Source organism: Saccharothrix sp. NRRL B-16314 (assembly GCF_000716595.1).
In the GTDB taxonomy this organism is placed as follows: domain Bacteria; phylum Actinomycetota; class Actinomycetes; order Mycobacteriales; family Pseudonocardiaceae; genus Actinosynnema.
The window spans coordinates 1-455327 of the sequence record NZ_JNXC01000003.1; the positions used below are offsets into that span (position 1 = coordinate 1).

Here is a 455327-nt window from a genome sequence, read left to right on the forward strand (position 1 = left end):
CCCCCGCCGCCCCGCCCCGTCCGTCCCCGACCCGCGCCCACACCACCCCTCACCCGACCCGCGCCCGTGCCGCCACCACTGATCCGGCGGCCGGCAGGATGTTGTCGTGGTCGACGAAGTCCGGATCAAGGCCGACACAGTGCTCCCGGCACGCCGGGAAGCGGTGACGTTGGAGACCGAAGACGGGCTCGCGTTGGTCGGTGAACTGGCGTTGCCCGTAGACCGGGACCCACGCGCCACGGTCGTGCTGCTGCACCCGCTGCCGACTCACGGCGGCATGATGGACTCCCACCTCTACCGCAAGGCGGCGTGGCGGCTGCCCGCCCTGGCCGACCTCGCGGTGTTGCGGTTCAACACGCGTGGCACCCTCAGCGAGGCTGGGCGCAGCGAGGGCGCGTTCGACCACGCCGTCGGCGAGCGACTGGACGTCGCCGCAGCCTTGGCGTTCGCGGCCGATCGGGGGTTGCCCTCGGTGTGGCTCGTGGGCTGGTCGTTCGGCACCGACCTCGCTCTGATGCACGGGTGCGACCCGCTGGTCGAGGGTGCCGTCCTGATCTCACCTCCTCTGCGTTGGAGCGAGCCTGATCACCTGCGTGTCTGGGCGCGCGCGGGCAAACCGGTGGTGTGCCTGGTGCCGGAGTTCGACACCTACCTGCCACCGGCCGAGGCCAGGCGGCGGTTCGGCGCGGACATCCCGACCGCGGACGTGGTCGACTTCCCCGGCGCCAAGCACCTCATGGTCGGGCACGCCGACAAGGTGCTGGACGCGATCGTGTCCGCGGCCGTGCCCGAGGTGCCCACGCCGTTGCCGCGCACCTGGTCCGGCCCCCACGAACGGCGTCAAGTGACCATCGTGGCCTCCTGACGCCGCCAGACCAGCACCGGTCCCTCAGCGGTCGTGCTGTCGCCCACGTGCGCAAAGCCCAGCTTCTCCGCGACGCGCTGGGAGGGCGTGTTGTCGGAATCGGTGATGATCACCACCGGACGGTCCGGCCGGACCCGGCTCGCCCAGTCGACGGCCGCGCGTGCCATCTCCGGTGCGTAACCGCGACCCCAGTGCCGAGGGCGGAACCGGTAGAACAGGTTGAACGTCGGTTCCCCGTCCAGTTCGTGGTGGCGCAGGCCGCCGAAGCCGATGACCTCCCCGGTCTCCGGCAGCTCCACCGCCCAGTACCCGATGCCGTCACGTGCCCAGTGGGCCTGCCACTCCACCAGCATCTTCGCCGCCTTCTCCGCGGACGGCGCGCCGCCCGGGTTGAAGCGGTTCGTCTCCGGATCGGACATCACCGCGATCGCGGAGCGCACGTCACCCGGGCCGACTCGCCTCAGCAGGAGGCGGTCGGTTCGGATCTCGTCCGGTTCCGGGTTGGAGGTCATGCGGACGAAGGTAGAGGTGGGGTCCGACAATTCGGGGTATGGACACCGGTGTGGAAGCTGCTCCGCTGGTACTGCTGCACGCCTTCCCGTTCGACTCGCGCATGTGGGACGGGGTGCGTGACCTGCTGAAACCGGTCACGCCCGACCAGCGCGGCGGTGATCGTTCACCCGATCTGATGGTCGTTGCGGACGACGTGCTGCGGCTGCTGGACGAGCGCGGGATCGAGCGGGTGGTGCTCGGCGGGTGCTCGATGGGTGGGTACGTGGCGATGGCCGTGCTGCGGCGGGACCCGTCGAGGGTGGCCGGGCTGGTGCTCGCCGACACGCGTGCCAGCGCGGACGCGGACGAGGCGCGGGCGAACCGGCTGGCGATGGCCGCGCGGGTCGAGGCCGAGGGCGTCGGGTGGGTGCCGGACGCGGCGACGGGTGGGTTGCTCGGGCCTGCGGCGGACGCGGCGGTGGTCGGGAGGGTGCGGGAGCTGATCTTGCGGCAGGACCCGGCGGAGGTGGTGTGGGCGCAGCGGGCGATGGCCGCGCGGCCGGACTCGACGGAGGTCCTGGCGTCGGTGGACGTCCCGGCGTTGGTGCTGGTGGGTGAGCACGATGCCCTCACGCCACCCGCGTCGGCCCGGGAGCTGGCAGCGGTGCTGCGGCAGGCCGAGTACGTCGAGTTGCCGGGTGCCGGGCACCTGACGCCGGTGGAGGCGCCGGACGCGTTCGCCTCGGCGGTACTGGACTGGCGTCACCGCACCGGTGTGTGACGGCGCGGTTCTCTTCGGCCGGCTCCCGGTCCCTCACCGTGCAGTGCCTGAGCGGCGGGCTCGCGTGTTCTGAGCGTTGAATTCACGCGTTCTGAACGTAGGACTCACGCGTTCTGAACGTAGGACTCACGCGTTCTGAACGTAGGACTCACGGGGCGGGAAGGTAGGACTCTCGCGGTCAGCGCTTGCCGGCGTTGGCCCGGGGGTTGGGGCGGGCGATCTTCTGGGTGGGGCCGTCCGGGGACGGTTTGTCGGCTTCGGCCGGGGTGGGCTGGGGGTTCTTGGGCCTGGCCGGGCTGGCGCCGGAGCCCGACCTGGAGCCCGAGCCCGACCCGGCACCGGAGCTCGACCCGGCACCGGAGCCGGAGGCTGCGGCGGGTGGTGCGGTGGGGGGAGCCGAGGGTGGCCCGGGGGGGGTGGAGGGGGTGCCGCCGGTCGGGGTGCCGCCGCCCGGGGTGCCGCCGGCCGGGGTGGAGGGGGTGTTGCCGGCAGGGGTGCCGGAGGCGGGAGGGGCAGCGGGAGTGGTGGGGGTGGTGGGGCGTTCTTCCTCTAGCGGGTCGAGGAGGGGGGTTACGTCGTGCAGGGCCGTGCGGACGGAGTGCAGCTGCTGGGACAGGCGGTTGCGGAGCTGCCTGAGGGCGTCGACCTTCTGGGTGGCCTGCGTGACGCGGCGGTTGGCGTCCTCGGTGGCCTCGCGCACCCGGCGGTTCGCCTCGTCGGTCGCCTCCTGGACGCGGGCGGTGGCCTCGCTGATGGAGTCGTGGCGACGGCGGTTCGCCTCTTCGGTCGCTTCACGCACCAAGCGCTGCGCCTCGGCGTTCGAAGCGGCCTGTTCCTGGGCGATCTGGGCACGCACGCGCGCGGCTTCCTCGGCCGCCTCGCGCAGCCGCCGCTCGGCCTCGCCCTTCGACGACGCCTCCTGCTCGGCCAGCACCTTCATCGACTCGACCCGCCGGGCCGCCATCGCGATCTCGAAGTCTTCCTCGATCGTGTTCCGCCGCTGGAGCGACTCCGCGTCCAACCGGGCGGCCTCGGCCTGCGCCTCGCCCACGACCCGCTCGGCCTCGGCGCGCGCCCTCTCCAGCACGCCCCGGTGCTCGGCCTCCATGTCGGCGCGACGCTGGTCCAGCTCGGCGATGAGCTTCTCGTACCGGGTGCGCAGCACCCCCGCGTCGGCCTCGGCCTTGGCCCGGATGTGCCCGCCCTCGGCCTCGGCCCGCGCCTTGATCTCGTTCGCCTCGTCCTGGGCGAGCCGCAGCATCCGCTGCAACCGCTCGCTCAGCCCTTCCAGCGTGGTCGGCGGCAGCGACAGCCGTTCCACCTGGCCGCGCAGCTCGGCGATCTCCGACCGGGCCGCTTCGAGCTGCCGGGTCAGGTCGTTGGTCTGCGACACCGCCGCGTCGCGGTCGGCCGCGAGCAGGCGCAGGTCGGAGTCGAGGCGTTCCAGGTGGTCCTCGACCTGGGCGCGGTCGTACCCGCGCTTGACGATGTCGAAGCCGGATCCCAGGGGGACGAGGTCACGGTCGTCGGCGAGGCCCATGCCGCTCACGCTACCCGCTCTTGACGTGCGGCCGGCACCTGCCGGCCGCACATCAAGGGTGATTTCGCTTTACACGCCCCGGAATCGGTTGATTTCGGTCAGGTGCGCCGCACGCAGCGCGTGGTCGCGCACGCCGAGCCCTTCGGTCGGAGCCAGCGCCAGCACGCCGACCTTGCCCTGGTGGGCGTTGCGGTGCACGTCGTGCGCGGCCTGCCCGGTGTCCTCCAACGAGTACACCTTGGACAGTGTGGGGTGGATCTTCCCCTTGGCGACCAACCGGTTGGCCTCCCACGCCTCGCGGTAGTTCGCGAAGTGCGAGCCGATGATCCGCTTGAGGTGCATCCACAGGTACCGGTTGTCGTACTGGTGCATGAACCCGCTGGTGGACGCGCACGTCACGATCGTGCCGCCCTTGCGGGCCACGTACACCGACGCGCCGAACGTCTCCCGGCCCGGGTGCTCGAACACGATGTCGGGGTCGTCGCCGCCGGTCAGCTCGCGGATCTTCGCGCCGAGCCGCTTCCACTCGCGCACGTCCTGCTCGTGCTCGTCCTTCCAGAACTTGTAGCCCTCGGCACTGCGGTCGATGATCAGCTCCGCGCCCATCTTGCGGCAGATCTCGGCCTTCTCGGGCGACGACACGACGCACACCGGGGTCGCGCCGCCGTTCAGCGCGAACTGGGTCGCGTACGAGCCGAGGCCGCCGGACGCACCCCAGATCAGCACGGTGTCGCCCTGCTTCATGTTCGCGCCGTTGGTCGACACGAGCTGCCGGTACGCGGTGGAGTTCACCAGGCCGGGTGACGCCGCTTCCTCCCACGTCAGGTGGGCCGGCATCGGCATCAGCTGGTTGGCCTTGACCAGCGCGATCTCGGCCAGGCCGCCGTAGTTCGTCTCGAAGCCCCAGATCCGCTGCTCCGGGTCGAGCATGGTGTCGCTGTGCCCGTCCGGGTGCTCCAGCTGCACGTCGAGGCAGTGCGCGACGACCCGGTCGCCGGGCTTCCACGAGGTCACGCCGGGACCGGTGCGCAGCACCACGCCGGCAAGGTCGGAGCCGACCACGTGGAACGGCTGGTCGTGCCGGCCGCCGTACTTCTTGAGGAACGCGAAGGTCGACAGCGGCTCGAAGATCGAGGTCCACACGGTGTTGTAGTTGATGGCGCTGGCCATCACCGCCACCAGCGCCTCGCCGTGGCCCAGCTCGGGCGTCGGGACCTCGTCGACGTGCAGCGACTTGCGCGGGTCCTTGTCCTTGGTGGCCTGCCCTTCGAACATCGCCACCTCGTCGGCGTGCACCGTCACGCCCCGGTAACTCTCCGGTACGTCCAGTGATCCGATCGCGTCCAGTTCATCGGCGAGGATCGCGTCGAGGATCTTCCGCACGGCGTTCCCTCCCATTTGGGGGTGAGTAGGGATGTGGTGGCGCCCAGGTCCACGCAGGTTGCCGGAGGTTACCCACGGGTAACCGATTCAGAACCCACAGCTGTGAGGCACTGCACTGGCATTTCGCCCGATCGGTTGTCCTTGACCGGGCGGCCAACCAAGCGCACCATCGGTGGTGTCCGAGGCAGAGGACGGAGGACGGAGGTAGTGGTCATGGCAAAGGCGTGGACCAGGTGGCAGGACTGGGCCGAGGTCGCCATCGGCACCCTCGTTCTGCTCTCGCCCCTGGTGGTGGAGACCTCCACGGGCGCCATGTGGACGATGGTCGTGCTCGGGGCGCTGATCGCCATCGACGGCCTCGCATCGCTCGCGATGCCCGGGATGGTCTACGGCGAGTGGTTCCAGATGGTGCTCGGTGCGCTGCTGTTCCTGTCACCGTGGGTGATCGGCTACAGCGACCTGACGGGTGCGGCGTGGATTTCGTGGGTCGGCGGCGTGCTGACCGTCGCGGCAGGCGCGATGGCACTTCCGTTGGCGAACGCCGCGCACAGCACCCGCCTACCCGGAACGGCCTGATTCGATCCGACCCGCAGGTCGGCAACACCCCCCCCGACCATTTCGCGAGCTCACGCCACCCCGCAAGGTCGCGCTAGCTCACGAGTTCGCGCCCCCGCGAGGTCGCGCTAGCTCACTAGCTCACGCCCCCCCGCGAGGTCACGTTCGCTCACGAAGGTCACGCCCCGCGAGGTCGCGTCGATCGTTCGCGGCACATTTTCCGGCGATCACGCTCTTCGATCGTCGGAAAATGGGTCGCGAGCGGTCGACTTCCAGGCGACCGAGCCCGCCGTCTGCGGAGCAGCGGCAATCCAACACAGGAGATGCATTGGCAGAGGACTCGTCGGCCCGTGACCGGATCCTGCGAGCGGCCGAGGAGTTGTTCGCCGAGTCGGGCTTCGACGCCACGCCGACTTCGCGCATCGCCGAGCGTGCCGCGGTGCCGAAGGGGCTCGTGCACTACTACTTCCGCCGCAAGACCGACCTGCTCGCGGCACTCGTGCAGCGGCTGCCGGACGGCACGGTGGACGCGCGCCGGGTCGTGGTGGTCGGCGACATCGCGGAGAGCCTGCGCAGGCTGGTCGCTGCGCTGGACGCCCGGTTGAACGCGTCACCGCTGCTCAGCCACCTGCTGTGGCGCGAGGCGGACACGCACACCGCGGTGCGTGACGCGCTGCACGAGCGCTACCGGTCGGTCGTCCGGCAGATCCGCAACGTCATCATCGCGGCCGGTGGGGCGGCGGTGGCGGCGAAGGACGTGGACAGCGCCTCGGCGCTGCTCGCGCTCGCGGTCAGCTACCGGCACGCGGTCGCCCGGCACGCGCCGGAGGACGACCGGATGGACCTGGAGCTGACCTTCGTGGCCGCCGCGCTCGAACGGCCGGGGTCGGCGCCGGGGCGGCCCGCGCTCGACTGAACCCCGGCGAGGGCTTTCAGTGGGACGACGAGGCGGCCGGCTCCACGAGTTCCACCAGGACGCCGCCCGCGTCCCGGGGGTGCACGAAGTTCACCCGGCTGTCGGCCGAACCGCGCCGCGGCGTGTCGTACAGCAGCCGCATCCCCTTGGCGCGCAGCGCTTCGGACGCGGCGTCCACATCGGACACCCGGTAGGCCAGCTGCTGGAGCCCCGGCCCGGCCCGGTCGATGAACTTCGCGATGGTGGACTCGGCCGTCAGCGGCGCGAGGAGCTGGACGCCCGCTCCCGTGCCGTCGTCGCCCGGCGCGCGCAGCATCGCCTCGCGCACGCCCTGCTCCTCGTTGACCTCTTCGTGCGCGACGACCAGACCGAAGTGCTCCCGGTGGAACGCGATGGCCCGGTCGAGGTCGGGCACGGCGATCCCGACGTGGTCGACGGCCGTGACGAACGCTCGGATCTCTTCCATGGCAGGGAAGGGTAATGACCGAATCGGTGCAGGTCCTGCTGTGCGACGCCTCACAGGCTACCGCGCGGTAACGCTGGGTATCGTGGCGTGTTAACACTCGCTTACACCCGCTGTGGAGGCTGTTGTGTCCGGTTCCGTCATCGTCGCCGGGGCGCGAACCCCGATGGGGCGGCTGCTCGGATCGTTGAAGGACTTCTCCGGCGCCCAGCTCGGTGGCGTCGCGATCAAAGCGGCCCTCGAACGGGCCGGTGTCGCGCCCGAGCAGGTGCAGTACGTGATCATGGGTCAGGTGCTCACCGCGGGCGCCGGCCAGATCCCCGCGCGCCAGGCCGCGGTGAACGCCGGCATCCCGATGTCGGTGCCCGCGCTGACGATCAACAAGGTGTGCCTCTCCGGCATCGACGCGATCGCGCTGGCCGACCAGCTCATCCGTGCGGGTGAATTCGACATCGTGGTGGCGGGTGGCCAGGAGTCGATGACCCAGGCGCCGCACCTGCTGCCGAAGTCGCGCGGCGGGTTCAAGTACGGCGACGTGTCGATGATCGACCACATGGCGCACGACGGCCTGTTCTGCGCGTTCGACCAGGTCGCGATGGGCTCCTCCACGGAGAAGTTCAACGCCCGCTACGGCCTGACCCGCGAGGAGCAGGACGAGTTCTCGGCCCGCTCGCACCAGCTGGCCGCGAAGGCCGCCGGGAACGGTGTGTTCGCCGAGGAGATCGCCCCCGTCTCGATCCCGCAGCGCAAGGGCGACCCGGTGCTGTTCGCGACCGACGAGGGCGTGCGCGGCGACACCACCGTGGAGACGCTGGCCAAGCTGCGCCCGGCGTTCGCCGCGGACGGCACCATCACCGCGGGCTCGGCGTCGCAGATCTCCGACGGCGCGGCGGCCGTGGTCGTGATGAGCAAGGCCAAGGCCGAGGAGCTCGGCCTGACCTGGCTGGCCGAGATCGGCGCGCACGGCGTGGTGGCCGGTCCGGACGCGAGCCTGCACGAGCAGCCCGCGAACGCGATCAAGGCGGCGTGCGCCAAGGAGGGCATCGACCCGGCCGACCTGGACCTGGTCGAGATCAACGAGGCGTTCGCCGCGGTCGGCCTCGTCTCCACGCGGGAACTCGGCATCGCTGAGGACAAGGTCAACGTCAACGGCGGTGCGATCGCCCTGGGTCACCCGATCGGCATGTCGGGCGCCCGGATCGCGCTGCACCTCGCCCTGGAGCTGAAGCGCCGCGGCGGCGGTGTCGGGGCGGCTGCCCTGTGCGGTGGCGGTGGTCAGGGCGACGCCCTGATCGTCCGCGTGCCCAAGGCCTAGCGGTGTGGCCCGCACCGTTGACGTAGCAGCACTGGTCGACCGCGCGCGTGACGGACAACCGCGCGCGGTCGCCAGGCTGATCTCGCTGGTGGAGGACGCCAGCCCGCAGCTGCGCGAGGTGGCCGCGGCGCTGGCGCCGTTCTGCGGGAACGCCCAGGTCATCGGCTTGACCGGTGCTCCGGGCGTTGGCAAGTCGACGTCCACGTCGGCGCTGGTCGCCGCCTACCGCAGGCGTGGCCAACGCGTCGGCGTCCTGGCCGTCGACCCGTCGTCGCCGTTCTCCGGCGGCGCGCTGCTCGGCGACCGGGTGCGGATGGGCGAGCACGCCACCGACCCCGGCGTGTTCATCCGCTCCATGGCCACCCGCGGTCACCTGGGCGGGCTGTCCTGGGCCACGCCGCAGGCCCTGCGCGTGCTGGACGCGGCCGGGTGCGACGTGGTGCTGGTCGAGACGGTCGGGGTCGGGCAGTCCGAGGTCGAGGTGGTGTCGCTGGCCGACACGACGGTGGTGCTGCTCGCGCCGGGCATGGGTGACGGCATCCAGGCCGCGAAGGCGGGCATCCTGGAGATCGCGGACGTCTTCGCGGTGAACAAGGCCGACCGCGACGGCGCCGACCAGACCGCGCGCGACCTCAAGCACATGATCTCCCTGGGCCGCCGGGACCGGGAGGGAGGCCTGTGGCGGCCTCCCGTGGTGAAGACGGTCGCCTCGCGCGCCGAGGGCCTGGACGACCTGGTGGACGCCGTCGACTCGCACCGCGCCTGGCTGGTGGAACGCGGTGAGCTGGACCGGCGGCGGGCGACCAGGGCGGCGGGCGAGATCGAGGCGATCGCGCTGGCGGGGCTGCGTTCCCGGATCGGCGGCTTGCGCGGTGCGTCCGCGCTCGGAACTCTCGCCAAGCGGGTCGTGGCGGGTGAGCTGGACCCCTACGCTGCGGCTGATCGACTGGTCGAAGGGGTGGGCGCGTGATGCAGGGGGAACTGACGTCCGTGGTGCCGACGTGAACGAGGTCGAGATCCCGTTCGGCAACCGCACCGAGCGGCGGGTCGCGCTCGCGGTGCAGCTGGGGCTGGCCGCGTTCGGCGGCCTGGTGATGATCCTGGCCTGGTCGGACGGCCACGTGGCGGCCCTGGTCATCGGGGCGCTGGTGGGGGTCGGCGGACTGGTCGGCGGTGGGATCTGGCGGCGCCGGGCCCGGCTGCGCCGCCTGGTCGTCGAGGCGCACGGTCTGCGCTGGGAGGAGAAGAACGGCTCCTGGGCGGTGCCGTGGTACGAGTTGCGCGGGGTGGGGCTGTCCCGGACGGGTGGCACCAAGCCGTCGCTGTGGCTGCACCTGGTGCCCCGGGAGGAGAACGGGTTCGCCGCCACCTACCGCAGCATCCCGAAGAACACGTACGGCTACTGGATCCCGTTGGCGGACGAGACCGGCGGGCCGATGCTCGACCTGGCGTTGCAGCGGTTCGCGCCGCAGCTCTACCGGGGGTTCGTGCGGCACTTCACCGAGTTCTAGGCCGTCGCCCGCGCGAAGCGCGCCTCGTGCTGGGACACCGCCTTGCGCCACAACGGGTCGCGGTCCTCGGCGGGCAGGACCAGGCCGTAGACGTCGGCCAGCGCGGCGAACCAGTCGTCCGGGCGGTCCAGCAGCGTCTTGGTCGTGGTCTCCGCGATCCGGGACAGGGTGAGGGCGCGCAGCACGTCCCACCCCTCGCCGTCCGTCCGCACCACGCCGAACGTGCGCACGAACCCCGACCGGGGTGACGTCGACAGGTGCACGTGCCGGTCGGTGAAGTGGGCCATGTCGGTGATCGGCTCGGGCGCGAAGTCCATGGCGGCGAAGCTGCCCCGCACGTCGTGCGCCAGCCGCCACCCGCCCGGCGCGACCACCGACGGCCGCAGGCCGAACGTGAACGGGCCCTGCCGGTACGTGCCCTCCCTCAAAGGCAGCGGCGAGTGCAGGCCGTCACCCAGACCGGCGTCCACCAACCAGGTGTCGTCGGAGTCCGGCAGGTCGTGGACGTTCAGCACGACGTGGTTGCGGGTGATGACCGGCTCGGCGTCGGGCGTCATCTGCATGCCGCCGGCGTGCCGCGTCACCCGGTACCCGAGGGCGCGCAGCAGCTCGGCCAGCGCACCGTTGAGGTGGAAGCAGTACCCGCCCAGGCCGGACAGCACCCGCGCCACCGAGTCGCGCGGGTCGATCGACGTCAGCCGGCCGAGCTGGATCTCCACCGTCTCGTACGGCACCCGCTCCACGTACGCCTGGTGCAACCGGGTCAACGCGGCCACCCCCGGCGGTTCGGCCTCGGTCAGGCCGAGGCGTCGGAGGAACGCGGGCACATCAGGCGACGCCATGGTGGAAATCCCCCATCCGGGTGGGAACCGAGGAAGCCGGGACTTCCGACTCTAGGCAAGGACGATCACAACGCCGAACGTTCTAGTCCGGCGACCGGGGGCGAAGGAGTGCGATGTACGACTCCGCGGGACTTCAGGTCCTCTCCCGCGAGGAATGCCTGGAGCTGCTCGGCACAGCCGCCGTCGGCCGCCTGGTCTACACCGACAGGGCACTGCCGGTGGTGCACCCCGTCGTGTTCGTGCTCGACGGCGAGTGCGTCGTCCTCCGCGTGCCGGAGAGCAGCGCGACCCTCGTCGCCCGGGACACGATAGTGGCGTTCCAGATCGACGACGTGGCCCCCGACCTGTCCCGCGGCTGGTCCGTGATGGCGGTCGGCCACGTCTCCGAGGTCGTGGACGAGCCGCGGCTGGCCCGGCTGCGCGAGCTGCCCCTGGCCTCGCGCGGGTACGGCGGCCACGACCGCTACCTGGTGGTCGACCTCGAACTCCTGACGGGCCGTCGCATCCCCCGCTAGAAGGCGTTAACCTCGGAATCCTCCGAACCGGAGGGTGGTCTCGGGTGCCCGGATCCCCGGACGCGAACGCCGCGGTGCGGTTGGACGGCTTGGTGCGCGAACTCACCGACCGGACCGCCGAGGTGCTCGTCTCGCAGGAACGGCTGCACCGGCTGCTGGCCGCGGTCGTGTCCCTGGCCAGCGACCTGTCGCTGCCGGACGTCCTGCGCCGGATCGTGGAGTCGTCGTGCAGCCTGGTCGGCGCCCGGTACGGCGCGCTGGCCGTGGTCGGGCCGAACCGGCAGCTGCTGGAGTTCACCTACGGCGACGGCCACCACGCCGACTCCGACGAGCCCGGTTCGGCGGCGTTCGACCCGTCCGCGCCCGGCTTCCTCGGCGTGCCGGTGCACGTCCGCGGCGAGGTGTTCGGCAACCTCTACCTGACCGACAAGGAGGGCGGCGCGGACTTCAGCCGCGCCGACCACGAAATCGTGGTGGCGGTGGCCGCGGCGGCGGGCATCGCGATCGAGAACGCCCGGCTCTACGAGCAGTCGCGGCAGCGCGAGGTGTGGCTGCGCGCGTCCAACGAGGTGACGAACGCGCTGCTCACGGGCACCCCCGACCGGGATGCGCTGCGCCTGGTGGCGGTGCGCGCCCGGCTGGCCGCGGACGGCGTGAACGCGCTGCTGGCGCTGCCCGACGTGCAGGGCGACCTGTCGGTCCGCGTGTTCGACGGCGAGGGGCGCGGGTTCGGCGTGGCGGACGAGGGCGGCCCCGCCCGCGAGGTGTTCGACAGCGGCCGGGCCGAGGTGCTCGACGGGCTGCCCGGCCACGACCGGATCGGGCCCGTGGTGTTCGTGCCGCTGGCCGCCGGTGAACGGGTGCTCGGCGTGCTGATGGTGGCGCGCGCCCGGGACAAGCGGGCGTTCGACGCCTCCGACGTGGCGCTGGTGGAGTCGTTCGCCCGGCAGGCCGCGCTGATCCTCGAGTTCACCCGGGCCACCGGCGCGGGACGGCGGCTGGCCGTGCTGGAGGACCGCGACCGGATCGCCCGCGACCTGCACGACCTGGTCGTCCAGCGGCTGTTCGGGCTCGGCCTCGGGTTGCAGAGCATGAACGGGCTGGTGGAGCAGCCGGTGGTGGCGCAGCGGCTGGCGGACTTCGTGACCGAGGTCGACCAGACCATCCGGGAGATCCGGCGCACCATCTTCTCGTTGCAGGAACCGCCGGCCGGTGCGGCAGACCTCCGCGCGCAGCTGATGAAGGTGGTGCAGGAATCGGCCAGGCTGCTCGGCTTCGAGCCGTCGCTGGCGATGGACGGGCCGATCGACTCGGTGGTGCCCGACCAGGTGCGGCCGGACCTGCTGGCGACGCTGCGCGAGGCGCTGGCCAACACCGCGCGGCACGCGTCGGCGAAGAAGGTCGAGGTGGAGGTCGTGGTGGACCGCGCCGCGACGGAGTTGCGGCTGGTCGTGCGGGACGACGGCGAAGGCCTGCCGACCCGGCGCGGCAGGCACACCGGCGGCTTGGTCAACATGGCGGCGCGGGCGGCCAGGTGGGACGGTTCGTGCGAGGTCGAGTCGGCCGGGGGCCGTGGCGTGAGCGTGACGTGGTGCGTGCCGTTGGTGTCGGCGTAGGGAAGTGGGAACCATGTCCATCTCGGTGCTGTTAGTGGACGACCACGAGATCGTGCGCCGTGGTCTGCAACAGCTGTTGGCGGTGGAGCCGGACATCGAGGTCGTCGGTGAGGCGGAGAGCGCCGCCACGGCCGTGTCCGCCGCCGCGTTCCACCGGCCCGACGTGGCCGTGATCGACGTGCGGCTGCCCGACGGTGACGGCGTCACCGTGTGCCGGGAGATCCGGTCGACGGTCCAGCCGCCGCCGGCGTGCCTGATGCTGACGTCGTACTCGGACGACGAGGCGTTGTTCGGCGCGATCATGGCGGGCGCGGCCGGTTACCTGCTCAAGCAGGTCTCCGGGAACGACCTGGTGTCCGCGATCCGCACGCTGGCGGCGGGCGGCTCGCTGCTGCACTCCGGCGTCACCGCGACCGTGCTGCAACGGCTGCGCGGCGGCCCGGTCGAGGACCCGCGCTACGCGGCGTTGAGCCCGCAGGAGCGGCGGATCCTCGACCTGATCGCCGAGGGCCTGACCAACCGGCAGATCGCGAACCGGCTGTACCTGGCCGAGAAGACGGTCAAGAACTACGTCTCCTCGCTGCTGCACAAGCTCGGCTTCGACCGGCGGACCGAAGCCGGTGTCTACGCCGCCCGCAGGCGGCAGACCGGCGCGATCTAGCCGCTACAACGGCCAGCCCACGAGCGGGCGGGTGGCCGCGGCGGTGGGCGCGGTCGGGTCGGGCAGCGGCACGCCCGGACAGGTCAGGTCGGCCGTCGGCACCTTCCCATCCACGATGAACGACTCCACGACGTCGTCCACGCACCCGTTGCCGAAGCCGTAGACGCCGTGGTCGCCCTCGTCGGTCACGGTCAGCAGCCGAGAACCCTCGAAGTTGCGGTGGGCGCGCTGAGCGCCCTCCAGCGGCGTCGCCGGGTCGCGCACCGACTGCACCATGAGGATCGGCGGCACGCCCTTGCCGGTGGGCGTCTTCAGGTCCAGCTTCGGCCGGTCCCAGAACGCGCACGGGGCGAGCACCTGGTAGTAGCCGAACAGCGGGTACTGCCGGCCCAGCCGCTCGCCCTCGGCGGCCAGCGTGGCGCGGTTGTGGCGGAACTTCGTGTCGTTGCACGTGATGGCGTACAGCGTGGCGTTGGCAGCGTCCGGGTACTGGGCCAACGCCGCCGGAGCCCCGGCCAGGGCCTTCACGTCGGACGTCGCGACCTGGCTGAGCCACGCGAGCGCTTCCGCGGCCTCGGGGAAGGAGTACTTGCTGTACTGCGCCCGGAACAGCACCAGGTCCAGCCGGACGCCGTCGACCGTGGTCCCGCCGTCCAGCAGCAGCGGGTTCGCGGCCAGCTTCGCGCGGGTCGCCTCGTAGACCTGGCGTACCTGCTCACCGGTCGTGCCGAGGTGGTAGAGCCCGTCGTACTCGGCCACCCACGGCAGGAAGTCGGTGCGGAACCGGCGTTCGAAGCCGTAGCCGAAGTCGTCGAAGATGTCCTGGAACGTGGTGGTGAAGTCGGTGTTCGAGTCGAGCACGAACTTGTCCACCCGGTTCGGGAAGTAGGTGGCGTAGTACGCGCCCATCCAGCTGCCGCCCGAGTAGCCGATCCAGCTGACCTTCTCCCGGCCCAGCAGCTGCCGCAGCAGGTCGAGGTCGCGGACCGTCTGCTCGGTGTTGACCACCTTGCCGAACTCGCCGGAGCGGGTCCGGCACGCGGTGGCCTGGAGCTCGGCGGCGTCGTAGAGCAGCTTGGTGTTGGCCCGGCTGCGGTCGCGCGGGTCGGTGACGGACAGCCAGTCGAGCCCGCCGCACGTGATGTTCGTGCTCGCACCCGTCCCGCGCGGGTCGATGCCGATGATCTCCATGTTGTCGACCAGCTTGGCGCGACCGGCGAAGAGCAGCGGCAACGTCCGGCCCGGTCCGCCCGGACCGCCCGGGTTGGTCAACACGGAACCCTTCGCCTCGCCCCCGCGGGGCTTGAGCCGGCTCACCGCGATGGTGATCTCCCGGCCGTCGTCGGGCGTGCGCCAGTCGAACGGTGCCTGGAACGTCCCGCACTCCAGCCCTTCGATGTCGGCGCACGCCGACCACGTGATGGATCGGTCCGGCAGCGGCTCCGGCTCGGCCTGCGCCTGGGTCGGCAGCGCGGCGGCGAGCAGGGCGGCGGACACGGCGGCAACGAGTCTTCCTCGCATGGTTTCCCCCTCCGTCGAGGGCTTCACCCCATCGCGCAAGTAGGCTGGAGCACAACCGCAGAAAGGCGCTGTTCGGCTCTACGAAAGACTTAAGCCGCTCGGGCTCGGAGGAAAGTAAGGTCGCGGGAGTGGGGATTTTCCGGAGGAAGCGGCCTGCCGCGGTTGCCCGCGATGTGGTGCGGGACCACACCTACGACGACGCGATCCTGGACATCGCGGCCGAGGAGATGGACGCGGGTCACCTGAGGGCGGCGACGACGGTGCTCGCCGAGTGCCGGGACGAGCCGGAGGTGCGGGCGCTGCGGGTCGAGGTGCTGGGCGAGCACGCCATCGGCCACGCCGACGAGCTGCTGGAGCTGGCGAAGAAGAACACCGACCCGGACCTGTGGCTGCTGGCCGGCACGGCGTTCATCCGGGAGGCGTGGGCGATCCGCGGCTCGGGGCGGGCGGACAGCGTCGGCAAGGACCGGTTCAAGGTCTTCTTCGGCACTCTCCGCAAGGCCGTCGGCCCGCTGCACGAGGCCGCGAAGCTCCTGCCGAACGACGCGGTGCCGTGGGCGCAGTTGCAGACCGCCGGGCTCGGGTTGCAGGTGGACCGGGACCAGAAGGACGAGGTGTGGCGGGAGATCGTCGCCCGGTGCGCGTCGCTGTACCCGGCGCACTGGACCCGGTTGCAGATCCTGGCGGCCAAGTGGGGCGGTTCGGCCGAGGAGATGATGGCGTTCGCCCAGGGCAGCGTGGACGCCGCGCCGCCCGGCGACCCGGTGGTGGCGATGCTGCCGCTGGCGCACTTCGAGATCTTCCTGGAGGAGTTCGAGGACGCGGTGCAGGCGCGGTCGGCGTTGAAGATCGCGACGTTGAAGATGCGGTACTTCGGCCGGCACCGCGAGGAGATCGCCACCGCGGCGGACAAGTGGGACTCGACCCCGACCAGGCCGCACCCGCGGGCACTGCAGGCGCACAACCTGTTCGCGGCGGCGTTCGCCCTGGCCGAGGACTCGCAGCGGGCGAAGCGCCACCTGCTCGGCATGCGCGACCACGTGCACGAGGTGCCCTGGGCGTACGTCGCCTACCTGGCGGACGACCTGGAGAAGGAGTACTCGGACCTGGCGAACAAGTACCTCTAGGGCGGGGGCCGGTCAGGGGCCGATGCCGCGGAGGATCGTGTCGACCAGCTCGTCGACGTAGCCGGGTTCCGCTTGTGCGGCGCGGACGGTGAGCCGCCAGTAGATCGCCGCCGCGAACAGGTCGAGCGCGATCTCCAGGTCGACGTCGGCGCGCAGCTCACCGCGTTCGACGGCGCGCCGGAACATCGTGGCGGCGAGTTCGCGTCGCGGTCCGCAGACCACGGCGTCGACGACACCACCCAGTTCCGGCGTGCGGGCCATCTCGGCCACCAGGTCGGGCAGGATCCGTGAGAACAGCGGGTGCGCGAGCCAGGCCATGAGAGCGTTCACCGTCTCGCGCAGGTCGTCGCGCAGCGAGCCGGTGTCCGCCGTCGGCGGCGCCTGCGCCGCGGTGGCCTCGGAGATGACCGACGTCGCCATCTCCTGCTTGGACGGCCAACGGCGGTAGAGCGCGCTCTTGCCGACGCCGGCCCGTTTCGCGACGGCCTCCATCGACAGCCGGGCGTAGCCGTGCTCGGCCAACTCGGCCAGCACCGCTTCGGCGATGGCCTCGGTGACGGCGGTTTGCAGCACGGCTGCGCCGGTGGGCGTGCGGGGGCTCATGGCGGCGATCCTAGCGAGTGGACGGTACGGACCCGTCCCGTGTACGTTTGGTCGGGACGGGACCGTACCGTCCAAACCTGAGGAGCATCCCGGTGAACACCGATGAGCTGGTCGAACACGCCCTGGAACTCCTGCTCGCCAAGGACATGGCGGCCTTCGCCGGGCTGTGGGCGGAGCACGGCGTGATCGAGTTCCCGTTCGCGCCACCCGGTTACCCGCGGCGGGTCGAGGGCCGGGCGGCGGTCCACGAGTACCTGCGCGGCTACCCGGACCTGCTCGACGTCCGGGACATCGCCGACCGCGTCCTGCACCGGACCGCCGACCCGGAGGTGGTGGTGGTCGAGTTCGAGGCGGCCGGCGTCGTGGTCGCCACCGGGCTGCCGTACCGGCTGCGCTACATCGCGGTCGTCACCGCCCGGGACGGCGAGATCCGGCACTACCGCGAGTACTGGGACCCGCTGGCGGCGGCCGAGGCGATGGGCGGCTCGGACGAGCTGAACGCCGCGTTCTCCGGTGGTGCGGATGTCTGAGGTCCTGGTCCTCGGCGCGACCGGCACGACCGGGTCGAGGGTCGCCGCCTTCCTGGCCGGCCGCGGCGTCGTGGTCCGCTCGGCGACGCGCAGGCCGACCGTCGCCGGGCAGGTGCGGTTCGACTGGGCGGACCGGGAGACCCACGCGCCCGCGTTGCGCGGGGTGTCGGCCGTCTACCTCGTCGGGCCGCTGACGGAGCCCGACCCGGTGCCGTCGGTGGAGCCGTTCCTGGCGGAAGCCGCACGTCAGGGCGTTCGGCGGGTCGTGCAGCTCAGCTCGTCCGCGGTGCCGGAGGGCGCGCCGGGGCTGGGCGCCGTGCACCACCTGGTCCGCACGACCGCGCCCGAGTGGACGATCCTGCGGCCGTCCTGGTTCATGCAGAACTTCACCGGTCAGAGCCCCCTCGCGCGGGACGCGCGCAGCGGCGAGATCGTCACCGCGACGGGGGACGGCCGGGTGGCGTTCGTGGACGCGACGGACATCGCCGCCGTCGCCGGGCACGCGTTGGTCGACGAGGTGCCGCACAACACCGAGCACCTGCTGACCGGTCCCGAGGCGCTGAGCTACGCCGACGCCGCCGCGATCGTCGCGCGGCGGCTCGGCCGGCCGGTGGTCCACCGGACCGTCACGGCGGACGAACTGGCCGAGCGCTTCACCGGACACGGCATCCCCGCCGCGTACGCCGCCGTGCTGGCCGCGCTCGACACCGGCATCGCCGCAGGGGCGGAAGACCGGGTCACCGACACCGTCGAACGCGTCACCGGCCGCCCGGCGCGCGGTTTCGGGGAGTTCGCCGAGGCGGAGATCCGGTAGGCGCCGGATCTCGGCTCCAAAGGCTCGACCACTGGCGGCCTACACCGCCGGCGGCCTGCACCGGATGGCGACGACGTCGCCGGTCACCACGACCTCGCCGGCCGCGTGCGGCACGACCACCGTGCTGCCCCGGTGCACCGCGACGGGACCGAGCGTCCCCGCGCCTTCCAGCACCACGAACACCCCGAACGAGGGTTCCAACGCCGCCGTGCCGGACACGTGCAGCCGGTCGGCGCGGAAGAACGGGTCGGCCTGCGCGTCGAACAGGTTCACCGACACGCCGGTCGACGCCTGCGTCCGCCGCACCAGGCGGTCCGGGGACTGGGCCCGGCGCTCCACGCAGTCCAACGCCTTGTCGTAGCCCAGGCCGAGGTGCCCGGCCTCGGCGTCGGCCAGGAAACCGCGCCACTCCAACGTGACGGAGAAGTCCGTCGGCTGCTGGAGCTCGACGATGAACACGCCCTCGCCGATCGCGTGCGGCACGCCGGCGGGCACGAACACCGTGTCACCGGGCGACACCTTCACCGGGTTCAACGCGTGCAGCATCGCCTCCGAGTCCTGGGTGGACACCCACTCGGCGACGACGGCGGCGGGTACGTCCTCGCGGAACCCGATGTAGACGGTGGGGTCCGGGCCGGCCGTGCCCATCACGATCCACGCCTCGGTCTTGCCGTGCCGGCACCCCAGGTGGGCGGACGCGAAGGCGTTCGACGGGTGGCAGTGCACCGGCAGCCGCTGCCCGGCGTCGAGCAGCTTCACCAGCAGCGCCGGGTCCGCGCCGAACTCCGCCGTGTGCTCGGCACCCAGCCACGACACCGGGTCCGCCGCCACCGCGTCCCGCAGCCACCGACCGTCCGGCAGCCGGGTCAGCCCCGGCTCGTCCTTGCCGAACTGCGTGGTGGTCGACGCGACCCAGTCCTCCGGCCCGCGGTCGGCGTCGTCCCGGCGCCGGAACGCCGCGATCGCCGCACCGCCCCGGTAGAACTGCCGGGGCTGGTTGGCCTCCAGCGCGATGGGCTCGACCGGCGGGTGCACCGTGCCGGACTGCGCGACTCGCGGTGTCTGAGCGGAGGACTCGAGGGAACTCATGCTGGAACCTCTCCTGATCCACGGGCCACCAAACGGACCGGCAGGACTACGCGGCGCGGTGGGGACGCGTCGCCGTCCAGCCGGGTGAAGAGCAGGTCCGCCGCCGCCTTGCCGAGCGCGCTCGCGTCGTGCGCGATCACGGTCACCGGCGGCGACAGCAGGTCGGCCAGCTCGAAGTCGTCGAAGCCGACGAGGGCGGGTCGCGCGGTGCACCCGGCCAGCGCCCGCACCGCGTGCACGGTGATCCGGTTGTTCCCCGTCACGACCGCGGTCGCGGGTTCGGCGGCGTTGCGGAGGCCGTGCAGGGCCGCGCGCACCGACTCCTCGTCGTGCGGCCCCATGACCACCAGGGACTCGTGGTAGCCGAGGCCGGCGCGCACGCAGCCCTCGCGGTAGCCGCGCAGGCGTTCGTTGGCGGTGAAGATGTCCGGCGCGTCACCGAGGAACGCGATCCGTCGGTGCCCGAACGACGCCAGGTGGGCCACCGCCTCGACGGTGCCGCCGATGTTGTCCACCAGCACGGTGTCCGCCACCACGTCACCGGCCGGGCGGTCCAGGAACACCACCGGCGTGCCCGTCCGCATCTCCGGCACCAGGTACCCGTGCTGCAGGCCGGCGGGCACGATCAGCAGCCCGTCCACCCGCCGCGAGCAGAACTCCAGCGACAGCTCGCGTTCCCGCGCCGGGTCCTCGTCGGACGATCCGGTGATGACCTGCCGCCCGCGCAGCCGCGCGATCTCCTCGACGGCCCGCGTGACACCGGAGTAGAACGGGTTGCCGACGTCTTCGAGCACGAGGCCGATGGTGCCGGTGGACGAGCCGCGCCGCAGGTTGCGCGCGCTCAGGTTGCGTCGGAACCCCAGTTGGTCGATCGCCGCGAGCACCCGCTCGGCGGTGGCCGGGTGCACGCCCGCCTCATCGTTCACCACGCGGGAGACGGTCTTGATGCTGACGCCGGCCAGCCGGGCCACGTCGTTCATCGTGGCCCGCCGCACCTTGCGCGCGCCTACCACGCCGTTCGGGGACAACGTTGTCATAGTGGCCGAATCACACACCCCGCGTTCACGGATGTCAACGACCCGACCCGTCTCGACCCGGAAAACAGTTCGACCGCGGGGTTGATGGCACCCCGGCACTCTCCGCGAGTATGCGTCGCCAGCTCCATCCGGGTCGTGGGCGACCGGACGCTGGCGGGAACCGTGGTGTCGCAGGCGTTCTGCGGCGGCAAGCCGTACACGACGTACTTCACCACGACGTTCGACCGGCCGTTCGCGGCGACCGGCAACTGGGGCGGCGCGGAGGGTGGACCGGGGCTGCGCGGCCAGTGGGTGACGTTCGACGAAGGCCCGGTCACCGTCGCCACCGCGATCTCGCACGTGGACGCCGGAGGGGCGACGAAGAACCTCGCCGAGTCGAGGGGCAAGTCGTTCGACGCGGTGCGCGCGGCGGCGCAGGACGCGTGGCGGCGGGAGTTGTCGAGCGTCGAGGTCTCCGCGGAAGGGGCGGACCGCGCGGTCTTCTACACCGCGCTGTACCACGTGTTGTTGCAGCCGTTGACGGGCAACGACGTGGACGGCCGGTACCGGGGGTTCGACGACCGGGTGCACCGGGCCGACGGCTGGACGTACTACGAGTACTTCTCCCTCTGGGACACCTACCGCGCGCACAACCAGTTGCTGGCGTTGCTGCGGCCGGCGCGCGCGAAGGACATCGCCCGGTCGGTGCTGGCGGTCCACGAGCAGGGCGGGTGGCTGCCCCGGTGGGCGTACGCCAACCAGGAGACGAACACCATGACGGGCGACCCGGTCACCCCGTTCCTGGTGGACCTGTGGCGGTTCGGCGCGCTGGAAGGCCTGGAGGAGCAGGCGTACCGGGCGTTGCGGCAGAACGCGACCACCGTGCCGCCGGCGTCGTCGCCGTTCGAGGGGCGGTCGGGCAACCCCTCGTACCTCGCGAACGGCTTCGTGCAGTACGACAAGGGCTTCCCCAAGAAGGGCCAGGACGTCGACCCGCACCACGGCGCGTCGGCGACGTTGGAGTACGCGTTGGCGGACTGCTCGCTGTCGATCATGGCGGCCGGACTGGGCCACGCCGACGACGCGGCGGCGTTGCGGGAGCGTGGGCTCAACTACCGGGTGCTGTGGGACGGCACGGTGTCCGACCGCGGCTTCACCGGCTTCCCCCGGCCCAAACTGGGCAACGGCGCGTGGCTGGACCCGTTCACCCCGCAGGGGCCGGACGGGTTCCACGAGGGCACGGCGTGGCAGTACCAGTGGCTGGCGCAGCAGGACGTGCCCGGCCTGGTCGAACGCCAGGGCGGCAAGGACGCGTCCCTCGCCCGGTTGGACGACTTCTTCGCGTACCCGGATCTGATCGCGGACCCGGCGAAAGCGGTCCGGGACAAGTGGGTCGTCGGGCCTTATGACTACTACGACCAGTTCCGCTACAACCCGAACAACGAGCCGGACCTGCACGTGCCCTGGATGTACGCGCTGGTGGGCCAACCGTGGAAGACGTCGGCCGTGGTGCGCGCGGCGCAGACGCTGTTCGTGGACGCGCCGAACGGCGTGACGGGCAACGACGACCTGGGCCAGATGTCTGCGTGGTACGTGTTCAGCGCGCTTGGCCTGTACCCGGTGACACCCGGCACGGGGGAGTTCGTGCTCAACGCGCCGAGGTTCGGCCGGGCGGTGATCCACCTGGAGAACGGCCGCGACATCACCATCACCGCCGCCGGCGCGGACCCGTCCACGCTCCAATATGTACGGTCGCTGAACGTCGGTGCCGTGCCAAGGGACAAGGCGTTCCTCGACTACGACCGACTCGCACAGGGCGCGCACCTCGACTTCGGCCTCACGGCGGACCCGGCCGAGGCGACGTGGGCCACCGGTCACGGCGCCACGCCACCCTCTCCCTGCACAGGTGAGCACCCCTCGTAACCGAGTCCGCGCGCACAGCTACCGCACCGTGGTTCGAAAGTCTCGATCAACGTTCACTTATGTCGTGAACCTATGGATCGGGCCCGCCCGACCCGCGACGCCCATTACCGTCCAGCCATGACAGGGGCACGCATACCGGCCGTCGTGGTTGCGGACATCAGAAAGAACTACGGCGAGCTGAAGGCGGTCGACGGGGTTTCGTTCACCGTCGCCGAGGGGGAGTTCTTCGGCATCCTGGGGCCGAACGGCGCAGGCAAGACCACCACGCTGGAGATCGTCGAAGGGCTGCGCAAGGCGGACGCCGGGCACGTGACGCTGCTCGGCGAGGAACCGTGGCCGCGCAACCCGAAGCTGCTGCCGAAGATCGGCGTGCAGCTCCAGGCGTCCAGCTTCTTCGAGAAGCTGACCGCGCGGGAGCAGTTGCAGACGTTCGGGTCGCTGTACGGGGTGAGCAGGCAGACCGCCGACGACATGCTCGAACTGGTCGGCCTGACCGACAAGGCGGACGTGCAGGAGAACAAGCTGTCCGGGGGCCAGCGGCAGCGGCTGTCGATCGCGTGCGCGCTGGTGCACGACCCGGACATCGTGTTCCTGGACGAACCGACCGCGGCGCTGGACCCGCAGGCCCGGCGCAACCTGTGGGACGTGCTGCGCGCGATCCAGGCGCGGGGCAAGACCATCGTCTACACGACGCACTACCTGGACGAGGCCGAGATCCTGTGCGACCGGGTGGCGATCATGGACCGGGGCCGGATCCTCGCCATGGACGCCCCCGCGACGCTGGTCCGCGGCCTGAACGCGCCGACGCACGTCGTGCTCCAGAAGGGCGTGCTCACACGTGAGGCGGCCCGCGACATCACCGGCGTCGAGGACGCGCAGGAGGACGAGGTCTCGCTGACCATCTCCACCCGCAAGCCCGCGCCGGTCCTGTCGGCGCTCGCCGACCGCGGCACCCTGGACGGGCTCCAGGTGCGCACGGCCACGTTGGAGGACGTGTTCCTCGACCTGACCGGACGGGAGTACCGCGCATGACCGCCTTCAAGAGCCTGTCGTCAGCCATGGTCAAGGGCTTCCTGCGGGACAAGATGACGTTGTTCTTCGTCTTCCTGTTCCCGCTGATGTTCCTGGTCGTGTTCGGACTGCTGTTCAGCGACGCGGGCAGCGACAAGACGAAGATCGCGGCCGTCGGCGAGGGACCGGTGCTGTCGGCGCTGGAGCAGACCGGCGCGCTGGAGCTCGAGAAGTACGGCGACGAGGCGACCGCGCGGCAGAAGGTGAACGACGGCGACCTGCCCGCGGCGGTGGTCGTGAACGGTGACCGGGTCGACGTGACGTTCGCGGCCAGCGACCAGGTCGCGGCGGGCACCGTGCTCGGCATCGTGTCCGGCGTGGTCGACAAGATCAACCTCGGCGAGGCGCAGGTCACGCCCCGGTTCACGCTGGAGGCCAAGCCGGTCGAGGACGCGTCGCTCAAGCCGATCCAGTACCTCACGCCGGGCATCCTGTCGTGGGCGATCTCGATCTCGGGCGTGTTCGGCGCGGCGCTGACCATGGTGTCGTGGCGGAAGAAGCAGGTGCTGCGGCGGATCCGGCTGGCGCCGGTGAGCGCGACGACCGTGCTCTCGTCCCGCGTGCTGGTGAGCGTGGGCACGGCGGTGGCGCAGGGTGTCGTGTTCGTGGCGGTCGCGATGCTGCCGATGTTCGGGCTCAAGCTGACCGGTCAGTGGTACCTGGCGTTGCCGCTGCTGGTGCTGGGCACCACGGCGTTCTTCGCGATCGGGATGCTGGTCGGGGCGTTCTGCAAGACGGAGGAAGCGGCGTCCGGCGCGGCGAACATCATCATCCTGCCGATGGCGTTCCTGTCCGGCACGTTCTTCCCGGTGGAGAACGCGCCGGGCTGGCTCCAGGTCGTGTCCAACGTGTTCCCGTTGCGGCACATGAACGACGGCATGCTGGACGTCCTGGTCCGCGGCAAGGGCGTCGAAGCCCTCCTGCTCCCGTCCGCGGTCCTGATCGGCTTCACCCTCGTGGTCGGCTTCCTGGCCGCCCGCCTCTTCCGCTGGGAAGACTAACCGTGAGTCCTACGTTCAGGACGCGTGAGTCCTACGTTCAGGACCCCCGAGTTCAACGCTCAGAACGCGTGAGGTCACGCCCGGGATCGCTGGGGAGTCACCCGTCGGAGGCGTTCCGGCGTTCTGAGCGTTGAACTCACCTGTTCCGAACGTAGGACTCACGCGACCGGAACGTAGGACTCACGGGGGTGGAGGGGTGGTGAGGGCCGTCACTGCCCACAATGGGTGACATGTTCAGCAGCGCTGTTGGTCGGTTCCGGCTCCTCGCCATGGCCGAGGCGGTGTCATGGGCCGGTCTGCTGATCGGCATGTTCTTCAAGTACGTCGTGGTCGGCAACGAGATCGGCGTGAAGATCTTCGGCCCGGTGCACGGCGCGATCTTCGTCGGCTACGTCCTCGTGACGCTGATGCTGGCGCAGCGCTGGGACCGCCGGACGCTCGTCCTGGGCCTGGTCGCGAGCATCCCGCCGTTCGGCACCGTGGTGTTCGAGCGCTGGGCCAACCGGACCGGGCGGCTGGACGAAACCCGGACCGCCGGCGACTGACGTCCAGCCTGCCTGCGACCGACGTTCGGACCGCGACGTTTCAGAGCGCTAGCGACCGGGCGCGTGCCAACTCCGCTTCCGGGTCACCGAGGTGGTAGACGCGCTCGCTCGGCTCGATGTTGTCCAGGAACTCCTGGTACACCAACGCGGCCACGAGGTGTGACGCCGGCCGCGCGTGCCGCAGCGCACCCACCGGATCGCTCGACGGGTAGTGGCTCAGCCACGCCTCGACCCACGCACGTTCGATCGCCGGACGGATCTCCGGCGCCACGAACCCGATCAGCCGCGCCGCGTCCAACGCCGGGTGGCCCCAGTGCGCGTCACCCCAGTCGAGCACCACACCGCCGGACCGCCAGTTGCCGGGGTGGAAATCGCCGTGCAGCACCGTGTCCGGCAACCCGAAATCGGGCATCGACACCCCGCGCGCACGCAACCTCGGCACACCGGCCGACGCCGCCTGCACCGCGACCCACCGCGGCACGATCCGCTCGACCACCTCCTCGCCCGGCTGCCAGCAGTCCACCCCGGACGCCTCACCCAGCAGCACCCGGCCGGACTCCGACGCGATCAACGCGGGCGTCAACGACGGGTCGACCGACGCCACCAGCCGGATCACCGCGCCCTCGTCCGCCAGGAACGGCGGCGTCGCCTTGGCCCACACCGCACCGGAAGCCGTCGGCAGTCGGTACAGGCACGACAGGTTCCACGTCTTCACCTGCACGGGCGGCCCGGTCACGTCGACGTGCCGCCGCGCCCACTCGACCAGCGCCGCCGGACCACCGGGCCGGGCCCACGGCAACCGCAACGGGTGGTCCGGGAACTCGTGCCGCCCGGTCGAGGACAAGCCGTCCGGCACGCGGTCGGCCTCCACCTGGTACGTCACCACGCCGTCGCGCATCGCCGGTGACGTCGTGCCGACCAGCCGCAGCACGCACGTCGTCACGCCCAGCACGCGGTCCAAGTGCTCGGTCACGGGCTGTACGTCGTTCCACCACGGGCTGTCCACCGTGAACGGGTCGGCCTCGCCCACGTACCGACCGCCGACCGTCACCAGAGCCCTGACCTCCCGCATGGGTGGAGGGTGGCCGTGCCGCCGACTTGTGTCGAGCGGATTTGCCCGCGACCCGAGGCTGCGAACTCAGCCCGCGATCCGACGCTGCGGCCTGAGGCTGCGGCCCGTGGCTGCGAGCTCAGTCCTCGAAGTCGCCGACCGCGCGGCGGACCTTCGCCAGCAGGTCCGTCAGCTGCTCGGTCTGCCGGTCGGTCAGCCCGCGCAACCCGAAGTCGACGCTCGTCACGGCTTCCGTCGCGGCCTCACGCCTGCTGTGCCCCGCCTCGGTGATCTCCACCAGCGTGGTGCGGCGGTCGGTCGGGTGCGGGTTGCGGCGCACCAGCCCGTCCGCCTCCAGCCGGTCCACGATGTTCGTGACGCTCGTCGGGTGCAGCTGGAGGCGCTCGCCCATGACCCGCATCGGCAGGCTGCCCGTGCGGGCGAACGTCAGCAGCACCAGTGCCTCGAACCGCGCGAACGTCAACCCGTGCGGCTTGAGGGCGGCGTCCACAGCGGACTGGATGATCTGCTGTACTCGCATGACGCTGGTGACCGCCGCCATCGCCGTCGACGGACCGATCCGCTTCTCCCACAGCTCGGCGGCGCGCGCGATGGGGTCGAACGGCAACGGCTGCGACGTCATGCGCCGAAGCTACCAGTGGGTACCGACACGCAGGAGGCAGTAGTGCTCGTCGCGTTCAGCGTCAGCCCGCTCGGCGGGGAGTCCGACAGCGTGGCCGCGGCCGTCGCCGAGGCCGTGCGGGTGGTCCGGGAGTCCGGCCTGCCCAACGAGACCAACGCCATGTTCACGCTGGTGGAGGGCGAGTGGGACGAGGTGATGGCGGTGGTGAAGAAGGCGACGGAGGTCGTGCAGGCCACCGCGCCGAGGGTGAGCCTCGTGCTCAAAGCGGACATCCGGCCGGGCTTCACGGGCCAGTTGACTGCCAAGGTGGAACGGGTCGAACGTCACCTGGCCGGCGAGGGGTGAGTCGTCGGTAAGTTGCGGGGCATGACGCCCCGGGATCTGTGGTTGCGCTTCGAGACCTACCACGACGTGACGTACTTCTCGCCGGAGTCGCGGGCGGTCACCGACGCGCTGGGCTGCAAGGGCGGCTGGATGGGCTACTTCGCCCAGCGCGCGGCACCGCTCGGCGCCGTTCCGCCGGAGATCGTCACCGCCGCGTTCTACAGCTTCCACCCGCGCATGGTGGCGCGTGCGCTGCCCGACGCGTGGCAGGTGGCCGACCCGGCCCGGTTCCTCGACGCCCGGCTGGAGGGCGTCGACCGGGCGCTGCGCCGGATGCTGGAGAACCTGGACGTCGCCGAGGCCGCCGACCTGGCCGGCGAGTCCGCCGACGCGGCGCAGATCGCGGGCCGGGTGCTGGCCGCGGCGAACCGCGCCCTGCCCGTCCCCGACGAGCCGCACCTCGCGCTGTGGCAGGCGTGCACGACGTTGCGCGAGTCGCGGGGTGACGGCCACATCGCCGCTCTGGTGGCCGCCGACCTGACCCCGTGCGAGACGTTGGTGCTGTTCAGCGCGGACAAGAACATCGACCCGGCGTACATGCGGGTGGCGCGGGGTTGGTCGGAGGAGGAGTGGCGGGAAGCCGAAGCGTCGCTCACCGGGCGCGGCCTGTTCGACGACGGGCTCACGTCGGCCGGTCGGGCGCTGCGCGAGGACGTCGAACGCCGGACCGACGAGGCCGCCGCCCGCCCGTGGGACGTCCTGGGTGAGGCGGGCACCGCCCGGTTCGTCGCCCTGATGACCCCGATCGCCCGCCGGTTGGGGCACCTGAACGAGGCCATGCGGACGAACCCGATGGCGATCGACCCGGTCGCGCAACTCCCCGGCTAGCCGCGCGCGTCCTGCGGTCGGTCTCGTGCCAGGATGGAAGGCGTGACAAGGCCAGACCCCCGAAAGACCGCCGCAATGTCCGCCGCGCTGTCCGGGGCGGTCGACCTCGGCGCGCTGAAGGCCCGAGCCGACGCCGCGAGGCAGCGCGCCACCGCCCCACCCCCGCCGCCGGGCGGGGCCGGAGGTTCGGACGCCGGTCCGAGCCCGTGGGTGCTGGACGTCACCGAGGCGACGTTCCAGTCGGTTGTCGAGCGCTCCCTGGACGTGCCGGTCGTGGTCGAGTTGACCGCGACGTGGAGCCCCGAGGCGGGCCAGCTCTCACCGGTGCTAGAACGCGCCGCCAAGGCGGGCGGCGGCACGTGGCTGCTCGCCAGGGTCGACCTGGACGCGAACCCGCGGATCGGCCAGGCGTTCGGCGTGCAGTCGGTGCCGACCGTGGTGGCGATCGCCGGTGGCCAGCCCATCGACGCGTTCGCCGGCCCGCTGTCGGAGGCCGAGTTCGGCCAGTGGATCGACCGGCTGCTGGACGCCCTGCGTGATCGTCTGCCGGGCATCAAGGCGGCGGAAGCGAACCGCACCGCGTCGCCCGCCGGTGACGAGCCGGTGGCCGAGCCGGAGGATTCGCGTTTCACGGCCGCGGAGGAAGCCTTCGAGCAGGGCGACTTCGCCGCCGCGGAGGCCGCGTACGAGGCCATCCTGGCGGCCGAACCGGCGAACGTCGAGGCCAAGGCGGCGCTGGCGCAGGTCCGGTTCACGGCGCGGGCCGAGGCCGTGCCGTCGGACGCCATCGCGAAGGCCGACGGGAACCCGGACGACCTGGACGCCCAACTGGCCGCCGCTGATCTGGAGCTGGCGACCAACGACGTGGAGAAGGCGTTCAAGCGCCTGATCGACACCGTCCGCCGGGTCTACGGCGACGATCGCGACCGGGTCCGCGAACACCTCGTGAACCTGTTCGAACTGTTCCCGCCGGACGACGAACGAGTGGCGAAGGCCCGCCGCAACCTGGCCAGCGCCCTCTACTGACCCGACCTGACCCGACCTGACCTGAACTGGGCGCCGACTCGCGCTTCGGCTGATGTCGGCCGGCGCGCAGGCTCATGCCGGCCTGCGCGCTGGCTGACGCCGGCTCGCGCCGGCCTGTGCACCGGTTGACGCCGACCTGCACCGGTTGACGTTGGCTGATGCCGACCCGCGCCGGGCCACGTTGGTCTGCGCACCGGCCACGCTGACGTGCGCCGGGTCGCGGTGCCCGAGCCGACGGCTCGAGGGAGGTCAGCCGGAGTACTTGCGGGTGCAGAGGCCCGAGCCCTGGTAGAAGCCGTCGCGGAACGCCTCCACGCGGGCGAACCCGGACGGCACGACGGTCCCGTTCACGTCAGCGGCGATCAGGCTCTTGTCGGCCAGCAGCTCCGCCACCGCCTCGTCCAGGTCACCGGACGACAACCGCAGCCGCGCACCGGTCTGAGTCGTGGTCCCGGCCCAGGCCCCGGTCAGGCAAGCCGTGCGCAACCCCGCCGCCGGCCCCTCCAACCCGTACCCGGTCGCCTTCTGGATCGACAACGCGAACCGCGACGCCACCTCGGCGAACGCGGCGAAGTCGCCGATACCGCCCTTCTGCCCGCGCTTCGGCGGCGTCCCGATCTTCACCAGGTCGGGCAGGTCGATCGAGATCGAGTTCGTCGCCGGGCAGTACGAAGCGGGCGACGTCTCGGAGACGTCGGGACAGTCCGCCCCGGAGTCCGACAACGACGGCGGGGTCGCGCCGGACTGCTTGTACGCCTCCTTCAACGACTCCTCGAGCAGGTCCAGCGACTTCTGGTCGTCCACCTTCAGGTTGCCCTTGCCCTGCCCGGTGTCCTGGTCCTTCGAGTCGAACTTCTGCTGCGTGATCCGCGCCTTGATCTCCGCCTCGTCGATCTGCGCGCACCGCGTCGGATCACCGGCGAACCCGAACTGGAACGCCGCCACCCGGTCGAACGCGCTGCCGTGCGCGCCCTGCTTCTCGGCGGACGTCCCCGCCGCGTCCCGGATGAAGAACATCGTCGCCAGCACCTGGTTCAACCCGGGCCCGGTCGAGATCCGGAAGTGCTTGGACTTGCCCTCGGCCACCCACCGGAAGAAGTTGCCCGCGTAGCAGTCGGCCTGCTGCTCCTTGATGATCGACGGCGTGGCCTGGTTGATCCCGCCGACGTCACCGAGCTTGTACTGGATGGCGTGACCCATCTCGTGCGCCAGCACGGTCACCACCGACATGGGCCCGAACGCGTCGTCCAGCATCGGCAGCAGCTCACCGCGGTCCCACGCGATCGAGTCGTCCAGCGAGCAGTAGAACGCGTTCGCCACCCCCGCCGTGTTCGTGCGGCAGATGTCGACGCCCTTGCCGTTGGAGTCATACGACACCAGCCGCTTCACCGGCTGGAACTCCTTGTCGAACCGGGCGGGAAGCTGCTCGGTCCAGTACTCCTCGACGTCGGCCAGCGTGTTGATCGCGAGCCGGTCCATCTCACCGCCGTCGCCACCTTCGACCTGGAGGTCGGCGTCCGCCACACCGGGCTTCGCGCCGCTCTCACCGGTGGTGATGTCCAACCCGGCCACCTTGGTGACGTCCGGCCGCTCGGACCGGCCCGATCCGCTCACGACCTGGGTGCACCCGGTCAACGCCAACGCGGCGACGAGCGTCGCAGCTACCCAAGCCCGTCGAGCCATGCCCAAGCCCCATCCCAGGTCCGTGCCGATCCGAGTGCGCACCCTACTTGGCCGGCCCGCCCGACTACGCCAAACCGCAGGCTTTCGTTCCCTCCATGACACCGCCGCGGAACACGTCGACCCGCTTGAACCCCGGATCGAGCGCCGCGGACCCCGTCGCGTCCCGCGCCGCGTAGTCGTACGCGAGCAGCACGCGGACCGCCTCGTCCAGGTCGCCGGGCGACAACCCGAACCCCTTCTGCCGGACGAACACCTCCCGCGTGTACGCGCCGGCCAGGCACAACGCCGTGGTCGCCGCCTCCTCGCCTTCGACCTCGACGCCCATGGCCGCCATCGCCGCCATCGCGTACCGGCTGGCCAGCAGCACGCCCGTCGCGTAGTCGCCGATCTCGGCGTGCAGCTCGGGCAGGTCCGCCTTGACCTCGAACTCCACCGCCTTGTCCGCCGGGCAGTACGCCACCGGGCCCTGGTCGCCGGAGCAGTCCGGCTCCTCCTCGGTGGGGGTGGCCTTCGGGTCGGCCCACGTCTTGCCCGCCTGCGTGGTCAGGCTCTCGTAGTAGTCGTTCAGGTCGGGCGTGACGAACTCCAGCATCTCGTCGAACGGCAGGTTGCCGCCCCGGTCGCGGTCGTCGGCGGTGGTGAACGCCTGCTGGGTGAACGCCCGGTTGTCCACCGACATGGCCGCGCAGAACTCGACGCCCTGCTGGTAGCCGTCCTGGAACGCGGACACCCGGTCGAACGCGTTGCCGTGCGCGGACCGGTCGTCGGCCGACGTGCCGACCGGGTCGCGGAACGTGATCAGCGCGCCGAGCGCCGCGTCCAGCGTGTCCGAGCCGATGTCCAGGTGCTCGGACTTGTCGTCGTTCACCCACTTCACGAACGCGCCCGCGAAGCAGTCGGCCATCGCCTCGGTGAGGATCGTGGGGAACCGCTGCGGTTCGCGGCGTTCGGCTTCCGGGGTGATGCCCATCCGGTTCTGCACGGCGTGGCCCATCTCGTGGGCCAGCACGATCACCACGGCGGCGTCGCCGTAGCCGTCCCGGAGGACGGGCAGCAGCGCGGCGCGGTCCCAGGCGATGGCGTCGGCGCTGGGGCAGTAGAACGCGTTGCCCTCGACGTCGGAGGCCTTCTCGGTGCACGGCGGCGGCTTGGCGGACGGGTCCGCAGTGTCGACCGAGTAGATGCCGCCTTCCAGCGGCTGCCACGCCTTGTCGAACGTCTGCGGGAAGGCCTCTTCCCAGAACGTGTCGATGTCGGTGATGGCGGTCGCCGCGAGCTGGTCGATGGTGCCGCCGTCGGTGCCCCGGATGAAGCTCGGGTCGACCGTGCCCCTGGTGACGGACTCGCCGGCCGTCGGCCTGCCCGGTACCAGTTGGGCGCACGCGGTGGTGACCAGCAGCAGGGTTGTCGTCAGCAGGACCAGCCGAGCCGATGCGAGCCGCATCCGTCCATTGTGCCTGCCCCGACCCCCTGTTGAGGTCCCCTTGGCACCGAGGCCCGGGAAAGTTGCGCGGGTCCGCCGGGCCTTGACGTCAGGACGCGGTGGTCCCCCTCACCGCCCAGGCACGGGCGGTGAGGGGGATGGAGCCGTCGGTGTTGGTGGGCAGGCGGGTGCGGAGGAGCTCGCGGAGGGCTCGGCGGCGGTCCTCCGGCAGGGACGCGGTGTACGCGGGTGCCGGGCCCTGACCGCCGAGGAACGGCCGCCAGTAGTCCTCGAAGTCGGCGAACACGGTCGGCACCACCAGCGCCTTCACCTCCACCGCACCCAGGCCCGCCCCGGCCCACAAGGCCCGCAGGGGCTCCGGCCGGCACAGCGGGAACCGGCCGGCCCTCGTCCAGGTCGTGCGCGGCGGGGTCGAGGTAGGTGGCGGCGTCCCAGAAGCACCGCGTGATCGCCATGCCGTCGGCGTAGTCCCACACGTACGCCGCGACGACACCGCCCGGCGCGGTGACCCTGGCGAACTCGGCCAGCGCCCGGCCGGGGTCGGGCACGAAGTTGAGCGACAGGCCACCGACGACCGCGTCGAACTCGTCATCGGCGAACGGCAGCGACCGGGCGTCACCGGCCTGGAACCGGGCCCGCCGGTCCGAGACCCGATCACGCGCCGTGCCCAGGAACCCCTCGGACGGGTCGACGCCGACCACTTTCGCCGGCTCCTCGACCCGCAGCACGGCGGCCGTCAACGCACCGGTGCCGCACCCCACGTCCAGCCAGCGCCGGCCCGCCGGCACCTCCAGCCAGTCGAGGAACAGCCCCGCCACGGGACGGCTCCAGCGCCCGACGTACGCCTCGTAAGCCTCGCCGACCGCCCACACATCGCCCGTCATCGATCAAGGATCGCACGGCGGGCGCCGCCGCCGGATCGATCAGCCGGTCCCTTTTCCCTCGGGGGTCAGGTAGACGACGCCCGCCGGCGGCAGTTGGAGCACCGCCGAAGCCGGTCGCCCGTGCCACGGCTGCTCCTCCGCCACCACCCCGCCGAGGTTCCCGACACCGGAGCCGCCGTACACCTCCGAGTCCGTGTTCACCACCTCGCGCCACCGCCCGGCCAGCGGCAGGCCGATCCGGTAGTCGTGGTGCGGCATGCCGGCGAAGTTCGCGACGCACGCGAGCACCGACCCGTCCTCACCGATCCGGAGGAAGCTCAGCACGTTCCCCGCCGAGTCGTTCGCGTCGATCCACGAGAACCCCTCCGGCTTGTTGTCCGCGCTGTACAGGGCCGGTGACTCCTTGTAGACCCGGTTCAGGTCCGAGATCAGCCCGAGCAGGCCCTTGTGCAGCGGCGACTCCAGCAGGTGCCAGTCCAGCGACCGGCCCTCCGACCACTCGTCGCGCTGCCCGAACTCGCCGCCCATGAACAGCAGCTGCTTGCCGGGGTGTGCCCACATGAACGCCAGCAGCGACCGCAGCCCGGCCGCCTTGTTCCAGTCGTCGCCGGGCATCCGCTGCCACAGCGAGCCCTTGCCGTGCACGACCTCGTCGTGCGACAGCGGCAGCACGAAGTTCTCGCTCCACGCGTAGACCAGCGAGAACGTGATCTCGTTGTGGTGGTAGGACCGGTGGATGGGCTCGCGCGACAGGTAGTGCAGCGAGTCGTGCATCCACCCCATGTTCCACTTGAACCCGAACCCGAGCCCGCCGAGGTGCGTCGGCCGCGAGACGCCCGGCCACGCGGTCGACTCCTCCGCCACCATCACCACGCCGGGGTGGCGCTTGTAGACGGTGGCGTTCAGCTCCTGGAGGAACCGCACCGCGTCCAGGTTCTCCCGGCCACCGTACTGGTTGGGCAGCCACTGGCCTTCCTGCCGCGAGTAGTCCAGGTACAGCATCGAGGCCACCGCGTCGACACGCAGGCCGTCGATGTGGAACTCCTCGATCCAGTACAGGGCGTTGGCGACCAGGAAGTTCCGCACCTCGTTGCGCCCGAAGTCGAACACCAGCGTGCCCCAGTCGGGGTGTTCGCCCCGGCGCGGGTCCTCGTGCTCGTACAGCGCGGAGCCGTCGAACTTCGCCAGCGCCCACGCGTCGCGCGGGAAGTGGGCGGGCACCCAGTCCATGATCACGCCGATGCCCCGCTGGTGCAGGGTGTCGACGAAGAACCGGAAGTCGTCGGGCGACCCGAACCGGGAGGTCGGCGCGTAGTACGACGTCACCTGGTAGCCCCACGACCCGCCGAACGGGTGCTCGGCCACCGGCATCAGCTCGATGTGCGTGAAACCGGCGTCGACCACGTAGTCCGCCAGCTCGGTGGCCAGCTCCCGGTACCCCAGTCCGTGCCCGTCGACGTCATGCCGCCAGGAGCCGAGGTGCACCTCGTACACGGAGACCGGGGCGTCGATCCACTTGGTGGCGTCACGCCTGGCCTCCCACTCCGCGTCGCCCCAGGTGTGGGTCGACCGGGTGACGACGGACGCCGTGGCCGGTGGCCTCTCGGTGGCGAACGCCATCGGGTCGGCCTTCTCGTGCCACGCGCCGTCCCGGCCGAGGATCCGGAACTTGTACCGGGTGCCCGCCGGGATGCCGGGGATGAACACCTCCCACACGCCGGACGAGCCGAGCGACCTCAGCGGGTTGGCCCGGCCGTCCCACCCGTCGAAGTCGCCGCACACCCGCACACCGCGCGCGGTCGGCGCCCAGACGGCGAACGAGACGCCCGAGACGGTGCCGTTCGGGGTGTCGTAGCTGCGCACCCGCGAGCCCAGGACGTCCCACAGCCGCTCGTGCCTGCCCTCGCCGATGAGGTGCAGGTCCAGCTCGCCGACGGTCGGCAGCCACCGGTACGGGTCGTCGACCTCCACGGTCGTGCCGCCGTACTCGACCTCCAGGCGGTAGTCACCGGGGTGCTCGGGCAGCTCGCCCGCGAACAGCCCGTCGGTGACCCGGTCCAGCTCGAAGCGCTTGTCACCGGCCATCACGGCCACCGCGGACGCGCCCGGGCGCAGCGCCCGCGCGACCACCCCCTCCGGGACGTGGTGCACGCCGAGCACCGAGTGCGGGTCGTGGTGCGCCCCGGCCAGCAGTCGGTCGACGTCCTCGGGCGAGATCATGACTGCACCGCTCCCTCTCCAGTGATCCGCGCGATCGACGACAACGGGACCGTCAACCACTCCGGCCTGTTCGCGTGCTCGTAGGCCACCTCGTACACGGCCTTGTCCAGCTCGAACGCCCGCAGCAGGTGGCCGCGCTTGCGCGGGTCTCCGACGGACTCGGCCGCCGCCTCCGCGTAGCCCTCGGTGAAGGCCGCGCGGTTGCGCCGCGCCCACTCCAACGCCCGCACGGTCAGCTGGTGGTCCTCCGGCTGACCCACGAGCAGCTGGTGCGCCGCGTAGTCGAAGGATCGCAGCATGCCCGCCACGTCGCGCAAGGGCGAGCGCAGCGCGGTCCGCTCGGCGATGGGCGAGCCGGGCTCTCCCTCGAAGTCGATCAGCAGCCACCCCTGCACGGTGCGCAGCACCTGACCGAGGTGCAGGTCGCCGTGGATGTGCTGGGTGACGACGGCGTCCGGCGTCTCCCTGGCCTGCTCGAACGCCTCCCGCAGCGCGGGCACGTAGGGCCGCAGCTCCGGCACCGCGGCGACCACCTCGTCCAGCCGCGAGGTCATCACCCGCACGGTCCGGTCGATGTCCTCGGCGTCCGCGTGCTGGGTGCCGAGCGCGCGCTCCAGGTCCGCGTGCACCGTCGCCACGGCCTGGCCGAGCCGGTGCGCCTCGCCGGCGAAGTCGCCGCCGACCTCGTCCGCGTGCAGGTCGCCCTCGGCCATCAGGTCGCGGACGCTCGTGGTCGCCATCGCCCAGCCGTCCACCGCGTCGGGCATGAACTGCTGGAGCATGCCGACCGTGGTGGTGTGCCCGTCCAGCCGGCCGGTGATCGACCCGAGCGGCTGGGCGATGTGCTCGCAGCCGACCTGGCGCAGCGCGCGGTGCAGCACCAGGTCCGGGTTGTCGCCGTAGGTCAGCTTGCGGAACAGCTTGAGGATGTACTGGCTGCCGAACACGATCGACGTGTTCGACTGCTCGGACGTGATCGGCCGGCCGCGCAGGCCCGTCGTGATCTCCACGTCCGGCTCGTGCTCGAACACCAGGCCCTCGACCCGGGCGCCCTCGGCGATCAGGTCGAGCAGCGCGCCGGTCAGCTCCGGCACGGTCGTCGCGTCGTGGTTCTCCACGTGGTCGGTGACCAGCAGCTGGTACGGCTCCTTGCGGTCCGGCTGCTCCACCTCGACCACCAGGTGCACCAGCACCGGGTCCTCGGCGCGCAGCACGGACGTCCGAAGTGGACGGATCGACGTGACCGGCCGGTCCTTGCCGCCGAACCACCGCTGCGCCGGCAGCCACTCGGGGAGCTCGGTCATCACCTTGTCGACCAGGTCGTGCGGTTCGGTCACGTCCCTCACCTCGCCTCGCTGTCGTCGCCGGCTTCCACGAGCTGGAACCAGTAGAAGCCGTGACCGGGCAGGGTCAGCAGGTAGGGCAGGTCGCCCACGGTGGGGAAGACCACCCCGCCGGTCAGCTCGACGGGCCTGCTGCCCCGGTGCTCCGACAGGTCCAGCTCGACCGGCTGCGGGAACCGCGAGAGGTTGTTGACGCACAGCACGACGTCCTCGTGGCCGTCGGGCCGCCGCCACCGCCGCCGGTAGGCGAGCACGCTGGGGTTGGAGCCGCCGAGGTCGGTGAAGTCGCCCGCGGCGAACGCGTGGTGCTGCTTGCGCACCTCGATCATCCGCCGGGTCCAGTGCAGCAGCGACGACTGGTTGTTCAGCTGCGCCTCGACGTTGAGCCCCTGGTAGCCGTACACCGGGTCCATGATCACCGGCAGGTAGATCCGGCCGGGGTCGCAGCCGGAGAAGCCCGCGTTGCGGTCCGGGGTCCACTGCATGGGCGTCCGCACCGCGTCGCGGTCGCCCAGCCAGATGTTGTCGCCCATGCCGATCTCGTCACCGTAGTAGAGGACGGGCGAGCCGGGCAGGGACAGCAGCATCGCGGTGAACAGCTCCTGCTGGTTGCGGTCGTTCTCCAGCAGCGGGGCCAGTCGGCGTCTGATGCCGATGTTGGCCTTCATCCGCGGGTCCTTGGCGTACTCGGTGTACATGTAGTCGCGCTCTTCGTCGGTCACCATCTCGAGCGTCAGCTCGTCGTGGTTGCGCAGGAAGATGCCCCACTGGCAGCCGTCCGGGATCTGCGGCGTCTGCGCCAGGATCTCCGAGATCGGGAACCGCGACTCGCGCCGCACCGCCATGAAGATGCGCGGCATCAGCGGGAAGTGGAACGCCATGTGGCACTCGTCGCCGCCGACCTCGGGGTTGCCGAAGTACTCCACCACGTCCGACGGCCACTGGTTCGCCTCGGCCAGGAGCACCCGCCCGGGGTACTCGTCGTCGACGACCTTGCGGCAGCGCTTGAGGAAGTCGTGCGTGCGCGGGAGGTTCTCGCAGTTCGTGCCCTCCTGCTCGAACAGGTACGGCACGGCGTCCAGCCGGAACCCGTCGATGCCCAGGTCCAGCCAGAACCGGAGGGTGTCCAGCATGGCCTCCTGCACGTGCGGGTTCTCGAAGTTCAGGTCGGGCTGGTGCGAGAAGAACCGGTGCCAGTAGAACTGGCCGCGCACCGGGTCGTACGTCCAGTTCGAGGACTCCGTGTCGACGAAGATGATCCGCGCGTCCGCGTAGCGCTGGTCGTCGTCGCTCCACACGTAGTAGTCGCCGTACGGGCCGTCCGGGTCGGTGCGCGACTGCTGGAACCACGGGTGGGCGTCGCTCGTGTGGTTCAGGACCAGGTCGGTGATCACCCGGATGCCGCGGCGGTGCGCCTCGTCCAGCAGGTAGACGAAGTCCTCGACCGAACCGAACTCGGGCAGCACCGCGCGGAAGTCGGAGATGTCGTACCCGCCGTCGCGCAGCGGCGACGCGTAGAAGGGCGGCAGCCACAGGCAGTCGACGCCGAGCCACTCCAGGTAGTCCAACCGGGACGCGAGACCGCGCAGGTCGCCGGTGCCGTCGCCGTTCGAGTCGCTGAACGCGCGCACCAGCACCTCGTAGAACACCGCGCCCTTGAACCAGTCGCGCTCGCGCGGCACGAGCTTGGCCGACCGGAAGTCCTCCGCCTGCGGCTCCACCAGCAGACCGTCGGCGCCGATGGCCTCACCGGTGTGCGGCACGTTCTCCAGACCTACCAGCGCCGCGTCGGGTCGGGCCTCTTCATGCATGTGTGCTCCACCTCGTCCCACCTCTTCGGGGGTGCGTTCGATCGTCCCTCGTGCTCTTCGGCGGGCACGGGGACTGGGTAAAGGGGACCGGGCTGGTTTTTTCCTAGCTCGCGCTGAACCTGCGCTGAACGGCCACGACGTGCGCCGGGGCGCGCCAGGGTTCCAGGCGCACGTAGTTGGCCTGACCCCAGTCCCAGGTCTCCCCGGACACCTCGTCGTGCGCGATCAGCCGCTCGTGCCAGTCGACGCCGAGAGCGGGCAGGTCCAGCCAGACGGTCCCGTCCTGCGCGTTGTGCGGATCCAGGTTGACCACGACCACGACAGTGTCGTTCGTGCCCGGGTCCTGCTTCGAATAGGCGATCAACGCCGGGTTGTCGACGTGGTGGAACCGCAGTGTTCGCATCTGCTGCAACGCCGGGTGCGCCCGGCGGATCGCGTTCAACTTGCGCAACCACGGTTCCAGCGACCGGCCCTCCGCCACCGCGGCGGCGTAGTCACGGGGCCGGAGCTGGTACTTCTCGGAGTTCAGGTACTCCTCGCTGCCCGGTCGGACGGCCTCGTGCTCGAACAGCTCGTAGCCCGAGTACACGCCCCAGGTCGGCGCCATCGTCGCCGCCAGCGCCGCGCGCAGGGCGAACATCCCCGGACCGCCGTGCTGGAGCGATTCGTGCAGGATGTCCGGTGTGTTGACGAACAGGTTGGGCCGCGCCTCGTCCCAGTGCTCGACCAGTTCGGCGCCGAACTCGGTCAGCTCCTCCTTGGTCGTGCGCCAGGTGAAGTAGGTGTAGCTCTGCGTGAAGCCGAGCTTCGCCAGCCCGTACAGGCGCGCGGGGCGGGTGAACGCCTCGGACAGGAACAGCACGTCCGGGTGGCGGTCCTTGACGGCCCAGATGAGCCACGCCCAGAAGTCCGGCGGCTTGGTGTGCGGGTTGTCGACCCGGAAGATCCGCACACCGTGGTCCACCCAGTGCAGCACGACGCGCAGCACCTCGTTGTAGATGCCCTGCGGGTCGTTGTCGAAGTTGACCGGGTAGATGTCCTGGTACTTCTTCGGCGGGTTCTCCGCGTAGGCGATGGACCCGTCCGGGCGGGTGGTGAACCAGTCCGGGCTCTTGAGCACCCACGGGTGGTCGGGTGCGCACTGGAGGGCCAGGTCGAGCGCCACCTCCAGGTCGAGCTTCCGCGCGCGGGCCACGAACGCGTCGAAGTCCTCGATCGTGCCGAGCTCCGGGTGGATCGCGTCGTGCCCGCCCTCGTCCGCGCCGATGGCCCAGGTCGAGCCCGGGTCGTCCTCGGTCGCGGTGAGCGTGTTGTTCGGGCCCTTGCGGTTGACCCGCCCGATCGGGTGGATCGGGGGCAGGTAGGCCACGTCGAAGCCCATCGCCGCGACGCGGTCGAGCTCCTTGGCGGCGGTGACGAACGTGCCGTGCACCGCGACGCCGGACTCGTCCACCCCGCCGGTGCTGCGCGGGAAGAACTCGTACCAGGACCCGAAAGCCGCCCGCTTCCGGTCGACCCACACCTTGTGCGGCCTGCCCTTGGTGATCAACTCGCGCACCGGGTGGTCGTGCATGACCTGGCGCACGTCACCGGCGAGGGCCGGCGCCACCCGTTCGGGCAAGGGGCGGTTCTCGTCGCGCAACGCCTTCGCGGCGTTGACCAGCAGGGGCTTGTCCTTGCGCCGGTCCGGTCGGCGGCTGACGCGGTCGAGCAGGCGCGCACCGGACTCCAGGTCGTTCTCCAGCTCGTGGGCGCTCTGACCGGCGGCGATCTTGACCTCGACGGCGTGCAGCCAGGTGGCCCAGGGGTCGCTCCAGGCGTCGACGCGGAACGTCCAGGCGCCGTCGACGTCCGGGACGATCGTGGCGGCCCAGCGGTCGAGGCCGACGCCGTGCGGGACCATGCGCGTTTGTCTGGCGACCCGGTCGTTCGGCCCCCGCCACGCGACGGTCGCGGCGACGGCGTCGTGGCCTTCCCGCCAGACCGTCGCCTCGACCGGAACGTGCTCGCCGACCACGGCTTTCGCCGGGTAGCGACCGTTGCTCACGGCCGGGGAGACATCGTCGATTCCGAGTCGTCCGCTCATCGGCAGCGCCCCTCTCACCTGGTGTGACGCGTGCACGTGCAAGTCTGCCCGCAGCGATCGGTTGGGCCATCACCGGGACTCCTCATTGTCCGTACCCCTTTTGGGTGGATCACTAACGTGGTGACGGCTTCCGTCCTGCTGCGGGAGCCAGAATCCCACCTCTTGATCGTTACCGCTCCGTTGCCACGCCGATACCATTCGGGCGACGGATCAGCTCCGAGGCCGGTTGCGCCCGCACTCGCGCCCTGTGTACGAAAGAACACCAGGGAGCCCGTAACCGCAGGTGAGGCTGTATCGGTCCCTGCATCGGTCAGGGTGACCGTTGTCCCGCACCGCTGGATGGGGGATAAGGTCCGACGCCATGCGAGCACTTCGCCGGTTCACCGTCCGAGCCAGCCTGCCCGAGCCGTTGACGGCCCTGGGCACCCTCGCCACGAACCTGCGCTGGACGTGGCACCAGCCGACCCAGGACCTGTTCGCGTCGGTCGACCCGGTGCTGTGGGCCGACAGCGGTGATCCGCTGCGCCTGCTCTCCGTGGTAGCGCCGGAACGCCTCGACGCGCTGTCCGCCGACGAGCAGTTCCTCTCCCACGCCCGCGCGCTGGCCGACGACCTGCACCGCTACACGACCGGGCCGCGCTGGTTCCAGCGCCGCCAGGACGAGGTCCAACAGCGCCGCGAGCACGGGAACTACGAACTCCAGCCCCTGCCGAAGGCGATCGCCTACTTCTCCATGGAGTTCGGCGTCACCGAGGCCCTGCCGAACTACTCCGGCGGCCTCGGCGTGCTGGCGGGCGACCACCTGAAGGCCGCCTCCGACCTGGGCGTCCCGCTGATCGCCGTCGGCCTGCTCTACCGGTCCGGCTACTTCCGCCAGGGCCTGAGCCTCGACGGCTGGCAGATCGAGCACTACCCCGTCCTCGACCCGCGCGGCCTGCCGCTGGAGCTGCTCACCGAGCCGTCCGGCGCCCCGATCCTGGTGCACGTGGCCATGCCGGGCGACCGGGTGCTGCGGGCCAAGATCTGGAAGGCGCAGGTCGGCCGCATCCCGCTGCTGCTCCTCGACTCCGACGTCGAGGAGAACGACGAGGACCTGCGCGGCGTCACCGACCGCCTCTACGGCGGCGACCAGGACCACCGCATCCGGCAGGAGATCCTGGCCGGCATCGGCGGCGTGCGGGCCGTGCGCACCTACTGCGAGCTGACCGGCCACACAGCGCCCGAGGTGTTCCACACCAACGAGGGGCACGCCGGGTTCCTCGGCCTGGAGCGCATCCGCGAGCTGGTCACCGTCGAGGGCCTGGACTTCGACCAGGCGTTGGCGGCGGTCCGCGCGGGCACCGTGTTCACCACGCACACGCCCGTGCCGGCGGGCATCGACCGGTTCCCCGTCGACCTCGTGCAGCACTACTTCGGCCAGGAGACGCTGCTGCCCGGCGTGAACACCCAGCGCATCCTCGCCCTGGGCGCCGAGGAGAACCCCGGCCTGTTCAACATGGCGCACATGGGCCTGCGGCTCGCGCAGCGCGCCAACGGCGTGTCCAAGCTGCACGGTCGCGTGAGCCGTGACATGTTCCGCGCCCTGTGGCCCGGCTTCGACACGTCCGAGGTGCCGATCGGCTCGGTCACCAACGGCGTGCACGGCCCGACGTGGGCCGCCACCGAGATGAGCAGGCTCCTCGGCCACTCCGAGGACTCGGGCGTCGGCGCGTCCGGGTTCGAGCCGGTCACCGACCAGCGGCTGTGGGAGCTGCGCGACGAGCTGCGGGCCAAGCTCGTCGGCGAGGTCCGCCGCCGCACGCGCGCGTCGTGGTTGCAGCGAGGGGCGTCCGCGTTGGAGCTGGGCTGGACCGACTCGGTGTTCGACCCGGACGTGCTGACCGTCGGCTTCGCCCGCCGCGTGCCCACGTACAAGCGGCTCACGCTGATGCTGCGCGACGCCGACCGGCTGCGCGCGCTGCTGCTGCACCCGGAACGGCCGGTGCAGCTGGTCGTCGCGGGCAAGTCGCACCCGGCGGACGACGGCGGCAAGGCGTTGATCCAGCAGATCGTGCGGTTCGCCGACGACGCGGGCGTGCGGCACCGGATCGTGTTCCTGCCCGACTACGACATGTCCATGGCCCGGTACCTGTACTGGGGCTGCGACGTGTGGCTGAACAACCCGATGCGCCCGCTGGAGGCGTGCGGCACGTCCGGCATGAAGTCGGCGCTGAACGGCGGGCTGAACCTGTCGATCCGCGACGGCTGGTGGGACGAGCTGTACGACGGCAGCAACGGCTGGGCCATCCCCACCGCGGACGGCGTCACCGACCCGACCCGGCGGGACGACCTGGAGGCCGCCGCGCTGTACGACCTGCTCGGCAACCAGGTCGCGCCGCTGTTCTACGACCGGGGCGAGGACGGCGTGCCGAACCGGTGGTTGGCCATGGTGCGGCACACGCTGGCGTCGCTCGGCCCGGCGGTGCAGGCGTCCCGGATGGTGCGCGAGTACGTGGAGAACCTGTACGCGCCCGCCGCGTCGTCGGCTGCCTCGGTGGTCGGCGACGGCTTCCGCGGCGCGAAGGAGCTGGCGGCGTACCGGCAGCGGCTGCGGGCGTCGTGGACGCGGGTGCGGGTGCTGGACTCGGAGATGTCGCTGAACGGGTCGGCCACGCCGAACCTCGGCTCTCCGCTGGCCGTGCGGGCGCGGGTCGAGCTGGCCGGGCTGGAGCCGTCCGAGGTGGACGTGCAGGTGGCGCTGGGCCGCGTCGGCGACTCGGACGAGCTGTACGACGTGGTCACGCACGGGATGCGTTACGCGGGGAACGGGAACTACGAGATCGAGGTGCCGTTGCCGCACGCGGGCGCGGTGGGCTACACGGTGCGCGTGCTGCCCAGGCACGACCTGCTGGCGTCACCGGCCGAGCTGGGCCGGGTCGTGCTGGCGAACTGAGTGTTGTCGGGAGCGGCGTCCACCTCGGCTTCGGGGCGGACGCCGCTTCTGTTGTGGCGTCAGGAGATGCTGAGCCGGGCGGTGGTTTCCGCGACCCGGGGCATCCAGCCGGCCAGCTCCTGCGCCTCGACGAGCGTCGCTCGGGCCGCCGCGTTGTCGCCCGCCGCCATCTGCGCGCGGGCCATCGTGGCCAGGGCGTCGGCGCGGGCCAAGCCGCTCTCGCTGGTGTTCCTGGCCTGGGTGGCGAGGGCAAGCGCGGCGGCGTGGTCGTTCTCGATCAGGGCGAGCTGCGCCAGCGTGCCCGCGCACCGGTGGCGGGGGTAGCCGAACTGCATGGCGCCGTCCGCGGCCCGTTTCGCCGCCGGCAGGCCGACGTCCAGGGGCAGTTGGCCGCCCTCGATCGCGTTGGCGGTGGAACTGGCCATCTGCGCCAGCACGAACGCCATGTCCCGCTGCTCCAGGTCGGTGCGCCCGATCAGGCCGCTGGCCAGGTGCAGCGCCTCGCCGTACTTCGTGCGCAACGTCAGCACGGAGAGGTGCGCGCCGAGCGCGACCAGCAGCGTCGGGTGTCGTTCGACCAGGTCGTTCGCGATCGCCTCGGCCCGGTCCAGGTCGCCGGCGCCGAGGGCGTCGGACACCTGGTTGACCAGCGGCGTGGCGTCGAACTCGGCGGCCGTGCGGCCGGACACGCGGGGCAGGGCGAATACGAACCAGCCGGGTGAGGTGGTGCCCGCGCCGCGTCGTGGCTTCAGGGAGTTGAGCAGCACCGCCGTGCCCGCGACCGCGAAGCCGCGCAGGAACGGCTGGTCCGCGTCCGACCAGACCAGCGCGCCGAGCCAGGCCACGACGAGCGCCGCGGTGGTCAGCAGGAGGGCCGTGACGCCGGTCAGCCACAGCCGGCGGCGGGCGGGTGCCTTGATCGACGTGAGGCCGACCGCGAACAGCAGCGGGATCGTCCGCCACACCACCCGCAGGTGTGGTCGCGTCCACGTGCGCACCTCACCGCCGACCCCGATCTCGACCAGCGGGACCCGCACGCCGAACAGCCCGGCGCCCACCAGCAACCCGAGTTGCAGCAGGGCGAGCACGGCCCACACGCCGCACGCGGCCCCGCCGAACGTCGCCACGCTCGGCCGCCAGACCACGAGGACGACCAGGACCAGCCCGGTCAGCACTTTCCACACGAACCTGGAGACGCTACCGCCCCGGCCCCGGTTCCCGTTCCGAACGTTGAATTCACCCGTCCCGAACGTAGGACTCACCGGTCCCGAACGTAGGACTCACGCGACGCGAACGTAGGACTCACGCGAAGGCCGCGTGAGTCCTACGTTCAGGGCCCGTGAGTCCTACGTTCAGTGCGGGCGAGTCCTACGTTCGGGACGGGTGAGTTCAACGCTCGGGACGAGGGAGTGGGGGTCAGGTGACGGCTTGGGTGGCGCCGGGGCGAACGGGGAGGCCGGCGGCGGCGTAGGCGCGGAAGCCGCCGATCAGGTCCGTGGCGTTGGGCAGGCCCACGCGTTGCAGGTCACGGGCGGCAAGGCTGGAGGCGTAGCCCTCGTTGCACAGCACGACGACGGTGGTGTCGGCGGTGAAGCCGGTGATGCGGTGCGTGCCGGTCGGGTCCAACCGCCATTCCAGGACGATGCGCTCCACCGGGATCGAGCCGGGCACCTCACCCTCGGCGGCACGGTCGTGGTGCGGGCGGATGTCCACCACCAGCACGTCCGACAGGTCGGCCAGCCCGTGCGGCTCCACGCGGGTCAGGGCGCGGCGGGCTTCGTCCAGCAACTCCTCGGCACTCACGGACCCTCCAGGTCGGCCAGGACGCGCAGCTGCTCCAACGGCAGCCGCCGGGCGGGCAACGGCGGGATCTCGAGCGGGATGCCCGCCAGGCTCGGGTACGCCCGCGTCGGCACCAACGGCGGCGAGTACGCGTGCACGCTCGCCGCACCCACCACACCCCGGTTCACGATCTGGTGCGCACGCCCCGCACCGAAGCCCAACGCGCTGCCGACGGGACGGGGCGCGCTGCGGATCGGCCCACCGGGATACCGGTAGTCCTCCGCCAGCTCACCGGTCAGCACGGTGAACGAGCCCGCCGCGCCACCGTGGTCGTGCGGCTCGGTGCCCTGGCCGGGCAGCCAGCTCAGCAGCCACAGCTCGACGCCGGTGGTCAGCCCGAGCCGCGCCCACCAGCGCCGGTCTGGGTCGAAGTCGAGGACGTCCAGCAACGCCGTGGTCAGCTCGGAGGCGACGGCGGACGTCAGCTCACGCAGTTCGCGCGGCGTCCACAGGTCGCGGTCGGGGTGGATGAGGTCGCGCAGGAACTGCACGTCCAGCTTCGGGTGCAGGTCGGCGCGCGCGAGGGTCGCGGTCACGTGGGTCGCTCCTGATGGCTACGGATCGGGCGGGGTAGCGATCAAGACGCGACGCGGGGCGGCGGATCAGCGCCCGCGTCGCGTCCGGCTACACCCGCACGACGCCACCAGCAGGAGGTCGATCGTGCGGTCACGCCAAGTCAGCAACGGGCGGGCCACCCCGGCATCGTGGCACGAGGTCCACGGCCCGCGAAGGGCCTCCCACCAGGCAGGATTGCCTCGGTGGCCGACGCTTCCCGGCGACCGGACCAGGTCAGTTCGGCACCCGGAGCAGCAACAGTGAGCGACCGCCGAGCACGACCGTCGCGCCGGCGCCGAGCGTCCCGGCCACCGACGGCGAGCCGTCCGCCGTGGTCGAGTCGAGCGTCGGCTCGTACCGACCCCCGTACTCGGGCCCCGGCAGCGTCACCTCGATCGGCTCCGCCCCGGCGTGCACGAGCAGCAGCCACGAGTCGTCCGACACCAGTTCGCCGTCACGCGAGCGCGACAGGCTGTTCGACCCGTCGATCCACATGCCGAGGAACCGGCGGCCGTCGTCGAACCAGTCGGTCTCGGCCATCTCCTCGCCGTCCGGCCGGAACCACACCAGGTCGGGCGCGCCGGACGACGTGGTCCGGCCGTCGAAGAACTGCGGCTGCCGCAACGCGGGCGACCCGCCCCGCAGGGTGATCACCCGCCGGGCGAACGCCAGCATCGACTCGCCCTCGCCGGCGAGCTCCCAGTCCATCCACGACGTCTCGTCGTCCAGGCAGTACGCGTTGTTGTTGCCGCCCTGCGTGCGCCACTGCTCGTCACCCGCCGCCAGCATCGGCGTGCCGGTGGACAGCATCAGCGTGGCGAACAGGTTCCGCGCCTGCCGCGCCCGCAGCGCCCGTACCGCCGCGTCGTCCGTCTCGCCCTCCGCACCGCAGTTCCACGACCGGTTGTCGTTCGTGCCGTCACGGTTGTCCTCACCGTTGGCGAGGTTGTGCTTCTCGTTGTACGACACCAGGTCCCGCAGCGTGAACCCGTCGTGCGCGGTGATGAAGTTGATCGACTGCCAAGGCCGGCGCAGGTCGTCGGAGTACAGGTCGGACGACCCGGACAGCCGGTACGCCAGGTCGCGCACGTTCGTCATGCCGCGCCAGAAGTCGCGCACCGTGTCGCGGTACCGGCCGTTCCACTCCGCCCACTGCACGCCGAAGTCGCCGACCCGGTACCCGTCGCCGGTCGCGTCCCACGGCTCCGCGATCAGCTTGCACCGCGACAGGACCGGGTCGCTGGTGATCGCGGTCAGCATCGCCGACGCGCGGTCGAACCGGCCGCCGCCGGGCCGGCCGAGCGTCGACGCGAGGTCGAACCGGAACCCGTCCACGCCCATCTCGGTGGCCCAGTACCGCAGCGAGTCGGTCACCAGCCGCACGAACTGCGGCGAGCCGGCCTCGGTCGTGTTGCCGCAGCCGGTGATGTCGAGCGTGCCGCCGCCCTCGATGTGCAGGTAGTAGCCGGGCGCGTCGAAACCCCGGTAGCACAGCGTCGGACCCTCCGGTCCGCCCTCGCAGGTGTGGTTGAAGACCACGTCGATGATCACCTCGATGCCCACGGCGTGCATCGCGGACACCATCGTGCGGAACTCCTCCACCTCACGGCCGGGCTCGCTCGCGTAACCGGGGTGCGGCGCGAAGTAGCTCAGCGGCGAGTAGCCCCAGTAGTTGTGCCTGCCGGCCCGGACCAGCGGCGGCTCGTCCACGAACGCGTGCACCGGCAGCAGCTCGACGGACGTCACGCCCAACCGCACCAGGTGCTCCACCACGGCCGGGTGAGCCAGCCCCAGGTACGTGCCGCGCTGGTGCTCGGGCACGGCGGGGTGCAGCTTGGTGAACCCGCGCACGTGCAGCTCGTAGATCACCGCTTCCTCGAACGGCACGTCCGGCTTCACGCCCGTGTCCGGCCCGCCGGGCGACGTGACCACGGACAGCGGCACGCTGCCCAGCGAGTCGACCGGGGACGGGCCGCCGAGCATCGGGTCGTCCACGTAGCCCAGCGCCGCGTCCAGGTCCGTCAGCGAGCCCGTGATCCGCGTCGCGTACGGGTCGATCAGCAGCTTCGCGGGGTTGCACCGCAGGCCGCGGCCAGGGTCGTACGGGCCGTGCACCCGGTAGCCGTACCGCTGGCCGGGCGTCACGCCGGAGATCAGACCGTGCCACACGCCGAACGTGCGCTCGGTCAGCTCGACGCGCTCCTCCGTGCCGTCTTCGCTGATCAGGCACACTTCGACGGCGTCGGCGGGCGGTGCCGAGACCGCGAAGCGCACACCTCCGGCCTCGGGGTACGCCCCGAGGGGGAACGGTCGGCCCGCGAGCAGGATCGAGTCGGCAGCCATACCCCCGGATCTTTCCAGTCCGGAGGGGTGGTTTGGGGATCAGCACGCGGCGAGGTCGCCGCCGGCGCGGAGCCGGGGCAATGGAACACTGTGCCGGCGAGGCATCGACCGGGGCGAGGGCAGACGTGGAAAACGAAGATCTGGTCATCCACATGCAGGGTGTTTCGGTTCGACGTGGCAAGACCACGCTGGTCGGGGACGTCGACTGGAGCGTCGAGCTGGACGAGCGCTGGGTCGTGCTCGGGCCCAACGGGGCGGGCAAGACCACGCTGCTCCGGCTGGCCGGCGCCGAGCTGCACCCGACCAAGGGCAAGGTGCACCTGCTGGGCGAGCGGATCGGCCGGACCGACATGTCCGAGCTGAAGACCCGCATCGGCCTGTCGTCGGCGGCGTTGAACGGGCGCGTCCCGGCCGAGGAGAAGGTCGTCGACGTGGTGGTCAGCGCCGGGTACGCGGTGCTGGGCCGGTGGCGCGAGGAGTACGGCAAGCTCGACATCGGCCGCGCCAAGGAGCTGCTGGCCACGATGGGCATCGAGCACCTGTCCGACCGGACCTACGGGACGCTGTCCGAGGGCGAGCGCAAGCGCACGCTGATCTCCCGCGCGTTGATGACGGACCCCGAGATGCTGCTGCTGGACGAGCCCGCCGCCGGCCTGGATTTGGGTGGCCGCGAGGACCTGGTGGCCCGGCTCTCGGAGCTGGCGCTCGACCCGGACGCGCCCGCGACCGTGCTGGTCACGCACCACGTGGAGGAGATCCCGCCCGGCTTCACGCACGGGCTGCTGCTGCGCGACGGCGGCATCGTGGCGCAGGGCCTGCTCGCGGACGTGCTGACCGAGGAGAACCTGTCGAAGACGTTCGACCAGCCGTTGGAGCTCCAACGGTCGGGTGACCGGTACTTCGCCCGCCGCAAGGCTACCGAGGGGTAACCTGCGTGGCGCACCTGCGGAGGTCGAGGAGGACCTGTGGCTGAGTTCGTGAGGCTCGAAGTCGAGGACGGCATCGGCACCATCCGGCTGGACCGCCCGCCGATGAACGCGCTGAACAGGCAGGTCCAGGAGGAGATCCGGTCCGCCGCGCACGAGGCGGCCGACCGCGCCGACGTGTGGTCCGTGATCGTTTACGGCGGGCCGAAGGTGTTCGCGGCGGGCGCGGACATCAAGGAGATGGCCGACCTGACGTACGCCGAGATGGCGTCACGCGCGGGCTCGTTCACGTCGGCGCTGCGCGCGGTCGAGGAGATCCCGAAGCCGACCGTGGCCGCCATCACCGGGTACTCGCTGGGCGGCGGTTTCGAGCTGGCGCTGTGCGCGGACCGGCGGATCGCGGGCGACAACGCCAAGGTCGGCCAGCCGGAGATCCTGCTCGGCGTGATCCCCGGCATGGGCGGCACGCAGCGCCTGCCGCGGCTGATCGGCCCGTCCCGCGCGAAGGACCTGATCTACACCGGCCGGTTCGTCGGCGCCGAGGAGGCGTTGCGGATCGGGATGGTGGACGAGGTCGTGGCACCGGACGACGTGTACGAGGCGGCACGCCGGTGGGCCGGCCAGTTCGTCAACGGCCCGGTGCGCGCGTACGCCGCCGCCAAGGCCGCGATCGACGGCGGGCTGGACACCGACCTGGGCAACGGGCTGAAGCTGGAGAGCCAGTTGTTCGCGGCGATGTTCGCCACCGAGGACCAGAAGACAGGCATGGCGTCGTTCATCGAGAACGGGCCGGGGAAGGCGAAGTTCAGTGGCCGTTGATCCCAAGCCCCACCCGCACGCCACCGCCGAGGAGGTGCAGGCGGCGTACCGGGACCCCAAGCTCGCGAACGTGCTCTACCACGACTGGGAAGCCGACACGTACGACGAGAAGTGGTCCATCTCGTACGACGAGCGCTGCATCACCTACGCCACCGAGCGGTTCCGCGCGGTCGCGGGTGACGTCGGCCCGTACGAGCACGCGTTGGAGCTGGGCTGCGGCACCGGGTTCTTCCTGCTCAACCTGATGCAGGGCGACGTGATCCGGCGCGGTTCGGTGACGGACCTGTCGCCGGGCATGGTCCAGGTGGCGCTGCGCAACGCCAAGCAGCTGGAGCTGCCGGTCGACGGGCGGGTGGCCGACGCGGAGCGCATCCCGTACGACGACGACACGTTCGACCTGGTGGTGGGGCACGCGGTGCTGCACCACATCCCGGACGTGGCCGCCGCGATGCGCGAGGTGCTGCGGGTGCTCAAGCCGGGCGGGAAGTTCGTGTTCGCGGGCGACCCGACGAACGTGGGCAACTTCTACGCCCGCAAGCTCGGGCAGCTGACGTGGTGGCTGACCACGAACGTGACGAAGCTCGGCCCGCTGAACGAGTGGCGTCGGCCGCAGGAGGAGCTGGACGAGTCGTCGCGTGCGGCGGCCCTCGAAGCGGTGGTCGACCTGCACACGTTCGACCCGTCCGACCTGGAGCGGACGGCGCGCTCGGCCGGCGCGGTCGGTGTGCGCGCGGTGACCGAGGAGCTGTCGGCGGCGCTGTTCGGCTGGCCGGTGCGCACGTTCGAGGCCGCCGTGCCGCGCGAGAAGCTGAGCTTCGGCTGGGCGATGTTCGCCTACAAGACGTGGCAGCGGCTGGCGTGGGTGGACGAGAACGTGCTGTCCAAGGTCCTGCCGCGAGAGGTCTTCTACAACGTCTCCGTGACCGGCCGCAAGCCGGTCTGATGGGGTACGCGTTCAGCCTCGACGACGTGGCGCACCTGCGTTCCGCTGCCGGGCGCGCCGCGTTGTCGTCGCTGGCCGACCTGCCGTTGACGCCCGCGTCGCGGCTCGACGACGTCCGGCTGACGAAGCAGGCCTCACCGGTCCACTTCGCGGCGGTGCTGGAGACGTTGTTGTTGCGCCGCAAGGCGGCCAAGGTGTTGTTCACCGACGGGCTGTTCACCTCGGAGGCCCTGCAACAGGCCACGCCGCACCAGGTGGCGGCGCACCGGGCACGTCGGTTCAGCGGTCCGGCGCACGACGTGACCTGCTCGATCGGGGCGGACCTCGCGGCGTTGCCCGAGGGGTCGGTCGGATCGGACCTCGACCCGGTGCGGCTCGCGATGGCGCGGCACAACCTCGGTGACGCGGTGCCGCTGGTGCGGGCGGACGCGCTGCGGCCGGTGTCGCGGGGTGTCCCGGTGATCGCGGACCCGGCGCGGCGGGACGCGACCGGGCGGCGGACGTGGCGCCCGGCGGACTTCGCGCCGCCGTTGGACGAGCTGGCCGACGCGTACGCCGGGCGTGACCTGGCGGTGAAGTGCGCGCCGGGCGTGGACTTCGCGGTCGCGCCGTGGGCGGACGAGGTCGAGCTGGTGTCGTTGGACGGGCAGGTGCGCGAGGCGTGCCTGTGGACGCGCGGCCTGGCCACTCCGGGTGTGTCGCGGCGCGCGACCGTGCTGCGGTCCGACGGTCCCGAGTGGACGATCACCTCCGCGGACCCGGACGACTGCCCGGTCGGCGAGCCCGACGAGTGGCTGGTCGACCCGGACGGCGCGGTGGTGCGGGCGGGACTGGTGCGGCACTACGCGGCACGGCACGGGCTGGCGCAGCTGGACGAGCGGATCGCGTACCTGACCGGGCCGACGCCGCCGCCGGGGGTGCGGGCGTTCCGGGTGGTGGAGCACGGGCACTACAGCGAGAAGGCGTTGCGGTCGGTGCTGCGGGCGCACGACGTGGGGCGGCTGGAGATCCTGGTGCGCGGCCTGGACGTCGACCCGAACGCGTTGCGGCCGAGGCTGAAGCTGTCCGGGTCCGCCGAGGCGACCGTGGCGCTGACCAGGATCGGCCGCCGCCCGACCTACCTACTCGCGCACGCCGAGCGCACCTAGCCCGGCCAGCCGGTCGAAGAGGAACGCGCGCAGGCCGTCGAGGTCGGCGTCCATCGTGATGTCGAGCGTCTTGGCCCGGTCCACCTCCAGCCGCTGGTCCACCACGAGCGCGCCCCGGTTCGGCCCGAACGAGCAGTCGACGTCCACCGGGAACGGGGTGCTCCGCAGGATTCCCGGCCGCACCGCCTCCGCCACCGCGACCGCGTCGTGCACCGCCATGCCGTCCCAGCCGAGGAAACGGCGGTAGGTGGCCAGGTAGTCGGGGGTGAGGCCGACGAGGGTGGCGGCGGCGTCGGAGGTCTTCGCCAGGTCGGTCAACCACTGGGCGCTCACCGCGCACCGGCGGGTCAGGTCCATCGGGACGAGCGTGGTCGGCACGTCCTCCTCGACCAGCACGCGGCGGGCGGCCTCGGGGTCGCTCCAGACGTTGAACTCGGCGGTGGCGGTCACGTTGCCGCCCTGCACGCCGCCGCCCATGACGACGAGTCGGCCGATCTTCGGCTTCAGGTGGGGGTGTGCGGCGAGCAGCAGCGCGATGTTGGTCAGGGGGCCGATGGGGACGATCGTGACGGGGCGGTCGGCCTGCTCCAGGAGCTCGCGCATCAAGGTGACGGCGTCGCGGGCGTCGGGGCCGCGGGTGGGTGACGGGAGCGTGTCGGCGTACCCGGAGAGGCCGTCGGAGCCGTGCGCGCTGGACAGGTGCGGGTGCGGGTGGACCAACGGCCGCGACGCGCCGACGCCGACCGGGACGTCGTCACGGCCGAGGAGCGCCAGCAGCCGCAAGGCGTTGCGGGTGGTGTTGTCCAGGGAGACGTTGCCGAAGACCGTGGTCACCCCGATCAGCTCGACTTCGGGGCTGGCGGCGGCGAGCGCGAGGGCGAAGGCGTCGTCCACGCCGGGATCGGTGTCGATGATGAGCGGAGTGGTCACGTGCACCATCCTGGATGGTGTCGTTTCGGTGCGGGCGATCGAGGTCCACGAACGGGTCCTACGACGACCGGGCGACGGCGGACGAGGCGCGGTGGCAGCGGTCGGAAGGGCTCCCGCATGGCGGTGGTCGGTCGGGGCAGGGCGTCCGCGTTGCCCGGCGGTCGCGACCCGGCTCGGTGACGCGGTTGCGCCGGTTGTGCGTCAGGCGGCACGGCGACCTGGGACTTTACCGGCCGGCGGCGGAAGTTAGAGTGCCCGCGTGACGAGCATGTGGGGTGCACCGGTGTGGACGAGGTGGCGCAGGTCGCGCCGTGACCCGGCGCAGGCCAGGTTCCTCACCCTGGCCTCGCTGCGCTGGGTGCTGCGGCACCGCGCGTACACGCCGTGGTACCTCGTGCGGTACTGGCGGCTGCTGCGGTTCCGGATCGCGAACCCGCACGTGGTGCTGCGCGGGATGGTGTTCCTGGGCAAGAACATCGACCTGCACTGCCGTCCCGGCTACGGGCGGCTGGAGATCGGCCGGTGGGTGCACATCGGCGACGGCAACGCTATCCGCTGCCACGAGGGGTCGTTGCGGATCGGCGACAAGGCCGTGTTCGGCAAGGACAACACGGTGAACTGCTACCTGGACGTGGAGATCGGCGCGGCCACCCTGATCGCCGACTGGGTGTACATCTGCGACTTCGACCACGTGACGGCCGACATCACCCTGCCGATCAAGGACCAGGGCATCGTGAAGTCACCGGTGCGGATCGGCCCGGACTGCTGGCTGGGCACCAAGGTCACCGTCACCCGCGGCACGCGGATCGGGCGCGGGTGCGTGATCGGCGCGCACGGCGTGGTGCGGGGCGACGTGCCGGACTTCAAGATCGCCGTGGGCATCCCGGCGAAGGTCGTCAAGGACCGCCGTGCCGACTACGAGGCCGACGCCGTGCGCCGCGCCGCCGTCGCCGACATGGCCCGCAAGGCCCAGGAGGCCTTGGAGCAGTCCAGGAACGGCTCCTAGACGGGCTGGAGTTCCTCGCCCGCCTTCCGGTCGTACTCCTCCTGCGCCCGGCGGATGTCGTCGATGTGGGTCTCCGACCAGATCCGGATCGCGTCCATCAGACCGCCCACGTTGGCGCCCAGCGGGGTGAGGCTGTACTCGACCCGCGGCGGGACGCTCGGGTAGACGGCGCGGTGCACGAGGCCCGCCCGTTCGAGGTCCCGGAGGGTCTGGGTGAGCATCTTCTGGGTGATGCCGTCGAGGCGGCGGCGGAGTTCGCCGAACCGCAGCGTGCCGGGGCGCAGGCCGCCGATCACCAGGCACACCCACTTGTTGGTCAGCAGGTCGAGGACCGCCCGTGACGCGCAATTGCGGAGGAAGGCGTCCGCGCCGCCGTGGGCGCGCAGGTCAGGGATGGTATACACAAGGTACCTAAATACCATTTCGGTGCCTTCTTCACAACGGGTACCACTGCTGTGAAGCTCTTGACCATGACGAACGAGATGCGAGCGGTGACGGTCCACGCCTTCGGTGAGCCCGAGGTCATGGAGGTCGGGGACGTCGCGCGGCCGGTGCCGGGAGCGGGCGAGATCGTGGTCGAGGTGCGCGCGGCCGGCGTGAACCCCGTCGACTGGAAGGTGCGCAAGGACGGCTACTGGTTGACGGCGCCGTGGGTGCCGGGCTGGGACGTCTCCGGCGTGGTGGTGTCGGTGCCCGCCGGGGAGAACAGGTTCGAGGTCGGCGACGAGGTGTTCGGGATGCCCCACTTCCCGCACCCGGCCGGCGCGTACGCCGAGTACGTCGCCGCGCCCGCGAGGCACTTCGCCCGCAAGCCCGCCAACGTGGACCACGTGCACGCGGCGGCCCTGCCGCTGGTCGCGCTGACCGCGTGGCAGGCCCTCACGGAGGCCGCGAAGGTCAAGCCGGGCGACCGGGTGCTCGTGCACGCCGCCGCCGGCGGTGTCGGCCACCTCGCCGTGCAGTTCGCCAAGACCCTCGGCGCCCACGTGATCGGCACGGCGCGTGCCGCGAAGCACGACCTGCTGCGCGAACTGGGCGCGGACGAGCTGGTGGACTACACGACGCGGGACTTCGCCGAGCTGGCGGACGTCGACGTGGTGATCGACCTGATCGGCGGTGACGACTACGTGCGCCGTTCGATGCGGGTGCTCAAGCCGGGCGGGATCTACGTCGGGGTGACGAACCCCGGTCTGCTGCCCGAACTCCGGGCGGCGGCGGAGGAGCTGGGCGTCCGCGCCACCACGGTCTTCGTCGCCCCCGACCACGCCGCGCTGGAGCACGTGGCCGGGCTGGTGGAACGCGGCGAGGCGAAGGTCCTCGTCGCCGAGACGTTCCCGCTGGAGGACGTGGTGAAGGCGCACCAGGTCGGTGAGGCCGACCGGACCACCGGCAAGATCGTCCTCACCCTCTGAGGCTGCGGCACCCGGTCAGTCGCGATACCCGTCAGTCGCGGTGCCGCGTCAGGCGTCAGAGGAAGACGTTGCCGGTGGGGATCTTGGGGCGGCCGAGCGCGGGGTGGTCGTGCACGCGGGCGGACCGGTAGACGGCGGCGGTGTCGGTGGCGATCTTCGACCAGTCGAAGTCGGTGGCCAGGCGGGACTTCGCGGCGCGGGCGCGGCGCCGGGCCGAGGGGCGGTCGTCCAGCACGGACCGGACCGCCGTCGCCAGGCCGTCGACGTCGCCGGGGGTGAACGACAGGCCGGTGACGCCGTCCAGGACGACCTCGCCCAGCCCTCCCGCCGTCGAGGCGACGAGCGGGGTGCCGGCCGCGGCGGCTTCGAGCGCGACGATGCCGAACGGCTCGTACTTGCTCGGCAGCACGACGGAGTCCGCCGCCGCCAGCGTGGCGGCCAACGCGCGGTCCGACAGGTGGCCGACGAAGTCCACCGCCCGCCGCACCTTGTGCTTGCGCGCCTGCTCCACCAGCCAGTCCCGGTGCGTCCCCGACCCGGCCACGACCAGCCGGGTGCCCGGCCAGAACCGCCGGATCCGGGGCAGCGCCGCGAGCAGGTCCTGCACGCCCTTCTCCCACTCCAACCGCCCGAAGAACAGCAGCAACGGGGCGCCGTCCGGGCTGTGCGCGGCTCGGGCCGCGGCCACGTCGGAAGAGTTCACCCGCCACCGCCGCGGCTCGATGCCGTTGTGCAGCACCGTGACCGACGACGGCTCCACGTCGAACAGGTGCGCCACCTCGGCCCGCATCGCCGACGAGCACGTGATCAGCGCGTCCGCCCGGTTCGCCAGCCACCACTCGACCGAGTGCACCTGCTGGTTCAGCGTCTGCGACAGCCACCCGCTGTGGCGGCCCGCCTCGGTCGCGTGCACGGTCGCCACCAGCGGCGCGCCGCACGCGTCGGCCAGGGCGATCGCCGGGTGCGTCACGAGCCAGTCGTGCGCGTGCACGACGTCCGGCCGCCAACCGCGCAGCAACGCCAACCCGGCGCGCGTCATCGCGTGCCCCATGGCCAGCGTCCACGCCACCAGGTCCCGCTCGAACACCAGATGCGTCGGGTCCTCGGCCACCCGGATCAGCCGCACGCCGTCGACCACCGAGTCGGACGTCGGGTGCGTGATCGCGTCCGTCCCCGCCGGCTGACGGCACAGCACCACGACGTCATGCCCCTGCGCGGCCAGGTGACCGGCCAGCGCGTGCACGTGCCGGCCCAACCCGCCCACGACGACGGGCGGGTACTCCCACGACAACATCAGCACGCGCATGGGCCATCCTCGCATCTCCGCACCATCACGACAGGGCCAGCCCTCGTGCGTCGAGGTGACCGAACGGGCCGTCGGCCCGGCGCAGTTCCGCCGCCCGCCGCCGCCCACGTCCGGCACGCCGCAGCGCCGCCAGTTCGGCGAACCGGTCCGCGTGCAGCTTGGCCCGGTACCGGGCGTAGTCGGCCGCGGAGTCCTTGGTGACCATGAACGCCCAGTCGCTCGACAACGCCAGCAGCGCCTCGCGCACGGCCTGGTCGGCGACCGGGTCGCGCACCACGCCCGAGAAGTCCAGCGAGAGCAGTTCCCGCTGCACGGAGGCGTTGCCGTCCACGATGTCGCCGACCTGCGGCCCGTTCCACACGTGCCAGTCCTTGCCCGCGCCCCACGACGACGGCGGCACCTCGACCGGCGGGCCGACGTGCCCGGCCTCGACCGCACCGCGCAGCGTCGTCACCCGCACTCCCGCCGCGGGCAGTTGCCGGAGCACCGCCTCCAGCCACGCCGGACCCTCGTGCCACCAGTGCCCGTACAGCTCGGTGTCGTACGCGGCGACCACCAGGGACGGCTTGCCGTGCTGCTCCTTCAACGCCCGCAGCCGCCGCACCACCGTGTCCACGAAGTCCGCCGCGTGCCGCTGGACGGCGTCCGCCGCGAGGTCCGGGTCGTACGGCCGCTTCTCTTCCGGCGCGACGTTCTTCCCCGTCACCCGGGACGGCTTGAGCCCGCTGGGGTGGTCGTAGGTGTGGAAGTCCCGGTACGCCGGGTCGCCCGGGTAGCCGACCTTCGGCGACCACACCCGGTACGACACCTCCAGGTCACGCCCGAAGCACACCACGTCCGACGAGCCGACGGGTCGGCCGGCGGCCGTGTCACCGCGCAGCGACGGACCGTCCACCAGGAACCGCCGCACGCCGGCCCGCGCGTAGTCGTCCTCCAGACCGGGCGCGTACGCGCATTCCGGCGCCCAGATGCCCTCCGGCGCCGACCCGATCCGGTGCGCCGTGTCCGCGAGACCGGTCCGCAACGAGAACTCCCGCAGCCGGGGGTCCAGCAGCGGCTGGAACGGGTGCGCGGCCGGTCCGCCCAGCAGTTCGACGACCCGTGAGTCCACCAAGGACCGCAGCAACGGCGAGAAACCGTGCCGCCACCGCGTCTCGAACCGCTCCAGCGCCCACGCCGACGAGCGGTGCTCCCGCGCGGCGAGGTCCGGCAGCCGTGACGACGCGCTGTGCGCCCGCAGCTGCCAGTTCCCGAGCCAGTCGTGCACGCCCCGCAACGTGTACGGGTCGTCCAGCTGCGCGGCCAGGATCGGCGTGACGCCCAGCGTGAGCACGTCCTCGCGGCCCTCGGCGGCGAACCGCTCCAGCAGGTCCACCACCGGCAGGTACGAGTGCGCCCACGCCTGGTACAGCCACTCCTCGCCGACCGGCCAGGCGCCGTGGTGCGCCAGCCACGGCAGGTGGCTGTGCAGCACCAGGCAGAACGTCCCCTCGTCCGTCACGGGCGCACCGCCACGGCGACGAGGTCGAGGCTCGCGTCCAGGTCGTCGGTGGTGATCTCGAAGTCCTGGCTGCGCACCGACGTGACCGCGCCGAGCAGGTCGGCGGGCCACTCGCCGCCGTCCACCACCACGGCCACCTGCGCGTCGATGACCGACCCGCCGAACCGCTCGTCCAGCCGGCGCAACGCCGGGCCGTGCCGCAGACCGGCCAGCACCTCGACCCGCAGCCCGGCGCCGACCAGCAGCCCGTCCAGCTCGGCGGGCGCCAGCTCACGGGTGTGGAACGGGTTGAGCGGGGTGTCCCGGCCGGGGGAGAACGTGAGCCGGTTGGGCGTGGTGACCAGCAGCCGCCCACCGGGCCGCAGCACTCGCGCGCACTCGGCCAGGAAGCCCTCCTGGTCCCAGAGGTGCTCGATGACCTGGAGGTTCGCCACCACGTCCACGCTCGCGTCCCGCAGCGGCAGCGACGCGAGGTTCCCGCGCAGCACGGCCAGCTCCGGGTAGGCGCGGCCGACGTGCGCGGCGGTGATCTCGTCGTAGTCCAGCGCGACGACCCGCGCGGCGTGCTCCGCGATCAGCGCGGCGCCGTAGCCCTCGCCGCAGCCTGCCTCCAGCACGACCGCGCCGGTGCAGTGCCGGACCAGGTCCAGGTACGCCGCTTCGTGCCGCCGGAACCAGTAGTTCTCGGCGGCGATACCGGGGACGGTGCGCTCACCGGTGAGGGGCAGCGGCTCGACGGTCACCCGACCAGCCTAGTTCCTCGTTACTCGTGGGTAGGCATCGCCCGCCCACTACGGCGTCACTGTTTCGTGTGAACCCACGGATTGGAGACGGATGGTGATTATCGCGGCACGCATTCTTCTCCCCTCGGTTCCATTCTGGGAATAACACTATCGGGTGACGTACGGTGGTTCAGAGTCGATCTTCCCCATAGGTGTTTCCGCTGCCAGTGGTGTGCATGGACAGCGGTCGGTGCGGGTAGTCGAGGGTGGTCACGAGCCGCTCGGGTGCCTTACGCTCGGCACCTCGGCCAATCTTCAGACGAGTGGGGCCGCCATGGGTGCGAAAGAGCCGGAGATTGTTCCGCTGCACACGGGTTTCGACGTGGTCTACCGAGGATTCCACCGGCGCCAGGTGATCGAACACCTGGAGAACCTGGAAGAACAGCTCAAGTACACCGGCCTCGACCGCGCCGAGGCGCTGGCCCAGGCGGCCGACCTGCGCAAGCTGCTGGAGATGACCAGGCGCGACCTGGAGCAGGCCAGGTCCAGGATCGAGCGGCTGGAGATGTCGCCCAGCACCACCACGGGCGCCGGGGAGCGCATGCACCGGATGCTCATGATGGCCGAGGAGGAGTCGAACGAACTCCGCGTGCGCGCCGACCGTGACGTCGCGGACCTGCGCGAGCGCACCGAGGCCGAGTTGGCCGAGTACCGGCGCGGGGTGGAGGACGAGCTGGCCGAGCGGTGCGCCCAGGCCGACGCCCGCGCCCGCGAGCAGCGTGACGCCGCCAACCGCCGGGCGGCCGAGCTGGACCAGCGCGAAGTCGACCTGGAACGCCGTCAGGCCGAGGTCGAGGCGCACCTCAAGGCCCGTGCCGAGCAGGTGGAGGCCGAGTGCGCCGACATCCTGGCGAAGGCCGAGCGGGACGGGGAGCGGCTGGTGCGGGAGGCCGGCGAGCGGTGTGCCGCGGTGGAGGCGGCGTCCGACGCGAAGCGGACCAAGGCGCAGAACTTCTTCGAGCTGACCATGGCCCGGCGACGGCACGAGGCCGAGCGGCACTTCGCGGAGCAGGACCACCTGGCGAAGACGCGGGCCGCTTTCCTGATCAAGCTCGCGGTGCGCGAGACGGCGCGGCGGACCGCTGAGATCCAGCAGCGGGCGGACGAACTACGCGAGCTGCGCCAGACGGTGGCCGCCCAGATCGCCTCGGCCCGGATCGCGTTGGACGAGGCGGCGGAACGGGTGCCGAACCTGATCCCCGAGCAGATGACGGTGGAGCAGGCGACGGTGGAGCAGACCGGTGCCGCCCAGAAGAGTGCCGCCCAGAAGAGTGCCGCCCAGGAGAGTGCGGGGCAGGAGAGCGTCGGGCAGGTTGCTCCCGAGCAGCTGAGTGCTGCCCAGGTGAACGCCGCCCAGGCGGGTTCGGCGCCGCTCAGTCCGGCGCAAGTGGGTCCGGCGCAGGTCAGTTCGGGACAGCCGAAATCGGGGCAGCCGAGCCCGGCGCACGTGAGTCCGGCGCAGCTGGGTCCGGGGCAGACGAGTTCGGGCCAGGCATCTCCGGCGCAGGTGAGTGCGGCTCCGGTGGATTCCGGGCAGGTCGGGTCGGAGCAGACGGGCACTGACGGGCAGCGCGTCGGTGCTTGAGGGGAGCGCGGTGATGTGGGGCGTGGTGTACGTGGTCGGGTTGTGCGCCTTGGCGTTCGCGATGGGCTGCCTGCTGATGTCCGTCGTGCTCAGGCGTGACCGTGAAGAGCCACCGCCGCAGGCCACGCCCGCACCACCGGCCCCCGACCCGTTCACGCCGATGATCGACCTGCGGCGGTTGCCGGAGGACTACGCGACCAAGCCGATCCACCGCAACCCGGTGATGGGCATCCCGCCCGCCCTGCCGCCGCCCCCGCCGCCACGGCCGCGGCTGTCCCTCGTGCCGGACCCGGCTCCGGACCTCGAACCCGAGGAACCCGTGCGGCAGGACGAGGTCCGCCCCGTGCACGTCGTCCGCGACCTGCCGAGACCCGAGGTCGACGTGCCGAGACCCGCGGTGGGCGACGAACCCGCCCGCCGCGAGTCGAACCTCTAGCGCCCGAACGAGAGTCGAGAACGAGCGCCGAGGACTAGCGCTTGCGGAGCTTCCGGAGCAGTTGCTGGGCCTTGGCCCTGTTGCGCGGGTCGCTGGCCGCGTGCTTGACCTGGTCGGTGATGCGGCGGCCCTTGGGACTGCGGGCGAACTCGGCGAGCTTGCTGAACAGAGAAGCCATACCGTCCTCCTTCCCTGCCGACACAACGCCCAAACCCGACACGGAGTTCCTGAACTGGCTAAACGGGTGACACGGTGACGCCGAGCGCACCTGGACCGACGTGCGCGCCGATCGCCGAGCTGACCTGGGTGACCAGGAACCGCCGCACGGTGGGCAGCTTCGCGCGCAGCTGGTCGAGCACCTTCCCGGCCCGTTCGGCCGCGTCGAAGTGCTCGACCGCGATGTCGACCGCCGCCCGGCCCGCGCGCTCGACCGCGATGTCGATCAGCTTGCGCATCGCGCGTTCACCGCCGACGACCTTGTCCAGCGGCGTGATCTGCCCGTCGACCACGGTCAGCAGCGGCTTCATCGACAGCGCCGACCCGAGCAGGGCGGTGGCCCGGCCGATCCTCCCGCCGCGCCGCAGGTACTCGAGAGTGTCCACGTAGAACAGCTCGCTGCTGTGCCGGAGGCTGTGCTGGGCAGCGGCCAGCACCCGGTTCACGTCACCGCCCGCGGCGGCCACCGTGGCGGCGGCGACCACGGCGTACCCGAGGCTCATGCCGCACGTCTGCGTGTCCACCACGTGCACCGGCACCCGCACCTGGGCGGCGGCCTGCCGCGCCGCCTCCACGGTCTGCGACATGCCGGTCGAGATGTGCAGGGACACGATCGCGTCCACGCCCGAAGCGGCGGCGTCGGAGTAGGCCCAGTAGAAGGCGCCCGGGTCGGGCGGGGAGGTGCCTACGTCCACCTGTCCGCGCAGGGCGTCCACGAGCTTCGGCACGGGAACGCGGGCCTCGTCGTCCACCACGGTCCCGATGCGTACCTGGAGCTGCGCCACCCGCACCCCGAGTTGGTCCGTCAACTGCTGCGGCAGGCACGCGGTGGAGTCCGTGACAATCGCTACTCGCCGGAACATGCGTTCGAACCTAGCCGAGTAGGGGGAGAGGGTCTGTAACGCCGCCAGCGAGATGTCCGACATCGTCCGATTGCCCTGTCGCCCCAGTGAGCATCATCACGCGCCGCGGGTGCTTGCTCCTGTTTGCACCCCTGCTACCCGTGGGTAACATCGGGGTGGCCGACACCACCATGCCAACGCGGTGATGACATGGCAGGGTCACGAACAATCCGGCGACCGCAGGCAACTACCGTCGCCAACCCGCGTCGCCGCCCGTCCGCAGGAGGTCGAAGAGGACCCATGAACATTGTCGTCCTGGTCAAGCAGGTGCCCGACACCTGGTCCGAGCGCAAGCTCGCCGACGCCGACCACACCCTCGACCGCGAGTCCGCGGACGCCGTGCTCGACGAGATCAACGAGCGCGCCGTGGAAGAGGCGCTGCTGCTCCAGGAGGCGCACGGCGGCGAGGTGACCGTCGTCGCGATGGGTCCCGACCGCGCGACCGACGCGATCCGCAAGGCGCTCTCCATGGGTGCGGACAAGGCGGTCCACGTCTCCGACGAAGCCCTCCACGGCTCCGACGTGCTCAGCACCGCCAAGGTGCTCGCCAAGGCCATCGGCACGCTCGACGGCTTCGACCTCGTCATCGCGGGCAACGAGGCCACCGACGGTCGCGCGGGCGCGATCCCGGCGATCCTCGCCGAGCTGCTGGGCGTGCCGCAGGTGACCCAGGTCCGCAAGGTGACCGTCGAGGGCTCCACCGTCAAGGCCGAGCGGGAGACCGACGAGGGCGTGTCGCACCTCGAAGCGAGCCTGCCCGTCGTGGTCAGCGTGACCGAGAAGATCAACGAGCCCCGGTACCCGTCGTTCAAGGGCATCATGGCGGCGAAGAAGAAGAAGGTCACCACGCTCACCGTCGCCGACCTGGGCTTGGACGCCGGCGAAGTCGGTCTCGGCGCGGCCTGGTCGCAGGTGCTCGAAGCGGCCCCGAAGCCGCCGCGCAGCGCCGGTCAGCGCGTCGAGGACTCGGGTGACGGCGGCTCGAAGATCGCCGCGTACCTGGTCGACCAGAAGCTCATCTGAAGGCGGGGAAACGAATGTCTGAAGTCCTGGTCCTCGTCGACCACGTCGACGGCGAGGTCAAGAAGGTCACCTATGAGCTTCTATCCGCCGCGCGCCGTCTCGGCGAGCCGGCCGCGGTGGTGGTCGGATCGCCCGGCACCGCGGGCAAGGTGAGGGAGTCGCTGGGCCGTTACGGCGCGGTGAAGGTGTACGCGGTGGAGTCCGAGGACGCGGCCAACCACCTGGTCACGCCGAAGGTGGACGCGCTCGCCGCGGTCGCCGGCACCGCGTCGCCCGCGGCCGTGCTCGTCGCGGCGACGCTGGAGGGCAAGGAGGTCGCCGGCCGGCTGGCGGTGCGCCTCGGCTCCGGTCTGCTCTACGACGCCGTCGACCTCGACGGCGAGGGCGTTGCCACGCAGTCGGTCTTCGGTGGCGCGTACGTGGTGAAGTCCAAGGTCACCAACGGCGTACCGGTCATCGCACTGCGGCCCGGCGGCGTGGAGGCCACCGAAGCGCCGGCCGACGCGGTCGAGCAGGCCGTCGAGGCGCCCGCCGCCAACCCGGCGCTGGTCACCAGGGTGACCGGTCGCGAGCCGGTCGTCGGCGGCGACCGCCCGGAGCTGACCGAGGCGTCGGTCGTCGTGTCCGGCGGTCGTGGCGTGGGCAGCGCGGAGAGCTTCGAGGTCGTGGAGAAGCTGGCCGACAGCCTCGGCGCGGCCGTGGGCGCGTCCCGCGCCGCGGTGGACTCCGGCTACTACCCGCACCAGTTCCAGGTCGGCCAGACCGGCAAGACGGTCTCGCCGCAGCTGTACATCGCGCTGGGCATCTCCGGCGCGATCCAGCACCGGGCGGGCATGCAGACGTCCAAGACCATCGTCGCCGTCAACAAGGACCCGGAGGCGCCGATCTTCGAGATCGCCGACTTCGGTGTCGTCGGCGACCTGTTCGCGGTCGCGCCCCAGCTCACCGACGAGGTCGGCAAGCGCAAGGGCTGACCTGCTGGAACGTCCGATCGGACCTCATGGGGGCCGCGCCACTCCGGTGGTGCGGCCCCCGTGCCGTCCACGGGCTCACCGGCGCTTAACCGACCTGCCACTGAGGCGTCATCGGAACAACCTGCTCCCGGTCGCCAACCGGTAGGTAGACCAGACCCATGACGCAGCCGCAACTGCTTGTCAGCACCGGTGACGCCGCTTCCGACGCACCGCGCTACTCCCTGTTGGTCGCGCGCGACAGCGACGAGGTCGTCGCCGCGCAGCGGCTGCGGCACCAGGTGTTCGCCACCGAGATGGGCGCCGTGCTGCAGACCTCCGTGCCGGGGCACGACGTCGACTACTTCGACCGGTTCTGCGACCACCTGGTGGTGCGCGACGACCGGACCGGCGACATCGTCGGCACGTACCGGATGCTGCCGCCGGAGCGCGCCGCGGAGGCCGGGCGGCTGTACTCGGACGGCGAGTTCGACCTGTCCGCGCTGGACCCCCTGCGGCCGTCCCTGGTGGAGACCGGGCGGTCGTGCGTGCACCCGGACCACCGCAACGGCGCCGTGGTGTCGCTGGTGTGGGCCGGCATCGCCCGCTACATGCTCCTGTCCGGGCACTCGTGGCTGATCGGCTGCGCGTCGGTGCCCCTGCACGACGGCGGGTCGTTCGCGGCGGGCGTGTGGGACGTCGTGGCGGCCAAGCACCACGCGCCCGACGAGTACCGCGTGACGCCGTTGCAGCCCTGGGACGTCGACTCGGTCGCGCGTCCGGACAAGACGGTGCTGCCCCCGCTGCTCAAGGGGTACCTGCGGCTGGGCGCGTGGGTGTGCGGGCGGCCCGCGCTGGACGCCGACTTCGGCGTGGCGGACCTGCCGGTGCTGCTGGGCATGGACCGGGTGGACCAGCGCTACCTGAAGTTCTTCCTCGGGGAGACGTCGTGAGCGCGAAGCACCCGTGGATGCCCTTGTCGCCGTGCGGTGACGGGTGCGTGGACCACTCGACGGCGTCGGTCGGGCCGGTCCGCGCGGTGTGGCGGGCGGTGGCGGCGGCGACCGTGATGCTGTGCGGCGCGCTCGTGGTCCTGGCCGTGCTGTGCGTTCGCGGGCAAGCCCGGACGGTGTTGCTGCGGCGGTGGTTCCGGGCGCTGCTGGGCGCGTTCGGCGTGCGGCTGCGGGTGGTCGGGCCGGTGTTCCAGGACAACCCGGGACGCGGCGTGCTGGTCGTGTCGAACCACGTGTCCTGGCTGGACGAGCTGGCGATCGACGCGGTGCAGCCGATCCGGCTGGTGGCCAAGCGGGACATCCGGGACTGGCCCGTCCTCGGCCGGCTGATCACCGCCGCGCGCACGGTGTACCTGGACCGGGAACGGCTGTCGCTGCTGCCGGGGACGGTGGCCGAGCTGGCCGCGGCGCTGCGCGACGGCGCGGCGGTCGGCATCCACGCCGAGGGGACGACGTGGTGCGGCACGGCCTCAGGCCGCTACCGGCCCGCGCTGTTCCAGGCGGCTCTGGACGCCGGCGTGCCCGTGCGGCCCGTGGTGCTGCGGTACCTCCAGGACTCGACCCCGTCGACGCGACCGGCGTTCATCGGGTCCGACACGCTGGTCGACTCGATGCGCCGGGTGCTGAGCGCGCGCGGGCTCGTGGTGGAGGTGCACGTGCTGGACGAGGTCGCGCCGGGGCGCGCGTCGACGCGCCGTGAGCTGGCGGCGCTCGTCCAGCAGGAGTCGGAACGGGTGGCGTACGGGTCGGTCGAGGTGCCCTCGCCGCGCCCGCACGCCACCCGGGTCGTCCTGACGGACGTTCAGCAGGCCTTGACGGCCACGGAGTGAACCCGGCCGTCGATGTTGTAGATGGTCACGGTGTCCCAGCCGCCGTTCGCGGTCACGGAGTACTTGTAGCCGGACTGGACGCGCTGGCTGCGCTTGGCACCGGCCGCGACGTTGGACTGCTGCACGACGACGGTGCCCGACTTGGTCCCGCTGGCGTAGATGATCGAGTAGAGCTTCGGCCCGCTGCAGTTGTTGGTCCAGTTGATGTAGCCGTAGCTCGCGGCGGAAGCCGGACCCGCCGTGACGGCGAGGCCGCCGACGGCGAGGAGTGCTGAGGCGAAGACGGTGAGGGCGCGTCGGCGCACGGGTATCTCCTTCGGGCACGAATGGATCACCCGCAGTCAACACCGTGCCGGCCGCCGCCACGTCGGTCGTTCGCACCACACGGTCCGCGCTGGTGGGGCGTGCTCCGGACTGCGTCATATTGCCTTGACCTCCACCCCGGTAGAGGTTGAACCATTGACCCGTGACGACGACAGCGGGCACGACCGGTAAGAGCAACCTCTGGACGCCCGAACGGCGGGGCCCGACCATCGGGATCATCCTGCTCGTCACGCTGCTCGCGTTCGAGAACATGGGTGTCAGCACGGCCATGCCGCGGATGGTCGCGGACCTCGACGGCAACGAGATGTACGCGTGGCCGTTCCTGGCCTTCCTGGCCGCCAGCGTGGTGGCCACCGTGCTGTCCGGGCGGCTGAGCGACCTGCGCGGGCCGAGACCGTCGCTGCTCATCGGGCCCGCGCTGTTCCTGGTCGGCCTGGTCGTCGCCGGGCTCGCGCAGGACATGACGCAGCTGCTCCTCGGCCGGGTGCTCCAGGGCATCGGCGGCGGGGCGCAGGTGGTGGCGGTCTACGTGCTGATCGGGCTCGTCTACCCGGAGCGGGACCGGCCGACGGTGTTCGGCCTGCTCGCGTCCGCCTGGGTGGTGCCGTCGCTGGTCGGTCCCGCGGTGTCCGGGTGGCTGACCGAGGTGGTGAGCTGGCGCTGGGTGTTCCTGGGGCTCGCCCCGTTCGTGCTGGTCGGCGTGCTGCTGCTGGTCCCCGTGCTGCGGAACCTGCCGCCGCACACCCCCGACCGGAACACCCGGCGGGGGCTGCCGCTGGCCGCGCTCGGCGCCGGGTTCGGCGTGGCGGCCCTGAGCTGGGCGGCCCAGCACCCGCGCGGCGTCAACCTCGTCATCGGGGCGGCCGGGCTGGTCGCGCTGGTGCCCGCGCTGCGCGTGCTGCTGCCCGCGGGCACGCTCACCGCGCGCCGGGGCCTGCCGGTGACGATCCTGGCCCGGGGGCTGCTGGCCGGCTCGTTCTTCGCCGCCGAGGCGTTCATCCCGCTGACCCTGACCGCCGTGCACGGCTACTCGGCCATCGCCGCCGGCATCCCGTTGACGCTGAGCGCGCTCGGCTGGTCCAGCGCCGCCTGGTGGCAGTCCCGCCGACCGGACATCCCGCGCGAGAAGCTGGTGCGGTGGGGGTTCGTGCTCAACGCCGTCGGCATCTCCGGCGTGACGCTCATCGCACCTTCGTGGGGGCCGGCCTGGGCCACGCCGGTCCTCTGGGCGGTCGCCGGCACCGGGATGGGGATGGCCATGTCCAGCCTGAGCGTGCTCACGCTGGGCGCGTCGTCCGAGGTCGACCGGGGGTTCAACTCCGCGGCCCTCCAGATCAGCGACATGCTGGGCGCCGCTCTGCTGGTCGGACTCGGCGGTGTGCTGATCACCACCATCGCCTCGGCCGCCGCGCCCACGGCCGCCGTGATGCCGTTCGACCTGTTGATGGTGGGCGTCTCCGTGCTCGGTGCGGTGCTCGCGGGAAGGCTGGGCCGGGCTACCCTGGAAAACTGATGGCCTACTTCGACCACGCCGCCACGACCCCCATGCTCCCCGAGGCGATCGAGGCGATGACCCGGGCGTTGTCCACCACGGGCAACGCCTCCTCGTTGCACACCTCGGGGCGTCGGGCTCGGCGGGCGGTCGAGGAGGCCCGGGAGGACATCGCGGACGCCCTCGGCGCGCGACCCTCCGAGGTGATCTTCACCAGCGGCGGCACGGAGAGCGACAACCTCGCGGTCAAGGGCATCTACTGGTCGCGGCGCACATCCCGGCGGCGTCGGGTGGTCGCGTCGTCCGTGGAGCACCACGCCGTGCTGGACGCCGTGCAGTGGCTGGCCGAGCACGAGGGCGCCGAGGTCACGTGGCTGGAGCCGGACGGCTTCGGCCGGATCAGGCCCGAGGCGCTGGCCGACGCGCTGGACGACGACGTCGCCGTGGTCACCGCGATGTGGGCGAACAACGAGGTCGGCACGGTCAACCCGGTGCGCGAGCTGGCCGCGTTGGCCGCCGCGCACGCGGTGCCGTTCCACACCGACGCGGTGCAGGCGATCGGCGCGCTGCCGGTCCACTTCACCGAGTCGGGCGCGTCGGCGTTGACGCTCACCGGGCACAAGGTCGGCGGACCGTACGGGGTCGGCGTGCTGCTGCTCGGGCGCGACGTGGCGACGACGCCGTTGCAGCACGGCGGCGGGCAGGAGCGGGACGTGCGGTCCGGCACGCTGGACGTGCCGTCGATCGTCGGCCTGGCGGCGGCGGTGCGGCACGCGGTGGAGCACCAGCTGTCGGCGGCGGCTTCGGTGGCCGCGCTGCGGGACGACCTGGTGGAGTCCGTGCGGCGGGTCGTGCCGGACGTCGTGGTGAACGGCGACCCGGTGGACCGGCTGCCGGGCAACGCGCACCTGACGTTCCCCGGCTGCGAGGGCGACAGCCTGCTGATGCTGTTGGACGCCAAGGGCGTCGAGTGCTCGACCGGTTCGGCGTGCACGGCGGGGGTGGCGCAGCCCAGCCACGTGCTGCTGGCGATGGGCGTCGACCCGGTGTCGGCGCGCGGGTCGCTGCGGTTCACGCTCGGCCACACGTCCACGGCGGCCGAGGTGCGGAAGCTGGCCGAGGTGATCGGGCCGGTGGTGGAGCGCGCTCGCACGGCGGGCATCGCGGGGCTGAAGAGGCTTTCCCTCGGCAAAGCCGACAACCGGACGACTACCGGCGAAGCCGACAGCCGGACGACGGCGGGCAACGCCGACAACCAGACGACAGCCGGTCGGACCGGCGACCAGACGACTGCCGCCGCGAGCCGGGTCGGCGGTCGGACGACAGCGGGGGTGTGACGGGTATGCGGGTGCTGGCGGCGATGAGCGGCGGGGTGGATTCCGCCGTGGCCGCGGCGCGGGCGGTCGAGGCCGGGCACGACGTGACCGGCGTGCACCTCGCGTTGTCGGCCAAGCCCGGCACGCTGCGCACCGGCGCGCGTGGCTGCTGCACCATCGAGGACGCCCGGGACGCCCGGCGCGCGGCGGACGTGCTCGGCATCCCGTTCTACGTCTGGGACTTCGCGGAGCGGTTCACCGAGGAGGTCGTGGACGAGTTCGTCGCCGAGTACGCGGCCGGTCGCACCCCGAACCCGTGCCTGCGGTGCAACGAGAAGATCAAGTTCGAGGCGCTGCTGGACAAGGCGATCGCACTCGGCTTCGACGCCGTCTGCACCGGGCACTACGCCCGACTGTCCACTGTGGACGGTGTGATCGAGCTGCGCCGCTCGGCCGACGACGGCAAGGACCAGTCCTACGTGCTGGCCTCGCTGACCCGCGAGCAGCTGGCGCACGCGATGTTCCCCCTTGGCGATTCGACCAAGGCCCGAGTGCGGGTCGAGGCCGCCGAGCGCGGGCTCCAGGTCGCGGAGAAGCCCGACAGCCACGACATCTGCTTCATCCCGGACGGCGACACGCAGGGCTTCCTGACCCGCAAGCTCGGCGAGCAGCCCGGCGTCCTGGTGGACGACGAGACCGGCGCGGTCCTCGGGCGGCACGTGGGCGTGCACGAGTTCACCGTCGGTCAGCGCAAGGGCCTGGGCATCGACGCGCCCGCGCCGGACGGCCGGCCGCGGTACGTGCTGTCGCTGGAGCCCGTGAGCGGCACGGTGCGGGTCGGCGCGGCCGAGAAGCTCCAGGTGTCCGAGATCGTGGCACGGCGACCGGTGACGAGGGTCGAGTTCGACGGCCCGGTGGAGTGCGTGGCCCAGGTGCGCGCGCACGGTGGCCTCGCGCCCGCAGTTGCCGAAGTCGTCGACGGCGAGCTGCTGGTCCGCCTCCGCGAGCCGTTGAGCGGTGTCGCGCCTGGTCAGGCGGTCGCGGTGTACCGGGAGGACCCGTCCGCGGGTGACCTCGTGCTGGCCAGCGCGACGATCAGCACCACCCGCTGACGGTGGCCGTCGTTGTTTTGTCGGTGTCGCCTGAGACACTGCGTGTGTGCCGTATGACAACGCACGACGCCGGAGGTCGCTGGTGGATGTAGGGACCCGGGTGAGGGTGGTCGCGAGCAAGCTCGACCACCCGTCCGCGCAACGTCTCGACCCGGAGCAGTTCGAACGGCTGCGCGCAGAGGTGCGCACGCTGCGCTGGGTGGTGCGTGAGCGCCTGCACCGGCCCGAGTGGGCGGGGCTGATCGCCGAGGTCGAGGTCCTGGTCGAGCGGGTCGAGCTGTTGGACCCGGCGGCGCAGCGGGAGGTCGAGGTGCCGCCGCAGGCGCGTGGCCCAGAGGAGCGCGTGGTCGATCGCGTGGTGGAGCCCTTCGGGGACCGGGTCCGGTGCCGCCCCGCGGCGGGCGGTGGCGTGGGGGAAGGTCAGACGAGCGCGTTGTAGCCGGCCGCGGCGACGATGAGGGCGCAGTAGCCGGCCGACGCGAGTGCGACGGTCCGGCTGCGTCGCCGTTCGCTCCACGCGGTGGTGAGGGCCAGGGCCCAGGCGAGGGCCGGCAGCAGCAGGACGCCGTGCATGGCCACGCCGTGCGCGAGCTTCCACGAGCCGCCGCGCTCGGCGATCATCAGGCCGCCGAACGCCAGCGCCACCGCGAAGGTGGCCGTGCCGACCCGCACGGCCAGTCGCATGCTCGGCGCGAGGTGCCGTGCGGTGAACGCGGTGACGGTCAGCGCGACCACCGACACGACGATCATCACGCCACCAGCGGTGAGCCCGCGGGTGACGACCTGGTCGAACGTCGTGGCCTCGTTGAAGTGCGACGGCACCCGCCGCCACGCCTGGAGCGTCGTCAGCGACACCTCCAGCACCGAGGCGGCGGTGAACAGCCGCACCCAGCCCGGACGCAGGCGCAGCCGTGCGCCGACCCACGCGTACGTGGCGAGCGTGAGGCCGAACGACAGGCCGAACGTCACCGCCTTGCGCCACGACACCGGCCCTTCCCACGGACCACCGTCCACCGCGAACACGACGAGGTGGACCAGACCGGACAGGAACAGCAGCGCGGCCACCCGGTAGGCGGAGCGAGTCGGCGTCATGCCACCAGGGTGGTCGGCGGGGTCGGGTCACCGCGTCGGGCGCAGAGCGGCATCACGACGTACGACTCGGGACGTAAGTCCCGTCGGTGCGATGAGTTCCGGCGACTTGCGGGCTCTGTACCGGCAGGCGGCAGATGGCCCGCCGAGGTCTGGAGGCAAGCTGATGGGCTCGATGGTCGTGATTCGCTATGAGACGCGCGCCGAGGTGGCGGACGAGAACGAGCGCCTGGTGCGGCAGGTGTTCGCCGAGTTGGACGAGGGGCGGCCGGACGGCCTGCGCTACGCGACGTTCCGGCTGGCGGACGGCGTGACGTTCGTGCACCTCGCGGTGACCGAGGGGGAGACGAGCCCGCTGGTGGAGCTGCCGGCGTTCAAGGAGTTCCAGGAGGCGATCGGCGAACGGCTGGTCGACGGGGTGGACCGGTCGGCCGCCACGCTGGTCGGCTCCTACCGGCTCCTCACCGCGTGAGCGCGCCGCCCGCCCGCTCGGACCACCTCCGAGCGGGCGGGCGGCTCCTGTCGGTGAGGCCCTGACCTGCGAAGAGATGAGTTTTCACGGCCCGGCGGATCTGCACGTGCGACCGTCCGCGCGGGCGGGTGAGAGGAGCGGGGATGTCATCGACGACGCGGGACTGGGCGCTGGACGAGGACTTCGCCAGGGCAGCCGATCCGTTCCGGCGGGAGCTGCTGGCGCACTGCTACCGGATGCTCGGCTCGGCCCACGAGGCCGAGGACCTGGTCCAGGAGATCTACTTGCTGGCCTGGCGCGGCTACCCGGACTTCGAGGGGCGGTCGTCGCTGCGCACGTGGCTGCACCGGATCGCGACCCGGGCGTGCCTCAAGGCGCTGGAACGCCGGGCCCGACGTCCGATGCCGTCCGGGCTGGGCGGCCCCAGCGACGCCCCGGAGTCGCCGCTGGCGCCCCGACAGGCCGAGATCCCGTGGTTGGAGCCGATCCCCGACGCGCTGTTCGGCGCGACACCCGCGGACCCGGCGGCGACCGTGGAAGCCAGGCACACCACCCGTCTGGCGTTCGCCGCCGCGTTGCAGCACCTGTCGCCGAGGCAGAGGGCCGTGCTGCTGCTGCGTGACGTGCTCGCCTGGCGGGCGGCCGAGGTCGCCGAACTGCTCGGCACCACCACGGCGTCGGTGAACAGCTCGCTCCAGCGGGCCCGCGCACGCCTCACCAGGGCCGATCCGGTCGAGGACCAGGTCGTGCAGCCCACCGACCCGCGGCAACGCGCGCTGGTGGACCGGTACGCGACCGCGTTCGAGAACGCCGACATGCCGGGGCTGGTGCGGCTGCTGACCGAGGACGCGGTGCTGGAGATGCCGCCGATCCCCACCTGGTTCGCCGGCCGGGAGAACGTCGAGCGGTTCCTGTCCACCCGGCTGCGCACCCCCGGCGCGATGCGGGTGGTGCCCACCGGTGCCAACGGGCAGCCGGCGTTCGGCGTCTACATGAGTGATGCGACGGGCGAGCACCGGGCGCACGCGCTGATGGTGCTCACCGTCACGGCCGCGGGCATCAGGCGGATCACCCTGTTCCACGACCCCGCGCTGTTCCCGGTGTTCCGCCTGCCCGACCGCTTGGCGCGGTGAGTCACGGCGTCCAGTCGGTGTTCGCGCCGCACAGCACGACGCACGGCAGGTCGCCCGGCACCCGTCCGGCCAGCCACGCGGCGAACGGCACGGCCGCCGCCGGCTCGACGGCCAGCCGGAACTCCTCCCACAGCCGGTCGCGCGCGGCCAGGATCTCCTCGTCCGACACGAGCACCGACGTCACCGGGTGGGACGAGAGGATCTTGAACGGGAGGTCACCCACCCGGGTGGCGCCCAACGCGGACGAGGCGACCGAGTCGACCTCGGCGTCGACCGGCTCGCCCGCCGCGAGCGCGTGGTGCAGGGCGCAGCAGTGCTCCGGCTCCACCGCGATCGTCGGCAGGCCGGACGCCAGCGCCGTGCCCGCCGCCAACCCGCCGCCGCCGACCGCGACCGCGATCACGTCCACGTCCGGCGCGTCCGCGACCACCTCGGCCGCGACCGTGCCCTGACCGGCCACGACGATCGGGTCGTTGTACGCCTCGACGTAGAAGCCGGGTGCCTCGTGGGCCGCCAGGACGGCCTGCGCGTACGTGTCGCCGTGCCGGATCAGCTTCGCGCCCGCGGCCTCGATCCGGCGGACCTTGCCCTCCGGCGCGCTGACCGGCACGTACACGGTGGCGTGCAGCCCGAGCAGTTGCGCCGCCTTCGCCACGCCCAGACCGTGGTTCCCGCCGGACGCCGTGACCACACGATCAGGTGAACCAGCGGCGAGCAGGGTGTTCAGCGCTCCGCGGAGCTTGAACGAGCCGGTGAGCTGGAGGTGTTCGAGCTTGAGCACGATCGGCCTGCCGTCGACCTCCGTGCGCCACAGCGGGGTGCGACGGGCGTACGGGCGGATGCGGTCGGCGGCGGCGGTGACGTCGGGGGTCATCCCACCAGCATGCGCTCACCCGGTGAACCACCTGTAGACCCACATGACGAGGGTCACCGCGCCCACCACGAAGCACAGCAGCACGATCACCAGACCGAGCAGCACCAACGCGTTCGCGCCCCACGACGAGTCGCGGTCGTCGGCCACCGCCAGCTCCGCGCGGAGCTGCGCGCCGGACGCGGACTGCAGCGCCACCAGCCGTTCCCGCGCGGTCCGGGTGGCCGCGCCGGCCTCGCCGCTCACCCAGTTCAGCGACTCCAACCGGGCCAGGGGCGTGCGGTAGGCGCGTTCGAACGCGGCCACCTCCGCCTCGTCGCGCACCTCGGACAGGTAGCTCCAGCGGCCGGCCTGCGCCGCGTCGCCCAGCACCCGGTACACGTCGGCCAGGCGGTCGCGCAGGTCCAGCCGGTCGGGGAAGCTCGTGACCAGCCCGACCAGGCGTTGCCGCGCGCGCAGCACGCTGGCGAGGTCACCGCGTTCGACCTCTTCGGCGGCTCTGCGGAGGGTCAGCTCGACCGGCATGAACGACATCGTCCCAGTCCGGGCAACCGTAGTATCGGCGGGTGATCGCGGTGTCGGTGGCGACCTTCGGCCTCGCCTGGTGGCTCGGCCTGTACCTGCTCGTGCGCGACCCCCGGAAACCGCTGCTCCAGCGTGCCTCGATCGGGTTGCTCAACTACGCCCTGGTGATCGTCCTGCCGGTGCCGCCGATGCTGCTGGCGGTGTCCGCGGTGGCGTGGACGGGTGTGGTCGTGTGCTGGCTGCCGGTGCGCTACGAGCGCTGGTGGCGGTGGAGCGCACTGCCGCTGCTGGTGGCGGCCTACTTCGCGCCGTTCGTGGTGCTGGTGCCGTTGGCCGCCGCTCTGGTGCTGTGCCTGCGGTTGCGGCGGGCGTTGCTGGGCGCGGCGACGATCCTGTTCGGCCTGAGCTGCGCGGTGGTGGCGCTGGACGTGCTGCCCGAGGCGCTGGTGCTCGCGTCGGCGGGGGTCGACCTGCTGGTGTTCGGGGTGGTCGTGGCCGTGGCGGACGCGTTCGACGAGGGCGAGGCGATCCGGGCGGACATGGTGCGCTCGCTGCTCACGTCGGCCGGTCTGGCGGCGGTCTTCGGCGGTCAGGTGGCGTTGTTCCTGGACGACCGGCTGCTGCCGCTGCTGTACGGGACGGTCGCCGCCGCGATCACGGTGCAGGTGCTGGCGAACCCGCTGGCGCTGCTGGTGGACAAGGTGGCGGTGCCCGAGGTGGCCGCTTCGCGCGCCGAACTGCGTGACGCGGTCGAGGCGCTGCCCCGCCGCGCGCCGTTGGACCAGACCGAATTCGTGAAGCTGACGCGGCGTGCGCTGAGCAATTACGGCGACCTGGGGAAGCTGGTCGCCAGCCCGTTGACCGAATTGCCGGTGATCGACGCCCGGCTGGCCGCGCGCGGTGCGTCCGACCAACCGCTGGAACGCGCGGCGGAGCTGAAGTCGTTGTTGCTGGAGAGCATTCTGCGGCTCAAACCGCGGGACGGAGAGTTCGGCACCAGCGACGAATGGCGGCACTACAACGCGCTGTACTTCTACTACGTGGTCGGAATCCGGCCGTACAGCATTCGCACCAAGCGCGAAGACCTCGACCCGGAGGCACGGCGGGCGCTGGCGTGGTTCGTCAACCAGGTGCCGGAGCGGACCCTGCACAACTGGCAGAACGCGGGGGCGAAGCTGGTGGCCGATGACCTGTCCGTTCAAGCCGTGAGCTGAGGACCGGCAGTCGTTGGCAGTACTTGGCGTGGTGGTGGCAGTAGTCCTGACCATAGCTTTTGGGCCATGACGACAACTCAGGCAACCCAGGTCCGCAACGACGGTCTCCTCCGCTTCGCCCTCAAGCTCGACGGTGTCGCCTCGGGCGGGCTCGGCCTGCTGGCCCTCCTGATCGACGTGCCGCTCGGCCTGCCGCGCGGCCTCGTGATCGGGCTCGGCGCGTTCCTCGTCCTTTACGGCGCGGGCGTTTTCCTGCTCGGCACGCGGCCCGTCCGGGCGCTGGTCGCGGTGGTGGTGATCGGCAATTCGGTGTGGGTGCTGGACAGTTTCCTGACCGCTTTCGCCGGGTGGTTCCCGGTGACCGGGCTCGGCGTTCTCCTGATCGTCGCGCAAGCGGTCGCCGTGCTCGGGTTCATCACCCTTCAGGTGCTGGGTCTGCGCCGTTCGGCCTGAGGGTCCGGCTCCGGCCGCGGAATTCGGCCACCACCTGGTCGCCCCGGCGCACGGTGATGTCGTAGATCCCGCTCCGCCCGAAGGACACCCGCTCCACCGCTTCGGCCACCAACACGTCTCCCTCGTGCACGGGAGCGATGAAATCGATCTCCGCCTGCGCCGCCACGGTCACCGAGCCGTGGCGGTTGCACGCGCAGGCGAAGGCCGTGTCGGCGAGCAGGAAGACGTAGCCGCCGTGCCCGATCCCGTGGCCGTTCACCATCCGGTCGGTGATCGTCATGGTCAGCCGGGCGGTGCCTTCGCCGAGGTCGAGCGCCCGGATGCCGAGCGCGGCCGACGCGGCGTCGTTGGCGAGCATGTCCGCGGGTCCGTTCATCCGTGCACCTTAAGGTTCCGCCGGTGCAGGACATCCTCCGTGCCGTCGGCTTGTTCGCGGTGACCAACGTGGACGACCTCCTGCTGCTCGCCCTGTTCTTCGCGCGGGGCGTGCCGGCGTGGCGGGTCGTGCTGGGGCAGTACCTGGGTTTCGTGGGCATCCTGGTGGTCGCGGTGGCCGCCGCTGGGGGTGCGTCGCTGCTGCCTCCGTCCGTGCTGCCGTGGCTGGGGCTGCTGCCGTTGGCGCTCGGGGTGAAGGCGGCGTGGCAGGCCTGGCGCGGCGGGGAGGACGACGAACCGGTGGCGTCCGGGGCGCTCGGGGTGGCGGCGGTGACGTTCGCCAACGGCGGGGACAACGTCGGGGTGTACGTGCCGGTGTTCGCCACCACCGGTGTCACCGCGTACGTGGTCGTCTTCCTGGTGCTGGTCGCCGTGTGGTGCGCGGCGGGGCGCTTCTTCGCGACCCGGCCCGTCGTCGCGCGGGCGTTGAGCCGGTGGGGGCACGTGGTGCTGCCGGTGGTGCTGATCGGGATCGGCGTGCTGATCCTGCTCGGCGGCTAGACGGGGGAGTGGTGCGGGAGCGCGGGGCGCGGCACGCCCCCACACCACGTCGTGGGCGGTGCCCCTGGCCACTGTCGGCACCGACAACGTCACGTTAGGTGGACTGGACCATACCGTCAATGGGTCTAGACCTTTTCGGTCCCGAACGGCGGAACCGCCAGGGTGGGAGACTGTCCCGGTGGATGCCCTCCCTTGGTCCGCCGGCGCCGCAACCGGCATCGGCTCGCTACCCGGAACCGACCCGCTGGAGGCCGCCAGGATCGTTCTCGGCGAACTCCCAGACCTCCCCCACCTGCCCGAACTGCCGGCCCGGGGTGTCGGCGCGGACATGATCGGCCGCACCGCCGCGCTCCTCGTCGACCTGCCGGTCGAGGTCGTGCCGAGCGGCTACCGGACCACCGCGCACCCCGGTCTGCACCACCGGCGCGCGGTGGACCTGCTGCGCCGCGACCTGGACGCGTTCGAGGAGGCCGCCGAGCCCGCGCCACCGCGGGTCGTCAAGGTGCAGGCCGCCGGACCGTGGACGCTCACCGCGAGCGTCGAGCTGATGCGCGGCCACCGGGTGCTGACGGACAAGGGCGCGCTGCGCGAGTTCACCGAGTCGCTCGTCGAAGGGCTGAACCGGCACGTCGCCGAGGTCGCCAAGCGCACCGGCGCGACGGTCGTCGTGCAGCTGGACGAGCCGGCGCTGCCCGCCGTGCTGAAGGGCCTGCTGCCGACGCCGTCCAAGCTGGGCACGGTGGCCGCCGTTCCCGGGCCGAACGCGCGTGCCGTGCTCCAGACCGTGATCGAGGGCTTGGACGCGGACGTGATCGTGCACTGCTGCGCGCCGAAGCCGCCGATCACCCTGATCCGCGAGGCCGGCGCGAGCGGCATCTCGTTCGACCTGACGATCCTGGACGAGACGATGTGGGACGAGGTGGGCGAGGCCTGGGAAGCGCGGACCCAGTTGTTCACGGGCCTGACCCCGAGCACCGACCCCCGGACGCCGCCGACCCTCAAGTCCCTGGCCAAACCGGCCCTGACCCTCGCCGACCGCCTCGGCTTCCCGCGCACGATCCTCGCGACGCACGCCGTCCCGACGCCGACGTGCGGGATGGCCGGCGCGTCCGAGCACTGGCTCCGCCAGGCCCTGCCGCTCACCCGCGACCTGGCCAAGGCCTTCGCCGAACCCCCCGAAACCTGGTGAGTCCTACGTTCACGCCTCGTGAGTCCTACGTTCCCGCCCCCCGAATTCAACGCTCAGAACGTCGCGACGCTGCCGGCGGTCGTTCTGAGCGTTGAATTCGGGGGTTCCGAACGTAGGACTCACGCGTTCTGAACGTAGGACTCACGCGACCGGAACGTAGGACTCACGCGGGGTTAGAGGCGGGTGAAGGGGTCGGCGTAGGCGAAAGGGCCGGTGAGGGACGGGGTGTACGCGGTGAGCGTGCGGGCCTGGAAGTACGGGGCCCAGTCCTCGACCGGCGGGGTGATGCCGAGGTCGGAGGCGAGGCGGAAGCCGAAACGGGAGTAGTAGGCCGGGTCGCCCAGCAGGACGACCAGAGGCTCGCCCAAAGCGTCCGCAGCCCCCAGAACGGCGTGCATCAACGCCTTGCCGACACCGACCCGCTGGTGGGACGGCAGCACGCTCAGAGGACCCAACCCCAGAGCCGGCGACCCGCCCACGGAAGCACGCGTGCACACCACGTGCCCGACCACCGCGCCATCCACCTCGGCCACCAGCGACAGCGCCGGGATCCAGCCGACATCCGCACGCAACGCGCCCACCAGCCACACCTCCCCGCCCGGTCGCGCCGCGAAAGCGGCCTCGGTCACGGCGTGGACGGCCTCGACATCGGCCGCGGTCTCGCGTCGGATCAGCACGGGCAGCACCCTACGACCTCACCAGGTGTACCCCCGAAGGCATTTCCGCCCCGCGCAGGAATCCCAGCAGCACGGTCTGGAACGCCCGGCTCGCCGACGTCGGCGCGACATCGGTCCGGTGCGCCAGGGCCACCGTCCGCGAAGTGCTCGGCGCCAACGGCGTGCTGTGCAACGACCGCGTGGCCAGCACCGTGCTCGGCACGATCGCCACCCCCAACCCCACCTCCACGAACCGCAGCACGGCGTCCATCTCCCCGCCCTCCACCGCAAACCGCGGCTCGAACCCGGCCCGCCGGCAAGCCGCCAACGTCGTCTCCCGCAGGTCGTACCCCGGCCGGAACATCACCAGCGGCTGGTCGCGCAGATCCGTCAACCGCATCCGTGGCACGCCCAACGGCTCCGACGACGCCACCACCAGCTCCTCCCGCAGCACCGGCACCACGGTCAACGCCCGCTCCGCGTCCGCCGGCGACACGATCACCAGCGCCAGGTCCAGCTGCCCCGCCTCCAGCGCCTGCACGAGGTCGCGCGACCCGCCCTCGGTCACCGACACCTGGATGCCCGGGTACGCGTCGTGGTACCGCTTGATCACGTCCGCGAACAGGCTGCCGCACAAGCTCGGCGTCGCACCCACCCGCACCCGCCCGCGCCGCAGCCCCACCAGCTCCGCCACTTCGAGCCGCGCGACGTCCACGTCGGACAGGATCCGGCTCGCCACCGGCAACAGCGCCTCGCCCGCCGGCGTCAGCGTCACGTTCCCGCGCGCCCGGCTGAACAGCTCCGCCCCGAGTTCCTTCTCCAACGCGTGGATCTGCTTGGAAAGTGAGGGCTGCGCCACACGCGCTTCCGCGGCGGCCCGGGTGAAGTGCCGCGTCCGGGCCACTGCCAGGAAGTACACGAGCTGCTGGAGCGTCATAGCCTCAGGCTATCTTCTGGCAGCTAACGATGTATTGGACGACTCGTCACGCGCGTTCCTAGCGTCACCCCCGTGGACACGATCGGGCTCTACCGCACCACCATCGGCAAGAAGGCCGTCATGGCGGTCACCGGTGCCGCGCTGCTGCTCTTCGTCATCGCGCACATGATCGGCAACCTGGCGGTCTTCTCCGGCGCGGACGCGATCGACGGTTACGGCCGGTTCCTGCGCGAGATCAACGTGGTCTGGCCGATGCGGATCGGACTGCTCGGCTGCATCGCCCTGCACTTCCTCGCCGCCTACCAGCTGACCGCCAAAGCCAGGAAGGCGCGCGGCAAGTACGAGCACCGCAGACGCGTCCAAGGCAGCTACGCGGCCCGCACCATGCGCTGGGGCGGAGTGATCATCGCCCTGTTCGTGGTCTACCACCTGCTCGACCTCACCGTCGGGTGGCTGAACCCGCACGGCGTGTCCGGCGAGATCTACGCGAACGTCGTCGCCGACTTCCAGCACTGGTACGTGGTGCTGGCCTACACGCTCGCCGTCGTGGCCCTGGGATTCCACATCCGCCACGGCGTGTGGAGCGCCACCCAGACCCTGGGCATCACCACCTCGCGCGTGATCGGCCTCGGCGTCGCCGTGGTGATCTGCGCCGGGTTCCTCTCCGTTCCCTTCGCCGTCTTCACCGGATTGGTGAGCTGATATGCCGGACACCCACACCGAAGGTTCCCCGATCGCCGACCAGCGCGCGCCGGACGGCCCGATCGAGTCGCGCTGGGACCGCCGCCGGTTCTCCGCCCGGCTGGTCAACCCCGCGAACCGGCGCAACCGCAGCGTCATCGTGGTCGGCACCGGTCTCGCGGGCGGTGCGGCGGCGGCGACGCTGGGCGAACTCGGCTACCAGGTCAAGTCGTTCTGCTACCAGGACAGCCCGCGCCGCGCGCACAGCATCGCCGCGCAGGGCGGCATCAACGCGGCCAAGAACTACCGCAACGACGGCGACAGCGTGCACCGCCTGTTCTACGACACCGTGAAGGGCGGGGACTTCCGCTCACGCGAGTCGAACGTGCACCGGTTGGCGCAGATCAGCGTCGAGATCATCGACCAGTGCGTGGCGCAGGGCGTGCCGTTCGCCCGCGAGTACGGCGGTCTGCTCGACACCAGGTCTTTCGGCGGCGCGCAGGTCTCCCGCACGTTCTACGCCCGCGGCCAGACCGGGCAGCAGCTCCTCCTGGGCGCCTACCAGGCGTTGGAACGCCAGATCGCCGCCGGCCGGGTCGAGATGCACGCGCGCACCGAGATGCTGGACCTGATCGTGGTGGACGGCCGGGCGCGCGGCATCGTGGTGCGCGACCTCGTCACCGGAGCGGTGTCCTCGCACTTCGCGGACGCGGTCGTGCTCGCCACCGGCGGCTACGGCAACGTGTTCCACCTGTCCACCAACGCCAAGGGCTGCAACACCACCGCGATCTGGCGGGCACACCGGCGCGGCGCGCTGTTCGCGAACCCGTGCTTCACCCAGATCCACCCGACGTGCATCCCGATCAGCGGCGACCACCAGTCGAAGCTGACGTTGATGAGCGAATCCCTGCGCAACGACGGCCGCGTGTGGGTGCCCCGCGACGCGCACGACACCCGTGCGCCGAACGACATCCCCGAGGACGAGCGGGACTACTTCCTGGAGCGGATGTACCCGAGCTTCGGCAACCTCGTCCCGCGCGACATCGCGTCCCGCGCGGCGAAGAACATCTCCGACGAGAAGCGCGGCGTCTACCTGGACTTCTCCGACGCCATCAAGCGTCTCGGCGCTCTCGCGGTGGAGCAGCGCTACGGGAACCTCTTCGAGATGTACCAGCGCATCACCGGCGACGACCCGTACAAGACGCCGATGCGCATCTACCCCGCCGTGCACTACACGATGGGCGGGTTGTGGGTCGACTACGACCTGCGGTCCACCATCCCCGGCCTGTACGTGATCGGTGAGGCGAACTTCTCCGACCACGGCGCGAACCGGCTGGGCGCGTCGGCGCTGATGCAGGGCTTGGCGGACGGCTACTTCGTGCTGCCCGGCGTGATCGGCGACTACCTGGCCGACGCGCCGTTCGAGGCCGTCGACGACAGCCACCCCGCCGTCGCGGACACGCTGTCCGAGGTGCGCGGCCGGGTGACGACGCTGCTGGCCGTGAACGGCGACCGCACGGTGGAGTCGTTCCACCGCGAGCTGGGCCGGCTGATGTGGGACGAGTGCGGCATGGAGCGCGACGAAGCAGGGCTGCGCAAGGCGTTGGAGCGGATCCCGGAGCTGCGCGCGGAGTTCTGGCAGCGGGTGAAGGTGCCCGGCACGGGCGAGCGGCTGAACCAGGAGCTGGAGAAGGCGGGTCGGGTCGCCGACTTCTTCGAGCTGGCGGAACTGATGTGCATCGACGCCCTGCACCGCGCCGAGTCGTGCGGCGGCCACTTCCGCACCGAGAGCCAGACCCCGGACGGCGAGGCGCTGCGGGACGACGCGAACTACGCCTACGTGGCGGCGTGGGAGTACACGGGCGTGGGCCAGCCGCCTGTGCTGCACAAGGAAGAGCTGGCCTTCGAACACGTCACCCCGAGCACCCGGAGCTACTCGTGAAGCTGACCCTGCGGATCTGGCGGCAGAGCAGTGCCACCGGGCGGCTGGTGGACTACGAGCTGGAGGACCTGTCTCCGGACATGTCGTTCCTCGAGATGCTGGACGTGCTCAACGAGCGGCTGATCACGGCCGGGGACGACCCGGTGGCGTTCGACCACGACTGCCGCGAAGGCATCTGCGGCATGTGCGGGCTGATGATCAACGGGATGGCGCACGGGCCGGAGAAGGCCACCACGGCGTGCCAGCTGCACCTGCGCCACTTCAAGGACGGCGACGTGATCACCGTCGAGCCGTGGCGGGCCGAGCCGTTCCCGGTGGTGCGCGACCTGGTGGTGGACCGGTCGGCGTTCGACCGGATCGTGGCGGCGGGCGGGTACATCAGCGTGCCGGCCGGGTCCGCGCCGGACGCGCACGCGACACCGGTGCCCAAGCCGGACGCGGACACGGCGTTCGAGGCCGCGGCGTGCATCGGCTGCGGCGCGTGCGTGGCGGCGTGCCCCAACGGGTCCGGCATGTTGTTCACCGCGGCGAAGGCGACCCACCTGGGCGTGCTGCCGCAGGGCCAGCCGGAGCGGTACTCGCGGGCGCGGGACATGGTGGCCGAGCACGACGCGTCGGGGTTCGGCGGCTGCACGAACGCCGGCGAGTGCACGCCCGCGTGCCCCAAGGGCATTCCGCTGACCACGATCGCCCGCCTCAACGCCGACCTGCTGCGAGGTCACACCATCCGCAGCGACAGGTAGCCCGTCCCGCACACCAGGAGCGTGGAGATCAGCCCCAGGAGCAACGCCCTGGGGCTGATCTTCAGGAGCTTCCCGAGGCGGACGGACGTGCCGAGGCCGAACAGCGCGACGGCCAGCACGACCGCGGTCACCGTCTTGGCCGGACCGAGGACGGCGGCCGGGACGAACGGGCTGACCAGCATCAACGCCAGGAAGCCGAGCAGGAAGCCCAGCGGGGGGCGGCTGCCGCGCGCGCCGACGACCGCCACGATCGGCACGAGCAACGCCACCCGGCCCAGCTTCACCGCCATGGCCGTCGCCAGGCCGGACGCGGGTGCGGCGGCGGCCACCTGCGCGACCTCGTGCACGCTCAGCCCGATCCACTGCGGTGACGCGCCCAACAGCGGCAACGCGATCATGGCCAGCGTGCCGTAGAACGTGACGAGGGCGATGCTCGTGGCCACGTGCTCGTCCTCGCGGTCCACCACGCCCTCGACGGCCGCGATCGCCGACGCGCCGCAGATCGAGAAGCCGCCGGCCACCAGGACGCAGAGCCCGCGCGGCAGCCGGAGGCGTCGGCCGAGCCACAGCGTGCCGAAGAACGTCACCGAGACCGTGACCACGATCGCGACCAGCACGCCCGGTCCCAGATCGAGGAGTTGCGGGACGGACAGCTGCAGGCCGAGCAGCACCACCCCGGTGCGCAGCAGTTTCCGGGTGACGCCGCTCAGGTCCGGCAGGCGTCCACCCACCAGCATCCCCAGGACCAACGCGGCTACCAGCACACCGTCCACCTTCGACGTCGCCGGGCGCTTCCGGTAGGCGGTCGTGCGCTCTGGGGTCATACCCTTGGGCTATGACCCCGGACCTCGAATCGCTGCGCCTGCTGGTGCTGGTGGGGGAGCTGGGCAGCCTCGGCCGGGCGGCCGAGGAGCTGGGCATCGCGCAGCCGTCGGCGAGCAAGCGGCTGTCCACCCTGGAACGCCGGCTCGGGCTGGTGCTGGTGGACCGGGGTCGGCGCGGTTCCGTGCTCACGCCCGCGGGCGTGGTGGTGACCGAGCGGGCGCGGCGGGTGCTGGACGAGGTCGCCGGCCTGGTCGAGGGCGCGCGGGCGCTGCGGTCGGCGCGGGAGGCCGAGTTGCGGGTGGCGGCCAGCATGACCGTGGCCGAGCACCTGGCGCCGAGCTGGATCGGGGAGTTGCGGCGGGCCCGGCCGGACCTGCGGGTCGGGCTCAGGGTGACGAACTCGGAAACGGTCGGCCAGCTGGTGCGCGACGGTGTCGTCGACCTCGGGTTCGTCGAAGCGCCAGGGTCGCTACCAGGGCTTTCGTCGCGGAAGGTGGCGGTGGACCGGCTCGCGGTCGTGGTCGCGCCCGGACACCCGTGGGCACGTCGGCGCCGTCCGCCGACGCCTGCGGAACTGGCCGCGACGCCGTTGGTGATGCGGGAACGCGGCTCCGGGACGCGGGACACGCTGGACCGCGTGCTGCCGGACGCGTGCGCGCCCGCGCTGGAGCTGGGCTCGACCACGGCGGTGCGCGGCGCGGTGGTCGCCGGCGTGGCACCGGCCGCGCTGAGCGTGCTGGCCGTGGCCCTCGACCTGGCCGACGGGCGGCTGGTCGAGGTGCCGGTGGCGCTCGACCTGCGCCGAGTGCTGCGCGCCGTGTGGCCGGCCGGGCGGAGGTTGGTGGGACCGGCCGCGGAACTCCTCGCGGTGACCACCCGGCGTAGTTCAATGGGCGCATGAGCTGGTTCCGCCGACGCACCGAACCCGAGCCCGCCGCCGTCCACCTGCCCAACCCGGACGAGGCCGCGGTCGCGTTCTGGCAGGAGTGGTTCGAGCTGCTGCCGATCGTCAGCGCGGCCCTGGGCGACGGCGAACCGCACCGCGTGGAGGGCGAACTCGGCGCGCTGGTCGCCGCCGTGCACCCGGACCTCGAATTCTCCCTCGAACGCGGCCACCGGGCGATCTACGCGCTGGTGATCACCGGCCAGGAAGACCCGAAGCTCCGCCCCTACACGGACGCGTGGATCAACGCCGCCCCACCCGAGGACATGATCTGGGAGTACCACGACTCGGTGCCGCCGGTGCCGGACCCGACCCAGGTCACGATCAACCTCGGCGCACGCCGGATCAGACTGGCCGACGTCCGGGTGGTGGCGCAGGTGTCGGACGGCCTGGTCGACGTCGCCGTCCACCACCCCGAGTTCGCGAACCTGGACGACGCGGCCCGGCGGACCATGACGTTCCTGCCGCTGGACGTCACCCTCGGTGAGCGGTTGGCCGGCGAGCGGCTCGGCCGGGTCGAAACCGCGTCGACCGAGCCGGAGGGCGCGATCGGCCTGCTGGAGTTCCGCGACCTGGTCCGGGCGATCGACGGGGACACCCCCTGAAATTGTCGGACCCCCTGGTTACCCTCATGCCGTGACCAGCAGCGACCCGTTGAACCCGACCCACGTCCCCGCCGAGGGCGTCGAGGACGTGCCCGCCGACGTGCGGGAGGAGCACGCCGCGCTGGCCGAGGTGGTGCGCGGGCACCAGTTCCGCTACTACGTCCTCGACTCGCCGACGGTCAGTGACGGCGAGTTCGACGAGTTGCTGCGCGGGCTGGAGGCGTTGGAGGCGGCGCACCCCGGGCTGGCCACGCCCGATTCGCCCACCCAGCTCGTCGGCGGCACGTTCTCCACCGAGTTCACCGCGGTCGACCACCTGGAGCGGATGCTCAGCCTCGACAACGTGTTCTCGCCCGAGGAGTTGCAGGGCTGGTTCGACCGGGTGGGCAAGGAGGTCGGCTCCGAGGTCCACTTCCTGTGCGAGCTGAAGATCGACGGGCTGGCGATCAACCTGCTCTACGAGCACGGGCGGCTGGTGCGCGCGCTGACCCGCGGCGACGGGCGGACCGGTGAGGACGTGACGCTGAACGTCCGCACCCTGGAGAACGTGCCGGAGACGTTGACCGGCACCGACGACCACCCCGTGCCCGCGCTGGTCGAGGTGCGCGGTGAGGTGTTCTTCGCGGTGGAGGACTTCCTGGAGCTGAACGCGCGGCTCGTGGAGGCAGGCAAGCCGCCGTTCGCGAACCCGCGCAACACCGCCGCCGGGTCGCTGCGGCAGAAGGACCCCAAGGTGACGGCGTCGCGGCGGCTGCGGATGATCTGCCACGGGCTGGGCAGGCGCGAGGGCTTCGAGCTGACCCGGCAGTCGGGGGCGTACGAGGCGCTGAAGGCGTGGGGGCTGCCGGTGTCGTCGCACACGGCCGTGCTGAGCACGTTCGAGGAGGTCGCCGAGCACGTCGCCTACTGGGGCTCGCACCGGCACGACGCCGTGCACGAGATCGACGGCGTGGTGGTCAAGGTGGACGAGGTGTCGTTGCAGCGGCGCCTGGGCAGCACCTCACGCGCTCCCCGGTGGGCCATCGCGTTCAAGTACCCGCCGGAAGAGGCGACGACCACCCTGCTGGACATCAAGGTGCAGGTCGGCCGAACGGGCCGCGTGACGCCGTTCGCCGTGATGGAGCCGGTGAAGGTGGCCGGTTCGACGGTGGCGAGGGCGACCCTGCACAACGCCAGCGAGGTCAAGCGCAAGGGCGTGCTGATCGGCGACCGCATCGTGATCCGCAAGGCCGGCGACGTGATCCCCGAGGTGCTGGGTCCGGTGATCGACGCCCGCCCCGCCGACGCCCGCGAGTTCGAGATGCCGCTAACCTGCCCGGAGTGCGGCCACGCGTTGCGCCCGATGAAGGAAGGCGACGTCGACATCCGGTGCCCCAACGCGGCCGGGTGCCCTGGTCAGCTGCGTGAACGCCTCGCGTACCTGGCGTCCCGCTCGGCGTTGGACATCGAGGTGCTGGGCTTCGAGGCGGCGGCGGCCCTGGTCGACTCCCCGGTGTACTCGGACGAGGGTGACCTGTTCGCCCTGGACGCGGAGAAGCTGGCGCGGGTCGACCTGTTCCGCACCAAGGACGGGGAGCTGAGCGCGAACGCGCTGAAGCTCCTGGACAACCTGGAAACGGTCAAGCAGCGTCCACTGTGGAGAGTCCTGGTGGCCCTGTCCATCCGCCACGTCGGTCCCACCGCGGCCCGTGCGCTGGCGCAGGAGTTCGGCTCACTGGAGCGCATCACCGAGGCGTCGGAGGAGGAGCTGGCGTCGGCCGAGGGCGTCGGCCCGACCATCGCGACGGCCGTGCGGGAGTGGGTGGAGACCCCGTGGCGGCAGGCGGTCGTGGAGAAGTGGCGCGCGGCGGGCGTCCGCACGGCGGAGGAGCGGGACACCTCCATCCCGCGCAACCTGGAGGGGTTGTCGATCGTGGTGACGGGTTCGCTGGAGACGTTCTCGCGGGACTCGGCGAAGGAGGCGATCCTGTCGCGGGGTGGCAAGGCGGCGGGCTCGGTGTCGAAGAAGACGGCGTTCGTGGTGGTGGGCGAGTCGCCGGGCTCCAAGGCGGAGAAGGCCCTCCAGCTGAAGGTCCCGGTCCTGGACGAAGCGGGTTTCCGCGTCCTGCTGGACGAAGGCCCCGAAGCCGCGACCAAGGTGGCCACGTTCGCCGAGGAGCCCGCGCCCACCGAGTAGCCCGCAACCGCCCGCCACCGGCCCGCGCCCGGCCAGGCCCGGTCGGGTCGGGTCGGGCCAAGTCGGGCTCGGTCGCGTCGGGCCGAGTCGGCTGGGCCAGGTGCTCGGACCGCCGGGTCAGGTCCGGACCGGCTGGGTCACGTCAGCTGGGGGAAGCGCGTGACCCACCGCTTCTGCCAGGGCGTTTCCACCGCACGCCGGTTGTAGTGGGCCCGCGTCCACGCGACCGCGTCACCCGACGGCACGCCCGCCATCACGGCCAGGCACGCGATCACCGTGCCGGTCCGCCCGACACCGCCGCCGCACGCCACCTCGACCCGTTCACCCGCCACCGCCCGCGCGTGCAGGTCCCGGATCAGCGCCACGGCCTCCTCCGACGACTTGGGCAACCGGAAGTCCGGCCACTCGACCCACTCGTGCGGCCAGGTGATGCCGGCCCCGCGCCGCGCCCGCATCTTCGCGGAACCCAGGTAGAGGCCGTAATCGGGCGTGCCCTCCGGGGTCGGGTTCCGCAGCCCCCGACCGCGCACGAGCGCGCCGTCGGGCAGTTCGATCGCACCGGGAAGACTCATGACGCCATCATCGCGACCCGCACTCTTGCGGACGACCCGGGGTGACATCCGCCGCGATCCTTGATCGCGCACGCCCGGCGCAGTTGTCTGGAACACGATCGGGGAGGTTCAGCGAGGTGGAGGGGAACCAGATGGCCGACATCGTGGTGAGGCCCGCGCGGGAAGACGAGTGGGCGGCGGCGGGCACGATCACCGTCGCCGCCTACCAGGCCGACCGCCACATCGACAGCCACACCGGCGGCTACGCCGACACGCTGGTCGATGCCCGCACCCGCGCCAGGGAGGCGGAACTCCTGGTGGCGGTGGACGCGGAGAACACCGTGCTCGGCACCGTCACGGTGGTCCGGCCGGGCACCCCGTACGCCGAGGTCAGCCGGGACGGCGAGGTGGAGTTCCGGATGCTCGCGGTGAGCCCGTCGGCGCGCGGACGGGGGGTGGGCGAGGTGCTGGTGCGCGCGGTGATCGTGCGGGCTCGTGAGCTCGGCGCGCGGCGGCTGGTGATGAGCAGTTCCGAGCACATGACCACGGCGCACCGGCTCTACCAGCGGCTCGGGTTCCAGCGGCTGCCGGAACGCGACTGGCAGCCGGTGCCGGGCGTGGACGTGACGGCGCTCGGGTTCAGCCTCGAACTCGCATGATCTCGTCCCGCAGCGACCGGTCCCGTGCCGCCCGGTCGTAGAGCAGCTCCACCAGCGTCGCGTGGTCCAGGCCGGCGAGGCGGACGCGCAGCTCCTCGTCCTCCGCGTCCGGCGGCGGCACGGTCAGGCCGCGCTCCAACAGCACCAGGCCGACGGCCACGCAGTGCTTGCAGAAGAACCCCTGCGAGCCGTACGGGCACGAGCAGGTGCCCGTCAGGTGGGTGTCCTCCCACGTCAGCGTCACCTGGTACTCGGCCGCGCCGAGCACCAGGGCCTCCACGTGCCGCGAGCGCACGGCCAACTCGGCCACGGAGTCACGGTAGGTCAGCCCGCGCCAGTACGACTTGGCGCCCGCGTAGTGGCGCAGCAGGGCTGAGGTCAGCGTCGGCATGGCGGTATCCAACACCTTGTGGTTCGGTGGGTTTCGTGCTCCAGGCTTGTCTGAACGGCGCCCGCGAGCCGGGCAGCCACCCTAGTCTGCCGATCACCCCGCAGGCGCTGGCGGCGGACGCCGCCGAGTGCGCGGCGCTCGGCGTCAGGTCGTTCCACCTGCACCCGCGTGACGTGGTCGGATCGGAGGTGTTGGCCGGTCCCGAGGTCGCCACCACGGTCGCCGTGGTCCGTGCCGCCGTGCCGCACGCGGAGATCGGCGTGACCACGGGCGCGTGGATCGTGCCGGACCGGGTGCGGCGGGCCGAACTGGTGCGCGGGTGGGCGGGCCTGGCCGCCGGACGTCCGGACTTCGCGTCGGTCAACGTGCACGAGGACGGCTGGCTGGACATCGCCACCGCGTTGCGCGACGCGGGCATCGGCATCGAGCTGGGCGTGTTCCACGCCGCCGCGGCGCGCACCCTGCTGGACGAGGGCGTGCCGGAGGGGACGGTGCGGGTGCTGGCCGAGGTCCAGCCGGGGGAGACGACGCGGCACGCCGATGAGCTGCTCGACCTGCTGGTGCCGCTCGGCGTGCCGGTCCTGCTGCACGGCGAGGACGGCAGCGCGTGGCCGGTGTTCGACTACGCGTCGGCGCGCGGGCTGGACACCCGGATCGGTCTCGAAGACACCCTCACGGCCCGCGACGGCACGCGTGCGGTCGACAACGCGCAGCTCGTCCGCCTCGCCGTCTGAGCAGGAAATCGCTGGTAGCGCGTGTGCTCGGCGTGGTTCTGTTGACGGCATGGTGTCCACCGACCGGCTCGTGGCGTTCGCGGCCATGTCGCTCCTGCTGATCGTGATCCCCGGGCCGAGCGTGCTGTTCGTGGTCGGCCGGGCGTTGGCGCAGGGCCGCCGTGCCGCGTTGATCACGGTCTTGGGGAACACGCTCGGTGCTTATGCGCTTGTCGTCGCCGTGGCGTTCGGCGTCGGGGCGGTCGTGGAGCGCTCGGCGTTCGTGTTCACGACCCTGAAGCTCGCCGGCGCCGTGTACCTGGTGTACCTGGGTGTGAAGGCGGTGCGGCAGCGAGGGGCGTTGCACGCTTCGTTCACGGGTGGTGGACCGGGGCGGGGCGGCCTGCGCACGTTGTGGGAGGGCTTCGCGGTCGGCGTGGCGAACCCGAAGACGATGGTGTTCTTCGCCGCCGTGCTGCCGCAGTTCGTGGACCGCGCCCAAGGGCACGTGGCGGCTCAGATGCTGCTGCTCGGCCTGGTCTTCAACCTCATCGCCGTGGCGTCCGACAGCGTTTGGGGCCTGGCCGCGGCCACCGCCCGCACCTGGTTCGCCCGTTCCCCGCGTCGCCTCGCCCTCGTCGGCGGCGCCGGCGGCCTCGCCATGATCGGCTTGGGCGTCACCATCGCCGCCACCCCCGACCCCGCGTGAGTCCTACGTTCAGAACCCGCGAGTCGTACCTTCAGAACCTCCGTGTCCTACGTTCGGAACCCCCGAATTCAACGCTCGGAACACGGCCGCCCGACCGGAGTCGTTCTGAGCGTTGAACTCGGGGTACGCGAACGTAGGACTCACGGGTCGCGAACGTAGGACTCACGGGTTCTGAACGTAGGACTCACGGGTTAGTCGGGGAGGACTACGGAGACGATGCCGGCCAGGTGGGCCAGGCGGGCGACCTCGGCGGCGCGGAACATGGGGCCGCCGGGACGGCCGACGAGGAGGACGCGGTCCGGTTTGCCGAGGGGGGTGGCGGCCAGTTCGGTGCCCAGCTCCTGCCACGTCTCCGGCACCCACGAGTCCTCGCCGTCCAGGACGGTGGCACGGGCCAGGGGCAGCCACGGCGGCGTCTGCAGCTTCGTCTCCGGCGCGGCCGACGACGACGTCAGCCGGTGCACGGTGCCGCCGTCCCACGACACGACCACCGCCCACCCCGCCCGGATGATCTTCGGCACGCCCTCGGTGAACACCGCGAGCCCGTTGCGCGGGTCCTCGGCGACCTCTTCCACCAGCTCCAGCTCGCGGTGGGTGTCCAGCACACCCGCGTACGGCCGGACGGCGTCCACCTCGACGCCTTCGATGGACTCGGCGGCCGTGATCAGCACGTCGGGCAGCCGCCCGGAGGGCAGTTCGACCACCAGGTCGTCGATGGCCAGGCCGGCGCCGCGTTCCACCACGTCCACGCTGAGTATGTCGGCCCCGATCTCGCCGAGCGCGGAGGCGACCGCGCCCAGGGTGCCGGGACGGTCCGGGAGCTGGACCCGGATCAGGAAGGACACGGTGCACGCCTCCAAGGCTGTGGTGGAGCATCGAGGTGGAAACTCGCCGGTCGATGATTCTCGCAGACGCAGCTTCGCTTTCCGACCCACCAGCCACGTTGCACGCCGGTAAAATCGCGCACCCGCCCGCGCGAGCGCGGGTAACCCGGTCGAAGGTCGCCCTGACCAGCCAATAGACTCGGCAGGTCCAAAACCATGAAACCAGACCCCCGGGGGTTGACGAGGTGCCCAGCATCTCCCGCGACGAGGTCGCGCATCTGGCCCGCCTGGCGAGGCTCGCCGTCACGGACGACGAGCTGGACCTGTTCGCCGGCCAGTTGGACGTGATCCTGCAGTCGGTGGCCACGGTGGGCGACATCGCCGCCGCGGACATCCCGCCCACTTCGCACGCCGTTCCGCTGACCAACGTGTTCCGCGAGGACGTGGTGCGTCCCAGCCTCGGTCAGCAGCAGGCGCTCGCGGGCGCCCCCGCCGCCGAGGACGGCCGCTTCCGCGTGCCCCGCATCCTGGGGGAGGAAGCATGACCGCCGACGTTAACTTCCGCGCGGAGGCGGAATCATGAACCCTCTGATCCGCAGCACGGCCGCGGAGCTGGCCGCCAAGATCGCGAGCCGCGAGGTCTCCGCGGTGGAGGTCGCCCAGGCCCACCTCGACCGCATCGGCGAGGTCGACGGCGCGGTCAACGCGTTCCTGCACGTCGACACCGAAGGCGCCCTCAAGGCGGCCCGGAAGGTGGACGACGACCTCGCTGCCGGCGCCCACGTCGGTCCGCTGGCCGGCGTGCCCATCGCGCTCAAGGACGTGCTCACCACCGAAGGCGTGCCGACCACGGTCGGTTCGAAGATGCTTGAGGGCTGGGTACCGCCCTACGACGCCACGGTCACCCGCCGGCTGAAGGAAGCCGGGGTGGTGATCCTCGGCAAGACCAACATGGACGAGTTCGCGATGGGCTCCTCCACGGAGAACTCGGCGTACGGCCCGACCCGCAACCCGTGGGACCTGGACCGCATCCCCGGCGGTTCGGGTGGCGGCTCGGCGGCGGCGCTGGCCGCGTTCCAGGCGCCGCTGTCCATCGGCACGGACACCGGCGGCTCGATCCGCCAGCCCGGCGCGGTCACCGGCACGGTCGGCGTGAAGCCCACCTACGGCGGTGTCTCCCGGTACGGGCTGGTGGCGTTCTCGTCGTCGCTGGACCAGGCCGGGCCGTGCGCCCGGACCGTGCTGGACGCGGCCCTGCTGCACGAGGTCATCGCCGGGTACGACCCGATGGACTCCACCTCGATCAACGCGCCCGTCCCGCCCGTGGTGGCGGCGGCGCGCGAGGGTGCGAGCGGCGACCTGTCCGGCGTGCGCGTCGGCGTGGTCACGCAGTTCAGCGGTGAGGGCTACCAGCCGGGCGTGCTGCGCAGCTTCGAGGCGGCCGTGGCGCAGCTCAAGCAGCTGGGCGCCGAGGTCGTCGAGGTCTCGTGCCCGAGCTTCGACTACGCGCTGCCCGCGTACTACCTGATCGCGCCCAGCGAGGCCTCGTCGAACCTGGCCCGCTTCGACGCGATGCGCTACGGCATCCGGGTCGGCGACGACAGCACCCGCAGCGCCGAGGAGGTCATGTCGCTGACCCGCGAGGCCGGTTTCGGCCCCGAGGTGAAGCGCCGCATCATGATCGGCACGTACGCGCTGTCGTCGGGCTACTACGACGCGTACTACGGCTCGGCGCAGAAGGTGCGGACGCTCATCAGCCGCGACTTCGAGGCCGCGTTCGCCACGGTGGACGTGCTGGTCTCGCCGACCACCCCGACCACCGCGTTCCCGCTCGGCGAGCGCACCGGCGACCCGATGGCCATGTACAAGGCCGACCTGTGCACGATCCCGGCGAACCTGGCCGGCAACGCCGCCATGAGCCTCCCGAGTGGACTGTCCGACGAGGACGGTCTGCCGGTCGGGTTGCAGATCATGGCGCCCGCGTTGCAGGACCACCGGATGTACCGGGTGGCGGCGGCGTACGAGGTGGCGCGCGACGCGGCGCTGGGTGCCCCGGTCATCCAGGGCGTGCCGCAGTTGGCGGGTGCGCGGTGAAGCGGGGACGCACGATTCTGTCGCTGGTCGGCGCCGCGGGTGCGGCCACCAGCGCGTTCTCCACGTTGAAGGCGGCGCGCGGCAAGAACGACAAGCTCGCGCTGGCCAACGCGGTGGCGAGCATCCTGGTGGCGATCACCGGTGCGGCGCTGGCCGTGCGGGGTCTGCGGAAGGACGGGAAGGCATGACGTCGGTGCACGAGCTGATGGACTACGCCGAGGTCATCGAGCGCTTCGACCCGGTGCTCGGGCTGGAGGTGCACGTCGAGCTGCACACCAACACGAAGATGTTCTGCGGCTGCGCGAACGTCTTCGGCGGTGAGCCGAACACGCAGGTCTGCCCGACCTGCCTCGGCATGCCCGGCGCGCTGCCCACGCTCAACGGCAAGGCGGTGGAGTCGGCGATCCGGATCGGGTTGGCGCTCAACTGCGAGATCGCGGAGTGGTGCCGGTTCGCCCGGAAGAACTACTTCTACCCGGACATGCCGAAGAACTTCCAGACGTCGCAGTACGACGAGCCGATCGCGTTCAACGGCTACTTGGACGTGACGCTGGACGACGGCTCGCTGTTCCGGGTCGAGATCGAGCGCGCGCACATGGAGGAGGACACGGGCAAGTCGCTGCACGTCGGCGGCTCGACCGGGCGCATCCACGGTGCGGAGCACTCGCTGCTGGACTACAACCGGGCCGGCGTGCCGCTGATCGAGATCGTCACCAAGACGATCGAGGGCACCGGGGAGCGGGCGCCCGAGGTGGCGCGCGCGTACGTCACGGCGTTGCGCGACCTGTTGAAGGCGCTCGACGTGTCGGACGTCCGGATGGACCAGGGTTCGCTGCGGTGCGACGCGAACGTGTCGCTGATGGCCAAGGACGCGACGGAGTTCGGCACCCGCACCGAGACGAAGAACGTCAACTCGCTGCGCAGCGTCGAGCGGGCGGTGCGGTTCGAGATGACCCGCCAGGCGGCGCTGCTGGCGTCCGGCGGGACGATCACCCAGGAGACCCGGCACTTCGACGAGTCCACCGGCGGCACGTCGTCGGGGCGCACGAAGGAGACGGCGGAGGACTACCGGTACTTCCCGGAGCCCGACCTGGTGCCGATCGCGCCGTCCCGCGAGTGGGTCGAGGAGCTGCGCGGGACGCTGCCGGAGCTGCCCTGGGAGCGCCGCAAGCGGGTGCAGGACGAGTGGTCGCTGACCGACGCGGAGCTGCGCGACCTGGTCAACGCCGGTGCGGTCGACCTGGTGGCGGCGACGGTCGACGCCGGCGCGACGCACACCGAGGCCCGGTCGTGGTGGGTGTCCTACCTGACCAAGGAGGCCAACAGCCGCGGCGTCGAGCTGTCGGAGCTGGCCATCACGCCGGCGCAGATCGCTCGGGTGATCGGGCTGGTGAACGCGGGTGAGCTGACGAACAAGCTGGCCCGCGAGGTCGTCACCGGTGTGCTGGAGGGCGAGGGCGAGCCGGAGGCCGTCATCGAGGCGCGCGGCCTGAAGGTCGTCTCGGACGACTCGGCGCTGGAGAAGGCGGTGGACGAGGCGCTGGCCGCGCAGCCGGACGTGGCGGCGAAGATCCGCGACGGCAAGGTGGCGGCGGCCGGTGCGATCGTCGGCGCGGTGATGAAGGCGACGAAGGGCCAGGCGGACGCGAAGCGCGTGCGTGAGCTGATCATCGCCCGCTGCTCGTAGCGGTTGGTTCCACCGGTGGGGCAGGGCTCGCGCGAGCCCTGCCCCACTGCTGTTCCCGGGTGACTGATTGCGGACCGAGCGGTGACTGCGGAGTGTTAAGGCCTTCACCCATTCGTGTGGTAACACTCGAAGAACCGCTTCTCCGGTCCTGGCAGACGGCCTCTAGGGCGGGTCGTTAGTCGCTCTCCGTGAATTCAAACCTTCTTGCCTGCGTCCATCTGTGTCACGCTTGAGCCGTTCGGTTGGGGGTCGGGGGACCACCGCAACGATCGAGCCGAAGCAGAGGACGCCCCGCTCAGGGGTCTGTTGCAGGGGAGGCAACGCCATGACTCGTAATGACCCGAACCTCGGCAAGAGGGTGGACGTCGTCGAGGACTCCGTCATCGACGCGGGAACGGGCACCGGCACCGGTGACGGCGGGGGCGTAGAGCCCACCGGCGGCCCGTACAAGCCGACCGGCGACCCGCTCGTGAAGCCGCTGGGCGGCCCGTACAAGCCGACCGGTGACGAGCCGGTGGCGGTCAGGCGGACGGACTGAACGCCCAGCGGCCGACGCCGCGGTGACACCACGCCGGGTACCGCCGACCTCGTGGCCGGCGGTATCCGGCCGTTCCCTGTGATCTCATATGACCGTGCCTGCGCAAACGCCCGTTCGCGGATCACGCGGGACGCGCCGCGCCTCCGGGCCGGACCACACGGTCGCACTGGCCCGGCAGCTGCACCGCGCCGCGTTGGACGCGGCCACTGCCGACCGGCACCCGGCGGCCATCCGGCAGATGCGCCGGGGCTTGGCGCTGCTGGAGACACCGGGCATCGACCCGCAGGCACGGCTCGAGGTCCGCACCCGGCTGCTCAACACGCTGGCGTTCTGCCTGGCCGAGACGGGCAACGTGGACGACGGCCTGGTCCAGCTCGCGGGCGTCGACCGGGAGCTGGTCGGCCTGCGGGACGAGGAGCTGCGGGCCCACCTGTCCACCCTGGTCAACCTCAACCGCGCCGCCCTGCTGTGCCGGGTCGGCCGCATCGACGAGGGCATCGCCCAGCTCGACCGGGAGATCGAGCGCAGCGAAGGGCGCCTCACCGCGCACGCCGGCCAGGAGTCCGTCGACCTGCTCGCGCTCGCGCTGTCCAACCGGGGCAACGCCCACGGCGAGGTCCACCGCCACGAGAAGGCCGTGCGCGACCTGAACCGGGCGGTCGAGCTGGCCAACGGGCACGACCTGCCGCTGCGTGCCGCGATCGCCGAGCACGCGCTGGGCAACGCGATGCAGCGCGCCGGTGACATCCCGGCCGCCCTGCACCACTACCACGAGGCCAACCGGGTGTTCCAGGAGCTCGAGCCCGGACTGCTGCTGCGGCTGCGCATCGACCAGGCCGAGGCGATGATCAGCGTCGGGCTGGCCGACGAGGCCGGTCGGCTGCTCGACGAGGTGCTGCCGGAGCTGCGCCGCCAGCGCATCGGGCAGGACGTGGCGGAGGCCGAGCTGTTCCGCGCGGCGGCGGCGTTGCAGGACGGCGACCTCGTCGCGGCCCGGCGGATGGCGCGGTCGGCGCAGCGCAAGCTCGTCGGGCGCGGCAGTCCGGCGTGGGCGGCGGTGGCGGGGCTGATCGAACTGCGCGTGGACGTGCTGAAGGCCCTGGAGTCACGGCGGCCGGTCGCCCCCGTGGTGTCGCGGGCACTGGAGCTGTCCGCCGAACTGGCCGGGTTGAAGCTGTCCGACCAGGCCGCGTTCGCGCTCGTGCTGGCGGCCCGGCTGGAGATCCGCCGCGGTGCACCCGACCGCGGCGCCGAGCTGCTGCGCCGGGTGCCGCGATCGCGCCGGATCACGCCGATCGACCACCGGATGTTGCTGCGGCTGTGCCGGGCGGAGCTGGCGCTGGCCCTCGGCAACGAGCGGGTGGCGCTGGCGCAGGCGAAGGCCGGGCTGGCCGAACTGGGCCGGATGCGGGACCGGCTCGGCGGCCTGGAACTGGTGTCCGGCACCGCCGTGCACGGCCGTGAGCTGGGTGAACTCGCCGTGCGGCTGGTGCTGGAGGCCGGTGACTCGCCGGCCGACGCGAAGCGGCTGTTCACCTGGCTGGAGCGGACCAGGGCGCAGCTGTACCGGTACGACCCGGCCGAGTCTGCGGTGGACTCCGAGCTGGGTGAGCGGATCGCCGAGGTGCGCCGGTTGAGCCGGGCGCTGCTGCGGGCCCGACTCGACGGCCTGCCGACCGCCGAGCTGGAGGGGCGGCTCAAGCAGAGCCAGCGCGCCGCGACGCGGATGGGCTGGACGTCCGGTCCGTGGGGGACGCCGCGCCCGGTCGTGACGCCGGACGACGTGCTGACCCGGTTGGGCGGCCGGGCCATGGTGAGCTTCGCCGTGTCCGACGACGAGCTGATCGCCTTGGTGCTGGCGGGGGACCGGGTGCGCATGGTGCGCCTCGGGTCGGCCGCCGCCGCCACGGAGAGCGCACGCCGCCTGCACGCCGACCTCAACGCGTTGGCGCCGGACCACCTGCCGCCGCGGCTGGCGGACGTGATCTCGGCGTCCGCGCGCCGTGAGGCGGAGAAGCTGGACCGGCTGCTGCTGCGCCCGCTCGCGCCGATGATCGGCTCGCGTGAGCTGGTCGTCGTGCCGACCGGCGCGCTGTACGTGGTGCCGTGGGGCGTGCTGCCGGTGTGCGCGAACCGGCCGACCACCGCCGCACCGTCGGCGACGGCGTGGGTGTCGGCGGTCCGCGCGCACCGGGAGCCGGCCGGCGGGGTGCTGCTGGTGCGCGGTCCGGGGTTGCAGGCGGCGCAGGGTGAGATCGACCGGCTCGCGGGCTACCACGGCGACGCGAAGCTGCTCGGCGTCAGCGAGGCGCGGGTGAGCTCGGTGCTGGAGGCGTTGGACGGCGTGGAGCTGGCGCACATCGCCGCGCACGGCGAGCACGAGCCGGAGAACGCGCTGTTCTCGCGGCTGGAGCTGGTGGACGGTGCGATGTTCGCGCACGAGGTGGGTCGCGTGCGCCGGCCGCCGCACCAGGTCGTGCTGGCCGCGTGCGAGCTGGCGTTGAACCGGGTGCGGCCGGGTGACGAGCCGCTGGGGTTCGCCGGCGCGCTGCTGGCGAGCGGTGCGCGGACGGTGATCGCGGCGTCCAGCCGGGTGGGCGACCAGCCGTCGGCGGCGGCGATGGCCGACTTCCACCGCAACCTCGCGGGCGGGGCGTCACCGGCGGTGGCGTTGGCCGACGCGGTGGCCGTCGACCCGCTGCGCCGCCCGTTCGTGTGCCTGGGCTCCGGCTGACGGTCAGGCGTCGACACTGCGGCTGACGGTCGGGCGTCGACACTGCGGCCGGCGCTCCGGCGTCGACACTTCGGGCTCGACCAGCCGTTCGCCGGTTGACCGGATGATCCGCACCCACTACCCAGGGGGTAGGAGTTCTTCGGCGATCAATCGGAGGCGGCCCGGTGCGCTCGTTGCTGATCACGGTGCTGTTGCTGGCCACGATGACCACACCCGCGACCGCCGAGCCCGCCCGCGGCCGGGCCGACCAGCCCGCCAACGGCGCGGAGCGCAACCACGTCGCCGCTCCCGAGCAGTCCCGGCTCGCCGTCGCGAACGGCCACAACCGGCCCGACGCCGGCCTCGGCTACCCCCGCCGCACCCTGCTCCGCGCCTACCCGGAGGACCAGGGCGACCGGTCGATCAAGCTGGGGCTGGCGCCGTACCACTCGCTCGCGCCGCGCCTCAACGACCTCCAGCGCCGCAGCGACCGGATCTCCGTCGAGGTCGCCGGCCAGTCGTCCCTTGGCCGTGACCTCTACCTGGTGACGCTCACCGCCCCCGAGAGCGCGGCCGAGACCCGCAAGCAGGAGGCGTGGCGCGAGAAGATCGAGAACGACCCGGTCGCCGCCGCCCGCGACCTCGCCCTCCGCGACGGCTACAAGGCACCGGTGTGGATCAACGCCAACATCCACGGCGACGAGTGGGAGGGCACCGACGGCGCGCTCCGCGTGATCGAGGACCTCGCGCTCGACACCGACCGCCACACCGCGGAGTTCCTGCGGCGCAACCGGGTCTACGTCAACCTCACCGCGAACCCGGACGGGCGGGTGGCCGGCACGCGGGCCAACGCGAGCGGCTTCGACCTGAACCGCGATTTCGTCACGTCGTCGCAGCCGGAGTCGCGGGCGATGCGGGACGTGGTCAAGCGCGTCCAGCCGTTGCTGGTGCTGGACGAGCACGGGTACGTGGCGAACACGCTGATCGAGCCGACCACGCCGCCGCACGGCCAGAACTACGACTTCGACCTCTACATCAAGCACGGCTTCGCGGGCGGGCTGCACATGGAGGACGCCGTGCAGGCCCTCGGTCACCCCGAAGCGGCCAAGCCCGAGATCCCGTTCCGCGACTACGAACCCGGCGTGTGGGACGGCTGGGCGCCGATCTACACCGCCCAGTACTCGATGTTCCACGGCGCGGTCTCCTACACGATCGAGATCCCGATGCGGGTGAACCGGAACGACTACGCGACGCAGCCCGTGACGGAACTGCGGCGGCGTTCGGCGATCAACACGGACGTGGTCGAGGCGACGATCCGCAGCGCGCTCACGTACGTGCGGGACAACCGGCTTTCGATGGTGGACAACCAGATCGAGATGTTCCGCCGAGGTCTGGCGGGTGAGGCGCAGCGGCTCCTGCCGGACGGTTTCGTGCCCGGTTTCGGCCCGGAAGACCGGTACACCACCGAGTTCCCGCGCGCGTACGTCGTGCCGGTGGGTGACGGGCAGCGGTCCGGTGTGGCGGCGGCGCGGCTCGTGGACCACCTGGTGGCGCACGACGTGCGGGTGAAGCGGGCCGACCGGGCGTTCTCGTTGGGCGGTCGGGAGTACCCGGCGGGGTCGTACGTGGTGGACATGCACCAGCCGAAGCGCGGTCTGGCCAACGTGATGCTGGAGGCCGGACGGGACATTTCGGACAACGTTCCGGTCATGTACGACATCAGCGGGTGGAGCCACCGGTTGCTGTGGGGCGCTTCGGTCGACGTCGTGCGGGACGGGCGGGTGGACGTGCGCGGGCGTGACGTGGCGGCGGCGTCGCCGACCGGGTCGGTGCGGGCCGAGGCGGGGAGCGACCTGGCACTGGTGCTCGCGGACGGCAAGGACGCGGCGGCCGTGAACGACCTGCTGGCGCGCGGGCTGGAGCTGCGCCGGCAGGACGACGGGACGATCGTGGTGCCCGCGTCGGCGCGGTCGGCGGCCGAGGAGGTGTCGGACCGGTACGGCGTCGGGTTCACCGCTGCGGGGCAGGGCGGGGCCGGGGTGCCGCTTCGCCGTCCGGTAGTGGCCGGCGCGGTGGCGGCGGACGAGCTGAAGGCGTTGCGGGACATGGGTTTCGACGTGCGACCGGTGTCGACCGAGGTGTTGAACGGCGGGTTCGACCTGTCCGCCGTGGACGTGCTGTTCGTGTCGTCGGGGTTGCGGTACGACCAGCTGACCGCGTCGGCGCGGGCGGCGGTGGACGCGTTCCTGGCGCGCGGCGGTGTGGTGACGCGAGGGGCGACGGGCGCGCGGTTCAACGCCGACGCCGGTGTGCTGCCGGTGCGGGCGGTCGCGGGGCGTGAGGACGCGAACGGGGTCGTGACGGTCGTGGACGGCACGGGCCGGGTCGATCACTCGTTCGTGTACGCGCCGCACTGGTTCACCGACCTGGGGCCGGGCGTGAGCGCGCGGCAGCGGTACCAGGACCTGGTCGCGGGGCACTGGATCGCCCGGACCGACGGTTCCGGCGGACCGGAGGCGGCGGCCGGCCAGGCGGCGGTCGTGGCGGGCACGTCACCCCGAGGCGCCCGAGCGGTGCTGTTCGGCACCGAACCCCTGTTCCGCGACCACCCGAAGGGCCTGTACTGGCAGGTCGCGGACGCCGTCTACCGCACGGCCGCCCACCCGCGAGCCGCACTCTAGAGCAGGCCGGTTCAGTCCCGGCCGCCGCCGGGTTCCTGCTGGCGCACGACGATCACCACGCGGTCGTCGCTGGAGACCGGGGTGCCGCCCGCGTTCTTGTTCACGGTGCCGACCAGCGCGGTCGTGTCGTCGAGGGCTTGCACCGGGCCGAGGCGGCCGAAGCCGTCCGCGCCGTTCAGGGTCACCTGTGGCTTGCCGGTGAAGCTGCCGTCCGGGTTCATCGGCAGGCTGACCATGCCGGGCACGTTGGCGGTCGCCAGCGACACCATGGTCGAGAACGACGCGCAGCCGCCGATCCCCGGCCGGTCCGACCACGACCACGCCGGGTCACCCAGCGGCTTGCCCGCCTCCACCCGGTACAGCAGGTCGGCCGACGCGCCCGCGTCCGTCACCCACGTCTTCGTGCCGTCACCCGAGACGCACAGCCCACCGGGCGACTTCAGCCCGCTCGCCAGCACCCGCGACCCCGCCGTCGGGTTGCCCCGCGCCGGCTGGCCGGTGCCGTCGATCCGCAGCACCTTCCCGGCCAGCGAGTTCGGGTCGGCCGCCGCCGCCGGGTTGCCCGCGTCACCGGTCGCCACCAGCAGCGCGCCGGTGCGGTCGTAGGACAGCGCGCCCCGGTTGCCCGTCGGCCCCTTCGGGATACCGGTCAGCACCGGTTTCGGCACGTCACCCGGCGCGATCCGCATCACCCGGTTGTCCGTCGCCGTGGTCACGTACACGTACACCAACTGGTCCTCGGTGTAGGTCGGCGACAACGTGAGCCCGCTCAGCCCACCGTCGCCCGACGCGTCCACCTCGAACTTCGCCACCTCGACCGGGTCGACGTCCTTGGTCAGCCTGAGCAGCCGCCCGGTGGCGCGCTCGGTCGCCAACGCTGTCACCGCGCCGGTCGTCTGGTTCACGTCGGTCAGCGCCACCCCGGACACCGGGTTCAGGCACGTCCCAATCACGTTCGGGTTGAAGTCCTTGCACCCCTCGGGCGGCGGCACCGGGGTCGGCTGCTGGCCGGGTTGCTGGCCCTGACCAGGGCCTTTCGGCAGCTCGCCGGGCAGTTCCGGCACCGGCCCGGCCTGCGGCGTCAACTGCTGGGCCGGGCTCCACCCGGACGGGGCCGGCTGCTCGGGGAAGCTCGTGCAGCTTGCGGCGAGCAGGCCGAGGGCCGAGCCGATCAGCACTCCACGCAGTCGGGACACGCGTCCCAGGTTAGGCGCGCGGCCGTGAACGCGAGGTGAGCGGCCCGTCCGGTTCGTGCACGGCGCGGTGCACGGCGTCGGCCCGGTCGAGCAGGAGGTCCAGCTCGTCCACGACGACCTGCGGGTCCTCCAGCGGCAGGAAGTGCGTGTTCGGCAGCATCCGCACCCTGGCCTGCGGCAACCCGGCGACGGGGCCGACCACCCCGTCCGTCGACGCGAGCAGGTCGTACCGCCCGGCGAGCACCGTTGTGGGGCACGTCACGCCGGTCAGGTCGAGGCGGGGCGACCGGCCCAGGGCCAGCGCGAGGGTGAAGTACCAGCGCCAGTCGTGCTGGAGGTACCGCCGCAGCGACCCGGTGAGGGACGCCGCCAACGAACCGCCGAGCCCACTCCCGAGCCCACTCCCGAGCCCGAAGAGCCCGCCCAGCCCGGTCGGCCGCGCAAGTCCCGCCAGGTCGCCGAGGCCGGCCAGGCCCGTGAACCGGCTCAGGTCCGGCACGGGAAGACGGTGCAGCACGGCGTCCAGCAGCGGCCCGGCGGCCTTCAACGCCGTCGCACCCGACACCCCGATCAGCCGGCGCAGCTCCACCGGCAGCCCCGGCAGCCCCAGCACGCTCGCGAACGTGTCACCAGGAGCGCCCGCGACCAGCATCAGGCCGCTCACCCGCTCCGGGTGCCGCAGCGCCAGCGCGGCGGCCACCGTCACGCCCATCGACCAGCCCATCACGACGCACCGCTCCACACCGCCGTCGTCCAGCACGGCCAGCGCGTCGGCGACGTGGTCGTCCACCCCGATCCGGCCGGGGTCGGCGGGCCGGTCCGACGCCATGGTGCCCCGGTGGTACCAGCTGTGCACCCGAGCGGCCGGGAGCTCCGGCCACAACGTCGGCACCGCACCGAGGCCGGGGCTCAGCAGCACGTCCGGCCCGTCGGCCTCGGTGCGCCACAACCTGATCCGCGTGCCGTCCGCGGAGAAGACGTCGTGCTCCCGCATGGCGGCAAGTGTGCCGTAACGTGCGAGACCGTGAGCCTCATCGTTCTGGTCCCCGACGAACTCGGCGTCCGCGCGCTGTCCGACGTGGAAGGTGTGCGGCCCGTCCGCTACGAACCGGGGCAGCCGCTGCCGGCCGAAGCCGCGCAGGCGGAGGTCCTGGTGCCGAAGTTCCTCCACGGCACGGACCCGCGCGAGGTGTTCGCCGGGCTGCCGTCGCTGAAACTGGTGCAACTGCTGTCGGCCGGCGCCGAGCGGTTCATCGGAGTCGTACCTGATGGGGTGATGTTGTCGACGTGCCGAGGCGCGCACGGCGGCAGCACGGCGGAGTGGGCGATCGGCGCGCTCCTCGCCATCTACCGCGACTTCCCGGCGTTCGAGCGGGCGCGGCAGGAACGGCGTTGGGACTACCACCTCACGGAGACGTTGCAGGACAAGAAGGTGCTCGTGGTCGGTGCGGGAGACTTGGGCGAGCAGTTCCGCCGTCGTCTCGAGCCGTTCGACGCGAGCGCGACGCTGGTCGGCCGCAGCGCGCGGCCCGGTGTGCACGGCGTCGACGAGCTGCCCGACCTGCTCGGGGGGTTCGACGCGGTGCTGGTCGTCGTGCCGCTGACCGAGGAGACCACCGGCATGGTGGACGCGAAGTTCCTCTCCCGGATGAAGGACGGCGCGATCCTGGTGAACGCGGCGCGCGGCGCGGTGGTCGACACGGACGCCCTGCTGGCCGAACTCACGTCCGGGAGGCTCCGCGCGGCGCTGGACGTGACCGAGCCCGAGCCGCTGCCGGCCGACCATCCACTGTGGACCGCGCCGAACCTCTTCCTCACCCCGCACGTGGCCGGCAGCTGCACCGGTCACGCCGAACGCGCGTACGCCGTCGTGGCCGGGGAAGTCGCCAGGTTCGCCCGCGGAGAGCAGCCGGCGAACCTGGTCCAGGGCGAGTATTAGCCCATTCGGGTTAACGGACACGGCGGAACGGACGCTCGCGGAGGTCGTCCGAACCTCCTAACGTGCGGGCGTGGCTACTCACGACGACCGTTCGAGGGCATCGAGCGGCTACTCCGACGACGGGTACTACTCCACGAGTGGCGTGGGCGGAGGAGTGCACCACTTCGACGACGGCACCCAGACCACGACCAAGAGCGACACCTTCGCCAAGGACACCCAGGGCTTCGACTCGACCGGTTACACGCCGATCGCCGACCTGGACAAACCCACCACCTACGACACCGACTTCGAGGACGACGAGCGCAAGCCGTTCGGCTGGACCGCGAGCGCCGACATCGGCCTGCTGGTGCTGCGGCTCGCGCTCGGCGGCGCGTTCGTCATGCACGGCTTGCAGAAGGTGTTCGGCCTGTTCGGCGGGCCGGGCATCGACGGGTTCACGGCGAACCTCCAGTCCATCGGGTTCCGCGAGGCGCGAATCCTGGCGTGGGTCACCGGCGTGACCGAGCTGGGCGGCGGCGCCCTGCTGGTCCTCGGCCTGTTCACCCCGCTCGCGGCGGCCGGCGTGCTCGGCGTGATGCTCAACGTCCTGGCGCTGAAGTACAAGGGCGGGTTCTTCGCGCCCAACGGCGTGGAGCTGGAGGCGGCCTACGCGGCGATGGCGTTCGCCGTGCTGTTCGCCGGCCCCGGCCGCGCTTCCCTCGACAACAACCGCAGCTGGTTCCGCCACCCGCTGCTGTCCGGCTTCATCTGCCTGGTGATCGCCGCCGGCGCCACCGCGGCGACCCTCTACGTCTTCCGGTGACACGGCCGCTGCTCGGCGGTGGGCGGCCTGGTCGCTGGGCCGGGCTTCGCTTGGCGCTGCTCGGCGGCATCTGGCCCGGTCGCCGGGCCGGGCTTCGTTCGGCGCTCTGCGGCGGCAGGCCTTGCCCATGAACGAACGGGTGGTCGCGGCGGGGGCGCAGCTCGCGCTGGTGGTGGTCGGGATACCGGTGGTCTACCTGATCGCGTTCCCGTTCGGCCTCACCGCGCGCTCGCTGGTGCCGCCGGTCGGGCTGCTCGCGGGGCTCGTCGTGGGTGGGCTGCTCGCGACCAGAGCGCGAAGACCCGTGACCGGGCCGTTCGCCGGCTGGGCGGTGTTCCTCGCCTCGCTCGGTCTCGCCTGGCTGCTGCACACCTCTTGAACAGCGGAAACCGGCCGACGGAAGCACCCCGCCGGCCGGTTTCCCCGAAGGGTCCCTACTTGGTCACGTCGCGCACGGCGCCGGTCGAGGCGTCGCTCGCCATCCGGGCGTAGGCGCGGAGCGCGGCCGTCACCGGGCGGACCCGGTCCACCGGCTGCCACGGCTGCTCGGACGACTCCATCTTCGCCCGCCGCTCGGCCAGCACCGTCTCGTCCACCAGCAGCTCCAGCCGCCGCTCGCGGACGTCGATCAGGATCCGGTCGCCGTCCTGCACCAGGCCGATCACACCGCCGCCCGCCGCCTCCGGCGACACGTGGCCGATGGACAGCCCCGACGTGCCACCCGAGAACCGCCCGTCGGTGATCAGCGCGCACTTCTTGCCCAGACCGGCGCCCTTGAGGAACGCGGTCGGGTGCAGCATCTCCTGCATGCCCGGTCCGCCGGCGGGGCCCTCGTACCGGACCACGAGGACGTCACCCGGCTGGATCTCCTTCTTCAGGATCGCCGACACGGCCTCCTCCTGGGACTCCACCACCCGCGCGGGCCCCTCGAAGTGCCACAGCTCCTCGTCGACGCCCGCCGCCTTGATCACCGCGCCGCGCTCGGCGAGGTTGCCGTGCAGCACGGCCAGGCCGCCGTCCTTCGTGTACGCGTGCTCGACGTCGCGGATGCAGCCGCCCGCCGCGTCCGTGTCCAGCTTCGACCACCGGTTGGACGTGGAGAACGCCTGCGTCGTGCGCACCCCGCCGGGCGCGGCGTGGAACAGCTCCAACGCGCGCTTCGACGGAGAGGCCGCGCGGACGTCCCACTCGCCGAGCCACGACGAGACGTCCGGGCTGTGCACGGTGTGCACGTCCTCGTTCAGCAGCCCACCGCGCCACAGCTCACCCAGCAGCGCGGGGATTCCACCCGCCCGGTGGACGTCCTCCATGTGGTAGTCCGAGTTCGGCGACACCTTCGACAGGCACGGCACCCGCCGGCTCACCGCGTCGATGTCCGCCAGCGTGAAGTCGACCTCGCCCTCCCGCGCGGCGGCGAGGATGTGCAGCACGGTGTTCGTGGACCCGCCCATCGCCATGTCCAGCGCCATGGCGTTCTCGAACGCCTTGCGGTTGGCGATCGAGCGCGGCAGCACCGACTCGTCGTCCTGCTCGTAGTACCGCTGGCACAGGTCGACGATCGTGCGGCCGGCCTCGGAGAACAGCTCGCGGCGCGCCGAGTGCGTCGCCAGCGTGGAGCCGTTGCCCGGCAGCGCCAGGCCCAGCGCCTCGGTGAGGCAGTTCATCGAGTTCGCGGTGAACATGCCGGAGCACGAACCGCAGGTCGGGCACGCGGACCGCTCGACCTCGGTCAACCCGGCCTCGTCGACGTCCGGCGACGCGGACGCGGCGATCGCGGTGATCAGGTCGGTCGGCGCGACGGCCACACCGTCCACCACGACCGCCTTGCCCGCCTCCATCGGCCCGCCGGAGACGAACACGACCGGGATGTTGAGCCGCATCGCCGCGTTCAGCATGCCGGGGGTGATCTTGTCGCAATTGGAGATGCACACGATCGCGTCGGCCTGGTGCGCGTTGACCATGTACTCGACCGAGTCGGCGATGATCTCCCGCGACGGCAGCGAGTACAGCATCCCGCCGTGCCCCATGGCGATGCCGTCGTCCACCGCGATCGTGTGGAACTCGCGCGGCACCCCGCCCGCCTCGCGGATCGCGTCGGCCACGATGTCGCCGAGGTCGCGCAGGTGCACGTGGCCCGGCACGAACTGCGTGTAGGAGTTGGCGATGGCCACGATCGGCTTGCCGAAATCGCTGTCGGTCATGCCGGTCGCCCGCCAGAGCGCGCGGGCACCCGCCGCGTTGCGGCCGTGGGTCGTGGTGCGGGAACGGAGCGGTGGCACGGCTCCTCCAGAAGTCTTTTCGAAAGTTGCTACGCGAACGGCGCGCGCGGGGTGGGCGCGGGAGGCTGGGAGCGGTGCCTCAGAGGTTACTCCGACGCAGCGCGTCGGAGACCAGCACGGCGGCGAGCGCGAGTGTGATGACGTGCACGGCGGTGCACCACAGGCAGATCTTGCCGATGAGCAGGAACTCGGCCGCGACGAGGTACACCACGAACAGCACGCCGACGCCGATCGACGCCAGCCTGGCCCAGTGCACCATCTTGTGCCGCCAGAAGTACGGCAGGCTCGCGACCGACATGAACACGAAGAACGCCAGGCCCAGCACCGCGACGGGGATGCCGAACAGCTCGGACTGCTCGCTGGTGGTGACCGTGCCGCAGTCGATCACCTCGCCCTCGGCGCAGAGCAGCGCGTCGGCGGTGAAGTGGGTGACGGTGAGGTAGGCGGAGACCGCCAGGCCCGCCAAGGACAACAGGAGGCTGATGGCCGGTGTCCGGCCGAGCGTTCGCGTGTTGGAACTCACTCTTCGGACTTTAGAGGTGGCGGCGTTGTGTCCTCGTTGGGCGCGGAGGCGTCCTCTGCGGGCTCCTCGACGTCCGGCTCAGCCGTCGGGTCGGCCACTCGCCCGCCGCTGACCAGCGACAACATGGGCAGGTGGCCGGCGCGGACCGCGGGCAGCCGGACCAGCGAGTCGTCCGCGAGCACCGCCGACAACCACCCCTTCGGCACAACCTTGATCGCCTTCACGTCCGACCACCCGACCACCCGCTTGCCGAACGTGCTCCGCGCCACGATCCGCTCGCCGTCCACGGTCGTCCGGTTGCGCAGCACCCACCACACGAACGCGGCCGGTAGCAGGTAGAGCGCCTGGAGGCCCGGCGCGGCCCAGGCGACGGGCGTCGCGCACACGGCGGCGGAACCGGCGGCGATCAGGGCGGGCGTGGGGATGCGGAACACGACTTTCGGCACGTCGTCAGATGCTGCCACCGGTCCTCCGAGCGGGTGACTCCGACCCACGTCCACGCACTGGGGGCCGTCCACCATCCGGGAGTGCCGTCCCGCACAGTTGACGCTCCGCACCTTTGACGGTTAACGTCAGGGCCATGCAGCGCAACCTCGTTCTCGTACTTCCCAGGCGCGTCGACGCCTAGGCATTCGAGCTTGCGTCGACGCGCGACCCTCGTCCGGCCCGTCTGGGTTGGCGAGGGTTTTTTCGTGCCCGGACCGTGCATTCTCCTTACCCACGAGGCAGACAGATGACCAGCGCAACCTCGCGACCGGCTCCCGGTGAGCCGCCGTCGCCCCGCCCTGGACCGAGGCCGAAGCCGGCCCCACCGAGCGGCGCCCCCGTCCGCATGACCGGTGCCCAGTCCCTCGTCCGCTCGCTGGAGGCGGTGGGCTGCGAGGTGGTCTTCGGCATTCCCGGCGGCACCATCCTGCCTGCCTACGACCCTCTGCTCGACTCCACCAAGGTGCGCCACATCCTGGTCCGCCACGAGCAGGGCGCGGGCCACGCCGCGACCGGGTACGCCCAGGCGACCGGCAAGGTCGGCGTCTGCATGGCCACCTCCGGCCCCGGCGCGACGAACCTGGTCACGCCGCTCGCCGACGCCAACATGGACTCCGTCCCCGTGGTCGCCATCACCGGGCAGCAGTCCCGGCCGCTGATCGGCACCGACGCGTTCCAGGAAGCCGACATCTGCGGCATCACCATGCCGATCACCAAGCACAACTTCCTCGTCACCGACGCCGCGGACGTCCCGCGCGCCATCGCCGAGGCGTTCCACCTGGCCTCCACCGGCCGCCCCGGTCCCGTCCTGGTGGACATCCCCAAGGACGTGCTCCAGGAGATGACCTCGTTCTCCTGGCCGCCGGAGATGCGCCTGCCCGGCTACCGGCCGACGACCCGGCCGCACGGCAAGCAGGTGCGCGAGGCCGCGAAGCTGATCGCCGCGGCCCGTCGCCCCGTCCTCTACGTCGGCGGCGGCGTGATCAAGGCCGAAGCGTCGGCCGAGCTGCTGGCGCTGGCCGAGTCCACCAACATCCCGGTGGTCACCACGCTGATGGCGCGCGGCGCGTTCCCCGACTCGCACCCCCAGCACATGGGCATGCCGGGCATGCACGGCTCGGTCGGCGCGGTCGCCGCGATGCAGAAGTCGGACCTGCTGATCGCCCTCGGCGCGCGGTTCGACGACCGGGTCACCGGGCAGCTCAACTCGTTCGCGCCGGACGCGCAGATCGTGCACGCCGACATCGACCCGGCGGAGATCTCCAAGAACCGCCGCGCGGACGTCCCGATCGTGGGCGACTGCAAGGAGATCATCAGCGAGCTGGTCGACGCGGTCCGGGTGGAGAAGGAGAACGCGGCCACCACCGTCGACCTCGCGCCGTGGTGGGCGCAGCTCGACGCGCTGCGCGAGACGTTCCCGCTGGGCTACGACTGGCCCGAGGACGGCACGCTGTCACCGCAGTACGCGATCGAGCGGATCGGCGCGCTGACCCCGCCGGACACCCTGTTCACCGCGGGCGTCGGCCAGCACCAGATGTGGGCGGCGCAGTTCATCAAGTACGAGTCGCCGCGCACGTGGATCAACTCCGGCGGCCTCGGCACGATGGGCTACGCGGTGCCCGCCGCGATGGGCGCGAAGGCGGGCGTGCCGGACGTCCAGGTGTGGGCGATCGACGGCGACGGCTGCTTCCAGATGACCAACCAGGAGTTGGCCACCTGCGCCATCGAGGGCATCCCGATCAAGGTCGCGGTCATCAACAACGGCAACCTGGGCATGGTCCGCCAGTGGCAGACCCTGTTCTACGGGGAGCGCTACTCCAGCACCGACCTGGGCACGCACAAGCACCGCATCCCCGACTTCAAGCTGCTCGCCGAGGCGTACGGCTGCGCCGGCCTGCGGGCCGAGTCGCGCGACGAGGTCGACGCGGTGATCCAGCAGGCGATGGAGATCAACGACCGGCCGGTCGTCATCGACTTCGTGGTCGGCAAGGACGCCCAGGTGTGGCCGATGGTCGCAGCGGGCACCGGCAACAGCGAGATCATGGCCGCGCGTGGCATCCGCCCGCTGTTCGACGAGGACGAGTGATGACTAGGCACACCCTGAGCGTTCTGGTCGAGGACAAGCCCGGTGTCCTCGCGCGGGTCGCGGGCCTGTTCTCCCGCCGGGGGTTCAACATCGAGTCACTGGCCGTCGGCCGCACCGAGCACCCGGACATCTCCCGGATGACCATCGTGGTGTCGGTGGACGAGCTGCCGCTGGAGCAGGTCACCAAGCAGCTCAACAAGCTCGTCAACGTCATCAAGATCGTCGAGCTGGAGACCGCCGCGTCCGTGCAGCGGCAGCTCCTGCTCGTCAAGGTCCGCGCCGACGCCACGGTGCGCAGCCAGGTCTTGGAGACGGTGCAGTTGTTCCGCGCGAAGGTCGTCGACGTCTCCCCGGAGGCGGTCACCGTCGAGGCCACCGGCACGTCGGAGAAGCTCGACGCGCTGCTGCGGATGCTGGAGCCCTACGGGCTCCGCGAGATCGTCCAGTCCGGCATGGTCGCCATCGGCCGTGGCGCCCGCTCCATCACCGCGACTGCGGTGCGCTGATTTTCCGGTTCCGAGGAAGGAAGTACCACCAGTGAGCGTCGAGATCTTCTACGACGACGATGCCGACCTGAGCATCATCCAGGGGCGCAAGGTCGCGGTCATCGGCTACGGCAGCCAGGGCCACGCGCACGCGCTGAGCCTGCGCGACTCCGGCGTCGACGTCCGGATCGGCCTGCCCGAGGGCTCCAAGTCCCGCGCCAAGGCCGAGGAGGAGGGCCTGCCGGTCGGCACGCCCGCCGAGGTCTCCGCCGAGGCCGACCTGATCATGATCCTGGCGCCGGACACCGCGCAGCGGCACATCTACGCCAACGACATCGCGCCGAACCTCAAGGACGGCGACGCGGTCTTCTTCGGCCACGGCTTCAACATCCGCTACGGCCTGATCACCGTGCCGTCCAATGTGGACGTCGCCATGGTCGCGCCGAAGGGTCCGGGCCACCTGGTCCGCCGCCAGTTCGTCGACGGCAAGGGCGTGCCCGCGCTGATCGCGGTCGAGCAGGACGCCTCCGGCAACGCGCAGGCGTTGGCGCTGTCGTACGCCAAGGGCATCGGCGGCACGCGGGCGGGCGTCATCAAGACCACGTTCAAGGAGGAGACCGAGACCGACCTGTTCGGTGAGCAGGCCGTCCTCTGCGGTGGCGCGTCCGCGCTGGTGCAGGCCGGTTTCGAGGTGCTGACCGAGGCCGGTTACGCGCCCGAGGTCGCCTACTTCGAGTGCCTGCACGAGCTGAAGCTGATCGTGGACCTGATGTACGAGGGCGGCATCGCCCGGATGCGCTACTCGATCTCCGACACCGCCGAGTTCGGCGACCTCACCCGCGGCCCGCGCGTCATCACGCCGGGGGTCAAGGAGGAGATGCGGAAGATCCTGGGCGAGATCCAGGACGGCACCTTCGCCACCGAGTGGGTGAACGAGGACGACGCCGGCCGCGGCAACTACAAGAAGTTGCAGCAGGAGGGCGAACAGCACCCGATCGAGGAGGTCGGCAAGAAGCTGCGCGGCCTGATGTCCTGGGTCGACCGCCCCATCACCGAAACGGCCTGAGACCAGCAGTTTCGCGGTACGGAGCCCGCAGTGTCCCCGGACGCTGCGGGCTCCGGTATACCTAGGCCATGACCGACAGCGCGCCCATCTACGACGACAAGGCCCACGTCCGGGGCAACCTCGACCTCGCCGGCGCCGAGTGGATTCGCAGCGACGAGGGCGCGGAGGAGGAAGAGGAGCACGTCGAGATCGCGTTCGTCGAGCACACCGACGGCGTGACGTACACGGCGATGCGCAACTCGGCGCACCCCGACGGCCCGGTCCTCGTCTTCACGCCCGCCGAGTGGGAGGCCTTCATCCTCGGCGTCAAGGACGGCGAGTTCGACGAGCCCTGGTGACGCGCCACTCCGCGCTCCCCGAGCGTCGACCTCACGCGTCCCCGCCGTAGGACCCACGCGCGTGTCGTACCTCCAGAACCACCGTGTCCTACGTTCGCGCACCCCGAGTTCAACGCTCGCGTCGACGGCGCGGTTGCGGTCGCGGCCGGCGGACAGCGTGTCGCAGGACACGTCGGTTCCGTGAAGGGCGTGGTGGCTCGGGGGCAAGTAGAGGCATGACGAGGATGACTGCGAGTGCGGCGGGGCCGGGCCCGGGGCCGCCGCACGGTGAGGAACCGGACCTGTCGGGGCCGGATCCGGGGTCGGTGTTCGGGCGGCTCTTCGACGACCACGCCGGGTCGCTGCACGCCTACCTGGCTCGTCGGGTCGGCGACCAGACCGCCGACGACCTGGTGTCGGAGACGTTCCTGGTGGCCTTGCAGCAACGGCACACCTACGACGCGGCGCGAGCCGGCGCTCGGCCGTGGTTGTACGGGATCGCCAGCAACCTGCTGCGGCGGCACGTGCGGCAGGAGGTCCGGGGCTGGCGGGCCAGGGCCCGGGTGGTGGGGTCGGACCGTGCGCAAGCGGAGTCGCCCGAGGTCCGCACGACCGAGCGGATCACCGCGCAGCAGCGGGTCCGGCAGTTGGCCGGTGCGCTGGCCGCGCTGGAACCGGGGGACCGGGACGTGCTGCTGCTGACCTCGTGGGGTCATCTGAGCTCGACCGAGGTCGCCCAGGCCCTGGGCATCCCGGTGGGCACGGTCTACTCGCGACTGCACAGGGTGCGCCGATGGCTGCAATCGCACAGTTCTGTTGCGACCGGTGGAGCGGAGGACGGCGATGGGTGAGGGGGATCGGGCCGGGGTGCGGCAGGTGTGGACCGAGGACGAGCTGGACCACGCGCTGACCGGGCTGTACCTGGAGATCAAGACTGATCAACGGGGTCTGGTCGGCGTGCGGGAGAACCTGGTGGCGGCTGCGGAAGGTCAGGCCCGACCGGGGCTGGGCCTCGTCGGGACCGGGGAGGGCGCGCGTCGGCGGCGGCCGTTGCGCCGCTGGTTGGCCGCCGCGGCGGCGGTCGCGGCGCTCGCGACCGGGGGCGTGTTCGCGCAGCCGGTGTTGTTCTCCGACAGGGCCGCCACCGCCCAAGCACGGGAGGCGCTGACCAGCGCCGCCGACGTCGCCGCGAGGGCAGGGGATCCGGCGGTGGCGGACGGCCAGTACCGCTACGTGGCCACCCACGCCTGGTGGGTGAGGACGACCGGTGCGGAGAGCGAGAGCTTCTCCTTCCTCAACGAGAACGTCATCGAGACCTGGATTCCCGCCGACCCCGACGGGGAGTGGTTGCGGCGACGCGGGGAGACCGGCAACCGCAAGTGGGTCAAGGGCACCGAGGCAGAGGCCCGTGCGGCGGGTGCCGTGATCGAGGAGACGCCGTGGCCGGAGCAGCGTGCCGACGGCGGCGAGTTCACCGAGGGCGCTCCCGAGCACGGCAACTGGCAGTTCCCCAAGCCGGAGTTCCTCGCCGGCCTGCCCGCCGACCCCGAGCGGCTGTACGAGCGGTTGCGACAGGACAGCGGCGGCGGAAAGCGGTCGCTGGTGTACGCCGCCGACGCGTTGCGCACCGGTCTGATGCCCGCCGCTGCCCGCGCGACCCTGCTGCGGGCGTTGACCTACCTCCCCGGACTGGACGTCACGGACGGCGCGGCCGATCTCGACGGCCACCGGGGCGTGGCGCTGGGCATCTCCGAGGGCGGTGAGCGCCAGGAGATCATCCTCGACCCCGGCACGGGTGAGGTGATGGGGGAGCGCACGGTGTCCGACTCGATGTTCGCCGGCGTCCCGAAGGGCACCGTCACCGGCTACTCCTCCACCACCACGGCGGTGGTCGACGGCATCGGGGCCAAGCCCACCCGGTGATCCGGTGGCGGTCCGGTGGTGGGCGCGTACCCGGGCCCACCACCGGACCGCCGGTTGGTCGACGCCGGGGACCCGCGGGACTTCGCGGAGGAGCGACCGCCTCGGGACCGGACTCCCTCCCCGCGTGACCGGGGGTCCTTGTAGGACGCGCGTACCGCGTTCCAGCAGGTGAAACGGGGCACCCGGGTGTCCGCGGACGGTCGGGCGCTGACTATGCTCGTTAACAAACCGGACACATTGTCGTGGCCGGCCGGCGCGGGTGACGACCTGCTCGACGGCCCCGCGCTCCCCACCCGTTCACACCTCCGGGAGCGACGTCCGTGACCAAGCCCGTTGTCCTCATCGCCGAGAAGCTCGCACCGTCCGTTCTCGACGTCTTCGGTGATGGCATCGAGGTGCGCCACGTCGACGGCACCGACCGTCCCGCGCTGCTCGAAGCCGTCGCCGACGCCGACGCACTCCTGGTCCGCTCCGCCACCAAGGTGAACGCCGAGGTCTTCCAGGCCACCACCAAGCTGAAGGTCGTCGCCCGCGCGGGCGTGGGGCTGGACAACGTCGAGGTGCCCGCCGCCACCGAGCGCGGCGTGATGGTGGTCAACGCGCCCACCTCGAACATCGTCAGCGCCGCCGAGCACGCCGTCGCGCTGCTGCTCGCCACCGCCCGCCAGATCCCGGCCGCGCACGCCACGCTCCAGGACCACCAGTGGAAGCGCAGCAAGTTCAACGGCGTCGAGGTGCAGGGCAAGACGGTCGGCGTGGTGGGCCTCGGCAAGATCGGCCAGCTGTTCGCCGCCCGCATCGCCGCCTTCGGCACCGAGCTCATCGCGTACGACCCGTACGTCAGCGCCGCCCGCGCCGCCCAGCTCGGCATCGAGCTGGTGACGCTGGAGGAGCTGCTGGAGCGCGCCGACTTCATCTCGATCCACCTGCCGAAGACCCCGGAGACCAAGGGCCTGATCGGCGCCGCCCAGCTGGCCAAGGCCAAGCGCGGCGTGATCATCGTCAACGCGGCCCGCGGCGGCCTGGTCGACGAGGACGCGCTGGCCGAGGCCGTGAAGGAGGGCCAGGTCGGCGGCGCGGGCATCGACGTGTTCTCCACCGAGCCCACCACCGAGAGCCCGCTGTTCGGCCTGCCGAACGTCGTGGTCACCCCGCACCTGGGCGCGTCCACCACCGAGGCGCAGGACCGGGCGGGCACGGACGTGGCCAAGTCGGTGCTGCTGGCGCTGGCCGGCGACTTCGTGCCGGACGCGGTGAACGTGCAGGGCGGCGGCGTGGTCGGCGAGGAGGTCCGCCCGTACCTGCCGCTGGTGCAGAAGCTCGGCACGGTGGTCGCGGCGCTCAGCGCGAAGGCCCCGACCTCGGTCACCATCGAGGTGCGCGGCGAGCTGTCCAGCGAGGACGTGGCGGTGCTGCCGCTGGCCGCGCTGCGCGGCGTGTTCTCCCGGGTGGTCGAGGAGCAGGTCACCTTCGTCAACGCCCCGGCGCTGGCGACGGCGCTCGGCGTCGGCGTCGACCTGGTCAAGGAGCCGGAGAGCGCCAACCACCGCAGCCTGGTCACGGTGCGCGCGGTGCAGGCGGACGGCGCGGTCATCACCGTGTCCGGCACGATCACCGGTCTCGACCAGGTGGAGAAGCTGGTCGGCATCAACGGCCGCCACTTCGACCTGCGCGCCGAGGGCAACGTGCTGCTGCTGGAGTACCCGGACCGGCCGGGCGTGATGGGCGCGGTCGGCACGCTGCTCGGCGAGGCGGGCGTGAACGTCGAGGCCGCCCAGATCAGCCAGACCAAGGACGGCGCGGACGCGTTCATGCTGCTGCGCGTCGACCGCCCGGTGGACACCGCGGTGCTCGACCCGATCGGTGCGGCCGTCGGTGCGCGCACGGTGCGCTCGGTCAACTTCGACTGATCGGCAAGTCCCCGAAACGGAGTAACGCCGCCGAGACCTGTCGTTGTATATCGCCGCAGGTCTCGGCGGTGTCACAGTTAACCGTTAGTCGTTAAAACTGTGGGTGTCGTCACTCGTTCGGACGAATTGATCAGCTCGATCGAGCGGTTAGGTTCCCTCCCACGAGGTTGACCCGGTGCTGTAGAGGGCACGGCACCACGCGGGCAGTTCCCCCGATTTCACGCGACGCTGCCTGCCCGGTCGAATCCGACCTCGGTTGGGGCACGTTGTGAGCCGATCTCGCGTTGTCGCCAGATCCGCCGTGCCGGTGTTGGCCGCGATGCTCGTCGCAGGGTCCACCGCCGGTGCCGCGCTGGCCGCCGATGATCCACTGGCGCCGTCCGTCGCCGCCGCGCGCGGGCTGGACGCGAACCAGTTGCAGTTGAAGGTGTCCGACCGGCTGACCGCCGCGAAGGGCCGCGTCACCGCGTTCGTCGAGCTCGAGGCCAAGCCGGCCGTCGACGCGTTCGCCGAGGAGACCGGCAAGGGCGCGACCAAGCAGCAGGCGAAGGACGCCGCCAAGGCCACCAAGAACGACACCGGCCGGGTGACCGACGTGGTCGTCGACGCCCTCAAGGGCAAGGACTCGGCCACCAAGGAGCTGTTCCGGACCGCGAACGGCGTGCCGGGCGTGGTCGTCCAGGCCGACGCCGCGAAGGTGCGCGAACTGGCCCAGCGCGCGGACGTGAAGTCCGTGCGCACCGTGGTGCCGAAGGTCCGCCAGAACTCCACCGCCGTGCAGCTGACGAACACGCTCAAGGCGTGGCAGGAGTACGGCAAGCTCGGTGACGACACCCGCGTCGGCATCATCGACACGGGGATCGACTACACCCACAGCGACTTCGCGGGCCCCGGCACCATCGAGGCGTTCGAGGCGATCGACGAGACCAAGGTCGACGCCTCCTACTTCCCGACCGCCAAGGTGGTCGGCGGCTACGACTTCGTCGGCAACGCCTACGACGGCAGCAGCGACGACCCGGCGCTGAACACCCCGAAGCCCGACCCGAACCCGCTCGACTGCAACGGCCACGGCTCGCACGTCGCCGGCACCGCCGCGGGCTTCGGCGTCAACGCGGACGGCACCACGTTCAAGGGCGACTACACCAAGCTCACCCCCGAGACGCTGGACGCGATGCGCATCGGCCCCGGCACCGCGCCGAAGGCCCTGCTGTACGCGCTGAAGGTGTTCGGCTGCGACGGCTCGACCAACGTCACCGCGCAGGCCCTCGACTGGGCGCTCGACCCGGACGGCGACGGCGACTTCTCCGACCACCTCGACGTGGTCAACCTGTCGCTCGGCTCGGACTACGGCGCGCCGGACGACCCGGACAGCCTGTTCGTGCGCAAGCTCAACGCCTCCGGCGTGCTCACGGTGTTCTCCGCGGGCAACGGCGGCGACCTGTACGACATCGGCGGCTCGCCGGGCAGCACCCCCGAGGCGCTGACCGTGGCCAGCACGCGTGACTCCTACGTGCTGCGCGACGCGGTCGAGGTGACCGCGCCGGCCGGCTCGGCGGGCAAGAAGCCCGGCCAGTACAGCGTGGCCTTCAACTACGAGGGCGCGAACGTCAGCGCACCCGTCGTGGCGATGTCCGACGCGGCCAACAAGGACGGCTGCCTCGCGTTCAACGCCGCCGACAAGGCCGCCGTCGCGGGCAAGATGGTGTGGCTGGAGTGGGACGACAACGACGCCACGCGTCGCTGCGGCTCGGTCGGCCGGACCAACAACGCGACCGCCGCCGGTGCCGTGGGCGCCGTGTTCACCTCGAACCTGGAGCACTTCAACGCGGGCATCTCCGGCAACGCGACGATCCCGGTGTTCCAGTTCACCGGCTCGGCGACCGCGGCGCTGCGCCCGGTGCTGGCCGCGGGCACGCTGGTGGTCCGCCAGGCGGGCGACCTGCGCACCTCGCTGCCGACGTTCGACGCGTCGATCACCGACACCCCGAGCTCGTTCACCTCGCGCGGCGTGCGCGGCCCGGTCGTGAAGCCGGACGTGGCCGCCCCCGGTGACTCCATCGCCTCGGCGCTGGTCGGCTCGGGCAACAAGACGATGGTCAACTCGGGCACGTCGATGGCCGCGCCGCACATCGCCGGCGTCGCCGCGCTGGTGCGCCAGGTCCACCCGGACTGGACGCCCGAAGAGGTCAAGGCCGCGGTGATGAACAGCGCGGGCGCCGACGTCAAGGCGGACGGCAAGACCTACGCGCCCAACCGCGTCGGCGCGGGCCGCGTCAACGCCAAGGCCGCCGTGGAGAACCAGGTGCTCGCCTACGTGCAGGACGACCCGGGTGCTGTGTCCGCGTCGTTCGGCACGGTCGAGGTGTCGCGGCCGGTGTCGCGGACCAAGACCATCAAGGTGGTCAACAAGTCCACCAACTGGGTCGACTACACCGTGGGCTACGAGGCGCTGACCCAGATCCCGGGTGTGCGCTACGACCTGTCCGCGACCACGGTGCGGGTCAGCCCGCGTGGCGTCGCCCGCGTCACCGTGACGCTGAAGATCGACGACCCGGCCGCGCTGCGCAAGACGGTCGACCCGACGATCGAGGCGAACCACCTCGACACGCCGCGCCAGTACCTGGCCGACGCGTCGGGCCGGGTCGTGCTGACGCCGACCGGCGGTGCCTCGGTCCCGCTCCGGGTGCCGGTGTACTCGGCGCCGAAGCCGGTGTCCGACATCAACGCGCCGAGCAGGGTCCGGGTCACGGGCGAGGGCCAGGGAGTGCTGAACCTGACCGGCCGGGGCGTCGACCAGGGCGCCTACAAGTCGCTCGTGAGCGTCCTGGAGCTCCAGGCTTCCTCGCCGCGGCTGCCCGAGTGCCGCCGCAACGTCACCTCCAACTGCGTGCTGAACGAGACCGCCAAGGGTGGTGACCTGCGTCACGTCGGCGTCACGTCCACCGCGCCGCTGGCCAAGGCGCAGGGCAAGCCGGAGCAGTCGCTGCTCGCGTTCGGCCTGTCCACCTGGGGCAACTGGTACAACCTCGGCAGCAACACCATCCCGTTCGTCGACATCGACACCAACGGCGACGGCGCGTTCGACTACGAGGTCTACGCGACCAAGCTGACCGACACCGACCTGCTGGTCGCCGTCGCGGTGGACCTGAACACCGGTGCCACCGTCGACATCCAGGGCGTCAACGGCCAGTTCGGCGACGTGGACACCAACGTGTTCGACACGAACGTCGTCGTCCTGCCGGTGCTGCTGTCGGCGCTGGGCATCGACCCGTCGGCGGACACGTCGCGGATCGCCTACCAGGTCGGCGTGTCCGGGTTCTACGTTGCGCCGGGCTCGTCCGACGGCCTGATCGACTCGATCCCGACCGCGCTGTCGTTCGACCCGCTCAAGCCGGGCCTGTGGGTGCAGGGTGGCGGCGACGCCGCGCTGTCCTACCAGGCCCGCCCCGGCACCGCGCTGGTGGTCAACCGCGACGCGGAGTCGCTGGTGGCCGACCGCGCGGACAGCCTGCTCGTGCTGAACCACCACAACGCCTCCGGTGACAAGGCGGACGTGGTGCAGGTGCGGGCCCGTTCGGGCAACCGCTCGGCGGACTGACGTCGTGCGTCGCTCTGGCCGGTCGGGGGTTGCCCCGGCCGGCCAGAGCCGTTTAAGCGCATCGGGTGACGACCGAACGGGGGTCTTGAACCGTTCGGGTGTCCCGCAGTCCGGGAGATATGGCCACGGAGGGGTGTTCCGAGTGCGGTTCCGGCGCTCCGGACCGGTAGCCTTTCGCATTGGAAACTAGTCCCGCGCAATGGGACTGATACCTGGGAGGTGTGTGGATGCGGCTCGCAGTGATCCCAGGAGACGGGATCGGGCCCGAGGTCGTCGCCGAGGCCCTGAAGGTACTCGGTGAGGTCGTTCCCGCGGCTGAGATCACCCGCTACGACCTCGGCGCGGCGCGCTGGCACGCCACAGGTGAGTTGCTGCCGGAGTCCGTGCTCGGGGAACTCCGCCAGCACGACGCGATCCTGCTCGGTGCCGTGGGCGACCCGTCGGTGCCGAGCGGAATCCTGGAACGGGGCCTGCTGCTCCGGCTCCGGTTCGAACTCGACCACCACGTGAACCTGCGCCCGGCCCGGCTGTACCCCGGTGTGCGCAGCCCGATCGCCGACCCGCCCGAGATCGACATGGTGGTGGTGCGCGAGGGCACGGAGGGCCTGTACGCCGGCAACGGCGGGCTCCTGCGCAAGGACACGCCGCACGAGATCGCGACCGAGGTGTCGATCAACACGTCGTTCGGCGTGGAGCGGGTGGTGCGCGACGCGTTCGGCCGTGCCGCGAACCGGCCGCGCAAGCACCTCACGCTCGTGCACAAGACCAACGTGCTCACGCACGCCGGGTCGTTGTGGTCGCGGGTGGTGGAGGAGGTGTCGTTGCAGCACCCCGAGGTGACGGTGGCGTACCAGCACGTGGACGCGGCGACGATCCACCTGGTCACCGACCCCGGCCGGTACGACGTGATCGTGACGGACAACCTGTTCGGCGACATCCTGACCGACCTGGCGGCGGCGGTGACCGGTGGCATCGGTCTCGCGGCGTCCGGGAACCTCGACGTGACGCGGCGCAACCCGAGCATGTTCGAGCCGGTGCACGGCAGCGCGCCGGACATCGCGGGCCAGGGCATCGCGGACCCGACGGCGGCGGTCCTCTCCGTCGCCCTGATGCTCGACCACCTCGGCGAGTCGGAGTCGGCCAGGAGGATCGAAGCGTCGGTGGCCTTTGATCTGGCGACTCGTGACCACTCGTCGCCCGGTGCCACCTACGCGGTGGGCGACCGCCTCGCCGCGCTCGTCTCGTCCAACGTCCGAACCGCCTGACCCCGAGAGTCCTACGTTCAGAACGCGTGAGTCCTACGTTCAGAACGCATGAGTTCAACGCTCGGAACACGTGATCAGGGCCACCACGGCAGCCGTCGTGGTGGCCCTGAGTGCTTGGCGGGGCCGTGAGGTCGCGCCGCTACCGCCCGTGGGAGAAGTCGAAATCCGGCGCTGACCCCCGAGCACAGGCGCGGGATGCGTGGCGGTTCGTGCGCTGAACGTGGTGGGTCGGCCGTTCCGGTACGTGATCAGGGCCACCGCGGCGAGTTCGTGGTGGCCCCGGGCGCTTCGGTGGCCGTAGGGTCGCCGGTACCGCCCGTGGGGGAAGTCCGGTCGAAATCCGGCGCTGACCCGCAACGGTAGGCCGAGCACCACGCCCGGCGAGCCCGATCACCCGTGGGCGGTGGGAAGAAGCTCCACTCCTGCCGTGGTCCGCGGGACGGGTGCGCCGGCCTGCCACGAGCGGCGCCGGGCGGCCGGTCGAGGCCACCTGGCCGAAAGGCGACCGGTGACCTCCACCAGCAGTCGGCCCACGACCGCGCCCGTCGCGCCACGCCGCCCGCCCACCACGGGCCTGTGCCTGGCGCTCACCGCCGTCCTCGCCGGCTCGGTCGTCTGCGGTGTCGCGCTCGGTCCGGTGGGCATCCCGTTCGGCGACGTCCTCCGCTTCCTCCAGGCCGCCCTCACCGGCGGAACGGTCGACGCCGCCGAAGCAGGCCCCTACCGGATCGTCTGGGACATCCGACTGCCCCGCGTCCTCCTGGCCGCCGTCGTCGGCGCGGGCCTCTCGGCGGTGGGCGTCGCGATCCAGGCCATGGTCCGCAACGCCCTCGCCGACCCCTACGTGCTCGGCATCTCCTCCGGCGCGAGCGTCGGCGCCACGGCGGTGGCGACCACCGGCCTGTTCGCCTCCCTAGGCATCTACGCCCTCTCCACGGCCGCGTTCCTCGCCGCCCTCGCCGCGATGGCGATCGTCTACCTGGTCGCCGGCCGCAACCTCACCCCGCTGCGCCTCGTCCTCACCGGCACCGCCATGGCCTACGGCTTCTCCGCCATCGCCATGCTCCTGGTCTTCCAGTCACCACGCGGGGAGGCCGCACGGGCCGCGATGTTCTGGCTACTCGGCAGCCTGGGCGGCGTCACGTGGGCGTCGCTGCCGATCGCGGCGTCGGTGGTCGGAGCGGGTGTCCTCTACCTGCGAACCCGCGCGAAGCACCTCAACGCGCTCTCCATGGGCGACGAGACCGCCACCACCCTCGGCATCGACGTCTCCCGCACCCGCCAGGAACTCTTCCTCGTCACCGCCGCCATGACGGGCGTCCTCGTCGCGGTCAGCGGCGCGGTCGGGTTCGTCGGCCTCATGCTGCCGCACCTGGTCCGCCTCGTCGTGGGCGCGGACCACCGCAAGGTGCTCGCCGTGGCACCGCTGGCGGGCGCCTGCTTCCTCATCTGGGTGGACGTCGCCGCACGCCTGCTCGCCGCACCCGAGGAACTGCCCCTCGGCGTCATCACGGCCGCGCTCGGCGTGCCGTGCTTCATCCTGCTGATGCGCCGCCGCGGCTACGTGTTCGGCGGTCGCTGATGGACCTCCGACTCGACGGGCTCGCCGTCGACCGCATCCTCCACGGCGTCGACCTGCACGCCGGTGCGGGCGAGGTGCACGGCATCGTCGGCCCCAACGGCAGCGGCAAGTCCACCACCCTCCGCTGCGTCTACCGGGCGCTGAAACCGTCCGGTGGAGTGGTCCTCCTGAACGGTCGGGACATCACCACCGCCCGGGTCCGCGACACCGCGAGGGACCTCGCCGCGCTCACCCAGGACAGCCACGTCGAGTTCGACTTCACGGTCGCCGAGGTGGTCGCGATGGGCCGCCTCCCGCACCGCGGCACCCCGCGGCAGGACGAGGAGGTCCAGGCCGACGCACTGTCCCGAGTGGACGCCGCGCACCTCGCCGACCGCAGCTTCCTCACCCTCTCCGGCGGCGAACGCCAACGCGTCCTCATCGCGCGGGCCCTCGCCCAGCAGCCGAAGGTCCTCGTCCTGGACGAGCCGACCAATCACCTGGACATCAGCCACCAACTGGCAGTCCTCGAAGTCGTCCGGAGTCTCGGGGTCACCGTCCTGGCCGTCCTGCACGACCTCAACCTCGCCGCCGCCTACTGCGATCGCCTGCACGTGCTCGACCACGGCCGGGTGGTGCGCAGCGGCGCACCGGCGGAAGTGCTCACCCCGGAAGTCCTCCGAGAGGTCTTCCACGTCCGCGCGCACGTCGTGCGCCACCCCACCAGCGGCGTGCCGCAACTGCTGTTCGAACACAGGGAGACCCACCAGTGAAGAGGCTCGTCGCGTTCACCCTGGTCCTGCTCACGGCCGGCTGCGGCGCGAGGATCGCCGACACCGAGCCGGCCGCCGCCGTCACCGTCACGAACTGCGGGCAGGAGGTCGCCTACCCGAAACCGTCCCGTGTGGTCACCAACGACACCGGCATCACCGAGCTGATGTTCGCGCTCGGCCTCGGCGACCGGATGGCGGGCTACGTGATCGGCGGCAGCCGGACGACCGACGTCGAGTCGTCGCCGTGGAAGGCGGACTTCGAGCGGGTGCCGAACCTCGGGGAGCAGATCACCAAGGAGCTCGTCCAGGGCGCGCGGGCCGACCTGGTGTTCGCCGGCTGGAACTACGGCTTCTCGGAGAGCACCGGCTTCACCCCGGACGCGTTGGCGGAGCTGGGCATCGCCACCTACCAGCTCACCGAGGCGTGCCGGAACGGCGTGGGGACGCAGCGCGGCATCATGCCCCCGCTGGAAGCCCTCTACACCGACCTGCGCAACCTCGGCCGCATCTTCGGCGTGGAGGCCAAGGCCGAAGAGCTGATCGCCGGGTACCGCAAGCAGGTCGCGGAGGCGGGGAAGCTCGTCGAAGAGCACCGCCCGACGGTGTTCCTCTACGACAGCGGCCTCGACCAGCCGTTCACCTCGGGCCGCAACGGCGCTCCGCAGGACATCATCGACAAGGCCGGCGGCGAGAACGTCTTCGGCGACCTGGACGACAGCTGGACCACGGTCGGGTGGGAGGCCGTCGTCGCCCGCGACCCGGACGTGGTGCTGATCAACGACTACGCGGACGGCCAGGCGACCACACCGGACGAGAAGCGCGCGTTCCTGGAGTCCTACCAGCCGCTCCGGGACGTCACCGCGATCAAGGACAAGCGGTTCTTCGTGCTGCCGTACGCCGCGCTCGTGGAGAGCCCGCGCAACCCGGCCGCCATCGAGGCGTTCGCCAGGTTCCTCGCCGGCGCCTGAGGGCGCGCGGCTGAGCGACGGCTAGCTGTACCCAGGATGTGGGACAACCCGTCCGTGGCTTGGTCTCATCGGGCGGGTTGTGGCACCATCGGCGACGTGGCTCTCCACACCGTGATCATTATCGTTGAGCGCGTCGGCTAGTGCTTCCTCGAAGCAACCGACGCGCTGACCTCTCGCATCCTGCGGGGGGTCTTTTTGTTTTCCGAGATCTCTAGGAGCCCCTTCGTGACCCCCCTCGGCGATTCATTCCACCTCTTCGACACGACCCTGCGGGACGGTGCCCAGCGCGAGGGCATCACCTACTCGGTCAACGACAAGCTGGCCGTCGCCCGCCTGCTCGACTCGCTGGGCGTGGGGTTCATCGAAGGTGGCTGGCCGGGCGCCATGCCGAAGGACACGGAGTTCTTCGCCCGCGCCGCCGCGGGGGAGCTCACGCTCAAGAACGCGCAGCTCGTCGCGTTCGGCTCGACCCGCAAGGCGGGCGTCAAGGTGGAGGAGGACGCGCAGGTCAGGGCGTTGCTGGAGGCTCGGACGCCGGTCGTGACGCTGGTCGCCAAATCGGACCGCCGGCACATCGAACTGGCCCTGCGCACGGACGTCGCGGAGAACTGCGCCATGGTCCGCGACACGGTCCGCTTCCTGGTGGACGAAGGTCGCCGGGTCTTCCTCGACGCCGAGCACTTCTTCGACGGCTTCGCCTTCGACCCCGACACGTCGCTGCGCGTGCTGGAGTCCGCTGTGGAGGGTGGCGCGGACGTCGTCGTGCTGTGCGACACCAACGGCGGCCAGCTGCCCCTGGGCCTGGCCGAGACCGTCGCCGACGTGATCGCCCGCACGGGCTTCCGCGTCGGCATCCACTGCCAGGACGACACGTCCTGCGCGGTGGGCAACACCATCGCCGCGGTGCAGGCGGGGGCGACCCACGTCCAGTGCACCGCGAACGGTTACGGCGAACGGGCGGGCAACGCCGACCTGTTCGCCGTCGTCGGGAACCTCGTGACCAAACTCGGCCTGCAAGTGCTACCGCGCGAATCGCTGGCCGAGCTCACCCGGGTCTCCCATGCGTTGGCCGAAATCGCGAACATCGCACCCGACACCCACCAGGCCTACGTCGGGTCGTCGGCTTTCGCCCACAAGGCGGGGCTGCACGCGAGCGCGATCAAAGTGGATCCGGAGCTGTACAACCACATCGATCCGGACACCGTCGGCAACGACATGCGGGTGCTGGTCACCGAGATGGCGGGTCGGGCCAGTCTCGAACTCAAGGGACGTGAGTTCGGGATCGACCTGACCCGCCGGCCGGACGCGCTCACCAACGTGGTGCGCAAGGTCAAGGAGCTGGAGCAGGGCGGCTGGTCGTTCGAAGCGGCCGACGCCTCCCTGGAACTGCTCATCAAGAACGAGCTGTCCGAGCTGGACACGCCACCGTTCGTGCTGGAGTCGTACCGCGTGGTGCTCGACCACCACCAGGACGGCGCGATCGTGTCCGAGGCCACGGTGAAGGTGCACGTCGCCGGTGAGCGGGTCATCGCGACCGCCGAGGGCAACGGCCCGGTGCACGCCCTGGACGCCGCGTTGCGGAAGGCGTTGCTGCCCCACCTGTCCTGGCTGGACGCGGTGGAGCTGAACGACTACAAGGTCCGCATCCTCGCCGGGTCGCACGATCCGGTCGAGCACGGCACCGACGCCGTCACCCGCGTGCTCGTGGAGTCCACCGACGGCGAGCGCGAGTGGACCACCGTGGGCGTGCACGGGAACATCGTCGAGGCCAGCTGGCTCGCGCTGTGCGACGCGCTGGTGCACAAGGCGTCCCGGATCACCCCGTGACGAGCCTGAACCCCTCGGCCGACAGGATCCGGTTGAGCGGGTAGAAGAAGGACGACCCGCCGGAGGAGCAGTTGCCGCTGCCACCCAGCACGTGGCCCTGCGCCTGGGTGCCGGTGAAGATGGGCGACCACTGGTCGCCGGGCTCGCTGCACAGGCTCGTCCGCGTCAGCCCGTAGACCGTGCCGGTCGGGTAGGTGACGGTGACGTTCTTGGCCACCACGGTGCCGCACCGCATGCCGGTGGTGCGGCCCACCGCGCACACCTGCCCGCCGACCGGTGTCTCGTACGCACCGGTGATGGTGCGGCTGTAGCCGACGACGGTGGGCCGCTGGACCCAGGCGAGGGCGTTGGTGATCCGGACGACGGCGTAGGTCGTCCGGACCGCGATGACGGGTCCGATCTCGACGCCGCCCGGCCCGCGGACGGTCGTGCCGACGGAGCCGCACGACGGGGAGATCAACAGGTAGCCGTGCACGTTGAAGCCGTTCGCGCAGCGCAGGCCGGTGGACGTGGTGAGGGGCGTGCCGGCTTCCAGCGGGGTCGCCGCCGAAGCCGGGGTCGCCGTGGCGACCAGCAGGGTGAGGACGATCAGCAGGGTTCGCATCCCTTCGACGCTAGGGACGTACGGTGCCGTTGCAAGCCGCCGGTTAGGGTGATCTCGTGCGCATTGCCCGTATCGCCCAGCCCGACGGCCTGGCCTTCGCCGCGATCGAGGGCGAAGGCGACGACCTGACCGCGGTCGAGATCGCCGACGACCCCTTCGCCAACCCCACGTTCACCGGTCGCCGCTGGCCGCTGGCCGACGTGCGCCTGCTGGCGCCGTTCCTGCCGCCCAAGATCGTGGCCATCGGCCGCAACTACGCCGAGCACGCCGCCGAACTGGGCAACGAGGTGCCGGACAACCCGTTGATGTTCCTCAAGCCCAACACCACCGTGATCGGGCCGAACGTCGACATCAAGCTGCCCGCCGCGTCCGAGCGCGTCGACTTCGAGGGCGAACTCGCGGTGGTGATCGGCATGGGCGGCCGGGACATCCCCGCCTCCCGCGCCCGGCAGTCGATCCTCGGCTACACGATCGCCAACGACGTCACCGCGCGCGACCTCCAGAAGGCGGACGGGCAGTGGACGCGGGCCAAGGGCTTCGACACGTTCTGCCCGCTCGGGCCGTGGGTGGAGACCGAGTTCGACCCGTCCGACGTGGCCATCCGCACCGAGGTGGACGGCGAGGTCAAGCAGGACTCGCGGACCTCGCTGCTGCTGCACGACATCGCGGAGCTGATCGAGTACATCTCCGCGGTGATGACCCTGCGCCCGCTGGACGTGATCCTCACCGGCACGCCCGCCGGCGTCGGTCCGCTGAACCCGGGGCAGACCGTTTCCGTGACCGTCGAAGGTCTCGGCACGCTGACCAACCCGGTCTCGAAGCGCTGAGGCTTCAGCTCCGCTCGATGCGTTCGGGCGCGCGCCGGGCGAACGTCGGCGCGTGCTCGGGCCGCAGCCCGATCGCCACCAGGTAGCCGGGCACCACCTGGAGCCACGGGAACCGCTGGAGCAGCCGGACCGGCAGCGGCACGCCGCCCCGCGCGATGTCCGACGTGCCCGCCAGCGTCGGCTTCAGGAACGAGTCCTGGATCCGCCGCTGGAACGCCTGCGTCGACGCGGTCGGGAACCACCGCCGCCGCCGCACCTTCGCCAGGACCGCCGGGGACAGCTCGTTCCGCCGCAGCGGCGCGGCCACGATCGACGCGGCGGCCACCGCGTCCTGCACGGCCAGGTTGATGCCGACCCCGCCGATCGGCGACATCGCGTGCGCGGCGTCACCGATGCACAGCACACCGTCGCCGTGCCATCGCCGCAGCCGGTCCAGCTTCACGTCCAGCAGCTTCACGTCGTCGAGCGAGCCCACGGTCCCCATCCGCTCCGCCAGCCACGGCACGAGGTCGGCCATGCGCCGCCGGAACGCCTCGATCCCCTCGGCCCGCAGCTGCCGGTCGGTGCCCTTGCGGATCAGGTACGCGCACTGGAAGTAGTCGCCGCGGTTGATGAGCACCAGCCCCTGGCCACGGCTGAAGCGGCCGGTGCCGCCGCTGAGCTCGTCGGGGTTGCGCGGCACCCGGAACCACCAAACGTCCATCGGCGCGCCGAACTCGTGCACGGGCAGCCCGGCCTGCTCGCGCACCAGCGAGTGCCGCCCGTCCGCCGCGATCACCAGCTCCGAGGCCAGCTCCCCGACCTCGCCGCCCGCCGTGCGGTAGCGGACGCCCGTCACCCTGCCGTTCTCCTTGAGCAGGCCGGTGAACTCGGTGTCCATCCGCAACGTGAAGGTCGGTTCACGCTTGCCCGCGTCGGCGAGGAGGTCCAGGAAGTCCCACTGCGGCACGAACGCGATGTGCTTGTGCGGTCCGGGCAGCCGGGACAGGTCGGCGATCGTCTGTGGCCCGCTGTCCAGCAGCACCTGCATCCGGTCGACCATCTGGTGCGGCACCTCCGCGAACGCGGGCCCCAGCCCCAGCTCGTCCAGCAGCGTCAGCGTGGACGCGTGCACCGTGTCGCCGCGGAAGTCGCGCAGGAAGTCGCCGTGCTTCTCCAGCACCGTCACCTCGACACCGGCCCTGGCCAGCAGCAACCCGGCAACCATGCCGGCCGGGCCGCCCCCGACGACCACGACCCCAGTCCTCTCCATGATCAACCCCTCCTCTTTTCAACACCGGTTGAATAACTTCAGGATGCTCCTCGGAACCGGCTCGGTCAAGCCGGATAGGCTGATCGGGTCATGAGCGCATCAGCTGCAAACCCAGAGGTCCGCGTCCGGTTCTGCCCGTCGCCGACCGGCACGCCCCACGTCGGGCTCATCCGCACCGCCCTGTTCAACTGGGCGTATGCCCGCCACACCGGTGGCGCCGTGGTGTTCCGGATCGAGGACACCGACGCGGCCCGCGACTCCGAGGAGTCGTACCTCTCGCTGCTGGAAGCCATGCGGTGGCTCGGCCTGGACTGGGACGAAGGTCCCGAGGTCGGTGGCCCGCACGCGCCGTACCGGCAGAGCCAGCGCCGCGACCTCTACGAGGACATCGCGAAGCGCCTGTTCGAGGCCGGTGAGCTGTACGAGTCGTACTCCAACGCCGAGGAGATCGAGGCCCGTCGCAAGGCCGCCGGGCAGGACCCGAAGCTCGGCTACGACGGCCACGACCGCGGCCTGACCGACGAGCAGAAGGCCGCGTTCCGCGCCGCCGGCCGCGAGCCCGTGCTGCGGCTGAAGATGCCCGACGAGGACATCACCTGGGTCGACCTGGTACGCGGCGAGATCACGTTCAAGGCGGGCAGCACGCCCGACCCGGTGATGGTGCGCGCCAACGGCGACCCGCTGTACCCGTTCGTGAACCCGGTGGACGACGCCCTGATGCGCATCACGCACGTGCTGCGCGGCGAAGACCTGCTCCCGTCCACCCCGCGCCAGATCGCGCTCTACCAGGCGTTGACGCGAATCGGTGTCACGTCCTTCACGCCCGAGTTCGGGCACCTGCCGTACGTGATGGGCGAGGGCAACAAGAAGCTCTCGAAGCGCGACCCGCAGTCCAACCTGTTCCTCTACCGGGACCGCGGTTTCGTGCCCGAAGGACTGCTGAACTACCTCGCGCTGCTCGGCTGGTCCATCGCGGACGACCGCGACATCTTCTCGGTCGAGGAGCTGGTCGAGGCGTTCGACCTGGCCAAGGTGAGCGCCAACCCGGCCCGCTTCGACCTGAAGAAGGCCGAGGCGATCAACGCCACCCACCTGCGCGCGCTGCCCGTCGAGGACTTCGTCAGTCGCGTGCTGCCGCACCTGATCAAGGACGAGGTGCTGCCGCCCGAGCCGACCGAGGAGCAGGTCGCCCTGCTCGCCGGCGTCGCACCGCTCGTGCAGGAGCGGCTGGTCGTGCTGTCCGAGGCGTCCGGAATGGTCAGGTTCCTGTTCGTCCCGGACGAGGACTTCGCGCCCGAACCGGACTCGGCGGCCAAGGCGCTCGGCGAGGACGCCAGGCCGGTGCTGGAAGCGAGCATCAGCGCCCTGGAACCCCTTCCGGAGTGGACTGCCGCCGCGATCGAGGAGGCCCTGAAGGTGTCCCTTGTGGATGGAATGGGCCTCAAACCGCGCAAGGCGTACGCCCCGGTGCGGGTCGCCGTGACGGGCCGTACCGTCTCGCCTCCGCTGTACGAATCCATGGAACTGGTCGGTCGAAGTCGCTCGATCGGGCGCTTGCGCCGCGCGCTCGGGGCAATCTGACTGGTTCGTTCGGGGGGTTCAGCGGTGCTTGACCGTGCAAGAACCGCGAGATATCACCTCTCTGGTCGAGTCGGACGAGGGGTGACCGCACCTAGCCTCACGGGGTGACAACCGCAGCCCCGACTTACACACCTCGGAGAACCGGCGAGATCCGGGCCGTGTGCCTCGACGTCGACGACACCCTCGTCGACTACAGCTCATCGTCCCGGGCCGCCCTGGCCGCGATGGTCGGCAACGCCGACGCCTGGCCGCTGTGGCAGCGCGTCACCGACGAGCACTGCGAGCGCCTCCTCTCGGGCGAGCTCGAGTACGAGACGATGCGCAACATCCGCACGCGCGCCTTCTTCGCGGCCCTCGGTGAGGAGCTCGACCAGGAGGAGGCGACCCGCCGGGAACTGCACCGGCAGGAAGTCCTCGCGTCGGGCTGGCGGCTGTTCCCCGACGTCGTGCCGTGCCTGGAGTGGCTGCGGGCCACAGGCCTGCCCATGGCCGCCGTGAGCAACGCCTCAGGGCGGCACCAGCGGGTCAAGATCGCGACGCTCGGGCTCGCCCAGTACTTCGACACCGTGCTCATCGCGGGCGAGGTCGGTGCCGCCAAGCCGGACCGGGTGATCTTCGACACCGCGTGCGCCGACCTGGGTGTGGAACTGGGTGACACGGTGCACGTCGGTGACCGCCTGCACGCCGATGCGATCGGTGCGCGCGACGCGGGGATGAAGGGCGTGTGGCTGAACCGCCAAGGCCCGCGGGAGGGTGCGCTGCCCGCCGGCATCTCCGCCATCACCAGCCTCGCTGAGCTGCCGGAACTGCTCGTCTGCGAGCTGTCGACCGCCTCGGCGTGACCCCGATTTCCGTTCCGCCGGGCACGTGGTCTAGTATTCCTCCCGGCGGAACGGACAGCCCCCTGGAAGCAAGACCGACAGGGAGCAAGGCCCGGGAAACCAATGGGGTATGGTGTAATTGGCAGCACGACTGATTCTGGTTCAGTTAGTCTAGGTTCGAGTCCTGGTACCCCAGCTGCGCGGTAGTAAATCGAGTGTGGTAAGCTACCCGCAACGCAGGACAGCAAGACAAAGTTAATAAGAAAGTTCCTGGCCCCGTCGTCTAGCGGCCTAGGACGCCGCCCTCTCAAGGCGGTAGCGTGGGTTCGAATCCCATCGGGGCTACAGATCGGGAGATCCCCGTTTCGCTTAGTGCGAAACGGGGATCTTTCGCTTTGTGCATTGGGGGTCCGACCCCCGAACCCCGGGCAGGAGGGCTTCGCCCCCTGCACCCCCGCCGGTGGTGCTGTGGCGGGGGTACCGGAGGTCAGGCGGCCCCCTGTCGCGGGTGGTGCGTCTGGCGGGGGTGTGCTGGTCGTGAGGGTGGCTGAGGCTGTCAGAGGCGTGACTGGAGGGCCTCGGCGGCTGCCAGGAGGTCTGCGGCCCAGCGGGCGCCCGGACGGCGGCCCATGCGGTCAATGGGGCCGGAAACGGATACCGCGGCCACCACGGAACCCGAGCTGTCCCTTACCGGCGCGGAAACGCTCGCCACTCCCGGCTCCCGTTCCGCTACCGACTGCGCCCAGCCGCGACGGCGGACCTCCAACAAAGTCCGCTCTCCGTAAACGGCATCGGCGAGAACGGAGCGCTGGGTTCCGGGATCCGACCACGCGGCCAATACCTTCGCGCCGGAACCGGCCGTCATCGGCAATCGCGCGCCGATCGGAACGGTGTCGCGCAAACCACTCGGGGGTTCCGCCGACGACACGCAGATCCGCTGCATCCCGTCCCGCCGGTACAACTGGACGCTCTCGCCCGTGATGTCCCGCAACCGCGGCAACACCGAGGACGCCGCGTCGAGCAGCGGGTCGGTGGCACCGCCCGCCAACTCCGCCAGTGCCGCGCCTGGACGCCAGCGCCCGTCCGAACCCCGTCGCAGCAACCTGTGCACCTCGAGCCCGACCGCCAACCTGTGTGCGGTAGCTCTCGGCAAGCCCGTCCGGTTGCACAACTCGGCGAGCCCACACGGATCCTTCGCGACGGCGTTCAAGACGGCCACTGCCTTGTCGAGCACGCCGATCCCGCTATGCTGTCCCACAAGCCGATACTAACTTCCCACTGTCTGGGAAGTCCAGATCTATCGACTGTCCAGATCTTGGGAGAGTTGCGATGAGCCGCACGCTCGCGGAGAAGGTGTGGGAAGCACACGTCGTGCGCCACGGCAGTGGCGCGGAGCCGGACCTGCTCTACATCGACCTCCACCTGCTGCATGAAGTGACCAGTCCGCAGGCGTTCGACGGCCTGCGGTTGGCCGGTCGCGGGATCCGACGACCGGACCTCACGATCGCCACCGAGGACCACAACGTCCCGACGATCGACATCGACCTCCCCATCGCCGACCCGGTGTCCCGCCTCCAGGTCGAGACGCTGCGCAAGAACTGCGCGGAGTTCGGCGTCCGGCTGCACCCGATGGGCGACGTCGAGCAGGGCATCGTGCACGTCGTGGGCCCGCAGCTGGGCCTGACGCAGCCCGGCATGACGGTCGTCTGCGGTGACAGCCACACGTCGACGCACGGCGCGTTCGGCGCGCTGGCGTTCGGCATCGGCACGTCCGAGGTGGAGCACGTGATGGCCACCCAGACGCTGCCGCTGCGGCCGTTCAAGACCATGGCCGTCACCGTCGACGGGGAGCTGAAGCCGGGCGTCACGGCCAAGGACATCATCCTCGCGGTGATCGCGGAGATCGGCACCGGTGGCGGCCAGGGCTACGTCCTGGAGTACCGGGGCGCCGCGATCGAGGCGCTGTCCATGGAAGCCCGCATGACCGTGTGCAACATGTCGATCGAAGCCGGTGCCCGCGCGGGCATGATCGCACCGGACCAGACGACGTTCGACTACCTCGAAGGCCGTCCGCACGCGCCGTCCGGCGCGGACTGGGACGCGGCCGTCGAGTACTGGAAGACGCTGCGCACCGACGACGACGCCGAGTTCGACGCCGAGGTCCGCCTCGACGCCGACGAGCTGACGCCGTTCGTCACCTGGGGCACCAACCCCGGTCAGGGCCTGCCGCTGAGCGCCAGCGTGCCGGACCCCGAGGCCATCGGCGACGACAACGAGCGCGTGGCCGCCGAGAAGGCCCTGACGTACATGGGGCTGGAGCCGGGCACCCCGCTGCGCGACATCCGCGTCGACACCGTGTTCCTCGGCTCGTGCACCAACGGCCGCATCGAGGACCTGCGTGCCGCGGCGGACGTCCTGCGCGGCCACAAGGTCGCCGAGAACGTCCGGATGCTCGTGGTGCCCGGTTCCATGCGGGTGCGCGCGCAGGCCGAATCCGAGGGGCTGCACGAGGTGTTCCTGGAGGCCGGCGCCGAGTGGCGCCAGGCCGGCTGCTCGATGTGCCTCGGCATGAACCCGGACCAGTTGAAGCCGGGGGAGCGCAGCGCGTCGACCTCCAACCGAAACTTCGAGGGCAGGCAGGGCAAGGGTGGCCGCACCCACCTCGTCTCGCCACTCGTGGCCGCCGCCACCGCCGTGCGGGGCACGCTGTCGTCGCCCGCCGACCTGGTCTGAGGGAGTTCTACGAACATGGAAGCGTTCACCACGCACACCGGGGTCGGCGTTCCGCTGCGCAGGTCCAACGTGGACACCGACCAGATCATCCCGGCCGTCTACCTCAAGCGCGTCACCCGCACGGGCTTCGAGGACGGCCTGTTCGCCGCCTGGCGCGGTGACGGGCAGTTCGTGCTCAACCAGGAAGCGTTCCGCGCCGGCAGCGTGCTCGTCGCCGGGCCGGACTTCGGCACCGGGTCGTCCCGTGAGCACGCCGTGTGGGCGCTCATGGATTACGGCTTCCGGGTGGTCATCTCGTCCCGGTTCGCCGACATCTTCCGGGGCAACTCGGGCAAGCAGGGCCTCGTGGCCGCCGAGTGCTCGCAGTCCGATGTCGAATTGCTGTGGAAGCTGCTGGAGAACGACCCCGGCACCGAGGTCACCGTCGACCTGACGAAGAACACCGTTGTGGCCAAGGACTTCACCGCGCCCTTCACCGTCGACGAGTACACCCGTTGGCGGCTGCTGGAGGGATTGGACGACATCGCGCTGACCCTCCGGCACGCGGACGACATCACCGAGTTCGAGCAGCGCCGGCCGGGTTGGTTGCCCACTACCGAACCGATGCCCGCGAGCTGAGGCCGAAGGGGTCGGATTCCCCTCCGAACAGCGGGAATCCGGCCCCTTCGAACCCTCCGGGGCCGCCCGGGTGTCCCTCGACAGGTCGTAATTGCCCACGCCACAACGGAAAATCTGGCGTGGCGATTGGTATTTCCTTGCATATGGGCTTACCGTGGGCAATCAAGTCGGCCCGACTAGGGCCGTGAGCGTCCTGGGAGGGACTGACGGTGAACAAGGCCCAGCTCATCGAGGCGCTCGCCGAGCGCCTTGGCGACAAGAAGAACGCCGCTGCCGCAGTAGACGGCATCGTTGACGTCATCGTTCGCAGCGTCCACAAGGGCGAGAAGGTCAACATCACCGGTTTCGGTGTCTTCGAGAAGCGGGCCCGTGCGGCTCGCACCGCTCGCAACCCGCGCACCGGTGAGACCGTGAAGGTCAAGAAGACCAACGTTCCCGCGTTCCGCGCGGGTTCGACGTTCAAGGACGTCATCAGCGGCACGAAGAAGCTGCCGCGCGTCACGGCCGCGAAGCCCGCTGCCGGGACGGCGGCCAAGCCGGCCGCCGCCACGAAGGCTCCGGCCACCCGCAGCGCCACCGCGCGTACCACCACTGCGCGCGCGACGCGCAGCACCGGTACTGCCACGCGCGCCGCTGCGGCAGCCACGAAGGCTCCGGCGACCCGCCGGGCCGCCGCGGCTGCGAAGCCCGCCGCCACCAAGGCCGCGCCTGCGAAGAGCACCGCGACCAAGGCCACCGCAGCGAAGACCACTGCGGCGAAGGCGACGGCGGCCAAGCCGGCAGCCAAGAAGGCCACCACGGCCAAGGCAGCTGCTCCGGCGAAGGCCACCACGGCCGCAGCCGCCAAGCCCGCGGCGAAGAAGGCCCCGGCCAAGAAGAAGTGAAACCGGGCCGGGTGATCACCGGCCAGGCACGCAAGACACGCTCAGGGCCCGGTGCGGACGCGCACCGGGCCCTGAGCATTCCGTGAGTCCTACGCTCAGAACCACCGTGTCCTACGTTCAGGACGCCTGAGTTCAACGCTCAGAACACGCGTGCCGGGTGGGCAGCGGTCCGGTCCGGCCGAGCCAGGTATTCAGACCTCCAGACCTTCCTGCTCTTCGCGAGTTGTGCCTCCAGACCGCGATTCACGCACTCCTGTCCCGCTGCCGGGCCGCTGTTGGGGCACGGCTGCCGGAACACTTGCGCTGAGGCACTGCCGGCGGCATACGGCTGCTGTACACGTGCGTTGAGGCACGGCTGCTGGGGCACGGCTGCTGGGGCACACCGCTGCTGGAACACGCGCGTTGAGCACGGCTTCGGGAACACGTGCGTGAGGCGCTGCTGCGGGCATACGGCCGCTGGAAGACGTGCGCCGGGGTTCTGGCATTGGGCTGACCGGGATTGCGGCTGACGGGGATTTGGGGCGGCGGCATTGCGGCTCTCGGGCCCCGTACTCGGATGCGGCGAACCGGCCGACTCGGACCACCATTTCCGGCGGGCGAGTGGGCGCCTGTGGAGAACTCGCTGTGCCCGCTCGGACTCCTTCCGTGACCCGGCCGGCCCCGTTATCGGTGCCCGAGCGGACGCCCCGAAGTGCCCGAGCGGGAGGTCAGGGGGTGGGGGTGGGGAGGGACGTGGGGAAGTAGTGGGCCGACACCAGGCGTGGCCAGGACGTGTGCGAGTCCGATGTGGACCACCCCGGCTCGGGCCGCCGGAACGCCAGCAGCCACGCGCTGCCCTTCTTGCACGGCGTCCCGCTCAACGACAGACCGCCCAGGTCGGCGAGGGTGGACACCACGTCCGGGATGACGCCGCCCTGGCTGCAGACGACCGGCGTCCCCGCCCCGTCCGCGATCTCCAGCAGCCGCACCAACCCGGCCTCGCGGTCCGGCCAGTACCCCTCCTCGGACAGCCGGGGCTCCAACAGGACGCCCACGCCCAAGTCCGCCGCAACCCCCTGGACGGTCTCCACGCACCGAACCCGCGGTGCCGAGTGCACCCGCACCGGTTCCCACAGCGGCAGCATCGAACGCAACCCGCCCGCCTGCCGCCACCCCGCCGAGCTCAACGGCCGCAGGTCGTCATCTCCCCGCCAGTTGTCCCGCTTCCCCGCCTTCGCGTGCCGCACCAGCAACACCGTCGCCAGGTCCGCGGGCTCCGCCAGGAACGCCGCCAGCACCGCCCGGTCCTCGTCCCGCGTCACGAACGCGCCCGCCTCCGCGAACGGCACCCACCGCAGCTCATCCACCTCGTCGGACGGCACGAAAGCACCCGACCCGGCCTGGGCGCTGAAGTACTCCACCGCCTTCGGCCTGCCGAAAGCCCGGTACGACACCTGGCACAGGTACCGCCCCAGCACGGCGTGGAAGCCGGTCTCCTCCCGCACTTCCCGCACGGCCGCCGCGGGCACGGTCTCGCCCGCGTCCACCTTCCCCTTCGGCAGGGACCAGTCGTCGTAACGCGGCCGGTGCACGACCGCCACGGAACCATCGCGCCACAACACGGCGCCGGCAGCCCGGATCAACGACTCACCCCAACGCGCGGTGGTTGCGCAGCAACTCGGTCTGGTGGTCGCGCACCCTCGTGCCGTCCGCGGGCGACGCCTCCCACTCACCGTCCGAGCGCAGCACCCAGCACCGCGTCGTCGGCTCCAGCGCCGAATCCATCATCGCGTCCAGCTGCGCGGTGAGCTTCGGGTCCGTCACCCGCACCTGCACCTCCACCCGCCGGTCGAGGTTGCGGTGCATCATGTCCGCGCTGCCGATCCAGTGCTCGCCGCAGCCGACGAAGTGGAACACCCGCGAGTGCTCCAGGAAGCGCCCCAGGATCGACCGGACGTGGATGTTCTCCGACAGCCCCTTGATGCCGGGCTTCAGCGCGCACACCCCGCGCACCACCACGTCCACCCGGACACCCGCCTGCGACGCCCGGTACAGCGAGTCGATGACCTGCTCGTCCACCAGCGAGTTCACCTTGATGCGCACACCGGTGGGCGTACCGGCCCGCGCGTGCTCGATCTCGCGCTCGATCCGCTCCACGATGCCGCGCCGCACGCCGTACGGCGCGACCAGCAGGCTGCGGTAGTGGTCCTGCCGCGCGTACCCGGTGAGCACGTTGAACAGGTCGGTGAGGTCCGCGCCGATGGTCGGCTCGGCGGTGAGGATGCCGATGTCCTCGTACAGCCGCGCCGTCTTCGGGTTGTAGTTGCCGGTGCCGATGTGGCAGTACCGCTGGATCCGCGAGCCCTCCTGCCGCACCACCAGCGACGTCTTGCAGTGCGTCTTCAACCCCATCAGGCCGTAGACGACGTGCACGCCCGCCTTCTCCAGCTGCCGCGCCCACTTGATGTTCGCCTGCTCGTCGAACCGCGCCTTGATCTCCACCAGCGCCACAACCTGCTTGCCCGCCTCGGCCGCGTCGATCAGCGCGTCCACGATCGGGGAGTCACCCGATGTGCGGTACAGCGTCTGCTTGATGGCCAGCACCCGCGGGTCCGCCGCCGCCTGCTCGATGAACCGCTGCACGGAAGTGGAGAACGAGTCGTACGGGTGGTGCACCAGCACGTCACCCTCGCGCAGCGTGGCGAAGATGCTCTTCGGCGTCTCCCGCTCGCCGAACGCCGAGTGCGTCGCGGGCACGAACGGCGCGTCCTTCAGCTGCTTGCGGTCCACGCTGTAGAGCTGCCACAGGCACGACAGGTCGAGCAGACCGGGCACCTGGACGACGTCGTTCGGGTCGACTTCCAGCTCCCGCAGCAGCCGTTCCAGCATGTGCTCGGTCATGTCGTCGGCGATCTCCAGCCGCACGGGCGGCCCGAACCGCCGCCGCGCCAGCTCCCGCTCCAACGACTTGAGCAGGTCCTCGTCCTGGTCCTCCTCGACTTCGAGGTCGGCGTTGCGCGTCACCCGGAACGCGTGGCACTCGATGACCTGCATCCCCGCGAACAGCTCGCCCATGTGCGCGGTGATGAGGTCTTCCAACGGCAGGAACGTCGCCGTCGGGCTGCTCCGCTCCTTCTCCACGCGGACCAGGCGCGGGACGTTGTCCGGCACCTTGATGCGGGCGAACCGCTCCGCGCCGCCCTCCGGGTCGCGCACCGTCACGGCGAGGTTCAGCGACAGGCCGGAGATGTAGGGGAACGGGTGCGCGGCGTCCACGGCCAGCGGCGTGAGCACCGGGAACACCTGGTCGGTGAAGTAGTTGGACAGCCGCAGCTTCTCGAAGTCGGTCAACTGCGCCCAGTTGACGATGCTGATGGCGTGCTTCTCCAGCTCCGGCTGGATGTGGTCGAGGAACGCCCTGGCGTGCTGCTCGGTCAGCTCCTGGGTGCGCTTGGAGATGTTGGACAGCTGCTCGCGCGGGGTGAGCCCGTCCGCGCTGCGCACCGAGAGGCCGGTTTCGTCGCGGCGCTTCAGACCGGCGACGCGGACCATGTAGAACTCGTCCAGGTTCGACGCGAAGATGGCCAGGAACTTCGCCCGCTCCAGCAGGGGCTGCGAGGCGTCCTCGGCCAGTGCGAGCACCCTGGCGTTGAAGTCCAGCCACGACAGCTCCCGGTTGAAGTACCGGTCGTCGGGCAGGTCGGCCTGCGCCTCGGTGGCCGTGACGGCGGGCGGTGAGCTCGGGAACGACCGGGCCGGCGCCTCGGTCGGCTGGGGCGCCGCCGTGGTGCCGTTGCGCGTGCCACCGCGGCGGACGGCCGAGCGTGGTCGCGGTCGGGGGGTGCTCGCCGCGGGCGTGGCCCGTGGCGTCCTCGTCCGTCGCTTCGGCGCGGGCTGCTCGGGGCTGTTTTCCGTGCTCACGATGAGCATTGTTCCCCAGAAAGAGCGACTGCGCGCTGATCGGAGCCGACGACGTGGTGAACTCCGCGTCACACTGGCCGCAGCACGCCCCGCACGTGACCGGCGCCATCGCGCACAAGGGTGACCCTCTGTCCAGCACGCAGTGAACGCCAGCCACCGGCGGCGACGGCGTCGGCGGACACGTCCACCAGCACGCCGTCGTCGCGCAGCACGGTCGCCGAGCCGTCCTCACGGTGGGTGCTCACCGTCGCCTGCTCGGTCGGCTGCTCGCTCACGCGCCCAAGCTAGCCGACCGAACGGGTGACCACCTCACCACGGTCATCGGGTCGTGCAGTGGACTCCGTTGAGCTTGAAGACCGCCGGCGGCACGTTCGGGCCTTGGTAGGCGCCGACGAAGCCGACGTTCACGGTGGCTCCCGGCGCCAGCGCCCGGTTCTGCTCGGTGCCGTTCACGCGGACCGTCGCGCCTTCCTGCACCCACGTGGCGTTCCAGCCGCTGTTCACCTGCTGCCAGCCGGTGGGCCAGTCGAAGGCGAGCGACCAGCTGTCGACGGCGGCGTGGCCGGTGTTGGTGATGTCGACGCTGCCGACGAAGCCGTTGCCCCAGTCGTTGGCGTTGGTCAGCTTGACGGCGCAGGTGGACGCGGCCGGTGTCGCGGTGCTGAACGTGAGGGGCGGGGACGACCACGAGACCCGGCCCGCGCCGTCACGGGCGATGAGGTTGACCGTGTAGCGGGTGCTCGGGGTGAGGTTGTGGGCGGTGAACGTGGTGCCGGTGGTCTCGCCCCACTGCTCGCTGACGGTGCCGTTCTGGCGGTGGACCTCGTACTTGACGCCCCGGGCGGGAGCGGGCCAGGTGAGCGTCGCCTCCCGGTCGGTGACCGCGGTGGCGGTGGGGCGAGCGGGCGCGGCGGGGTCGGTGGACGGGGCGGCCGGGCGCAGGACCAGCGTGGTGAGGGAGTACGGCGGGAGCGTGACCGACGCGGCACTGCCCGTGGTGGTCGAGATGGCGGTGTCACCGTTGGCGAACGTCAGCACCTGAGCGTCGGCGGCGGGCGCGTAACCGGCGTAGTCGACGGTGATCGGCTTGGCCGCGTCCGGGTCCTGGTTGACCAGCAGCACGGCCAGGCCGCCGTCGGCGCGACGGGCCGCGTGGACCTTGACCAGCGGGTCGGACGTGCCGGCCACGACGAACCGGTCCCCGGCGCCGACGAACTCCGACACCATCGCGAGCCCGTGGAAGGTCGCGAACGGTGTGTTCAGCGGTGGTTCGCAGACCGTGCCGTCGGACAGGCAGCCAGCGCTGGAGAGCAGGCCGAAGTCCCGGAAATCGGGGTGGCCGCCGATCGTGGACGCGCTTTCGGGTCCGTTGTGGACGTTCCACCAGTCGACCGTGAAGACGCCGTTGGCCAGCAGGGTGGCGTACGCGTCGGCGGCGAAGAGGGCGCCGGGCTGGGTGTTGCGGCCGTACGAGGTGTTGATCTCGGTCAGCGCGATGCCTAGCTCCTTGCCCGCGTGGCGGGCGATCTGCTCGCGCGCCAGGCGGATCATGTCCGGCACGCGGTCGGTCTTGGCCAGCACCTCGGCGCCGGTCGCGCCGCTCGGGTACCAGTGCAGCACGACGAAGTCGACCTCGGGACCGGCGATCGACAGGACCACCTGGTTCCACGTGCCCGCGTCGCCGGCCGTGACGAGGCCGTCCGGCCAGTCGCCCGGCGTGGTCAGCACCGCGCCGACCTGGATCGTCGGGTCGACCGCCTTCATCGCGCGGGCGTACTCGGCGACGAGGGTCGCGTACCCGGCCGGGCTCTTGTCGGGGTGGTCGTCGGCTTCCCAGCCGGAGCCGTAGTGGCCGTTGCCGTAGAGCTCGTTGCCGATCTCCCAGTACTTGACGCCGTAGTCCTTCTCGACGTTGGCGTACCTGACCCAGTCGGCGGCTTCCCGCGGCGTGCCGGTGCCGTAGTTGGCGGTCACGATCGCCTGCCCGCCGGCCCGTCGGACACCGGCCATGAACTGGTCGAAGTCGGTGTTCGGCGCGACGTAGCCGCCGGGGGCGGTGTGGTCGCGCCAGTGGTAGATGTCGGAGTACGAGCCGCCGGGGTAGCGCATCGCCTGGACACCGGCGCCGCGCAGGAGGTCGGCGACCTCCGGCGTGCCGAGCTGGGCGTCCCAGATCGCGTGGTTGACGCCGATGGCCGCGTCGCCGACCGCTTCCAGGCCGGCGCGGGCGTTGACCGTGACGCGGACGGCCGCCGGGTCTTCCTGTGCCTGGAGGGTCGGGACGGCGCCCAGCGAGGAGGCGGCGAGAGCGAGAACGAGCAGGGCGGGGGTGCGCGATCTCATCGGCGGTGTCCTCTGCGACAGCGGTGTCTGGGAGCGCTCCCAGATTGAGGCCGCACCGGAGGGCTGTCAACCACGACCTTCGGCCACTCCGGTCAGCCGCACACCGGGACCAGGGCGGCGGCGGTGCGGGTGCCGAGGCCGAGGTCCGCCGCCAGTCGGAGGTCCTCCGCCGTGTCCACGTCGTGCCGCAGCGACGGCCAAGGCCCGAGGAGCGCCGTTGCGCCCGACGCCGCGTGAGCGCCCGCCGACGCGCCGCCGAAAGCCGGGGCCAGGTCGCCGCCGGGCTCGGACAGGAGCAACGTCGTGCCGGTGCCCTGCCGGTCCGGGCAGAACGCACGCCCCCGCGCAGCCGCCAACGCCGCCGCCAGCTCCGCGGTCCGCAGAGCCGGCAAGTCCGCCTGCAACGCACCCACCACCGACCCCGAGTCCCGCGACCGCAGCACGCCGAAACCGAACCGCAGGGCCTCGTTCAACCCCTCCGGCCCCGCCACCGACTCGACCCCCAACGCCCGCAGCTCCGCCACCACCGCCGGATCGGACGTGACTGTCAACACACCGCGCACCACCGGCAACGCGGCCGAAATCGTGTCCAACGCGAACGCGAGCGCCAGCGTCGGACGGTCGAGCCGGGCACCCACCAGGCGCGATTTGGCCCGGTCAAGCGTCTTGACCGGCACCACCAAGTCCACTTCGGCTCCCACCCCGCCATACTCCCCGATGCCGGCTGGACCTGGCCGGGCCTTCCGGGGAAGACTTCCAGGTCCACGACGAAGAGGGAGTGCACGTGGCCAAGGAGAAGGGCGGCTTCTGGGTCGGATTCGCGGCAGCGATCTTCTACCCCGCCACCGCGTTGATGGCGCGTCGGCGCTACGAGGGCGCGGAGCGGGTGCCGAGGACCGGCGGTGCGCTCATCGTGATGAACCACGTGTCCCACCTGGACCCCGTCTACGACGCCGTCTTCACCCGCAAGCAGGGCCGCGTGCCGCGCTTCCTCGCCAAGCACAGCCTCTGGAACGTCCCGGTCCTCGGCTCCGTCCTGCGGGGCGCCCGGCAGATCCCGGTCTACCGCGGTTCCGCCGACGCCCAGCAGAGCCTCCGCGCCGCGCACGACGCGCTGGAGGAAGGCCTGGTCGTGATCATCTACCCGGAGGGCACCATCACCCGCGACCCGGACGGCTGGCCGATGGCGTCGCGCACCGGTGTGGCCCGGCTCGCGCTGGAGCACGACGTGCCCGTCCTGCCCGCCGCCCGGTGGGGCACCCGCGAGCTCTACGACCACTACCGCAAGAAGTTCCGCCCGTTCCCCCGCAAGACGGTGGTGACGAAGGTGGGGCCGCCGGTCGACCTGGACGCCTACCGGTCCCAGCCGCAGAACATCGCGTTGCTGCGCGAGGTGACGGACGTGCTGATGAACGAGGTCAAGGACCTGCTCGCGGACATCCGCGACGAGCAGGCGCCCGACGGCTTCCACTCCTCCAAGAAGGCGTGACCGTGGACCGGGTCGCGGTGCTGGGCGCCGGGTCGTGGGGCACCGCTTTCGCCAAGGTGCTCGCCGATTCCGGCACGGACGTGGTGCTGTGGGCGCGGCGCGCGGAGGTCGCCGACGGCATCCGGGAGAACCGGGTCAACGCCGACTACCTGCCGGGTGTGGCGCTGCCCCCGAACCTGGACGCCACGGCCGACGCGGACAAGGCGTTGGCCGGCGCGCAGGCCGTGGTGCTGGCGGTGCCGAGCCAGACGTTGCGGGCGAACCTCACCGGCTGGCGGTCCTCGCTGCCCGCGGGCGCCACGCTGGTGAGCCTCGCCAAGGGCGTGGAACTGGGCACGTTGAAGCGGATGAGCGAGGTGATCCGCGACGTCGCCGGCGTGCCGGAGGACCAGGTCGCGGTGGTGTCCGGGCCGAACCTGGCCAAGGAGATCGCGGCCGAGCAGCCGACCGCGACGGTCATCGCGTGCACCGACCACGACCGCGCGGTCGACCTCCAGCACGCGTGCTCCAACTCCTACTTCCGGCCTTACACGAACGTGGACGTGGTGGGCTGCGAGCTGGGCGGCGCGTGCAAGAACGTCATCGCGCTGGCCTGCGGCATGGCGGCCGGCATGGGGTTCGGCGACAACACGATGGCCTCGATCATCACCCGCGGGCTCGCCGAGACGTCCCGCCTCGGCGCGGAACTCGGCGCGGACCCGTTGACGTTCGCCGGGTTGGCCGGCCTGGGCGACCTGGTGGCGACGTGCGCGTCCCCCTTGTCGCGCAACCGGTCGTTCGGGGAACGGCTGGGGCGCGGCGACTCCCTCGCCCAGGCGCAGGAAGCCGCGCACGGGCAGGTCGCCGAGGGCGTCAAGTCCTGCTCGTCGATCCGGGCGCTGGCCGCGCGGGTCGGGGTGGACATGCCGATCACCGACGGTGTGCACCAGGTGTGCCACGAAGGACTGGACCCGCGCGTGCTCACCGCGGCGCTGCTCGGCCGTGAACGAAAGGCAGAACGCCAATGACCTGGGGTGACGGCACGCGCGTCGTGCACTCGACACCGTCCGCGCCGGGAGAGCCGTTCCTGGCCGGGCCGGTGTTCGCGTCGGCCTACCACCTGGGCGGCGAGGACACGTACGGCCGGGCGCACAACCCGACGTGGCGCGCGTTGGAGACGGCGCTGGGCGGGTTGGACGGCGGCACGGCCGTGCTGTTCCCGTCCGGCATGGCGGCGATCTCGACGTTCCTGCGGGTGGTGCTCGAACCCGGTGACGTGGTGGTGGTGCCGGGTGACGGCTACTTCCTGACCCGAACGCTGATCGACGGGATGCCGGTGGAGGTGGTCGAGGTGCCGACCGCCGGGCCGTACCCGTCGTTCGACGGGGTGCGGCTCGTGCTGCTGGAGTCGCCGTCCAACCCGGGGCTGGACGTGTGCGACATCGCGGCGCTGGTCGAGGCCGCGCACGCGGCGGGCGCGCTGGTGGCCGTGGACAACACGACCGCGACGCCGCTCGGGCAGCAGCCGCTGCTCCTGGGCGCGGACGCGGTGGTGAGCAGCGACACGAAGGCCGTCGCCGGCCACAGCGACGTGCTGCTCGGCCACGTGTCCACTTCGGACCCGGCCCTGGCGGAACGGGTGCGCGCGGCGCGGACGACCGGCGGTGCGATCCCCGGCCCGTTCGAGGCGTGGCTGGCGCACCGCGGGCTCGGCACGCTCGACCTGCGGCTGAGCCGTCAGGCGGCGAACGCGGCGGCCCTGTACGACGTGCTGAAGGTGCACCCGGCGGTCACCGGGCTGCGGTGGCCGGGCGCGCCCGAGGACCCGGCGCACGTCGTCGCGGCGAAGCAGATGCGGCGGTTCGGCGGGGTGCTGACGTTCGAGCTGGCGGACGCGGACGCCGTGGCCGCGTTCCTGGAGCGGTCCCGGCTGGTGTTCGCGAGCACCAGCTTCGGCGGCCTGCACACCAGCCTGGACCGGCGCGCGCAGTGGGGTGACCCGGTGCCCGAGGGCCTGGCCCGGCTGTCCGCGGGCTGCGAGGACACCGCGGACCTGGTCGCGGACGTGCTCGGCGCCCTCTGATCTGCGCCCCATGATCGGGGTCCCGCCGGCTCTGGTCCCTCTGATCGGGTCCATTCCGTGGGATCCGGTTGCGCGGTGACGGGGGTGCTGCCACCCTCGTCACCATGTCTTTCCGCGCCATGATCGACGGGCGGGGTCACATCGACCTCAGCCTGGTCGCCAGCGCGCTCTGTCTCCCTCGGTGATCGTCTCGCGTCCGGCGAGCCCTTGAGGCTCGCACTCAGCCGAGCCCGAGAAGGAACCATGTTCGCCGTTCCGGAGAACACCATTGCCCTGCCCCAGTCGCACGCCGCGCCGCACCCCGTGCGGATCGCGCTCGACACGGCGGCACGACGTGAGCGCTGGGCCCACCTGCTCCGCTACGACCCCGACACCCGCTTCGCCGCGCTCGTGGAGAAGACCGACGTGCAGGAGGTGTGGCTGATGAGCTGGTTGCCCGGCCAGCACGCCGACCTGCACGACCACGGCGCGACGAGCGGTGCGTTCACCGTGGTCAGCGGCTCGTTGACGGAGGTCGTCACGCCCGGCCCGACCCAGGTGCTGCACCACCTCGTGGCCGGTCAGTCGCGGGCGTTCGGGCCGTCGTACGTGCACCAGGTGCGCAACGACGGCGCCGATCCCGCCGTCACGATCCACGTGTACCGCGACGGCGGGCGCACCATCCGGCCGCTGCGGTTCGACCCGGTGTCCGGGACTACCTCCGCGCTGTGACGTGCGGCGGCACGTCCCACTCGCCGACCAGCGACGGGTCCGGCTCGGGCTCGCCCCACACCGTGCGCAGCGGCAGCACGCCCGCCCACTTCTCGTTCGCGGCGATGTCCTCCGGCTCGTCGCCGGGCGGGCCGGTGCGGATCTTCACCGACGCCTCGGCGAGGTCGAGGGACAGCACGGAGGTCGCGGCGAGCTCCTTCGGCGTCGCCGGCCGGGCGTAGTCCCACGAGCCGGGCGCGAGGTGCTCGGTGATCGCGCGCAGGGCGTGCAGCTTGGTGTCGTCGTCGGTGACCGGGACGGCGGTGCCGTGGATGACGGCCGCGCGGTAGTTCATCGAGTTGTCGAACACCGAGCGGGCGTAGACGATCCCGTCCACGATCGTCACGCCGACGCAGACGGGCACGCCGGTCGCGGCTTCGCGGAGGCTGCGCGCGCCGGTCGAGCCGTGCAGGTAGAGGGTGTCGCCGTGGCGGCCGTACCCGGTGGGCAGCACGATGGGCGCGCCGTCCACGACCACGGCCAGGTGGCAGACGAGGGCGGCGTCGAGGACCGCGTGCAGCGCCTCTCGCTCGGTCACGGCACGCTTGCGCCCGCGCTTGATGGTGCTGCGGTCCGTCGGTGACAACGTCATGCGTTGACCCTCGTCGGTAAAGTGGCACTCTTCAAGTGCCAATTCTCGGCGTTTTGAGGAGGCCACTTTGTCGGAGACGGCGCTCGCGGTGGTGTTGGACCGCACGTCGGCCGAACCACTGGCCGTGCAGCTCGCGGACGCCCTGCGCGCGGCGGCGGCGGACGGGCGGCTGCGCAGCGGTGACCGGCTGCCCTCGACGCGGGCGTTGGCGGAACGGCTCGGGGTGAGCCGGACCGTGACGGCGGCGGCGTACGAGCAGCTGCACGCGGAGGGCTGGATCGCGGGGCGGCACGGGTCGGGGACGTACGTCACGACGACGCCGCCGGGTGCGCTGAAGTCGCGGACCCGGCGTGCCGCGGCGCCACCCGTTCCTGCGGACGTGGTCGACCTGGCGCCGGGTGCGCCCTGGGCGGAAGGGCTGGACCGGGCGGCGTGGCGGCGGGCCTGGCGTGCGGCGGCGGACGTGCAGCCGTTGTTCCGGCCGGCTCGGGGAGGGCTGCCGGAGTACCGGGCGGTGGTGGCGGAACACCTGTTGCGGCACCGGGGGTTGGCGGTGCGCGGCGGGTTGCGCGAGGAGCTGGTGCTGGCGACCGGGGGTACGACGGCGGCGTTGGTCGAGCTGGGCGCGGCGGTGCTGCGGCCCGGTGACGCGGTGGCGGTGGAGGAGCCGGGGTACCAGCGGGCGGTGTGGGCGTTGCGGGCCGCCGGGGTGCGGGTAGTGCAGGCGCCGGTGGACGCGGAGGGGTTGTTGGTGGAGGCCGTGCCGCCGGGCGTCCGCGGCGTGTACTGCTCACCCGCGCACCAGTACCCGATGGGTGGGCGGATGTCGGCCGCGCGGCGGGTGGCGTTGGTGGAGCGGGCGCGGGCGGAGGGGTGGCTGGTCGTCGAGGACGACTACGACGGAGAGCTGCGGTACGACGTCGCGCCGTTGCCGTTGCTGGCGGCTCTCGCGCCGGACGTGGTGGTGCACCTGGGCACCACGAGCAAGATCCTCACGCCGACGTTGGGCGCGGGGTGGATGGTCGCGCCCGAACCGATCACCGCCGAGGTCCTGGCGTACCGCGACCGGACCGGCACCAGCCCGTCCGCGGCGGGCCAGCGCGTCCTGGTGGAGCTGGCGCGCAACGGCGACCTGGGTCGGCACCTCCGCAAGCTCCGGCGTGAGCTGTCCGAACGCCGTGCGCTGCTGTCGGCCGCGTTCGCCGAGGCGGGGATTCCCGTGCTGGGGGACGACGCCGGCGCGCACATCGTCGTGCCGCTGCCGTCGGCGCAGGCGGAACGGGACGTGCTCACGGAGGCGCACGACCGCGGCCTGCGCCTGGACGGCCTGGCCCGTCACCACGCCGGCCGCCCGAAGGTCCACGGCGCCGCCATCGGCTACAGCGCCTGCTCCCGCGACCAGCTGACCGCCGCCCTGCCCGACCTGATCCGCATCCTGTCCGCGGCCACCCGGCCGTTCTGAACGTAGGACTCGGGTGTTCGGAACGTAGGACTCACGGGGTCTGGGGGTAGGACTCACGGGGGTGGGGGTTCGGGGCGGCGGGAGGGGTTAGGCCATCCGGGTAGGGTCCGAGCCATGACACAGCGCAAGACCAAGGTCGCCGTGGTGTTCGGCGGGCGCAGCAGCGAGCACATGGTCTCCTGCCTGTCCGCCGGCAGCGTCCTGCCGCACCTGGACCGGGGCCGGTTCGACGTCGTGCCGGTGGGCATCACCGAAGCGGGCGCGTGGGTGATCGGCGCCGACGACACCAAGGCGCTGGAGACGCGGGACCGGCAGCTGCCCACCGTCGACGCGCTGGTCCCCGTGTCCGGCAGCGAACTGGTGCCGGTCGCGCCGAACGACGTGCTGGCCGAGGTGGACGTGGTGTTCCCCGTCCTGCACGGCGCGTGGGGCGAGGACGGCACCATCCAGGGCCTGATGGAACTGGCGGACATCCCCTACGTGGGACCGGGCGTGCTCGCCAGCGCGGTCGCCATGGACAAGGAGTTCACCAAGCGCCTGCTCAAGGGCGTCGGCCTGCCCGTCGGCGAGTTCGTGGTGCTGCGGCGCGACCAGGACACGCTGACCGAGGCCGACCGGGAGCGGTTGGGGCTGCCCGTCTTCGTGAAGCCCGCGCGCGCCGGGTCGTCGGTGGGCATCTCGAAGGTCGTGGACTGGGCCCACCTGGACAGCGCGATCACCCTGGCCCGCAAGACCGACCCGAAGGTGATCATCGAGGCCGCCGTCTCCGGCCGCGAGGTCGAGTGCGGCGTGCTGGAGTTCCCGGACGGCCGGGTCGAGGCGTCGCTGCCCGCCGAGCTGCGCGTCGTCGGCGGCGCGGTCGACTGGTACGACTTCGACGCCAAGTACCTGGACGACGTCTGCGAGTTCGACATCCCGGCCAAGCTCGACGAGCACGTCAGCCGCGACCTGCGGGCGATGGCCGTCACCGCGTTCAACGCCCTGGACTGCCAGGGCCTGGCCCGGGTCGACTTCTTCGTCACCGACTACGACGAGCTCGTCGTCAACGAGGTCAACACGATGCCGGGCTTCACGCCCATCTCGATGTACCCGCGGATGTGGGCCGAGACGGGCCTCGACTACCCGACCCTGCTGACCACGCTGGTCGAGACCGCGATCGCCCGCGGCACCGGCCTGCGCTAGCCCGTGGTGTCCACGGGGCCCTTCGCGAGGGTGTCTCGGATCGTGGTCGAGATGTCCTGCAAGGGCCCCGTGCCCGCGTCCGACGGCACGGTCAGCGCCACGTACACCGGCCGGTCCACCACGTACCACGTGGACGCGGAACCCTCGGACAGCACCAGCCACGTCACGTCGGAGACGGTCCGCAGCTCGGAGGTCGGGTTGAGCGAGGCGGGCCGGTCGAGGCCGCACCGCAGCACGACGGGCTCGTGCTGGGTGTCACCCCACGCCAAGGCACCGGCGGGAGCGGGGGACGCCAACTCGCGGCGCGGCAACGTGACCCCGTTCGACACCAGCTGCATCGGCAGACCGCTCGCCAACGCCTTGCACTCGTCCGACTCGGCCTTCGGCGCGGGCACGGGCACCAGCGCGACGGGGCCGGAGTTGTCGGCGGACGGGCCGGCGGCTTCGTCCTTGCCGCCCGCGCCGAGGAAGAGGCCCACGGCCGCCACACCCGCCGCCAGCAGCGCCGGCAGGCCGAGGGCCACGGCGAGCAGCGGACGGGGGAGCAGCGAGGCGGGTTCCGGTTCCTGTGCCACCCGGTTATGACAACACGGGCCTACAAGTGCACGACAGGGCAGGTCAAGGTTCGCGTGATGCCCTCCACGTTCTGGATGCGGGCGACCACGAGCTGTCCGAGCTGGTCGACGGTGTCGGCCTCGGCGCGGACGATGACGTCGTACGGTCCGGTGACGTCTTCCGCGGTGGCCACCCCGGGGATGCCGGAAATCTCAGCCGCCACGGCGGCTGCCTTTCCGACCTCGGTCTGGATGAGGATGTATGCGTGCACCACGGCGTGCCCCTTCGTCGCGACAGGTTAGGTCGGGGTAGGAACGTGCACAGCAACGTACCCCAGTTGGGGTTCCGAATGCTCAGAACGGGAGGCAACCGTGCGTCCGGAGCCGCCGCGGAACGCGGACACGGTCGCTGAGGTGGGTGAGTTCGGTCTCATCCGCCGGGTGACGGCCGGTCGGACGCAGCCGCCCACGACCCTCCTGGGGCCGGGTGACGACGCGGCCGTGGTCGCGGCGCCGGACGGCCGCGTGGTGGTGTCCACCGACGTGCTCGTCGAAGGTGTCCACTTCAGACTCGACTGGTCCTCACCTGAGCAAGTGGGCCGCAAGGCGGCGGCCGTGAACCTGGCGGATGTCGCGGCCATGGGCGCGATGCCGACGGCTCTGCTGATTGGTTTGGCGTGCCCGGCCGACACCCAGTCCGCCGTGATCGAGGGCATCACCGCCGGTTTGTGGCAGGAGGCGGCGGTCGCGGGCGCCGGTGTGGTGGGCGGCGACATGGTGTCGTCCGCGACACTGGTGATCTCCGTTACCGCGATGGGTGACATGGGCGGTTTGGAGCCTGTCACCCGATCAGGTGCACAAGTGGGTGATGTCGTCGCGGTGTGCGGACGGCTCGGTTGGGCGGCCGGCGGACTGGCCGTGCTCCAGCGCGGTTTCCGGTCGCCGGTCGCGGTCGTCGGCGCCCAGCGGAACCCCGAACCGCCGTACGCCGCCGGGCCACAGGCCGCCGCGGCGGGCGCGACGGCGATGATCGACGTGTCGGACGGCCTGCTCGCGGACCTCGGGCACATCGCGGACGAGTCGGGCATCGGCATCGACATCCGCACCGAGCTGCTGGAGGTCCACCCGCGGCTGATCGACGTCGCGGCGGCGCTCGGCGCGGACGCCCGGCACTGGGCGCTGACCGGCGGCGAGGACCACGCGCTGGCGGCGACCTTCCCCGAGCCGGCGGCGGTGCCCGACGGGTGGCGCACCATCGGCACGGTCCGCCACGGCAGCGGCGTCACGGTGGACGGCCGGGCGTACGAGAAACCCCCTGGCTGGGAGCACTGGCGGTAGGTAACCTGGCGAGTGTGGAACTATTCACGCTTGCGTATGATCATCCAGACTCGGTGAAGCTGATCGCCGACCTCCAGCAGGTCTACGTGACCCGCTACGGCGACGGTGACGTCACGCCGGTCGACCCGGCCGAGTTCGCCCCTCCCCTGGGGCACTTCGCGGTCGGGTACGCGGACGGCGTCCCGGTGGCCTGCGGCGGGTGGCGCGCCCACGAGGAGGCGACCGACTCGCTGCGCCCCGGCGACGCCGAGATCAAGCGCATGTACGTGGTGGAGGCCCTGCGCGGGCGCGGGCTGTCGCGGGTCGTGCTGGCCTCGCTGGAGACGGCGGCGCGGGCGGCCGGGCGCAAGCGGATGGTGCTGGAGACCGGGTTGCGGCAGCCCGAGGCGATCCGGCTCTACGAGACCAGTGGATACGCGCGCATCGACAACTTCGGCGTCTACCGGCATCATCCGGAAAGCCTTTGCTTCGCGAAGGACCTCTGAAGGCCGGAAGGGACCGCGATGGCGATCTACGCGTTGGGCGACTACGAGCCGGTGATCCACCCGGACGCCTACGTGCACCCCGACGCGACGGTGATCGGCGACGTCCGGATCGGCGCGCACGCGTCCGTGTGGCCGCAGGCCGTGCTGCGCGGTGATTACGGGCGCATCGAGGTCGGCGCGCGGACGTCGATCCAGGACGGCAGCGTGCTGCACTGCACCGAGGTGCACCCGACGCTGATCGGCTCGGAGTGCGTCATCGGGCACAACGTGCACATCGAGGGCGCGACCATCGCGGACAAGTGCCTGATCGCCTCCGGGTCGGTGGTGCTCAACGGCGCCGTGGTGGAGACGGGCTCGATCGTCGGCGCCGGCGCGGTGGTGTCGTTCGAGGGTCACGTCCCGGCCCGGTCGATGGCGCTCGGCGTGCCCGCCCGCGTGCGCGAGGGCTACGTCGTGCCGGACGGCGCCTGGCAGTTCGCGGTCGACAAGTACGTGGCCAACATCTTGCTGTACCGCAAAGAACTGCGGCGGCTCGACTGAGATAGGTTTCCACCGTGGCACGTCCGCTTGAGGAAATCATGGAAGCCGGCTGGGCCGCGGCACTCGCGCCCGTCGCCGATCGGATCACCGCGATGGGCGAGTTCCTGCGGGCGGAGGTGGCCGCCGGGCGGACCTACCTGCCGGCCGGGGAGAACGTGCTGCGCGCGTTCCAGCAGCCGTTCCACGCCGTGCGCGTGCTGATCGTCGGCCAGGACCCGTACCCGACGCCGGGGCACGCCGTCGGCCTGAGCTTCTCGGTGTCGCCGGAGACGCGGCCGATCCCGAAGAGCCTGATCAACATCTACACCGAGTACGTGGCCGACCTGGGCCACCCGAAGCCGTCCAACGGCGACCTGACGCCGTGGACCGAGCAGGGCGTGCTGCTGCTGAACAGGGCGTTGACGGTGCAGCCGGGCAAGTCGAACTCGCACCGCAACAAGGGCTGGGAGCCGGTCACCGAGCAGGCGATCAAGGCGCTGGCCGAGCGGGACTCGCCGCTGGTCGCGATCCTGTGGGGCAGTCAGGCGCGTGCGCTCAAGCCGCTGCTGGGCGCGGACCGGTGCGTCGAGTCGGTCCACCCGAGCCCGCTGTCGGCGGCGGGTGGGTTCTTCGGCTCGCGGCCGTTCAGCAAGGCGAACGAGCTGCTCGTGCGGCAGGGCGCGGAACCGGTGGACTGGAAGCTGCCGTAGTCACTCCCGGTGACTCGATGCTGGTGTTTTTCGAGGCTTTCGTCACGGTTGGTGATCGAACTCGGTGAGGGCTGTCATCCCGGTCGGTAGTGCGCCCGTACCACGGGATGACGGCACTGCCGGCCGGCGGTTTCCGCTGCGACCTTCGACGGCATGACCTTCAAGAAAGCGCTCATCGCGCTCGTCGTCATGGCATCGGCACCGGTCTTCGCGGGGTCGGCGGTCGCCGAGCCGACACCCAGAGACCCCGTGCCCGTGACGGGGCTGTGGTGCGACGGCGACACCTACAAGTGCACTGCGGCGCTCGACTTCGGTGATGGCGGCTGGGTGGCCGACTGGAGCGCCGACGTCTACCACGAGGACCGCGCGCAGCAGCGGGACATGGTGCCGGTCACGCGCCTGCGTTGTGACGGCGACACCTACACCTGCACGGCGAACCTCCGCTTCGGCGACGGGCGGTGGGTCGCGAGCTGGAGCGTCGACGTCTACCGCACCGGGCGGGCGGTCCAGCTGGACCCGGTCGAGGTGACCGGCCTGTGGTGCGACGGCGACACGTACAAGTGCAAGGCGGCGCTGGACTTCGGCGACGGCGACTGGGTGGCCGACTGGAGCGCCGACATCTTCCACACCTGATCGGCTTCGACACCCGATCGGCGGCGACCCCGGCCCGTTACGCGACAAAAGGCCCCCGGGACGAATCCCGGGGGCCTTCCACCAAGCTCTCGGCGCGGGTCTCAGCCGCGCACCACCTTGCCCGCCTTCAGGCACGAGGTGCACACGTTCAGCCGCTGCCGCGTCGAAGAGGAAACCTTCGCGCGCACGGTCTGAATGTTCGGGTTCCACCGGCGGTTCGTCTTCCGGTGGGAGTGCGAGACAGAATGGCCGAAGCCCGGCCCCTTGCCACAGACGTCGCACACGGCAGCCACGTCAGCCACTCCTTAAGGTTCCTGATCGGTACTCACGCCCCGGCGGGCGCGCAAGCGTGCACAAGCCTCAGCCGGGCATGGCAACCCAGTCAGGGTAGCCGGTGGGCCGTTCTGCCTCAAAATCGGGTCGAATACCCTCGCCGCCATGCGGGCTCTCGATGCGGTCGCGGTGCGCAAGTGGGCGGACGCCTGTGTGCGGTCCCTGGACGCCAACCGGGAAGATCTGGACCGCATCAACGTGTTCCCGGTGCCGGACGGTGACACCGGGACGAACCTGCTCCAGACCATGCGGTCGGCGTTGGACGCGTTGTTGAGGACTCCGGTGGACACCGCCGGCGCCGCGCTGGCGGCGCTCGCACGGGGCGCGCTGGCGGGGGCGAGGGGCAACTCGGGGGTGATCCTGTCGCAGATCCTGCGCGGGTTGGCGGAGGCGGCCCAGGGCGCTTCCACGGCGTCCGGCGCGTCGTTGCGGCGGGCGCTGCTGCGGGCCGACGAACTGGCCACGGCGGCCGTGTCGGAGCCGGTGGCGGGCACCGTGCTGTCCGTGCTGCACGCGGTGGCGGAGGCGGCCAGGGACTGCGCGTCCGACGAGCTGGACGACGTGGTGACGGTGGCGGCGAAGGCCGGTGCGGAGGCGTTGGCGAACACACCCCGGCAGTTGGCCGTGCTGGCGCGGGCCGGCGTGGTCGACGCGGGCGGGCGGGGGCTGGTGGTGCTGCTGGACGCGCTGGCGGCGGTGATCACCGGACGGGTGGTCGACGACCCGCCGGCGCACGTCCCGGTGCCGCGCGACGCCCTCACCACCGCGCGTGAGGCCGGCTCGTCGGAGTTCGAGTACGAGGTCATGTACCTGCTGGACGACCTGCCGGACGGCTCGCCCGAGGTCGAGCGGCTGAAGGGCGAGCTGCAGCTGATCGGCGACTGCGTGGCCGTGGTCGGCGACGGCGCCGGGCTGTGGACCGTGCACGTGCACTGCAACGACATCGGCGCGGCGGTCGAGGCGGGCATCAGGGCTGGCCGGCCGCACCGGATCACGGTGGCGAGGTTCGCCGACCAGGTCGCCGCGCAGGCGCCCCGCTTCGTGCGCGACCGGGCGATCGTGGCGCTGGTCGACGGCGAGGGCGCGGCCGAGCTGTTCCGGTCCGAGGGCGCGGTGGTGTTCGAGCCCGGTGACGAGGTGACGGCGGCCGACCTGCTGGCCGTTGTGGTGAGCACGAGGGCCCGGCAGGTGACCGTGCTGCCCGGCGACCCGTCCTGGCGCGAACCGCTGGACGACGCCGCGGCGCAGGCCGTTGCCGCTGGTCAGGACGTTGTGGTCGTGCCGACGTTCTCGCCGGTGCAGGCGTTGGCGGCGTTGGCCGTGCACTCGCCGTCCCGGCGTGCCGGTGACGACGCGGTCGCCATGGCCGAGGCCGCGGCGGCGACCCGGCGCGGCGAGGTCGCGGTGTCCGGGCGCGAGGCGATCACGTGGGTCGGCCGGTGCGAGCCCGGAGACCTGCTCGGCATGCTCGACGGCGAGGTGGTGCTCATCGAACCCGGCGCGGCCGACGTCGGCGCGCTGGCGTGCCGGCTGGTCGACCGGATGCTCGCCAGCGGCGGCGAACTGGTCACCGTGCTGTTGGGGCGGGCCGCCCCGGACGGCGTCGAGCGGGTGCTGGAAGATCACCTCCGGGTCGCTCACCCCGAAGTGGAACTGGCCGCCTACCAGGGCGGACAGCGGGACGCGATCCTGGTTGTCGGTGTCGAGTAGTTGAATGGGCCGGGATGACGACCTTCGACGACAAGCTGGTGTCGGTGCTCGGCAAGAAGAGCGCCGACGCGCTGGAGGCCGGCCTCGGCCTGACCACGGTCGGTGAGCTGCTGCGCCACTACCCGCGCCGGTACGACGAGCGCGGGAAGCTGACCGAGATCGCCGGGCTGGAGCTCGGCGAGCACGTGACCGTGCAGGCGCGGGTGAAGAGCGCGCGGCAGCGGCGGATGAAGTCGCGCAGCGGTGAGCTGCTCGAAGCCGTGATCACGGACGGCACCAGCGACCTGCACCTGGTGTTCTTCGGGCGCGGCTCGCGGAAGGTCGAGCGCGAACTGCTGCCGGGGCGCGAGGCGATGTTCGCGGGCAAGGTCGGCATGTTCAACGGCAAGCTCCAGCTCGCCCACCCGGACTACCAGGTGCTCGACGGGGCGGACGTCGCGGCGGCGGACTTCGCGGGCGCGTTCATCCCGGTCTACCCGGCGGCGCAGGGCATCCAGTCGTGGAACGTGTCCAACTGCGTGGAGCAGGTGCTCGCGCTGTGGGACGGCGTGGACGAGGACCCGTTGCCGGAGTCGTTGCGCGCCGCCCGCGGGCTGATCCCGCTGGAGCAGGCGCTGCGGGACATCCACCGGCCGGACGGCTGGGCCGCGATCACGGTCGCCCAGCAGCGGTTGAAGTGGGACGAGGCGATGGCGGTGCAGCTGACGCTGGCGCAGCGCCGCCGGTCGGCCACGGCGCGCCCCGCGCCCGCGTGCCCGCCTCGGGCCGGTCTCGTGCGGGACGCGTTCGAAGCCAGGCTGCCGTTCGAGCTGACGGCGGGGCAGCGCGAGGTCGGCGACCAGATCGTCCACGACCTGTCCGGCGAGCACCCGATGAACCGGCTCCTGCAAGGGGAGGTGGGGTCGGGCAAGACGATCGTGGCGCTGCGGGCGATGTTGCAGGTCGTCGACGCCGGGCGGCAGGCGGCGATGCTCGCGCCGACGGAGGTGCTGGCGGCGCAGCACGCGCGGTCGTTGCGCGAGTTGCTGGGTGACCTAGGGCAGGCCGGTGAGCTGGGCGGTGCCGAGCACGCGACGAGGGTGACGCTGCTGACCGGGTCGATGGGCGCGGCGGCGCGGAAGCGGGCGATGCTGGAGATCGTGTCCGGTGAGGCCGGGATCGTGGTCGGCACGCACGCGTTGATCCAGGACAAGGTCGAGTTCGCCGACCTCGGGTTCGTCGTGGTCGACGAGCAGCACCGGTTCGGCGTCGAGCAGCGGGCCGCGTTGAGCGGGCGTGCCGGCGGGTCGACGCCGCACGTGCTGGTGATGACGGCCACGCCGATCCCGCGCACGGTGGCGATGACCGTGTACGGCGACCTGGAGGTGTCCGCGCTGCGCGAGCTGCCGCAGGGCCGGTCGCCGATCAGCACGTCCGTGGTGCCGGTCGCGGCGAAGCCGGGCTGGCTGGACCGGGCCTGGCAGCGGATCCACGAGGAGGTCCGCAAGGGCCACCAGGTGTACGTGGTGTGCCCGCGCATCGGGGACGGTGAGTCGGAGGACGACGCGGAGCCGCCGAAGGACGACCCGGGGAAGGACGGCGCGGCGGACCGCCGGCCGCCCCTGGCGGTGGTGGACGTGGCGAACCGGCTGGCCGAAGGGCCGTTGCGGGGGTTGCGGATCGACATCCTGCACGGGCGGATGGCGCCCGAGGACAAGGACGCCGTGATGCGGGCGTTCGCGGCGAACGAGGTGCAGGTGCTGGTCGCCACGACGGTGGTGGAGGTCGGCGTGAACGTGCCGAACGCCACCGTGATGGTGATCATGGACGCGGACCGGTTCGGGGTCAGCCAGCTGCACCAGCTGCGCGGTCGGGTCGGGCGGGGGAGCGCGCCCGGCCTTTGCCTGCTCGTGACGGAGATGCCGGACGGCACGTCCACGATGGAGCGGCTGCGGGCGGTGGAGTCCACTCTGGACGGGTTCGAGCTGGCGCAGCTCGACCTGGAGTTGCGGCGTGAGGGCGACATCCTCGGTGCGGCGCAGTCCGGGCGGCGGTCGGGGTTGAAGATGCTGTCGCTGCTGCGGGACGAGGACGTGATCGCGGAGGCCCGGGTGGTGGCGCAGGAGGTCGTGGAGGCCGATCCGGAGCTGGCCGCGCACCCCGGCCTGGCGGGGTTGGTGGCCGGGCTGCTGGACGACGAGCGGGCGGAGTACCTGGAGAAGGCCTGAGTCGGCCGTCCGCGGGAACGCCGTCAGGGCGCGCCGAGGCGGTCTGGGTAACCTGACTCGTGCGCCGTTTCCTGCTTGCCCTGGTCCCGCTGGCGCTGGTCGCCTGCACGGCCGGCCCGGCCGGTGATCCGGCTCCCACCACGTCTTCGCCGCCCAAGGGTGACCTGGCGGTGCTCGCCGAGAAGATCGGGCAGCGGCGGGCCGAGCTGGGCACCGCGACGTTCCACACCGAGGGTTTCGCGTCCGACGGGCAGGCCACCGAGGTGCGCAACGTGGTGGACGGCGTGGTCCGGCAGGACGCCGACGGGCTGACCGGGTCGATGACGATGGACGTGTCGACCGGCGGGCAGCCCAAGAAGATCGCGCTGGTCGTCGTCCGGGACGGCACGTACGTGCAGGTCGAGGGCGCGCCGATGCCGGCGGGCAAGAAGTGGGGCTTCTACCCGACGGCGGCGGGCGGCGAGGTGACGGCGTTGCTGCGCGGCTTCGGGCCCAGCGCCACCGTCGGCGCCGAGCTGGACTACGTGCAGCCGCGGGCCGCGTTGATCGTGGGCAAGAGGTCGGAGCAGGTGGATGGCGTGCCGGCGACCCGGTTCGACCTGGTGGTCGACCCGCTGAAGATGGCGAAGGTCATCGAGGACCAGGACACGCAGTTGCAGCACACGCAACTGGCCGAGTACGGGGTGAAGATCGCCGCGTCGGTGTGGGTGGACGACACCAGTGCGCCGGTCCGGGTCGAGTACCGGTTCGAGCTGGACGGCAAGGTGGTCAAGCAGTCCGCCACCCGGTTCCGCGACTGGGGCGAGCCGGTCCGGATCACCGTGCCGGACCAGGGCGAGGTCGTGCCGGCGGATCAGCTGCCCCAGTAGAGCGAGTGTCCCGGCAGGGCGGGTGTCCCAACAGGGCGGGTGTCCCGGCAGGGCGAGCCCTGGCTACTTCGGGCGCTTGGTCGACTTGGGGATGGGCAGCTGGGTGGTCGTCTGCTCGGACCGGTTCGCGGGTTCGACCTTGGTGGTCGTCACGGTCGGCGGGTCGATGCCCGCCGGGTTGGCGTCCGCCGGGGTGGTGTCCGCTGGCCCGGAGTCCGCTGGTCCGGTGTCCGCTGAAGCGGGAGCGGTCGGGTCGGCGTCCTTCGGGTCGGCGTCCTTCGGGTCGGAGTCGAAGTCCGACTCCTCGTCCAGCGGACCGAGGGTGGCGACCGCCTGGGACACCGCTTCCTGCGCCGCGGCGAACTGCACGCTCAACGCCTGGCGCACGCGCCGCAGCTCGGCCAGCCGCGCGTCCGCCGCCGTCGTGCGGCGGTCGGCGTAGGCGTCCGCCTCGGTGATCGTCCGCTCCGCGGCGGCCTTCGCCTCGGCCACCGACTGCTCGGCCTTGGCCAGCGCCTCGGCCTCCAGCTCGGCGATCTGCTTCGCCGACTCGGCGCGCAACTCCTCAGTCTCGGCGCGCGCGGCCTCGCGGAGCTTCACGGCCTCCGCCTTGGCCTCGACGACGTGCACTTCGTGCTCCTTGCGGAGCTTCGTGCGCAGCTCGTCGTACTCCTTGTCGAGGTCGTCGTGGTAGCCCTTGTACTTCTGCTCCAGCTCGACGCGCTTCGCCTCCAGCGCCGCCGTCCTCGTCTCGAAGTCCGCGGTCAGCCGCTCGTGGTCGGCGCGGACCTCGGCCAGCAGCGTCTCGTGCTCGGCGTTCAGCTTGGCCCGCAACTCCTCGTGCGACTTCTCCAGCTCGGCGCGGCGCTCCTCGTGCAGCCGCTCCAGCTCCTTCGCCCGCTGCTGGTGGGAGGCCTCCAGCTGACGGCGCCGCTCCTCGAGGTCGCCCATCGCCCGCTGGTGCATCGCCTTGCCCTCGGACGCGTCGCGCGCGGCCTCGGCGCGGGTGGCGTTCGCCTGGTCCAGGGCGGCCTTGCGGATGTCGGCGATCTCCTCCTCGGCCAGCGTCATCATCACCCGGACGCGATCGGTGACGTTCGAGGCGCTGGTCGGGCTGGTGGCCAGCTTGCTCAGCTGGGACTTCACCTTGTCCAGTTCGGCGCGCGTGGTGCCGAGGAGCTTGCTCAGTTCCGCGACCTGGGCCGACGCCGCCTCCCGCGCCCGGTTCGAGTGCTTGAGGTCGAATTCGAGTCGCGTCACCCGCTCGTTCACCTGGCGCTGGTTGTACCCGCGCAGAACGACGTCGAAATGGGTGCGGGCAGCAGGCTGCCCAGTCCCTTCAGCCCCGGCCATGGGCCAACCCTACCGAGAAGTCGCCTGCGGTAGTCACCCGATGCAGCGAACACACCGTAACGAGTCGGTCATCCAACGTGTGGGGTGAACGACGATCGGCGGGCGGTGAGGTACGGGGATGTGAAGCAGCGGCCCGTGTCGGGGGCTGCGCACGCCGGCCGGGCAAGGGAGAATCCCGGGGCATGTCCCCGGTCGCACCCGTCTTGCCGGGAGAGTTACCGATCACGATGACGTCCGTCACGTGAGATGGAACTCCCGAGGGGCGGGAAGCGCACGGTAACGTGCCTTGATTCCTCGAGTCCTGCCACGGCGGTGCCAGTAAGGCGCTGCCGGGCAGGGCTCGCCGAGTAACCGGGAGGGAACGCCGCATGTTCCGCAAGGTTCTTGTCGCCAACCGCGGCGAGATCGCGATCCGGGCCTTTCGCGCCGCCTACGAACTGGGCGCCGGCACGGTTGCCGTCTTCCCCCACGAGGACCGCAACTCCCTGCACAGGCTGAAGGCCGACGAGTCGTACGAGATCGGTGAGCCCGGCCACCCCGTCCGGGCCTACCTGTCCGTCGCCGAGATCATCAAAGCGGCCCGGAAGGCGGGCGCCGACGCGGTCTACCCCGGCTACGGCTTCCTGTCGGAGAACCCCGAGCTGGCCAAGGCCTGCGCCGAAGCGGGCATCACGTTCGTCGGCCCGCCCTCGGACGTGCTCGAACTGACCGGCAACAAGGCCCGCGCCATCGCCGCGGCCCGTGAAGCCGGCCTGCCGGTGCTCAGGTCCAGCGAGCCGTCCAGCGATATCGACGCCCTGCTCCAGGCCGCCGACGACATCACGTTCCCCGTCTTCGTCAAGGCGGTCGCGGGCGGTGGCGGTCGCGGTATGCGGCGCGTCGAGGAGCGCAGCGCGCTGCGCGAGGCCCTGGAAGCCGCGTCGCGCGAGGCCGAATCCGCGTTCGGCGACCCGACGGTGTTCCTCGAGCAGGCCGTGATCGAGCCGCGGCACATCGAGGTGCAGATCCTCGCCGACGGCGAGGGCAACGTGATGCACCTGTTCGAGCGGGACTGCTCGGTGCAGCGCCGGCACCAGAAGGTCATCGAGATCGCGCCCGCGCCGAACCTCGACCCGGAACTGCGCGAGCGGATGTGCAACGACGCGGTCAAGTTCGCCCGGCACATCGGCTACCGCAACGCGGGCACCGTCGAGTTCCTGCTCGACCCCCGCGGCAACTACGTCTTCATCGAGATGAACCCGCGCATCCAGGTCGAGCACACCGTCACCGAAGAGGTGACGGACGTGGACCTCGTGCAGTCGCAGATGCGCATCGCGGGCGGCGAGTCCCTGGACGACCTCGGCCTGAGCCAGGACACCGTGCAGCTGCGCGGCGCGGCCCTCCAGTGCCGCATCACGACCGAGGACCCGGCGAACGGTTTCCGCCCGGACATCGGCATGATCAGCGCCTACCGCTCGCCCGGCGGCTCCGGCATCCGGCTCGACGGCGGCACCACCGGCGCGGGCACGGCGATCGGCGCGCACTTCGACTCGATGCTGGTCAAGCTGACCTGCCGAGGCCGGACGTTCTCCGCCGCGGTCGCCCGCGCCCGTCGCGCGGTGGCCGAGTTCCGCATCCGCGGCGTGTCCACGAACATCCCGTTCCTCCAGGCGGTGCTGGACGACCCGGACTTCTACGAGGGCCGCGTCACCACCTCGTTCATCGAGAAGCGCCCGCACCTGCTGACCGCCCGGCACTCCGCCGACCGCGGCACGCGCATGCTCACCTACCTGGCCGACGTGACGGTGAACAAGCCCAACGGGCCGCGTCCGTCCGTCGTGGACCCGAAGGTGAAGCTGCCGGCGGTCGACCTGAACGCCGAGCCGCAGCCCGGGTCGAGGCAGAAGCTGATCGAGCTGGGTCCGGAGGGCTTCGCCCGGTGGCTGCGGGAGAGCAAGGCGCTGGCCGTCACGGACACCACGTTCCGGGACGCGCACCAGTCGTTGCTGGCCACGCGGGTGCGCACCAAGGACCTGCTCGCCATCGCGCCGCACGTGGCCCGCATGGCGCCGCAGTTGCTGTCGTTGGAGGCGTGGGGCGGTGCCACGTACGACGTGGCGCTGCGCTTCCTCGCCGAAGACCCGTGGGAGCGGCTCGCCGCGCTGCGCGAGGCCGTTCCCAACATCACGCTCCAGATGTTGCTGCGCGGTCGCAACACGGTCGGGTACACGCCCTACCCCGAGGCTGTGACCAGCGCGTTCGTCGAAGAGGCGACGAAGACCGGTATCGACATCTTCCGGATCTTCGACGCGCTCAACGACGTGGAGCAGATGCGCCCGGCGATCGAGGCCGTCCGGGAGACCGGCACGGCGGTGGCGGAGGTGTGCCTCTGCTACACGTCGGACCTGTCGAACCCGGACGAGCGGCTCTACACGCTCGACTACTACCTGAAGCTGGCCGAGCAGATCGTCGGCGCGGGTGCGCACGTGCTCGCGGTGAAGGACATGGCGGGTCTGCTGCGGCCTCCGGCGGCGGCGCGGCTGGTGAGCGCGTTGCGCAAGGAGTTCGACCTGCCGGTGCACCTGCACACCCACGACACGGCGGGTGGGCAGCTGGCGACGTACCTCGCGGCGATCCAGGCCGGCGTGGACGCGGTGGACGGCGCGGTGGCGTCGATGGCGGGCACCACGTCGCAGCCGCCGCTGTCGGCGATCGTGGCGGCGACCGACTACACCGACCGCGCCACCGGGCTGGACCTGCGGGCGGTCTGCGACCTGGAGCCGTACTGGGAGTCGGTGCGGAAGGTGTACGCGCCGTTCGAGTCCGGGATTCCCGGGCCGACCGGGCGGGTGTACTCGCACGAGATCCCCGGCGGGCAGCTGTCGAACCTGCGCACCCAGGCGGTCGCGCTCGGGCTCGGGCAGAAGTTCGAGGAGATCGAGGCCATGTACGCGGCGGCCGACCGGATGCTCGGGCGGCTGGTGAAGGTGACGCCCTCGTCCAAGGTCGTCGGCGACCTGGCGCTGCACCTCGTCGGGGCGGGGGTCTCGCCGTCCGACTTCGAGGCCGATCCCGGGAGGTTCGACATCCCGGCTTCGGTGATCGGGTTCCTGCACGGTGAGCTGGGCGACCCGCCCGGTGGGTGGCCGGAGCCGTTCCGGAGCAAGGCGTTGCAGGGGCGTGCGGCGCCCAAGGGCGTCGCGGAGCTGGACGACGCGGACCTGAAGGGGTTGGAGGACGACCGGCGGGCGACGTTGAACCGGCTGTTGTTCCCCGCGCCGACCAGGGAGTTCCAGGCGCACCGCGATGCCTACGGGGACACGAGTGTGCTGGGCAGCAAGGACTTCTTCTACGGGTTGAAGCCCGGTGAGGAGTACCAGGTCGACCTCGAACCCGGCGTGCGGCTGCTGATCGGGCTCGAAGCGATCGGCGAGGCGGACGAGCGCGGCATCCGGACCGTGATGGCCACGTTGAACGGGCAGCTGCGGCCCATCCAGGTGCGGGACCGGTCGATCGCGGCCGAGGTGCCGGTGGCGGAGAAGGCGGACCGGACCAACCCGGGTCACGTCGCGGCGCCGTTCGCCGGGGTGGTCACGCCCAGCGTGGCCGAGGACGACGTGGTCGAGGTCGGTCAGACGATCGCGACCATCGAGGCGATGAAGATGGAGGCCGCTATCACGGCGCCCAAGGCTGGGCGGGTCAAGCGGCTGGCTGTGCGGGGTGTGGCGCAGGTCGAGGGTGGGGATCTGCTGGTGGTGTTGGAGTGAGAGTGGGGCTGGAGGGGGGCGTGGTTCCTCGGTCCGGCTTGATGTGACACGGGGCCCTTACGGGCACCCCAGGCAGGCCGAAGCCGGGCAGGAATGGCGGGAAGAGCGTCCGCCAAGCCTGCCCGGCTTCGACCAGCCCATGGCACCCGAACCCATGTCAGATCAAGCCTCGTCGGTCACCGGCGGGTCCGCTGTGCGTGGGCGTGGTGGGAACAGGGGTGTTCGGTCGGTCGTTGGACGCTTCATGAACAAGGTGACCGCTGGACTGCTCGCTCTCACGGCCGGGGCCGTCGCCTGGGCGGCGCGTGACGTGCCCTCGGCGATGGGTGGGAAGCCCGGTGGTGCGCGGGTGCTGCGGTCGCCTCGGTACCGGGACGGGAAGTTCCACAACGATTCGCCGACCCGGACGATGCCGGAGGGCGCGGCCGGGACGTTCCGCGAGTTGTTGTTCGGGGGTCAGCAGAGGCACCCGGTGGGTTCGGTGCCGTTGGTGCCGCCGGTCGCGGGGACGCCGGACGGGCTGCACATCACCTGGTACGGGCACGCGTCGGCGCTGATCGAGATCGACGGCGCGCGCGTCCTGGTCGATCCGGTGTGGAGCGACCGGTGCTCACCGTCCCCAGTGGTCGGTCCTCGCCGGCTGCACCCGGTACCCCACCAGCTGGACGAGGTGGGGCAGGTCGACGCGGTGGTCATCTCGCACGACCACTACGACCACCTGGACCTGCCGACGGTGCGGGCGTTGACCCGGGACCAGGACGCGGTCTTCGTGGTTCCGCTGGGCATCGGCGCGCACCTGCGGCGGTGGAAGGTGCCCGAGCACCGGATCGTGGAGCTGGACTGGGACGAGTCGCACGAGGTGGCGGGCGTCACCCTCGTCGCGACCGCCGCGCAGCACTTCTCCGGTCGGGGCTTCAAGCGGGACAACACGCTGTGGGCGTCGTGGGTCGTGAAGGGGCCACGGCACCGGGTGTACTACAGCGGCGACACGGGCTACTTCGACGGCTACAAGCGGATCGGTGAGGAGCACGGGCCGTTCGACGCCTCCCTGATCCAGATCGGCGCGTACGGGCCGGGGTGGCCCGACATCCACATGACGCCGGAAGAAGGAGTGGCCGCGCACCGGGACGTCCAGGGCGGCCTGCTGATCCCGGTGCACTGGGCGACCTTCAACCTCGCGTTCCACGACTGGTCCGAGCCCGTGGACCGGGTGTGGCGGGAGGCCAAGGCGTCCGACGTCCCGCTCGCGGTGCCGCGGCCGGGTGAGCGGATCGACGTCGACCAGCCACCGGCGGTCGACGGGTGGTGGCAGGCGCTCGGGTGAGCCCCGGGCGGTGAGACGATGACCGGGTGACCAGGATCGTCGCGGGCGCCGCGGGTGGCCGGAAGCTGCAAGTGCCCCCACGCGGCACCCGTCCTACTTCCGACCGCGTGCGGGAGGCGTTGTTCAGCTCCCTCGAAGCGTGGGTCGACCTGGACGGCGCCACCGTGCTCGACCTCTACGCGGGGACGGGGGCGCTCGGGTTCGAGGCGCTGTCCCGGGGCGCGGCTCGGGCCACGTTCGTGGAGTCGGACAAGCGGGCTTCCGAAGTCTTGAAGGCGAACGCCCGGTCGGTCGCGCTGCCCGGAGCGACGGTCCTCAACCGCACTTCCGAGGCCGTCGTGGCCGTGGCGGCGGACGACCCGTGCGATGTGATCTTCGCCGATCCGCCCTACGCGGTGACCGACCGGCAGCTCGACCGGGTGCTCGAAGCGCTGGTCACCAACGGTTGGACGAAACCGGGCTCGCTGATCATCGTGGAACGGGACGCCCGGAGTCCCGAACCGACGTGGCCAAGTCCACTGGAATCCTTGCGCAGCAAGCGATATGGCGACACCGCGCTGCACTGGGCCGAACACGGTGACGCCTCCGGGTGATGCGGACCACGCACCTGAGTGGATGCGTCCGATCGGGTGCTACCGTCCGAAACCATGACGCGTGCCGTGTGCCCCGGCTCCTACGACCCGGCCACCAACGGACACCTGGACATCATCGGCAGAGCCTCGAAGCTCTTCGACGAGGTAGTCGTCGCCGTGATGATCAACAAGAACAAGAAGACGCTCTTCTCGGTCGAGGAGCGCACCGAGATGCTGCGCGACGTGACCGCGCAGTGGCCCAACGTGCGGGTCGACTCCTGGTACGGCCTGCTGGTCGACTACTGCCGCGAGAACGACATCCAGGTCAGCGTGAAGGGCCTGCGCGCGGTCAGCGACTACGACTACGAGCTGCAGATGGCGCAGATGAACTACCAGCTCACCGGGGTCGAGACGCTGTTCATGCCGACGAACCCCATCTACAGCTACCTGGCCAGCTCCCTGGTCAAGGACGTGGCCACGTACGGCGGCGACGTCACCAGCCTGCTGCCGCCGACCATCAAGGACCGGCTCATGGCCCGCCTCGCCGAGAGTCGCTGACCGGTCACACCGGGTTAACCGGTAACCCGTTCTTCTGTCACCCTGCGTGGTTACGTTCGAGAGCATGAGCGAGATCACATCGCGCACCGTGAAGGTGCTGCTCTCCCTGCTCCTGGTCCTCACGGGCGCTTCCACCACCTCCAGCCCGGCTCTCGCCGCCGAGTCGATCGGGGTGGCGCAGGCCGCCTGCGGCGACACGTCGGCCTTCCGCGAGGTCGCCCTGTCCAGCCTGCCGACCCAGGCGACCGACACCGTCCGCCTCGTCCAGCGCGGCGGGCCGTACCCGTATTCGCAGGACAACCAGACCTTCTACAACCGCGAGGGCATCCTCCCGGCCTGCTACACCGGCTACTACAAGGAGTACACGGTCAAGACGCCGGGCATCTCCACGCGCGGCGCGCGGCGGATCGTGACCGGCAACGCGCCCCCGAAGCTGTACTTCTACACGCCGGACCACTACGCGAGCTTCGTCCTCGTGGACATCACCCGGTAGTCGGACACGCCCTGCCGATCTCCCGGCGGCGACGAGATCGGCAGGGCACACTGGGACGGGTACTGCTGTGGGCGCGAGGAGTGAGACGTGTACCGGGTGTTCGAGGCCCTCGACGAGCTGGTCACGATCGTCGAGGAAGCGCGTGGCGTGCCGATGACCTCCGGGTGCGTCGTGCCGCGCGGTGACGTGCTCGAACTCCTCGACGACGTGCGCGACGCCATCCCGGCCGAGCTGGACGACGCCCAGGACGTGCTGGACCACCGCGACGAGCTGGTCGGCAAGGCCCAGCACGACGCGGACCAGGCCCTGAGCAAGGCCCGGTCCGACGCCGAGCGGATGGTCGCCGAGGCGCAGCACGAGGCCGAGCGGATGCTGTCCGAGGCGCGCGCGCGTGCCGAGCGGATGGTGGCCGAGGCCGAGGACCAGGCGCAGCGCACGGTCTCCGCGGGCCGGCAGGAGTACGAGGACCTGGTGGGCCGCGCCCACGCCGAGGCGGACCGCATGGTCCAGGCGGGCCGGGCCAACTACGAGCGCGCGATCGAGGAGGGCCGGGCGGAGCAGGTGCGCCTGGTCGACCGGACCGAGGTCGTGCAGGCCGCGCACGCCGAGTCCGCTCGCGTGCTGGAGGCCGCCCAGACGGAGGCCATCCGGCTGCGCGGCGAGTGCGACGCGTACGTGGACGGCAAGCTGGCCGACTTCGAGGACCTGCTCGCGCACACCCTGCGCAGCGTCGGGAAGGGCCGTTCGCACCTGCGCGGCCCGGCCGTCGCGAGCGCTGCCGCACCGTTCGACTACCGCGATTAGGACCAAGTGAGACCCGACCGAACTACGTTCCACCTGCCGATTTCACGTCGACGCCGGTTGTCCCGTACCCTTGACCGGCTGGTCGTGGTAAGTCCCCGATCGCACACCAAACATCATGTCTGAGCATCGTCACGCCTCCGCGCGTCCCACAGCGACCGGGCCCTGGGTCATCGACACCAGGGACCTCGGGCGTCGTGCGGGCTCCAGCCGCGGTCTGCGCAGGACGGTGCCCGCCGAAGGCCTCGGCCTCGCGGGCGTGATCGAGGTGCCGTCGGGTGGCAACGTCGAACTCGACCTCCTGCTGGAGTCGGTGGTCGAAGGCGTGCTCGTGACGGGCACGGCCGCGACGGAGGTCGAAGGGGAGTGCTCGCGCTGCCTGGAGCCGCTGTCGGAGCAGGTCGAGGTGGAGCTGACCGAGCTGTACGCGTACCCGGACAGCACCACCGACGAGACCACCGAAGAGGGCGAGGTCAGCCGTCTGCACGACGACCTCCTCGACCTCGAACCCGTGGTGCGCGACGCCATCGTGCTCGCGCTGCCGCAGGTGCCGCTCTGCTCGCCGGACTGCCTCGGGCTGTGCGTCGACTGCGGCGGCAAGCTGGCTGATCTCGGCCCCGATCACGGGCATGAGACGATTGACCCCCGTTGGGCCGCGTTGCAAGAGCGGTTCGACGGGAATCGTGACAATCCAGAGGAGAACTAGTCGTGGCCGTCCCGAAGCGGAAGATGTCGCGCTCGAACACGCGCTCGCGCCGCGCTCAGTGGAAGACCAGTGCCGTGCACCTGGTGGCTTGCCAGAACCGGGCCTGCCGCCAGCCGAAGCCGCAGCACATCGCCTGCCCGACCTGTGGCCAGTACGACGGCCGCCAGGTCGTCCAGCCGGCCTGATCACCCCTCTGGCGAAGGTAGCGGCGAATCGTGGGGGGTAGGTCGTCGCGCGGTCGGTCCGCCGACCGCGCCCCGTTGATCGAAGCGCTCGGCGTCCCCTTGGACGCCGAGCTGCTGACGCTCGCGCTCACACACCGGTCGTACGCGTACGAGAACGGCGGTCTGCCGCCGAACGAGCGACTGGAATTCCTCGGCGACGCGGTGCTCGGCCTCGTCGTCACCGACCACCTGTACCTGACCCACCCGGACCTGCCCGAGGGGCAGTTGGCCAAGCTCCGCGCGAGCGTGGTCAACATGCACGCCCTGGCCGGTGTGGCCCGTGGGTTGGGTGACGACGGGTTGGGCGGGCACCTCCTGCTCGGTCGTGGCGAGGAGCTGACCGGCGGCAGGGACAAGGCGAGCATCCTCGCGGACGGCCTCGAAGCCGTCATCGGCGCGGTGTACCTGCAATTCGGCATAGAGACCGCGCGTCAACTGGTCCACCACCTGTTCGACCCGCTGCTGGCGGAAGCGCCGCTGCGTGGCGCCGGGCTGGACTGGAAGACCAGTCTGCAAGAGCTGACCGCCTCGGCCGGCCTGGGCGTGCCCGAGTACCGGGTCGACGACCAGGGTCCTGACCACCGCAAGGAGTTCACCGCAACGGTGCACGTCGGTGGCCAGGCCTACGGCACCGGCGATGGGCGGACGAAGAAGGAAGCCGAGCAGAAGGCGGCCGAGGCCGCCTACCGGGTGCTGCACGAACGGGTACGCGCGGAGCAGGAGCTCAGCGCGTCCGGGAACGGCCACGCACCCGACTCGGCGGGCAACCAGACTTCACCCCAGGCTTTACCTCAGGCTTCACCTACTCAGGAAGACTGACGCCGAAATGTATGCCACGAACGTCCGGACGAACCGGCGCGCGCACCACGCGCGCTCGTCCCGCCCGCTGAACGCCAGCCGCAACGGCGGCATCCAGGGCCTGGTCCTCGTGCGCGACACCGCCCAGGCGGGCGGCTGGATGCTCAAGCCGACCAAGCCGCAGGCCGCCGCTTACGAGATGCTCGAAGAGCTGGAGCGCGCCGAGGTCGAGGCCGCCGAGCACGAGACCGAGGACTGATCACCCGGCCGTGCCCGAGTTGCCCGAGGTAGAAGTAGTCCGCCGAGGTCTGCACGAGCACGTGGCCGGAAGGACGGTCGCTTCGGTCGACGTCCTGCACCCGCGCGCAATCCGCCGCCACCTACCCGGTGCGGCGGATTTCGCCGTGCGCTTGACCGGTCAGCGCCTCGAAGCCGCCCGCCGGCGCGGCAAGTACCTGTGGATCGACCTCTCGGGTGGCGAAGCGGTGCTCGCGCACCTGGGTATGAGCGGCCAGATGCTGGTCCAGCCCGGGGACGCGCCGGACGAGAAGCACCTGCGGGTGCGGGTCCGGTTCACCGACGACGGCCCTGAACTGCGGTTCGTCGACCAGCGCACGTTCGGTGGCCTGGCGTTGGCCGACCTCGTGGAGGTCGACGGGACCTGGCTGCCGCAGCCGGTGGCGCACATCGCGCGTGATCCGATGGACCCGGTGTTCGACCCGGACGCGGCCGTGGCGGCGTTGCGGCGGCGGCGCACCGAGATCAAGCGTGCGCTGCTCGACCAGACGCTGGTGTCCGGCATCGGGAACATCTACGCGGACGAGGCGCTGTGGCGGGCCAGGCTGCACGGACTGCGTCCGGCGGACCGGCTGACCAGGCCCAAGGCCGCCGAGCTGCTGGAGCACGCCACCCAAGTGATGCACGAGGCGCTGGGGCAGGGCGGCACGTCGTTCGACGCGCTCTACGTCAACGTGAACGGCCAGTCGGGCTACTTCGACCGGGCGCTGGCCGTGTACGGGCAGGAGGACGAGCCGTGCCGGCGGTGCGGGACGCCGATCAGGCGCGAGCCCTTCATGAACCGCTCGTCGTACTCGTGCCCGCGCTGCCAACCGCGCCCCCGCCGAACTGATCGGGCAGCGGTGGCCGTGCGCGGCTGATCCGTCGCGGGGTGGGGTCACCGCGGCGCCGGGTCGGCGAGTCTGCGTAACAACGGGGTGGCGCATCTGAGCGCTTCCCGCTCCTCCGCGGACAGCCGGGAAAGCCTCTCCGACAACAACTCCGCCTCGCCGTGCGCCAATGATAGGACGGTGTCCCGCCCGAGGACGGTCAGCTCGACGATGGTGGCCCGCCCGTCGGCGGGATCGGATTCGCGGCGCACCAACCCACCGGATTCGAGGCCCGTGACCACCGTGGTCGCCGTCGGCTGCGAGCACAGCGCGCGCACCGCGATCTCGCCGATCCGCATCGGTCCCTTCGACGCGAGTTCCGCGAGCACCAGCAGTTGCGTGGGCTGGAGCCGCCGAACGGACGAGGACTGGCGCAGGCTCCGGATCAGCCGGTGCACGGCGACCACGAGTTGTAACGCGTCCTGATTGGTCAGGCTGGTGGTCATCAGACCTCCTCGTGGCTCACTGTGAGTGAGCAAGTGTCCGAATTCGGACGAGACATTCGCACTATCGCAGTACAGCTGTCCAGTGCATGGATTCATTCGCACCCGGATGTACTCACGCTTTCCGCATGGATGCGGAGAGGAGTCCGGCAGAACGGCTAAAAGGTGTTCGGCTGCGCGTCAAGGGAACGTCAGGAAGTTCGCCGAACGTAGTCGACCGCGGTGTCGCCGCCCGTTCCGGGCGTAGTGTCTCAGCGTGACAAAGGTGCTGGTGGTCGATGACGAGCCGCAGATCGTGCGGACGTTGCGGATCAACCTGTCGGCCCGCGGCTACTCGGTCCTGACCGCGCACGACGGCACGACGGCGCTCGAAGTGGCGGCCGAGGGCAAGCCGGACGTGGTCGTGCTCGACCTGGGCCTGCCCGACGTGGACGGCACCGCCGTGATCACGGGCCTGCGCGGCTGGACCACCGTGCCGATCATCGTGCTGTCCGCGCGGGTCGACTCCGCGGACAAGGTGCAGGCGCTGGACGCGGGCGCCGACGACTACGTGACGAAGCCGTTCGGGATGGACGAGCTGCTGGCCCGGCTGCGGGCCGCGGTGCGCCGCTCGGCGGTCGTGGAGGGTGAGGACGCGGTCGTGGAGACGGCGTCGTTCACCGTGGACCTGGCGGCGAAGAAGGTGCGGCGGGACGGCGCCGAGGTGCACCTGACGCCGACCGAGTGGGGCCTGCTGGAGATCCTGGCCCGCAACCGGGGCCGGCTGGTGGCGCAGAAGCAGCTGCTCCAGGACGTGTGGGGTCCGGCGTACGAGAAGGAGACCCACTACCTGCGGGTGTACCTGGCCCAGCTGCGGCGCAAGCTGGAGCCGGAGCCCGCGCATCCCCGGCACCTGGTGACCGAGCCGGGGATGGGCTACCGCTTCGAGCCGTGACGGTTCAGCCCGTCGGCAGGGTCGGGTGGCGCTCGAACACGAGCGTGGCGCGGCACACGAGTTCCTTGTAGAACGCCGCCTTCCGGCCGGTGAGGACGCTCTCCTTGGGGCTGTCGTCGGCGTTGACGAACTGGATCAGCCCGTCCCGGCGGCCCAGGCTGACGCACTGCTGGACGTACCGGAAGTCGATCGGGGCCGGCTGCTCGCCGTCGAGCCGCTTCGCCAGGCCCCGCAGGGCCTTCTGCGCCGTCGGCAGACCGGTCGCGCACGCCATCCGGAGTTCCAGCCCGTCCGACCGCTTGATCGCGGCGGCGTCGCCGATGCCCATGACGTCCGGGTGGGAGGTCGACGTGAGGGTCCGGTCCACCACCATCCGGCCGTGGTCGTCGACCGCGAACCCGGCCCGCGCCGCCAGGTCCGGCACGCGGAAGCCCGCCGTCCACACGACCGCGTCGGCGGCGATCCGCTCACCGCCGTCGAGCACCAAGCCGTCGGGGCGGACCTCACCGACGTTCGCGTGGTCGCGCACCCGGACGCCCAGCCGGTCGAACGTCCGGCGCAGGTGCTGCCTGCCCTTCTCCGAGAAGGACTGGCCGAGACCGCCCCCGGTGACCAGCAGGACGTCCAGGTCCGGGCGCGACTCGGCCAGTTCGGCGGCGGTCTCGATCCCGGTCAGCCCACCGCCGGTGACGGCGACCGTGCGCGCGTTCCCGAGGGCCGCGGCCAGCCGCTGGGCGTCTTCCAGGGTGGACACCGCGTGCGCGTGTTCGGCGGCGCCGGGGACGCCGTCCAGGTTCGCCTCGCTGCCGACGGCGTAGATCAGCCGGTCGTAGGACAGCATCCGGTCGGTGAGCTGGAGCTTGCGGGCGTCGGGGTCGATGTCGGTCACGCGGTCCACCACCAGCTCGACGCCGGTGCCCTTCACGAGGTCGGCGAGCGGCAGGTCGCGCAACGACTGCCCGGTGGCGAACTGGTGGAGCCTGATCCGCTCCACGAACCGGTCCCGCGCGTTGACCAGGGTGACGCGGGAATCGGTCCACTTCGCGGCCAGCTTGGCCGCGGCCAATCCCGCGTAACCCGCTCCGACCACCACGATGTGCTCTGTCATTGTTCCCGTCCTTTCGTCAAGGGGGGAGCGAGACGGAAGGCGTGGTGGTGACGGGATTAAGGTGTGAACCGTGTCACAAGTTTCGGTGGTCCACACCTGGCAGTTGCCCGAGTCCGCGATCGTCGCCGTCCGGAAACTGCTCGACGAGGCGTTCGACGGCGATTTCGGCGCGGAGGACTGGGAGCACACCCTCGGCGGCGTGCACGCCCTGGTCCGGGACGGCGACGAGCTGATCGGCCACGGCGCGGTCGTGCAGCGCCGGCTGCTGCACGCGGGCCGGGCGCTGCGGGCCGGTTACGTGGAGGGCGTCGCGGTGCGGGCGGACCGGCGCCGTCAGGGCGTCGGCGGGGTGGTGATGGCGGCCCTGGAGGACGTCGTGCGGGGCGCGTACGACATCGGCGCTCTCAGCGCGTCGGAGGACGCGTTGGAGTTCTACGCGGCGCGCGGGTGGCAGCGGTGGCGGGGCAGGACGTTCGCGCTGACGCCCGTCGGGACCGAGCGGACCGAGGAGGAGGACGACGGGGTGTTCGTCCTGCCGGTCGTGCCGCTCGACCTGACCGGGGACCTCACCTGCGACTGGCGTGACGGGGACCTCTGGTAGCGGGCACTACGGCCCGGTCGTCGTGGCCGTGGTGGTGACCGAGGAGGACTGGGACGTCGAGGGCGCGGAGGACGTCGGCGGGTTGCTCGACGGCTGGGAAGTGGACGTCCGGGTGGTCGGCTGAGGCCCCTCCGTCGTCGTCGTGGTCGACTCCGCCGTCGACCCGATCGGCTGCTCGGCCTCTTGCCCGCCCGGGTGCGGCTGCGGCTGGGGAGCCTGTTCCTCGTGCTTCGAGCCGGGTTGGGAGCGCTGCTTCGCGGCCACCTGGGTGGACACGGTGACCACCACCGTCGCGGTCCGGCCGTTCGGCAGCTGGGTCACCGACGTCGCCTGCTTCGCTTCGGTCCGGAGGTCCGGTGGACCGGGCGTCGGCTCGTTCGGGGCCAGCATCGACGCGAAGGCCGCGATCGCGGTGGCCACGACGACGCCGCCCGCGGCGAGCAGCACCAGCGACGGGAACTTCTGCTTCGGCGCCGCTTGGGGGTCTTCCTCGAACACACCATCTCCCTGTGGGAAACCCGGTTGGGATGGTCACGTGTTCGGGTTATCGGCCCGGCGGGCCGGACTCCTCAATCATTCGAACGGTCCTCCACCCGATGGTGTGGAGGACCGTTACCCGCTCCGGACGACCTCGTTACGCCCCGCTCGGCGGATCGGCCGGCACCGTGGTCGTCGTGGGCGGCGCCACCGTCGTGGTGGTGGTCGGTGGGGGCGTGGTCGTGGGGACCGTGGTCGTCGTGGTCGTCGTGTTCACGGGGGGCTTCGCGGTGGTCGTCGGCTGCGGCTGCGGCTGGGGGTCGTCCACCGTGGTGGTCGTGGTGGTGCCGTCCGGCCTGGTCACCGTGGTGATGCGGGTGCGGCGCGACGGAGTCGTGGTGGTCGTCTCGGTCGTCGTCGTGGTGGTCTCGGTCGTCGTGGTCGGGCTGATCGACGACAGCGAGGACGTGCGGGAGGGCGCGGTGGTGCTGCTGCGCGAGACGACGTCCTCGACGGGCAGTTGGCCCGCCGGCGACGCGTCCGTGCTCGCGCCCGCGAAGGACGCGACGGTCGCGAAGATCGTCGACACGGCGACACCGGACGCGGCCAGCAGCACGTGTGGCGACACGCGCGGTCGGGTGCGCTCGGGCTCCGGGGTCTCGTACAACGGTTCTCCCAATGTCGTGGCTTCTCTACCAGCCGAAGTTCTGGGTCCAGGTCCAGGCTCGGGTGTCCAGTCCCACGCCGATGGTGGTGAACCCGCAGTTCAGGATGTTGCGCCGGTGCCCGTCCGAGTTCATCCAGGAGTTCATGACCTGCTCGGCGGAGCGCTGCCCCTTGGCGATGTTCTCCCCGCCGGGGCTCGGGTAGCCCGCCGCGCGCATCCGCTCGGCGAAGTCCACGCCCTCGGGGGTGGTGTGCGAGAAGTAGCCGCGCTCGGCCATGTCGGTGCTGTGGCCCTGCGCCGCCTTGACGACCCGGTCGTCCACCTTCAGCGGCTTGCAGCCGGCCAGGTCGCGCGCCTCGTTCACCAGCGCCAGGACCTGCTGGGCCTGCGGCACGTCGGCGGGCGGCGGCGTCGTGGTGGGCTCGGGTGACGGCTCCGGCGTCGTGGTGGTCGTGGTTGGGGCCGTCGTGGTCGTGGTGGTCGGCTCGGCCGTCGTCGTCGAGGTGGTGGTCGCGGGCGGCGGCGGCGCCTGGGTGGTCGGCCGGACCTCCGGCTCACGGGTCGGGGCGGGCAGGCCGACACCGCCGGCGCCGATGTTGTCCGCACCCGTGCTCTGTGCTGCGCTTTCCCCGACGAACGGGGCGAGCCGGCCCGGGTCGGCGAAGGCGACGCCGGTCGCACCGGCCGCACCGAGGAGCAGGCCGACGAGTCCCCCGATCACCGATCGGTTACCGCGCCGTGCTGTCACGGTCGCGCACCGTACCACTAACGGGTGAAATGACAGGATGGCTGTTGTGGCTGGAGCAGAGCGAACCGTGCGCCTCACCGCTTGGGTGCGGGGTCACGTGCAGGGTGTCGGATTTCGGTGGTGGACCCGCGCACGGGCGCTTGAGCTGGGCCTTGTCGGTTCGGCGTCCAATCTCCGCGACGGCAGGGTCGAGGTGAACGCGGAGGGTGCGGAAGCGGCGTGCCGGGAATTGCTGGTTGCACTCCGTTCGGGCGATACCCCCGGCCGGGTGGACTCGATCGTGGAACGTTGGTCGGAGGCCCGCGGCGGGCTGAACGGTTTCGTCGAACGTTGAACGCCGAACGGCCCGGTGGCGTACTACTTCGATGTGGACCGTGGCGAAGATGTCGTCAGGCAGCTGTACGGCCGTTGGCGCGGCCCGCTGCACGGCTACGTCCTGCGTCTGGTCGGCGGTGACCACCAGCACGCCGAGGACGTGGTCCAGGAGACGCTGCTGCGCGCCTGGCGGCACGCCGACGAGCTGACACCCGCCGACGCGGGGCCGTGGCTCTACACGGTGGCCAGGAACCTGGTCATCTCCGGCTTCCGCAAGCGCGGCGGGCGCAACTCGGAGGTGCCGATCGAGCCCGGTGACCTGCCGCCGGTCGCGGACGAGGTGGACCACGTCCTGCAGAGCTGGCAGGTCGCCGAGGCCCTGCGCGCCCTGAGCGCCGACCACCGCAACGTGGTCGTCGAGCTGTACTACCGGCGGCGTTCGGTCGCCGAGGCGGCCACGGTGCTCGGCATCCCGCCCGGCACGGTCAAGTCGCGCTGCTTCTACGCCCTGCGCGCGTTGCGCGACGCGCTGGAGGAGCGGGGGGTCACGGAGTCATGAGCTGCGCCCAGACCGTCGCGCTCGGCGCGTACCTGCTCGGCTCCCTCGACCCGGCGGAGCGGTCGTCGTTCGAGCGGCACGTGCGGGGCTGTTCCACCTGCCGCCGGGAGATGGTGCGGCTCGCGCCGCTGCCGGGGCTGCTCAGCCAGGTCCAGCTGTCGGACCTGGAACTGCCGTTCGAGGACCCGGGGCTTGAACCGGACCTGTGGCCGTTGCCGGTGGCGGCGGAACCCGAGCCGCCGGCACCGCGCAAGCGGCGGTTGTCGCTGCTGGTCGGCGCGGCGGTCCTGGCGGTGCTCGTCACCCTGGCCGCGGTGCTGGTGCCGCGGTTGACCGGCGACGACGGTCCCGCCACCGTGACGTGGCACGCGACCGACGGCACCTCCGGCGTGGTGGCCAGCGCGGACCTCGTCGGCAAGTCCTGGGGCACCGAGCTGTGGATGAAGATCGAGAACATGCCCGAGGGCGTGCGGTGCATGCTGGTCGTGCACGACCGCGCCGGGCGCACCGAGATCGGCGGCTGGTGGAGCACCGACCACGCGCCGGACGAGCGCATCCCCGGCTCGACCTCGTTCCCGGTGGACCGGATCGAACGGCTCGACCTGGTCGTCGACAAGCAGGTGCTGGTCTCGGTTCGGCCGTGATCCCGCTGGTCAGCGTGCCTACGACGTCTCAGGCGCCCGCACGGGTACGCTGCCCCGCGTGCACCTCAAGAGCCTGACGCTGAAGGGCTTCAAGTCCTTCGCCTCGGCTACCACGCTGCGCTTCGAGCCCGGCATCACGTGCGTCGTCGGACCGAACGGGTCCGGCAAGTCGAACGTGCTCGACGCGCTGCGCTGGGTGATGGGCACGCAGGGCGCGAAGGACCTGCGCGGCGGCAAGATGGAGGACGTCATCTTCGCCGGCACGTCCGGCCGCGCACCGCTTGGCCGCGCCGAGGTGACGCTGACCATCGACAACTCCGACGGCGCGCTGCCGATCGACTACGTCGAGGTGTCGATCACCCGCCGGATGTTCCGCGAGGGCGCCACCGAGTACGAGATCAACGGCAACTCGTGCCGGCTGATGGACATCCAGGAGCTGCTGAGCGACTCCGGCATCGGCCGCGAGATGCACGTGATCGTCGGCCAGGGCCAGCTCGCCGCGATCCTGGAGTCGAAGCCCGAGGAGCGGCGCGCGTTCGTCGAGGAGGCCGCGGGCGTCCTCAAGCACCGCAAGCGCAAGGAGAAGGCGCTGCGGAAGCTGGAGGCGATGCAGGCGAACCTGACCCGCCTCACCGACCTCACCGCCGAGCTGCGCCGCCAGCTCAAGCCGCTGGGCAAGCAGGCCGAGATCGCCCGCCGCGCCCAGACCGTGCAGTCCGAGCTGCGCGACTCGCGGATGCGGCTGCTGGCCGACGACCTGGTGACGCAGCGCGAGTCGCTGGCCCGCGAGGAGCAGGACGAGGCCGCCGCCCGCGCCCGCCGGGCCGAGGTGGAGAAGTCGCTCCAGCTGGCGCAGGTGCAGCAGAACGAGCTGGAGGACCAGGTCGCGGCGGACGCGCCGAAGCTCCAGCAGGCACAGGACACCTGGTACCGGCTGTCGGCGTTGGAGGAGCGGCTGCGCGGCACGGTCCGGTTGGCGGTGGAGCGGGAGCGGCACCTGTCGGCGGCCGTCGACGCGCCGCGCGGCGGGCGTGACCCGGACGAGCTGGAGGCCGAGGCCGAGCAGACCGCCGTGCTGGAGCAGGAACTCCAGGACGCCGTGACGGAGGCGCGGGTCGGGCTGGCCGAGGCCGTGGAGATGCGGGCCGAGCTGGAGCGGATGGTGTCCGCGGCGGAGAAGGCGCACCTGGCCGCCGTGCGGGCGATCGCGGACCGGCGCGAGGGCCTGGCCCGGCTGTCCGGTCAGGTGGAGGCGCTGAGGTCGAAGACGAGCGCGACCGCCGAGGAGATCGAGCGCATGTCGACCGCGCTCGCCGAGGCGGTCGAGCGGTCCGAGGTCGTGCAGCTGGAGCTGGCCGAGGCCCGGGAGACGACCGGGACCGAGGACGAGGACGACATCGGGCTGGACGAGCGGCACCGGCTGGCCGTCGAGGCGGACGACGTGGCACGTCGCCGGGTCGAGGAGCTGGTCAAGGCCGAGCGGGCGGCCGAGCGGGACATCGCGTCGTGGAAGGCGCGGGTGGACGCGCTGTCGCTGGGGCTGACCCGCAAGGACGGCGCGGGCGCGTTGCTGGCGTCCCGGTTGCCGGGGTTGCTCGGGTCGGTCGCGGCGCTGCTGACCGTGGAACCGGGTGCGGAGGTCGCGCTGGCGGCGGCGCTCGGGCCGATCGCGGACGCGGTCGCGGTGGCGTCCGGTGCGGACGCGGTGGCGGCGCTGGAGTTGTTGAAGGAGCAGGACACCGGTCGGGCCGGGGTGCTGGTGGGCGGTGCGGCGGTGGGCGTCGACCGGTCCGGCTGGCCCGCGTTGCCCGACGGCGCGCGGTGGGCGGTCGACCAGGTGCAGGCGCCCGAGCCGCTGCGGCCCGCGCTGCACCGGGCGTTGGACCAGGTCGCGGTGGTGGACTCGCTGGTCACCGCGCAGGCGCTGGTCGGCTCGCACCCGTCGGTCCGCGCGGTCACGCGGGACGGCGACGTGCTGGGGGCGGACTGGGCCGTCGGCGGGTCCGGGCGCAGCCAGAGCGTCATCGAGGTGCAGGCCGCGGTGGACGAGGCTTCGGAGAAGCTGGCGCTCGCGGAGCGCGCGCTGGAGCAGTCTGTTGCCGCTCTTGAGGGCGCACGGGCCGAGCAGCAGTCGCGCCGTGCCGAGGTCACCGCGGTGAAGGACCAGCTCAACGAGGCCAAGGTGCGGCGGGCGCGGTCGTCGGAGCGGCTGAACCGGCTGGCTTCGGCGGTGCGCTCGGCCGAGGCCGAGGTGGAACGCGTGCGGGTGCAGCGGGAGAAGGTCGAGACCGCCCGCGAGGAGAACCTGCTCAAGCTCGCCGAGCTGGAGGAACGGCTCCTGGTGGCGCAGGAGCAGCCGCTGGACGACGAGCCGGACACCTCCCACCGCGACGAGACGGCCGCCGAGCTGGCCGCCGCGCGTCAGGGCGAGGTGGACGCCCGGCTGGCGCTGCGGACCGCCGAGGAACGCGCCCGTGCGTTGCAGGGCAAGGCGGAGGGCCTGCGGCGGGCGGCGCGGGCGGAACGCGAGGCGCGGGAACGTGCCCAACGCGCGCACGCGGCGCGGGCACGGGGCGCGGTGGTGGCGAAGGCCGTGGTGCGCGGCGGCGAGGTCGCGCTGGAGAAGATCGCCGCCTCACTCACCCGTGCCGCCGGTGAACGCGACACCGCGCAGGAACGGCGGACGCAGCGCGAGGCGTACCTGGCCCAGATCCGCAACCTCGTCCGCGAGATGTCCGGCGAGCTGGAGAAGCTGACCGACGCCGTGCACCGCGACGAGGTGCTGCGGGCCGAGCAGCGGATGCGGATCGAGCAGCTGGAGACCAAGGTCGCCGAGGAGTTCGGCATCGGCCTTGAGGACCTGGTCGCCGAGTACGGGCCGGACGTGTTCATCCCGCCGTCGCAGCAGGAGGTCGCCGAGTACGAGGCGGCGAAGGAGCGCGGCGAGGCCGTGACGGCGCCGCAGCCGATCCCGTACGACCGGGACACCCAGGCGCGGCGGGCGAAGCGGGCCGAGCGGGACCTGTCGCTGCTGGGCAAGGTGAACCCGTTGGCGCTGGAGGAGTTCGCGGCGTTGGAGGAGCGGTACAAGTTCCTGTCCAACCAGCTGGAGGACATCAAGGCGACGCGGCGTGACCTGCTGACGGTGGTGAAGGACGTCGACGACAAGATCCTGGAGGTCTTCACGTCGGCCTACGAGGACGTCGCGCGCGAGTTCGAGATCGTGTTCAAGGTGCTGTTCCCGGGCGGCGAAGGTCGGCTGGTGCTGACCGAGCCGGGCGACATGCTGACGACCGGCATCGAACTCGAAGCCCGGCCGCCGGGGAAGAAGGTCAAGCGGCTGTCGTTGTTGTCCGGTGGGGAGAAGTCGCTGGCGGCGGTGGCCATGCTGGTGGCGATCTTCCGGGCGCGGCCGTCGCCGTTCTACGTGATGGACGAGGTCGAGGCGGCCCTGGACGACACCAACCTGCACCGGTTGATCGGGTTGTTCGAGCAGCTGCGGGAGCACTCGCAGCTGCTGATCATCACGCACCAGAAGCCGACGATGGAGATCGCGGACGCGCTGTACGGCGTGTCGATGCGGGGTGACGGCATCAGCCAGGTGATCTCGCAGCGGTTGCGCGGCGAGGACAAGCCGAAGCGCGCCAAGGTGGCCGCCGCTGTTCTCGCGGGGAAGATCGCACCGAACCCCACCGACCCCACCCCGACCGCGCCGATCCCGGCCGCCGAACCCGCCTCTGCCTCCCCGATCCCGGCCGCCGAACCTGTCTCTGCCGCGCCGATTGCGGCTGCCGAACCTAGCTCTGCGGCCCCGATCCCGGCCGCTGAAGCCGCCCCGGCCGCTGAACCCGGCTCTGCCGTGCCGATCCCGGCCGCTGAGCCCGCCCCGGCTGCCGAACCCGGCTCTGCGGCCCCGATCCCGGCCGCTGAAGCCGCACCGGCCGCTGAGCCCGCCCCTGCCGTGCCGAATCCGGCCGCTGAGCCCGCCCCGGCCGTTGAAGCCGCCCCGGCTGCCGAGCCTAGCTCTGCCGCGCCGAATCCGGCTGCTGAAGCCGCCCCTGCCGCGTCGAACCTGGCCGCTGAGCCCGCCCCGGCCGCCGCCGATCCCGGCCCTGCCGCGCCGAACCCGGCCCCCGAAACCACTCCGTAGCGCGGGACCGGCCGTCCCCATGCCGGTCGCACCTCATGCCAGCGGACCCATGTCGGTCACCCTTGTGCCCGCACGAACGGGCCGGCTACCGTGATCATCGTGACGGATTTCAAGCTCCCGCTCTACGGAGCCGACACCGAACGCGGCGACCTCGCTCCCTGAGTCGCCCTCCCGCCCCACCGCGCGTTCACCCCGTCACCTTCTCCTCCAGGGAGCCCTCCCATGCCCGGCGCAAGCCTGCCCGCGTTCATCCGTGCCCTGCCCAAGGCGGAGCTGCACGTCCACCTCGTCGGTTCCGCCGGCGTCGACACCGTCCTCGAGCTCGCCCGCCGCCACCCGGACGCGGGCGTCCCGACCGATCGCGCCGAGCTGGAGCGGTTCTACGCCTTCCGGGACTTCGACCACTTCCTCGTCGTGTTCTGGGCGGTGCAGTCGATGCTCAAGGGCAGCGACGACATCCGGACCCTGGTCACCGGCCTGGCCGCCGAGCTGGCCCGCCAGAACGTCCGCTACGCCGAGGTCACCGTCACCCCGTACAACCACCTGCTCGACGGGATGTCCGGCGACGACTTGCTGACCGGTCTGGCCGAGGGCCGCGCCCTCGCGTTCGCCGAGCACGGCGTCGAGTTGGCGTGGTGCTTCGACATCCCGGGCGAGAAGGGCGTGGTCGCGGGACGGGAGACGCTGGTCTTCGCCCTGAGCAACCGCCCGGACGGCCTGGTGTCGTTCGGGCTCGGCGGACCCGAGGTGGGTGTCGGCCGCGCGCAGTTCGAACCGTTCTTCACCGCCGCCAGGGAAGCGGGCCTGCACAGCGTGCCGCACGCCGGCGAGACGTCGGGGGCAGCGACCATCTGGTCGGCGCTGCACGACCTGGGCGCGGAGCGCATCGGCCACGGCACCAGCTGCACGACCGATCCGCGGCTGCTCGCGCACCTGGCCGAGCACCGCATCCCGGTGGAGGTGTGCCCCACCTCCAACGTCCGCACCCGCCAGGTCGAGTCCATCGCCGCGCACCCGGTCCGCCGGATGCTCGACCACGGCCTGGTGGTCACCCTCAACACCGACGACCCGCCGATGTTCGGCGCCACGCTCGAAGGCGAGTACCTGGCCGTCGCCGAGACCCTGGGACTGCTGCCCGCCGAAGTCGCACGGCTGGCCGCGAACTCGATCGAGGCGTCGTTCCTGGCACCCGCGCGCAAGGCCGAACTGCTCGCCGGGATCGATGCCGTGACCGGCCGGGGACTACCGGGCGTCTAGCTGCTTCGCCTCTTCGGGCGTGGGTGCGGTGCCGCCGAGGTGCGCGGGCTGCCACCACTGGCCTTCGCCCGGGTCCGCGTAACGGGCCTGGGCGGAGTCCAGCAGCTCCTGCATCCGCTCGCGCAGCGCCGCGTCGGTGGTCGGCTCCACCGGCTCACCGACGATGATCGTGATCGGCACGTGCCGCTGCGTCAGCGACTTCGGCCTGCCCTTCGTCCACAGCCGCTGAGTGCCCCACACGGCAGTCGGCAGCAGCGGCACGCCGGCCTCCGCCGCCAACCTGACCGCGCCGCTCTTCACCTCCTTGACGGTGAACGACCGGCTGATGGTGGCCTCCGGGAAGATCCCGACGACCTCACCGGCCCGCAGCGCGTCCAACGCCTGCTGGTACGACGCCTGCCCGGCGGCCCGGTCCACCGGGATGTGGTGCATCCCGCGCATCAGCGGGCCGGACACTCGGTGCTTGAACACCTCGTGCTTGGCCATGAACCGGACCATCCGGCGCGCGGGCTGCGCGCCGTAGCCGGCGAAGATGAAGTCCAGGTACGAAACGTGGTTCGAGGCCAGCACGGCCCCGCCGGTGGCCGGCACGTGGTCCGCGCCCTCCACGGTGATCCGCATGTCGAGCACGCGGAACATCAGCTTGGCCGCGGCGATCACCGGCGGGTACACGCGATCTGGCATGCCCCCAGCGTACGTTACTCGTCAGTAGTGCGATCGTGTTCGCGCACGACCCTTGGCACGCCCGCCAAATCCTCCTCGTTGCAGAGCAACTTGAGGGCGTAATACGGCGAGCCCTTGGTGTCGTCGTAGTCCAGGTGGACCGCGATCACGTCGACCGCCTCACCGAGCCAGTCCTGCGTCTGCCTCAGCCAGGAGGCCGCGCGCTCCAACGCGTTAGGCAGGTCGTCATCGCGGAATTCGACCGGCCGGTAGGGGACCTCCTGCACGGTGTCCCGCTGGTTGGCAGGCATCGGTAGGTCTACCGCCACCCCGCTGTCGTTGAGTTCGAGTTGGATCGTTTCCTCGCTCACGGTCTTAGGGTTCCCCACAGCGAAACGCGCGGCAATAGATGTCGGTCATCGGTGACGTCGTGTCGGCGTGTCGATACGCGGTCCCGGCCGTCGCGCCCGGCGTTCGCGAGGCCGCCGAACGACGCCCGGTCAGACCGTGACCGGCAGCTCGGCAAGGCCGCTGACCAGCACTTTCCGCCACGCCAGCTCCTCGACCGGCCGGGCCGCGCGCAGCCCCGGGAACCGCCGCGCCAACACCGCCAGCGCCTCCTGGAGCTCGATCCGGGCCAATTGCGCGCCGAGGCAGAAATGAGGACCCGCGCCGAGCGCCAGGTGCTGGTTGGGCGTTCGGCCGAGGTCGAGCCGGTCCGGTGCGGCGAACGCGCGCGGGTCGCGGTTGGCCGAGCCGATGGCGGCCATCACGCCCTCCCCCGCGCGGATCACCACGCCGGCGATCTCCACGTCCTCCGCCGCCACCCGCAGCTGGCCCACCTCGCTCAGCCTGGTGAACCGCATCAGCTCCTCCACCGCGCTCGGCACCACCGACGGGTCGCGCACCAGCCGTTCCCACTGCGACCGCTCCCGCAGCAGGGTCGCGACGAAGCTGGTGATCTGGTTGGCCGACGTCTCGTGCCCCGCCACCAGCAGGTTCAACGCGAACGCCACCAGTTCGTCGTGCGTCAACGGCGTCGTGCACAGCTCGTCCAGCAGGTCGTCGGACCGCACGTCCCGCCGCTTCGCCGCGACCAGCGCGCCCATGTACTCCAGCAGGCTCGCCATCGCCGCCTCGACCCGCGGCTGCTCCGACATCTCCAGGCTGTACGCGAGCTCGACCCACACCCGGAACCGCTCCCGGTCCTCGTACGGCACGCCGAGCAGCGTGCAGATGACCTGGATCGGCAACGGCAGCGCGTACACCTGCCGCAGGTCCGCGCCGTCCACCACGTCGTCCGCCAGCTGTTCGCACAGCTCGCGCACCCACGGCCGGGTCTGCTCGATCCGCCGGTGCGAGAACGCGCCGGACACCAGCTTGCGCAGCCGGGTGTGCTCGGGCGGGTCCGTGGTCGGCAGGGTGCCGGGCAGCGGCCGGGACACGCCGACGCGCGGCGCTCCCGCCGCCACCACACCCGCGCGGGAGAACCGCGGGTCGGCCAGTACCAGCTTCACGTCGTCGTAGCGGGTCACCAGCCACACCAGCGCGCCCGCGAGGGTGCGGACCCGGACCACCGGCGCCTCCTCCCGCAACCGCGCCCACGTGGGTGACGGGTCGAAGGCGAAGGCGTCGGCGAAGGGGATGTCGAGGACGTCGTCCGTCATGACCTCGACGCTAGGAGCCCAGGGGAGCGCAGTGCCAGCGCCATCCGGTGCGCTTCGGCAGGTCGTCGAGGGCGATGCGGCCGTTGGCCCACAGCAGGGTCCGGAACGGGTCGCGGTCGGTCGGCGCGTCGGGGAACATCCGGGCCAGCACCTTCCGCGTGAGCTCCGGCGGCGGCGCGAGCTCCAGCCCGAGAGCGCGTGCCGCGTCGTGGGTGTGCACCAGCATCTCGTCGCACCCCATACCCGCGAACCCGGCCGGGTCCGCCAGGCCCCAGGGGTGCCATCCGAGCTCGTCCGCCGGTGCCGCGTCGACCACCGCTGCCAGCACCGACGCGAACGCCCGCACCGTCCGCACCAGGTCGGCGGGCGACGAGTCCGGCCGCACCACGACGTCGGCCGTGCTCAGCTCGACCGGCCCGGCCGTGATGTCCGTCGCGTACCAGAGCAGGCAGTCCGCGACGTGCGCGACGGTCTTCGCCGCCGTCCAGTCCATGCCCGGCACGACCACCGTCCAGTCCCGGTCCACCACCTCCCCGAGGAACGCCCCGCACAGCTCGGCGACCTCCGTCACGTCCCGCCCCACCAGCATCGAAAACTCCCTCGCGTTCGTCGGACCTCGCGGGTGACCATTCCAGCCATGTACGACATCCGTCCCGCCGCCCAGGACGACCTGGACGCCGTTCTCGCGTTGGTCCTCCGGTTGCAGGCCGACGACGCGCACCACATCGGCTACCTCGGCGAGACGCTCGGCGAGGTAGCCGCGGAGCTGGCCGAGTTCGAACCCGACTGGGCCTCGTGCACCGTGGTCGCCACCGACGACTCCGGCTGGGTGTGCGGTGCGCTCAGCGTCGAGGTCGACGCCGAGTCCGGCCGCGCCTACCTGCACGGGCCGTTCGTCGACGTGCCGGTCAACCACCCGGCGGGCAGCCGGATCTGGGACCAGACCGCCGACGCGCTCTACGCCCGGGCCGAACCGCTGCTGGACGGCATCGCCGATCGGGAGCTGCTGGGCCACACCGGGCACCGGCAGCTGGCCTCGTTCGCCGAACGCCACGGCTTCTCGGCCGCCCGCGCGTGCGGCATCCACGTCCTGGGTGGCGACGGGCTGCGCGCCCTGCTGCTGCGCGAGGCGAGCTGTCCGCGCACCGGACCGGCCCGGGAGATGCGCGTGCTGCCGACCGACGCGGCCGTGCACGAGGCGGTGGCCGTGCTGCACGAGCGGTGCTTCCCCAAGACCTACCTGTCCGGCCGCCGGCTCGTGGACGGCAGCCGTTCGCACACCGTGGTCGTCGCGATGGACGGCGACCGGGTCCTCGGCTACGCCTCCGGCAAGGCCGAACCGGGCGAGTTCTACCTCGATTTCGTGGCCGTGGAACCGGACGTGCGCGGGCAGGGCGTCGGCGCGGCGCTCGTCACCGAGCTGGTCTGGAAGCTCGCCGAGAAGTCCGGCGCACGACCGCAGGCCGCCGCCGCGATACTCGACGGGAACCGGTCCTCGCAGCGATTGTTCGAACGGCTCGGATTTCGGCTCCACCTCGAACTCGTCGCCTACCGAATCGGTAAAGCGGCCTGATTGATCGTTTTCCAGGCGTGTTCCGCCCGGTGTCCCCCAAATGTCGTAGAAACGCTCTTGTGCGCTTACCGATTCCCTCGGTGAAGGCCATCTGCGCAGGTCAGATGGTCTCTACCAATCGAGGGAAAGCAGGCTGACGCATGCGCAGATCAATTCGTGGGGTATTCGCCGGATCTCTGGCGGTGGCACTCGCCTTTTCCGGCGCGTTGGTCGCCGGTGCGGAATCCCAGGACACCGAAGATCGGCTTCCTGGGGACGTGCTGGCCGCGATGCAGCGCGATCTCGGGCTCAACGCGGAACAGGCGAACAGACGCGCGGTCCAGCAGGAAGCGGCCGACCGCCTCGACGACGTGCTCAAGGCGCGACTGGGCGCGGCGTTCGGCGGCGCCTGGTTCGACGGGGCTTCGGGCAAGCTCGTGGTCGGCGTCACCGACGCCGGCCGGGCGGACGCCGTGACCGCCGCGGGTGCGCAGTCACGCGTGGTCAAGCACAGCGAGAACGACCTCGAAGCCGTCAAGGCCGAACTGGACGCGCTCGCCGGCGGGCGGGGCGACGCCCAGCGCAAGGCCGCTCCGGGCCGGGCCGACAAGGCGGCCGTGGAAGGTCTCACCAGCTGGTCGGTCGACCCCGTGACGAACACGGTCACCGTCACCGCGCTCAAGGGGGCCAAGGGCCTGGCGACCCTGGCCAAGTACGGCGATGCCGTGCGGGTCGAGACCACCGCGACCGAGCCGCAGACCACCGCGTTCCTCGACGGTGGCGACGACCTCAACTACCCGAACGGCGGCTGCTCGGCGGGCTTCAACATGCGCAACACCACCACCGGTGTGCGGTACGTGCTGACCGCGGGCCACTGCGGCGCGGCCGGCTCCGTCGTGCGCGGCCAGGGCAACGTGGTGATCGGCTCGGTGCAGGCCGCGTTCTTCCCGACCTACGACGACGGGCTGGTCCGCGTCACCAACACGGGCGCGTGGACGCAGGGGCCGTGGGTGGACGTGAACCCGCCCAACGGCGGCATCGTGGTCGTGAGCGGGTACAGCGACTCCCCGGTCGGGACCGCGATCTGCAAGTCCGGTCGGACCACCAAGCTGACCTGCGGCACCATCACCGCGAAGCGGCAGACCGTCACGTACACCGGCGGCCTGACGGTGTACGACCTGACCCGGCACAACGCGTGCGTCGAGCCGGGCGACTCGGGCGGCTCGAACTACCGCAACGCGGGCACCCGCACCGCCGAGGGCGTGACCAGCGGCGCGCAGCTGTACAACGTGGGCGGCAGGGCCCGCTGCGGCCAGGTCGTCGGCGTGGCGAACGTGTCCTGGTACTACCCGGCCGCGCTCAGCGTGCCGTACTACCAGGGCGCCTACGGTGCCACGCTCTGGTGACGCCGTGACGTGACGGGTGGCCGGCCGGCGCGGGAGACGCGCCGGCCGGCCACCTGGCTCACGCGGCCTTGGCGGCCACCGCCTCGTCGACGTCCGGCGGCTGGTAGCCCTTGTGCCGCAACGACATCAGGCCACCGACGATCAACGTCACCAGCACGCCGAGCGGCGTGTACCACGGGTAGGCCAGCGAGACGATCTTCTGGGCGGGCGCGGCCGGCGAGAAGTCGATCTGTAGCGCCGCCTCCGGCCCGACGAACTTCACGCCGAGGATCACGAACGCCATCACCACCACGGTCACGCCGAACGCCACGATCGCGTCGAGCTGCTTGGCCTTGCGGAACAGCAGCCCGAGCAGGAACGCGCCGAGCAGCGCGCCGTACGTGAACCCGGCGATCGACAGGCCCTGCTCCACGATCGGGTTGCCGCGGCGGGTCAGCGTGGCGAACAGGCCGGCGCACACGATCAGCAGGCCGGCCCAGACCACGGTCCAGATCCGACCCTGGCGGAACACCTCGGCCTCGGTCATCGGCCGCCGCACGACCTTCTGCACGATGTCCGTCACGGTCGAGGAGGCCAGCGCGCCGAGCGACGACGACAGCGCCGCCGCCAGGATGCCCGCGAGCACGAACCCGGACAGGCCGGACGGCATGTCGTTGACGATGAAGTTCGCGAACAGCTCGTCGTTGTTGTTGAGCCCGAGGTCCTTGACCGGGTTGGCGGCCTTGTAGAACGCCCACAGCATCACGCCGATGAAGAGGAACAGCAGGAACTGGAGGAACACGACGACGCCGCTGGCGATCAGCGCCTTCTGCGCCGCCCGCACGTCCTTGGTGGCCATCAGCCGCTGCACGATCAGCTGGTCCGCGCCGTGCGACGCCATGGACAGCACCGCACCGCCGATGAACGCCGTGACGATCGCGTACGGCGAGGTGAACGGGCTCGCGGCGAAGTCGAGGACCTGGAACTTGCCCGCGTCGGCCGCCGCGGCGAACCACCCGTCGGGCAGCCTCCCGCTCAGCACCGTGATCACCACGAACGCGCCGAGGACGTACCAGAGCATCTGGATCGCGTCGACCCACACCACGGCCCGCACGCCGCCGAGGAAGCTGTAGACGACCATCGCGATGCCCAGCACCGCCACGATCACCCAGTACGACACGTCCACGCCGTACGCGACGAGCACGACCTTGATCGGGATGGCGGTGGCGAACAGCCGCAGGCCGTCCGCGAGCAGCCGGGTGATCAGGAACGTCATCGACGCGGTGCTCTGGATCCTGCTGCCGAACCGCTTGCCGAGGAAGCCGTACGCGGTGATCAGCTCGCCCGCGATGTACTTCGGCAGCAGGACGAACGACACCACGATCCGGCCGATCAGGTAGCCCACGGACAGAGACAGGAACGTCATCGGGCCCAGGTAGGCGACCGTCGGCACGCTCAGCACGGTGAGCGTGGACGTCTCGGCCGACACGACCGAGACGCACACCACCCACCACGAGATGCGGCGTTCGCTGACGAAGTAGTCGGTGGCGGAGCGCTGCCGCCCCGCGATCCACACGCCCAGCAGCGGCATGCCCACCAGGAACAGCACGATGATGCCGACATCAAGTGCGCGCATGGTCTCCTCCATCCGACTGCCGCGCTCGGCGGCGGATCGTCAATCCCGTCACGGCAGTGATCACGGGCTCCGGTAGGCGCAGCGGGCCGCGGCCGGGGGTGATCGACCCCAGCGGGCGCGGACCGGCGGCGCCGGTGGCGGACGGCACGTTGGCGGGCAGCCCGTGCCAGGTCAGGAAACCCAGCAGGGCGGCGAGGTAGGCCTCTTTGCCCGCCGCGGGCAGTCCCAGTTCGTCGCTCGTCCGAAGGTCGACGAGCCGACCCAGCGACTCGACGAGCACGGGGTTGCTCATACCGCCGCCGGAGCCGATGACGGTGCCTTCGCACTCGGCGGCGATCGTGCGCGCGGTGAGTTCGGTCAGCGTGGCCAGGAAGTCCTCGGCGGGCATGGTCAGCCCTTCCGAGACCCGGTCGAGGTACGCGCGGTTGAAGTGCTCCTTGCCGGTGGACTTGGGCGCGGGCCGGGCGTAGTACGGGTCGGCCAGCAGGCGGTCGAGCAGTTCGGCGTGCACCTCGCCGCGGCGCGCGTACTCGCCGTCGGTGTCCCGGGTGCGCAGGCCGCCGGACAGGACGGTCATCGCCGCGTCCATCAGCGCGTTGCCCGGTCCGGTGTCGTAGGCGATCACCCCGTCGGGTGAGACCTTGGTGATGTTGGCGATGCCGCCGATGTTGAGCGCGGTGGCCGTCCCGCCCTCGGCTTCGGCCAACCCTGCCAGCCACAGGGCGTCCAACGTGCTCGCCAGCGGGGCGCCGTGGCCGCCCGCGGCGACGTCGCGGACCCGCAGGTCGGCCACCACCGGCAGTCCGGTGGCTTCGGCTATCCACGCGGGCTGGCCGAGCTGGAGCGTGCCGAGGCAGCGGCCGTCCTCGACCCAGTGGTGCACGGTCTGGCCCAGTGACGACACGAGGTCGCCCTGGTAGCGCGCGGCGACTTCGGCGAACGCCTGGCCCAGCTTCGTGTCGAGCGCGCACAGGTCGGCGGCGCTGGTCGGGGGCCTGCGCAGCTCTTCGGGGAACGGGTGCTCGTCGTGCTCGACAGGGGTGAGCACGACGGTCCGGCCGTCCAGGGACAGCTCTGCGACGGCTACGTCGATGGCGTCCATCGACGTGCCCGAGATGAGCCCGATCACCTTCACGCCCTGTGGTCTATTCCACACCGACCGCTGACGCAAGAGCCTTCGTGGGAAAGTTGCCGGAAATCAACCTGGTTCGTTGATCGCCAACATGCGGTGACGTGCGAGGATGGCGCCGTGTCCACCACGTCCCTGATCTGGATCATCGTCGTCGTCGTGGCGCTGCTCGCGGTCGCCCTCGTGACGGGCGTCGTGCTGGCGCGGCGCCGGCGGATCAGCCTCATCGAGCGCGAGCCGGAGCAGCCGACCAAGGGCGGCTACCAGGCCGGTGGCGCGATCACGTTCAACGCGCCCGCGCCGCCGGTGACCAAACCCGCCGAACCCGTCGCGGAGCCCGTCCGGGAGCCCGTCCGGGAGCCCGTCAAGCCCGCACCGCCTGCCGCCGGCGCCACGTCCGCCGACGTGGTCGAGCCCGTCCGGCACCCGGTGGCCGACCGCACCGAGGTCGACGGCCAGCCGGGGGTCGGCGACGACGCGGCCGTGCCACGTGACTCGGTCAAGCGCGGGTTCGTCGAGGTCGACCTGCCCGAAGCGGCGTCCGAAATCGAGGAGATCGAGCCGACGTCCGGTCGGTTGGAGCGGCTGCGCGGTCGGCTGTCGCGGTCCCGGTCGACGTTCGGGCAGGGGCTGCTCGGGCTGCTGGGCGCGGGTGACCTGGACGAGGACTCGTGGACCGACGTCGAGGACACGCTGCTGATGGCGGACCTGGGCGCGGCGATCACGGACCAGATCGTGACGGCGCTGCGGGAGCAGATCGTGGCGCGCGGCGTGCGCACGTCCGACGACGCCCGCGCGTTGCTGCGGGACGTGCTGGTCGACGCCCTGCACCCCGAGATGGGCCGCGCGGTGAACGCCCTGCCGCACTCGGTGGACGGCTCCGGCGTCAAGCCCGCCGTGGTGCTGGTGGTCGGCGTGAACGGCGTCGGCAAGACCACGACGACCGGCAAGCTGGCCCGCGTGCTGGTGGCCGACGGTCGGACCGTGCTGCTGGGCGCGGCGGACACCTTCCGCGCCGCCGCCGCGGACCAGTTGGAGACGTGGGGCTCACGTGTGGGCGCGTCGACCGTCCGGGGCGCCGAGGGCGCGGACCCGGCTTCGGTGGCGTTCGAGGCGGTGAAGCAGGGCGTCGAGGCGTCCGTGGACACCGTGCTGATCGACACGGCGGGCCGGCTGCACACCAAGACCGGGCTGATGGACGAGCTGGGCAAGGTCAAGCGGGTGGTGGAGAAGCAGGCGGAGGTGGACGAGGTGCTGCTCGTCCTGGACGCCACCACCGGCCAGAACGGCCTGACCCAGGCGCGGGTGTTCGCCGAGGTCGTCAACGTGACCGGCATCGTGCTGACCAAGCTCGACGGGACGGCCAAGGGCGGCATCGTGTTCCAGGTGCAGCGCGAGCTGGGCGTCCCGGTCAAGCTCGTCGGCCTGGGCGAGGGCGCCGACCACCTGGCCCCGTTCGAGCCCGCCGCCTTCGTGGACGCCCTCCTCGACTAACCGAGAGTCCTACGTCCAGACCGCGTGAGTCCTACGTTCAGGCCGCGTGAGTCCTACGTTCGGAACCCCCGAATTCAACGCTCAGAACACGGAGCCGTCGACGTCGGGCGTTCTGAGCGTTGAACTCATAGGTCCTGAACGTAGGACTCACGGGTTCTGAACGTAGGACTCACGGGGTTGTGGGGTGGGTGGACTGGGCGGAGAGGCGGTTGGCGACGGCCAGGACCGCGGGGATGATCCGGGCCAAGGACTCCTTGGTCAGGCGGCTGTCGGGGCCGGAGACCGAGACGGCGGCGAGGGTCGGTGCGCCGTGCAGGGGCACCGCGACGCACCGGACGCCCAGCTCCTGCTCGCTCTCGTCCAGCGCGTAGCCCTGCGCCGCGATCCGGTCCAGCGACGCCACCAGCTCCTCCGCGTCGGTGATGGTGTTCGGCGTGTACGCGGGCAGGCCGGTGCGGGCCAGGAGGGCACGCACCTCGTCACGCGGCAGCTGGGACAGCATCGCCTTGCCCACGCCCGTGCCGTGCGGCAGCAGGCGGCGGCCCACCTCGGTGAACATCCGCATCGAGTGCCGTGACGGCACCTGCGCCACGTACACCACCTCGTCACCGTCCAGCACGGCCAGGTTCGCGGTCTCCTCCACCTGGTCCACCAGCTGCGCCAGGAACGGCCGCGCCCACGTGCCGAACTGCCGCGACGCGCTCTCGCCCAACCGGATCAGCCGCGACCCGAGCGTGTACCGCCGGTTGCTGTTCTGCCGCACGTACCCCAGCGTGACGAGGGTGCGGATGAGCCGGTGGATGGTCGGCAGCGGCAGGCCGGAGGTGGCGGCGAGCTCGGACAGGCTCGCCTCGCCCCCCGCGTCGGCCAGGCGTTCCAGCAGGTCGAAGGCACGTTGCAGCGACTGGACGCCACCCGTGGACGCTCGTGCCACCGAGGATCACTCCTTCATTGCCGTTCCGCCTTGTGAAAACTATAGTCCGCGAAGTAGAAACCGACTCGGAATCGAGGTGGGGCTCCCATGTCCGGTGTTCGCGTCCTCGGGGGCGAAGTGGAGCGCGGGGACGACATCCTCACGCCGGACGCGCTGGAGTTCGTCGCCGGACTGCACCGCGACTTCGCCGCCACCCGGGACGAGCTGATCGCCCGCCGCTCCGAACGCCGACCGCTCGGGTTCCTGCCCGAAACGCAGGCCGTTCGCGACGGTGACTGGAAGGTCGCCGAAGCGCCGGAGCCGCTGCGCGACCGACGGGTCGAGATCACCGGCCCGACCGAGCGGAAGATGACCGTCAACGCCCTGAACTCCGGCGCGAAGGTGTGGCTGGCCGACTTGGAGGACGCCAACACGCCGCACTGGCACAACGTCGTCTCCGGCCAGGTCAACCTCTACGACGCGGCCCGCGGCACGATCGAGCACACCTCCCCGGAGGGCAAGCACTACGCCCTGCGCGACGACGTGGCCCGGCCGACGATCGTGGTCCGGCCGCGCGGCTGGCACCTGCCCGAGCGGCACGTCGAGATCGACGGCGAGCCCGCCGTCGGGGCGCTGGTCGACTTCGGCCTGCACTTCTTCCACAACGCAGAGCTGGGCAAGCCCTACTACTACCTGCCGAAGATGGAGAGCCACCTCGAAGCCCGGCTCTGGAACGACGTCTTCACCGCCGCCCAGCAACGGCTCGGCGTCCCGCACGGCACGATCCGCGCGACCGTGCTGATCGAGACCATCCCCGCCGCGTTCGAGATGGACGAGATCCTCTACGAGCTGCGCGACCACGCGTCCGGCCTGAACGCGGGCCGCTGGGACTACCTGTTCAGCACCATCAAGTACTTCCGCGACGCTGGGCCGGACTTCGTGCTGCCGGACCGCAACAGCATCACGATGACCGTGCCGTTCATGCGCGCCTACACCGAGCTGCTCGTGCGCACGTGCCACAAGCGCGGTGCGTTCGCGATGGGCGGCATGGCGGCGTTCATCCCGAACCGGCGCGATCCGGAGGTCACCGCGCAGGCGCTGGCGAAGGTGCGCGCGGACAAGGACCGCGAGGCGGGCGACGGCTTCGACGGCTCGTGGGTGGCGCACCCCGACCTGGTGCCGGTGTGCCAAGAGATCTTCGACGCGAAGCTGGCGGGCAAGCCCAACCAGCTCGACGTGTTGCGGCCCGAGGTGTCCGTGACCGCCGAGCAGCTGCTGGACTTCAAGTCGGCCGGCGGCGGCGCGACCCGCGCGGGCGTGGAGTCCGCCGTGGACGTCGGCGTGCGGTACCTGCTGTCGTGGTTGGGCGGCAACGGCGCGGCGGCCATCCACAACCTGATGGAGGACGCGGCCACCGCCGAGATCTCCCGCTCGCAGCTGTGGCAGTGGGTGCACAACGACGTCGTGCTGGACGACGGCACGCCGGTCACCGCCGAGCTGGTGCGCACCGTGCTGGCGGCGACCAGGGACGAGCTCGAAGGCGAGCACCTCGACCTGGCCGTCGAGCTGTTCGAGCGGGTCGCGCTGGCCGACGAGTTCGTGGACTTCCTGACCCTCCCCGCCTACGAACGGATCGGCTGACGTGCCGCGCACGTCGTTGTCGGCGGACGCCGTGCGGGCGGTCACCGCGCGGCTGTCCGATGTGGAGCTCCGCGCGCCGACGGGCAGGCAGCCGGTGCACACCTGCTACGTTCCCGCCGACCGCGTGACCCCGTCGACGCCCGGTGACTGGGGTGCGCAAGCGCTTGCGGCATTGGACGAGCACGCGCCGGACGGCTTGGCGGACGTGCTCGACCTGCCACCGGGGTCGGCTGAGGCCGTCCACACGAGGGTGCGGGCGAAGCTGGCCGCCGAACCGGTGGAAGACCTGCGGATCGACTTCGAGGACGGCTACGGCGTCCGCTCCGACGCGGAGGAGGACGCCGACGCCGAGCGCACCGCGGCGGTGGTGCGGGAGTGGCTGCGCGACGGGGTGGCGCCGCTCCGGTTCGGGCTGCGGATGAAGTCGTTCGACACCAGGGCTTCGCGCGAACGGGGCATCCGGACGCTGGACGTGTTCCTCACCGCGTTGGGCGAGGCGCCCGAGGCCTTCGTGATCACGTTCCCGAAGGTCACGTCGGTGGCACAGGTCGAGGTCTTCGGCGACGTGCTGGACCTGTTCGGGCTTCCGCTGAGGTTCGAGATCCAGGTCGAGACGACGCAGTCGGTCGTGGACCCGCAGGGCCGGCTGGCCATCCCGACGTTCATCGAAGCCGGTCGCGGGCGCGTCAGCGGCCTGCACTTCGGCACGTACGACTACACGGCGGGCTGCGGTCTCGGCGCGGCCCACCAGCATTTGGCGCACGGCGCGTGCGACTTCGCCCGAAACGTCATGCAGGTGTCCGCGGCGGGCACCGGGGTCGCCCTGTCCGACGGCTCGACCAACGTGCTGCCGGTGGGCGACAACGTCCACGAGGGCTGGCGCACGCACTACCGGCTGGTGCGGCGGTCGTTGGCGCACGGCTTCTACCAGGGCTGGGATTTGCACCCGGCGCAGCTCGTGACCAGGTACGCCGCCGTGCACGCGTTCTACCTCGAAGGCGTGGCGGCGGACGCCCGCCGGTTGAAGGCGTACGTGGAGCACGCCGGCGGCGCGATCCTGGACGAGCCCGCGACCGCGCAGGCGTTGTCCACCTCGTTCATCCGCGCCCTGGACTGCGGTGCCCTGGAGGAGGACGAGATCCACCGTGCGACCGGACTCACCGTGACGGATCTCCAGGCGCTGGCTCGGAGGGCGTAACCGCAGCATCGCTTGATCGGGTGATTCTCGATCCGGCGAAAGGCCGATCCGCGCGGCACCGGCCAGGGTGTGGGCATGACCATGCGGGCCGGGTTGTGGACCGGGCTGCCGGACTTGGAGCGGGCCGAGTTCCGCTACCAGGTGGTGGCGTGCGCGGCGGATGTCGACGTGCTCATCGACGCGCTGGCGCGGCCCGAGTGCAACGACGGCATGGTGGAGCACTTCGGCCGCCCGGTGGACGCGGAAGGCGAGAGCGACCACAACCTGGTGCTCGCCGTCCGCGGCCCGTGGGGCTACCTCAACTACGTCGACAACGAGTTCAACGGCTGGCCGAAGGGCGATCCGGACGCGCCGTACGTGGACGAGACGTACACGGACTTCCCGCCGGGAGTCGGCCTGCCGCTGACGACGTACCGCTCGGTGCTGCTGGAGTTCATGGCCACCGCGTCCCGGCCGACCGTCGTCGACTGGTACGCGGAAGCCGACCTGTTCCACTCCTGGCGGATGCAGCGGATGGCCCTGCGCAAGGACTGACCTGGGCAAGGACCGATCAGAACGTGGGCAGCGTGTACCAGGCGGACCCGGCGTCCTCGGCGTCGTCACGCAGCACGGACCCCTCGATGAGCCCGTACGGCCGGTCGGCCGCGTAGAACACCTCGTTGTCGTTCTCCAGCCCGAACGCGGACAGGTCGACCGCGAAGTGGTGCTTGTTCGGCATCGACAGCCGCACCTCGGCCACCTCGGGCCGCTCCCGCAACACCGCCTCGCCCATCGCGTACAAAGTCTGCTGCAACGACAGGCTGTGCTTCGCCGCGAACGTGGCCAGCAGCAGCCGCCGGATCTCGGTGAAGCTGGAAGCCCAGTCGACCTCCTCGCCCTCGTAACGCCAGCGCGCCGTCACCGACGTGGCCAGGATCCGGTCGTACGCCTCTTTCAACGTCGTGTACCGGTCCTGCGGGAAGCCGTGGAACTCCGACCCGGTCGACTTCAGCACGACCATGTCCCGCACACCGGACACGACCCACGCGCGGTCACGCTCGACGGTCACGGCGGTGGTCCGCTTCTCGTTGGTGCCTTGCACGAACGAGTGGTCGTTGCCCTCGATCCGCTCCCACGCGTGCTCGTCGATCAGCACCCGCGCGCCGCTGATCGCCTCCTGGGACGAGACGAAGTGCCGTCCCAGCCGCAGCGCGAAGTCCTCGATCTCGCCGACCGGCGACTCCTTGGCGAAGGCGTACACGGTGTTCTTCTGCGTGTCGGTCGCGAGCACCTTGGCGTTGTCGCCGGTCAGGTGCGTGTCCGCCAGGTCGCCGCGCAGGGAGGTGCCGACGGTGAGGTCCTTGATCGTGTGCACGGCACCGTCGCGGGTCACCGTGACGAGCCGGTTCTCCGCTTTCCCGTACTGGTTGGGCCCCAGGACGATGGCCATCGGTCAGCTCCCTCGGTAGGTGGTGAAGGCGAACGGGCTCAACAGGATCGGCACGTGGAGGTGCGCCGGCCCGTCGTCCGCGACCCGGAACGCGATGGTGATCTCCGGGTAGAACGGCGTGTCGACCGCGAACACCAGCCGGTGCACGCCCGCCGCCAGGTCCGCGTCGAACCGGAGTCGGCCGTCGTCGTCGGTCACGCCTTCGGTCAGCACCGCCCCGTCGCGTTCCAGCCGCACCGGCACGCCCACCTTGGGGCGGCCCGCCTCGGCGTCGAGCACGTGCGTGGAGAGCGTCGTCATGCCAGCACCTTCCGCAGCCGCAGGGCAGCGATCTTCGCCAGTTCCCGCCTCACCACGCGGAGTTCGGCGTCCGGCGGGTTGTCCATCCGCGCCGCGAGGTCGGCCAGCACCTGCTCACCGGTCAGCCCGGTCGCGCACACGAGGTAGATGTGCCCGAAACGGTCCTCGTACGCGGAGTTGGCGGCCCGCAGGCGGTCCGAGAGCGACGCGGTGACGCCTGATTGCTCGGCGGCCGACCACTTCGCCGACGCACCACCCGCGTCGGACTTCTCACCGATGCGCGGGTGCCCCGAGATGGCGGTGCGGACTTCGTCGTCGGTCAGGTCGGCGTGCCGGTCCGACGCGGCGAGCAGCGCGTCCACGTCGGCGTACGGGCGGCCGGCCAGCAGCGCGTCGACCCAGCGCGGCACCGCGAGGCAGTCGGTGAGCAGGGGGCGGAGTCGGCCCGGAGGCGCGGAGTTGAACCCTTCCAGATCGGGCACCGAGGCTCCCTTTTCTGTATCGCGGAATCCCATTTCCGCAAAGAGGGACGGTACGAGCGCCCTCCGAGCGTGTCAACCAGTCTTGCGCCGTCACCGAGGACGTGCCTGTCCTCCGTCCGCGAGCGCGAACCCCTGCCGTGGCACGAGGGACCGAACCCCCGACCTCCGGCCGGTCGCATCGCGGTCGGCCGGGTGCCAGAGTGAGGCCCATGGACCTGGTGCTCCGCGCGGCCCGAGTGATCACCCCCGACGGTGAGCGCCGTGCCGACGTCGGCGTCGAGGACGGCCGGATCGTCGCGGTGGCCGAGCACCTGGACGGCGACGCGGTGGTCGAACTCGCGGACGACGAAGTCCTCCTCCCCGGCCTGGTCGACACGCACGTCCACGTGAACGACCCCGGCCGCAGCGACTGGGAGGGCTTCGACACGGCGACCAGGGCGGCGGCGGCCGGTGGCGTGACCACGATCGTCGACATGCCGCTGAACAGCCTGCCGCCGACGACCACCGTCGCCGCCCTGAAGGCCAAGCAGGAGTCGGCCCGCGACAAGGCGCACGTGGACGTCGGGTTCTGGGGCGGCATCGTGCCGACCAACCTGGACGACCTCGCGGACCTGCACGACGCGGGCGTGTTCGGCTTCAAGTGCTTCCTGATCCACTCCGGCGTCGACGAGTTCCCGCACGTCACCGACGACCAGCTGCGGGCCGCCCTGACCGGACTCCGGTCGCGGGACGCCCTCACGATCGTGCACGCCGAGGACCCGCACGACGTCACCGAACCCGGCCCCGGCTACCGGGGTTTCCTGGACTCCCGGCCGCACCGGGCCGAGTCGCACGCCGTCGCCACCGTCGTGGGCCTGGCCGAGGAGACCGGGGCCAGGCTGCACGTCCTGCACCTGTCCAGCGGCGAGGCCGTGAGCCGGGTCCGGGCCGCGAAGGAACGCGGGCTGCGGCTCACCGCCGAGACGTGCCCGCACTACCTGACGTTCGTCGCGGAGGAGATCGGCGACGCGGCGACGGAGTTCAAGTGCTGCCCGCCGATCCGTGACGCGGCCAACCGCGAACAGCTCTGGCAGGCCCTGCGCGACGACGTGGTCGACCTCGTCGTCACGGACCACTCGCCGTGCACGCCCGACCTGAAACAGGGCGACTTCGCCACCGCGTGGGGCGGTATCGCGAGCCTGCAACTGGGCCTGCCGGCCGTGTGGACCCAGGCACGGCAACGCGGCCACGCGCTGACCGACGTGGTCCGGTGGATGGCCACCAACCCCGCCGACCTGGTCGGGCTGGGCGCCAAGGGCCGCATCGCACCCGGTGCGGACGCCGACTTCTGCGTGTTCGCGCCGGACGACGCGTTCGTGGTGGACCGCGCCAGGCTGCGCCACCGCAACCCCGTCACGCCGTACCACGGCCGTCCGCTGGCGGGCGTCGTGCGGCAGACCTGGCTGCGCGGTCAGCCGGTGGGCGACCGACCGCGCGGGCTTTTGCTGACGCGCTCCTGACCCGCTCACCGCCCAGCCGAGAACCCGAGTGAGGAGCCGCATGAGCGAAGCGCCCGACTGGACCCGACTCCCGGACCTGGCCTGCCGTGCCGCGGGCGGCAGCGTGGTGTGGGCCAACGACGAGTTGTTCGCCGAACGCGAGAACCTGATCCGCAAGCCCGAGCCGGAGTACCGGACCTACACGTTCGGGCACAAGGGCCAGGTCTACGACGGGTGGGAGACGCGCCGCCGGCGTGAGCAGGGGGAGGACCGGGCGGTCGTCCGCCTCGGCCTGCCGGGCGTGATCCGGGGCGTCGTGGTCGACACCGCGTTCTTCAAGGGCAACTACCCGCCGTTCGCGTCGGTCGAGGCGACCGCCGCCAAGGGCTACCCCGGCCCCGACGAGCTGACCGACTGGGAGACCGTGGTTCCCAGGTCACCGCTCGGCGGCGACCGGAAGCACTACTTCGAGGTGTCCGCGGAACGCCGGTACACGCACGTCCGGCTGACCATCTACCCGGACGGCGGCGTGGCGAGGCTGCGCGTGTTCGGCCGGCCGGTGGTCGACCCGGACCTGATCGTCGCCGACGCGCTCGACCTGGCCGCGTCGGAGAACGGCGCGGCGGTCACCGGGTGCAGCGACATGTTCTACGGCTCGCCCGCCAACCTCATCGCCCCGGGCCAGGCCACCGTGATGGGCGAGGGCTGGGAGACCGCGCGGCGGCGCGACGACGGGAACGACTGGGTGGAGGTCGAACTGGCCGCGCCGGGCGTCATCCGGCTCGCCGAGCTCGACACGAGCCACTTCAAGGGAAACGCGCCCGGCTGGGCGTCGGTCCGGGGCAGGAACGCGAGCACCGGCGCGGAGTTCGACGTGCTGCCCCGGACGCGCCTCCAGCCGGACACCCGTCACCGGTTCCGGATCGACCAGGACGCCGAAGCGACCCACGCGCGGCTCGACATCTACCCGGACGGCGGGATGGCACGACTGCGGCTGTTCGGTGGCTTGACCCCGAATGGCCTCAGGGTGATCACCCAGCGCTATCAGCATTTCTCGTGATGTACACGAAATGCTGTCAGCCCATGGGTTGATTACGGGGAAGACTTCAGTCGGTTGTGGCGTGTTCGGCCGCCCTGGAAGCCTGCGATAACCCGATTGGGTGAACAGGAACTAGGGAGGAACCTGTGCGACCGATCATCCGGGCGCTCGGCGGTGTGGCCACCGCCCTCGCGCTCGTCACGGGGACGACGTCATTCGCCACGGCCGAAACGGAACCACAAGGCGCGACAGGGATCGACTGGCAGCCATGCCCCGAACTGGCCGAGGTCGAGTGCGGCACGTTGCGCCTGCCCGTCGACTGGGCGAACCCGAGCGGTGAGAAGTTCGACCTCGCCGTGGCCCGCCGCAAGGCGACCGACCCGGCCAAGCGGGTCGGCATCATGGTGATCAACCCCGGCGGCCCCGGCGGCTCGGGCGTCGACTTCGCCCTCGGCGCGAACGGCTACTTCAGCCAGGAGGTGCAGGAGCGCTTCGACATCATCGGGTTCGACCCGCGCGGTGTCGCCCGCAGCGCGCCGGTGCGGTGCTCCCGCGAAGTGCTGGAAAAGCAGCCGTCGATGTACCCGACGAGCCCGCAGGAGTTCGAGGCGCTCGGCGCCTACAACCGCGAGCTGGCCGCCGACTGCCGCGAGCACACCGGCCCGATCTACGACCACGCCGACACCGGCGCGGTGATCCAGGACATCGACGCGCTGCGCCGGGCGCTCGGCGAGCAGAAGATCAACTACTTCGGCGTCTCGTACGGCACGCTGATCGGCCAGCAGTACGCCGAGCGGTACGGCCGGAACATCCGCGCCATGGTGATCGACTCGAACATGGACCACAGCCTCGGCACGTGGCGGTTCAACGAGACCGAGGCCGCGACCGCCGAGTCCTCGTTCGAGGAGTTCGTGAAGTGGTGCGACCGCACCGAGTCGTGCGCCCTGCACGGCCGGGAGGTCGCGAAGTTCTGGGACAACCTGCTCGACCGGGCCGACCGCGGCGAGATCGTCGACCCCGCGAACCCCGAGTACGAGGTGACCGCCGACGACATCATCGGCGTCGCGTTCAGCGCGTTCTACGGTCCCCGGTGGGCGCAGTTGGCCGACTTCCTCGTCGCCTTGGACGAGGGGCCGGCGACGTCGTCCGCCTTCACCGCGCAGGTGGAGACGCTGCACAACCCGTTCCCGGCCGTGTTCTGCCAGGACTGGGCGATCCGGGTCGGCAGCCACCGCGAGTTCTCCGCCCTGGTGGACCGCTCCCGGCAGCTCGCGCCGCACATGCGCGGCTCGTCGCTCGGGCACCGGGCGACCGCGGGCTGCGTCGGCCTGCCGGAGAAGGTGAACAACCCGCAGCACCGGCTCAGGATCAAGGACGCGCCGAAGATCCTGATGACGAACGCCCTCTACGACCCGGCCACCGGGTACGAGTGGGCGGTCAACGCCCACCGGCAGAGCCGTGACACCACGGTCCTGCTGACCTACGAGGGCTGGGGCCACGGCGTCTACCGCCGCAGCGACTGCACCCGCGGCGCGACGGACGACTACCTGATCAACCTCAAGACCCCGCGTCCCGGCGCGCGGTGCGCCGCGGTCGAGCCGCCGCCGCAGTCGGTCGCGTCGCTGGACCTGGACGTGCCGACCGGCCCGAGCCCGGCCATCCCGGGCTGGCTCGGGTAGCGCGGACCCGACGAGCCGAGGCCGCCTCCACCCCCGGGTGGGGGCGGCCTCCGTCCACCGGCGGGTCCGGTGACCCACCGTCGCCGGGTCGTCCCGCCCGATCACACGAACCACCGCAAAGGCGAGACCGCCTCGCACGTTCCGTCACCGGAAATTCCACTGCCACCGGGACTGGTCGCAGGCGGAAGCACTTGCTTCAAGCGCGCGAAACCTGGCCGTAACACCAGGGGCCGGACAGTTCACGCGCGCGAAACCTTCGGCGCAACCGCGCGAAACAGGACATCCCGATGCTCCCTGCAACCGACGTGCAGTGGAGGTCGACGTGGATACAGGGGACACCGCCTGGGTGCTCACCAGTGCCGCACTGGTGCTGTTGATGACGCCGGGACTTGCCTTCTTCTACGGGGGCATGGTCCGGTCGAAGAGTGTGCTCAACATGATGATGATGAGCCTGGGCGCAATCGCCGTGGTCGGTGTGCTCTGGGTGCTGGTCGGCTATTCCATGGCGTTCGGCGGTGACGTCGGCGCGGGTCTGCTCGGCAAGCCGTTCGAGTTCTTCGGCCTGGACGGGCTGCTCGGCAAGGAATCCCTGGCCGGGACGATCCCGAGCACCGTTTTCGTCGCCTTCCAGGCGATGTTCGCCATCATCACGGTGGCGCTGATCTCCGGCGCGATCGCCGACCGGGCGCGCTTCGGGCCGTGGCTGCTGTTCGCCGGCCTGTGGTCGGTGCTCGTGTACTTCCCGGTCGCGCACTGGGTGTTCGACTTCGACGGCAAGGACGCCGACGGCAACGTCGTCGACCCGGGCGGCTGGATCGCCAACGACCTGCTGGCGATCGACTTCGCCGGCGGCACCGCGGTCCACATCAACGCCGGTGCGGCCGGCCTCGCCCTGGCGCTCGTCCTCGGCAAGCGCGTCGGCTGGCCGAAGGACCGGATGAAGCCGCACAGCCTGCCGCTGGTCGTGCTCGGCGCCGGTCTGCTGTGGTTCGGCTGGTTCGGCTTCAACGCGGGCTCCGCCCTCGGCGCGAACGGCACCGCCGGCGTCACGCTCGTCAACACGCTCGTCGCCACCTGCGCCGCGATGCTCGGCTGGCTGGTCGTGGAACGCGTCCGCGACGGCAACGCCACCACGCTCGGCGCCGCGTCCGGCGTCGTCGCGGGCCTCGTCGCCATCACCCCCGCCTGCTCCTCGGTCACCCCGCTCGGCGCCATCGCGATCGGCGCGATCACCGGCGCCCTGTGCGCCCTGGCGGTCAGCCTCAAGTACCGCTTCGGCTTCGACGACTCGCTCGACGTGGTCGGCGTGCACCTGGTCGGCGGTCTCTCCGGCACCATCCTGATCGGCTTCTTCGCCAGCGCCGACGCCCCGGCGGGCATCAACGGCCTCTTCTACGGTGGCGGCGTGGACCAGCTGTGGCGGCAGGCCGTGGGCGCGCTCGCCGTGCTCGCTTACTCGTTCGTGCTCAGCCTGGTCCTGGGTTACCTGGTCAAGCTCACCGTCGGCTTCCGCGTCGACGAGGAGTCCGAGGTGGGCGGCATCGACGAGGCCGAGCACGCGGAGACCGCGTACGAGTTCGGCAGCGGCCTCGGCACCCGTGGCGGCAGCAAGCCCAGTGTCGCCGCCGGCGCCACTGCGGTCCTCGAGGGGAGCAACAAGTCATGAAGCTGGTCACCGCGATCATCAAGCCGTTCACCCTCGACGACGTGAAGGCGTCCCTGGAGCAGCTCGGCGTGCTCGGCATGACCGTCAGCGAGGTTCAGGGCTACGGCAGGCAGAAGGGCCACACCGAGGTCTACCGCGGCGCCGAGTACGCCGTCGACTTCGTGCCGAAGCTGCGGATCGAGGTGCTGGTGGACGACGCCGCCGTGGAGAAGACCCTCGACGCCGTCGTGGAAGCCGCCCGCACCGGCAAGATCGGCGACGGGAAGGTCTGGGTCACCCCGGTCGACACCGTCATCCGCGTCCGGACCGGTGAGCGCGGCTCGGATGCCCTATAGGGCTCCGCGGTAGGGATGGGGGACGGCCGTATGGAGAACGCCGAGACGGCCGTCGTCACGGCTGACGACCTGGTGCGAGCACGCGATCGGCTGCTCGCGCCAGGTCGGCGCCGTTTGACGGGGGAGTCGCTGCGCGAGGCGCTGGTGGACCTGCACGAGTTCTGGCTCACCGCGCACGCCGCGCAAGCAGGCGTCGGTGGACCGGGCGGCGGGGTCGCGCTGGTCGCCGTGGGGGGTTTGGGCAGGCGCGAGCTGGTGCCCTATTCCGATCTGGACCTGCTCCTGGTGCACAACGGGCACAAGGGCGTGGACCAGATCGCCGAGAAGCTCTGGTACCCGCTGTGGAACTCCGGCATCGGCCTGGACCACTCGGTGCGCACGGTCGGCGAGGCGCTGCGCGTCGCCGCCGGTGACCTGCGCACCGCGTTGGGGCTGCTGGACATCCGCCACATCGCGGGCGACCAGGTGATCAGCGGGCGGTTGGCGGACAGCGCGCGTCAGGCGTGGCGCACGGGGGTCCGCACGCGGCTGGACGAGATGTCCGAGTCGGCGTCGCGGCGGTGGGCGCGCAGCGGCGAGATCGCGCACCGCGTCGAGCCGGACCTGAAGCACGGCCGTGGCGGGCTGCGGGACGTCACGCTGCTGGACGCGTTGAGCGCGGCGCAGCTGACCGACCGGCCGTCCGCCGAGGTCAACGAGGCACGCAAGCTGCTGCTGGACGTGCGCACCGAGCTGCGGCGGGTGGCGGGGAGGCCGCGGGACGTGCTCCGCGCGCAGGACGGCGACGAGGTCGCCGCCGCGTTGGGCCTCCAGGACCGCTTCATGCTGGCCCGCGCGATGTCGTCGGCGGCACGCACGATCGTGTACGCCGTGGACGTGGCGATGCGCACAGCGCGCGCTGCCGTGCCCAAGCGCGGGCTGGGGGTGTTCGCCCGTTCCCCGCTCAGGCGCGCACCGGCGAGACGACCGCTGGACGAAGGCGTGGTGCTGCACGGGTCCGAAGTGGCGTTGGCCCGTGACGCCGTGCCGAGCCGCGATCCGGCCCTGCTGCTGCGCGTCGCCACGGCCGCCGCCCGCAGCAAGCACCCGATCGCCGCGGGCACGTTGGCCAAGCTCGCCGACTCCGCGCCCGAACTGCGCCAGCCGTGGCCGAGGGAGGCGCGGGAAGAGCTGCTGGCCCTGCTGGGCAGCGGCACGGGCCTGATCGACGTGGTCGAGGCGCTGGACCGCACCGGCCTGTGGGGCAGGCTCTTCCCGGAGTGGGGAGCGGTGCGGGACCTGCCGCCCCGTGACGCCGCGCACACGTGGACCGTGGACCGCCACCTGGTGCAGGCCACCGCGCACGCGGCCCGCCTGGTGACCAGGGTGTCCCGGCCCGACCTGCTCCTGCTGGGCACGCTGGTGCACGACATCGGCAAGGGCAGGCAGGCGGACCACTCCGAGGTGGGGGCCGCGCTCACCACCCAGATCGCCGAACGGCTCGGCCTGTGGCCGCAGGACGTCGTCACACTCACCGCCCTGGTGCGCCACCACCTCCTGCTGCCGCACACGGCCACGCGCCGCGACGTGGAGGACGAGGCCACCGTGCGCCGCGTGGTGGACACGCTGGGCGGCGACCCGGTGCTGCTGGAACTGCTCTACGCGCTGGCCGAGGCGGACGCGGTGGCGACCGGTCCCGGCGTCTGGTCGGACTGGAAGGCGTCGCTGATCAGCGACCTGGTGGCGCGCTGCCGGACGGCGATGGCGGGCGACCCGCTGCCCAAGCCGGAGCCGTTGGACCAGCGCCAGCAGGACCTCGCCCAGGCCGTGCTGGCCAGCGGCAGGCCGGACGTGCTGATCGACCCGGCCGACCACGCGGCCACCGTCACGGTCGTCGCGCCGGACCGTCCGGGCCTGCTCTCCCGTGCTGCCGGCGTGCTGGCGCTCAACTCCCTCGAAGTGCACGCCGCGACCCTCCGCTCCCACAGCGACCCGTCGCTCGGCGCGGCGGCCGTCGACGTGTTCACGGTGTCGCCGAGGTTCGGTTCCCTGCCGGACGTGACCCTGTTGCGCGAACAACTCACCAGGGCCGTGGACGGCACCCTCGCGCTGGCCGACAAGCTCGCCGCGAAGGAACGCGACTACGGCGGCCCGCCGACCGACCCGCCACCGCCGAAGGTGCTCTGGTTCGACGACGAGTCGTCCGGCGCGGTGGTGCTCGAACTGCGCGCGGCCGACCGGATCGGACTGCTGCACCGGGTCGCGGACGCGTTGGAGCAGTCCGGTGTGGACATCGTGTGGGCGCGAGTGTCCACATTGGGCTCGACGGTCGTCGACTCGTTCGCCGTCACCGTGCCGGAGGGCGTGGACGCCGCCCGGCGCCGCAAGATCGAACAGGCGGTCCTGCACGCCGCGGGGTGAAGCCCGCGGAGCGGTTGCGTAGCTCTACGCACAACCCACCACGGGTGCTCACGCTGACGTCGGACCCCCGTGCCGGGGCAGACTTCCCGGCATGGCGCGGGGGGCCGGTCCGCCCGACCAGGGTGGGGCGGGGGGTGACGCCACCACGTGCCCGGAGGCGGCCCGTCGAGGGGTTGGGCCGCCTCCGGGCACCTGGGAACTCGTGGTTGTCCGGAACGTCTCTTTAGTATGGACGTGATGACCGCTGTCGCCGTGAGGCCGCGCTCGCTGATCGTGCTGGCCGGACTGCCGGGAGCGGGTAAGTCCACGCTGCTCGCTGCCGCCGACACGGGTGGAGCGCCCGCCGTCGTGTTGGACTCCGACCAGGTGCGGACCAGGTTGCGCGCCCTCGTCCCGAAGACCGTGCCGTACCGCCTCTACCGACCGCTGGTGCACCTCGTGCACCGCGCCCGCATCCTCTGGTTCGCGCTCACCGCGGCCGGCCTCTTGCTGGTGCACGAGCCGTCGACCCGACCGACCACCCGCGCCGGACTGGTCGCCGTCGGCGTGCTCACCAACCGGCCCAGGCACTTCCTGTGGCTCGACGCCAGCCCGGAGGAGGCGTTGTCCGGGCAGGTCAAGCGGGGCAGGCTGATCCGCTCCCGGTCGTTCACCCGGCACGTCCGCCGCGCGGCCAGGCTGCGTTCCCGCTTCGCCGCCGGTGCGCCACCGCGCGGCTGGCAGGGCCTGACCCTGCTGACCCGCCGGGACCACCTGCGGCTGTCGGTGACGCCGGCGTGAACGGCTACCCTGGAAACGAGGAAACCACCGACGACGTGCGAGGTCTGGCGGCAACGTGTTCAACACCCTTTCCGACCGGCTCACCTCGGTCCTGCAGAACCTGCGGGGCAAGGGGCGGCTCACCGAGGCCGACATCGACGCGACCGCGCGCGAGATCCGGGTCGCGCTGCTGGAGGCCGACGTCGCGCTGCCCGTGGTGCGGACGTTCATCGCGAAGGTCAAGGAGCGCGCCAAGGGCGCCGAGGTCAGCCAGGCCCTGAACCCGGCCCAGCAGGTCGTCAAGATCGTCAACGAGGAGCTCGTCGGCATCCTCGGCGGGGAGACCCGCAGGCTGAACCTGGCCAAGAACCCGCCGACCGTGATCATGCTCGCGGGTCTGCAGGGCGCCGGCAAGACGACCCTGGCGGGCAAGCTCGCCAAGTGGCTCAAGGGCCAGGGGCACACCCCGATGCTGGTGGCCTGCGACCTCCAGCGGCCCAACGCGGTGACCCAGCTCCAGGTGGTCGGCCAGCGCGCGGGCGTGCCCGTGTTCGCCCCCGAGCCGGGCAACGGCGTCGGCGACCCGGTCGACGTGGCCCGCAAGGGCATCGAGGAGGCCAAGCGGGCCCAGCACGACGTCGTGCTGGTCGACACCGCGGGCCGCCTCGGCGTCGACGAGGAGATGATGCGGCAGGCCTTCGACATCAGGACTGCCATCAGCCCCGACGAAGTGCTGTTCGTGGTCGACGCGATGATCGGCCAGGACGCGGTCAACACCGCGACCGCGTTCGCCGACGGCGTCGGCTTCACCGGCGTGGTGCTCACCAAGCTGGACGGCGACGCCCGCGGTGGCGCGGCGCTCAGCGTCCGCGAGGTCACCGGGCAGCCGATCCTGTTCGCCTCGAACGGGGAGAAGCTGGAGGACTTCGACGTCTTCCACCCGGACCGGATGGCGAGCCGCATCCTGGGCATGGGCGACATGCTCACCCTGATCGAGCAGGCGGAACAGGCGTTCGACGCGGACCAGGCCGAGGCCGCCGCGGTCAAGATGGGCTCCGGCCAGCTGACGCTGGAGGACTTCCTGGAGCAGATGCTCGCCCTGCGCAAGATGGGGCCGATCGCGAACCTGCTCGGCATGCTGCCCGGCGCGGGTCAGATGAAGGACCAGCTGGCCGGGCTGGACGAGAAGCACCTCGACCGGGTCCAGGCCATCATCCGCGGCATGACCCCGGCCGAGCGGGACGACCCGAAGATCATCAACGCGTCCCGGCGGCTGCGCATCGCGAACGGCTCGGGCGTCCGGGTCGCCGATGTGAACGACCTGGTCAACCGCTTCTTCGAAGCCCGCAAGATGATGAGCCAGATGGCCGGCCGGTTCGGCCTGCCGGGTGCGGGCGGCAAGAACAACCGCAAGGGCAAGGGCGGTAAGAAGGGGAAGAAGGGCAAGGGCCGCGGCCCGACGCCGCCGAAGATGCGCGGCGGGTTCCCCGGCATGCTCCCCGGCGGTATGCCGGGCATGCCCGGAATGCCCCCGCAGGGCGGCGCGAACGAGCTCCCGCCCGGTCTCGGCGGTCTCGACCAGCTGCCACCCGGTTTCGACCCGTCGAAGCTGAAGTTCGGCAAGTGACCGGCCTGCACCTGCGGGGCGTGGTCCTCCCCGAGGGCGACGGCCCGCAGGATTTGTGGGTGGTGAACGGCCGGATCCGCACCGGGCCCGTCCCGGGCGCCACCACCGTGGTCGACGGCGGCTACCTCGTGCCCGGCCTGGTGGACGCGCACTGCCACGTCGGTCTGGGTGCCAAGGGCGCGGTGGACCTGCCCGAGGCCGTCGACCAGGCGTTGGCGGACCGGGAGGCGGGCACGCTGCTCATCCGGGACTGCGGTTCGCCGCTGGACACCCGGCCGTTGCAGGAGCGGCTGGACCTGCCCCGCATCATCCGCGCGGGCAGGCACCTGGCCCGGCCCAAGCGGTACCTCAAGTACATCGGCGTGGAGGTCGAGGACCCGGCCGACCTGCCGTCCGCGGTGGCCGAGCAGGTCGCCGAGGGTGACGGCTGGGTCAAGCTCGTCGGTGACTGGATCGACCGGGACACCGGCGACCTGGCGCCCCTGTGGAGCCAGGACGTCCTCACCGAGGCGATCAAGGTCGCGCACGAGAACAAGGCCAGGGTCACCGCGCACGTGTTCGGTGAAGAGGCCCTGCCCGCCCTGCTCGACGCGGGCATCGACTGCATCGAGCACGGCTCCGGCCTGACCGACGACACCATCGCCCGGATGGCCCGCCACGGCACCGCGCTGGTGCCGACCCTGATCAACGTCGAGAACTTCCCGGCCATCGCGGCCGGCGCGGACCGGTACCCGGCCTACCAGCGGCACATGCGGGACTTGTACGCGCGGAACACCGACACGGTCGCCAAGGCGATCGAGGCGGGCGTTCCGGTGTACGCGGGCACCGACGCGGGCGGCGGTATCAAGCACGGTCGGATCGTGGACGAGATCCAGGCCCTGAACCGGGTGGGCATGACCCCCACCCAAGCCCTCGCCGCCGCCTCGTGGGCCGCGCGCGAATGGCTGGGGTTCCCGTCGCTGACGGAGGGCGCGGCGGCCGACGTCGTGGTCTACGACACCGACCCGCGAACCGACCTCGACGCCCTGCGCCACCCGAAGCTGGTCATGCTGCGCGGCCGAATCCACAACTGACCCCGACACCCGCGCCGGCCCGACACCCGCGCCGTCCCGACACCGCGACCGACCCGCCATTGTGGCTGGCCCGGCACCCGCGCTGGCCCGACACCCGCGCTGGCCCGACACCGCGACCGGCCTGGCACCGCGGCCGGACGCGACATCGTGGCTGGCCTGACATCGTGGCCGGTCCGACATCGCGGCCGACCCGACATCGCGGCTGGCCCGACATCGCGAACGACCCGGCACCGCGGCCGGCCACCGACAATCCGGCCAGAGGGCGTTCCGGGCGCAATTCTTCCCGCGTCCGGTGACAGTGCTGCCGCCGTCAGGGTGATCTTGAACGACCTCGTGCGGTACCCCCACCCCCCGGACCACTACGTTCGGACGAGTGGAGGAACAGCAGGACCAGGACACCGGCAGGGCGCACTGGGGTTTCCTGGCGTTCTTCACCGGCCTCGCGGGCTACCACGTCGCGACCCTCGTCTTCACCGCGGCGACCGCCGACCGCTTCGCCGAAGTGGACATCACCGATCCGCCCGTCCTCGGCCCGCTGCTGCTCCTCGTCTTCCTGCCGAACGTCCTCCTCGGCCTCGGCCCCGTGGTCGTCTCCTGGCGCATGGGCAACGGACCCGGCCGGGACTTCGGCCTCGTCCCCACCTGGCGCGACGTCAAGGTCGGCCTGGCCGCGGGCGGCGTGGCGCTGTTGGCCGCCTGGCTCGTCGGCGCGCTGCTGCTGCGCTTCAACCCGGACCAGTCCAGCTCCCTGGAGCAGATCGAAGCGCTTTCCGGTGGCCGCACGGTCTGGCTGGCCGCCGCGGCGCTCTTCGTCCTCATCGGCGCCCCGCTGACCGAGGAGATCCTCACCAGGGGCGCGCTGTGGCAGGCCCTGGCCCACTACAAGATCCCCAGGTTGGCGATCCTCGCGCTCACCGCCCTCATCTTCGCGTTCCTGCACGAGGAGAGCTGGCGCATGATCGGCTTGTTCGCACAGGGCCTCGCCATCGGCGCGGCCCGCATGATCACCGGCCGGGTGGCCGCCAGCGTCGTCGCCCACGCGGCGAACAACCTGCTGCCCGCCGTCTACCTGTACACCGGCTGATTAGGGTGGATGGCTGTGACACCATCGGATGAACCTCCGACAGGCCTGATCGCCAGTGTCCGCGCGGTCGGCCGTGAGCCGGAACCGGCGCGGACCGGCCAGCGCTGGGGCTTCGGCGCGTTCCTGCTGGTCGAGGCGGTGTTCGTGCTCAGCGCCGTGTTCATCGGCGCCCTGGCCCGCACGTCGGGCACGGACCTCGGCCGTTCCGTGACGTTCATCCTGGTCGGCTCGATGGTGCCGACGGTGCTGGCCGCCTGCGTCGCGGTGACGATCACGTACCTGCGCGGCAACGGCCCGTTCCAGGACCTGCGGATGGCCTGGGACTGGGCGGACGTGAAGGTCGGCCTCAAGCTGGGCGCGCTAGGCCTGGTGCTCACCTACGTGGCCGCGGTGATCTGGTCGAAGGTGGTCGGCGACAAGAACGCCACCTCCGCCATCAGCGAACTGGTGGACGGCGCGGGCCTGCCCCTCACCGCCGCCATCGTGATGTTCCTCTACGTGTGCTTCCTCGGCCCGGTGTGCGAGGAGATCGTCTACCGCGGCCTGCTGTGGGGCGCGATCGAGCGGCAGCGCTGGAGCCGGTGGGCGGCGTTCGTGCTCACCACGCTGATCTTCGCGGCCAGCCACCTCGAACCCCTCCGGACGTCGCTGCTGATCGTGATCGCCCTGCCGATCGGCATCGCCCGCCTGATCACCCGCAGGCTCACCGCGAGCGTGGTCGCCCACGTGATCAACAACTTCCTGCCCGGCCTGACCCTGCTCCTCGTCTCGATCGGGGTGATGCCCACGTGATCGACCTCAACAGCGACCTCGGTGAAGGCTTCGGCATCTGGCGCCTGGGCGACGACGACGCCCTGCTGGGCATCGTGACCAGCGCGAACGTGGCCTGCGGCTTCCACGCCGGCGACCCGTCGACCATGCGCCGGGTCTGCCGGCAGGCCGCGAGCGCCGGCGTGGCCGTCGGCGCCCAGGTCTCCTACCGCGACCTGGCCGGCTTCGGTCGCCGGTTCATCGACGCCGATCCGGCCGAGCTGGCCGACGAAGTCCTGTACCAGGTCGGCGCGCTGGACGCCTGCGCCAGAGCCGCCGGCACCAAGGTCGAGTACGTGAAACCGCACGGCGCGCTCTACAACGCCACCGTCCACCACGACGCGCAGGCGAAGGCCGTGGTGGACGGCGTCAAGGCGTTCGGCGACCTGCCCGTCCTCGGCCTGCCCGGTTCCCGCCTCCTGCACCACGCCGAGCGGGCCGGCCTGCGCGCGGTCCGGGAGGCGTTCGCCGACCGCGCGTACACGCCGGAGGCCACGCTGGTGCCCCGCACTCAGCCGAACGCCGTCCTGACCAGCACGGACGCGGTGCTGGCCCAGGTTCTCAGGCTCGCCCGGGACGGTGAACTGGTGGCCATCGACGGCACCGTCCTGAAGACCCGGGTCGATTCCGTCTGCCTCCACGGCGACACACCGGGAGCCGTCGAGCACGCCCGGGAAGTCCGCGGAGCGCTGGAGCGGGAGGGCATCCCCGTGGCCCGATTCGTGCCGCGCTAGGAGCGTCTGGCAGAATGGTCGGTTGTCCGCCGAGGTCGGTCCCTCTCACCGTGCCGTGGCGCCCCAGACACTGGGCTTTCACCACCCGTGCCCCACTCGGGTGAGGACTGCCCGCACCTGAGCACATCGAGAGCACGAGGAGCACCCACACCCGTGGCCGTCAAGATCAAGCTTCAGCGGCTTGGCAAGATCCGTCAGCCGTACTACCGGATCGTCGTCGCCGATGCCCGCGTCCGCCGCAGCGGCAAGGCCATCGAGACGATCGGCAAGTACCACCCCAAGGAAGAGCCGTCGTTCATCGCGGTGGACAGCGACCGCGCGCAGTACTGGCTGGGTGTCGGCGCGCAGCCGACCGAGTCCGTGCAGCGGCTGCTGGAGATCACCGGTGACTGGCAGAAGTTCAAGGGCCTGCCGGGCGCCGAGGGCACGCTGAAGGTCAAGGAGCCGAAGACGAGCAAGGCGGAGCTGTTCGCCGCCGCGCTGGCCGCCGCCGGTGACGCGCCGTCGACCGACGCGACGACGCCGAAGAAGAAGTCGCAGAAGAGGGACGACGCCAAGAAGGCCGACGCCGAGCCCGCCGCCGAGGCAGCCAAGGACGAGGCGTGAGCTTGTTGGCTGACGCTCTCGAACACCTCGTTCGGGGCATCGTCGACCACCCGGACGACGTCCGGGTGAACCTGGTCACGACCCGACGCGGTCGCACGCTCGAGGTGCACGTCCACCCGGACGACCTCGGCAAGGTGATCGGCCGCAGCGGTCGCACCGCGACCGCCCTGCGCACCGTGATGGCCGGTATCGGTGGTCGTGGCGTGCGCGTCGACGTGGTCGACACCGATCGCTGACGCGCACATGGACGTTGTCGTCGGCCGAGTGGCCAAGGCGCACGGGATCAGCGGCGAGCTCGCCGTCGACGTGCGCACGGATTCGCCCGAGACCAGGTTCGCCCTGGGCTCGGTGCTGATCGCCAAACTGCGTGACGGCACCTCCCGCAACCTCACCGTCGCAGCCGCCCGGAACCACTCCGGGCGGCTGCTGGTGCGTTTCGAGGAAGTGCTGACCCGCGACGTGGCGGAGACGCTGCGCGGCACGGTGCTGCTGGGCCGCACCGAGGACCTGCCGCCGACCGGTGACCCGGACGAGTTCTACGACCACGAGCTCGAAGGGCTGTCGGCCGAACTGGCCGACGGCACCCGGATCGGCACGGTGCTGGAGATCGTGCACGGGCCGGGCGGCGAGCTGCTGGTCGTCAAGCGCGAGAACGGGGACGAAACCCTGGTGCCGTTCGTGCGCCAGATCGTGCCTGCGGTGGACATCGCCGGCAAGCGCGTGGTGATCGACCCGCCCGAGGGCCTGCTCGATGCGGATTGACGTCGTCACGATCTTCCCGGAGTACCTGGACCCGCTGCGCGCGGCCCTGCTCGGCAAGGCCATCGACAAGGGCCTGATCAGCGTGGGCGTGCACGACCTGCGTGGCTGGACGCACGACGTGCACAAGGCCGTCGACGACAGCCCGTACGGCGGCGGTCCGGGCATGGTGATGAAGCCCCAGGTCTGGGGTGACGCGCTGGACGAGGTCTGCACCCCGGCCACCCGCCTCGTCGTGCCCACGCCCGCCGGCCGGCCGTTCACCCAGCGGCTGGCGCACGAGTACGCCGCCGAGGAGCACCTGGTGTTCGCGTGCGGCCGGTACGAGGGCATCGACCAGCGGGTCGTGGACGACGCGTCCCGCCGGATGCGCGTGGACGAGGTCTCCATCGGCGACTACGTGCTCGTGGGCGGCGAGGTGGCCGTCCTCGTGGTGGTCGAGGCGGTCGTGCGGCTGCTGCCGGGCGTGCTGGGCAACCCCAAGTCGGCCGCCGAGGACTCGTTCTCCGACGGCCTGCTGGAAGGTCCCAGCTACACCCGCCCGGAGGTGTGGCGCGACCTCGCCGTGCCGGAGGTGCTGCGTTCCGGCAACCACAAGGCGATCGACCGCTGGCGCCGTGACCAGTCGCTGCGCCGCACCCGCGAACGCCGCCCCGAACTGCTCGACGCCCTGCCCGAGGGCGCGCTCGACAAGCACGACCGCAAGCTGTTGGACGAGCTGGGCTGACGGCCGGGCCGGGGGCGATTTCGTGCCGCCGACCCTCGTCTGGCACACTGGACAGGTTGCTGCACCCGGTTCAACTCATCCGGCGTGCGCCAGGCCCGCCCCCGTGCGCGTGTGTAACTTGAGATAGTCCGCGCCCTGGGGGAGTACGCAATACACGTGAGGACGAGGACGGACCACCGATGAACACCCTGGACGCTCTTGACGCCCAGTCGCTGCGCTCCGACATTCCCAGCTTCCGGCCGGGCGACACGCTGAAGGTCCACGTCCGGGTCATCGAGGGCTCCCGCGAGCGGGTCCAGGTGTTCCAGGGCGTCGTGATCCGCCGCCAGGGCGGCGGCATCCGCGAGACCTTCACCGTCCGCAAGGTCTCGTTCGGTGTCGGCGTCGAGCGCACCTTCCCGGTGCACTCCCCGAACATCGCCGAGATCGAGGTCGCGACCCGCGGCGCGGTCCGCCGGGCGAAGCTGTACTACCTCCGCGACCTGCGCGGCAAGGCCGCCAAGATCAAGGAGAAGCGCGAGGCTCGTCCGGCCTCCTGACGCCGGGCACACGCGGAAGCAGTAGCCTGCCCACGTGGCAGATCCCGTGCACCGCTCCGCTGACGAAGACGGTCAGGAACCCGCAGCCGAGTCCACTTCGGACCCGGCTGCGGGTGGCAAGACCACGAAGGACAAGAAGAAGCCCCCGCTCTGGCGCGAGCTGCTCGTGCTCGCCGCGACGGCCCTCGTCCTCACGATCCTGATCCAGACGTTCCTCGCGCGGGTGTACGTGATCCCGTCGCAGTCGATGGAGGAGACCCTCCACGGCTGCCCCGGTTGCAACAACGACCGGGTGCTGGTCGACAAGCTGGTCTACGACTTCGCCGACATCGAGCCGGGCGAGGTCGTGGTGTTCCGCGGCCCCGACACGTGGGGCAACAACGACTTCGACTCCGGTCGCTCCGACAACCCGATCGTGGCGGGTCTCCAGTCGGTGGCCTCGCTGATCGGCCTCGCGCCGCCGGACGAGCGCGACTTCGTCAAGCGGGTCATCGCGGTCGGTGGGCAGACCGTCGAGTGCTGCGACGAGCAGCACCGGGTGAAGGTCGACGGCAAGCCGCTGGACGAGCCGTACATCTACTGGCAGCCCGGCACGTCCCCGGAGAACCACGACCCGTTCGAGCCGGTCAAAGTTCCCGAAGGCCACCTCTGGGTGATGGGTGACAACCGCACGAACTCCACCGACTCGCGCAAGCAGGGCGGTGGCGGCGTGGCGGGCACCGTGCCGGAGGACAACGTCATCGGCAAGGCGCGGGTGATCGTGCTGCCGCCGTCGCGCTGGCAGGGCATCGGCGACCACAACGCGCAGGCCGTCGCTGTCGGCGCGCCCGCGTGGCAGTCAGGTGTCCCGGCGGGTGCCGGACTGGCGGCGGCGTGGCCCGTGCTGTTCTTCGGGCGGAAGCTGCGCAGGCGGTTGACCAGGGCCTCACAGGCCTCGTCGGTACGCTGACCGGGTGGTAGACGTCGCACCGTCCCGGGGCTCCTCAGACGAGGGGGACCCGGAGCACGAGGACAAGGTCGAGCAGTGGCGTGCCCGCGCGCGCAAAACGGCCAAGCGCAAGGGGTCGTTCTGGAAAGAGCTGCCGATCCTGGTCGGGGTCGCGGTGCTGCTCGCCGTGCTGATCCAGACCTTCCTGGCGAAGGTCTACATGATCCCGTCGGAGTCGATGGAGCAGACGCTGCACGGCTGCTCGAACGGCTGCTTCGGTGACCGGGTGCTGGTCGACAAGCTGACCTACGACTTCTCCGACCCCGAACCGGGTGACGTGATCGTCTTCCACGGCCCGGACACCTGGATCAACCAGGACTTCGTGTCCGCCGAGCCGACCAACCCGATCACGCGGGCGATCCAGGGCCTCGGTTCGCTGCTGGGGTTCCCCTCGGCGAACGAGGAGGACTTCGTCAAGCGGGTCGTCGCGGTCGGCGGGCAGACCGTGAAGTGCTGCGACGACCGGAACCGGGTGGTGGTCGACGGGAAGGCGCTGGACGAGCCGTACGTGTACTGGGCGCCGGGTCGCAGCACCGTGCAGGAGTCGTTCGCGGACCTCAAGGTCCCCGAGGGCTACCTGTTCGTGATGGGTGACAACCGGAACGACTCGTGCGACTCGCGGTGCCAGGGCGACGGCCGCGAGGGCGGTCTGGTGCCGGTGGACAACGTGGTGGGCAAGGCGCGGGCAATCGTGCTGCCGCCCGCCCGCTGGCAGGGCGTCGGCGATCACGACCCGCAGGCCGTGGCCATCGGGGCGCCCGCGTGGCAGGACGGGCTGCCGGCCGGCGCGGGGCTCGCGGCGGCGTGGCCGGTGCTGCTGCTCGGCAAGCGGGTAAGGGCGCGCTTCCGCAGCGGACGGCTGGGATAAAGTCGAAGGGTGATCCGCAAGCCGCCTCGCGTCCAGGTTCGGCAGACCGCGGGCATCTGGGCGTTCGAAGCCGCGTTGACCCGGCGCGGGTTCGGCCCGGTGGCCGGTGTGGACGAGGCCGGCCGCGGCGCCTGCGCGGGGCCGCTGGTCGTGGCGTCGTGCGTGCTCAAGGCGGGTGACGCGGCCAAGTTCGACGGGCTCACCGACTCGAAGCTGCTCACCGCCGCCGCGCGGGACCGCATGTACGACCTGGTGCTCAAGCGTGCGCTCGACTACGCGGTGATCGTGATCCCGGCCGCAGAGGTCGACCTGATGGGCGTGCACGTGGCGAACATCGAGGGCATGCGGCGTGCTGTCGCCCAATTGGGTGCACATCCCGGGTACGTCCTGACCGACGGCTTCCCGGTCCCGGGCCTCACCGCGCCCAACATGCCGGTGATCAAGGGCGACCGGGTGGCGGCGTGCGTCGCGGCGGCGTCCGTGCTGGCCAAGGTCACGCGGGACCGGATCATGACCACGCTGCACGGGGAACTGCCCGGCTACGGGTTCGACGAGCACAAGGGCTACAGCACCCCGGAGCACGCGGCGGCGCTGGCGGAACACGGCCCGAGTGCGCAACACCGCTGGTCGTATGCGAACGTGTCGGCCGCGGCGCTCCGGCACGGACTGGAAACGCCGCACCCGGTGGCGCGCGGCGTGGTTGCCGCCACCGTGGTCCAGAATGGGCCAACCCCGCAGACCAGCGGTGGCAGGCTCGCGACGAGGAGGGGCGCGGATTCGATGATTACCCGCGCGGAGGCGTAATGAGTGCAGAGGATCTCGAGAAGTACGAGACCGAGATGGAGTTGTCGCTGTACAAGGAGTACCGCGACATCGTCAGCCAGTTCTCGTTCGTCGTGGAGACCGAGCGGCGGTTCTACCTGGCCAACTCGGTGGACGTGCAGGTCCGCAACGCGGACGGCGAGGTCTACTTCGAGGTGCGGATGTCCGACGCGTGGGTGTGGGACATGTACCGCCCCGCCCGGTTCGTGAAGAACGTCCGGGTGATCACCTTCAAGGACGTCAACGTCGAGGAGCTGGACAAGCCCGACCTCAGGTTGCCCGAGGACGGTCCGTTCAACTCCTGATACCCGCCGAGTCGCAGGGGCCTGCCCACTGGGCGGGCCCCTTTGCGTCTTTCCCGGCCCATACCACCCCACTCTGACGAACCGTCCGGCTCTGTCCACAGCCGGCCGAGTTGTCCACAGTTGGCCGACTGCCCGTGGCCGACCCCTCCACCACCCCGGCAAGGTCGCATCAAGACCGATTCCGGAGGAGTGGGACATGAGCACGGCGACCGATCTGGGCAAGCGCGGCGAGGACGCGGCGTGCCGCTACCTGGAGCACCAGGGCCTGTCGATCCTGGCCCGCAACTGGCGGTGCGACGAGGGCGAGCTGGACGTGGTGGCGACGGACGGCGCACGGCTGGTGGTGGTCGAGGTGAAATGCCGTTCGGGCACCAGCCGGGGCACACCACTGGAGGCGGTGACGCCGGACAAGCTCGACCGGGTGCGGAAGTCGGCGCTGCGCTGGCTGAGCGCCCACCGGATCGGCCGGGTGGACGTCCGCTACGACGTGATCGCGATCGAGTGGCCGCCCGCGGGCCAAGTCCGCCTGCACCACCTGCGAGGTGTGTGATGGCGCTCGCGCGAACGTGGTCCGTCGCGCTGTCCGGCGTGGACGGCGTCCCGGTGGAGATCGAGGCCGATGTGGGCGTCGGGACCGTCAAGACGCAGCTCCTGGGGCTCCCCGACGCCGCACTGCACGAGTCGAAGGACCGGGTGAAGGCGGCGGTCCGGAACAGCGGCCACGACTGGCCGTCCCAGCGCGTGACCCTGGGCCTGTCCCCGGCCACCCTGCCGAAGAACGGCTCCGGGTACGACCTGGCCATCGCCTGCGTCGTCCTGGCAGCGGCCCAAGCGATCCCGGGGGACCGCCTGGCGGACACCGTCCTGCTGGGCGAACTGGCGCTGGACGGCCGGGTGCGCACCATCAGGGGCGTCCTGCCGGCCCTGATGGCGGCCAGGCGAGCGGGCCTGACCCAGGCGGTGGTGCCGGTGGCCGCACTGCACGAAGCGGCGTTGGTGGACGGCCTGACCGTCTACGGCGCCGCCACCCTGACCGACGTCCTGGAGTGGCTGGGCGGGCAGGAAACCCTGCACCACACCACTCCGCCGACCATCGCCGGACCACCGGACGGCCCGGACCTGGCCGACGTCGTGGGCCAGCCGGAAGCCAGGTGGGCCTTGGAGGTGGCCGCCGCCGGAGGTCACCACATTCTCCTCACCGGCCCGCCGGGCACCGGGAAGACGATGCTGGCCCAACGCCTGGCCGGCCTCCTCCCGCCGTTGTCGATGGAGGAGGCGCTGGGAGTCACGGCCGTGCACTCCATCGCCGGCCTGCTCACACCGGAGGCTCCGCTGGTCTCCGTGCCGCCGTTCGTCTCGCTGCACCACTCGACGTCGAGCGTCGCCCTGGTCGGTGGCGGTGCCGGCCTGGCCAAGCCCGGCGCGATGAGCCGCGCCCACCGAGGCGTGCTGTTCCTGGACGAGGCGCGCGAGTTCGGGCTCGGGAAGCTGGAGGCGCTGCGCACGGCGTTGGAGGAGGGCGAGGTCCGCCTGGCCAGGCGTGACGGCATCACGCGGTACCCGGCCCGGTTCCAGCTCGTGATGGCCACCAACCCGTGCCCGTGCGCGCCGCCGAAGGACATCGACTGCACCTGCCTCCCGGCGGCCAGGCGGCGGTACGAGACGAAGCTGTCCGGCCCGCTGCTGGACCGGGTCGACCTGAGGGTGGTGATGCGCCCGCTGACCGCGATGAGCCGCGAATTCGTCGCCGACCCGGAACCCACCGCGACCGTCCGCGAACGGGTGCACAAGGCCAGGACCAGGGCGGCGGAGCGCTGGGCCGAGCACGGCTGGTCCACCAACGCCGAAGTCCCCGGTCCGATGCTGCGGACGGAGTTCGCCCTTCCCCGCGAGACGACCGCGGTGCTGGACCGTGCGCTCACCAGGGGCGTGCTGACGGGTCGTGGGTCCGACCGTTGTCTTCGGGTCGCCTGGACGTTGGCCGACCTGGCGGAGGTCGACCAGCCGACGGCGGACCACGTGGCCGCCGCGCTGGAGTTCCGTGAGCGGAGGATGTCGTGAGCACCGATGAGGTCCGGCTGGCGCGGGCCTACCTGTCACGGGTGGCCGAGCCGCCGGCCGCGGCGCTGGTCGGGTTCATCGCCGAAGTGGGGCCGGTGCGGGCCGCGGAGCTGGTCCGCAGCGGGGACGTTTCCGGGGCGGTCGACCGTGAGACCTCTGCCCGGCGGGCCGTCGACCAGGCTGAACGGGACCTGGAGGTCGCGGCCGGGATCGGTGGGCGGCTGCTGGTCCCCGAGGACGACGAGTGGCCCCGGTGGCCGTTCAACGCGTTGTCCATCGCCGCGGCCAACGGGTTGCGGTGCGGGGTGGAGCCGGTGGCGTTGTGGGTGCGAGGGGAGTTCAGCCTCGCTTCGCTCACCGAACGGGCGGTGGCGGTGGTGGGCAGTCGGGCCTCGTCCGGGTACGGGCAGCACGTCGCCGGCGAATTCGGGTTCGGGTTGGCCGAGGCCGGTGTGACGGTGGTGTCCGGCGCTGCTTACGGCATCGACGGTGCGGCTCATCGCGGTGCCATGACAGCCGGTGGGTTGACGATCGCCGTGCTGGCCTGCGGGGTCGACGTCGCCTATCCCGCCGGTCACCGGGCCTTGCTGGAGCGCATTCCCAGCCAGGGCCTGTTGGTCAGCGAGTACCCGCCCGCGCACACACCGGCCCGGCACCGGTTCATCACCCGGAACCGGCTCATCGCGGCGCTCGCGGAAGGGACGGTCGTGGTCGAGGCGGGTCAGCGGAGCGGGGCCAAGAACACGGCTGCGTCCACGGCGGCGCTCGGGCGGGTGCTGATGGCGGTGCCGGGGCCGATCACCTCGGCCAGTTCGTCGGGCTGCCACGAGCTGCTGCGCTCGGGGAGCGCGTTGCCGGTCACCGGCGTGGCCGAGATCATCGAGTCGACCGGGCGGCTCGGTGTCGACCTCGTCGAGGCGAACCGGAAGCTGGATACGGGGCCGCCGCAGGGTGACGCGATGCGGGTGTTCGAAGCGTTGGGCCTCTCGTCCGGGCACAGCACGGACATGATCTCCGTGGAGTCCGGTGTGGAGCTGCAGCGGGTGCGGGCCTTGCTGCCACAACTGGAACTGGCCGGTCTCGCCGAACGGGTCGAAACAGGTTGGAAGCGCTCCCAGGTGGAGAGTTGGCGTGGCGATACTTGACCAAGAGCGCTTGAGGGCGGAGCGTCAGGGTCATGTCCCCGCCGCCGCCCGCTCGGACACGTCGTGTCGATCTCGTCCGCCTGCGCCGTGGGCTGCCCGGAGACGTGACGACAGCTCTGGACCGCTACGAACGCCACCTCGCCATGGAACGAGGGCTGTCCCCGCACACGGTTCGGGCTTACCTCGGCGACGTGGTCGCGTTGTTGGTCCACTTAGCCGGCGGAACGCCCGACGACGTCACCGTGGAAGCCATCGACCTGCCGGGTCTGCGGTCCTGGCTGGCTTCCCAGCACTCCGCCGGTTCGAGCCGGACGACGATGGCCCGGCGTGCCGCCGCCGCCCGCACGTTCACCGCCTGGGCGGCTCGGAACGGCCTGCTAGCCGCCGATCCGGGGCCCCGACTCGTCGCGCCCCGACCTCACCGGACCCTCCCCGCGGTGCTGCGTCCCGACCAGGCCGGCGCCGCGATGGCCGCTGCGGAACTGGGTGCGGAACAGGGCGATCCGGTTGCGCTCCGTGACCAAGCCGTGGTGGAGTTGCTGTACGCAACGGGCGTCCGGGTCGCCGAGTTGTGCGGTCTCGACCTCGACGACGTGGACTACTCCCAAAGGGTGATTCGGGTTCTGGGCAAGGGGAGTCGCGAACGCACCGTGCCGTTCGGCGTTCCGGCCGAACGCGCAGTACGGCGCTGGATGGAACACGGCCGATCAGCGCTGGTCAACGACCGTTCACAACGTGCACTGCTGATCGGTGCGAGAGGAGGCAGGCTCGACCCGCGTACCGCCAGGCGGGTTGTCCGCGATGTAGTGGGTGCGGTGCCCGGAACGGCCGGCACCGGACCCCACGGCCTACGCCACTCCGCGGCCACGCACCTGTTGGAAGGAGGAGCGGACCTGCGCACAGTCCAAGAGCTTCTTGGTCACGCTACGCTCGCAACGACTCAGCTCTACACACACGTCACCGTCGAACGGCTGAAGGCGATCCATGACCGAACCCACCCCCGCTCCTGACGTCGCAGGGGGAGGTTCGCGGACCGCAACCGTGACCTCTCCCTCCGCCGCGCACGTCGGGACCTCGTCGGCGGCGCGCACCCCGGCTGGGACGAACGGTCACCGCGTCGACGGCGAGCACCTCCGCGGTGAAGCCCCGCGTGGAGAGCAGCCACGCGACCGCCCCGCACATGCCGAGCCCGCACCCGCCGAGCCCGCACACGCCGAGCCGTCGCAGGCCGAGCCGTCGCACGACGAACCTCGACAGGACGAACCTCGACCTGACGTGCCCCGACGTGACGTGCCTCTGAACGGCGAGCCCCTGAACCTTCCGCCCCGCCCCGACGACCCTCTCGGCAACCCCGTCCTCGACCAGATCGCCGCCACCGACATCCCCGCCGACATCGCCGCCGACCTGCCCCGCAACGGGCACGCCATGGCGGTGGTCGTCGGGAGACCGGCGCACGGAGCGTCCGAGCGCACAGCCGATGACGTGGAAGCCGGGATCATCGCGCTGTGGAACACCTACGGCCGGTCGCGGCAGCAGGGTCTGCGGGACCGCCTCGTGCTGCACTACGCGCCGCTGGTGAAGTACGTCGCGGGCCGCGTCGGCACCGGCCTGCCCGCGCACGTCGACGTGGGCGACCTGATCCAGTCCGGCATCTTCGGCCTGGTCGACGCGATCGAGAAGTTCGAGCCCGAGCGAGGCCTGAAGTTCGAGACCTACGCGATGCAGCGCATCCGCGGCGCGATCCTCGACGACCTCCGCTCGCAGGACTGGGTGCCGCGCTCGGTTCGCAGCCGGGCGCGCGACGTGGAACGCGCCCTCGAACGCCTGGGTGCCAGACTCCAGCGCACCCCAACCGACCGCGAGCTCGCCGCCGAGCTGAAGATCGGCCTCGGTGAACTGCGGGAGCTCTACGCCCAGCTCCAGCTGACGAGCGTCGTGGCGCTGGACGAGCTGATCGCGGCGGGCCGCAGCACCGGTGGAGCCGGTGCGTCACTGGCCGAATCCCTGCCGGACGAGGGTGCGGAGGATCCGATCGCCACCCTCGTCGACTTGGACAGCCGCCGCCAGCTCGCCGACGCGATCGCCCAGCTCGCCGAGCGGGACCGGGTCGTGGTCACGCTGTACTACTTCGAGAACTTGACGTTGGCCGAGATCGGCAAGGTCCTGGGCGTGACCGAATCCCGGGTCTGCCAGCTCCACACCCGAGCAGTGCTGCGCCTGCGCACCAAGCTGAACGAACAGCTGGAGGCCTAGCCCCCGGCCGGTCACGGCAGGGGTCGGCTCAGCGAATCCCGCAGTTCAGCGAACCCGCGACGCGGCGAACCCCGCGAAGCCCTGCCCAACGAACCAACCCACCGCCCTCGCCCGGTGACCGGCTGGTCCAAGCGGTCAAGTGGACCAGGCCGAGTCGATCAGGCGGAGTCGATCAGACGAGTCGGTCGGGCCGGACGGGTCGGTGGTCGGGCAGCTCCGGGACTGGACAGACCCGGCGGTCAGACGACCGGGTGTGCCATGCGGCCAGGCAGTTTGGTGATCGGGTCGGGGCTGGTCGGTCCATCGGCGGTCGGAGGTCGCGCAACGGCCCACCGGGGTGAGCGAGTGACCAGCGCGCCAGGGACCGGGTGAGGTCAGGGACACGCGGGCGAGGACGGGCCAGGCCGGCGACGGCCGGGTGGGCCAGCGACGACCAGGCGGGGCAGCGGCGACCGGGTGCGCAGCGGCGACCGGGGTGGGGTAGCGGCGACCGGGTGGGCAGCGACGACCAGGCGGGGTAGCGGCGACCGGGTGGGCATCGACGACCAGGCGGGGCAGCGGCGATCGGGTGGGGTAGCGAGTCGGGCTGCCGAGTGAATTGGGTGCCGGATCGGCCGGCTGGACGAGGTCAACGACCTGGGTTGTCGGGTGACTGAGTAGCTGGGTGATGGCAGGTCAGCGCCGGTACCGGGTGGCCGGGGGTTGGGTGGCCGGGGGTTGGGTGGCCAAGCACGTCAGGTGACTGGGCGGTGGAGGCTGGGCGTGGACGCTGGACGGTGGAGTTAGTGGGTGGGGTGGGTGGTGTCGACTGCCGGCAGCAGGCGTACTGGGCCGGTGGATAGGAGGCGCAAGGGGTCCAGGTAGGTGCGGGTGGGTGCTGCTCGCAGTGCGCCCCAGTGGAGGCAGGCTTCTGCCGGGCATCCCTCGTGACCCGGGCGCAGCGTGCCGATCCGGTCGCCTCGCCGCACGGTCTGCCCTCGCCGCACTTCCACCTCGACCGGCTCGTACGTCGTCCGCAGACCTCCGGCGTGCAGCAGTGAGATCACCGGCCGATCCGCCACCGGACCCGCGTGCAGCACCACCGCGTCACCCGCAGCCTGAACCGTCGCGCCCGGTGGGGCGGCCAGGTCCACGCCACGGTGACCGGCGGCGTACTCGGTCGCCGGGGCCTCGAACGCCCGGACCACCTCGCGCGGTGGGGCCAAGGGCCAGGCGAACCGGGGCGCACGGGCGGACGCCGTCAGCGGCGCCAGGGGTACCGTCATGAACGTTGTCAAGGCCAGGACCAGCAGTGTTCGCATGGTGGGAGTCACGGGTCCAGCGTTCCTGTCCGGACCGGGGGCTACCAGTGGCTTCTCCGGAACTGTGGACAACCGGTGGGGCTGTGGACAACTCGAGGGCCGGTTCGTTGATCCCGCCCTGACCGGCGTACACTCGGTCTGCGGCCCGTGTGAGTGCGGGACGACTTCGCGTGCCAGTGCAGACCCGACCCGTTCCCACGGCCGAGTCACGGCGTCCGGCGGTCCTGAGGCGACAACCCTCCGGTTCGGACGGCGGCACGGGCACCAGGGCGGCGGTCCGACCCGGCCCGTCGCAACGAACCGGAACGCGTGCCGGCCTCGACGTCGGCGCGCCTGATCGAAGAGGTGCGAACCCGGCCATGGCCGTCGTCACCATGAAGCAGCTGCTCGACAGCGGCGTGCACTTCGGGCACCAGACCCGCCGCTGGAACCCGAAGATGAAGCGCTACATCTTCACCGAGCGCAACGGCATCTACATCATCGACCTCCAGCAGACGCTGACCTACATCGACCGGGCTTACGAGTTCGTTCGGGAAACGGTCGCGCACGGCGGTTCGATCCTGTTCATCGGCACGAAGAAGCAGGCGCAGGAGGCCATCGCCAACGAGGCCCTCCGCGTCGGCATGCCCTTCGTGAACCAGCGCTGGCTGGGCGGCATGCTCACCAACTTCTCCACGGTGCACAAGCGCCTCCAGCGGCTCAAGGAACTCGAGTCGATGGAGCAGACCGGCGGTTTCCAGGGTTTCACCAAGAAGGAAATCCTGATGATGAACCGCGAGAAGGACAAGCTGGAGCGCACGCTCGGCGGTATCCGCGACATGTCCAAGGTGCCCAGCGCCGTGTGGATCGTGGACACCAAGAAGGAGCACATCGCCGTCGGCGAGGCGCGCAAGCTGAACATCCCGATCGTGGCGATCCTCGACACGAACTGCGACCCGGACGAGGTCGACTACCCGATCCCGGGTAACGACGACGCCATCCGGTCCGCCGCGCTGCTGACCAAGGTGGTGGCCGAGGCCGCCGCCGCCGGTCTGATGGCGCGCTCCGGCGCTCGCACCAAGGCCGTCGAGGGCGAGGACAAGCCCGAGCCCGGCCAGGACGAGCCGCTGGCCGAGTGGGAGCAGGAGCTGCTGGTCGGCGCGGACGCGCCCGCCGCTGCCGCCGCCCCCGAGGCGCCGGCTGCCGAGGCGCCCGCCGCCGAGGGCAGCGAGCCCGCGCAGTCCTGATCGACCGCGCGCCGCGCCCACCCGTGAACGGTGGGCGCGGCGCGCGCACAGCACCACCCCAGCGCCAAGCCACGTCGGCGAGCCGACTGACAGACTCAGCGGCGAAGTCGACGATCAGACCGCAGAAGGAACGGGAAATCGCACGATGGCGAACTACACCGCCGCTGACGTGAAGCGCCTCCGCGAGCTGACCGCCGCAGGCATGATGGACTGCAAGAAGGCGCTTGAGGAGACCGACGGCGACTTCGACAAGGCGATCGAGATCCTGCGCATCAAGGGTGCGAAGGACGTCGGCAAGCGCGCCGAGCGCACGACCTCCAACGGCCTCGTCGTTGCCGAGGACGGCGTGATGATCGAGCTGCGCTGCGAGACGGACTTCGTCGCCAAGAACGCGGACTTCCAGGAGCTGGCCTCCCGGATCGTCGCCGTCGCCAAGGCCACCCGCCCGGCCGACGTCGAGGTCCTGAAGGCCGCCGAGCTCGAGGGCAAGGCCATCGACGCGGTCGTGCAGGAGTTCTCCGCGAAGATCGGCGAGAAGCTGGAGCTGGCCAAGGTCGCCGTCTTCGACGGCACCGTGACCACCTACCTGCACCGCCGCGCCGCGGACCTGCCGCCGGCCGTCGGCGTCATGGTCGAGTACTCCGGCGACAACGAGGAAGCCGCCCGCGGCACCGCGATGCAGATCGCCGCGATGCGCCCGCGCTTCCTCACCCGCGACGAGGTGCCCGCCGACGTGGTGGCCAACGAGCGCCACATCGCCGAGGAGACCGCTCGCGAGGAGGGCAAGCCGGAAGCGGCGCTGTCCAAGATCGTCGAGGGTCGGGTGAACGGCTTCTTCAAGGACGTCGTGCTCCTGGAGCAGGCTTCCGTGACGGAGTCCAAGAAGACCGTCAAGGCCGTGCTGGACGAGGCCGGGGTCACCGTGACCCGCTTCGCCCGGTTCGAGGTCGGCCAGGCCTGATTCGCGTGAGGGCGGGGTTGCGCGCACACGTCGCGACCCCGCCCTTGCCGTGTCCAGAGGAGGACCTGTGAGCGCAGACGTAGAAGCCGCGAAAGCGGATCACGCCGAGGACGAGCCCGTGCACGGCTACCGCCGGGTGATGCTCAAGCTGGGCGGCGAGATGTTCGGCGGCGGCGGTGTCGGCGTCGACCCCGACGTGGTGCAGACCGTGTCGCGCCAGATCGCCGCGGTCGTCCGCACCGGGGTTCAGGTGGCGGTCGTCATCGGCGGCGGCAACTTCTTCCGCGGTGCCGAGTTGCAGCAGCGCGGCATGGACCGCAGCCGGGCCGACTACATGGGCATGCTCGGCACCGTGATGAACTGCCTCGCCTTGCAGGACTTCCTGGAACGTGAGCACGGCATCGAGACCCGCGTGCAGACGGCCATCACGATGGGCCAGATCGCCGAGTCCTACATCCCCCGCCGGGCCATGCGGCACCTCGACAAGGGGCGCGTGGTGATCTTCGGCGGCGGCGCCGGGATGCCGTACTTCTCCACGGACACCACGGCCGCGCAGCGCGCGCTGGAGATCGGCTGCGAGGTCGTCCTGATGGCCAAGGCCGTGGACGGCGTCTACACCGCGGACCCGAAGACCGACCCGGACGCGCTGATGTTCGACAACATCACCCACCGGGAAGTGCTCGAACGCGGCCTGAACGTCGCCGACGCGACCGCGTTCAGCCTGTGCATGGACAACAACATGCCGATCATGGTCTTCAACCTGCTCACCGAGGGGAACATCGCCCGCGCCGTCCGCGGTGAGAAGATCGGCACACTGGTGAGCACCCCCGGTGGTCGCCCGTCCTTCTAGACCTGCTGGGATTCGAGCCGAACTGCGCACACCAAGGGAGTCAGTCGTGATTGACGAGACCCTCCTCGACGCCGAGGAGAAGATGGAAAAAGCGGTGTCAGTGGCGAAGGAGGACCTGGCCGCGGTGCGCACCGGCCGTGCCAACCCCTCGATGTTCTCCCGCATCGTGGTCGAGTACTACGGTTCGCCGACCCCGCTGAACCAGCTCGCCAGCGTCGCCATCCCGGAGGCGCGCATGGCGGTGATCAAGCCCTACGACGCCACCCAGCTGAACGCGGTCGAGAAGGCCATCCGCGACTCGGACCTCGGCGTGAACCCGAGCAACGACGGCTCGATCATCCGCGTGGTGATCCCGCAGCTGTCCGAGGAACGCCGCCGCGAGATGGTGAAGGTCGCCAAGAGCAAGGGCGAGGACGCCAAGGTGTCCATCCGCAACATCCGCCGCAAGGCGAAGGAAGAGCTGGACCGCCTGGTGAAGGACGGCGAGGTCGGCGAGGACGACGGCTCCCGCGGCGAGAAGGAGCTGGAGAACGTCACCCACCGGTACGTGGCCCAGGTCGACGAGCTCGTCAAGCACAAGGAAGCCGAGCTGCTCGAGGTCTAGGTCGGTCACGTCGGTTCGGCGGGTCCGGGTCACCGGCCGCGCGCATTGCTCGGCCGGTCGTCGGCCGTGATGGGAGCACAACAGGTGTCAGGCGGCGGTGACCAGGACGCGCCGGAGAAGGGCGTGTCACGCGCGGGGCGCAACCTGCCCGCGGCCATCGCCGTGGGCGTCGGCTTGGGCGCGATCATCCTCATCGCGCTGTTCACGGTGCGAGAGCTGTTCGTCGGCGTCGTCGCCGCCGCGGTCGCGGTGTCCATGTACGAGCTGACCGGTGCGCTCAAGCGCAGCGCGGGCATCCGGGTGGCGCTGGTGCCCGTGCTGCTGGGCGGGCAGGCCGTGGTGTGGCTGGCCTGGCCGTACGGGCGCGACGGTGTGCTGAGCGCGTTCGTGCTGACCATCCTGGTGTGCCTGATCTGGCGGCTCAAGGACGGCTCGGACGGCTACCTGCGGGACGTCACCGCGTCCATCTTCACGGTCGCGTACGTGGCGGTGTTCGCGGCGTTCGCGGTCATGCTGGTCGTGCCGGACGACGGCGTGTTCCGCGTCCTGGCGTTCCTGATCGGCGTCGTGCTGTCCGACACCGGCGGCTACGTGGCCGGCGTGCTGTTCGGCAAGCACCCGATGGCCCCCACCATCAGCCCGAAGAAGTCCTGGGAGGGTTTCGCGGGTTCGATGGTGGCGGGCATGGTCGGTGGCGTGCTCACCGTCGGCGTGATGCTGGACGGCCAGTGGTGGCAGGGCGTGCTGTTCGGCGCCGCGCTGGTGGTCACCGCGACCACCGGTGACCTGGTCGAGTCGCTGATCAAGCGCGATCTCAAGATCAAGGACATGGGCACGCTGCTGCCCGGCCACGGCGGGCTGATGGACCGGATGGACTCGCTGCTGCCGTCGGCCGTGGTGGCCTGGCTGCTGCTGTACGTGTTCGTCTAGCGCGTGCTGCCGGTGTTCGTCTGATGCGCTAGTCGTCGTACGGGTCGTCCACGCGTGCGCCCGTGTCCTCGTCGGACAGCGGTGTGGTGCGGGACGGGTCGATCACCGAGAACACCGCGCCCGCGTGGTCGGCGACGACCGTGATCCGGCCGAACGGCGTGTCGTACGGCTCCACGGTGACCCGCCCGCCCAGTTCGAGCACCCGGGACGCGGCCGAGTCCGCCCCGATCTCGGGCGCGGCGGTGAAGTACACCATCCAGTGCGGCGCGGTGCCCGGTGCGAAGGCCCGGCCCATCCGCTGCCGGCCGAGCACGGTGTGGCCGTGGAGCCCCCAGATCGTGTAGTCGACCGTCTGGCCGTCACCGATCTGGGTGATTTCGTAGCCGCACAGCTCGCCGAAGAACTCGTCCGCCGCGTGCCCGTCACGGGTGTTCAGCTCGGCCCACGCGTACGCGCCGTGCCCGTCGGTGCCGAACACCCAGTCGGCCGGGACGTGCCGGAACCCGACCACCGCCCCGGTCGGGTCGGCGAGCAGGGTGACCAGGTCGGACGGTTCGCCGAGCACCGTGCCGCCCAGCGCGTGCGCCTTGTCCGCGGTGGCACGGGCGTGCGGCGTGTTCAGGTACAGCGTCCACGCGCTCGACTGGTCGGCGGCGACGATTCCGGCCACCGGCAGCCCGTCGACCAGCGCGATCGCGCCGCCCTCGACGTCGGAGAAGTACCAGCCGAAGAGGCCGCCGTAGAAGTCGGTCGCGGCCTGGAGGTCCGTGGTGGCGATGTCGACCCAGCACGGCGCACCGTGGTGCAACTCGGCCAACGCGGGAGAATTCGGGACGATCGACACCGTGTACCTCCTGCAAGCCGCGCCTATTCGATCACGCTACGGCTCTAGAGTCGTCCCGTGAAGGGATTCGTCCGCGCCGCGTTGGCCGCCGTCCGGCCGGTCGACGTCCTGCCGAGCCCGAACATCTGGCACTGGCCGGAGATCTACGAGGTCGAGAACCGGGCGCAGGACGCCGACGGCGCCATCTGGAACGCCCTGCGCGAGGAGTGCGAGTGGGCCGGGCGGGACGTGGTGGACGTCGGCTGCGGCGACGGGTTCCACCTGCCCGAGTTCGCCCGGACGGCGCGTTCGGTGACGGGCGTCGAGCCGCACCCGCCGCTGGTGCAGCGCGCTCGGGCGCGAGTGGCGGACGTGCCGAACGCCGAAGTGGTGGCCGGACCGGCGCAGCGGCTCCCGCTCGGGGACGCGAGCGCCGACCTGGTGCACGCGCGCACGGCGTACTTCTTCGGGCCCGGGTGCGAGCCGGGCATCCGGGAGGCGGATCGGGTGCTGCGGCCGGGCGGCACGCTGGCGATCGTGGACCTCGACGGGTTCGCCGAGCCGTACGGGCCGTGGCTGTGCGCCGACGAACCCCGCTACAACCCCGTGGTCGTGGAGCGCTTCTTCACCGCTGAAGGGTTCTCGTTGCGCCGCGTGCGCGCGCTGTGGCGGTTCGACCGCCGCGACGACTTGGAGGCCGTGCTGCGCATCGAGTTCTCGAAGGCGGTCGCGGAGCAGGCCATCGCCCGGATCGCCGGCCTGTCGTTCGAGGTCGGCTACCGCGTCCACGTGAGGCGCAAGCCGACCGGGATTGTGCTGCCATGAGAGCGCTCACCTAGGATTCGAGCTGTGGAGAACAGGAACGCGGGCAGGTTGGGTCGGCAGGTCGGCGTGGTCGGTCTGGGCTGCTGGCAGCTCGGTGCGGACTGGGGCCAGGTCGAGGAGTCCGACGCGCTGGCGGTGCTGCACGCCGCCGCGGACACCGGCGTGAACTTCTTCGACACCGCCGACGTGTACGGCGACGGTCGCAGCGAGACGCTGGTCGGCAAGTTCCTGCGCGAGCGCGGCGACGCCGGCATCACGGTGGCCACCAAGATGGGCCGCCGGGTCGAGCAGACGCCGGAGAACTACACCCGCGACAACTTCCTGGCCTGGAACGACCGGTCGCGCGCCAACCTCGGCGTCGACACGCTCGACCTGGTGCAGCTGCACTGCCCGCCGACCTCGGTCTACTCGACCGACGAGGTGTTCGACGCGCTGGACGAGATGGTGGAGGCCAAGCGGATCGCCGCGTACGGCGTGAGCGTGGAGACGGTCGAGGAGGCGCTGACCGCCATCGCCCGGCCGGGGGTGGCGAGCGTCCAGATCATCCTGAACGCGTTGCGGCTCAAGCCGCTGGAGCGGGTGCTGCCCGCGGCGGCGGAAGCGGACGTGGCGATCATCGCCCGCGTTCCGCTCGCCTCGGGGCTGCTGTCCGGCAAGTACACCGCGTCGACCACGTTCGGGGCCGACGACCACCGCAACTACAACCGCAACGGTGACGCGTTCGACGTCGGCGAGACGTTCTCCGGCGTGCCGTTCGAGGTCGGCCTGGAGGCGGTGGAGCGGCTGAAGGCCCTCGTGCCCGCCGGGGCGACCATGGCGCAGTTCGCGCTGCGGTGGATCGTGGACCAGCCGGGCGTCACCGTGGTCATCCCCGGCGCCCGCAACGCCGAGCAGGCTCGCGCCAACTCGGCCGCTGCGGACCTCGCGCCGTTGTCGGCCTCGGCTCAGGACGAGGTGCGCGCGGTGTACGACTCGCTGATCCGCCCGCTGGTCCACGACCGCTGGTAGTTCACCTGGTAGTTCACCGCTGCCGGTTCACCGCCGGTGGATCACTGCTGGTAGTTCATTGCTCGTAGTTCACTGCTGGTAGTTCACTCTTCCGGGTCGTCTTCCTCGACGTCGAGCTCGCCGAGGATGGCGTAGAGCTTGCGTCGGGCCTCGCTGAGGACCTCGACGGCCCGCGCCTGCTGCTCACGCGTGCCCGCGTGGGCCATCTGCTGCATCGCCGCACCGAGGTGGCGTGCCGCCGTGCGCAGTTTCGCGGCGTGCACGTCGAGGTCGTCGGTGACCTGCTGCCACGGCGGCACGCCCTGGAGCTTCGCCGCCTCCGACTGGCCGGTCTCGGTCAGCGTGAACAGCTTCTTGCCGCCCGCCTCGTCGGTCGACGCGACGAGGCCTTCGTCGGCGAGCATCTGCAAGGTCGGGTAGACCGATCCCGGGCTGGGCCGCCAGAGCCCGTCCGTGCGGCCGGAGATCTCCTGGATCATCTCGTAGCCGTGCATGGGGCGTTCGGCCAGCAGCGTGAGGACCGCCGCGCGGACGTTGCCCTTGCGCTGCCTGCCGCCCCTGCCCCGCCCCCGGCCGTGACCGGGGAACCCCGGCGGCTCGGGTGGCATCGGAGGACCGGGGAAGGGGCCGCCGCCTCGGCCGAAGCCGCCGCCGAAACCCCCGCCGAACCCGCGCCCCGGCTCACCGAAGCCGTGCCCGCGGTGGTGCCTGTGCCCGTGCGGGCCATGTCCGTCGAAGAACATCGCTGTACTCCCTCATCGATCGGTTGTGACGTGTCGACGATATATCGGAACGTATCGCGATGCAACGGTGATGTGCGGCGCGGTGGTGGCGGCGCACACTGGCGGCGTGGTCGGAGGTGGTCCGCGGCCGTGGGACACTGGACGGTGCTATGACTGCCCTCCCCCTTGTTTTCGACGCGCCCAAGCGCGGTCTGCCGCCGCGCCACCTCGCCGACCTCTCCGCCGACCAGCGTCGAGAGGCCGTCGCCGCGCTCGGTGAGAAGCCGTTCCGCGCCGCGCAGCTGTCGAACCACTACTTCGGCCGGCTGACCGTCGATCCGGACGCGATGACCGACATCCCGGCTGCCGCCCGTGACCGCCTGGTCGCCGACCTGATGCCGCCGTTGTGGACGGAGCTGCGCAGCGTCGAGGCCGATGCCGGCACGACGCGCAAGACGTTGCTGCGAGCGCGCGACGGGACGTTGGTCGAGAGCGTCCTGATGCGCTACCCCGACCGCGCGACCCTGTGCATCTCGTCGCAGGCGGGCTGCGGCATGGCGTGCCCGTTCTGCGCCACCGGCCAGGGCGGGCTGACCCGGAACCTGTCCACGGCGGAAATCGTGGACCAGGTGCGGCGTGGTGCGGCGGCCATGCGTGACGGCGAGCTGCCGGGCGGGCCGGGCCGGTTGTCGAACATCGTGTTCATGGGCATGGGCGAGCCGCTGGCGAACTACCGTCGCGTGGTCGACGCGGTGCACCGCATCTGCGACCCCGCGCCCGACGGGTTGGGGATCTCGCAGCGCTCGGTGACGGTGTCGACGGTCGGGCTGGTGCCGGCGATCCGGAAGCTGACCGAGGAGAACCTCCAGGTGCGGCTCGCGGTTTCGCTGCACACGCCGGACGACGAGTTGCGCGATACGCTCGTGCCGGTCAACACCAGGTGGAAGGTCTCCGAGGTCATGGAGGCCGCGCGGGGTTACGCGGACAAGACCGGTCGCCGGGTGTCGATCGAGTACGCCCTGATCCGCGACATCAACGACCAGCCGTGGCGCGCGGACATGCTGGGCAAGCTGCTGCGCCGGCACCTGGGCCGGCTCGTGCACGTCAACGTCATCCCGCTGAACCCGACGCCGGGTTCGAAGTGGGACGCGTCGCCGAAGCCCGTGGAACGCGAGTTCGTCCGCCGCGTCAACGACCAGGGCGTCGCCTGCACCGTCCGCGACACCCGAGGCCAGGAAATCGCCGCCGCCTGCGGTCAGCTCGCCGCCGAGGGCTGACGACTCACTCCCATTGACGACGCTCGAGCTGCCATGCACCCGCAGGTGCTTGCGGCTGCAGGAGTGGGCTGATGAAGGCATCGGCCAATGGGGTGACACCGTCGAGAGTGCGGTATTCGACGGGGAGTTCGCGAGCTTTGGCGGCTTCGGCACGATATCCCGCTGCCCAGGCCGGGTCGGGCACGGTGAAGGCACCCGGAATAATCAGGTGCGTACCAGCCGCCCGGCGTCGGTCCACTTCGGCATGCAGGGCTTCGTGGGCGGTCGCGCCGTTCAAAGCCGACTGATGTGCGATCAGGACCAGGTCGACCAGGTCCTTGAACCTGGTCGACGGCGCCAGTCGTTCGCCGTGGCGCTCGTACATCGCGGCGATCTTGTCTGCGACATGGTCCTCCAACGGCCACACGCGCACCGTCGGCCACGGGCCGGATTCCATCGCGAATGGCGACTCCAGTCGCTCTACCAGCAGTTCGCCCACGGGATGAAGCTCGGCCGACACGACGTCGACGCTGACGGTCGAGAGTTGCCTCAAACCGAACATGACCTTGAAGCGCACTTTGCGGGAGGGGCGGTTCGCCGCTGTTTCACGCGATGTGTCGTGGTGGTCGAACCGCAGGTGGTCGCCGAGGTCCGTTGCCGCTACGCGATCAACGCGGCTACGGAGCTGTCAACAGTGGCTTCGTCGACAGTCCGCAGCAGGTCGATGTCCGTGGAATACCGGGCCTGAGGCCAACGCACCACAAGGACTGGGCCTCCCTTGAGCACCCAGCCGTCGCCATCGGAGTGGAACACCCGGGCCAACAAACGGCGGTGGTAGTAGCGCTCCGGCAGCTCACCGGTGGGAATTCCGGTGAGTTTCGACATGTTGGCGGCGCGAGCCTTCAGTGAACTGGTGAAGGCTTGCGGGCTCAGCGGTGGCAGCATCGTGTCACGATTCGTCGTTCGGTTCGAATGGTGGTTCCTGGCCCGACTCACGCCGAAGCAGGCGTTGGGCGATCTCTGGTGAGATGCGCGAAAGCTGTCCCCAGGTCACAGGCATCTTCTCAAGGTTCGACCATGTGGACCTTCCCAGCTCTTGCCAGGAGGTCGGGACGCTGATGTCGCGGATCGACAGGCCGAGGTGACCGAGAAGGTGATCCAGGAGGTCCGAGCCGTTACCACGCTTGGCCCCGTAACTGTGCGCGTACTGCCCGATCTGATCGGGTAGGTCCTGGAGTCGAACCTGCCCTGCTTCGACGGCCTGCCGGATGATCGTCGCGATGTGGCTCGCATCGATGTGCCGGTGCAGGAGGTCGCGGATCGTGCGGCTCGGGGTGGTGAGCGGAAGACCGTCGAGGACGGTCACGTCGGAGTCCCTGAGATCCGCCCTGTGCAGTCGGACGCCCGGATCGCGCATCGTGCGCCTTCTCGGGACTGTCATCTCGACATGGGTGCCCGGCAGGTCGCCGAGGCCATGCAGTCGGGCGGCCGACTGGTGGGAAACCACCCCGCCATCCAGGTCCAGCTTAGGGCGCTCCCAGGCTGCCGTGGCCGGACGCAGACTCAGCCAGACTGCTTGCTCGGGCCGAGCGGGGGATGCGGTGGATGACGTCATCGCATGGACGCCGTGTCGTACGGGCTCGATCAGGTTGGCTGTCTTGAGTCGGTGCAGCGTGACGTCGTCGACTCCGACGAACAGCGCCTGTCTGGTGGTCACCATGCCCCACTGTCCGGCGGTGTACGCACCGAGCAGTTCGAGGGCCCGGACCGCATCCATGCAGCAAATCTCACATGCTGTGACAGCGTTCCTTACGTCCTGGATGTAAGGAACGCTGTGTCGTTGAAGCGCGTTCGTCCGGGGATTCTGGCGGGAGAATCGATCGAAGCCCTGGTGGGGCTAGCGGCGCCAGGAGGTGCGGCTGCGGACCTGGTCCCAGACCAGGAGGGCGGCCATGGTGATGCCGGTGATGATGACCCAGAGGTTCTCGGTCTGGCCGTGGTGGTTGCCGATCAGCAGGGAGAAGACACCCAGGGTCGACAGCCAGCCGGCGATCTTGATGCCCCTGGGGAACCCGCCGTGCCAGCCCCACTCGGCCGACGGCTCCTCGTGGGGGTCGACCGCCCGACGCTTGGCCAGTTCCGAGGACGAAGACACAGCCGCACGACCTTCCTGCCCGATCATGTTCACCTACGCCGGTCATCGTCGCACACGCGCGCGCGACCCCGGACGTGAGGTGCGCGGCACTCCGCCCGCGTCGACCTGCGTCAACTTTCGTCGGAAACGTTCGAGACCAACGAACGCGGCCGGCGACCAGGTGATTCTTTAACGTTGTCGCCCGTGACGTCTGTCGTTCAGCGGCTCCGGCCCGTCCTGCCGGACTTCCAGGAGGCGCCCGCCGCATTCCTGCGCACCCACGCCGAACGCCTCGGCCAGCTCACACCGTGGCGCGTGGGACGTGAGGTGCTGGCGGTCCTCGTCCTGCTCTGCCTCGACGTCTTCCCCGGCTGGTTCGTCGGCGACTGGAGCCTGTCCGGCTGGCTCCTGGTGGCCGTCGGCATCGGCTACGTGGCGCTCTACCTGGCCCGACTGCTGTTCCCGGCACTCGCCCTGCTGCTCGGCACGTGGGTCGTGTTCAGCTCGGAGCACGGCGGCATCGCGATGGTCATCATGCTCTCCTACGCCGCCGGCTACCGGATCGAACCGTGGCAGCGCGCGCTGCGCACCGCCGTCCTCGCGCTCGCCCTCCACATGATCGCTTGGGACGTGTCCAGCCCCGGCCTGTCCGGCCCGTTCGGTTCCTGGGTGATGCTCACCGTCTACGGCATGGTCATCGCCCTCCCGTTCCTGATCGGCCGGTACGCCGCCCAGCGCAACGCCCTGGTCGCGGCGCTCCAGGAGCGCGAGGAACGGGTCGAGCGCGAACGCCGGATGGTGTCGCGCCAGGTCCGGCTGCGCGAGCGCAACCGGATCGCCCAGGACATGCACGACAGCCTCGGCCACCGGCTCAGCCTCATCTCCGTGCACGCGGGCGCGTTGACGCTGGACACCGGCCTCGACGACCGCCAGCGCGAAGCGGTGCAGGTGTTGCGCAGCGCCGCCCTCACCGCGATGGAGGAGCTGCGCGGCGTGATCGGCGTGCTGCGGCGCGACGAGGAGCCTGAAGAGGACCAGGTGCGGCGGACCGTCGACGCCATCGACGAGCTGGTCGACGGCGCGCGCAGGGCGGGCGTGCGGGTGAGCCTGGTCCGCGGCGGCCAACCCGTTCCGCTGCCCGCGAAGGTCAGCCACGCCGCCTACCGGATCGCCCAGGAAGGCCTCACCAACGCCAACAAGCACGCGCCGGGCGCGAGCGTCCAGGTCACCGTCAAGTACGAGCCGGACGCCCTCGTGGTGGAGGTCCGCAACAACCCGCCGCGGGTCAAGCTGCCCAAGGGCTCCGGGTTCGGCCTGATCGGCCTCGGCGAACGGGTCCGGCTGGCGGGCGGCATGCTGCACGTCGGCGAGATGCCCACCGGCGGCTTCCGGATCGCCGCCGTGCTGCCGTACGAGGACACGGCGGCGGCGGGCGACGAGCCGTCCGACGACGAGCCGGACGTGGAGTCGACCGGGCGGGTCAAGCCCACCGGCATCCGCAAGTGGGCGGGTGTCGGCTCGATCCTGCTGGCCGGGATCGTCGTGGTCGTGGTCGTCGGCGGCTACACGTGGCTCGGGACGCAGCCCGTCACCAAAGTGGTGTCCGACGAGTTGTACGACTCGGTGTCGGTCGGGCAGTCGGAGGCAGAGGTGATGGCGGGGCTGCCGGGTGGCGCCGAGCCGCCGCTCGGTGACATCAGGTCCGACGCCGGACCGGAACCCGCGGGGTCGCGGTGCGAGTACCGCGTGGCCGACCGGCAGACCTACACGTCGCGGGCCACCAAGATCGTGCGGTTCTGCTTCAAGGACGGCAAGCTCGTCGAGAAGAACACCCACCTGCAGGGGATGTGAACGTGATCCGGGTCCTCATCGCCGACGACGAGCCGCTGATGCGCGCGGGAATCAAAGCCATCCTCGGCACCGCCGACGACATCGACCTGGTCGCCGAGGCCGGTGACGGGCGGGAGGCGGTGCGCATCGCCCTCGAACGGAGGGTGGACGTGGCCGTGCTCGACATCCGGATGCCGCGCCTGGACGGCCTCGCGGCGGCCCGTGAGCTGAAGTCCGTCGCGCCGTCGGTGCGGGTGGTGATGCTGACCACGTTCGGCGAGGACGACAACATCGTCCGGGCGCTGTCCGACGGCGCGGCCGGTTTCCTGCTCAAGGACTCGGCGCCCGAGGAACTGCTGCGAGCGGTGCGCGCCGTGCACGCGGGGGAGGCGTACCTGTCGCCGATGGTGACCAGCCGGGTGGTCGGGATGGTCGCCCAGGTGGGTCAACCGCGTCGCCAGGAGGCGATGCGCCAGGTCGAGGGGCTGACCGACCGGGAGGTCGAGGTGCTGGCGCTGCTCGGGCTCGGCATGTCGAACGCGGACGTCGGCCAGCGGCTGCACATGAGCGAGGCGACGGTGAAGACCTACGTGAGCCGGTTGCTGGCGAAGCTGGGGCTCACGAACCGGGTGCAGGCGGCCCTGCTGGCACGGGACGCCGGGCTCAACCCCCAGCCGTAGGGGTCTCAGCGTCCGTAGGGGTTCGCGTACAGGGGGCAGACAGGGGAGTGCCCCCACCGACGGATCGGCGGGGGCACTCCACGGAGTGGTTTCGGTGTGTAGGCGGAGTGTTATGCCCTGGCTCGGCTACCCGTCACCATGCGGTAGATGCCCAACACGATGAGCGAACCGAGGATGGCCAGCAACCAGGTGCCCAGGTCGAAGAACGTGCTGATGTCGGTGCCGAAGATCGCACGGCCGATGAACCCGCCGATGATGGCGCCGACAATGCCGAGCAGCATCGTGATGATGATGCCGCCGGGGTCCCGACCTGGCATGATGGCCTTGGCGATGGCACCCGCGATGAGGCCGAGGACGATCCAACCCAAGATGCCCACGGGGGCTCTCCTTCCTGATGGCCGCGACGGGCTGATCCGTCGTGGCGCTTGATCAGGGAGTGCCCACGAACGGGTGATACCACGCCTCCGTTACCGTTCCGTTATCGAAGTACCGCTGTGCGTGCTATCAGGTTGGTTCCGGAACAATGGGCGGTGATGAGCACACCACGCACGGTTCTGGTCCTCGGTTCCACGGGCTCCGTCGGCACCCAGGCACTCGACGTCATCGCCGCCAACCGCGACCGCTTCACCGTGGTCGGACTCGCCGCGGGCGGCGCTGATCCCGCGACCCTCGCCGCCCAGGCCGTCGAGTTCGGGGTCGAGGCCGTCGCCGTGGCCCGTGCCACCGCGGTCGAGGACGTGACGCTCGCCCTCTACGCCGAGGCGCAGCGGCGCGGCTACCCGCAGGGCGCGTTCAAGCTGCCGCGCATCCTGGCCGGGCCGACCGCGATGACCGACCTGGTCGACTCCACCCCGGCGGACGTGGTGCTCAACGGCATCACCGGGTCCATCGGACTGGCGCCGACGCTGCACGCCCTCAAGAGCGGCGCGACGCTCGCCCTGGCGAACAAGGAATCGCTGATCGCGGGCGGTCCGCTGGTGCTCAAGGCCGCCGCGCCCGGCCAGATCGTGCCGGTCGACTCCGAGCACTCGGCGCTCGCCCAGTGCCTGCGCGGCGGCCGGTCCGACGAGGTCGCCAAGCTCGTCCTGACGGCGTCCGGCGGCCCGTTCCGCGGTCGCACCCGCGCCGAACTCGCGGGCGTCACCGCGAGCGAGGCCATGGCGCACCCGACCTGGTCCATGGGCCCGGTCATCACCGTCAACTCGGCCAGCCTGGTCAACAAGGGCCTGGAGCTGATCGAGGCACGGCTGCTGTTCGACGTGCCCTACGACCGCATCGACGTGGTGGTGCACCCGCAGTCCATCGTGCACTCGATGGTCACGTTCACCGACGGCTCCACGCTCGCCCAGGCCAGCCCGCCGGACATGAAGCTGCCGATCGCGCTGGCCCTCGGCTGGCCCGACCGCATCCCCGGCGCCGCCGCCGCGTGTACTTTCGACGTGGCGACGGCGTGGACGTTCGAGCCGCTGGACGACGACACGTTCCCGGCGGTGCGACTCGCCCGGCAGGCCGGTTCCGGCGGGGGTTGCCTCCCGGCGGTGTACAACGCGGCGAACGAGGAAGCGGTCGCGGTCTTCCTCGACGGCGGCACGTCGTTCACCTCCATCGTGGACACTGTCGAGCGGGTGCTCCAGGAGGCGGGCGGCTGGGCGCGCGAGCCGGTCGACGTCGCCGAGGTGCTCGCGGCGGAGGATTGGGCCCGGGCGAGGGCGCGGGAACTCGTGTCCACTTCGGTGGGGTCTGGAAAGGACTGACGTGCTCGTTTTTCTGGGCATTCTGCTGTTCGCGCTGCTGATCGGCATCTCGATCGCGCTGCACGAGCTGGGTCACCTGGCGACCGCGAAGATGTTCGGGATGAAGGTGACCCGGTACTTCATCGGGTTCGGCCCGCGCATCTTCTCGTTCCGCCGGGGCGAGACCGAGTACGGCCTCAAGGCCATCCCGGCGGGCGGGTTCTGCGAGATCGTCGGCATGACCGCGCTGGACGAGGTCGCACCGGCGGACCAGCACCGCGCGTTCAACCGGCAGAAGACCTGGAAGCGCGTCGTCGTGCTGTCCGCGGGCTCCATCACCCACTTCATCGTCGGCTTCATCATCCTGTACTTCATGGCCTTCACCATGGGCATCCCGAACCTTCGGGACACCCCCATGGTCGCCGAGGTCACGCCGTGCGTGCAGAGCAGCACGGAAGCGGACTGCGCGCCCGGCGCGCCTTCACCGGCCAAGGACGCGGGCTTCCAGGCCGGCGACGAGATCGTGGCCGTGGCGGGCGCGGCGACCCCCACGTGGACCGACGTGCTGGAGAAGACCCGCCTGCGGTCCGGCACGACCGACTTCAAGGTGCTCCGCGACGGTGAGGAGATCACACTCACCGCGGACGTCGCGCGGGTCGACCGCGAGATGCGGCGCAAGGACGGCAGCACCTACAAGTCCGAGGTCGGCGCGATCGGGATCATCCACCAGCGCAACTTCGAGTACAACCCGCTGACCGCGATCGGCGGCGCCACCTCGTTCACCGGCACGATGTTCGAGAACACGTGGGAGGGCCTGCTCCGGTTCCCGCAGAAGATCCCCGCCGTGATCGAGGCGATCGGCGGCGGCGAGCGCGACATCGACAGCCCGGTGAGCGTGGTCGGCGCGAGCCGGCTCGGCGGCGAGGCGGTCGACCGCGGCCTGTGGCAGCTGTTCTGGTTGATGCTGGCGGGGCTGAACTTCTTCGTCGGTGTGTTCAACCTCCTGCCGCTGCTGCCGCTTGACGGTGGTCACATCGCCGTCAACCTGTACGAACGGGTGCGAAACTGGATCCGGAAGCTTCGCGGCCTGCCGGACGGCGCCCCGGTCAACTACCTGCGGCTGTTGCCGCTCACCTACTTCGTGATCTTCGTCGGCGGCTCGGTCACCTTGCTGACGATCACCGCGGACATCGTCAACCCCATCAAGCTCTTCCAGTGAGAGGTGCTAGTCCATGAGCAACGGCGTCATGCTCGGTATCCCGGCGATGCCGCCGCCGGTGTTGTCGGAACGGCGCAAGACCCGCCAGCTCATGGTGGGTTCGGTGGGTGTCGGCAGCGAGTTCCCGGTGTCGGTGCAGTCGATGACGACGACGGTGACCGCCGATGTGAACGCGACGCTGCAGCAGATCGCTGAGCTGACGGCGGCGGGCTGCGACATCGTGCGGGTGGCGTGCCCGTCGCAGGACGACGCGGACGCGTTGGCGCAGATCGCGCGGAAGTCGCAGATCCCGGTGATCGCGGACATCCACTTCCAGCCGAAGTACGTGTTCGCGGCGATCGAGGCCGGGTGCGCGGCGGTGCGGGTCAACCCGGGGAACATCAAGAAGTTCGACGACAAGGTGAAGGAGATCGCGGCGGCGGCCCGGGAGCACGGGACGCCGATCCGGATCGGGGTGAACGCGGGGTCGCTGGACCCGCGGTTGATGGAGAAGTACGGGAAGGCGACGCCCGAGGCGCTGGCGGAGTCGGCGCTGTGGGAGGCGTCGCTGTTCGCCGAGCACGACTTCCACGACCTGAAGATCTCGGTGAAGCACAACGACCCGGTGGTGATGGTTCGGGCCTACGAACTGCTCGCCGAGCAGTGCGACTACCCGCTGCACCTGGGCGTGACGGAGGCGGGTCCGGCGTTCCAGGGGACGATCAAGTCCGCGGTGGCGTTCGGCGCGTTGTTGCGGCAGGGCATCGGGGACACGATCCGGGTGTCGCTGTCGGCTCCTCCGGTGGAGGAGGTCAAGGTCGGCCACCAGATCCTCCAGTCGCTGAACCTGCGGCCCCGGAAGCTGGAGATCGTGTCGTGCCCGTCGTGCGGTCGCGCGCAGGTCGACGTGTACACGCTCGCGGAGCAGGTCACGGCCGGTCTGGAGGGCATGGAGGTGCCGCTGCGGGTCGCCGTGATGGGCTGCGTGGTGAACGGTCCAGGTGAGGCGCGCGAGGCGGACCTCGGCGTGGCGTCGGGCAACGGCAAGGGTCAGATCTTCGTGAAGGGCAAGGTCGTGAAGACCGTGCCCGAGCACCAGATCGTGGAGACCCTGATCGAGGAGGCCATGCGCATCGCCGAGGAGATGGGCGAGGCCGTCGAAGGCGGCGAACCGGTCGTGACGGTCGGCTGACCGGTCCGGCCGGACGGGCGGTGCGGGAGTCGGCTGAGCGGGTGGCGGACGCGCGGTCGACGCGGTCCATCTGGCAGGCTTGAGACGTGCTGAGGCTGGCTGGCGCACGCCTTCTCGACGAGCGGGACCTGACCGAGGTCCTGGCGGTGCTCGCGGCCGACCCGGTGGCGTCCTGCATGGTCGCCGCCCGGGTCGAGGTCGCGGGCCTGGACCCGTGGCGGCTGGGCGGCGAGGTGTGGGCGTACGACCACCGCTCGCTGCGCGGCGGCCGGGTCGACGCGCTCTGCTTCGCCGGCCCGAACCTCATCCCCCTCTGCGGTGACGCGCCCGCGCTGCGCAGCTTCGCGGACCGGGCCCGCCGCCGCGGCCGGATGTGCTCGTCGCTCGTCGGGCCCGCCGAGCAGGTGCTCGGGTTGTGGGAGGAGCTGGCACCGGACTGGGGCCCGGCCCGCGAGGTGCGCGCCGACCAGCCGTTGATGGCGATGGGCGGCAGCCCGTCGATCCCGATGGACCCGCTGGTCCGCCCGGTGCGGCCGGAGGAGTTGGACCGGTACCTGCCGGCGGCGATCGCCATGTTCATCGAGGAGGTCGGCGTCGACCCGTGCGCGGAGGACGGCGGCGTGTCGTACCGGGCGCGGGTGGCCGAGCTCATCGCGGGCGGGCGGGCGTTCGCCCGGTTCGAGGGCGGCGACGTGGTGTTCAAGGCCGAGATCGGCGCCATGTCGACGAAGGTCGGCCAGATCCAGGGCGTGTGGGTGCGGCCGGACCGGCGTGGCCGCGGCATCGGGACGGCGGGCACGGCGGCGGTGGCCGAACGCCTGGTCCGGGGGCTGGGGCGGACGGCTTCGCTGTACGTGAACTCGTACAACGACGTGGCGAAGGCGGCGTACCGCCGGATCGGGTTCGCCCAGGTCGGGCAGTACGCGACCGTGCTGTTCTGACCCGCTGCGGACGTGGTCCCTGTGGGCGTCACGGCCGATGCCACGGCGGGCGGCCCTCCTCGCGGGCGGTTGGAACGGGCATACTCGGCGCCGTGATCGCGCGCACGCCGGCTCTGCCTCGGTTCGCTCTGCTCGGGGTCGTCCTGCTGCTCGTCAGCGGCTGCGGCCTGTTCTCCTCCCGTCCCGGCCCCGACGAGGTGGCCAACGACTTCGTGGCCAAGCTCGCCGCCGGTGACGTCGACGGCGCCGCCGGTGCGACCGACGACCCGGCCGGCGCCAAGGAGGTGCTCGGCAAGTTCCGCGAGGAGTTGAAGCCCGTCGGGCTGAAGGCCGCGGTCCGGCAGATGCGCTCGTCCGGCGAGTCGTCCTCCGCCGGCGCGACCGTGCTGCTCGACTGGGACCTCGGGCACGACCACGCGTGGAGCTACGAGACCGAGTTCGACCTGCGCCGCGAGGAGGACGACTGGAAGGTGCACTGGGCGCCTTCGGTCGTGCACCCCAAGCTGGCCGCGCAGCAGACGCTGGGAGTCGCCGAGGTGCGGCCCGCGCTGGCACCGGTGCTGGACCGCGACGGTACGCCGCTGCTGTCGCCCGAGCAGGTCGTGTCGATCCTGCTCGACGCGAAGGAAGCCGGTGACGTGGGCGCGGTGGCCGGTGCGCTGGCCGCGGCCCTGACGCCGATCGACGCCGCCATCACCCAGCAGTCGATCGTGGACGGGGTGGCGAAGGTGCCCGCCGGGCAGGTGTACCAGGTGGCCGCGCTGCGCGACGCGGACTACCAGACCGTGAAGCCCGTGATCTACGAGTTGCCGGGGGTGCGGTTCACCAGCCGGACGAGCTTGCTCGCGCCGTCGCGCACGTTCGGGTCGCAGGTGCTGCCGGCGGTGCGCAAGGCGGTGGAGGAGGAGATCGCCGGACGGGCGGGAGTGCGCGTCTACACGGTCAACGCCGCAGGTGACGAGGTGGAGACCCTGCACGAGCAGCCGCCGGAGCCGGCTCAGGCGGTGGCGACGGCGTTGAGCCGGACCGCGCAGACGGCGGCCGAGGACGCGCTGGAGCCGGTGCCGCAGGCGGCGATGCTGGTGGCGATCCAGGCGTCGACCGGCGAGATCCTGGCCGTGGCGCAGAACGACCCGGCCGACGCCGAGGGCCCGGTGGCGCTGACCGGCCGTTACCCGCCGGGGTCGACGTTCAAGATCGTGACGGCGGCGGCGGCCTTGTCGTCCGGGCAGGCGACCGCGGACAGCCCGTTGCCGTGCCCCGGCAAGACGACCATCGACGGGCGCCGGATCGTCCCGAACGACCACGACTTCGACAAGGGCACGATCCCGCTGCACTCGGCGTTCGCGTTCTCGTGCAACACGACGTTCGCGCAGTTGGCGGCGGGGATGCCGGCGGACGCGCTGACCAAGGCGGCGGACTCGTTCGGGCTGGGCGTCGACTTCGAGATCCCGGCGATCACCACGGTCACCGGTTCCGCGCCGCCCGCCACCGACGTGGTGGAGCGGGCGGAGGACGGGTTCGGCCAGGGGAAGCTGGTGGCGAGCCCGTTCGGGATGGCAGTGGTGGCCGCGACGGTGGCGTCCGGCAAGGTGCCCGTCCCGACGTTGCTGAAGGGCCGGGAGACCAAGGCCGACCACACCCCGACCCCGCCCACCCCGGCCGTGCTCGAGCCGTTGCGGGCGATGATGCGCGAGGTGGTCGAGTCCGGCACCGCGCCGCAGCTGCGGCCGTACGGGGACGTGCGGGGGAAGACGGGGACGGCGCAGTTCGGGGACGGCACGAACTCGCACGGCTGGTTCGTCGGGTACCGGGGCGATGTGGCGTTCGCGACCCTGCTGCTGGGCACCAACAGCTCCGCTCCGGCGGTCGACGCGTCGGCCCGCTTCCTCGCCGCACTGGACTGAACGGCCCAACATCAATGTGATACCATGTTGCACATGGATCGGATCGGCCTGCGGGAACTCCGCCACCACCCGAGTGAGTACGTCCGGCGAGCCGAGGCCGGAGAACGGATCGCGGTCACCGACCACGGTCGGGTGGTCGCCGAGCTCGGTCCTCCGCGGGGCGAGACGTCGAGCCTGCGCGACCAGCTCATCGCCAACGGCGAACTGCTTCGCGGCCGAGGTGCGCGCCTGCCCGAGCCCTTGCCCGCCACGTCGGGCACGCCGATCTCGGCAGTGCTGCGCCAGATGCGTGAAGACGAGCGCTGGTGATCTACCTCGACACGTCGGCGCTGGCCAAGCTCGTGCACGCGGAAGCCGAGACGGCCGCGCTCCGCGACTGGCTGGGTGACCGGGCGGGCATCAGGTTGGTCAGCAGCTCCCTGGCGCGGGTCGAACTGGTCCGCGCCGTCCGGGCCGAAGGCGACACCTCGATCCGGCAGGCCGCGTTGATCCTGGTCGAGCTCGACCAGATGCACATGACCATGGACCTGCTCGACGCGGCGGGCGCGCTGCCGCTCCCGCTCAAGTCGCTGGACGCGATCCACCTCGTGTCGGCGCTGCGGCTGCGGGGTGACCTGGACGCGTTCGTCGCCTACGACAAGCGACTCCTGGCCGCCGCCGACGACATGGGGCTGCCGATCGCCTCACCCGGAGCGGCCTGACCGACCGCGTAGGGGACAGGCGGCGCATGCGGTGTCACGCTGAGCCGTAACCTGGGGGGCATGTCCGTGCGTGCCGTCCTCCAGCCAGGTGTTCAGTCCCCGCGCCGTCCGGTGCCCGCCCAGATCGTGCGGCCCGAGTACGTCGATCGGCCCGAACCCCAGCGCAACACCGATCCCTGGGTACAGCCGCCCGAGGTGATCGACGCCATGCGGGTCGCGGGGCGGCTGGCGGCGCAGGCGTTGCAGGAAGCGGGCAAGGTCATCGTGCCGGGGGTCACCACCGACGAGATCGACGCGGTCGCGCACGAGTTCCTGTGCGACAACGGAGCCTACCCGTCCACGCTCGGCTACCGCGGTTTCCCCAAGTCCTGCTGCACCTCGCTGAACGAGGTCATCTGCCACGGCATCCCCGACTCGACCGTGGTCGAGGACGGTGACATCGTCAACGTCGACGTCACCGCCTACATCGGCGGCGTGCACGGCGACACGAACGCGACGTTCCTCGCCGGCGACGTGAGCGAGGAGGCCCGCCTCCTGGTCGAACGCACGCACGAGGCCACCATGCGCGCCATCAAGGCCGTCAAGCCGGGCCGCCAGCTGAACGTCGTCGGCCGCGTCATCGAGTCCTACGCCAACCGCTTCGGCTACGGCGTGGTGCGCGACTTCACCGGCCACGGCATCGGCCGCACCTTCCACAGCGGCCTGGTCGTGCTGCACTACGACGCGCCGCACGTGCCCACGGTCATCGAGACGGGCATGACGTTCACCATCGAGCCGATGATCACCCTCGGCGGCATCGAGCACGACCTCTGGGACGACAGCTGGACGGTCACCACCCGCGACAAGAGCTGGACCGCCCAGTTCGAGCACACGATCGTGGTCACCGACGACGGCGCCGAGATCCTCACCGTCTGCTGATCAGCGGCACGAGCGCGGTGGCCACCTCGTCGGGCGACGTCACCGCCCCGAGGTGGTGGCTGTCCAGCTCCACCACCGGCCAGCCCAGCTCACGCGCCGCCGCGGCGGCCTTGGCGTAGGCGGGGCTGAGCTGCACGTACGAGCACGGCCCGGTCCACGCCACGGTGGGCCGGGGCTCCTTCAGGAACGCCAGCGGCACCTCGGGCGCCTCGGCCTCGATCTCCTCCAGCACCCGCACGTCCGGCACCATCGCGGACAGCGCCTCGGGCGCGAACCACAGGTCCCAGCGCGGCATCAGGCCGTCCCGCGAGATGGCCTTGAGGTGCGCCATCCGCTCGGCCGGCGCGTCGTCCCGCCAGCTCCGGCCCGGCGTCGGCAGGTCGGCGTCGAGGAACACCAGCCCGCGCACGGGCGTCTCCAGCGCGTCGGCGAACGCGGGCAGCAGCGGACCGGCGCCGCTGTGCCCGACGAGGACCAGCTCGCCCTCCACCAGCGCGTCCTCGACGGCGTCCGCGAACGCGCCGATCAGCCGCTGGTGGACGGGCGCGGCGTTGACCGTGACCCGCAGGTCGAGCGACACCACCGGGTGGCCGAGTGCGGCGAGCGCCCCGGCGAGCGGGCGCAGGCTCGCCGGCCCGAGGTAGGGGCTGTGCACCAGGACTGCGGTGGCGGGGGCGTCGACCATGGTGTGGATGATGTCAGCCGGGACCGACAAAGTCCGGCAGTCGGGTCGGTCGAGTGTGAGGGGGCCGTGGTGCGGGGTGCGTTGCTCGTCGCGGGTACGACGTCGGACGCGGGGAAGAGCGTGCTGACCGCCGGTCTGTGCCGGTGGCTCACCCGGCGCGGGGTGCGGACGGCTCCGTTCAAGGCGCAGAACATGTCCAACAACTCGGTCGTGACGCGGGACGGCGGCGAGATCGGCCGCGCGCAGGCGCTCCAGGCCGCCGCGTGCGGGTTGGAGCCGAGCGTGCGGTTCAACCCGGTGCTGCTCAAGCCCGGCGGCGACCGCAGTTCGCAGGTCGTGGTGCTGGGCCGGGCCGTGGGCGAGGTGTCCGCGCTGTCCTACCGCGAGCGCAAGGCCGAGCTGCTCACCACCGTTCTCTCCACTTTGGACAGTCTGCGGGACGACTACGAGGTGGTGGTCTGCGAGGGCGCGGGGTCGCCGGCCGAGATCAACCTCAGGGCGAACGACATCGCGAACATGGGGCTGGCGCGGGCGGCGAACCTGCCGGTGATCGTGGTCGGCGACATCGACCGCGGCGGGGTGTTCGCGCACCTCTTCGGCACGCTGGCGCTGCTCGACCCGGCGGACCAGGCGCTGGTCGGCGGGTTCGTGGTGAACAAGTTCCGCGGTGACCCGGCGTTGCTGGAACCCGGCCTGCGGCAGCTCCGGGCGCTCACCGGGCGCCCGGTGCTCGGTGTGCTGCCGTGGCGGGAAGACCTGTGGCTGGACGCGGAGGACTCGTTGTCCTACGCGGCGGACGGCGTGATCGGTCGGCCGGAGCCACCGCGCGGCGACCAGTGGCTGCGGGTGGCCGTGGTGCGGCTGCCGCGGATCTCCAACGCCACCGACGTGGAGGCGTTGGCCTGCGAGCCCGGTGTGTCGGTGCGGTTCGTCACCGAGCCGTCCCGGTTGGCCGACGCGGACCTGGTGGTCGTGCCGGGTTCGAAGGCCACCGTCGACGACCTGCGCTGGCTGCGCGCCACGGGGCTCGCCGACGCGATCGCCGCGCACGACGGACCGGTGCTCGGCATCTGCGGTGGGTTCCAGATGCTCGGCCGGACCATCGAGGACGAGGTCGAGTCGCGCGCGGGCGCCGTGGACGGCTTGGGCCTGCTCGACGTGGACGTGCGGTTCCGGCCCGACAAGACCTTGCGGCAGCCGCACGGCGACGCGTTGGGCGAGTCCGTCACGGGCTACGAGATCCACCACGGCGTGGTCACCCGCAACGCCGAGCAGGGCTTGGTGACCCTGCCGGACGGCACGCCGGAAGGCGCCCTGCGCGGCCGTGTCGCCGGGACGCACTGGCACGGGTTGCTGGAGAACGACGCGTTCCGCCGGACGTTCCTGCGCTGGGCCGCCGGCCACGCGGGCCGGGACGGCTTCACCCCCGCACCGGACACGGACTTCGCCGGACGGCGGACCGCTCAGCTCGACCTCCTCGGTGACCTGGTCGCGGACCACCTGGACACCGACGCGGCGTGGGCGTTGCTGGAGAAGGGCGCTCCGCCGGGACTTCCGGTGATCCCTCCCGCCGGTGCGCCGCCGATCACGTGACGGCCTGCACCGCGGTGCGCGCGACCGGCAAGTCGCGCGAGGGTGCCACCGGTGGGCGGGGCCGTGTGGGCGATCCGGTGCTCGAAAGACGGTGCGGCTGCCCGGCCGGCAAGCCGGGTCGACCACCCGCGTCGTTTCATCGAGGACCGTGCGGACGCATCCGGGCGGTGAGTGGATCGTCGGAGGCCACAGCGGACGTCAGAGGTCCGAGTGGGCGTTGGACTTCGGTCTGCGGATGGACGTCAGAACCCGGCCTCGCAGCGGGGGGACAGGTGCAGTCGAGCTAGCACGTCACACCTCCGCTCACGGGTAGTCACACACTGAAGGTACCGGCGGCCACCCGGGGGATACGTCGCCCGTTCGGGGCATCACCGGTCATCGATCGGCTACCAGCACGGCCCACTCCGGCTCGGCGGCCTGCTCCACCCACCCCGCCGGCCACTTCCGCCGCACGTCCCGCGTGCGGGTGCGCGCGCCGGCGAGGGCAGCTGCCGTGTGCACGCCGAAGTCCGTCCCGCCCTCGAAAACCGCGCCCCGGAACACCGAGTCGCCGAACCGGACCCGCCGGAAGTCCGCCAGGTCGCGGAAGCACGTCTCCCGGAAGTCCGCGGTCCCGGTGAACTCCGTGCCGCGGAACGCCGCCGAGCCGACGAACGCGCTGCCCGCGAACGACGCCGACCGGACCCGCGCGTGGGTCAGGGTCAGCTTCACCAGCGTGGCGTTGGACAGGTCGAGCCCGATGTCGGCCCAGAACGCGTCGGGCCGGTCCGGCCGCAAGTGGGTGGCCAGCAGCCCGGCGGCGGTCTGCCGCACTTCCAGCTCCTGGTAGCGGTCCGCGTCGCGCGGCCCGACCCGTGCCCTGGCCCGCACCTCCGGCGGCGGGGTGAACGGCATCCGCAGGTACGCGCAGACCAGGTTGACGATCGTCTGCCGGTGCGCCGGGTTGTCCTGCGCCAGCCGCTCCAGCGCGTACAGCCCGGCCAGCCGCACTGGCGCCTTGTCGCTGCCCAACTGGTCGGCGGCCTTGCCGTACAGCTCGGTGACCCGGCGTTCGGTCGCGTCGTGGTCCTTCTGCACGAGGTCCAGCTCGGTGTACCGCTGGCGGCGCGCGGTGAGGAGCAACGCCGCCGCGCCGCCGGTGCCGAGCACGATGCCGGAGGCGGTGCGGACCACGTCCAGCCGCACACCGTCGCGCGGTTCGCCGGACCCGAGCGTGATCAGCAGGAGCACCACGGAGGTCGCCGCCACGACCGCCAACCCGATCGCCCAGAGCACGATGGTCCTGACCGACAGCACTCGGTGCTCCACGACCCACAGCTCATCGGACCGCCGCCGGGGCGTCAATCACCGAGGTGGGCGGTACCTGATCGGGCCGCTCGCGCCGCTTCACGGTGGTCGCGGCCATGCCGACGATCACGAGGGCGGCGGCGCCGAGGCGGATCGGGGTGACGGTCTCGTCCAACAGCAGCCAACCGGACAGCATCCCGGCCACCGGCACCAGCAACGCGAACGGGACGACGGCGCTCGCCTCGTAGGTCCGCAGCAGCAGGTTCCACAGCCCGAACCCGAGCAGCGTCGACACCCAGGCGATGAACAGGATCGAGCCGACACCCGTCCACGTCAGCCCGCGCAACGCCGCCAGGTCGGCGGCCGGTCCCTCGAACACCAGTGACAGCGCGAACAGCGGCAGCACGGCCACCGCGCTGACCCACACGATGAAGTTGAGCGGGTCCGGCGGCCGGGCGTACCGGGTGGCCACGTTCGCCAGGCCCCACGCCACCGCGCCGAGCACCACCAGCAGGAACGCCGAGAGGGGGCTGCTCACGCCGTAGTCGAACGCGATCACCACGATGCCCGCCGCCGCCACGCCCATCCCGATCAGCTGCACCGGCCGCGGCCGTTCGCGCAGCAGCACGGCCGCGAACAGCACCGTGAAGAACACCTGGCTCTGCAGCACCAGTGACGACAGACCCGCGGGCATCCCGGCGGCCATTCCGACGAACAACAACCCGAACTTGGCCACGCCGAGCGCCAGGGCGACCGCGACGACCCACTTCCACGCCACCTTGGGCCGTCCGACGAACCACAGCGCGGGCACGGCGGCGGCCAGGAACCGCAGCCCGGTGAAGAACAGCGGCGGGAAGTCGCGCAGGCCCACCTTGATGACGACGAAGTTGACGCCCCAGATGGTGGCGACGAGCACCGCGATCGCGACGTGGCGTGGTTTCACACCTCCGAGTCTCAGCGCCCAGATCGTTTAGCACTAGCGAAGATTGCTGAAGCTTTCAGTTTAGAATCGCTACATGTTGGATCTCGGACGCCTGCGCGCCCTGCACGCGGTCGCACGGCACGGCTCGGTCGGCGCGGCGGCCACGGCGCTGGGCTACACGCCGTCGGCGGTGTCGCAGCAGATCGCCAAGCTGGAGCGTGAGACCCGCACCACGCTGCTGGAACGCCGCGGGCGCGGGGTCGTGCTGACCGACGCGGCCCACCTGCTGGCCTCCACCGCGGGCCAGGTGCTGGCGCTGGTCGAGCACGCCGAGGTCGCGTTGGAGGAGCAGCGCGGCGCGGCCGTCGGCGAACTGCGCGTCGGCGCGTTCGCCACCGCCACGCGAGGTCTGATGCCCGCCACGCTCGTCCGCCTCGCCGAGCACCACCCGCAGCTCGACGTGCGGCTGGTGGAGCTGGACCCGCCCGACTGCCTGGAGCTGGTGGCACGCGGTGAGCTGGACCTGGCCGTCACGCACGACTGGGTCAACGCGCCGCTGGCCGTGCCGGAACCGGTGTCCCGGGTGCGGCTGGGCGAGGACGTCGCGGACGTGCTGCTGCCGGTCGACCACCCGTTGGCGCAGCGGGAGTCCGTCGTGCCGGACGACCTGGCCGGCGAGCGGTGGATCTGCCAGCCCGAGGGCACCATCTGCCACGACTGGCTGGTGAACACGTTCCGCGGCGCCGGCATGGAACCCGACCTGGCGTACCGGATCGCCGAGTACGAGACGCAGTTGGCGTTGCTGGCCAAGGGGATCGGCGTGGCGCTGCTGCCCAGGCTCGGCCGCGGCGCGCTGCCGGACTCGGTGCGCGCGGTGCCGTTCCGGCCGACGCCGACCCGTCGGGTGTTCGCGGTGTGGCGGACGCAGGCCACCCGCCGTCCCGCCGTCACCGCCACGCTCACGGCGTTGCAGGCCTGCTGGGACCTGCGCGAGACGGCCTGAGGGCTCAGTCCGTGTGACGCTCCAGCAGGTCCTCCAGGAAGGCGCCCGCTTCGGCGGCGGCACGGGCCGGGTCGCGGTCGCGCACGGCGTCGAGCAGGCCGGTGTGCGAGACGTGGTCGTCCTCGTGGTCGGTGTCCACGGTGGCCGTGATGCTCGCCCGGACCGCCTCGGTGAGCCCCTGGTACAGCTCGGCCAGCAGGGTGTTGTGCGAGCACTGGACGAGCATCACGTGGAAGGCGGCGTCCCGTTCGACCAGCCGGCTCCAGTCCTTGGCGGCCAGCGCTTCGTCCCGTTCGGCGAGGAGCACCTCGAGTCTGCGCAGCTCGTCGTCCGTGCGGTGGGTCGCGGCGAGCCGGGCGCCCTCGACCTCCAGCGTCCGGCGGACCTGGAGGACTTCCCGCAGCTCGCTGCCGCACATCCGGCGGACCGCGCCGGACAGCTCACTGGTGGCGCGGACGAACGTGCCGTCGCCTTGGCGCACTTCGAGCAGGCCGGCGTGGGACAGCGCGCGCACCGCCTCCCGCACGGTGTTGCGGCCCACACCCAGCGCGGTGACCAGCTCGGGTTCCGGTGGGATCCGGCGGCCGACGGGCCATTCACCGGCGGCGATCGCAGCCCGCATCTGGTCGATCACCTGGTCGACGAGTCCGGCCCGCCGAGTAGTGGCCAACGGCACAGCATCATCCTTTCATCCGGACATCCCATGTCTGAGACAGTAGTCGGGTGGCAACCCAGCAGACCAAGTCAGACCGGTCACCTTCGACTGACCACATTGCCACTGATCGTGGTGCCACCGCGACGATCGAGGCGCATCGTGGCGGTACCGCGACCGGTGCGGTGCGTCGGAATCGCCAAGTTGCCCTGGTCGGCAGCACCCTGCTGGCGATCGGCGTAGCCCTGGCCGCGGCCAACCTCCGCCCCGCCGTCACGAGCCTCGCCGCCGTGCTGGGCGACGTGCGCGCGTCCCTGGGCGTCTCGACGGCGTGGACGAGCCTGCTGACGGCCGTGCCGACGGTGTGCTTCGGGATCGCGGCGTTCCTCGCGCCGTGGCTGGGGCGGCGGTTGGGCATGGCGCGCGCGGTGGCGTTGTCGTTGCTGGTGCTGACCGTCGGCCTGGTGCTGCGGGTCGTGGACGGACCGGTGGCGGTGCTCGGCGGCACGTTCATCGCGTGCGCGGGCATCGCGGTGTGCAACGTGCTGATCCCGGTGGTCGTGAAGGAATCGTTCCCCGGCCGGGTCGGGCTGGTGACGGGCGTCTACACGGCGGCCCTCGCCGCGGGCGCGGCTCTCGGCGCGGCGTTCACGCCCGGTCTGGAATCCACCTTCGGCTCGTGGCGACTGGCCGTCGGCGCCTGGGCGTTCCTGTCGCTGGCGGCGCTGGTGGTGTGGTCGGCCGCAGCCCGACACGGCTTCTCCGCCCGTCCGACCGCACACCGTCCCGTGGCGGTCCGGTCGCTCTTCCGCAGCCCGCTGGCATGGGTGATCACGGTGTTCTTCGGCTTGCAGTCGCTGCTCGCCTACACCGTGATGGGCTGGCTGCCGCAGATCCTCGGTGACGCGGGCGTGGACCGGACGACCGCCGGCCTGCTCCTCGCGATCACGATGGTGCTCGGTGTCCCGGTGAGCCTGATCGTCCCGCCGCTCGCGGCACGGCGTCCCGGCCAGTCCGGTCTGGTGCTGGCCCTGGGTGTGCCGGCGATCCTCGGGGTGCTCGGCCTGGCCCTCGCACCCGCCGCCGCGCCCGGCCTGTGGGTGGTCCTGGTCGGCCTGGGCATGGGCATGTTCCCGCTGGCACTGGTGATGATCTCGCTGCGCACGACGTCCGGCGCGGACACCGCCCGGCTGTCCGCGATGGCGCAGAGCATCGGCTACCTGATCTCGGCCACCGGGCCGTTCGCGTTCGGCGTGCTGCGCGGTGCGACGGGCACGTGGACTCTGTCGATGCTCGTCCTGGCCGCCCTGCTGGCCGTCCTGACCACCCTCGGCTGGATCGCCGGCCGCCCCCGCACGGTGTAGCTGATAACACCTCACGAGTTCGCTGCGATGTGCCGGTTACAGACCTGAACGGGAGATCCCGGCCGCACGAGGGGTACGGCCGGGCCTCCCGTCCACTCAGTGCCGGCTCAGCCGTTCAGCGGCAGGTTGAGCAGGGCGTTCTCGATCACCTCGGGCATGGCCGGGTGGATCCAGTACTGGCCGCGCGCCATCGACTTCGCGTCCAGGCCGAAGCTCATGGCCTGGATCACCGGCTGGATCACGCTCGACGCCTGCGGCCCGATGACGTGCGCGCCGAGGATCAACCCGGTGTCGGGGTCGGCCAGGACCTTCGCGAAGCCCGTGGTGTCCTCCATCGCCCAGCCGTACGCGATGGACGCGTAGGCCTGCGCCGCCGCCACGTACCGCACCCCGCGCTCGACGGCCTGCTCCTCGGTCAACCCGACCGACGCCACCTGCGGCGACGAGAAGACCGCGGCGGGCACGAAGCGGTGGTCCGAGGCGATCGGCTCGTCCGGGTGCAGCAGGTTGTGCTGCACGACCCGCGCCTCGTGGTTGGCCACGTGCTTGAGCTGGTACTCCGAGCTGACGTCACCCATCGCGTACACGCCCTCGACGGACGTCCGCTGGTACTCGTCCACGGCGATCCGGCCGTCCGGGTGCACCGCCACACCGGCGGCGGGCAGGTCCAGCAGGTCCGAGTTCGGCGTCCGGCCGACCGCGACGAGCAGTTCCTCGGACTCCACGACCTCCGCGCCGTTCGGCCCCTCCAGGTGCAGCCGCACCACGCCGTCCGCGCGCTCGGCCCGCACCGCCTTGCGCTTGAGCCGCACGTCCCACTTCTCGGACGCGACCTGCGTGAACCGGGCGGCGACCTCCCGGTCCTCGTGCCGCAGCAGCAGGTCGGACCGCGCGATCAGGGTCACCGCGACCCCGAACGACGAGAACACGTGCGCGAACTCGGCCGCCACGAACCCGCTGCCCAGGATGGTCATCCGGGCGGGCAGGGCGTCGAGGCGCATGATCGTGTCGCTGGTGTGGTAGCCGACCTCGTCGAGGTCCGCCACGTCCGGCACGGTCGGGCGGCTGCCCGCGGCCAGCACGAACCGGTCGCCGGTGATCACCTCGCCGGTGCCGGTGTCCAGGGTCTTCGGGCCGGTGAACCGGGCCGTGCCCGCGAACACGGTGACGTTCGCGTTCTCCTCGGCCCGCCAGCGGCGCCCGCCCTCGGAGATGGGGTCGATGCGCCCGAAGATCCGGTCGCGCACGTCCGTCCACCGGACGCCGTCGAGGTGCGCGTCCACGCCGAGCCGCGCGCCCGAGCCGGGTGCGGCGGCGACGTCCGCGGTGTGCACGAACATCTTGGTGGGGATGCACCCGACGTTCAGGCACGTGCCGCCGAACACGCCTTTCTCGACGATCGCGATGTTCCAGCCGGCGAACCGCTCGTCCGCGATGGAGTTGCCGGAACCGGTGCCGATGATGACCAGGTCGAAGTGCCTCACGTCGTGCTGCAACCCACGACGTGAGGCGATCATTCCCGAACCGCGCGTCCGGTCAGTGCGCGTACGTCGGCACCAGGACGGCGCGGGCCAGCGTGTGGAACGCCAGGTTGAAGCCGACCACGGCCGGTGACGAGTCTCCGTCCACGTCCAGCGCCTCCACGTCCACCGCGTGCACCACGAAGCAGTACCGGTGCACCTGGTCGCCGGGCGGCGGCGCGGCACCGCCGAACGCCCGCGTGCCGAAGTCGTTGCGGACGTGGAACGCGCCGTCGGGCAGCGTGTCGTCGGAGGCGCCCGCGCCGGTGTCCAGCGAGGTCACCGACGCCGGGATGTTCACCGCGACCCAGTGCCAGAAGCCGGACGGGATCGGCGCGTCGGGGTCGAAGCACGTCACGACGAAGCTCTTCGTCCCGTCCGGGAACCCGGTCCAGCTCAGTTGGGGCGAGGTGTTGCCGCCCTCGAACACGTGTGCCTGCGCCAGCGCCTGGCCATCGGCCACGTCGGTCGAGTCGACCGTGAACGACGCCACCCGGGGCAGCAGCGAGTAGGGGTCGGGAGCGGTGGGGCGCTCGAGGCTCATCAGGTCCTCCACTCGTGATCTTGCGGGACCCGCAGGACCTTATCGCCGGCACTTCCGGGCCGCAGGGCAACCAGAGTGATCCGCGTGGCGTCTCATGCCCCGTGAACGTCACCCGATCGGGTGACAAAGTTCGAGGGGACACGGATGAGACCCAGGGCGATGGCGATGGCGTTGGCAGCGGTCGTCGCGGTGGCGTGCGCACCACAGCCGGAAGCACGGCCGCCGGCGACGACGACCACCACGACAACGGCGACGACCACCACCACGACCACACCGCCGACGGCCTTGCCGGGTCCGGGCGGCACCACGGTCCCCGTCTTCCAGCCGCCGTACGCCTTCGGGACACCCCAACAGCACGTGCCGCCGACCGTCGACGGGCTGGTGCCGGTGGTCCGCCGGATCGAGACCGACCGGCCGTACGTGTTCATCACCGTCGACGACGGCGCGGTCCGCCACCCCGCCGCGCTGGAGCTGATGCGCAAGAGCGGCGTCGAGCCGACGCTCTTCCTCAACTCCAAGCACGTCGACGGCCACGCCGACTACTTCAAGACCTTCCAGGGCGCCGCACGGGTGCACGCGCACACCGCGACCCACCCCGACCTCACCGGCACCTCGTACGACTTCCAGCGCGGGGAGATCTGCGGCAACGCCGACCTGCTCCGCGGGCAGCTGGGCGCGCAGCCGAAGCTGTTCCGCCCGCCGTTCGGGAACTTCGACCACACCACCCGCCGGGCCGCCGCCGACTGCGGGTTCACCGCGCTGGTCATGTGGACCGCGGCCGTCAACGACGGTGTCGTGCAGTTCCAGGCGGGCGGCCGGCTGAACCCCGGCGACATCGTGCTGATGCACTTCCGGACCACGTTCGTGGAGGACTTCCTCGCCTTCCTCGAACGCTGCAAGCTCGACGGCGTCACCCCCGTCGTGCTGGAGGACTTCCTGGCGGACCGCGACGCCATCGCGTGACACCTCCTTGCCGCGCCGTGAAGTCGTGGTGAACGTCCGGTGATCGCCCGGTCCGCGGTCGGTCCGCCGACCGAGAATTCGGTGTGCAGGTGCTGCGTTCCGCGTTGGACTTCCTGGGTGGACCGGGCCCGGTGCTGCTCGCGATCGGCTTGCTGTTCGCCGCTCCGGTCATCGACCGGCTCTTCGTGCGCCGCAAGAGGCTCGGGTTCCGCGTGCTCTACAACTCCAAGATCGGTCTCGGGCCGGAACAGCTGCACGACGGCACCGACCCGAACTCGCCGCAGCTGCGCGAGCTGGTGCGGGTGCTGGACCGGATGAGCATCGTCGTGGTCCGGGTGCGCAACACGGGCACCTACGACATCGACGGCGGCGACTTCGCCCAACCGCTGACGTTCACCTTCGGCGACCGGATCGTGTGGAACGCCAGGGTGTCCGAGGCGGGGTCGGACGAGCTGAAGGACGAGGTCCGGCGCAGCCTCCAGTTCTTCGGCACCGGTCCCGACCCCCGGGAAGCCGACTCCAAGGAGTCCTCGCGGGCGTCGCTGCCGACGGTGCGGGCGCGGATGGCGCAGCGGGTGGCCCGGTGGGGTGGGCTGGCGGTGGCCGCGGACCCGCCGGGCGAGCCGGTGTGGCACGGGGTGCGGCTGGAGAACCTCACGGTGCGGCGCAAGCAGAAGTTCAAGCTGCTGGTGGTGCTGCGCGAGCCGGACGGCAACCCGACGGGCGAGCTCGGCAAGGACGTGAAGATCGTCGGCGACCTCGCCGGCGCGGGCATCGTGCACGACGAGCGCCCGGAACGGCTGCTCACCCTGCCCCGGCTCACCGGTGGCCTGGCCGCGCTGCTCGCGGCCGTCCTGGTGCTGGTGCTGGCGCTGCCGCCGGATTCGAACGACGCGACGGTGGCGTGCGCGTCGGGCACGTTGCGGGTGGAGGGGTCGAGCGTGTTCATGCCGACCATGGCCGCCATCGCCGACCAGTACGAGCAGGCGTGCCCCGGCGCGACCGTCACCACGTCCGCGACCGGCAGCATCCAGGGCGTGCGCGAGGTCGTCGGTGGCGAAGAGGGCCTGGTGGCGCTGTCCGACGGCAAGCAGGCCGTGGAGGGCGTCTTCACGCAGCAGCTCGCGATCGTGGTCTACCACGTGGTGGTGCACGGCTCGGTCGGGCTGGACACCATCACGGTGGAGCAGCTGCGCGCCATCTACGCGGGCGCCTACACGGACTGGAGCCAGCTGCGCGGCGGTGCGCCGTTGCCCATCCGGATCGTCGGCCGGGGCGGTGAGTCGGGGACGCGGGAGCTGTTCGAGCAGCGGGTCCTGGGTACGAGCGAGAGCGCGTTGTCCTCCAACGACTGCCGGGCGAAGGACCGCGCGCCGGACGCGCCGGTGATCCGGTGCGAGCGGGATGAGAACGCCGACGTGGTGCGGGAGATCGGGGCGGTGGAGGGCGCGATCGGGTACGCCGACGCGCCGTCCGTGGCGGAGGCCCGCAAGACGAACGCGCTGACCGCGTTGTCGTTGGACGGCAAGGTGTTCGACGCGGCGGTGGGCGTGGAGGCGGGCTACCCGTTCTGGACGGTGGAGTACCTGTACGCGCGGTCGGAGCCGGCCGCGGACTCGCCGGCGGGCCGGTTCCTCAAGTACGCGCGGGAGCACGACGGCGCGCGGGTGCGGATGAAGGACGCCGGGTACCTGCCCTGCATGACCGCAGACGGCGCGCCGCTGGACCTGTGCAACCTGCGTTAACGGGGTAAGAGCACGGTGATCTGGAAGCCCCGGGTGCCTTCGTGGGTGACGATGGCCTGGCACAGCGCCGGCCCGGTGTTCGCGCGCCACTCCTCGACGACCTGCCCGTAGCGGCGGCCCATGGCGTGCGTGAGGCGGCCGACGGGTCGCCCGCCCACCAGCACTTCGAGGGTGTGCTCACCCTGGTGGGTGCCCTTGGTGATCACGCAGTCCCGGAGTTCGGCCACGACGTCCGTCGGCGGCGTGGGCGCGAGCAGGGCCAGCACGTCCTGGTACCGCTCCTCGCCGGTCACGGTGACCGAGTGCTCCGCGGGCAACGTCCCGGGTCCGGCCGCGGCCTCCACGAGGGGCTTCTTGTGCTGCTTGACCAAGCCGAACGCCACCAGCACGACCAGGACGCCGCCCACGACGAACCCGGCGGTTCCCAAGGCGATGGTGAGGATCAGCCCCACGACCCCGACCAGCAGGACGACGGACTCCGGCGACGGTTCGGCGCGTTGTGACTTCACTGGGTGGTTCCCTGCGGTCCGGCGGCTCATGGTCCCCCTGTCGGCCCGCCGGGCGGATCCGTTTCCGACGTCGCCCGATCGGCGCAACGGCGAAACCCCGGCCGACACGTGGTCGACCGGGGTTGCACCGGGAACGCACCGGGACCGTCAGGCGGCCACCGCGGCGGTCGCCCCGGCCGGTTCCAACGCCAGGTCCAGCACCTCGCGCACGTCGCCGACCAAATGCACGGTCAGCTCCGCCAGCACCGACTCCGGCACCTCGTCCAGGTCGGGCTCGTTGCGCTGCGGCAGCAGCACGGTGGTGATGCCCGCACGGTGCGCGGCCAGCAGCTTCTGCTTGACCCCGCCGATCGGCAGCACCCGCCCGGTCAGCGACACCTCGCCGGTCATCGCCACGTCCGCCCGCACCGGGCGCCCGGACAGCAGCGACGCCAACGCCGTCGTCATCGTCACGCCCGCCGACGGCCCGTCCTTCGGCACCGCGCCCGCCGGCACGTGGATGTGCACCCCGCGCTCCGCCAACGCCTCGGCGCGGGCGTCGTTCGACCGCAGGTACGACAACGCGATCTGCGCCGACTCCTTCATCACGTCACCGAGCTGACCGGTCAGCGTGACGCCGGCCGCACCCGTGCCCGACGACGCCAGCGACGCCTCGACGAACAGCACGTCACCGCCCGCGCCGGTGACCGCGAGGCCCGTCGCCACACCGGGCACCGCCGTCCGCTCGGCCGATTCCGGCGTGTGCTTGGGCGATCCCAGGTAGCCGCGCAGGTCGGGCACGTCCACCGTCACCGGCAGCTCGGCCTCGTCCAGCGCGACGCGTGCCGTGACCTTCCGCAGGATTCGCGCCAGCGAGCGCTCCAACTGCCGCACGCCCGCCTCACGCGTGTACTCGCCCGCCAGCTTCCGCAGCGACTCCTCGGTCACCGTGACGTCGTCGGACGTGAGCCCCGCCCGCTCGACCTGCCGCGGCAGCAGGTGGTCGCGGCCGATGACGACCTTCTCGTCCTCGGTGTAACCGTCCAGCCGCACCAGTTCCATCCGGTCGAGCAGCGGGCCGGGGATGGACTCCAGCACGTTGGCCGTGGCCAGGAACACCACGTCCGACAGGTCCAGCTCGACCTCCAGGTAGTGGTCGCGGAACGTGTGGTTCTGCGCCGGGTCGAGCACCTCCAGCAGTGCCGCGGTCGGGTCGCCCCGGTAGTCCGCGCCGACCTTGTCGATCTCGTCCAGCAGCACGACCGGGTTCATCGAACCGGCCTCGGAGATCGCCCGTACGATCCGGCCCGGCAACGCGCCGACGTACGTGCGCCGGTGGCCGCGGATCTCCGCCTCGTCCCGCACACCGCCCAGCGCGACCCGGACGAACTTGCGGCCCATGGCCCGCGCGACCGACTCGCCCAGCGACGTCTTGCCCACGCCGGGCGGCCCGACCAGCGCGAGCACCGCGCCGGAACGCCGTCCGCCCACGACACCCAGGCCGCGGTCTTCCCGCCGGCGCCGCACCGCCAGGTACTCGGTGATGCGCTCCTTCACGTCGTCCAGCCCGGCGTGGTCGGCGTCCAGCACGGCCCGCGCGCCCGCGATGTCGTACGACTCCTCGGTGCGCTCGTTCCACGGCAGCTCCAGCACCGTGTCCAGCCACGTCCTGATCCAGCCGACCTCGGGCGACTGCTCGGACGTCCGCTCCAGCTTGTCGACCTCGGCCAGCGCCGCCTTGCGCACGTTGTCCGGCAGGTCCGCGCCCTCGACCCGGGCCCGGTAGTCCTGCTCCTCGGTGGCGGGCTTGCCGTCCAGCTCGGCCAGTTCCTTGCGGATCGCGGCCAGCTGTTGGCGCAGCAGGAACTCCCGCTGCTGCTTCTCCACGCCTTCCTTGACGTCCTTGCGGATCGTCTCGGCCACGTCCAGCTCGGTCAGGTGCTCGCGGCCCCACTCCAGCAGCTTCTCCAGCCGCTCCGCGACGTCGCTGGTCTCCAGCAGCCAGACCTTCCGGGTGTCGTCCAGGTACGAGGCGTACCCGGCGAGGTCGGCCAGCGCGGACGGGTCGTCCACCTGCTGCACCGAGTCGACCACCTGCCACGCGCCGCGCTGCTGGAGGATCGTGGTGACCAGCGCCCGGTACTCGCGGGCCAGCTCGCGGGTGCGGTCGTCCACCGGCGGCTCGTCGGCCACCGTCGCCTCCACCCACAGCGCCGCGCCCGGCCCGGTCGTGCCGGTGCCGATGCGGACCCGGTCCGTGCCGCGCACGACGGCCGCGCGCTCGCCGCCGGAGAGCCGGCCGACCTGCTCGATCACCGCCAGCGTGCCGACCTTCGCGTACTTGCCGTCGAGCCTGGGCACCAGCAGCACCTGCGACCGGCCGCCTGTTGCCTCACCGCCTGTTGCCTCACTTCCGGCTGCCTCACCGGCGGCCGTCGCGGCCTCGATCGCGGCGCGGGCCTCGGCGGTGGCGTCCGAGCCGCTGAGGCGGATCGGCACGACCATGCCCGGCAGCACGACCACGTCGTCCAGCGGCAGCACCGGCAGCGCCAACGTCTCGCCCATGATCCCTCCAAAGTTGAGTCTGACTGGCTCAACCAAGGTGAGCGCGGGATTGTTTCCGGCTGGTGTTCGCCCTGAGCGAGCACCCCGGTCGCAGTCCGTCCCGAAAGTCCGTGGACCGGTTGCGCCGCGTGTACACGCAGACGAAGGCCGAGGCGTTCGCCCTGTTCCAGGAGATGTACGCCCAGCAGCCGGAGAAGGCGGAGCTCGCCAGGGTGGAGATCATGCAGGCGGTGGCGCAGGTGCTGCCGGAGGAGGGCGTGGACGCGACTGCGCTGGCCGCAGACTTCCGCACCCTCTACCCGAACGCCAAGAAGGTCGAGGCGTTCGTCCTGCCGGCGGCCGAGCCGGGCGCGGAGGAGTGCCCGGCGGACGGCGAGTGGCCGACCGGCTGACGCTCCTGGCAGGGTTGCGCCGGGTGGGCGCGAGCGTCCATTCGGGGGTTGTGCCGGGTCGGCCCCACCGGAACGATCACGCAGTCGACTGACGAGGAGATGTGTGCGCATGGAGCAGGCGAGCTGGGTTCCGTCATCCGTGGACCTGGACCGGCCGAGCGCGGCCCGGATGTACGACTACTTCCTGGGCGGGTCGCACAACTTCGCGGTGGACCGCGAGGCGGCCAAGTCGGTCGAGCAGATCTTCCCCGGCATGTCCGGTGCCGCGCGGGCCAACCGCTCGTTCCTCCGCCGGGCCGTGCGGTACCTGCTGTCCCAGGGCATCGACCAGTTCCTGGACCTCGGATCGGGCATCCCGACCGTCGGCAACGTGCACGAGATCGCCCAGCAGTCCAACCCGGACGCGCGGGTCGTGTACGCCGACGTCGAGCCCGTCGCGGTCGCCCACAGCACCGCCCTGCTCGCGGACAACCCGCTCGCCGTGGCCATCCAGGGCGACCTCCGCGACCCGGACTCGGTGCTGGGCAGCGAAGAGGTCCGCGCGATGCTCGACTTCGACCGGCCCATCGGCCTGCTGATGGTCGCCGTGCTGCACTTCGTGCCGGACTCGGACGAGCCGCACCAGGCCATCGCCCGGTACCGCGACGCGCTCGCGCCGGGCAGTTTCGTGGCCATCTCGCACGGCAGCTGGGACGGCGTGACGCAGGAGGAGCAGCGGAGCGGCGAGAAGGTCAACGCCATCTACAGCCGCACCGACAGCCCGCTGGTGCTGCGCTCGGGTGAGGAGGTCGCCGCCTTCTTCACCGGCCTGGACGTCGTGGAGCCCGGTGTCGTGCCGCTGTCGGACTGGCGGCGTGACTCGGACGACGCCTTCATCAACGCGTACGCCGGGGTGGGTCGCAAGCCGTAGCACCCGACGGTGCCTGTGCGACCGTCATTCCGGTGGGGTCAGGCGCAGGTCGGGGTCGACGGGTGGTTCGCCGTCGAACGGGTCGCGGGGGATCGCGTCGAGCGCGTCCAGCGTGAGCCCGATCTCGCGCGCGTTCGGGTCGGTGTCCGGCGGTGTGGTGAACCAGCCGTGCAGGTCCTCGGGGATGCGGTAGCGGGCGGTCAGGTCGCGGTAGAGGTCGGCGCGTTCGCCGGACTGCTCGGCGAGCTGCCGGTACTCCCGCATGGCCAGCCGCATCCTGATCCAGCGGTAGCGGTCGGTCTTGGTGGCGTCGTCCTCGGTAAACCGGGTGCGCAGCAGCCGTCCCGCCTTCGCGCCCCGCTCGGCCAGCGCGAGGATCGTCTCCGGGCGCATGAACAGGTTCGTGCCGCCTTCCAGCGCGCCGACGCGGACGTGCGCGATCCGGCCGCGGTAGCCGGGGAGGGCGGACTGCGTGGTGTCGCGCCAGCCCAGCATGGTGTCGAGGATCGCCGTGGCGAAGTGCCGGACCAGCCCGATGCCGCGCCACGGCGTGCCGCTGGTGGACGCGTCCTGCTCGGGCAGCCACACGTCCTGCTCGTCGCCCGGCGGGTAGGACTGGAGGCTCAGCCCGAACGTCGGCCAGCGGGGGAGCAGGTTGTCGAAGAAGTGGATCGGGAAGTTGCTGGTGATGCCGCCGTCGGAGAACCAGTGCACGCGCGGCTCCGGTTCGGCGCGCACCAGCGGGACCGCCGCGATCAGGCCGGGCAGCGGCATGCTCATCCGCACGGCCAGCGCGACCGGCAGGTCCCGCGGCAGCACGTTGACGGTGTCGGCGGGGTGCAGCGGGCAGCGGTGGTCGGTGGCTTCGGTGCCCAGCTTGGCCACGATCCGTTGCGGTAGAACGGTTTCCAGGCAGGTGGGGCAGAACAGCCACGCGGCGGGCGGGTCGGTGAACGGCAGTCGGTAGGGGCGGCCCTCGGACAGGTCGGTGGTCATCAGCACGAGGTTCGTGGTCAGGTCGGCGAACGTGAGGTCCGCCGTGCCGGACAGGTCGTCCAGCCGTTCCGCGACCCAGTCGCTCAACGGCGGCACACCGGTCGACTCGGGCACGCCGCAGCGGCGGTCCCAGAAGTTGGGCTTGAAGGTTCCCGTGCCGGGGACCAGTCCGAAGTGGATGGTCGTGGCCATGCGGTCGAGGAACCGCTTCGCGCTCAAGCCGTACGTGACCACGACGGCGCTGACGAACGCGAACCCGAGCACCAGCCACCACACCGCGGCGGTGGCCGCGCTCGCCAGGCTCGGCGCCGTCCACCGGGTGCCGAGGGCGACCGGGATCAGCGGGAGGACGAGGAGCAGCGCGGTGCCGATGCGCCGCAGCCACGCGTCCCGGCCCTTCGGGAGGATTCTCAACACGATCGAGGCCACGGCGATCAGGACGACGACCGTGAGCCCGACCAGTGCCCACGTCGGCGTCGAACCCCACTCGATCGCGTGGAACCAGAGTGTCGGCCCGGTCAGCCACAACGCCAGGGCTAAGCCGAGGAAGAGGCGCGCACGCCACCCGATCGCGCTGATCAGGGCGAGGAGCATGCAGGTCAGCGCACTCCGACCGGTCGAGTCGCGGCGCTGCATCGAGGCCGCCACGATCCGGTACAGCTTGCGGGTGTGCTCGCTGGGTTGGAAGAGCTGCGCCATCCGCCAGCCGGGCGCGGCGAACCAGTCGACGACCTCCTTGAGCTTCCGGAACCCGCCCTGGTCGCGCCCCTTCTCGGCGGCGGCCGTGAACGCGGCCCCGATGGCGCCCGCCGAAGCCCCGCCCAACGAGCGGAAGCGGTAGTGCTCGGCCAACTCCACAACGGCCCACGGGTACACGACGCCGCTCGTCGCCCCGCCCCGCATCGTCAGGTCGCAGTACCGGTTGAAGTCCTCGGCCATGGCGAACCTCCCGGCCTCCATGGTCTCGCCGTGACGGGCGCATGGCTCTAGACCAATCGGTTGTTCACCGAGGATTCGTGCCGGCGACGGCGGCGAGAGAGCCGCGCCGAGAACCGCAGCGACTCGCCGGCCGACGTGGTCGGCGAGACCAGTCCGCGCCGACACCGGCCGGATCGGCGGAATCGATCAGAGCCGTGTCGCGTGCGCTTGAGGTGTGACGAGCCGGCTCTGGACTTCGTGCCGTCTGGGTCGGGGCCGTCGAGCGGGACTGGGCGACAGTCGGGTCGCAGCCGGGATCACAGTTGGGTCTGGGCGATCCGCTCGATGTCGGCGGGCGTGCCGGACATGATCGTGCGGACGTGTTCGGTGAGCAGTTCGACCGGCCAGTCCCACCACTTGGCGCGCAGCAAGCGGGCAACGTCCTCGTCGGGGTAGCGCTGCTTCACCGGCTTGGCGGGGTTGCCCCCGACCACCGTGTAAGGCTGCACGTCGGACGTCACGACGGCGCCGGTGGCGATGATCGCGCCGTCCCCGATCGTCACACCGGGCATCACGAGCGCGTTGTAGCCGAACCACACGTCGTTGCCGACGACTGTGTCACCGCGCGTCTCCATGCCGGTCATCAGGTCCATGGTCTTCTCGGCCCACGCGCCGCCGAAGATCGTGAACGGAAACGTCGACACGCCGATGTTGAGGTGGTTCGCGCCGGCCATGATGAACCTCGTGCCGGTCGCCAACGCGCAGAACCTGCCGATGATCAGCTTCTCCGCGCCGTACCCGTAGAGCACGTTGCGCGTCTCGAACTCCAGCGCGTGCTCCGGGTCGTCGTAGTACGTGTACTCGCCGACCTCGATCGTCGGCGACGTCACCAACGGCTTGAGCTGGACGACGCGGTCGGCGTGCGGCAGCGGGTGGAGGACGGACGGGTCGGGGATCAACAGCAGGGCTCCTAACGCGATTGGTGTTGCGTTAGGGTGGCACGAACGCCACCACTAACGCAACTGGAGTCGCATTTGACCTCGAGACCTGGCGGTCGTTCGGCCCGCGTCCGCGAAGCCGTGCTCGACGCCGTGCACGCAGAACTGGTCCACCGGGGCTACCTGGGCCTGACCGTCGAGAACGTCGCCGACCGCGCGGGCGTCCACAAGACCACCGTGTACCGCCGCTGGGGCACCGTGGACGTCCTGATCGCCGACGCCCTCGACCACACGCGGGAGACGGACTGGCCGGTGCCCGACACCGGCACGATCGAGGGCGACCTGACCGCCATCGCCACCGAGATCGCCGACACCTTCATCGACCCCGAACGCCGACGGGTACCGGTGGCGATCGTCGTCGCCGCCCTCCAGTCCACCCGCGCGATGGAGGCGAAACAGGCCTTCTACGCCGCCCGCCACGCCGAAGCCGCGAAGGTCGTGACCAGGGCGGTGGAACGCGGCGAGCTCCCACCCCGGACCGACCCGCTCGAACTGGTCCGCCTCACCTGCGCGCCGCTCTACTACCGGATCTTCATCTCCGGCGAACCCGTGGACCGCGCCACCGCCGAACGCGCCGCCGAAGCCGCCCTGGCCGCTGCCCGAGCCGGCCTCCTCTGACGGAACTGCACAGCCAGGAGGGCTCTACAGCTCGTACCAGTGCAGGATCTCCGGGTCCAGGACCCGCGCCGCGAGGCCGATCCGACGCGCCGTCTCGGCCAACTCGGCCGCCGCCGCCGGGTTACCCCGCGTCGGCAACGCCGGGTCGTCCAGCTGCGTCACCATGTCGTCGTGGTGGCTGGGCACGAGCAGTTTGGGCCGGGTCGCCCGCAACGCCCGCGCGGTGTAGTCGTAAACGTTTGCGTGGCCGCTCATGCCGAGCACCAGGACGTCCGGCCGCAGCCCCGCGATCTCGCGTTCGACGTAGTTCGCCGTGCCCGACATGAACAGGACCGAGAAGGTCCCCACCGTGACCAGGTACGCCAGCGAGCCGCCCTCCACCAGGTCGCTGATCGTGGCCGGCGGCGACGGCGGCGCGGTCAGGCTGCCGGGGGCGAAGTACCCGTACGAGCCGAACTGGCTGTGCAGGCTGCGGAACACCTGCACGGTGAACCCGTGGAAGTCCAGGTGCTCCCCACCGGACGCCACGACCACGTTGTCCGGCGGCACGCCCTGCGCCGTCAGCAGGTGCCGGTGCGTCTCGGTGCCGATCACCCGCGATCCGTGCTTCTCGACCACGTACGGGATCTCCAGCAGGTGGTCGTAGTGCCCGTGCGTGGCCAGCACCAACTCCGGCCGCGCGCCCAAGTGCCGGTACACCAACTCCTTCCGCACCGCCAGCGGGTAGTCGGCGATGAACTTCCCCGCCTCGTCGAACACCGGCAGCCGGCTCAGGTACGGGTCGATCAGCACCCGCCGCCCGGCGAACAGCAGCTCCCACCCCGCGACACCCAGCCAGCGCAGGCTCACCCCACTGCGCCCCGACGCGAACGCCGGCACCCCCGGCAGCCCCGCGCCCGCCACCGCGACGGCCGCCGAACCCATCAACACCTGTCGTCTGCTCACGCACATGCCACCAACAAGACCAGCGGCCCGCCACACGTGTCCAAGTCCGATATCAGCCTGTCTGCGATAGCGGAACAGCTATCATCGCTGCTCGTGGACCTGTTGCGGCACCTGCGCTACTTCCTGGCGGTGGCCGAGGAGCTGCACTTCGGGCGTGCCGCGGCCCGGTTGCACATGTCCCAGCCGCCGCTGTCGCAGAGCATCCAACGCCTGGAACGCGAGCTCGGCGTGCGGCTGTTCGACCGGGACGCCCGGCACGTCGCGCTCACCGACGCCGGCCGGCAGATCCTCACCGAGGCCCGTGGCCTGCTGGCGGGTGAGGACCGGCTGCGCGCGTCGGCCGGCCGGTTCCGCAACGGCGAAGCGGGGTCGCTGCGCGCGGGCGTGCCACCGGACCTGGGTGGACGGGCGGTGGCCGCGTTGCTGCCCGCGTTCCGCCGCCGCAGCCCCGTGGAGCTGAAGTTGAAGGAGATCGGTACCGCCGAGCAGCTGCGCGCCCTCGCCGACCGGAGCCTCGACGTCGGCGTGCTGCGGTTCCCGTTCGACGTGTCGTGGCTCGGCCTCGGACCGGTGCTGACCAGCCCGCTCGGCGTCCTGCTGCCCCGCGACCACCCGCTGGCCGCCGCCCCGGACGTCCGACTGGCCGACCTGAACGGCCTGGCGCTGGTCCTGTTCCCGCGCGCCACCGCCCCCGCGTTGCACGACGAGGTGCTGACCACGTGCGCCCGGCACGGCTACACGCCCGCCGACGTGCACCAGGCGGGCAACCCGGAGTTCGCGCTGGGCTTGGTGCTGGCGGGCGGCGCGGTGGCGTTGCACGACGGTGTCGCACCGCCCGTGGACGCGGCGTGGCGGCCTTTGCGCGGCACCCCGCTGCTGTGGCGGACGTCCGCCGCGTGGCCGCGTGGACGGCAGACACCGGCGGTGACCGCGTTCGCCGACGCCGTCACGGAAGTCCTCACCGCACAAGGGATGCGGCACGCCGAGGGCACGTTGCCGCGCTACCCGCGCCCGGCCGCGGAGTACCTGGCATGACCGCCTCACGAGCCGCCGCCAAGGTGCGCGCCTTGTTCGCCGACGCCGGGGTCACCGGCCGCCTGCACGCCGTCGACCTCGACCACCCCGACCGCGAGGTGTCCGTGGGCGCGGACGACCCCGTGGTGCTGGCGAGCGTGTTCAAGGTCCCGCTGGTCGTCGCGCTGCACCACAGCGGCCTCGACCTGACCCGCCGCGTCACCCTCGACCACGACCGCAGCACCGGCCCGACCGGCGTCGGAGGGATGCTCGACCCGGTCACGATGTCGTTGCGCGACCTGGCCTACCTCGCCCTCACCGTGTCCGACAACGCCGCCGCGGACGCCCTGGTCGACCTGATCGGCCTGGACGAGGTCGACCGCACCGTCCGCGAGCTGCACCTGGGCAGGACCGTCGTGGTGCACCGGGCCCGGGACTTCGCCCGCACCATGGCCGAGGACGCCGCACCCGACGAGTTGCCGCGCGCGTTGGCGGACCCCGTTGTGCTGTCACGGCTCCGCGCCCTCGACCCGGCCCAGACGAACCGCGGCACACCGCGTGACCTGACGACGCTGCTGCGGCACGTGTGGCAGCACGACCAGTGCGCGCCGATCCGGCGGATCATGGCGTTGCAGGTGTGGCCGCACCGGCTGGCGTCCGGTTTCCCCTTCGACGACGTGCGGGTGGCGGGCAAGACCGGCACCCTGCCGACGGTGCGGAACGAGATCGGCGTGGTCGAGTACCCGGACGGCGGGCGCTACGCGGTGGCGGTGTTCACCCGCAGCGCGAGCACCGCGTTCACGCTGCCGGCGGCGGACGCGGTCGTCGGCACGGCGGCCCGGCTGGCCGTCGAACACCTCCGCTGACCACCCGGCGCACGACGCAATTGCCTCGCGCCGGAGCCGCCCCACGACCTACGTTCGCGGCCATGACGTCACACGAAGCCTCCCTGACCGGGTTGGTGATCCGGCCGGAGACGGCTGACGATCACCGGGACGTGCACGAGGTCCACACCCGCGCCTTCGGTGACAGTGATCGAATCCCCGGGCTCGTGCAGGCACTGCGCGTCGCGGAGGCCGCATTGGCGCCGATGTCCTTCGTCGCCGGCGTCGACGGCCGGGTCGTCGGGCACGTGCTGCTGAGCGCGGCGCGGTTGGACGCCCCGCGCCGGATCGTGGACGTCCTGTCGCTGTCACCGCTGGGCGTGGTCCCGGAGTTCCAGGGTCAGGGCATCGGCACGCAGCTCATCGCGCACGCCCTCGACGCGGCCGACCGCCAAGGCGTTCCGTTGGTGTTCCTGGAGGGTTCGCCGCACTACTACGGCACGCGCGGCTTCGAGGGCGCCGGCGCGCTGGGCTTCCGCTCACCGTCGCTGCGCATCCCTGAAGCCGCGTTCCAGGTCGCCCGGTTGTCCGCCCACGAGCCCTGGATGACGGGCACCTTCGTCTACTCGGAGGTGTTCTGGGCCTTCGACTGCGTCGGCCTGCGCGACCCCGAGGACTGAGTTCGCGTCCGACCGGCCACCAGCGGTTCAGAGCTGGTCGAGGAATTCGTCCACCTCGGCCAACGCCCGCCGCCGCACCGGCTCCGCGGACAGGAACAGGTCGTGCATCCCGCCGTCGACCGACACGATCGTCACCCGGCTCCCGATCCGCGGCCCCCACCGCACCATGTGCTCCACGTCCAGCACCGTGTCCGCCGTCATCGTCTCCGGCGTCCACCGCTTCGCGTGCAACAGGCTGCGCTCGGAACGGAGCAGCAGCACGGGCACCCGGACGTCCAGCCCGCGGTGGACCTGCGCGTGGGCGCGGCGGATCGCGCGCAGCCACCCGGCGTGGATGGGGAACGCCTCGATCGGCTTCCACGACGTGTCGAAGTCCCACTCGCCGTGGTGGTCGCGGTGGATGCTCTCGCCGTACACCGGGCCCATGCCGGGCTTCAGCACGAGCCGCGGCGCGAACCGGCCGACACCCCGGATCAACGCCGTGCCCACCGTCCGCAGCAGCCAAGGCTCGGCCAGGTCGAGCCAGGGGCTGTTGAGCACCAACGCGTCCAGCACGTCGTCCGAGCGCCGTTCGTGCGCCCACAGGCTCGTGATCAGCCCACCGGTGGAGTGCCCCGACACCACGAGGTGGCGGTGGCCGTCCTCCTCGCGGATCACCCGCACCGCCGCGTCGATCTCCTCGAAGTGCTCGGCCAGGTCGGTCACGTAGTTCGCCACTTGACCGGGCCGCAGCGACCGCCCGTACGCCCGCAGGTCGATGGCGTAGAAGTCGAAGCCGCGCGCGGTGAAGTGCTCGGCGACGTGGCGCTGGAAGAAGTAGTCCGCGAAACCGTGCACGTACAGCACCGCGCCTCTGACCGCGGGCTGCGCGCGCCGGCGGACCAGGGTGGCGGTCGTGTCGCCGCCCAGGGGCAGGGTGCGGGTTTCGTAGTCGCCGCCGAGCACGTCTGCGTTCACCGGGCCAGTGTGCACGCCGATTCGTCCGATCGGGGAGAGGCAGCCGGCGGGTCGTGGCACTGTGGAGTGATGAGCAGCGAGGAGATCGAACGGTCGACCGCTCGGGTCCGCTTCCCCGGTATCAGCCCGAGGGCGTACGAGCACCCGGTCGACAGGGGGGCGTTGGCGGTCTTGCGCGCGGTGCCGGGCATCGGCCCGGTGTTGCAGGCGGTGGCGGGCGCGTTCACCGAACGCGGTGAGCGCCTGGGTTACCTGGCGTCGAGCGTCAGGGTTGGTCCGAAGCAGTACCCGGAGCTGGACCGGCTCCGGCTCGAAGCGGCGGCGACGCTGGACGTCGACCCGGTGCCGGAGCTGTTCGTCAAGCGCGACCCGGTGCCGAACGCGATGACGCTCGGCATCGACAAGCCGTTCATCGTGCTCACCACGGGCCTGGTCGAGCTGCTGGACGCGGACGGCCTGCGGTTCGCGATCGGGCACGAGATGGGCCACGTGCTGTCCGGCCACGCGCTGTACCAGACGATCCTGCAGCGGCTGATGCAGTTGCAGTACGGCCTGGGCTGGATGCCGGTCGGCTACTGGGCGATCCGCGCGGTCATCGCGGCGCTGTGCGAGTGGTACCGCAAGACGGAGCTGACGTGCGACCGCGCCGGCCTGCTGTGCGTGCAGGACCCGGCCGCCGCGCTGCGCGTGCACGTGGCCATGGCGGGCGGCATGGACCTCAGCCAGGTGGACACCACCGAGTTCCTCAAGCAGGCCAAGGAGTACGAGCAGGTCGAGGACGTGCGGGACAGCGTGCTCAAGCTCATCCGGACGTGGCCGCTGACCCACCCGCTCGCGGTGGTGCGCGCGGCCGAGTTGCAGCGGTGGGCGGCGGGCGAGGAGTACCGCGCGATCCTGACGGGCGAGTACGCGAGGCGCGAGGACGACCGGCCGACGAGCACGTTCACCGAGGACATCAAGTCGGCGGCCCGGTCCTACAAGGATTCGGCCGCCCAGTCCGAGGACCCGCTGATGAAGGTGTTCAACGAGTTCGGCGACGTGCTGTCGGGCGCGGCGGACAAGGTGCGCAGCAAGTTCACCGGGGCGGGCTAGGCCTGTTGGCCCAGCGGAATCGTCCGTTCTGGTTAACCTCCTCCTGACGCCTTTGATCAGGAGGAGGGGCGATGCGGCTTGCCGCGTTGGTGATGATGTTGTTGATGGCTCTCACGGGTACCGCCACGGCGGAGGGCACCGTGGACAGCCGAGTGGTGGACAGCCGTGTGGTGAACGACCGCGTGGTCGGTGGTGAGCGGGTGTCCATCCAGGAGCACCCGTGGGTGGTGTACCTGACGGACTCCGGTGGGCTCCAGTTCTGCGGCGGCACGCTGGTCGCGCCGACCAAGGTGGTGACCGCGGCCCACTGCGCGGTCGGCCGGACGTTGAGGAACACGCGGGTCGTGGTGGGCCGCGAGGACAAGAGCAGCAACCAGGGCCGGGTCGTCCGGCTGACCGACATCTGGGTGCACTCGGACTACCTGACGGCGGACCAGGGCGCGGACGTCGCGGTGCTCACGTTGCGCGAGGCGATGGGCGAACGGCCGCTGCCGCTCGCGGGTCCGCAGGACGAAGGGCTCTACGCGCCGGGCACGGCCGGTCGGGTGCTCGGCTGGGGTCGGACGAGCGAGCAGGGTCCGGCGTCCCGCTACCTGTTGGGCGCCACCGTGCCGGTGATGGCGGACGCCGAGTGCGCGCGGGCGTACCTCCAGTACGACGCGGCCGAGATGACGTGCGCGGGCTACCCGGAGGGCGGCGTGGACACGTGCCAGGGCGACTCGGGCGGCCCGTTGGTGGCCGGCGGCAAGCTGATCGGCGTCACCTCTTGGGGTGAAGGCTGTGCCCGGCCGGACAAGCCGGGCATCTACAGCAAGATCGCCGCTTACGCGGACGTGATCACCGAGCAGTTGGCCGCCTGACGGACCGGGCAGGCGTGCGGACCCTCGGGCCTCGGGGGCCCGCACGCCCGGTCTCGGCGCCGACGGTCGAGGTGTCGGCGTGGGTCGGCGTGGTCAGAGCACCAGGCCGACCGACATGGTCAGGAACACCGCCGCGCACACCGCGTCCAGTGCGGTGGTCACGCCGGGGCGGCGCAGTGATCCGGCGACGCGCGCCGCGGCCACCACGATCGTCAGCTCCCACAGCGCGGCCAGCCCGAGGAACACGGCGGCGAGCATCCCGAGCTGGTACGTCGGGTCGCCGCCGCCGATGAACTGCGGCAGGAACGCCAGCGAGAACAGCAGCATCTTCGGGTTGGTGATGTTGGTCAGGAACCCCTGCCGGAACGGTCGGGGCGGCACCTCGACGGCCACGCCGGTCGAGCGCCGCAGCAGCCCGCGGGTGATCGACACCGCCAGGTAGAGCAGGTACGCCGCGCCGATCCAGCGCAGCCCGGTCAGCACCGCGGGGTAGCGGGCGATCACCACGCCGAGGCCGGAGATCACCAGCGCGACCTGGATGAAGGCCGCGGTGTGGATGCCGGCCAGCGCGAGCAGCCCGGACCGGGTGCCCGACCTCATCGAGGTGCGCAGCAGGAGGAAGGCGTCCACGCCCGGCGTCAGCACGACCACCGCGCAGGCGATCAGGAACGCCGGCAGCTGGGTGAAGTCCAGGTGCATTGGAAACCTCCCTCATGTTCCGGACAGATCGCCGTGATCCAGCCCACAAACCGTGAAATCTTCGGTCGCAACGCATCCTAACAACAGATTTTCCGGTTTTCATACCCGACTGTCGGATCGGGGAGCGCTCCGCTACGTTCGGTGCCGCTTCAGCCACTCGCCGTAGAGAGGTGCTCCATGCGCATCAGCGCGCCGGTCTTCGCGGTTCTCGTGCTGGTCCTGTCCGCACTGCCCGCGGACGCGATCGTCGGCGGGCGGGAGGCGCCGCCCGAACCGTGGGCGGTGGCGCTGTTCGACGCGGCGGGCAACTTCTTCTGCGGCGGCGCGCTGATCGGCCCGGACAAGGTCGTCACCGCCGCGCACTGCGTGGTCGAGCAGACCGCCATCGGCCCTCGTGACCGCCTGCCGGCCGACGTGACCGCCGTCGCCGGCCGCGCCGACCTGGACAGCCGCGCCGGTCGCGCGGCCAGGGTCGCCGCCGTCTGGCGGCACCCCGAGTTCACCGAGGTGTCCGCCGGCCACGACGTGGCCACGCTCACCCTCGCCGACCCGCTGCCGTACCGGCCGATCCCGATCGCGGACGCCGCGCCGGGACCGGCGACCGTCTACGGCTGGGGCCGGACGGGTGAGCTGGAGGCGCCGAGCCGGAAGCTGCACGAGGTCGACGTGCCGATCCGCGCCGACGCCGAGTGCGCCGCGGACGTCCCCGACTACCGGCCGGGCGGGATGCTCTGCGCGGGCTACCCGGAGGGCGGCAAGGACGCCTGCGCGGGCGACTCCGGCGGCCCGCTCACGGTCGGCGGCGAACTCGTCGGCGTCGTCTCCTACGGCCGCGGCTGCGCCCGCCCCGACCAGCCCGGCGTCTACACCCGACTGAGCCGGTACCTCGACCGGATCTGAGACTGTGGTACCACAGTCCGATGCGCTCACACCCGTACCCGGCGACGCTGCGCCGGCAGTGGTCGGCCGACCTGACGCCCGCGCAGCTGTACGCCGTGCTCAAGCTGCGCGTCGAGGTGTTCGTGGTGGAGCAGAGCTGCGCCTACCCGGAGCTGGACGGCCGTGACCTCGAGCCGGGCACCCGGCACTTCTGGCTGGAGCCGGAGGGGTCAACAGGGCCGGAGGCGTACTTGCGGCTGCTGGCGGAACCCGATGGCGGCTACCGCATCGGCCGGGTCTGCACGGCCCGCTCCGCGCGGGGCCGCGGCTACAGCCGTCGGCTGATGGAAGCGGCGCTGGCCGAGGTGGGGCGGGCGGAGTGCGTGCTGGACGCGCAGACCTACGTGGCCGACTTCTACGCCTCGTTCGGCTTCGAGCCGCAGGGCGCGGAGTTCATGGACGACGGGATACCGCACCTGCGGATGCGCCGGTCTCCGTGATCACCCGCACGGCGCGCTCGATCTCGCCGTCGGACAGGTCGGCGCGCGCGGTGAGCCGCAGCCGGGAGATCCGGTCGGGCACCGAAGGCGGCCGGAAGCAGCCGACGACCACGCCCTGGGCGCGGCACGCCTCGGCCCAGTCGAACGCCGCCTCGGGTGAGGGCGCCTGGATCGACACGACGGCCGCGGTCGGCGTGCTGACCGCGAAACCCTTGTCCTTCAACCGGAACGCGAGGTCCTGCGCGACCTCCAGCGCCCGCGCGGGCCGGTCCGGCTCCTCCCGCAGAATCCGCAACGCGGCCAGCGACGCCGCCACGCTCGCCGGTGCGAGCCCCGTGTCGAAGATGAACGTGCGCGCGGTGTCGACCAGGTGCCTGATCACCCGGCCCGACCCGAGCACCGCGCCGCCCTGCGCGCCCAGCGACTTGGACAGCGTCACGGTGGTCACCACGTCGGGCGCCTTGGCCAGGCCCGCCGCGTGCACCGCGCCGCGCCCTCCGTCGCCCACGACACCGAGGCCGTGCGCGTCGTCCACGACCAGCGCCGAGTCGTGCTCCCGGCACGCGGCGGCGAGTTCGGCGAGGGGCGCGAGGTCGCCGTCGACGGAGAACACCGAGTCGGTCACCACCAGCGCCCGCCGCTTGCCGCGGGTCGACAGGGCGTGCGCCACCTGCGGGACATCGCAGTGCCCGGCGACGACCACGTCGGCCTTGGACAGCTTCGTGCCGTCGATCAGGGAGGCGTGGATGTGCTGGTCGGCGACGATCGCGGTGCCCGGTCCGGACAACGCGGTCAACGCGGCCAGGTTCGCCAGGTAGCCGGACGAGAACACCAGCGCCGACTGCGTGCCGCAGAAGTTCGCCAGCTCGTACTCCAGCTCGGTGTGCAGCTCGGTGGAGCCGGTGACCAGCCGCGATCCGGTGGAGCCCGCGCCCCAGCGCAGCGTGGCCGCGGCGGCGGCGCCGGTCACCCGCTTGTCGCGGGCCAGGCCGAGGTAGTCGTTCGACGCCAGGTCGAGGTCGGTCGAGTCGGCCGGACGGGGCCGGACCCGGCGGGCCAGACCGGCTTTCGCGCGGGCTTCGGCACGCGTGTCGATCCAGTCGAACACCGACTCACCTGTGCGCACACTCACGCCGGCAGTGTCGCATCCGGCGGCTAACGTGCCGGCGTGGACCTCTTCCAGGCCGGGCCGGCCGACCTGCGCTCGCTGCGGGACAGCGCGCCGGTCCACCGCGACGAGCGCACCGGGTTGTGGCTGGTCAGCCGCTACGACGACGTTCGTGCGGTGCTGGCCGACCCGGACCGGTTCCACCCGGACAACGCGTTGACCGCGGTGACCCCGATCCCGCGCCCGGTGCTGCGGGTGCTCGCCCGCGCCGGGTTCTCGCTGCCGCCGACGCTGGCCAACAACGGCACCGACACCCACGGCGACCTGCGGCGGCTGGTCGCCCGTTTCCTGACCCCCGCGCGGGTCGCCGCGATGGAGCCGCGGATCGCGCGGCTCACCGCGGAGCGGCTCGGCCGGCTGACCGGCGGCGGCGAGGTCGACCTGCACCCGGTGCTGGCCCGCGACCTGCCGGCGATCGTGCTGATGGAGGTCATGGGCATCGACGACGTGGACGTGGACGCGCTCAAGGCGTGGAGCACGGCGTCGTTGGAGCTGTTCTGGGGTGACGTGACGGTGGAGCGGCAGTACGAGCTGGCGAAGCCCACCGCCGCGTTCCACCAGTGGCTGACCTCGCGGATCAAGGCCGCCGACCCGGCCGGCGACGACCTGTTCGGCGCGCTGCGGGCTGCGGGCGTGCCGATCCGGGACGCGGCCGGGCTCTGCTACTTCCTGCTGATCGCGGGCCAGGAGACGACGACCCAGCTGCTGAGCGCGGCGTTCCACGCGGTGCTGGGGCACGGCGACCTGTGGTCGCGGCTGGACGAGCCCGGCATGGCCGCCGCGTGCGTGGAGGAAGTACTGCGGCGGGACGCGCCGGTGAACACGTGGCGGCGCATCGCGGCCGAGCCGGTCACCCTCTCCGGCGTCGACGTCCCGGCGGGCGCGCCCTTGCTGCTGATGCTCGCGGGCAGCGGTTCGGACCCGGAGGTCTTCCCGGAGCCCGAGCGGTTCTGCCCGGCCCGGTCGAACGCCCGCAAGCACCTGGCGTTCGGCTACGGCAGGCACTTCTGCCTCGGCGCGGGCCTCGCCCGGCTGGAGGCGGAGGTCGTGCTGCGGGAGACCGCACGCCGGTTCCCGGGTCTCCGGCTCGCTTCGGCCGAACCCCCGCCGATGCTGGGACTGCTGTCGTTCCGCGCTCCGTTGAGTGTGAACGTGCTGCTGGGGGACGCGGGCGGGCCGGGTGTGACGTCGCTCGCGCCCGGCATCGCGCTCCGGGACTTGGAGCACGCCGGTCGAAGTGCGACGATGCCCAGGCTGTAGAGGGGGTGCGCGAGGAAGCCGGTGCGAATCCGGCACGGTCCCGCCACTGTGACCGGGCCTTGGGATCCGGGAGTCAGGAACTCGACCCCCGACTCATCGACCGGACACGGGCGTGGACACCCGAGGAAGGACATCGCCGCATGGGCGCGCGTTTCCCCTTTTCCGCTGTCGTCGGACATGACGACCTCCGCACGGCTCTGCTGCTCAACGCCGTGCACCCCGGTATCGGCGGGGTGCTCGTCAGAGGTGAGAAGGGGACCGCGAAGTCGACCGTGGTCCGCGCGCTCGCCGCTTTGCTCCCCGAATTGGACGTGGTGCCGGGCTGCCGGTTCGGCTGTGATCCGGACGTGCCGACCGACTGCCCGGACGGGCCGCACGGCCACGGTTCGGAACGCCGACCGGCCAAGCTGGTGGAACTGCCCGTCGGCGCGACCGAGGACAGGTTGATCGGCTCGCTCGACCTGGAACGCGCGCTGACCGAGGGTGTCCGCGCCTACCAGCCGGGTCTGCTGGCCGCCGCGCACCGGGGCGTCCTGTACGTGGACGAGGTCAACCTGCTGCACGACCACCTCGTCGACCTGCTGCTCGACGCCGCCGCCATGGGCCGTGCTCACGTCGAGCGCGAAGGCGTGTCCGTGTCGCACGCCGCGTCGTTCCTCCTCGTGGGCACCATGAACCCGGAAGAGGGCGAGCTGCGCCCGCAGCTGCTGGACCGCTTCGGCCTCACGGTCGCGGTCCGCGCCTCCCGGGACGTGCCGACCCGGGCCGAGGTCGTCCGCCGGCGGTTGGCGTACGAGGCCGACCCCGAGGGCTTCGCCGCCCGCTGGGCCGAGGAGGACGCGGACCTCGCGCGGCGGATCGTCGCCGCACGTGACCGGCTGAAGGGCGTCACGCTGCCGGACTCCGAGCTGCGCCGCATCGCCGGGATCTGCGCCGCGTTCGAGGTGGACGGGATGCGCGCGGACCTGGTGGTCGCCCGCACCGCCACCGCGCACGCCGCGTGGCGGGGTGCCGCCGAGGTGGCCGAGGAGGACGTGGAGGCGGCCGTCCGGCTGGCGTTGCCGCACCGCAAGCGCCGCGACCCGTTCGACGAGCCGGGCCTGGAGGAGGAGCAGCTGAACGACGCCCTCCAGCAGGGCGCGGACGCCGCCGAAGAGCCGGCCGAGGAGCCGGAGGAAGGCCCCGAGGACCCGGACGACGACGGTGGCGGCTCGTCGCTGCCCGGTGAGCCGCCGGAGTCCACTTCGGATGGTCAGAACCCCGAATCGGCCGAACGGTCGCACGCTCCCGCGCCCGCGTTCCGCGCCCGGTTGTTGCAGGTCCCGGGGGTGGGCGAGGGTGCGCCGGGCAAGCGCTCACGCGCCCGTGCCCGCACCGGCCGGGTGGTCCGATCATCCACTGTGGACGGTTCCGGGCTGCACCTGCTCGGCACGCTCGCCGCGGCGGCGCCCCACCAGGCCGCCCGTGGCCGCAGCGGTCCCGGCCTCGAACTGCGCGGCGCCGACCTGCGGTTGTCGGTGCGCGAGGGCAAAGAGGGCAACCTCGTGCTGTTCGTGGTCGACGCGTCCGGCTCGATGGCCGCCCGGCAGCGGATGTCGGCGGTGACCGGCGCGGTGATCTCGCTGCTCCGCGACGCCTACCAGCGGCGGGACAAGGTCGGCGTGGTGACGTTCCGGGGCCGTGAAGCCCACGTCGCCCTGCCGCCGACGAACTCGGTGGACGCGGCGGCGGCCCGGCTGCGCGACCTGCGCACCGGCGGCCGGACCCCGTTGGCCGACGGCCTGCTCCGCGCCCGCCGCGTGCTGGAGACCGAACGAGTCCGCGATCCCCGCCGCCGTGCGCTGCTGGTGCTGCTCACGGACGGCCGTGCCACGGCAACAGGCGCCGGCGGCGACCCGATGCGCGACGCGTTGCGCGCGGCCGGGTTGCTGGCGGCGGACCGGGTGGCGTCCGTCGTGGTCGACTGCGAGCACGGCCCGATCCGGCTCGGCCTGGCCGCACGGGTGGCCGGCGCGCTGGAGGCGGCGTGCCTGCGCTTGGAAGAACTGTCCGCAGATCAGGTCGCCGGCGTCGTGCGCGCCGCCCGAGCCGCGTAGGAGTCGGAATGCCACAGGGACAACCGTCCGTCGTGCCGAACGACGGCCTCAGCACCCGCCAGCGCCGCAACCGGCCGCTGACCGTGGTGCACACCGGCGAGATGAAGGGCAAGTCCACCGCCGCCTTCGGGCTCGCGCTGCGCGGGTGGAACCAGGGCTGGTCCATCGGCGTCTTCCAGTTCGTGAAGTCGGCGAAGTGGAAGGTCGGCGAGGAGTCGGCGTTCCGCGCGCTCGGCCGGCTGCACGAGGAGACCGGCGAAGGCGGCCCGGTCGAGTGGCACAAGATGGGCGAGGGCTGGTCCTGGACCCGCAAGCAGGGCACCGAGGACGACCACGCCGCCGCCGCCCGCGAGGGCTGGCAGGAGATCGCCCGACGCCTGGCCGCCGAGCAGCACGGCATGTACGTGCTGGACGAGTTCACCTACCCGCTGCACTGGGGCTGGGTGGACGTGGACGAGGTGGTCGAGACCCTGCGGAACCGGCCCGGTCACCAGCACGTCGTCATCACCGGCCGGCACGCGCCGGCCAAGCTCACCGAGGCCGCCGACCTGGTGGTGGAGATGACCAAGGTGAAGCACCCGATGGACGCGGGCCAGAAGGGGCAGAAGGGGATCGAGTGGTGAACCGGCTGGTGGTCGCCGCGCCCGCGTCGGGCAGCGGCAAGACCACCGTGGCCACCGGCCTGATGGCGGCGCTGCGCCGGGCGGGCGACAAGGTCGCCCCGTTCAAGGTCGGCCCCGACTACATCGACCCCGGCTACCACTCGGTGGCCACCGGCAGGCCGGGTCGCAACCTCGACCCGGTCATGGTCGGCGAGCACCGGGTGGCGTCGCTGTTCGCGCACGGCGCGCGCGGCTGCGACCTGGCCGTGGTGGAAGGCGTGATGGGCCTGTTCGACGGGCGGGTGGACACCGAGGGCATCGGGTCCACCGCGCACGTCGCCAAGCTGCTGTCCGCGCCGGTGCTGTTCGTCGTCGACGCCCGCGGCCAGAGCCGCAGCCTGGCCGCCCTGCTGCACGGGTTCCGCGGCTACGACCCGACCGTGCGGCTCGGCGGCGTGGTGCTGAACCAGGTCGGTTCGGCCCGGCACGAGCAGGTGCTGCGCGGCGCGTGCGCCGAGGTCGGGCTGGAAGTGCTCGGCGTGCTGCCGCGCGACCCGAAGTTCGCGCTGCCGTCCCGGCACCTCGGGCTGGTCACCGCGGCCGAGCACGGGCCGGCCGCCACCGCCGCCGTCGACGCCATCGCCGACGCGGTCGCCCAGCACGTCGACCTGGACGCCGTGCGCCGGCTCGCGGCCGAGGTGCCCGCGATGGCCGTGCCGACGTGGGACCCGCACGCCGAGGTGGACGTGGTCCCGGGCTCGCCGACGATCGCCGTCGCGGGCGGGGCCGCGTTCACGTTCGGCTACTCCGAGCAGGTGGAGTTGCTGGCGGCGGCGGGCGCGGACGTCGTCGTGGTCGACCCGCTGCGCGACGAGACCCTGCCCGACGGCACCGCCGGCCTCGTGCTGCCCGGCGGTTTCCCCGAGCAGCACGCCGCCGAGCTGTCCGGGAACGAGAAGCTGCGCGCCGCCGTCACCGCCCTGGCCCGCGCGGGCGCACCCGTGCACGCCGAGTGCGGTGGCCTGCTGTACCTGGCGAAGTCGCTCGACGGCGTGCCGATGTGCGGCGTGATCGACGCGGACGGCGCGATGACGTCCCGCCTCACGCTCGGCTACCGCGACGCGGTCGCACCGCAGGACTCCGTGCTGGCCCGCGCGGGCTCCCGGATCACCGGGCACGAGTTCCACCGCACCGCGTTGAGCGTCCCGCACGGCGCGCGTCCGGCCTGGCAGTGGCGCGGCCACGACCTGCGCCCGGTGACCGAGGGATTCGTGGTCGGCCGGGTGCACGCGTCGTACCTGCACACCCATCCGGCGTCGTCACCGGAGGCCGTGACCCGCTTCGTGCGGGCCTGCGCGACCGAGTCGGTGCGCTTCGAGGCCACTCGATAGCGGATCGTGCTCGCGCGGTACGGTCCTTGCCCACCAAGCCGAACACGTCGTGGGGAGCAGTTGTGATGACTGGTCGGGTCTCCTTCGTGGGCGCCGGTCCCGGCGCCGCCGATCTCATCACCGTCCGCGGCGCGAAGCGGATAGCCGAGGCCGACGTCGTCCTGTGGTCGCCCGGTGTCGTCGAGGTCGAGTGCGTGCGCGAGCACGCCCGCCCGGACGCCGAGCTGGTCGACTTCTCCCGGGTGACCGAGTCCGACGTGGCCGAGGTGTACCGGCGGGCGTCGGCGGGCAAGCTCAAGGTCGTGCGGCTGCACGCGGGCGATCCGGCGCTGTGGGGCGGCCTGCGCGACCAGCAGGACGCGTGCCGCCGGCTCGGCCTGGAGACCGACGTGGTGCCCGGCGTGTCCCAGATCTCCGCCGCGGCGGCGTCCGTCGGCCGTGAGCTGACCACTTCGGACATCGCCCAGTCGCTGCTGCTGGCCGGCCCGGAGAGCGCCGAGCACATCAGGGAGTTCGCCGCGCACGGCACCACGATGGCGATCTCCGCGTCCGGTGCGCGGACCGGCCTGCTGGTCGAGCGGCTGCGCGCGGGTGGCTACGCCGACGACACGCCGGTCGTGGTGGCGTACAAGGTTTCCCTGCCGGACGAGACGGTCGCGCAGACCACGCTCGGCGAGCTGGAGGCGTGCGTCAAGGAGCACAAGCTCTACCGCACCACGCTGTTCCTGGTCGGCAAGGTGCTGGCGCAGTCCGCGCCCCGCCGCCGTTCCGCGGTGGTGGAGGGTGACGAGCCGGTGCGCCGGTTGCGGCCGTCGAAGTGGTCCAAGCGGATCCGGCCGGTCGCCGACGTCCCGCCACTGCTGGAGGTCCAGCCCTCTCCGGAGAACCCGCCGCTGCCGGCCGTCCAGCCGTCGGCGGAGAACCGGCCCGACCCGGAGTCGCCCTCCGCGGCGGCGTGGTCGGCGGTGCACGACTGGCAGGAGACGGCGCGGACCAAGCGTTCCGGGCAGTCGAAGGCGAAGCCCGAGCCGGTTCGCGAGCCGGTGCTCGAACTGGTCGTGGACCTGCCGGAGCCCGCCGAACCCTCCGACAACGCGGGAACCGGGCCTGCCGGAACCGATCCGGTGTCCGGTGGACCCGCGGCACCGGAGGCGAAGCCGAAGCCCAAGCCGGTGGTCGCCGCCGCGGCGAAGCCGACGCCGCCCACCGTCCGGGCGAGCACGACGCCGCGCAAGCCGACCGGGTCGCGGACGAAGAAGAACAGGCGCGCCAACTGACATGGACGTCGTAGCGCTGCACCGGTTCGTCACCGGAGCCGGTCGTTCCTGGGCCGAGGTGACCGCGGTGGACGCCGGGGCGGTGGGACCCGGGCACGCGCTGAACGTGTGCCGCGCGCGGCCCGCGGTCGTGGTGTCCGGCGCCGACCCGGCCGAGCTGGCCCGGGGGTTGGCCGGGTGGCGGCGCACCCTCGTGGTCCAGTCGGCCGCCGGTGTGTCCACTGTGGACCCGGCGGACGCGGTGGCGCGGTCGTGGTCCGAGCCGGGTGCGATCCTGTGCCTGGCGGAACAGGACTTCGCGCCCGAGGGCGAGGGCTGGGCGTTGCCGGACGACCGTTTCGCGCAACGCGAGGGCATGATCGCGGTGGCCGAGGTGCGGGCGCTGGTGCTGGCCCGGCTCGCCCCGCGCCCCGGTGTGCTGATCTGGGACGTCGGCGCGGGTCCGGGTGCCATCGGCGTCGAGTGCGCGCGGCTGGGCGCGGCGGTCGTCGCGGTGGAACGCGACCCGGTGCAGTGCGTGCGGATCATCGCCAACGCTTCCGCGCACGGCGTGGACGTGCGGGTGGTCGAGGCGGACCTGGCCGACGCGGGGGAGCTGCCCCGGCCGGACGCGGTGTTCGTCGGCGGCGGTGGCGCGGACGTCGTGCGCCGGTGCGTGCGGTCGGGCGCGCGGCGGATCGTGGTGGCGACACCGGACCTGGACCGCGTGCTGCCCGCGCGGGACGCGTTGCTGGAGGCCGGTTACGAGGTCGAGGGCAGCCAGCTGACCGCCGCCCGGTTGACCGGTGGCACGTTGTCGGCCACCAACCCGGTGACCGTGCTGAGCGGAAGGAAGAAAGCTTGATCGGGGTGTTCGCCGCCGGCGGGCGTGGGCGGCGGGCCGCGGTCGAGCTGGCCGGGTTCCTCGGGCCGGACGCGGTGGTGCCGGACGGCCCGGTCGGCCCCGCGCTGCGCACGTTGTGGCCGCGGCTGGGGTCGGCGGTGTTCTTCCTCGGCACGGAGGCGACCGTCCGGCTCGTCGCGCCGCTGCTGCGCGACGAGCGGTCCGACCCGGGCGTGGTGTGCGTGGACGGCGGGTTCGCCGTGGCCCTGCTGGGCGGCGCGGACGCGGTGGCGGAACGGGTCGCGGACGTGCTGGGCGTGCAGCCGGTGACGACGTCCGCGTCGGCGGACTCCCCGCTGGACGAGCTGGTGGAGCTGCTGGACGCCACCGTGGACGGCGACCTCGCCGGGTGCGGCGCGGCGGTGCGGGCCGGCGAGCAGGTGGTGCTGGCCAATCCGCTCGGCTTCCCGCTGCCCGCCCTGCCCGACAACGTGATCGCCAAGGAAGCCGGTGGGCACGAGTCCGACTGGACGGTGCTGGTGGACGACCGCGTGCCCAGGGGGCCGCAGCCGGAGCGCTTGGTGCGGATCGTGCCGCGCACGCTCGTCGTCGGCGTCGGTTCGAGCACGGGGGTGACCGCGTCGGCGGTGTCGGCGGCCCTGGCGCAGCTGGAGGAGCAGCGCGGGCTGGACCTGCGGGCCGTGCGGGCGTTCGCCACGCTGGACCGGAAGGTCGCCGAACCGGGTATCGCGGACGCCTTGGAGGACTGGGGTTTCTGGCACGACTCGACCACCGCGCCGCTGCTCGCCTACCCGGGCGAGGAGCTGGCGGTGATCCCGGTGCCGAACCCGGCGGAACTCGCGATCGGCATCCCGAGCGTGGCCGAGGCGTCGGCGTTGCGCGGCGCGGTGCAGCTGTCCGCCGGCGGCCGGGTGGAGATCGCGGCCGAGAAGGTGAAGGGCGAAGGGGTGACGGTCGCCGCCGCACGCGTGCTGCCGCGCGGCCGGTTGGCGCTGGTGGGCCTGGGACCGGGCGACGCGGACGAACGCACACCGCGCGCCGAGGCCGAGCTGCGGCGGGCGTCGGTCGTGGTGGGCAGCGCCGACTGCGTGGCGCAGGTGCGGCACCTGCTGAGGCCCGGCACGCGGGTGCGGACGGACGGCGCGGTGCGGTTGGCCGAGGCGGGAGCGGCGGTGGCGTTCGTGGACGCGGGCGCCGGACCGGTTGTTGCCGGGCCGATTCACGCCGATGTCATTCGCGTGACAGGCGTCACTCGTCAACTGTGAAGTCGTCCGGAGCCTTCGAAAGGCCCTTGTCGGGTTCGCCGTCTTGGTCCTAGCTGGGAGTGTGCGCCGCGACACGGCGCATCCCTGCCCTGGAAGGACTGACATGGCGAAAACCCTGCATCGCCTGATCACCTCGTTGGCCGCGGCCGTGGCCGCGATCGCCCTGATGACCGTCGCGCCCGCATCGGCCGACACCTCCGACACCGGTGTGTCGCCGTACATCGTCGGCGGCTCCCGCGTGTCCACCAGCACCTACCCGTGGGTCGTGTACCTGGCCACCAGCACCGGCGGCCAGTTCTGCGGCGGCACGCTCGTCCGGGCCAACAAGGTCGTCACCGCCGCGCACTGCGTGAGCGGGCGCAGCGCGTCGAGCACCCGCGTGGTGCACGGCCGTGACGACAAGCAGAGCACGGCGGGTCGCGTCGTCACGGTGAGCGCCATCTGGGTGCACCCGAGCTACCGGACCGCGAGCTCCGGCTACGACGTCGCGGTGCTGACCCTCGGCAGCAGCATCAGCTCCACCTACCTGCCGCTGGCCACCCCGTCCGACACGGCCCTGTACGCGGCCGGCACGAGCGCCCGGATCTACGGCTGGGGCACCACCTGCTCCGGCTGCTCGGCGTCCCGCTACCTGCTCGGCGCGACCGTGCCGCTGACGTCCGACTCCACCTGCAAGACGGCGTACTCGAACTACAGCCCCACCTCGATGGTGTGCGCCGGCTACCCGAACGGCGGCACGGACACCTGCCAGGGTGACTCGGGCGGCCCGCTGGTCGCGGGCGGCAAGCTGATCGGCGCGACCTCGTTCGGCCGGGGCTGCGCGCTCGCCGGCTACCCCGGTGTGTACGCGCGGATCTCCTCGTACTACTCCGCGATCACCGCGCAGCTGTAACCCGCGGCGGACGTGCCCACGACCGGGTGTTCTCCGGCCGTGGGCACGTCCGGCGAGGCGGGCGTAGCGTCGTCGGCATGGCTGACCTGCCTGAGCTGGAGCCGGTGCCGGAGGACTGGGAACGGGCGTTGGCGGTGGTCGCGCACCCCGACGACCTGGAGTACGGGGCGTCCGGCGCGATCGCCCGCTGGACGGCGCAGGGCAAGCACGTCGCGTACCTGCTCGCCAGCCGGGGCGAGGCGGGGATCGACACCCTGCCGCCGGAGCAGGCGGGGCCGTTGCGGGAGCGGGAGCAGACCGCCAGTGCCGCCGTCGTCGGCGTGGACGTGGTCGAGTTCCTGGACCACCCCGACGGGATGATCGAGTACGGCCTGCCGCTGCGCCGCGACATCGCCGCCGCGATCCGCCGGCACCGCCCCGAGGTGGTGATCACCGGGAACCACCACGAGACGTTCCCCGGCGGGTTCCTCAACATGGCCGACCACCGCGCCGTCGGCCGGGCCGCCGTCGACGCGGTCCGGGACGCCGCCAACCGGTGGGTGTTCCGCGATCTGGACCTGGAGCCGTGGAGCGGTGTGCGGTTCGTCGCAGTCAACGCCTCACCGCACGGCGGGCACGCGGTCGACGTGACCGACACGTTCGACCTGGGAGTCGCGTCGCTGCGGGAGCACAAGGCGTACCTGGCGGCGTTGAGCGGCGACATGGCGAGGCCGGAGGTGTTCCTGCGCCAGGCGGCCGAGCAGGCGGGCGCGCGGTTCGGCGGCAGGCTCGCCGTCGGGTTCGAGGTTCTCGTGATGTGAGCACCCGGGTTGGACAGGACATGTCCGGTGTGGATGCTTCTACCCATGCACGGTGAACAGCACTACCTCGTTGGCCTCGACCTGACCGGTCGGCGGGTCGTCGTCGTCGGCGGCGGAACGGTCGCGCAGCGCAGGCTGCCCAGGCTGGTCGCGGCGGGCGCGAGGGTGGAGGTGATCTCGCCCGAGGTGACCCCGGCGGTCCAGGGCATCGTCGACGGCGGCGAGGCGACGTGGCAGGCCCGCGAGTACGCCGACGGCGACCTCGACGGCGCCTGGTACGTGCTGGCCTGCACGTCCTCGCCCGAAGTGAACGCCAGGATCACCGCGGACGCCGAAGAGCGCCGCGTGTTCTGCGTGCGCGCCGACGTGGCCGTGAAGGGCACCGCCGTGACGCCCGCGGTCGGCGCGCACGACGGCCTGCTGCTCGGTGTCCTCGCCGGCGGGCAGCACCGCCGGTCCGCGAGCGTCCGGGACGGCCTGCTGTCCGCGCTGCGCGACGGCTCCATCGCCGACCACCACGACCAGCCGGCGGGCGTCGCCCTCGTCGGCGGCGGCCCCGGTGACCCGGACCTGATCACCGTGCGCGGTCGCCGGCTGCTGGCCAGGGCGGACGTCGTGGTCGCCGACCGGCTCGCGCCGCGCGAACTGCTGGACGAGCTGCCGCCGCACGTCGAGGTCGTGGACGCGGCGAAGATCCCGTACGGGCGGGCCGCGACCCAGGACTTCATCAACACGACGCTGGTCGAGAACGCCAAGGCCGGGAAGTTCGTGGTCCGCCTCAAGGGCGGTGACCCGTACGTGTTCGGCCGTGGCTTCGAAGAGCTGATCGCGTGCGCCGAAGCGGGCGTGCCGGTCACCGTCGTGCCTGGCGTGACGAGCGCGTTCGGCGTGCCGGCGCTGGCGGACGTGCCGGTCACGCACCGCGGTGTGGCGCACGAGGTGGTGGTCGTGTCCGGCCACGTCGCGCCGGACGACCCGCGATCACTGGTCGACTGGTCGGCGTTGGCCCGGCTCAGCGGCACGATCGTGATCCTCATGGGCGTGGAGCGGGCGGCGGCGTTCGCGGACGCGCTGATGGCGGGCCGGCCGGGTGACACCCCGGTGTCGGTGATCCAGGAGGGCACCACGCGGACGCAGAAGGTCGTCCGGTCCACACTGGACTCGTTGGCCGCGGACATCGTCGAGCACGGCATCCGCCCGCCCGCGATCATCGTTGCGGGACCGGTTGCCGGACTGGCGAAGGAACTCCCGTTCCACTCCTGACCGCCCAGGCCGCCCCGGCGGCGACGACCGCGACCAGCCCGGCGAGGGCTGCGAGCGTCGTGCCGCCGGGGTGGACCAGCGACTCGCCGCGCAACGCCTGCCAGGTGAGCAGCGCGAGCAACCCGAGGTAGCCGAACGCGGCCACGACGACCAGCCGGGTGCGGACCCGTTCCGCGAGGCCGAGCGCGGCCAGACCAAGCGCCAGCAGGATCATCACCTGGAGCCCGTGCATCCCCACGAAGTGCGGCACCCGCAGGTCGCCGCCGGTGGTGCTCCACCCGACGAGGGGCAGCCCCGGGCCGCCGTCCGGCACGCCGACGCTGTGCCCGGAGGCCAGCTCGACCGACCGGCCGCCCGAGTCCACCGCGGTGATCTCCTTGTCGCTCTGGAAGACCATCAGGTAGCCGGTGAACATGCCGAGGATCGCCAGGTAGAGCTCGCCGCGCACGGCCCAGCGCACGTCCGGCAGCCCGAAGCGCTGGAACGACAGGACCAGCGCCAGCGCGATGTTGGCCAGGAACATCACCGGGATGGCGACGGCGAAGGTGGCCTGCACGAACTGGTTCAGCGGCTCGTCGGACCTGTTGTAGTGGGTGAACATGCCCCGGCCGGCCTGGATCGCGATCAGCCCGACCTCCATGAACATGATCGCCGCGATCGCGGTGCCGAAGCCCGACGTCCACCGCCGTCCCCGGTGCGGCAGGGACAGCATCCACGACAGGGTCGCCGAGTAGACCGCCAGCGACACCGCGAACTTGAACGGCTTCGCCCACACCGGCGCGCCTTGCAGCACCCGCCCGTCGACCAGCAGCGCCACCGCGCACCCCACCGCGCCCACCGCCATCACCACGGCCAACCAGAGGGTCGGCCGGTGCCACGTCTTCGTCATGGGACAAGCCTCGACCGGCGAGCCGCCGTGATCACTGGTGCGCGCACGACAACCCGAGGTGGGGCAGGCCACCCCTCCCGGGTGGGACAATGCCCTCGCGGCGGCCCGCGACGGCGGGCGGTGCGGAACGGGGTACGCGTGGCGGTGTGGGTTCGGCTGGCCGGGGTGGGACTGGCCAAGGTCAGGTTCGCCTACTCCGCGGTGTTCGAGACGGTCATGGCGGTCGACGGCCTGCGCACCCCCGGCGCGCACGCCGTGCACCTGCCGTGGGTGCGGTGGGCGCGGGAGCGGGTCGACGGGATCACCGGACTCGACACGCTGCTGGCCCGGCTGGAGGGTCCGACGAAACCGGCCGACCTGATGCCCGTGCCGGATGTGCGGATGCCCGACCTGGAAGCGGAACTGCGTGGCGTCGGGCGGCCGGAAGCCGACGTCATCCGGCGCTGCCACGACGTGCTCATCGCACCGCACTGGAAGCGCATCACCGCGGTGCTGGAGGCGGACATCGCGGCACGGGCGGCGACGCTGGCCGACAAGGGCGTCGAGGCGGTGTTCCACGACCTGCACCCCGAGGTCACGTGGGCCGACGGCGAACTCGTCCTGCACCGCAAGCCCGAGCACCGGGTGGACCTCGCCGAGCACGGTCTCGTGCTGTGCCCCAGCGTGTTCTGCTGGCCGAAGGCGTGGATCGCACTCGACCCCGTCGGCCAGGGCGTGCTCCGCTACCCGGCGCGCGGGATCGGGACGCTGTGGGAGGAACGGGGGACGCCGGACGACCTGGCCGCCCTGATCGGCCGCACCCGCGCGCACCTGCTGACGTTGCTCGAAGCGCCGAAGAGCACGGCGGACCTGGCGGTGGCGCTCGGCGTCACGGCGGGGGCGGTCTCGCAGCACATCGGCGTGCTGCGGGCGGCCCGGCTGGTGACGACGCGGCGCGAAGGACGGCACGTCCTGCACATGCGCACCACGCGCGGACACCCTCATGAGCTGAAGTAATGGGTGTCGGAGAGAAGATGCATTGGATTTATGGAGGCCGGTCGAGCACCGTGAACCGGTGAGCAATTCAGTGCGAAACACCCGTGTTGTCGTCATCGGTGGCTCTCACCTGGGACGTCACCTGTCCGAAAGCCTGACGGCGCGGGGCGCGGACGTCATCACTGCCAGCCCCAGGCACGGCGAGCACATCGACCTCGCCGACGAGTCCAGCATCAAGAGGTTCGCCGAGGCGGCAGGGGAGATCGACCACGTCGTCTCCACCGCGGCCATGCCCGCCAACGGCCCGTTGGACGACCTCGACGCGGAAGGCATCCGCAGGGCGTTCGACGCGAAGGTCGTCGGCCCGCTGCTGCTCGCCAAGCACCTCCGCGTCACCCGGTCGTTCACGTTCTTCTCCGGTGTCGCGGCCTGGCGACCGCAGCGGCACCGGACCGTCATGGCCACCACCAACGGCGCGGTGAAGTTCCTGGTGGAGGCGCTGGCGGTCGAGCTGGCGCCGGTCAGGGTCAATGCGGTCGCGCCGGGCATCGTGGACTCGGGCGTCTGGCCGGCCGACTTCCTGTCCACCACCGCCGACCGCAACCTGACCCGCAACGTCGGTCGACCGGAGGACATCGCTCAGGCCGTCCTGTACGCGGTGACCAACCCGTACGTCACCGGCACCGTGCTGCACGTGGACGGAGGCGGGCGGCTCGCCGGCTGAGGACGGTGCGGGCTCGAGCAGCCGGACCGGTTCGGTGACTGACGGGTGGCCCGAGCCGGGGTCGCGTTGATCTGGCCGCGTCGATTCGGGCCGAGTCGGGCCGAGCCGGGCCGAGCCGGGCCGGGCCGAGCCGAGCCGAGTCGGGCGGGCCGACCGAGCCGGGCCGAGCCGGGCCGAGCCGCGTCGGGCCGCGTCGAATCGGGCCGCGTCGATCCGGACCGCGTCGAGTCCTCCGAAACGACAAAGCAGGGGTCCCCGCCAAGGGGGCCCCTGCTTTTATCCTGCCAGAACGGTCCGACAATTCCGGGCCGTCGAGCCCGCGGACCAGTGCTGTGAAGCCGTGCTGTGAAGCCGTGCTGAAACTAGTGAGCCACCCGGCGAGGACGACCCGTCGACGAACCGCCGCGCCCGCGCTCACCGTCGAAACGGCCACCGCGGAAACCGCCGCCACCCGCACCGCCACTGCGACGCGGACCGCCGCCACCGCTACCGCCGCGACGGGCGCGCACGGGAACCTCGGGCTCGACCACGGGAATGCCGCTGGGCACCCGCGCACCGGTGATGCGGATCAGGTCCTCGTCACCGGGACGGACCTTGGTCGACGTCGGGCGGACGCCCGCCCGCGCGGTCAGGCCCTGCACGGTGCGCCGCTGGTCGTGCGTGACCAGCGTGACGACCGTCCCGGACTGCCCGGCACGCGCCGTGCGACCGGCGCGGTGCAGGTAGTCCTTCGGGTCGGCCGGCGGGTCGACGTGCACGACGAGGCTCACGTCGTCCACGTGGATGCCGCGCGCCGCCACGTCCGTGGCGATCAGCACCGGCATCGAGCCCTCGCGGAACTGGCCGAGCACCCGCGTACGCGCGCTCTGCGCCTTGCCGCCGTGCAACGCACCCGCGTGCACGCCCATCGACCGCAGCTTCTTGGCCAACCTGTCCACGTGGTGCTTGGTGCGCACGAACATGATCGTGCGGCCCTCGCGCGCGGCGACTTCGGTGACGACGTTCTGCTTGTCCTCGGCGGACACGAACAGCAGGTGGTGCTCCATCGTGGTGACGCTGCCCGTGGGCGGCGAGACCGAGTGGACCACCGGGTTGTGCAGGTACTGGCGGACCAGCTTGTCCACGTCGCCGTCGAGCGTCGCGGAGAACAGCAGCCGCTGCCCGTCCTGCGGGGTGAGGTCGAGGATGGCCCGGACCTGGGGCATGAAGCCCATGTCCGCCATCTGGTCGGCCTCGTCCAGCGCGGTGAACATGATCTCGGACAGGTCGGCGGTGCCCTGCCGGACGTGGTCCGACAACCGGCCGGGGGTTGCGATCAGCAGGTCGACACCACGGCGCAGCGCGTCGATCTGACGCGGGAACGACGTGCCGCCGACGACCGTGCGGCACCAGAGGCCGAGCGAGCGGGCGAACGGGTTCAGCGCTTCCTCGACCTGCATCGCCAACTCGCGGGTCGGCACGAGCACGAGGGCGCGCGGCTTCAACGGCTTGGCCCGGCCGCCCGCGAGACGGGACAGCAGCGCCAAGCCGAACGCCAGCGTCTTGCCGGAGCCGGTCTGGCCGCGGCCGAGGACGTCGCGACCCGCCATCGCGTCGGGCAGCGTCGCCGCCTGGATCGGGAAGGGTTCGGTGATGCCGGCCTGGGTGAGCGCGCCGAGCAGCTCGTCGGACAGGCCCAGTTCGGCGAACGAGGGCAGCGGGCCCTCGGGCATCGTGCTCTCGACGTGATCGGGAATGGTGGTCGCCTGCTCCACGGTGGAAGCGGGACGACGGTTGCCCTGGCCAGGGCGCCTGGTGCTGCGGGAATTGCGGAACTGCGGGCGCTCGGAACGGCCTTGGGACATTGTCGGCAAAACAAACCTCCGGGACACGGCACGTCTCGGAGATTGCTCTGCTTCAGCAGGCGCGATCGCGGGGACGGGCCCGGCGCGCGGTCGCGCCGATAGTGGTTGGGACGCACCACCGGCCACTCTGGCGGCCTGGGGCGCTCGTCGGCGCCACCGGGCGGTGCACCGCTCAGTCTAGCCGATCACGAGACGGTGTCGGGCACCCTGGCGGTGTTCTCGCGCACACGCATGGCCAGACGGGCTATCCCGTGCGCGCTGACGACGATCACCGGGAACCACAAAAGCGCACGTGAGGAGGGCTTTGCCGATACGCCCGCACGGCTGAGCCGGCGGAACGCCCAGAGGCTGAACGGGGCCACCACCGTCGGCGCGGTGAGCACGCCGGGTGTGTAGCTGCGGAAAACCGCGCTGCTCGCCACGTGCGTGACGGCGTGCAGCCCGAAACCCGCGAGCACCGACTGGAAGAACCGCGACCGGCCGCCGGTGCGCGCGCCGTCCGCCGCCGCTGCCGCGACGACGACCCCGACCACCCCGATGGCGATGGCCGCCTCCGGTGTCGTGGTCGTCGGCACGTGCCGGTGCCGCCGCGTCCACCGGGCCATCGTCACCAGCTCTTCCAGGTCGTGCACGACCCACGCGGCGAGCAGGCCCCAGGTGACCTTCTTGCTGACCATGGCACTTACGTTACATGATGTAACGCATGTCTGGACGGCCGCGGAGCACCCACATCGACCGAGCGCTGACCGAAGCCGCGCTCGAACTGCTGGAGGAAGTCGGCTTCGACGCGTTGACGCTCGACGCGGTCGCCGCCCGCGCCGGCGTGAGCCGACCCGCCCTGTACCGGCGGTGGTCGACCAAGCTCCACCTCGTCGCGCACGTCCTGCTGGCCGACGTCATCCCGATGGCCGACCCGGACACCGGCAGCGCGCGCGAAGACCTGCTCCGACTCGCGAACGCCCTCGTGGACGGGCTGTCGTGGGTGGTGCTCGCGGTGCACGCCGAGGCGCGACGGGTGCCCGGCCTGGTCGACGGGTTCCTCGCCGACCGGCACGCCTTGATCGACGGGATCGTGCGCCGTGGCGTGGCACGCGGCGAGCTCCGGGCCGATGTCGACCCGGAGCTCGTGCGCGACCTGCTGTTCGGACCCCTCGTCTACCACTGGCTCGCGACCGACCGGCCGCGGTCGCCGGACACCGTCTTCGACGTCGTCTGGCCCCTGTTCGGCGACGGTTCCGGTGACGGCTCCGGGGTCAGCGGAGCCCTGCGAGGTCCAGCAGCATCTCGGTGATCTCCCGCGGCTCAGCCAGTTCCGGGGCCAGGCCGCGCGCGGTGAACCAGTCGGCGACGTTGCGCACGTCCCGCTCCAGGAACTCGGGCCCGCGCGGGTTCGCCACCAGGTCCACCACCTGCGGCAGGTCGATCACGACCAGCCGCCCTTCGTGCACCATCAGGTTGAACGCCGACAGGTCGCCGTGCCCCAGCCCCACGGACGCCATCAGGCTCAACGCGTCCACAAGCTGCCGCCACAACCCCTCCAGCTCGTCCGGTTCCGGACGCAACTGCGCCAACCTCGGCGCCGCCGAACCGTCCGTGCCGACGAACTCCAACAGCAACTCGGTGCCGTCGCGCTGCACCGGGTACGGCACCGGGGCGCCCAACTGCCAGAGCGTCGTCAACGCGGCGAACTCGGCGACCGCCCACCGCTCGGCGATGAGGTTCCGGCCGAAGGCGCTGCGGTTCGCCATCGCGCGCATCTCCCGGGACCGGCGCATCCGCCGGCCTTCGAGGTAACCCGCGTCCCGGTGGAACAGCCGGTGGTCGTTGCTGCGGTACCGCTTCGCCGCCATCACGCAGGAACGGTCGGTGCCGGGCATGACGCGTTCCACCAGGAAGACGTCCGCCTCCTTGCCGGTCTTCACGATGCCCAGTTCACGGTCCACCGCGGACAGTTCGGTGATCAGCCACGACGGATGTGGTTTCGGCCCCTGGTCGGCATCGCCCCAGGTGGACCACCGGTCGCCGTCGGGCGGGACGTCCGCGGCGACCGAGTCGTCCCGCATCTGGGTGAGACGGTCCTTGGCCTCTTCGGTGAGCCGGCCGCGACGGGTCGGCTCGACTCCGCCGTCGGGGCGCGCCGAAGCCTTCTTGGCCTTCTTGACCTGCCACCGGAGGTCGTCGGCGTGGTCGAACTCGGATTCGAAATCTGCGTACTGCTCGTGCTCTCGCACTGGATGTGCTCCAGGTGAAGGGGAGTGATCGCCCCACCCGGCGCGGTGTGGTCCTCCGCGTCAGGAGTGCGGGGCGAGCGGACGGGTCGGTGCCACGTCCCGGACAGCTGTCGCCATCTGGCACCTCCTCGACTCCGCCGTGGTCTCCACCACCGGCGCTCTGCGCGTACCGGAGCAGACTGCCGCGCCCCGCGGTCTCAGGGCAACCGATTTATCCCGCCGTTCCTCCTGCCGCTCACGGCCTCTGCTCCACGCGGTAGCTGCCGCGCTGGCCGAGCCAGGCGGCGGCCAGTCCGCCGATCACCAGCGAGTCGTGCCGCAGCACGCGTTCGTCGTGCCACTGGGAGGCGTGCCGCGCGGTGGCCAGCATCCTGGTCCGGGCCTCGGCGCTGAACTCGACCAACGCCGCCACCGCTTCCTCGACCTCGTCCTCCGGGAGCGGCTGGGGCGTCGGGTCGACCGGGAGGGTGAGCACGGTGTCCGCGAACGTCGCCGAAGTGCCGAGGTCGCGGGCGAGTTGGTGTTCCACGGACTCGGCGTTCACCTGGCGCTGCCGCCACTTCCGGTCGGTCAGGGCGAGGCGCAGGCCGAGCAGACGGGCGAGGCAGAGCCCGGACCACACGCGCTTCAGCGCCTCTGGCGCGTCGAGGGCGTCGGTGCGGAGATCTGCGGTGATTCCCCTGAGCAACGAGGGGACGACCGGTTCGGCGGGCGGGTCGCCGAGTGTGCCGCCTGGTGTGTCGAGGCTCACCCGATCATTCTGGCACTATCGTCACAAAGAGGTAAAAGCCGGCTGCACTCTGTCACGCATTTGGCGGGCAACGGTGGGCGAAGGACCTTCGGTAATCCTTTGGTGACAAACCGACCACGGTCGTGAAGTGGTGCCGTAGCAACGCGGCCGTGCCGAAGCCGCAGCGGTGGGCCACGTCCTCCACGGTGAGCTGTGTTTCCTCCAGGAGTTGGCGGGCGCGCAGGACGCGTTGGCCGGTGAGCCAGCGGTGCGGGGTCGTGCCGGTCTCGGCGGCGAACCGGCGGGCGAACGTCCGTTCCGACATGTTGGCCTGGTCGGCGAGGCTGGCGATGGTGTGCTCGTCGTCGAGCCGGTCCTGGAGCCAGGCGAGCACCGGCTGGAGGCTGTCCGCCTGGTGCGGCGGGGTGGGCAGTTCGATGAACTGCCGCTGGCCGCCGTCGCGTTGGGGTGCGACGACCATGCGGCGGGCGATGGCGGCGGTCACGACGGCGCCGAGTTCGCGGCGGACGACGTGCAGGCACGCGTCGATGCCCGCCGCCGTGCCGGCGCTCGTGACGATGTCGCCGTCGTCCACGAACAGGACGTCGGGGTCGATCTTGGCGTGGGGGAAGCGTTCGGCGAGCTCGGCGACGTGCCGCCAGTGGGTGGTGCAGCGGCGGTCGTCGAGCAGGCCGGCCGCGCCGAGGATGAACGCGCCGCTGCACACCGACAGCAACGTGCTGCCGCGGCGGTTGGCTTCGCGGAGCGCTTCGACCACGGCGGGCGGGTATTCGTCGCGGATGGTCGCGGCGGGGACGGCGATCAGGTCGGCTTGATCGAGCGCGTCGAGGCCGTGGTTCGGGGTGAGGGAGGCGCCGACGCCGGTGCTGACCGGTTCGCCGGGGTGCTCGCCGCAGACCCGGAAGTCGAAGGGCGGCACGCCTTCGTCGGTGCGGTCGATGCCGAAGACTTCGCAGACCACGCCGAACTCGAACGGCGCGAGCCCGTCGATGACGACGGCGGCAACGGTGCGGAGCATGCCCTCACCGTACTTGGCAGGATATTGATGCACAACGGCACAACTGCCAATTGTGGCAGTTTCTTGTGCACCGCATGGTTAGTGCCATGACTTCGATCCTGTTCGCGCTGACCGCAGTGGCACTGGTCGTCTACGGCTTGGAACGCAACCACCACCGCCAGGTCCGCCAGGGCAACCGACTGGGGAACCGCCTGGCCGGCAGCTCCGACGTCGAAGACCGAGACCTCTCCCGGCTTCAGGCGGACCTACGCGCCACCACAACCCACCCCGCCCGCACCCGGCAGCCCCAGCCCCGCTCGGCCCATTCCCAGCCCGCCCAGGCTCGTCCGGCCCAGTCCCGGCCCACCCAGTCCCACCTGGCCCAGCCGTGCCCCGCCGGATCGGACGTCACCCGCGCCGTCCCGTCGGTCCCCGCCCGATCCGTACCGGCCCGGTCCCGCCGCACCCCGACCGGCATCGCACCCGACCTCGTCCCCGCCCCGGCCGGCATCGCCCTCGAACCCGCACCGGCCGACCTCGTCCCCGACCTCGCCCCGCCCGGTGCCGTTCCCGACCAGCCGGTCAGTCCCCGACGATCAGATCAGCCGTGCCTGTCCCGGTGAGCTCGACCCTCAGCCCGGCCCGGCCCGCAACCTTGATCAACCCCTTCAGGTCACCCGGCTCGGCCCGCGACTGGACGATCACCCGGGCCAGCCGCCCCTTGTGCGCCTTGTTGAAGTGGCTGACCGCGTTCCGCCGCCCCTTCGCATCCTCGGTGACCACGCGCACCACCGCGGCACCGGGGATGCGGGCGAGCGACGTGTACGGACTCGACCGCAGGTCCACGACGAACTCGTCGGCCGCCGCCAGCACCGGCTCCAGCACCGGCCGCCACAGCGCGCCGAGCGGCCCGATCGAGGGCAGCACGCTCCCGCCCGACAGCCGGTAAGCCGGGATCGGGTCCCCACCGCCGACGACGCCGAACAACGCCGACGCCACCGCGAGCCGCGCGAACGCCCGGGACTTCTCGGTCTTGGTGAGCGACCCGAGGGCGAGCGCGTCGTAGAGCACCCCCGTGTACCGCGCGAGCGCGGGCAGGGTGGGCGAACGGCGGATCTCCGCGTTGCGCTCCACCTCACCGGCCTGGCGCTCGGACAGGCCGAGCGCGGCGAGGCTCGCGGGAACGTCTGCGGCGAGGTCGACCAGGGCGTCGACCAGCTTGCCCCGCACGGGGGTGAGCTCGGTGTGCGAGAGCAGGTCGAGGTCCAAGGGCGCACCGGAGCCGCCGAGGGCTTTGGTCTCCGACGGGGGGAGCAGTACCAACACGACTGGTCACCCTAGGCGCTCCCGCCCTCCCGGCCACCGCCGCGTCAGCCCCGCCACCGCCGCGTCAGCCCCGCCACCGCCGCGTCAGCCCCGCCACCGCCGCGTCAGCCCCGCCACCGCCGCGTCAGCCCGGCTGGCCGACGCAGAACTGGTTGCCGTCCGGGTCGGCGAGGACGGTCCACGTCAGACCGGGGACGGTGTGTTCCGCGACTTCCGTCGCGCCCAGGCCCGCCAATCGGGTGACTTCGGCCGCGCGGTCCTCCACGTGGGCGTCGAAGTGCACGCGGTTCTTGCCCGGTGTCGGGTCGTCGACCCGCTGCAACCCCAGCTGCAGGCCGCTCGCACCACCGGCCGGAGCGAGCATCAGGAACTCACCCCAGTCGTGTTGGACGGACGTACCCAGCGCCTTCGTCCAGAACTCGGCCAGCCGGTGGGGGTCCGTCGTGTCGATGGTGATCATCCCGATCTCGAACGTCATACCGCCGCACGCTAGACCGGCCCACCGACAATTCCGGCCGACGGACGCGGCCGACCGGGCCACCGCGCAGACCACCGCGCAGACCACCGCGCAGACCACCGCGCAGACCACCGCGCAGACCACCGCGCAGACCACCGCGCAGACCACCGCGCAGACTGATCAGGGCTGGTTCACTACCCTTTCCGGACAACCCGCCCACGAGGAGCACCCACCGTGATCACGAGGATGTCGTCGCTGTTCCTGCGCACCCTGCGCGAGGACCCGGCCGACGCCGAAGTACCCAGCCACAAGCTGTTGGTCCGCGCCGGTTACGTGCGCCGCGTCGCGCCGGGCGGTTACTCGTGGCTGCCGTTGGGTCTGCGGGTGCTGCGCAACATCGAGCAGGTCGTGCGCGAGGAGATGGACGCGTTCGGCGCCCAGGAGATCCAGTTCCCCGCGCTGCTGCCGAAGGAGCCCTACGAGGCGACCAACCGGTGGACCGAGTACGGCCCCAACCTCTTCCGCCTCAAGGACCGCAAGGGCGCCGACTACCTGCTCGGTCCCACGCACGAGGAGCTGTTCGCGCTCACCGTGAAGGGCGAGTACTCGTCGTACAAGGACTACCCGGTCACGCTCTACCAGATCCAGACCAAGTACCGCGACGAGGCGCGCCCCCGCGCGGGCATCCTGCGCGGCCGTGAGTTCCTGATGAAGGACTCGTACTCGTTCGACCTCGCCGACGAGGGCCTGGCCGAGTCCTACCGGCAGCACCGCGACGCCTACATCCGGATCTTCGACCGGCTCGGCCTGGAGTACGTCATCGTCTCCGCCACGTCCGGCGCGATGGGCGGCTCGGCGTCGGAGGAGTTCCTGGCGGTCGCGCCGACCGGTGAGGACACCTTCGTCCGGAGCACGGAGTCCGACTACGCGGCGAACGTGGAGGCGGTCACTACGCCCGCGCCCGCCGAGCTGGACCCGGCCACGCAGCCCGAGGCGCAAGTCCACCACACGCCGAACACGCCGACCATCGAGTCCCTGGTCACCTTCCTCAACGCCAACACCGACCGCACCTTCACCGCCGCGGACACCCTCAAGAACGTCCTGGTGAAGACGAGGAAGCCCGGTGACAAGGAGTGGGCGCTCCTCGCCATCGGCCTGCCCGGCGACCGCGAGGTCGACCTGAAGCGGCTGGAGGCGGCGGTCGAGCCGGCCGAGGTCGCGATGCTGGAGGAGGCGGACTTCGCCCGCAACTCCTTCCTGGTCAAGGGCTACATCGGCCCGGCGGCGCTCCAGGCCAACGGCGTCCGGTACCTGGCCGACCCGCGCGTCGTGCGCGGCACGGCGTGGGTGACCGGCGCGGACAAGGCCGACCACCACGTGGTGGACCTCGTCGCCGGCCGTGACTTCACGCCCGACGGCACGATCGACGTGGCGGAGGTCCGCGAGGGCGACCCGTCACCCGACGGCAAGGGCGTGCTGGTCGCCGCGCGCGGCATCGAGATCGGGCACATCTTCCAGTTGGGCCGCAAGTACGCGGACGCGTTCTCGCTGGACGCGCTCGGCCCGGACAGCAAGCCGGTCCGGATCACCATGGGCTCGTACGGCATCGGCGTGTCCCGCCTGGTCGCCGCGATCGCCGAGCAGAGCCACGACGACCGCGGCCTGATCTGGCCCCGCAACGTGGCGCCGGCGGACGTGCACGTGGTCGTGGCGGGCAAGGACGAGACGCTGCTCGCGGGCGGGTCGAAGCTCGCGGAGGAGCTGTCGGCGGCGGGCGTGAAGGTGCTGCTGGACGACCGCAAGGCGAGCCCCGGCGTGAAGTTCGCGGACGCCGAGCTGATCGGCGTGCCCACCATCCTCGTCGTGGGCCGCGGCCTGGTGAACGGCCTGGTCGAGGTCAAGGACCGCCGCACGGGCGAGCGGACCGAGGTGCCGGTCGGCGACGCCGTTCAGCACCTGCTCGACCTGATCAGGGGCTGAGCACGGCGGCCAGCACGGCTGCCGTGTCGGAGAGGTCGGTGAGCACGACGTGCGCGCCGGCCTCTCGCAGTTCCGCGCTGCTGCTGCGGCCCGTCGCCACCCCGATGGCGACGGCGCCGTGGTGCAGTGCGGCGTCGACGTCGTGGGGCGTGTCGCCGATGACCACCGAGCGGAACTCGCGGGTGTGCTTGGCGGAGGCCAGGCGCACCGCCTCCAGCACCAGCGCGGGCCGGTGCTCGGACACCGAGCCGTAGCCGCCGATCTCGAAGTCCACGTGCTCGTCCAGCCCGAACGCCGCCAGCTTGTACCGGGCGATCTCGACCAGGTTCCCGGTCACCAGCGACTGCACGACGTTTTCCTGCGCCGCCAACGCCGTCAGCGCCGCCGAAGCGCCCGGCAGCGCGTGCCCGTGCGACGGCAGCAGGTGGCGTTCCCGCGCGGCCACGTCGATCAGCTCCGCGTGCAGCCGGGCCACCAGTTCCTCGGTCGGGTCGAGGTCGTGCGACGTCAGCATCTCCAGCGTGATGGCGCGCTCGGTGCGGCCACCGAAGCTCGGCAGGTGCACGAGGTCGAGGCCCGCCGCCGCGCGCAACGCGGTGCGGTACCACTCGCGACCGAGCCCCTTCGCGTCGATCAGGGTCAGGTCGATGTCCCACAGCACCAACGTGTTCACGACGGCCGCACGCTCTCCAGGATTCGCTTCACGTCGTCGTCGGACGGCCCCTCGGCCACGTGCGACCCGCCTTCGGCGACGTTCAGCACGAACACCGACGTCTTCTTCCCGTGGCGCAACGCCACCGCGCTGACCGTGGCCTTGGGCGCGTAGCAGGCGCTGGCGGACTTCGGCGTCACCGAGACGCTGACCCGCACCGCGTCGGGCTCCGCGGTGTCCCCGGCCTCGACGCGTGGTTCGGCGATCTCGGGCGGCGCGCCGTTGACGGTGTACCCGCCGGCCGCGATCCGGTTCACCAGGTCGGTGGCGACCTTCTCCAGGTCGTCGTCGGCGACCGTGCCGGCCAACGCCTGTGCCTGGATCATGCTGCGCCCCTGGCACTGGAACGGCCGCGACACGTACGACGTGGACATCCGCACCGGCCCGGAGGTGCCGCCGCCGGTGGACTCCCACGACGGCGGCAGCTCGTACGCGAGGCCCGACTGCGAGTCCTCCACCGGCTGCCACTCGGGCTCGGACGACGTGGTCGTCGTCGGCGCGGACCCCGAGGTCGTGGGCACGGCCTCGTCCCCGGAGCGCATCACCAGGAAAGCCGTCACGCCGCCGCCGAGGGCGAGCACCCCGACCACGGCCAGCGCGATCCACAACGGCGCGCGGCTCGGTGGCTTCGGCGGCGGTTGCTGCTCGTAGAAGCCCAGGCCGGAGTAGCTCACGGGCTCAGCCCCGGCTCAGCGCCCGGACGGAGTCGACCATCGTCTGCAGGTCGGCCTCCGTCGGGGGCTTGGGCTCGGCGGGACCGCCTTCGAGGTCGCCGTTGGACATGAACACGTGGAAACCCTTGTCGCCGCGCAGCACCAGCACCTTCACCATGCCCTTGGTGGCCAGGCACTTGTCGCCGGACGTGGTGATGGTGGCGTCGACCTGGACGCCCTCGATGTCGGCCGGCTTGTTGGGCACCTTCACCGGCTTCGGCTCGCTCAGCTTGACGTCGAACTGGGGCGCCGACTCGTAGAACTGGGTGCCGAGCTTCTGGGCGAAGTCCTTGGCCACCGCGGCCAGGTCGGTCTGCGCCACCACGACGCCGCCCGCGCCGCCGCGGGTGAAGCCCCGGCCCTCGCAGTCGTAGGCGCCGATGACGGTAAGACCGGTCAGCTTCACGTCCGTCATCCCCTCGACCTCGGCGTGGCCGTTCGCGGGGGTCCAGCCCTTGGGCACGTCGTAGCTGTACGACAGGCCCGGGACGGGCAGGCAGTTCCAGCCGGGCTTGACGGGCTCGCAGGTGCTGTTCGGCTCGCTCGGCGTGGTCGACTTCGTGGTGCTCTTCGCAGTGGTCTTCGGGGTGGTGGTCGTCGTGGGCGCGCTGCTGCTCGTGCTCTGGGCGATCGGCTTCTGATCGTCCGGCCGGGTCACCACGTACGTCGTCACGCCGGCGCCGACGAGCACGACGACGACCGCGCCGATCACCAGCCACAGCTTCGTCTTGTCCTTCTTCGGCGGGGGCTGGTCACCGCCGGAGAACACGCCGAGCCCGCCGTAAGAACCGCCGTAACCCTGCTGCGGGTAGCCCTGCTGCGCATAGCCGTGGTCCTGCGGGCCCCAGTCGCCCTGGCCGGGCCGGTCGCCCCAGCCGGACTGGCCGTCACCTGGGTAAGTCACGGCGAAACCGTACCGTGCCGGTTCCGCTTCCCGGACCTCTCCGAGTAATTCAGCACGCGTTGACTTCCGTCGCGCTCCCGGCGTAGCGTCAAATTCAACATCTGATGAACTACTGAGGAGGACGACCATGGCCGCACTGCACGACCGGCCGCCGGCGGTCATCGCTGTGGCCGCCGCTGTCGTGGGCGCGTTGATCGCGCTCGTGCTGGGTTTCGTGACGTTCGGCGTCCAGGCGACGGCCCACCCGGAAGCGGTGCCACTCGCGGTCGCCGTCGGCCCCGACGCGCCACCGCAGCTGCGCGGCGTCGCCGACAAGCTGGCCGGTGCGGGCGCGGCGGAGGTCACGTGGCGCGTGACCACGCCCGAGGAAGCGCGGAGCCTGCTGTCCCGCCAAGAGGTCTACGGCGTGCTCGAACTGGCGCCCGACGGCATGACGGCGGTGCTGTCCGGCGCGGTGAACCCGTCCGGCACGCAGGTCGCCCAGCAGGTGCTCGCCGGCGTCGCGCAAGGAGCCGGGGTGCAGGCGAAAGTCGTCATGCTGAACCCGGCCTCGGCCGCCGGCCGGACCGCGCCGCAGGCCGCGAGCGCGTTGCTGTGGATCACGGGCCTCGTCGCCGGTGCGGTGTTCACGGTGCTGGCGCGCAGGCCGAACGCGGTCGGCAGGCTGGTCGGCGCCGCGACGGCGACCGTGCTGGGCGTCGCGGTCGTGGCGGGCTTCTTCGCGCTGTGGGACTCGGCGCTGCCGCTCGGCTGGGACGTGCTCGGCTACCTCGCCCTGTTCGGTGGGGCGTTCGCCCTGGTCCAGGGCGCGCTGCTGCGGCTGCTCGGCATCCGGGCGATGGCCGTGCTGGGGCCGATGTACCTGATCGCGCCCGCCGTCGCGGGGCAGGTGCCGGAACTGCTCGACCCCGTCTACCGCGCGCTGCTCTGGTCCTGGACGCCGTTCCGGTTCTCCGCCGAGGGCCTGCGCGCGCTGCTGAACGGCGGGTCGCCGGAAGGAGCCCAGGTGTGGGTGTTCGTCGGCATGGCCGCCGTCGGCCTGGCCGTGCTGCTGCTACCCGGCAAGAAAGGACAGCCGGACCTTGCGGACGGGGTTGTCGACGTTGGTGTCCACCAGGCAGACCGACTGCCAGGTGCCCAGCGCCAGCACACCGCCTAGCACCGGGATCGTCGCGTACGGCGGCACCAGCGCGGGGAGCACGTGGTCACGGCCGTGACCGGGCGTCCCGTGCCGGTGCCGCCACCGGCCGTCGGCGGGCAGCAGCTTGCGCAGCGCGGCCAGCAGGTCGTCGTCGCTGCCCGCGCCGGTCTCCAGCACCGCCAGGCCCGCGGTGGCGTGCGGCACCCAGACGTGCAGCAGCCCGTCGCCCTCCACGTCGGCCAGGAACTCCTCGCACGCGCGGGTCAGGTCGTGCACGACCTCCGCCGACCCGGTGCGGATCTCGATCTCTTCACTGCGCATGACCTCAGAGCTTACGAACGACGCCCGCCGACCACCCGCAATTGCGGTGCGCCGCCGCGACCCGATCAGGCAGGATGCGGCCCGTGATCCACACCGCGATCGTCACGGGCGCCAACCAGGGCATCGGCGCCGCGACCGCCAAGGCCCTCGCCGCGCAGGGCGTCAACGTCCTCATCACGTTCCTGCGCTTCGTGCCCACGTCGGACCCGAGCCTGCCGCCGGAGTACTTCACCGCCCGCGAGTCCGGCGCGGAGGACGTGGTCGCCGCCATCGCCGAGGCGGGCGGCAAGGCGCACGCGGTCGAGGTCGACCTCACCGACCCGATGGCGCCCACCGCGCTGTTCGACACCGCCGAACAGGTCTTCGGGCCGGTGGACATCCTGGTCAACAACGCGTCCAGCTGGGTGCAGGACACGTTCCTCGCCGCCGAGTCCGACCAGTTCGGGCGGGTGCTGCGGGCGGTGACGCCGCAGACGTTCGACGCGCAGTTCGCGGTGGACGCCCGTGCCGGCGCGCTGCTCATCGCCGAGTTCGCCCGGCGGCACATCGCGCGCGGCGGGAACTGGGGCCGCATCGTCGGCCTCACCTCGGGCGGTCCGCTCGGCTTCCCCAGCGAGGTGACCTACGGCGCGGCCAAGGCGGCGCTGGACAACTACGCCATGTCCGCGGCGGCCGAGCTGTGGCCGCACGGCATCACGTCGAACGTGGTCAAGCCGGGCGTCACCGACACCGGCTGGGTCAACGACGCCGTCCGCGCGCAGCACGACGTGTCGCAGCCGGAGGACGTCGCCGGCGTGGTGGCGTTCCTGTGCTCCGACGCGGCGGCCAAGATCACCAGGAACGTGATCAACCTGCACTGATCGGTTTCACGGTGGACGCGGAGGCGCGAGAGCCCTTGTGATGGCCACATGCGCTCAGCCTTCGGCACGACCTTCGACGTCCCCCTCGGCTACCTGAACACCGCCAGCGTCGGCATCCCGCCCGCACCCGCGGCTTCGGCCGTGTCGGACGCCGTGCGGCGGTGGTCGACCGGCCTGGACGGCCCCACCTCGGTCGACCCGAACGTCGCCGCGGCGCGCACCGCGTTCGGGCAGCTCGTGGGCGTGCCCGTGGACCGCGTGGCGATGGGCGCCTCGGGTTCCCAGCTCGTGGCCCTGGTCGCGGCCGGGCTGCCCGCCGGTTCGTCCGTGCTGGTGGCGCGCGGCGAGTTCACCAGCCTGACGTTCCCGTTCGCGGCTCGTGGGCTGCGGGTCACCGAAGTCGATCTCGACGAGCTCGTGGCCGAAGCGGGCTCGCACGACCTCGTCGCGGTGAGCGTCGTGCAGTCCGCGGACGGGCGGATCGTCGACCTGGAAGGGCTGCGCGCGACCGGCGTGCCGGTGCTCCTGGACGCGTCGCAGGCGGTCGGCTGGCTGCCGCTCGACCTGGGCTGGGCGGACTGGGTGGTGGCCGTCGGCTACAAGTTCCTGATGGCGCCGCGGGGGTGCGCGTGGCTCGCGTGCTCGGCGTCGGCGCTGGAGCGGACGGTGCCCGCGGCGGCGAACTGGTACGCCGGTGACGACCGCTGGACCACGGTGTACGGGCTGCCGCTGAGGCTCGCGCCGGACGCCCGGCGGCTCGACATCTCACCCGGCTGGCTGGCCCAGGCCGGTGCCGCGGCGTCGCTGACGTACCTCGCGTCGCTCGACCTGTCGGCCGTCCGGGACCACAACGTGGCGCTCGCCGACACGCTCCTGGCCGGCCTCGGGCTGCCCGCGCGCGGGTCCGCCATCGTCTCGCTGGACCTGCCGTCGGCGGGGGAGCGGCTGACCGAAGCCGGAGTGCGGTCCAGCCTGCGCGCCGGACGGGTCCGGCTGGCGTTTCACCTGTACAACGCGGTGCCCGATGTCGATCTGGTGCTCAGCGCGCTCGGCTAGACCCGCTTCCGTTACCGTGAGTTCCGTGTCGGTTCCTCCCGAATCACCCCAAGAGGTGACGCAGCGGATCCCGCCCATCCGGACGTCGGACACGGCGCCGCTGTGGCGGTCGGAGATCGGTCGGCTGGACTCGCTGCTGAGCTCCCCGCCGCCAGGACCTCCCGCGCCGGGTCCGTCGCGTCGCGGGCTGGTGCTCAAGGGGCTGGGGCTGCTCGGCGTGGCGGTGGTGTCCGGGCTGGTCTGGCTGGTCGTGATGCCGAAGAACGAGCAGACCGGCACGCCGACCCCGACGTCCGCCCCGGCGGGCGAGTTCACCTTCGTCAAGTCGCCGGACATACCGGAACCGCTCAAGGACAGCAACTGCGCGCCGCATGCGTACGGGCAGACCAAGGCGTTCCTGACCACCACGCCGTGCCAGCAGCTCACTCGCGGCCTGTACACGACCACCACCCCGGACGGGGTGAAGGTCTACACGTCCGTGTCGGTGGTGCGGATGAAGACCTTGGCGGACGCCGCCAAGCTCAAGGACCTGACCACCCGTGACGGCACCGGCAACGTCAACGACCTGGTCAAGGACGGCGCGGTGAAGGTGCCGAACATGACCACGCTGGGCAAGGGCGGTTTCGCGGCGGAGCAGAAGGACCTCGACGTGATCATCATCGAGTCGGACTCCGCCGTCCACGGCCCCGACGAGACCAGGCACAACCAGCTGATGAAGCAAATCAGCAACGACGCCATGCGCCTCGTTGTCGACCTGACCCGGTAGGCCCCGGCGACCTCAGCCGACGCCGGCGCCCGGGAACGGGATCGACGCCGGTGTCAGCCCGGCCGCCTTGCGCCACCGCGTCGCCCGCACCGCCGACACGGTCAACGCGTCCAGCGCCGACTTCCGCAGCGCACCGTCCTCCGTCCGCTCCAGCACACCGCGCCAGGCCACGCACGCGTCCGTCTCCACCGAGACCAGCGCCGCGATCGCCGCCGCCGCGCTGTCCACCGGCTGCGGCGCGAGGTAGGCCGCCGCCGGTGGTTGCGGCGTGGCGCCGGCGTCCCGCAGCCACCGCTCCGTCACGTCCCGCCGCGCCCGGTGCGCGTTCGCGCCGTCGGCCACCTCCGCCACCTGCTGCGGCACCGCGATGAACGCGCTGACCAGCCCGTACGTCCACACCGCCGCGTGCTCGGCACGCAGCGCCCCCTGCATCGCGTCCACGCTCATGACAACGCCTCCACCAGGCTCGCGCACCCGGCCGCCACCGAGGCGAGCAATCCCACCCGGTACGGCTGCGCGGACGCCACCAGGTCGCCCGCCTGCTTCTGCGCCGCCTGCAACGCCGGCACCAGCGCCTCCCGCGACGCGCCCGGCGGCGGCGCCACCGAAGTCGGCGTCGCCGGCGGAACCGACGACCCCGGCACCCGCGGCGTCGCCCGGTCCACCTCCGCCTGGAGCCGCGCGGCGTGCTCGGACCGCGCCGCGGCCGTCTCCGGCGCGCCCGCCGCGGTCGCCAGCGCGGCGTCCGACAGCGCCGTCTTCACGAGCTCCGACAGCGGGTCCGGAGGAGGTGGCGGGGGTGGGGGTGTGGTGCACGCGACTGCCAGCGGCGCCGTGGCCGCCGCCAGCAGCACTCCGCGCCTGCTGAACGCCGTTCTTCCGATCACGTGTACCGATCCTGCCAGAGCCGCGCCCTCGCCCGTGGCACGTGGGACCGCGCCGAACGAGATAGTCTGAGCGACCACGGCCGGCGAAGTGCAGCGTCGGTCGGGGTTGCCGTGCCCTCTGCACTCGAAGAGACTTTGGAGTCACCACGTGTCCAGCCCGCCGCGCGGAGAACTCGCCGCGCAGCTAGCACCCGTCGTGCGGGAAGTGGTCGAGGCCCTCGGCTTCGACCTCGAGCTGCTCGACGTGAACCAGGCTGGGCGTCGCAGGCTGGTCAAGGTGGTCGTGGACGGCGACGACGGGATCACGTCGGACGAGCTGGCGGTCGCCGGCCGAGCCGTGTCCGCCGCGCTCGACGCCCACGAGCACCTGATCGCGGGGTCGTACACGCTCGAGGTCACCTCGCCCGGCGCGGACCGCCCGCTGACCAGGCCGCGCCACTGGAAGCGCAACCGACTTCGCCTCGTGAAGGTCAAGCAGCCGGATCAGGTCGAGTGGTTCGGCCGGGTCGGCGAGGCCGACGACACCGGCGTCGTGCTGCTGGTCAAGGGCGAGCTGCGCCGCGTCGAGTACAAGACGATCGAGCGCGCCGTCGTCGAAGTCGAGTTCAAGCAGCCGCCGGTCGAAGAGCTCGCGCTCCTCGAGGGCAAGCACCTGAAGGAGGAGTCGGAGTGAACGTCGACATCGCCGCTCTCAGGGCGATCGAACGGGACAAGGACATCCCCTTCGACACGGTTCTCGAAGCGATCGAGACCGCCCTGCTGACCGCCTACAAGCACACCGAGGGCCACCACTCGCACTCGCGGGTGGAGATCGACCGCAAAACCGGCATGGTGCGCGTGCTCGCGCAGGACCTGAACCCGGACGGCTCGGTGCTGGAGGAGTGGGACGACACCCCCGAGGGGTTCGGCCGCATCGCCGCCACCACCGCCCGCCAGGTCATCCTCCAGCGCCTGCGCGACGCCGAGCACGAGCGCACGTTCGGCGAGTTCTCCGCCAAGGAGGGCGAGATCATCGGCGGCGTGGTGCAGCGTGACGCCCGCGCCAACGCCCGCGGCATGGTCGTGGTGCAGATCGGTGACACCGAGGGCGTGCTGCCGCCCGCCGAGCAGGTGCCCGGCGAGTCGTACGAGCACGGCTCTCGGCTCAAGTGCTACGTCGTCGGTGTGTCCCGCGGCACCCGCGGCCCGCAGATCACGCTGTCGCGCACCCACCCGAACCTGGTGCGCAGGCTGTTCGCCCTCGAGGTGCCCGAGATCGCCGACGGCACCGTCGAGATCCCCGCAGTGGCACGTGAGGCAGGTCACCGTTCGAAGATCGCGGTCCGCACGACGGTGCCCGGCGTCAACGCCAAGGGCGCGTGCATCGGCCCGATGGGCGCCCGCGTCCGGAACGTGATGAGCGAGCTGGCCGGCGAGAAGATCGATATCATCGACCACTCGGACGACCCGGCCACGTTCGTCGGGAATGCCTTGTCACCGGCGAAGGTTGTCTCCGTCAGGGTGCTCGACGAGCGCGCCAAGACGGCCCGGGTCGTGGTGCCGGACTTCCAGCTCTCCCTCGCCATCGGCAAGGAGGGCCAGAACGCCCGGCTCGCCGCCCGGCTCACCGGATGGCGCATCGACATCCGCAGTGACGCGGAGGCCGGCGGGTCCGCTCCGGCGGGCGCGGCGACATCCGGTTCAGCCGACTAGGCAACAGGGGATAGACTTCTCAGTGGTTCAACGTCGGGGATCGGAATTCGCGCACATCGGCCCGGTTCGTACGTGCATAGGGTGCCGTGCTCGGACGTTGCCCTCCGAGCTGCTACGCGTGGTGGTCGTGGACGGGGCTGTGGTCCCGGACACGCGTCGACGGTTGCCCGGTAGGGGAGCATGGCTGCACCCCGATCCGGACTGCCTCCGCAACGCCGAGAAGCGACGGGCGTTCCCCAGGGCCTTCAAGGTCCAGGGGGCGCTCGACGTGGAAGGTGTGCGCGGTCACCTCGCGCAGTGTGGGAAGGAGGTCGCGGGATCGCCCCGTGACCAGCAGGAAGCAAGGAAGCAGGTCGACCCGTCATGAGTCAGCCGTGAAGCTGAAGACATGAACGCGCGACGTTAAGACGAGGTCGACGGGACTTGCCCGCCGGCCTCCCTCACAGAGGAGTGCAGTGGCAGGTAAGGCCCGCGTGCACGAGCTCGCCAAAGAGCTCGGTGTCACGAGTAAAGAACTGCTGACCAAGCTCGCCGATCAGGGCGAATACGTGAAGTCCGCGTCCAGCACCGTCGAGGCCCCCGTGGCCCGGCGGCTTCGTGACGCTTACGCCAAGAACGAGGGCAAGGCCAAGCCGTCGGGCGCCCGCCCGGCCGCGCCGAAGCCCGCGGCCTCGGCGGAGACCAAGAGCGAGTCGACGACCCCGCGCCCGCCGGCCCCCGCCGGCAAGCCGGGTCCGCGTCCCGTGCCCGGCCCGAAGCCGATGGCCCCGAAGCCGCCGGCGCCGAAGCCCGTCGCCACGCCGGAACCGGCCGCACCGGCCGCTGCCCCTCAGCAGCAGCCGCAGGCGCCCGCCCCGGCCGCCGCGTCGGCTCCGACCCCGGCTCCCGTTCCGGCCGTCGTGCCTCAGCAGCAGCCGCAGCAGGCGCCCCCGCAGGCGCCGAAGACGGGCGGCCCGCGTCCCGGCCCTCGCGTGGCCCCGCCGCCGCAGCAGCAGCCCGCGGCAGCTCAGACCCCCCCGTCCGTGGTCCCGCCGCGCCCGCAGTCTCCCAAGCCTGCCGGTCCGCGGCCCCCGCGTCCGGGCAACAACCCCTTCGGTGTCGGCGGTGGCGCTCCCGCGCCGCGTCCGCAGGCGCCGCGTCCGGCCACGCCCGGCGGCGGCGAGCGCCCGGCCGGTCCCAAGCCCGGTGACTCGCGTCCGGCCGGCCCCCGTCCGGGTGGCTCCGGTGGCGGTCCCGGCGGCCCGCGTCCCAACCCCGGCAACATGCCGCCCCGGCCGAACCCGGGCATGATGCCCGGTCGTCCCGCGCCCCGCCCCGGTGGCGGCGGCGGTGGCGGTCGTGGCCCCGGCGGTCCCGGTGGCGGCGGCGGTGGCCGCGGTCCCGGTGGCGGTGGCGGCGGCGGTCGTCCCGGTGGCGGCGGTGGCGGTGGCGGCGGCTTCCGTCCCGGCGGTGGCGGCGGCGGCGCTGGTGGCGGCTTCCGTCCTGGTGGCGGCGGTGGCGGTGGCGGTGGCTTCCGTCCCGGCGGCGCCGGTGGCGGCGGCGGTGGCGCACCGGCCGGTGGTGGCGGCGGTTTCCGCGGTCGTCCCGGTGGCGGTGGCGGTCCCGGTGGACGCGGCGGTGCCGCGGGCGCCTTCGGCCGTCCCGGTGGTCCGGCGCGTCGTGGCCGCAAGTCGAAGCGGCAGAAGCGCCAGGAGTACATGGACAACATGCAGGCGCCTTCGGTCGGTGGCGTCCGCCTGCCCAAGGGCAACGGCGAGACGATCCGCCTGCCGCGCGGCGCTTCGCTGACCGACTTCGCCGACAAGATCAACGCCAACCCGGCCTCGCTGGTGCAGGTGCTGTTCCACCTCGGCGAGATGGTCACCGCGACGCAGTCGGTGTCCGACGAGATCCTGGAGCTCCTGGGCTCCGAGATGAACTACAACGTGCAGGTCGTGTCCCCCGAGGAGGAGGACCGCGAGCTGCTGGAGACGTTCGACATCACCTACGGCGAGGACGCCGGTGACGAGGACGACCTGCAGATCCGGCCGCCGGTCGTGACCGTCATGGGTCACGTCGACCACGGTAAGACGCGACTGCTGGACACCATCCGCACCGCGAAGGTGGCCGAGGGCGAAGCGGGTGGCATCACCCAGCACATCGGCGCCTACCAGGTGAACACGGAGCTCGAAGGCAACGAGCGCCTGATCACCTTCATCGACACCCCGGGTCACGAGGCGTTCACCGCCATGCGTGCTCGTGGTGCGAACTCGACCGACATCGCGGTCATCGTGGTGGCGGCCGACGACGGCGTGATGCCGCAGACGGTGGAAGCGATCAACCACGCCCAGGCGGCCAACGCGCCGATCGTGGTCGCGGTGAACAAGATCGACAAGGAGGGGGCCAACCCCGCCAAGATCCGCCAGCAGCTCACCGAGTACGGGCTGGTCGCCGAGGAGTACGGCGGCGAGACCATGTTCGTCGACATCTCGGCGAAGCAGGGCATCAACATCGACGGCCTGCTGGAAGCGATCCTGCTGACCGCCGACGCGTCGCTCGACCTGCGGGCCAACCCGAACATGGAGGCCCAGGGCGTCGCGATCGAGGCTCACCTGGACCGCGGTCGCGGCCCGGTGGCCACGGTCCTGGTGCAGCGCGGTTCGCTCCGCGTCGGCGACTCGATCGTCGCCGGTGACGCGTACGGCCGCGTCCGCCGCATGGTGGACGAGCACGGCGCGGACATCACGGTGGCGACCCCGTCGCGCCCGGTGCAGGTCATCGGCCTCACCTCGGTGCCCGGCGCGGGTGACAGCTTCCTGGTGGTCGACGAGGACCGGGTGGCACGGCAGATCGCCGAGCGCCGCCAGGCCCGCAGCCGCAACGCCGCGAACGCGGCCAAGCGGAAGCGCGTCAGCCTGGAGGACCTCGACGCCGCGCTGAAGGAGACGAGCGCCCTCACCTTGATCATCAAGGGTGACAACTCGGGTACCGTCGAGGCCCTGGAAGACGCCCTGATGAAGATCGAGGTCGGTGACGACGTCGAGCTGCGGGTCATCCACCGCGGCGTCGGTGGCATCACCGAAGGCGACATCAACCTCGCCGTCGCGGGTAGCGCCATCGTCCTGGGCTTCAACGTCCGGGCCGAGGGCAAGGCGACCGAACTCGCGAACCGCGAGGGCGTCGACGTCCGCTACTACACGGTGATCTACCAGGCGATCGACGAGATCGAGCAGGCCCTCAAGGGCATGCTCAAGCCGGAGTACGAAGAGGTCCAGCTGGGCCGCGCGGAGGTCCGCGAGGTCTTCAAGTCCTCCAAGGTCGGCACGATCGCCGGTTGCCTCGTGATGTCGGGCGAGATCCGCCGCAACGCGCGGGCACGTCTGCTGCGCGACAACAACGTCATCCAGGAGAACCTGCCGGTCAGCTCGCTGCGGCGGTTCAAGGACGACGCGACCGAGGTCCGCGAGGGCTTCGAGTGCGGTCTGACGCTCGGCAACTACGGCGACCTGAAGGTCGGCGACATCATCGAGACGTTCGAGATGCGCGAGAAGCCGCGCGCCTGATCGTCTTCAGCCAGGTGCGGGGCCGTCCTGGTGGCGGCCCCGCACCCTCGGACCCGTGGTGATCACCTGTGTTCGTAGGTTCCCTTGAGCTGGACGTGCTGCTCGGAGACGTCCACTCGTTGAAGCAGAAGCGGTCGGTGGTGCGGCCCGTCGTGGCCGAGTTGCGGCGCAGGTTCGAGGTGTCCGTCGCGGAGGCGGGCCACCTGGAGCTGCACCGCCGCGCCCTGATCGGGGTGGCGGTCGTAGCGGCCGACGCCGAGCATGTGAGGGACGTCATGGCCGCCTGCGAGCGGCTGGTGGCCGGACGGCCCGAACTGGAACTTCTCTCCGCCCGCCACAGGCTGGTCGGGCCGGAGGACGACTAGCAACTGACGACAGGAGGGGAGCGCCGTGGCCGACCAGGCACGGGCTCGCAAGCTCGCCAAGCGGATCTCGCAGATCGTGGCTTCCGCGTTGGAGCACGAGGTGAAGGACCCGCGGCTGGCCCGCGTGACCATCACCGACACGAGGGTGACCGGCGACCTGCACGACGCGACGGTCTACTACACCGTGCTCGGCGAGAAGCTCGACTCCGAGCCGGACCTCGCGGGCGCCGCGGCGGCGTTGGAGAGCGCCAAGGGCGTGCTGCGCACGATGGTCGGCCAGCAGACCGGTGTCCGGTTCACGCCGACCCTGGCGTTCGTCACCGACAACGTGCCGCAGGAGGCGCGTCGGATGGACGAACTGCTGGCCAAGGCCCGTGAGTTGGACGCCGAGGTGGCGCGGATCGCGCACGGCGCGGAGCCGGCGGGCGAGCCGGACCCGTACAAGGCGCCGCGCGAACCCGAGGACGCGGACTAGCGCCCGAGCCGATCGGGGCCGGGGCCGACTAGCGTTCTGGTCGTGCACAACGACCCGAGTTCGTCCGACGACTTGGCCGCCGACCTCGCCGAGGCCGCCCACGTCCTGTCCGCCGCCGCCGACGTCACGTTGTTGGCGCACGTGAACCCCGACGCGGACGCGTTGGGCAGTGCGCTGGCGCTGGGGTTGGCCCTGCACCGCCGCGGGGCGGTGGTCCGGGTGTCGTTCGGCGCGCCGGACGAGGTGCCGGAGACATTGCGGAGCCTGGACGTGGCGGGCCTGCTGGTGCCCGCGTCCGAGGTGCCCGCCGCGCCGCCCGTGCTGGTGGCATTGGACACGGGCAGTGTCGGGCGGCTGGGGCCGTTGGCCGATCGGGTGTCCACCGCCGGTGTGGTCGTGGTGTTGGACCATCACGTGTCGAACCCCCGGTTCGGGCACGTGAACGTGGTGGACGACCGGGCCGAGGCGACCGCGATCGTGGTGCTGCGGCTGCTGGACGAGCTGGGCGTCGAGCTGGACGAGCCGGTGGCGCGGTGCGTGTACGCGGGTCTGGTGACGGACACGCGGTCGTTCCGGCACGCGTCGGCGGCGACGCACGAGGTGGCGGCCCGGCTGCTGGCGGCCGGCGTGGACGGCGAGGCGGTGGCCCGCCCGTTGATGGACTCTCACCCGTTCGGGTATCTCGGCATGTTGGCGAAGGTGCTCGGCCGGGCGTGCCTGGAGCCCGAGGCCGCGGGTGGGCTGGGCTTCGTGCACGCCGTGGTGACGTTGGAGGACGCCTCCGGGCTGCGGCCCGAGGAGGTCGAGAGCGTGGTCGACCTGGTGCGCACCACGGCCGAGGCGGAGGTGGCGGCGGTGCTCAAGGAGCTGCGGCCGTCGTCGTGGTCGGTGTCGTTGCGGGCGGTGAGCCGGGTGGACGTGCGCGAGGTGGCGCAGCTGCTCGGCGGCGGCGGTCACCGCATGGCCGCCGGTTTCACCGCGAGCGGCCCGGTCGACAAGGTGCTGGCCGACCTGCGTGCCGCCCTGGAGACCGTGACCGCGTCGTTCTGAGCGTTGAACTCGGCTGTTCCGAACGTAGGACTCACGGGTTCCGAACGTAGGACTCACGCGAGAGTCCTACGTTCGGGACGGGTGAGTTGCGCATTGAGGGGTTCAGGTGGAGGAGCGGGTACCGGCGCGGCGGGTGTTCGGGTTGGCGGCGCCGGCGCTGGTGGTGCTGGCCGCCGAGCCGCTGTACGTGCTGGTGGACACGGCCGTGGTGGGCCACCTCGGCGGGTTGCCGTTGGCCGGGCTCGCCCTGGGCGGCGTGCTGTTCACCCAGGTCGCGACGCAGCTGACATTTCTGTCTTACGGCACCACGGCGCGCACCGCACGGCTGTTCGGCGCGGGACGCCGGGGGGAAGCCGTGGAGGAGGGCGTGCAGGCCACCTGGCTGGCGCTGGCCGTCGGTGCGGTGGTGATCCTGCTCGGGCAACTGCTGGCCGGACCCGCCACCCGGCTGATGGCCGGTGAGGGCGCGGTCGCGGACAACGCCGTCGCCTGGCTGCGGATCGCCCTGTTCGGCGCGCCGTTCGTGCTGGTCACGATGGCCGGCAACGGCTGGATGCGCGGTGTTCAGGACACCCGCCGGCCGCTCTGGTACGTGCTCGTCGGCAACGGCATCTCGGCCGTCCTCTGCCCGATCCTGGTCCACGGCGTGCACTGGGGCCTGGAGGGCTCGGCCATCGCCAACGTGGTCGCGCAGGTGCTGTCGGCCGGGTTGTTCATCAAGGCGCTCCGCACCGAGCGGGTGAGCCTGCGGCCGGACCGGCACCGGATGCGCGCGCAGCTGGGCCTCGGCCGTGACCTGGTGCTGCGCAGCCTCGCGTTCCAGGCCTGCTTCCTGTCCTCCGCCTCCGTGGCCGCGCGCACGTCGATCGGCGCGGTCGGTGCGCACCAGGTCGTGTTGCAGCTCTGGACGTTCCTCGCGCTCCTGCTGGACTCGCTCGCCATCGCCGCCCAGTCGATCATCGGCGCGGCGCTCGGCGCGGAACGACGTGAGCAGGCCCGTCGGTTCGCGTGGCAGGTCACCGGGTACGGGCTGTGGTTCGGCGTGCTGCTCGGCGTGATCTTCGCGGCGCTGTCGGGCCCGCTGCCCCACCTGTTCACCGCGGACCGGGCCGTGCTGGACGAGATCCCGCACGCCTGGTGGTTCTTCGTGGCGTTGCAGCCGATCGCGGGCGTGGTGTTCGCGCTGGACGGGGTGCTGCTCGGCGCTGGTGACGCGAAGTTCCTCCGCACCGCGACGCTGATCTCGGCGGCGTTCGGGTTCCTGCCGCTGGTGTGGGCGTCCTACGCGTTCGGCTGGGGGCTGGTCGGCATCTGGAGCGGGCTCTCCGCGTTCATGGTGTTGCGGCTGGTCCTGGTGCTGCTGCGGACCCGGTCCGGCGAGTGGGCCAGGGTCGGCGCGGTGTGGTGAGCGGCACCCGGGGAATCGTTAACAATAGGCAACTGTTTCTCGATACTGGGAGTGCCGCCGCACGGAAGACCTAGGAGAACCGCCTTGCCGGTCGATCGCGCCACCAAGCAAGCGTGGCTGATCTGGTCAACCGCCGTCGCCGTCTACGTCGCCGCCCTGTTCCACCGGACCTCGCTCGGCGTGGCCAGCCTGGAGGCGGGCGACCGCTTCTCCGTCGGACCGGCCGCGCTCGGCACGTTCACCGTGCTCCAGATCGGCCTCTACGCGCTGATGCAGATCCCCACCGGCCTGCTGGTGGACCGCTTCGGCCCGCGCCGCGTGCTGACCGCCGCCGCCCTGCTCATGGGCACCGGCCAGGTCATGTTCGCGCTCGCCGAGTCCTACCCCGTAGGCCTGGCCGCACGCGCGGTGCTCGGCATCGGCGACGCCATGACGTGGGTCAGCGTGCTGCGCCTGGCCGCCGCCCACTTCCCGCCACGCCGGTTCACCCTGGTGATGACGCTGTCGGCCGCGCTGGGCGGCGCGGGCAACATGATCGCCACGGTGCCGTTGACGCTGCTGCTGGACAACGTCGGCTGGACGGTGACGTTCCTGATCGCGGGCTTCGGCACGGCGCTGTACTCGGCGGTGATCGCGTGGCGGGTCCGCGAGGTGCCGGACGGCGTGCCCCAACCGGTGGTCGAACCGGTGCCGCTGCGGGCGGTGGGCGCGAAGGTCGAGGACGCGTGGCGCGAGCCGAGCACCCGGCTCGGGTTCTGGGTGCACTTCACGTCGATGTCCGCGCCCGCGATGCTCGGCCTGCTGTGGGGGTTCCCGTACCTGGTCGAGGCGCAGGGCCTGTCGAGCACGTCGGCGTCCGCCGTGCTGAGCACGCTGGTGCTGGTGGGGATCGTGGCCGGTCCGGTGCTGGGCACGGTGATCGGCGCCCGGCCGGTGTGGCGGATGCCGATCGTCGGCACGTACCTGGGCGTGGCCATGCTGTGCTGGGCGGTCTTGTTGGGCTGGCCGGGCGGTGTGCTGCCGACGCCCGTGCTGTACGTCCTGTTCGCGTTGCTGGCCGTGGGCAACCCGGTGTCCGGCGTGGCGTTCGCGCTGGTGCGCGACTACAACCCGCTGCACCGGGTGAGCACGGCCACCGGCGTGGCCAACGTCGGCGGGTTCGCCGCGATCACGTTCACCGCGCTCGTCGTGGGCGTCGTGCTGGACGTCGTCGAGTCGTTCGTGCCCGCGCCGCAGGCGTACCGGCTCGCGTTCCTGTCCGTGGTCGCGGTGCTGCTGGTCGGCGCGTGGCGCACGATCGTGTGGTGGCGTCGTGCGCGGGCCGCGGTGTTCGCCGCCGAGGACCGGGGCGAGGCCGTGCCGGTGCGGTTGCGCCGCCGCCGTTGGGACGTGTTCGCGGAGGCCTAGGTCGCCGAGGCCTAGGATGCCCGGCTGTGTCCGCAACTTCTCCCGCACGTCCCGCCAAGCCGACCGTTCCCCCGGGTCTCGTCGTGATCGACAAGCCCGACGGCATGACCTCGCACGACGTGGTGGCCAGGGTCCGCCGCATCCTCGGCACCCGCAAGGTCGGGCACGCGGGCACGCTCGACCCGATGGCGACCGGCGTGCTGGTGCTCGGCATCGAGCGGGCCACGAAGCTCCTGGGCCACCTCGCGCTGGACAGCAAGGCGTACCTGTCGACCATCCGGCTCGGCTCGTCCACCACGACCGACGACGCCGAGGGCGAGGTGCTGTCGACGGCCGACGCGTCCGACGTGGCCGAGGACGCGATCCGCGCCGGTGTGGCGAAGCTGACCGGCGCGATCGAGCAGGTGCCCAGCGCGGTGAGCGCGGTGAAGATCGACGGCAAGCGCGCGTACGCCAGGGTCCGGGCCGGTGAGGTCGTGGACATCCCGGCGCGCCCGGTGACCGTGCACCGCTTCGACGTGCTGTCGGTCCGCCGCGAGGGCGACGCCACCGAGCTCGACGTGATGGTCGAGTGCTCCTCGGGGACGTACGTGCGCGCGCTGGCCCGCGACCTGGGCGCGGACCTCGGAGTCGGCGGCCACCTGGCGGCCCTGCGCCGCACCCGCGTCGGACCGTTCGACCTGCGCGTGGCGAAGACCCTGGAGCAGCTGGAGGCCGCGCCCGGCCTGTCGCTGGACCTCGACGCCGCCGTGTCCACCGCCTTCCCCCGCCGTGAGATCGCGCCGCGCGAGGCGGTCGCCCTGTCGCACGGGCAGCGCTTGGCCGCGGGCGGGCTGGACGGCACGTACGGCGTCTTCGGCCCGGACGGCCACGTGGTGGCGCTGGCCAAGGACGAGGGTCCGATCGCCAAGCCGTTGGTGGTACTGACCCCCGCCGGATAAGCCCTACGGTGGACGCATGGCGGGATGGGTGTGGCCGGCCGCGGCCGGCGTGGTGACCTCGGCCACGGGGGTGGCGATCAACCTGGCCACGGACGTCGGCGCGAGTCCGTGGGCCTGGGTCGCGGTCGCCGTCCTCACCGCGGTGGGTGTGGTCGTCGCCCTCCGCCTGCGACCTGCCACGTCGCAGGCGCCGACCGACGCTGTGCACAACAACACGACCGTGAACAACAGCATCACCGGCGGCGTGAGCGGCGACGTGGTGCAGACCGTGCAGTCCGGTCCGGCCGGTCCCATCACACTCGACGCCCAGGCTGGTCGGGACGCACGGCGCGACCCGTAGGCTTGCCCGCGTGCAACGCTGGCGAGGGCTGGAACACCTACCGGGCGGCTGGGGCCGCTGCGTCGTGACCATCGGTGTGTTCGACGGTGTGCACCGCGGGCACCAGGCTTTGATCAACCGGGCGGTCCGGCTGGCCGACGACCGCGGCGTGCCGAGCGTCCTGATCACCTTCGACCCGCACCCGTCCGAGGTGGTCCGCCCTGGCAGCCACCCGGCGCAGCTGACCAGCCTGCACCGGCGGGCCGAACTGGTCGAGGGCCTTGGCGTCGACGTCTTCTGCGTGATCCCGTTCACCGCGGAGGTCGCGCGCACGCCCGCCGACGAGTTCGCGCACGAGGTGCTGGTCGACCGGCTGCACGTGGCGGCCGTGGTGGTGGGGGAGAACTTCACGTTCGGCCACAAGGCGGCGGGCAACGTCGAGCTGCTCCGCGCGCTGGGCAAGCGGTTCGGCTTCGTGACCGAGGGGGCGGATCTGGTGACCGACGACGGGGTGACGTACTCGTCCACGTACATCCGGGCGTGCATCGACGCGGGCGACGTGTCGGCGGCGGCGCACGCGCTCGGCCGGCCGCACCGGCTGGAGGGCATCGTGGTGCGCGGCGACGGGCGAGGCAAGGAACTGGGCTTCCCCACGGCCAACCTGTCCACCCCGCGGTTCGCCGCCGTGCCCGCGGACGGCGTGTACGCGTGCTGGTTCGTGCACAGCTCCGGCCGCCGCCTCAAGGCCGCGGTGAGCGTCGGCACCAACCCGACGTTCTCCGGCCGGGAACGGCGGGTCGAGGCGTTCGTGCTGGACGTGGACGAGGACTTCTACGGCCAGCGCGTGGCGCTCGACTTCGTTGACCGGCTGCGGGACATGGAGAAGTTCGACGGCGTCGAGCCGCTGCTGGAGCAGATGCACCGGGACGTGGCCGTTACCCGCGAACTCCTGGCGGACGCGGGCGAAGCCTGACGAGTGGACCAGGTGGGTGGAACCGCCCGTGCGACACCGGGCGACCTGGCAGTATGCCTTTCACGTCGGTCGGGCCAGGGGAGAGGCGAAGGTGGAGGACCACAACATCGTCCAGCGCAATCTCGCGTTGCAGCGGGAGTGGTACGGCGAACCCCTGGGCGACCGGGTGCGCCGGTTGGTGGTCGCGTTCGGGGTCTCCCAGGCGCAGCTCGCGGAGGTGCTCGGGATCAGCGCCCCCATGCTGAGCCAGGTGATGAGCGGGCGCCGGGCCAAGATCGGCAACCCCTCCGTGCTGGCCCGGATGATCATGCTGGAGCGCAAGGTCCTCACCCCCGACGTGGCCAGCGGCGCCCCCGAGGCGTTGCAGCGCGCGCTGGACGACGTGCGGCTGTCGAAACCGACCGTGAGCCGCGAGTCACTGCCCGTCAACGGCGTGGACGACGAGGCCGTGGTGTTCCCCTTCCTGCGCCGCCTGGCCGACCGCCGCGAGCTGTCGCAGGCCGCCGACGTGCTGGGCGAGGACTTCCCGGCGCTGGCGGAGCTGCTGCGCCGCGCCGGCAAGGGCCGCGAAGCCTGAGCGCCGGCAGCACGGGCGGGGCGTGCCGGTGAACCTGTTCTCCGCGATCTTCCCGCCCGACGACGTCGTCGAGGAGCTGCACGACGCGCTCCGCCCGTTCCGCTCGGCGTACCCGCGGCTTCGCTGGCTGCACCCGACCCGCTGGCACGTCACCGTCCGGTTCTTCGGCGGCACCGAGCCCGTCGACCCGCTCGGCGGCCTGGACCGGGTGGCCGCGCCCGTCCTGCGGCTGCGCGGCAGCGGCACGTTCCGGCAGGTGCTGTGGATCGGCGTGGACGGTGCGCTGGCCGAGCTGGGTGAGGCGGCCCACGTGCCACCGGACTGGCACCCGCACCTGACGGTCGCCCGCGGCGTCGTGCTGCCGCACGTCGAGTTCACCGGTCGTGAGTGGACGGCGACCGAGGTCGCGCTGGTCGCCAGCCGTCCGGTCGAGGGCTACGCGGTGCTCGACCGAGTGCCCTTGAGCACGTCAAACGCGTAGGGTGCGACCACTGCTGGTAACCTCGACAGTTGGGTCTGGCTGCGGTCCGTGGCGGCCTGTACCGACTACCCCGCTCGTGCGGGGCCGCACGGCACTCACCAGTACAAGGAGTAACAAGCACGTGGCACTGACCACCGAGCAGAAGAAGACCATCCTCACCGAGTACGGCGTCCACGACACGGACACCGGTTCGGCCGAGGCCCAGGTCGCGCTGCTGAGCAAGCGCATCGCCGACCTGACCGAGCACCTGAAGATGCACAAGCACGACCACCACTCGCGTCGCGGGCTGCTCCTGCTGGTCGGCCGTCGCCGCCGGCTGCTGAACTACCTCGCGAAGGTGGACATCCAGCGCTACCGCGCCCTCATCGGGCGGCTCGGCCTGCGCAGGTGATGCGTGCCGAGGGGGAGTGACCACCGCGGTCGCTCCCCCTCGGTGTAGTTGACGACAAAGACGAGGGAAGCACGCGCGGCGCACGGGACGACAGTTCGCCGGTCCTCGGTAGTGGCCCCCTGGTAGACGAAACCCAGGGGACTTCGATCGAAGACCGGCCTCGTCCGAACCGCGATCCCGCGCCCTGAGCGCGATGTGACCCGCATGACGAGGAGTACCCATATGACGGACATCGAGGTCCACGAGACTTCAGCCGTGATCGACAACGGTCGGTTCGGCACGCGCACCATCCGCTTCGAGACCGGTCGCCTGGCCCGCCAGGCGGCGGGCTCGGTCGTCGCCTACCTGGACGACGAGACGATGCTGCTGTCGGCGACGACGGCGTCGAAGCACCCCAAGGAGCACTTCGACTTCTTCCCCCTCACGGTGGACGTCGAGGAGCGCATGTACGCGGCGGGCCGCATCCCCGGCTCGTTCTTCCGCCGCGAAGGCCGCCCGTCGACCGACGCGATCCTGACCTGCCGCCTCATCGACCGGCCGCTGCGCCCGTCCTTCGTGGACGGTCTGCGCAACGAGATCCAGGTCGTCATCACGGTGATGAGCCTGAACCCGCAGGACCTGTACGACGTGGTGGCGATCAACGCCGCGTCCGCGTCCACGCAGCTCGCGGGCCTGCCGTTCTCCGGCCCCATCGGCGGCGTCCGGGTGGCGCTCATCGAGGGCCAGTGGGTGGCGTTCCCGACCCACGAGCAGCTGGAGAAGGCCGTCTTCGACATGGTCGTCGCCGGCCGTGTCGTCGGTGACGACGTCGCGATCATGATGGTCGAGGCCGAGGCCACCGAGAAGGTCATCGACCTGATCGGCGAGGGCGCCACGGCGCCCACCGAAGAGGTTGTTGCGGCCGGCCTGGAGGCGTCCAAGCCGTTCATCAAGGCGCTGTGCGACGCGCAGGCCCAGCTGGCGCAGGTCGCCGCGAAGGCCACCGGCGACTTCCCGACGTACCCGGCCTACCAGGCCGACGCCTTCGAGGCCGTCGAGCAGGCCGCGGCCGGCGAGCTGGGTCAGGCGATGACCATCGGCGGCAAGCAGGAGCGCGAGTCCCGCATCGACGAGATCAAGGCGTCGGTGCTGGAGAAGCTGGCCGAGCAGTTCGAGGGTCGCGAGAAGGAGGTCGGCGCGGCGTTCCGCTCGCTGACCAAGAAGCTCGTCCGCCAGCGCATCCTGCGCGACAAGGTGCGCATCGACGGCCGCGGCCTCACCGAGATCCGGTCGCTGTCGGCCGAGGTCGAGCTGATCCCACGGGCGCACGGCTCGGCGCTGTTCGAGCGCGGCGAGACCCAGATCCTGGGTGTCACCACGCTGAACATGCTGCGCATGGAACAGCAGATCGACTCGCTGTCCCCGGAGACGCACAAGCGCTACCTGCACCACTACAACTTCCCGCCGTTCTCCACCGGTGAGACCGGCCGCGTGGGCTCGCCCAAGCGCCGCGAGATCGGCCACGGCGCGCTGGCCGAGCGGGCGCTGATGCCCGTGCTGCCCAAGCGCGAGGAGTTCCCCTACGCGATCCGCCAGGTGTCCGAGGCGCTGAGCTCCAACGGCTCGACGTCCATGGGCTCGGTCTGCGCGTCCACGATGTCGCTGCTCAACGCCGGCGTGCCGCTGAAGGCGCCGGTCTCGGGCATCGCCATGGGCCTGGTGTCCGACGAGGTCGACGGCAAGACGGAGTACGTCGCGCTGACCGACATCCTCGGCGCCGAGGACGCGTTCGGCGACATGGACTTCAAGGTCGCCGGCACCAAGGAGTTCGTCACCGCGCTCCAGCTCGACACCAAGCTGGACGGCATCCCGTCCGAGGTCCTGGGCGCTGCCCTCGGCCAGGCGCGGGACGCGCGGCTGACCATCCTGGAGGTCATGGCCGAGGCCATCGACAGCCCGGACGAGATGAGCCCGTTCGCGCCGCGCGTGACGTCGGTCAAGATCCCGACCGACAAGATCGGCGAGGTCATCGGCCCGAAGGGCAAGATGATCAACTCGATCACCGAGCAGACCGGTGCCGACATCTCCATCGAGGACGACGGCACGATCTACGTCGGCGCAGCGGACGGCCCGTCGGCCGACGCCGCGATCGACATGATCAACGCGATCGCGAACCCGCAGCTGCCGAAGGTCGGCGAGCGCTTCCTGGGCACCGTGGTGAAGACCGCGGCGTTCGGCGCGTTCGTGTCCCTGCTCCCGGGCAAGGACGGCCTGATCCACATCTCCAAGCTGGGCAACGGCAAGCGGATCAACAAGGTCGAGGACGTCGTCAACGTCGGCGACAAGCTCCGCGTCGAGATCGCGGACATCGACCAGCGCGGCAAGATCAGCCTCGTGCTGGTGAACGAGGAGGCGGAGCAGGCCCCGGCCGGCGACGCCCCCGCGCAGGACACCGCACCCGCCGAGGCCGAGGCCAACGCGCAGTGACGACTGGCGTCAACGGGACGGCCGCGAGTGCTTCGAGCACTCGCGGCCGTCCGCTTACGCGGAGGCTCGGGCACCTCCAGAAGCCCGGCAGCACGGTGTCGCTGGAACGCGGTGACGCGGGCGTCGCCGTGCGCCGCAGCCTGCTGCCGTCCGGCCTGCGGGTCATCACCGAGCGCATCCCCGGCGTGCGGTCCGCGTCGGTCGGCCTGTGGGTGCAGGTCGGGTCGCGCGACGAGCGGACCGAGGTCGCGGGCGCCGCGCACTACCTGGAACACCTGCTGTTCAAGGGCACCGCGAACCGCACCGCGGCGGCGATCGCCGAGGAGATCGACGCGGTCGGCGGCGAGCTGAACGCGTTCACCGCCAAGGAGCACACCTGCTACTACGCGCACGTCCTCGACGAGGACCTGCCGCTGGCGATGGACCTGGTGTGCGACGTGGTGTTCGACGCGCTGTGCGAGCCGCGCGACTTCGAGACCGAGCGCGGCGTGGTGCTCGAAGAGATCGCGATGCGCGACGACGACCCGGAAGACCTGCTGCACGACGCGTTCCTCGACGCCCTGATGGGCGAGCACGTGCTGGGGCGCCCGGTGCTGGGCACCGAGCAGTCCATCGGGGACATGGAGCGAGACGCGCTGTTCGGCTTCTACAAGAGGCGCTACACGCTGCCGCGGATGGTGCTCGCGGTGGCGGGCAACATCGACCACGCGCAGGTGATGCGCTTGGTGCGCAAGCAGATCGGCGACCGGCTGGACCGCGTGGGCACGCCCGTCGCGCCGCGCGCCGGTCGGGCTCGCATCCCGGGCTCGCGCGACCTGGTGCTGCACACCGACGACACCGAGCAGGCGCACCTGATGCTGGGCGTGCGCGGGCTGGACCGGCACGACGAGCGCCGGTTCGCGTTGAACGTGCTGAACGCGGCCCTGGGCGGCGGCATGAGCTCGCGGCTGTTCCAGGAGGTCCGGGAACGGCGTGGGCTGGCGTACCAGGTGTACTCGTCGGTCGGCCTCTACGCGGACGCGGGCACGCTGTCGGTGTACGCGGGCTGCCAGCCGGACCGGCTCGGCGACGTGGCCGGTGTGATCCGCGACGTGCTGTCCACAGTGGCCCGTGACGGGCTGGGCGACGCGGAGGTGGCCCGCGGCAAGGGCCAGCTGCGCGGCGGGCTCGTGCTGGGCCTCGAGGACACCAGTTCGCGGATGTCGCGCATCGGCAAGGGCGAGTTGAACTACGGCGACTACCTGTCCGTGGAGCAGACCCTGGCGCGCATCGACGAGGTCACGCCGGAGGAGGTCGCGACGGTGGCGCGGGACTTGCTCCGACGCCCCGTGGCCGCCGCCGTGGTCGGCCCTTACGCTCACGCCGACGATCTGCCGTCCCAGGTGCACGAGGTGATCTCTTGACTGCCCAGCCGACTCCGGCCGAACCACTCCGCGTAGGCGTCATCGGCGCCAGGGGCCGCATGGGCGCCGAGGTGTGCCGTGCGGTCGAGGCCGCGCCGGACATGGAAGTCGTCGCGATGGTCGACGCGGGCGACTGGCTGTTCAACCTGGCCGACTCCGGCGCCGAGGTCGTGGTCGACTTCACCAGCCCCGAAGTGGTCATGGACAACATCCGGTTCTGCGTGGACAACGACATCCACGCCGTCGTCGGCACCTCCGGGTTCGACGCGCAGCGGCTGGGCAAGGTCGCGGAGTGGCTGGAGCCGAAGCCGGAGCTGGGCGTGCTGATCGCGCCGAACTTCGCCATCGGCGCGGTGCTGTCCATGAGGTTCGCCGAGCTGGCCGCCCGGTACTACGAGTCGGTCGAGGTCATCGAGCTGCACCACCCGCGCAAGGTGGACGCGCCCTCGGGCACCGCCGCGCACACCGCCCGGCTCATCTCCCAGGCGCGCGAGGCGGCGGGCCTCGGTGCCATGCCGGACGCGACGACCCAGGAGGCGCCGGGCGCGCGTGGGACGCTCGTGGGCGACGTGCGAGTGCACTCGCTGCGGGTCGCCGGGCTGATCGCGCACCAGGAGGTCGTGTTCGGCACGGAGGGCGAGACGCTGACGCTGCGGCACGACTCGTTGGACCGCAAGTCGTTCATGCCGGGCGTGCTGCTGGCCGTGCGGTCGATCGGTGAGCACCCCGGCCTGTCCGTCGGTCTCGACAAGTACATGGACCTCTGAGTCCGGTGCGGACCCGCACGGTCGCGTTCCTGATCACCGCCGCGCTGGCGGTGTACTTCGTGCTGCTCGGCGGTCGGGCCGTGGTGCTGATGGGCACCGGCGACCCGGTCGGCATCGGCCTCGGCATCGGGGTGCTGCTGCTGCCGCTGATCGGCGCGTGGATCGCGTGGACGAACCTGAAGTTCGGTTTCACCACCGAGCGGATGGCGCGGCAGCTCGACGCGGAAGGTGCCCTGCCGGACACCTCCGCGCTGCCGCGCCGCCCGTCCGGGCGGGTGGACCGGGAGGCCGCCGACGCGTGGTTCGAGGAGCGCCGGGCCGACGTGGAGTCGCGGCCGGAGGACTGGCGGGCGTGGTTCCTGCTGGCCCAGGCGTACGACCTGGCCGGCGACCGGGGCCGGGCGCGCGACACCATGCGGAAGGCCATCGACCTGCACGGCGGAGCCTCAGGTCGAGCCTGAACCCCTGTCGGGGTGTGCGTCACACAACCGGGTGGTTCGAGGTGCGGCCGTCCGGGCGACCGGGTAGCCGGTTGGGCATGGATCGTGCAGCGGTGGACCGCCTTTACGACTGTGACGTGCTCGACCGGCACGGCCGGCCCATCGGACCGGTCGCCGAACTGTGGCTGGCCAACGGCCGTCCGCTGTGGGCCGCGGTCCGCAGAGACGGCGGGGTCGCGCTGGTGCCCATCCGCGGCGCCCAGGTGCGCGACCGGCGGCTCGTCGTGCCGGTGGACCGGCGTGAGGTCGACGACGCGCCGAGGGTCGGCGGGCCGGAGCTGTCCGAGGCGGAGCAGGTCCAGCTGCACGACCACTACGGGCTGAGGGTTCCGGAGCAGCGCCTGGTGCGGCACGAGCGCGGCGACCCGCCCACCGGCGGCAAGTCCACCGGTGCAAAGTCGACGAATGCCAAGTCCACCGGTGCCAAGTCCGGTGGGGTCAGTTCAGCCACCAGCCGGCCACAGCGGCAGGCGACGCGGCCAGCACGCTGAACCGGGCGAACCGGCCCACCATGCCGGTGGAGATGAACAGCCAGGACGACATGCCCGCCAGCCCCGCCAGCACGGTGGTGAACATGAACGGCGGCAGGCCGACGACCGAGCTGACCGCGTGCGTGCCGAACATCCAGTGCGGGTGCCGCTGACAGCGCAGGCGGACCCACTCCATCCGGGCCTTCCACTTCTGCCGCCGCGGCGACAGCGGCACGTCCGGCTTCTCCTTGCGCTTCAGGAACGCCGGTAGGTGCAGCGAACCGCGTGCGGCGAGGAAGTACAGCATCTTGCCCAGCACCTGGCCCACGGCCACCGCGAGGCCGATCCACCACCACGAGATGCCCGGCTGCTGGGTCACCAGCCCGATCACGAAGATCTCGATGCTGATCAACGGCAGCATCGCGGAGCCGAACGCGACGCCGAACGTGAGGCACAACCACCCGAGCACCCGGCAGAGGCTACCCGTGCGGTCATGGCTCCAGTAGTAGTGCCAGCCCCCCGGTCACCCTGATTTCGCGCAACGGTCGCCCGCCGGCGTCCAGGGTGCGCACCGTGCCGTCCGGCTCCCACCCGGCCTTGCCGTAGAAGCCGATCGAGGCCTTGTCCGCCTCCGGCACCCACGCGACGCCCCTCGTCGCGCCCGCTTCACGCAGGTGTTCGGCAGCCGTGGCGAGCAGCCTCCCGCCGTGGCCGCGCCGTCCCCAGCGCGGCTCCACGAGCACGCTGACCAGCGCGGTCGTCCCGGCGTCCGGGGGCAGCGAGCCGTCCGCGCGGGCCACTTCGTCCTCGGGGGCCTGCCCGGCGACGCAGAACCCGACCGTCCACCCGCCCTCGACGGCGACGAACACCTGACCGCGCCCGACCGGCTCGGACCACGCCACGGCGGTCTCGTCGACGTCGATCGCCTGGAGGACTTCGGTGGGCACGAGGTCCTCGTAGGCGGTCCGCCAGGTGTCTCGGTGGATGCGGGCGATCTCCGCCACGTCGTCGGTTTGCGCGGTGCGCACTGTGGCGTCGGCCATGTCCGAACCCTATCGGCGGAAATCCGCGTGATTCGCGGGGTGTCGCGTGACAGCGTCTGCGACGTGCGTTGGGCAGCGTTGGGCGTCGTGTACGTGGTGTGGGGTTCCACCTATCTGGCCATCCGGTTCAGCATCGAGTCGATGCCGCCGCTGCTCTCGGGCGGATCCCGGTTCCTGGTCGCCGGTGCGGTGCTGGCGCTGCTGGTGGCGTGGCGGGGCAGCCTGCGGATGACGCGGCGGCAGTTCGGCTCGGCGGTGCTGCTGGGTCTGCTGCTGCCGGCCTGGGGCAACGGGCTGGTGGTGCTGGCCGAGCAGTCGGTGGCGTCCGGGCTGGCGGCGCTGCTGGTGGCGTCCGTGCCGCTGCACGTCGTGCTGATGCGGAGGTTCACCGGGGAGCGCCCGCCGGGGGTGACGTACGCGGGCGTCACCGTGGGGCTCGTCGGGTTGGCCGTGCTGGTGCTGGACGACGTGGGCGACTCGTCGTGGTGGGGGCCGTGGGTGGTGCTGCTGGCGGCGTTCGGGTGGGCGCTCGGGTCGTTCCTGAGTTCCAGGCTGGACACGCCCGCGAACCCGTTCGCGCTGTCGGCGGTGGAGATGCTGGCCGGTGGGGCGGCGCTGACGGTGGTCGGCCTGGTCGCCGGTGAGCGGGTGTCGTTCGACGCGATCACGACGTCGTCGTGGGTGGCGTGGGGGTACCTGGTGGTGTTCGGGTCGCTGCTGGCGTTCAGCTCGTACGTGTACGTGCTGGGGCAGCTGCCGGTGTCGACCGTGGCGACCTACGCGTACGTGAACCCGGTGATCGCGGTGGTGCTCGGCGTGTGGCTGGCGGGCGAGCGGTTCGGGGTGTTGCAGCTGTTCGGAGGCCTGCTGGTGGTGCTGGCGGTGGTCCTGGTCGTGCAGGCGGAGCGGAAATGTCGTACCTGAGTGGGAGTATCCCGCCGTGCAGAAGATGAGCGCAGACGTCGCCCGGCGCATGGCACTCGGCGCCCAGGGTTTCACCGATCCCCGGCCCGCCGCCGCGCCCACCCGCAGACACCTCCAGAAGGTGCTGTCCCGGGTGCGGCTGTTGCAGCTGGACTCGGTGAACGTGGCCGTCCGCGCGCACTACATGCCGTTGTTCAGCAGGTTGGGCGCGTACTCGCCGTCGTTGCTGGACGAAGCGGCTTGGTCGCACAGCGCGCGTCGGCCGCGCCTGCTGGTGGAGTCGTGGGCGCACGAGGCGAGCCTGGTGCCGGTGGAGGACTGGCCGTTGTTCCACTCGGGGGCCAAGCGTGACGGCTGGTGGAAGAACTACAGCGCGATGGCCGAGCGCTCGCCGCAGCTCGTGGACGACATCCTGGCGGTGGTGAAGGAGCTGGGGCCGGTCGGTGCCGGTGCGATCGAGAAGGCGCTGGCCGGTGGCGGGCCGAGGGCCAAGGAGCAGTGGGGCTGGAACTGGTCCGAGGTCAAGAAGGTGTGCGAGTACCTGTTCGGCTCGGGCGTGCTGACGACGGGGTCGCGGCGGAGCTTCGAGCGGCTGTACGACCTGAGCGAGCGCGTGCTGCCGCCGGAGGTGCTGGCCCGGCGGATGTCGATCTCGGCGGAGGAGGGCTCACGGGAGCTGGTGGCCCGTGCGGCGACGGCCCTGGGCGTCGCGACGGAGCCGGACCTGCGCGACTACTACCGCCTCCAGCCGGGGCGCAGTCGGCAGGCCGTGGCGGAACTGGTCGAAGAGGGGGTGCTGGAGCCGGTCGAGGTGCAGGGCTGGGGCGCGCCCGCGTACCGGCACGTCGAGGCCCGCGTGCCGCGCCGGATCACCGGGCGGGCGCTGCTGTGCCCGTTCGACCCGCTGATCTGGGAGCGGGCCCGGACGGAGCGGATCTTCGACTTCTTCTACCGGATCGAGATCTACGTGCCGGCGCCGAAGCGGGTGCACGGCTACTACGTGTTCCCGTTCCTGCTGGACGGCGAGCTGGTGGGGCGGGTCGACCTGAAGGCGGACCGCGCCGCGGGCGTGCTCCGAGTGCAGGGCGCGTACTCCGAGCCGACCGCGGATGTCGGCCGGGTGGCGGTGGAACTGGCCGCCGAGCTGCGCCACATGGCGGACTGGCTGGAGCTGGACACCGTGGAGGTAGTACCCCGCGGCGACCTCGCGCCCACGCTCAAGGCGGTGGTGGGCTGAGGGGGTGGTCGGTCGAACGCGCCGGCAGCCCGCCGAGGGCCGGTGGCCTGCCGAGGGTGGTGGCCGGCCGAGGGTGGTGAGCTGGCCGAGGGCGGTGGCCTGCCGAACGTGCGGGCCTGCCGAACGGCCTGGACTGGCTGAACACGCTGGCTGTCCGAGGGGTGAGCTGGCCGCCGAGGGACGGTCGGTTGACGCGCGGGGCGTGTGGAGGCCGTTGGTCGGCTGAGGCGGCGGGCTGGCTCAACGCGGTCGCCGGGCGAGGGTGCCGGCTGGGCGGAGGCTGGTGGCCGGCTGAATGCGCGGGTTGGCGGAGTGCGCCGGTCGGCTGAAAGGGCTCGCTGAAGGCGGTAGCCGGCTGGGGGCAGTGAGGTGCGGCAGTCCCCGCCGACCGGGGGCGAGGGCCGGCCGAACGGCCTGGGCTGGCTGAGGGCGGTGGCTGACTGAGGGCCGGTGGCCGGCCGAGGGCGGTGCCCGGTCGAACGCGGGCCGGCTGAAGGCGGTGGCTGGCTGAGGGCGGTGGCCGGCTGGAGGCGGTCGTCCGCTGAGATGCGTCGCGCGCGGGTCAGGGCGCGCACGCTGCGGCTGGCTGAGGGTGCTGGCCGGCCGAACGCGCGGGGCTGGCTGAGGGCGGTGGGGGCGGCTGTGGGGCGGGGAAGCCGCGGCGTGTGCATCGGGGGTGCGTACGCCGCGGCCGGTCTCAGCTGGTCGCCGTGGTCACCAAGGCGCTGCCGCTGCCCGTCCGCCCCGTGATGAACAGGGACGCCTCGCCCTCCGGCGGCGTGTCCGACACGGCCAGGTCGCTGCGCGCCGACCCGGAGCTGGACACCAGGTCGACCTGCGCCGCCACCCCCGGCCGCACGCCCACTCGCACGTCACCCGAGCCGGTACCCATCTGGATCTTCCCGGACGCCGCGTCGGCGACCGTGACGTCACCGCTGCCCGTCCGCACCTGCACGTCGTTCTGCACAGCCCCGAGCCACACGTGCCCGGTGCCGGTGTAGAGCACGGTGTTCCCACCGACCGACGACACCTCGATGTCGCCACTGCCGGTCTTCGCCCGCAGCCCACCCAGCATCGGCCCGAGCCGCAGCTTGCCGGAACCCGAGTTGACCTGCGACGACGCGTCCGCCCGGTCCACCGTGACGTCACCCGTGCCGGTCTGGATGTCCAACCGCCCGGCGGCACCCGTCACGGTCACGTCCGCCGCTCCCGCCTTGGCGATGACGTGCGATCCGATCGGCGCGCGCACGGTGACGCCCAACGGCACCGCGCGCAACGGCAGCGCCTTGGACGACTGCACCTTCAACCGGCTGCCGGACATCTCCAGCCGGGCGTCCCGCACGGCCTCCGACGCTCCGGCCGGCTGCGAGCCCCCGTTGCCGAACTGGTCGTTCACCCAGGTCAGCAGTCCGGACAGCCCGGCCGTCCACGACTCGCCCTGCGACGGGTCGTGCTTCACCTCGACGTGCACCCCCGGCTCGTCCACCAGGTGCACCCGCACCCGGCCGGCGAGCAGCGCCACGTCGATCTCCACGACGCCGTCGACCTCGAAGCTCTGCTGACGCACCACGTCCGATTCCATGATCCCCCCTCAGCCCTGGACCCAGCCGCGGACGCGGGACGACGAGCCGCCGTCCCCGTGGTCCTTCGGCGGACCCCAGTGCTTGTGGCCGCCACCGTGGCCGCCCCGACGTCCGCCGACCGCGCCCTGCACGGCCTGCGCCACGAATGTGTTCAGCGACATGCCCTGTGCCGCGGCGGCCTGTTCCGCCTTGGCCTTCAGCTCGTCCAGCAGCCGCAGCGTGACGCGCGTGGCGTCACCGGCGGAGGGCCGGGGAACTTCCTGCGGCTCGGGTTCGTGTTCTTCCCGAGCGGCCGTGCCGGTGACGACCACCTGCACGTCCCGTCCGTCCAACCGCACGTCGACGACGGGGCCGTCGAGGGCCGCGGTGACCTCCGCGGCCAGGTCGGACAGTGCGTTCATGAGCGCGAGCCGCGCGGCGGGCTCCAGGGCTGCGGACAGCAGGGCCGCGGTGCGCCGGGTGTTGTCGTCCCCGGCGGACGCGGCGGTCGCGAGGTCCTCGCGCAGTGCTGCGATGTACGGCGACAGATCCATGACACCACCATGACGTCAAAACTGACATCAGTCAAGGAGTGTCTGACGTCGCCCGTGGCGGCACGCCGACGGCCGCACGCCGGCACACCGATGGCCGCACGGCGGGCGCGGGTGACTTCGGTCAGGGGGCGCTCGTAGCTTCGGTTAGGGTTCGGGCCATGGCTGAGACGGTGGCGCCTAAGGTGCAGTTGATCGCGAAGACGGAGTTCTTCCCCCCGGACGGCGTCCCGTGGTCCACCGACGCCGACGGTGGCGAGGCGCTCGCCGAGTTCGCGGGACGCGCCTGCTACCAGTCGTGGACCAAGCCGAACCCGGCCACCGCCACGAACGCCGGCTACATCAAGCACATCATCGAGGTCGGCCACCTCTCGGTGCTGGAGCACGGCTCGGTCACCTTCTACATGACCGGCATCTCCCGCTCCCTGACGCACGAGCTGATCCGGCACCGCCACTTCTCGTACTCGCAGCTGTCCCAGCGGTACGTGCCCGAGCGCAACGCCGCCATGGTCGAGCCGGACGTCATCGCGAACGACCCGGAGCTGCACGAGAAGTTCCTCGCCGCCGCGCAGGCGAGCGTCGACGCCTACAACGAGCTGCTGAAGGGCCTGGAGGAGAAGTTCTCCGACGTCCCCAGCGCCACGCTCCGGCGCAAGCAGGCCCGCCAGGCGGCCCGCGCGATCCTGCCCAACGCCACCGAGACCCGCATCGTGGTGACCGGCAACTACCGCGCGTGGCGGCACTTCATCGCCATGCGCGCCACCGAGCACGCCGACGTGGAGATCCGCGCCCTGGCCGTGGAGTGCCTGCGCCAGCTCCAGAAGGCGGCGGCCAACGTGTTCGCCGACTTCGCCATCTCCACCCTGTCCGACGGCACCGAGGTCGCCTCCAGCCCGCTGGTCACCGAAGGCTGACGACCGGTGAAGCGGCTGATCGTCGACGTCCGGCCGGGTGAGTACACGGTCGCCCGGCTGGCCGCGGACGCGCCGGTCCCGACCGGTCTGCTCGACGCGCCGGGCCTCGTGTCGGTGACCAGGACGCCCGACGAGCTGTCCATCGTGTGCCCGAGCGAGGTGGCGCCGCGGGCGGTGACCGCTCAGCCCGGTTGGCGGTTGCTGACCGTGCGCGGTCCGCTGGAGTTCACCCTGACGGGGATCATGGCGGCGTTGTCGGGTGAACTGGCGGCGGCGGGGGTGAGCCTGTTCGCCGTGTCCACTTACGACACGGACCACCTGCTGGTGAAGGCGGGCGACCTGGCCCGCGCGGTGCAGGCCCTGCGCGCGTCCGGTCACGAAGTCACGAAACCGTGAAACCGGGCCGGGCTTCGCGAGGTCTGAAGTAGCGTCCGCCCGGTCCGCGGTCGGGTTTCGAGGAGTGACGGTGACTGGTCCCCAAGGTGTGAGCGCCCAACCCCGCGTCATCGCGGGCAGGTACACCCTGCTCGCCGAGCTCGGACGCGGTGGCATGGGCGTCGTGTGGCGCGCCCAGGACAACGTGATCGGTCGCCACGTCGCGATCAAGGAGCTGCACCTGCCCGACGGCATCGCGCCCGAGGAGCGCCGGGTGCTGGAGGAGCGGGTCCTCCGCGAGGCGCGCACGGCGGGCCGGCTGAACGACCCGGGTGTCGTCACCGTCTTCGACGTGGTCGCCGAGAACGGCATGAACTACATCGTGATGGAGCTGGTCGAGGCGGCCACGCTCTCCACGCTCATCAACGCGCACGGCCCGATGCCGCAGGACCGGGTCGTCTCGATGGCCACCCAGGCGCTGTCCGCTTTGGACTCCGCGCACCAGGCGGGCATCGTGCACCGGGACGTCAAGCCCGGCAACCTGATGATCACGCCCGCGGGTCGGGTGAAGCTGACCGACTTCGGCATCGCCCAGGCCGTCGACGACCCGCGGCTGACCACGGCCGGCAGCCTCATCGGCTCGCCCGCCTACATGTCGCCGGAACGCATCCACGGCCACGAGGCCTCGCCCGCGTCCGACCTGTGGGCGCTGGGCGCGACGCTCTGCTACGCCGTCGAGGGCGTCAACCCGTACGAGCGCTCGTCCACCGCGTCCACCCTGCACGCGATCATGAACGAGGTGCCGCGGCTGACCAGGGCGCACGGCGCGCTCGGCGCGGTGATCACGGGCCTGCTGATGCCCGACCCGAACGCCCGGCTGTCCGGCCCGCAGGCACGCGCCATGCTGGAGCGCGCCGCCGCCCAGCCGACGCCGCCGACGGGTTTCGGCGCGCCGCCGAACTCGACCATGCACTACACCGCGCCGACCGCCGTGCGGAAGCCGTGGTTGAAGAACGCGCTGATCGCCGGCGGTGCCCTGGCCGCGGTCGCGCTGCTGGTCGCGGGCGTGTTCCTGGGCCGCTGGATGTTCACCGACTCGCCGCCCGCCGCGATGGCCGAGACCATCACCTACGGTTCCGACGGCACGATGACCGCGAGCCAGTTCGAGCTGCGCGACGGGCAGTGCGGCGACAACTTCGTCGAGCAGAACGTCACGGTGAACTCCACCACTTGCGAGGACAAGCACCGGGTCGAGGTCTACGCCGTCGGCTCGCCGTTCGGCTCGTCGGACAAGCGCGCCTACCCCGAGGGCGAGTGGATGCGGGAGTACGCGGAGCGCTTCTGCACGCTGCACTTCATGTCCGACCGCGTCCCGGTGGAGGACAAGGCCGACAAGTTCCGCTACGTCGCCGTGGTGCCGACGGGGAAGCAGTGGAAGGCGGACCCCAGCGATTCGGACGACAAGGGCAGCCGCGAGGTGTTCTGCGTGCTGTGGAACGCGGACAAGACCGAACTGTCCGAACAGGTGTACGCAGAGTAGGCCCGCTGTAGGTGCTGTCGTCGCAGCTTGCGGAGGGTGACGCGGTAGATTTCCGGCTATGACCGGAAGTCCTACCGCCTCGCCCGGCCGACCCTTCGGCCGCGTGCTCACCGCCATGGTCACCCCGTTCGACGCCCGCGGGGCGGTGGACCTGGACAAGGCGCAACAGCTCGCCGAGCACCTCGTCGGGCTGGGCAACGACGGTCTCGTGCTCAACGGCACCACCGGCGAGAGCCCCACCACGAGCGACGCCGAGAAGGCCGACCTCATCCGCGCCGTGGTCGAGGCGGTCGGCGACCGCGTGACCGTGGTGAGCGGCGCCGGCACGTACGACACCGCGCACAGCGTGCACTTGGCCAAGGAGGCCGAGGCGGCGGGCGCGCACGGCCTGCTGCTGGTCACGCCGTACTACTCGCGGCCGACCCAGGAGGGCGTGTACGCGCACTTCACCACCATCGCCGACCAGGTCGGCGTGCCGGTGATGCTGTACGACATCCCGCCGCGGACCGTCATCCCCATCGACGTGGAGACCCTGCTGCGGCTCGCCGAGCACCCCCGGATCGTGGCCGTGAAGGACGCCAAGGGCGATTTGCTCGCGGGCAGCAAGGTCATCGCCGGCACCGACCTGGCCTACTACTCCGGTGACGACCCGCTGAACCTGCCCTGGCTGTCGGTCGGCGCGGTCGGCTTCGTCAGCGTCATCTCGCACTTCGCCGCGGACCGGCTGCGCGACATGCTCGTCGCCCACGAGTCCGGTGACGCCGCCGGCGCGACCGCGATCCACCACTCGCTGCTGCCGCTGCTGCGGCCCTTCAGCCGGATGCCCGGCGTCACCTACGCGAAGACCGCGCTGCGTGTGCGCGGACTCGACGTGGGCGACCCGAGGCTGCCGCTGGTACCCGCTTCAACCGAGGACATCGAGGCCGTCGAGGCCGAATTGGGAGTCAACGCGTGATCAACCCGAACTCACCCCCGCCCGCACTGCCAGACGGAGCCCTTCGCCTCGTCGCACTGGGCGGGATTGGCGAGATCGGCCGCAACATGACGGTGTTCGAGCACGCCGGCCGGCTGCTCGTCGTGGACTGCGGCGTGCTGTTCCCCGAGGACGACCAGCCGGGCGTCGACCTGATCCTGCCGGACTTCCGGGCCATCGAGGACCGGCTGGACGACATCGAGGCCGTGGTCCTGACGCACGGCCACGAGGACCACATCGGCGCGGTGCCGTTCCTGCTCAAGCTGCGCCCCGACGTGCCCGTGGTCGGATCGAGGCTCACCCTGGCGCTGCTCGCGGCCAAGTGCCGGGAACACCGCCAGACGCCGCGGCTGGTGGAGATCGGCGACGGCGAGCGGCGCTCGTTCGGGCCGTACGACCTGGAGTTCTTCCCGGTCAACCACTCCATCCCGGACGCCGTCGCGGTCGCCATCCGCACGTCCGCCGGCCTGGTGCTGCACACCGGCGACATCAAGCTCGACCAGCTGCCGCTCGACGGCAGGCTGACCGACCTGGCCGGGTTCTCCCGGCTCGGCGACGAGGGAGTCGACCTGTTCCTGGTCGACTCGACCAACGCCGAGGTGCCCGGGTTCGTGGTGCCGGAGCGCGAGATCGGGCCGGTGCTGGAGAACGTCATCCGCAAGGCCAACCAGCGCGTGATCGTGGCGTGCTTCGCCTCGCACGTGCACCGCGTGCAGCAGGTGCTGGACGTGGCGGTGCAGTACAATCGGCGGGTCGCGCTGGTCGGCCGGTCGATGGTGCGCAACATGGGCATCGCGTCCGAGCTGGGCTACCTGCGGGTGCCGGAGGGCCTGTTCGTCGACCTCAACGAGGCCATGGACATGCCCGAGGACCGGGTGCTGTTCGTGTCCACCGGGTCGCAGGGCGAGCCGCTGTCGGCGCTGTCCCGGATGGCGCGCGGCGAGCACCGGCAGATCTCGATCAAGGCCGGCGACACGATCGTGCTGGCGTCGTCGCTGATCCCGGGCAACGAGAACGCGGTGTTCGGCGTGGTCAACGGCCTGGCGCGGCTCGGTGCGACGGTCGTGCACCAGGGCAACGCCAAGGTGCACGTGTCCGGCCACTCTCCGGCCGGCGAGCTGCTGTTCCTGTACAACGCGGTGCGGCCGTCGAACGTCATGCCGGTGCACGGCGAGTGGCGGCACCTGCGGGCGAACGCGGCACTGGCCGTGGCGACCGGGGTGGACGAGGAGCGGGTGGTCATCGCCGAGGACGGCGTGGTGGTCGACCTGGTCGACGGCAAGGCCGCGATCAGCGGCAAGGTCGAGGTCGGGCACGTCTACGTGGACGGGCTTTCCGTCGGCGACGTCGGCGAGTCGACCCTGTCCGACCGGCTGGTGCTCGGCGAGGGCGGGTTCATCGCGATCACCGTCGCCGTGGACTCCACCAACGGCCGCGCGGTGGCGCCGCCGACCGTGTCCGGGCGCGGGTTCTCCGACGACCCGAAAGCCCTGGACCAGGCCATCTCCCTGGTGGAGATGGAGCTGTCCCGCACGGAGGCCGAGGGGATCACCGACTCGCACCGCATCGCGCAGGCCGTGCGCCGCGTGGTGGGCCGCTGGGTCGCCGAGACCTACCGCCGCCGTCCGATGATCGTGCCGACCATCATCCCGGTGAACTGACGCGGGACGAGCCGAGCCGGCACCGGACCCCGGTGCCGGCTCGTCCGTCGGTGGAGCGCTACTCCGGCCGCCAGGGGCTCTTGCCCGTCGTGGGCCGGGTCGGGTCGTGGAACTTCGGCAGGTCCGGCTCGCCGATCCGCAACGGCACCAGGCCCGTCGTGATCGCGCGCATGATCCGCTCGTGCGCCCGCCGCGCGTCACCCGGCTTGCCGTCCTCCAGCCCCGACAGGTCCACGGGCTTGCCGAAGTGCACCTTGAACGTCGGCCGCCGCCGCATCCCGCGCAGGTACGACGTGAGGTACGGCTTGACGTCCTCCCACCCGTCGACGTGGGTGTTGCCCCAGTACACGGCCTCGTGCGCACCCCACTGGCTGACCGGGACCACCGGGATGCCGCCGCTGAGCGCCAACCTGGCCGCACCGGTCTTGCCCCGCTCCGGCCACAGCCCGGGATCGAGGCTCACCCGGCCCTCCGGGTACAGCGCGATCGGGTCGCCGCCGCGGCGCAGGGCCTCGACGGTGCGGTGGTAGGCGTCGCCGACGTCCGCCGCCGCCCGGTCCACCCGCAGGTGGCCGGAGCCGCGCAGCAGGGGACCGAGGACCGGTGCGTCGAGCAGACCGCCCGCGAGCAGGAAGCGCGGCGCGACACCGATCCGGCGGCACGCCGCGATCAGCACGAACGGGTCGAGGTTGCCGATGTGGTTGGACGCGAGCAGCAGGGGACGTCCCCTGAGGTCCGCCGGGATGTCGCCGGTGACTTCGAGTCGTCCGCTGAGGCCGACGACCCCTTGGTCGACTGCGGTCAGCACGCGCCACAGCAGTGGTGTGGGCACAGCGCGAAAGGCTACGGCGTGTCGAGGTGTCGGCGCACCGCATTCCGGGCAACTATGGAGGACCGGCAGCGCACGTCACGTCGAGCGTGACCGTTGGGGCTGGTGGGGCTCGAGGGACTACCGTATGCACATGGCCGGCCGACCTGGGACCACGCGCAAGGGCTCGACCCGCACCACCGGATCCGGGGCGAAGTCCGGGTCCGGCGCGTCCCGTCCAGCCGCCAAGCGGGCACCGGCCAAACGGGCACCGGCCAAGCGTGCGCCCGCCAAGCGCCCGCCGGCGAAGCGTTCGGCGGCGAAGAAGTCCTCCGGTTCCGTCGGCAAGGTGTGGGGCGTGCTCGGCCGCGGTGTCGGCTCGGTGGTCCGCGCGGTGGGCCGTGGCAAGGAACTCGATCCCGCGCACCGCCGTGACGGCCTGGCGCTGGTGCTGATCGCGCTGGCCGTGATCACCGCCGCGGGTGTGTGGTGGCAGGCGGGCGGACCGGTCGGCCAGTGGGTCGACGTCGCCGTGCGCAGCTCCGTCGGCGGTCCCGCGGTGATCCTGCCGGTGGTGCTGCTGGCGATCGGCGTGACGCTCATGCGCACCGACCCGAACACCGAAGCCCGGCCGCGCCTCGTGATCGGCGCGATCCTCGTCACCGTCGGCTTCCTCGGCATGTTCCACCTCGTCGGCGGCCTGCCGATGGACCCGATCGCCCGCCGCGACGCCGGTGGCGCCCTCGGCTACCTCGCCGGCGGTTTCCTCGCGCAGGGCCTCACCCCGTGGGTCGCCGGACCGCTGCTGGTGCTGATCTTCGGCTACGGCGTGCTGCTGCTGGTGCACGTGCCGATCCGCGAGGTGCCCGCGCGACTCGGCGGCTTGCTGCACCGCAAGCCGGAACCCGCCGACGGCTTCGAGGACGACGAGCCGGAACCGGAGCCCGACGAGAAGCCGGTCAAGCTGCGCCGCCCGTCCCGCAGCCGCCGCCAGGCCGTCGCCGTCCCCGACGAGCAGCCCGAGCTGCCGCTGGACGAAGAGCCGCCCCTGCCGTCCCCGCCGCCCGCGAAGCCCGCGCCCAAGCCGAAGGCCACCCCGGACAGCACGAAGACGGCCGCGCTCGCCGTGCGCGCGGTGGAGGGCGACTACCGGCTGCCGCCGCCCACCATCCTCAAGGACGGCGACGCGCCGAAGGCCCGCAGCAAGGCCAACGACCTGATGATCGAGGCCATCACCGGCGTGCTCGACCAGTTCTCCATCGACGCGCAGGTCACCGGCTTCACCCGCGGCCCGACGGTCACCCGGTACGAGGTGGAGCTCGGGCCGGGCGTGAAGGTCGAGAAGATCACCGCGCTGACCAAGAACATCGCCTACGCGGTGGCCACCGACAACGTCCGGCTGCTCGCCCCGATCCCCGGCAAGTCCGCGGTCGGCATCGAGGTCCCCAACAGCGACCGCGAGATGGTGCGGCTCGGCGACGTGCTGCGCTCGCCGTCCACGGTCAACGACAACCACCCGATGGTGATCGGGCTGGGCAAGGACATCGAGGGCCACTTCGTCACCGCGAACCTGACCAAGATGCCGCACCTGCTGGTCGCGGGCTCCACCGGTTCCGGCAAGTCCAGCTTCGTGAACTCGATGCTGGTGTCGCTGCTGGCGCGGGCCACGCCGGAGGAGGTGCGGATGATCCTCATCGACCCGAAGATGGTCGAGCTGACGCCGTACGAGGGCATCCCGCACCTGATCACGCCCATCATCACCCAGCCGAAGAAGGCCGCCGCCGCGCTGGCCTGGCTGGTAGAGGAGATGGAGCAGCGCTACCAGGACATGCAGGTCAACCGGGTCCGGCACATCGACGACTTCAACCGCAAGGTCAAGTCGGGTGAGATCGCCGCGCCACCGGGCAGCGAACGCGTCTACCGGCCGTACCCGTACATCATGGCGATCGTGGACGAGCTGGCCGACCTGATGATGACCGCGCCGCGCGACGTCGAGGACGCGATCGTCCGGATCACGCAGAAGGCGCGTGCGGCGGGCATCCACCTGGTGCTGGCGACGCAGCGGCCGTCGGTGGACGTGGTGACCGGTCTGATCAAGACCAACGTGCCGTCACGGCTGGCGTTCGCCACGTCGTCGCTGACCGACTCGCGGGTCATCCTGGACCAGCCGGGCGCGGAGAAGCTGATCGGCATGGGCGACGGCCTGTACCTGCCGATGGGCGCCTCGAAGCCGGTGCGCGTGCAGGGCGCGTACGTCGGGGACGACGAGATCTCCGAGATCGTCGACTTCGCCAAGACCCAGGCGCAGCCCGAGTACACGGACGGCGTCACGGCGGCGAAGGCGAGCGAGAAGAAGGACATCGACGCCGACATCGGTGACGACCTGGAACTGCTGATCCAGGCGGCGGAGCTGATCGTCACGTCCCAGTTCGGCTCGACGTCGATGCTGCAGCGCAAGCTGCGCGTGGGCTTCGCCAAGGCGGGACGGCTGATGGACCTGCTGGAGACGCGCGGCGTCGTCGGCCCGTCGGAGGGCTCGAAGGCCCGCGACGTGCTGATCAAACCGGACGAGCTGGACTCACTCGTCTACCTGATCCGCGGCGGTTCGGGGCCCGACGACGCAGACGAGGACTGATCCGCCCGTCGAAATCGTCCCCCCGCCGGAAATGGCGGCGGGGGAACGTTCACGACGGCGTCAGCTGGCGCCGAACTGGCGCACCGCGCTGTAGTAGGCGTCCGCGGTCCGGTTGCAGGACCAGTTGCCCGCGCACTGGTGGTACATGTCCGACTTGAAGTTGTTGTCGATCCGCAGCCGGGTCGTCTCGTTGAACCGGCCCTGCCGCTTGTAGTTGCGGTAGCCGAAGTCGTGCCGGTGGCAGGCCGGCAGGAACTGGAAGCCGAACGGGTTGTCCGGCGACCAGGAACAGCCGTCCGACGACCAGTCGAGCTGGGTGCTGTACGGCCGCTGCGTGCGGATGGACGAGAACTGCGCAAGGGACTTGTTGAACATGTAGTCGTCGGTCACCGCCGGAGCGTTGATGGCGGCCTGACCGACACCGGCGCCCACCAGCAGGGCGAGTGAGGCGACCAAGACTGCGAACGTGTTGCGCAGGGATTTCGCGAGCACTGTGCTTCCCCTCGGTTCAAAGGTTTGAGGGTTTGTACCGGTCGCTGATCAACGGGCACCAGCCCCGATCGGCTCACTCCGTCTCAATTACGGGTGAACTCCCGGCCGCGGGCGATCACGGCGGCCGACCGGACCGGCTGGTTCCGCAATTCGGGCGGTGCCAACACTTCAGCGCCCGCCGCGGGGATGCCGTCGAGGTGCGGCAAGGCCGTTCGGAGGCGCGATGACTGGGCCGCTGAGCCTGCTCCGACTGGGCCGAACCACCTTCCGCGTTGGGCTTTTCCGGCCAACGTCGATTGGTCTGCCGGTACGAGTGCCGGTGACAGCGCGGGTTCGGCGTCTGCGGGTTGGACTTCGCGCAGCCGTAGCCAGTCGCGGCCGTGACCGGGTGCGGCAGTGGTCAGGTCGCGCGCCGGCGGTAGTACTCCGACACCCACGGCCCGATCAGGCACACCGCCAGCGCGTACGCGAACACCACCGGCCACACCAGCACGCCGAGCCAGGACGACGCGGACCGCACCAGCAGGTACTCGGCGACGAACAGCAGCACCCAGAACACCAGCCGCTTCACCCCGGACCGCAACGGGTGCCGGTCGATCGACCGGTCGTACCGGTACCCCGCCCACAGCCCGACCACCGCGCCGATGGCCGCGATCACGTCACGCTCCGGTGCGCCGGCACGAGGGCGGTCATCCGGCCGTCTCGTCGTGGTCGTCGCCCCGGTCGAGGAACCGCAGGATCGTCGGCTCGTCGGGGATCCCGTCGTCCTCCTCGGTGTCGATGAGGCGTTCGGCGATGGGCACCGGTTCTTCGACCCAGGCGGGCTTGAAGTCGTCGCTGGGCAGCAGTTGGTGGCGGCGGGCGAACTCCTCGGCCGCGTCCCGGATCGACTCGCGCAACGTGCCGATCACGACGGTCTCGGCGGTGTAGGTCAGCTCCACGAGGAGTGCGCGCATGCGGTCGAGCTGGTCGTCCTGGTCCGCGTTCTCGGCCAGCTGCGGCCACAGGTGGCGCTCGAACACCTCGACGAAGTCGGCCGCGATGCCGTCGGTGGCCGTGCGCAGGTTCGCGAACTTGTCCAGCACGACGTCGCTGGGGACGCTCAGCGCGGCGAGCCGGTTGCCCGAGTCCAGCGCCCAGCGGCGGACGTGAGGCCAGCCGCGTCGCCACCGGACCAGGCCCAGGTGCACGGCGCGGCGCAGGACGCGGGGGCGGATGTCGCCCATCGGGACCAGGCGGCTGATGTCGCGGACCTTGATCCGGACCCAGTCGTCGGGGCCTTCCGCCTCACCGAGGCCCAGCACCGCCGCGACGCTCGCGCCCTTCTCGCGCGCCTTCACCAGTTCGGCGATCGCGGGCAGCGAGAAGCCGCGCGACTGGAGGCGTTGGACGAGGGTGAGGCGTTCCAGGTGGGAGGCGTTGTAGTAGGCGACCCGGCCCTGCCTGCGGGGTGGGTGCAGCACGCCCTTGGTCTGGTACATGCGGATGGTGCTGCCCGGTAGACCGACCCGGACCGCCAGCTCGTCGACCGTCCACTGCTCCACGGCGCCGATCTTGGTGGGTCGGCGTTGGTCGAGTCAAGACTCTTCGAGTGTTTGCTCGAAGAGTTACAGGTGCAGGAGCATCCGGGAGTTGCCCAGGGTGTTGGGCTTCACGTACGAGAGGTCCAGGAACTCGGCCACGCCCTCGTCGGCCGACCGCATGATCTCCTCGTAGACCTCCGGCGACACCGGCGTGCCGTCGATCTCCACGAAGCCGTGCTTGCCGAAGAAGGCCGTCTCGAAGGTGAGGACGAACAGGCGTTCCAGCTGGAGCTCGCGGGCGGTCTCGATGAGCCGGTGCACGATCCGGTGGCCGACCCCGCGCCCCAACGCCACCGGCGCCACCGCGACCGTGCGGATCTCGGCCAGGTCCTCCCACAGCACGTGCAGGGCGCCGCACCCGAGGACCACGCCGTCCTCCTCGGCGACCCAGAACTCCTGGATGTCCTCGAACAGCGTCACCAGCGGCTTGGCCAGCAGCACCTTGCCCGCGTACGCGTCGATGAGGGCTTTCATCGCCCGCACGTCGCCGGTGCGGGCGCGACGCACGTTGATCGGGTCGTTCACGGTGCAAACGTAACCTTCGGGTGCCACGGACTCCTACTCGGCGTTCGACGTGGTGAAATATCTCCTGTCCACCCGCTTGGGCCGCCTTTGTGCGGTTTACTGGCACGGAACGGGCTGGAACTTCACTGTCGGAGGTGTCGGGTGCTCCGGAGCTTCAGGATGGGCAACCACCGGTCGTTCCGCGACGAGCAGGAGCTCTTGCTCATGCCCGTGTACGTGAAGGACCGCGAGGTGCTGCCGGTCGCGGCGGTCTACGGCGCCAACGCGTCGGGCAAGTCGAACCTCCTGGACGGCCTGAAGTTCATGGCCGACGCGGTCCGGGACTCGTTCGCCCAGTGGCGACCGGGCGGCGGGGTGCCGCGCAGGCCGTTCAAGCTCGACCCGACCACCCGCGACAGGCCGTCCGTTTTCGTGGTCGACCTGGTGCTGGGCGGCGTCCGGTACACGTACGGGTTCGAAGTCGACGACCGGCACGTGCTCGCCGAGTGGTTGTACAGCTATCCCGAGAAGCGGAAGAGAGTGCTTTTCGACCGTTCAGGGGACAGCGTGAAATTCGGCACGACCGTGGCCGATGTCGGCGCCAAGGTGGAAGTCCTCGAATCGCTGCTCAGATCGGACTCCTTGTTCCTCAGCCTGGCCGGTCGGTCGAACCTGGCCGTGCTCCAGCCGGTGTACCGGTGGTTCGTGGACCAGTTGGTCTTCCGGCTTTCCGATGACGACTCGGCGAATCTGGAGGCCAGGATCGCCGACTTCATGCTGGCGAACCCGGGTCTGCGGGATCGCGTGGTCGGGCTGTTGGGCGCCGCCGATCTGGGTATAACCGATATCGCGGTCGTCGTCGATCCCGCCACGGACGACGGCGTGGAGATTCGCGCAGCGGAGGACGTGGTCGTGAAGGCCAGGGCTTCACTCCGGTTGGCGGAAGCCGACCTGGAGGAGGTCGAAGCGGAGATGAAGAGGATCGGCAAGGGGTCGGGTCTCGCTGCGCGGCGGAGGATGTTGCGAGGGCGTGTGGACGCCGCGGCACGTGATTACGGTGAAGCGCACCGGAACATCCGGCGCACGCTGGCGGCAGCCGACCGTGCTCGCAGGGAGATCCAGTTGGCGCACGGGGTCATCGGTGAGCCGTTCCGGCTTGACGACGAGTCGGCGGGCACGCTCTCGTGGCTCTCCCTGCTGCCGACAGTGCTGACCGTGCTCGACGAAGGCGGTGTGCTGGTCATCGATGAGATCGATGCCAGCCTGCACTCCCTGCTGTCGGCGCGTCTGGTGGCCCTGTTCAACGATCGGGAAGTGAACGCGGCCGGGGGCCAGTTGATCTTCACGACGCACGATGCGACGTTGCTGAACCCGCCGCTGGCGGACGAAGTGCTGGACCGTGACGAGGTGTGGTTCGTCGAGAAGAGTCCGGCCGGCGTGAGCACGCTCTACCCGCTCACCGATTTCAAACCGCGTCGGGAGGACAACCTGGAGCGGCGCTATCTCGCGGGCCAGTACGGCGGCGTGCCGAACGTGTACGGGGAATTGTTCGCGGAAGCCGTGCGAGGTGGCGGCATTGACGGCGAGGCGTGAGAACTCGCAGCGCCGTTCGAGGGGGACGCGCGCTCCGCGCCGGAGCAACTTGCTGGTGGTCAGTGGCGGCGAGAAGACCGAGAGCCAGTACTTCTCCGGCCTCCGCCTGACCCGGCGGGTGCCCATCACGGTGAAGTACAAGGTCGATGCGCCGCACAACCTGGTCGGGTACGCCGCCAGGTTGCGCGACCAGTACCGCGAGGAATTCGAGGCGGTGTGGTGTGTCGTCGACGTCGACGAGTTCGACATACCGGCCGCCGTGCGACTGGCAGACAGGCTGCAGGTGAACCTCGCGGTGTCGAACCCGTGTTTCGAGGTATGGCTGCTCCTGCACTTCGCGGACCACCGCGCGCACGTCACCGACTACCGAGCCGCACGTGACCTGCTGGCCCGGCACGTTCCCGGTTACGACAAGAAACTGGACTTCGCCGCCTTCGACCCGCGCGTGGAGGACGCCATGGCGCGTGCCGCGCTGCTGGGTCCGGGTAATCCGTCAACCGGTGTCGGCCGACTCGTCGGAGCAGTGCTCCGCCGCTGACCGCACCGGGCCGGACGGCGACGGCCTCCGCGCCGGTTACCCTGAGCACCGTGTCTTCCCCCACCACGTCCAAGCGCGTCGCCATGCTGACCCTCGGGTGCGCCCGCAACGAAGTCGACTCCGAAGAGCTGGCCGGCCGCCTCACCGCCGGCGGCTGGGAGCTGGTCGACGACGAGGCCGACGTGGTCGTGGTGAACACCTGCGGCTTCGTGGAGTCCGCGAAGAAGGACTCCGTGGACACGCTCCTCGCCGCCGCGGACAGCGGCGCGAAGGTGGTCGCGGTCGGGTGCATGGCCGAGCGGTACGGCGCGGAGCTCGCCGACAGCCTGCCCGAGGCGAACGCCGTGCTCGGCTTCGACCACTACACCGACCTCGCCGACCGGCTGGACGACGTCCTCGCAGGTCAGAGCATCGAGTCCCACAAGCCGGTCGACCGGCGCACGCTGCTCCCGCTCACCCCCGTGCAACGCCAGAAGGCCGCCGAGGACGTCCAGGTGCCCGGTCACGGCTGGGGCCCGCGCGTCCTGCGCACCCGCCTGACCGACACCCCCGTCGCCCCGCTGAAGATCGCCTCCGGCTGCGACCGCCGCTGCTCGTTCTGCGCGATCCCGTCGTTCCGCGGCGCCTTCGTGTCCCGTCACCCGGACGAGGTGGTGGCCGAGGCGGTGTGGCTGGCCGAGCAGGGCGTCCGCGAGGTCTTCCTGGTCTCGGAGAACTCCACCTCCTACGCCAAGGACCTGCCGCGCGAGCTGGGCGGCCTCGAGCAGCTGCTGGAGCGGCTGGCGGCGGTGCCCGGCATCGACCGGGTCCGGGTGTCGTACCTCCAGCCGGCCGAGACGAAGCCCACCCTGGTCAAGGCCATCGCCACCACCGAGGGCGTGGCCGACTACTTCGACATGTCCTTCCAGCACTCCAGCGAGGCCGTCCTCCGCCGGATGCGCCGGTTCGGGTCGACCGAGTCGTTCCTCGGCCTGGTCGAGCAGATCCGCTCGCTCGCGCCGCGCGCCGGCATCCGCAGCAACGTCATCGTCGGCTTCCCCGGTGAGACCGAGGAGGACGTGGCCGAGCTGGAGCGCTTCCTCACCGCCGCCCGGCTGGACGCGGTCGGCGTGTTCGGCTACTCCGACGAGGACGGCACCGAGGCCGAGAACCTGCCGGACAAGCTGGACGCCGACACCGTCGCCGAGCGCGTCGCCCGCATCTCGAACCTGGTCGAGGAGCTGATCTCGCAGCGCGCGGAGGACCGCGTGGGCGAGGAGGTCGTCGTCCTGGTCGAGACCGAGGAGGACGACGAGAACGACTGCCTCGGCCGGGCCGCCCACCAGGCGCCCGAGGTCGACGGCGAGTGCGTGGTCACGAACGCCGACGGCCTGAAGGTCGGCGACCTGGTCCGCTGCCGGGTGGACGCGTCCGAGGGCGTCGACCTGGTCGTCACAGCGATCGAGGTGCTGCCGAGGTGACCGAGCCCGCGCGCGTGCCGGTGCTGAACATCGCCAACGTGCTGACGATGTCCCGGCTGGTGCTCGTGCCGGTGTTCCTCTACTTCCTCTTCGCCGAGGACGGCCACCAGTCCTGGTGGCGGCTGTGGGCGTTCGGCGTGTTCGCCCTCGCGTCGGTCACCGACCACGTGGACGGCAACCTGGCCCGCAAGCACGGCCTGATCACCGACTTCGGCAAGATCGCCGACCCGATCGCGGACAAGGCGCTGACCGGCGCCGCGCTGGTCGGGCTGAGCCTGCTGGGCGAGCTGCCGTGGTGGGTGACGATCGTCATCGCGGTGCGCGAGGTCGGCGTGACGCTGCTGCGCTTCTGGGTCATCCGGCACGGCGTGATCCCGGCCAGCCGCGGCGGTAAGGCCAAGACGCTCGTGCAGATCGTCGCCATCGGCCTGTACATCCTGCCGCTGCCGGCGTGGCTGGACGTGGTCGCGGTGGTCACCATGGGCGCGGCCGTCGTGCTGACCGTCGTCACCGGCGTCGACTACGTGGTCCGCGCCATCCGGCTGCGGGCCAGGGGCAAGCGGGCGGTGGCCGGGGCGTGAGCGCGGAGGACGTCGTCCGGGCGCTCCTGGCGCGCGGCGAGACGGTCGCCACCGCCGAATCACTCACGGCGGGCATGGTGACGGTCGAGCTGACGTCCGTGCCCGGCTCCAGCGCCGTGGTGCGCGGCGGGCTCGTGGTCTACGCGACCGACCTCAAGCACGCGCTCGCGGGCGTGGACGGCGCGCTGCTGGCCGAACACGGCGCGGTGCACCCCGAGGTGGCCAGGCAGCTCGCCGAGGGCGCACGGGAGCGCTGCGGGGCGACGTGGGGTCTCGGGCTCACGGGAGTGGCCGGTCCGGACCCCCAGGACGGGGTCGCGCCGGGCACCGTCCACATCGGTTTGTCCGGTTCATCCGGTTCTTGGGTGGAATCGCTCACTCTCGGTGGTGACCGCCGAGAAGTCCGCGAAAGATCCGCGGCGGCGGCCCTCGACCTGCTGCTGGCCACCCTGAAGATCCCCGTCGAGTGACGTGAACAGGGCGTTTCCCGTCACACCCGGCTGCGCTCGCGGGAACTTACCCGCGAGTTCACTCGTTCGCCCTTGGCGGACGTGTCCGGAAGTCACTGCCCGTCGACGGAACGGGTCGGTAACGTGGTGGCACGGCCGGCCGGAAGGAGGCGCGCGATGACCGTGCTGCTACGCGAGGCGATCGGTGATCGGCTCCGCCATGCCCGCACCACCCAACGCCGCACGCTGCGCGAGGTCTCCAGGACCGCCCGCGTCAGCCTGGGGTACCTCTCCGAGGTGGAGCGTGGCCGCAAGGAGGCGTCCAGCGAGCTGTTGGCCGCGATCTGCGAAGCGTTGGACCTGCCCCTGTCGGAGCTGCTGCACCTGGTCGCCTCGGACATCGGCGCGATCCAGCAGCCGGTGCCCACCCCTGCCGAGCTCGCGGAGCGGGCCGTTCCCGCGCCGGCGGGCCTGGAGGGCGGCACGATGGTGCCGGCGGTAATCGGCAACGACCTGTCCGACTTGCGGCTCCAGCCCGTGCTCACGCACCGGCTGTCCACCTCGATCAGCAAGCCGCGCAACGCGGTGGTGGCGGCGTAACCGCAGCGCACCCGTGGAAAGCCGAGCCGGTCCGACCGGCTCGGCTTTCGGCGTTCCCCGGCAGCCGTTCCCCGGCACGCGTGCAACGACTTGGCATCCGCGGCCGGGGTCGCCGCGTCGGCCGGAAGGCGGACGGGCAGGATGACCATGCCGACGAAAGTCAGGGGGTGACTCAGGGTGAACCCGGATATCTCCCCAGGTCGGTGGAAGCAGCGCGGGACAACTGACACGATGGAACCAACACCGGCACCGGGTCGTTGCCAATCACGAGCGCGAGCCAGGGAAGTGCGGAGAAGGCAGGCGTAGGAGATGGCCAACCCTTTCGTGAAGGCATGGAAGTACTTCATGGCGGCGTTCTCGTCCAAGATCGACGAGCACGCCGACCCGAAGGTGCAGATCCAGCAGGCCATCGAGGAGGCCCAGCGCCAGCACCAGGCGTTGTCCCAGCAGGCCGCCGCGGTGATCGGCAACCAGCGCCAGCTCGAGATGAAGCTCAACCGCCAGCTGGGTGAGGTGGAAAAGCTTCAGGCCTCCGCACGCCAGGCGCTCGTGCTCGCCGACGAGGCGCGCGGCAAGGGCGACGAGGCGCGGGCGACGCAGTTCGAGACCGCGGCGCAGGGCTTCGCCACCCAGCTGGTCACCGCCGAGCAGAGCATCGAGGACCTGAAGACGCTGCACGACCAGGCGTTGCAGGCGGCGACGCAGGCGAAGCAGGCCGTCGAGCGCAACGCGATGGTGCTCCAGACCAAGCTCGCCGAGCGCACCAAGCTGCTCAGCCAGCTGGAGCAGGCGAAGATGCAGGAGCAGGTCTCCCACTCGCTGCGCCAGATGACCGAGCTGGCCGCGCCGGGCAACACGCCGTCGCTCGAGGAGGTCCGCGACAAGATCGAGAAGCGGTACACCACCGCCCTCGGGTCCGCGGAGCTGGCGCAGAACTCGGTGCAGGGCCGGATGCTGGAGGTCCAGCAGTCGACCACCGAGATGGCGGGCCACTCCCGGTTGGAGCAGATCCGTGCGTCGATGGCGGGCGGCAAGGTCGCCGGCGAGGTGACGAGCGGTCAGCCGGCGAGCGCGAGCGCGAGCATCCAGCAGGAGATCCAGCAGCGGGTGCAGCAGACGCAGGCGCAGCCGACCCAGCAGATGCAGCAGAACCCGCCGGCGAGCCAGGGCTGAGAGGGTGGCGTCCGCGATGGATCCCCGGCGGAAGGTGGCCGGTGAGATCGCCAAGGTCATCGGCGGTCAGTTGCAGGGGCAGATCCTCCAGGGGCAACTCGCGGACCAGGTGAAACGGCGGTACGCCGCCTGGAACGACCCGCGCGCGAAGCTCGATCGGCAGTACCGCCGGTCGAGCCGCGTGCTCACCTTCTGGCTGATCGTGCTGGCCCTCCTCGCGGTGGTCGGCACGCTCACCATCGCCGGTGTGCTGGCCGAGGGCGTCGGGATCGGCGCGGCCCTCGGCTTCGCCGGCACGTCGGTGCTGGCGGTGCGCACGAAGTTGAAGCTGGGGCGCATCGACGCCGAGCGCAAGCAGTTGGCGGCGGCTCCGGCGCCCGTGCCGCTGCCCGCCCGTTCCTCGGCGGCCCGTCAGCCGATGGAACGGCTGGAGGACGCCGAGGACACGTTGCGGGAGCTGCTGCGCCAGCTCGACTCGGACGCGCTGACGTCCGTGCCGACCGACTCGGTCGAGCAGGCCCGCGCCACCGGGGCCGAGGCCGCGTCCGCGATCCGGGCCGTGTCGCACCAGTTGCAGGCGGTGGAACGGGCCCGTGACACGGCGCCGCCGCTGGACCGCGCACCGCTCGTGGAGGGCGTGAGAAGGCTGCGCGCCCAGCTGGACGAGGGTGTGGACGGCTACTGCGGGCTCGTCGCCGCAGCCGGCCGGGTGCTCGCCGAGAGCACCGCGTCCGACCCGCGGCAGGTGCTGGACGACGCGGCGGACCACCTCGCCGGGCTGGCGTCCGCGCTGCGCGAGCTGTCCCGCTGAACGGCGGCACGGGTCCATCTGCACGAACCCCGATTACCTCACGTTGCGTAGCGGAGTTCCGCTGACTCGATCGTGGTGCTGGCGTACGTTGCTGCGATCGTGTGATTATCAGACCGTTACATAGCCGCAGCCACTACTTGGCGTGGCAGGATCCCTTGGTCGGACAGCGTGGTCCGTCCTGGTCGCCGGGGAGGTCATTGAGTGGCGTTGTGGACCGTGCACGGTGATGGCCGCCCGATCGACGGTGACGCCATCGCGCCGCAGGAGCGGCCCAGTTGGCCGCGCACCATCGGTTTCGGCGCCCAGCACCTCGTCGCGATGGCAGGCGCCACGATCCTCGTTCCCGCCACCACCGGTCTCCCGGTCAGCACCACGCTGCTGTTCTCCGGCGTCGGCACCCTGCTGTTCCTGCTGATCACCCGCAACCGGGTGCCGAGCTACCTCGGTGCGTCGTTCGCGTTCATCGCGCCGCTGTCCGCCGCGCGTGACGAGGGCATCGCCGCGCAGCTCGGGGGAGTGCTGGCCGCCGGGCTGCTGGTGATCATCATCGGGGTCGCGGTGAAGGCGCTGGGCGTGCGGCTGCTGGAGGCCGTGATGCCGCCGGTGGTGACCGGCGCGGTGGTCGTGCTGATCGGCCTCAACCTGTCCCACCGGGCCACCGACTCGTTCGCCGAGCAACCGCTGCCCGCCGCGGTGACGATGGGCATCATCCTGCTGTGCGGCGTGCTCGGCCGCGGTTCGCTCTTCCGGTTCTCGGTGCTCATCGGCGTGGTCGTCGGCTGGGTGCTCGGCCTCTCGCTCGGCCTGGTCGACCTGGACGCGGTCGGCGCGGCGGCATGGTTCGGGCTGCCCGAGTTCCACGCGCCGGAACTGCGCCCGTCGGTCACGCTGCTGGTGCTGCCGGTGGTGATCGTGCTGGTCGCGGAGAATGTCGGCCACGTCAAGGCGGTCGGCGCGCTGACCGGCCGCAACCTCGACGGCAACGTCGGCGACTCGATCATCGCCAACGGGGTGTCCACCGCGCTGGCGGGCCTCGGCGGCGGCACGGGCACGTCGACGTACTCCGAGAACATCGGCGTGATGGGCGTGACCAAGGTCTTCTCCACCGCCGCCTACGCGGTGACGGGTGTGGCGGCGGTGGTCATGTCGTTCTCGCCGAAGGTGACGGCGGTGCTCGCGACCATCCCGGCGGGCGTGGTCGGCGGTGCGACGCTGGTGCTGTTCGGCCTGATCAGCCTGGTCGGCGTGCGGGTGTGGATGGACAACCGGGTCGACCTCGCCAACCCCGGCAACGCGCTGGTCGGCGGCGCGGCCCTGGTCGCCGGGGTGGGCGACCTGACGCTCCAGGTGGGCGACATGGAGCTGGGCGGCCTGGTGTGGGGCTCGCTGCTCGTCGTGATCCTGCACCCCGTGCTGCGCTCGCTGCGCGCCGCCCGCCGGTCCTGATCGGCCTGATCAGGCGCACGCCTTGTTGATGCGGTAGATCAGCCCGGGGCCCTCGTAGATGAACGCGGTGTAGATCTGGAGCAGGCTGGCGCCCGCGTCGAGCATGCGCTTGGCGTCGTCCACGCTCGCGATGCCGCCCACGCCGATGATCGGCAGCCGGCCGTCGGTCTCCTTGCTGACGAACCGCACCACCTCGCGGGCGCGTTCGGTCAGCGGCTTGCCGCTCAGCCCACCCGCCTCCTCGGCCAGGTGCCGGTCGGCCGGCGCCAGACCGTCCCGCGACAGCGTGGTGTTGGTCGCGATCAGGCCGCTGACCTCGTGCGCGTCGCACACCTCCAGCAGCTCGGCGATGGCCTCGTCGGTCAGGTCGGGCGCGATCTTGACCAGGATCGGCTTGCGCGGTGCCGACCCGGCCAGCTCGTCCGCGGTGGTGTTGAGGGCGGACAGCAGCTCCGTCAACGCGGTCCGGTCCTGGAGGCTGCGCAGACCCGGCGTGTTGGGCGAGCTGATGTTGATCGCGAAGTAGTCGCCGTGCCGGTACAGCGCGCGCAGGGACGTCCGGTAGTCCTCCACCGCGTCCTCGACCGGCGTCACCTTGGACTTGCCCAGGCTGATGCCCAGCGGCACGGGCAGCGGGCCGAGGCGGTCCAGCCGGTTGGCCAGCTCCTGCGCGCCGTCGTTGTTGAAGCCCATCCGGTTGATGATCGCTTCGCTCTCGCGCAGCCGGAACAGGCGTGGCTGGGGGTTGCCCGGCTGCGGGTGCCTGGTGACCGTGCCGACCTCGACGAACCCGAACCCGAGCGCGGGCCACGCGGGCAGCGCCCGGCCGTTCTTGTCCAGACCGGCGGCCAGCCCGACCGGGCCCGGGAACCGCACGCCGAACACCGTGCGCTCCGCAGCCGACTGCCGCGGCACGATCTTCGCCGCCGGGCTCACCAGCTCCAGCAGGCCGAGCGTGGTCTCGTGGACCCGCTCCGCGTCCCCACCGTGCATCCGGAACAACGCCTTGCGCACCACGCTCTTGTAGACCACGTAGCAACCCTAAGCGATTGGTCCTGGCTGGCAGCGCGGGCACCAGTACACCGGCCGTTCCAGCACACCCGCACCCTGCCCGCCGACCTTGATCCTGGTCCCGCAGCGCAGGCACGGCTTGCCACCCCGCTCGAACACCCAGTGCTGCCGCCCACGCCCCATCAGCCCGGTCGTGCTCTGCTCCGGGTGCCAGGCGTTGGCGAGCAGCAGCTTGCGCGCCAACCGCACCACCTCCGCCGGCTCCACCGCCGACACCGGGCTCCACGGCGACACACCCAGCAGGAAGCACACCTCGGCCTTGTACATGTTGCCCACGCCCGCCATCACGCGCTGGTCGAGCAGCGCCAAGCCCAGTTCGCGGTCCGGGTCCGCCGTCAGCCTGGCGACCGCCTCGGCGGCACGCCCGTCGTCCCAGTCGCCCAGCAGGTCCGGCCCCAGGTGCCCGACGAGCCGCGCCTCCTGGCCGGTCGGCAGCAGTTCGAGGTCGTGCAGCGCGAACCCCACCGCGACCCGGTCGGGCACCTCCAGCACCGCCCGCACCTGGTGACCTGGCCGCTGCCAGCGCTCACCGGGCCGGTAGAGGTGCCACGAGCCGTCCATCCGGAAGTGGCTGTGCAGGCTCAGGTCGCCGGAGAACCGGGTGAACAGGTGCTTGCCGACCGAGCGCACCTCCAGCACGTCCCGGCCGCTCAGGTCGGCCGTGGCCCACTTCGGGTGGCGCAACTCGCCGCGCAGCAGCCGGCGGCCGGCCAACGCCTCGTTCAGGCGGTGCCCGGCCAGGAAGACCGTGTCACCCTCGGGCACCGCTGTCGAAAGCCATCTTGAGGCCGAACCCGACCAGCACGGACGCGGTCAGCCGCTCGGTCCACCGACGCACGGCGGGTTTCGCCAGCACGACCGCCGCCCGCCCCGCGAGCCACACGACGACGATCTGCCAGACCTGGCCGACGGTCACGTGCACGCCGACCAGCAGCGCGCCCCACCCGGCCGACGCCTGGTCGGACGGCAGGAACTGGGGGAGCAGGCTCAGGTAGAAGACGCCGATCTTGGGGTTGAGCAGGTTCGTCACGAACCCGACCCGCAACGCCTGCACGGGCGTGATCGACGGTGCGTCCGTCGGCTGGTCGTCCCGGACGCCGCGCCACGACTTCCACAGCGCCGAACCGCCGAGCCACAACAGGTAAGCCGCACCCGCGTAGCGCACCACGTCGTAGGCGAACTTGGACGCCACCAGCAGCGCGGTCAGGCCGACGATGCTCGCCGCGCCCCACACCAGGCAACCGAGGGTGGTGCCGAACCCGCCGACGAGCCCGGCCTTGCGCCCGCCACCCAGCACCATGCGCAACAACATCATGGTGTCCAGGCCCGGCGTGATCGTCAGCAGCACCGCCGCGACGGTGAACGCCAGGAGTGCCGTGGTGCTCACGCGTCCACCGCTTCCTCGATCTCCTCGTCGTCGAAGTCGTGGTGCACGGCCCTGCGTCTGCTCCGGCTGATCCGCAGGATCCGCGCCAGCACCAGGTTGAACGCCAGCGCCACTTCGCGCGCGCCAGGCGTGCCCCATTCGTGGATCGGCATGCACGCGCCCTGCGCCTGCTGCACCGCCAGCCGGTCCGGCAGCGCCACCGGCATCACCAGCGGCCCGAAGATGTCACGCAGCTCGTCGATGCGGAACTGGTGCTCGTGCGACCTCGGCCGCACCCGGTTCACCACCACGCCCAGCGGTTGCAGCTCCTCGTTGTGCTCGCGCTCGGCCTGCACCGCCTCGAACGCCCGCTGCACGCCCGCCACCGCGAACATCGTCGGCTCCGTCACCAGCAGCGCCCGATCGGCCGCGACCAGCGCGGACCTGGTCAGCTGACCCAGTGAGGGCGGGCAGTCCAGCAGCACCAGCTGGTAGGGCTCCTCGTCGTCCCGGAGCAGCCGCAGCGCCTCGCGCAGCCGGCCGAGCCTGGTCTCACCGGGGTCGGGGTGGTTCAGCGACTCCGCGTCCTCCGAGCCGGCCAGCACGTCCACGCCGTCGCCCCACGCGCTGGGCGCGATCGCCTTGCGCAGCGTGTCGTCACTCGGATCCTGGAGGACGTCGTAGACACTGGCCTCGGTGTCGTCGGGTTCCAGCGTCGAGGTGGCGTTGCACTGCGGATCAAGGTCGATGACCAGCGTCCGGATACCGCGCCGCAGCGCGGCCGACGCCAGGCCGAGCGCGACCGTCGTCTTACCAACGCCACCCTTGAGGCTGAGCACCGCCACCGTATGCACGTTGTGCAGCCTACGGCCCTTACGCTCTACGTCCATGCGACCGGACGCCGTACACAGGGTGCTCGACGCCGAGCTGACCGCCGCGCGGGACCGCAGGGGCGGTGAACCGCCGCGGGTGCTCGACGTGGGCGGTGGCAGCGGCGTGTGGGCCGTGCCGCTGGCGGTGGCCGGGTGCACGGTGACGGTCGTCGACCCGAGCCCGGACGCGCTGGCCACGCTGCACCGCCGTGCCGCGGACGAGGGCGTGCTGGACCGCGTCACCGCGGTTCAGGGCGACACCGACGCGCTGGACCGGGACGGCTCGGCGGACCTGGTGCTCGGGCACGGGCTGCTGGAGGTCGTGGACGACGCCGGTGTGGCGCTGGCCGCGCTGGCCGCCGCCGCCGCTCCAGGTGGCGCGGTGTCCGTGCTGGTGGCGAACCGGTACGCGGCCGTGCTGCACCGCGCGATCGCCGGCCGGCTGGTCGACGCCCGGCGGCTGCTGGACGACGAGTCCGGTCAGCTCGTCGGCACCCGCGACCCGCTGCTGCGCCGGTTCGACGTGGTCGGGCTGGAGGCGATGGTGCTGGCGGCGGGCCTGAAGGTGGAGCTGGTCCAGGGCCACGGCGTGGTGTCCGACCTGGTGCCGGGCGCGGTGCTGGAGGCCAACCCGGGTGCGGCCGAGGCGCTGGCGGAGCTGGAGCTGGCCGCGGCGGCCCACCCGCCGTTGCGGGACGTCGCCGCCCGCCTGCACGTGCTGGCGCGGAAGCCGGCGTGACTTCGGTTACCCGCCGCAAACTTTAGGCCCGCCCTTCACCCTTTCGCGTTCTAAACGCGTCCATTCGGACCAATTTCTTGTGACCGGCGTCATCCTCGTGAGGGAGCGACGTCGCGTTGGCATGTGCCCCCGATGGTCGTCCAGCGCGCGGACGCCGAGGAGCTGGCGATGGCAACTGTGTTGGGCGGGTCCGCATCGGTCGGATCCGCATTGGTCGGGTCTGGGTTGGTCGGGTCCGGGTTGGCGGGACTACGCGATCACGCCGGGAGGGCGGTGATGCCCGTGCGGGTCGGGAGCGCCCGATCCGCCGCTCCGGCCCGCCCGGACGACGGACCGGAGGCGTTCGTCGAAGCGGCGGTCCGGGGTGACCGTCGGGCGGTCGAGGAGCTGCTGGCCGTGATCCGGCCGGTGATCGTGCGGTACTGCCGGGTCAGGGTGGGTCGCGGCGACCGGTCGTCGGCGTCGGCCGAGGACGTGGCGCAGGAGGTGTGCCTCGCGGTGCTGAAGGCGTTGCCGGGCTACCGCGAGCAGGGCCGCCCGTTCATGGCGTTCGTGTACGGGATCGCCGCGCACAAGGTCGCCGACGCGCACCGCGCCTCCGCCCGCAACCGGGCCGAGTCCGTGCCCGAGCTGCCGGACGGGCCGGGCGCGGAACCCGGCCCCGAGCAGCGGACGCTGCAGGGCGAGCTGTCCGAGCGGATGGGTCGCCTGCTGGGCGTCCTGCCGGACCGGCAGCGCGAGATCCTGGTGCTGCGGGTCGTCCTCGGCATGTCCGCCGAGGAGACCGCCGACATCGTCGGCTCCACGCCCGGCGCCGTCCGGGTGGCCCAGCACCGCGCGTTGACCCGGCTGCGCAAGGCGTTGGACGAAGCGCAGCAGTCCTAGCCGGTGCCCGGTGGTCAGTGCCGCCAGCGGGTCTGCGCGGCGATCTCGTCCGGTGAGCAGTCGGCGAACCGGGTGATCTCGCCGCGCCGCACGTCCGCGATGGTCTCGGCGAACTCCACGCCGAACGCCTCGGCCAGCACCTCGTCCGCCTCGAACGCCACCACGGCGTCCTCCAGGCACGTGGGCAGGCGCTTCGCGTCGGCGAGCACCGCCGGGTCCACCCCGACCGGCTCGGGCAGCCGCGCACCGTCGACGATCCCGGCGAGGCCCGCCGCCATCGTGGCCGCCACCACGAGGTACGGGTTCGCCGACAGGTCGTAGCACTTGACCTCCAGGTCACGGCCCGCGACCAGGCGCAACGCCGCTTCCCGGTTCTCCAGGCCCCACACCGCGAACGCGCCCGCCCAGACCTGCGGCACCAGCCGGAGGTAGCTGGCCACCGACGGGGCGCCGATCGCGCACAGCGCGGGCACCCGCTCCAGCACACCCGCCGCGAACGCCTCCGCTTCGTCGGTCAGCCCGAACCAGCCCTCACCGCCGCCGAACAGGTTCCGGCCGTCGCGCCACAGGCTCAGGTGCACGTGACCGCCGTTGCCGACGCCGTCGGCGACGACCTTCGGCGAGAACGACGCGCGCAGGCCGTGCCGGTGGGTGATCGCCCGGATCGTCTCGCGCACCAGCACCGACGTGTCGGCCGCGTGCACCGGGTCCTCCGGCGTGGTGGACAGCTCGAACTGGCCGGGCGCGTACTCCGGGTGGAACTGGAGCACTTCGACGTCCTGCTCGTACAGCGCGGACAGCAGGTCCGCGCCGTAGTCGGACAGCTCGACCTGCCGGGCGTGGCCGTACGCGGGACCGGTGGCGGCGGGCCGGAAGTCGTCCGTGCCGCCCTGCCCGACGACCCACTCGACCTCGAAGCCCGCCTGCACCTCGTAGCCGTGCACGGTCAGGCGGTCGGTGACGGCACGCGCCAGCCCGCGTTCGTCCTGCGGGTGCGGCTCGCCCTGCTGGTCGAAGCGGTCGGCCGGCGCCCACGCCCAGCCGGGCTGGCCCGCCAGCACCGTCAGCCGGTCCAGGTCGGGGCGCAGCCGCAGGTCGCCGACCGGTCCGCCCGCGTGCCGCCCGGTGATGATCGTGTCGTCCAGCAGGAACACGTCGAACACGGGAGACGCGCCCACGCCGTCGGCGGCGGCTCTGGGCAGGCCCGCGACCGGGACCGACTTCACCCTCGTGATGCCGCTGTGGTCCACCCACGTGAGCGCGATCGCGACCACGTCCTGCTCCAGCAGGTCGTCCACCAGTTCGGCGGCCAGCGCACGCCGGTGCTCCCGCTCGGCTGTGTCCATCTGGCGTGGTTACACCAGGTCTCTAGTCTTCAACAAGTGGAACCACTGCTGCCCTGCGTGGCGTCGTTGCGACTCGTGGACCACCACTGCCACGGGGTGCTGAGGGCCGATGTGGACCGGGACGGGTTCGAGTCGATGCTGACCGAGGCGGCGTCGGTGTCGCCGCTGGGGACGTCCCTGTTCGACTCGTCGCTGGGGCTCGCGGTGCGGCGCTGGTGTGCGCCTTTGCTGGATCTGCCGGTGCTGGCGCCGGCCGACGAGTACCTGGCGCGGCGGCTGTCGCTGGGTGCGGCGGAGGCGAACCGGACGTTCCTCGTGGCGTCGGAGATCTCGATGTTCCTGGTGGACGGCGGGCTGTCGCCGGAGCGGTTGGCAGGGCCGTCCGTCTTCACCCATTCCAGTGAACTTCCCGTGCTGCGGCTGGAGCGGCTGGCCGAGGAGCTCGTGGCGCGAGGCGCCGCCGGTTTCCCGGACCGGGTGCGTGCCGCCCTGGCGTCGTCGAACGCGGTGGCGGCGAAGTCGATCGCGGCCTACCGGGTGGGGCTGGCGCTGGACCCGGAGCGGCCCGCGGACGCCTCGGTGGTGGCGGCGGCCGACCGGTGGCTGAAGTCCGGGTCGTCCCGGTGCGCGGACGACGTGGTCACCCGGTTCCTGGTCTGGGAGGCGCTGGAACGCGGGCTGCCGGTGCAGTTCCACGTCGGCTACGGGGACGCGGACCTGTCGCTGCGCGACTGCGACCCGCTGCTGCTGACGGACCTGCTGCGGGCGACCGCCGGGCTCGGCGTGCCGGTGGTGCTGCTGCACAACTACCCGTTCCACCGCAACGCCGGGTACCTGGCGCAGGTCTTCCCGCACGTGTTCGTCGACGTCGGGTTGGCCACGCACGCGGCGGCGCACCAGGCGAGCCGGGTGCTGGCCGAGGCGCTGGAGATCGTGCCGTTCGGGAAGTTCCTGTTCTCCACCGACGCGTACGGACTGGCCGAGCTGTACTACCTGGGTGCGCTGTTCTTCCGCCGTGCGCTGTCCGACTTCCTCTCGCACGGGCTGCGGGCGCATGCTTTCGCCCTGGCGGACGCGGAGCGCGTCGCCAACCTGATCGGGTGGCGGAACGCGCACCGGGTCTACCGGCTGACGTAAAGTGTCGAACACTTGTTCGGTTCCTGGTGGAGGTGGTCGTGGGCCGTAGCGCGAACCTGCCGCGCGGTCTCGTCGACCGCTTCCTCGTGCGCGGCGACACCTGGCCGGACGACACCGGCTGCTCGATGCTGCACGTCGACATGGACGCCTTCTACGCGTCGGTCGAGATCCGCGACCAGCCGGAACTGGCGGGCAAGCCCGTGGTCGTCGGCGGCACGGCGAACCGGGGCGTGGTCGCGGCGGCGAACTACGTGGCCCGCGAGTTCGGCGTCCGGTCCGCCATGCCGATCGCGCACGCCCGCAGGCTCGCGCCGCACGCGGTGTTCGTCGCCCCGAACTTCGCCCGCTACCAGGAGGTTTCGCGCGGGGTCATGACGATCTTCCGCGACATCACGCCGCTGGTGGAGCCGTTGAGCCTGGACGAGGCGTTCCTCGACGTGAGCGGTGCGCTGAAGCGGATGCGGTCGAGCCCGGCGCAGATCGCGGCGGTGATCAGGGCGCAGGTGGAGGAGGCGCACGGCATCACGTGCTCGGTGGGCGTGGCGCCGACGAAGTTCCTGGCCAAGCTGGCGTCGGGGATGTGCAAACCGGACGGCGCCATGGTCGTGCCGCGCACCGAGGTGCTGTCGTTCCTGCACCCGCTGCCGGTGTCGGCGCTGTGGGGCGTGGGGCAGCGGACGGCCGAGCAGCTGGACCGGGTGGGGCTGGAGACGGTGGCCGACGTCGCCGCGACCCCGTTGCCGCGGCTGCGGAAGGTGCTCGGGGTGGCGTTGGCGGAGCACCTGCACGCGTTGGCGCAGGGTCACGACGACCGGCCGGTGGTGCCGTCCACGCGGGAGAAGTCGATCGGGGCCGAGGAGACGTTCGAGGTCGACCACTTCGACCGGGAGCTGCTGCGGCGGGAGTTGCTGCGGCTGGCGGAGCGCTCGACGGCGACCCTGCGGTCGCGGGGGCTGCGCGGCCGGACGGTGTCGATCAAGGTGCGGTTCGCCGACTTCACCACGATCACCAGGTCGAAGACGTTGCGGGTGGCGACGGACGTGACGCACGAGGTGTACCGGACGGCGTCGACGCTCCTGGACGAGCAGGTGCCGGCGGGGGCGGTGCGGCTGATCGGGGTGCGGATCGAGCAGCTGGTGGAGGGCGACGGCGGCGAGCAGCTGATGTTCGACGCGCCCGAGCGCGGGTGGCGTGAGGCGGAGCAGGCGGCGGACCAGGCCCGGTCGAAGTTCGGCCGCGCGGCGATCCGCCCGGCCTCCCTGCTGGCCCAGGCCCCGGCCCGCTCAGGCCTGAACGAACCCAAGCCGGACCGATCGGACCCCGGTCCGGTGGCTTGACGGGTTCGGGGTTCCGCCGCCCGGCACGCCGTTCGGGTGGTGGCCGGCCTGATCCACACCGCGCGGGTCGATCACCCGGCACAGTGGGACCGTGGACCGGTTCTGGGGCCTGCTCAGCCCGGCCGAGCACGACGTGCTCGCCGTGGCGGGGGTCGAGCGCGACTACCCGCCGGGCTCTTCGGTCTGCCACGAGGGCGAGGTCACGGGGCACGTGCTGGTCGTGCGCCGAGGCCTGCTCCGGGTCACCGCGACCACCGCGAACGGCACCGAGAAGGTGCTCGCCGTGCGTGGTCCGGGCGACCTCGTCGGTGAGCGCTCGGCGGTCGACGGCCTGCCGCGCTCGGCGACCGTCCAGGCCCTCGGCGCGGTGCGGGCGCTGGTGCTGTCCGCCGCGTCGTTCGCCTCGCTGTGCCAGCGCCACCCGGGCATCGCGTGGGCCGTGCTGATCGTCGTCATCGCCCGGCAGCGCGACACGGACCGCCAGCGGGTGCAGATCAGCGGCACGGCCACCCAGCGCGTCGCCGCCGTCCTGATCGACATGGCCCTGCGACGCGGGATCGCCGACCAGGGCGCCATCGCGCTGAGCCAGGAGGAACTGGCCGGGATCGCGGGCACTTCCCGGGAATCCCTCGTGCGGGTGCTGCGCACGCTGCGCGAGGAGGGCATTATCGGCACCGGGCGGCGGAAGATCGACATCCATCACGTGGGCCGGCTCTACGACTTCACCAACTGATTTCCCCCAGTGCGTCATCTGACGCGGAACTCGACTGCCACACCTCGTACAAAGGTGACATCAGTCGAGATCAGAGGGGGAGTCATGAACCACAACGAGGAGCAGGCCAAGGCCCGCCGCCAGTTCACCGAACGCCTCGCCTGCACGCTCGTCTTCACCGTCGTCCAGCTGTGGGCCGCCGTGGTGATCATCGTCAAGGCCGATGTCGACGGCGTGGTCGCGCTCGCCGTCGCGTTCGTGCTCGCCGGCGGTCTGATCGCGGTGCACGACGCCTGGCGCGACGTCCGCTCCGTCCGGCGTGAGCTGGACGTCGAGATCCGCGAAGACCTCGTGCGCCTCTGAAGCCAAGCGGCGGCCAACGAGGGGTGGCTGCCGTTTTCCGAGGCCTTCCGCAGACGGTCGGGTCTGCGGAAGGCCTCACTTCTTTTCCGGCCTGTCCGTCCGGCTGATCCCTGCGGCCTGTTCTTGCGGCCTGTTCTCACGGAGTTGTCCACAGCCCACGGAGTTGTCCACAGTTCGCGATCTCCACGTCGACCAACCTCGCCGGACCGCCCATCGTGGAACCCATGCGAACCTCGAACCGCACCACCATCGACCTCGACGCCCTGGGTGGCCTCTTCCCCGGCCGCGTCGCCACCGCCTCGGAGCTGCTCGGCCTCGGCCTGCCCAGCGGGGAGCTCGGTGTCCGCTGTCGGCCGCGCGGCCCGTGGCAGCACCTCCTACCGGGCATCCTGCTCCTGGCCCGGACACCGCCTACCCGTGCGCAGCTGGTGCGGGCGGCTCTCCGGTACGGCGGTCCGCGCACGATGCTCACGGGTGTGGACGCGCTCCAGCTGCACGGCATGCGGGCGTTGCCGGCCACCGGTCCGGTGCAGATCCTCGTCGACCGCCCGGTCGAGCCGGCCGCCAAGGTCCGCGTCACGCGCGTCCGCCGCTTACCCGAGCCCGTCCTGCGCAAGGGCTTCCTGACCGCCCCGCTCGCCAGAGCCGCGGTCGACGCCGCCGGAGCCCTGTGCCTGCGTGACGACATCCGGATCGTGCTGACCGAGGTGGTCCGCCACGGCGGGGTCCCGGTGGCCGATCTCAGACCGTGGCTGTCCCGTGGTTCGGACCACGTCCGGCAGGTCCTGGCCGAACTGGCGGACGGCGTCCGCTCGGTCCCGCAGGCCTGGGCGAGGGCCGTGCTGGACGACCTGGCGTTGCCGAGCCCGCGCTGGGACGTCCCGGTGCGCACCGCCGAGGGCCGCCTGCTGGGCATCGCCGACGCCTGGTGGGACGACCTTGCCCTGGCGTGGCAGTTCAGCACCCCGAGGTCCCGGGCGGACCTCCTCGCCGCGGCCGGTGTGATCGTCCTCCACACACCGCCCGCTCGACTGCGCCGGCTACCGGCGGCCGTGGCGCAAGACCTGCTGCGCGCCGCCACCCGAGCCGGCCGGCGACCCCGACCGACGATCAAGGCAGGCGGTGCGGCCGGCGGCACCACGACCGGAAAGGAGTCGATCACCCTCCACCGGTGACGCTCCGCGCACGAAGTGAGCCGTTCCGCAAACGGAGGTGCCGGGCGGGCTTCGTATTGCCGAAGTCGGTCGCCCGATGAGGCGTGTGCGGGGCGGCCCCGAGGGTGCGGAGGTTGTGATCTCCGTCTCGGTCGGCGGTGCGGGATTACGACGATCAGGCCTGTGCGCTGGTCGGATAGGCCGGAAAGCGGGCGGTACCGGGCCGATTCGGGTACTGGCGGACGTGCTCTGACCGCAGTCCGGCGGTCCCGACCGGCCGTTGCGCCTCGCATCGGAGTGAACAACCGGGCACGCTGGGCACTTGACAGCCGAACGGAAGGCGGGTTGCGCGACCTCACGGTGGTCTGACCGTTGACCCGTGAGGATGATGGTGACAGAACGAACCGCTTAGGGGCACGGACTGGGTAGTCGGGGAGCCTCCCGAATCGTATCCTGGTTGTGACGCCCCCTGGGCGGGGCGTCCGCCGGGACCGGCGGCAACCGTGAACACCCGGCGCCCGCGACCGCTGTGCCGGAGGAGGAGCCATGCCACTCTCCGAGCACGAGCAGCGACTGCTCGACCAGATCGAGCGCGCGCTCTACGCCGAGGACCCGAAGTTCGCATCCACAGTGCGCGGCGCCAAGCTGCGTAAGCCGTCCCGACGGCGTCGTATCCAGGGCATCGCGTTGTTCGCCGTGGGTGTGGCCCTGCTCGTTACGGGTGTGATGTTGCCGAAGCTCGCTGGTATCCCGGTGGTGAGCGTGGTCGGCTTCCTGTTGATGTTCTTCGGCGTGCTGCTCACCGTGACGACATTGCGTCGTGGTGACCAGGGTGCCGAGGAACCCAGCGAAGAGGGAAGCCGGCCCAGCCGCAGCTCGTTCTCACAGAAGATGGAAGAACGTTTCCGTCGCCGTTTCGAGGACGAGTAGTCCGCGCGACAGCCCGACCGAACAACGCACACGGCCCGCCCCGCAACCACCGGGGCGGGCCGTGCGTTTCGTGCCAGGCGCAACAACCCAGCCTCCCCGGCCAAACCACTCCGCGAGCCCAGCCCCGCGAGCCCAGCCCCGCGAGCCCAGCCCTGTCAGCCCCGTCTATCCGGGCCAGTCCTGCGAACCGGGTCTATCCGGCCGAGTCCTGCGAGCCCAGTCCCGCGGAGCGCGGTCTACCCAGCACAGTCCTGCAAGCCCAGCTCTTCGAGCCCGGTCTCGCCGGCCCGGTCTTGCGGTCGCCCGGTATTGCCAGCACGGGTATCGCCGGCCCGGTCTTGCTGACAGGGATTCTCCGGCTGGCCCCTGCTACGTGACCCCTGCTGCGTGATTCTTGCGGTTTGACTCCGGCGGGCCTACGAGCGTCGGGACGCAATCTCGCGGGCTGACTTCCGCCAGCCCAGCCCGATGGTCGCAGTGTTGCCGGCCGGTCCTGCTGGCCCAATCCCTGCTGGCCCAATCTCAGCTGGCCCAATCTCAGCTGGCCCGGTCCCTGCTGGCCCCAATCCCAGCTGGCCCGGTCCCTGCTGGCCAGCCTTGTCGGCCCGATCCGGCGAGCCCGGTCCTGCGGCGCTGATTCTGTGAGGCCCGTTTCTGCCGGCCTGGACCTCCGGGCGGCCCGGGTCCTGCGCCCCAGTCCCTGCGAACCCAGTCCCTGCTGCCCCACAGGACCGGACTGGCGGGCCGAGTCCGGTGGGCCGGCCGAACGGGGACCTGTCCTTCCGGCCCTCAGCCCGGCCCCCAGCCCGGCGCTCGGCCGGCCCCCGGCTCAGTCCTGTGGGTCGGAGTCGGTCGGGGCCTTCGGCTGGAGCACCGACCGGGGCAGGAACTTCGCCTTCAGGGCCAGCGGCGCGTTGCGGCTCAGGCTCTGCCGCACGCTGTCCACCGCGCCGGGCAGTGACGGGTCCGCCGCCGCCTGCGTGCTGTACCAGGACCGCTCCACCGCACCCACGACCGCCCGCAGCCCGTCCCGGCCCTGTTCGTCCAAGTTGTGCACCCGCACCAACCGTCGAGCGGCCACCCGCACGGTCTCGGTGTCCGGCACGCGGGTACCCCGGTCCACGGACTCCGCGACCAGCTCCTGCCACGCCGCACCCGCCGCGTCCGGTCCCAACCCGGCCACCGCCCGCAGCCGCTCCCGCCGCCGCCACACCCGCACGCCCGACGGCGCGGCTGCCGCCGCCAACAACGCCAGCACCACGGCCAACGGCCACGACACCAACGCCACGAGCAGCACCGACACCAGCACCCACGCCGCCACCGCCGTCACCAACGCCGCACGCCGCACCCACGGCGCCTGCCTCAGCCACACCGCCTGCCCCGGCAACACCTGCTGATCCGGCCGTGCCTGCCCGTTCTTCTTCGGCGACCCGCCGAACAGCACCGGCGCCGTCACCAGCAGCGCTACCAGGAACGCCACGATCAACGTCGCCAGGTGCCACGTCGGCGTCGGCTCGTCGACCTGCCCCGTCCCGTCCTGCCCCTGCGCACCCGGCACGGCCGACGCGGAGCTGCTGGTGCCCGGCGCCGCCGTGGTGGTCGTGGTCGTCGTCGCGCCCGCGGTGGAGCCGTCTTCCTCGTCGTCGGCGCTCATGCCGGAGATGTACGGCGGCGTCACGCCCCGCCCGTCGGACAGCGGCGTCGGGTCGAAGACCATCCAGCCGTAACCGGGGAAGTAGATCTCCACCCACGCGTGCGCGTCCTGCGAGGTGATCGTCTGGTAGTCCCCGGTGGGGAACCCGGCGGTGAAGCCGAGCGCCACCCGCGAGGCCATGCCGACCGACCGCGCCATGATCGCCATGGCCGACGCGTACTGCTCGCAGAACCCCTTCTTGCCCGCGAGCACGAAGTCCGCCAACGCGTCCGCGGACGTGTCCGTGTTCGACGTCTGCGTCGTGTAGGTGAAGCCCTGCGTGCCGTCGGTGAAGTACCGGTACAGCGCGGTCGCCTGGTCGAACTGGTTGTCGTGCCCCGACACGATCCGCCGCGCGAGGTCCGCCACCCGGCTTTCGACACCGGGCGCTTCCAGGTACTCCGCCTCGACGTCCACCTGGCCGCTCGTCCGCCGCAGCTTGTCGGCCGACGGCGTCTCCAACACCGTCTGCAGCGTGTACTCGCCGGACTTGCGGGCCCGGACGCTGTAGACCATGCCGCGCACCGGGTCGTACCGCCAGTTGTCGTCGACCTCCTGGATGCCGCGCGGCCGGCCGTAGACCGGCAGCCAGTTGTCCACCCAGTTCACCGGCTCGATCTTGACGTCGACGACCTCGCCGCCACCCTGGTCGCCCGGCTGCACGGGCAGCGCGCCGTCCGCGGCCACGCCCTCCGGCAGGTTCCCGCCGAGCTGCCAGCCCTTGTCCGGCACGTACTCGCGCAGCGTCATCGCGCGCAGGTACGCCGAGGTCGGCAGGTCGCGCACCCGGAACAGCTCACGCGGCGCGCCCTGGTTGAGCATGCCCCGCAGCTCGGTCATCGGGTCGATGCCCAGCCCGCCGGAGCCGCCGCCGATCTGGTCGCCGCTGCCGGGCAGCCGCCCGACCGTCCCGACGAACGCCAGGCTCGCCCCCGCCACCAGCGCGATCACCACGGCCAGCGCGGCCACCCCGGTCGCCGCGGGCGCCGATCCGCTCTGCCCACCACCGGGCAGCTTCCCGCGCCACGCCTCGTGCCGGTGTTGCCCGTCGACGGCCAGCAGCAGCGCGAACGCCCCCGCGCCGAACACGAACGTCCACACCGGCAGCATCTCGTCGGCCAACGACGCGGGCACCGCGAACACGCACAGCAGCACCAGGCCCGACGCGGCGGGCGCCTTCGCGCCGACCGCCAGGAGGTCCACCACGATCGCGACCAGCCCGATCGCCACCATCACCAGGCAGCGCATGGCCTCGCTGTCCGGCACCGGCGGCACACCGGTCTGCACCTCGGCCATCGCCTCGCCGAGCTTCGCCACCAGGTCCGACAGCGACTGCGGCCCCGGCAGCACGACCAGCACCCCGCTGCGGGTGAAGATCGTCACCAGCACGGACGTCAGCGCCAGCAGCTGACCGAGAACCACCACCGGCAGGGGCATCCTGGCCGACCGCAGCAGCACTCCCGTGCCGCCGATCACCGTGATCGCCACCGCCAGGTACACCAGCCACAGCCCGCCGGCGATCACGCCCGACAGCGCCGTCGCGGCGCACAGTGTGGCCAGGCCGGCCACCGCCGGCGTCACGTTCACCACCCAGCCGCCGTCCCGCGGAGCAGCCGTTCTGCCGGTCACCTAGCCCACCTCCGTGCGCACCACGGGGCCGCGGCTGCCCGCGCTGTGGCACAACTGCTGCCAGACCTGGTCCATCGGCGTCGCGGGCCGCGCCACGACCACGCCCCACCCCGCGCCGCTCAGCAACCGCTGGGCGTCGGCGGGGTCGGGCGCCGGGTCCTCCGACGCGGACGCCCACGCCCGGACGTCCATCACCACCGCGAGACTCCGCACCCCGCGCGGACGGTTGCGCACCAGCGCCTCGACCACGGCCGGCGTGCAGGCGCCCAGGACCGCGATGACCTCCTGGCCCGCGCCGGGGTCGAGACCGGCGGCCGGTTCACGGCGGTGCGACGGCGCCAGCGCGGCCAGCGCGTCCAGCACCACCGAGTCGCTGTACCCGCCGTCGACCTGCCCGCCCGCGAGCACCCGGCCGTCGTCGCCGACCAGCCGCACCTGGTGGCCGTACCGGTGCAGGTGCACGCAGATCGACGCGGCCAGCGACACCGCCCACTCCAGGCTCGCGCCGGGACCACTGCCCCGGTGCGCGATCAGCCGGTGGTCCAGCAGCACCGTCGTCCCGCCGCGCCACGGCCGTTCCTCGACGCGCACCATCAGCTCGTCCCGGCGCGCGGTCGAGCGCCAGTGGACCTTCCGCAGGTCGTCGCCGTGCCGGTACGGGCGCACCACCGCGTCGTCCTCGCCCTGCCCGGCGCGCAGCCGGATCGAGCCGTCGTCGCCCGAGCCCATGCCCGAACCGCTCGGCAGACCGGTCAGCTGCGCCACTTGCGGCACCACGACGAGCCGGCTGCGGCCCGCCATCTCGCGGTCGAACTCCGCCAGGCCGAACGGATCGGTGATCCGGGCCATCAGCGGACCGACCTGCTGCACGCCGCGCATCACCGGCTTGAGCGGGTACCGCAGCACGGTCACGATGTTGCGCGGCAGCCGTTCCACGACGAACCGCGGGCGCGCTCCCAGCGCGTACGGCACCGCGTCCTCCAGCAGCAGCCCGCCGGTCGGCAGCCGCCCGGCGCTGCGCAGCTCCACGCGCACGTCCGTGGCCGAACCCACCTGGACGCGGCTCGGGTGCATCATGCGGTTCGCGTGCAGACCGATCCGGGCCCGCTGCGCCAGCCACGCCGCCAGCAGCGGCAGCGCGACCACGAACGCCGACACGCGCAGGAGGTCGCGCTCGTTCAGCACGACCGCGCACAAACCGGCCGCGAACCCCGCGGCCAGCAGGCACCGGCCCCGGGTGGTCAGCCCGGACAGGGCTCCGCGCATGTCAGCGGTGGTTGTTCGGGTTGACGCTGTGCAGGAACTGCCCGGTCGGGTCCAGCGCCGCGTGCGGCACCGGCACCCGCTGGACCAGGTTGCGCACGAGGTCTGCGGGCGATCTGCGGGCGGCCTGCGCCTCCGCGGTCAGCACCAGGCGGTGCGCGAGCACCGGCACGGCCACCGCGTGGACGTCGTCCGGCACCACGAAGTCGCGACCCGCCAACGCGGCCTGCGCCCTCGCCGCGCGCACCAGGTGCAGCGTGGCCCGCGGTGACGCGCCCAGCCGCAACTCCGGCAGCCGACGGGTGGCGCCGACGAGTTCCACCGCGTACCGGCGGATCTCCGGCGACAGGTGCACCCGGCGGACCACGTGCACCAGCTTCAGCACCGTCGCCGCGTCGGACACCGGGCGCAGGTCGGACATCGGGTCGTGGCCCGCGTGCTCGTCCACCATCGCCAGCTCGGCCGCCGGGTCCGGGTACCCGATGGAGACCCGCGACGTGAACCGGTCGCGCTGGGCCTCGGGGAGGGCGTAGGTGCCCTCCATCTCGATCGGGTTCTGGGTGGCGATCACCATGAACGGCGCGCCGAGCGGGTAGGTCTGCCCGTCGACGGTCACCTGGTGCTCTTCCATGCACTCCAGCAGCGCCGACTGGGTCTTCGGCGACGCGCGGTTGATCTCGTCGCCCACCACGATGTTCGCGAACACCGGGCCGGGGCGGAACTCGAAGTCGTTGTCCTGCCGGTTGTAGATCGACACACCGGTGATGTCGCTGGGCAGCAGGTCGGGGGTGAACTGGATGCGGCTCACCGTGCAGTCGATCGACCGGGCCAGCGCCTTGGCCAGCGACGTCTTGCCGACGCCCGGCACGTCCTCGACCAGCAGGTGGCCCTCGGCCAGCAGCGTGACGAGCGCGACCCGGACCACGTCCGGCTTGCCGACGATGACCTTCTCGACGTTCGCGGCGATCCGCCCGACCACGGCGTGCAGCTCGGCGAGCGCTTCCTCGGGCCTGCCCGGCACGGTGCTGCTGTTGACAGCGTTGACGTGCTGGTTGTTGTTCACGAGATCGGCCGAGGGCGCGCCACTGCCTCCGTAGGAGTGTTCTGGCAGCGCGGCTGGCTGTGTACTCGGAGTCACTCGACCTCCTGGAGCAGGGCGCGGCCCTACCGCGACCGGTTCGCGGTGGCGGCGAGCGTTTCACGCAGTGTGTCAAACCAGGGCAAAGCGCCCCACAGCCATTGAACAGTTTCGTGCGCACGGATTCCACGGCCCGAGGTCCAGGCCGGTTCACCCCCACTCCACCACCATTCCCCACCGGTGCGTCGGCTGAACCGGTTTTGCCCGATTTCGCTGCGCCATCCGAGTGGAGTTCAGGCGTGATCGGCTCACCCGCGGCGGTGGTCGCGGCCGGCGTCCCCCACCACGCTCCACCCTGGCCATCTTCGCTCTACCTGCGTAAACGTCGGACGCCTCGGCGTGCAACCACCCGTTTCAGCGTTGACTGTGGTGAAAAGTGGGGTACTGTGGCGGCCGGTGGGGCAGACGGGGGCTCCACTGCCGGTCGGAAGTCTGTTCCGGCATCGGGAGGTGGCTGCCGTGTTCCTGGGCACTCACTACCCGAGGCTGGACGACAAGGGCCGACTGACGCTGCCTGCGAAGTTCCGGGACGCGCTAGCGGGGGGTCTCATGGTCACCAAGGGCCAGGACCACTGCCTCTACGTGTTCCCTCGGGCCGAGTTCGAACAGATGGCGCGCAAGGTCGCGGACGCTCCTTTCACCAACGAGGCGGTCCGCGCCTACCAGCGCTACCTGTTCGCGGGGACCGACGAGCAGCGGCCGGACGGCCAGGGCCGGGTGTCCATCGCACCGGAGCTGCGCCGCTACGCGGGGCTGACCAAGGAGTGCGTGGTCATCGGCGCGATCAACCGGCTGGAGATCTGGGACGCGCAGGCGTGGCAGAGCTACCTCGACGAGCACGAGGACAGCTATGCGACGGCTCGCGAGGAGGTGCTGCCCGGCGTCTTCTAGACCGGTTCTACCGGCCGTTGTTTCGAGGTTTCGGGTGCCGTGAGGCCTCGGTCCGCTCGGCTTTCGGCCCTGGCGCACCTTCCCCGGCGCCAGGTCCGACGGGCGGGCGGGGACCTGACGACACCCGAACTTTTCGTTGTGTGAGGGGGGACCATCCAGGGAGGGGACATGGTGGAGCCAGCGCGGCACGTGCCGGTGCTGCTCGGCCGCGTCCTCGAACTGCTGGCCCCGGCGTTGGCCGATCGGGACGCGGTGTTCGTGGACTGCACGCTCGGCCTGGGCGGGCATTCGGAGGCGGTCCTCCAGGCGCACCCGCGGGTGCGCCTGATCGGGCTGGACCGCGATCCGCAGGCGATCGAGCTGTCGCGGCGGCGGCTGGCCCCGTTCGGTGATCGCGTGGAGTTCGTGCAGACCACGTACGACGGGATCGCGGACGCGGTCGGCGGCACGAAGGTCGACGGGATCCTGATGGACCTGGGCGTGTCCTCGTTGCAGCTGGACGCCGAGGAGCGCGGGTTCGCGTACTCCAAGGACTCGCCGCTGGACATGCGGATGAGCGCGGGCACCGGGATGACGGCGGCCGACGTGCTGAACACGTACCCGGTCGACGAGCTGACCAGGATTTTGCGCGACTACGGCGAGGAGCGGTTCGCCCGCAAGATCGCCGGCGCGGTGGCGCGGGAACGCGAGCGCGAGCCGTTCACGGACAGCGGGCGGCTGGTGGAGCTGCTCTACGACGTGGTGCCGGCGGCGACCCGGAGGACGGGCGGCCACCCGGCGAAGCGGACGTTCCAGGCGTTGCGCATCGAGGTGAACCAGGAGCTGGAGTCGCTGCGGCTGGCGCTGCCCGCCGCGTTGTCGGTGCTGGCCGTCGGCGGGCGGATCGTCGTGGAGTCCTACCAGTCGCTGGAGGACCGGATGGTCAAGCGGGCGTTCACCGCGCTGGCCACGTCCACGTCGCCGCAGGACCTGCCGGTCGAGCTGCCCGGCCACGGGCCGCAGCTGCGGCTGGTGACCAGGGGCGCCGAGCAGGCCAACGAGCAGGAGATCGAGGACAACCCCAGGGCCGCCTCGGTGAGGCTGAGGGCGGCGGAACGCATCCGGGAGGCGACATGACCGCACCGGCACGGACCGGCGGGGGCGTGCCGTCCCGGGCCCGGGACGCGAAGCCCCGTGAGCGCGCGCTGAAGGCCGTGCCGGCGGAACGCCGTCGGTCGGCCGCGGTGGAACGCGCCTACGCGCGGCGGGCGCAGCGCGGTTCGGCGTCGCGCGGCCCAGCGGTGACGCGTCAGCCCGTGGTGGCGCCCAAGGCGCCGTTCGTGGTGATGGTGATGGTCGTGCTCGGCGTCGGCATCGCGGCGATCATGTGGCTGTCCACCCAGGCGACGGCGGACTCGTACCGGCTGCAGGACGCGCGGGCCGAGGAGACCAGGCTCGCCCGGCAGGTCGAGCAGCTGCGGCAGGAGGTCGCGTTGGCCGAGTCGCCGCTGAACCTGGCCGAGGCCGCGGCGAAGCTGGGGATGCTCCCGGCGGGCGACCCGGCGCGGCTGCGCAAGCTGCCGGACGGGACGGTCGAGGTGTACGGCAAGCCGTCCGCGGTCCAGCCCCCGCCGCCGCCCGTGACGTCGACGCCGGCCCCGCCTCCGGCCGGGACACCTGCCCAGAACCCGCCGGCGCAAGACCAGCCTGCACAGAACCCGCCGACGCAGAACCCGCCGGCTCAGAACGAGCCGACGCAGAACCCGCCGGCTCAGAACCAGCAGGTCCAGAACCCGCCGGCCCAGACGACCCAGCCGGACCAGCAGCAGCAGACACCGCCCGCCGGCCAGGCCACCCAGCCCGCGGCGGGTGCGGAACAGTCGGTACCAGGAGGTCGGTGATGCCGGGGCCAAGCCGAGGCAGGCCCGTGCGCCGCCCGTTGTCCGTCCGGGGGCCCGCCCCCAAACGACGGCGCGGCAACAGCCGGGTCCGCCTCACGGTCGGCCGGCTGCTCCTGGTGGGCGCCCTGGTCGCCGCGGGCATCAAGCTCGTGCACGTGCAGGGCTTCCAGGCCGAGGCGCTGTCCGCGCAGGCCGAGCAGCAGCGCGCCACGCCGATCGACATCCCGGCCGAGCGCGGCTCGATCCTCGACCGCAACGGCAAGCAGTTGGCGTTCAGCGTCGAGGCGCGGGCGCTCTACGCCGTGCCCCAGCTGATGCGCCGGACGTGGGCCAAGGAGCTCGAGGCCAAGCCGAACATCGGCAGCTTCGAGGACCGGATCGCGGCCATCGCGGAGTTCATCGAGCAGACGCTGGGCCCCGAGGTCAACGGGCAGAAGTCCGACCGGGACACGATGCTCGCCAAGCTGTCGAAGGACACCACGTACGTCGAGCTGGTCGACAACGTCGACCCGGGCAAGGCCGCCGTGATCACGGAGAAGTACGCCGACATCGGCTCCGAGTACCGGGCCGTGCGGGTGTACCCGAACGGCGAGCTGGCCTCGAACATCATCGGCGCGGCGAACTGGCGCAGGGACGAGGAACCACCCGCCACGCACGGCCTGCTGGGGTTGGAGATCGCGCAGGACAACCTGCTCGCCGGCAGCAACGGGCGCCGGGTCGTGGACACCATGCAGGGCAACGACGACGTCGTCATCCCCGGGCCGGGGCGGTCGCGCGAGCTGGCCGCCGCCACACCGGGCAAGAGCCTCGAGCTGACGTTGGACGTGGACACCCAGTACGCCTTGCAGGGCATGGTGAAGGAGTACACGGCCAGGACGGCGGCGCGCAGCGGGTCCGCGGTGGTGCTCGACACCCGGACCGGCGAGATCCTGGCGATGGCCAACGACAAGACGTTCGACCCGTACGACTTCGGCAAGGCCTCCGAGGACCAGTTGCGCAACATCGCGGTCACGTCGGTGTTCGAGCCGGGTTCGGTGAACAAGATCGTGACGGCCGCGACGGCCATCGAGGACGGCGTCTTCCAACCGGACAGCGTGCTCCAGGTGGACGGCAGCATCAAGGTCGCCGACCGGGTGGTCGGGGACGCGTGGGACCACGGTCGGCTGGACATGACGTTCACCGGCGTGTTCGCGAAGTCCTCCAACGTCGGCACGCTGATGACGGCGCAGAAGATCGGGCCGGACCGGTACTACGACATGCTGCGGAAGTTCGGGCTCGGCGAGCGGACCCAGTCCGGGCTGCCCGGCGAGGAACCGGGTTTCGTGCCGCCGCTCAACCAGTGGTCCGGGTCGACGTTCGGCAACCTGCCGATCGGGCAGGGCCTGAGCATGACGCTGCTCCAGATGACCGGGATGTACCAGGCGATCGCGAACGACGGTGTGCGCATCCCGCCGCGCATCGTGCGGGCCGAGGTGTCGGCCGACGGCGGGCGCAAGGAGATGGGTCCGCCGCAGAGCGAGCGGGTCGTGTCGCCGCAGACGGCGAAGACGGTGCGGGAGATGTTCCGGGCGGTGGTGCAGAACGCGCCGGGGCAGACCGGCACCGGGCCGTCGGCGGCGCTGCCGGGCTACCAGATCACCGGCAAGACGGGGACGGCGCAGCAGATCGACGCCAAGTGCGGCTGCTACAGCAACTCGCAGCACTGGATCACGTTCGCCGGCATCCTGCCCGCCGACAACCCGAGGTTCGTCGTCGGCATCATGATGGACAACCCGACCGTGGGCCCGCAGTCCGCCGCGCCGCTGTTCCACGACATCGCGTCGTACCTGTCGCAGCGCTACCAGGTGCCGTTGTCCGCGGAGCAGAGCCCGATCGTGCCGCTGGTGCTCTGACCGGCGCCGGTCACGGCACCACAGTGCTCCACGCGCCTTCCGGGTGGTCTTCGCTGAGGGCCTGACCCGAGGCGCTGTTCCAGCTCGACGTGACCCCGAAGGTGACCGCCGCCCCCACCGCTGTCACCCCGTTCCGCTGGAGGTCGGCCGCCGGATCGTCCGGCCGGCTGAACAGCCCACCGGCCGACGCCACGTTCCGGCGTGCGAAACCGAGGGCGCCGGGGTGCACGTCGGTGGGGTAGAAGCGCGCTTCACCGTGCATGGTGAACCTGCCTCGCGTGCTGTCCTCGACCTGGTCGCCGGCCGGGATCAGCGACGTGAGGGCGAACGTGTCCAGGCTCCCGTCCTGGCCGAAGCCGCCCTTCGGGCCGACCGTCCACAGCTCCCAGTAAGCGGTGTCGCCGGCGTTGACGGTCGCATTGGGGTCCTTGACGTAGTCGTCCAACGCGCTGCCCGAGAGCGGTGTCCAGACGCCGTCCCCGTCGTGCTTCTCCACGTCGAACCTGCGGGTCACCCGCTGGATGATCACGCCCCGCACCGGGTTGGCCACTTTCCACCGGCGACGGCGCGCGAAGTTGCCGCACAGCCCCTCATCGCCTTCCGCTTCGACCGTGGCGGTCAGCACGGGATCAGGCGCGGCGACCTGGGCGGGCGTGGCGGCGCCTGACACCTCGGCGTTCTCGGCGGCCTTGGCGGCGCTGCGGGTGTTGGGCGCTCGTTGCACCACCGGATTCCGGTGCACGGCCTCGGCGCGCCGTTCGCCGGCCAGCATGGTCGTGACCGCCTGGTTGCCCACGCTGCGTTGCAACGCCATGACCGCGTCCACGCCGTGCGCAGGCTCCCGCGCGGACCGCAGCTCCGTCGAGTCGGCCCGTGCCCCGGTGGCCCGCCGTTCCCGGTCCGCGTCTCGCTGCTGCCCTGGTGCCCGCATCGGCCCTCCAGTCCGACTTCCGGAAGACTGCCACCGTACGGACGTGCGTCCGGCGGCAACGAGGCCCGCCAGGGCACGCCAAGGGCAGACGTGTTGCCCCTGGGACCACGACATCCGGCCGTGCCGACCGGGGAAGGGCGAGAGGCTGTGACGAACCCCCAGCACCGGTCCGGAGTGGACGTGCCGGGTGACCACTCTCCGTACGCCGGTAGCCTTCCGCGCGTGCCTGCCAAGCTCGAGGGCAAGGTCGCGACCGCTCCGCCTCGCCCTTCCCGCACCCAGCCCGTCGCCGTGTCCGAACTCGCCACGACGGTCGACGCGCACCTCACCGCACCCGACCGGGCACATGTCCAGGTCGGCGGCGTGACGCTGCGCGCTCAGCACGTCCGACCGGGAGACCTCTTCGCCGCGCTGCCGGGCACACGCGTGCACGGAGCCGACTTCGCCGCCCAAGCCGTGGAGAACGGCGCGGTGGCGGTGCTGACCGACGCGCGCGGCGCGGAGAAGGTCGACGGGGTGCCCGTGCTGGTGCACCCGGACCCCCGCGCCGTGCTCGGACACCTCGCCTCCCGCGTCTACGGCCACCCGTCGACCAGGCTGAACGTGTGGGGCGTGACCGGGACGTCCGGCAAGACCACCACCAGCTACATGATCGACTCGGCGCTCCGCGCGGCCGGTCGCGCCACCGGGCTCATCGGCACGGTCGAGACGCGCGTCGCCGATCGCCGCCTCGACAGCGCCCTCACCACGCCCGAGGCCCCTGACCTGCAAGCCCTGCTGGCCGTGATGCTGGAATGCGGCACCACAGACGTCACCATGGAGGTCTCCAGCCACGCGCTGCGCCTCGGCCGGGTGGGTGGCGTCGGATTCTCCGTCGGCGCGTTCACCAACCTCTCCCAGGACCACCTGGACTTCCACCCCGACATGGAGGACTACTTCCGGACCAAGGCCGAGCTGTTCGACGGCCGGGCCCGCACCGAGGTGGTCTGCGTGGACGGCGAGTGGGGTCCCCGGCTGGTCACGGGCGACACCGTGACGGTCGCCACGACGAAACCGGCCGACTGGACGTCCTCCGACGTCACCGTGTCGGCGACCGGTGAGCAGGGGTTCACCGCGCACGGCCCGGACGGCGTCACGATCGACGTCGAGCTCAGCCTCCCCGGTGACTTCAACGTCGCCAACGCCCTCCTCGCCATCGCCTGCCTGCACTCGCAGGGCGTCCCGACCGGCGCCATCCGCGAAGGCCTGAAGAACGTCCAGGTCCCCGGCCGGATGCAGCGCGTCGACGAAGGCCAGGACTTCACCGCCGTCGTCGACTACTCGCACAAGCCCGCCGCCGTCGCGCTCGCCCTCCAGGCGGTCCGCGCCCGCGCCACCGGCCGGATCATCACCGTCCTGGGCTGCGGCGGTGACCGCGACACGGCCAAGCGGCCCCTCATGGGCGAGGAAGCGGCCCGGCGCAGCGACGTCCTGGTCGTCACCGACGACAACCCGCGCAGCGAGGACCCGGCGGACATCCGGTCGGCCATGCTGCGCGGCGCGCTGGCCGTGCCGGACGGCGAACGCGGCGAGGTCGTGGAGATCGGCGACCGCCGCGCCGCCATCGAGCACGCCGTGTCCCTCGCCCGCACCGGCGACGTCGTCGTGATCGCGGGCAAGGGCCACGAGACCGGCCAGGAGGTCGCGGGCGTCGTGCACCCGTTCTCCGACGTGGACGCACTGACGAACGCGATCCGGGGAGCCGTCAAGTGATCCAGCTGAGCCTCGCCGAGATCGCCGAGGCGGTCGGCGGCAAGCTGCACAACGCCACCGGCGCCGAGGTGGTCACCGGCACCGTCGAGTTCGACACCCGCAAGATCACGGCCGGCGGCCTGTTCGTGGCGCTGCCCGGTGAACGGGTCGACGGCCACGACTTCGCCGCCCAGGCCGTCGGGCAGGGTGCGGTCGGCGTCCTGGCGGGCCGTGAGGTCGACGCGCCCGCCGTCATCGCGCCGCCCGTCGAGCAGTCCTCGGGCAAGGCCTACGTGCTGTCCGGCGACACGGACGGCGCGGGCGCGGCGGTGCTCGCGGCACTGGCCAGGCTCGCCCGCCACGTCACCGACCGGCTCGAGAACCTGACCGTGATCGGCGTGACCGGCTCGTCCGGCAAGACGTCGACCAAGGACCTCATCGCCCAGGTCCTGGCGCCGCTCGGCCCGACCATCGCGCCGCCCGGGTCGTTCAACAACGAACTCGGCCACCCGTGGACGGCCCTGCGCGCCGACGAGACCACCCGGTTCCTGGTGCTGGAGCTCAGCGCCCGCGGCGTCGGGCACATCGCCGAGCTGTGCCGGGTCGCCCCGCCGCGCGTCGGCGCCGTGCTGAACGTCGGCAGCGCCCACGTCGGCGAGTTCGGCTCACGGGAGGGCATCGCCCAGGCCAAGGGCGAGCTGGTCGAGGCGCTGCCGGAGGACGGCATCGCGATCCTGAACGCCGACGACCCGCTCGTCGCGGGCATGGCCGGGCGCACGAAGGCCAGGGTCGTGCTGACCGGCGAGAACCCGAACGCCCACGTCCGCGCGACGGACGTCGAGCTGGACGAGCAGGCCCGCGCCCGCTTCACGCTGGTCACGCCCGTCGGCGAGGCGACCGTCCGACTCGCCGTCCACGGGCCGCACCAGGTCGGCAACGCCCTCACCGCCGCCGCGATCGCCCTCGAACTCGGCGCGACGCCGGAGCAGATCGCGCAGAGCCTCGGGAACGCCGAACGGGTCTCCGCGCATCGCATGGCGGTCTCCGAACGTCCTGACGGTGTGACGATCGTCAACGACGCGTACAACGCGAACCCGGAATCGGTGCGCGCGGCCCTGAAGTCGCTCGCCACCATCTCCAGGGCCACCACGCCCGCCCGCCGGAGCTGGGCGGTGCTGGGCCCGATGGCCGAACTCGGTGCGGACTCGATCCGCGCGCACGACGAGATCGGACGGCTCGCGGTCCGCTTGGACATCAACAAGCTGGTCGTGGTCGGTCAGGACGCCCGCGCGATGCAGCAAGGGGCGCACCTGGAAGGATCATGGGGAGAAGAAGCGATTTTGGTGCCCGACGTGACGGCGGCCGTCGAGCTGCTGCGCGACCAGGTGCGGCCCGGTGACGTCGTCCTGGTGAAGGCATCCAACTCATACGGCCTGTGGCGGGTTGCCGAGGCTCTCCTGGAGGCGGTCAGCAAGTGAAGAGCATCCTCATCGCGGCGGCCATCGCGCTGATCGCGTCGATCATGCTGACGCCGTACCTGATCAAAGTCTTCTCCCGTCAGGGTTTCGGCCAGGAGATCCGCGAAGAAGGCCCGCAGAGCCACAAGACCAAGCGCGGCACGCCCACCATGGGTGGCGTCGCGATCCTGGTCGCGATGTGGGCCGGCTACCTGGGCTCGCACCTGGTGAACTCGATGTCGGCGTCCGCGCAGGAGCAGACGCCGAGCGCGTCCGGCCTGCTGGTGCTGATGCTGACCACGTCGCTCGGCCTGGTCGGCTTCCTGGACGACTTCATCAAGATCCGCAAGCAGCGCAACCTCGGCCTGAACAAGACCGCGAAGCTGGTCGGCCAGTTCCTCGCCACCATCGTCTTCGCGATCCTGGTCATGCAGTTCCCCAACAAGGACGGGTTGACGCCCGCGTCGGTGAACCTGTCGTTCGTGCGCGACATCGCCGTGGTGTCGTTCGGCGTCGTGGGTTTCGTGGTGTTCTGCTACGCCGCGATCAGCGCCTGGTCGAACGCCGTGAACCTGACCGACGGCTTGGACGGTCTGGCCGGCGGCACGTCCGCGATGGTGCTCGGCACCTACGTGGTGATCAGCTTCTGGCAGTTCCGCTACAACTGCTCCAACCTGCTCGTGGCCGGCTGCTACGACGTGCGCGACCCGCTGGACCTGGCCGTGGTCGCCGCCGCCGCGATGGCCGGCTGCATCGGCTTCCTGTGGTGGAACGCCGCGCCCGCCAAGATCTTCATGGGTGACACGGGTTCGCTCGCGCTGGGCGGTCTCGTGGCCGGTCTCGCCATCACCACCCGCACCGAGCTGCTGATGGTCGTCATCGGCGGTCTGTTCGTGGTCGAGGCGCTGTCGGTGGTGCTCCAGGTCGCGGTCTTCCGCACGTCACGGCGGCGGCTGTTCCGGATGGCGCCGTTCCACCACCACTTCGAACTCGCCGGGTGGGCCGAAACCACGGTCATCATCAGGTTCTGGCTGCTCGCGGGCATGTGCTGCATGCTCGGGCTCGGCCTGTTCTACAGCGAGTGGCTGACCGCGGTCGAGAGCTGACCATGGGATTCCTCGCAGGTCGTCACGTCCTGGTCGCCGGCGCGGGCGTCACCGGCCGGTCCGCGGCGGAGGCGTTGCTGGCGGCGGACGCCGTGGTCACCGTGACCGACGGTTCGGCCGACAACCTCGCCGCGCTGGAACAGCTGCTGCCCGGCGTGACGCTGGTGCGCGGGTTGGCCGTGCCCCCTCCGGGGACCGACCTGGTCGTGACCAGCCCGGGGTGGCGCCCGTCCAGCCCGTTGCTGGTCGCGGCTGCCGCGGCCGGTGTCGAGGTGATCGGCGAGGTCGAGCTGGCCTGGCGGATGGGCCTCGAACTGGCCGACCCGCCGACGTGGCTCGCGGTGACCGGGACGAACGGCAAGACGACGACCGTCGGGATGCTGGAGTCGATCCTGCGCGCGGCGGGGCTCGACGCGGTCGCGTGCGGCAACGTGGGGTTGCCGGTGGTGGACGCGTTGCTGGCCGGGCGTCGGGTGCTGGCGGTGGAGCTGTCGAGCTTCCAGCTGCACTGGTCGCCGTCCGTGCGGCCGTTCGCCGGGGTGCTGCTGAACCTGGCCGAGGACCACCTGGACTGGCACGGGACGTTCGAGGCGTACGCGGCGGCGAAGGCCGGGGTGCTGACCGGTGAGGTCGGGATCGGCGGGGTGGACGACCCGGTGGTGGCGCGGCTCCTGACGCGGTCGCCCGCGCGGGCGCACGTCGGGTTCACCCTGGGGTCGCCGGAGGAAGGGCAGCTCGGGGTCCACGACGGGCAGTTGGTGGACCGGGCGTTCGGGGCTTCGGACACGGTGTTGCTGCCGGCGGCGGACGTCCGTCCCGGTGGGCCTCCTGGGATCGCCGACGCGTTGGCGGCGGCGGCCCTGGCCCGCGCGCACGGCGTTCCGGCTTCGGCGGTGGCGCGGGGGTTGCGCGGGTTCCGGCCGGGGGCGCACCGGGCGGTGCTGGTGGCGACGGTCGGCGGGGTGTCGTACGTCAACGACTCGAAGGCCACCAACCCCCATGCGGCGGCGGCGTCGTTGCGGTCGCACGAGAGCGTGGTGTGGGTGGCCGGCGGGTTGCTCAAGGGTGCGTCGGTGGACGAGTTGGTGTGCTCGGAAGGGCACCGGCTGCGCGGGGCGGTGTTGATCGGGACGGACCGCGAGGTGATCGCTTCGGCGTTGGCCAGGCACGCGCCGTCAGTGCCGGTGGCCGTGCTGGAAGGCGCTGACGCTGCCGACATGGAGAACGCGGTGCGCGCCGCTCGGTCCATGGCGCAGCCGGGGGATGCGGTCGTGCTGGCGCCGGCGGCGGCGTCGATGGACATGTTCAGCGACTACGCCCATCGCGGGCAGGCGTTCACCGGGGCCGTGCTGAAGCTGACCGAACAGGGCTGAACCGGTTCAACGGGACCGCTGGCCGAGGTCCGGGTAGATGCTGGTCGGGTCTTTCAGGTACGTGTGGGCGGCGTCGATCACCGGGCAGGGCCACGGGGTGCGGGTGAACCGGCCGTCGGTCCACGTCGGTGCGCAGCCGAGGCAGAGGCCGAGGATGTCGGCCTGGTGATTGCCCAGCGTGCCGCGCAGGGCCGCGATCAGACGGGGGACTTCGGTCCGTGCCACGGCGAGGACGGTTTCGTCGGCCTCGTGCGCGTCGGTCAACTCCTCGACCGCGTCGAGGTAGCCGAGCATGTCCTGGTCCAACAGGGAGAAGGCACGAGACAGCGCGTCGGAGATCATGGGGCATAAGGTGCTCCAAGCCGCCCCGATCTGCAATATCTCGCATAGGCATATCGCAAACTTCACCCGTTCGATAAGGCATATTGCCGATACAGTCGGATCATGACGCAAGGCGACACCGGTCCGGGTATCCGGCGGCGACTGCTGGCCAAGGCGCTGATCCAACTCCGCGAGCAGGCCGGCAAGAGCTTCGACGACGTGGTCGAGGCGCTGGCCTTCTCGAAGTCCAAGATCAGCCGCATCGAGGCCGGTGGCACCGGTGTGTCCATAGTGGACACCAGGGCGCTCGGCCAACTGTACGGCGCGGACGCCGACACCCTCGCTTGGCTGGAGCGACTCGCGCGGATTGCGAAGCAGCGCGGGCGCTGGCACGCCTTCGGGGACGGGTTGGTCGACTGGTTCTCGGATTTCGTGGTGCTGGAGTCCGAGGCCACGATGGTCAACACCTTCGAGATCGACCTCATCCCAGGCTTGTTCCAGACCGAGGAATACGCCGCGATGGTGCTGCGGGCCTACTCGCCCGATGTCCCGGACGAAGTGGTCCAGCGGAAGGTCGCCCTGCGGCAGACCCGCCAGCGCAGGGTCACCGATGGCTCGTTGTCGGTGTGGGCGATCGTGGATGAGGCCGCCCTACGCCGCACCACCGGCGACCGCGAAGTGGACCGACGGCAGTTGGAGCAGCTTCTCGCGGTGTCGCTGATGACCAACGTCGTCGTGCAGGTGCTCCCGTTCCAGAAGGGGCTGCACATGGCGATGGGTACCGCCTTCTCGCTGCTGCGGTTCCAGGGCTACCCGAGCATCGTCTACGTGGACAACCTGACCGGCGGCGTCTATCTGGACGAGGTTTCGGACCTGGAGCGGTATAGCCTGGTGTTGGATCACCTCCGGGCCACCGCTCTCGACGTGCGGGAGTCGGCCGAGTTCATCAAGAGGATGATCGCCGGTCTCTAGCTCGTCCTGGGAGCGCATGATGTGGTCGGAGTGGCGCAAGAGCAGCCGGAGCAACGGTGCCGGGGGCAACTGCGTGGAGGTCGCCTCGTCGGTCGACGCGTTCCGGGTCCGTGACAGCAAGAACGCGGCCGGCCCGACCCTGACCTTCACCGACCGCTCGATGGCCGCGTTCCTGACCACCGCCAAGCGGAGCGCTTTCGACCACGCCTGATCCGGTGGTGCGGGATGATGGCCCCCGAATCACATCCGGGGGTTGAGCGATGACGATCATGGCCACGTGGACCGACTTCGTACCGGGCACGGAGTGGGAGCGCGCGACGCACGAAGTCGAACTCGGGTCACGGGCCGACGTCCGGGAGTTCGTGGACCTCCTGGCCAGACCGGACACCAGCGAAGCAGTCCTCATGCACACCGAGCGCCCGCTCCTGACCAACGGGTTCACCGGCGAAGTGGGCAGTGATCACCACGTCGTCGTCGGTTTCTTCCAGGGCTTCGGCTACGTGGAGTTCACCGACTCCGATCAGGTCAGCCGGATCGTCGGCGAACCGTCGTCCCCGGCGTGGCGCACCACGGCGGGTGACCACTTCCTCCCCGGCACCGGCGTTGCGCCCGCCACGCTGATCGATCTGATCGACCAGTTCCGGACCACCGCCACCCGTCCCACCATCGTCCAGTGGCGGCCCGCTTCGGCCGGGTAGCCTGGCGTGATCATGGTCGCGATGGGCGACACGCGGCGGATTGTCGGCTTTCGCCGCCCGCAGGGGGAGACGATGGGCGCATGACTGCGGTGGACCGTACTCCGGTGGAGCGACCGCCCGGAGCGCGGCGGCGTACCGGGCGCGCGAGGCGTGCCGTCACGGTGCGGACGTCGTTGACCGCCTGGCTCGGTCGGCCGTTGGCGGATTTCCACCTGCTGCTCGCCATCTTCGGCATGTTGACCGTGCTCGGCCTGATCATGGTCCTGTCCGCGTCCGCACCGGACGCCGCGGCAGCCGGTGAGTCCGCCTACAGCGTCTTCAAGAAGCAACTGCTGTACGTGTGCGTGGGCGCGGTGGTGTTCCTCGTCGTCCTGCGCATCCCGCTGCGCACGATCCGGCACGTCAGCACGATGGCGATGCTCGTCTGCGTGATCCTGCTGGTCCTGGTCCTCACTCCACTCGGGACGATGGACTACGGCGCGCAGTCGTGGTTCAAGGTGGGACCGGTCTCGTTCCAGCCGATCGAGCCGGCGAAGCTGGCGCTGGCGCTGTGGGGCGCGCACGTCCTCGTCACCAAGCGCGCGCTGCTCGACCAGTACCGGCACCTCCTCGTCCCGGTCGTGCCGGTGGCGATGCTGGTGTTCGCGCTGGTGATGCTGCAACCCGACCTGGGCGGCACGATCACGCTCGGTGTCGTGCTGATCAGCCTGCTGTGGTTCGTCGGCGCGCCGATGCGGATCTTCGGCGTCATCGCGGTCGCCGCGGTGACGAGCGCGGTGGTGCTGGCGCTCGGCGCGGCCTACCGGCTGGAACGGGTGGAGACCTTCCTCAACCCGGAGGCGGACCCGCAGGGCAACGGGCTCCAGGCGTTGCAGGCGCTCTACGCGTTGGCCGAGGGCGGGTTCCTCGGCAAGGGGCTCACCAACGGCAGCTCGAAGTGGCGCTACCTCCCGAACGTGCACAGCGACTTCATCTTCGCCGTCATCGGCGAGGAACTCGGCTTCATCGGCTGCCTGCTGGTGCTCGGCCTGTTCGGGCTGCTGGCGGTCGTCGGCCTGCGGATCGCCGCGCGCAACACCGACCCGTGGATCCGGATGGTGTCCGCGACGCTGACCGTGTGGCTGGTCGCGCAGGCCGCGATCAACATCGGCTACGTGGTCCAGTTGCTGCCCGTCACCGGCATCACGTTGCCGATGATCTCCTCCGGCGGCACGTCCGTCGTCACCACGATGCTCGTGTTCGGCATCCTGGCCAACTGCGCGCGCCACGAACCGGAAGCGGTCTCGGCGTTGCGCAAGCTCGGCCCTGGCAGGGTCGGTGGCGCGCTGAAGCTGCCCGCGCCGGAGGCGTACAAGCCGCCACCGAAGCGCCGTCCCTCACGGCCGTCCACGCCGCCGCGCGGTCGCAAGGCCGCGCCGCCGCCCGTGGACGAGAGGCGGATGGCCGGTCGTCACGCTCCGCCGTCGGAGTACCGTCGTCGCGAATCCCGAAAGGCCGGCCAGGACCGGGACGTGCGGTCCAGGCGCCGTGACGGGCGCTAGCCGTCCGCGACGCGGTTCGCGGAGCGGTTCACCGATACGAGGAGGAAGTGCGTGACCAGGGTTCCCCAGCAGGTCGGACCGTGTGTGGTGGTCGCCGGGGGCGGCACCGCCGGGCACATCGAGCCCGCCCTGGCCCTGGCCGACGCGGTCATGCGGCTGCGGCCCGACGCGCGCGTGGTCGCGCTGGGCACCGAGCGCGGTCTGGAGAGCAGACTCGTGCCGGCCCGCGGCTACCCGCTGGAGCTGATCCCGCCGGTGCCGATGCCGCGCAAGCCGACGCCCGACCTGCTCAAGCTGCCGCTGCGGGTGCGTGCCGCGGTCCGCGACACGCGTGCGGTGCTGGAACGGGTCGGCGCGGACGTCGTGGTCGGCTTCGGCGGCTACGTCGCGCTGCCCGCGTACCTCGCCGCCCGCGGTCGGGTGCCGATCGTGGTGCACGAGGCCAACGCCAAGGCCGGTCTCGCGAACAAGGTCGGCGCGAAGTTCGCCGAACGGGTCGCCGCCGCCGTGCCCGACTCGGGCCTGACCGACGCGGAGATCATCGGCATCCCGCTGCGCTACTCGATCACCTCGCTCGACCGCGCCGCGCTGCGCGCGCAGGCCCGCGCCCACTTCGGGCTGCACCCGACCGCGCCGACGCTGCTGGTGTTCGGCGGCTCGCAGGGCGCCCGTTCGATCAACAACGCGGTCTCCGGCGCGGCCTCGGCGTTCGCGCAGGCCGGGATCGCCGTGCTGCACGCCCACGGCCCCAAGAACACGGTGGCGGTCCAGTCGGTGCCCGGTGCGCCGCCGTACGTGCCGGTGCCGTACCTGGAGCGGATGGACCTCGCCTACGCGGCGGCGGACGCCGTGCTGTGCCGGTCCGGCGCGATGACGGTGGCCGAGGTGTCCGCGGTCGGCCTGCCGGCGGTGTTCGTGCCGCTGCCGCACGGCAACGGCGAGCAGGCGCTCAACGCGGGCACCGTGGTGTCCGCCGGCGGTGGCATCCTGGTGCCGGACGACCAGTTGACGCCCGAGTGGGTCTCGGCGAACGTGGTGCCGCTCGTCGCCGACCGGAACCGGCTGGCCGCGATGACCGCCGCGACGCTGCGCACCGGCCACCGTGAAGCCGACGAGGTACTGGCCCGCATCGTGCTCGAGGTGGTCAAGAAGTGAGCGACGTCCTGGACCGGGTGCACCTGGTCGGCATCGGCGGTGCCGGTATGAGCGGCATCGCGCGCATCCTCCTGGCGCGCGGCGCGCAGGTGTCCGGCTCGGACGCCAAGGACTCCCGCACCGTGCTCGCGCTGCGGGCGCAGGGCGCGGAGATCGCGGTCGGCCACGCCGGCGCGAACCTCGACCAGCTGCCCGCCGGCCCCACCGCGGTCGTGGTGTCCACCGCGATCCGCGAGGACAACGCCGAGCTGGTCGAAGCCCGCGCGCGCGGTGTGGTCGTGCTGCGGCGTGCCGAAGCGCTGGCCGCGCTGATGCTGGACCACCGGGTGGCCTGCGTCGCCGGCACGCACGGCAAGACGTCCACGACGTCGATGCTCACGGTCGCTCTGCAACATTGCAGGATGGACCCGTCCTTCGCGATCGGCGGTGACCTCAACGAGTCCGGCGCCAACGCCCACCAGGGCACCGGCGGCGTGTTCGTCGCCGAGGCCGACGAGAGCGACGGCTCGTTCCTCTTCTTCTCGCCGTCGGTCGCGGTCGTGACCAACGTCGAGGCGGACCACCTGGACCACCACGGCACCGTCGAGGCGTACGTGGCGGTGTTCGACTCGTTCCTGGAGCGGATCAAGCCGGACGGCGTGCTCGTCGCGTGCGCGGACGACCAGGGCGCGGCGGCGCTGGCCGAACGGGCCGCGAAGCTCGGCATCCGGGTCCGCCTGTACGGCCGCTCCGCTTCCGGCCCCGGCTCGGCCCGGCTGCTCGACTACCGGCCCGAGGACGGCGGCAGCCTGGTCAAGGTCGAACTGGACGGCGACGAGGTGCTGGACGTGCGGGTTTCCGTGCCCGGCGAGCACATGGCGGGCAACGCGCTCGCCGCCCTGGTCGCCGCGCTGGAACTGGGCGCGGACCGGGAGGGCGTGCTGGCCGGCCTGGCCGCGTTCGGCGGCGTGCGCCGGCGGTTCGAGTACAAGGGGCAGGCCGCGGGCGTGCGGGTGTACGACGACTACGCCCACCACCCGACCGAGGTGTCCGCCCAGATCGCCGCCGCCCGGCCGGTCGCCGGTGACGGCAAGCTGGTCGTGGTCTTCCAGCCGCACCTGTACTCGCGGACCAGGCTGTTCGCGGAGGAGTTCGCCGCGGCCCTCGGCCTGGCCGACGCCGTCGTGGTGCTCGACGTCTACGGCGCGCGCGAGCAGCCGGAGCCCGGTGTCACCGGCGCGCTGGTGTCCGGCCTGGTGTCGCTGGACGTCGGCAAGGTGTTCTACGAGCCGTCGTTCGACCGGGTGCCCGCGCTCGTCAAGAGCCTGGTCGGCGAGGGCGACCTGGTCGTCACCATGGGCGCGGGCGACGTCACGATGCTCGGCCCGGAGATCGTCGGGGAGCTTGATCGGACATGAGTACGACGGCGTCGCGTCGCCGCCCGGCCACCGCCTCCGGCCCGGACTCCCGCTCGGCGCCGCGTCGACGCGCGCCGCGCGGCAGGCCACGCCGTCCGGTGCGGCGGCCGTACCAGCGCGCGGTGATGCGGCGCCGGCTCATCGCGATCCTGATCATGGTCACGGTGACGGCGGTCGTCGGCACGGTCTGGTTCACGCCCGTGCTCGGCGTCCGCGCGGTCGAGGTGCGCGGCGCGGTCAACCTGACCGCGGACGAGGTCCGCGAGGCCGCCGCGGTCGAGGCGGGCACGCCACTGGTGCGGGTGGACGTCCACGCCGTCGACGCCAGGGTCCGCGAACTGCCCCGGGTCGCCGGGGTGCACGTCGAACGGCTGCCGCCCGGCACCCTGCGGCTCACCGTGGACGAGCGCGAACCGGTCGGCGTGATCAACTCGCCGGACGGCGCGCACCTCGTGGACGCGACCGCCAAGGACTACGCCACCGTGACCGGACCGCCGTCCGGGCTGCCGGAGCTGAGGGTGGGGCCGGACGCGCTCGCCGCCGCGATCGGCGTGATCACGCAGCTGCCCGAGGCGTTGCGCCGTGAAGTGCTGATCGTGACCGCGGACACGCCGTCGGACGTCAGGGTGACGTTGAGCGCCGGTCGGGAGGCCCGCTGGGGTTCGTCCGCCGACACCCCGCGCAAGGCCGCCGTGCTGGAAGTCCTGATGACCCGGAAGGGTTCCGTGTTCGACGTGTCCAGCCCGGAACTGCCGACGGTGTCCTGAGATCGGTGTGGTGAATCCCGCCACACCGGTCCACGGTGGAAGTCGATCGCTCCGCCCGCGCCCGGCGGTGATACTTCGCGGATGACGCAGACGCCGGTGGACAACCGGATCGAACTTCCTTTCACCGGCGACGAACGCACCCTGCTGTGCGGATTCCTGGACTACCTGCGCGGCACGATCGAGCTGAAGTGCGCCGGTCTGAGCGACGAGGACGCCCGGCGATCCCTGCTCCCGTCGCAGCTCAACACCGCTGCGGGCATCGTCAAGCACCTGCGCTGGGTCGAGCACTTCTGGTTCGACGTCGCCCTCGCCGGACGGCCCAGCGCGGCCCCGTACACCCGGGAGGATCCGGACGCGGACTGGCGCGTCGAGCCGGGTGAGACGATCTCACTATTGATCGACGACTACGCTGCGCAGTGCACGGCGAGTCGCGAACTCGTCGCGGGCCTCGACCTCGACCACGAGGTGGCGTTCCGCGGCGACAAGGTGCTTTCCGTGCGCTGGGTGCTGATCCACATGATCGAGGAAACGGGTCGGCACGCGGGGCACCTGGACGTGGTGCGGGAACTGCTCGACGGGGTGACCGGAGAGTAGAGACCGCTCACCCGGTCAGGACACAACACGGCGTGGCTGCTGGACCGAGGCATTCCCGATGCATAACGTCCAGCAGGAACATACGGGGTTGACATAACTCTGAACCTCTGGTTGAGAGTTTCAATCCGGGTGGAGATCCGTCCGGGCTGTGACACCGGTGGTCATCCACTCCAGCACATGAGCACGGACACGATCAGGAAGGCGGACCGATGACGCCCCCGCACAACTACCTCGCGGTGATAAAGGTCGTCGGCATCGGCGGTGGCGGTGTCAACGCCGTCAACCGCATGATCGAGGTCGGGCTCAAGGGTGTCGAGTTCATCGCGGTGAACACCGACGCCCAGGCGCTGCTCATGTCGGATGCCGACGTGAAGCTCGACATCGGCCGCGAACTCACCCGCGGCCTGGGAGCCGGCGCCAATCCCGAAGTCGGCCACAAGGCCGCCGAAGACCACCGCGAGGAGATCGAGGAAGTCCTCAAGGGCGCGGACATGGTGTTCGTGACCGCCGGCGAGGGCGGCGGCACGGGCACCGGTGGCGCGCCCGTGGTGGCCTCGATCGCCCGCAAGCTCGGCGCGCTGACCATCGGTGTGGTCACGCGACCGTTCTCGTTCGAGGGCAAGCGCCGCGCCAAGCAGGCCGAAGACGGAATACAGGCCCTGCGCAACGAGTGCGACACCCTCATCGTGATCCCCAACGACCGGCTGCTCCAGCTCGGCGACATCGGCGTCTCGCTGATGGACGCGTTCCGCTCGGCGGACGAGGTGCTGCTGTCCGGTGTCCAGGGCATCACCGACCTGATCACCACCCCCGGTCTGATCAACCTCGACTTCGCCGACGTCAAGTCGGTCATGTCCGGCGCGGGCAGTGCCCTGATGGGCATCGGCTCGGCGCGTGGCGAGGGGAGAGCTGTCCAAGCCGCCCAGAAGGCGATTAACTCGCCGCTGCTGGAAGCGTCGATGGAGGGTGCGCACGGCGTGCTGCTCTCGATCGCCGGTGGCAGCGACCTCGGGCTGTTCGAGATCAACGAGTCGGCTTCGCTGGTGCAGGAAGCCGCGCACCCCGACGCGAACATCATCTTCGGCACGGTCATCGACGACTCGCTCGGTGACGAGGTCCGTGTGACGGTGATCGCGGCGGGTTTTGACAGTGGCGGGCCGACGCACAAGAAGCTGGAGCCACAGGCTCTGTCCAGCCCGCCGCGAGGCACCCCGGTGGCAACCGCCACCGCGGGTCAGGTCAACCACACCCAGCCGGAGCAACACCAACAGCTGCAACCCGTGCAGCACCAGCACCAGCAGCCGCACCAACAGCCCGTGTCGCAGCAGGTGTCGCAGCACGTGGACCAGCAGCCCCCGGTCGTGCCGCCCCGTCCTGTCGTGCCGCAGCAGCAGCCCGGCCAGGGCAACGGCCAGTCCCCGTACGGGACGCCGCAGCCGACCATGCCGAGGTCGCTGACGCCGGGGCTGCAGGGGAACACCGGCGGCACGTTGCCGAGCCGGGCCGTTCCGGTGACCGACGACCCCGACGACGAGGTCGACGTGCCCCCGTTCATGCGCCGCTAACCACCCGCGTGAGTCCTACGTTCAGAACACCCGAGTCCTACGTTCAGAACACCCGAGTCCTACGTTCCGAACCCCCGAGTTCAACGTTCAGAACACGGGCGGCCGTCCAGAGCCGTCCTGAGCGTTGAACTCGGGGTACGCGAACGTAGGACTCACGCGTTCTGAACGTAGGACTCGCGTGTTCTGAACGTAGGACTCACGCGTTCTGGGTGTAGGACTCACTGGGGTGCGGGGTCTGGGAAGCTTGGGGTGTGCGCATCCGTCGTGTCGTGACCACCCGTGAAGGTGGCGTGTCCAAGCCGCCGTACGACTCCTTCAACCTCGGCGACCACGTCGGTGACGACCCGGCCGCCGTCACGGCCAACCGGGAGCGGCTGGCCGAGGGCATCGGGCTCGGACCGGAACGCCTGGTGTGGATGGAACAGGTGCACGGGCGGACCGTCGCCGTGGTCGACGGACCCGTCGACGAGCCGCTGGAGGCCACCGACGCCGTCGTCACCGCCCGCGAACGGCTGGCGCTGGTGGTGCTGACCGCGGACTGCGTGCCGGTGCTGCTCGGCGACCCCGAGGCGGGCGTGATCGGCGCCGTCCACGCCGGACGCGTCGGCGCACGTGTCGGCGTCGTCCCGTCGACCCTGGACCGCATGGTCGAGCTGGGTGCCCGGAAGGACCGGATCGAGGTGCTGCTCGGCCCGTCCGTCTGCGGCCAGTGCTACGAGGTGCCCGCCGCGATGCGCGCCGACGTCGACAAGCACCTGCCCGGCAGCGCGTCGAAGACCAGGTCCGGCAAACCCGCGCTGGACCTGCGGGCCGGTCTCTGGCAGCAACTCGCGGACGCGGGCGTCGGCAGGCTCGGCCTGGACCCGCGGTGCACGTTCGAGGAGAAGTCGTTGTTCAGCCACCGCCGCACTCCGGGGACGGGGCGGCTCGCGGGCGTCATCTGGATGGAACCGTGAACCGGCGCGAAGAGCTGGCCCTGTCGCTGGCCGAGGTCAGGGAGCGGATCGCCGCGGCGTGCGCGGCGGCCGGCCGCTCGCCGGACGAGGTGGACCTGCTGGCCGTCACGAAGACGTTCCCGGCCGAGGACGTGGCGATCCTGAGCGACCTCGGGCTGACCGACTTCGCCGAGAACCGCGACCAGGAGGCCAACCGCAAGACGGCCGAGTTCGCGGGGCTGCGGCCGGGCGCGCCCGCGAAGTGGCACATGGTCGGCTCGCTCCAGCGGAACAAGGCGAAGTCCGTCCTCCGCTGGGCGCACCGGATCGACACGGTCGACTCGGTCCGGCTCGCCGACGCCATCGCCAAGGCCGCGGTCGAGCCGGTGGAGGTGCTGATCCAGGTCAGCATCGACGGCGACGAGGCCCGCGGCGGTCACCCGATCGGTGACCTTCCGCGACTGGCCGATCACATAGCACTATCGAGTGAACTTCTCCTGCGGGGTGTGATGACCGTCGCACCCCTTGGGATGTCTCCAGAGGTGGCGTTTGCCTCTCTATATGAAGCGGTAACCCGCTTGCGGGACGATCATCCCGATGCCACCGTGATCTCGGCGGGGATGAGCGGTGACCTTGAGGACGCCATCGCGCGGGGATCCACCTGCGTGCGTGTCGGAACAGCGTTGCTGGGCAGCCGGAGGCTAGCCTCGCCGTAACTGTCCGGAACCTCTGGGACGGCCGCGACGTCCTTCGGGTAGGGATCTCGGCGGAGGAAGGGCTCAAGCCATGAGCGGGTTTCACAAGCTGAAGGCCTACTTCGGGATGGTTCCCGCCGAGTACGCCGACGACCCTGCCGCCTACGAGGAGGACCGCCGCTACGCGGACTACCGGCCCGAGTACACGGATTCGGAGGAGTACGAGCCCTACCCCGAGCAGCGGACCGCACGTCGTCGTTCCTTCAACGGCTACCGCGCCGAGCTGGACGAGGCGGACGACTTCGAGCCGGAGCGCGGCGCTCGTCCACGGCGTTCGTGGAGCCCCGAGACGCAGGGCGCGCTGGCCGTCGAACCGCAGCGTGAGCCCGTCGGCAGGCTGCGACCCGCGGCCGACCCGCCGAGCCACCCGCTGGGCCGCATCACCACGCTGCACCCGCGCAGCTACAACGAGGCGCGGACCATCGGCGAGCACTACCGCGACGGCACGCCGGTGATCATGAACCTCACCGACATGGACGACGCGGACGCCAAGCGGCTGGTCGACTTCGCCGCGGGGCTCGCGTTCGCCCTGCGAGGTTCAATCGACAAGGTGACGAACAAGGTGTTCCTTCTCTCACCGCCGAACATCGACGTGACGGCTGAGGACCGGAGGCGCCTCGCGGAGGGCGGGTTCCTCAACCAGCCCTGAGTGATGGCACAGTTGACGCTGTGGATGCCCTCTGGCTCGTGGTCTACTACGTGTTGTTCTCGTTCTGGCTGCTGCTCACGGCGCGTGTCGTCGTGGAACTCGTTCGTAGTTTCGCCAGAGGATGGCGGCCTGCGGGCGGTGTCGCGGTGGCGCTTGAGACCGTCTACACCGTGACCGATCCCCCGGTCCGGCTGCTGCGTCGGATCATCCCGACGGTGCGGATCGGGGGCATCGGACTGGACTTGTCCATTATTGTGCTGTTGCTGGTCGTTATCATTCTGATGCGAGTAGCCGATCCCAGGTGAGGGGACCAGGGATGTCCACAGCCCAGGAGTGCGTGAGGTGATCTGATGCCGTTGACCCCCGCGGACGTGCACAACGTCGCGTTCAGCAAGCCGCCGATTGGCAAGCGGGGCTACAACGAGGACGAGGTGGACGCGTTCCTCGACCTGGTTGAAGGCGAGCTCGCTCGCCTGATCGAGGAGAACAACGACCTGCGCCAGCAGGTCGAGCAGCTCGACCAGCAGGTCGAGACCGCGCGTGCCGACCTCGAAGACGCCCGGGCGAAGGTTGCCGCGGGTGTCGGCCCGAGCCGTGTCGTCGACGAGCCGCGCAGGCTCGCCCCGGTGCCGCCCCCTTCGGCGCTGGAGCAGACCGCTCCCGGTGGCGGCGGCGGTGGTGGCGACCACCACGTGCAGGCCGCCAAGGTCCTGGGCCTGGCCCAGGAGATGGCCGACCGGCTCACCGGTGAGGCCAAGGCCGAGGCCGACGGGATGCTGTCGGAGGCGCGGACCAAGTCCGAGCAGCTGTTGTCCGAGGCGCGGTCCAAGGCCGACACGATGGTCAACGAGGCGCGCACGCGTGCCGAGACCATGCTCAACGACGCGCGAACCCGCGCCGAGACGCTGGAGCGGCAGGCCCGCGAGAAGGCCAGCGCGCTCGACCGCGACGCGCAGCGCAAGCACGCCGAGGTGATGGGCAACATCACCCAGGAGAAGAACACGCTCGAGAAGCAGATCGACAAGCTTCAGACGTTCGAGCGCGAGTACCGCACCCGGCTCAAGACGATGCTCGAGTCGTCGCTGCGCGACCTCCAGGACCGGGGTCCTGCCGCGCCGTCCGACGGGCGTCAGCAGGGTGGCTACTCCTTCGGGGCACGCGCCGAGGCCGGCTGATCGGCGTTGCTGATCTAGTCTGCTGGACGTGCTCTACATAGTCCTGCTGTTGGTGCTGGCAGCCCTGGGGTTGCTCGTGCCCGCGCTGACCAGCGCCCAGACCTATTGGGCGTGGTTGTCCGTGGGTGCGAGCGGGGCCGCTGCGGTGGTCCTCGTGCTCGACTGGTGGCTTCGTCACCGGTCGGGCGCCCCGGCTGCCGGCACCGGCACTGTTGATCATCAGGTTACCGTTGGTGATCATCAGGGCGGGACGGGGGTCGAAGACGCTCCGGGGCCACCTGACCAGGCAGAAGTCGAGCCTGGCGAGGAGGACACGGACGCCGGCGACGCCCTCGTCGTGAGCGAGCTCACCCACGAGGTGCGGGTGCTGGACGAACGTCCCCGCTACCACCTCGCCGCGTGCCCTTGGCTAGCGTCACGGGCGTCTCTGGGCCTGCCGGTCAACGAGGCCCGCCAGCTCGGCTTCACGCCGTGCGCGGTGTGCCGCCCGGACTCCAGCCTCGCGGCCGAGAAGCGGGCCGACGCCGAGCGCCCCACCCCCTGACCCCCGCGTGCCCTTCGCACGGGTACCGCTCGTCTCGGGGAAAAGCGGTTTGCGTGCTTCGGCTACCCTGGGAGGTAGCAAGGCGTTGATCCGGCCATCACCGGGGAGCCTCCGGAAGAACGGGCGCGAGCCCTAGTAGAACCGGACGGGAGCGGCCCGTCACAGCCGTAGAAGAGAGGCCAGTGCCTTCGCGCCCTGGCAAGCGGGGTGGTACCGCGGTGCGCCGTGACCGGCGTGTCGTCCCCGTGAGCCGGTTGGACGCACGCGAGGAGCAGCACGATGGCCTACCCGAAGGCAGGCGAGGGTTCCGTTCCCTCCCAGCCGTCCTTCCCCGCCCTCGAAGAGGGTGTCCTCGACTTCTGGAAGTCCGACCGGACGTTCCAGGCGTCCATCGACGCCCGCCCCGCCGGGGACAACGGGGCCAACGAGTTCGTCTTCTACGACGGCCCCCCGTTCGCCAACGGCCTGCCGCACTACGGCCACCTGCTCACCGGCTACGTCAAGGACGTCGTCCCGCGCTACCAGACCATGCGCGGCAAGCACGTCGAGCGCCGGTTCGGCTGGGACACCCACGGCCTGCCCGCCGAGGTCGAGGCGGAGAAGCAGCTCGGGTTCTCGTCGAAGAGCGAGATCGAGGCGTTCGGCATCGAGAAGTTCAACGAGGCCTGCCGCACGTCGGTGCTCCGGTACACCGACCAGTGGCGCGACTACGTGACCCGGCAGGCCCGCTGGGTCGACTTCGACAACGACTACAAGACCCTCGACCTGGACTACATGGAAAGCGTCATGTGGGCCTTCAAGACCCTGTGGGACAAGGGTCTGGTCTACGAGGGCTTCCGGGTGCTCTGGTACTGCTGGCGCTGCGAGACGCCGCTGTCCAACACCGAGACCAAGATGGACGACACGTACCGGGACCGGCAGGACCCGGCGGTGACGGTCGGCCTGCGGCTGGAGACCGGCGAGCTGGCCCTGGTGTGGACGACGACGCCGTGGACGCTGCCGTCGAACCTGGCCGCCGCCGTGCACCCGGACGTGGACTACGTGACGGTCGAGGCGAACGGCGAGCGCTACCTGCTCGCCGAGGCCCGCGTGCCCGCGTACGCCCGTGAGCTGGGCGAGGAGCCGCCGGTCGTGGCCCGCTGCAAGGGCGCCGACCTGGTGGGCCGGAGGTACGCGCCGCCGTTCGACTTCTTCGTCGGCCGGGAGAACGCGCACCAGGTGCTGGCCGCCGACTACGTCACCACCGAGGACGGCACGGGCATGGTGCACATCGCCCCCGCCTTCGGTGAGGAGGACAAGCTCGTCACCGACGCGGCCGGCATCGAGGTCGTCGTGCCGGTGGACGCGCACGGCCGGTTCACCGTCGAGGTGCCGCCGTACGAGGGGTTGCAGGTCTTCGAGGCCAACAAGCCGATCATCCGCGACCTGAAGGAAGCGGGTCTGCTGCTGCGCCACGAGACCTACGACCACCCGTACCCGCACTGCTGGCGGTGCGACAACGCGCTGATCCAGCGCGCGGTGTCGTCGTGGTTCGTCGCGGTGTCGCGGTTCAAGGACCGGATGGTCGAGCTGAACCAGCAGATCAACTGGGTGCCCGAGCACATCAAGGACGGCCAGTTCGGCAAGTGGCTGGAGAACGCCCGCGACTGGAACATCTCCCGCAACCGGTTCTGGGGCTCGCCGATCCCGGTGTGGGTGTCGGACGACCCGGAGTACCCGAGGGTGGACGTCTACGGCTCGCTGGACGAGCTGGAGCGCGACTTCGGCGTGCGCCCGACGGACCTGCACCGGCCCACGATCGACGACCTGACCCGGCCCAACCCGGACGACCCGACCGGGAAGTCCGTGATGAGGCGCGTGCCCGAGGTGCTGGACTGCTGGTTCGAGTCCGGCTCGATGTCGTTCGCCCAGGTGCACTACCCGTTCGAGAACTCCGAGTGGTTCGAGGACCACTACCCGGGTGACTTCATCGTCGAGTACAACGGCCAGACGCGCGGCTGGTTCTACACCATGCACGTGCTGGCCACGGCGTTGTTCGACCGGCCCGCGTTCCGCAACTGCGTGGCGCACGGGATCGTGCTGGGCGACGACGGGCAGAAGATGTCCAAGTCGCGCCAGAACTACCCGGACGTCAACGAGGTGTTCCACCGCGACGGCTCGGACGCCATGCGCTGGTTCCTGATGGCGTCGCCGATCCTGCGCGGCGGCGACCTGGTGGTGACCGAGCGCGGCATCCGCGACGCGGTGCGGCAGGCCGTGCTGCCGTTGTGGAACTCCTGGTACTTCCTGGCCCTGTACGCCAACGCGGACGGGGTCGAGGGGAAGTGGCGGACGGACTCGGGGCACGTGCTGGACCGGTACGTGCTGGCGAAGACGCACGACCTGGTCGCGGGCGTGACCGCGCAGCTGGACGAGTACGACATCTCGGGCGCGTGCGCGTCGATCCGGGAGTTCCTGGAGGTGCTGACCAACTGGTACGTGCGCCGGTCGCGGGACCGGTTCTGGTCGGGCGACCAGGACGCGATCGACACGCTGCACACCGTGCTGGAGGTCGTGTGCCGGGTGGCCGCGCCGTTGCTGCCGCTGACCACCGAGTCGGTGTGGCGCGGGCTGACCGGTGACCGGTCGGTGCACCTGGCGGACTACCCGTCGGCGGCGGACCTGCCCGCGGACGCCGCCCTGGTGGACGCGATGGACAAGGTGCGGCAGGTGGCGTCCACGGCGTTGTCGCTGCGGAAGTCGAACAGGCTGCGGGTGCGGCTGCCGCTGGCGAAGCTGGTGATCGCTTCCGCGGACGTGGCGCAGCTGGAGGCGTTCGCCGAGGTGCTGCGGGACGAGGTGAACGTCAAGGAGGTCGAGCTGACCACCGACGTGGACGCGCACGGCCACTTCGAGCTGGCGGTCAACGCGCGTGCCGCCGGGCCGCGGCTCGGGCCTGAGGTGCAGAAGGTCATCAAGGCCGTGAAGGCCGGTGACTGGCGGGAAGTGGACGGTCGCGTCGTGGCGGCCGGGATCGAGCTGTTCCCGGAGGAGTACGAGCAGCGACTGGTGGCCACGGACAGGGGTGCGACGGCGGCGCTGCCGAACGGCGGCGGGCTGGTCGTGCTGGACACCGTGGTGACGGAGGAGCTGGCGGCCGAGGGCATCGCCCGTGACCTGGTGCGCGTGGTGCAGCAGGCGCGCAAGGACGCCGGGTTGGACGTGTCCGACCGGATCGCCTTGACGTTGCAGCTGCCGCCGGCCGTCGACGCGGCGGTGCGGCAGTTCGAGGTGTTCGTGAAGGAGGAGACCTTGACCGGGTCGGTCGAGTACGGCGAGGTCACCGAGGGCTCGGACGGCGTCGTCGGTGAAGGTCGGCAGGTCCGGGTGGCGGTCGCCCGGGTCTGACGCAGCCGTGGCACGTGAAGGGGGACCGGGAGCTTTTGCCCGGTCCCCCTTCACGTTGCGCGCGTCCGGGTGCCGGTGTCCGGGGTGGACGCCGGTCAAGCGGGTTGCTTGACGCTCCGCTTGGCCGCTGCGTACATCATCCGGACCCAGGGGGACCACCGGGCCCGGTGCACGGGCGGGTGGCCGAGGGCGTTGGCGGCTTTGTCGAACAGGTCCTCGATGAGCGCGTCGTGCAGCCACCGCACGGCCAGCGGCCAGCCGAGTCGCATCAGGCCACGCGTCCGTCCGGTCAGGACGTGCCGGAGCCCGCCCGGCACGGCTTCCAGCGTGTGCGTCCCTACCAGCCCGAAGCCGGGCCCGAAGGTGAACTCGACGCGCCGACCGGGGACGTAGTCGGTGCAGCTGTAGCGGACGAACCCGTGGCCGCCCTTCGCGCCGACGCCCAGCGGCCGGTCGAGGACCAGCGGCGGCCAGGCGGAGGGCCACAGCTCCACCACCTCGTCGATCACGCCCGCGCTGTCGGGGATCTGCCGGACGTGCACGTTCTCGATCATCGCAACCTCCATACGCCACCGTATGTTCGGTGACCGTACGGTAGCGTATGGAGCCGTGGCAAGGCGGACGCAGGACGACTGGACCGGGGTGGCCCTCAGGGCGCTCGCCGAGGGCGGGGTGGCGGCCGTCGCGGTGGAACCCCTCGCGGCGCGGCTCGGCGCGACCAAGGGCAGCGCCTACTGGCACTTCCCCAACCGGGAGGCCCTGCTCAGAGCCACCCTCGAACGCTGGGAGCGCAAGCGCACCGAGGCCGTGATCGAGATCGTCGAATCGGTGTCGAACCCGCTGGAGAAGCTGCGGCTGCTGTTCGGCAGGGTGCTGGAGAACGTCGAGGACAGCGCGGTCGAGCTGGCCCTGCTCGCGGCCAAGGACGACCCGGTCGTGGCACCCGTGCTGCGCCGCGTCACCGACCGGCGCATCGGCTACCTGGAAGACCTTTTCGGTGAACTCGGCTTCACCGTCGAGCAGGCCCGCCAGCGGTCCGTCCTCGCCTACTCGGTCTACCTCGGGCAGGCACAGCTGCTGTCGTCCGCGCCGGACCTGGTCAAGGCGCGGCGGGCGCTGGTGGAGGAGACGCTGACCGTCATGACCCACCGTGCCTGATGTGTTCCGGTTCACGATCCGGGTGAAGCCGGGTGCGAAGCGCGAGGCCGTCGGCGGCCGGTGGGGTGACGACGCGCTCGTCGTCGCGGTCGCCGCACCCGCCGTGGAGGGCAAGGCGAACGAGGCCGTGCGGAAGGCGCTGGCGAAGGCGTTCGGCGTGCGGAAGCAGGACGTGGACGTGGTCGCGGGCGAGCGGGGCCGGGACAAGGTCGTCCAGGTCGATCACGCACCGACCGGCGCCGCCGAGCTGTTGGCCCGACTGCTCGACCGCTAGCCGCGATCTTCGGCCGGTGGCGCTCCGCTCTGTTCCGGATTCGTCCATCCCGGTGTCACCAGGGAGAATGACCCGACGGGTGACAACAGCGGTGACGACGGCGTGGAGGTCGAGTGGGCGGTGTGACGGGCTTCCTCGGCATCGCCGCCGCGGTTCTGCTGCTCTCGGTCATCGCGGTCAGGGTGTCGATCCGGCTCGGCTTGCCGTCGCTGCTGCTCTACCTGGGCATCGGCGTGCTGCTCGGCGAGGCCGTCGTCGGCATCCAGTTCGAGGACGCCGACCTGACCCGGTCGCTGGGCACGGCCGCGCTCGTGCTGATCCTCACCGAGGGTGGTCTCACCAGCCGGTGGAGTGAGGTGCGGCCCGCGCTTGGCCTGGGCATCGCGCTGTCCACGGTGTCCGTCGGCGTGAGCATCGCGGTGACCGGGTTCGCCCTGCACTTCCTGCTGGACATGGACTGGCGCACCGCGTTGCTGTGGGGCGCGGTGCTGTCGTCCACCGACGCCGCGGCCGTGTTCAGCGTGCTGCGCGGGGTGGGCGTGGGCAAGCGGCTCATCGGCCCGCTGGAGCTGGAGTCCGGCATCAACGACGCGCCGGTGTACATCGCCGTCGTGCTGCTGGCCGCACCCGAACCCATCACGTGGACCGCGCCGCTGCTGATGGCCTACGAACTCGTCGCGGGCGCGGTGATCGGCATCGTGCTCGGCTGGCTGGGCGGCGTCGGCCTGCGCCGCGCCGCCCTGCCCGCCACCGGCCTGTACCCGCTGGCGACGGTCGCCGTGTGCCTGCTCGCCTACACCGTCGGCGACGTCGCGCACGCGTCCGGCTTCCTCGCCGTCTACATCGCCGCGCTGGTGCTCGGCAACGCGCGGCTGCCGCACCGGGCGGACACCCTGTCGTTCGCCGAAGGGCTCGGTTGGATCGCGCAGATCGGCCTGTTCGTGCTGCTCGGCCTGTACGCGTCGCCCGGCAGGCTGCTCGACGCGCTGGTGCCCGCCCTGGTCGCGGGCGCTGTGCTGGTGCTGCTGGCCCGACCGCTGTCGGTGCTCTGCGCGGCGCTGCCGTTCCGGGTGCCCTGGCGGGAACAGGTGTTCATCTCGTGGTCCGGGCTGCGCGGCGCGGTGCCGATCGTGTTCGCGCTGATCCCGCTGATCCAGGGCGTGCCGGGCGCGCAACAGCTGGTCGACGCGGTGTTCGTGCTGGTGGTGGTGCTGACCGTGGTGCAGGGCACGACCCTGCCGTGGCTCGCCAAGTGGCTGAAGCTGGTCAAGTCCGGTGAGGCGCAGGAGGTCCAGGTCGACTCGTCGGCGTTGGACGAGCTGGGCGCGGAACTCCTCCAGGTGCGCATCCAGCGCGGCTCCAAGCTGCACGGCGTCTACCTGTCGGAACTGCGGCTGCCGCCGGGGTCGTCGGTGAGCCTCGTGGTGCGCGACAACGACGGCTTCACGCCGCAGCCCACGACGCGGTTGCAGGAGCACGACCAGCTGCTGGTCGTGTGCACGGAGGCCATGCGCACGGCGACCGAGCAGCGCATCCGGGCCGTTGACCGGGCCGGCCGGTTCGCCCGGTGGAAGGGCGACGTCGGCCTGCCGTGACCGGGTCTCCCAGGATGTGAACGCGCTCGACGTGAGCGCGCGCACTGCGTTACCTTCGACGTGAAGGTCATGAGTGCCAGCGACAAGCCCGGGCTTGCTGGCCGGCAACCCTCCTCCGCGGTGGGGTGCCCCCGGTGAGGACCTGGCCTGGCGCGCAGGGCGCCCGGCAAGCGCGGGCTCCCTCTCGGACGGGGTCCCGGACCCCCGGAGGGCGTCATGACCGTCGCAGTTCCCCGAATCACCGCCTCCGCACTCCCGAGCGTCGTCGGTTCCACCTTGCGCGTGCCGCTGGTGACCGGTGAACGCGTCGAGTACGCGAACCTCGACCACGCGGCCAGCGCGCCGTGCCTGGAGCAGGTCCGTGACGCCGTGGACGAGCTGCTGCCCTGGTACGCCAGCGTGCACCGGGGCGCGGGCTTCGCCTCCCAGGTCAGCACCAAGGTCTACGAGCAGGCACGGACGTCCGTCCGCCGCTTCCTCGGCACCCGCGACACCGATGCCGTCGTGTTCACCCGCAACACCACCGACGCGCTGAACCTGCTGGCCAGGAGCCTGCCGAAGCACACCGCCGTGATCCTGTTCGACACCGAGCACCACGCGGCGCTGCTGCCGTGGCGCGGCCCGAACGTGCGCCGCCTGCGCACCCCCGACTCGCCCGCCGCGGCGGTGTCGGAGCTGGACCGGGCGTTGCGCGAGGCGCCGGTCGGCCCGCGCCTGGTCGTGGTGACCGGCGCGTCCAACGTCACCGGCGAGGTGTGGCCCGTCACGGAGCTGGCGCGGGTGGCCCGTCGGCACGGCGCCCGGATCGCCCTGGACGCCGCCCAGCTCGCACCGCACCGGCAGGTCGACGTGCGCGTGCTCGACGTCGACTACACGGTGTTGTCCGGGCACAAGGTCTACGCGCCGTTCGGCGCGGGCGTGCTGGTCGGCCGGTCCGACTGGTTGCAGGCCGCCGAGCCGTACTTGGTGGGCGGCGGCGCGACGAGTCGCGTCACGGACCACGGCGACCGGCTGGGCGTGGCCTGGTCCGCGGTGCCCGAGCGGCACGAGGCCGGCACGCCGAACGTGGTGGGCGTGCACGCCCTGGCCGTGGCCTGTGACGTGCTGGGTCGGCACTGGGAGCAGACCGCCGAGCACGAGCGCGCGCTCCTGGCCCGGCTCCGCGAAGGACTCGCGACCGTTCCCGGGGTGCACGAGCTGGCGCTCTTCGGGGCCGGGCACGACCGGGTGGGTGTGGTGAGCTTCACCGTCGGCGGTCAGGACGTCGGCTACCTCGCCGCCGCGCTGTCCGCCGAGCACGGCATCGGTGTGCGTGACGGCGCGTTCTGCGCTCACGTCGCCGTGGACCGTCTTGCGCACGGCGAGCGCGCGCTGCGGGCGTCCATCGGCCTGGGCACGACCGAAGAGCACGTGGACCGTTTCGTGGCCGCGCTGCGCACGCTCGTCACCGAGGGCTCGCGGTGGGAGTACGAACTCCGCGACGGCCGCTGGGCACCGCTGAACGACGAGCGCGCGCTCCCGCCGTTCCTGCTCTGACCTGCATGCTGGACAATGGCCCGGTGAGCACCGATCCCAACACCGAGCCGGACACACCGGACCAGCCGGACGCACCGCTGCCCAGGCGCCGGGTCCTCCTGCTGGCCGTCATCGCACCGCTCGTGTTGGCCGTCGACCTGGTCACCAAGATCATCGCGGTGGAGCACCTGGAAGGGCGCGAGCCGGTCGAGCTGCTCGGCGGCCTCATCTACCTGCCGCTGATCCGCAACACCGGTGCCGCGTTCGGCCTGGCCGAGGGCTGGACGGTGATCCTCGCGCTGATCGCGTTCGGCGTGGTCGGGTTCATCCTGTGGATCGCGCGCCGGCTGCGGTCGGTCGGCTGGGCCATCGGGCTCGGCCTGGTCCTCGGCGGCGCGATGGGCAACCTTGTGGACCGCGTCTTCCGCGGCCCCGGCCCGATGCGCGGCGGCGTCGTCGACTTCATCTCGGTGCTCGACCCGTGGGGGAACTTCTTCCCGGTGTTCAACGTGGCGGACTCCGCCATCTGCGTGGGCGGCGGCGTGATCGTGCTCATGGCGCTGCTCCAACGTGACTACGACGGCACCCGCGTGGAGAAGCCCGCGGCCAAGAAGGCGGGCGCATGAGCGACTACCGGACCCTTCCCGTTCCGGACGGTCTGGACGGGATGAGGGTCGACGCCGGCCTGGCCAAGCTCCTCGGCCTGTCCCGCACGGTGGTGGCCGCGCTGACCGAGTCGGGCGACGTCGTGCTGGACGGTCGGCCCGCGGGCAAGTCGGACCGGCTGATGGCGGGCTCGGTGCTGGAGGTCACCCTCCCCGAGCCCGAGCGGCCGATGCAGGTGCAGGCCGTGCCCGTCGAAGGTCTGGAGATCCTGCACCAGGACGACGACGTGATCGTGGTGGACAAGCCGGTCGGCGTCGCCGTGCACCCCAGCCCCGGCTGGACCGGTCCGACGGTGGTGGGCGGCCTCGCCGCGGCCGGCATCAGGATCGCCACGTCGGGCGCGGCCGAACGCCAGGGCGTCGTGCACCGGCTGGACGTCGGCACGACCGGCGTCATGGTGGTGGCGAAGAGCGAGCACGCCTACTCGGCGTTGAAGCACGCGTTCAAGGAACGCACCGTCGACAAGCTGTACCACGCGCTCGTGCAGGGGCACCCGGACCCGATCAAGGGCACCATCGACGCGCCGATCGACCGGCACCCGAAGCACGACTACAAGTTCGCCGTGATGGCCAACGGCAAACCCAGCATCACGCACTACGAGGTGGTGGAGGCCTTCCGGGCCGCGTCACTGCTCGACGTGCACCTGGAAACCGGCCGCACGCACCAGATCCGGGTGCACTTCTCCGCGCTGCGGCACCCGTGCGTCGGCGACCTGACCTACGGCGCCGACCCGTCGCTGGCCAAGCGGCTCGGCGTCACCCGGCAGTGGCTGCACGCCCGGACACTCGGCTTCCACCACCCTGCCGACGGCCAGTGGGTTTCGTACACCAGCGAGTACCCGGCCGACCTCGCCGACGCGCTGGAACTGTTGCGGGCAGAGGGTTACTGACGTTCCCGACGGGCCGCGCGGGACGAAAGTCTTGCGCTCGGCGGGTGACGTCGGACATATCGCTTTCCTCAGGTCGTTTGTCTTGCGAAGCTTTTGACAGATGAGGCCTGGGGGGAGTGCGGTAATGGACAACAGGACCCGATTGGTCGCGCTGCTGGGGTCCCTGTGCCTGCTCGGGCCGCTGTCGGTGGACATGTACCTGCCGGGGTTCCCGGCCATCGCGGCCGAGTTCGGTGCGGTCGAGACCCAGATCCAGCTGTCGCTGACCACGTTCATCCTCGGTCTGTCGGCCGGCCAGCTCGTGGTCGGTCCGCTGTCCGACTCGTGGGGCAGGCGTCGGCCGCTGCTGGTCGGGATCGGCAGCTACGTCGTGATCTCGCTCTTCTGCGCGGTCGCGCCGAGTGCGCTCGCGTTCGCCGGACTGCGCCTGCTGCAGGGGCTGGGCGTGGCGGCCGGATTCGTGGTCGCGATGGCGGTCGCGCGGGACCGGTTCGAAGGCCTGGCGATGGCGCGGTTCATGTCGCTGATGATGTTGGTGAACAGCCTGGGCCCGGTGTTGGCGCCGGTGCTCGGCGGGCAGCTGCTGAGGTTCACGTCGTGGCGCGGCACGTTCGTCGTGCTCGGTGTGTTCGGGTTGATCCTGCTGATCGCGCTGGCCACGGGGTTGCCGGAGACGTTGCCGCCGAGCAAGCGCCGCCCGGCGAACCTGCTGCTCACGGTGAAGGTGTTCGGCGGTCTGCTCGCCGACCGGAAGTTCCTGGGCTACGCGCTGGCGTCGGCGCTGGCCCTCGGCTCGCTGTTCGCGTACGTGGCCGGCGGGTCGTTCATCCTGCAGAACGTGTACGGGCTGACGCCGCAGCAGTTCAGCCTGGTGTTCGCGCTGAACTCGGTGGCGATCCTGGTGGCGGGGCTGCTCAACACCGCCCTGACCGGCCGCGTCATGCCGCGTCCGCTGCTCAAGATCGGCCTGGCGGGCAGTGCGGTGGGCGGGGTCGGCCTGCTCGTCGGCGGCGTGGCGGGTGGCGGCCTGGCGACGTTCCTGCCGCCGTTGTTCCTGCTGACGATGAGCGTCGGCCTGCTCATGCCGAACGCGTCCACGCTGGCGATGTCCCGGCACCCGGAGGCGGCGGGCAGCGCGTCGGCCGTCCTGGGCGTGACCACGTTCCTGGTCGGTGGGCTGATGGCTCCGCTGGTCGGCGCGGGCGGCTCGGCGAGCGTGCTGCCCATGGTGACGGTGATGGCGTCCGCCACCGTGCTGGCCGTGATCCTGTTCGCCACCCTGACCAGGGGCGACGTGGGCATCACCCGCGACCCCACCCCCACCCCGCGTGAGTCCTACGTCCAGAACGCGTGAGTCCTACGTTCGGAACCCCCGAGTTCAACGCTCAGAACACGCCCGCCCGTCCTGAGCGTTGAATTCAGGGGTTCTGAACGTAGGACTCACGGGGCGTGAACGTAGGACTCACGGGTTAGTCGTCGATGGTCCAGACCAGGGTGTTGAGGTCGGTCTCGGGGCGGGAGCTCCAGCGAACGGAGAACACCACGGTGTCCTCCGGCAGCACGTAGACCGTGTGGCCGCCGGCGGTCTCGCCCGGCTGGATGCCGATCTTGTGCGGCGGACGGGAGGAGAGCGACACCGGCGCCTTGGCGACCGTCTCGCCCTTGTTCGTCATCAGCACCAGGTACATGTCGGGCAGCGAGTTGAACGGCACCTGCCCGACGTTCGCCAGCTCCGTGTGCACGACCACGGCCCGCTCACCGACCGCCAGCTTGTAACCGGCCGCCGTGAACAGGAAGTCGGCCGGGTCGACCACCTCGACCAGCTGGATGGTCAACCGGGCGCCCTCCAGGCCCTCGGTCTCCAACGTCGTGCCGATCTTGCCGGTGCGCGACCGCGGCGCGGGCGCCTGGTCACCGCGAGCCCAACCGGACGTGCCGGGCACGCCCCACGTGCTCATCGGCTCCGACACGGGCACCGGTCCCGACCCGCCGTGCTGCGCCGGGAACGGCGCGCTGGGCGGCCCCTGCGGACCGGGGTGGCCGGGGTACGAGCCGGACGGCGTCCCGTGCACCGTGCCGGGCGCGGGCGGGTACGGGCCGCTCGGCGTGCCGCGGACGGCCTGCCCGCCGGGCCCCGAGTAGCTGCCCCACGCCACGCTGTTCGCCAAGGCCTTGCGGATGCCGTTCGGGTCGCACTCCACGCCGACCAGCAGCGGCAGCCCGCTGCCGGACAGGGTGATCAGCCTGGCGGCGGCCTCCCGCGGGTCCATGCCCAGCCGCGCGGCCACCTCGTGCACGGCGGCACGGCCCATCTCGGCGATCATGGCCAGGAGACGGGCGTCGACGGGGTCCGGCGCTACCACACCGGGAACGCTACCCGGCTGGACGGATCTCCGTTCCATCGACCCGCCCGGCACGGTGAGGTGACGTGAGGGTTGCTCGCCGTCACCCGGGCGTGCCGCCATTCGTGTTTCCCGGCGGCGTTATAGGGTCGAGCGCGTCTTGCCCGAGCGCTTCGAGTCCCGGGCCCGCTGCGATCTTCAGGGGGGTTTGGGTGTCCGACTCGTTTGTGCACCTCCACGTGCACACCGAGTACTCGATGCTCGATGGCGCGGCCAAGCTGAAGGACATGTTCGCCGAGTGCGAGCGGATGGGCATGACGGCCGCCGCGATCACCGACCACGGCAACATGTACGGCGCCTACGACTTCTACCGGCAGGCGACGGCGGCCGGGATCAAGCCGGTGATCGGCATCGAGGCGTACCTGGCGCCGGAGTCGCGCTTCGACAAGAAGCGCGTGCTGTGGGGCGACCCCGGGCAGAAGTCCGACGACGTCTCCGCGAGCGGCGCGTACACCCACCAGACCATCTGGGCCCGGACGAACGAGGGCCTGCACAACCTGATGAAGGTCGCCAGCCGGGCCTCGACGGAGGGCCAGCTGGGCAAGTGGGCGCGGATGGACGCCGAGCTGATCGCCGAGCACTCGGCGGGGCTGATGGCGACCACCGGCTGCCCGTCCGGCGAGGTCCAGACCCGGCTGCGCCTCGGCCACGAGAAGGAGGCCCTGGAGTCCGCCGCGAAGTGGCGCGACATCTACGGCGCGGAGAACTTCTTCGTGGAGCTGATGGACCACGGCATCGAGATCGAGAGCCGGGTCCGCGGCGGCCTGATGGACATCGCGAAGAAGCTCAGCATCCCGTTCGTGGTGACCAACGACTCGCACTACACCTACGCCGAGGACCGCGAGGCGCACGAGGCGCTGCTGTGCGTGCAGACCGGCAAGACGCTCCAGGACCCGGGCCGGTTCAAGTTCGACGGCACGGGCTACTACCTGAAGTCGCCGGACGAGATGCGCGCGATCGACTCGTCGGACGCCTGGCAGGAGGGGTGCCGCAACACCCTGCTGGTGGCCGAGAAGGTCGACACGACCGGCATGTTCGCGTTCCAGAACCTGATGCCGCGCTACCCGACGCCGGACGGCAAGACCGAGGCCGACTACTTCCGGGACGAGGTCTGGGAGGGCATGCGCCGCCGGTTCCCGGAGGGCGTCGACGAGGTGCACCGCAAGCAGGTCGAGTTCGAGATCGACGTCATCCTCCAGATGGGCTTCCCGTCCTACTTCCTGGTGGTCGCCGACTTCATCAACTGGGCCAAGGCGAACGGCATCCGGGTCGGCCCCGGCCGAGGTTCCGCCGCGGGCGCGCTGATCGCGTACGCGATGGGCATCACGGACCTCGACCCGCTGGCCCACGGCCTGATCTTCGAGCGGTTCCTGAACCCGGACCGGGTCAGCCCGCCCGACATCGACATCGACTTCGACGAGCGCCGGCGCGGTGACGTGATCCGGTACGTCACCGAGAAGTGGGGCGCCGACAAGGTCGCCCAGGTCATCACGTTCGGCACGATCAAGGCGAAGGCGGCGATCAAGGACTCGGCCCGCGTGCTGTACGGGCAGCCGGGCTACGCGGTCGCGGACCGGATCTCCAAGGCCATGCCACCCGCCGTGATGGGCAAGGACATCCCGCTGGCGGGCGTCTTCGACCCGCAGCACAAGCGGTACTCGGAGGCCGCCGAGGTGCGCGCCCTCTACGACACGGACCCGCAGGTCAAGGAGATCATCGACACCGGCCGCGGGCTGGAGGGCCTGATCCGCAACGCGGGCGTGCACGCCTGCGCGGTGATCATGTCCGCGGAGCCGCTGACGGACCACATCCCGGTCTGGAAGCGCCCGCAGGACGGGTCGATCATCACCCAGTTCGACTACCCGACGTGCGAGACGCTCGGCCTGCTGAAGATGGACTTCCTCGGCCTGAGCAACCTGACCACGATCGACGACGCGCTGAAGAACATCGCGCTCAACGGCAAGGGCGACGTGGACATCACCACCGTCGCCCTCGACGACCGGAAGACGTACGAGCTGCTGGGCCGCGGCGACACGCTGGGCGTGTTCCAGCTCGACGGCGGCGCCCTGCGCGACCTGCTGCGGCTCATGCGCCCGGACAACTTCGAGGACGTCTCGGCGGTCATCGCGCTGTACCGGCCGGGTCCGATGGGCGCGAACTCGCACACGAACTACGCGCTGCGCAAGAACAAGCAGCAGGAGATCACGCCGATCCACAAGGAGCTCGAGGAGCCGCTGGCCGAGATCCTGGACACGACCTACGGGTTGATCGTGTACCAGGAGCAGGTCATGGCGATCGCGCGGAAGGTGGCGGGCTACACGCTGGCCCAAGCGGACCTGCTCCGCCGCGCGATGGGCAAGAAGAAGAAGGAGATCCTCGACAAGGAGTACGAGGGTTTCGAGGCGGGCATGCGCGACAACGGCTACTCGCCCGAGGCGATCAAGACGCTGTGGGACATCCTCGTCCCGTTCGCCGACTACGCGTTCAACAAGGCGCACTCCGCCGCGTACGGCCTGATCGCGTACTGGACCGCGTACCTCAAGGCGAACTACCCCGGCGAGTACATGGCAGCGCTGCTGACCACGAACTCGGACAACAAGGACAAGTCGGCCGTCTACCTGGCCGAGTGCCGCCGGATGGGCATCACCGTGCTGCCGCCGGACGTCAACGAGTCCGAACGCGAGTTCGTCGCGGTCGGCAACGACATCCGGTTCGGCCTCGGCGCGATCCGCAACGTCGGCGCGAACGTGGTCGACGCGATCATCCGGACCCGCAAGGAGAAGGGGAAGTTCGCCGACTTCTCCGACTTTCTGCGCAAGGTCGACGTGCAGGCGTGCAACAAGAAGGTCGTCGAATCGCTGATCAAGGCGGGCGCGTTCGACTCGCTCGGCCACCCGCGCAAGGGCCTGCACATGGTCCACGTCGAGGCGGTCGACGCGATCATGCTGACCAAGAAGGAAGAGGCGCGCGGCCAGTTCGACCTGTTCGGCGACGGCGGCGGTGACGACGGCGCGAGCGTGTTCGACGTCAAGATCCCGGACGAGCACTGGGAGGCCAAGCACCAGCTCACGCTGGAGCGGGAGATGCTGGGCCTGTACGTGTCCGGCCACCCGCTCAACGGCGTCGAGCAGCTGCTGGGGTCCTATTCGGACACTTCGATCCCGCGCATCCTGGAAGGCGACGTGCCGGACGGCACGCAGGTCACGCTGGGCGGCATCCTCGCCTCGGTCACCCGCCGGGTGAACAAGAACGGCGAGCCGTGGGCCTCCGCGCAGCTGGAGGACCTGGCCGGTGGCATCGAGGTGCTGTTCTTCCCCAAGAGCTACATGGTGCACGGCATGTCGGTGGCCGAGGACGCGATCGTGCTGGTCAAGGCGCGCGTGGCGAAGCGCGAGGACCGGATCTCGCTGATCGCCAACGACCTGGTCGTGCCGGACCTGACCGAACTGGGCGCGCAGGCGTTGAAGCTGAAGGTGGCGGCGTCGCGCTGCGACCCGAAGCTGGTGACGTCGTTGAAGGAAGTGCTGTCCGCGCATCCCGGTACGACCGAGGTGCACCTGAACCTCGTCATCAACAGCAGCCGGAACACGTTGCTGAAGCTGGACGACGCGCTCCGGGTGACGCCAACGCCGTCCCTGATGGGTGACCTGAAGGCGCTGCTGGGACCGGGGTGCTTGGGTTGATCGGGTGACATAGGTCCCATCCGGGGACACGAGGGAGTCTCGAATCGTTGAGTGAACAGGGTTAACTCAACCGAGGAGGAGATCCCCGTGGGGGAGAAGATCGCCGGACTCGACGTGCTCGGACCCGAGTACTTCACCGATCCGCACGCCTACCACACCCGGATGCGCGCGCAGGCGGCGGCGACCGAGGTGGTGCTGCCGGGCGGCACGAAGGCATGGCTCGTCACGCGGTACGAGGACGCCCGGCAGGCGCTCGCCGACCAGCGGTTCAGCAAGGACTACCGGGCGTTCCCGGGCATCATGCAGCGCAACCAGGTCGACGGCGAGGAGGCGGGGGAGTTCGACTCGTCCCTGATGCAGCACATGCTGAACATGGACCCGCCGGACCACACCCGGCTGCGCAAGCTCGTCACCAAGGCGTTCACCGCGCGGCGGATCGAGCAGTTGCGGTCCCGCGTGCAGGAGATCACCGACGGCCTGCTGGACGAGATGGCGGCCAAGGCGGCGACCACCGATTCTGCGACCATCAATTCCGGGATGGACCTCGTCGACGCGCTGTCGTTCCCGCTGCCCATCACGGTGATCTGCGAGATGCTCGACGTGCCGCTGGACGCGCGCGACGAATTCCGGGTGTGGTCGAACACCCTGGTCCTCGGCGGCCCGGACGCGGAGGCCGTGCAGGCGGCGGCGGGTCGGATGGCGGACTACCTGACCCGGCTCGTCGACCACAAGCGGGCGAACCCGGGTGACGACTTCTTCTCTGAGCTGGTGCACGCCGAAGAGGGAGGCGAGCGGCTTGACCAGCTGGAACTGATCTCCATGGCGTTCCTGCTGCTGGTCGCCGGGCACGAGACGACGGTCAACCTGATCACCAACGGCGTGCACCTCCTGCTCCGCCACCCCGACCAGGCGGACAGGCTGCGCGCGGACCGGTCGTTGCTGCCGGGCGCGGTGGAGGAGTTCCTGCGCTACGAGAGCCCGGTCAACCACGCGACCATCCGCGTCACCGTCGAGGACGTCGAGGTGGGCGACGTGGTCATCCCGAAGAACAGCGTGGTGGTCGTGTCGCTGAACGGCGCCAACCGCGACGGGGACCGGTTCCCCGACGCGGACCGGTTCGACATCACCCGGCCCGCCGGCGGGCACCTGGCGTTCGGCCACGGCGTGCACTACTGCCTGGGCGCGCCGCTGGCCCGGATGGAGGGCGAGATCGCGATCGGGTCGCTGCTCGACCGGTTCGACTTCGCCCTGGCGGCCGACCCGGAGTCGCTGCGGTGGCGGCAGGGCACGCTCATGCGCGGGCTCGAGTCGCTGCCGGTTAGCCTGACGCCCCGTGGACCGCGATGAGCTGCTGAAGCTGGACCAGGCGCACGTCTGGCACCCGTACGGCCCGATGCCGGGCACCCTGGAGCCGCTGGTCGTCTCGTCGGCTTCAGGGGTCCGGCTGAGGCTGGACGACGGCCGCGAGCTGGTCGACGGCATGTCGTCCTGGTGGGCCGCGATCCACGGCTACCGGCACCCGGTCCTGGACGAGGCGGTGCGCGACCAGCTCGGCCGGATGAGCCACGTCATGTTCGGCGGCCTCACCCACGAGCCCGCGGTGGCGCTGTCGGCCCGGCTGGTGGAGATCACGCCGGAGCCGTTGCAGCACGTGTTCCTGTGCGACTCCGGCTCGGTGTCGGTCGAGGTCGCGATCAAGATGGCGTTGCAGTACTGGCGCTCGCAGGGGCGGCCGGAGAAGCGGCGGCTGCTGACCTGGCGCGGCGGGTACCACGGCGACACGTTCCAGCCGATGGCGGTGTGCGACCCGGAGGGCGGGATGCACTCGCTGTGGCGGGGCGTGCTGCCGGACCAGGTCTTCGCGTCCGCGCCGCCGCGCGACCTGGAGACCGCGTACGTCCAGGAGCTGGCCGACCTGATCGAGGCGCACGCCGGTGAGCTGGCCGCCGTGATCGTGGAGCCGGTCGTGCAGGGCGCCGGCGGGATGCGGTTCCACGACCCGCGCTACCTGCACGTGCTGCGCGAGCTGGCGCTGGCGCACGACGTGCTGCTGATCTTCGACGAGATCGCCACCGGCTTCGGCCGCACCGGTGAGCTGTTCGCCGCCGACCACGCCGGGATCAGCCCGGACATCATGTGCCTCGGCAAGGCCCTGACCGGCGGTTACCTGTCGATGGCGGCGACCCTGTGCACGTCGCGCGTGGCGGACGGGATCTCGCGCGGCGAGGTGCCGGTGCTGGCGCACGGGCCGACGTTCATGGGCAACCCGCTGGCGTCGGCGGTCGCGCTGGCGTCCACCGACCTGCTGCTGTCGCAGGACTGGCGGGGATCGGTGCGGCGGATCGAGGACGGGCTCAAGTCCGGGCTCGCGGAGGCGCCCGGTGACGTGCGGGTGCTCGGCGCGATCGGCGTCGTGCAGCTCGACCACCCCGTGGACATGGCCGCCGCCACGGCCGCTGCCGTCGACCACGGTGTGTGGCTCCGGCCGTTCCGGGACCTGATCTACACCATGCCGCCGTTCATCAGCACCGACGACGACGTGGCCGCGATCAGCGCCGCCGTCGTCGCCGCGGCGCGGGCGTCACATGCGCAGCAGGGTTGAGCCCCACACCAGCAGCAGGGTCGCGTAACCCACGAGGATCCAGCCGACGGCCTGGTTGCTGGGCTCTTCCTTGTACCCGAACAGCTTGTTGACCAGCAGCCACCAGCCCACCGCGACCACGCCGAACGCCACCGGGGACAGGACCATGCCGTAGGCGCCCGCGTACACGCCCGCCCAGAAGTCGACCGGCAGCCGGATGCTGTCGGCGTAGCCGGTCGGGAACAGCAGCAGCGCCACCCCCGTCCACACCCAGGCCACCACCAGGAGCCGTTTCGTGGTCGCCGGCTTCGCGGTGTCCTGGTTGAGGGCGTACACACCCCACGCCATGGCCGCGCCGCCGCCGAACAGCCAGCCGGTCACCGTCGACACGACCGGCACCCGACCGACCAGCGCGCCCAACGCGGGGAACACGGCGCCCCACAGGAGGAAGTGGCCGCCCACCAGCGCCGCGATGGCGCCCAGGACGATCAGGGTCTGGGTGCCGCCGTTCTGCCGCTGGTACCAGTTCGGGTTCGCCTTGGCAGCCTTCTTCGCCGCGCGACGGGCCTTGTCGCGCTTGGCCTTCGCGGCTTGCCGGCGCTTGTCGTCGACTGCCTTGCCCACGGTCACCGCTCCACGGCGGCGGCGAGTTCGGTGTTGGTCGGTTCGATGAGCACCCGGCCGTCCGGCAGCACGACCACCGGGATGTTCTTGCGCCCGCCGGCGATCTCGATCGCCCGATCGCGGGCCGCGTCGTCGTGTTCGACGTCGACCTCGGTGAACGGCACTTCGTGCTCCCGCAGCCACGCCTTGGCCCGTCGGCAGTCACCGCACCAGTCCGCACCGTAGAGAACGATCTCACTCATGAGTGTGACTTTAGAACGCGGCCGGCCGCGACTCTACGTGAACGCCTAGGCTCGGTGCCCGTGAGCGTCCTCGTGATCACCGGCACGGGCACCGAGGTCGGCAAGACGGTGGTCGTCGCCGCCTTGGCGGCACTGGCCGTCGCCGAAGGCCGACGGGTCGCCGTGCTCAAGCCCGCGCAGACCGGCGTCGCCGACGGCGAACCGGGCGACCTCGCCGAGGTGGTCCGCCTCGCGGGCCCGGTCACCACCCGTGAGCTGCGCCGATACCCCGAGCCGCTGGCGCCGGCCACGGCCGCGCGCCGGTCCGGCCTGCGCACCGTGCACCCCAGCGAGATCGCCTCGGCGGCCGTGGCGCTGGACGCGACGCACGACCTCGTGCTGGTCGAGGGCGCGGGCGGGCTGCTGGTGCGGTTCGACGACGCGGGCTCCACCATCGCCGACGCGGCGTGGGCGCTCAACGCACCCGTGCTGATCGTCGCCCACCCCGGCCTGGGCACGCTGAACATGACCGCGCTGACCGCGGAAGCCCTGCTCAGGCGTGGGCTGGAGTCCGTGGGCGTGGTGGTCGGCCGCTGGCCCGCCGCACCCGACCTCGCCACCCGCACCAACCTCGTCGACCTGCCCGAAGCCGCGGGCGCGCCACTGCTCGGCGTGCTGCCCGACGGCGCGGCGGCGCTGGACCGCGCCGAGTTCACCGGGATGGCCCGGGACGCCCTGTCACCGTGGTTCGGCGGCGACTTCGACCCGGAGAAGTTCGCCGCGCCGCACACCTGCTGACCGAATCCAGTGATGCACATCGCTGGGACCGGCGCAGCGCCGTGCGGCAGACTGCACGGCGGACCACCGCCGGAGTTCCCGAGGAGAAGTCGTGACCGCAGCACCCGAACAGGTCGATGTCCTCAGCGTTGCCCGTGAGCAGGTGCTGGAGCAGGGCGTCGGGCTGTCCGAGGAGCAGGTGCTCGAAGTCCTCCAGCTGCCCGACGAGCGCATCCCCGACCTGCTGGAGATCGCGCACGCGGTGCGCATGCGCTGGTGCGGCCCCGAGGTCGAGGTCGAGGGCATCGTGTCGCTGAAGACCGGCGGCTGCCCCGAGGACTGCCACTTCTGCTCCCAGTCCGGGCAGTTCCCCTCGCCGGTGCGCTCGGCGTGGCTGGACATCCCCGGCCTGGTGAAGGCCGCCAGGCAGACCGCCGACACCGGCGCGACCGAGTTCTGCATCGTCGCCGCCGTGCGCGGGCCGGACAAGCGGCTGCTGTCGCAGGTGCGCGACGGCATCAAGGCCATCCGTGAGGACGGCAACGACATCCAGATCGCGTGCTCGCTCGGCATGCTCACCCAGGAGCAGGTGGACGAGCTGGTGGCGATGGGCGTCCACCGCTACAACCACAACCTGGAGACGGCCCGCTCGCACTTCCCCAACGTGGTCACCACGCACTCGTGGGAAGAGCGGTGGGACACGCTGAAGATGATCCGCGAAGCCGGCATGGAGGTCTGCTGCGGCGGCATCATCGGCATGGGCGAGACGCTGGCGCAGCGCGCCGAGTTCGCCGTGCAGCTGGCCGCGCTGGAGCCGGACGAGGTGCCGCTGAACTTCCTCATCCCGAACCCCGGCACCCCCTACGAGAACTACCCGGTCGTGGAGGGTCCTGACGCTCTGCGCGCGGTCGGCGCGTTCCGGCTGGCCCTGCCGCGGACGATCCTGCGCTTCGCCGGCGGCCGTGAGCTGACGTTCGGCGACCTCGGCGCCAAGCAGGGCATGCTCGGCGGCGTCAACGCGATCATCGTCGGCAACTACCTGACCAACCTCGGCCGCCCGGCGCAGCAGGACCTCGACATGCTGGGCGAGCTGTCCATGCCGATCAAGGAACTGAGCAAGACGCTGTGACGTACTGCGGATACTGCGGCAAGGACCTCGCCGCGACGGACCACTCGGCGTGCGCCTCGCGGCTCGGCGTGATCGACCCGCCGCGGTTCTGCGGCGAGTGCGCGCGCCGGATGGTGGTGCAGGTGACGCCCGCCGGGTGGACCGCCGCGTGCAGCCGTCACGGGGAGATCGCCTCCGCGCGGTAACCTGCCCTGCATCTGGTCACGTGTGCAGGGAGGTCGTCGGGTGGCGGAGCAACCGGTGGACGAACGGGCCACGCCCGTCCGGGTGCCACCCGCGCCGGCGTTCGAGTATTACTACGTGGTGCAGCGCCCGCGGGTCGTGGTGAAGCGCGACCTGCTGCCGTCGTTCTCCGTGCTGTCCGCGATCGCGCTGCTCGGGCTGCCCGCGGGGTGGTTGTGGGCGTGGCTCGCGCCGCCCCAGAACGTCGTCGTGCAGCAGGACGCGTCGATGGTGCCGGTGACCGGCGAGAGCTACCACCGGCTCGACGGGCTGATGCTGTTCGTGCTGTTCGGGCTGGCCATCGGGCTGGTCACCGGCATCGCGGTGTGGCTGCTGCGGGAACGGCGCGGGCCGGTGGTGATGCTCGCGGCCACGCTCGGCTCGGTCGTGGCGGCCTACCTGGCCCAGCTCACCGGCATCGGGACGGCCGCCGACGACTACGCCGTCGGCGCCGCGCCCGAGGTCGGTGACGTGATCGCCTTGGCCCCGGTGCTGGAGACGTGGTGGGGCGTGCTGGCGTGGCCCTTGGGCACGGCGCTGGCGTACGGCTGCCTGGCCGCGTGGAACGGTCTGGACGACCTCGGCCGTCGGCTCGGCTAGGTCTCGTACTCGGTGTCGGGCACGTCGGTGACGAACATGTGCCCCGGCGCGTGGGTGATCGCGAACGGCGGTTGCGACGCCATCACCGCGGCCTGCGGTGTCACGCCGCACGCCCAGAAGACCGGCACGTCGCCCTCGTGCGGGTCGGTGCGGTCGCCGAAGTCGGGCCGGTCCAGGTCCCCGATGCCGAGCGCCGCCGGGTCGCCGGCGTGGACGGGTGCGCCGTGGACCGCGGGCATGCGGGCGGTGATGTCGTGCGCCGTGCCGACGAGGTCGGCCGGTACGTAGCGCATCGACACCACCATCGGGCCGTGCAGGCGGCCGGCCGGGCGGCACGCGACGTCCGTGACGTACATCGGGACGTTCCGCCGCTGCTCGACGTGCCGGAGCGGGACGCCCGCCCGCTTCAGCGCGGACTCGAACGTGAAGCTGCACCCGATCAGGAACGCGACCAGGTCGTCCCGCCAGTGGGCGGTGGCGTCGGCCGGTTCACCGGTCAGCTCGCCGTGCTCCCAGATCCGGTAGCGGGGCAGGTCGCGGCGCAGGTCGGCGTCGCGGGCCAGGACCGTGGTGGTGCCGCCCGCGTCGGTGACGTCGAGGACGGGGCACGGTCCGGGGTTGCGCTGGGCGAACAGCAGCACGTCGTAGGCCCAGTCCTGCGGCACGGCGATGAGGTTGGCCTGGGCGTAGCCGTCCGCCAGCCCGGTCGTCGGGCCGCGGTGGTGCCGGCGCACCTCTTGCGGTGTCATGGTCATGTCAGTTCGGCGCCCTTCGTCTCGGGGAGTCCGAGGAGCGCCAGCACGGCGATGCCGTACGCGACCGCGCCGAAGACCATCGCGCCGCCGACGCCCATGCCCTCCGCCAGGAATCCCACCAGGGCCGGGAACAGCGCGCCGACCGCGCGGCCGAAGTTGTAGGTGAAGCCCTGGCCGGTGCCGCGCAGCTCGGTCGGGTAGAGCTCGGCGAGGAAGGCCCCGAAGCCGCTGAAGATCGCCGACGTGGTGAAGCCGAGCGGGAACGTGACCAGCAGGACCAACCAGTTCGCGCCCGCCGGTATCTGGGTGAACAGGACGAGGAGGATCCCGCTGAGCACGGCGAACAGGGTGAACGTGCGCTTGCGGCCGAGCCGGTCGGTCAGGTAGCCGCCGGTGACGTACCCGGCGAACGCGCCGCTGATGAGCAGGGCCAGGTACCCACCGGTGCCGACGACGCTCAGCCCGCGTTCGGTCTTGAGGAACGTCGGCACCCAGCTCGCCAGCGTGTAGTAGCCGCCTTGGACGCCGGTGGCGAGGAGCGCGGCGAACAGCGTGGTCCGGCCGAGTTCGCCGCGGAAGACCGCCTTGACGCTGCCCTTGCGCGGGCTGGTCTTCAGCGCCGTCTCGGCCTTCGGCGCGTCCTGGACGTTGCGGCGGATGTAGAAGACGAGGACGGCGGGGATCGCGCCGGTCCAGAACAGCACGCGCCAGCTGATGTCCTGGGGCAGGAAGCTGAACACGGCGGTGTAGACGATCACGCTCAGGCCCCAGCCGACGGCCCACGAGCTCTGGATGAACGCGACCGTCCGGCCGCGGTACCGGGGTTGGCAGTACTCGGCGACGAGGATCGCGCCGGCCGCCCACTCGCCGCCGAAGCCGAGGCCCTGGAGGGCGCGGAACACCAGCAGCGTCTCGTAGCTGGTGGCGAAGCCGCACAGGACGGTGAAGACGGCGTAGGTGACGACGGTGATCATGAGGGTGCGGACCCGGCCGATGCGGTCGGCGAAGATGCCCGCGATCACGCCGCCGAGGGCGGAGACGACGAGGGTGACGGTGTTCAGCAGGCCGGCTTGGCCTTGGGTGATGCCGAAGTAGGCGGTGATGGCGAACAGGCCAAGGGGGAGGACCTGGAAGTCGTAGGCGTCCAGGCCGAAGCCGCCGAACGCGCCGACGAACGCCCGCTTGCCGTTGCGGCCCAGCGCGTGGAACCAGGCGAACGGGCCTCGGACTTCCTCGGTGTCGATGTCCGTGGTGCTCATCTCGGGGATCACCTCGCAGCCGTGAGGGTGTGCCGCCCCTCAAGCTAGAGGATTGTTGAACAATCCCACTAGAGAGCAAGAGGGCGAACCGACAACCTCCCGTGAGTCGTCCACTCAGGCCACCCGTGTCCTACGTTCAGGACCCCCGAGTTCAACGCTCAGTACACCTGGGCGCAGCGCACGGACACCTGGGCGCAGCGCACGGACACCTGGGCGCAGCGCACGGACACCTGGGCGCAGCGCACGGACACCTGGGCGCAGCGCACGAACACCTGGGCTCGGCGCTCGGTAACCCCCGGCTCAGCGCTCGGTACATCCCGGGCTCGGCGTTCAGGCCCCCGCGGGCAACGCTCAGGAGTCGGCGTTGGCCTTCCGCCGGTCGAACTCCGGGTAGAACTTGCGCATCAGCGCGAACGTCTCGGCGAAGTCGAGTTGGCCCGACGTGGGCTGGTGGCCGATGAACGTATAAGTCAGCCGCGAGCCGAGGGCGGGGAAGAAGATTCGTGACGCGGTACCGGTCGCGCCCATTGCGATGACGATCATTTCGGTATCGTCGCCGGCGTTCAGCAAAAGGGATGCCAGGGTCTTCACATCGGCAGCCGACGTTGCCATCGTGGAGATTTTGACGATATCCGCACCGGCGGCTCGGGCGTCCCGGACAATGGCTTCGAGCGAGTCGATGTCGGGCGTGCGGTCGAAATTGTGGTACGACACGATCGACAACGCGTCATGCGCCCGCGCGGCACTGATCACGTCGGCCAGCACGCCACCCGACGACAGCTCGACGTCCACCGCGTCCACCAGCGGCGCGACGGCGCGGAACAGGTCGAGGCGCTCCTCCTCGGTGCCGCCCCAGCCACCGCCCTCGGCGGCCGAGCGCACGGTCGCCAGCACCGGCAGCCCCCGGAACGCGTGCACCTTTTCCAGCACGTGCCCGACATCGGTCCGCGAGAACCGGTCGATGCGCAATTCCGCCACGTCGACACCGGAAGCCAGCGCTTCCCGCGCCGCCCGCTCGCAGTCCTTGTCGTCGAAGCTCACCGCGACCAGGGGCACACCGCCGTCGACCAGCGCACGCATGGTATTCATTCGCGGGATCCTACACCGGCTCGCGGAACGGCCAGTGCGGTCAGTTGTGATGAGGCAGGTGGCCCAATTCGGACAACGGCGCGGGCACGGCGCTGAGCGCGTCGAGAATGCCCGCCTCGCGGTGCAGCACTTTCCGCACGAGCCGCAGTCGACGCGCCGGTGACGTCTCCTCCAGCAGCCGCTGCCGGTCCTCCAACGTCAGCAGGCAGTCACCCGCCAACGCGTACGCCAGGTCGGCCAACGCCGTGTCGGCGGCCGGCGGCCGGCGCGTCACGCTCTCGAACGCCACCTCCCGGTACCGCCCGTGCGCCGCCCGCGCGCTTTCCGCCAGCAGCGGCAGCACGGCTTCGACCTCCGGCGGCGCTTCCGTGTCCGGCAGCCACCGCACCGTCGCCACCAGGTACGGCGCGCTGTCCTCGTCCACGTCCAGCAGCCGGAACCGCCGACCGCCGACGGTGGTCAGGTCGTACCGGCCGTCGGGCAGTCGCCGCGCCTCCTGGAGCACGGCCGTGCACCCGACGTCGCACAGCGCCTCGACGTTCTCCGCGCCGACCTCCCACCCCTGCTTGATCGACACGACGCCGAACGTCCGCTCCGGCACCGCGCCCGTCACCAGGTCGACGGTCATCTGCCGGTAGCGGGGCTCGAACACGTGCAGCGGCAGGGACGCCCCGGGCATCAGCACGGTGCCCAGCGGGAACAAGGGGAGCGTCGTCGTCACGGACCCAAGCTACGGGTGGAAGGTGGCCGCAGCACGGCGAAGGGATCGGTGATCCGCATCTCCCCCGACGCGAACCGGAACAGCGCCGCCGGCCGACCACCGGACGGTCCGGGCTGCACGGTCCCGCCCGTCGGCTCCAGCAACCCCCGCCGGGACAGCACGCGCTGCAGGTTGGTCGCCGACACCTTGTACCCCAGCGCCGCGGAGTACAGCGAGCGCAACGCGGAGATGGTGAACTCCGGCGGCGCCAACGCGAAGCCGAGGTTCGTGTACGACAGCTTCGACGCCAGCCGGCTCCGGGCACGGCGGCAGATCGCCTGGTGGTCGAACGCCGTCGCGGGCAGCGCGTCCACCGGGTGCCACGCCGTGTCGGACGGCACCACCGGGTCGATGTGGGACGGCACCAAGCCGAGGAACGCGGTCGCCACGACCCGAGGGCCGGGCACCCGCGCGGGGTTGCTGAACACGGCCAGCTGCTCGACGTGTGACAGTTGTCGCACGTCGACTTTCTCCGCCAGCTGACGCCGGATCGACGTCTCCACGTCCTCGTACTCGCCCAGTCCGCCTCCGGGCAGTGACCAGCGGTGAGCGTGCGGCTCCCGTGCGCGCTCCCACAGCATGACCTGGAGTGATCCGGCTCTCACCTGGAGCACCGCGGCCAGTACTTCATGTCCCGCCAGTCCCACTCGGCTGATACTATCGGCCACGTTTTCGACCGATAGGCGAAAACCTGGCTCAAGGGAGGAACCATGGTCGCTACCGCCTACGTGGAGCGAACCTCCGACGGCGCCTACGACGGCATCGCGCCGGACGCCGCGTGGCGCGACGAGGTGCTGGAACTGGCGCGGGAGCGGGACGCGGTCATCCTGGCGCACAACTACCAGCTCCCCGAGATCCAGGACATCGCGCACCACACCGGTGACTCGCTGGCGCTGAGCCGCATCGCCGCTGCGAGCGACGCGTCGACCATCGTGTTCTGCGGTGTGCACTTCATGGCCGAGACGGCGAAGATCCTCGCGCCGCACAAGACGGTCCTGATCCCGGACGAGCGGGCGGGCTGCTCGCTGGCCGACTCGATCACGGGCGAGCAGCTGCGCGCGTGGAAGGCCGAGCACCCCGGCGCGGTGGTCGTCTCGTACGTCAACACGACGGCCGAGGTGAAGGCGGAGACGGACATCTGCTGCACCTCGTCCAACGCGGTCGACGTGGTGAAGTCGATCCCGGCGGATCGTGAGGTGCTGTTCCTGCCCGACCAGTACCTCGGCCAGCACGTGAAGCGCGAGACCGGCCGGGAGAACCTGCACATCTGGGCGGGCGAGTGCCACGTCCACGCGGGCATCAACGGTCCGGAGCTGGCGGCGCGCGCGGCGGCGAACCCGGAGGCGGACCTGTTCATCCACCCCGAGTGCGGCTGCGCCACGTCGGCGCTCTACCTGGCGGGCGAGGGCATCGTGCCCAGCGACAAGGTGAAGATCCTCTCGACCGGCGACATGATCACGGCCGCCCGGCGGACCAGCGCGAAGTCGGTGTTGGTGGCGACCGAGATCGGCATGCTGCACCAGCTGCGGCGGGCCGCGCCGGAGATCGACTTCCGGGCGGTGAACGACCGGGCGTCGTGCCGCTACATGAAGATGATCACCCCGGCGGCTCTGCTGCGCGGGCTGCGCGAGAACAAGGACGAGGTGCACGTCGACCCGGAGACCGCCGAGCGGGCCAGGGGCGCGGTGCAGCGCATGATCGAGATCGGGCAGCCCGGCGGCGGCGAATGAGCAACCCGCTGTGGGAGGCCAGGGCCGACCTGGTCGTGGTCGGCACCGGAGTGGCCGGCCTGACGGCGGCGCTGCGCGCCCGTGAGCTGGGGCTCCGGGTCCTGGTGCTGACCAAGGCGTCGGGCGAGGACGGCAACACCCGCTGGGCGCAGGGCGGTGTGGCCGTCGTGCTGCCCGGCGAGCACGACGAGGGCGACTCCGTGGACGCGCACGTGCGCGACACGCTGGTGGCCGGCGCGGGGCTGTGCGACGAGGCCGCCGTGCGGGCGATCATCGAGGGCGGACCGGCGGCGGTGGCCAGGCTGCGCGAGCGCGGCGCGGTGTTCGACGCCGCGCCGACCGGTGGGCTGGCCCGCACGCGGGAGGGCGGGCACAGCGCGTTCCGGGTGGTGCACGCGGGCGGTGACGCGACCGGCGCGGAGGTGGAGCGGGCGCTGCTGGCGGCGGCGTCCGACGGGCGGGTGCCGGTGCTGGAGCAGCACGTCGCCGTGGACGCGATCCGGACGCCGCTCGGCCAGGTCTGCGGGCTGCTCGTGCTGGACGGCAACGGCGTGCCCGGTGTGCTCAGCGCGCCCGCGGTGCTGCTGGCCAGCGGCGGCCTCGGCCAGCTCTACCAGGCCACGTCCAACCCGGAGGTGGCCACCGGTGACGGCCTGGCGCTCGCGTTGCGCGCGGGCGCGGTCGCGGCGGACGTCGAGTTCGTCCAGTTCCACCCGACCGTCCTCTACACCGGTCGCGGCGCGCGTGGCCGGTGCCCGCTGGTGACGGAGGCGGTGCGCGGCGAGGGCGCGGTGCTGGTCGACGCGCTCGGCGCGCGGGTCATGCGCGGCGTGCACCCGCAGGAGGACCTGGCGCCCCGGGACGTGGTCGCGGCGGCGATCACCCGGCACATGGCGGCCGGACCCGGCGGCGTGGACGACCACGTGTTCCTCGACGCCACGGGCATCTCCGACTTCGCGCGCCGGTTCCCGACCGTGCACGCGGCCTGCCTCCAGGCGGGCGTCGACCCGGCGCGCGAGCCGATCCCGGTGGCGCCCGCGGCGCACTTCGCGTGCGGCGGCGTGGTGTCCGATGTGGACGGACGAACGGGCGTGACCGGCCTGTACGCGGCGGGCGAGGTGGCCCGGACCGGGCTGCACGGCGCGAACCGGCTGGCGTCCAACAGCCTCCTGGAAGGCCTGGTCGTCGGCACGCGCGCGGCCGAGGCGGTCGCGGCGGACCTGGCGCTCAACGTGCTGGCCCGCTGCTCGGCCGCGGTCACCGCGGAGCTGCCGACGGCGCCGGTCGCGGCCCGGGACTCGTTGCAGCGGGTCATGTCCCGGTACGCGGCGATCGGCCGTGACGCCGAGGGCCTGGCCGTGGTCGGCTCGGTGCTCGACCTGTCCACTGCGGACCGCGTGCTGGACACCAGGGAACTGGTGGAGGACGCGGCGCTCACCGTGGCCGCGCGGGCGTTGATCGCGGCGGCGGCGGAACGCGAGGAGTCGCGCGGCTGCCACGTCCGCACCGATTTCACCGAGCGGGACGAGGTGCGCTGGCAGCGCAGCCAGGTCGTCCGGCTCAACCCGTCCGGCCAGCCGGTGCTGGCCGACCCGGTGGTCGAGATGGGAGTTGCTTGACAACCTCCCCTCCTCGACGGGAGGGGATTTCCGTCGGGCTCCCGCCCGGCAGTTCCTGCTTCTTCTCCCCGGGAAGGGAGGTTTCGCCGGATGCCTCGCCGACTAGCGTCGGGTCGGTCTTACTCCGGCTCCACAGGCTGTGACCACCTGCCCGGCGGCCAGGATGTTGCGCGCGGCGTCGACGTCGCGGTCGTGCGAAGCCCCGCAGCCGGGGCAGGTCCACCTACGCACCCGCAGCGGCAGCGTGTCGAGCAGGTAGCCGCAGTCCGAGCAGGTCTTCGAGCTGGGCAACCACCGGTCGACCACGACCAGGTCGCGGCCGTACGGTACCGAAACGCCCGCTTCACCACTCTCGACGACATGCCACACACGAGCGCCCCAGCTGATCAGTCCCTGCCGATGCGGTCGAGAGCATCGGTTCTCTCCCCGGCGTGAACGCCGGGGTATCCACCAACAGGAGCCCGGATGACTGTCCGAGACGGACTCGACCTGGACGACGTGCGCCGCGTGATCGCGACGGCGCTCGAAGAGGACCTGCGGTACGGCGCGGACGCGACGACGGAGGCCACCGTGCCCGCCGACGCGGTCGCGGTGGCGGAGTTGACGCCGCGCGTGGCCGGTGTGCTCGCGGGCATCCCGGTGGCGCTGGAGGTGTTCCGCCAGGTCACCGACGTGGAGGTGCTGGAACGGCGGGAGGACGGCGACAAGGCCGTGCCCGGCGAGCCCGCCCTGGTCCTGCGCGGACCGGTGCGCGGCCTGCTCACCGCCGAGCGCACCGCGTTGAACCTGCTCTGCCACCTGTCCGGCGTGGCCACGCTGACCGACGCGTGGGTGGCCGAGCTCGCCGGCACCAAGGCGCGCGTGCGCGATTCCCGCAAGACCCTGCCGGGTCTGCGGCTCCTGGAGAAGTACGCGGTGCGGTGCGGCGGCGGCGTCAACCACCGGCTCGGCCTCGGCGACGCCGTCCTGATCAAGGACAACCACGTGCGTGCCGCGGGTTCCGTGCGTGCCGCGATGGCCGCCGTGCGAGCACACGCGCCGAACCTGCCGTGCGAGGTCGAGGTCGACTCGCTGGACCAGCTGGACGAGGCCGTGGCCGAAGGCGCGGAACTGGTGCTGCTGGACAACTTCACCGTCGCCGACTGCGCGGAGGCCGTCCGGCGCGCCGGCGGCGTCCGACTGGAGGCGTCCGGGGGACTGACCCTGGCCGTGGCCAGGGCCTACGCGGAGACCGGTGTCGACTACCTGGCCGTCGGCGGCCTCACGCACTCCGCCCCGGCACTGGACCTGGGGCTGGACCTGCGCTGAGCCGCCGACAGGGGGTCGGACGCACCCGCGCCCGGGGCACTGGGCGCGGGTACGCCCTGGTCAGGTGTCGCGCCGCCGGGTCTCGTCCCGCCGCATGGTCTCGTCGCGCCGCATGGGCTGGTCGTCCTGCTCCACGTCGACGCGTTCCTTGCGGACTTCGCCGCGGATGTGCTGCTGCTCGGTGACGGTCTCCTTGTCCAACCGGACCTTCTCCACCGGCCTGGTCCTCTTCTCCACCACCGGCTCCTGCCGGCGCAGCGTCACCTCGGCTTCCTCCTCGGTGAACGCCGTCCCGGTCGGCTCGCCGTCGACGGGTTCGCGCACCACGCGGACCTCTTCGTGCGAGACCGGCACGGTGATGTCCTTCTGCTCGGTCACCACGTGCTTGACCAGCCGGACCCGGCCGCCCTGCACCTCGCGGGTGCCGACTTCGAGTTCTTCCTCGTACCGGGTGACCGAGTCGCCGGTGCGGGCCTGGTGCTTGCCCCGCTGCGCCGCGGTCTTCTGGTCAGCGGCCCTCTGGTCAGCGGCCTTCTGACCGGCGGCGGTCTGCCCGACCGTCTGCCCGGTGCTCTGCGCGGTGGTCTGCTCGGGCATCCGACCGGTTCCGCGGCCGGTCATCGTCTGATCGCCCGGCATGCGCTGCCCGGCCTGCCCGGTGGTCGTGCGGCCTCCCGCCATGGGCGCCGTGTCGGCGCGGCCCCGGCCCGTGAGCCGGTCGTGCTCGCCGGTGCGGTGGGACGGGATCAAGCCGTAGTACTCGTACAGCTCGTCCTGCTGCCGGTCGGACATGTGCTGGTCCGACACGTCGATCCGGGGTGCGTCCTTCACCTGCTGCTTGTCGACGGGCACGGTGACGACGCCGTTGCCCATGGTCGCGTCCTGGATCGGCACGAACGACTCCTTGAGACCGAACAGGCCGGTGTGCACCGAGGCCCACATCGGCCGACCGTCGCGGTCGTCGAGCCAGACCTGTTTCACCGAGCCGATGCGCTCACCGTGCTCGTCGATCACTTCGCAGTCGTACAGGCGGTCCACTTCGGCCTGGTTGATCATGGCCAAGGTCCCCTTCGCGTGGGTTTTTACTTCCGCGTATGGGTTCCCGGTGACAAGGGACACCTATTCGGCTGCCACCCGAACGTGTGATGGGGGTATCCCCCGAAAGATATTCAGAGACGCCGGTTGCCCAGCACGGGCAAGATCCGCCGCGCGTCCGTGACACTCTGGGTGTCGATTTCGGCCAGGACCAGGCCCGGTTCGCCGGCCAGCCGCTCGACCACGACACCCAGGGGTGAGACCACCGCGCTGAAGCCGATGCCCGTCGGCGCGCCGCCGTGGTCGACGCCCGGGTCGGCCTGGCCGCACGCCAGCACCCACGACGTGCAGTCCAGCGCCCTGGCGCGCACCAGCAGCTCCCACTGCTCCCGCTTGCCCGGCCCGGCGCCCCACGACGCGCACAGCAGCACGGCCGTCGCGCCCCGGTCCGCCAGCGCCCGGAACAGCTCCGGGAACCGCACGTCGTAGCACGTGGCCAGGCCGAACGCGACGCCGTCGACCTCCACCACCACGGGCTCGGAGCCGGGCGCGACGGTGCGCGACTCGGCGAAGCCGAACGCGTCGAACAAGTGGATCTTGTCGTACCCCTGGTGCCGCCCGCCGCCGGTGACCAGCAGGGTGTTCGCTACCCGGCCGTCCGGCGCGGGGGTGAACATGCCCGCCACGACGACCACGCCGTGCTCTTCGGCGATGTCGCGCACCGCGCTCGCCCACGGCCCGTCCAACGGCTCGGCCACCGGACCGAGCGCCACCCCGAACCTGCACATCGTGGCCTCGGGGAACACCACCACCCGCGCACCGCCGGTCACCGCGCGTTTGGTCTCCGAACGCACCAGGTCGAGGTTCGCCGTCGGATCGGTGGAGGAGTTGATCTGACAGAGGGCGACACGCATGCCACCCACTCTAGGTAGTGTCGGGACTCGTGCGCCCCCTATTGCCCCTTGTCGTCACAGCCGTCCTTGCCGTCGCGGGGTGCACCGGTACGACGACATCGAACGCCGAGGGCACCGCGGACGGCAGCGCGCTCGTGCTGGCCGACCCGGTCGAGCCGACCACGCTGAACCCGCTGCTCGGCTACGGCCGCGAGGGCGTGTCCAAGCTGTACGACGGCCTGGTGGAGCACCGCGCGGACGGCTCGGTGCGACCCCAGCTGGCGGTCGACGCGCCGACGCCCGCCGCGGACGGGCTGAGCTGGACGGTCAAGCTGCGCGACGACGTCAAGTTCGCGGACGGCACGACGTTCGGCCCCGAGGACGTCGTGGCCACCTACCGCGCGCTGCTGGACCCGGCGTCCGGCTCGACCGAGCGCGCCGCGTACCCGGAGCTGACCGGCGTGACGCAGCTGGACGTGCGCACGGTGCGGTTCACGCTGGCCAGGCCGTGGGCGGCGTTCCCGCACATGCTCGTGCTCGGCATCCTGCCCAGCGAAGCGCTCGGCGTGCCGCTGCGCGACGTCCAGCCCGTCGGCACCGGCCCGTACCGGCTGGTGGACTGGCGCAAGGGCGAGCGGATGGTGCTGGAGGCCAACGCCTCGTACTTCGGCGGCGAGCCGCAGATCCGCAAGCTGACCGTGGTGTTCGTGCCGGACGACAACACCAGGGCCCAGCGCATGCAGGCCGGTGAGTTCGACGGCACGGTGCTGCCGCCTCGCCTGGCCGCGTCCTTCGGCACCGCGAACGGCATGCGGGTGGTCACCCACCGCAGCGCCGACCTGCGTGCCGTCACCCTGCCGACCGGCCCGGTCACGGGAGACGCCGCGATCCGGATGGCGTTGAACCACGCGGTCAACCGCAAGGGCATGGTCGACAACCTGCTGGGCGGCAAGGGCACGCCGGTGAGCACGCCGGTGCCGGACACGCTGCCGGAGTTCGTCGAGACCGCCGCGCGGTTCGAGCACGACAAGGCGCAGGCCGAGCTGCTGCTCGACCAGGCGGGCTGGGTGCGCGGCGCGGACGGCGTGCGCGCGCGGAACGGCGTGCCGGCCCGGTTCACCCTGATGTACCCGATCGGCGACGTGGTGCGCGCCGACCTGGCCACCGCGTTCGCCGCGGACGCCAAGGCGGTCGGTGTCGACGTGCAGCTGGCGGGCCTGAGCTGGGAGGCCGTCACGCCCCGGCTCGGCGCGGACGCGCTGCTGCACGGCGGCGGCACCCCGTTCGACCCGGACCTGATGACCTACGGGCCGCTGCACACCGGCAACCCGTGGGGCTACTCGAACCCGCAGGTCGACGCGGCCCTGGACACGGGGCGCTCGCAGCTGGACCCGGCCCAGCGGGCGGCGGCGTACAAGCAGTTCCAGCGGGCGTACGAGGCGGCTCCCGGCATGGTGGTGCTGGCTTCGGTGCGGCACACGTACGTGATGCGGGAGAACTGGATCGGCTACCAGGAGGTCGTGGACCCGTACGCCCACGGCGCGCTGTCCTGGGGCCCCTGGTGGAACCTGGAGAAGTGGACGCCCCGATGACGATCTTCCTCGACTCTGCCGGATCCTCGCTGCCGCCGGAGGAGGTGACGGACGAGGTCGTCGGTCACCTGCGCCGGGAAGCCGAGATCGGGGGCTACGTCGCCGCGCGGGAACGCCAGGACGACCTGGAAGCCGGGTACGGGGTGTTCGCCGAGCTGCTGGGCGCCGAACCGGACGAGGTCGCGTTCACCGACAGCGCCACCCGCGCCTGGCTGACCGCGTTCGACGCCGTGCCGCTGGCCGCCGGCGACCGGGTGCTGTACAGCGAGGCCGAGTACGCGGGCACCGCGATCCCCATCCTGCGCCGGACGCGCGAGGTGGGCGCGGTCGCCGAGGCGGTGCCGTCCGACTCGTCCGGGCAGATCGACGTCGGCGCGTTGAAGGAGATGCTGGACGAGCGGGTCAAGCTCGTGTCGCTGGTGCACGTGCCGACCAACAGCGGCCTGGTGAACCCGGCCCGCGAGGTCGCCGACGCGGCGCACGACGTGGGCGCGCTGGTGCTGCTGGACGCGTGCCAGTCCATCGGGCAGATGCCGGTGCGCGCGGACGAGCTGGGCGTCGACCTGATCAGCTGCACCGGTCGGAAGTGGCTGCGCGGCCCGCGTGGCACCGGTGCGCTGGTGGTGCGCCGTGAAGCGGCCCGGCGGATGCGGCCGAGGCTGGTCGACCTGCACAGCGCCGAGTGGGTCGGCCCGCACGACATCCGGCTGCGCGAGGACGCCAGGGTCTACGAGATCTGGGAGACGGACGTCGCCGCCCGGCTCGGCCTCATCGCCGCGGGCAGGTACGCGCTGGCCAAGGGCCTGGACGTGATCGAACGCGAGGTGGCCGACCGCGCGGGCCGGCTGCGCGCCGGGCTGGGCGCGCTGCCGGGCGTCACCGTGCGGGACGTGGGCGAGCGCATGTCGGGCATCGTCACGTTCACCGTGGACGGTCTCGGCGCGACCGAGGTGCGCGACCGCCTGGCGGCCGACGGCGTCACGGTCACCGTCAGCGTGGCGTCCTCCACCCTGTTGGACATGACCCGGCGCGGGCTGGACGAGGTGGTGCGGGCGTCGCCCCACTACTTCGTCCAGCCCGAGCAGGTGGATCAGGCCGTCGAGGCCGTCAGCAGGTGCGCCCGGTGATGCGCGGGACGCAGTCGGAGTAGTCCAGCAGCAGCTGGACCGCCGTGTCGTTGCGCGAGGTCTGCGCCGCGATCACGGTGTCGCGCGGGTAGAAGCCGCTGGTGCCGCTCGCCGACCTGGGGTACATCTCGAACGTGTAGCTCCAGATCTTGTGCGCGGCCCACATCCAGTCGTCCACGCTGCCGTCGGTGATGTACAGGTCGCTGGCCTGCTGCGGCGTGTACCCGTTCAGCGACGCCATCCGCCGGCCCATGGTCTGGAACACGTTGGCCTGGGTGGCGTCCAGGCCGGCGGCGGTGTCGGCGTACGTGTAGCCGTACGGCCAGAGGATCAGCTCCGAGTACGTGTGCCAGTCGATGTGCGACTTGATCTGCTGCACACCGCCGACCACGCGCGTGCCCACGAAGTCGCGCACCCTGGCCGTCTCCGGCGCGGAGAACGCGGACGTGCCGCGGTACGTGTCGCTGGACCCGCTGCCGCTGGAGCCGCCGCAGCAGCCCCACTGGTAGCCCCAGTTGCGGTTCGGGTCGGTGCCGACCGCGGTGGAGTTCGGCTGCCGGTTCTTCCGCCACGCGCGGAACGAGCCGGTCGCGATGTCGTACTCCGCGCCGTCCGGGTTGACGCTGGGGATGACCCAGATCTCCCGGCTGTCGACCGCGCTCCTGACCGCCGAGTCGGACGCGTAGTTGTCCGTGTACCGCTTGATGATGTGCAGGCACATCTCCACGGTCAGGTGCTCCCGCGCGTGCTGGTTGCAGGTGAACAGCACCTCGGGCTCGGCCTCGTCCGCGGCCGGGTTGTCGCTGATCTTGATCATCCACAGGTCCCGGTTCTGGTACGACTTGCCGATGCTGCGCATCGTGACCAGGTTCGGGTGGTCGCGGACGGTCTGGTTCAGCTCGGTGACCATCTCGGCGTAGTTGTGGTACCCGGCGTAGCCGGACGGGAAGTCCTGCGTGCCGACCTGCGGGTCGGTGAAGTCCGCCTTGCCGAGGCCCGCGAGCTGGGCGTCGGCGTCGCCGGTGTTCTTCATCGGCAGCCCGGTCGCGCGAAGCGCCCGTTGCTGCCGCGGTTCGGCGATGACGGTCAACCGGTCGCCGTCCTGGCCGAGGACGTCGACGCCGGTCCGCGCGACCTCCGTCCGCGCCTCGGGGGTGGTCGCGGTGATCTCGAAGACCGTCCGCTGGTTCTGCTCGGTCGCGGGCTGTGCCGACCCGGGGTGCACGGGGAGCACCAGGGTCACGCTCGCTACCAGTGCGGCGGCCACGAGGCCGCGGCGCTTGGTGAACATCAAGCCTCCATCATCAGCAGGGTTGCGACGGAGAGGTGCAGCACCGAAGGGTGCACACGCAGCGTGGCCCCGCGGTCACGGATCGAGGTAGCCCCCGTTTGTCGGGTTCGCCGCCACGGCCCGGGGTGACAGTTGACGGAATTCGGCACCGCTTACCCTTGGAGGCATGCTCAACCGCATCGACCTGCGAGGTCGGGTCCCGTCACCGGCAGAACTGCGTGCCGCGCTACCGCGCGCCGAGGTCGACGTGGACGCGGTGCTGCATCATGTCCGGCCTTTGGTGGACGACGTGCGCGAACGGGGCGTCGAAGCCGTGCTGGAGCACGGCGAGAAGTTCGACAAGGTCCGGCCCGCCTCGATCCGCGTGCCCGCGTCCGAGCTGGAGCGCGCGCTGTCCGAGCTGGACCCGGCCGTGCGCGCCGCGCTGGAGGAGTCCATCGCGCGCGCCCGCAAGGTCCACGCCGACCAGCGCCGGGTCGACACGACCACGCAGGTCGTGCCCGGCGGCACGGTGACCGAGCGCTGGGTGCCGGTGTCCCGCGTCGGCCTGTACGCGCCCGGCGGCCTGGCCGTCTACCCGTCCAGCGTGGTGATGAACGTGGTGCCGGCGCAGCTCGCGGGCGTCGAGTCGCTGGTGGTCTGCTCGCCGCCGCAGGCCGAGTTCGACGGCCTGCCCCACCCGACGATCATGGCCGCCGCCGCGCTGCTCGGCGTGACCGAGGTGTGGGCCGTCGGCGGTGCGCTCGCGGTCGCCCTGCTCGCCTACGGCGGCACGGACACCGACGGCGGCGCCCTGGACCCGGTCGACCTGGTCACCGGTCCCGGCAACATCTACCTGACCGCCGCCAAGCGCCTGCTGCGCGGCCTGATCGGCATCGACTCCGAGGCCGGGCCGACCGAGATCGCGATCCTGGCCGACGAGACGGCCGACCCGGTGCACGTGGCCGCCGACCTGATCAGCCAGGCCGAGCACGACACGCTGGCCGCGAGCGTGCTGGTCACCACGTCCGAGTCCCTCGCGGACGCCGTGGACACCGAGCTGGACCGCCAGACCGCCGCGACCAAGCACAGCGAACGGGTGCGGACGGCGTTGCGGGGCAGGCAGTCCGGCACCGTCCTCGTGTCCACTGTGGACGAAGGCCTGCGGGTGGTCGACGTGTACGCCGCCGAGCACCTGGAGATCCAGACCGCTTCGGCCCGCGAGGTCGCCGCCCGCGTGCGCGCGGCCGGTGCGATCTTCGTCGGGCCGCACTCGCCGGTGTCGCTGGGCGACTACTGCGCGGGCTCCAACCACGTGCTGCCGACCGGCGGCTGCGCGCGGCACTCGTCCGGGCTGTCGGTGCAGACGTTCCTGCGCGGCATCCACGTGATCGACTACAGCGAGGACGCGCTGCGCGAGGTCGCGTCGCACGTCGTGGCGCTGGCCGACGCCGAGGACCTGCCCGCGCACGGCCAGGCCGTCACGGCGAGGTTCCGCCGGTGAAGCCGATCGGATCGCGGGTGGAGCTGGTCGACCTCCCCCTGCGCGACGACCTGCGCGGCCGGACGCCCTACGGCGCGCCGCAGCTCGACGTGCCCGTGCGGCTGAACACGAACGAGAACCCCTACCCGCCCACGCCCGCCCTGGTGGCGGACGTGGTGCGGGAGGTGGCCGCCATCGCCGGCGAGCTGCACCGCTACCCGGACCGGGACGCGGTGGCGCTGCGCGAGGACCTGGCCGCGTACCTGGCGTCGTCCACTGGCGTGCCGCTGACCTCGGCGAACCTGTGGGCCGCCAACGGGTCGAACGAGGTGTTGCAGCAGATACTGCAGGCGTTCGGCGGCCACGGCCGGACGGCGCTGGGCTTCGAGCCGTCGTACTCGATGCACCCGATCATCGCGGCCGGCACCCGCACCGAGTGGGTGCCGACGCCCCGGCGCGCCGACTTCTCGCTGGACGTGGAGCGCGCGGCGGAGATCGTCGCCGCGCGCGCACCGGACGTGGTGTTCGTGACCAGCCCGAACAACCCGACCGGCCAGAGCCTGCCGGTGTCCGACCTGCGCGTGCTGATCGAGGCCTCGCCGGGGATGGTCGTGGTGGACGAGGCGTACGTCGAGTTCTCGTCGCGGGAGAGCGCGGTCGTGCTGCTCGACGACTACCCGGCCAAGCTGATCGTGAGCCGGACCATGAGCAAGGCGTTCGCGTTCGCCGGCGGCCGGCTGGGCTACCTCGCCGCCGCTCCCGCCGTGGTGGACGCGTTGCAGCTCGTGCGGCTGCCGTACCACCTGTCGGCGTTGACCCAGGCCGCCGCCAGGGCGTCGCTGCGGCACGCGTCCGAGACGCTGGGGTCGGTGGCGCTGCTCGCGGCCGAGCGCGACCGGGTGATGGACTCGTTGGCGGGACTCGGGTTCTCGGTGGTGCGCAGTGACGCGAACTTCGTCCTGTTCGGGTGGTTCGAGGACTCGCACGCCACGTGGCGGTCGTACCTGGAACGCGGTGTGCTGATCAGGGACGTCGGCATCGTCGGACATCTGCGGGTGACGGTCGGTACTCCGGAGGAGAACGACGCGTTCCTCGCGGCGAGCAAGGAGGTTGGCCGGTGAGCCGGGTCGGCAAGGTGGAGCGGACCACCAGGGAATCGTCGGTGTACGTCGAGATCGACCTCGACGGCACCGGGAAGGTCGAGATCGGCACGGGCGTGCCGTTCTACGACCACATGCTCACCGCGCTGGGCGTGCACGGGTCGTTCGACCTGGTCGTGCGGGCGACAGGTGACGTGGAGATCGACGCGCACCACACCGTGGAGGACGTGGCGATCGTGCTCGGCCAGGCGTTGCGGGAGGCGTTGGGGGACAAGGCGGGCATCCGCCGGTTCGGCGACGCGTGGATCCCGATGGACGAGACGCTGGCGCACGCGGCGGTGGACGTGTCGGGGCGGCCGTACTGCGTGCACGTGGGCGAGCCGGAGCAGTTCAACTCGTTCACGATCGGTGGGAACTACCCGTTCGTGCTGAACCGGCACGTGTTCGACTCGCTGGCGTTCCACGCGGGCATCGCGCTGCACGTCCGGGTGGAGTACGGCCGGGACCCGCACCACATCACCGAGGCGGAGTTCAAGGCGGTCGCCCGCGCCCTCCGCGCCGCCGTCGAACCCGACCCGCGCGTGGGGGGCGTCCCGTCCACCAAGGGCGTCCTCTAGTGCCCAAGGAATACGTGGTCATCGGCCTGCTGGCGGTGGCGGGCTTCCTGATCGGCGGCGTCTACAGCACCTGGAAGACCGCCCGCGGTCTGGCGGTCATCCTCCTGGTGCTGACCGTCGTCACCGCCGGCGCCGCCGTCACCTGGCTCCTCTGACCGCGTTCCGAGCGTTGAATTCGGGGGTCCGGAATGTAGGACTCACGTGACGCGAACGTAGGACTCACGCCAACCCGCGTGAGTCCTACGTTCCGGACCCGTGAGTCCTACATTCGGAACCCCCGAGTTCAACGCTCCGGTCGTGGCGGGTTTGGCTGTCTGCGTATGGTTGGTCACATGTCGTCACCGGGTGAGGCAACCATCACCGTCGGTCGTCCTCGGGAGCGCGCCGATGCCGCCCGCAACCGGGCCCGCGTGCTCGCCGCTGCGGAGGAGGTGTTCGAGGCCGCGGGTGGGGCCGTCGGCGTGACGATGGAGGACATCGCCAGGGCCGCCGGCGTGGGTCGGGCCACGCTCTACCGGCGCTACCCGGACACGACCTCGATCGCGCAGGCGCTGCTGGACGAGCACGAGCGCGAGATCCAGGACCGCATCCTCAGCGGGCCGCCGCCGCTGGGCCCGGGAGCACCGCCGGACGAGCGGCTGGCCGCGTTCTACCGGGCCATGGTCGGCCTGCTGGAACGGCACCTGCACCTGGTCCTCGGCGCGGAGACGGGCCGGGCGCGGTTCCGGGCCGGCGCCTACGGCTTCTGGCGGCGGCACGTGGCCGCGCTGGTCGACGGCGCCCCGACAGCCGTCGTCGACGCCCTGATGGCGCCGCTCGCCCCCGAGGTCTACCAGTACCAAAGACAGGTGCGCGGCCTCGGACCGGACGAGGTGGTCGCGGGCCTCGACTGGCTCACGAGACGTGTTCTCGCAGGTAACTAGCCGGCACGGCGGCAGTCAGCCACACGCCGTTCGCGCTCACCCGGAACACGTGGCCGTCCGCCGACATGGCCGCGGCGTCGACCACCAGCACCACCGGCTTCCCCCGGCGCGACCCGACCCGCACCGCCGTCTCGACGGTCGGGGACAGGTGCACGTCGTGCCGCGCCATCGGCCGCAGCCCGTCGCGGAAGATGTCGGGCAGGTACCGGCCGATCGTCCCGTGGTACAGCTCGGCGGGCGGCTCGGCCACCGGCAGGTCCAACGACACCGCCACGGTGTGCCCCTGACTGGCCCGGATGCGCTCGTCCTCGATCGCGAACCGCTGCTTGTCGTTGCCCTCCACCACCTCCAGCACCTGCTCCCTGGTCACGCCCAGGGCGCGCACGAAGTCGTCCAGGTCGACCCAGCCGGCCGCGTCGAGCGTCAGCCCGACCCTCTCCGGCGCGTGGCGCAGGGCCTTGGACATCCGCTTCGACAAGTGGACCATCTGCTTCTCTTGCACGACTCCCAGTGCAGCACGGCCGCACAACCAAATATCAGGTGCCGCCCTCCACGGCGGGCTTGAGCTTCGGCGCACCGGGACCGTCCACGGCCTGCTCGTCGTCGAGGTTGTGCAGCGAGCAGCTCCGCAGCGACAGGCAGCCGCACCCGATGCACGACGTCAGCCGGTCGCGCAGCCGCCGCAGCGCGTCGATCCGCGCGTCCAGCTCGACCTGCCAGTTGGCGGACAGCCTGCTCCAGTCGGACTTGGTCGGCGTGCGGTTGTCCGGCAGCGTCGCCAGCGCGTCGTGCACGTCCTCCAGCGACAACCCCACCCGCTGCGCCGTGCGGATGAACGCCAACCGCCGCAGCACGTGCCGCGGGTAGCGGCGCTGGTTGCCCGTGGTCCGCTCGGACGCGATCAGCCCCCGCTCCTCGTAGAACCTGAGCGCGGTGTGCGGCACGCCGCTGCGTTCGGCCACCTGACCGATGGTCAACATCTCCGGCAACTTGCTCACGTGCCCATCCTATGGGTTGACCTCGACCTAAGTCGAAGTTGTTTGGTGGACCCATGGCAGTCAAGAGCGAGTCGGGCTTCGCGGGCCTACCGGCGTTGTTCCGGCGGATGTCAGGCGACGAGAAGCACGAGTGGGCGGCGGAGTCCACGCTGGACGTGCTGTGGGTGCTCTACGACAGGGTGCTGGACGTGTCGCCGGACCGGGTGGACGACCCGGACCGGGACCGGTTCCTGCTGTCCAAGGGGCACGGCCCGATGGCGTACTACGCCGTGCTGGCCGCGAAGGGCTACCTCGAACCGTCCACACTGGACACCTGGACGACGTGGGACTCGCCGCTGGGTCAGCACCCGGACCGGGTCCTGGTCAACGGCGTGGAGATCAGCAGCGGGTCGCTGGGCCACGGTCTGCCGATCGCTGTCGGCACCGCCCTCGGGCTGCGCCTCCAGAGCCGGGCCGCGCGGACGTTCGTGCTGGTGGGGGACGCGGAGCTGGACGAGGGCAGCAACCACGAGGCGATCGCGCTGGCCGGCCGGCTCGGGCTGGACCGGCTCGTCGCGGTGGTGGTGGACAACGAGTCCGGCACGCACGGCTGGCCCGGCGGGGTGGCGAAGCGGTTCGAGGTCGAGGGCTGGCAGACGTCCACAGTGGACGGAAGGGACCACGGCGCGCTGCACCCGGCCCTCACGCAGGACCACGTGGGTCCGCTGGCGGTCGTGGCGAAGATCCGGAAGGGGGAGCGGTGATGTCGATGCGACAGGTGTTCGTGGACACCGTGGAGGACGTGATGCGGCACGACCCGCGGGTGGCGGTGGTGCTCGCGGAGATCTCGCGGGACGCGTTCACACCGCACGATCGGGTGATCAACGTCGGCATCCGCGAGCAGGCCCTGGTGGGCGTCGGCAGCGGCCTCGCGCTGAGCGGGCTGCGACCGGTGGTGCACACCTACGCGCCGTTCCTGGTCGAACGCCCCTTCGAGCAGATCAAGCTGGACTTCGGCCACCAGGACGTCGGCGGCGTGCTCGTCAGCATCGGCGGCTCCTACGACGACCCGGCGTGGGGGCGCACCCACCAGGCCCCCGGCGACGTGGCGCTGTTCGACACCCTGCCCGGCTGGACGGTGCGGGTGCCCGGCCACCCGGCCGAGGTCGGGCCGATCGTCCGGGACGCGCTGGCACGTGACGACCGGATCTACATCCGCCTGTCCCTGCGGGAGAACGCGTCGCCGCACCCGGTGGTCGAGGGGTTCACCGAGGTGCGGCGCGGCCGGCAGGGCGTGGTGGTGGCCGTGGGACCGATGCTGGACACGGTGTTGCAGGCCACCCGGGACGTGGACGTGACCGTCCTCTACGCGACCACCGTCCGGCCGTTCGACGCGGCCGGCCTCCAGGCGGCGGTGGGCCGGGCCGCTCAAGCCGACGTGCTGCTGGTCGAGCCCTACCTGGAGGGCACGTCCGCGCACCTGGCGGCGGAGGCGCTGGCCGACGTGCCGCACCGGCTGCGTTCCCTCGGCGTGCGGCGTGACGCCGAACTCCGCGCCTACGGCACCGCCGAGGACCACGATTCGGCGCACGACCTCGACGTGCTCGGCATCGCCGCGGCCGTGCGTCGGATGTTCGGTCACCCGGCGGCTGCGGCATGATCTCCGCCTGTGAGCGTGCCGAGAACCCTGATCTGGACACCCGCGCCGACGGCGGAGCTGCAGCTGAACCTGCACCGCGCGGAGGCGGGCCCGGCCGCCCTCGTCCCGGTGGCGTCCGGGACCGTGCTCCTGCCGCGCAGGAACATCGGGTTCGCCGACGCCGCGCGGCTCGCCGACCAGGTCCGGGACACGGGCGCGGCGGCGTTAGTGCTGCGCTGGATGCCGGGCGCCGAGGTGTGGACCGACGGTGAGCGGGCGGGCTCCACCGGCTCGGCCCGGCGGCTGGTCGGCCTGCTGCGCTGGTGGCGGCTGGACGCCCGCCCCCGCGCCGTCGACCTGCCCGCGGACGTCGCCGAGGTCCGGGCCCTGGTGGACGAGGGCCGCGCCGACACGTGGGTCACCGCGCTGCCGGACCGGGCCGGTCTGCCCATCAACACGGTCCTGCCGGTGGTCCCGGTGACCCAGGGCGGTTCACCGTTGGCCTAACCTGGTGACGTGCCACGAGTCGTTGTGCTGGACTACGGATTCGGCAACATCCGCTCCGCCGAGCGCGCGCTCCAGCGCGTCGGCGCCGACGTGGAGGTGACCGCCGACCATCGGGCCGCGCTCGACGCGGACGGCCTGGTGGTGCCCGGTGTCGGCGCGTTCGCCGCGTGCATGGCCGGCCTGGACGCCATCAAGGGCGGCAGGCTCATCGGCCAGCGCCTCGCCGGCGGACGTCCGGTGCTCGGCATCTGCGTCGGCATGCAGATCCTGTTCGAGCGCGGCATCGAGCACGGCGTGCGCACCGAGGGCTGCGGCGAGTGGCCCGGCACGGTGGAGCGGCTGGAAGCGCCCGTCGTGCCGCACATGGGCTGGAACACGGTCCGCGCGCCCGAGGGCACCAAGCTGTTCGCGGGCCTCGACGCGGACACCCGCTACTACTTCGTGCACTCCTACGGCGTGCGCAAGTGGGAGCTGGACTCCTCGTCCGGCACGATCAAGGCGCCGCTGGTGACGTGGGCCGAGCACGGCGGCGACGAGTTCGTCGCGGCGGTGGAGAACGGGCCGCTGTGGGCGACCCAGTTCCACCCCGAGAAGTCCGGTGACGCGGGCGCGCAGCTGCTGGAGAACTGGCTGAAGAGCTTCGCCTAGCTTCAACTAGGCTGAACGCGTGACTTTCACGCTGCTCCCGGCTGTTGACGTGGCCGATGGCCTGGCCGTTCGCCTCGTCCAGGGCGAGGCCGGCACCGAGACCAACTACGGCGACCCGTTGGACGCCGCCCGCGCGTGGCAGCGCGACGGCGCCGAGTGGGTCCACCTGGTCGACCTCGACGCCGCGTTCGGCCGCGGCAGCAACCGCGAACTGCTGGCCCGCGTCGTCGGCGAGCTCGACGTCAAGGTCGAGCTGTCCGGCGGCATCCGCGACGACGCCTCGCTGGCCGCCGCGCTGGCCACCGGCTGCGCCAGGGTGAACCTGGGCACGGCCGCGCTGGAGGACCCGGTGTGGTGCGCGAAGGTCGTCGCCGAGCACGGCGAGAAGATCGCGGTCGGGCTGGACGTGCGGATCACCGACCAGGGCCACCGGGTGGCCGCGCGCGGCTGGACCAAGGACGGCGGCGACCTGTGGGAGGTGCTGGAGCGGCTGGACCGCGACGGCTGCGCCCGCTACGTGGTGACCGACGTCGGCAAGGACGGCACTCTCCAGGGCCCGAACGTGGACCTGCTGCGCGAGGTCTGCGCACGCACCGACGCGCCGGTGATCGCCTCCGGCGGGGTGTCCAGTGTGGACGACCTGGTCGCGCTGTCGAAGCTGTCCCGCGACGGCGTGGAAGGGGCGATCGTCGGCAAGGCGCTCTACGCGGGAGCGTTCACGCTCCCGGAGGCACTGGCCGCGGTGCGCGCCTGATCGCGTCGTCGATCTCCTTGACGATGTAGGCCTCCGCGGCCTCCCTGGTCACCCCCGTGTCGTCCAGGGCCTTGGCCGCGGTGCCACCGCCCTCGGCGAGCAGGCCGAGCAGCAGGTGCTCGGGACCGACGAAGGTGTGGCCGTGGCGCAGTGACGCCCGCACGGCCAGTTCCAGCGCCTTCTTGCAGCGCGTGGTGAACGGCTGCGGCTCGGGCCGCTGCCGGACCGTGCCGTCCAGCGCATTGAGCACGGCCAGCCGCGTGGTGCCCTCCGACGCCTCCAGCCTGGCGATCGTCTTCGCGGCCAGGCCACCCGACTCGTCCAGGAGACCGAGCAGCAGGTGCTCGGTGCCGATGTGCTCGCTGAACCGGGCGTGGTGCCGGGCCAGCACGACGACCCGGCGCGCGCGGTCGGTGTAGCGGTCGAAGCTCGGCTTCAGGTCCGGGGACTCCTTGGGCACGAACCGCTTCTGCGCGGCCTGCTTGGTGACGCCGAGGCTCTCGCCGATGTCGGTCCAGCTCGCGCCCGCGCGCCGCGCCTCGTCCACGAAGTGGCCGATGAGGTGGTCGCCCAGCTCGTCGAGCCGGCTGCTCAGCTCCACGGCCGCGGCGAGTCTGCCCAGCACGTCCGGGTGTTCCGACGCGACGGTGACGATGAGGTCCGTGAGCTGGACCGGCGGGGCTACCACCCGTCAACTGTAGGTTGACGAGTGGGACACGGTCAACTTCAGGTTGACGGCGTGATCTCGATGCCGATGCTGCCCTCGCGGCCCCGGCGGAGGCGGCTGCCGAGGAGCGTGAGCCTGCCCATCAGGCCGTACTTCTTCGCGATGAGGGACCGGACCCGGTCGCTCCCGGCCTGGTCGAGCAGTCGGGCGGTCGCCGGGACCTGCTCGCCGGTGGGCTTGCCCTTGATGTCGCACGGGCCGATGCGGACGTCTCCGGAGCGGCGGATCCGCTTGACCTTGCCCGTGTCGACGGCGGACCACGCGCACAGCGTGTCACCTTCGGAGGTCACCCACACGGGTGTCGGCACGGCGGCGCCGTTCTTGCGGTAGGTGGTCAGCAGGAGGTATTTGCCGGTTCCGAGATCCATACCGCGAGACGTTAGCCGGAACGCGGAAGAGCCCCGCTCCCACAAGTGGGAACGGGGCTCAGCCGGTAACGCTCAGGTCAGATGACCGTCACGTTGGTGGCCTGGGGGCCCTTGGCACCCTGGCCGACATCGAAGCTCACGCGCTGGTTCTCTTCCAGGCTGCGGTAGCCGCCGCTCTGGATCTCCGAGTAGTGGACGAACACGTCAGCGCCGCCATCCTCGGGGGAGATGAAGCCGAAGCCCTTCTCCGAGTTGAACCACTTCACGGTGCCCTGCGCCATGCTTTACTCCTCATACAGCTACCAACGGGGCGAACGCACCCGCTGCGGCCGGTCCAAACGCTGACCCTGAGGAATCACACGCTCAAACGCGTTTCGCGAGCGTGGATAAACACGAACACAAAACTTGCGACCTCCACAAGTGAACCACACTTTGGCCGCCGCGTCGCCCCCATCGCACGTGTCCAACGTCCCACACCCGAAAGTGGGACACCCCCGCCCCCGTGAGTCCTACGTCCAGAACGCGTGAGTCCTACGTTCACGACCCGCGAGTCCTACGTTCAGGACCCCCGAGTTCAACGCTCGGAACGGCGGACCACCCGTCCCTCCCGGCGACCCGCCCCACCTGGTCGGGCACCGCGAGTCGGCCGCTCAGGGCGTCCCCGTAGGCTTTTACCCATGTCAGTAGCGGTGCGCGTGATCCCCTGCCTCGACGTCGACCGGGGCCGGGTGGTGAAGGGCGTGAACTTCACCAACCTCGTCGACGCCGGCGACCCGGTCGAGCTGGCGCGGGCCTACGACGCGGAGGGTGCGGACGAGCTGACGTTCCTCGACGTGACGGCGTCGTCCAGCGACCGCGAGACCACGTTCGACGTGGTCAGGCGCACCGCGGAGCAGGTGTTCATCCCGCTCACGGTGGGCGGCGGCGTGCGCAGCGCCGACGACGTGGACAAGCTGCTGCGGTCGGGCGCGGACAAGGTGAGCGTCAACACGGCCGCGATCGCACGCCCCGAGCTGCTCGGCGAGCTGTCCCGCCGGTTCGGCGCCCAGTGCATCGTGCTGTCGGTCGACGCGCGACGCGTGCCGGAGGGCGAGGAGCCCACGCCCTCGGGGTTCGAGGTGACCACCCACGGCGGGCGCAAGGGCACCGGCATCGACGCGGTCGAGTGGGCCGCCCGTGGCCAGGAGCTCGGCGTCGGCGAGATCCTGCTGAACTCGATGGACGCGGACGGCACCAAGGCGGGCTTCGACCTGGAGCTGATCCGGCTGACCCGCAAGGTGGTCGACGTGCCGCTGATCGCGAGCGGCGGCGCGGGCGCGCTGGAGCACTTCCCGCCGGCCGTGGCCGAGGGCGCGGACGCCGTGCTCGCCGCCAGCGTCTTCCACTTCGGCACGCTGCGCATCGGCGACGTCAAGGGCAGCCTGCGCGACGCGGGCGTGGAGGTGCGCTGATGTTCGCCCCGCGCAACGCGCCCCCGGAGGTGGCCCTCGCGATCCTGATCGGCGCGGTGGGCGGCCTGGCGTTCATCCTCATGGGCCTGGTCCAGTGGCAGCTGGACGGCGACACGGGCTGGATCAAGTTCCCGGTGATCGTCGCGGTGCTCGAGCTGCTGGTGGTGTTCGGCCTGGTGGCAGGCCCGCGCGCGGCCCGGCTGACGGCCGCGTTCGTGTTCGGCCTGGTCGCGCTGGTCCACCTGCTCGCGGTCCTCAACCAGGGCGCGCTGTGGATCCGCGTGCTCTCCGGTCTCATCTCGGCGGCCCACGTCTTCGCCGTCGTGCTGCTCAACACCCGGCCCGCCCGGATCCACTTCATCGGAGGCAAGCGTTGACCAGCGCGCTCGACCCGTCCATCGCAGCACGGCTCAAGCGCACCGCCGACGGCCTGGTGTGCGCCGTGGCGCAGCGCCGGGGCACCGGGGAGGTGCTGATGGTCGCGTGGATGGACGACGAGGCCCTGCACCGCACGCTCACCACCCGCCGCGCCACGTACTACTCGCGCAGCCGTCAGCAGCTGTGGGTGAAGGGCGAGACGTCGGGGCACACGCAGCACGTGCACGAGGTGCGGCTGGACTGCGACGGCGACACCGTGCTGCTGCTCGTCGACCAGGTCGGCGCGGCCTGCCACACTGGCGACGCGTCGTGCTTCGACTCGACCGTGCTGCTCAGCCCAGATCCCCGGTGAGGTAGCGCTGGACGTTGGGCGCGATGGCCTTGACCAGCGTGTCCACGTCCGCCGACGCGAGCGGCTCGAACCGGACCACGTAGCGCACCATGCCCATGCCGACGATCTGGCTGGCCACGAGGGTCGCGCGCAGGTCGCGGTCGGGTGCGTCCAGGTGCGCCACGATCCGCCTCAGCAGGGTGTTCACGAAGAAACCGCGCAGCACGTCGGCGACCTGGCCGTGCGACGTCACGCTGCGCACCATGGCGGCGAACGGCCCGCCGCCGATCGGGTCCCAGACGGTGAGGAACGTGCGCACGATCCGTTCGCCGATCGCCTCGTCCGGACCGTCGAGCAGGTGCTCCACCAGCGTGTTCGGGTCGATCGGCAGTTGGAGCACCGCCTTGGCGAACAGGCCTTCCTTGCCGCCGAACCAGTGGTTGACCATCGCCGCGTCCACGCCCGCGCGGGCGGCGATGGACCGGACCGTCGCGCCCTCGTAGCCGCGTTCCACGAACACCTCGCGCGCGGCGGCCAGCAGCGCGGCCTTAGTGTCCTCGCCGCCCGCCCGCCGGCCCCGGCGCTTCGGTTCGGTGTGTTGCGAGCCTGGGTTCACGCCACCATGATGCGTGAGACCCGGAAGTTTTTCAACGTACGTTGAAATAGAGCCCTCGCACGGGTCCGGGCGCACGACCGGCACAATGTCGCCCATGGTGAGCGTCATCGGTGCAGGTGCGGGTCTGGGCGAGGTCAGCCCGACGCGCGAGGAGTTCCGCGAGCTCGCCGCCGAACGGCGGGTCGTCCCCGTGGTGCGGCGGCTGCTGGCGGACGCGGAGACGCCGGTCGGGCTGTACCGCAAGCTCGCGGCGGACCGGTCGGGCACGTTCCTGTTCGAGTCGGCCGAGAACGGCCGCTCCTGGTCGCGCTGGTCGTTCGTCGGCGCGCGCAGCGCGGGTGCCCTGACCGCGACCGGCGGCGAGGCGTTCTGGCAGGGTCCGCACCCGGTCGGTCTGCCCGAGGGCGGCGACCCGCTGGCCGCCCTGCGCGAGACGATCGAGGTGCTGCGCACCGACCCGCTGCCCGGCCTGCCGCCGCTGACCGGCGGCATGGTCGGCTACATCGGCTACGACGCGGTCCGCCGGCTCGAACGGCTGCCGTCGCTCACCGAGGACGACCTGAACGTGCCCGAGCTGGTCATGCTGCTGGCCACCGACCTGGCCGCGCTCGACCACCACGAGGGCACCGTCACGCTCATCGCCAACGCCATCAACTGGGACGATTCACCGGAACGGGTGGATGCGGCGTACGACGACGCCGTGGCCCGCCTCGACCGGATGACGCAGGACCTCCAGAGCCCCGCCCCGCCCTCGGCCGCCGTGTTCTCCCGGCCCAAGCCCGAGTTCGTCCGCCGCCGCACGCAGCAGGAGCACTGCGCGGCGGTGGAGAAGGCCAAGGAGGCCATCCGCGCCGGCGAGGCGTTCCAGGTCGTGCTGTCGCAGCGGTTCGAGATGCGCACCGACGCCGACGCGCTCGACATCTACCGCGTCCTGCGCACGTCCAACCCCAGCCCGTACATGTACCTGCTCCGCCTGGACGACTTCGACATCGTCGGGTGCAGCCCGGAGTCGCTGGTGACCGTGCGCGACGGCAAGGCCACCACTCACCCCATCGCGGGCACTCGCTGGAGGGGCGTTGACGAGGAGGAGGACGCCCTGCTGGAGAAGGACCTCCTGGCCGACCACAAGGAACGCGCCGAGCACCTGATGCTCGTCGACCTGGGCCGCAACGACCTGGGCCGGGTGTGCAAGCCCGGCTCGGTGACGGTGGTCGACTTCTTCAAGGTCGAGCGGTACAGCCACGTCATGCACATCGTGTCCACGGTCAGCGGCGAGCTGGCGGACGGGAGGACGGCGTTCGACGCGGTCGCGGCCTGCTTCCCCGCGGGCACCCTGTCCGGCGCGCCCAAGCCGCGCGCGATGGAGCTGATCGAGGAGCTGGAGCCCACCCGGCGCGGCCTGTACGGCGGCGTCGTCGGCTACCTGGACTTCGCCGGCGACGCCGACACCGCGATCGCCATCCGCACCGCCCTGGTGCGCGACGGCGTGGCGTACGTGCAGGCGGGCGGCGGCATCGTGGCCGACTCCGACCCGGTCGCCGAGGACAACGAGTGCCTGAACAAGGCGGGCGCGGTGCTGTCCGCCATCGCGACCGCGCAGACCATGGCGCCGGCGGTGGACCCGGCCCGTGTCTGACGTGCCGTCGCCCGAGGTGCCGGCGTCCGGCGCCCGGCGCGGCAGGCGTCCACTGTGGATCGTGGTGGCCCTGCTGCTGCTCGGCGCGGCGGCGTTGTGGGGCGCGTCCGGCATCACGTGGGACGCCTCGGCGGACCGGACCGGCGCGCAGGTCGTGCCCGCGCTGACACCGCTGGCGTTGCTGTGCCTGGCCGCCATCGCCGCCGCGGTGGCGCTGAGCGGCTGGGCGCGACGCGTGCTCGGCGTCGTCGTGGTCCTCGCGGGCGCCGCGGCGGCGTTCCAGGGGGTGGACGCCGACGGCCCGCCGGTCGGACGCGGCCTCGTGCTCGTCGGCGCGTTCCTCGTGGTCGCCGCCGGAGCGCTGCTCGTCGTGCGCGGCTCTGCCATGCCACGCCTCGGAGGCGGCTACCGGACACCCGGCGCGGCCAAGGCGAACGCCGATCCCGAGCGCGACCTGTGGAACGCGCTGGAACGCGGCGACGATCCCACGGACCGGGACTGACCACGCGCCGGGCGCCGACCGGACCACCGGTCCCGCACGTTTGCGCACGTCGGCTCGTGAGGACCCCGGCCAGCAGCGCGAACGGGCCCACCCGGTGGCCGGACGCCGTTCCCGGCGGGGTTAGCATCCTCGTGGCGGGAAGGGGAGCATGACGTGCGGGAGCTTGCGACTGAACCGGAAGGTCTGACGGAGTCGAGCGGGGTGCGCGGATGACCGTGCTCGAATCGATCGTGGAAGGCGTCCGCGAAGACCTCGCCACACGTGAGGCGGCACTGCCCTTCGACGTGCTCAGGGAGAAGGCGGCCAAGGTGCCGCCGCCCCAGGACGTGATGTCGATCCTGCGCTCACCGGGCGTCGGCGTGATCGCGGAGGTCAAGCGGCGCAGCCCGTCCAAGGGGCAGCTGGCCGACATCCCGGAGCCCGCGGACCTCGCCGTGCAGTACGAGCTGGGCGGCGCGCGGGCCATCAGCGTGCTGACCGAGGAGCGCCGGTTCGGCGGTTCCCTCGCGGACTTCGACGCGGTGCGTGCGGCGGTGGGTGTTCCCCTGCTGCGCAAGGACTTCATCGTCAGCCCCTACCAGGTGCACGAGGCACGCCTGCACGGCGCGGACCTGGTGCTGCTGATCGTGGCGGCGCTGGAGCAGAACGCCCTGGTCGCCCTGCTGGACCGGGTCGAGTCGCTGGGCATGACCGCCCTGGTCGAGGTGCACACGGCCGAGGAGGCCGACCGCGCGCTGGAGGCGGGGGCGAGCGTCATCGGCGTGAACGCCCGCAACCTGCACACCCTGGAAGTCGACAAGGACGTGTTCGGCCGCATCGCGCCGGGGCTGCCCTTCGACACCATCAAGATCGCGGAGTCCGGCGTGACCGGTCCGGGCGACCTGATGGCGTACGCGGGCGCGGGCGCCGACGCGGTGCTGGTGGGCGAGAGCCTGGTGACGAGCGGCGACCCCAAGGTCGCGGTGAACAAGCTGGTGACCGCGGGATCCCACCCCGCGTGCCCCCGGCCGAGCAGGTAGAGGGAGAGCGCATGTCGCGCGGCCAGTTGGCTCCGACACCCCACGACCCGGACGAGGGCGGCCACTTCGGGCGGTGGGGCGGCCGGTTCATGCCGGAGGCGCTCATCGGCGCTGTCGACGAACTCGCCGCGTTCTACGAGAAGGCGCGGGTCGACCCGGAGTTCCTGGACGAGTTCGCCCGGCTGCTGCGCGACTTCGCGGGCCGCCCGTCGCTGCTGACCGAGGCGCCCAAGTTCGGCGCGCACGCGGGCGGCGCACGGGTGTTCCTCAAGCGCGAGGACCTCAACCACACCGGCTCGCACAAGATCAACAACGTGCTGGGCCAGGCGCTGCTCACCAAGCGGATGGGCAAGAAGCGGGTCATCGCCGAGACCGGCGCCGGCCAGCACGGCGTCGCCACCGCCACCGCGTGCGCGCTGATGGGCCTCGACTGCGTCGTCTACATGGGCGAGGTCGACACCGAGCGGCAGTCGCTGAACGTCGCCCGCATGCGGCTCCTCGGCGCGCAGGTCATCCCCGTGAAGACCGGCTCGCGCACGCTCAAGGACGCCATCAACGAGGCGCTGCGCGACTGGGTCGCCAACGTCGACGACACCCACTACCTCCTCGGCACCGCGGCCGGACCGCACCCGTTCCCGGTGCTCGTGCGCGACTTCCACCGGATCATCGGCGTCGAAGCGCGCCAACAGATCCTGGAGAAGGCCGGTCGACTGCCCGACGTGGTCGCCGCGTGCGTCGGCGGCGGCTCCAACGCCATCGGCATCTTCCACGGGTTCATCGACGACCCGTCGGTCCGGCTCGTCGGCCTGGAACCCGGCGGCGACGGCATCGACACCGCCCGCCACGGCGCGACGCTGACCGCCGGCACGCCCGGGTCGCTGCACGGCGCGATGTCCTACGTGCTGCAGGACGAGGACGGGCAGATCGCCGAGGCGCACTCCATCTCGGCCGGCCTGGACTACCCCGGCGTCGGACCCGAGCACGCGCACCTGAAGGACATCGGTCGCGCCGAGTACCGGCCGGTGACCGACGCCCAGGCGATGGACGCGTTCGCGCTGCTGTCGCGGGAAGAGGGCATCATCCCCGCCGTCGAGTCGGCGCACGCCCTGGCCGGCGCGCTCGTGCTCGGACGTGAACTGGGGCCGGAAGGGCTGATCCTGGTCAACCTGTCCGGTCGCGGCGACAAGGACATGGACACCGCGATCAAGTGGTTCGGGCTGGGGGTGGAGTCGTGAGCGGGTTGGCTTCGGTCTTCTCGACTTGTCGGGCCGAGTCGCGGGCGGCCCTGATCGGGTACCTCCCGGCGGGCTACCCGTCGGTCGAGGGCTCGAAGGACGTGCTGAAGACGATGGTGTCGGCCGGGTGCGACCTGGTCGAGGTCGGCCTGCCGTTCTCCGACCCGGTCATGGACGGCGTCACCATCCAGCGCGCCGCCGAGCAGGCGCTGCGCGGCGGGTTCCGGGTGCGGGACCTGTTCGGCGTGGTCGAGTCGGTGGCGGCGGCCGGTGGGCGCGCGGTCGTGATGACGTACTGGAACCCGGTGCTCGCGTACGGGGTGGACCGGTTCGCGCGCGACCTGGCGGCGGCCGGCGGGCTGGGCGTGATCACGCCCGACCTGGTGCCCGACGAGGGCGCCGAGTGGATCGGGGCCACCGACGCGCACGACCTGGACCGGATCTTCCTGGTCGCGCCGTCGTCCAGCGGCGAGCGCATCGACTTGGCGGCGAAGTCCTCGCGCGGGTTCCTCTACGCCACGTCGGTGATGGGGGTGACCGGGGCGCGCGATGTCGTGTCGTCGGCCGCTCCGGCGCTGGTCAAGCGGGTGCGCGAGCACACGGACATGCCGATCGGCGTCGGGCTGGGCGTGCGGAACGGGGCGCAGGCGGCGGAGCTGGCGGCGTTCGCGGACGGCGTCATCGTCGGCTCGGCGTTCGTGTCCGCGGTGCAGGACGACACCGTGGCGGCGTTGACGGAGGACTTGGCCACCGGGGTGCGCCAAGTGGCGACGCCCGCCTAGCACGCACGTTCGAGTGAACTACGCCGTTCGGCGGCCTTGAGGCCCTGGAACTGTCGGTGCCCGTCGGCATGCTTGGGTTCGTGATCAAGCCCATTCATGACCCCGGTGCGACACTGGCGTGCGTCGGGCTGCCTCCGGAGGTGAAGACGCATGGCGCTGCCGGCGGACTACGAACACGAGGCCGGCCACCCCGCTCCGTGGTTCCAGCACCACGAGGGACCGTGGACCCTCGAAGAAGTCCTCGCGCTGCCCGACGACCCGTCGCAGCGGGTCGAACTGGTCGACGGGGCACTGCTGGTGAGCCCGCTCGGCACGGGGCGCCACCAACTGCTCGTCGGCGACTTCTACGCAGCGCTGCGGCAGGCGTGCCCGCCGGGTTACGAGGCGATGCCGGGCATCAACGTCGGTCTGTCAGGCGGCCGGCTGCTGATCCCGGATTTCACCGTCAACGCGGCCGGGTTCCGCGGCCTGCTGCTGCCGGTGCAGGACCTGCTGTTGGCGGGCGAAGTGCTCTCGCCGAGCACTCGTCTCCAGGACCTCGTCCTCAAGAAGAAGCTGTACGCCGAGGCAGGCGTGCCGTTCTACCTGGTCGTCGACCCGAAGGGTGGCGAGCCGGTGGCGACGCTGTTCGAGATCGACGGCATCGAGTACGTGGAGACCGCGCGCAGCGCGGGCGGCGTGCTGAAGCTCGAACGACCCTTCCCGGTAACAATCGAGCTGTCCCTCTAGGACGAACGGGCGCACCCACTACGGTGGTGGCCGTGGTGACGACTTACCTCGCGACGATCCCCAGCCCCGACCAGGGCGTGTGGCAACTGGGACCGATCCCGATCCGCGCCTACGCGCTGTGCATCATCCTCGGCATCATCCTGGCCATCTGGTGGGGTGAGCGCCGCTGGGTGGCCCGCGGTGGGCTGAAGGGCGACGTCACCGACATCGCCGTCTTCGCCGTCCCGTTCGGCCTGGTCGGCGGCCGGCTGTACCACGTGGCGACGGACTACCACAAGTACTTCGGCGAGGGCCGCAACCCGCTCGACGCGCTGGCCATCTGGAACGGCGGCCTGGGCATCTGGGGCGCCATCGCGCTGGGTGGCGTCGGCGCGTGGATCGCCTGCCGGCGCAGGGGCATCCCCCTGCCCGCGATGGCGGACGCCCTGGCGCCCGGCATCGTCACCGCGCAGGCCATCGGCCGCCTCGGCAACTACTTCAACCAGGAGCTGTACGGCGGTCCCACCACGCTGCCGTGGGGCCTGGAGATCTACGAGCGGGTCAACCCGGCCACCGGCTACAAGGACGAGCTGGCCGGCGTCGCGCTGGACCACACCCCGACCGAGATCGTGCACCCGACGTTCCTCTACGAACTGCTGTGGAACCTCGGCGTCGCGCTGCTGATCGTCTGGGCCGACCGGAAGTTCCGCCTGGGCCACGGCCGGGTGTTCGCGCTGTACGTCGCGGGCTACACGGCCGGCCGGTTCTGGATCGAGATCATGCGCGTCGACCCGGCCACCCAGGTGTTCGGGATGCGCATCAACGTGCTCGTGTCCGTCCTCGTGTTCATCGGCGCGGTCGTCTACTTCGTCCTGGCCGCGAAGCGAGGCGAACGCGAAGTCATCGTGCGCCGCGACCCCGATGACGAAACGGACGCCTCCGCTTCGGACGACGCCTCCGACCGGGAAGCCACGTCCGAGCAGACGGTGTCCGAGCAGACCGCTTCCGAGGAGACGGTGTCCGATGCGCCGGTGTCCGAAGGAGCCAGGGCACCCGAGGAAGCGACCGTCCCCGACACGAAGTCGACGCCCGACAAGCCCGCGGACACCGGCGACAAGCCGGGCCAGTAGGCGCGGATGCGCATCCTCGTCGTCGAAGACGACGACCGGGTCGCCCGTGGTCTGCTCACCGCGCTCCGGCACGCCGGCTACGAAGTCCACCGGGCGGGCACGGCCGCCGCGGCGCTGACCGCGCCACCGGCGGACGTCGTGCTGCTCGACCTCGGCCTGCCCGACGGCGACGGCCTCGACGTGCTGCGCGAACTCCGCCACCGCACCGGCACCGCCATCATCACCGTCACCGCGCGCGGCGAGGAACGCGAACGCGTCCTCGGGCTGCGACTCGGCGCGGACGACTACGTGGTGAAACCGTTCGGCACGGCTGAACTCCTCGCCCGGATAGAGGCGGTGCTCAGGCGCACCCGCGCCGCACGTGCCGCCGAACGGGAGCACCGGGTGACGCTCGGCCCGCTCACCCTGGACCCGGGCAGCAGGCAGGCCACCATCAACGGCGAACCGGTGACCCTGACCCGCAAGGAGTTCGACCTCCTCGCCCTCCTCGTGGGCCGGGCGGGCACCGTCGTCAGCCGCGACCTGATCGTCGACCAGGTGTGGCAGGCGCACTGGGAGGCGCCGTCGCGCACGCTCGACACCCACATCGCCGCCCTGCGCGGCAAGCTGGGCGACGCCCTGCGCATCGAGACGATCCGAGGTGTGGGCTACCGGGTGGCAGCCCACACCTGACTACGGATTCCGTTCCACCGGCAGCAGCCGGTCACCACGTGTGGGCGACGTCCACCACGACCCGTCCGGGCAGCGTGAAGACCCGGAACGGCAGCCGTGCCCGCACACCGAGCCCGACCGTGGACTGCCCCTCGAACGACCCGGCCCACGCGACCTGCCGGAACGTCGAGAACCCGGTGACGTTCACCAGCTCCGACGGGTTGGAGAAGCGGTAGGTCGGGTTGCCGTAATCGTCGTAAGCGGGCGAGTTCACGATGACCCGCAGCTTCGCGCCACCGCGCAGCGGCACCGGGAAGCCCGACCCGTCCTGCACGACCTCGGACACGTACTGCACGTTGTAGCCGTCGTTGGTGCCGATGAAGTCGAGCACCAGGCGGTCGTAGCACTCGTGTCTACCGGCTCTGATGTTCGTCAGGTGCCCGGTGTCCGTCGGGGACGCCACCTTGGGCAGCGAACCCCAGTAGACCGTCGGGCACCCGGACGTCGAGGCCGAGGCCGACAGCGGCGCGACCAGTACGATCGCGGCGACCGCGGCCAGGAACAGTGCGACCTTGCGTAGCATGCTCATTCCCCCGTTCTCACTCTCTCGTTGGCCGGAATGGCCGACTGTGATATGACGCACGTCACCCTGGGGAGGTTGTCTCCGCGTGCTGCGCCGCTTGCTCGTCCTCATCGTGCCGCTGCTCATCGCCCTCGTAGCGGCCCTCGGCGTGCCGCTCGCGTTCGCCGTCGTGCAGCGCGAGAGCCAGGAGACCTACCTCGACCGGCTGGGTGACGCGGGCCGGTTCGCGTCGCTGGCGGAGAACGCCCTGGCGTCGGGCCGGCTGACCGCGCTGCGCGAGGAATTGATCCGGTACGACCAGCTCTACGGCATCTCCACGGGTCTGGTCCGCACGGACGGGACGGTCGTGGAGGCCTCCCGCCAACCGTTCCCGCTGACCGACCCGCACGTGGAGGTCGGTCTCAAGGCGGCGTTCGGCGGGTACCGGGGTGAGACGGACCAGTCGGTGTGGCCGTGGGAGCGGGTGAACCTCGTCGTGGTCGAGCCGGTCGGACGGGACAGCGAGGTGGTGGCGGCGGTGGTGACCATCTCCCCGACCGACGGCCTGAGATCGGCGATCCTGCGCCAGTGGGGTCTGCTGGCGCTCATCGGCCTGGTGCCCATGCTGGGCGTGGTCGCGGTCGCGTGGCCGATGTCCCGCTGGGTCCTCCGGCCGGTCCGCAGGCTGGACGAGGCCACGGCGGCCGTGGCGGGCGGCCAGCTGGACGCCCGCGCGGACGAGCTGGGCGGCCCGCCCGAACTGCGCCGACTGGCCGCCAGCTTCAACGCGATGGTCGACGTGGTGGGCAGGGCGCTGCGCCGGCAACGCGCGTTCGTCTCGGACGCCTCCCACCAGCTCCGCAACCCCCTGGCCAGCCTCCGCCTGGCGGTGGACAACCTCGCCCCGCACGTCACCGACGACGCCGGTCGCGAGGCGCAGCGCATCGCGGTGGACGAGGCCGAGGAGATGGGCCGCGTCCTGGACACCCTCCTGGCCGCCACCCGCCTGGACAGCGCCTCCGCCGCCGAGCCGGTCGACGTGGACAGCCTCCTCGCCACCCACGTCCCGGGCTGGCGGGCGCTGGCGGGCGACATGAGCCTGGAGCTCGCCGTCCCACCCGGCCTGCGGGCACTGGAACCGCCCGGCGGCCTGGGCAGCGTGCTGGACGAACTGGTCGGCAACGCGATCCGCCTGTCCGGCGGCACCCGCGTCCGGGTGTGGGGGAGGGCCGCCGACGGGCGGGTCGAGCTGCACGTGACCGACGACGGGGCGGGGTTGACGGACCAGGAGCGCGTCGACGCCGTGCGGCGGTTCTGGCGTGCGCCGCGCCATCAGAACGTCGCCGGCACGGGTCTGGGGTTGGCGATCTGCGCCGAGCTGATCGGGTCGGCCGGGGGCGAGCTGGAACTGCTACCCGCCGAGCCGCACGGGCTGGACGCGGTGGTTCGCCTCAGCGCGTGAGCGCGGGTGACCGCTCCCGTGCGCTGGAACCCGCCGCATCGGTGGTCAGCGCTTGGTGGCTCGGAACCAGCGCTCGGCGCCCTTGTGCAGCGGCACGCGGCCGGTGGCGATGCCGGTTCGGACGTTGATCCGGCTCGCCTCCGGGTGCCCGGCCGCGATGCGCTCCGACTGGGTGAACACCGTCCGCGTCACCACCTCCACCACGTCCTCGGCCAGCGCCGTGCGCGCGAGCAGCAAGTTCGGCACGGCGAACGTGCGGCACGGGCCGAGGGTCCCGTACGTCGTGGCGGGGATGGTCGCGGGCACGTAGGGGCCGGAGTAGACGGCGGCCAGGCGGACCGCCTCGTCGGGCAGGTCCAGCAGCCGCAGCGGGAACTCGTCGAGGATGTCCGTGACCGCGGGTGTCGGGATGCCGGTGAGCGCGAGGATCGCGTCCAGCGAACCGGCCACCAGCTGCCGTGACGCCTCGGCGTGCGCCATCCGCCGGGCATCGACCTCGATACCCAGCAGCGACAGCAGGCGGGTGGCGGTGAACTCCGTCCCCGACTCGGTCGGTCCGAACGACACCGGCCGGCCCGCCAGGTCGGACAGCCGGCGCACCGGCGAGTCCGCGGGCACGACCACCTGCATGAAGCTGTCGTACAGCCGCCCCACCGCGCTGATGCCGGCCGGATCGTCCGCGCTCAGGAGCGCGTCACCCACCAGGGGGTCCAAAGAGGACAACCCGAGGTGGACTTCACCTGCCCGCAACAGCCGCACGTTCTCCACGGACGCCCCGGTCGAGCGGGACACCACCCGGGTCTCCGGCAGCTCGTCCGCCAGCGCCGACGCCAGCGCGCCACCGATCTCGCGGAACACGGCACCGTCCGGACCGGTCGCCAGGACCAGTTCCTCCAGGACCGGACCACCGCCCGACGTGCAACCGGCCGCGGCGCACGGCACGCCCGCCGCGAGGGCGGCCAGCAGCACGGAACGCCGGGAGGGCACGACGGCAGACTAACCCCGCCGGCCGCTGGGCAGAGCCCTGCCGGCCGCGTGAACGGAGCGTTACGTCAGAGGGACCTGAAGTTTCCGGCGAGCTCCTTGTCGCCATCCCGCCCTGTGCCCAGGATCACCAACCAACCCCCGATCCGGCAGGCATTGGTCCCCTTGGAGGACGACGTGGTCAGCGCGCCGACACGTGAGCGCAAACCGATCTACAAGCACCTCTACTTCTGGGTCCTGGTCTCGATCGTACTCGGCGTGATCGTCGGCTACGCGTTCCCGGCGCAGGCCTCCGGCATGAAGTGGTTGGCGGACTTCTTCATCGCGCTCGTCAAGGTCGTCATCGCACCGACCATCTTCTGCACGATCGTGGTCGGCATCGCCGGCCTGGGGAACCTCGCCAAGGCGGGCGGCCTGGCGCTGCGGACGATCCTCTACTTCACCGCGATGACGACGGCGGCCCTGGCCATCGGGCTCATCGTGGTCAACCTGGTCGCTCCCGGTCACCACGGCGCGTCGGTGCCGCTGAACGACGCCGCGGCGGAGAAGACGCTCGCCGACGCCGCGACCGCCGAGACGGGCGTGACCGGCTTCATCCTCAGCCTGGTGCCCAAGTCGTTCATCGGCGCGTTCACCGACGGCCAGCTCATCCAGGTCCTGGTGGTCGCGGTCCTGGTGGCGGTCGCCGTCGCGGGCATGGGCAAGCGCGGCGAGAAGGTGGTGGCGGCGCTCGACACCGTCGCCAAGGTCATGTTCGGCGTCATCAAGATCGTCATGTACGCGGCGCCGATCGGGGCGTTCGGCGGCATCGCCTACACGATCGGCAAGTTCGGCGGCTCGATCCTGGGCAAGCTGGCCTGGCTGATGGGCTCGTTCTACGCGACGTGCCTGCTGTTCATCCTGGTGGTGCTGGGCGGGGTGTCCCTGTACGCCGGGTTCTCGATCTTCAAGTTCCTCCGGTACATCAAGGACGAACTGCTGATCGTGCTCGGCACGTCGTCGTCCGAGACGGTGCTGCCGCGGATGCTGGTGAAGCTGGAGGCGGCGGGCGCGGACAAGTCGGTGGTCGGCCTCACCATCCCGACCGGCTACTCGTTCAACCTGGACGGCACCTGCATCTACCTGACCATGGGCGCGATCTTCATCGCCCAGGCGACGGGCACCGAGGTCGGCCTCGGCACCCAGATCGGCCTGCTGCTGTTCATGCTGCTGGCCAGCAAGGGCGCGGCGGGCGTGACGGGCGCGGGCCTGGTCACGCTGGCGGCCTCGCTGAGCGCGTTCGAGGCGAACAGCGCCATCCCGGCGGTCGGCATCGCGCTGATCGTGGGCATCGACCGGTTCATGTCCGAGGCGCGGGCGATCACGAACGTCATCGGCAACGGCGTGGGCACGCTCGTGGTGGCCCGCTGGCAGGGCCAGTTGGACCGCGACCGGCTGCGCGAGGTGATGGACAACCCGTCGCAGGTCGACGTGGACGCCCTGATGGAGCGTCAGCACAGCGACGACGAGGAGGCCGGCGACCGCGAAGCGGTGGGCGCCGGCGC

458 protein-coding genes, 2 tRNA genes, 2 pseudogenes and 2 riboswitches (1 of these 464 running past the window's edge) are annotated in these 455327 nt (G+C 71.5%); of the genes and pseudogenes, 312 read left to right on the plus strand and 150 right to left on the minus strand.

All coding sequences use genetic code 11. The annotated features are described in order from the left end of the window. Window positions 1-106: 106 nt before the first annotated feature. Complete coding sequence (locus OQ02_RS06985) at window positions 107-865, plus strand: alpha/beta hydrolase (protein ID WP_197043237.1); 759 nt, start codon at window positions 107-109, stop codon at window positions 863-865. Here the strand turns inward: OQ02_RS06985 and OQ02_RS06990 are convergent. Next, window positions 841-1377, minus strand: coding sequence for a GNAT family N-acetyltransferase (locus tag OQ02_RS06990; protein ID WP_033437481.1), 537 nt, complete (start codon window positions 1375-1377; stop codon window positions 841-843). The two genes, OQ02_RS06985 and OQ02_RS06990, sit on opposite strands and share 25 nt — an antisense overlap. A gap of 38 nt (window positions 1378-1415) precedes the next feature. Here OQ02_RS06990 and OQ02_RS06995 point away from each other — a divergent pair, with 38 nt between their 5' ends. Beyond that, entirely contained in the window at window positions 1416-2138 is a 723-nt protein-coding gene (locus OQ02_RS06995) for an alpha/beta fold hydrolase (protein ID WP_442973577.1), read from the plus strand. 178 nt (window positions 2139-2316) lie between these two features. Here the strand turns inward: OQ02_RS06995 and OQ02_RS07000 are convergent, their stop codons facing one another. Together OQ02_RS07000 and ccrA are read right to left on the minus strand one after the other, a co-directional pair. Further along, the gene (locus OQ02_RS07000; RefSeq protein WP_033437916.1) at window positions 2317-3678 is read right to left on the minus strand and encodes a chromosome segregation protein; all 1362 of its coding nucleotides are present in this window, start codon (window positions 3676-3678) and stop codon (window positions 2317-2319) included. A 69-nt stretch (window positions 3679-3747) separates the two neighbouring features. After that, entirely contained in the window at window positions 3748-5076 is a 1329-nt protein-coding gene (gene ccrA, locus OQ02_RS07005; RefSeq protein ID WP_033437482.1) for a crotonyl-CoA carboxylase/reductase, read from the minus strand. Between the two features lie 198 nt (window positions 5077-5274). On the opposite strand from ccrA, the gene OQ02_RS07010 reads away from it, so the two are divergent. Together OQ02_RS07010 and OQ02_RS07015 are read left to right on the plus strand one after the other, a co-directional pair. Then, window positions 5275-5637, plus strand: coding sequence for an SPW repeat protein (locus OQ02_RS07010; RefSeq protein WP_033437917.1), 363 nt, complete (start codon window positions 5275-5277; stop codon window positions 5635-5637). A gap of 307 nt (window positions 5638-5944) precedes the next feature. Then, complete coding sequence (locus OQ02_RS07015) at window positions 5945-6532, plus strand: TetR/AcrR family transcriptional regulator (RefSeq protein WP_033437483.1); 588 nt, start codon at window positions 5945-5947, stop codon at window positions 6530-6532. 16 nt (window positions 6533-6548) lie between these two features. Here OQ02_RS07015 and mce read toward each other — a convergent pair whose 3' ends face one another. Beyond that, on the minus strand, window positions 6549-6998 hold the full coding sequence (gene mce, locus OQ02_RS07020; RefSeq protein ID WP_033437484.1) for a methylmalonyl-CoA epimerase: 450 nt from the start codon (window positions 6996-6998) through the stop codon (window positions 6549-6551). A 124-nt stretch (window positions 6999-7122) separates the two neighbouring features. Between mce and OQ02_RS07025 the strand changes: the two genes are divergently transcribed. The 3 genes from OQ02_RS07025 to OQ02_RS07035 are packed head-to-tail and all read left to right on the plus strand — an operon-like array spanning window position 7123 to window position 9821. After that, entirely contained in the window at window positions 7123-8310 is a 1188-nt protein-coding gene (locus OQ02_RS07025; protein WP_033437485.1) for an acetyl-CoA C-acetyltransferase, read from the plus strand. Window positions 8311-8314: 4 nt separating this feature from the next. Then, entirely contained in the window at window positions 8315-9280 is a 966-nt protein-coding gene (meaB, locus tag OQ02_RS07030) for a methylmalonyl Co-A mutase-associated GTPase MeaB (protein ID WP_033437486.1), read from the plus strand. Window positions 9281-9311: 31 nt separating this feature from the next. Beyond that, window positions 9312-9821, plus strand: coding sequence for a hypothetical protein (locus OQ02_RS07035; RefSeq protein WP_033437487.1), 510 nt, complete (start codon window positions 9312-9314; stop codon window positions 9819-9821). Here the strand turns inward: OQ02_RS07035 and OQ02_RS07040 are convergent. After that, on the minus strand, window positions 9818-10663 hold the full coding sequence (locus OQ02_RS07040; RefSeq protein ID WP_033437488.1) for an arylamine N-acetyltransferase family protein: 846 nt from the start codon (window positions 10661-10663) through the stop codon (window positions 9818-9820). The two genes, OQ02_RS07035 and OQ02_RS07040, sit on opposite strands and share 4 nt — an antisense overlap. 113 nt (window positions 10664-10776) lie before the next feature. Here OQ02_RS07040 and OQ02_RS07045 point away from each other — a divergent pair, with 113 nt between their 5' ends. The 3 genes from OQ02_RS07045 to OQ02_RS07055 are packed head-to-tail and all read left to right on the plus strand — an operon-like array spanning window position 10777 to window position 13455. Then, complete coding sequence (locus OQ02_RS07045; RefSeq protein ID WP_033437489.1) at window positions 10777-11178, plus strand: pyridoxamine 5'-phosphate oxidase family protein; 402 nt, start codon at window positions 10777-10779, stop codon at window positions 11176-11178. Between the two features lie 44 nt (window positions 11179-11222). Continuing rightward, window positions 11223-12794, plus strand: a complete 1572-nt coding sequence (locus tag OQ02_RS07050; RefSeq protein ID WP_081915449.1) for a GAF domain-containing sensor histidine kinase — start codon at window positions 11223-11225, stop codon at window positions 12792-12794. A gap of 13 nt (window positions 12795-12807) precedes the next feature. Further along, a complete protein-coding gene (locus tag OQ02_RS07055) occupies window positions 12808-13455 on the plus strand; it encodes a response regulator (RefSeq protein WP_033437919.1) in 648 nt (215 codons plus the stop codon). A gap of 3 nt (window positions 13456-13458) precedes the next feature. Here OQ02_RS07055 and OQ02_RS07060 read toward each other — a convergent pair whose 3' ends face one another. Further along, window positions 13459-14976: an alpha/beta hydrolase gene (locus tag OQ02_RS07060; protein ID WP_033437490.1), complete on the minus strand. Its 1518-nt coding sequence runs from the start codon at window positions 14974-14976 to the stop codon at window positions 13459-13461. 128 nt (window positions 14977-15104) lie between these two features. On the opposite strand from OQ02_RS07060, the gene OQ02_RS07065 reads away from it, so the two are divergent. Continuing rightward, the gene (locus OQ02_RS07065) at window positions 15105-16103 is read left to right on the plus strand and encodes a hypothetical protein (protein ID WP_231499902.1); all 999 of its coding nucleotides are present in this window, start codon (window positions 15105-15107) and stop codon (window positions 16101-16103) included. A 12-nt stretch (window positions 16104-16115) separates the two neighbouring features. Here OQ02_RS07065 and OQ02_RS07070 read toward each other — a convergent pair whose 3' ends face one another. Further along, window positions 16116-16706 (minus strand): TetR/AcrR family transcriptional regulator, encoded by a 591-nt coding sequence (locus tag OQ02_RS07070; protein WP_033437492.1) that lies wholly within the window; start codon window positions 16704-16706, stop codon window positions 16116-16118. 92 nt (window positions 16707-16798) lie between these two features. Here OQ02_RS07070 and OQ02_RS07075 point away from each other — a divergent pair, with 92 nt between their 5' ends. Continuing rightward, window positions 16799-17236, plus strand: a complete 438-nt coding sequence (locus OQ02_RS07075) for a nuclear transport factor 2 family protein (protein WP_033437493.1) — start codon at window positions 16799-16801, stop codon at window positions 17234-17236. Beyond that, on the plus strand, window positions 17229-18050 hold the full coding sequence (locus tag OQ02_RS07080) for an NmrA family NAD(P)-binding protein (protein WP_033437920.1): 822 nt from the start codon (window positions 17229-17231) through the stop codon (window positions 18048-18050). The genes OQ02_RS07075 and OQ02_RS07080 overlap by 8 nt, the downstream gene beginning before the upstream one ends. A gap of 39 nt (window positions 18051-18089) precedes the next feature. On the opposite strand, the gene OQ02_RS07085 is transcribed toward OQ02_RS07080, so the two are convergent. Further along, window positions 18090-19139 carry a class I mannose-6-phosphate isomerase gene (locus tag OQ02_RS07085; protein ID WP_231499903.1) on the minus strand — a complete coding sequence of 350 codons (1050 nt, stop codon included), beginning with the start codon at window positions 19137-19139 and terminating at the stop codon, window positions 18090-18092. Next, window positions 19136-20119 carry a LacI family DNA-binding transcriptional regulator gene (locus OQ02_RS07090; protein WP_033437922.1) on the minus strand — a complete coding sequence of 328 codons (984 nt, stop codon included), beginning with the start codon at window positions 20117-20119 and terminating at the stop codon, window positions 19136-19138. The genes OQ02_RS07085 and OQ02_RS07090 overlap by 4 nt, the downstream gene beginning before the upstream one ends. A gap of 174 nt (window positions 20120-20293) precedes the next feature. Between OQ02_RS07090 and OQ02_RS07095 the strand changes: the two are divergent. From OQ02_RS07095 to OQ02_RS07110, 4 genes and pseudogenes are all read left to right on the plus strand, one after another. Then, window positions 20294-22078, plus strand: a pseudogene (locus OQ02_RS07095) (GH92 family glycosyl hydrolase); the annotation flags it as partial. A gap of 117 nt (window positions 22079-22195) precedes the next feature. Next, window positions 22196-23110 (plus strand): ABC transporter ATP-binding protein, encoded by a 915-nt coding sequence (locus OQ02_RS07100; RefSeq protein WP_033437494.1) that lies wholly within the window; start codon window positions 22196-22198, stop codon window positions 23108-23110. Continuing rightward, on the plus strand, window positions 23107-24150 hold the full coding sequence (locus tag OQ02_RS07105) for an ABC transporter permease (RefSeq protein WP_033437495.1): 1044 nt from the start codon (window positions 23107-23109) through the stop codon (window positions 24148-24150). Before OQ02_RS07100 ends, OQ02_RS07105 begins: the two co-directional genes overlap by 4 nt. Before the next feature lie 230 nt (window positions 24151-24380). Further along, window positions 24381-24695 (plus strand): DUF3817 domain-containing protein, encoded by a 315-nt coding sequence (locus tag OQ02_RS07110; RefSeq protein ID WP_033437924.1) that lies wholly within the window; start codon window positions 24381-24383, stop codon window positions 24693-24695. Window positions 24696-24735: 40 nt separating this feature from the next. Here OQ02_RS07110 and OQ02_RS07115 read toward each other — a convergent pair whose 3' ends face one another. Continuing rightward, window positions 24736-25767 (minus strand): phosphotransferase, encoded by a 1032-nt coding sequence (locus OQ02_RS07115; RefSeq protein WP_063747025.1) that lies wholly within the window; start codon window positions 25765-25767, stop codon window positions 24736-24738. Between the two features lie 118 nt (window positions 25768-25885). Further along, a complete protein-coding gene (locus tag OQ02_RS07120) occupies window positions 25886-26389 on the minus strand; it encodes a MarR family winged helix-turn-helix transcriptional regulator (RefSeq protein ID WP_033437496.1) in 504 nt (167 codons plus the stop codon). 42 nt (window positions 26390-26431) lie between these two features. Between OQ02_RS07120 and OQ02_RS07125 the strand changes: the two genes are divergently transcribed. The 3 genes from OQ02_RS07125 to OQ02_RS07135 are packed head-to-tail and all read left to right on the plus strand — an operon-like array spanning window position 26432 to window position 28627. After that, a complete protein-coding gene (locus OQ02_RS07125; protein ID WP_033437497.1) occupies window positions 26432-26734 on the plus strand; it encodes an MTH1187 family thiamine-binding protein in 303 nt (100 codons plus the stop codon). Between the two features lie 21 nt (window positions 26735-26755). Then, complete coding sequence (locus tag OQ02_RS07130) at window positions 26756-27601, plus strand: SCO6745 family protein (RefSeq protein WP_033437498.1); 846 nt, start codon at window positions 26756-26758, stop codon at window positions 27599-27601. A gap of 42 nt (window positions 27602-27643) precedes the next feature. Then, window positions 27644-28627: a tetratricopeptide repeat protein gene (locus tag OQ02_RS07135; protein ID WP_033437499.1), complete on the plus strand. Its 984-nt coding sequence runs from the start codon at window positions 27644-27646 to the stop codon at window positions 28625-28627. A 249-nt stretch (window positions 28628-28876) separates the two neighbouring features. Here OQ02_RS07135 and OQ02_RS07140 read toward each other — a convergent pair whose 3' ends face one another. The 8 genes and pseudogenes from OQ02_RS07140 to OQ02_RS07170 form a co-directional block, all read right to left on the minus strand. Then, window positions 28877-30310 (minus strand): neutral zinc metallopeptidase, encoded by a 1434-nt coding sequence (locus OQ02_RS07140; RefSeq protein ID WP_033437926.1) that lies wholly within the window; start codon window positions 30308-30310, stop codon window positions 28877-28879. Window positions 30311-30374: 64 nt separating this feature from the next. Further along, window positions 30375-31754: a neutral zinc metallopeptidase gene (locus OQ02_RS46625; protein ID WP_033437500.1), complete on the minus strand. Its 1380-nt coding sequence runs from the start codon at window positions 31752-31754 to the stop codon at window positions 30375-30377. Between the two features lie 88 nt (window positions 31755-31842). Continuing rightward, window positions 31843-32097 carry a hypothetical protein gene (locus tag OQ02_RS45590; protein WP_231499943.1) on the minus strand — a complete coding sequence of 85 codons (255 nt, stop codon included), beginning with the start codon at window positions 32095-32097 and terminating at the stop codon, window positions 31843-31845. 172 nt (window positions 32098-32269) lie between these two features. Continuing rightward, window positions 32270-32638 (minus strand): annotated as a pseudogene (locus OQ02_RS45595) (class I SAM-dependent methyltransferase); the annotation flags it as partial. A 39-nt stretch (window positions 32639-32677) separates the two neighbouring features. Beyond that, on the minus strand, window positions 32678-34858 hold the full coding sequence (gene glgB, locus OQ02_RS07155) for a 1,4-alpha-glucan branching protein GlgB (protein WP_033437501.1): 2181 nt from the start codon (window positions 34856-34858) through the stop codon (window positions 32678-32680). After that, window positions 34855-36195: a maltokinase N-terminal cap-like domain-containing protein gene (locus tag OQ02_RS07160; RefSeq protein ID WP_033437927.1), complete on the minus strand. Its 1341-nt coding sequence runs from the start codon at window positions 36193-36195 to the stop codon at window positions 34855-34857. The genes glgB and OQ02_RS07160 overlap by 4 nt, the downstream gene beginning before the upstream one ends. Before the next feature lie 5 nt (window positions 36196-36200). Then, window positions 36201-38012 (minus strand): maltose alpha-D-glucosyltransferase, encoded by a 1812-nt coding sequence (gene treS / locus OQ02_RS07165; protein WP_033437502.1) that lies wholly within the window; start codon window positions 38010-38012, stop codon window positions 36201-36203. 103 nt (window positions 38013-38115) lie between these two features. Further along, on the minus strand, window positions 38116-40098 hold the full coding sequence (locus OQ02_RS07170; protein ID WP_033437503.1) for an alpha-1,4-glucan--maltose-1-phosphate maltosyltransferase: 1983 nt from the start codon (window positions 40096-40098) through the stop codon (window positions 38116-38118). Window positions 40099-40459: 361 nt separating this feature from the next. Here OQ02_RS07170 and glgP point away from each other — a divergent pair, with 361 nt between their 5' ends. Further along, window positions 40460-43030: an alpha-glucan family phosphorylase gene (gene glgP, locus OQ02_RS07175; protein WP_033437504.1), complete on the plus strand. Its 2571-nt coding sequence runs from the start codon at window positions 40460-40462 to the stop codon at window positions 43028-43030. Window positions 43031-43089: 59 nt separating this feature from the next. Here the strand turns inward: glgP and OQ02_RS07180 are convergent, their stop codons facing one another. From OQ02_RS07180 to glgX, 4 genes are all read right to left on the minus strand, one after another. Then, window positions 43090-44214 (minus strand): hypothetical protein, encoded by a 1125-nt coding sequence (locus OQ02_RS07180; RefSeq protein ID WP_033437505.1) that lies wholly within the window; start codon window positions 44212-44214, stop codon window positions 43090-43092. Between the two features lie 232 nt (window positions 44215-44446). Further along, window positions 44447-44833 carry a rhodanese-like domain-containing protein gene (locus OQ02_RS07185; protein ID WP_033437506.1) on the minus strand — a complete coding sequence of 129 codons (387 nt, stop codon included), beginning with the start codon at window positions 44831-44833 and terminating at the stop codon, window positions 44447-44449. Then, the gene (locus OQ02_RS07190) at window positions 44830-45408 is read right to left on the minus strand and encodes a cysteine dioxygenase (RefSeq protein WP_033437507.1); all 579 of its coding nucleotides are present in this window, start codon (window positions 45406-45408) and stop codon (window positions 44830-44832) included. The genes OQ02_RS07185 and OQ02_RS07190 overlap by 4 nt, the downstream gene beginning before the upstream one ends. 253 nt (window positions 45409-45661) lie before the next feature. Next, the gene (gene glgX, locus OQ02_RS07195; RefSeq protein WP_033437508.1) at window positions 45662-47770 is read right to left on the minus strand and encodes a glycogen debranching protein GlgX; all 2109 of its coding nucleotides are present in this window, start codon (window positions 47768-47770) and stop codon (window positions 45662-45664) included. A gap of 80 nt (window positions 47771-47850) precedes the next feature. Between glgX and OQ02_RS07200 the strand changes: the two genes are divergently transcribed. The 4 genes from OQ02_RS07200 to OQ02_RS07215 are packed head-to-tail and all read left to right on the plus strand — an operon-like array spanning window position 47851 to window position 51606. Further along, window positions 47851-48699: an ABC transporter ATP-binding protein gene (locus OQ02_RS07200; RefSeq protein WP_051772017.1), complete on the plus strand. Its 849-nt coding sequence runs from the start codon at window positions 47851-47853 to the stop codon at window positions 48697-48699. Between the two features lie 36 nt (window positions 48700-48735). Next, on the plus strand, window positions 48736-49515 hold the full coding sequence (locus OQ02_RS07205; RefSeq protein ID WP_033437510.1) for an enoyl-CoA hydratase/isomerase family protein: 780 nt from the start codon (window positions 48736-48738) through the stop codon (window positions 49513-49515). Continuing rightward, window positions 49505-50458, plus strand: a complete 954-nt coding sequence (locus OQ02_RS07210; protein ID WP_033437511.1) for a class I SAM-dependent methyltransferase — start codon at window positions 49505-49507, stop codon at window positions 50456-50458. The genes OQ02_RS07205 and OQ02_RS07210 overlap by 11 nt, the downstream gene beginning before the upstream one ends. Further along, complete coding sequence (locus tag OQ02_RS07215) at window positions 50458-51606, plus strand: THUMP-like domain-containing protein (RefSeq protein WP_033437512.1); 1149 nt, start codon at window positions 50458-50460, stop codon at window positions 51604-51606. Before OQ02_RS07210 ends, OQ02_RS07215 begins: the two co-directional genes overlap by 1 nt. Here OQ02_RS07215 and OQ02_RS07220 read toward each other — a convergent pair. After that, complete coding sequence (locus tag OQ02_RS07220; protein ID WP_033437928.1) at window positions 51580-52536, minus strand: nucleoside hydrolase; 957 nt, start codon at window positions 52534-52536, stop codon at window positions 51580-51582. The two genes, OQ02_RS07215 and OQ02_RS07220, sit on opposite strands and share 27 nt — an antisense overlap. Before the next feature lie 259 nt (window positions 52537-52795). Between OQ02_RS07220 and OQ02_RS07225 the strand changes: the two genes are divergently transcribed. Next, complete coding sequence (locus OQ02_RS07225) at window positions 52796-53542, plus strand: acyltransferase (RefSeq protein WP_033437513.1); 747 nt, start codon at window positions 52796-52798, stop codon at window positions 53540-53542. Here OQ02_RS07225 and OQ02_RS07230 read toward each other — a convergent pair. Next, window positions 53539-53946: a winged helix-turn-helix transcriptional regulator gene (locus OQ02_RS07230; protein WP_033437514.1), complete on the minus strand. Its 408-nt coding sequence runs from the start codon at window positions 53944-53946 to the stop codon at window positions 53539-53541. The two genes, OQ02_RS07225 and OQ02_RS07230, sit on opposite strands and share 4 nt — an antisense overlap. Window positions 53947-54012: 66 nt before the next feature. Here OQ02_RS07230 and OQ02_RS07235 point away from each other — a divergent pair, with 66 nt between their 5' ends. Beyond that, window positions 54013-54954 carry an NADP-dependent oxidoreductase gene (locus tag OQ02_RS07235; protein ID WP_033437929.1) on the plus strand — a complete coding sequence of 314 codons (942 nt, stop codon included), beginning with the start codon at window positions 54013-54015 and terminating at the stop codon, window positions 54952-54954. Between the two features lie 55 nt (window positions 54955-55009). Here the strand turns inward: OQ02_RS07235 and OQ02_RS07240 are convergent, their stop codons facing one another. Genes OQ02_RS07240 through OQ02_RS07250 form a run of 3 tightly spaced genes read right to left on the minus strand, consistent with a single transcriptional unit; the run spans window position 55010 to window position 58504 of the window. Then, window positions 55010-56260: a glycosyltransferase family 4 protein gene (locus OQ02_RS07240; protein WP_033437515.1), complete on the minus strand. Its 1251-nt coding sequence runs from the start codon at window positions 56258-56260 to the stop codon at window positions 55010-55012. Window positions 56261-56285: 25 nt separating this feature from the next. Then, complete coding sequence (locus tag OQ02_RS07245) at window positions 56286-57761, minus strand: 1,4-alpha-glucan branching protein domain-containing protein (protein ID WP_033437516.1); 1476 nt, start codon at window positions 57759-57761, stop codon at window positions 56286-56288. After that, on the minus strand, window positions 57758-58504 hold the full coding sequence (locus tag OQ02_RS07250; protein ID WP_033437517.1) for a class I SAM-dependent methyltransferase: 747 nt from the start codon (window positions 58502-58504) through the stop codon (window positions 57758-57760). Before OQ02_RS07250 ends, OQ02_RS07245 begins: the two co-directional genes overlap by 4 nt. 313 nt (window positions 58505-58817) lie before the next feature. Between OQ02_RS07250 and OQ02_RS07255 the strand changes: the two genes are divergently transcribed. Together OQ02_RS07255 and OQ02_RS07260 are read left to right on the plus strand one after the other, a co-directional pair. Next, window positions 58818-60128, plus strand: coding sequence for a hypothetical protein (locus OQ02_RS07255; protein WP_033437518.1), 1311 nt, complete (start codon window positions 58818-58820; stop codon window positions 60126-60128). Further along, window positions 60121-60564 (plus strand): hypothetical protein, encoded by a 444-nt coding sequence (locus tag OQ02_RS07260; protein ID WP_156076918.1) that lies wholly within the window; start codon window positions 60121-60123, stop codon window positions 60562-60564. Before OQ02_RS07255 ends, OQ02_RS07260 begins: the two co-directional genes overlap by 8 nt. A 34-nt stretch (window positions 60565-60598) precedes the next feature. Here the strand turns inward: OQ02_RS07260 and OQ02_RS44715 are convergent, their stop codons facing one another. Together OQ02_RS44715 and OQ02_RS07265 are read right to left on the minus strand one after the other, a co-directional pair. Continuing rightward, entirely contained in the window at window positions 60599-60742 is a 144-nt protein-coding gene (locus OQ02_RS44715) for a hypothetical protein (protein WP_197043239.1), read from the minus strand. A 58-nt stretch (window positions 60743-60800) separates the two neighbouring features. After that, entirely contained in the window at window positions 60801-61643 is an 843-nt protein-coding gene (locus OQ02_RS07265) for a DegV family protein (RefSeq protein ID WP_033437930.1), read from the minus strand. A 279-nt stretch (window positions 61644-61922) separates the two neighbouring features. Here OQ02_RS07265 and OQ02_RS07270 point away from each other — a divergent pair, with 279 nt between their 5' ends. The 4 genes from OQ02_RS07270 to OQ02_RS07285 all read left to right on the plus strand — a co-directional run bounded on the left by OQ02_RS07270 (window position 61923) and on the right by OQ02_RS07285 (window position 65498). Continuing rightward, a complete protein-coding gene (locus tag OQ02_RS07270; protein WP_033437520.1) occupies window positions 61923-62705 on the plus strand; it encodes an electron transfer flavoprotein subunit beta/FixA family protein in 783 nt (260 codons plus the stop codon). Window positions 62706-62719: 14 nt separating this feature from the next. After that, window positions 62720-63679: an electron transfer flavoprotein subunit alpha/FixB family protein gene (locus tag OQ02_RS07275; RefSeq protein ID WP_033437521.1), complete on the plus strand. Its 960-nt coding sequence runs from the start codon at window positions 62720-62722 to the stop codon at window positions 63677-63679. A gap of 158 nt (window positions 63680-63837) precedes the next feature. Next, entirely contained in the window at window positions 63838-64608 is a 771-nt protein-coding gene (locus OQ02_RS07280) for a GNAT family N-acetyltransferase (RefSeq protein ID WP_033437522.1), read from the plus strand. Then, window positions 64605-65498 (plus strand): lysophospholipid acyltransferase family protein, encoded by an 894-nt coding sequence (locus OQ02_RS07285; protein ID WP_081915451.1) that lies wholly within the window; start codon window positions 64605-64607, stop codon window positions 65496-65498. The genes OQ02_RS07280 and OQ02_RS07285 overlap by 4 nt, the downstream gene beginning before the upstream one ends. Here the strand turns inward: OQ02_RS07285 and OQ02_RS07290 are convergent. Beyond that, complete coding sequence (locus tag OQ02_RS07290) at window positions 65471-65803, minus strand: hypothetical protein (RefSeq protein WP_033437523.1); 333 nt, start codon at window positions 65801-65803, stop codon at window positions 65471-65473. The genes OQ02_RS07285 and OQ02_RS07290 overlap by 28 nt on opposite strands. Window positions 65804-65964: 161 nt before the next feature. On the opposite strand from OQ02_RS07290, the gene OQ02_RS07295 reads away from it, so the two are divergent. The 4 genes from OQ02_RS07295 (at window position 65965) to OQ02_RS07310 (ending at window position 70181) form a co-directional block, all read left to right on the plus strand. Further along, on the plus strand, window positions 65965-67335 hold the full coding sequence (locus tag OQ02_RS07295) for an MFS transporter (protein ID WP_033437524.1): 1371 nt from the start codon (window positions 65965-65967) through the stop codon (window positions 67333-67335). Continuing rightward, on the plus strand, window positions 67335-68651 hold the full coding sequence (locus OQ02_RS07300) for a cysteine desulfurase family protein (protein WP_081915452.1): 1317 nt from the start codon (window positions 67335-67337) through the stop codon (window positions 68649-68651). Before OQ02_RS07295 ends, OQ02_RS07300 begins: the two co-directional genes overlap by 1 nt. 5 nt (window positions 68652-68656) lie before the next feature. Beyond that, window positions 68657-69742, plus strand: coding sequence for a tRNA 2-thiouridine(34) synthase MnmA (mnmA, locus tag OQ02_RS07305; RefSeq protein ID WP_033437525.1), 1086 nt, complete (start codon window positions 68657-68659; stop codon window positions 69740-69742). 100 nt (window positions 69743-69842) lie between these two features. Continuing rightward, a complete protein-coding gene (locus tag OQ02_RS07310) occupies window positions 69843-70181 on the plus strand; it encodes a hypothetical protein (protein WP_033437526.1) in 339 nt (112 codons plus the stop codon). Here the strand turns inward: OQ02_RS07310 and OQ02_RS07315 are convergent. Continuing rightward, on the minus strand, window positions 70163-70834 hold the full coding sequence (locus OQ02_RS07315) for a hypothetical protein (protein WP_033437527.1): 672 nt from the start codon (window positions 70832-70834) through the stop codon (window positions 70163-70165). The two genes, OQ02_RS07310 and OQ02_RS07315, sit on opposite strands and share 19 nt — an antisense overlap. Window positions 70835-70925: 91 nt before the next feature. On the opposite strand from OQ02_RS07315, the gene OQ02_RS07320 reads away from it, so the two are divergent. Beyond that, window positions 70926-71303, plus strand: coding sequence for a hypothetical protein (locus tag OQ02_RS07320; protein WP_231499904.1), 378 nt, complete (start codon window positions 70926-70928; stop codon window positions 71301-71303). 143 nt (window positions 71304-71446) lie between these two features. Continuing rightward, window positions 71447-72436 carry a sigma-70 family RNA polymerase sigma factor gene (locus OQ02_RS07325; protein ID WP_033437528.1) on the plus strand — a complete coding sequence of 330 codons (990 nt, stop codon included), beginning with the start codon at window positions 71447-71449 and terminating at the stop codon, window positions 72434-72436. A gap of 1 nt (window position 72437) precedes the next feature. Here OQ02_RS07325 and OQ02_RS07330 read toward each other — a convergent pair whose 3' ends face one another. Beyond that, window positions 72438-73310 (minus strand): serine/threonine dehydratase, encoded by an 873-nt coding sequence (locus tag OQ02_RS07330; protein WP_033437529.1) that lies wholly within the window; start codon window positions 73308-73310, stop codon window positions 72438-72440. 15 nt (window positions 73311-73325) lie between these two features. Continuing rightward, window positions 73326-73832: a DUF6584 family protein gene (locus tag OQ02_RS07335; RefSeq protein WP_033437934.1), complete on the minus strand. Its 507-nt coding sequence runs from the start codon at window positions 73830-73832 to the stop codon at window positions 73326-73328. A 41-nt stretch (window positions 73833-73873) separates the two neighbouring features. Between OQ02_RS07335 and OQ02_RS07340 the strand changes: the two genes are divergently transcribed. Further along, window positions 73874-75046, plus strand: a complete 1173-nt coding sequence (locus tag OQ02_RS07340; protein ID WP_033437530.1) for a hypothetical protein — start codon at window positions 73874-73876, stop codon at window positions 75044-75046. A gap of 66 nt (window positions 75047-75112) precedes the next feature. Further along, window positions 75113-75499: a hypothetical protein gene (locus OQ02_RS07345; protein ID WP_051772019.1), complete on the plus strand. Its 387-nt coding sequence runs from the start codon at window positions 75113-75115 to the stop codon at window positions 75497-75499. Here the strand turns inward: OQ02_RS07345 and paaI are convergent. Continuing rightward, window positions 75462-75875, minus strand: a complete 414-nt coding sequence (paaI, locus tag OQ02_RS07350) for a hydroxyphenylacetyl-CoA thioesterase PaaI (protein ID WP_033437531.1) — start codon at window positions 75873-75875, stop codon at window positions 75462-75464. The genes OQ02_RS07345 and paaI overlap by 38 nt on opposite strands. A 23-nt stretch (window positions 75876-75898) precedes the next feature. Between paaI and OQ02_RS07355 the strand changes: the two genes are divergently transcribed. Continuing rightward, window positions 75899-76435, plus strand: a complete 537-nt coding sequence (locus OQ02_RS07355) for a cadmium resistance transporter (RefSeq protein WP_033437532.1) — start codon at window positions 75899-75901, stop codon at window positions 76433-76435. 178 nt (window positions 76436-76613) lie between these two features. Then, a complete protein-coding gene (locus OQ02_RS07360; RefSeq protein ID WP_033437533.1) occupies window positions 76614-77624 on the plus strand; it encodes a methionine synthase in 1011 nt (336 codons plus the stop codon). Between the two features lie 173 nt (window positions 77625-77797). On the opposite strand, the gene OQ02_RS07365 is transcribed toward OQ02_RS07360, so the two are convergent. After that, the gene (locus OQ02_RS07365) at window positions 77798-78301 is read right to left on the minus strand and encodes a GNAT family N-acetyltransferase (RefSeq protein WP_033437936.1); all 504 of its coding nucleotides are present in this window, start codon (window positions 78299-78301) and stop codon (window positions 77798-77800) included. 10 nt (window positions 78302-78311) lie between these two features. Next, complete coding sequence (locus OQ02_RS07370) at window positions 78312-79217, minus strand: LysR family transcriptional regulator (RefSeq protein ID WP_033437534.1); 906 nt, start codon at window positions 79215-79217, stop codon at window positions 78312-78314. Window positions 79218-79289: 72 nt separating this feature from the next. Between OQ02_RS07370 and OQ02_RS07375 the strand changes: the two genes are divergently transcribed. The 3 genes from OQ02_RS07375 to OQ02_RS07385 are packed head-to-tail and all read left to right on the plus strand — an operon-like array spanning window position 79290 to window position 82583. Continuing rightward, the gene (locus OQ02_RS07375) at window positions 79290-79919 is read left to right on the plus strand and encodes a succinate dehydrogenase cytochrome b subunit (RefSeq protein WP_033437535.1); all 630 of its coding nucleotides are present in this window, start codon (window positions 79290-79292) and stop codon (window positions 79917-79919) included. Window position 79920: 1 nt separating this feature from the next. Further along, window positions 79921-81840: a fumarate reductase/succinate dehydrogenase flavoprotein subunit gene (locus OQ02_RS07380; RefSeq protein ID WP_033437536.1), complete on the plus strand. Its 1920-nt coding sequence runs from the start codon at window positions 79921-79923 to the stop codon at window positions 81838-81840. Then, a complete protein-coding gene (locus OQ02_RS07385; protein WP_033437537.1) occupies window positions 81837-82583 on the plus strand; it encodes a succinate dehydrogenase/fumarate reductase iron-sulfur subunit in 747 nt (248 codons plus the stop codon). The genes OQ02_RS07380 and OQ02_RS07385 overlap by 4 nt, the downstream gene beginning before the upstream one ends. Here OQ02_RS07385 and OQ02_RS07390 read toward each other — a convergent pair. Further along, window positions 82559-83407, minus strand: coding sequence for a YeiH family protein (locus tag OQ02_RS07390; RefSeq protein ID WP_033437538.1), 849 nt, complete (start codon window positions 83405-83407; stop codon window positions 82559-82561). The genes OQ02_RS07385 and OQ02_RS07390 overlap by 25 nt on opposite strands. 11 nt (window positions 83408-83418) lie before the next feature. Here OQ02_RS07390 and OQ02_RS07395 point away from each other — a divergent pair, with 11 nt between their 5' ends. Genes OQ02_RS07395 through ligA form a run of 3 tightly spaced genes read left to right on the plus strand, consistent with a single transcriptional unit; the run spans window position 83419 to window position 87132 of the window. Then, a complete protein-coding gene (locus tag OQ02_RS07395; protein ID WP_033437539.1) occupies window positions 83419-84309 on the plus strand; it encodes a LysR substrate-binding domain-containing protein in 891 nt (296 codons plus the stop codon). After that, complete coding sequence (locus OQ02_RS07400) at window positions 84306-84956, plus strand: hypothetical protein (protein ID WP_033437540.1); 651 nt, start codon at window positions 84306-84308, stop codon at window positions 84954-84956. The genes OQ02_RS07395 and OQ02_RS07400 overlap by 4 nt, the downstream gene beginning before the upstream one ends. Before the next feature lie 31 nt (window positions 84957-84987). Next, window positions 84988-87132 (plus strand): NAD-dependent DNA ligase LigA, encoded by a 2145-nt coding sequence (gene ligA, locus OQ02_RS07405; protein WP_051772020.1) that lies wholly within the window; start codon window positions 84988-84990, stop codon window positions 87130-87132. Window positions 87133-87269: 137 nt separating this feature from the next. Here ligA and OQ02_RS07410 read toward each other — a convergent pair whose 3' ends face one another. Next, window positions 87270-87704: a protein-tyrosine phosphatase family protein gene (locus tag OQ02_RS07410; RefSeq protein ID WP_033437541.1), complete on the minus strand. Its 435-nt coding sequence runs from the start codon at window positions 87702-87704 to the stop codon at window positions 87270-87272. Between the two features lie 131 nt (window positions 87705-87835). Here OQ02_RS07410 and OQ02_RS07415 point away from each other — a divergent pair, with 131 nt between their 5' ends. After that, window positions 87836-88342, plus strand: coding sequence for a GNAT family N-acetyltransferase (locus OQ02_RS07415; RefSeq protein WP_033437938.1), 507 nt, complete (start codon window positions 87836-87838; stop codon window positions 88340-88342). On the opposite strand, the gene OQ02_RS07420 is transcribed toward OQ02_RS07415, so the two are convergent. Next, a complete protein-coding gene (locus tag OQ02_RS07420; protein WP_033437542.1) occupies window positions 88323-88733 on the minus strand; it encodes an SWIM zinc finger family protein in 411 nt (136 codons plus the stop codon). The genes OQ02_RS07415 and OQ02_RS07420 overlap by 20 nt on opposite strands. A 26-nt stretch (window positions 88734-88759) precedes the next feature. Here OQ02_RS07420 and OQ02_RS07425 point away from each other — a divergent pair, with 26 nt between their 5' ends. Beyond that, a complete protein-coding gene (locus OQ02_RS07425) occupies window positions 88760-89467 on the plus strand; it encodes a 3-keto-5-aminohexanoate cleavage protein (RefSeq protein WP_197043240.1) in 708 nt (235 codons plus the stop codon). Between the two features lie 49 nt (window positions 89468-89516). Continuing rightward, window positions 89517-90155, plus strand: a complete 639-nt coding sequence (locus tag OQ02_RS07430) for a LysE family translocator (RefSeq protein ID WP_033437543.1) — start codon at window positions 89517-89519, stop codon at window positions 90153-90155. A gap of 191 nt (window positions 90156-90346) precedes the next feature. Here the strand turns inward: OQ02_RS07430 and OQ02_RS07435 are convergent, their stop codons facing one another. Then, complete coding sequence (locus OQ02_RS07435) at window positions 90347-91000, minus strand: ACT domain-containing protein (protein ID WP_033437940.1); 654 nt, start codon at window positions 90998-91000, stop codon at window positions 90347-90349. Window positions 91001-91224: 224 nt separating this feature from the next. Between OQ02_RS07435 and gatC the strand changes: the two genes are divergently transcribed. From gatC to OQ02_RS07470, 7 genes are all read left to right on the plus strand, one after another. Next, the gene (gene gatC / locus OQ02_RS07440) at window positions 91225-91524 is read left to right on the plus strand and encodes an Asp-tRNA(Asn)/Glu-tRNA(Gln) amidotransferase subunit GatC (protein WP_033437544.1); all 300 of its coding nucleotides are present in this window, start codon (window positions 91225-91227) and stop codon (window positions 91522-91524) included. 34 nt (window positions 91525-91558) lie between these two features. Next, window positions 91559-93073, plus strand: a complete 1515-nt coding sequence (gene gatA, locus OQ02_RS07445; protein WP_033437545.1) for an Asp-tRNA(Asn)/Glu-tRNA(Gln) amidotransferase subunit GatA — start codon at window positions 91559-91561, stop codon at window positions 93071-93073. Then, entirely contained in the window at window positions 93070-93261 is a 192-nt protein-coding gene (locus OQ02_RS07450; RefSeq protein WP_033437546.1) for a hypothetical protein, read from the plus strand. The genes gatA and OQ02_RS07450 overlap by 4 nt, the downstream gene beginning before the upstream one ends. Then, window positions 93258-94760 (plus strand): Asp-tRNA(Asn)/Glu-tRNA(Gln) amidotransferase subunit GatB, encoded by a 1503-nt coding sequence (gene gatB / locus OQ02_RS07455; RefSeq protein WP_033437547.1) that lies wholly within the window; start codon window positions 93258-93260, stop codon window positions 94758-94760. The genes OQ02_RS07450 and gatB overlap by 4 nt, the downstream gene beginning before the upstream one ends. 325 nt (window positions 94761-95085) lie before the next feature. Beyond that, window positions 95086-95298 carry a hypothetical protein gene (locus tag OQ02_RS07460; RefSeq protein WP_156076919.1) on the plus strand — a complete coding sequence of 71 codons (213 nt, stop codon included), beginning with the start codon at window positions 95086-95088 and terminating at the stop codon, window positions 95296-95298. An 88-nt stretch (window positions 95299-95386) separates the two neighbouring features. Then, complete coding sequence (locus tag OQ02_RS07465; protein ID WP_081915453.1) at window positions 95387-98032, plus strand: CHAT domain-containing protein; 2646 nt, start codon at window positions 95387-95389, stop codon at window positions 98030-98032. 164 nt (window positions 98033-98196) lie between these two features. Then, entirely contained in the window at window positions 98197-100692 is a 2496-nt protein-coding gene (locus OQ02_RS07470) for a M14 family zinc carboxypeptidase (protein ID WP_033437549.1), read from the plus strand. Window positions 100693-100703: 11 nt separating this feature from the next. Here the strand turns inward: OQ02_RS07470 and OQ02_RS07475 are convergent, their stop codons facing one another. Next, a complete protein-coding gene (locus OQ02_RS07475; RefSeq protein ID WP_081915454.1) occupies window positions 100704-101888 on the minus strand; it encodes a PQQ-dependent sugar dehydrogenase in 1185 nt (394 codons plus the stop codon). 10 nt (window positions 101889-101898) lie between these two features. After that, window positions 101899-102882 (minus strand): alpha/beta fold hydrolase, encoded by a 984-nt coding sequence (locus OQ02_RS07480; RefSeq protein ID WP_037329541.1) that lies wholly within the window; start codon window positions 102880-102882, stop codon window positions 101899-101901. A 30-nt stretch (window positions 102883-102912) separates the two neighbouring features. Here OQ02_RS07480 and OQ02_RS07485 point away from each other — a divergent pair, with 30 nt between their 5' ends. From OQ02_RS07485 to OQ02_RS07495, 3 genes are all read left to right on the plus strand, one after another. After that, window positions 102913-103827: a 2-hydroxyacid dehydrogenase gene (locus OQ02_RS07485; RefSeq protein WP_033437551.1), complete on the plus strand. Its 915-nt coding sequence runs from the start codon at window positions 102913-102915 to the stop codon at window positions 103825-103827. 70 nt (window positions 103828-103897) lie between these two features. Beyond that, the gene (locus OQ02_RS07490) at window positions 103898-104629 is read left to right on the plus strand and encodes a DoxX family protein (protein ID WP_156076920.1); all 732 of its coding nucleotides are present in this window, start codon (window positions 103898-103900) and stop codon (window positions 104627-104629) included. Window positions 104630-104756: 127 nt separating this feature from the next. After that, the gene (locus OQ02_RS07495; protein ID WP_033437553.1) at window positions 104757-105008 is read left to right on the plus strand and encodes a hypothetical protein; all 252 of its coding nucleotides are present in this window, start codon (window positions 104757-104759) and stop codon (window positions 105006-105008) included. Window positions 105009-105063: 55 nt separating this feature from the next. On the opposite strand, the gene ilvD is transcribed toward OQ02_RS07495, so the two are convergent. The 3 genes from ilvD to OQ02_RS07510 all read right to left on the minus strand — a co-directional run bounded on the left by ilvD (window position 105064) and on the right by OQ02_RS07510 (window position 107895). Continuing rightward, entirely contained in the window at window positions 105064-106908 is a 1845-nt protein-coding gene (gene ilvD / locus OQ02_RS07500) for a dihydroxy-acid dehydratase (RefSeq protein ID WP_033437554.1), read from the minus strand. Window positions 106909-106987: 79 nt separating this feature from the next. Beyond that, the gene (locus OQ02_RS07505; RefSeq protein WP_051772021.1) at window positions 106988-107431 is read right to left on the minus strand and encodes a vitamin K epoxide reductase family protein; all 444 of its coding nucleotides are present in this window, start codon (window positions 107429-107431) and stop codon (window positions 106988-106990) included. Continuing rightward, window positions 107428-107895, minus strand: coding sequence for a PH domain-containing protein (locus OQ02_RS07510; protein ID WP_033437555.1), 468 nt, complete (start codon window positions 107893-107895; stop codon window positions 107428-107430). Before OQ02_RS07510 ends, OQ02_RS07505 begins: the two co-directional genes overlap by 4 nt. A 269-nt stretch (window positions 107896-108164) precedes the next feature. On the opposite strand from OQ02_RS07510, the gene OQ02_RS07515 reads away from it, so the two are divergent. The 13 genes from OQ02_RS07515 to cimA all read left to right on the plus strand — a co-directional run bounded on the left by OQ02_RS07515 (window position 108165) and on the right by cimA (window position 125696). After that, the gene (locus tag OQ02_RS07515) at window positions 108165-110003 is read left to right on the plus strand and encodes an acetolactate synthase large subunit (protein WP_081915456.1); all 1839 of its coding nucleotides are present in this window, start codon (window positions 108165-108167) and stop codon (window positions 110001-110003) included. Then, on the plus strand, window positions 110003-110509 hold the full coding sequence (gene ilvN, locus OQ02_RS07520; RefSeq protein WP_033437557.1) for an acetolactate synthase small subunit: 507 nt from the start codon (window positions 110003-110005) through the stop codon (window positions 110507-110509). The genes OQ02_RS07515 and ilvN overlap by 1 nt, the downstream gene beginning before the upstream one ends. A gap of 31 nt (window positions 110510-110540) precedes the next feature. Next, window positions 110541-111554, plus strand: a complete 1014-nt coding sequence (gene ilvC / locus OQ02_RS07525; RefSeq protein WP_033437558.1) for a ketol-acid reductoisomerase — start codon at window positions 110541-110543, stop codon at window positions 111552-111554. 68 nt (window positions 111555-111622) lie between these two features. Further along, window positions 111623-111892, plus strand: a complete 270-nt coding sequence (locus OQ02_RS07530) for a DUF397 domain-containing protein (protein ID WP_033437559.1) — start codon at window positions 111623-111625, stop codon at window positions 111890-111892. 224 nt (window positions 111893-112116) lie between these two features. Further along, window positions 112117-112722 carry a sigma-70 family RNA polymerase sigma factor gene (locus OQ02_RS07535; RefSeq protein WP_033437560.1) on the plus strand — a complete coding sequence of 202 codons (606 nt, stop codon included), beginning with the start codon at window positions 112117-112119 and terminating at the stop codon, window positions 112720-112722. Continuing rightward, window positions 112715-113794, plus strand: a complete 1080-nt coding sequence (locus tag OQ02_RS07540; RefSeq protein ID WP_051772023.1) for a CU044_5270 family protein — start codon at window positions 112715-112717, stop codon at window positions 113792-113794. The genes OQ02_RS07535 and OQ02_RS07540 overlap by 8 nt, the downstream gene beginning before the upstream one ends. A 320-nt stretch (window positions 113795-114114) precedes the next feature. After that, the gene (gene serA / locus OQ02_RS07545) at window positions 114115-115704 is read left to right on the plus strand and encodes a phosphoglycerate dehydrogenase (protein WP_033437561.1); all 1590 of its coding nucleotides are present in this window, start codon (window positions 114115-114117) and stop codon (window positions 115702-115704) included. Between the two features lie 319 nt (window positions 115705-116023). Then, on the plus strand, window positions 116024-119302 hold the full coding sequence (locus OQ02_RS07550; RefSeq protein ID WP_051772083.1) for a S8 family peptidase: 3279 nt from the start codon (window positions 116024-116026) through the stop codon (window positions 119300-119302). A gap of 227 nt (window positions 119303-119529) precedes the next feature. Beyond that, window positions 119530-120567, plus strand: a complete 1038-nt coding sequence (locus tag OQ02_RS07555; RefSeq protein ID WP_033437563.1) for a 3-isopropylmalate dehydrogenase — start codon at window positions 119530-119532, stop codon at window positions 120565-120567. A gap of 508 nt (window positions 120568-121075) precedes the next feature. Further along, a complete protein-coding gene (locus tag OQ02_RS07560) occupies window positions 121076-122149 on the plus strand; it encodes a FecCD family ABC transporter permease (protein WP_156076921.1) in 1074 nt (357 codons plus the stop codon). Further along, entirely contained in the window at window positions 122149-122901 is a 753-nt protein-coding gene (locus tag OQ02_RS07565) for a heme ABC transporter ATP-binding protein (protein WP_156076922.1), read from the plus strand. The genes OQ02_RS07560 and OQ02_RS07565 overlap by 1 nt, the downstream gene beginning before the upstream one ends. After that, entirely contained in the window at window positions 122898-123869 is a 972-nt protein-coding gene (locus OQ02_RS07570) for an ABC transporter substrate-binding protein (RefSeq protein WP_033437564.1), read from the plus strand. Before OQ02_RS07565 ends, OQ02_RS07570 begins: the two co-directional genes overlap by 4 nt. A 225-nt stretch (window positions 123870-124094) precedes the next feature. Next, a complete protein-coding gene (gene cimA, locus OQ02_RS07575) occupies window positions 124095-125696 on the plus strand; it encodes a citramalate synthase (RefSeq protein ID WP_442973578.1) in 1602 nt (533 codons plus the stop codon). Here the strand turns inward: cimA and OQ02_RS07580 are convergent. Further along, on the minus strand, window positions 125686-126300 hold the full coding sequence (locus OQ02_RS07580; RefSeq protein WP_033437565.1) for a S1 family peptidase: 615 nt from the start codon (window positions 126298-126300) through the stop codon (window positions 125686-125688). The genes cimA and OQ02_RS07580 overlap by 11 nt on opposite strands. Before the next feature lie 56 nt (window positions 126301-126356). Between OQ02_RS07580 and OQ02_RS07585 the strand changes: the two genes are divergently transcribed. Next, on the plus strand, window positions 126357-127127 hold the full coding sequence (locus OQ02_RS07585; RefSeq protein WP_033437566.1) for a fumarylacetoacetate hydrolase family protein: 771 nt from the start codon (window positions 126357-126359) through the stop codon (window positions 127125-127127). Window positions 127128-127131: 4 nt separating this feature from the next. On the opposite strand, the gene OQ02_RS07590 is transcribed toward OQ02_RS07585, so the two are convergent. After that, window positions 127132-128379, minus strand: a complete 1248-nt coding sequence (locus OQ02_RS07590) for an FAD-dependent oxidoreductase (RefSeq protein ID WP_033437567.1) — start codon at window positions 128377-128379, stop codon at window positions 127132-127134. A gap of 90 nt (window positions 128380-128469) precedes the next feature. Between OQ02_RS07590 and gltX the strand changes: the two genes are divergently transcribed. From gltX to OQ02_RS07610, 4 genes are all read left to right on the plus strand, one after another. Next, complete coding sequence (gene gltX / locus OQ02_RS07595) at window positions 128470-129960, plus strand: glutamate--tRNA ligase (RefSeq protein ID WP_033437568.1); 1491 nt, start codon at window positions 128470-128472, stop codon at window positions 129958-129960. A 104-nt stretch (window positions 129961-130064) separates the two neighbouring features. Beyond that, on the plus strand, window positions 130065-130802 hold the full coding sequence (locus OQ02_RS07600; RefSeq protein WP_231499907.1) for an HAD family hydrolase: 738 nt from the start codon (window positions 130065-130067) through the stop codon (window positions 130800-130802). A 103-nt stretch (window positions 130803-130905) separates the two neighbouring features. Continuing rightward, window positions 130906-130977, plus strand: a tRNA-Gln gene (locus tag OQ02_RS07605). Between the two features lie 76 nt (window positions 130978-131053). Next, window positions 131054-131126: transfer RNA gene (locus OQ02_RS07610), tRNA-Glu, on the plus strand. Between the two features lie 211 nt (window positions 131127-131337). On the opposite strand, the gene OQ02_RS07615 is transcribed toward OQ02_RS07610, so the two are convergent. Further along, on the minus strand, window positions 131338-132039 hold the full coding sequence (locus tag OQ02_RS07615) for an IclR family transcriptional regulator (RefSeq protein WP_051772024.1): 702 nt from the start codon (window positions 132037-132039) through the stop codon (window positions 131338-131340). Window positions 132040-132110: 71 nt separating this feature from the next. Between OQ02_RS07615 and leuC the strand changes: the two genes are divergently transcribed. From leuC to OQ02_RS07630, 3 genes are all read left to right on the plus strand, one after another. Next, window positions 132111-133514 carry a 3-isopropylmalate dehydratase large subunit gene (leuC, locus tag OQ02_RS07620; RefSeq protein WP_033437570.1) on the plus strand — a complete coding sequence of 468 codons (1404 nt, stop codon included), beginning with the start codon at window positions 132111-132113 and terminating at the stop codon, window positions 133512-133514. A 15-nt stretch (window positions 133515-133529) separates the two neighbouring features. Continuing rightward, a complete protein-coding gene (gene leuD, locus OQ02_RS07625; protein ID WP_033437571.1) occupies window positions 133530-134132 on the plus strand; it encodes a 3-isopropylmalate dehydratase small subunit in 603 nt (200 codons plus the stop codon). Between the two features lie 209 nt (window positions 134133-134341). Beyond that, entirely contained in the window at window positions 134342-135016 is a 675-nt protein-coding gene (locus OQ02_RS07630) for an HU family DNA-binding protein (RefSeq protein ID WP_033437572.1), read from the plus strand. A gap of 707 nt (window positions 135017-135723) precedes the next feature. Here OQ02_RS07630 and OQ02_RS07635 read toward each other — a convergent pair. The 5 genes from OQ02_RS07635 to cofC form a co-directional block, all read right to left on the minus strand. Beyond that, the gene (locus tag OQ02_RS07635) at window positions 135724-136635 is read right to left on the minus strand and encodes an NUDIX hydrolase (RefSeq protein WP_081915487.1); all 912 of its coding nucleotides are present in this window, start codon (window positions 136633-136635) and stop codon (window positions 135724-135726) included. A gap of 7 nt (window positions 136636-136642) precedes the next feature. After that, window positions 136643-138925, minus strand: a complete 2283-nt coding sequence (locus OQ02_RS07640; RefSeq protein ID WP_033437574.1) for an RNA degradosome polyphosphate kinase — start codon at window positions 138923-138925, stop codon at window positions 136643-136645. A 59-nt stretch (window positions 138926-138984) separates the two neighbouring features. Further along, entirely contained in the window at window positions 138985-139191 is a 207-nt protein-coding gene (locus OQ02_RS07645; protein ID WP_033437575.1) for a hypothetical protein, read from the minus strand. Between the two features lie 43 nt (window positions 139192-139234). Next, window positions 139235-141259 (minus strand): cellulose binding domain-containing protein, encoded by a 2025-nt coding sequence (locus tag OQ02_RS07650; protein WP_033437576.1) that lies wholly within the window; start codon window positions 141257-141259, stop codon window positions 139235-139237. A 92-nt stretch (window positions 141260-141351) separates the two neighbouring features. Then, window positions 141352-141960, minus strand: coding sequence for a 2-phospho-L-lactate guanylyltransferase (gene cofC / locus OQ02_RS07655; protein ID WP_033437577.1), 609 nt, complete (start codon window positions 141958-141960; stop codon window positions 141352-141354). A gap of 83 nt (window positions 141961-142043) precedes the next feature. Between cofC and OQ02_RS07660 the strand changes: the two genes are divergently transcribed. The 4 genes from OQ02_RS07660 (at window position 142044) to OQ02_RS07675 (ending at window position 145521) form a co-directional block, all read left to right on the plus strand. Continuing rightward, on the plus strand, window positions 142044-142748 hold the full coding sequence (locus OQ02_RS07660; RefSeq protein WP_033437949.1) for a lysophospholipid acyltransferase family protein: 705 nt from the start codon (window positions 142044-142046) through the stop codon (window positions 142746-142748). A 2-nt stretch (window positions 142749-142750) separates the two neighbouring features. Further along, complete coding sequence (locus tag OQ02_RS07665; RefSeq protein WP_051772085.1) at window positions 142751-143755, plus strand: NAD(P)H-dependent glycerol-3-phosphate dehydrogenase; 1005 nt, start codon at window positions 142751-142753, stop codon at window positions 143753-143755. After that, complete coding sequence (locus OQ02_RS07670) at window positions 143752-144810, plus strand: cystathionine gamma-lyase (protein WP_033437579.1); 1059 nt, start codon at window positions 143752-143754, stop codon at window positions 144808-144810. The genes OQ02_RS07665 and OQ02_RS07670 overlap by 4 nt, the downstream gene beginning before the upstream one ends. 243 nt (window positions 144811-145053) lie before the next feature. Next, on the plus strand, window positions 145054-145521 hold the full coding sequence (locus OQ02_RS07675) for a cysteine dioxygenase (protein ID WP_033437580.1): 468 nt from the start codon (window positions 145054-145056) through the stop codon (window positions 145519-145521). Here the strand turns inward: OQ02_RS07675 and OQ02_RS07680 are convergent. Beyond that, complete coding sequence (locus tag OQ02_RS07680; RefSeq protein ID WP_033437581.1) at window positions 145505-146152, minus strand: pyridoxamine 5'-phosphate oxidase family protein; 648 nt, start codon at window positions 146150-146152, stop codon at window positions 145505-145507. The two genes, OQ02_RS07675 and OQ02_RS07680, sit on opposite strands and share 17 nt — an antisense overlap. A 67-nt stretch (window positions 146153-146219) precedes the next feature. On the opposite strand from OQ02_RS07680, the gene pdxR reads away from it, so the two are divergent. Both pdxR and OQ02_RS07690 read left to right on the plus strand, forming a co-directional pair. Beyond that, window positions 146220-147614: a MocR-like pyridoxine biosynthesis transcription factor PdxR gene (gene pdxR / locus OQ02_RS07685; protein WP_033437582.1), complete on the plus strand. Its 1395-nt coding sequence runs from the start codon at window positions 146220-146222 to the stop codon at window positions 147612-147614. A 114-nt stretch (window positions 147615-147728) separates the two neighbouring features. Further along, window positions 147729-148796, plus strand: a complete 1068-nt coding sequence (locus OQ02_RS07690) for a D-alanine--D-alanine ligase family protein (protein ID WP_033437583.1) — start codon at window positions 147729-147731, stop codon at window positions 148794-148796. On the opposite strand, the gene OQ02_RS07695 is transcribed toward OQ02_RS07690, so the two are convergent. Beyond that, window positions 148793-149371 carry a DUF3515 domain-containing protein gene (locus OQ02_RS07695; protein ID WP_051772025.1) on the minus strand — a complete coding sequence of 193 codons (579 nt, stop codon included), beginning with the start codon at window positions 149369-149371 and terminating at the stop codon, window positions 148793-148795. The genes OQ02_RS07690 and OQ02_RS07695 overlap by 4 nt on opposite strands. Before the next feature lie 20 nt (window positions 149372-149391). Beyond that, entirely contained in the window at window positions 149392-149625 is a 234-nt protein-coding gene (locus tag OQ02_RS07700) for an Lrp/AsnC family transcriptional regulator (protein WP_015104517.1), read from the minus strand. 97 nt (window positions 149626-149722) lie between these two features. Here OQ02_RS07700 and OQ02_RS07705 point away from each other — a divergent pair, with 97 nt between their 5' ends. The 5 genes from OQ02_RS07705 to OQ02_RS07725 all read left to right on the plus strand — a co-directional run bounded on the left by OQ02_RS07705 (window position 149723) and on the right by OQ02_RS07725 (window position 153035). Then, window positions 149723-150688: a thiamine-phosphate kinase gene (locus OQ02_RS07705; protein WP_033437584.1), complete on the plus strand. Its 966-nt coding sequence runs from the start codon at window positions 149723-149725 to the stop codon at window positions 150686-150688. A 53-nt stretch (window positions 150689-150741) separates the two neighbouring features. After that, entirely contained in the window at window positions 150742-151173 is a 432-nt protein-coding gene (locus OQ02_RS07710) for a GNAT family N-acetyltransferase (protein WP_442973580.1), read from the plus strand. Between the two features lie 18 nt (window positions 151174-151191). Continuing rightward, window positions 151192-151713: a gamma carbonic anhydrase family protein gene (locus OQ02_RS07715; RefSeq protein WP_033437586.1), complete on the plus strand. Its 522-nt coding sequence runs from the start codon at window positions 151192-151194 to the stop codon at window positions 151711-151713. 14 nt (window positions 151714-151727) lie between these two features. Further along, on the plus strand, window positions 151728-152402 hold the full coding sequence (locus OQ02_RS07720) for a uracil-DNA glycosylase (RefSeq protein ID WP_081915457.1): 675 nt from the start codon (window positions 151728-151730) through the stop codon (window positions 152400-152402). A gap of 153 nt (window positions 152403-152555) precedes the next feature. Beyond that, complete coding sequence (locus OQ02_RS07725; protein WP_051772026.1) at window positions 152556-153035, plus strand: hypothetical protein; 480 nt, start codon at window positions 152556-152558, stop codon at window positions 153033-153035. 101 nt (window positions 153036-153136) lie between these two features. Here the strand turns inward: OQ02_RS07725 and rpmB are convergent, their stop codons facing one another. Next, window positions 153137-153328 carry a 50S ribosomal protein L28 gene (rpmB, locus tag OQ02_RS07730; protein ID WP_033437952.1) on the minus strand — a complete coding sequence of 64 codons (192 nt, stop codon included), beginning with the start codon at window positions 153326-153328 and terminating at the stop codon, window positions 153137-153139. Between the two features lie 145 nt (window positions 153329-153473). On the opposite strand from rpmB, the gene OQ02_RS07735 reads away from it, so the two are divergent. From OQ02_RS07735 to OQ02_RS07745, 3 genes are read left to right on the plus strand one after another with little or no spacing between them, the layout of a single operon-like run. After that, window positions 153474-155078, plus strand: a complete 1605-nt coding sequence (locus tag OQ02_RS07735) for a DAK2 domain-containing protein (protein ID WP_033437588.1) — start codon at window positions 153474-153476, stop codon at window positions 155076-155078. A 14-nt stretch (window positions 155079-155092) separates the two neighbouring features. Then, a complete protein-coding gene (gene recG, locus OQ02_RS07740) occupies window positions 155093-157285 on the plus strand; it encodes an ATP-dependent DNA helicase RecG (protein WP_033437589.1) in 2193 nt (730 codons plus the stop codon). Between the two features lie 59 nt (window positions 157286-157344). After that, the gene (locus tag OQ02_RS07745) at window positions 157345-158154 is read left to right on the plus strand and encodes a hypothetical protein (RefSeq protein WP_033437590.1); all 810 of its coding nucleotides are present in this window, start codon (window positions 157345-157347) and stop codon (window positions 158152-158154) included. A gap of 63 nt (window positions 158155-158217) precedes the next feature. Here the strand turns inward: OQ02_RS07745 and OQ02_RS07750 are convergent, their stop codons facing one another. After that, the gene (locus OQ02_RS07750) at window positions 158218-159507 is read right to left on the minus strand and encodes a hypothetical protein (RefSeq protein WP_197043241.1); all 1290 of its coding nucleotides are present in this window, start codon (window positions 159505-159507) and stop codon (window positions 158218-158220) included. Window positions 159508-159875: 368 nt separating this feature from the next. On the opposite strand from OQ02_RS07750, the gene OQ02_RS07755 reads away from it, so the two are divergent. The 11 genes from OQ02_RS07755 (at window position 159876) to mutM (ending at window position 169886) form a co-directional block, all read left to right on the plus strand. Continuing rightward, the gene (locus tag OQ02_RS07755) at window positions 159876-163253 is read left to right on the plus strand and encodes a pyruvate carboxylase (RefSeq protein ID WP_033437591.1); all 3378 of its coding nucleotides are present in this window, start codon (window positions 159876-159878) and stop codon (window positions 163251-163253) included. Window positions 163254-163497: 244 nt separating this feature from the next. Next, window positions 163498-164577 (plus strand): MBL fold metallo-hydrolase, encoded by a 1080-nt coding sequence (locus tag OQ02_RS07760; protein ID WP_033437592.1) that lies wholly within the window; start codon window positions 163498-163500, stop codon window positions 164575-164577. A gap of 26 nt (window positions 164578-164603) precedes the next feature. Then, a complete protein-coding gene (gene rsmD / locus OQ02_RS07765) occupies window positions 164604-165170 on the plus strand; it encodes a 16S rRNA (guanine(966)-N(2))-methyltransferase RsmD (protein ID WP_033437593.1) in 567 nt (188 codons plus the stop codon). 54 nt (window positions 165171-165224) lie between these two features. Next, window positions 165225-165707, plus strand: a complete 483-nt coding sequence (coaD, locus tag OQ02_RS07770; protein WP_033437594.1) for a pantetheine-phosphate adenylyltransferase — start codon at window positions 165225-165227, stop codon at window positions 165705-165707. A gap of 64 nt (window positions 165708-165771) precedes the next feature. Then, window positions 165772-166200, plus strand: a complete 429-nt coding sequence (locus OQ02_RS07775) for a ribonuclease domain-containing protein (protein ID WP_033437595.1) — start codon at window positions 165772-165774, stop codon at window positions 166198-166200. Between the two features lie 87 nt (window positions 166201-166287). Next, the gene (locus OQ02_RS07780) at window positions 166288-167004 is read left to right on the plus strand and encodes a DivIVA domain-containing protein (RefSeq protein ID WP_033437596.1); all 717 of its coding nucleotides are present in this window, start codon (window positions 166288-166290) and stop codon (window positions 167002-167004) included. Window positions 167005-167119: 115 nt separating this feature from the next. Continuing rightward, the gene (locus OQ02_RS07785; protein WP_033437597.1) at window positions 167120-167707 is read left to right on the plus strand and encodes a YceD family protein; all 588 of its coding nucleotides are present in this window, start codon (window positions 167120-167122) and stop codon (window positions 167705-167707) included. A gap of 2 nt (window positions 167708-167709) precedes the next feature. Then, complete coding sequence (rpmF, locus tag OQ02_RS07790) at window positions 167710-167892, plus strand: 50S ribosomal protein L32 (RefSeq protein WP_033437598.1); 183 nt, start codon at window positions 167710-167712, stop codon at window positions 167890-167892. 30 nt (window positions 167893-167922) lie between these two features. Further along, a complete protein-coding gene (gene rnc / locus OQ02_RS07795) occupies window positions 167923-168750 on the plus strand; it encodes a ribonuclease III (protein WP_051772028.1) in 828 nt (275 codons plus the stop codon). A 7-nt stretch (window positions 168751-168757) separates the two neighbouring features. Beyond that, window positions 168758-168988, plus strand: a complete 231-nt coding sequence (locus OQ02_RS07800; RefSeq protein ID WP_033437599.1) for a hypothetical protein — start codon at window positions 168758-168760, stop codon at window positions 168986-168988. A 10-nt stretch (window positions 168989-168998) separates the two neighbouring features. After that, window positions 168999-169886, plus strand: coding sequence for a bifunctional DNA-formamidopyrimidine glycosylase/DNA-(apurinic or apyrimidinic site) lyase (gene mutM, locus OQ02_RS07805; RefSeq protein ID WP_033437600.1), 888 nt, complete (start codon window positions 168999-169001; stop codon window positions 169884-169886). Window positions 169887-169903: 17 nt separating this feature from the next. On the opposite strand, the gene OQ02_RS07810 is transcribed toward mutM, so the two are convergent. Beyond that, window positions 169904-170341: a MarR family winged helix-turn-helix transcriptional regulator gene (locus OQ02_RS07810; protein ID WP_033437601.1), complete on the minus strand. Its 438-nt coding sequence runs from the start codon at window positions 170339-170341 to the stop codon at window positions 169904-169906. A 253-nt stretch (window positions 170342-170594) separates the two neighbouring features. On the opposite strand from OQ02_RS07810, the gene OQ02_RS07815 reads away from it, so the two are divergent. Continuing rightward, window positions 170595-171272, plus strand: a complete 678-nt coding sequence (locus OQ02_RS07815) for a response regulator (RefSeq protein WP_033437602.1) — start codon at window positions 170595-170597, stop codon at window positions 171270-171272. A gap of 4 nt (window positions 171273-171276) precedes the next feature. Here OQ02_RS07815 and OQ02_RS07820 read toward each other — a convergent pair whose 3' ends face one another. Next, a complete protein-coding gene (locus OQ02_RS07820; RefSeq protein WP_051772029.1) occupies window positions 171277-172380 on the minus strand; it encodes an NAD(P)/FAD-dependent oxidoreductase in 1104 nt (367 codons plus the stop codon). A gap of 70 nt (window positions 172381-172450) precedes the next feature. On the opposite strand from OQ02_RS07820, the gene OQ02_RS07825 reads away from it, so the two are divergent. Next, a complete protein-coding gene (locus tag OQ02_RS07825) occupies window positions 172451-172981 on the plus strand; it encodes a GNAT family N-acetyltransferase (RefSeq protein WP_033437603.1) in 531 nt (176 codons plus the stop codon). Window positions 172982-172987: 6 nt separating this feature from the next. Here the strand turns inward: OQ02_RS07825 and OQ02_RS40775 are convergent, their stop codons facing one another. The 3 genes from OQ02_RS40775 to OQ02_RS07840 form a co-directional block, all read right to left on the minus strand. Then, entirely contained in the window at window positions 172988-173479 is a 492-nt protein-coding gene (locus tag OQ02_RS40775) for a hypothetical protein (RefSeq protein ID WP_051772030.1), read from the minus strand. A gap of 136 nt (window positions 173480-173615) precedes the next feature. Beyond that, window positions 173616-174125, minus strand: coding sequence for a hypothetical protein (locus OQ02_RS43610; RefSeq protein WP_033437604.1), 510 nt, complete (start codon window positions 174123-174125; stop codon window positions 173616-173618). A 25-nt stretch (window positions 174126-174150) separates the two neighbouring features. Further along, entirely contained in the window at window positions 174151-174873 is a 723-nt protein-coding gene (locus OQ02_RS07840; RefSeq protein WP_051772031.1) for a CAP domain-containing protein, read from the minus strand. A gap of 37 nt (window positions 174874-174910) precedes the next feature. On the opposite strand from OQ02_RS07840, the gene OQ02_RS42235 reads away from it, so the two are divergent. The 5 genes from OQ02_RS42235 (at window position 174911) to add (ending at window position 181798) form a co-directional block, all read left to right on the plus strand. Next, window positions 174911-175207, plus strand: a complete 297-nt coding sequence (locus OQ02_RS42235) for an acylphosphatase (protein ID WP_081915458.1) — start codon at window positions 174911-174913, stop codon at window positions 175205-175207. A gap of 33 nt (window positions 175208-175240) precedes the next feature. Further along, window positions 175241-175747, plus strand: a complete 507-nt coding sequence (locus OQ02_RS07845) for a sigma-70 family RNA polymerase sigma factor (RefSeq protein ID WP_081915488.1) — start codon at window positions 175241-175243, stop codon at window positions 175745-175747. After that, a complete protein-coding gene (locus OQ02_RS07850; protein ID WP_033437607.1) occupies window positions 175744-176391 on the plus strand; it encodes a zf-HC2 domain-containing protein in 648 nt (215 codons plus the stop codon). The genes OQ02_RS07845 and OQ02_RS07850 overlap by 4 nt, the downstream gene beginning before the upstream one ends. 58 nt (window positions 176392-176449) lie before the next feature. Next, window positions 176450-180541 carry a chromosome segregation protein SMC gene (smc, locus tag OQ02_RS07855; RefSeq protein WP_197043242.1) on the plus strand — a complete coding sequence of 1364 codons (4092 nt, stop codon included), beginning with the start codon at window positions 176450-176452 and terminating at the stop codon, window positions 180539-180541. A 222-nt stretch (window positions 180542-180763) separates the two neighbouring features. After that, the gene (gene add, locus OQ02_RS07865) at window positions 180764-181798 is read left to right on the plus strand and encodes an adenosine deaminase (RefSeq protein WP_033437608.1); all 1035 of its coding nucleotides are present in this window, start codon (window positions 180764-180766) and stop codon (window positions 181796-181798) included. Here add and OQ02_RS07870 read toward each other — a convergent pair. The 4 genes from OQ02_RS07870 to OQ02_RS07885 all read right to left on the minus strand — a co-directional run bounded on the left by OQ02_RS07870 (window position 181784) and on the right by OQ02_RS07885 (window position 184717). Beyond that, window positions 181784-182482 carry a lysophospholipid acyltransferase family protein gene (locus OQ02_RS07870; RefSeq protein WP_033437609.1) on the minus strand — a complete coding sequence of 233 codons (699 nt, stop codon included), beginning with the start codon at window positions 182480-182482 and terminating at the stop codon, window positions 181784-181786. The two genes, add and OQ02_RS07870, sit on opposite strands and share 15 nt — an antisense overlap. Window positions 182483-182496: 14 nt before the next feature. Next, on the minus strand, window positions 182497-182832 hold the full coding sequence (locus OQ02_RS07875) for a hypothetical protein (protein WP_033437959.1): 336 nt from the start codon (window positions 182830-182832) through the stop codon (window positions 182497-182499). A 129-nt stretch (window positions 182833-182961) separates the two neighbouring features. Beyond that, entirely contained in the window at window positions 182962-184128 is a 1167-nt protein-coding gene (locus tag OQ02_RS07880; protein ID WP_033437610.1) for a cytochrome P450, read from the minus strand. A 10-nt stretch (window positions 184129-184138) separates the two neighbouring features. Beyond that, window positions 184139-184717, minus strand: coding sequence for a maleylpyruvate isomerase N-terminal domain-containing protein (locus OQ02_RS07885; RefSeq protein WP_033437611.1), 579 nt, complete (start codon window positions 184715-184717; stop codon window positions 184139-184141). A gap of 48 nt (window positions 184718-184765) precedes the next feature. Between OQ02_RS07885 and OQ02_RS40780 the strand changes: the two genes are divergently transcribed. Next, on the plus strand, window positions 184766-185701 hold the full coding sequence (locus tag OQ02_RS40780) for a GNAT family N-acetyltransferase (RefSeq protein ID WP_051772032.1): 936 nt from the start codon (window positions 184766-184768) through the stop codon (window positions 185699-185701). A 182-nt stretch (window positions 185702-185883) separates the two neighbouring features. Then, complete coding sequence (locus OQ02_RS07895) at window positions 185884-187086, plus strand: S1 family peptidase (protein ID WP_197043243.1); 1203 nt, start codon at window positions 185884-185886, stop codon at window positions 187084-187086. A gap of 58 nt (window positions 187087-187144) precedes the next feature. On the opposite strand, the gene OQ02_RS07900 is transcribed toward OQ02_RS07895, so the two are convergent. Together OQ02_RS07900 and OQ02_RS07905 are read right to left on the minus strand one after the other, a co-directional pair. Then, window positions 187145-188701, minus strand: coding sequence for a sodium:solute symporter (locus OQ02_RS07900; RefSeq protein ID WP_033437962.1), 1557 nt, complete (start codon window positions 188699-188701; stop codon window positions 187145-187147). Next, the gene (locus OQ02_RS07905) at window positions 188688-189803 is read right to left on the minus strand and encodes an anhydro-N-acetylmuramic acid kinase (RefSeq protein ID WP_051772086.1); all 1116 of its coding nucleotides are present in this window, start codon (window positions 189801-189803) and stop codon (window positions 188688-188690) included. Before OQ02_RS07905 ends, OQ02_RS07900 begins: the two co-directional genes overlap by 14 nt. A gap of 147 nt (window positions 189804-189950) precedes the next feature. On the opposite strand from OQ02_RS07905, the gene ftsY reads away from it, so the two are divergent. Beyond that, the gene (ftsY, locus tag OQ02_RS07910) at window positions 189951-191324 is read left to right on the plus strand and encodes a signal recognition particle-docking protein FtsY (protein WP_033437612.1); all 1374 of its coding nucleotides are present in this window, start codon (window positions 189951-189953) and stop codon (window positions 191322-191324) included. A gap of 169 nt (window positions 191325-191493) precedes the next feature. Here the strand turns inward: ftsY and OQ02_RS07915 are convergent, their stop codons facing one another. Next, entirely contained in the window at window positions 191494-192258 is a 765-nt protein-coding gene (locus OQ02_RS07915) for an IclR family transcriptional regulator (protein WP_033437613.1), read from the minus strand. 87 nt (window positions 192259-192345) lie between these two features. On the opposite strand from OQ02_RS07915, the gene aceB reads away from it, so the two are divergent. From aceB to OQ02_RS40785, 3 genes are all read left to right on the plus strand, one after another. Further along, entirely contained in the window at window positions 192346-193878 is a 1533-nt protein-coding gene (aceB, locus tag OQ02_RS07920; protein WP_033437614.1) for a malate synthase A, read from the plus strand. Between the two features lies 1 nt (window position 193879). Then, a complete protein-coding gene (locus tag OQ02_RS07925) occupies window positions 193880-195076 on the plus strand; it encodes a DUF6986 family protein (RefSeq protein ID WP_033437615.1) in 1197 nt (398 codons plus the stop codon). A gap of 75 nt (window positions 195077-195151) precedes the next feature. Beyond that, complete coding sequence (locus tag OQ02_RS40785) at window positions 195152-195610, plus strand: Imm1 family immunity protein (protein ID WP_156076923.1); 459 nt, start codon at window positions 195152-195154, stop codon at window positions 195608-195610. A 16-nt stretch (window positions 195611-195626) separates the two neighbouring features. Here OQ02_RS40785 and pucL read toward each other — a convergent pair whose 3' ends face one another. Genes pucL through uraD form a run of 3 tightly spaced genes read right to left on the minus strand, consistent with a single transcriptional unit; the run spans window position 195627 to window position 197287 of the window. Further along, window positions 195627-196505: a factor-independent urate hydroxylase gene (gene pucL, locus OQ02_RS07935; protein ID WP_033437616.1), complete on the minus strand. Its 879-nt coding sequence runs from the start codon at window positions 196503-196505 to the stop codon at window positions 195627-195629. Window positions 196506-196508: 3 nt separating this feature from the next. Beyond that, window positions 196509-196805, minus strand: a complete 297-nt coding sequence (locus OQ02_RS07940; protein ID WP_033437617.1) for a hydroxyisourate hydrolase — start codon at window positions 196803-196805, stop codon at window positions 196509-196511. Next, window positions 196802-197287 (minus strand): 2-oxo-4-hydroxy-4-carboxy-5-ureidoimidazoline decarboxylase, encoded by a 486-nt coding sequence (uraD, locus tag OQ02_RS07945; protein ID WP_051772035.1) that lies wholly within the window; start codon window positions 197285-197287, stop codon window positions 196802-196804. The genes OQ02_RS07940 and uraD overlap by 4 nt, the downstream gene beginning before the upstream one ends. A 209-nt stretch (window positions 197288-197496) precedes the next feature. Here uraD and allB point away from each other — a divergent pair, with 209 nt between their 5' ends. The 27 genes from allB (at window position 197497) to OQ02_RS08075 (ending at window position 223044) form a co-directional block, all read left to right on the plus strand. Next, window positions 197497-198786 (plus strand): allantoinase AllB, encoded by a 1290-nt coding sequence (allB, locus tag OQ02_RS07950; RefSeq protein WP_033437618.1) that lies wholly within the window; start codon window positions 197497-197499, stop codon window positions 198784-198786. A gap of 40 nt (window positions 198787-198826) precedes the next feature. Further along, on the plus strand, window positions 198827-199825 hold the full coding sequence (gene alc / locus OQ02_RS07955) for an allantoicase (RefSeq protein WP_197043244.1): 999 nt from the start codon (window positions 198827-198829) through the stop codon (window positions 199823-199825). Between the two features lie 125 nt (window positions 199826-199950). Then, a complete protein-coding gene (locus OQ02_RS07960) occupies window positions 199951-201483 on the plus strand; it encodes an alpha/beta hydrolase (RefSeq protein ID WP_033437620.1) in 1533 nt (510 codons plus the stop codon). A 322-nt stretch (window positions 201484-201805) separates the two neighbouring features. Beyond that, entirely contained in the window at window positions 201806-203149 is a 1344-nt protein-coding gene (locus tag OQ02_RS07965; RefSeq protein WP_033437966.1) for an ammonium transporter, read from the plus strand. Then, window positions 203146-203484, plus strand: coding sequence for a P-II family nitrogen regulator (locus tag OQ02_RS07970; RefSeq protein WP_033437621.1), 339 nt, complete (start codon window positions 203146-203148; stop codon window positions 203482-203484). The genes OQ02_RS07965 and OQ02_RS07970 overlap by 4 nt, the downstream gene beginning before the upstream one ends. 30 nt (window positions 203485-203514) lie before the next feature. Continuing rightward, window positions 203515-205884: a [protein-PII] uridylyltransferase gene (locus OQ02_RS07975; RefSeq protein WP_051772036.1), complete on the plus strand. Its 2370-nt coding sequence runs from the start codon at window positions 203515-203517 to the stop codon at window positions 205882-205884. Between the two features lie 237 nt (window positions 205885-206121). Then, window positions 206122-206664 carry an AAA family ATPase gene (locus OQ02_RS07980; RefSeq protein ID WP_231499908.1) on the plus strand — a complete coding sequence of 181 codons (543 nt, stop codon included), beginning with the start codon at window positions 206122-206124 and terminating at the stop codon, window positions 206662-206664. Window positions 206665-206719: 55 nt separating this feature from the next. Next, window positions 206720-208270, plus strand: a complete 1551-nt coding sequence (gene ffh / locus OQ02_RS07985; RefSeq protein WP_033437623.1) for a signal recognition particle protein — start codon at window positions 206720-206722, stop codon at window positions 208268-208270. Beyond that, window positions 208267-209343, plus strand: coding sequence for an amidohydrolase family protein (locus OQ02_RS07990; protein ID WP_197043245.1), 1077 nt, complete (start codon window positions 208267-208269; stop codon window positions 209341-209343). The genes ffh and OQ02_RS07990 overlap by 4 nt, the downstream gene beginning before the upstream one ends. 373 nt (window positions 209344-209716) lie before the next feature. Further along, the gene (locus OQ02_RS07995) at window positions 209717-210427 is read left to right on the plus strand and encodes a CPBP family intramembrane glutamic endopeptidase (RefSeq protein ID WP_033437624.1); all 711 of its coding nucleotides are present in this window, start codon (window positions 209717-209719) and stop codon (window positions 210425-210427) included. Window positions 210428-210436: 9 nt separating this feature from the next. Next, window positions 210437-211219 (plus strand): type II CAAX endopeptidase family protein, encoded by a 783-nt coding sequence (locus tag OQ02_RS08000; protein ID WP_033437625.1) that lies wholly within the window; start codon window positions 210437-210439, stop codon window positions 211217-211219. Then, window positions 211216-211971, plus strand: a complete 756-nt coding sequence (locus tag OQ02_RS08005; RefSeq protein ID WP_033437626.1) for a LamB/YcsF family protein — start codon at window positions 211216-211218, stop codon at window positions 211969-211971. Before OQ02_RS08000 ends, OQ02_RS08005 begins: the two co-directional genes overlap by 4 nt. Before the next feature lie 153 nt (window positions 211972-212124). Then, complete coding sequence (rpsP, locus tag OQ02_RS08010) at window positions 212125-212577, plus strand: 30S ribosomal protein S16 (protein ID WP_033437627.1); 453 nt, start codon at window positions 212125-212127, stop codon at window positions 212575-212577. Further along, on the plus strand, window positions 212574-212813 hold the full coding sequence (locus tag OQ02_RS08015; protein ID WP_015104447.1) for an RNA-binding protein: 240 nt from the start codon (window positions 212574-212576) through the stop codon (window positions 212811-212813). The genes rpsP and OQ02_RS08015 overlap by 4 nt, the downstream gene beginning before the upstream one ends. 7 nt (window positions 212814-212820) lie before the next feature. Beyond that, window positions 212821-213339, plus strand: coding sequence for a ribosome maturation factor RimM (rimM, locus tag OQ02_RS08020; protein WP_033437628.1), 519 nt, complete (start codon window positions 212821-212823; stop codon window positions 213337-213339). Then, window positions 213329-214063: a tRNA (guanosine(37)-N1)-methyltransferase TrmD gene (gene trmD, locus OQ02_RS08025; protein ID WP_033437629.1), complete on the plus strand. Its 735-nt coding sequence runs from the start codon at window positions 213329-213331 to the stop codon at window positions 214061-214063. Before rimM ends, trmD begins: the two co-directional genes overlap by 11 nt. A gap of 179 nt (window positions 214064-214242) precedes the next feature. Next, entirely contained in the window at window positions 214243-214602 is a 360-nt protein-coding gene (gene rplS, locus OQ02_RS08030) for a 50S ribosomal protein L19 (protein WP_033437630.1), read from the plus strand. 34 nt (window positions 214603-214636) lie between these two features. Beyond that, window positions 214637-215551 (plus strand): signal peptidase I, encoded by a 915-nt coding sequence (gene lepB, locus OQ02_RS08035; RefSeq protein ID WP_033437631.1) that lies wholly within the window; start codon window positions 214637-214639, stop codon window positions 215549-215551. Between the two features lie 4 nt (window positions 215552-215555). Beyond that, entirely contained in the window at window positions 215556-216458 is a 903-nt protein-coding gene (lepB, locus tag OQ02_RS08040; RefSeq protein WP_033437632.1) for a signal peptidase I, read from the plus strand. 9 nt (window positions 216459-216467) lie between these two features. Further along, on the plus strand, window positions 216468-217262 hold the full coding sequence (locus OQ02_RS08045) for a ribonuclease HII (protein WP_033437633.1): 795 nt from the start codon (window positions 216468-216470) through the stop codon (window positions 217260-217262). Then, window positions 217262-217585, plus strand: coding sequence for a DUF2469 domain-containing protein (locus tag OQ02_RS08050; RefSeq protein WP_015104440.1), 324 nt, complete (start codon window positions 217262-217264; stop codon window positions 217583-217585). The genes OQ02_RS08045 and OQ02_RS08050 overlap by 1 nt, the downstream gene beginning before the upstream one ends. Window positions 217586-217781: 196 nt before the next feature. Then, window positions 217782-218135: a YraN family protein gene (locus OQ02_RS08055; RefSeq protein WP_033437634.1), complete on the plus strand. Its 354-nt coding sequence runs from the start codon at window positions 217782-217784 to the stop codon at window positions 218133-218135. Then, window positions 218135-219646: a YifB family Mg chelatase-like AAA ATPase gene (locus tag OQ02_RS08060; protein WP_033437635.1), complete on the plus strand. Its 1512-nt coding sequence runs from the start codon at window positions 218135-218137 to the stop codon at window positions 219644-219646. The genes OQ02_RS08055 and OQ02_RS08060 overlap by 1 nt, the downstream gene beginning before the upstream one ends. Further along, window positions 219643-220791, plus strand: a complete 1149-nt coding sequence (gene dprA, locus OQ02_RS08065) for a DNA-processing protein DprA (RefSeq protein ID WP_033437636.1) — start codon at window positions 219643-219645, stop codon at window positions 220789-220791. Before OQ02_RS08060 ends, dprA begins: the two co-directional genes overlap by 4 nt. Before the next feature lie 32 nt (window positions 220792-220823). Beyond that, on the plus strand, window positions 220824-221801 hold the full coding sequence (locus OQ02_RS08070; RefSeq protein ID WP_051772037.1) for a tyrosine recombinase XerC: 978 nt from the start codon (window positions 220824-220826) through the stop codon (window positions 221799-221801). A gap of 140 nt (window positions 221802-221941) precedes the next feature. Further along, complete coding sequence (locus tag OQ02_RS44720) at window positions 221942-222091, plus strand: hypothetical protein (RefSeq protein ID WP_197043246.1); 150 nt, start codon at window positions 221942-221944, stop codon at window positions 222089-222091. A gap of 125 nt (window positions 222092-222216) precedes the next feature. Then, window positions 222217-223044 (plus strand): FliA/WhiG family RNA polymerase sigma factor, encoded by an 828-nt coding sequence (locus OQ02_RS08075; protein ID WP_051772087.1) that lies wholly within the window; start codon window positions 222217-222219, stop codon window positions 223042-223044. Between the two features lie 782 nt (window positions 223045-223826). Here the strand turns inward: OQ02_RS08075 and OQ02_RS08080 are convergent. After that, window positions 223827-224309: a M23 family metallopeptidase gene (locus OQ02_RS08080; RefSeq protein ID WP_197043247.1), complete on the minus strand. Its 483-nt coding sequence runs from the start codon at window positions 224307-224309 to the stop codon at window positions 223827-223829. 395 nt (window positions 224310-224704) lie between these two features. On the opposite strand from OQ02_RS08080, the gene rpsB reads away from it, so the two are divergent. The 5 genes from rpsB (at window position 224705) to OQ02_RS08105 (ending at window position 228916) form a co-directional block, all read left to right on the plus strand. Next, entirely contained in the window at window positions 224705-225571 is an 867-nt protein-coding gene (gene rpsB / locus OQ02_RS08085; protein ID WP_033437638.1) for a 30S ribosomal protein S2, read from the plus strand. 145 nt (window positions 225572-225716) lie between these two features. Next, a complete protein-coding gene (tsf, locus tag OQ02_RS08090) occupies window positions 225717-226532 on the plus strand; it encodes a translation elongation factor Ts (protein ID WP_033437639.1) in 816 nt (271 codons plus the stop codon). Window positions 226533-226671: 139 nt separating this feature from the next. Beyond that, window positions 226672-227382: a UMP kinase gene (gene pyrH / locus OQ02_RS08095; RefSeq protein ID WP_051772088.1), complete on the plus strand. Its 711-nt coding sequence runs from the start codon at window positions 226672-226674 to the stop codon at window positions 227380-227382. Window positions 227383-227428: 46 nt separating this feature from the next. Next, window positions 227429-227986 (plus strand): ribosome recycling factor, encoded by a 558-nt coding sequence (frr, locus tag OQ02_RS08100; protein ID WP_033437641.1) that lies wholly within the window; start codon window positions 227429-227431, stop codon window positions 227984-227986. A gap of 69 nt (window positions 227987-228055) precedes the next feature. Continuing rightward, window positions 228056-228916 (plus strand): phosphatidate cytidylyltransferase, encoded by an 861-nt coding sequence (locus OQ02_RS08105; protein ID WP_033437971.1) that lies wholly within the window; start codon window positions 228056-228058, stop codon window positions 228914-228916. Window positions 228917-228944: 28 nt separating this feature from the next. Here the strand turns inward: OQ02_RS08105 and OQ02_RS08110 are convergent, their stop codons facing one another. Next, a complete protein-coding gene (locus OQ02_RS08110; RefSeq protein WP_033437642.1) occupies window positions 228945-229760 on the minus strand; it encodes a VOC family protein in 816 nt (271 codons plus the stop codon). 57 nt (window positions 229761-229817) lie between these two features. Between OQ02_RS08110 and OQ02_RS08115 the strand changes: the two genes are divergently transcribed. Continuing rightward, window positions 229818-230564 (plus strand): class I SAM-dependent methyltransferase, encoded by a 747-nt coding sequence (locus tag OQ02_RS08115; RefSeq protein ID WP_051772038.1) that lies wholly within the window; start codon window positions 229818-229820, stop codon window positions 230562-230564. A 24-nt stretch (window positions 230565-230588) separates the two neighbouring features. Beyond that, complete coding sequence (locus OQ02_RS08120) at window positions 230589-231572, plus strand: aldo/keto reductase (RefSeq protein ID WP_033437643.1); 984 nt, start codon at window positions 230589-230591, stop codon at window positions 231570-231572. An 83-nt stretch (window positions 231573-231655) separates the two neighbouring features. Here the strand turns inward: OQ02_RS08120 and OQ02_RS08125 are convergent, their stop codons facing one another. Then, window positions 231656-232315 carry a PadR family transcriptional regulator gene (locus tag OQ02_RS08125; protein WP_033437644.1) on the minus strand — a complete coding sequence of 220 codons (660 nt, stop codon included), beginning with the start codon at window positions 232313-232315 and terminating at the stop codon, window positions 231656-231658. A gap of 149 nt (window positions 232316-232464) precedes the next feature. On the opposite strand from OQ02_RS08125, the gene rlmN reads away from it, so the two are divergent. After that, entirely contained in the window at window positions 232465-233571 is a 1107-nt protein-coding gene (rlmN, locus tag OQ02_RS08130; RefSeq protein ID WP_033437645.1) for a 23S rRNA (adenine(2503)-C(2))-methyltransferase RlmN, read from the plus strand. 4 nt (window positions 233572-233575) lie between these two features. On the opposite strand, the gene OQ02_RS40020 is transcribed toward rlmN, so the two are convergent. The 4 genes from OQ02_RS40020 to OQ02_RS08145 all read right to left on the minus strand — a co-directional run bounded on the left by OQ02_RS40020 (window position 233576) and on the right by OQ02_RS08145 (window position 235705). After that, window positions 233576-234187, minus strand: a complete 612-nt coding sequence (locus OQ02_RS40020; protein ID WP_269321601.1) for a nucleotidyl transferase AbiEii/AbiGii toxin family protein — start codon at window positions 234185-234187, stop codon at window positions 233576-233578. Window positions 234188-234210: 23 nt separating this feature from the next. Beyond that, window positions 234211-234495, minus strand: coding sequence for a nucleotidyl transferase AbiEii/AbiGii toxin family protein (locus tag OQ02_RS46630; RefSeq protein ID WP_269321596.1), 285 nt, complete (start codon window positions 234493-234495; stop codon window positions 234211-234213). A 4-nt stretch (window positions 234496-234499) separates the two neighbouring features. After that, on the minus strand, window positions 234500-235327 hold the full coding sequence (locus tag OQ02_RS08140) for a type IV toxin-antitoxin system AbiEi family antitoxin domain-containing protein (protein WP_063747026.1): 828 nt from the start codon (window positions 235325-235327) through the stop codon (window positions 234500-234502). A 120-nt stretch (window positions 235328-235447) separates the two neighbouring features. Continuing rightward, on the minus strand, window positions 235448-235705 hold the full coding sequence (locus tag OQ02_RS08145) for a DUF2631 domain-containing protein (protein WP_051772089.1): 258 nt from the start codon (window positions 235703-235705) through the stop codon (window positions 235448-235450). 183 nt (window positions 235706-235888) lie between these two features. Here OQ02_RS08145 and OQ02_RS08150 point away from each other — a divergent pair, with 183 nt between their 5' ends. Continuing rightward, window positions 235889-237535, plus strand: coding sequence for a sensor histidine kinase (locus OQ02_RS08150; RefSeq protein ID WP_231499911.1), 1647 nt, complete (start codon window positions 235889-235891; stop codon window positions 237533-237535). Between the two features lie 2 nt (window positions 237536-237537). Beyond that, window positions 237538-238194, plus strand: coding sequence for a response regulator (locus tag OQ02_RS08155; RefSeq protein ID WP_033437975.1), 657 nt, complete (start codon window positions 237538-237540; stop codon window positions 238192-238194). A 110-nt stretch (window positions 238195-238304) separates the two neighbouring features. On the opposite strand, the gene OQ02_RS08160 is transcribed toward OQ02_RS08155, so the two are convergent. Continuing rightward, window positions 238305-238571 carry a GlsB/YeaQ/YmgE family stress response membrane protein gene (locus tag OQ02_RS08160; RefSeq protein ID WP_033437647.1) on the minus strand — a complete coding sequence of 89 codons (267 nt, stop codon included), beginning with the start codon at window positions 238569-238571 and terminating at the stop codon, window positions 238305-238307. A 156-nt stretch (window positions 238572-238727) separates the two neighbouring features. Between OQ02_RS08160 and dxr the strand changes: the two genes are divergently transcribed. The 8 genes from dxr to map all read left to right on the plus strand — a co-directional run bounded on the left by dxr (window position 238728) and on the right by map (window position 246784). Next, window positions 238728-239948, plus strand: a complete 1221-nt coding sequence (dxr, locus tag OQ02_RS08165; RefSeq protein WP_033437648.1) for a 1-deoxy-D-xylulose-5-phosphate reductoisomerase — start codon at window positions 238728-238730, stop codon at window positions 239946-239948. A gap of 1 nt (window position 239949) precedes the next feature. After that, a complete protein-coding gene (locus tag OQ02_RS08170; protein WP_033437649.1) occupies window positions 239950-241146 on the plus strand; it encodes a M50 family metallopeptidase in 1197 nt (398 codons plus the stop codon). A 13-nt stretch (window positions 241147-241159) separates the two neighbouring features. After that, a complete protein-coding gene (gene ispG / locus OQ02_RS08175) occupies window positions 241160-242317 on the plus strand; it encodes a flavodoxin-dependent (E)-4-hydroxy-3-methylbut-2-enyl-diphosphate synthase (protein WP_033437650.1) in 1158 nt (385 codons plus the stop codon). An 86-nt stretch (window positions 242318-242403) separates the two neighbouring features. Then, window positions 242404-243258: a GNAT family N-acetyltransferase gene (locus OQ02_RS08180; RefSeq protein ID WP_033437651.1), complete on the plus strand. Its 855-nt coding sequence runs from the start codon at window positions 242404-242406 to the stop codon at window positions 243256-243258. 92 nt (window positions 243259-243350) lie between these two features. Beyond that, entirely contained in the window at window positions 243351-245165 is a 1815-nt protein-coding gene (locus OQ02_RS08185; RefSeq protein WP_231499912.1) for a penicillin-binding transpeptidase domain-containing protein, read from the plus strand. A 33-nt stretch (window positions 245166-245198) separates the two neighbouring features. Then, window positions 245199-245474, plus strand: a complete 276-nt coding sequence (locus OQ02_RS08190; protein ID WP_033437977.1) for a type II toxin-antitoxin system Phd/YefM family antitoxin — start codon at window positions 245199-245201, stop codon at window positions 245472-245474. Then, window positions 245471-245866, plus strand: coding sequence for a type II toxin-antitoxin system VapC family toxin (locus OQ02_RS08195; protein ID WP_033437652.1), 396 nt, complete (start codon window positions 245471-245473; stop codon window positions 245864-245866). Before OQ02_RS08190 ends, OQ02_RS08195 begins: the two co-directional genes overlap by 4 nt. A gap of 60 nt (window positions 245867-245926) precedes the next feature. Beyond that, window positions 245927-246784 carry a type I methionyl aminopeptidase gene (gene map / locus OQ02_RS08200; protein ID WP_033437653.1) on the plus strand — a complete coding sequence of 286 codons (858 nt, stop codon included), beginning with the start codon at window positions 245927-245929 and terminating at the stop codon, window positions 246782-246784. Here the strand turns inward: map and OQ02_RS08205 are convergent. Next, window positions 246771-247469: an alpha/beta fold hydrolase gene (locus OQ02_RS08205; RefSeq protein ID WP_033437978.1), complete on the minus strand. Its 699-nt coding sequence runs from the start codon at window positions 247467-247469 to the stop codon at window positions 246771-246773. The two genes, map and OQ02_RS08205, sit on opposite strands and share 14 nt — an antisense overlap. Before the next feature lie 69 nt (window positions 247470-247538). On the opposite strand from OQ02_RS08205, the gene OQ02_RS08210 reads away from it, so the two are divergent. After that, the gene (locus OQ02_RS08210; protein ID WP_033437979.1) at window positions 247539-249062 is read left to right on the plus strand and encodes a cobyric acid synthase; all 1524 of its coding nucleotides are present in this window, start codon (window positions 247539-247541) and stop codon (window positions 249060-249062) included. Window positions 249063-249437: 375 nt separating this feature from the next. Here the strand turns inward: OQ02_RS08210 and OQ02_RS08215 are convergent, their stop codons facing one another. Continuing rightward, on the minus strand, window positions 249438-250370 hold the full coding sequence (locus OQ02_RS08215) for a pentapeptide repeat-containing protein (protein WP_231499913.1): 933 nt from the start codon (window positions 250368-250370) through the stop codon (window positions 249438-249440). Window positions 250371-250380: 10 nt separating this feature from the next. Beyond that, a complete protein-coding gene (locus tag OQ02_RS08220; RefSeq protein WP_033437654.1) occupies window positions 250381-251292 on the minus strand; it encodes an EamA family transporter in 912 nt (303 codons plus the stop codon). A 73-nt stretch (window positions 251293-251365) separates the two neighbouring features. Between OQ02_RS08220 and OQ02_RS08225 the strand changes: the two genes are divergently transcribed. Beyond that, window positions 251366-252274 (plus strand): LysR family transcriptional regulator, encoded by a 909-nt coding sequence (locus OQ02_RS08225; protein WP_033437655.1) that lies wholly within the window; start codon window positions 251366-251368, stop codon window positions 252272-252274. 4 nt (window positions 252275-252278) lie between these two features. Here OQ02_RS08225 and OQ02_RS08230 read toward each other — a convergent pair whose 3' ends face one another. After that, on the minus strand, window positions 252279-252950 hold the full coding sequence (locus tag OQ02_RS08230; RefSeq protein ID WP_033437656.1) for a FadR/GntR family transcriptional regulator: 672 nt from the start codon (window positions 252948-252950) through the stop codon (window positions 252279-252281). A gap of 161 nt (window positions 252951-253111) precedes the next feature. Here OQ02_RS08230 and OQ02_RS08235 point away from each other — a divergent pair, with 161 nt between their 5' ends. Continuing rightward, entirely contained in the window at window positions 253112-254290 is a 1179-nt protein-coding gene (locus OQ02_RS08235; protein ID WP_033437657.1) for an MFS transporter, read from the plus strand. A 107-nt stretch (window positions 254291-254397) separates the two neighbouring features. Here OQ02_RS08235 and OQ02_RS08240 read toward each other — a convergent pair whose 3' ends face one another. Together OQ02_RS08240 and OQ02_RS08245 are read right to left on the minus strand one after the other, a co-directional pair. Continuing rightward, on the minus strand, window positions 254398-255774 hold the full coding sequence (locus OQ02_RS08240; protein WP_033437981.1) for a mycothione reductase: 1377 nt from the start codon (window positions 255772-255774) through the stop codon (window positions 254398-254400). 52 nt (window positions 255775-255826) lie between these two features. Continuing rightward, a complete protein-coding gene (locus OQ02_RS08245; protein WP_033437982.1) occupies window positions 255827-256354 on the minus strand; it encodes a YbhB/YbcL family Raf kinase inhibitor-like protein in 528 nt (175 codons plus the stop codon). Between the two features lie 144 nt (window positions 256355-256498). Here OQ02_RS08245 and OQ02_RS08250 point away from each other — a divergent pair, with 144 nt between their 5' ends. Together OQ02_RS08250 and OQ02_RS46635 are read left to right on the plus strand one after the other, a co-directional pair. Continuing rightward, window positions 256499-257317 (plus strand): polysaccharide deacetylase family protein, encoded by an 819-nt coding sequence (locus OQ02_RS08250; protein WP_063747027.1) that lies wholly within the window; start codon window positions 256499-256501, stop codon window positions 257315-257317. Window positions 257318-257400: 83 nt separating this feature from the next. Continuing rightward, on the plus strand, window positions 257401-259062 hold the full coding sequence (locus OQ02_RS46635; RefSeq protein WP_269321598.1) for a PstS family phosphate ABC transporter substrate-binding protein: 1662 nt from the start codon (window positions 257401-257403) through the stop codon (window positions 259060-259062). Here the strand turns inward: OQ02_RS46635 and OQ02_RS08260 are convergent. Further along, window positions 259059-259571, minus strand: a complete 513-nt coding sequence (locus OQ02_RS08260; RefSeq protein ID WP_033437658.1) for a hypothetical protein — start codon at window positions 259569-259571, stop codon at window positions 259059-259061. The genes OQ02_RS46635 and OQ02_RS08260 overlap by 4 nt on opposite strands. 147 nt (window positions 259572-259718) lie before the next feature. Beyond that, on the minus strand, window positions 259719-262115 hold the full coding sequence (lon, locus tag OQ02_RS08265) for an endopeptidase La (protein ID WP_033437659.1): 2397 nt from the start codon (window positions 262113-262115) through the stop codon (window positions 259719-259721). Window positions 262116-262177: 62 nt separating this feature from the next. Between lon and OQ02_RS08270 the strand changes: the two genes are divergently transcribed. Both OQ02_RS08270 and OQ02_RS08275 read left to right on the plus strand, forming a co-directional pair. Then, window positions 262178-262507, plus strand: a complete 330-nt coding sequence (locus tag OQ02_RS08270) for a hypothetical protein (protein ID WP_033437660.1) — start codon at window positions 262178-262180, stop codon at window positions 262505-262507. Window positions 262508-262616: 109 nt separating this feature from the next. Next, window positions 262617-263417, plus strand: a complete 801-nt coding sequence (locus tag OQ02_RS08275) for an SAM-dependent methyltransferase (protein WP_033437661.1) — start codon at window positions 262617-262619, stop codon at window positions 263415-263417. 24 nt (window positions 263418-263441) lie between these two features. Here OQ02_RS08275 and OQ02_RS08280 read toward each other — a convergent pair whose 3' ends face one another. Both OQ02_RS08280 and OQ02_RS45610 read right to left on the minus strand, forming a co-directional pair. Then, complete coding sequence (locus OQ02_RS08280; protein ID WP_033437662.1) at window positions 263442-265373, minus strand: patatin-like phospholipase family protein; 1932 nt, start codon at window positions 265371-265373, stop codon at window positions 263442-263444. A gap of 275 nt (window positions 265374-265648) precedes the next feature. Beyond that, window positions 265649-266293, minus strand: a complete 645-nt coding sequence (locus tag OQ02_RS45610) for a CatB-related O-acetyltransferase (RefSeq protein ID WP_442973595.1) — start codon at window positions 266291-266293, stop codon at window positions 265649-265651. Between the two features lie 72 nt (window positions 266294-266365). Between OQ02_RS45610 and OQ02_RS08290 the strand changes: the two genes are divergently transcribed. Continuing rightward, window positions 266366-266947 (plus strand): TetR/AcrR family transcriptional regulator, encoded by a 582-nt coding sequence (locus tag OQ02_RS08290; RefSeq protein WP_033437664.1) that lies wholly within the window; start codon window positions 266366-266368, stop codon window positions 266945-266947. A 24-nt stretch (window positions 266948-266971) separates the two neighbouring features. Here the strand turns inward: OQ02_RS08290 and OQ02_RS08295 are convergent, their stop codons facing one another. Continuing rightward, window positions 266972-267892 (minus strand): MBL fold metallo-hydrolase, encoded by a 921-nt coding sequence (locus OQ02_RS08295; protein WP_197043248.1) that lies wholly within the window; start codon window positions 267890-267892, stop codon window positions 266972-266974. A gap of 93 nt (window positions 267893-267985) precedes the next feature. Here OQ02_RS08295 and OQ02_RS45620 point away from each other — a divergent pair, with 93 nt between their 5' ends. The 3 genes from OQ02_RS45620 (at window position 267986) to OQ02_RS08310 (ending at window position 270410) form a co-directional block, all read left to right on the plus strand. Then, on the plus strand, window positions 267986-268927 hold the full coding sequence (locus tag OQ02_RS45620) for a LysR family transcriptional regulator (RefSeq protein ID WP_033437666.1): 942 nt from the start codon (window positions 267986-267988) through the stop codon (window positions 268925-268927). After that, a complete protein-coding gene (locus OQ02_RS08305; protein ID WP_033437667.1) occupies window positions 268924-269772 on the plus strand; it encodes a serine hydrolase in 849 nt (282 codons plus the stop codon). The genes OQ02_RS45620 and OQ02_RS08305 overlap by 4 nt, the downstream gene beginning before the upstream one ends. Before the next feature lie 62 nt (window positions 269773-269834). After that, window positions 269835-270410: a GNAT family N-acetyltransferase gene (locus OQ02_RS08310; protein WP_197043250.1), complete on the plus strand. Its 576-nt coding sequence runs from the start codon at window positions 269835-269837 to the stop codon at window positions 270408-270410. A 27-nt stretch (window positions 270411-270437) separates the two neighbouring features. Here OQ02_RS08310 and OQ02_RS08315 read toward each other — a convergent pair whose 3' ends face one another. Next, on the minus strand, window positions 270438-271367 hold the full coding sequence (locus tag OQ02_RS08315; protein ID WP_081915464.1) for an alpha/beta hydrolase: 930 nt from the start codon (window positions 271365-271367) through the stop codon (window positions 270438-270440). A 69-nt stretch (window positions 271368-271436) separates the two neighbouring features. Between OQ02_RS08315 and OQ02_RS08320 the strand changes: the two genes are divergently transcribed. Further along, window positions 271437-272459, plus strand: coding sequence for a M48 family metallopeptidase (locus OQ02_RS08320; protein ID WP_033437668.1), 1023 nt, complete (start codon window positions 271437-271439; stop codon window positions 272457-272459). 71 nt (window positions 272460-272530) lie between these two features. Further along, the gene (locus OQ02_RS08325) at window positions 272531-273319 is read left to right on the plus strand and encodes a S1 family peptidase (protein ID WP_033437669.1); all 789 of its coding nucleotides are present in this window, start codon (window positions 272531-272533) and stop codon (window positions 273317-273319) included. A 93-nt stretch (window positions 273320-273412) separates the two neighbouring features. Here OQ02_RS08325 and OQ02_RS08330 read toward each other — a convergent pair whose 3' ends face one another. Further along, a complete protein-coding gene (locus OQ02_RS08330; protein WP_033437670.1) occupies window positions 273413-274018 on the minus strand; it encodes a LysE family translocator in 606 nt (201 codons plus the stop codon). A 177-nt stretch (window positions 274019-274195) separates the two neighbouring features. Between OQ02_RS08330 and OQ02_RS08335 the strand changes: the two genes are divergently transcribed. Continuing rightward, entirely contained in the window at window positions 274196-274918 is a 723-nt protein-coding gene (locus OQ02_RS08335; RefSeq protein ID WP_033437671.1) for a S1 family peptidase, read from the plus strand. 20 nt (window positions 274919-274938) lie between these two features. Beyond that, complete coding sequence (locus tag OQ02_RS08340) at window positions 274939-275397, plus strand: GNAT family N-acetyltransferase (protein ID WP_033437672.1); 459 nt, start codon at window positions 274939-274941, stop codon at window positions 275395-275397. Here OQ02_RS08340 and OQ02_RS08345 read toward each other — a convergent pair. Beyond that, window positions 275351-276529, minus strand: coding sequence for an 8-amino-7-oxononanoate synthase (locus OQ02_RS08345; RefSeq protein ID WP_033437673.1), 1179 nt, complete (start codon window positions 276527-276529; stop codon window positions 275351-275353). The two genes, OQ02_RS08340 and OQ02_RS08345, sit on opposite strands and share 47 nt — an antisense overlap. 36 nt (window positions 276530-276565) lie before the next feature. Here OQ02_RS08345 and OQ02_RS42240 point away from each other — a divergent pair, with 36 nt between their 5' ends. The 10 genes from OQ02_RS42240 (at window position 276566) to cobA (ending at window position 288255) form a co-directional block, all read left to right on the plus strand. Next, entirely contained in the window at window positions 276566-277825 is a 1260-nt protein-coding gene (locus OQ02_RS42240) for a cytochrome P450 (protein WP_197043251.1), read from the plus strand. After that, window positions 277812-277929: riboswitch (cobalamin riboswitch) on the plus strand. It overlaps the preceding gene by 14 nt. 36 nt (window positions 277930-277965) lie before the next feature. Continuing rightward, window positions 277966-279921 (plus strand): putative cobaltochelatase, encoded by a 1956-nt coding sequence (locus tag OQ02_RS08355; protein WP_033437674.1) that lies wholly within the window; start codon window positions 277966-277968, stop codon window positions 279919-279921. Between the two features lie 8 nt (window positions 279922-279929). After that, window positions 279930-280544: a cob(I)yrinic acid a,c-diamide adenosyltransferase gene (cobO, locus tag OQ02_RS08360; protein ID WP_033437675.1), complete on the plus strand. Its 615-nt coding sequence runs from the start codon at window positions 279930-279932 to the stop codon at window positions 280542-280544. Further along, complete coding sequence (locus OQ02_RS08365; protein WP_081915491.1) at window positions 280541-281914, plus strand: cobyrinate a,c-diamide synthase; 1374 nt, start codon at window positions 280541-280543, stop codon at window positions 281912-281914. The genes cobO and OQ02_RS08365 overlap by 4 nt, the downstream gene beginning before the upstream one ends. A 65-nt stretch (window positions 281915-281979) precedes the next feature. Further along, window positions 281980-283191, plus strand: a complete 1212-nt coding sequence (locus OQ02_RS08370) for a cobalt-precorrin-4/precorrin-4 C(11)-methyltransferase (protein WP_033437677.1) — start codon at window positions 281980-281982, stop codon at window positions 283189-283191. Between the two features lies 1 nt (window position 283192). Beyond that, a complete protein-coding gene (locus OQ02_RS08375) occupies window positions 283193-284035 on the plus strand; it encodes a bifunctional cobalt-precorrin-7 (C(5))-methyltransferase/cobalt-precorrin-6B (C(15))-methyltransferase (RefSeq protein WP_051772039.1) in 843 nt (280 codons plus the stop codon). A 5-nt stretch (window positions 284036-284040) separates the two neighbouring features. Further along, window positions 284041-285300, plus strand: coding sequence for a cobalamin biosynthesis protein (locus OQ02_RS08380; protein WP_231499932.1), 1260 nt, complete (start codon window positions 284041-284043; stop codon window positions 285298-285300). Window positions 285301-285403: 103 nt separating this feature from the next. Continuing rightward, window positions 285404-286192: a S1 family peptidase gene (locus OQ02_RS08385; protein WP_033437679.1), complete on the plus strand. Its 789-nt coding sequence runs from the start codon at window positions 285404-285406 to the stop codon at window positions 286190-286192. Window positions 286193-286269: 77 nt separating this feature from the next. Beyond that, window positions 286270-286992 (plus strand): PIG-L deacetylase family protein, encoded by a 723-nt coding sequence (locus OQ02_RS08390; RefSeq protein WP_033437680.1) that lies wholly within the window; start codon window positions 286270-286272, stop codon window positions 286990-286992. A gap of 45 nt (window positions 286993-287037) precedes the next feature. Then, window positions 287038-288255, plus strand: a complete 1218-nt coding sequence (gene cobA, locus OQ02_RS08395) for a uroporphyrinogen-III C-methyltransferase (RefSeq protein ID WP_033437681.1) — start codon at window positions 287038-287040, stop codon at window positions 288253-288255. Here cobA and OQ02_RS08400 read toward each other — a convergent pair. Beyond that, complete coding sequence (locus OQ02_RS08400; RefSeq protein WP_033437682.1) at window positions 288200-289144, minus strand: hypothetical protein; 945 nt, start codon at window positions 289142-289144, stop codon at window positions 288200-288202. The genes cobA and OQ02_RS08400 overlap by 56 nt on opposite strands. A gap of 138 nt (window positions 289145-289282) precedes the next feature. On the opposite strand from OQ02_RS08400, the gene OQ02_RS08405 reads away from it, so the two are divergent. Beyond that, entirely contained in the window at window positions 289283-290140 is an 858-nt protein-coding gene (locus tag OQ02_RS08405) for an ArsR/SmtB family transcription factor (protein ID WP_231499914.1), read from the plus strand. Window positions 290141-290198: 58 nt separating this feature from the next. Next, window positions 290199-290843, plus strand: a complete 645-nt coding sequence (locus tag OQ02_RS08410) for an SDR family oxidoreductase (protein WP_033437683.1) — start codon at window positions 290199-290201, stop codon at window positions 290841-290843. 362 nt (window positions 290844-291205) lie between these two features. Here the strand turns inward: OQ02_RS08410 and OQ02_RS08415 are convergent, their stop codons facing one another. Both OQ02_RS08415 and OQ02_RS08420 read right to left on the minus strand, forming a co-directional pair. Next, window positions 291206-292687 (minus strand): DEAD/DEAH box helicase, encoded by a 1482-nt coding sequence (locus OQ02_RS08415; RefSeq protein ID WP_081915465.1) that lies wholly within the window; start codon window positions 292685-292687, stop codon window positions 291206-291208. 185 nt (window positions 292688-292872) lie between these two features. Continuing rightward, entirely contained in the window at window positions 292873-293364 is a 492-nt protein-coding gene (locus tag OQ02_RS08420; RefSeq protein WP_033437685.1) for an HXXEE domain-containing protein, read from the minus strand. A 26-nt stretch (window positions 293365-293390) separates the two neighbouring features. Here OQ02_RS08420 and OQ02_RS08425 point away from each other — a divergent pair, with 26 nt between their 5' ends. Then, window positions 293391-293978 carry a TetR/AcrR family transcriptional regulator gene (locus OQ02_RS08425; RefSeq protein WP_081915466.1) on the plus strand — a complete coding sequence of 196 codons (588 nt, stop codon included), beginning with the start codon at window positions 293391-293393 and terminating at the stop codon, window positions 293976-293978. Here OQ02_RS08425 and OQ02_RS08430 read toward each other — a convergent pair. The 3 genes from OQ02_RS08430 to OQ02_RS08440 all read right to left on the minus strand — a co-directional run bounded on the left by OQ02_RS08430 (window position 293941) and on the right by OQ02_RS08440 (window position 296687). After that, complete coding sequence (locus OQ02_RS08430) at window positions 293941-294918, minus strand: serine protein kinase RIO (protein ID WP_033437686.1); 978 nt, start codon at window positions 294916-294918, stop codon at window positions 293941-293943. The two genes, OQ02_RS08425 and OQ02_RS08430, sit on opposite strands and share 38 nt — an antisense overlap. 235 nt (window positions 294919-295153) lie before the next feature. Beyond that, window positions 295154-295669 (minus strand): hypothetical protein, encoded by a 516-nt coding sequence (locus OQ02_RS08435; protein ID WP_033437687.1) that lies wholly within the window; start codon window positions 295667-295669, stop codon window positions 295154-295156. Between the two features lie 52 nt (window positions 295670-295721). Then, window positions 295722-296687 (minus strand): helix-turn-helix domain-containing protein, encoded by a 966-nt coding sequence (locus OQ02_RS08440; protein WP_033437688.1) that lies wholly within the window; start codon window positions 296685-296687, stop codon window positions 295722-295724. An 86-nt stretch (window positions 296688-296773) separates the two neighbouring features. On the opposite strand from OQ02_RS08440, the gene OQ02_RS08445 reads away from it, so the two are divergent. Then, complete coding sequence (locus OQ02_RS08445) at window positions 296774-297289, plus strand: hypothetical protein (RefSeq protein ID WP_156076926.1); 516 nt, start codon at window positions 296774-296776, stop codon at window positions 297287-297289. Here OQ02_RS08445 and yaaA read toward each other — a convergent pair. Further along, window positions 297249-297992, minus strand: a complete 744-nt coding sequence (yaaA, locus tag OQ02_RS08450; protein WP_033437690.1) for a peroxide stress protein YaaA — start codon at window positions 297990-297992, stop codon at window positions 297249-297251. The two genes, OQ02_RS08445 and yaaA, sit on opposite strands and share 41 nt — an antisense overlap. Before the next feature lie 124 nt (window positions 297993-298116). Continuing rightward, on the minus strand, window positions 298117-298470 hold the full coding sequence (locus tag OQ02_RS08455; RefSeq protein ID WP_033437991.1) for a VOC family protein: 354 nt from the start codon (window positions 298468-298470) through the stop codon (window positions 298117-298119). Between OQ02_RS08455 and OQ02_RS43620 the strand changes: the two genes are divergently transcribed. Together OQ02_RS43620 and OQ02_RS08460 are read left to right on the plus strand one after the other, a co-directional pair. Next, window positions 298442-298687, plus strand: coding sequence for a hypothetical protein (locus tag OQ02_RS43620; RefSeq protein WP_156076927.1), 246 nt, complete (start codon window positions 298442-298444; stop codon window positions 298685-298687). The genes OQ02_RS08455 and OQ02_RS43620 overlap by 29 nt on opposite strands. After that, window positions 298684-300429: a proline--tRNA ligase gene (locus OQ02_RS08460; protein ID WP_033437691.1), complete on the plus strand. Its 1746-nt coding sequence runs from the start codon at window positions 298684-298686 to the stop codon at window positions 300427-300429. The genes OQ02_RS43620 and OQ02_RS08460 overlap by 4 nt, the downstream gene beginning before the upstream one ends. Here OQ02_RS08460 and OQ02_RS08465 read toward each other — a convergent pair. The 3 genes from OQ02_RS08465 to OQ02_RS40790 are packed head-to-tail and all read right to left on the minus strand — an operon-like array spanning window position 300419 to window position 302758. Continuing rightward, window positions 300419-301102: an HAD family hydrolase gene (locus OQ02_RS08465; protein WP_231499915.1), complete on the minus strand. Its 684-nt coding sequence runs from the start codon at window positions 301100-301102 to the stop codon at window positions 300419-300421. The genes OQ02_RS08460 and OQ02_RS08465 overlap by 11 nt on opposite strands. Next, complete coding sequence (locus OQ02_RS08470) at window positions 301099-301815, minus strand: hypothetical protein (protein WP_033437692.1); 717 nt, start codon at window positions 301813-301815, stop codon at window positions 301099-301101. Before OQ02_RS08470 ends, OQ02_RS08465 begins: the two co-directional genes overlap by 4 nt. A gap of 4 nt (window positions 301816-301819) precedes the next feature. Further along, the gene (locus OQ02_RS40790) at window positions 301820-302758 is read right to left on the minus strand and encodes a hypothetical protein (RefSeq protein WP_051772041.1); all 939 of its coding nucleotides are present in this window, start codon (window positions 302756-302758) and stop codon (window positions 301820-301822) included. Between the two features lie 127 nt (window positions 302759-302885). Here OQ02_RS40790 and OQ02_RS08480 point away from each other — a divergent pair, with 127 nt between their 5' ends. Further along, on the plus strand, window positions 302886-303917 hold the full coding sequence (locus OQ02_RS08480; RefSeq protein ID WP_033437693.1) for an ABC transporter permease: 1032 nt from the start codon (window positions 302886-302888) through the stop codon (window positions 303915-303917). Here OQ02_RS08480 and OQ02_RS42250 read toward each other — a convergent pair. Continuing rightward, window positions 303813-304220, minus strand: coding sequence for a YjbQ family protein (locus OQ02_RS42250; protein ID WP_081915468.1), 408 nt, complete (start codon window positions 304218-304220; stop codon window positions 303813-303815). The two genes, OQ02_RS08480 and OQ02_RS42250, sit on opposite strands and share 105 nt — an antisense overlap. A 74-nt stretch (window positions 304221-304294) precedes the next feature. Here OQ02_RS42250 and OQ02_RS08485 point away from each other — a divergent pair, with 74 nt between their 5' ends. Genes OQ02_RS08485 through OQ02_RS40795 form a run of 3 tightly spaced genes read left to right on the plus strand, consistent with a single transcriptional unit; the run spans window position 304295 to window position 306902 of the window. After that, complete coding sequence (locus OQ02_RS08485) at window positions 304295-305080, plus strand: SDR family oxidoreductase (RefSeq protein WP_033437694.1); 786 nt, start codon at window positions 304295-304297, stop codon at window positions 305078-305080. A gap of 48 nt (window positions 305081-305128) precedes the next feature. Then, window positions 305129-306136, plus strand: coding sequence for an aminotransferase class V-fold PLP-dependent enzyme (locus OQ02_RS08490; protein WP_033437695.1), 1008 nt, complete (start codon window positions 305129-305131; stop codon window positions 306134-306136). A gap of 25 nt (window positions 306137-306161) precedes the next feature. Next, the gene (locus tag OQ02_RS40795) at window positions 306162-306902 is read left to right on the plus strand and encodes a hypothetical protein (RefSeq protein ID WP_156076928.1); all 741 of its coding nucleotides are present in this window, start codon (window positions 306162-306164) and stop codon (window positions 306900-306902) included. 12 nt (window positions 306903-306914) lie between these two features. On the opposite strand, the gene OQ02_RS08500 is transcribed toward OQ02_RS40795, so the two are convergent. Both OQ02_RS08500 and OQ02_RS08505 read right to left on the minus strand, forming a co-directional pair. Beyond that, entirely contained in the window at window positions 306915-307349 is a 435-nt protein-coding gene (locus OQ02_RS08500) for a ferritin-like domain-containing protein (protein WP_033437696.1), read from the minus strand. Beyond that, window positions 307346-307789 (minus strand): hypothetical protein, encoded by a 444-nt coding sequence (locus OQ02_RS08505; RefSeq protein ID WP_033437697.1) that lies wholly within the window; start codon window positions 307787-307789, stop codon window positions 307346-307348. Before OQ02_RS08505 ends, OQ02_RS08500 begins: the two co-directional genes overlap by 4 nt. Before the next feature lie 148 nt (window positions 307790-307937). Between OQ02_RS08505 and rimP the strand changes: the two genes are divergently transcribed. The 20 genes from rimP to OQ02_RS40800 all read left to right on the plus strand — a co-directional run bounded on the left by rimP (window position 307938) and on the right by OQ02_RS40800 (window position 327037). Further along, a complete protein-coding gene (gene rimP, locus OQ02_RS08510; RefSeq protein ID WP_033437698.1) occupies window positions 307938-308462 on the plus strand; it encodes a ribosome maturation factor RimP in 525 nt (174 codons plus the stop codon). Then, window positions 308459-309481, plus strand: a complete 1023-nt coding sequence (gene nusA / locus OQ02_RS08515; protein ID WP_033437699.1) for a transcription termination factor NusA — start codon at window positions 308459-308461, stop codon at window positions 309479-309481. The genes rimP and nusA overlap by 4 nt, the downstream gene beginning before the upstream one ends. A 22-nt stretch (window positions 309482-309503) precedes the next feature. Continuing rightward, window positions 309504-309848, plus strand: a complete 345-nt coding sequence (locus OQ02_RS42255; protein ID WP_081915470.1) for a YlxR family protein — start codon at window positions 309504-309506, stop codon at window positions 309846-309848. Between the two features lie 88 nt (window positions 309849-309936). Next, window positions 309937-313023: a translation initiation factor IF-2 gene (gene infB, locus OQ02_RS08520; RefSeq protein WP_033437700.1), complete on the plus strand. Its 3087-nt coding sequence runs from the start codon at window positions 309937-309939 to the stop codon at window positions 313021-313023. 68 nt (window positions 313024-313091) lie between these two features. Further along, window positions 313092-313388, plus strand: coding sequence for a DUF503 domain-containing protein (locus OQ02_RS08525; protein WP_033437701.1), 297 nt, complete (start codon window positions 313092-313094; stop codon window positions 313386-313388). 25 nt (window positions 313389-313413) lie between these two features. Beyond that, window positions 313414-313863 (plus strand): 30S ribosome-binding factor RbfA, encoded by a 450-nt coding sequence (rbfA, locus tag OQ02_RS08530; RefSeq protein ID WP_033437702.1) that lies wholly within the window; start codon window positions 313414-313416, stop codon window positions 313861-313863. A 42-nt stretch (window positions 313864-313905) separates the two neighbouring features. Next, window positions 313906-314913 carry a DHH family phosphoesterase gene (locus OQ02_RS08535; protein ID WP_231499916.1) on the plus strand — a complete coding sequence of 336 codons (1008 nt, stop codon included), beginning with the start codon at window positions 313906-313908 and terminating at the stop codon, window positions 314911-314913. Between the two features lie 106 nt (window positions 314914-315019). Continuing rightward, window positions 315020-316321, plus strand: coding sequence for an MATE family efflux transporter (locus OQ02_RS08540; RefSeq protein WP_033437703.1), 1302 nt, complete (start codon window positions 315020-315022; stop codon window positions 316319-316321). An 84-nt stretch (window positions 316322-316405) separates the two neighbouring features. Beyond that, the gene (locus tag OQ02_RS08545) at window positions 316406-317728 is read left to right on the plus strand and encodes an MFS transporter (protein ID WP_033437704.1); all 1323 of its coding nucleotides are present in this window, start codon (window positions 316406-316408) and stop codon (window positions 317726-317728) included. 26 nt (window positions 317729-317754) lie between these two features. After that, window positions 317755-318669, plus strand: a complete 915-nt coding sequence (gene truB / locus OQ02_RS08550) for a tRNA pseudouridine(55) synthase TruB (RefSeq protein ID WP_081915471.1) — start codon at window positions 317755-317757, stop codon at window positions 318667-318669. 16 nt (window positions 318670-318685) lie between these two features. Further along, the gene (locus tag OQ02_RS08555) at window positions 318686-319009 is read left to right on the plus strand and encodes a hypothetical protein (protein WP_033437705.1); all 324 of its coding nucleotides are present in this window, start codon (window positions 318686-318688) and stop codon (window positions 319007-319009) included. 10 nt (window positions 319010-319019) lie between these two features. Then, on the plus strand, window positions 319020-319961 hold the full coding sequence (locus tag OQ02_RS08560; protein ID WP_051772043.1) for a bifunctional riboflavin kinase/FAD synthetase: 942 nt from the start codon (window positions 319020-319022) through the stop codon (window positions 319959-319961). Window positions 319962-320052: 91 nt separating this feature from the next. Next, window positions 320053-320538, plus strand: a complete 486-nt coding sequence (locus OQ02_RS08565) for a helix-turn-helix domain-containing protein (protein ID WP_033437707.1) — start codon at window positions 320053-320055, stop codon at window positions 320536-320538. A 22-nt stretch (window positions 320539-320560) separates the two neighbouring features. Continuing rightward, entirely contained in the window at window positions 320561-321019 is a 459-nt protein-coding gene (locus OQ02_RS08570; RefSeq protein WP_033437708.1) for a 2'-5' RNA ligase family protein, read from the plus strand. A gap of 121 nt (window positions 321020-321140) precedes the next feature. Further along, entirely contained in the window at window positions 321141-321410 is a 270-nt protein-coding gene (gene rpsO, locus OQ02_RS08575; RefSeq protein WP_033437709.1) for a 30S ribosomal protein S15, read from the plus strand. Between the two features lie 222 nt (window positions 321411-321632). Further along, window positions 321633-323876, plus strand: coding sequence for a polyribonucleotide nucleotidyltransferase (locus OQ02_RS08580; protein ID WP_033437710.1), 2244 nt, complete (start codon window positions 321633-321635; stop codon window positions 323874-323876). A gap of 95 nt (window positions 323877-323971) precedes the next feature. Then, window positions 323972-325279: a M16 family metallopeptidase gene (locus tag OQ02_RS08585; RefSeq protein WP_442973583.1), complete on the plus strand. Its 1308-nt coding sequence runs from the start codon at window positions 323972-323974 to the stop codon at window positions 325277-325279. Further along, on the plus strand, window positions 325276-326046 hold the full coding sequence (dapB, locus tag OQ02_RS08590; RefSeq protein ID WP_033437712.1) for a 4-hydroxy-tetrahydrodipicolinate reductase: 771 nt from the start codon (window positions 325276-325278) through the stop codon (window positions 326044-326046). The genes OQ02_RS08585 and dapB overlap by 4 nt, the downstream gene beginning before the upstream one ends. 5 nt (window positions 326047-326051) lie before the next feature. Beyond that, window positions 326052-326507: a tetratricopeptide repeat protein gene (locus tag OQ02_RS08595; RefSeq protein ID WP_033437713.1), complete on the plus strand. Its 456-nt coding sequence runs from the start codon at window positions 326052-326054 to the stop codon at window positions 326505-326507. A gap of 77 nt (window positions 326508-326584) precedes the next feature. After that, the gene (locus tag OQ02_RS40800; protein WP_156076929.1) at window positions 326585-327037 is read left to right on the plus strand and encodes a hypothetical protein; all 453 of its coding nucleotides are present in this window, start codon (window positions 326585-326587) and stop codon (window positions 327035-327037) included. On the opposite strand, the gene OQ02_RS08605 is transcribed toward OQ02_RS40800, so the two are convergent. Both OQ02_RS08605 and OQ02_RS08610 read right to left on the minus strand, forming a co-directional pair. Further along, a complete protein-coding gene (locus tag OQ02_RS08605; RefSeq protein WP_033437714.1) occupies window positions 326985-327485 on the minus strand; it encodes a membrane protein in 501 nt (166 codons plus the stop codon). The genes OQ02_RS40800 and OQ02_RS08605 overlap by 53 nt on opposite strands. A 22-nt stretch (window positions 327486-327507) precedes the next feature. After that, window positions 327508-328059, minus strand: coding sequence for a GNAT family N-acetyltransferase (locus tag OQ02_RS08610; RefSeq protein ID WP_033437715.1), 552 nt, complete (start codon window positions 328057-328059; stop codon window positions 327508-327510). Window positions 328060-328122: 63 nt separating this feature from the next. Here OQ02_RS08610 and OQ02_RS08615 point away from each other — a divergent pair, with 63 nt between their 5' ends. Then, entirely contained in the window at window positions 328123-328983 is an 861-nt protein-coding gene (locus OQ02_RS08615; RefSeq protein ID WP_033437998.1) for an EamA family transporter, read from the plus strand. A gap of 25 nt (window positions 328984-329008) precedes the next feature. Further along, window positions 329009-330220 carry a winged helix-turn-helix domain-containing protein gene (locus tag OQ02_RS08620; RefSeq protein ID WP_051772095.1) on the plus strand — a complete coding sequence of 404 codons (1212 nt, stop codon included), beginning with the start codon at window positions 329009-329011 and terminating at the stop codon, window positions 330218-330220. A 697-nt stretch (window positions 330221-330917) separates the two neighbouring features. Here the strand turns inward: OQ02_RS08620 and OQ02_RS08625 are convergent. After that, a complete protein-coding gene (locus OQ02_RS08625; RefSeq protein WP_033437717.1) occupies window positions 330918-331802 on the minus strand; it encodes a DUF4097 family beta strand repeat-containing protein in 885 nt (294 codons plus the stop codon). 9 nt (window positions 331803-331811) lie between these two features. Continuing rightward, entirely contained in the window at window positions 331812-332336 is a 525-nt protein-coding gene (locus OQ02_RS08630; protein ID WP_033437718.1) for a toxin-antitoxin system HicB family antitoxin, read from the minus strand. A gap of 158 nt (window positions 332337-332494) precedes the next feature. Between OQ02_RS08630 and thyX the strand changes: the two genes are divergently transcribed. The 5 genes from thyX (at window position 332495) to OQ02_RS08655 (ending at window position 337796) form a co-directional block, all read left to right on the plus strand. Next, window positions 332495-333247: an FAD-dependent thymidylate synthase gene (gene thyX / locus OQ02_RS08635; RefSeq protein WP_033437719.1), complete on the plus strand. Its 753-nt coding sequence runs from the start codon at window positions 332495-332497 to the stop codon at window positions 333245-333247. Window positions 333248-333253: 6 nt separating this feature from the next. After that, window positions 333254-333643 (plus strand): ACT domain-containing protein, encoded by a 390-nt coding sequence (locus tag OQ02_RS08640; protein ID WP_033437720.1) that lies wholly within the window; start codon window positions 333254-333256, stop codon window positions 333641-333643. A 70-nt stretch (window positions 333644-333713) separates the two neighbouring features. Beyond that, on the plus strand, window positions 333714-335162 hold the full coding sequence (locus OQ02_RS08645) for a serine/threonine-protein kinase (RefSeq protein ID WP_033437999.1): 1449 nt from the start codon (window positions 333714-333716) through the stop codon (window positions 335160-335162). 58 nt (window positions 335163-335220) lie between these two features. Then, window positions 335221-336117, plus strand: a complete 897-nt coding sequence (dapA, locus tag OQ02_RS08650; RefSeq protein WP_033437721.1) for a 4-hydroxy-tetrahydrodipicolinate synthase — start codon at window positions 335221-335223, stop codon at window positions 336115-336117. Beyond that, window positions 336114-337796, plus strand: coding sequence for a ribonuclease J (locus OQ02_RS08655; protein ID WP_033437722.1), 1683 nt, complete (start codon window positions 336114-336116; stop codon window positions 337794-337796). Before dapA ends, OQ02_RS08655 begins: the two co-directional genes overlap by 4 nt. 58 nt (window positions 337797-337854) lie before the next feature. Here the strand turns inward: OQ02_RS08655 and OQ02_RS08660 are convergent, their stop codons facing one another. After that, entirely contained in the window at window positions 337855-338628 is a 774-nt protein-coding gene (locus OQ02_RS08660) for a lysophospholipid acyltransferase family protein (protein ID WP_033437723.1), read from the minus strand. A 130-nt stretch (window positions 338629-338758) separates the two neighbouring features. Between OQ02_RS08660 and OQ02_RS08665 the strand changes: the two genes are divergently transcribed. Then, entirely contained in the window at window positions 338759-341239 is a 2481-nt protein-coding gene (locus OQ02_RS08665) for a DNA translocase FtsK (protein ID WP_033438000.1), read from the plus strand. Between the two features lie 60 nt (window positions 341240-341299). On the opposite strand, the gene OQ02_RS08670 is transcribed toward OQ02_RS08665, so the two are convergent. The 4 genes from OQ02_RS08670 to OQ02_RS08685 form a co-directional block, all read right to left on the minus strand. Next, on the minus strand, window positions 341300-341695 hold the full coding sequence (locus OQ02_RS08670) for a phospholipase (RefSeq protein ID WP_231499917.1): 396 nt from the start codon (window positions 341693-341695) through the stop codon (window positions 341300-341302). Between the two features lie 436 nt (window positions 341696-342131). Further along, window positions 342132-342389, minus strand: coding sequence for a hypothetical protein (locus OQ02_RS08675; protein ID WP_033437725.1), 258 nt, complete (start codon window positions 342387-342389; stop codon window positions 342132-342134). A 31-nt stretch (window positions 342390-342420) separates the two neighbouring features. Beyond that, on the minus strand, window positions 342421-343275 hold the full coding sequence (locus OQ02_RS08680) for a MerR family transcriptional regulator (RefSeq protein ID WP_051772046.1): 855 nt from the start codon (window positions 343273-343275) through the stop codon (window positions 342421-342423). A gap of 63 nt (window positions 343276-343338) precedes the next feature. Beyond that, window positions 343339-343839, minus strand: a complete 501-nt coding sequence (locus OQ02_RS08685; RefSeq protein ID WP_033437727.1) for an amino-acid N-acetyltransferase — start codon at window positions 343837-343839, stop codon at window positions 343339-343341. Window positions 343840-343980: 141 nt separating this feature from the next. Here OQ02_RS08685 and OQ02_RS08690 point away from each other — a divergent pair, with 141 nt between their 5' ends. The 9 genes from OQ02_RS08690 (at window position 343981) to OQ02_RS08730 (ending at window position 352469) form a co-directional block, all read left to right on the plus strand. Further along, window positions 343981-345411, plus strand: a complete 1431-nt coding sequence (locus tag OQ02_RS08690; RefSeq protein ID WP_033437728.1) for an AAA family ATPase — start codon at window positions 343981-343983, stop codon at window positions 345409-345411. Between the two features lie 55 nt (window positions 345412-345466). Then, window positions 345467-345949 (plus strand): RloB family protein, encoded by a 483-nt coding sequence (locus OQ02_RS08695; RefSeq protein WP_033438001.1) that lies wholly within the window; start codon window positions 345467-345469, stop codon window positions 345947-345949. Between the two features lie 83 nt (window positions 345950-346032). After that, window positions 346033-347409 (plus strand): 30S ribosomal protein S12 methylthiotransferase RimO, encoded by a 1377-nt coding sequence (gene rimO / locus OQ02_RS08700; protein ID WP_051772048.1) that lies wholly within the window; start codon window positions 346033-346035, stop codon window positions 347407-347409. A 47-nt stretch (window positions 347410-347456) separates the two neighbouring features. Then, a complete protein-coding gene (gene pgsA / locus OQ02_RS08705; protein ID WP_231499934.1) occupies window positions 347457-347990 on the plus strand; it encodes a CDP-diacylglycerol--glycerol-3-phosphate 3-phosphatidyltransferase in 534 nt (177 codons plus the stop codon). After that, complete coding sequence (locus OQ02_RS08710; protein ID WP_033437731.1) at window positions 347987-348460, plus strand: CinA family protein; 474 nt, start codon at window positions 347987-347989, stop codon at window positions 348458-348460. Before pgsA ends, OQ02_RS08710 begins: the two co-directional genes overlap by 4 nt. A gap of 156 nt (window positions 348461-348616) precedes the next feature. Further along, window positions 348617-349039 (plus strand): helix-turn-helix domain-containing protein, encoded by a 423-nt coding sequence (locus tag OQ02_RS08715; protein ID WP_033437732.1) that lies wholly within the window; start codon window positions 348617-348619, stop codon window positions 349037-349039. A gap of 309 nt (window positions 349040-349348) precedes the next feature. Continuing rightward, a complete protein-coding gene (locus OQ02_RS08720; RefSeq protein WP_033437733.1) occupies window positions 349349-350212 on the plus strand; it encodes a PspA/IM30 family protein in 864 nt (287 codons plus the stop codon). A gap of 16 nt (window positions 350213-350228) precedes the next feature. Beyond that, the gene (pspM, locus tag OQ02_RS08725; RefSeq protein WP_033438002.1) at window positions 350229-351023 is read left to right on the plus strand and encodes a phage shock envelope stress response protein PspM; all 795 of its coding nucleotides are present in this window, start codon (window positions 350229-350231) and stop codon (window positions 351021-351023) included. A gap of 201 nt (window positions 351024-351224) precedes the next feature. Further along, a complete protein-coding gene (locus OQ02_RS08730) occupies window positions 351225-352469 on the plus strand; it encodes a uracil-xanthine permease family protein (RefSeq protein ID WP_033437734.1) in 1245 nt (414 codons plus the stop codon). A gap of 9 nt (window positions 352470-352478) precedes the next feature. Here the strand turns inward: OQ02_RS08730 and OQ02_RS08735 are convergent, their stop codons facing one another. Genes OQ02_RS08735 through OQ02_RS08750 form a run of 4 tightly spaced genes read right to left on the minus strand, consistent with a single transcriptional unit; the run spans window position 352479 to window position 355760 of the window. Then, window positions 352479-353501 (minus strand): quinone-dependent dihydroorotate dehydrogenase, encoded by a 1023-nt coding sequence (locus OQ02_RS08735; protein ID WP_033437735.1) that lies wholly within the window; start codon window positions 353499-353501, stop codon window positions 352479-352481. Between the two features lie 9 nt (window positions 353502-353510). Beyond that, window positions 353511-354305: a DNA-formamidopyrimidine glycosylase family protein gene (locus OQ02_RS08740; RefSeq protein WP_033437736.1), complete on the minus strand. Its 795-nt coding sequence runs from the start codon at window positions 354303-354305 to the stop codon at window positions 353511-353513. Then, entirely contained in the window at window positions 354292-354927 is a 636-nt protein-coding gene (locus tag OQ02_RS08745) for a LysE family translocator (protein ID WP_033437737.1), read from the minus strand. Before OQ02_RS08745 ends, OQ02_RS08740 begins: the two co-directional genes overlap by 14 nt. After that, window positions 354924-355760 (minus strand): ParA family protein, encoded by an 837-nt coding sequence (locus tag OQ02_RS08750; RefSeq protein ID WP_033437738.1) that lies wholly within the window; start codon window positions 355758-355760, stop codon window positions 354924-354926. The genes OQ02_RS08745 and OQ02_RS08750 overlap by 4 nt, the downstream gene beginning before the upstream one ends. A gap of 34 nt (window positions 355761-355794) precedes the next feature. On the opposite strand from OQ02_RS08750, the gene OQ02_RS08755 reads away from it, so the two are divergent. Continuing rightward, on the plus strand, window positions 355795-356517 hold the full coding sequence (locus tag OQ02_RS08755) for a class I SAM-dependent methyltransferase (RefSeq protein WP_033437739.1): 723 nt from the start codon (window positions 355795-355797) through the stop codon (window positions 356515-356517). Window positions 356518-356793: 276 nt separating this feature from the next. Further along, window positions 356794-357402, plus strand: coding sequence for a sigma-70 family RNA polymerase sigma factor (locus tag OQ02_RS08760; protein ID WP_051772049.1), 609 nt, complete (start codon window positions 356794-356796; stop codon window positions 357400-357402). A 14-nt stretch (window positions 357403-357416) separates the two neighbouring features. Here OQ02_RS08760 and OQ02_RS08765 read toward each other — a convergent pair whose 3' ends face one another. Then, entirely contained in the window at window positions 357417-358748 is a 1332-nt protein-coding gene (locus OQ02_RS08765; protein WP_033437740.1) for a glutamine synthetase family protein, read from the minus strand. Between the two features lie 36 nt (window positions 358749-358784). Between OQ02_RS08765 and OQ02_RS08770 the strand changes: the two genes are divergently transcribed. The 6 genes from OQ02_RS08770 to OQ02_RS08795 all read left to right on the plus strand — a co-directional run bounded on the left by OQ02_RS08770 (window position 358785) and on the right by OQ02_RS08795 (window position 364381). Continuing rightward, window positions 358785-359885 carry an amidohydrolase family protein gene (locus tag OQ02_RS08770; protein WP_033437741.1) on the plus strand — a complete coding sequence of 367 codons (1101 nt, stop codon included), beginning with the start codon at window positions 358785-358787 and terminating at the stop codon, window positions 359883-359885. A gap of 38 nt (window positions 359886-359923) precedes the next feature. Continuing rightward, window positions 359924-361222: a DNA polymerase IV gene (locus OQ02_RS08775; protein ID WP_033438004.1), complete on the plus strand. Its 1299-nt coding sequence runs from the start codon at window positions 359924-359926 to the stop codon at window positions 361220-361222. A 91-nt stretch (window positions 361223-361313) separates the two neighbouring features. After that, window positions 361314-361955 (plus strand): Crp/Fnr family transcriptional regulator, encoded by a 642-nt coding sequence (locus tag OQ02_RS08780; RefSeq protein ID WP_033437742.1) that lies wholly within the window; start codon window positions 361314-361316, stop codon window positions 361953-361955. A gap of 84 nt (window positions 361956-362039) precedes the next feature. After that, window positions 362040-362297, plus strand: a complete 258-nt coding sequence (locus tag OQ02_RS08785; protein ID WP_033437743.1) for a hypothetical protein — start codon at window positions 362040-362042, stop codon at window positions 362295-362297. 224 nt (window positions 362298-362521) lie between these two features. Next, window positions 362522-363472: a hypothetical protein gene (locus OQ02_RS08790; protein WP_051772050.1), complete on the plus strand. Its 951-nt coding sequence runs from the start codon at window positions 362522-362524 to the stop codon at window positions 363470-363472. Between the two features lie 525 nt (window positions 363473-363997). Further along, window positions 363998-364381, plus strand: coding sequence for a DUF3040 domain-containing protein (locus tag OQ02_RS08795; protein WP_033437744.1), 384 nt, complete (start codon window positions 363998-364000; stop codon window positions 364379-364381). 829 nt (window positions 364382-365210) lie between these two features. On the opposite strand, the gene OQ02_RS08800 is transcribed toward OQ02_RS08795, so the two are convergent. From OQ02_RS08800 to OQ02_RS08810, 3 genes are read right to left on the minus strand one after another with little or no spacing between them, the layout of a single operon-like run. Beyond that, window positions 365211-367703 carry a transglutaminase TgpA family protein gene (locus OQ02_RS08800; RefSeq protein ID WP_033437745.1) on the minus strand — a complete coding sequence of 831 codons (2493 nt, stop codon included), beginning with the start codon at window positions 367701-367703 and terminating at the stop codon, window positions 365211-365213. Then, window positions 367704-368969, minus strand: a complete 1266-nt coding sequence (locus tag OQ02_RS08805) for a DUF58 domain-containing protein (protein ID WP_033437746.1) — start codon at window positions 368967-368969, stop codon at window positions 367704-367706. A 1-nt stretch (window position 368970) separates the two neighbouring features. Then, window positions 368971-369987, minus strand: a complete 1017-nt coding sequence (locus OQ02_RS08810; protein ID WP_231499935.1) for an AAA family ATPase — start codon at window positions 369985-369987, stop codon at window positions 368971-368973. Between the two features lie 576 nt (window positions 369988-370563). Here OQ02_RS08810 and mraZ point away from each other — a divergent pair. The 4 genes from mraZ to OQ02_RS08830 all read left to right on the plus strand — a co-directional run bounded on the left by mraZ (window position 370564) and on the right by OQ02_RS08830 (window position 374767). Next, window positions 370564-370995: a division/cell wall cluster transcriptional repressor MraZ gene (gene mraZ, locus OQ02_RS08815; RefSeq protein WP_033437747.1), complete on the plus strand. Its 432-nt coding sequence runs from the start codon at window positions 370564-370566 to the stop codon at window positions 370993-370995. A gap of 168 nt (window positions 370996-371163) precedes the next feature. After that, window positions 371164-372111, plus strand: a complete 948-nt coding sequence (gene rsmH / locus OQ02_RS08820) for a 16S rRNA (cytosine(1402)-N(4))-methyltransferase RsmH (RefSeq protein WP_033437748.1) — start codon at window positions 371164-371166, stop codon at window positions 372109-372111. Beyond that, on the plus strand, window positions 372108-372875 hold the full coding sequence (locus OQ02_RS45625; protein WP_033437749.1) for a hypothetical protein: 768 nt from the start codon (window positions 372108-372110) through the stop codon (window positions 372873-372875). The genes rsmH and OQ02_RS45625 overlap by 4 nt, the downstream gene beginning before the upstream one ends. Continuing rightward, the gene (locus tag OQ02_RS08830) at window positions 372875-374767 is read left to right on the plus strand and encodes a peptidoglycan D,D-transpeptidase FtsI family protein (protein WP_033437750.1); all 1893 of its coding nucleotides are present in this window, start codon (window positions 372875-372877) and stop codon (window positions 374765-374767) included. Before OQ02_RS45625 ends, OQ02_RS08830 begins: the two co-directional genes overlap by 1 nt. Window positions 374768-374777: 10 nt before the next feature. On the opposite strand, the gene OQ02_RS40805 is transcribed toward OQ02_RS08830, so the two are convergent. Next, a complete protein-coding gene (locus tag OQ02_RS40805; RefSeq protein WP_051772052.1) occupies window positions 374778-375698 on the minus strand; it encodes a hypothetical protein in 921 nt (306 codons plus the stop codon). Between the two features lie 222 nt (window positions 375699-375920). Between OQ02_RS40805 and OQ02_RS08840 the strand changes: the two genes are divergently transcribed. From OQ02_RS08840 to murD, 4 genes are read left to right on the plus strand one after another with little or no spacing between them, the layout of a single operon-like run. After that, window positions 375921-377450: a UDP-N-acetylmuramoyl-L-alanyl-D-glutamate--2,6-diaminopimelate ligase gene (locus tag OQ02_RS08840; protein ID WP_033438008.1), complete on the plus strand. Its 1530-nt coding sequence runs from the start codon at window positions 375921-375923 to the stop codon at window positions 377448-377450. Then, window positions 377447-378907 (plus strand): UDP-N-acetylmuramoyl-tripeptide--D-alanyl-D-alanine ligase, encoded by a 1461-nt coding sequence (locus OQ02_RS08845; RefSeq protein ID WP_033437751.1) that lies wholly within the window; start codon window positions 377447-377449, stop codon window positions 378905-378907. Before OQ02_RS08840 ends, OQ02_RS08845 begins: the two co-directional genes overlap by 4 nt. Continuing rightward, window positions 378904-379992: a phospho-N-acetylmuramoyl-pentapeptide-transferase gene (mraY, locus tag OQ02_RS08850; RefSeq protein ID WP_033437752.1), complete on the plus strand. Its 1089-nt coding sequence runs from the start codon at window positions 378904-378906 to the stop codon at window positions 379990-379992. The genes OQ02_RS08845 and mraY overlap by 4 nt, the downstream gene beginning before the upstream one ends. A gap of 2 nt (window positions 379993-379994) precedes the next feature. Further along, complete coding sequence (murD, locus tag OQ02_RS08855) at window positions 379995-381365, plus strand: UDP-N-acetylmuramoyl-L-alanine--D-glutamate ligase (protein WP_033437753.1); 1371 nt, start codon at window positions 379995-379997, stop codon at window positions 381363-381365. Window positions 381366-381371: 6 nt separating this feature from the next. On the opposite strand, the gene OQ02_RS08860 is transcribed toward murD, so the two are convergent. Continuing rightward, entirely contained in the window at window positions 381372-381707 is a 336-nt protein-coding gene (locus OQ02_RS08860) for a hypothetical protein (protein ID WP_033437754.1), read from the minus strand. Between the two features lie 102 nt (window positions 381708-381809). On the opposite strand from OQ02_RS08860, the gene OQ02_RS08865 reads away from it, so the two are divergent. The 16 genes from OQ02_RS08865 to ileS all read left to right on the plus strand — a co-directional run bounded on the left by OQ02_RS08865 (window position 381810) and on the right by ileS (window position 397820). Then, window positions 381810-382658 (plus strand): helix-turn-helix domain-containing protein, encoded by an 849-nt coding sequence (locus OQ02_RS08865; protein ID WP_033437755.1) that lies wholly within the window; start codon window positions 381810-381812, stop codon window positions 382656-382658. Between the two features lie 16 nt (window positions 382659-382674). After that, window positions 382675-382869 (plus strand): DUF397 domain-containing protein, encoded by a 195-nt coding sequence (locus OQ02_RS08870; protein WP_442973584.1) that lies wholly within the window; start codon window positions 382675-382677, stop codon window positions 382867-382869. 49 nt (window positions 382870-382918) lie between these two features. After that, on the plus strand, window positions 382919-383356 hold the full coding sequence (locus tag OQ02_RS40810) for an Imm1 family immunity protein (protein WP_051772053.1): 438 nt from the start codon (window positions 382919-382921) through the stop codon (window positions 383354-383356). 80 nt (window positions 383357-383436) lie between these two features. Further along, on the plus strand, window positions 383437-384897 hold the full coding sequence (ftsW, locus tag OQ02_RS08880; RefSeq protein ID WP_051772054.1) for a putative lipid II flippase FtsW: 1461 nt from the start codon (window positions 383437-383439) through the stop codon (window positions 384895-384897). Window positions 384898-384948: 51 nt separating this feature from the next. Beyond that, window positions 384949-386052: an undecaprenyldiphospho-muramoylpentapeptide beta-N-acetylglucosaminyltransferase gene (gene murG / locus OQ02_RS08885; RefSeq protein WP_033437757.1), complete on the plus strand. Its 1104-nt coding sequence runs from the start codon at window positions 384949-384951 to the stop codon at window positions 386050-386052. Further along, window positions 386049-387449, plus strand: coding sequence for a UDP-N-acetylmuramate--L-alanine ligase (gene murC, locus OQ02_RS08890; protein WP_033437758.1), 1401 nt, complete (start codon window positions 386049-386051; stop codon window positions 387447-387449). The genes murG and murC overlap by 4 nt, the downstream gene beginning before the upstream one ends. After that, complete coding sequence (locus OQ02_RS08895; protein ID WP_033437759.1) at window positions 387446-388216, plus strand: cell division protein FtsQ/DivIB; 771 nt, start codon at window positions 387446-387448, stop codon at window positions 388214-388216. The genes murC and OQ02_RS08895 overlap by 4 nt, the downstream gene beginning before the upstream one ends. Before the next feature lie 81 nt (window positions 388217-388297). Beyond that, on the plus strand, window positions 388298-388810 hold the full coding sequence (locus OQ02_RS08900; protein ID WP_033437760.1) for a DinB family protein: 513 nt from the start codon (window positions 388298-388300) through the stop codon (window positions 388808-388810). Between the two features lie 209 nt (window positions 388811-389019). Next, entirely contained in the window at window positions 389020-390375 is a 1356-nt protein-coding gene (ftsZ, locus tag OQ02_RS08905) for a cell division protein FtsZ (RefSeq protein ID WP_033437761.1), read from the plus strand. Window positions 390376-390626: 251 nt separating this feature from the next. Further along, window positions 390627-391331 (plus strand): peptidoglycan editing factor PgeF, encoded by a 705-nt coding sequence (gene pgeF / locus OQ02_RS08910; protein ID WP_033437762.1) that lies wholly within the window; start codon window positions 390627-390629, stop codon window positions 391329-391331. After that, complete coding sequence (locus OQ02_RS08915; protein WP_033437763.1) at window positions 391328-392026, plus strand: YggS family pyridoxal phosphate-dependent enzyme; 699 nt, start codon at window positions 391328-391330, stop codon at window positions 392024-392026. The genes pgeF and OQ02_RS08915 overlap by 4 nt, the downstream gene beginning before the upstream one ends. 70 nt (window positions 392027-392096) lie before the next feature. Beyond that, on the plus strand, window positions 392097-392714 hold the full coding sequence (locus OQ02_RS08920) for a cell division protein SepF (RefSeq protein ID WP_033437764.1): 618 nt from the start codon (window positions 392097-392099) through the stop codon (window positions 392712-392714). Between the two features lie 20 nt (window positions 392715-392734). Further along, complete coding sequence (locus OQ02_RS08925; RefSeq protein ID WP_033437765.1) at window positions 392735-393019, plus strand: YggT family protein; 285 nt, start codon at window positions 392735-392737, stop codon at window positions 393017-393019. Between the two features lie 45 nt (window positions 393020-393064). Beyond that, window positions 393065-393889: a DivIVA-like cell division protein Wag31 gene (gene wag31 / locus OQ02_RS08930; RefSeq protein ID WP_033437766.1), complete on the plus strand. Its 825-nt coding sequence runs from the start codon at window positions 393065-393067 to the stop codon at window positions 393887-393889. Window positions 393890-393917: 28 nt separating this feature from the next. Next, entirely contained in the window at window positions 393918-394433 is a 516-nt protein-coding gene (locus OQ02_RS08935; protein WP_033437767.1) for a hypothetical protein, read from the plus strand. 279 nt (window positions 394434-394712) lie between these two features. Next, on the plus strand, window positions 394713-397820 hold the full coding sequence (gene ileS / locus OQ02_RS08940) for an isoleucine--tRNA ligase (RefSeq protein ID WP_033437768.1): 3108 nt from the start codon (window positions 394713-394715) through the stop codon (window positions 397818-397820). A 95-nt stretch (window positions 397821-397915) separates the two neighbouring features. Here ileS and OQ02_RS08945 read toward each other — a convergent pair whose 3' ends face one another. Beyond that, entirely contained in the window at window positions 397916-398374 is a 459-nt protein-coding gene (locus tag OQ02_RS08945) for a hypothetical protein (protein ID WP_033437769.1), read from the minus strand. Window positions 398375-398429: 55 nt separating this feature from the next. Between OQ02_RS08945 and OQ02_RS08950 the strand changes: the two genes are divergently transcribed. From OQ02_RS08950 to OQ02_RS08980, 7 genes are all read left to right on the plus strand, one after another. Continuing rightward, window positions 398430-398978 carry a TetR/AcrR family transcriptional regulator gene (locus OQ02_RS08950; protein WP_231499918.1) on the plus strand — a complete coding sequence of 183 codons (549 nt, stop codon included), beginning with the start codon at window positions 398430-398432 and terminating at the stop codon, window positions 398976-398978. 1 nt (window position 398979) lies between these two features. Further along, window positions 398980-399252, plus strand: coding sequence for a DUF167 domain-containing protein (locus OQ02_RS08955; protein WP_033437771.1), 273 nt, complete (start codon window positions 398980-398982; stop codon window positions 399250-399252). A gap of 122 nt (window positions 399253-399374) precedes the next feature. Next, complete coding sequence (locus OQ02_RS08960) at window positions 399375-400847, plus strand: potassium/proton antiporter (RefSeq protein WP_156076945.1); 1473 nt, start codon at window positions 399375-399377, stop codon at window positions 400845-400847. 65 nt (window positions 400848-400912) lie between these two features. Further along, a riboswitch (SAM riboswitch) is annotated at window positions 400913-401026 on the plus strand. 37 nt (window positions 401027-401063) lie between these two features. Continuing rightward, window positions 401064-402383, plus strand: a complete 1320-nt coding sequence (locus OQ02_RS08965; protein ID WP_033437773.1) for an aminotransferase class V-fold PLP-dependent enzyme — start codon at window positions 401064-401066, stop codon at window positions 402381-402383. Between the two features lie 23 nt (window positions 402384-402406). After that, complete coding sequence (lspA, locus tag OQ02_RS08970; RefSeq protein WP_033438011.1) at window positions 402407-402988, plus strand: signal peptidase II; 582 nt, start codon at window positions 402407-402409, stop codon at window positions 402986-402988. Continuing rightward, window positions 402985-403917, plus strand: coding sequence for an RluA family pseudouridine synthase (locus tag OQ02_RS08975; RefSeq protein ID WP_033437774.1), 933 nt, complete (start codon window positions 402985-402987; stop codon window positions 403915-403917). Before lspA ends, OQ02_RS08975 begins: the two co-directional genes overlap by 4 nt. 124 nt (window positions 403918-404041) lie before the next feature. After that, window positions 404042-405271: a multidrug effflux MFS transporter gene (locus OQ02_RS08980; RefSeq protein WP_063747030.1), complete on the plus strand. Its 1230-nt coding sequence runs from the start codon at window positions 404042-404044 to the stop codon at window positions 405269-405271. A gap of 115 nt (window positions 405272-405386) precedes the next feature. Here the strand turns inward: OQ02_RS08980 and OQ02_RS08985 are convergent, their stop codons facing one another. Continuing rightward, window positions 405387-406280, minus strand: coding sequence for an AsnC family protein (locus OQ02_RS08985; protein WP_033437775.1), 894 nt, complete (start codon window positions 406278-406280; stop codon window positions 405387-405389). Window positions 406281-406471: 191 nt separating this feature from the next. On the opposite strand from OQ02_RS08985, the gene dnaE reads away from it, so the two are divergent. The 3 genes from dnaE (at window position 406472) to OQ02_RS09000 (ending at window position 412604) form a co-directional block, all read left to right on the plus strand. Further along, on the plus strand, window positions 406472-410002 hold the full coding sequence (dnaE, locus tag OQ02_RS08990) for a DNA polymerase III subunit alpha (protein ID WP_033437776.1): 3531 nt from the start codon (window positions 406472-406474) through the stop codon (window positions 410000-410002). Between the two features lie 81 nt (window positions 410003-410083). Further along, complete coding sequence (locus OQ02_RS08995; protein WP_442973596.1) at window positions 410084-411349, plus strand: cytochrome P450 family protein; 1266 nt, start codon at window positions 410084-410086, stop codon at window positions 411347-411349. Further along, window positions 411336-412604, plus strand: a complete 1269-nt coding sequence (locus OQ02_RS09000) for an adenosylmethionine--8-amino-7-oxononanoate transaminase (protein ID WP_033437777.1) — start codon at window positions 411336-411338, stop codon at window positions 412602-412604. Before OQ02_RS08995 ends, OQ02_RS09000 begins: the two co-directional genes overlap by 14 nt. Here the strand turns inward: OQ02_RS09000 and OQ02_RS09005 are convergent. Then, window positions 412584-413207: a hypothetical protein gene (locus tag OQ02_RS09005; RefSeq protein ID WP_156076930.1), complete on the minus strand. Its 624-nt coding sequence runs from the start codon at window positions 413205-413207 to the stop codon at window positions 412584-412586. The two genes, OQ02_RS09000 and OQ02_RS09005, sit on opposite strands and share 21 nt — an antisense overlap. A 2-nt stretch (window positions 413208-413209) precedes the next feature. After that, window positions 413210-413449 (minus strand): glutaredoxin family protein, encoded by a 240-nt coding sequence (locus tag OQ02_RS09010; protein WP_033437779.1) that lies wholly within the window; start codon window positions 413447-413449, stop codon window positions 413210-413212. A 60-nt stretch (window positions 413450-413509) separates the two neighbouring features. Here OQ02_RS09010 and bioD point away from each other — a divergent pair, with 60 nt between their 5' ends. From bioD to OQ02_RS09030, 4 genes are all read left to right on the plus strand, one after another. Further along, window positions 413510-414226: a dethiobiotin synthase gene (gene bioD / locus OQ02_RS09015; RefSeq protein ID WP_033437780.1), complete on the plus strand. Its 717-nt coding sequence runs from the start codon at window positions 413510-413512 to the stop codon at window positions 414224-414226. 91 nt (window positions 414227-414317) lie between these two features. Then, entirely contained in the window at window positions 414318-415334 is a 1017-nt protein-coding gene (gene bioB, locus OQ02_RS09020) for a biotin synthase BioB (protein WP_033437781.1), read from the plus strand. Next, entirely contained in the window at window positions 415331-415519 is a 189-nt protein-coding gene (gene bsaP, locus OQ02_RS09025; protein WP_033437782.1) for a biotin synthase auxiliary protein BsaP, read from the plus strand. Before bioB ends, bsaP begins: the two co-directional genes overlap by 4 nt. Window positions 415520-415559: 40 nt before the next feature. Beyond that, window positions 415560-416156 carry a DUF2567 domain-containing protein gene (locus tag OQ02_RS09030; RefSeq protein WP_033437783.1) on the plus strand — a complete coding sequence of 199 codons (597 nt, stop codon included), beginning with the start codon at window positions 415560-415562 and terminating at the stop codon, window positions 416154-416156. On the opposite strand, the gene OQ02_RS09035 is transcribed toward OQ02_RS09030, so the two are convergent. The 5 genes from OQ02_RS09035 to OQ02_RS09055 all read right to left on the minus strand — a co-directional run bounded on the left by OQ02_RS09035 (window position 416153) and on the right by OQ02_RS09055 (window position 420666). Then, window positions 416153-416905, minus strand: coding sequence for a putative hydro-lyase (locus OQ02_RS09035; protein ID WP_197043267.1), 753 nt, complete (start codon window positions 416903-416905; stop codon window positions 416153-416155). The two genes, OQ02_RS09030 and OQ02_RS09035, sit on opposite strands and share 4 nt — an antisense overlap. A gap of 2 nt (window positions 416906-416907) precedes the next feature. Beyond that, complete coding sequence (locus OQ02_RS09040) at window positions 416908-418170, minus strand: MFS transporter (RefSeq protein ID WP_033437785.1); 1263 nt, start codon at window positions 418168-418170, stop codon at window positions 416908-416910. Between the two features lie 351 nt (window positions 418171-418521). After that, window positions 418522-419259 (minus strand): type I 3-dehydroquinate dehydratase, encoded by a 738-nt coding sequence (gene aroD / locus OQ02_RS09045; RefSeq protein WP_081915478.1) that lies wholly within the window; start codon window positions 419257-419259, stop codon window positions 418522-418524. Window positions 419260-419299: 40 nt separating this feature from the next. Continuing rightward, window positions 419300-419980 (minus strand): LON peptidase substrate-binding domain-containing protein, encoded by a 681-nt coding sequence (locus OQ02_RS09050; protein WP_033437786.1) that lies wholly within the window; start codon window positions 419978-419980, stop codon window positions 419300-419302. Further along, the gene (locus tag OQ02_RS09055) at window positions 419977-420666 is read right to left on the minus strand and encodes an NUDIX hydrolase (protein ID WP_033437787.1); all 690 of its coding nucleotides are present in this window, start codon (window positions 420664-420666) and stop codon (window positions 419977-419979) included. The genes OQ02_RS09050 and OQ02_RS09055 overlap by 4 nt, the downstream gene beginning before the upstream one ends. Window positions 420667-420729: 63 nt before the next feature. Here OQ02_RS09055 and nadA point away from each other — a divergent pair, with 63 nt between their 5' ends. Both nadA and OQ02_RS09065 read left to right on the plus strand, forming a co-directional pair. Beyond that, entirely contained in the window at window positions 420730-421749 is a 1020-nt protein-coding gene (gene nadA / locus OQ02_RS09060; protein WP_033437788.1) for a quinolinate synthase NadA, read from the plus strand. Continuing rightward, a complete protein-coding gene (locus OQ02_RS09065) occupies window positions 421746-423368 on the plus strand; it encodes an L-aspartate oxidase (protein ID WP_033437789.1) in 1623 nt (540 codons plus the stop codon). Before nadA ends, OQ02_RS09065 begins: the two co-directional genes overlap by 4 nt. Window positions 423369-423470: 102 nt before the next feature. Here OQ02_RS09065 and OQ02_RS42265 read toward each other — a convergent pair whose 3' ends face one another. Then, window positions 423471-423737, minus strand: a complete 267-nt coding sequence (locus OQ02_RS42265) for a zinc ribbon domain-containing protein (protein ID WP_033437790.1) — start codon at window positions 423735-423737, stop codon at window positions 423471-423473. 96 nt (window positions 423738-423833) lie between these two features. Here OQ02_RS42265 and nadC point away from each other — a divergent pair, with 96 nt between their 5' ends. After that, on the plus strand, window positions 423834-424676 hold the full coding sequence (nadC, locus tag OQ02_RS09075; RefSeq protein ID WP_033437791.1) for a carboxylating nicotinate-nucleotide diphosphorylase: 843 nt from the start codon (window positions 423834-423836) through the stop codon (window positions 424674-424676). Between the two features lie 60 nt (window positions 424677-424736). Here nadC and OQ02_RS09080 read toward each other — a convergent pair whose 3' ends face one another. Together OQ02_RS09080 and OQ02_RS09085 are read right to left on the minus strand one after the other, a co-directional pair. Further along, the gene (locus OQ02_RS09080) at window positions 424737-425732 is read right to left on the minus strand and encodes a DUF2382 domain-containing protein (RefSeq protein WP_033437792.1); all 996 of its coding nucleotides are present in this window, start codon (window positions 425730-425732) and stop codon (window positions 424737-424739) included. Window positions 425733-425845: 113 nt separating this feature from the next. Continuing rightward, window positions 425846-426625 (minus strand): carbon-nitrogen hydrolase family protein, encoded by a 780-nt coding sequence (locus OQ02_RS09085; RefSeq protein WP_033437793.1) that lies wholly within the window; start codon window positions 426623-426625, stop codon window positions 425846-425848. 29 nt (window positions 426626-426654) lie between these two features. Between OQ02_RS09085 and OQ02_RS09090 the strand changes: the two genes are divergently transcribed. Then, complete coding sequence (locus OQ02_RS09090) at window positions 426655-428196, plus strand: ABC transporter substrate-binding protein (protein ID WP_033437794.1); 1542 nt, start codon at window positions 426655-426657, stop codon at window positions 428194-428196. Next, entirely contained in the window at window positions 428193-429323 is a 1131-nt protein-coding gene (locus OQ02_RS09095) for an aminotransferase class V-fold PLP-dependent enzyme (protein WP_051772098.1), read from the plus strand. Before OQ02_RS09090 ends, OQ02_RS09095 begins: the two co-directional genes overlap by 4 nt. On the opposite strand, the gene OQ02_RS09100 is transcribed toward OQ02_RS09095, so the two are convergent. Then, a complete protein-coding gene (locus OQ02_RS09100) occupies window positions 429304-430614 on the minus strand; it encodes a M14 family metallopeptidase (RefSeq protein WP_033437796.1) in 1311 nt (436 codons plus the stop codon). The genes OQ02_RS09095 and OQ02_RS09100 overlap by 20 nt on opposite strands. A gap of 166 nt (window positions 430615-430780) precedes the next feature. Between OQ02_RS09100 and hisD the strand changes: the two genes are divergently transcribed. The 5 genes from hisD to OQ02_RS09120 all read left to right on the plus strand — a co-directional run bounded on the left by hisD (window position 430781) and on the right by OQ02_RS09120 (window position 434716). Beyond that, the gene (gene hisD / locus OQ02_RS09105; RefSeq protein WP_033437797.1) at window positions 430781-432097 is read left to right on the plus strand and encodes a histidinol dehydrogenase; all 1317 of its coding nucleotides are present in this window, start codon (window positions 430781-430783) and stop codon (window positions 432095-432097) included. Continuing rightward, complete coding sequence (locus tag OQ02_RS09110; protein WP_051772060.1) at window positions 432094-433197, plus strand: histidinol-phosphate transaminase; 1104 nt, start codon at window positions 432094-432096, stop codon at window positions 433195-433197. The genes hisD and OQ02_RS09110 overlap by 4 nt, the downstream gene beginning before the upstream one ends. Further along, the gene (gene hisB, locus OQ02_RS09115) at window positions 433194-433793 is read left to right on the plus strand and encodes an imidazoleglycerol-phosphate dehydratase HisB (protein WP_033437798.1); all 600 of its coding nucleotides are present in this window, start codon (window positions 433194-433196) and stop codon (window positions 433791-433793) included. Before OQ02_RS09110 ends, hisB begins: the two co-directional genes overlap by 4 nt. Beyond that, window positions 433793-433948, plus strand: a complete 156-nt coding sequence (locus tag OQ02_RS44725) for a hypothetical protein (protein WP_197043255.1) — start codon at window positions 433793-433795, stop codon at window positions 433946-433948. The genes hisB and OQ02_RS44725 overlap by 1 nt, the downstream gene beginning before the upstream one ends. 177 nt (window positions 433949-434125) lie before the next feature. Further along, entirely contained in the window at window positions 434126-434716 is a 591-nt protein-coding gene (locus OQ02_RS09120; RefSeq protein ID WP_051772061.1) for a TetR/AcrR family transcriptional regulator, read from the plus strand. On the opposite strand, the gene OQ02_RS09125 is transcribed toward OQ02_RS09120, so the two are convergent. Next, on the minus strand, window positions 434688-435218 hold the full coding sequence (locus OQ02_RS09125) for an RNA 2'-phosphotransferase (protein WP_033437799.1): 531 nt from the start codon (window positions 435216-435218) through the stop codon (window positions 434688-434690). The genes OQ02_RS09120 and OQ02_RS09125 overlap by 29 nt on opposite strands. Before the next feature lie 34 nt (window positions 435219-435252). Then, complete coding sequence (gene soxR / locus OQ02_RS09130) at window positions 435253-435696, minus strand: redox-sensitive transcriptional activator SoxR (RefSeq protein ID WP_442973597.1); 444 nt, start codon at window positions 435694-435696, stop codon at window positions 435253-435255. Between the two features lie 71 nt (window positions 435697-435767). On the opposite strand from soxR, the gene OQ02_RS09135 reads away from it, so the two are divergent. The 5 genes from OQ02_RS09135 to priA are packed head-to-tail and all read left to right on the plus strand — an operon-like array spanning window position 435768 to window position 439241. Next, complete coding sequence (locus OQ02_RS09135; protein WP_033437801.1) at window positions 435768-436457, plus strand: transketolase; 690 nt, start codon at window positions 435768-435770, stop codon at window positions 436455-436457. Then, window positions 436457-437353, plus strand: a complete 897-nt coding sequence (locus tag OQ02_RS09140; RefSeq protein ID WP_033437802.1) for a transketolase family protein — start codon at window positions 436457-436459, stop codon at window positions 437351-437353. Before OQ02_RS09135 ends, OQ02_RS09140 begins: the two co-directional genes overlap by 1 nt. 9 nt (window positions 437354-437362) lie before the next feature. Next, on the plus strand, window positions 437363-437839 hold the full coding sequence (locus tag OQ02_RS09145) for a hypothetical protein (protein WP_033437803.1): 477 nt from the start codon (window positions 437363-437365) through the stop codon (window positions 437837-437839). Window positions 437840-437848: 9 nt separating this feature from the next. Continuing rightward, entirely contained in the window at window positions 437849-438487 is a 639-nt protein-coding gene (hisH, locus tag OQ02_RS09150; protein WP_033437804.1) for an imidazole glycerol phosphate synthase subunit HisH, read from the plus strand. Window positions 438488-438506: 19 nt separating this feature from the next. Then, window positions 438507-439241: a bifunctional 1-(5-phosphoribosyl)-5-((5-phosphoribosylamino)methylideneamino)imidazole-4-carboxamide isomerase/phosphoribosylanthranilate isomerase PriA gene (gene priA, locus OQ02_RS09155; RefSeq protein ID WP_033437805.1), complete on the plus strand. Its 735-nt coding sequence runs from the start codon at window positions 438507-438509 to the stop codon at window positions 439239-439241. Here priA and OQ02_RS09160 read toward each other — a convergent pair. The 3 genes from OQ02_RS09160 to OQ02_RS09170 all read right to left on the minus strand — a co-directional run bounded on the left by OQ02_RS09160 (window position 439204) and on the right by OQ02_RS09170 (window position 440617). Next, entirely contained in the window at window positions 439204-439929 is a 726-nt protein-coding gene (locus OQ02_RS09160; RefSeq protein ID WP_033437806.1) for a Clp protease N-terminal domain-containing protein, read from the minus strand. The genes priA and OQ02_RS09160 overlap by 38 nt on opposite strands. 38 nt (window positions 439930-439967) lie before the next feature. After that, window positions 439968-440336: a PPOX class F420-dependent oxidoreductase gene (locus OQ02_RS09165; RefSeq protein ID WP_033437807.1), complete on the minus strand. Its 369-nt coding sequence runs from the start codon at window positions 440334-440336 to the stop codon at window positions 439968-439970. A 77-nt stretch (window positions 440337-440413) separates the two neighbouring features. Beyond that, entirely contained in the window at window positions 440414-440617 is a 204-nt protein-coding gene (locus OQ02_RS09170; protein WP_033437808.1) for a cold-shock protein, read from the minus strand. 396 nt (window positions 440618-441013) lie between these two features. Here OQ02_RS09170 and hisF point away from each other — a divergent pair, with 396 nt between their 5' ends. From hisF to hisI, 3 genes are read left to right on the plus strand one after another with little or no spacing between them, the layout of a single operon-like run. Then, window positions 441014-441787: an imidazole glycerol phosphate synthase subunit HisF gene (hisF, locus tag OQ02_RS09175; RefSeq protein WP_033437809.1), complete on the plus strand. Its 774-nt coding sequence runs from the start codon at window positions 441014-441016 to the stop codon at window positions 441785-441787. Further along, window positions 441787-442164, plus strand: a complete 378-nt coding sequence (locus OQ02_RS09180; protein WP_033437810.1) for a hypothetical protein — start codon at window positions 441787-441789, stop codon at window positions 442162-442164. The genes hisF and OQ02_RS09180 overlap by 1 nt, the downstream gene beginning before the upstream one ends. Then, complete coding sequence (hisI, locus tag OQ02_RS09185; protein ID WP_033437811.1) at window positions 442161-442517, plus strand: phosphoribosyl-AMP cyclohydrolase; 357 nt, start codon at window positions 442161-442163, stop codon at window positions 442515-442517. Before OQ02_RS09180 ends, hisI begins: the two co-directional genes overlap by 4 nt. Here the strand turns inward: hisI and OQ02_RS09190 are convergent. Next, on the minus strand, window positions 442498-443112 hold the full coding sequence (locus OQ02_RS09190; RefSeq protein WP_033437812.1) for a TetR/AcrR family transcriptional regulator: 615 nt from the start codon (window positions 443110-443112) through the stop codon (window positions 442498-442500). The genes hisI and OQ02_RS09190 overlap by 20 nt on opposite strands. Before the next feature lie 94 nt (window positions 443113-443206). Here OQ02_RS09190 and OQ02_RS09195 point away from each other — a divergent pair, with 94 nt between their 5' ends. The 8 genes from OQ02_RS09195 to OQ02_RS09230 all read left to right on the plus strand — a co-directional run bounded on the left by OQ02_RS09195 (window position 443207) and on the right by OQ02_RS09230 (window position 450796). Next, window positions 443207-444748, plus strand: coding sequence for an anthranilate synthase component I (locus tag OQ02_RS09195; protein ID WP_033437813.1), 1542 nt, complete (start codon window positions 443207-443209; stop codon window positions 444746-444748). Beyond that, a complete protein-coding gene (locus tag OQ02_RS09200; protein WP_051772062.1) occupies window positions 444741-445250 on the plus strand; it encodes a Trp biosynthesis-associated membrane protein in 510 nt (169 codons plus the stop codon). Before OQ02_RS09195 ends, OQ02_RS09200 begins: the two co-directional genes overlap by 8 nt. Window positions 445251-445459: 209 nt before the next feature. Further along, the gene (gene trpC / locus OQ02_RS09205; RefSeq protein WP_033437814.1) at window positions 445460-446269 is read left to right on the plus strand and encodes an indole-3-glycerol phosphate synthase TrpC; all 810 of its coding nucleotides are present in this window, start codon (window positions 445460-445462) and stop codon (window positions 446267-446269) included. A gap of 11 nt (window positions 446270-446280) precedes the next feature. After that, entirely contained in the window at window positions 446281-447504 is a 1224-nt protein-coding gene (gene trpB / locus OQ02_RS09210; protein ID WP_033437815.1) for a tryptophan synthase subunit beta, read from the plus strand. After that, entirely contained in the window at window positions 447501-448286 is a 786-nt protein-coding gene (trpA, locus tag OQ02_RS09215) for a tryptophan synthase subunit alpha (protein ID WP_033437816.1), read from the plus strand. The genes trpB and trpA overlap by 4 nt, the downstream gene beginning before the upstream one ends. A 150-nt stretch (window positions 448287-448436) precedes the next feature. Continuing rightward, entirely contained in the window at window positions 448437-449015 is a 579-nt protein-coding gene (locus tag OQ02_RS09220) for a Uma2 family endonuclease (RefSeq protein ID WP_051772063.1), read from the plus strand. Between the two features lie 35 nt (window positions 449016-449050). Next, a complete protein-coding gene (gene lgt, locus OQ02_RS09225; RefSeq protein WP_081915498.1) occupies window positions 449051-450124 on the plus strand; it encodes a prolipoprotein diacylglyceryl transferase in 1074 nt (357 codons plus the stop codon). A gap of 6 nt (window positions 450125-450130) precedes the next feature. Beyond that, window positions 450131-450796, plus strand: a complete 666-nt coding sequence (locus tag OQ02_RS09230; RefSeq protein WP_033437817.1) for a response regulator transcription factor — start codon at window positions 450131-450133, stop codon at window positions 450794-450796. A 31-nt stretch (window positions 450797-450827) separates the two neighbouring features. On the opposite strand, the gene OQ02_RS09235 is transcribed toward OQ02_RS09230, so the two are convergent. After that, entirely contained in the window at window positions 450828-451364 is a 537-nt protein-coding gene (locus tag OQ02_RS09235) for an AMIN-like domain-containing (lipo)protein (protein ID WP_231499921.1), read from the minus strand. Between the two features lie 79 nt (window positions 451365-451443). Here OQ02_RS09235 and OQ02_RS09240 point away from each other — a divergent pair, with 79 nt between their 5' ends. Continuing rightward, window positions 451444-452799 carry a sensor histidine kinase gene (locus OQ02_RS09240; RefSeq protein ID WP_033437818.1) on the plus strand — a complete coding sequence of 452 codons (1356 nt, stop codon included), beginning with the start codon at window positions 451444-451446 and terminating at the stop codon, window positions 452797-452799. A gap of 45 nt (window positions 452800-452844) precedes the next feature. Here OQ02_RS09240 and OQ02_RS09245 read toward each other — a convergent pair whose 3' ends face one another. Beyond that, window positions 452845-453786, minus strand: a complete 942-nt coding sequence (locus OQ02_RS09245) for a TAXI family TRAP transporter solute-binding subunit (RefSeq protein ID WP_081915480.1) — start codon at window positions 453784-453786, stop codon at window positions 452845-452847. Window positions 453787-453900: 114 nt separating this feature from the next. On the opposite strand from OQ02_RS09245, the gene dctA reads away from it, so the two are divergent. Then, window positions 453901-455327, plus strand: partial view of a C4-dicarboxylate transporter DctA gene (gene dctA, locus OQ02_RS09250; RefSeq protein WP_231499922.1) — the 5' portion only. The gene runs 10 nt beyond the window's last position; the window shows 1427 of its 1437 coding nt (coding positions 1-1427); its start codon is at window positions 453901-453903; the stop codon falls past the right edge of the window.

Bases quoted from the DNA above. Each gene is read 5' to 3' on its own strand.
- OQ02_RS06990 (WP_033437481.1), bottom strand. From the start codon at position 1,377: ATGACCTCCAACCCGGAACCGGACGAGATCCGAACCGACCGCCTCCTG.
- OQ02_RS06995 (WP_442973577.1), top strand. From the start codon at position 1,416: ATGGACACCGGTGTGGAAGCTGCTCCGCTGGTACTGCTGCACGCCTTC.
- OQ02_RS07000 (WP_033437916.1), bottom strand. From the start codon at position 3,678: ATGGGCCTCGCCGACGACCGTGACCTCGTCCCCCTGGGATCCGGCTTC.
- ccrA (WP_033437482.1), bottom strand. From the start codon at position 5,076: ATGGGAGGGAACGCCGTGCGGAAGATCCTCGACGCGATCCTCGCCGAT.
- OQ02_RS07010 (WP_033437917.1), top strand. From the start codon at position 5,275: ATGGCAAAGGCGTGGACCAGGTGGCAGGACTGGGCCGAGGTCGCCATC.
- mce (WP_033437484.1), bottom strand. From the start codon at position 6,998: ATGGAAGAGATCCGAGCGTTCGTCACGGCCGTCGACCACGTCGGGATC.
- OQ02_RS07040 (WP_033437488.1), bottom strand. From the start codon at position 10,663: ATGGCGTCGCCTGATGTGCCCGCGTTCCTCCGACGCCTCGGCCTGACC.
- OQ02_RS07045 (WP_033437489.1), top strand. From the start codon at position 10,777: ATGTACGACTCCGCGGGACTTCAGGTCCTCTCCCGCGAGGAATGCCTG.
- OQ02_RS07055 (WP_033437919.1), top strand. From the start codon at position 12,808: ATGTCCATCTCGGTGCTGTTAGTGGACGACCACGAGATCGTGCGCCGT.
- OQ02_RS07060 (WP_033437490.1), bottom strand. From the start codon at position 14,976: ATGCGAGGAAGACTCGTTGCCGCCGTGTCCGCCGCCCTGCTCGCCGCC.
- OQ02_RS07070 (WP_033437492.1), bottom strand. From the start codon at position 16,706: ATGAGCCCCCGCACGCCCACCGGCGCAGCCGTGCTGCAAACCGCCGTC.
- OQ02_RS07080 (WP_033437920.1), top strand. From the start codon at position 17,229: ATGTCTGAGGTCCTGGTCCTCGGCGCGACCGGCACGACCGGGTCGAGG.
- OQ02_RS07085 (WP_231499903.1), bottom strand. From the start codon at position 19,139: ATGAGTTCCCTCGAGTCCTCCGCTCAGACACCGCGAGTCGCGCAGTCC.
- OQ02_RS07090 (WP_033437922.1), bottom strand. From the start codon at position 20,119: ATGAACGACGTGGCCCGGCTGGCCGGCGTCAGCATCAAGACCGTCTCC.
- OQ02_RS07100 (WP_033437494.1), top strand. From the start codon at position 22,196: ATGACAGGGGCACGCATACCGGCCGTCGTGGTTGCGGACATCAGAAAG.
- OQ02_RS07105 (WP_033437495.1), top strand. From the start codon at position 23,107: ATGACCGCCTTCAAGAGCCTGTCGTCAGCCATGGTCAAGGGCTTCCTG.
- OQ02_RS07110 (WP_033437924.1), top strand. From the start codon at position 24,381: ATGTTCAGCAGCGCTGTTGGTCGGTTCCGGCTCCTCGCCATGGCCGAG.
- OQ02_RS07115 (WP_063747025.1), bottom strand. From the start codon at position 25,767: ATGCGGGAGGTCAGGGCTCTGGTGACGGTCGGCGGTCGGTACGTGGGC.
- OQ02_RS07120 (WP_033437496.1), bottom strand. From the start codon at position 26,389: ATGACGTCGCAGCCGTTGCCGTTCGACCCCATCGCGCGCGCCGCCGAG.
- OQ02_RS07130 (WP_033437498.1), top strand. From the start codon at position 26,756: ATGACGCCCCGGGATCTGTGGTTGCGCTTCGAGACCTACCACGACGTG.
- OQ02_RS07140 (WP_033437926.1), bottom strand. From the start codon at position 30,310: ATGGCTCGACGGGCTTGGGTAGCTGCGACGCTCGTCGCCGCGTTGGCG.
- OQ02_RS46625 (WP_033437500.1), bottom strand. From the start codon at position 31,754: ATGCGGCTCGCATCGGCTCGGCTGGTCCTGCTGACGACAACCCTGCTG.
- glgB (WP_033437501.1), bottom strand. From the start codon at position 34,858: ATGATCTCGCCCGAGGACGTCGACCGACTGCTGGCCGGGGCGCACCAC.
- treS (WP_033437502.1), bottom strand. From the start codon at position 38,012: ATGCATGAAGAGGCCCGACCCGACGCGGCGCTGGTAGGTCTGGAGAAC.
- OQ02_RS07170 (WP_033437503.1), bottom strand. From the start codon at position 40,098: ATGAGCGGACGACTCGGAATCGACGATGTCTCCCCGGCCGTGAGCAAC.
- glgP (WP_033437504.1), top strand. From the start codon at position 40,460: ATGCGAGCACTTCGCCGGTTCACCGTCCGAGCCAGCCTGCCCGAGCCG.
- glgX (WP_033437508.1), bottom strand. From the start codon at position 47,770: ATGGCTGCCGACTCGATCCTGCTCGCGGGCCGACCGTTCCCCCTCGGG.
- OQ02_RS07200 (WP_051772017.1), top strand. From the start codon at position 47,851: ATGGAACACTGTGCCGGCGAGGCATCGACCGGGGCGAGGGCAGACGTG.
- OQ02_RS07215 (WP_033437512.1), top strand. From the start codon at position 50,458: ATGGGGTACGCGTTCAGCCTCGACGACGTGGCGCACCTGCGTTCCGCT.
- OQ02_RS07235 (WP_033437929.1), top strand. From the start codon at position 54,013: ATGACGAACGAGATGCGAGCGGTGACGGTCCACGCCTTCGGTGAGCCC.
- OQ02_RS07240 (WP_033437515.1), bottom strand. From the start codon at position 56,260: ATGCGCGTGCTGATGTTGTCGTGGGAGTACCCGCCCGTCGTCGTGGGC.
- OQ02_RS07255 (WP_033437518.1), top strand. From the start codon at position 58,818: ATGGGTGCGAAAGAGCCGGAGATTGTTCCGCTGCACACGGGTTTCGAC.
- OQ02_RS44715 (WP_197043239.1), bottom strand. From the start codon at position 60,742: ATGGCTTCTCTGTTCAGCAAGCTCGCCGAGTTCGCCCGCAGTCCCAAG.
- OQ02_RS07265 (WP_033437930.1), bottom strand. From the start codon at position 61,643: ATGTTCCGGCGAGTAGCGATTGTCACGGACTCCACCGCGTGCCTGCCG.
- OQ02_RS07270 (WP_033437520.1), top strand. From the start codon at position 61,923: ATGAACATTGTCGTCCTGGTCAAGCAGGTGCCCGACACCTGGTCCGAG.
- OQ02_RS07275 (WP_033437521.1), top strand. From the start codon at position 62,720: ATGTCTGAAGTCCTGGTCCTCGTCGACCACGTCGACGGCGAGGTCAAG.
- OQ02_RS07280 (WP_033437522.1), top strand. From the start codon at position 63,838: ATGACGCAGCCGCAACTGCTTGTCAGCACCGGTGACGCCGCTTCCGAC.
- OQ02_RS07300 (WP_081915452.1), top strand. From the start codon at position 67,335: ATGGCCTACTTCGACCACGCCGCCACGACCCCCATGCTCCCCGAGGCG.
- mnmA (WP_033437525.1), top strand. From the start codon at position 68,657: ATGCGGGTGCTGGCGGCGATGAGCGGCGGGGTGGATTCCGCCGTGGCC.
- OQ02_RS07315 (WP_033437527.1), bottom strand. From the start codon at position 70,834: ATGACGCCGACTCGCTCCGCCTACCGGGTGGCCGCGCTGCTGTTCCTG.
- OQ02_RS07320 (WP_231499904.1), top strand. From the start codon at position 70,926: ATGAGTTCCGGCGACTTGCGGGCTCTGTACCGGCAGGCGGCAGATGGC.
- OQ02_RS07325 (WP_033437528.1), top strand. From the start codon at position 71,447: ATGTCATCGACGACGCGGGACTGGGCGCTGGACGAGGACTTCGCCAGG.
- OQ02_RS07330 (WP_033437529.1), bottom strand. From the start codon at position 73,310: ATGACCCCCGACGTCACCGCCGCCGCCGACCGCATCCGCCCGTACGCC.
- OQ02_RS07335 (WP_033437934.1), bottom strand. From the start codon at position 73,832: ATGCCGGTCGAGCTGACCCTCCGCAGAGCCGCCGAAGAGGTCGAACGC.
- OQ02_RS07345 (WP_051772019.1), top strand. From the start codon at position 75,113: ATGACGACAACTCAGGCAACCCAGGTCCGCAACGACGGTCTCCTCCGC.
- paaI (WP_033437531.1), bottom strand. From the start codon at position 75,875: ATGAACGGACCCGCGGACATGCTCGCCAACGACGCCGCGTCGGCCGCG.
- OQ02_RS07370 (WP_033437534.1), bottom strand. From the start codon at position 79,217: ATGACGCTCCAGCAGCTCGTGTACTTCCTGGCAGTGGCCCGGACGCGG.
- OQ02_RS07380 (WP_033437536.1), top strand. From the start codon at position 79,921: ATGCCGGACACCCACACCGAAGGTTCCCCGATCGCCGACCAGCGCGCG.
- OQ02_RS07390 (WP_033437538.1), bottom strand. From the start codon at position 83,407: ATGACCCCAGAGCGCACGACCGCCTACCGGAAGCGCCCGGCGACGTCG.
- OQ02_RS07395 (WP_033437539.1), top strand. From the start codon at position 83,419: ATGACCCCGGACCTCGAATCGCTGCGCCTGCTGGTGCTGGTGGGGGAG.
- OQ02_RS07400 (WP_033437540.1), top strand. From the start codon at position 84,306: ATGAGCTGGTTCCGCCGACGCACCGAACCCGAGCCCGCCGCCGTCCAC.
- OQ02_RS07410 (WP_033437541.1), bottom strand. From the start codon at position 87,704: ATGAGTCTTCCCGGTGCGATCGAACTGCCCGACGGCGCGCTCGTGCGC.
- OQ02_RS07415 (WP_033437938.1), top strand. From the start codon at position 87,836: ATGGCCGACATCGTGGTGAGGCCCGCGCGGGAAGACGAGTGGGCGGCG.
- OQ02_RS07420 (WP_033437542.1), bottom strand. From the start codon at position 88,733: ATGCCGACGCTGACCTCAGCCCTGCTGCGCCACTACGCGGGCGCCAAG.
- OQ02_RS07430 (WP_033437543.1), top strand. From the start codon at position 89,517: ATGGTGTCCACCGACCGGCTCGTGGCGTTCGCGGCCATGTCGCTCCTG.
- gatA (WP_033437545.1), top strand. From the start codon at position 91,559: ATGAACCCTCTGATCCGCAGCACGGCCGCGGAGCTGGCCGCCAAGATC.
- gatB (WP_033437547.1), top strand. From the start codon at position 93,258: ATGACGTCGGTGCACGAGCTGATGGACTACGCCGAGGTCATCGAGCGC.
- OQ02_RS07460 (WP_156076919.1), top strand. From the start codon at position 95,086: ATGACTCGTAATGACCCGAACCTCGGCAAGAGGGTGGACGTCGTCGAG.
- OQ02_RS07465 (WP_081915453.1), top strand. From the start codon at position 95,387: ATGACCGTGCCTGCGCAAACGCCCGTTCGCGGATCACGCGGGACGCGC.
- OQ02_RS07480 (WP_037329541.1), bottom strand. From the start codon at position 102,882: ATGCGGGAGCACGACGTCTTCTCCGCGGACGGCACGCGGATCAGGTTG.
- OQ02_RS07495 (WP_033437553.1), top strand. From the start codon at position 104,757: ATGAACGAACGGGTGGTCGCGGCGGGGGCGCAGCTCGCGCTGGTGGTG.
- OQ02_RS07515 (WP_081915456.1), top strand. From the start codon at position 108,165: ATGACCAGCGCAACCTCGCGACCGGCTCCCGGTGAGCCGCCGTCGCCC.
- ilvN (WP_033437557.1), top strand. From the start codon at position 110,003: ATGACTAGGCACACCCTGAGCGTTCTGGTCGAGGACAAGCCCGGTGTC.
- OQ02_RS07530 (WP_033437559.1), top strand. From the start codon at position 111,623: ATGACCGACAGCGCGCCCATCTACGACGACAAGGCCCACGTCCGGGGC.
- OQ02_RS07535 (WP_033437560.1), top strand. From the start codon at position 112,117: ATGACTGCGAGTGCGGCGGGGCCGGGCCCGGGGCCGCCGCACGGTGAG.
- OQ02_RS07540 (WP_051772023.1), top strand. From the start codon at position 112,715: ATGGGTGAGGGGGATCGGGCCGGGGTGCGGCAGGTGTGGACCGAGGAC.
- OQ02_RS07550 (WP_051772083.1), top strand. From the start codon at position 116,024: ATGCTCGTCGCAGGGTCCACCGCCGGTGCCGCGCTGGCCGCCGATGAT.
- OQ02_RS07555 (WP_033437563.1), top strand. From the start codon at position 119,530: ATGCGGCTCGCAGTGATCCCAGGAGACGGGATCGGGCCCGAGGTCGTC.
- OQ02_RS07565 (WP_156076922.1), top strand. From the start codon at position 122,149: ATGGACCTCCGACTCGACGGGCTCGCCGTCGACCGCATCCTCCACGGC.
- OQ02_RS07580 (WP_033437565.1), bottom strand. From the start codon at position 126,300: ATGCGAACCCTGCTGATCGTCCTCACCCTGCTGGTCGCCACGGCGACC.
- OQ02_RS07590 (WP_033437567.1), bottom strand. From the start codon at position 128,379: ATGGAGAGGACTGGGGTCGTGGTCGTCGGGGGCGGCCCGGCCGGCATG.
- gltX (WP_033437568.1), top strand. From the start codon at position 128,470: ATGAGCGCATCAGCTGCAAACCCAGAGGTCCGCGTCCGGTTCTGCCCG.
- leuC (WP_033437570.1), top strand. From the start codon at position 132,111: ATGAGCCGCACGCTCGCGGAGAAGGTGTGGGAAGCACACGTCGTGCGC.
- leuD (WP_033437571.1), top strand. From the start codon at position 133,530: ATGGAAGCGTTCACCACGCACACCGGGGTCGGCGTTCCGCTGCGCAGG.
- OQ02_RS07640 (WP_033437574.1), bottom strand. From the start codon at position 138,925: ATGCTCATCGTGAGCACGGAAAACAGCCCCGAGCAGCCCGCGCCGAAG.
- OQ02_RS07650 (WP_033437576.1), bottom strand. From the start codon at position 141,259: ATGAGATCGCGCACCCCCGCCCTGCTCGTTCTCGCTCTCGCCGCCTCC.
- OQ02_RS07670 (WP_033437579.1), top strand. From the start codon at position 143,752: ATGACCTGGGGTGACGGCACGCGCGTCGTGCACTCGACACCGTCCGCG.
- OQ02_RS07675 (WP_033437580.1), top strand. From the start codon at position 145,054: ATGTTCGCCGTTCCGGAGAACACCATTGCCCTGCCCCAGTCGCACGCC.
- OQ02_RS07680 (WP_033437581.1), bottom strand. From the start codon at position 146,152: ATGACGTTGTCACCGACGGACCGCAGCACCATCAAGCGCGGGCGCAAG.
- OQ02_RS07690 (WP_033437583.1), top strand. From the start codon at position 147,729: ATGACACAGCGCAAGACCAAGGTCGCCGTGGTGTTCGGCGGGCGCAGC.
- OQ02_RS07715 (WP_033437586.1), top strand. From the start codon at position 151,192: ATGGCGATCTACGCGTTGGGCGACTACGAGCCGGTGATCCACCCGGAC.
- OQ02_RS07725 (WP_051772026.1), top strand. From the start codon at position 152,556: ATGACCTTCAAGAAAGCGCTCATCGCGCTCGTCGTCATGGCATCGGCA.
- OQ02_RS07735 (WP_033437588.1), top strand. From the start codon at position 153,474: ATGCGGGCTCTCGATGCGGTCGCGGTGCGCAAGTGGGCGGACGCCTGT.
- recG (WP_033437589.1), top strand. From the start codon at position 155,093: ATGACGACCTTCGACGACAAGCTGGTGTCGGTGCTCGGCAAGAAGAGC.
- OQ02_RS07750 (WP_197043241.1), bottom strand. From the start codon at position 159,507: ATGGCCGGGGCTGAAGGGACTGGGCAGCCTGCTGCCCGCACCCATTTC.
- OQ02_RS07755 (WP_033437591.1), top strand. From the start codon at position 159,876: ATGTTCCGCAAGGTTCTTGTCGCCAACCGCGGCGAGATCGCGATCCGG.
- OQ02_RS07760 (WP_033437592.1), top strand. From the start codon at position 163,498: ATGAACAAGGTGACCGCTGGACTGCTCGCTCTCACGGCCGGGGCCGTC.
- coaD (WP_033437594.1), top strand. From the start codon at position 165,225: ATGACGCGTGCCGTGTGCCCCGGCTCCTACGACCCGGCCACCAACGGA.
- OQ02_RS07775 (WP_033437595.1), top strand. From the start codon at position 165,772: ATGAGCGAGATCACATCGCGCACCGTGAAGGTGCTGCTCTCCCTGCTC.
- OQ02_RS07785 (WP_033437597.1), top strand. From the start codon at position 167,120: ATGTCTGAGCATCGTCACGCCTCCGCGCGTCCCACAGCGACCGGGCCC.
- OQ02_RS07800 (WP_033437599.1), top strand. From the start codon at position 168,758: ATGTATGCCACGAACGTCCGGACGAACCGGCGCGCGCACCACGCGCGC.
- OQ02_RS07810 (WP_033437601.1), bottom strand. From the start codon at position 170,341: ATGACCACCAGCCTGACCAATCAGGACGCGTTACAACTCGTGGTCGCC.
- OQ02_RS07820 (WP_051772029.1), bottom strand. From the start codon at position 172,380: ATGACAGAGCACATCGTGGTGGTCGGAGCGGGTTACGCGGGATTGGCC.
- OQ02_RS42235 (WP_081915458.1), top strand. From the start codon at position 174,911: ATGGCTGTTGTGGCTGGAGCAGAGCGAACCGTGCGCCTCACCGCTTGG.
- OQ02_RS07850 (WP_033437607.1), top strand. From the start codon at position 175,744: ATGAGCTGCGCCCAGACCGTCGCGCTCGGCGCGTACCTGCTCGGCTCC.
- add (WP_033437608.1), top strand. From the start codon at position 180,764: ATGCCCGGCGCAAGCCTGCCCGCGTTCATCCGTGCCCTGCCCAAGGCG.
- OQ02_RS07870 (WP_033437609.1), bottom strand. From the start codon at position 182,482: ATGCCAGATCGCGTGTACCCGCCGGTGATCGCCGCGGCCAAGCTGATG.
- OQ02_RS07880 (WP_033437610.1), bottom strand. From the start codon at position 184,128: ATGACGGACGACGTCCTCGACATCCCCTTCGCCGACGCCTTCGCCTTC.
- OQ02_RS07885 (WP_033437611.1), bottom strand. From the start codon at position 184,717: ATGCTGGTGGGGCGGGACGTGACGGAGGTCGCCGAGCTGTGCGGGGCG.
- OQ02_RS40780 (WP_051772032.1), top strand. From the start codon at position 184,766: ATGTACGACATCCGTCCCGCCGCCCAGGACGACCTGGACGCCGTTCTC.
- OQ02_RS07900 (WP_033437962.1), bottom strand. From the start codon at position 188,701: ATGCGCGCACTTGATGTCGGCATCATCGTGCTGTTCCTGGTGGGCATG.
- OQ02_RS07905 (WP_051772086.1), bottom strand. From the start codon at position 189,803: ATGGACGCCATCGACGTAGCCGTCGCAGAGCTGTCCCTGGACGGCCGG.
- aceB (WP_033437614.1), top strand. From the start codon at position 192,346: ATGTCCGGTGTTCGCGTCCTCGGGGGCGAAGTGGAGCGCGGGGACGAC.
- OQ02_RS40785 (WP_156076923.1), top strand. From the start codon at position 195,152: ATGACCATGCGGGCCGGGTTGTGGACCGGGCTGCCGGACTTGGAGCGG.
- pucL (WP_033437616.1), bottom strand. From the start codon at position 196,505: ATGGCCATCGTCCTGGGGCCCAACCAGTACGGGAAAGCGGAGAACCGG.
- OQ02_RS07940 (WP_033437617.1), bottom strand. From the start codon at position 196,805: ATGACGACGCTCTCCACGCACGTGCTCGACGCCGAGGCGGGCCGCCCC.
- allB (WP_033437618.1), top strand. From the start codon at position 197,497: ATGGACCTGGTGCTCCGCGCGGCCCGAGTGATCACCCCCGACGGTGAG.
- alc (WP_197043244.1), top strand. From the start codon at position 198,827: ATGAGCGAAGCGCCCGACTGGACCCGACTCCCGGACCTGGCCTGCCGT.
- OQ02_RS07970 (WP_033437621.1), top strand. From the start codon at position 203,146: ATGAAGCTGGTCACCGCGATCATCAAGCCGTTCACCCTCGACGACGTG.
- OQ02_RS07975 (WP_051772036.1), top strand. From the start codon at position 203,515: ATGGAGAACGCCGAGACGGCCGTCGTCACGGCTGACGACCTGGTGCGA.
- OQ02_RS07980 (WP_231499908.1), top strand. From the start codon at position 206,122: ATGACCGCTGTCGCCGTGAGGCCGCGCTCGCTGATCGTGCTGGCCGGA.
- OQ02_RS08000 (WP_033437625.1), top strand. From the start codon at position 210,437: ATGGCTGTGACACCATCGGATGAACCTCCGACAGGCCTGATCGCCAGT.
- rimM (WP_033437628.1), top strand. From the start codon at position 212,821: ATGGACGTTGTCGTCGGCCGAGTGGCCAAGGCGCACGGGATCAGCGGC.
- trmD (WP_033437629.1), top strand. From the start codon at position 213,329: ATGCGGATTGACGTCGTCACGATCTTCCCGGAGTACCTGGACCCGCTG.
- rplS (WP_033437630.1), top strand. From the start codon at position 214,243: ATGAACACCCTGGACGCTCTTGACGCCCAGTCGCTGCGCTCCGACATT.
- OQ02_RS08050 (WP_015104440.1), top strand. From the start codon at position 217,262: ATGAGTGCAGAGGATCTCGAGAAGTACGAGACCGAGATGGAGTTGTCG.
- OQ02_RS08055 (WP_033437634.1), top strand. From the start codon at position 217,782: ATGAGCACGGCGACCGATCTGGGCAAGCGCGGCGAGGACGCGGCGTGC.
- OQ02_RS08060 (WP_033437635.1), top strand. From the start codon at position 218,135: ATGGCGCTCGCGCGAACGTGGTCCGTCGCGCTGTCCGGCGTGGACGGC.
- OQ02_RS08070 (WP_051772037.1), top strand. From the start codon at position 220,824: ATGTCCCCGCCGCCGCCCGCTCGGACACGTCGTGTCGATCTCGTCCGC.
- OQ02_RS08075 (WP_051772087.1), top strand. From the start codon at position 222,217: ATGGCGGTGGTCGTCGGGAGACCGGCGCACGGAGCGTCCGAGCGCACA.
- OQ02_RS08080 (WP_197043247.1), bottom strand. From the start codon at position 224,309: ATGACGGTACCCCTGGCGCCGCTGACGGCGTCCGCCCGTGCGCCCCGG.
- rpsB (WP_033437638.1), top strand. From the start codon at position 224,705: ATGGCCGTCGTCACCATGAAGCAGCTGCTCGACAGCGGCGTGCACTTC.
- tsf (WP_033437639.1), top strand. From the start codon at position 225,717: ATGGCGAACTACACCGCCGCTGACGTGAAGCGCCTCCGCGAGCTGACC.
- pyrH (WP_051772088.1), top strand. From the start codon at position 226,672: ATGCTCAAGCTGGGCGGCGAGATGTTCGGCGGCGGCGGTGTCGGCGTC.
- OQ02_RS08105 (WP_033437971.1), top strand. From the start codon at position 228,056: ATGGGAGCACAACAGGTGTCAGGCGGCGGTGACCAGGACGCGCCGGAG.
- OQ02_RS08125 (WP_033437644.1), bottom strand. From the start codon at position 232,315: ATGTTCTTCGACGGACATGGCCCGCACGGGCACAGGCACCACCGCGGG.
- rlmN (WP_033437645.1), top strand. From the start codon at position 232,465: ATGACTGCCCTCCCCCTTGTTTTCGACGCGCCCAAGCGCGGTCTGCCG.
- OQ02_RS46630 (WP_269321596.1), bottom strand. From the start codon at position 234,495: ATGCTGCCACCGCTGAGCCCGCAAGCCTTCACCAGTTCACTGAAGGCT.
- OQ02_RS08140 (WP_063747026.1), bottom strand. From the start codon at position 235,327: ATGGATGCGGTCCGGGCCCTCGAACTGCTCGGTGCGTACACCGCCGGA.
- dxr (WP_033437648.1), top strand. From the start codon at position 238,728: ATGAGCACACCACGCACGGTTCTGGTCCTCGGTTCCACGGGCTCCGTC.
- ispG (WP_033437650.1), top strand. From the start codon at position 241,160: ATGAGCAACGGCGTCATGCTCGGTATCCCGGCGATGCCGCCGCCGGTG.
- OQ02_RS08190 (WP_033437977.1), top strand. From the start codon at position 245,199: ATGGATCGGATCGGCCTGCGGGAACTCCGCCACCACCCGAGTGAGTAC.
- map (WP_033437653.1), top strand. From the start codon at position 245,927: ATGTCCGTGCGTGCCGTCCTCCAGCCAGGTGTTCAGTCCCCGCGCCGT.
- OQ02_RS08205 (WP_033437978.1), bottom strand. From the start codon at position 247,469: ATGGTCGACGCCCCCGCCACCGCAGTCCTGGTGCACAGCCCCTACCTC.
- OQ02_RS08225 (WP_033437655.1), top strand. From the start codon at position 251,366: ATGTTGGATCTCGGACGCCTGCGCGCCCTGCACGCGGTCGCACGGCAC.
- OQ02_RS08245 (WP_033437982.1), bottom strand. From the start codon at position 256,354: ATGAGCCTCGAGCGCCCCACCGCTCCCGACCCCTACTCGCTGCTGCCC.
- OQ02_RS08250 (WP_063747027.1), top strand. From the start codon at position 256,499: ATGAGACCCAGGGCGATGGCGATGGCGTTGGCAGCGGTCGTCGCGGTG.
- lon (WP_033437659.1), bottom strand. From the start codon at position 262,115: ATGGGCGAGACGTTGGCGCTGCCGGTGCTGCCGCTGGACGACGTGGTC.
- OQ02_RS08275 (WP_033437661.1), top strand. From the start codon at position 262,617: ATGGAGCAGGCGAGCTGGGTTCCGTCATCCGTGGACCTGGACCGGCCG.
- OQ02_RS08280 (WP_033437662.1), bottom strand. From the start codon at position 265,373: ATGGAGGCCGGGAGGTTCGCCATGGCCGAGGACTTCAACCGGTACTGC.
- OQ02_RS08305 (WP_033437667.1), top strand. From the start codon at position 268,924: ATGACCGCCTCACGAGCCGCCGCCAAGGTGCGCGCCTTGTTCGCCGAC.
- OQ02_RS08310 (WP_197043250.1), top strand. From the start codon at position 269,835: ATGACGTCACACGAAGCCTCCCTGACCGGGTTGGTGATCCGGCCGGAG.
- OQ02_RS08320 (WP_033437668.1), top strand. From the start codon at position 271,437: ATGAGCAGCGAGGAGATCGAACGGTCGACCGCTCGGGTCCGCTTCCCC.
- OQ02_RS08325 (WP_033437669.1), top strand. From the start codon at position 272,531: ATGCGGCTTGCCGCGTTGGTGATGATGTTGTTGATGGCTCTCACGGGT.
- OQ02_RS08330 (WP_033437670.1), bottom strand. From the start codon at position 274,018: ATGCACCTGGACTTCACCCAGCTGCCGGCGTTCCTGATCGCCTGCGCG.
- OQ02_RS08335 (WP_033437671.1), top strand. From the start codon at position 274,196: ATGCGCATCAGCGCGCCGGTCTTCGCGGTTCTCGTGCTGGTCCTGTCC.
- OQ02_RS08340 (WP_033437672.1), top strand. From the start codon at position 274,939: ATGCGCTCACACCCGTACCCGGCGACGCTGCGCCGGCAGTGGTCGGCC.
- OQ02_RS08355 (WP_033437674.1), top strand. From the start codon at position 277,966: ATGGGCGCGCGTTTCCCCTTTTCCGCTGTCGTCGGACATGACGACCTC.
- cobO (WP_033437675.1), top strand. From the start codon at position 279,930: ATGCCACAGGGACAACCGTCCGTCGTGCCGAACGACGGCCTCAGCACC.
- OQ02_RS08370 (WP_033437677.1), top strand. From the start codon at position 281,980: ATGACTGGTCGGGTCTCCTTCGTGGGCGCCGGTCCCGGCGCCGCCGAT.
- OQ02_RS08375 (WP_051772039.1), top strand. From the start codon at position 283,193: ATGGACGTCGTAGCGCTGCACCGGTTCGTCACCGGAGCCGGTCGTTCC.
- OQ02_RS08385 (WP_033437679.1), top strand. From the start codon at position 285,404: ATGGCGAAAACCCTGCATCGCCTGATCACCTCGTTGGCCGCGGCCGTG.
- OQ02_RS08390 (WP_033437680.1), top strand. From the start codon at position 286,270: ATGGCTGACCTGCCTGAGCTGGAGCCGGTGCCGGAGGACTGGGAACGG.
- cobA (WP_033437681.1), top strand. From the start codon at position 287,038: ATGCACGGTGAACAGCACTACCTCGTTGGCCTCGACCTGACCGGTCGG.
- OQ02_RS08400 (WP_033437682.1), bottom strand. From the start codon at position 289,144: ATGACGAAGACGTGGCACCGGCCGACCCTCTGGTTGGCCGTGGTGATG.
- OQ02_RS08415 (WP_081915465.1), bottom strand. From the start codon at position 292,687: ATGTCCCAAGGCCGTTCCGAGCGCCCGCAGTTCCGCAATTCCCGCAGC.
- OQ02_RS08420 (WP_033437685.1), bottom strand. From the start codon at position 293,364: ATGGTCAGCAAGAAGGTCACCTGGGGCCTGCTCGCCGCGTGGGTCGTG.
- OQ02_RS08425 (WP_081915466.1), top strand. From the start codon at position 293,391: ATGTCTGGACGGCCGCGGAGCACCCACATCGACCGAGCGCTGACCGAA.
- OQ02_RS08440 (WP_033437688.1), bottom strand. From the start codon at position 296,687: ATGCTCCGCACCGTTGCCGCCGTCGTCATCGACGGGCTCGCGCCGTTC.
- OQ02_RS08445 (WP_156076926.1), top strand. From the start codon at position 296,774: ATGACTTCGATCCTGTTCGCGCTGACCGCAGTGGCACTGGTCGTCTAC.
- OQ02_RS43620 (WP_156076927.1), top strand. From the start codon at position 298,442: ATGGTGATCATCCCGATCTCGAACGTCATACCGCCGCACGCTAGACCG.
- OQ02_RS08455 (WP_033437991.1), bottom strand. From the start codon at position 298,470: ATGACGTTCGAGATCGGGATGATCACCATCGACACGACGGACCCCCAC.
- OQ02_RS08480 (WP_033437693.1), top strand. From the start codon at position 302,886: ATGGCCGCACTGCACGACCGGCCGCCGGCGGTCATCGCTGTGGCCGCC.
- OQ02_RS42250 (WP_081915468.1), bottom strand. From the start codon at position 304,220: ATGCGCAGTGAAGAGATCGAGATCCGCACCGGGTCGGCGGAGGTCGTG.
- OQ02_RS08485 (WP_033437694.1), top strand. From the start codon at position 304,295: ATGCGGCCCGTGATCCACACCGCGATCGTCACGGGCGCCAACCAGGGC.
- OQ02_RS08490 (WP_033437695.1), top strand. From the start codon at position 305,129: ATGCGCTCAGCCTTCGGCACGACCTTCGACGTCCCCCTCGGCTACCTG.
- OQ02_RS08500 (WP_033437696.1), bottom strand. From the start codon at position 307,349: ATGAGCGTGGACGCGATGCAGGGGGCGCTGCGTGCCGAGCACGCGGCG.
- OQ02_RS08555 (WP_033437705.1), top strand. From the start codon at position 318,686: ATGGCGGGATGGGTGTGGCCGGCCGCGGCCGGCGTGGTGACCTCGGCC.
- OQ02_RS08580 (WP_033437710.1), top strand. From the start codon at position 321,633: ATGACGGACATCGAGGTCCACGAGACTTCAGCCGTGATCGACAACGGT.
- OQ02_RS40800 (WP_156076929.1), top strand. From the start codon at position 326,585: ATGGATCGTGCAGCGGTGGACCGCCTTTACGACTGTGACGTGCTCGAC.
- OQ02_RS08610 (WP_033437715.1), bottom strand. From the start codon at position 328,059: ATGGCCGACGCCACAGTGCGCACCGCGCAAACCGACGACGTGGCGGAG.
- OQ02_RS08620 (WP_051772095.1), top strand. From the start codon at position 329,009: ATGAGCGCAGACGTCGCCCGGCGCATGGCACTCGGCGCCCAGGGTTTC.
- OQ02_RS08625 (WP_033437717.1), bottom strand. From the start codon at position 331,802: ATGGAATCGGACGTGGTGCGTCAGCAGAGCTTCGAGGTCGACGGCGTC.
- OQ02_RS08630 (WP_033437718.1), bottom strand. From the start codon at position 332,336: ATGGATCTGTCGCCGTACATCGCAGCACTGCGCGAGGACCTCGCGACC.
- thyX (WP_033437719.1), top strand. From the start codon at position 332,495: ATGGCTGAGACGGTGGCGCCTAAGGTGCAGTTGATCGCGAAGACGGAG.
- dapA (WP_033437721.1), top strand. From the start codon at position 335,221: ATGACCGGAAGTCCTACCGCCTCGCCCGGCCGACCCTTCGGCCGCGTG.
- OQ02_RS08665 (WP_033438000.1), top strand. From the start codon at position 338,759: ATGGCCGGCCGACCTGGGACCACGCGCAAGGGCTCGACCCGCACCACC.
- rimO (WP_051772048.1), top strand. From the start codon at position 346,033: ATGCTGACCCTCGGGTGCGCCCGCAACGAAGTCGACTCCGAAGAGCTG.
- pgsA (WP_231499934.1), top strand. From the start codon at position 347,457: ATGTCCCGGCTGGTGCTCGTGCCGGTGTTCCTCTACTTCCTCTTCGCC.
- OQ02_RS08715 (WP_033437732.1), top strand. From the start codon at position 348,617: ATGACCGTGCTGCTACGCGAGGCGATCGGTGATCGGCTCCGCCATGCC.
- OQ02_RS08720 (WP_033437733.1), top strand. From the start codon at position 349,349: ATGGCCAACCCTTTCGTGAAGGCATGGAAGTACTTCATGGCGGCGTTC.
- pspM (WP_033438002.1), top strand. From the start codon at position 350,229: ATGGATCCCCGGCGGAAGGTGGCCGGTGAGATCGCCAAGGTCATCGGC.
- OQ02_RS08755 (WP_033437739.1), top strand. From the start codon at position 355,795: ATGCGACCGGACGCCGTACACAGGGTGCTCGACGCCGAGCTGACCGCC.
- OQ02_RS08760 (WP_051772049.1), top strand. From the start codon at position 356,794: ATGCCCGTGCGGGTCGGGAGCGCCCGATCCGCCGCTCCGGCCCGCCCG.
- OQ02_RS08765 (WP_033437740.1), bottom strand. From the start codon at position 358,748: ATGGACACAGCCGAGCGGGAGCACCGGCGTGCGCTGGCCGCCGAACTG.
- OQ02_RS08785 (WP_033437743.1), top strand. From the start codon at position 362,040: ATGAACCACAACGAGGAGCAGGCCAAGGCCCGCCGCCAGTTCACCGAA.
- OQ02_RS08790 (WP_051772050.1), top strand. From the start codon at position 362,522: ATGCGAACCTCGAACCGCACCACCATCGACCTCGACGCCCTGGGTGGC.
- OQ02_RS08795 (WP_033437744.1), top strand. From the start codon at position 363,998: ATGCCACTCTCCGAGCACGAGCAGCGACTGCTCGACCAGATCGAGCGC.
- OQ02_RS08805 (WP_033437746.1), bottom strand. From the start codon at position 368,969: ATGCGCGGAGCCCTGTCCGGGCTGACCACCCGGGGCCGGTGCCTGCTG.
- rsmH (WP_033437748.1), top strand. From the start codon at position 371,164: ATGGTGGAGCCAGCGCGGCACGTGCCGGTGCTGCTCGGCCGCGTCCTC.
- OQ02_RS45625 (WP_033437749.1), top strand. From the start codon at position 372,108: ATGACCGCACCGGCACGGACCGGCGGGGGCGTGCCGTCCCGGGCCCGG.
- OQ02_RS08830 (WP_033437750.1), top strand. From the start codon at position 372,875: ATGCCGGGGCCAAGCCGAGGCAGGCCCGTGCGCCGCCCGTTGTCCGTC.
- OQ02_RS40805 (WP_051772052.1), bottom strand. From the start codon at position 375,698: ATGCGGGCACCAGGGCAGCAGCGAGACGCGGACCGGGAACGGCGGGCC.
- murD (WP_033437753.1), top strand. From the start codon at position 379,995: ATGGGATTCCTCGCAGGTCGTCACGTCCTGGTCGCCGGCGCGGGCGTC.
- OQ02_RS08860 (WP_033437754.1), bottom strand. From the start codon at position 381,707: ATGATCTCCGACGCGCTGTCTCGTGCCTTCTCCCTGTTGGACCAGGAC.
- OQ02_RS08865 (WP_033437755.1), top strand. From the start codon at position 381,810: ATGACGCAAGGCGACACCGGTCCGGGTATCCGGCGGCGACTGCTGGCC.
- OQ02_RS08870 (WP_442973584.1), top strand. From the start codon at position 382,675: ATGATGTGGTCGGAGTGGCGCAAGAGCAGCCGGAGCAACGGTGCCGGG.
- OQ02_RS40810 (WP_051772053.1), top strand. From the start codon at position 382,919: ATGACGATCATGGCCACGTGGACCGACTTCGTACCGGGCACGGAGTGG.
- ftsW (WP_051772054.1), top strand. From the start codon at position 383,437: ATGACTGCGGTGGACCGTACTCCGGTGGAGCGACCGCCCGGAGCGCGG.
- OQ02_RS08895 (WP_033437759.1), top strand. From the start codon at position 387,446: ATGAGTACGACGGCGTCGCGTCGCCGCCCGGCCACCGCCTCCGGCCCG.
- OQ02_RS08900 (WP_033437760.1), top strand. From the start codon at position 388,298: ATGACGCAGACGCCGGTGGACAACCGGATCGAACTTCCTTTCACCGGC.
- ftsZ (WP_033437761.1), top strand. From the start codon at position 389,020: ATGACGCCCCCGCACAACTACCTCGCGGTGATAAAGGTCGTCGGCATC.
- OQ02_RS08920 (WP_033437764.1), top strand. From the start codon at position 392,097: ATGAGCGGGTTTCACAAGCTGAAGGCCTACTTCGGGATGGTTCCCGCC.
- wag31 (WP_033437766.1), top strand. From the start codon at position 393,065: ATGCCGTTGACCCCCGCGGACGTGCACAACGTCGCGTTCAGCAAGCCG.
- ileS (WP_033437768.1), top strand. From the start codon at position 394,713: ATGGCCTACCCGAAGGCAGGCGAGGGTTCCGTTCCCTCCCAGCCGTCC.
- OQ02_RS08945 (WP_033437769.1), bottom strand. From the start codon at position 398,374: ATGATCGAGAACGTGCACGTCCGGCAGATCCCCGACAGCGCGGGCGTG.
- OQ02_RS08965 (WP_033437773.1), top strand. From the start codon at position 401,064: ATGACCGTCGCAGTTCCCCGAATCACCGCCTCCGCACTCCCGAGCGTC.
- OQ02_RS08975 (WP_033437774.1), top strand. From the start codon at position 402,985: ATGAGCGACTACCGGACCCTTCCCGTTCCGGACGGTCTGGACGGGATG.
- OQ02_RS08980 (WP_063747030.1), top strand. From the start codon at position 404,042: ATGGACAACAGGACCCGATTGGTCGCGCTGCTGGGGTCCCTGTGCCTG.
- OQ02_RS09010 (WP_033437779.1), bottom strand. From the start codon at position 413,449: ATGAGTGAGATCGTTCTCTACGGTGCGGACTGGTGCGGTGACTGCCGA.
- OQ02_RS09035 (WP_197043267.1), bottom strand. From the start codon at position 416,905: ATGACACCGCAAGAGGTGCGCCGGCACCACCGCGGCCCGACGACCGGG.
- OQ02_RS09040 (WP_033437785.1), bottom strand. From the start codon at position 418,170: ATGAGCACCACGGACATCGACACCGAGGAAGTCCGAGGCCCGTTCGCC.
- aroD (WP_081915478.1), bottom strand. From the start codon at position 419,259: ATGAATACCATGCGTGCGCTGGTCGACGGCGGTGTGCCCCTGGTCGCG.
- nadA (WP_033437788.1), top strand. From the start codon at position 420,730: ATGGTCGCTACCGCCTACGTGGAGCGAACCTCCGACGGCGCCTACGAC.
- OQ02_RS09065 (WP_033437789.1), top strand. From the start codon at position 421,746: ATGAGCAACCCGCTGTGGGAGGCCAGGGCCGACCTGGTCGTGGTCGGC.
- nadC (WP_033437791.1), top strand. From the start codon at position 423,834: ATGACTGTCCGAGACGGACTCGACCTGGACGACGTGCGCCGCGTGATC.
- OQ02_RS09080 (WP_033437792.1), bottom strand. From the start codon at position 425,732: ATGATCAACCAGGCCGAAGTGGACCGCCTGTACGACTGCGAAGTGATC.
- OQ02_RS09085 (WP_033437793.1), bottom strand. From the start codon at position 426,625: ATGCGTGTCGCCCTCTGTCAGATCAACTCCTCCACCGATCCGACGGCG.
- OQ02_RS09095 (WP_051772098.1), top strand. From the start codon at position 428,193: ATGACGATCTTCCTCGACTCTGCCGGATCCTCGCTGCCGCCGGAGGAG.
- OQ02_RS09100 (WP_033437796.1), bottom strand. From the start codon at position 430,614: ATGTTCACCAAGCGCCGCGGCCTCGTGGCCGCCGCACTGGTAGCGAGC.
- hisD (WP_033437797.1), top strand. From the start codon at position 430,781: ATGCTCAACCGCATCGACCTGCGAGGTCGGGTCCCGTCACCGGCAGAA.
- OQ02_RS09120 (WP_051772061.1), top strand. From the start codon at position 434,126: ATGTCGTCACCGGGTGAGGCAACCATCACCGTCGGTCGTCCTCGGGAG.
- soxR (WP_442973597.1), bottom strand. From the start codon at position 435,696: ATGTTGACCATCGGTCAGGTGGCCGAACGCAGCGGCGTGCCGCACACC.
- OQ02_RS09135 (WP_033437801.1), top strand. From the start codon at position 435,768: ATGGCAGTCAAGAGCGAGTCGGGCTTCGCGGGCCTACCGGCGTTGTTC.
- OQ02_RS09140 (WP_033437802.1), top strand. From the start codon at position 436,457: ATGTCGATGCGACAGGTGTTCGTGGACACCGTGGAGGACGTGATGCGG.
- OQ02_RS09165 (WP_033437807.1), bottom strand. From the start codon at position 440,336: ATGGATCTCGGAACCGGCAAATACCTCCTGCTGACCACCTACCGCAAG.
- OQ02_RS09170 (WP_033437808.1), bottom strand. From the start codon at position 440,617: ATGGCGCAGGGCACCGTGAAGTGGTTCAACTCGGAGAAGGGCTTCGGC.
- hisF (WP_033437809.1), top strand. From the start codon at position 441,014: ATGTCAGTAGCGGTGCGCGTGATCCCCTGCCTCGACGTCGACCGGGGC.
- OQ02_RS09180 (WP_033437810.1), top strand. From the start codon at position 441,787: ATGTTCGCCCCGCGCAACGCGCCCCCGGAGGTGGCCCTCGCGATCCTG.
- OQ02_RS09195 (WP_033437813.1), top strand. From the start codon at position 443,207: ATGGTGAGCGTCATCGGTGCAGGTGCGGGTCTGGGCGAGGTCAGCCCG.
- trpC (WP_033437814.1), top strand. From the start codon at position 445,460: ATGACCGTGCTCGAATCGATCGTGGAAGGCGTCCGCGAAGACCTCGCC.
- trpB (WP_033437815.1), top strand. From the start codon at position 446,281: ATGTCGCGCGGCCAGTTGGCTCCGACACCCCACGACCCGGACGAGGGC.
- OQ02_RS09220 (WP_051772063.1), top strand. From the start codon at position 448,437: ATGGCGCTGCCGGCGGACTACGAACACGAGGCCGGCCACCCCGCTCCG.
- OQ02_RS09230 (WP_033437817.1), top strand. From the start codon at position 450,131: ATGCGCATCCTCGTCGTCGAAGACGACGACCGGGTCGCCCGTGGTCTG.
- OQ02_RS09235 (WP_231499921.1), bottom strand. From the start codon at position 451,364: ATGAGCATGCTACGCAAGGTCGCACTGTTCCTGGCCGCGGTCGCCGCG.